This is a genomic window from Devosia neptuniae (genome assembly GCF_025452235.1).
Classification (GTDB): Bacteria; Pseudomonadota; Alphaproteobacteria; order Rhizobiales; family Devosiaceae; genus Devosia.
The window spans coordinates 229,045-681,883 of the sequence record NZ_CP104965.1; the positions used below are offsets into that span (position 1 = coordinate 229,045).

Genomic DNA, 452,839 nt, shown 5'->3' on the forward strand with positions numbered 1-452,839 from the left:
GGTGGGAATACCCAGCTTCAGCAATCGGCCGAACTCGTTCCAGGCCTCCTGGATTGCCGCCTCCTGGCTGGCACTGCGCCGCAGGGCGGCAAGTCCGGCCGCTTCGATTTCGATGCCCATGCGCACTTCGAGCACATTGATGGCCACCGAGATCTTGTTGGATTTGTCCGCCCCGATCGCGTTGAACGGCGTCACCGCATTGGCGACCACAAACACCCCAGCGCCCTGCCGCGATTGCACCAGCCCATCGGCCGCCAGAGCCGCAATGGCCTCGCGCACCACGGTCCGGCTGACGCCAAATATGGTGGTCATCTGGTTCTCCGTCGGCAGCTTGCCGCCGGCATCGTATTCGCCCGTGCTGATGCGCTTGCGCAGTGTGTCGATCACCAGATCCGCCAGCTTGGGCCGGCGCGCCGCGACAGCATCACTCCCCGAAAGGCTCATCGCTATCCCCTGAACAAGGCCGGCAGCCACAGCGACAGCGCCGGAATATAGGTCACCAGCCCCAATACGATGATTCCGGCCAGGTAGAATGGCCAGATGCTCTTCATCGCCTCCATTACGGTGATCTTACCCACCGCGGCAGCGACGAACTGCACCGGCCCGAGCGGGGGCGTATTCAGCCCGATGCCCAGATTGAGGATCATGATCACCCCGAAATGCACCGGATCGACGCCGAACGCTTTGACCATGGGAAGGAAGATGGGCGTGGTGATGATGATCAGCGGCCCCATATCCATGAAGGTGCCGAGCAGCAGCAGCACGACATTGATCATCAGCAGCACCAGCAGCGGATCGGACGAGATTGTCGCCATTCCCGCCGTGAGGATCGTCGCCACTTTGAGATAGGCCATGAGCCAGGCGAAGGAGGCGGCTGCGCCGATGATGAACAGCACCATGGCCGTGGTGCGCACCGCGCCCAGCACCGAATGGACGAACTCGCTCCAGTTGAGCGAGCGATAGACCACCAGCGTTACCAGCAGGGCATAAAGCACTGCAATGCAAGAGCTTTCCGTCGCGGTGAAAATGCCCGAGCGCACGCCGCCGAAGATGATGACGATCAGCATCAGCCCGGGAATGGAGACGAGGAAGAAATAGCCCGCCTTGCGCAGACCGGGAAAGGGCTCGGTCGGATAGCCCCGTTTGACCGCCACCAAATAGGCTGTAACGCTCAATACCGCGGCTAGCAGTAGGCCCGGAATGATGCCCGCCGTGAACAGGTCCGCGATGGAAATATTGCCGCCGCCCGAGAGCGAATAGATGATCATGTTGTGGCTGGGCGGCAGCAAAAGGGCGATTAATGCTGCCATGGAGGTAACGTTGACCGCGTAATCGGCGCCATAACCACGCGCTTTCATCTGCGGGATCATGATGCCGCCCACAGCGGCGGCTTCCGCCACGGCCGAGCCGGAAATGCCGCCGAACAATGTCGAGGCCGCGATATTGACCTGCCCCAGCCCGCCGCGCACATGCCCGATAATGGAGCCGGCAAACGAGATGATCCGCGCCGCGATGCCGCCGCGCATCATCAGGTCGCCGGCGAAAATGAAGAAGGGGATGGCCAGGAGGCTAAAGGCCGAGACGCCCGAATTGAGCTGCTGGAACACCACGATGGCCGGCCGTCCGAGATAGACGATAGTGGCGAAGCTCGCGATGCCCAGGCAATAGGCGATCGGGGTGCCGATCACCATCAGCCCCGTGAATACGCCGAAGAGAATCCAATATTCCATAAGGGTCAGGCCTCGGTGATCGTCGGATCGACCGGGATGTCGTCGACCGGCTCACCGGCTAGGCGCAGCAGGATGCGCTCGGCCGCGAACAGGCACATCAGCGCGCCCGAGATCACAATGGGGAAATAGGTGAAGGCGGTGGGCAGGCCGAGCACCGGGATACGGGTCGACCAGTAGCGCATAGCCAGTTCGCCACCGTAAAAAACCATGCCGGAGGCAAAGCAGAACACGGCGATATCGCTGATGGCCCGCAGCCACGGCTTGGCGCCCGGCGGCAGCACATAGAGCAGCACGTCGAACCCCATATGGAAATTCTCACGTACGCCCACCGCGGCGCCGAGAAAGATGAACCAGGTCATGATCATGATCGATCCCGCCTCGGTCCAGGCCGGCGACTGGTTGATCACGAAGCGCATGAACACCTGATAGGCGACGATGGCGGTCATGGAAACGAGGCCGACGCCGGCAATCCAGAGCATGGCGTTTGAGAGCTGCCCCAGCACGCGGCTGGTCGGCATAAGCCAGGATTTCATCTTCAGTCTCCAGCATTGACGCTGATGCTCGCGGGCCTCGATCAGTTCCCTCCCCCTTGATGGGAGGGCCAGGGTGGGGGTGTTGCGCCCGCCCTGCGCTCGCGGCTAATGGCACCTCGGCACCCCACCCCGGCCCTCCCCTCAAGGGGGAGGGAGCCCATCCTGGCGGCCCAAGATTGGTGCAGACCTTGCCAGCTAGCCCTCAGTTGCCTGAATACGGGCGACCAGGTCCTGCAGCTTGGGATCGGTCACGTATTTTTCGTAGACCGGCTTCATCGCTTCGATGAAGGGAGCCTTGTCGACTTCATTGATCACCGCGCCCAGCGCTTCCACCTTGGCCTTGGATTCCACCTCCTTGGCGGCCCACAACTCACGCTGCTTGGCGACCGATTCTTTGGCAGCTTCGCGGAACAGCGCCTGGTCTTCCGGTGTCAGCCCATCCCAGACGATCTTGGAGATGACCAGCACTTCGGGCACCATCAGGTGCTCGTCGAGCGAGTAATATTTGGCCACTTCGGCGTGACCGGCAGTGTCATAGCTGGGGTAATTGTTCTCGGCCCCGTCGATGACGCCGGTCTGGATGCCCGAATAGACTTCGCCATAGGGCATGGGCGTGGCATTGCCGCCAAAGGCCGCGACCATATCAACGAAAATGTCGGACTGCATGACGCGCATCTTCATGCCCGCCATGTCGGCCGGCGTGTTGATCGGCTTTTCGCTATTGTAGAACGAGCGGGCGCCGCCATCGTAAAAGGCCAGCGCCACCACATCCACTGCATCGAATGCGGCCAGGATTTCTTCGCCAATCGGACCGTCGAGCACGGCATGAAAATGGTCGGCGGACCGGAAGATATAGGGCAGTTGCGTCACTGTCGCTTCGGGCACCTGGGTGCCGAAGGCGCCGATAGAGATACGGTTGAGATCGATCACGCCGAACTGGGTTTGTTCGATCGTGTCCTTTTCCTCGCCGAGCTGGGCGGAGTGGAACACTTCGACCGAATAGCGGCCGCCGGTCTTTTCGCTCAGCAACTCGCCGAAATGCTTGACCGCTTCGACCGTCGGATAGCCGTCCGGATGGGTATCGGACGAGCGCAGCACCGTCTGGGCGCTAGCGGTCGAGACCATCAGGGTTGCAGCGACGAGCGCCGTCGCCGCCAGTTTAGGCAGTTGAAACATGGTATCCTCCCTCATGCATGTCCGCGCCGACCTCGTCCTCCACGACAAGCCGACGCCCCTCCTAGATGGCCAGCGCCAAGCGCTCGGGACTGCGGAGGAAACTGTCAAGAATGCGCCGCCGAAGTCAACATACAAAGTCTCTCCACTTGTATGATGAATTGCGACAGCTAAGCCGGTCCATGAATGCCATTCATAGGATCAACAAAAATAACCCTACTAATCAGGACATGAAGCGGCCCTATCTTTGTAGCCAACACGAGGAACTCTGATGAAAATTCAACGCGCAGGCTCGCAACCGTCCGCCAAAGGACCCAGCGACTGGTTTACCGGCACGGTCAGGATCGACCCGCTTTACGGAGTTGAAGCTCCCAGCGACATGGCGGCCAACATAGTGACCTTTGAGCCCGGAGCACGCACGGCCTGGCATATCCATCCGCTCGGGCAGACGCTCATCATTCTAAGCGGGCGGGGTCTCGTGCAAAAAGACGGTGGGCCCATCGAAACCATGTTGCCCGGCGATGTGGTGCGATTTGCGCCCAATGAGAAGCACTGGCATGGCGCCAGCCCCGACACTGCCATGAGCCACATCGCCATCCAGGAAGAACTCGACGGCAAGGTCGTGGAATGGATGGAACAGGTCAGCGACGAACAATATAGCCGCTGATTTTTCGGCCGGTTATTCCAAAAGCGTGAGGAGAAACGACATGAAACAACGACAACTTGGGTCCAGCGGCCTGCAGGTTTCCGCCATCGGACTTGGCTGCATGGGCATCAGCCAATCCTATGGCATACCGCTGGAACCGGCCGAGGGCGTAAAGGTCATTCGGGGCGCCTTCGAGCGTGGGATCACTTTCTTCGATACCGCCCAGGTCTATGGCCCCTACGCCAATGAGGAAGTGGTCGGCGAAGCCTTGCAGCCGATCCGCGACCAGGTGGTGGTCGCCACCAAATTCGGCTTCAACATTCCCCAGGGCGGCGGCATGGACAGCCGGCCTGAGCTTATCCGCGCCACGGTTGAGGATTCGCTGAAGCGCCTGCGGACGGACTATATCGACCTGCTCTATCAGCACCGCGTCGATCCGAATGTGCCGATGGAGGATGTCGCCGGCACGGTCAAGGAACTGATCGCTGAGGGCAAGGTGAAGTATTTCGGCCTGTCCGAAGCCGGCGTCGCCAATATCCGCCGCGCCCATGCCGTGCAGCCGGTTTCGGCCTTGCAGAGCGAATATTCGCTGTGGTGGCGCGAGCCGGAGGAGCAAATCATCCCGGTGCTGCACGAACTCGGCATCGGTTTTGTGCCGTTCAGTCCCCTCGGCAAGGGCTTCCTTACCGGCACGATCGATGCCGGCACCAGCTTTACGCAAAACGACTTCCGCAATTCGGTGCCGCGTTTCAGCGAGGAAAACCGCGCGGCCAATCAGGCTGTCATCGATACTCTCGCTGGTATCGCCAAGGAAAAGCAGGTGACGCCGGCCCAGCTCGCGCTCGCCTGGGTGCTGGCGCAAAGCCCCAGCTTCGTGCCCATTCCGGGCACGACCAAGCTACATCGCCTTGATGAAAATATCGGTGCGGCGGCGGTCGAACTGTCGGCGGAGGATCTTGCCACGATAGAGCGGGCCTTTGCCGGCATCGCGGTTCAGGGCGAACGCTACCCACCCCAGCAACAGGCGCGGATTGATCGATAGGTAAGCTCAGGCTCCGCTCCCTGCCCGGTTGGCGCGCACGATCAGATAAATGAGATAGGGCGCGCCCAAGGCTCCGGTCACCACGCCGACCGGGTAACGCGTCGGCAGCAGGAACTGGCCGGCATAATCGCCCGCCAGCACCAGCATCCCGCCAACCAGCGCGGCGGGGATCAGCAGCGAGCCGCGCGGCCCCACGATGCGGGCGGCGATCGGGCCGGAGAGGAAGGCGACGAAGGCGATCGGTCCGGTTATCGCTGTAGCCGTCGCAATCATGCCGACCGCAGCGATGATCACAATGACCCGCGTGCGGCCAACCCGAACGCCCAAAGCGGCGGCCGTGTCGTCGCCCAGCCGCAGCAATTCCAGTTCGCGGGTCCGACTGAGCAGCAAGCCGCCGAACACTATCAGCGCGGCAAGAAGCGGTAACGCCTGGCCGAGCTGGGCGCCATTGAGGCTCCCGGTCAGCCAGCGCTGCGCTTCCTGCAAGTTCCAGTCCGGCGCCTGGGACAGGATATAGGTAATCATGCTTTCCAGCATGGCCGAAATGCCGATGCCGATCAGGATCAGCCTTGTTCCGCCCGCGCCTTTGCGAAAGGCCAGAGCATAGACCAGCAGCGCGATGGCGAGGCCGGCGATGACCGCGAACAGCGACACCATTGGCCCGTTCAGCGACAGCACGACAATGGCGAAGACGGCGGCGGCGCTGGCCCCTGAGCTGATGCCGATAATGTCCGGACTGGCCAGCGGATTGCGCAGCATGATCTGGAAAGCGACGCCCCCCAAACCAAAACTGAGCCCGGCAAGGACCGCAAGCACAGCTCGCGGCAAGCGCAGTTGTCCCACAGTGAAGCTGGCGCCGCCCACCTGCTCGCCCAGCAGCACGCGAATGACGTCGCTAGGCGGGGTGAAGGATTGACCCAGCGACAGGGTCAGCGCGAAGAGCACCGCCACCAGGGCCAGCAGAATGGTGGTTACGAGCCCATAGTAGCGCAACTGGCGAGCGCGCGTGGCGGTCAACGGCATTGTCACAGTTCGCGGATCCGCTGCTGCATCACCACCCAGACGAAGAAGGGCGCGCCGATAAAGGCCGTGACGATGCCGACATCAAGCTCGGCGGGCCGGGCGATGATGCGCCCGGCAATGTCGGCAGCCAGCAGCAGGGAGGCGCCGCCCAGTGTGGAAAACGGCAATAGCCAGCGATAATCCGGCCCGACCAGCAGGCGGCAGAGATGCGGTACGACGAGGCCCAGAAAGCCGATGGGTCCGCACACTGCGGTCGTGGCTCCGCAGAGCAGAATCGCGCCAAGCGCAGCCACGGCGCGGGCCAGGGCTACCCGCTCGCCCAGCCCGGCCGCCAGGTCGTCGCCCAGGGCCAGCGAGTTCAGGCGGCGGGCCGAAAGCAGGCCGATAGCGAGGCCCACCGCCAGGAACGGCATGACCGGCAGAATGCGCTCGAAGGTGGCCCCGCCTACCCCGCCAATCTGCCAGGACCGGATGCCGCCAGCAATGTCGTTGCGCGGCAGCACCAAGGCGGTGACCAGTGACGAAAAGGCAATCGAGGTGGCGACGCCGGCCAGCGCCAGCTTGAGCGGCGTTGCGCCGCCGCGCCCCATTGATCCGATAGTGTAGACAAAGGCCGCCGTCAGCCCGGCGCCGGCAATCGCAGTCCAGATATAGGCATCGGCCGAGCTGATATTGAACCAGGCCACGCCGATGACGACCGCAAGCGAAGCGCCGGTATTGACCCCCAATATGCCCGGATCGGCGAGTGGATTGCGCGTCACGCCCTGCATGACGGCACCCGCAAGCCCGAGTGCCGATCCGGCCAGCACGGCCAGCAATGTTCGGGGAATGCGCAGCGCGACCGCCGCTTGGCCGATCGTGTCCTGCCCGCCAGCCAGCGCCGCGGCAATGTCGGCCCAGCCCACGTCACGCGAACCGATGGTGACCGACAGAGCGCCAAGGCCGCCGAGGAGCACCACCAGCGCCATGAGCCATAGACTGCGCAAGCCATTGGACCGCCCGGCGATGGATCGCCGGACAGTAGGATGCAGGCTGGGTGCCGTCATTGGGATTTCTTGGCCGCCTCCGCAAGCAGGGTCAGATAGTCGTCGAGCACCCACGAGATCGACAGCGGGGTGGGATTGGCTGCCGTGCCGAGCGGGTTGCCGCCCAGAATGACCAATGCGCCATTCGCCACGGCCGGCATTCTGGCCAGCAGCGGGTTGGCCTTGAGTGCGTCCAGCAGTTGCTGGTCACCATAGGTCACGATGATGTCGACATCGTCGAAAGTGTCGATCCGTTCCGCGCTGACCGACCCCGAATACTTGCCCGGCGCGGTAGCCTCGACAACGCTTTGCGGCGAGGCCATGCCCAGATCGGCGAAGAATTTCACGCGTGTGTCATTGGTGGTGTAGAAATTGATGGCGCTGAGATCCGACGCATTGAGATGGGTGGCGAACAGCGCCGCCTTGTCCTTGAGTTGGGGATGTCCGGCGACCGCAGTGGCGATTTCGGCCTCGATGCTTGCGATCAGCGCTTCGCCTTCAGCGGACAGGCCCAGCCCCGCACTATTGAGGCGGATCATGCCGCGCCAATCGGTGGACCACGACGCATCGGGAAAGGCAATGACCGGCGCGATCTGGCTCAGCGTGTCGTAGTCGCCCTGGCTGAGCCCGGAATAGGCGGCCAGGATCACGTCCGGCTCGGTGGCCGCGACCGCCTCGAAATCGATGCCATCGCCTTCGTCGAACAGCACGGGCGTGTCAGCGCCGAGTTCGGCCAGCTTTTCGGCGACCCAAGGCAACAAGCCGTCGCCGTCGTCGTCACCGAAATTGGCGCGGGCGAAGCCGACCGGCACGATGCCCAAAGCCAGGGGTACTTCGTGATTGGCCCAAGCCACCGTCGCCACCCGCTCCGGCTTTTCAGTGATGATCGTCGTGCCCAAGGCATGCTCGATGGTGATTGGAAAAGCCGGACCGTCCTGTGCCGAGACGGAAGCGAGGGTGAGGATCGACAGGCATGCCGCGATCAATGGTGCGGAAAAGCCAAACAGCCGCAGCATGAGGCAAAGTCTCCTGATATCAAAGTAGACCTTCACTTTCAGGTTTAGATCGGCGCCGTCAACCGCAATGCTTACCCCCCGATGAACAAACGCAAATCTCCCATGGTTTCGTACAAAACCGCCGGATTTTACAATACCAGACAAATACGCTCAGGTTACTAGCACAGGCCGGCCCACCGCGCCGAACAGGGTGGCGACACGGTCGCTGCTGTAGCCACACCAATTCTGGAATTGAAGATGACCATCAGGGATGCCAGCCGAGCCCGCTATCGAAACGCGATGCTTTTGGGATGCACCGCGCTTGTGAGCATGGCGCCCACCATTGCATTTGCCCAAGAGGCCGATGATCCGGCCACGGTGACGGTGCTGCCGACCCTGGTGGTCAATGTGAGTGGCGTGGGTACCGACGATGATCGCAATTCGATCGTGGCGACGACCACGACCAGCGGCGGCAAGATCGCAGCGCCGCTGCTGGACACGCCCGCCTCGGTTTCGGTAATCACCGCCAAGGAAGTCCAGCAGCGTGACGCGCAGACGACCGAAGAAGTGCTGCAATATACCGCCGGCGTCAGCACCGATTTCTATGGCTCGGACGACCGTTTCGATTTCTTCAAAATCCGCGGGTTCGATGCCTACACCTATCGCGATGGGCTGGTGATTGGCGCCCCCTTCGGCGGTGTTCGCGAGGAACCCTATGCCTTCGAGCGCATCGAAGTGCTCAAGGGCGCCAATTCAACGACGTTCGGCGTTTCCGACCCCGGCGGCGCGGTCAATTACGTCACCAAGACGCCCAAGAATGAAAAGTTCGGGGAGGCTTATATTTCCGGCGGGGCGTTCGGCACGGCCGAGATCGGGGCCGATTTCGGCGACAACATCACCGTGGACGAGACGCTGTCCTATCGCCTTACCGGCAAGGTGCGGGTGGGGAACGGCGAATACGATTATTCGCGCGACGAGACGCAATTTGTCATGGGCGGCCTGACCTGGCGCCCGACCGACGCGACCACCCTCACCGTCGTCTACGATCATTTGAGCAAGGAAGGCGTGCCCGGCAGCGGCGGCCATCCCGTGGGCAGCGATTTCGACCGCGACGTCTTTTTCGGCGAGCCGGACTACAATTTCCGCGGCGTCGATCGGGATACGCTCAGCGTGATGCTCAGCCACGATGTCGGGTACGGCCTGAGCTTCAGCTCCAATGCCCGCTACAGCAATACCGCCAGCGACTTCGGTTATGCCTATATTTCGGCCACGCCCACCGATGGCTCGACCCTGGCCAGCCGTGCCTTTTTTGGCAACGAATCCACCCGCGAAAACTTCGTCATCGACGGCCGCGTTCAATATGAGGCCAGCTGGGGCATGGTGGACAGCACTACGCTGGTCGGCCTCGAGCACAATTCGAGCTACGCCACCAACAAGACCTATTGGGGCCCGGCGCCCAGCATCGATTGGCTGAACCCGGTCTATACCGGCGCACCAGGATCGGTGCCGCTGATCGGCAGCACGACCAATGATCAAAAGACCAATGCCGCTTATGTGCAGCAGGACCTGACCTTTGACCGCCTGACCGCAACCATCGGGTTGCGCAATGACTGGATGGATGTCGACCAGACCGATAACCTGACCGGCGCGTTGACCGCGGCCGAATTCAGCGAATTCACCAAGCGCGGTGCACTGACCTATAAGCTCACCGACGAGCTTGCGGCTTATGTGAGCTATGCCGAGTCCGCTGTTCCCGCATCGCTGTCGGTCGAGCCCGAGCGCGGCGAGCAGTGGGAAGCCGGTATCAAATACCAGCCCGATGCGTTCCCTGCCCTGTTCAGTGCCGCGGTCTACGACCTGACCAAGAGCAATATGACACGCACCAATCCTGCGACCCTGATGCAGGAGACCATTGGCGAGGTGCGGGTGCGCGGCATTGATCTGGAAGCCAAGGCGGAGGTGATGGAAAACCTGAGCCTCACCGTCGCCTATTCCTACATGCTGTCCGACATTGTCGAGAATGGTACCGGCGGCAATGAGGGCAACGAATTGTCCTTCGTGCCCAACCACATCGCTTCGCTGTGGGTGGATTATACCCTGCCCAGCAATGGCGTGATCGGCGACATGACCTTCGGGCTCGGCGCACGCTATTCCGGCTCGTATTTCTTCAACGACACCAATACCCAATCGGCCGGCAGCAGCATCGTGTTCGACGCCGCCTTCAACTACAAGGTGCAGGACAACACCACGCTGCAGCTCAATGTCAGCAATATCTTTGACGAAAAGCACGTGGCCTATGGCGGATTCGGCGCCGATTTCTACAATCCCGGCCGCACCGTGACCGCGACCTTGCGCCAGACCTGGTGAGTGCTCGTCCCACCCGCGATTCACCGCGGGTGGGACAATATTCGGCCTAACGTGCTTGAAGGCGACGCCAGGCTGCCGGGGTTCCCCCCGCAACATGGCGGAACACCTTGGTCAGGTGCGCCTGATCGGAAAAGTCGAGTTGAGCTGCGATATTGGCCACGCTCAGATCGCTTTCCATCAGCAGCTTCTTGGCAAGCTCGATGCGCTTTTCCAATTGCCATTGCAGCGGGGTCTTTCCCGTCGTCTGCTTGAATACCGTGCTGAACCAGCTTTCGGACAGGCCGACCGCGCCCGCCATCTCGGCCACGCTCAACCGGCCATTGCCGCGTGTATTAAGACGCACCATCAACTTGTTCATCTGGCCCTGGGTCAGGCGGCCCTCGCTCGTCTCGTTGCGCTCGGCCGGAATGTCGAGCAGGCTGGCGACGATGCTGTTGGCCAGGCTTTCCGCATAGATTGCAGGCCGCGAGGGCTGCGAGATTTCATCGACCAGCAACTTGGCCAGGGCCTCGATGGCTTCGACATCTTCGATTTCCACCGGGCTACGCAACGCCGCCAGCGCCGCAGACCTGCCCAGCGAAGGCGCGAGGAACCGCAGCAAACGATCCTTATGCATGTGCAGATTGAGATGCGTCACCCGATGGGTGGCCCCGATATTGGTCCACATGGGAACGCCGGCGGGAATAAAAATCGCCCGTGTCATCGGCCGGTATTGCTGGGAAAAATCGCCACTCTGGTTGGAAATCCGGACACTGTCGGACACATCATTGAAGAAAATCATGATGCGCGGATCGTCTGCCAAATAGTAACCGCGCGCGCCCGACTGGCAGTCGGCCTCCCAGAATGCGCCCATTAACCCATCAAGACAGCGCCACTTGACCGGCGCGACCACATTGATCCCCTCGGTGTGCCAGGTCATGGAAGGCCAGAAGTGCAAGGTTGGATTGATCCTATTGAATTTAGAGGGCCCGCGAAGCCGCTGCAGCCAGCGGACGTCCAGCTATAATAGGAGTTTTTCTATCATCTTTTCTGATCATTGCAAAGAATACGCTACGTCCATTCCTTCGCGCCCGTGAGGCGGGGCGGCCAAATGCTGGCCGTCCCGTGCCCAGGTTAAGAGAGTGGCAGGGCGAATGCGGCGGCGATGTCCTGGGCGAACTTGCCAGACATGCCCTCATAGGCCGTGTTCGTCATTGCAATGAATGTGCGCTTTTTGGCGAAGTCGATGCCCCATGTGTGGCCGTAGGTACCGCCCCAAGTCGCCGACCCCGTGCTCCATTGGCTGCCGGCAGCCGCAGGGTCGACCAGGGTGGCGCCCAGCCAGGAAAAGCCCCAACCCGGCCCCATTGCCTCCGCGCCGATCCGGACTGTCCGCGCTGCCTCGCGCAAGTCCTCGCTCAGGAAGCTGCCGGCGCGGTAAGCCTCAAGCAGGGTGAGCACGTCGCGTGCGCGGCCAGCCATGCCAGCACCACCCGAGGGCCAAGCCGCCGCGTCCCGAATGCGCTCCGGATCAAAGCGCACGCCCGGACCTTCGATATAACGCTGGGGCAGTTCCACGCCGACACCCATCCGCACCGGTCCCGATGCACCGTCATGATAGGGGACAGCAATGTTCGCATCGGGCCAATGAAACGCCGCACCCAATCGCAGTGGCTCAGTGACAAGCGCAGCGATCGCGCCGTCAAGCTTCATACCGGTGACGGCTTCGACCACACCACCCAGCACATCGGTCGCAACGGAATAGCGCCAGTTCTCGCCTGGGCGCTGGTCCAGCGGCACGCTCGCAATGCGGGCGAGATTGGCCGCGAATGAGCCCCGGTTTTCATCCAGTCCATCCGAAACATCGGCGCGGGCATAGGGCCCATCCGCGGCTTGCTGGAAGCGGTAGTCGAGACCTGCCGTGTGTGCCATCAAGTGTTCGACCCGGATATCCGCGAGCGAGCCATCGGCTAGGCGTGGGGCAAAGTCTGGCAGATATTGCGTCACCCGATCATCAGGCGACAGACGCCCGGCTTCCACCAGTGTCAGGGCGGCCATGGTGGTAAAGGGCTTGGTGACGGATGCGAACCGGAACGGCGTATCGATCTGCATCGACCGGCCTGTCTCGCGGTCGGCGTAGCCCGCCGCCCGTTCGTAGACGATCTTGCCGTCTTCGACGACAAGCACCACGCCACCGGCGATGCGCGCTCGGGCAAGTGCATCATCAATCGCGACATCAATCGCGTTTGACAGGGTCGAAGTCTCTAATTGTTGGCTCATTGGTAGGCTCCAGGGCAAAATGATACGCCTTAGATGGCCCGCCTTGATCGTGAAGTTGAGCTGAGGCATACTTCAAGGGCCTTGAAGCATGGATTAACGATGCCCCCTGATCTTCTTTCGTTGCTGCCGGCATTCCGCATGGTCGCGACCGCAGGCGGTTTCACCGCCGCGTCCGGCCGGCTTGGAATAACGCCGTCGGCGGTGTCGCAAAAAATCCGGCAGCTCGAATCCCTGGTCGACGCCCGGCTTTTCGAGCGCACCAGCCGCAGCATCCGGCTGACCGAGGCCGGCCGCCTGCTGCTGCAGGATACCGACCGGGCTTTTGGTGATATCGCCGAAGCGCTTGATCGGGTGCGGACTGCCGGCCGCCGGCCCGCCGGGAATTTGCGGATCAACCTGTCGCGGCTAGCGGCGCAGTTCTGCATCTTGCCGCGGTTGGCAGATTTCGTGCGGCACTATCCCGATATCGACGTGGAACTCGCGACGGATGACCGACTGAGCGATATCGTTGCCGGTGGGTTCGACGCGGGCATCCGGTTTTCGGACACTCTGGAACTGGACATGATCGCGCGCCCTATCGGTCCAGTTCTGCACCGCCGGGTGCTGGCTTCGCGCGCCTATCTGGAGGCCGCGGGCATTCCCCAGCACCCCAATGATCTGGCGAGCCATCAGGTGATCCGCTACCGATTTCCGGGCAGCCAGCGGCTGGAGCCATTGACCTTCAATGTGGGCGATCAGGTCGTGCGCCTCGATCCGCCGCCGCGGCTGGTGTTCGACGACAATAATCACTTCGACTTCGCCGTTCGCGCGGGTCTGGGTGTTGCCCAGCTCTATCGAACGACGGAAATCCCCGCCAACGAGTCCGACGAACTGGTCGAGGTGCTGCACCAATTTGAGCCGCGACCATCTCAGTTCCAGCTCTATTACCCCACGCGCAATCAGCCGCCAAAGCTGCGGGCCTTCATCGACTGGTTTTGCAGTTAGATTCCCGCCCCGATGACCAAGGCGTCGCGTAGCGGCAGGTTGCTGGTGTTGCGCAAGTCGAGATCGGCTTCGATATGGTCGATATGGGTGAGCAGCAGCTTGCCGGCGCGCTCCCCATCGCCCTGTTCCAGCGCTGCCAGGATATTGCCGTGGTCACTATGGCCGCAACTGGAGGCGCCGGAATTGCCGTAAAGCGCGATGACCAGGGAGGAGCGGGCGACCAATTCCTCCATGAAGCGCAAGAGGATGGCATTGCCCGCGACCTTGGCGAGCAGCAGGTGGAAATCGCCCGAGGCATGAATTTCGGCACGGCGAGCGGATGGGCCACGTTGGTTGAGCAATTCGCTCTCGTGCTGCAGGCGCTCGCGGAACGCAGCGATTTCGCTGGTCGTGATGCGTTGCGCGGCCGCGAGCGCCAATCCCGGCTCGATCAAGCGGCGCGAGGCAAAGACCTGGCGAGCCTCTTCCGGCGTTGGATTGGCGACGAAGGCACCCCGATTGCGTTCGGTCTTGACCAGTCCCTCGAAGGCGAGCGCCTGGAGGGCAGCGCGAACCACAGTGCGGCTGACCTCGAACAGCGTGCCGACTTCGGCTTCGTTGAGTTTCGTGCCAGGCGCCAACCGGCGATCGACGATCGCGTCGCGCAGATGATCGCGGATCATCATGGCGCGGTCCTCGACAGGGGGCGGCGCGGCAAAGGTCTGGTCTGTAAGCGTCATAGCTCACTCATAAGCAGAATCGAAGGGGGGTGAAAGCGAGAATTGCACACAGACATTCAACAAATTGCATACAATTTCGGCGCACACTGCAGACACATGCTCACAAATGAAGCAAATGCAAGAACTGCTTATAGATCGCACAATTGCGATGAAGCGAGATAAATCAGTGCTGCCAGCAGGTTAATAGGTCACTCACCAACTGGCACGGCGGATGCATGTAAAGCCCCGATGAATTGGGGATGCTTATGTCCAAGGCTGCCGAGATCGACATCGCTTCCGTTTCCAAGATTTATGGAAAGACGACGGCGGTCGATGCCATCAGCCTCAAGATTCCGGCTGGGAGCTATTGCTGTCTGTTGGGGCCGTCAGGCTGCGGCAAGACTTCGACCCTGCGCATGATTGCCGGGCACGAAAGCGTCTCGGTGGGCGACATTGTGTTGGGCAAGAATGTGGTGACGCATCTGCCGCCGGCCAAGCGTGGAACCGCAATGATGTTCCAGTCCTATGCGCTGTTTCCCCATCTCGACCTGGTCGACAATGTCGCCTTCAGCCTCAAGATGGCCGGCGTCGACAAGGACACCCGCCGGGCCCGGGCGCTCGACCTGCTCAAGCTGATGCAGATGGACGCCTATGCCAGCCGCAAGCCGGCGCAGCTGTCGGGCGGCCAGCAACAGCGCGTGGCGCTAGCGCGGGCGCTGATCACCGATCCCGAGGCACTGCTGCTGGACGAGCCGCTCTCGGCGCTGGATCCCTTCCTCAAGATCCGCATGCGGGCCGAACTCAAGAAGCTGCAAAAGCAGCTCGGCATCACTTTCGTGCATGTGACCCATAGCCAGGAAGAGGCGATGGCGCTGGCCGACATCATCGTAGTGATGAGCGACGGCCGCATCGAGCAGGCGGCAAGCCCCCGCGAAGTGTTCGAGCGCCCGGCGACGGCATTCGTGGCCCGCTTCATGGGCGACCACAACGTCATATCCGGCAAGGTGGTGAATTCCGCTGACGGCCTTGTCACCTTCGAGATCGTTGGCGGCGGCACTTTCTCGGCCGCGGGCGAGCCGCGACCGCCCGGCGCCAATGTTGATGCCGCAGTACGCACCGACCACGTCCGGATCGGGGAAAGCCCGATCAAGGGCCTCGGCTTCACCGGCATCGTCTCCAATCTCGAATATCGCGGCGGCACGATCAAGCTGACCATCGAAGGCGCCGGCATCGCCGAATTCACCGCCATCATCACCGACAAGGCCTTCTACGCGGCGCCCGTCGCAGTGGGTGATGCGGTGCCCCTCCATTGGGATAGCGAGGACGCCATCGTCCTCGGCACACCCGATCCATGACCACAAACCAGCAAACAGGGACGTTCAGGCTATGACAGAGACTGCCAAAAAGACCGGCATTTCCCGCCGCAACTTGCTCAAGACCGGCGCTGCCGCCATGGCCGGTACGGCCCTGGGCACCGGAGCCATCACCGGCTTCCCCACCATCTGGGCACAGAACCCGATCACCCTGCGCCAGTTCGGCACGGGTGTGAGCAACCTCAATGCGATCGCCGAAAAGTGCAAGGAAGACCTCGGCATTACGCTCGAGATGACGGCGACGGATTCCGATGCTGCGGCGCAGCGCGCCGTCACCCAGCCGGACAGTTACGACATCGCCGATATCGAATACTGGATTTTGAAGAAGGTGTTCCCCACCGGCGTGATCCAGCCGATGGATACGTCCAAGCTGACCTATTACGACAAGATCGTGCCGCTGTTCAAAACCGGCAAACTGCTGCCCGATAGCGTCATTGCGCAGGGCACCGCGCCGCACACTGTGGGCTTTGTCGAAGCCCCCGGCGACAAGACCTTTGCCAAGGGAGAAACCGGCTGGTTCACCATGGTGCCGACAATCTACAACGCCGACACCCTGGGCATCCGTCCGGACCTGGTCGGGCGGGACATCACCACCTGGGCCGATATCATGGACCCGGCTTTCAAGGGCAAGGCCGCCATTATCAACGTGCCCTCGATCGGCATCATGGATGCGGCGATGATCATGGAAGCCATGGGCAATATCACCTATGGCGACAAGGGCAACATGACCACGGCCGAAATCGATGCGACCATCGATTTCCTGATCAAGGCCAAGCAGGACGGCCAGTTCCGCGCCTTCTGGAAGAGCTTCGATGAGAGCGTGAACCTGATGAGTTCGGGCGAAGTCGTGATCCAGTCCATGTGGTCGCCGGCCGTGGCTGCCGTCCGCTCCAAGGGCATCGCCTGCACCTATCAGCCGCTCAAGGAAGGCTATCGCTCCTGGGGCGGCGGTCTGGGTCTGGCGGCCCACCTGCAGGGTGCCCAGCTCGACGCGGCCTACGAATATATCAACTGGTACACGTCCGGCTGGGTCGGCGGCTATCTTAACCGCCAGGGCTACTACTCGGCGGCCATGGAGACGGCCAAGGAGCACATGTCGGCCGACGAATGGGGTTACTGGATCGAAGGCAAGGCCGCCACGGGCGACATTCTGGCTCCCGACGGCACCGTGATGGAAAAGGCCGGCGCCATCCGCGACGGCGGCTCGTTCGAAGAGCGCATGGGCAAGGTCGCCTGCTGGAACTCTGTGATGGACGAAGACCGCTACATGGTCCGCCGCTGGAACGAGTTCATCGCGGCTTGATGACTTCGAGGGGGCCGCTGAGGCCCCCTCATCCGGCGCTACGATGTTGGGGACGATCCAATGAACAACCTAATCGCCCGCGCTACGCCTTATCTGCAGGCAACGCCGCTGCTCCTCATTCTTGGCTTCTTCCTCGCCATTCCAATCCTGCTGCTGCTGATCGTCAGCTTCTGGGACTACGATTTCGCCGGCATGATCCCGGATTTCGTGACCTTCAACTATACCGAGACACTCGGTTCGTGGGTCACCTGGAAGACCTATGGGAATACGCTGAAATTCGCCGCCATGGTCTGGGCCATCACCGCCTTTGTCGGCTTCTGGGTCGCCTATTTCCTAGCCTTCCACGTGCGGACGGCGACCATGCAGATGGTGCTGTTTCTGGTTTGCACCGTACCCTTCCTAACCTCCAACATCATCCGCATGATCTCGTGGATTCCGGTGCTCGGCCGTAACGGGTTGATTAATTCCGGGCTGGTTGGAGCTGGAGTCATCGACCAGCCGATCGAGTGGTTGCTCTATTCCGATTTCGCGGTGATCCTGGCCATGGTGCATCTCTATACGCTTTTCATGGTGACGCCGATTTTCAACACCATGATGCGCATCGACAAATCACTGATCGAGGCGGCGCGCGACGGTGGCGCCAAGGACTGGCAGATCATCTGGAATGTCATCCTGCCCTTGGCCAAGCCCGGCATCGCCATCGGCACTATCTTCGTGGTGACGCTGGTCATGGCCGATTTTTCGACCGTGCAGGTGATGAGTGGTGGCCAATCGGCCTCGGTGGCCCTGATGATGCGCAACCAGATGTCGCTATTGCAATATCCAGCCGCTGCCGCCAACGCCATCGTGCTGCTGGTGCTGGTGCTTTTCATGGTCGCGGGCATTCTGCGCATCGTCGATATCCGCAAGGAGCTCTGAGATGGGCCAGGAAAAACGCAGCCTCGGCTTTTATGTGCTGGCAGCCTTCTTCGTGCTGTTCGTGCTGTTCCTTTATGGTCCGCTTTCGGCCGTCTTTATCCTCAGCTTCCAGGGGCCGCAGGGCGGGCTGACCTTCCCGCTCAATGGGGTCTCGATCCGCTGGTTTCAGAACCTGTTCGAAACCCAGGCAGTGGGCAATTTTGGCGCCAGTTTCGGGCGCTCGCTCGCGCTGGGCCTGATGGTGATGGGGGCAACTGTGCTGGTGTCGCTGCTGGCTGGCCTCGCCTTCCGCCGCAAATTCATCGGCGCATCGCCACTATTCTATCTAACGGTTGCCAGCCTTGTCGTGCCCTCGATCATCGTCTCGCTGGGCATCGGCGTGTTGTTCCAGCAGATCGGCATCCAGCCCAACTGGTTCAGCTCCGGCTTTGGCGCCCATCTCACCTGGACACTGCCCTTCGGCGTGCTGATCATGTTTGCCGTGTTCAACCGGTTCTCGCCCTCCTACGAGGAGGCGGCGCGTGATCTGGGGGCCAGCTCGTGGCAGACTTTTTATCATGTCGTGCTGCCGATGATCGCACCCAGCCTGATCGGCGTCGGGCTGTTCGGCTTCTCGCTCAGCTATGACGAATTCGCCCGCACCCTGATGACCTCGGGCAGCTCCAACACCCTGCCGCTCGAAATCTATGGCATGACCACCAATGTCACGACGCCAGTGCTCTATGCCCTGGGCACCGTGACGACATTGTTCTCGTTCCTCGTGATCTTGGTGACGCTCGGGGCTATCCTGTGGGTCAACCGCCGCCGAGCCCAGGCATGACCCGCATCGCAGTAATCAACCCCAACACCACTGCCAGCATGACCGCGACCATCGCCTATGCAGCGCGGCTGGTCGCCGCGCCAACCACCGAGATCATCCCGGTGACCTCGAGCATGGGGCCGGTGTCGATCGAAGGCTATTACGACGAGGCTTTTGCCCTGCCCGGCCTGTTGCGCGAGATCGGCAAGGCCGAGCGCGAAGGCGCCGCCGCGGCGGTGATTGCCTGTTTCGACGATACCGGGCTCGATGCCGCTCGCGCCATGGCGCGCATGCCAGTGATCGGCATCTGCGAGGCGGCGCTGGTGACTGCCGCCTTCATCGCCAAGCGCTTCACGGTTGTGACGACGATGGAGCGCTCGCGTGTGCCGATCGAGGAACTGGTGCATCGCTATGGCATGGCCGGCCGTGCCCGCGTTCGCGCCGCCAACATCGCCGTGCTCTCGCTTGAAGACCCCAATTCGGGCGCCCGTGATCGGCTGCGCAGTGAAATCGTTCGTGCCATTGCCGAGGATAATGCCGAAGCCATCGTGCTGGGCTGCGCCGGCATGGCGGACCTCGCGAAAACCCTGAGCCAGGAATTCGGCCTGCCGGTTATCGATGGCGTCGGCGCGGCGGTGAAACAAGCCGAAGCCCTGGTGGCGCTTGGATTGACGACCAGCAAACGCGGCGCCTATGCCGCGCCCCTGGTCAAGCGCTATGAGGGCGCGCTGGCCGAGTTTGCTCCGGTATGACCCGCACGGTTCGAACGCTCACCCTGGCAGAAATCCAGCTTCTGCTGGATTGGGCGGCCGCCGAAGGCTGGAATCCCGGGCTCGACGATGCCCAGCCATTTCATGCCGCCGATCCAGCTAGTTTCTTCGGTGCGTTCGTTGGCGAACAAATGGTCGCCGGCATCTCGGCCATCGCCTATGACGCCCATTTTGGCTTCATCGGCCTCTATATCTGTCACCCCGACTGGCGCGGACAAGGCCACGGCAAAGCCGTGTGGGACGCTGCCATGGCCTATCTCGGCTCGCGCACCATCGGGCTCGATGGCGTGGCTGAGCAGCAAGCCAATTATGCAAGCATGGGTTTCGCGCCCGTTTATGAAACCATCCGCATGAGCGGCACACTGCCCGACCGCCCCGCCGATGACCAATGCCTGCCGCCAGCACGTCTCGACGACATCCGCGAATTGGATGCCCTGTGCTTCCCTGCCCCGCGCGACGCCTTTTTGCGGCATTGGCTCACGCCGCCGCGCCATAGCCTTGTTCACCGAACCGGTGGCATGATCGATGGCCATGCTGTGTGTCGTCCGTGCCGCGAAGGGACCAAGATCGGCCCGCTCTTCGCTCGCACCATGCGTGCTGCCACCAACATCTTGACCACCCAATCCGGCTCCGTCCACATCGACGTCCCCGCCTACCAGACTGAATGGCTGGCGACCTTGGTGAGCCTTGGCTTCAGGAGGGGCTTTACGACCCAACGCATGTACAGGGGCAAACCACCTGCTACGCATATGCCTGCTGTCTTCGGCATCTCCAGCCTGGAACTCGGCTGATCGGGGTGCCAGTCCGCTGTTTCGCGAAGCCGCTGAGCCTATTTAGTCCGAAACCGGAACGCCTCCACGAAAGCTGAAAATGCTGGCGAGAGGTGGCGGCGGCTTGGATAGTAGAGATGGTAACCCTGAAATGTCGGGCAGTATTGATGCAAGACTTCCTGCAGTTCGCCGGCTTCAATATAGGATCGCACCAGCTCGCGCGGCACATAGGCGAGCCCAACGCCATCGAGCGCTGCCTGAACTGCGGGACCCATATTGTTGAGCGTGAACTGACCCTCGACGCGGACGCTGAATTCGCGGGCGCCGTCCCGCAACTCCCAGGCATAGACAGCACCAGAGGTCGGCAGGCGGTAGTTGATACATCTGTGTTCAGTGAGGTCCTGCGGCGTCACCGGCGCCGGATGCCGCTCGAAATATTGCGGTGATCCCACCACGCAATAGGCGACATCGGGGCCGATGCGGACCGCAATCATGTCCTTGGCGATGGATTCCCCGAGCCTGACGCCGGCATCGAATTGTTGTTCGACAATATTGGAATAGGCGTTGTCGACGATCAGTTCGACGCTGATGTCCGGGTAGTCGGCAAAGAATTTGGCAAGGCGCGGTCGGAACACAATGTCCACCGAGTCGTCGGTGCTCACGATCCGCAGATGGCCGCTCGGTTGATCGCGCATGGCGCCGAGCGCGCTGACCTGGGCGGCAATACCGTCGAAATGCGGCTCGATACCGGCCCGGAGACGCTCCCCTGCCAGCGTCGGAGCCACGTCGCGGGTAGTGCGCGACAGCAGGCGAACGCCAAGTCTGGATTCCAGCGCCTTGACCGTATGGCTCAGCGCCGAGGGCGTAACGCCCAGTTTGCCGGCCGCACGCGTAAAGCTGCGCTGCTTGCTCACCTCGAGGAAGGCGCGCATCTCGGCAAATTCGTCACGCTTCATTGCTGAACCTCGCTCACAACAGCATGCAGATTACTGCGTCTAGTCGCAATTGGCCAGGCTGACTAGTTAAGGACCTCCAGCGGAGTCGTGTGCCTGTCGTTCCTTTGGGTGAGCTTGCTCACCCCCATCGCGCGAGACCTAGCTGCGAGCGAAGGTGAAGGCCTGGATGGCCGGCCCCGATGATCTTGAGGCGGGTGGCGCGCGCCGCCTTCGCCCGCAACATCTGAAAGGAAAATCTCATGACTGAAGGCATCAAAAACAAGGTCGTCGTCATCACCGGCGCCAGCAGTGGCCTGGGCGAAGCCACCGCACGTCATCTCGCCGCCAAGGGCGCCTCCGTCGTGCTTGGCGCCCGCCGCGCCGACCGCATCCACGCCCTGGCCGAGGAATTGACGGCGGCGGGGCATAAGGCGAAAGCCGTGGCCACGGACGTCACTGATCGCGATCAGGTCAAGGATCTGGTGCAGGCAGCGATCGACACATTCGGTCGTATCGACGTGATGCTCAACAATGCCGGCCTGATGCCTTTGGCACCGCTCGAGCGCCTCAAGATCGACGAGTGGGATCGCATGATCGACGTCAACCTCAAGGGCGTCCTTTACGGTATCGCCGCCGCCCTGCCGCGCATGCAGGCACAGAAGTCCGGGCACATCATCAATGTTTCCTCGGTCTATGGCCATGTCGTGGATCCCGGCGCCACGGTCTATTGTGCGACCAAGCACGCCGTGCGGGCGCTGTCCGAAGGCCTGCGCAAGGAAGTGAAGCCCTACAATATCCGTACGACCGTCATCTCGCCCGGCGCCGTCAGCACCGAACTGCTCGAGCATATCAGCGAAAAGGATATCCAGCAGGGCACCAGGGATTTCGTCAGCAAGATCGCGGTTGGCCCGGATACCTTCGCCCGCGCCGTCGCCTTTGCCATCAACGAGCCCGACGACGTCGACATCAACGAAATCCTGTTCCGCCCGACGGCACAGCCGGTCTGATCAGAAGGGGTAAATCATGGCCGATGCGCCCACCCAGTTCACTCGACGCACACTATTGCAAGCAGCCTTTGCCACAGCAATGCTCCCGGGCACTGTGCGGGCGCAGGCTGATACCGATCCAGCAAGCCAGGAGCCGAATGGCATGAAAATCTCTTTGACCTTCAATGGCATGACCATGACGGCCAGCCTCTACGACAATCCGTCCGCGCGCGACTTTGCGTCCATGCTGCCACTCGATCTGACGATCGAGGATTTCGGCGGCAATGAAAAGATCGTGCATCTGCCGCGCAAACTGACCGAGGACGGCGCGGGGCCTTTTAGCAACGAGCAGCCGGGCGACCTCTGCTACTTCCGGCCGTGGGGCAATCTGGCGCTGTTCTATGGGGACTATCGCTGGGACGGGCTGATCCGCCTCGGCCGCTTTGATGACGGCTTCGATCCACTGCTGGTGCGCGGCAAATTCCCCGTCCGCATTGAGCGCATCTGACGCCTCAACGCTGGATGTGCCCGCCGTCAGCTATAATGGTTTGGCCGGACATAATCCTGGCGTCGTCGGAGGCAAGCCATAGGGCGAGGCGGGCTATGTCATCGGGGGTGACCAATTGCTGGACTGCCTGGCGGCCTAGCGTTTCGCTGACATAGGCGGGGTCGTTTGCCAAAGCCTGGCTCCGTTCGGTGAGCGTACGACCGGGCGCTATGCACATGACGCGAATTCCATGTGGGCCGAGGTCGCGGGAGAGGCATTGGGTGAAGCCGCCGATAGCCGCCTTCGCCGTGCCATAGGCGATGAGCCCGGCGGCGCCCTGCATCCAGGAGGTCGAACCCAGATTGATGATGGTGCCGCCGCCCGATTGCTTCATATCCGGCGTGACGGCCTGTGCCGCAAAGGCCAGATGCCGCAGGTTTACGGCCATGCGATCATCCCAATAGTCGGGCGTCATCGTCTCGAAATCGTGGCGCTCGTCGTGGCCGGCATTGTTGATCAGAATCTGAATCCGTCCAAGCTGCTGGCGCAGCGCAGCGATGGCCGCGGTGAGGGCGGGGATGTCTGCGACGTCGGAGCTGGCTGCCGCCGCAGTGCCGCCAGCAGCCAGGATCGCGTCACGCACCGCGTCAGCGCCCTTGCTGTCGCGATCGACGATACCGACATGCGCGCCGTGCCGTGCAAAGGCCAGAGCCATGGCCTTGCCGATACCCGCCGCCCCGCCCGTGACGATGACCGGCTTGCCAGCAAGGCTATGGTAGCTGTTCTCCCGGCTCATCCGGCAAAGGCCCCACCCTTTTGGCCGCGCACGCCGGGATCGAAGGCGAAAAGGCCGCCAGACAGAGGCGCCTCCACCAGCATGCGCTCGGCCAACCTGATGCGGCCGGAGGTGATGTAGAGGCGATCGAGATTGGGGCCGCCAAAGGTGCAACTCGACGGCCGCGGCACGGGCACGCCGACGACACGGTCCAGCCTTCCATCGGGCGCGTAGCGGCGCACCGCCCAGCCGTCCCATACGGCGACCCAGAGATAGCCTTCGGCATCGACCGTCATGCCATCAGGCTTACCCTCGGCGGGCGGGATCTGCACGACGACACGGCGGTTGGCGATGGTGCCGGCGGCGAGGTCGAAGTCGTAAGCAAAGATGCAGCCCAGGGCGGAATCGGCGAAATACATCAGTTTGTCGTCCGGGCTCCAGCCCATGCCGTTGGAGACCGTGAAGCCGGTATCGACGCGGCGCCAGCTGGCATCGGGTTCTATGCAGTACAGGCTGCCCGAGGGTCCCGAGGCGTCGAGCGCCATGCTGCCAGCCCAGAACCGGCCGCGGCGATCGCATTTGGCATCGTTGAACCTATTGGTGGCGATATCGGCTTCCGGATCGACGACCGGTATCAGCGCGCCCGTGGCGATGTCGAGGAATTCCAGCCCGTTCTGGGTCATAACGGCGTGGCCGCCCGCTAGACGCGGTGCAATGGAGGTGACCATTCGCGACATTTTGGTGGTGGTGTTGTTGCCGGTGGCGGGATCAAAAGCGTGGACGCTAGGGGACAGGATATCGAGCCACAGCAATTTGCCGTCCTGCTCGCTCCAGGTTGGTCCTTCGCCCAGATGGGCGGCGACGGGCAGCACACATTCGGCATTGGCGTGAACCAGCGTGCGCGGACGCTCGGGCGCATTGATGCTCATGGCGGTCGCTCCGACATTGCCAGAAATGCGTCGCGCGGCCTCCATCAGGTCGCGGCCGATAATGTGGAGGCGATCGATCGGCAGCCGTTCGCGCGGGCCGGAGACGCCGATGGCAGCGATGGGCTCATGGCGGTGATCGAGCACGGGGGCGGCGACCGAGACGACACCCGCCACATGTTCCTCGATCGAGAGCGCATAGCCGCGCGCCCGGGTCAGCGCCAGATCGGTCAGCAGGTCGGCCTCATTGCCCGGCACTTTGGTGGGATCATTTGAGGCACGCAGTTCGGCGATCAGCTCGCGTTGCCGATGCGGCGTCAGGAAGCTGAGCAGCGCCTTGCCGCCCGCCGTGCAATGGAGCGGCGCGCGCCTGCCGACCTCGATGCGGAAGCCGAAGGCGTCGGCGGACTGGCGCCTGTCGATATAAAGGATCGAGCCGTTCTCGAGCTCGCAGAGCGACACGGTCTCGCTGGTCATATCGGCCAGCCGGTCGAGCTCGGGCGCTGCGGCGCCCCGCAGATCGAATTCGTCCCAAACTTTATGGGCCAATTCGAACAGGCGTGGCCCCAGGCGATAGGTCTGGTCGGCCTCGTTGAAGCGGATCAGCCGGAATTCCAGCAGCGCTTCGAGAATGCGGTGCAGTGTGCCCTTGGGAAAGCCCGTGAGCTTGATCAATTGGGTGAAGCGCTGTGGCCGATCCACCTCGCCGAGCAGGTCGAGAACGTAGAGGCCCTTGCCGAGCGCCGAGGTGCCCTGGGGCATCTCGTGCTCGCCGATGCGCTTGAGTTCTATTGCCATGCCTGATCCTGCTACTTGATGGCTTCTTCTGTAGCCGGATCGAACAGGTGTATGGAAGTGTTTGGCTTGATGGCCAACCGCACCTGCCTGCCGATCAGCGACTGGTCCACATCATAGAGCCGGGCGATCAGCGTGCCTGAGGCACGGCCCTCGTGTTCATGTTCGCCGGCCACGGGAATAGCAACCCGCTGGCCCGGCAGGCGGAAATGCACATAGGCCTCGCTGCCCAGGCTTTCGACCAACAAGGGTTCAACGTCGAGCGCTGCCTCGCCGGGTGCGGCGAGACCCAGCGCTTCGGGGCGAATGCCGCAGATGACGCTTTTGCCGATATAGGCCGAAGCGGCTTGCGCCACCGCGCCTTCGGGCCGCAATTGCAGGCCGCCAGCCTCGATGAATACGCCCTTGTCGTCGCGCGCCAAGGTGCCGGTGATGAAGTTCATCGAGGGCGAGCCGATGAAACCGGCGACGAAAATATTGTTGGGCCGACTGAACAGCTCGTCGGGTGTGCCGATCTGCTGCACCACGCCCTTGCGCATGATGACGATGCGGTCGGCCATGGTCATGGCCTCGGTCTGGTCATGTGTCACATAGATGGTGGTGACGCCGATGCGGCGCTGCAGGGCAGTGATCTCGGCGCGCATCTGCACGCGCAGGGCGGCGTCGAGATTGGACAATGGCTCATCCATCAGGAAGACGCGCGGCTCGCGCACGATGGCCCGGCCCAGCGCGACACGCTGGCGCTGGCCGCCTGACAGAGCCTTGGGCCGCCGGTCGAGCAGGTCGGTGATCTCCAGCGCCTGCGCGGCGCGCTCGACACGGGCATCGATCTCGGCCTTGTCGGTATTCCGCATCTTGAGGCCGAAGCCGATATTCTGGCGCACGGTCAGGTGCGGATAGAGCGCATAATTCTGGAACACCATGGCGATGTCGCGCTTGCCGGGAGCAAGCTCGGTGACGTCCTCACCACCGATGATGATGCGGCCGCCGCTGGCCGCTTCGAGACCGGCCAGGATTTTGAGTGCCGTGGATTTGCCGCAGCCCGAGGGCCCGACAAAGACCACGAACTCGCCGTCATCGATCTGGAGGGACATGTCCTTGAGGGCGTTGAAGGCACCGAAGGACTTGCTGAGATTTTGAATCTGAATGTCGGCCATGGGTCTATTTCCCCGAGCCAGCGGTCAGGCCGCCGACGAGATAGCGTTGCAGGAACAGGTAGGCGAGCATGATGGGCAGGGCTGCCAGGAGCGAGGCTGCCATGATGACGTTCCAATCGGTCTGGTATTCGCCCTTGAAGGTGGCAATGCCGATATTGGCCGTCCAATTATGGGTGGCGCTGGCGAGGAAGGTGCGGGCATAGAGATAATCGGCCCAGGACAGGACGAAGCCATAAAGGGCAGTTGCAGCCAGGCCCGGCGCCGAGACCGGCAGGATGACCCGGAACAGCGCGCCCCATGGCGTGCAGCCGTCGACCTGGGCCGCCTGTTCGAGCTCTTGTGGGATGGAGTCGAAATAGCCCTTCAGCATCCAGGTGGCGAAAGGCACGATGGCAGTGGCATGGGCAATGATCAGCGACCAGAGCGAGCCCATCAGCCCCAGGCTGCGGAAAATGCCGAAGAGGGGAATGATCAGCATGGTCGCCGGCAGCATCTTGCTCATCAGGATGAACAGGCCGACCGCTTCGCCCCCCTTCATGGTGTAGCGCGACAGGCTATAGGCGGCGAGCACCGAGACGAATAGCGAGATCGCGGTGGAGACGACGGCCACCAGAGCCGAGTTGAACAGCCACCGCGGCATGTCGGTGTTGAAGATCAAATTGGTATAGGTGCTCCACTGCGGATTGGCCGGCCAGAACTGCGGTGGAAAGCTGCGCAGCGCGCTGGCTGGCGCCAGCGAGGTGATGATCATCCAATAGATGGGGAACAACAGGAATCCGCAGACCACGATGACCGTGGCGTAGAGCAGGATGGACTGCAGCAGAGTGCGTTTCATCGCGGCGCCTCCTAATAGATCGCGTGGCTGGTCTTTTTGACCAGGAAGGCGCTAATGACGGCGCAGATCAGCAGGGTGACCACACCGATGGACGAGGCGTAGCCCATGCGGAAGAAGGAGAAAGCCTCTTCATAGGTCATGATGGCCAGTGTCTCGGTGGCCCCGACAGGCCCGCCGCCGGTCAGCACGTAGATGATCGAGAAATCGCGGAATACCCAGAGCACGGTGAGCACCAGCGTGACTCCCAGCACAGGGGCCAGGCACGGCACGGTGATCCAGAAAAAACGCTGGAATACATTGGCGCCATCGACCTTGGCCGCCTGGTAGAATTCCTCGGGGATGGACTGCAACCCGGCCAGGATCATGATCGAGATGAACGGATAGCCCTTCCACACCATGACCATGGTGACGGCGGAGAAGGCGCTGCCGGGGGAAGAGAACCAGCTGACTTGTCCGCCGATCAGGCCGACCTTGAGCAGCAGCCAATTGAGCACGCCGAAGGATGCGTCGAGTATCCACACCCAGGTGACCACCGCCACCACTTCCGGCACCGCCCAGGGCAGCGCAATCAGCATGCGCGCAAAGCTGCGGCCGCGGAATTGCTGATTGACCAGCAGGGCCGTGCCCATGCCGACGCAAAGAGAGATGCTGGTGACGACCAGCAGGAGCATGCAGGTGGTGCGGATGGCGTTCCAGAACTCGGGCGAGGAGAACAGCCGCTGGTAGTTCTTGAGCGTATAGTCGTCGGCGCCGAACGACAGCGTGGCGAATTTGACATCGTGGAAGCTGAGGTCGATGGCCAGCAGCATCGGATAGACCAGAATGGCCAGGATCAGCAAAGCCGCCGGAGCCAGCAGCAGATAGCCGAGCTTATTGGCGTGGCGGGGGCTCGCCAGGTCGATGCCGAACAATCCATGCGAGCGCCGCACAATTGGGGTCGCAGGCCGTGATTGGCTGAACTCGCTCATGATCTCACCATTTTCCTAGCGATATCGATGCCGGCCCAGTGGGTGTCCACCGCGCCGGCGAAGTGATTATTGCAGGGCAAGAAAGCGCTCCTGCAAGGTGGCGGCCGTGTCGGCCGCGGAACGATCCTCGATCAGCATGCGCTGGATTTCCTCGCGCACAATCGCCGCGATTTCGTTGTAGTGGGTCTCAAGGCCTACCGGGACGCGATCGACGCCGGCGGCCGCGGCCTGGTTCATGGCGTCGACGACAAGGCTATATTCGGGCGATGAATCCAGCGCCGTCTGGGTAACTGAGCCCGGACGCGGCGCTGGTGCACCGACGATTTCGGAGAACAGCTCTTGCATCTCCTGGGAGGTCGCGATGGCGATGAAATCCCAGACCAGCTGCTTTTTCTCGTCGGAGAGCTCGGCCGGCATGGTCAGCACTGCCGAAGCGCCGCCAACCGGCGGATCGAAGGGCGAAGGCACCAGCTTGAGCGATGGCTTGATCTCGTCGGAAGCGGTCGTCTCGATCACCCCAGCCAGTCCAGGATTTTCGATCCGCATCGCCACCTTGCCTTCGACGAAGAGTTGCCTGGCATCGCCGCCGGTCGTATCGGCGGGCACCAGACCTTCCTTGATCAGCGTCGTCCAATGCTCGAGGGCGGTGATCATTTCGGGCGTGTCCATCGCGGGAACGCCCTCCGGCGTCGTCCAGCTGGCGCCGGCATCGAGCACGAAATTGAGCATGTCGTTGATGTAATTATTGCCCGATGCGAGGTGCAGGCCGGTGCCATAGACATCGGTAATGCCGTCGCCATCAGTGTCCTGGGTCAGCTTGCGGGCGGCGTCGATAAACTCATCCCAATTGGTCGGCACGGGCACCCCGGCGGCATCGAGAAGCGCCTGGTTCACGCCCATAATGTAGCCGAAATACTGCATGTTGATGCAGCGCGTGGTGCCGTCCCAGGTGCAGAGCCCCTGCCCGGCCCAGCCGGTGAGATCGAGACCCGCCTTGTCGATCCAGGGACCCAGATCTTCCAGCCAGCCGTTTTCAGCAAAGGGCTGATATTCGAACGAGGCCAGATGGACGATGTCGGGCGCTGCGCCCGCCGCGAACTGGGTCATCATCGTGTCGGCGAATTCCTGCCGGGCGATCTGGGTCGCCTCGATCGTGTCGCCGGGATGGGTTTCCTCGAACTTGGCGATCACCGCTTCCCACCAAGGGCCGTAGGTGTCTTCGGTCAATTGCCAGGTCACAAAGGTCAGAGTTTCGGCCGTTGCAGGCACGACCGAACTCATCAGCGCCCCGAGCAAGAGGCCAGGCAAGGCATATCTCCGCATCGTTTCCTCCTCGAAATCTGCGGGTGATGGATGAGGCCGCCCCGTATCGGGGCGACCTCCACGCGCCTGCTATTGCAGGGCTTCAGCCTTTTGCTGGATCACGGCCACGACGTCTTCGGTCGGCAGCTTTTCGATCAGCATGCGCTGCAGCTCTTCGGCCGCCATCTTGGTGAACTCGTTGTTCTGCGCTTCGAGCCCGGTGGGAATGCGATCGACACCAGCAGCCGAAGCGGCGGCGGAAGCATCGATAAGCAATTGCATATGCGGCACGGCCTTGAAGGCGGCTTCGCTCACCGCGCCGGGCTTGGGAGCTGGCGAGGCGCCCAGTTCGGAATAGAGCTCCTGGAATTTCTGGCTGGTGGCGAGCTGGATGAACTCCCAGGCCAGTTCCTTCTTTTCGGCCGGCGTTTCGGAGGCCAGCGTCAAAACGTTGGACGAACCACCCAGCGGGGGCGAGAGCGGATCCGCGGCGAACTTGAGGTTCTCCTTGATCCCGGGCTCGGCGCGCTGCACGAAGCCGTTGATCCACGGCCCGTTGATGCGCATGGCGACCTTGCCCTCCATGAACAGCTGGTCGGTATCGCCGCCCACCATGCCGAGCGGGGTCAGTTCCTCTTCCACCAGCGTGCGCCAGCGGTTGATGCCTTCGATGGCTTCGGGCGTGTTGATCGTCACCTTGCCCTCGGCATTGGTCCAGCGACCGCCGGCCGACAGCACGAACATCAGCACGTCATTGGTGTAGCTGGAATTGGCGGTGGCTAGGTGCATGCCGGTGCCATAGACGTCCTTGATGCCATCATTATCGCGGTCGATCGTGGTGGCGCGGGCGGCGGCCAGGAACTCGTCCCAAGTGGTGGGAACCGCAACGCCGGCTTCGTTCAGCAAGGCTTCGTTATAGGCCAGGATATAGCCGAAATAGAGCATCATGATGCACTGGGTCTTGCCGTCCCAGGTGCAGGCGCCCTGGCCGGCCCAGCCGGTCAGGTCCATGCCGGACTTTTCGATCCAGGGGTCGAGATCTTCCAGCCAGCCATTTTCGGCAAAGGTCTGATATTCGAACGAAGTCAGGTGCACGATATCGGGCGGTGCGCCGGCTGCGAACTGGGTGATCATCGCGTCGCTATAGCCATCGCGCGGCACCAGGGTGAAATCGATCTTGACGTCCGGGTGGGTGGCCTCGAATTCCTTGATCAGCAGGTCCCACCAGTCGCCATAGCCCTTTTCGCCCTTTTGCCAGGAAACGAAACTGAGCGTGGTCTGGGCGACGGCCACGCCTGGTAGCAGGATGGTGCCAGCCAGCAACAGGCTGGCCAGGGTTTTGGTAAGTTTCATGACGTTCCTCCCGATTGTCATAGTTACTTGTGCATGATGGCGATGGCCTCGGCCGACGGTTCGGCGCCGATGCCAGGTGCGTCAGGGACGATGTAGCGTCCCTCCTTCACTTCGAGGGCAGTGGTGATGTAGGGCGCGTTGCGCGCCATCACCGAGTGCTGGAATTCGTGGGCGCGGACATTTTGCAGCGTCGCGCTGGCCTGCAGGCTCGCCGCGAGGAAAATGCCGGTGCCGATCGTGGCGTGCGGAATGACCGCGCGATGATGCGCCGCCGCAAACAGGCCCATGCGGTGGAAGGCGGTGATGCCGACATGGCCCATTTCAGGCTGGATGATGGCCAAGGGCCCCGCTTCAAGCCGGCGGCGCACGTCGAACACGGTGCGCCATTCCTCGCCCGCAGCGATCAGCGCCGGGGCATGCTCGGCCGCCCGGGCAATGCCTTCGATATCCTCGGGCTTGCAGACCGCTTCGAGGAACCAGGGATTATAGGGCAGGCATTGATGGGCCAGCGCAATGGTCTCGACATCCGAGAGCGTCCAATGCAGATCCGCGGCAATCATCGCCGTCGGTCCCAGCGCCTCGCGCAAGGAGCGGAATTCGGCGACCACGCCATCATCGGCGTGTGGCGAGGCGAACTTGAACTGGTCGAAGCCCTTGTCCTGCCAGCTCTTGGCGAAGGCGGCGCGCTCGGCCAGCGAAGGCCCGGGAATGCCTGAGACATAGGCGGGAATTTCGGTGTGACGGACGCCGCCCAGGAGCTTGGCCACCGGAGCGTTGCGCAGCTTGCCGCAGATATCCCAAAGAGCGATATCCACTGCGGCCAAGGCATCGTGGTAATAGCCACCATCATGGCCGCGCACGCGCATCAGGTCATAGAGATCTTCGTAGATCACCGTGACATCGAATGGATCGCGGCCAATGACGAAGCCCGAAAGCAGATCATCGATGATCGCCATCACCGCGGCTGGCGCCACAATGCCATAGGTTTCGCCCCAACCCACGGTGCCATCCACCGTCTCGATACGGCAGATCACCGTACGGTCCTTGGTCGGGTAGACGGTGCGATTGCCGCCGCGGACGAAATATCCGGCCGCATTGGTGGTTTCGCCGGGTTTGGGTCCGCCCAGATAGGGCTCGTCCTGACGGGCGATCTGAATGGTGAAGCTTTCGACGGATTTGATGCGGCTGGTCATCTTGCCTCTCCCACGGCGCGCAGCGTCTCCGCCGGCTCTACTGTCAGCAGATCGGCAAGCTCGGTCAGCATCATGTCGATTTCAGCATGGCCGTGAGCATCGAAGGCCGGCAGCGGCGCGCGAACGGCGGCGGAAGTGAAAACGCCCCGGCGCACCAGCACTTCCTTGGTCAATGCCATGCGATAGATCATCTGCACCAAAAGGATTGGCAGCGAGCGGATATAGAGCTCGCGCGCCCGTTCAATGTTCCCGTCCGTGAAAGCCCGGTATAGGGCGGCATGCAGATCGGTGATTTCGACGGCGGGCATCAGCGCAATGGCGCCGCGCTGCAGTTCATCGAGAACATAGCGCGAGCCACCGCCACCCATGACGCCAGCGAGCCGGTCGCCCGTGGCATCGATCAGCGCGGTGATGCGCGGACCTGATGGCAGCGTCTCCTCCTTGACGTAGCGAATGGCGGGCACGGCTTTGACCACTTCGGCAATCGTGCTCACCGGCAGGCCCGAGCCGACCGGTGCGGGCGCATTTTGCAGGATCAGGTCGAGACCGCTGCCTTTTGCAACTGCCGAGAAGAAGGCAATGAGCGCTGTTAGATCGCTCCCGACGCTGGCGGGGGCCATTACCATCGCGGCCGTCGCTCCAGCAGCCTTGCCGCTCTGGCAGAAGGCAATGACCTCGGCGGGGGTCGCGGCACTGGCGCCGACGATAAAGGGTTTGCGGCCGGCCAGCGTCTTGCCCACGACCTCCACCAGCACCTGCCGCTCATCTGCACTCAGGTGATCGAACTCGCTCGCCACTCCGGGGAACACCACGCCGTCCGCGCCAGCCTCGAGGGCGAAGGCGGTAGCACGCGCCATGGCGGCGCTATCGACCCCACCTCCGGCGGCAAATGGCGTTGGCAGAACTGGCAATACCCCGAGCAGCATGTTCGACGATCCTCCCTCAGTAGTTCCAACATATGGAACCAACTTCTTTTATGTGGAACAACATACATGAGCTGTGCTAGCGGTCAAGTGCGACCCGCGCGGTCCACCTTTTCCCCATGCAAGGAGTGCCCATGCTGATCGGTGTTGAATGGACGTCGTCCAGTTTTGGCGCGGAGCTGATCGACGATGGCGGCGCCGTTCTGGCGCAGGCGCATCACCCGATAGGGACCAACGCGGTCAGCGATCGCGCCTTTGCAGCGCGCTTTGCGGAACTGTTGCCCGCCGACTGGTCCAGGCAAGCCGAAGCAGTCTATTTCTCGGGCATGGTGACGGCGCGCAATGGCTGGCACGAAACCGGCTTCGTCCCTGCCCCCGCCGGATTTGACGACCTTGCTGGCGCGGCGACCATTGTGGCGGGCGAGACTATCCCGCACGTCTTCCTGCCCGGAATATCAGCGACGGGGGTGCTACCCGATGTGATGCGTGGCGAAGAGCTCAAGGCATTTGCGGCCGACGATGGAATGGCCGGCGCCGTCGTGATCCTGCCGGGTGCGCACACGAAATACGTGACCATCGAGGACGGTCACATCATTGGCCTCGCGACCTATATGGGCGGCGAAATGGCCAATCTGCTGCGCAAGGATTCGCTGGTCAGCCGGCTCATTCCGCAGGGGGCCATCATTGACGATGCGGGGTTCGAGCGCGGCCTGCGCATGGCATGGCTCGACGACATACCGGGCGGACCGCTGCGCCGCGCTTTTTCAGCACGCAGCCTCGTACTTTTCGAGCGCATGCCGGCAGACGAAATCAGCGGCTATATTGCGGGCCTCATGGTTGGCGCCGAAATTGCCGAAGCCCAGGCCGAATGGCCACTGCAACAGGCGCCGGTCCTGGTCGTTGGTGCCAGCCCAGAAGCGCTGCGCTATCAGAGAGCGCTCGAGCTTCGCGGCATATCCGCACGATCAGTGACCGCGGCCACCGCCCCAAGTTTTGCGCGCCTGCACGCAAAGCTTGTACACCGGCTAAGCTAGTCTACTGAGACAACGTGCGACCGGGGTTTGACCGGACTTATGCAACTTCAGGCGATGGCGCCTTCAAATTCCTCCGCCATGCCGGACAGGGCCGCCGGCGTGTCGCGGGCGTAGCGTGCCGGCGACACACCAACGTCACGCAGGAAAGCGACGCTGAAGGCGCTTGCCGAACGGTAGCCAACCTGCCGGGCAATTTCGCCGACACTTGCCTCTCGCTTGCGCAGCAAGTCCTTGGCCAAAGCCAGTCGCCAGGCCTTCAGATATTCCATCGGCGCCATGCCTATTGCGCTTTGAAAGCGCTCATGGAAACCCGAGCGGGACAAAGCTGCCTCGCGTGCCAGTTCGGCCACGGTCCAGCCGCGTCCGGGTCTTGCATGCATATTCCGTATCGCCACGGCCAGCCGCTCGTCCGACAGGCCGCGCAACAATCCCGGTGAATCGCCCAGTTCGGCCGTCGAGCGCAGCGCCTCGATCAGCAGCACTTCCAGCAGATGCTGCAACACCACCTCTCGCCCCGGCTTGCTGCCCACCGCCTCGTCACCCAGCAATTGCATCAGCATAGCGAGGCGATGTTCGCCCCGAACCACCACCAGTTCAGGCAGCAGCGACGACAATAGCGTCGCGTCTTCGGACTGGAATATGCAATAGCCCACCAGCGCCCGCATATCGATCGGACCATCGATACTGCCGACGCGATACCCCCCTCCGGGTAGGGTGACCGGATCGATCACCAGGTCATTGTCACTGCTAGGCACCTCACTCCACATCATGAAGTCCTGCGCAGAAGGAATGAGAATGAAATCGCCTGCGTTGACGATGACCTCGCCGCTTTGATGATCCCGGTAACGCAGGCTGCCCTTAAGCACCGCGACGTAATAGGGGTTGGGCGATTGCGTCCGCTGCACACGCCACGCCCCCGATCCGGTCACACATTTGGAAAACGGCGCGCCTGGTTGCAGCAAGCCAACGATCTGTGCGAGGGGATCAGCCATTCTGGACTCATTCGATATAATCCTGGACGTTTAAATATAGAACGTCCAACGACCCATGACCATCTCCTGTTCGGCCAATCAAAACAGGATCATGCCATGCCTCATAATTCACGCATCGCACTCGTCACCGGCGCCAATCAGGGCATCGGGCTGCAGATCGCGACCGACCTCGCCGCCAGCGGCCTCACCGTGCTACTCGCCTCGCGCAATCTCGAGCGCGGCAAATCAGCGGCCCAAACCCTTGCCGGCGATGTTCATCCCATCCAGCTCGATGTCACCGACGAAGCGTCGATCCGCGCCGCTGTCGCACAGGTCGAACGGCAATTTGGCCGTCTCGACATTCTCGTCAACAATGCCGCGATTTCCAGGGCCAATGGCCAGGAGGTCGAGACCATGCAGGACTATATCCAGCGTTCGCGCGCAACGCTGATCCCGGTCGATGAAGTGCGCACCATCTGGGAGACCAATGTTTTCGGTGTCATCGCCGTCACTCAGGCCTTCGTACCCCTATTGCGCAAGTCAGAAGCTGCACGCATCGTCAATGTATCGAGTGGCCTCGGCTCGCTCACCGTGAACGCCACACCACATCCCTACCGAGCGACCTTCAATCCCGGCTACGGAGCCTCCAAGACCGCGCTCAACGCCATCACGCTGGCCTTTGCCATCGATCTTGAAGCCGAAGGCATCAAGGTCAACGCGGTGACCCCTGGCTTCACCAGCACTGCGCTCAACAATTACGAAGGCACCGAAACCGTCCAGCAAGGCGCCGCCGAAGCCGTCCGCGTCGCCCTCCTCGGCAGCGAAGGCCCGACCGGCACCTTCACGGGGTCAGTCAACAAAACCCAACCCTGGTAATCTGACCATGGCCCGCCGGCGCCCTGCCGGCGGGCCATACGGCAGCAGATCGCGATTTCTATAGTTTTCTGGATGCGGAGCGAACTCCAGGCGAATGTGTGCTGGGGCGGGTGGCCAGCCAGATGACGTGGCGCGAGCCTCGGCTCTTGCCATTGGCTCGGATCCGCTCTTCCTCGACCGCAAATCCCGCGCGCTGCAAGCGCTGGGTGAAGGCACGGTCGGGTGCGGAAGCCCAAATTGCCAGCACGCCGCCCGGACGCAGCGCAGCACTGGCGGCTTTCAGGCCGGTCATGCTGTAAAGCGCGTCATTGGTCTCGACAGTCAATCCATCGGGACCGTTGTCGACGTCGAGCAGGATGGCGTCGTAGCTCGCCTTGGCCGAATTGATCAGCCGGCGTACATCGACGACCTTGATGTCGACGCGCGAATCCTCAAGGCAATCGCCAAAAATGGGTGCCATTGGACCTTTCGCCCAGGCCACTACGGCAGGCATCAGCTCAGAAACGGTGATGCTGGCTGTTTTGGGAAACTCTGCGAGCGCCGCACGCAAAGTGAAGCCCATGCCGAGCCCACCGACCAGCACGTGGGCATTCGGCCGATCGCTGATCCGCGCCCGTGCCAGCCCGGCCATGGCTTCTTCGGACCCGCTGAGGCGGCTGTTCATCAAGGCAATCGTGCCAAGCATGATGGAGAATTCGTCGGCACGCTGGATCAGGCGGATATCACCGCGGCCATCGGGGAGCGGGACGGTATCGATCAGGACCCAGGGGTTCACGGCAATTCTCTCGGAAAATTATGGAATTACGTATCCAGCCTCTACCGCCGCGGCGCAAGCGAAAGCCGGCAAGGCCTTGCCATTGTCCCACTTCAAATGCGACGTGACAGGGAACAGGGCGCAGCAGCGACCGTTGTCGAAGGACTGACCTAAGCCACAAACAGGAGGCGCCCATGCCCGGCCCTTATGCTGTTCTCGAAGCTCCTTCCACGCCGGGGCTAGCGACCGAGGGCGTCGAGCGTCTGGCTGGTCGGCTGCTTGGTCTTGGCCTTGCGGAGCGCATTCATGCGCGCCGCGCCGGACGGCTGGCCGTGCCTCCCAAGGACCCTACCCCAGATCCAGATACCGGCGTTTTGAACGCCACGGCAATTGCGGCGTGGTCGCCCAAGCTCGCCGACGCGGTGGAAGCGGTGCTCGATGCGGGCGAGTTTCCGGTGGTGCTGGGCGGCGATTGTACGATCCTGGTTGGCTCCATGCTCGCACTTCGACGGCGCGGCCGGTATGGCCTGCTCTTCATCGACGGCAATGCCGATTTCTTCCAGCCCGCGGCAGAACCCAATGGCGAGGGCGCCTCGATGGACCTCGCCTTCGTCACCGGCTACGGGCCGTCGCTGCTGACCGACATCGAAGGGCGCAAGCCTCTGGTCCGGCCTGAAGACGCTGTCGCGTTCGCCTATCGCGACCACAAGGATCAGGAAGAGTACGGCAGCCAGCCGCTCCCCGCGGAGCTCAAGGCGCTTGATCTGCCCGCCGTGCGCGCAAGAGGCATCGAGGCCGCCGCAGGCGAAGCGATCGATCACCTGACGCGAGCGGAACTCGACGGCTTTTTCATCCATCTCGACGCCGACTGTCTCGACGACGCGATCATGCCGGCTGTCGATTTCCGCGTACCAGGCGGGTTGTCGTGGGACGAGCTAGGGGCTGCGCTGCGGATTGCGCTGGCCAGCGGTAAGGCCGTCGGACTTGAGATCACCATCTACAATCCACGCCTTGATGAGGATGGCAGCGCCGGGCGCGGCCTGGCCGACGTGGTTGCCGCGGCGTTCGGAGCAGCAGCGCGCCATTGATCTTGGATCAATTGCTCATTGTCGAGCGGTGCGCCCAGCCGGTCATCCGCTTCTCCAGCCACGCCATGAGCGCGTACATGGCGATGCCCTCGATCGCGAGCATCAGCAGCCCAGCAAACACCAGCGGCACGTTGAAATTGGATTGAGCAGACGCCATCATGTTGCCCAAGCCGTTGTTGGACGCCACGGTTTCACTGACCACCGAGCCGACAAAGGCCAGGGTGATTGCCACCTTCAGCGAGCCGAAAAAATACGGCATCGAGCGCGGAATGCCGACCTTGAGCATGATGTCGAGCTTTTTTGCGCCGAGCGCCCGCAACACGTCCTCGGTCTCCGGCTCGATTGTGGCGAGGCCGGTCGCGACGTTGACCACGATGGGAAAGAACGAAATCAGGAACGCCGTCAGCACTGCCGGCACGGTGCCGATGCCGAACCAGATGACCAGGATCGGGACCAATGCCACTTTGGGAATTGCGTTGAATCCTATCATGATCGGATAAAGCCCGGCATAAATCGTCTTGGACCAGCCAATGAACAAGCCTATCCCCAGTCCCGCGACGACGGCGATAAGGAAGCCCAGCACCGTGGTATAGAGCGTCTGCAGGGAGTTCTTCCAGATCGGCGACCAATATTGCACGATCGCTTCGAACACCCGGCTTGGCGTCGGAAAAATCGTATGCGGCAGGCCCGAGAGCCGCACCCCGACCTCCCAGATCACGAACAGGCCAATGGTGTAGAGCAGCGGCGCCAGGCGCAGCCAATTGATCTTGAACGCAACCCGCGGCGCCGGCGGGGTCGACGCGACGGTGACGGTTTCGAGATTGGTCATGCGGCGACCCTCGCGACAGCAATCTCGCCATGCAGTGCCTGCACCATTTCGTTGAATGCCGGCTGATAGAGAATGTCGAGCTGCCGTGGCCGCTCGAATGGCACGACATGTTCGGAAATAACCCGCCCCGGACGCGCGCTCATCACCACGACCTTGTCGGCCAGGAACACGGATTCCCGCAGGTCATGGGTGACCAGAACGATGGTGACATCCTGGCTGGCGTGCAGGTCCCGGATCACGCACCACAGCTCTTCGCGGGTGAATGCGTCCAGCGCGCCGAATGGCTCATCCAGCATCAGCAGTTCGGGCTCATGGATCAGTGCCCGGCAAAGATTGGCGCGCTGCTGCATGCCGCCGGAAAGCTGCCAAGGAAACTTGTCGCCAAAGCCTTTGAGCCCAACCGTTTCCAGCAGCGCCTCGGCCTTTTCGACATATTCCTTCTTGTGCGCCCGCAGCCGATGGCGGTGTCGCTCCACAATTTCGAGCGGCAGCAGGATATTCTCCAGCGTCGTGCGCCAGGGCAGCATGGTCGGGTTCTGGAATGCCATGCCAACGATAGAGACGGGCTTGCTCACTTCCTGGTTGGCAACAATCACCGTGCCGCTCTGGGGAATGTGCAGCCCAGTCGTCAGTTTCATCAGCGTGGACTTGCCACAGCCGGACGGCCCCACCACGGCAACAAATTCGCCGCGCTCGATCCGCAGGTTGAGGCCGCTCACGGCCAGCGTTCCGCCCGGTCCGCCATAGCGCATGTCGACATTTTCGATGGAAACCAGGGGCATGGCGGTTCCGGTTATTGGACAAAATTGCGGTGCCGCGCTGCTCGCGGCACCGTTCCTCCCCCTGTTCGGGGGAGGCTGGGAAGGCCGCTTAAGGCAGCATGCGCTCTTCGGCGGGAGGCAAATATTGCGCGTCGAACACATCCGCCGCGGTCACCGCACCCTTGAGGCCAAGCGACAGTTTCAGCGTTTCGAGCGACGCGGTGAGCCGGGCCTCATCGATGCCGCCAAAGCCATGTTCGACCACATAGGGCGTCTTGATGTTCATCTCGTTGGCCATGGTCAGGCGCGCTATTTCGGTATCGAGGTTGAGCGTCTCGTTGCGAGACAGCACCGCCGCGGCGCCCGCCGCCGGATCAGCCACCGCATCGGCAAAGCCCCTGGCCAGCGCCCGCAGGAAGCCCTTCACGACGTCCGGGTTCGCTTCGGCAAATGTTTCGTTCACCAGGATCGCATTGCCATAGAGATTGAGGCCGTGGTCGGCGAACAGGATGGTGGAAATATCGTCTTCCGGCACGCCGTTGGCGATCAGGTTGAGGATAACCGAAAAGGCAAAGCCGAACACGCCATCCACGTCGCCCGAAGCCAGCATCGGCTCGCGCACCGGGAAGCCGATATTCTCTATGGTGATGCCGGAGGCATCGATCCCGGCTGCCGGAATGAAGGCCTTCCACTGGGCAAAGGCGCCGTCCGGCGGCGGCGCGCCCAGCTTCTTGCCTTCCAGCGATTTGGGATCGTCGGTAATGCCCAGCGACTTGCGGCCGATGATCGAAAACACCGGCTTGTCATAGACCATCATGATCGACTTGACCGGCTGGGCCGGATCTTCATCAAGGAACTTGATCAGCGAATTGATGTCGCCAAATCCGAACTGGTAGGCGCCAGTGGCGACGCGCGGAATGGCTTCTACCGAGCCATTGCCGGTGTCTATGGTCACATCCAGGCCTTCTTCTGCAAAATAGCCCTTGTCCTGCGCCAGCAAGAAACCCGCCGCTGGGCCTTCGAAACGCCAGTCCAGTGTCAGCTTGACCACGGTCTGGGCAAAAGCCGGCACGGTGGCGAAGCCTGCCAAGGCAAATACGGCAAGGGTGGAGGCAGAAAACAGCCTGCGATTCAGCATGAATGTGGACCCGTTGTTTGTTGTTCCGCCAAAACAAAGCGCACAGAATTTCGCAGCGCAAGGATAAAACGCACAAGGCGTCGCCAGAAACTTTGATTGCCTAAATTAGAAGCAAAGTGATTAGCGAATTGCCCTCGCTGTGATCACACAAGCGCGGTAGCAAGTGCCCGCGATTACGGACGCTCCACACGGCCGGGGGCAGCCCCGACCATATTAGAGCGGCCGTCCAGATCGGCCTGGCAGTTTCCCAAATGCTTCCGATCCGCTAAATAGTGGTCAATGTTCCATTTCAGGTGATTTCTCAGCAGGCTGATTAAAGGACGAGTCCCGCTTGCTTTGCACCGGTCACTTTCGCAGCGACGGGCACATTAAATTTCTGAGTGTCTTGCCATGAACGACGCACATCCAACTCTGGTGTTCAAAACCAACACCCGAGAGTTGCCTTTGAAACGGGCGCTGGAGTTCTGGCAGGACTCCGCCGGCTCGCTGTATGACGTCAATCTTGCCCGGCCCGAAGCATTTCACACGACGCACACCACCTTTCGCGTCGGCGAATTGCTGCTGACATATTGCCTTAGCGTTGCCCAGAAACTGAGCCGTTCCAGCTATCGTATCGGGGCGGACGGGTACGATCATTTCGAGGTGCAGTTTTTCCTGGCGGGCCAGTGGAGCCGCCAGGACGGCCGCGGGGAGGCACAAGCGGGGCCGGGCGATCTGGTCATTCACGACGCCGGGCAGGCTCATGCGGGATCGGCCAGCGATTTCGCCAATCTGACCCTGTTTGTCCCGAGGTCCCTGCTGGCGCCCTTGCTCACTCATCCGGACGAACAGAATATGCGGGTTCTTGCCGCCGACGAGCCGATGGTCACCTTGTTGCGCAACCACATGGTCGCGCTCTGGCGTGCGCTGCCGCTGCTTGACGAGCAACAGGCCGCCGCTCTTGCGCTACCCGCCGTGGAACTCGTCGCCGCTACGCTGAACGGAGTAAAAAGAGCGGATTTATCGCTAGGGGTAGCCGCTGCCCAGTTTGGAGAAATCCGCCGCTATATCGATGCGCACGCCCTCGATCCGAACATTTCTCCGGCCCAGATTGCTGCCGCCTTCGGCATCTCGCTGCGCAAGCTCACCTATCTGTTTTCCAGCGAGGGGGGCGTGGCGAGCTATCTTCAAAAGCGGCGGCTGAACCTGGCGCGCGCAGCCTTGCGCGATCCGACTCAATCCCACAAATCAATAGCGGAAATCGGGCTCGAGCACGGCTTCATCTATGCGCATAATTTCACGCGGGCATTTCAACGCCTGCATGGACTTACCCCACGTGAAATCCGCCTTTTGGCGCAAAGTGGCCGAACGGGCGAATCGGCGAGTTGGTTCGATCGGGCTACGCTTTGGGGACGATAGGGGCTCGTGCCCTGGCCCGGTGATGTGACGTTGCGCGTCGGGAGTATTTTGCCCGGTCCGGTTTGCGCGCTGAGATAGATTCGCCGCGCATCGCCCCTGGCGGCTTATCTTCACGGCCCAAATTTGATTTTTTAGCCTCGATTGCGCAGCGGATCGGGGGCCTCGTCCTATTGAGCGTCAGGCATTCGGAGAAGCTCGGCAAGTCAGCTTGCCGGCGCCTGATGCCGCCTGTCCGCTATCTGCCAATGCCTCGGATTTCAGCAGTTGGAGTATGCCATTATGAAAAAACTCGTTCTTTTCGCCTTCATCGCGCTTGGCGCGTCGACGGCACAAGCCGCCGATATCATTGCCGTACAGTCTCCGCTTCCAATCGCGCCTGCTTATGCATGGTCCGGCGCTTATCTCGGTATCCAGGGCGGCGGTGCCTGGGCGAGCGGCGAATTTTCCGGCCTTGGCATCTCCAGTTCCGAGGAAGCCAATGGCGGCATTTTCGGTGCTTTCGCGGGCTACAATTACCAGTTGGACAATAATGTCGTGCTCGGCATCGAGGGCGACCTCGAATACAATTGGAACGAACAGGAAATCTTCGGTGCCCAGTTCGGCACCGATTGGGCGGGTTCGGTGCGTGGCCGCCTGGGCTACGCCTTCGATCGCGCGCTGATCTACGCCACGGCAGGCTGGGCGACGACGCAGGGCTATGTGGATTTCCCGGGCCTCGGCAAAACCGAAGAAACCTTCAACGGCTACACGATCGGCGCAGGCGTGGATTACGCCTTTACCGACAATGTGTTTGGCCGTGTCGAATACCGTTACAGCGACTACGGCGACAGCGATCTCGGCGGCGTCAATGTCGCTGTCGACCAGCATGCTCTCAAGGTCGGTCTCGGCATAAAATTCTAGGCCTTGATATGGGTGACATTCGTGCGCGGCTGTCACCCATCAGCCGTCCGGCGCGGGGACGGGCCGGCTATTTCCCCGACCGAGATTCAGCATTGGCATGGCATTGATCGCGACCTTGTTTTCCCGACCCATGGAGTATGCGGCATTCCAATCCGGGTGGAAGAGCGCATGCCGCACTTGGTTTTCCGCCCTTATGCTGGCGGCGCTCACGGTGCTGCTCAGCGCGCCAGTGCAGGCCGCCCCGCCCACCATCATGCAGCAGCCGGCTGATGTGACGACAGCGGCAGGGCAATTCGTCACCTTCTCGGTTGTGGTCGCCGAAGATGACGTTTCCTACCAATGGCAAGTCAGCACCGATGGTTTGAGTTTCGCGACCGTTCCGGGAGCAGATGGCAGCAGCCATACCTTCAAGCCGGTTCGCGTTGCCGATAGCGGTCACCGCTATCGCGTCGTGGTCAGCAAGGATGGCGAGACCGCCTATTCGAGACCCGCGACGTTGACGCTCACCAAGGCGGTTTCGATAGTGATCGTGGATGACCTGCCAAGCGGCAGGGTCTATGGGCAAACCGTTGTCATAAAGGCCCTGGTCATCGGGACCAGTGCGCCGCCCAGTGGCGAAATAGCCTTCATGGACGGCAATACCAGGATTGGTGTCGCCACATTCGAAACCGGCAGCGGTGCCAGCCTCACCCTGACAACCAACCAACTTGCCGCCGGGCTGCATACCATTACCGCCATCTATTCGGGTGACGCCGACCATGAGCCTGGCGTCAGCAACCCCGTTACCATCGACATCGCCAAGGCGGAGCAGAGCATCTATTTCGATACCATTGCGCCTCGGGAAGCGGTGGTGGGGCAGACCTATGCGGTGAGCGCCCACGCCATCCGGGTCAGTGCGAGCGTGCCCGTCGAGGTGAGGGTCGAAAGCGGCGGCATTTGCGCCATTTCCAATGGCGTCGTCACCTTCCTCAAGGGCGGCGATTGCATGCTGAGCGCGCAGCATCCGGGCGACGCCAATTTCAATGCCTCGCGCCAAGCCATCCAGACCATAGCGGTGATCGGGGATACGCCGACACCGGACTTCAGCTTCTCTCCACCCTCGGGGCCCCTACCCGGTGCCATGGTTGGCGAAGACTATAATCAGCCGATATCGGCTGTTGGCGGCACCGCCCCCCTGCTCTACAGCCTGCTTTCCGGCTCGCTGCCGACGGGCATGGTCCTCAATGTCTCCACCGGCACGCTGAGCGGTCCGCTGGATGCGAATAGCCAGGGCGATTACGCCTTCACCATTCAGGTCCGCGATAATACCGGCGCGACCGGTGCGGCCAGTTACACGCTCAAGGTCGGTGAGCGCACCGTCACGGTGCCTGATCAGCAGATCGAGGTTCCGCCCGGCTCCACCCCGGTTAATGTCGATCTCACCCGCGGCGCCACCGGCGGCCCCTTCAGCGCCGCCGACATCATCTCCGTCGCGCCGTACAATGCCGGCACCGCCTCCATCGTGCGCGGCGAATTCGCCCAGGCCGGACCGGTCGAGCCGCTCGGCTGGTATCTGAAGTTCGTTCCGGACCCCGCCTTTTCCGGCCGCGTGCAAGTCGGTTTCCGGCTAACCAGCGCTTTGGGAAGTTCCAATACCGGGACTGTCACCTATGTGCTCGCCCATGATTCAGCGGCGATCGCGGCCGAGATCGGCGGGCTGGTGCAGGACTTCGTGCAGGCCCGGCAGGGTTTGATCTCCTCAACGATCAAGGTTCCCGGTCTGGTGGACCGGCGCAGCATGGCACTATCCGCCGATCCAATAACATCGCGCTTGCAGCCAACCGAGCAAGGCATGGCGCTGGGCTTCTCCACCAGCCTGGCGCGACTGGAGGCGGCCGATGCGGGCATTGCGGTGGCCGCTGCAGCGCCGTTCAATATCTGGGTCGACGGGACATTCCTGGTGCACCAGAGCGATGCCAGCGGCAGCCAATGGGGCAGTTTCGGCATGATCTCGGCCGGTGCCGATTATCTCGTCACCGACCAGGCGCTGATTGGCCTGTCAGTCCACTTCGATCGCATGACCGATCCGGGCGAGGACGCCGAATTGAGCGGCAATGGCTGGCTTGCCGGTCCCTATGCGTCGCTGGAACTGGGCCAAGGCGTGTTCTGGGACACAAGCCTGCGCTATGGCGGTTCCGCCAACGATATCGACACCAGGGCCTGGGACGGCACCTTCGACACGCGACGCTGGATGGCCGACACCGCGATCACCGGTCAATGGCTGCTCGACGAAGTGACCACGCTCACCCCAAAACTGCGGGCGGTCTATCTCTCGGAAACGGCGGCGGATTACACGGTCACCAACGGCATTGGCAATGTCATCGACTTGTCCGGCGTCACCCACGAGCAATTCCGCGTCAGCCTAGGCGGCGAAATAGCCCGCCTCTATGTGCTGGAAGACGGCATGACGTTCCTGCCCAAGCTGGGCCTGACCGGCGGCTTTGCCGGGCTCGATGGTTCTGGCGCCTTCGGGCAACTGTTGCTTGGCGTGTCCGTTGCAGCAAGGCAAGGCTGGTCCGTCGATACCAATTTGCTGCTCGACATCGACGGCAATGGCCAGCGCTCCATCGGCGCCAGGCTTGGCCTGTCCGGACAGTTTTAGCGTTTTGCGCTGTAGCTGCTCGCGTCGCTAACCAAATTGCGCCAGGTCCTGCACGCCGCGGTGGAAGCGGGCCAGCTTGGCGTAAAAATCCTCGAGGATGTAGCGCACGTCGATATTGTCGTAGACCTTGATGGGCCGGTTCTTGCCGGTATGAACGTAGTTCATGTGGCTGGTGAATTCGGGCGCAGGGCGCCAGTCGGATAGCCCGCCATGCGGGTTGAGAATGACCGACAAGGCCGGAGTGTCGCCCAGCGAGCGATGCTCGATCGGCCCCGGATGCACCCGCAAGTTCCACTCGATCAACTGCTCGACCAGATAATCCCCGATAGCGCCGCGGCCGGCGCAGCGTTCCTGGAGTTCGGCATAGCTCACCGCCATCATGCGATAGACGGTGGAGGGAATCTGCCAGACCTGGATGTTCGAGCGCATCACCACATTGGCGGCGGCGATATCGTTCATCAGGTTGAATTCGCGCCCGCCCACCGGCCAGGCGCCGCCCCCGATCCATACGCAGATGACATTGCGCTCATTGAGCCGCGGCTCCAGCAGCAATGCCGAGGCCATGTCGGTCAGTGGGCCCAGGAATGCCACATAAAGCGGGCGGTCATCGTCCGCCATGGCTTGGTCGATGATCATCTGCGCGCCGGGCGACGGCACGGGCGTGCTCTCGTCAGGCAAGGCATTTGCCCCGCCATTGGCCACCGGGATGCGGCCGGACAGATCCATCAGGTCCAGCAATTTATCGATCTCCTCCCGGCTATCGAGCATGCTGGTCTGCGAGCGATGGGCGCCGAAATGGGCGGCGATGATGCCATGGAAATCAAAGGTCGGCGTCAGGAGGGCATGAACGATAGTGAACTGATCGTCGGCCTCGTTCTTGGCATCGGTATTGAGGATCAGGCGGGCGCGTTTTTCGCGGGGCAACATGGCGGTCAATCCTGTCAATGGCGGTCGGTATCCGGCTCAGAACGAGCCGAACAGGGCTTTCTGGGCAATGCGAAGAGCGCCGATGGCGTCGTGCTTGCTCTGCGCCTCCTTGAGCGCGTCGATATCGAGCGCCTCGAGGCCGCGGGAAGCCGCCTTGAGGAAGTCGATGGCATGAGTCGCCGTGGCGACGCTGTCCTCGCGGAACGGGAATTGATCGAGCTGCCAGACGCCCTCCCACTTGTTCTTGCGCAGCACATAGAAGAACTCGAACAGCTCGATCGGGTGCAGGCTGCCCGCCACCAGATCATCATCCCAGGAGCGGTAATTGTCGTTGACGTCCATGCCGAAGAGCCGGCCATAGTCGATCGCCATCTGGGCTGAATCGGCCGCGGACTCGCCGCCGAACAAAGCGTGGCCGAAATCGAGCAGGATGCCGACATTGGGCAGCCCGATCTTTTCGATGCCGAGCAGGGTGCGGGCGAGGGAATCAAAGCTCATATGCACGCGCGGCTCGCGCGGCTTGTATTCGATGACGAATTTGAGGTCCGGGTTCTCGCTGGCGAGTTGGCCGACGCCATCGAGCGAATGCTTCCACAGCGTGCCGTGATCGACCTGGAAGGGATAGTCCCAACCGTCCTGGCCGGGCCACAGCTTGACATAATCGGCCTTGAAGAAGCGCACCACGTCGCAGGCTTCGGTGATGAGTTCATGAGCGCGGCGGCGCACCCCGGCATCCGGATTGGTGAAGGCGCCCTTGGCGAACTCGCGGGTATAGATTTCCGGCGTGATGCCGATGACGCCGAGATTATTGCGATCGAGCGCCGTCTTGATTTGGGCATTGCTGAATTCGCCGCCGAAGAACGGATAGTTGATATCGACGACCGAGAGGTCCTTGACCTGGCCGGCCAGGTCGATGGCCTCGATGACGCTGCGCGGCGTGCCATAGCCATCGGTCGCGTAGCGATCCACATAGGTGGCAAAATGCCAGATGCCGGCGCCATAACGCTGGTTACTCATCGAAATCCTCCTCTTTCGGGTGCCGTTTCGGGCTGGTTCAGGGTGCGCGCGACGGCCATGTGCCAGCGCGCCAGATGCTCGTTTCGTTCCGCCGCAGGCATGGCGGGGGCATAGTGTTCGGCCGCCGCCACCGGCGCCGTATCATGCCCGAGCGCTGCATGCGCCAAGGCGGCGGCGCCAAGGGCGCTCACTTCGGCGGCGGCGGCAACGGCCACCGGCCGGCCGATAATGTCGGCTTGGAATTGCATCAGGAAGCCGTTGCGCGAGGCGCCGCCATCGGCGCGCAACTCGGCAAGCGCTGTGCCCGTATCCTGCTCCATGGCGGCCAATACATCGGCCACCTGGAAGGCAATGGCTTCGAGCGCGGCGCGGGCCAGATGGGCGCGGCTGGTGCCCAGCGTCATGCCGGTAATGGTGCCACGCGCATCGGCCCGCCAATGCGGCGCGCCCAGGCCCACCAAGGCGGGCACGAAGGCCACACCATTGCTGTCCGAAACCGTCGCGGCGAGGTCGGACAGGGCTGTGGCATCGGCAAGGCCGAGCATGTCGGCCATGAATGCCGCCGCCTGCCCCGAAACCGAGATATTGCCCTCGAGCGCATGGACCGGCCCGGCGGAGGTGCTCCAGGCGATGGTGCTGGAAATGCCATGGCGTGACAGTACCCGTTCGCCGGTGAGCGCCATCAGCGACGTGCCGGTGCCATAAGTGGCCTTGACCATGCCGGGTTTGCGCACGCCATGGCCATAAAGCGCGGCATGGGAATCCCCGATCATGGCGTGGATGGGAATGCCGCTAGGCAGCGCCGACGCTCCCGCGACCGTCTCACCGAACCGGGAATCCGATGGCATGACGACCGGCAGGAGCGACAGTGGCACATCGAACAGGCGCGCCAGTTCGGCATCCCAGGCCATGGTCTGGGTATTGAACAACTGCGTGCGCGAGGCGTTGGAATGGTCGGTGGCGTGAACGTCGCCGCCACTCAGTGTCCACAACAGCCAGGCGTCGACCGTCCCGGCCCGCAATTGACCGGCTTCGGCCCGCTGGCGGGCGCCCGGCACTGCGTCGAGCAGCCAGGCGATCTTGCCGGCGGGAAAGAGCGGATCGAGCGCCAGCCCGGTTTTCTGTTCGATGATGCCCGCATGACCGGCCGCGCGCAGCGCTTCGCAGGTGGCGGCGGATCGGCGGCATTGCCAAATGATGCAGGGCCCGATGGGCTCGCCCGCCGCCGCATCCCAAACGATGATCGACTCGCGCTGGTTGGAGATCGCTACAGCCGCGATGTTCTGGGCACCCGCCTTGCTAACAATCGCAGCAATGACCTGCCGCACGCCATCGAGCAGCGCCGTGGCCGATTGCTCGGCCCAGCCCGATTGCGGATAGGACACGGCATTGGGTACCGAGGCCTGCTGCAATATGCGGCCAGCCGCATCGACCAGTAGCGCCTTGGTATTGGTGGTGCCCTGATCGATGGCGAGAACGAGGTCCGGCTGGCTCATCTCTTGCGCGCGATGGTCTGGCGGGCGGCCTCGGCAATGCCGGTTTCGGTGAGGCCGAAATGCTCCATCAGCCACTCGGCCGAGCCGGTGGGCACAAAGCCCGGGAAACCCATGATGCGCATGGGGACCGGTGTGTTGGCGGTGACGATCTCGGCAATGGCGCCGCCCAATCCGCCGCGCACCGAATGTTCCTCGACGGTGACGATGGCGCCGGTTTCCGCTGCGGCCAGAATCGCCGACTCGTCCAGCGGATTGACCGTCGCCATGTTGACAACACGGGCACGAATACCCTCGCCCGCAAGGATTTTCGCGGCCGCGACGGCGCGGTGCACCATGGTGCCATTGGCGATAATGGCGATGTCGTCGCCTTCGATCAGCGTCTCGGCCTGGCCGATCTCGAAACTGGCATGGCTACGCTCAAGCGCAGGCACCGGCATGCGGCTGACGCGCACGAAGACCGGGCCGTCCATGGCGGCGGCGGCGCGAATGGCCTGCTCGGTCTGCCACGGATCGGCCGGAACGATCAGCGTCAGATTGTTGAACAGGCGTAGCCAGGCCATGTCCTCGATCGAGTGATGGGTGGGGCCAAGCTCGCCATAGGCGACGCCGCTCGACTGCCCGATCAATTTCACATTCACATTGGAATAGGCAATGTCGGCCTTGATCTGCTCAAGCGCGCGGGCGCTGAGAAAGCACGCCGCCGCCGACACGAACGGCACCTTGCCGCCATTGGCAAGGCCCGCGCCAACCGCCACGACGGTCTGCTCGGCAATGCCGACATTGACCATGCGCTCGGGCCATTTCTGCTTGAACCCGGCCAGCTTGGACGAACCCACGCTATCGCTGACCACGGTGACGATCCGCGGATCGGTGGCGGCAAGCGACTCGATGGTGGCAGCGAAACTGTCGCGGCAATCGAACATGCCGGCCTTGGCCGGGGCTGCTGCACTCATCAGACCAACTCCGCCATGGCTTGCTCATATTGCTGTTTATTGGGCACGCCATGATGCCAGGCCACATTGTCATGCATGAAGCTCACGCCCTTGCCCTTGACCGTGTTGGCGATAACGCAGAGCGGCTTGCCCCGGCCTTTCGGATTGGCGCTGAGTAGGCTCAGAAGGGCAGCATGATCGTGCCCATCCACCATTTCGACATGCCAGCCAAAGGCCCGCCATTTGTCGTCCAGCGGATCGAGCGAAGCGGTGTCCTCGGTGCGCGCGCCCTGCTGCAACCGGTTCCGGTCGATGATCAGGGTGAGGTTTTCGAGCTTGCGATGGCCGGCGGTAAGCGCGGCCTCCCAATTGCTGCCCTCCTGCAATTCGCCATCGCCGGTCAGCACGAAAGTGCGGAAGTCGGCGTTGTCGATCTGGCCGGCAATGGCGATGCCGATGGCAACGGGCAGGCCGTGGCCGAGTGGACCGGTATTGGTTTCGACGCCCGCCAGGTAATTGCGATTGGGGTGCCCGTTGAGCATGCTCAGCGGCTTCATATAGCTCGATAGTTCAGCTTCCGGGAAATAGCCGGCAGCGGCGAGCACCGAATAAAAGGCGCCGGTGCAATGGCCCTTGCTCATCACGAAACGGTCGCGTGCTGGATCGCGGGGGTTTTTCGGATCATAGCGCATGGCGCCGAAATACAGCGTTGCCAGCACGTCCGCAGCGCTGAAATCGCCGCCCGGATGCCCCTGCTGGGCCTCATACACCATCTGGAAGCTGCGCCGGCGAATCCACAGGGCCTTGCTGGCAATGAGCGAAACGGCGTCATTTCTTAGCGTTGGCGCAGGTAATGACAATCTGGTCTCCAGCGTATCGGGCCGGTACGGGCCGCCTCTGTCGGGCGTGGCGAGCAAATTGTTGCAGAGATGCAGACGCCTCCAATGGGCGCCGGCCATGCCACAGCGAAAATGCTTCCTCACAGACAGGGTGCGGTTGCTGCACCTCTTTGTTTGCATGATTGCTATCCTGCGTTTTGCTTTCATGCAATGGCGAAAAGTTTCGATTTATGTGTTTTTTCTAACTTTGCCTATGCACCTGTTTTGCGCTTTTTCGGGTGACAAGCGCGTTTTGGTGCTTCAAACGGATAACCAGATGCTAGCACTTTACCCCTGTGTGAGGGATGCGGAATGCAGAAACCAAGATCATCCAAAGCCGGGCGCGGGAGTGTTGAGGGCGGGCGGCAGCATTTGCTGGCCGAGCCGCGCCGCATGAAAATTCTCGAATGGCTGCAAGAAGAAGGCAGCGCCCGGGTACGGGATCTTTCGGCGGCCTTCGCCGTGTCCGAGGCAACGATCCGCCAGGACCTGGAGCGGCTGGATGCCGATGGCTATATTTCGCGCGAACATGGCGGCGCCTATCTGCGCTCCATCCCGCAGCAGGTTCAGTCTATGTCCCTGCAGCACGGCCAGAACATGGACCGCAAGAAGCTGATTGGCGCGGCCGCCGCATCGCTGGTCCGCAACAACGAAACCATCATCATCGACTCCGGCACGACGACGACGCAATTTGCCGAGAATTTGAAGTCCAGACAAGAACTTAACATCATCACCAATGCCCTCAACATCGCGTTGATCCTGGGGGCAATTCCCACCAATACAGTGCATATGCCAGCGGGCCAGTTCAAGGCGCCCACCCTGTCGCTGAGCGGGGAAAAGTCGGCGGAATTTTTCGTCGGCATCTATGCCGAAAAGCTGTTCCTGGCCACCGCCGGCATCTCGTTCGAGGCGGGCCTGACCTATCCGGCCATCGGGGACATCTATGTGAAGCGCGCCATGGTGAAAGCCGCCTCGCGCGTCTATCTGCTGGCCGACTCGACCAAGATCGGCAAGGTCTCGTTCTCCTCGCTCGGCGGGGTGGAGCTGGTGCATACCCTGATTACCGACAGCGGTATCATCAGGACCGACCGCGAAGCCTTCGAGCGCCGCGGTGTCGAAGTGCTCGTCGCCGACTAAGCGCATCATTTTCGCCTTCTAGCGTTTAGCTGCGTGTTCCGCCAAAAGGGCATTGACAGCAGTAAGCTTCGACCATATTCGTTAGAAATCGCAAAAATAACGAAAATAAAAACAATTACTGCGATGCGCCCCGCAGGTAAGCGCGTGGGACGGAGGTCGTCATCCCTGGCCTGACAGGCATGTTGCTGACGCAGCAGCCGACGCCAGGTTGTGGCCGATCCGTGCCCGGAATGCCTGATTTAACCGGTCGATGCTCGCATAAGCGCACGGCCGGTCGAGGAGGATACAGATGACCCGGCTTGGCCGATTTCTGCTGACGTCCGCAATGGGCGGCCTGATGACCACCGCCGCCTTCGCGCAAGGCGCCATGACCGATGTGGGAACGCCACGCAGCGAAACTCTCATCGTGCAAACCTTCGACGGGCGCTCCGCCAACCCGTCGGCACAGAACCCGCTGAACTCCTACGCCATCTGGCGCGGTTTCCGCGAGCTCGGCTGGGGCTATCTCTGGGAAATGGATACCGCCACGGGCAAATCCTATCCCGAAATGGCCGACGGTTTCCCCGAAGTGCTGAACGACGCCCATACCCAGTTCCGCATCAAGATTCGCCCGGGAATCCTGTGGAGCGACGGCGTCGAGTTCACGACCGACGACATCATCTACTCGCTCGACACCGCCTTCAAATATCGCGAGCAGCTGACCAATGTCGCCAGCGTCACCGTCTATCTCAAGAGCTATAAGAAGATCGACGACTACACCTTCGAGGTCGAGACGGTGAACCCGTCCTACGACCTGACGACCCGCTTGGGCGTCTATACCTGGGGTACGCCGTTCAACTGGGTCCCCAAGCACATATTCGAAGCGCAGGGCGACCAGGTCGTCCGCTTCCAGAATGCGCCGCCGGTGACCCTGGGGCCCTATAAGGTCAAGGAATTCGATCCCAATGGCTTCTGGCAGCTGTGGGAATTGCGCGAAGACTGGCAAAAGTCGAGCTGGGGCAATCTCGGTACGCCAAAACCCAAATTCATTCTCTACAAGGATTTCGGTGCGGAAGAGACACGCGCCCTGGCCTTCGTGCAGAACCAGTACGATGTCGACACCTTCATGAGCCCGGACAGCATCGATGCTGCCAAGGCCCGCAATCCCAAGGTCGAGACCTTCTCGGCGACCTTCCCCTATCACGACATGAACGATGCCTGCTCCTACGGCGTCTATATCAACCAGCAACGTGCCCCTTATGACATGCCGGAGGTGCGCTGGGCACTGGCCCTGTCGCTGGACCTTTCCCAGATCGGCATCAGCGCCATGAGCGGCCAGTTCAAGGCTGCGGCCTTGCCCCTGCCCGATACCCCGATTACCGGCCCGATCTTCTACGAAGCCAATCTGCAGGCGCTCAAGGGCCTGACGATCGGCGATGGCTACAAGCCATTCGATGCAGAATTCAGCACCCAGCTCGTCGAGACGCTCAAGGCCCAGGGCATTGATCCGTCCTTGCTGCCGACCGGCGACGCAATCCGCTCCGGCTTCGGCGCGGGCTGGTGGAAGCACGACCCGGCGGAAGCCGAAAAGCTCCTCGGCTCGGTGGGCATCAAAAAGAGCGCGGATGGTTTTTACGCCCTGCCGGACGGCTCACCATGGGTGATCGAGTTCGTCATCCCCGGCGACTGGAACAAAGTGCTGCAACGCCTCGGCTTTTCCATCGCGGACAGCTGGCGCCAGGCTGGTTTCAACGTCAATGCGCGCCAGGTGGACAATGGCGAATACACCACGGTGCAGAACACCAATTCGCGCAACGAACTGCAGATCAACTGGTCCAATACCTGCGTCTATAACAGCAACTGGCTGGGCAACTGGAACCAGTTCCGCGAGAGCAATATCAAGCCGGCGGATTCCACCGATCCCTTGAGCGGCAATTATGCCCGTATCACCGACCAGCAAGTGCTGGACCTGGTAGCTGAGGGCGCCGCGCTGCCGCTCGATGATCCCAAATTCGTCCAGAACGGACAGGAGATCGCCATGCGGATCGCCAGCGAGATGCAAATCATCAACCTGATGAACATCCCCACCACGATCCCGACCAACAGCACCTATTGGACGAACTTCCCCAAGCAGAACAACTTCTACGCTGCGCCCTACACTTGGTGGAGTTCGTTCAAGCAGACGGTGGTGAACATCGAGCCAACCGGCCAGCAATAGCCGGCTTGTGGGCGAGGCGGCATTCTCCCGACCGTCTCGCCTCCCTCTTCAGTCTTGAGGTTTGATCCATGGGTGTCGTTAGCTTCGTGGCCAAACGCATCGGCCTTTACCTGGCCGTGCTGTTCATCGGCCTGACCATTACCTTCATGCTGCCGCGCCTGATGCCGATCAATCCGGTGGATGGCTATATCGGCCAGATTCAGAGCCGGGCCAATGGCACGCTGACGGCCGAGGCGATTGCCGAACTGCGAGTCAATCTCGAGCAGCTTTACGGGCTCAAGGGCGACGTGTTCACGCAATATGTGTCCTATCTGAAGCGCATCGTCCTCAGCTTCGATTTCGGCCCTTCCTTCACCTATTACCCGCAGCCCGTCTCGGCGATGATCCTCAATGCATTGCCCTGGACGCTGGGCCTGCTGCTGACCTCGACAGTCATCGCGTGGCTGCTCGGCAATCTGGTGGGGCTGGTCGCCGGCTACTTCCACAAGCAGAAGGCCGCCTCGCTCCTCGAATTCGTCGGCATCCTGCTCTACCCCATCCCCTATTACATCCTGGCCGTGACCATGCTGCTGTTGCTGGCCTATATCTTCCCGGTCTTTCCGCTGTCGGCGACCTTTCCGGTGGGGCAGATGACGCCGGAGAAATTTGGCATGGTCATCTACAATTCCCTGTTGCCCGGCATCACGCTGGTGCTGGCCGGATTCGGCTGGAATATCCTGTCGATGAAGGCACTGACGGTGGCGACGACTGAAGAGCCCTACGTCACCTATGCCCGGCTCAAGGGCACCTCGAACTGGACGCGGATGACACGCTATGTCTTCCGCAATGCACTGCTGCCGCAGGTGACCGCGTTGGCGCTGTCGCTGGGCATGGTGTTCAACGGCGCGCTGCTGACCGAGATGATCTTCTCCTATCCCGGCATCGGGCTGGTCATGCGCACCGCCGCCAATGGTGGCGACTACAATGTGCTCTACGGCGCCATCACCATCTCCATCATCGCCGTGGCGACCGCCGGGCTGGTCATCGACCTGCTCTATCCTCTCCTCGATCCGCGGATCCGTCACAAATGAGCATCGACGTCAACAATATCGACCCGGTAGCCATCGTGGTGACGCCGACCCCGGCATCCACCAGCCGCAAGGGCAGCCTAATCTGGCTGCTCAATGTCCGGCTGACCTTGGGGCTTATCATCCTCTTCGTCATGGGGCTGGGCAGCTTCATCCTGCCCGGTTTCGCGCCGGTCGACCCGTCGATCCAGGCCAGCTATATGCGCAATCTACCGGTTTCCGGCGTGCACCTGCTCGGCACCAATGCGCTGGGGCAGGACATTTTCTGGTTCCTGGTCTTTGCCATCCGCAATTCGCTGACGTTGGGCATTGTCGTGGCTGTCGGCGTCACCATCATCGCCACCGTGGTCGGGCTTAGCGCCGGCTATATCGGCGGGCGCTTCGAGCGCATCGTCATGCTGTTCGTCGACACTTTCATCACCGTACCGCTGCTGCCCATCCTGATCATCATGGGAGCGCTGATCCGCGGCAATACCTCGTTCCTCACGGTGGGCTTCATCATCGTGCTGTTCGGCTGGGCCTGGGATGCGCGCACCGTGCGGGCCATGGCGCTGTCGCTACGCGAGCGTGAATTCATCAATATGGCGCGCTTTTCCGGCGCCAACACCATGCAGATCCTGCTGCGGGAAATCTTCCCCTATGTGTCGGCTTATATGGTGGTCGGCTTCATCAACACCGTGCTGTTCGCCATCAATACCGAGGCCACGCTGGCAGTGATCGGGCTGTCGAAGGTGGAGGTGCCCACGCTGGGCTCCATCATCTTCTGGGCGCTAAACTACAATGCCTTGTTCACCGGGCAATATGTCTGGCTGGTGGCGCCAATCATCGCCACGATCACGCTGTTCCTCGGCCTGTTCCTTACCTCCACAGGCTTCAACCAGGCCTTTGCCAGCAAGCGCGGTGTATCATGATCCGTCTGTCCGATCTCAAGATCAGCTATCACATCGGCAGCCGGGTCATCGACGCGGTGGACGGCGTGACGCTGACCATTCCCGATGGCTGCATCGTGGGCATTGCCGGTGAATCGGGTTGCGGCAAGTCGACCCTGATGAAAGCGATCTACGGCGACATTCAGGCACCGATGTATCTCTCGCGCGGCAATATCGAATATAGCCTCAAGGGTGCCGATGGCCGGCCGGTGACCAGTGCGAGCGTGCGCCAGGAATGGTTCAAGTCCATTTCCTACATTCCGCAGAGTTCGATGAATTCCCTCAATCCGGTTATCCGCATTCGTGACCAGTTCATCGATTTCCCTGGAACCGACAGCAATAAGCGACGCGTGCTGGAGCGGGCGCGGGACTATATCGGCAAGCTTGGACTGGCGCCGGAAACCCTCGATTCCTATCCGCACCAATTGTCGGGGGGCATGCGGCAGCGCGTCATGATCGGGCTCGCCACCTTCTTCCAGCCGGAACTGATCATCGCCGACGAACCAACCACCGCGCTCGACGTGGTGGTTCAGAAGGAAATCCTGATGCTGCTGATGGACCTGCAGGAGCAGATGGGCAACACCATTCTTGTGGTGTCGCATGACATGGGCGTTCACTATCAGACCACCCACAAAATGCTGATTATGTATGCCGGCCGCGTCGTCGAATATGGCGATACCGACAGCGTTTTCGCCGATCCGCAGCATCCCTATACCAGGATGCTGATCGACTCCCTGCCGGCCATTGGCGACGACAGCATGCGCGGCGTGATGGCAAGCGCCGCGGCAACGGGCGGCGATCGAGCCTTTCGCGTCGAGCCGGTGCTGGTCGAGGTCAAACCCAACCATTTCGTGGCGCGCCCAGCCGTGCAGAACGCGGGAGCCGCGGCATGACCACCATCCTCAAGACCGAAGGGCTCAACAAGGTCTATCGCCGGGGCGGACTGGTCGGCGCCCGGCACATCCATGCATTGAGCGACGTCAATATCACGGTTGAAAGCGACAAGCCGGTGGTGATCGCCGTTGTTGGCGAGTCCGGTAGCGGCAAGACCACCCTGGCCAAAACCCTGCTGCGGCTGGAGACGCCCACCTCGGGCCGGGCCATCGTCTATGACAGCGTGGTGGCAGGCGCGGGGGCGACGCCATCCAAGCGTGAATTCCTGGGCCTTGTGCAACCCATTTTCCAGAATCCGTTCGAGGCATTCAGCCGCTATCGGCCGGTGGATGCCTATCTCCACGAGACAGCGCGGCGCGTTGCCGGCATGGACGAGGACCAGGCCCAAGCGGCGGTGGCCGAGGCCCTCAACAGCGTTGGCCTCAACTATGCGGAGATCCGGGGCAAATATACCAACCAGTTCTCGGGCGGCGAATTGCAGCGCATCTCGGTCGCCAGGGCGCTCATTCCGCAACCCAAGCTGATCGTAGCGGACGAGCCGGTCAGCATGATCGACGCCTCCCGGCGCATGATCATCATCAACCTGTTCAAGCGGCTGCGCGACGAAGAGGGACGTAGCTTTCTCTACATCACCCACGACCTCGCCACCGCCTATTACATCTCCGACTACGTCGCGGTGATGAACAAAGGGCAGGTTGTGGAGTTCGGTGCCGCACGCGAGGTGATGAGCGATCCCCAGCACGCCTATACGCGGCTGCTGCTCGACTCCATTCCGACCACCCGCAGCCGCTGGCGTCCACGCACGCCCGCGGCCGCCTGACCCAGTTTCATCGCGGGCGCTGGGCGCCTTCATTTAGACGACAGGATAGATCATGACCAATTCTGCAACGGCCAATAGCGCCGCAACGCTGTGGGCTACGTTCGAACTCACGCTTTCTGGCCCCGCGGAAGGCAACCCGTTCAAGGATATCGAGCTGCGCGCCAGCTTCCGCCAGGGCGACCGGCAGGTCCCTGTCACCGGCTTTTATGACGGCGACGGCAAGTACAAAATCCGCTTTCTGCCTGATGCAACGGGGAGCTGGAGCTATGCGACCTCGAGCAATAGCCCGGCGCTTGATGGCATCAGCGGAACGGTCGAGGTCGGGCCGGGCAAGCCTGGGCACCATGGCCCCGTGCGTGTGTCGAACCGCCACCACTTTCGCCATGCCGATGGCACCCGCTACATCAATATCGGCACCACCGCCTATGTATGGAACCTGCAAGGCGATGCGCTCGAAGAGCAGACGCTGGCAACGCTGGCCGAAGCGCCCTTTACCAAGATCCGCATGTGCGTGTTCCCCAAGCATTATCGCTACAACGAGGTCGAGCCCGAGCTTTATCCCTTCCCGCTCATCAAGCGGGGCAGTAGCAAATGGGGCGGCAGCTTCAACGGCGATTATGGTTGGGAATTCGACTTCGACCGTTTCGAGCCGGCCTATTTCCGGCACCTGGAAAAACGCATCAATGATCTGGCGGCAATCGGCGTCGAGGCCGATCTCATCATCTTCCACCCCTATGACCGCTGGGGCTTTGCGCGCATGTCGCCCGAGCAGGACGACACTTACCTGCGCTATCTGATCGCGCGCCTGGCTGCCTTCCCCAATGTGTGGTGGTCGATGGCCAATGAATATGACTTCATGTTCACCAAGACGCTCGACGACTGGAACCGCTGGATCGACATCGTCGCCGAGGCTGATCCGCATGGGCATCTAGTGTCCGTACACAATGGCTTTGCCCCGTTCGACTACAGCCACCCCAAGCTGACCCATGTCAGCATCCAGCGTCCCTATACCGAGCGCAGCATGATCTGGCGGGAGCAATTCAATAAGCCGGTCTCGCTCGACGAGGTCTGCTACGAGGGGGATATCGCCGAAGCCTGGGGCAATATTTCGGGCCGCGAACTGGTGCACCGCTTCTGGAAGGGCACAGTCAATGGCGGCTACGTTACCCATGGCGAAACCTATTACAATGACAGCGAGACGCTATGGTGGGCCAAGGGCGGCAAGCTGATTGGCGACAGTGTCAGCCGCATCGCCTTCCTCCGCCGCATCCTTGAGGCAGGGCCGGACGAGGGACTGGACCCGGTGCCCAGCACCGGCCACTACCAGATCGAAATTGCCGGCGGGCTGGATCATGCCGATCTGCGCAAGCTGATCGCGCCATTTCCCGGCCAGGAAGGCTGGAGCCGCGTCGGCATGCATTTCGCCACCGCCGGGCAGCCGCACCGCTATTATCTGAGCTATTTTGGCGAGAACCAGCCGGGCGAAGTGGCTGCCAATGTGCCGCCGGACGAGCGTTACACTGCCACCCTGATCGACACCTGGGAGATGACCGAAACCGAGATCGCCAGAGATGTCGAGCGCGGCCAATTGCTACACTTCCAGCCCAAGCCATACCAGGCGCTGCTACTCCGGCGGGCGTGAGGAGACAGTTTTCATCTTGCCCTACGCCAAATCAGGCACGGTTTCGGCGTAGTGGCAGGCGGTGAGAAGATTGGTGTTGCCATGGGCCACCAGTTCAGGTGCCTCCACGGCGCATTTGTCGGTTGCTTTCCAGCATCTCGTGCGGAAGCGGCAGCCGCTGGGTGGATTGGATGGGCTGGGCAAGTCGCCTTGCAGCACGATGCGGCGGCGCTTGCCGCGGAGCGTCGGATCGGGGGTTGGCACAGCGGAAAGCAAGGCCTGTGTATAGGGGTGCCGCGGAGCCGAAAAAATCTCTTCGGTTGGGCCGGTCTCGATAATGCGCCCCAAATACATGACCATGACGCGATCCGAGACGTGTCGCACCACGGCCAGATCATGGGCGACGAACAGCATGGCCAGGTTTCGCTCCTTGCGCAGGCGAGCGAGCAGATTGATCACCTGGGCCTGGACCGATACGTCGAGCGCCGAGACCGGTTCGTCGCATACCAGCAGCGACGGATTGAGCGCCAGCGCGCGAGCAATGCCGAGCCGCTGGCGTTGGCCGCCGGAGAACTCGTTGGGATAGCGCAAGGCATGTTCCGGACGCAGCCCGACCGCCTCGAGCAACCGTGCGATCTGGGTCGACCATTGGGCGCGCGGAAGGACACCGGGATGCAGCGCCCATGGTTCGGACAATAGCCGGTCGACGCGCATGCGCGGATTGAGCGATTGATAGGGATCCTGGAAGACGACCTGCATCTTGCGCCGCATGGCGCGCAATTCAGCACCCTTGGCCTGGGCGATGTCGACACCATCCAGCATGGCGTGGCCCGCCGTGGCGGCGTTGAGGCGCAACAGCGTGCGAACCAGGCTTGTTTTGCCACAACCGCTCTCGCCAACCAGGCCCAATGTCTCGCCCTTGGCAATGGAAAAGCTCACACCATCGACGGCGCGGACCGGCGCGGATCCGCTGCCAAAGTGCTTGCTGAGATTGTCGACTTCAAGCAGTGGCGCGCTCATGCGGCATTCCCCGGAAAGTGACAGGCGGTCAGACGTCCTGGTCCGGCATCAGCGAGGATCGGGACTACCTGGGCGCAAAGCTCCTTTGCCCGCGGACAGCGGGTGCGAAACGCGCAACCGGATGGCAAATCGGCGGGATTGGGCGCCGATCCGGGTATGGGCACTAGTTCGGACGTCGCCACATCGATCCGTGGCTGCGAGGCCAAAAGCCCGATGCTGTAGGGGTGGCGTGGATCGGCAAACAGCTCATAGACGCTGGCCTGTTCCACTATGCGTCCCGCATACATGACGGCTACGCGATCGGCGAGTTCGGCCACCACGCCGAGATCGTGGGTGATGAAGATCATCCCGGCGCCGCTGCGCTTGCGGATGGTGTTGAGCAGATCGACAATCTGCGCCTGGATGGTGACATCCAGCGCCGTAGTGGGCTCGTCGGCAATGATGATGTCGGGTTCGAGCGCCACGGCCATCGCAATCATGATGCGCTGGCGCATGCCACCGGAGAATTCATGCGGATACTGCCGGGCCCGTCTGGCTGCATCGGGAATGCCCACCGCGTCGAGCAGGTCGATGACCGCCCCCTCGATCTCGCCCGCCGCCTTCTTGTGGTGGATGCGGAACATTTCGCCGATCTGCCAGCCGATCGAATAGACCGGATTGAGCGCTGCCAGCGCATCCTGGAATATGAGGGCAATACGGGTGCCGCAGATCGCCCGCCGCTCCCGATGCGGCAGATCAAGCAGGTTGGCGCCATCGAATGTGATCGAACCACCATCGATGGCACCCGGTGGATTGGGCACCAGATCCATGATTGCCGAGGCCGTCACCGACTTGCCGGAGCCGCTTTCGCCAAGCAGCGCCAGGACTTCACCGCGTTGCAGCGAGAACGACACGCCATTGAGCGCCTTGATGCGACCGGCGGCGGTGTCGAAGGAAACGGCGAGATCGCGAATGTCCAAAAGGGTCATGGTCATCGCTTCCGGCGGATAAGCCGCCAATGCTGGGACGGATCGTTGACGATGCGGAACCAATTGGCGAGCAGGTTGAAACTCATGGTGGTCAGCATGACGGCAAGCCCGGGGAAAAAGCCCAGCCACCATGCCGAAGAGAGATACCCCTGCCCCTGGGCAATCATCAGGCCCCAACTGACCGCAGGCGGCTGCACGCCCAGGCCCAGATAGCTGAGCCCGGATTCAAACAGCATGACCATGGCAACATTCACCGAGGCCAGGGTCAGCATTGTCGGTGCGACGATGGGCAGGATGTGATGGCGGATGATCCAGATCGGCCCGCCGCCAAAGACCCGCGCCGCATCGACAAAGAGCCGCTCGCGCACCTCCAGCGTCTCCGCCCTGGCGACGCGGATGTAGGAAGGCATGCGGGTAATCGCGAGCACGATGACGAGGTTGGTGACGCTCGGACCGAAGAGATAGAGCCCGACCAACGCGACCAGCAGGGTCGGAAAACCCATGACGACGTCGGAAATGCGCATGATCAGCGAGCCCACCGGGCCGCCGAAATAGCCGGCGACCAGGCCAAGCATGGTGCCCATAACGAGACTGAGCAGAACGGTCAGCAATGCAATACCGATCGAAGTCAGCGCCGCTTCCGCAAGGCGACCCAGTAGCGAGCGGCCCAGGGAGTCAGCGCCAATCCACAATCGCCAGTCCTGGGTAAAGTCGAACGGCGGCAGATTGCGTGCCTTGAGCGCGATGCGGCTCCCGCTGAAGGCCCCGAATGTATCGGCCAGGATCAGCACGAGAACCAGCGCCAGCCAAATGACCGAGCACAGCGCCATCGGGTCGCCGGCCAGGGCACGGGCAAACCATTTGACGCGACTTGCCTTGCGTGCGGGAGCAGTCCCAGAAATCTCGGTCATTCCACCCTCACGCGCGGATCTATGGTGGCATAGAGAATGTCGACCAGGATGTTGATGAGGAAGATGACCACAGCGACCGCAAAGATCGAGCTTTGCACGATCGCGAAATCGCGGCGCAGGATGCCATCGATCAGCAGCTTGCCGATGCCGGGGAAGCCGAACACCACTTCGACGACGCCGCCCCCGCCGGCAAATTGGGCGGCGAGGTCGCCCGTTACCGTGACTGCGGGCAGCAGCGCGTTGCGCAAGGCATGCACGAAGCCGACCCGACCCTCACGGGCCCCTTTAGCGCGCGCAGTGCGCACGTAACTGGCATTGAGCGCCTCGATCATCGAGCCGCGGATAATCTGCACTAGCATGCCAAAAGGCCGCGCCATCAGGCAGACGACGGGAAGCACCCAATAGGCCGGCCCGCCAAAGCCGGAGGTGGGCAGCAGCCGCAGATTGACGGCAAAGACCAGCACGCACATCAGGCCAAGCCAGAAATCGGGTACGCTGGCGGCCGCCTGGCTCACGACATTGATGAGGCGATCAACGGCGCTGCCGGCATTGGCCGCGGCAATGACGCCGACAAGAGCCGAGATCGCAAAGGCCAGTGCCAGCGCAATGGCGCCCAGTGCCAAGGTACGAGGCAGTGCCTCAAGCACGACCTCCATCGCGGGCCGATTGTGCCAGAGGGAGGTGCCGAAATCGAGCCGCAGGACATTGAACAGGAATTCGAAGAACTGGACCACGAGCGGCCGGTCCAGACCCAGTTGAATCCGCATGGCGTCGCGTGCTGCCTGGGAAGCGTCCACCGGCAGGTAAAGATTGACCGGATCGCCCGTCAACCGCACGAGAAAGAACGTCGCCGCCATCAGTGCCAGCAGGGCAAGTGCCGCAAGCGCCGTGCGTCTGAGGAGGATTTTGGGTGACATGGGCCTGGATGCTTTGGGTGGTGTCCGCCGCCCCGGCGGCCGGCGGACTTTAGAATTGCAGCTACTTGTAGCTAATCGAGCGCAGCTTGATCTCGTTGCCGGCTTGAACGTCCGGCACATAATTGAGATCAGGCGAGACACGAGCGATCGTCACCATGTGGAACAGCGGCACGATGTTGATCGCTTCCACCGCAATATTGGCGAAGGCCTGCTGGAACAGCGACTGGCGCTCGTCACCGGTGGCTGCCGAGGCCCTGGCGATAAGATCGTCCACGCTCGGATCGGCAAGCGTCGAGGTATTGCCGCCCGAGGTAAAGCGGTTCGGCAGCGTGAACACGGCGTCACCTTCGGTATTGTCGATCTGGGTCTGCAGGAGGGACGGTTGGCGCTCCGCCGGAAAGGGTCCGATCAGCTTTTCCAGCCAGGGCGTGGTTTCCATCATTTCGAGGCGGGCGTTGAAACCGACGTCGAGCAGCATGGCCTGAATGGCTTCCATGCTCTCGGCCGAGTTCGGATAGATACCAATGCGACCGTAAAGCACGATCTCGGTATCGACCGGCACGCCGGCGGCACGCGCCTCATCCAGCAGCGCACGAGCGCGATCGGGATCATAAGGCCAGACCGGAATATCCGGATTGTAGCCGAACACCGATGGCAGCACGACCTGCATGGCCTTAGTGGCGCCCTCGTTGAACACCGTGCCGATCAGCCCGTCGCGGTCGATGGCAAGGTTCAGCGCTTCTCGCACCCGCTTGTCGTCGAGCGGGGCAATGGCCTGGTCGATACGCAGCAGCGAGGTTTCCGCATTGGGGAAGGCAATGTCATTGGCGCTGGTGGCGTCCTGGGGGGCGATTTCAAAGGCGATCTGTGCCTCACCGGTATCGACCATAGCCGCGCGCACTGCAGATTCGCCGCGCCAAACGATATTGGCATTGGCGATGGCCGGTTTGTCGCCCCAATAGTCGTCAAAGGCTTGCAGGGCAACGGACTGGCCGGCACTCCAGGCCTTGAGGGCATAGGGACCGGTGCCGATCGGCTCGCGCGTCTTGGCATCAGCCGGCGTGACAGGTGCACCGATATCGAGCGCCGATAGCTTGTTGGGCAGGATCGGCTCGACGGTTCCTGTCTTGATCACCAGCGTCGTGGCATCGACCGCTTCGCCGGTGAACGTATTGCCCTGCAGCGTCGCCAGGCCAACTTCGCAGCCGATATCTGGATTGGTGGCGCGCGCCAATGCCGCAACGACGGCGGCCGCGTCGAAGGCGCTGCCATCATGGAACGTGACGCCTTCGCGCAGTTTGAACTCCCATGTCAGGTCATCGATCTGGCGCCATTCGGTGGCCAGGCTGGGCAGAACTGCGCCATTAGCCGGGTCCAGATTGACCAGGGTTTCGGTGACATTGTTGCGCAGGATGCGAGCATTGTTCGACAGATCGGTGTCGCAGGGGTCCAGCGACTTGGGCTCATCGGTCACCACCACTGTCACCAGATCGGACTGCGCCAATGCAGGCTGGACCAGCGCAGTGCTGAGCATGGTGGCGATGAGAAGCGCGCTCCCGCGGAGCGTGGACTTGTGCAGCATTGATATTCCTCCCTGTACCGATGCTCACAGATGGATTAGTTTCAAATACGACATCGGGTATGGACAAGACACATCACATCGCTATTCCCCTGTCAAGTTTAGTTCCAAATAGGGCACGCAGGTTTCATGAATGAACTTAGACATGGATCGCCAGTCGTCGAAAAGACCGCCCATCTGCTGGGCGCCATCGCCGAGGCCAAGCATGGCGTCTCGCTTTCCGACTTGGTCGAACAGCTTGGCGTCGCCCGGTCCACGGTCTACCGCATCCTCAATTCGCTGGCCGCTCACGGCCTCGTCGCCCGCATCAATGGCGGCGCGACCTATAAGCTGGGGCCGCGCTTCATTGAATTGGCACGGCGCATTTCGCCAGGCGCCGATCGCGCCACCATGGCCGAAGCCGCCCATCCCATCATGCAATCGGCGGCCGATCGCATCCGTGAATCGTTCAAGCTTTCGGCGCCCGAGGGCGATGAAATGCTGACCATCCTAGCGACGCAAAGCCCCGCGGAATATGCAATCTCCGTTCGTGTTGGCAGCCGTTCACCCAAGCATGTCGGCGCTTCCGGCAAGCTCGCTTTGGCCCATTCGAGCGACGAAGCCATTGCCGAATATTGCGCCAAGGGCCTACCTGCCCGCACCGCCCACACCATAACGGATCCCGACGTGCTGATGGACGAGTTACGTCGCATCCGCGACGACGGCTATGCCGAAGATAACCTGGAATCCAGCCAAGGCCTGCGCGCCATCGCGGCTCCCGTCTTTGACGCCGCCGGCGCGCTGGTTGCCGCCGTCAGCGTTCCATTCATCGGCGACGCCACGCCGGATCGCAAGCGCACTATCCGCAAGGAAGTGACCGAAGTGGCCGACAGCCTAACCCAGCTTCTCGGCGGGACCATGCAAAAATCCAAATAAGAAACCAAATGACCCCTATTGAACTTTTTTGCACCAGCCTGCTATGTGACTGGCGACAGAGGAGGAGCGCATGACGGGTCTTAGCGCCGAGACGATCGCAAAACTGAAGACGACCAATTCGGCCACACTGAGCACGCTGCTGCTCAAGCGCGGATTGCGCAACACCGCCATCCGCGGCGTGCGCCCTCTGCGGACCGATCTCGAACCCATGGTGGGACCGGCCCTGACGGTGCGTTATATCCCGGCCCGTGAGGACATCGACGGGTCCGAATACAGTTCCAGCCCGGACAATTTCCAGCGCAAGGCGATCGATACGATCGAGGCCGGCCATGTGCTGGTGCTCGACTGCCGCAGCATCCCCGAGATTGCGGGCATTGGTGCGGTACTGATGCGCCGGCTGATTTTCCGACAGGTCGCCGGCGTGGTGCTGGATGGCGGTGTGCGCGATTCCATGGACATTGCCGAACTGGGTCTGCCCACCTTCTGCACTGGTGCCGCCGCACCGGCAAACCTGGTCGCGCACCACGCCTCCGACATGAACCAGCCGATCGCTTGTGGTGGCGTTGCCGTCTATCCGGATGACATCATGTTCGGCGATGCCGAAGCCGTCATTGTTATCCCGCGCAAGTGGGCCGACGAGATCGCCGACGAGGCGGTGGCAATGGACCGGCAGGAAGAATTCCTCAAGCTCGAGATCGAGTCGGGCAAGCCGACCGTTGGCGTCTACCCTCCCAACGCCGAAACCCAGGAACGCTACAAGGCCTGGCTGGCAAGTCGCGCGTAGTTCTTCGCCACAATCGGCCGTGCAAGTGCCGCTGAGCCTACTCGGCGGCACTCGCGCGACCGGCGTGGACCGGTTCGATCTGTTTCGCTACCTGACTGGGTCGGGTAAATATGAGGTCGTTCTCGACCAATCTCATTCACGCGCTTATCATCCCAGCAAAGGACAAAGCAGATGTCGAAACAATCCGAACAGACCAGGCATCTTGCCGAGCACTATGTCGATCAGCTGTCGGATTGGGCCAAAATCACCACAAGGCCGCTGTTCGGTGCGGTGGCGCTCTATCGCAACGAGCATGTCTTTGCCATGGCCTGGCAGGGCGCGCTTTACTTCAAGGTCGATGCCGATTCACGCCCGGAATACGATGAAGCGGGTTCCCAAGCGCTCGGCTATACGACTGAGGGCCAGGATCACGCGCTCAAGTCCTACTGGGCCGTTCCCGCCGACATACTCGAAGATGACGACAGTCTCCGGGAGTGGGCAGAGCGTGCCTACCAAGCGGCGTTGAAGAGCGGGCGAACTTAACCCGATACGCCGCTTTGCAGGTCGCAGTCTGGCTAGTGATGTGTGTCGGAGCAGTGTCTTGGGCATGCATCGGCACGGCCGATCCCGCGTCGGAGGCTGCCACAAGGCACGGCCTTGTCTCCTTTAAATGTTTGCGAGGTTAGCTGAGTGCGCGGGATACCAGGACGGTGTCGACATACTGGGTCATGCGCATGATCTTGCCGTCCTTGAGGTGGTAGAGATGGGCAAAGGGCGAGGTCATGGATTTGCCGGTTACGTTATAGGTGCCGGAATAGACGCCGAACGCGGCAACGCGATCGCCATCAGCAAGGTAGGTGTGGACTTGGGCGCGATAGCTCGTCCATTCCGTCTGAAGACGGTGGAATACACCGGCGATCACTGCCTCCGGCCCGACATAGGTTCCCGCATAAGGAAAGCCCTCTGCCTCGGTCCATTCGACATCGGCGGACAGTACGGCCCGCAGGTTGCGGCCGTTGTCCGCCGAGGTTCCTTCATAGGTGCTTCGGATCAGCTCGAGATTGGTGCTCATTTCAACCCCACTGCATTTCGCCAGTGGCGACCTTGGAGCCAATATCGAGAGCCACGCCCATGCCCAGATCGGGGAAGCGGGCTTCCATTGCAGTCTTGAGTTTGGCGGAGTCTCCACCTCTGGCCAGTTCTTCTTCGAACGCCAGCAGATAGGCTTTGGTATGCTCGATCCCGGCAAGACCCGTCGCAGCCGCCGGATCCATGTGGCCCGGAATGACGATGGCAGGATGGCGAGCAGCAATCGCGTCGAGATTGGCGATCCAGGCCGCGCGCTGCTCTTTGGTGGGGGTATCGGCAGTCCAGACATGCACGCCCGAGAAAATCAGCACACCACCAAAGACGGCATTCAGTGTCGGAACCCACAGATAGCGGCGATTGGCGAGGCCCGCGGCCGCAACGATTTCGACGGTTTCGCCATCCACGCTCAGTGTTGGGCCGTCGAAGGCCTCGGGGAAAATGATATCGGCCTGCGTCTGCGGTCCACTCTCGTTGAGCTTGGGGCCCCACGCGGCCAGTTTTTTGTCCACATTGCCCTTGATGGCCTCCACCGTGTCCGAAGCGGCAATGACCTTGGCGTTGGGGAAAGCTTCCAGCACCGGCTTCAGGCTGAAATAATAGTCCGGATCGGACTGGCTGATATAGATCGTGGTCAGCGTCTTGCCCGTCGCCGCTATGGCCTGCGCCAGCGCGCGCCCATCGGGATAGGTGAAGCCGCCATCGATCAACAGCGCCTCACTCGGCCCGGACAGCAGCACCGGTGCCCGGAAGAAGCCGTTCCCGCCGGCAGGAAAATGGGTCCAATTCAGGGTAGTTGTCATGGTGGTCACTCCTTGGTGAAAGTCGTAATCATTGCGAGGCTTCAGGCAGCTTCGAGCTGAGCCGCCAGGATTTGCGGGTCGCCAAACAAAGTGCCGCTGGGCAGCAGGCGACGTTTGTCGCCTTTGCCAATGATCAACGCCGGCACACCATTGGCGCCGAAACGCGTCATGTCGGCACGGGCAGCCTCGATCCGCGTCCGGTAGGCTGCCAGCAATTGCTGATCCGCTGCCCGAAGACGATCAGCGGCATCGCTGAAACCGGCAGCCGCGAGGATGTCGGTCACAACGTCCATGCTCCCATTGTCCCGGCCATCGACATAGCGGGCCTGCTGGAGCGCCTTGAGCGCCGCCATTTCCTGGGCGGGCGCCTGCAGGCCCACAGCGACTATGGCCAACGTTGATGGCGCGGAGTCGAACGTGGAGCCGACCGCGCCAAGCACCTGCTGGCGGTAAGTCTCGCTGAAAGGCTGCCCAGTCAGACGGGCGATGCGTTGATCGTTCTGCCAGGCATAGGCGGCGAAGGATTGATCCATCGGGCGGGCGCCTTCACCGGCAAACAGGCCGGTGGGCGACAATTGGATGGTGACCCCGCCCAGTTGGCTGATTTGCTCAAGCGCACCGGTGGCGCCATAGCACCAGCCGCAAAGGGGGTCGAACAGGTAGGTGATGTGCATGGGCCTAATGTCCTCAATGTTGTTGGCTGGAAGCTATGCCTCCGCCATTGATTGATCGAGAGCATCAAACCTGACAGAATGTTTTCCTCTGGCATACAATAGGACAGATGATGCAGGCCATCAGACTCAACCGGCTCGCCTATTTCTCCGCCGTGGCCGAAACCGGCTCCTTCACCAAGGCGGCCGAGCGGCTGGGGATCACCAAAGCGGTGGTCAGCCAGCAGGTTAGCCGTCTCGAAGAAGAGCTGCAGACCAGCCTGCTGGTCAGGACCACCCGACGGGTCGAGCCAACCGAGGCCGGACGGCTGCTACACGCTCGATGCGTGATGATCTTCGGCGCGGTGGAAGACGCCATCAGCGAGATCGCGCAGATCAATTCTGAGCCCACCGGGACCCTGCGCATAGCGGCGCCGAGCGATTACGGCGCAGCAACGATTGCCCCGCTCATCGCCGCATTCACCCGGAAATATCCGGCCTGTAATGTCGAATTGCGGCTCTCCGATACCAAGGTCGATCTCATTGCCGATCATTTCGATCTGTCCATCCGCGTCGGCTGGCTGGACGATTCCAGTTATCAGGCCCGGCGTATCGGTTCGTTCCGGCAATTGCTGGTGGCCTCGCCCGAATTGCCGCAGGCGGGGACTGCAATCGTACCGGAGGATCTGGTCAGCCTGCCCTTCATTGCCAATGCGTCCCTCAAGGAGCCATTGGTTTGGCGCTTCACCAAGAATGACTTCGACCCCACAACGGTCAGGCTCCGCCAGAGCATCCTGACCAATTCCACGCCAGCCGCCATGGCCGCCACTCTGGCCGGCGGGGGCATATCAGTCTTGCCGGACTTTCTGGCCGCGGACCATTTGCAAGCCAATAGGCTGGTCCAACTCCTGCCGGCCTGGGATTTGCCGGCCGGCGGCATATATGCGGTCTATCCGGCGGCGCGCTTCCGGCCGCCCAAGGTCATCGCCTTCGTTGCCATGCTGTCACAGCATCAGCAAAGCAATCGCAGCATCGCGCCGCCTTTATAATGTCAGTCTCCCGATCGTTGCGCCGACCACGGCAACCTGATCGCTTGGTCAGCCCCTACTCCGTGACCACGCGGCCGCGTTCGTCTGCTTCGAGCAGTTCATTGGTGACGTTGCGGATATGGCGGGCCATCGCCTTGTAGGCGGCGTCTGGGTGGCGCATGCGCAAGGCCGAGAGGATCGCGTGATGATCGCCGATCCAGAGCGGGCGCACGCTTTCGGCGTGGATGTGCTCGTGCAGCTTCTTCCACATCAATGATTCATCGCGCTGCGCCCATAACGCCTCGATCATCGAGACGATGATGGCATTGTTGGTCATCCTGGCGATGGTCATGTGGAAGTCCCGGTCGCCCTTTTCCTGCAGCAGGACCACTTCGGTTTCCTGCTCCATCTGGGCGATGCATTCTTCCAGCACCAGAATATCGTAATTGGTCGCCCGCTCGGCGGCCAGCGCCGCTGCGCTCGACTCGATGGCAAGGCGCGCCTCCAGCAGCTCGAACGGTCCGGGCCCGATGTCGCTTACGGAGAGGTCGAAGTTCACCTGCGACAGCCGGCTGGGCAGGACCATGATCCCGGCCCGGCCGCGCACTTCGACGATGCCGCGCATTTCCAGCGCGATTACCGCCTCGCGCACCACCGGGCGGCTGACCGAAAGCTCTTCGGCCAGTTCCCGCTCGGATGGCATGCGCCAGGATTTATCGGCAGCGTTCTGCTCGATCAGTCTGGCGATCTGGCGCGCAACGACCTGATACAGCCGCTGATTGCCCTGCAGCCGCGGGTAGCTCCGGTCCTTTTGCATCTTTGACCTCCCAGCCGTCGACCCGCCGGTCAAGGGAGCCAGGAGCCATAGAGCGGATGCGCTGGCGTGATTGGCAATTGTGACGGCTGGCCCGTTCTCTGGGAATGATACGCCGCGGTAACCAAAGCAAGCGAATTGCGCGCATCTTCGAGGGTTACAGGCGGTTCCCCGCCAGTCATGACCGCCTCATGGAATAGCTCGAACTGCCTTGTATAGCCATCTTCGGTGACCTGGTGCTCGGCGAGCGCTGCATCGATCCTGGCCTGATGCTCCGGCGTGCCGGCGATGAAGGTCCAGGGATCACGGCCCATCGTATAGGGCTCCAGAATACTCTCGGCCACCATGTCGCTGAAACAGAAGCGCAAGCGGGAGATTTCCTTGCGCGACCCCAAAGTCATGGACAGGGCAGCGAGCGAGCCATTGGCCATCTTGACCGAGAGGGTCATAGTGTCCTCGACCTCGATCTTGTTCACCAGGGTCGCGCCATGAGCGAAAATCTCGGCACAGGCGCCGTGGACATAATTGAGCATGTCGTGAGCGTGAATGGCGTGGCCGAGCAGCCCGCCGCCCAGTTCGCTGGCCCATTTGCCGCGCCACGGCACTTCGTAATAGGCCGGACCCCGCCACCAATGTGTTTCGACCGTGGTGAGGAACGGCCTTCCGGCCAGACCCAGTTCGATCAGCCGCTTGAGTTTTTGCAACCCGGTGCCATAGCGATACTGGAAGATCGGCATGAATTTGCGATCGGTTTTGCCGACGATTTCGCTCATCGCATCGACATCGGCGATGGAACCGAAAAGCGGCTTTTCGCAGATGACATGCTTGCCCGCCTCAATGGCGCGTTTTGAGAGCGCGAAGTGGGAATCGGGCGGCGTGCAGATGTCGATGACATCGAGATCGTCCCGCGCGAACAGGGTTTCGACATCGCTGGTATATTCGCCAACGCCAAATTCGGCGACGGCCTGGCGCCCACGATCCTCATCGAGGGAGCAGAGCACGGGAACCTCGAACAGGTCCTTGTTCCAGTTGTAACCGGCCAGGTGCCGCTGGGCGATGCCGGCGCCAATCAGGCCGACGCGCAGTTTCCGGGTCATGGGATCTATCCTTTAGGCTGGGAGGAAATGTTGACGGCCCGGCTCTGCGCATCGAGGGACAGCCGGCAGACCTCAAAGACATGATGCTGCGACATTGCGGTGGCAGTGCGATCACGCACATCGGCGGCAAAGCTGGCGAAGTAGTCGAGCTCTTCGTTGGAGCAATCAATATGTTCTACGCCATGCTCGTTGACGAGGAAAAGGTGATCCTTGCCGTCGCGGCCGGCGATATCGACATATTTGCGCAGCTCGATATAGCCCTCGGTGCCCAATATGGTCAGCCGGCCATCGCCCCAGGTCGGCAGGCCGTCGGGAGTGAACCAATCGACGCGGACATAGCCAGAAGCCTTGTCGCTGCGCAGCAGCAGATCGCCGAAATCCTCGAATTGAGGCGCCTGCGGGTTGGCGAAATTGGCGACTTGCGACGTGATGATTTCCGCGGTGTCGGAGCCGGTGTAGAACAGAAACTGATCGATCTGGTGGGAGGCGATGTCGACGATGATGCCGCCGAATGCGTCATGTTGCCAAAACCAGTCCGGCCGGGAATTGCCCAGGCGATGCGGCCCGGTGCCCAGCGTCTGGATGACCCTGCCGATGGCGCCCTCCGCGACCAGCTTGCCAGCCTTGACCGCCGAGCGAACGCTGTGCCGCTCGGTGAAGCAGATCGAGAAGATGCGCCCGGTTTCGCTCACGGCCTGCTGCACCGCCTCGAGCTGGGCATAGGTGGTGAGGCCGGGCTTATCGACCATGACATCCTTGCCCGCACGCATGGCCCGGATCGCGAGGCCCGCGCGGTCTTTCGGAATGGCGGCAATGCAGATCACGTCGATGCTGGAATCGGCAAGGAGCGTCTCGCGATCGATCTGGGGAACATCCAGATAGGTTTGTGCAAAACTCTCGACCAGGCTTGGGATCGAAGTTTGGGGGCAATAGCCAACGAACTCGGCGCCGGCCTTGATCAGCCCTTTGGCATGATCGAAAATATGTCCGTGGTCGATGCCAACGACCGCAAATCTAACCATTTCAGGCATTCCCTTCGCTACTGGCGAACCGGTGCAGGCTCATTTCATTGGTCAAACCAGACAGGCATTCCGTTTTCCTGTCAAGACTAGTGGCTGACCAGATAGTCCCGATATTTTTGCCTTTTTGTGTGATTATTCCGCGCAAATGCTTGCAATCTTTGGTTCGCATCGCGTCGCATCCAATCTGGTCATACCAGAAGGCTTGACATTGTGGTCTTACCAAAACAAGCTTGGGTCCAGCGGCTGTTTCAAACGCAGCGCATTCCTGGAGGAGGAATTGGAATTGAAACGCACTGGATTGAGGACCACGACCGCGCTGGCTTTGGTAATTGCCGCCGCGCCGATTAGCCTTGCCTACGGGCAGCAGATCACTGTTTGGGCCGGGGATACCGGCAGCGGGGGCAAAATCTTCGCCGAGATGGCCAAGACGTTCGAGGCCGAGAATCCCGGCGTCACCGTCAATGTGGAGGAAGTGAGCTACCAAACGCTGGTGGAAAGCTTGCCGGTGCAGCTTGAGGCTGGCGAAGGGCCCGACATCGCCATCATCACCGACTTGGGTGGGCTGAGCCGCTTTTATCAGGACATCACACCCTATGTTGACGCGGCCTATTTCGAGCAGGAATGGGGCCAGACGCTGCAATGGCTGCGCGGCGGCGATGCGACGAGCACCGCCATCTACGGCATGCCGACGACGCTCACCGTCAACGGCGCCTATGTAAACCTGACCCTGTTCGAGCAGGCTGGCGTGCCGGTTCCCGCTGAGGGCGCAACCTGGCAGGAATGGGCCGAGGCCACGCGGCAGGTCGCACAGGCTACCAATACCGAATTTGCCATGGAGATGGACCGCTCAGGCCACCGCTTTGCCAGCCTTGCCATCAGCTATGGCGCGCAATTGGTCGATGAGGCGGGGCATCCCGTGGTCGACGATGGCCTGCGTGCCGCCATCGAGCAGTTCGTTGCCTGGCATCAGGACGGCACCATGCCGATGGACCTCTGGGGCGCCGTTGGCGGCGCGACGCACCGCGAGTTATTTTCCGATTTCCTAAATGCCAATACCGTTCTCTATTTCGGCGGCTCCTGGACGCTGGCGCAGATGGATAGCGAAGTCGGCGATCTGTTCGACTGGGCCGTGGTTCCGGCGCCCTGCGGGCCATCGTCCTGCACCGTCATGCCAGGTGGCGGCGCCATGACCGTGTTCTCCCACACCCAGAATGCCGAGATTGCGGGGAAACTGATCAACTTTTTTGCCCAGCCGGAAAACCTCGATCACTACATCTCAACCGAAGTCGAAATCCCCTCGGCGGCCTCGCAAATCGCCAATGGGGTGGAATATCCAACGGCCTCGGCACGTACCTCGGAGGCGCTGGCCACATTCATCAACCAGATTCCGAAGATGGATGCCGCCGCCTACCGCTTCCAGGGCTGGCGCTACCAGCGGGCGATGATGAACGCGCTGACCACCCGTATCAGCCAGGTGCTCAACAATGAGTTGACGGTGGATGCCGCGATGGAACGCATCAAGGAAGACGTCAATCTCGCCATTCAAGCGGCCGGCGGACAGCCCTGATTGCAGCGGCCGTCCCGTTCCGTACGGGGCGGCCTTATCCATCCAATTCAAGGAACAGTCTCATGAGCGCAAGGGTTCAACTCGCCTCGGCCGCTGGCGCGATCCTGTCACTGCCGGCGCGCCTCATCGAGCCGGCAATGTCGGGTATCCAGCGCGGCGTCGGCATCAAGCGGATGCCCTGGGTCTTCCTGCTGCCCAACCTGGTTGCCGTCGTGCTGTTCGCCCTGCTGCCGGTATTCATCAACATCTTCTATTCGGTGAGCGGCAGCGACCGGCTGTTCCCCTGGGATCGTCCTTTTGTCGGCGGCGCCAATTACCAGAGCCTACTCGATTGCGGCAATTATCTTGATCCATCCACCTGCTCGCGCGATCTGTTCTGGCGGGCATTGGGCAATACGATGGTGTTCGTGCCGGTGCAGGTGATCTGCATGATTGCCGTCGCCCTGCTGACGGCGATCTGCCTGAACCGCGATATTATCGGCCGAGGGTTCTTCCGCGGCATCTTCTTTTTCCCCGTCATGCTGTCCCCCGTGGTGGTGGCGCTGACCTGGCAGTGGATCCTGCAGCGCAATGGGGCGCTGAACGGGCTGATTTCGGCCGCCGGTTTGACGCCGGTTAATTGGCTGGTCTTCCCCAATACGGCATTCTTCTGGTCGGTCTTCGTGACCGTCTGGGCCCATATGGGCTTCTACACGATCATTCTGCTGGCCGGGCTGCAGGCCATTCCACGCGATGTCTACGAGGCGGCCAAGATGGACTCTGCCTCCCCGTGGCGGGTGTTCACCCGGATCACGCTGCCGCTGCTCAAGCCGGTCATGCTGGTGGTTTTCATCCTGGCGGTGATCCGCTCGGTGCAGACTTTCGACGAACTCTATGTGCTGACCGGCGGCGGGCCCGGCTCGGCCACCATGCTGATGGTCCAGTATATCTACGAAGTCGGCTTCGCCACCCAGCCCCGCAATTTCGGCCTGGCTGCTGCCGCGTCGCTGTTCCTGGGACTGGCCTTGTTGATTTTCACCGGTATCCAAATGCGCATTTCGCGAGGTGGCAATAATGACTGATCTCAGCGAAGCCAAACCGACAGTGTCGATCGTTGAATTCGCCACGCGCCGGCGCGGGCGCAAGCGGCTCGATTGGACCGACTGGCTGACCTATCTCTACCTGTTCCTCGGGCTGCTGGTGATGTTTACCCCAGTGCTGTGGGTGGCCATTTCTTCCCTCAAGACGCCGGCAAACCTGACCGAATTTCCGCCCACACTGCTGCCCTATGCGGCCCAGACGGTAGTGGTGGAAGGCCATAACGAGCCCCTGCCCTTGTTTGACGTGGTGGGCGAGGATGGCCAGACCCGCCAACTGGCGCAATTGCGCCGGGTCGGCATCCAGGCGCAGATGATCGATCCCGCCAATCCGCAGGAGCGGATCGTGGTGCCGGTGGGCAATGCGACGCCGGTCCGGCAATTGCACCTTGCCACCGAGAACTACACCAATCTGCTGAGCAGTTCCGGCGGGCAGATGTGGCGCTATCTGTTCAACAGTCTCTTCATCACGGTGGTGGCAACCATCATCACGCTGGTGATGAATTCCATGGCGGCCTTCGCCCTCTCCAAATACCGCTTCCGCGGCTCCAACGCGGCGCTGGTTTCGATCCTTGCCACCCTGATGATCCCGGCAACGGTGGTGCTGGTCCCCACCTATATGATCGTTGCCCAGCTTGGGCTGGTGGGAAATCTCTGGGGCGTCATCCTGCCCACTGTTGCCACCCCGACCGGCGTCTTCCTGTTGCGGCAATATATGCTGACCATCCCGGACGAATTGATCGAGGCGGCCCGCATGGACCACGCCAGCGAATGGCGCATCTTCTGGCGCATCATCCTGCCGCTGTCCTCCCCGGCCCTCGCGGTTGTCGCAATCTTCTCGATCCTGTCACGCTGGAACGACTTCCTGTTGCCACTGGTCGTGCTGACCCGGCGCGAGTCCTACACGCTGCAACTGGCCCTGGCCTCGTTTCAGACCGAATACGGCGTGCGCTATGAAATCCTGTTGGCGATGACGACGCTGACGGCCCTGCCGCTCGCCTTCGCCTTCATCTTCCTGCAACGCTACATCACCAGCGGCATTGCCTCGACCGGTATCAAGTAAGGACCATATTGATGGCCAATCTCACGCTTCAAAATGTCAAGAAATCCTTCGGTGCCGTCGAAGTCATCCCCGGCGTTGACCTCGAGATCATGGATGGCGAATTCGTCGTTTTCGTCGGCCCTTCCGGGTGTGGAAAATCCACCCTGCTCCGGCTGATCGCTGGCCTTGAAGATGTCTCGGATGGCGACATCCGCATCGACAATGCCAGCGTCGTCGACGTACCCGCCGCCGACCGCGGCGTGGCCATGGTGTTTCAGTCCTACGCGCTTTATCCGCATATGACGGTGCGGGAAAATCTCAGCTTCGGGCTCGAGAACATCCGCATGGACAAGGCCGAAATCAACCGCCGCGTCTCCGATGCCGCCCGTCTGCTGCAGATCGAGCAATTGCTGGAACGGCGGCCAAAACAATTGTCGGGCGGACAACGCCAGCGCGTCGCGATCGGCCGGGCCATCACCCGCGATCCCAAGATATTCCTGTTCGACGAGCCGCTATCCAACCTCGATGCCGAACTGCGCGTGCTGATGCGGGTCGAGATTACCAAGCTGCATGAACGGCTGGGCAATACGATGATCTACGTGACGCACGATCAGATCGAGGCCATGACCATGGCCGACAAGATCGTCGTGCTGCGCAAGGGCATTATCGAACAGGTCGGCGCGCCGCTCGAACTCTACAACCATCCGCGCAATCTGTTTGTCGCGGGCTTTATCGGTTCCCCGCGCATGAACTTCGTCGAGGGCAAGGCCTCCGCCGCCTCCGCCGGGCAGGTGGTGTTCGAAGCGCCCGGCTTGCCGCCGCTGACCCTGCCGGGTGCCCTGGCACAGCCGCTGGCCAGCGCTCCGGCAACGCTGGGAATCCGGCCCGAGGATTTCGTGGTGTCCCGCGATGCGGATAGCGGCTGGCCGGTCACGGTCGGGGTCGCCGAGCAATATGGCGCCAATAGCTACCTGCACTGCACCCTGGCGGGCGAAGTGCCGATCCTGGTGCACGAAGCCGGGCAGAGCCTCGCCAAGCGCGGCGACGTGCTCTATCTGGCCCCGCGCGAAAGCCATTGGCACCTGTTCGATGCCGATGGGGCCGCCATTGAGCGCCAGGCATGATCGAAACCTGGCGCTGGTTCGGCCCGTCCGACGTCACCACCATTTCCGACATCATGCAGACGGGTGCCACCGGCATCGTCTCTGCCTTGCACCATATCCCCGACGGCGCAGTCTGGCCCGCAAGCGAGATCGCAAAACGCCAGGCCCAGATAAGCACGACACGCGATGGCCGCGCTTCGGGCCTCGTCTGGCTTGTGGTGGAAAGCCTGCCGGTTTCCGAGGACATCAAACGGCAGACCGGCGCCTGGCGCGAGCACATCGCCAATTACAAACTGAGCCTCGCAAACCTCGCAGCGGCCGGTATTTCAACGGTCTGCTACAATTTCATGCCGGTCATCGACTGGACCCGCACCGACCTGGCCTGGCGACTGCCGCATGGCGGCACCTGCATGCGGTTCGACGCGATCGACTTCGCAGCCTTCGACATTCACCTGCTCCAGCGCAAAGGCGCGGCCGAGAGCGTTTCGCAAGCTGTCGCAACCGAAGCCACGGCTCGCTTCAAGCGCATGAGCGACGCCGACAAACAGAAGCTGGCGGCAAGCGTGCTGGCAGGATTGCCCGGAGCCGCTGACCGATTGTCAGTCGACACCGTGCAGGAACATCTGGCGCGGTATGGCGACATATCGAGCGAGCGATTGCGCCGGCATTTGTTCGATTTTCTCGAAGAAGTGGTGCCGGTTGCGGCGGCGCTCGGCATACGCCTCTGCTGCCATCCGGACGATCCCCCATTTTCCCTGATGGGCCTGCCGCGCATCATGTCGACCGAAGCCGACTATCGCGCCATGCTCGATCATCTGCCGGATGCGGCCAACGGGATGACCCTGTGTTCCGGCGCGCTCGGGGCGCGGCCGGACAACGATCTTGCCGGCATCATGCAGCGCCTGGGCGACCGCGTGCATTTCCTGCATCTGCGCAATGTGCAGCTGGAAAGCGAGGGCGTGGGCGGCTCCTTCTATGAAAGCGAGCATCTGGACGGTAGCGTCGACATGGTCGCGCTGATCAGAGCAATCGTTGACGAGGAAGCGCGACGCAAGGCCGCCGGACGCTCCGACGCGATAATTCCGATGCGGCCCGATCACGGCCAGGATATCCTCGACGACCTGAACCGTGGCGGGCAGCCGGGCTATCCGCTGATCGGCCGGTTGAAGGGATTGGCGGAACTGAGGGGTGTAGCGCGGGCGCTCGCAAGCGGATCGGCGGGGCAGCCTTCATCCGCCGCGAGCCGCAGGTAAACTCACTGCTCCAATTGCGAACAAATCGCACGGCATCCTTCAGCGCTCATCCAAATGCGGACAGCCGAGCACCGGCCGTTCACCAACGCAACGGCCGGGTTGTCTTTCTCCTCGGCGGGCCGTTCCTGCCCACGATAGTTCCAAGAAAGCGCCTGTCGTCCGCCGGTCGCCTTGGCTGGTCCGGAGTTTATCGAGTGATTTCAACTGCGACACGCTGGATCTGAGAGCCTTCATCGCTCCAATGGAGCTTTCCAATTTTCGTCGCGCTGCCGACGTTCTCAACATGTCACAGCCAGCATTATCTCGGCGTATCCAGAAGCTGGAAGGCATGGTGGGGGCGCAGTTGTTTCAGCGCACGACCCGACAGGTGACGCCCACCGCCATTGGCCGCGAGCTCGAGCCGCTGGCAGGCCGCTGATCGATGAGTTTGATGCGTCGCTGTTCTCGTTCAGCGCTAGCAGACCGCCGGGACTGCGCCCGGCGATCCACCAAGATCAGGAATCGACAAACACTTCGTCGCGCGAGCGTCGAATGGATGGGAGCACGGCCATGACCAGCGCGATGACAGCCACCAGCAGCAACCCGGCCGAGAGCGGGGAGTGAATGAAGGTGGAGGGATCGCCATTGGAAATGATCAGCGCCTGACGCAGCTTTTGCTCGAGCAGGTCGCCCAGCACGAAGCCCAGTGCCAGGGGCGCGGCTTCGAACCCCAGCTTGTAGAGGCCATATCCGACCAACCCAAAGATTGCCGCCATAACCACGTGCGCCGGAGAGGTCCCTTGTCACAAGGGAAGCCCGCTTGCTTCCCAACGGCGTGACCACTTCATTGCTGACGCCCAAGCTCACTAGCGGACTGAGGATTTATGCGCGCATGGCTCGGGCCGTATAGCCCACGGGGACCCACGGCCACACTGGACGGCAGATGCAATCGACGTCGATCACGACGAAGGCGGGCTCCGCCGTGTTCGCTAACAATAAAATGGGTTTGACCAGGCGAGCTTGCCATCTTCGGACATCACCATAACGCGGCACCAGCTCCCCTCGAATTTTTTCAATGGGAGACGCGCGGAGGTTATGCCGCCGCCCGAAATCGCTTCGTTTTTGGACCCGCGGCCGACGACCATAATCTGGATGGCTTCCGAACACTCGATGGCCACCGTTCCATCGGCGACGACGATATTCTCGATGCTCGGACCCTGGGTTGAGTAGTAATGGCCGGCTTTTAGCGCTTCAACCAGCTCTTCCGGTTCGTTGCGCTCGGATTTCACCATCACCCAGCCGCCGAAGGCGTCGCGGTTACGGTCGCCCTCATAAAACCAATGCGCGTCGTCGGCGGCTGTAGCGTTGATGTGCCGGCCGGCGGTGAGGAGCGCATCGAGATAATAGGCGCCGCCGCCGCGGGCCTGCCGGACCTGGCTGGTGTGGTTATAGACTTCCACGGCATGGGCGCCCGGGATGGACTGGGCATCGCCCAGCGTCAGCGCGTACCATTCGGGATGCGGGATGACGACGAAGGCGCCGGCGTCGAGACAGCGCTGGGCGAGCTTCGAGCCGGTTTCGTCCTGCCGGTTCGGCTCGAAATCGAGCGGCAGGCCGACGGCGAGGATGTGCCAGTGCTCGCCGCCCTCGGTGGCAAGGGCATGGCATTCGGCGCCGGGAATGGTGGTGAAGCTATTGGTGCGGTAGGCCGACGTGTCGACCACCGGATAGTCATAGGCGGGCAGGAAATGATCCGACAAGCAGAGGAAGTCGTAGCCGCGCTCACGATAGCGTTTGCAGACTTCTTCCGGGTCCAGCAGGCCATCGGAACGCGTCGAATGGGTATGCAAATTGCCCTTGTAGAAGCGGCCCGGGGCGGAAAAGGCGTTAGCTGACATGCTGGAGAGTCCTGTTGGTGGAATGCGCAGAAGCGCTGGCAAACGCTTGCAATAGATTTTTTGTGTAGGTCGAGTTGGGATTGGACAGGATGGTGCCGGTGTCGGCGTAGTCGCGGATTTCGCCCGCCTCCAGCACCAGCATCTGGTCTGACATCTCGGCGACTACAGGCAGATCATGCGAGATAAAGAGATAGGCCGTATTGTGCTCGCGCTGCAGCCGCTTCATCTGTTTGAGCACTTGAGCCTGAACCGTGACATCGAGCGCCGATGTCACCTCATCGCACAATACCAGGTCCGGCTTGCAAGCGAACGCTCGTGCGATGGCCACACGTTGCTGCTGGCCGCCCGATAGCTGCCGTGGCGAGCGGGTGAGCAAGCCTGCATCGAGGTCGAGTTCTTCGAGCAACTGCACCACCCGGTCACGACTGGCAGCGCGCGTCATGCCAAAGAAAATCTGCAGCGGCCGGGCGATAATCTGCTCCACGCTATGCTGGGGATTGAGCGAGGATGCGGGATCCTGGAAGATGAGCTGAACGCGCCGGCGCAATTCACGGCCGCGACCATTGACGAGGCCCGAAAGAGGCTGGCCATCGAAGATGATCTTGCCACCATTGCCGTGCACCAGACCGGCAACCAGGCTGGCAAGCGTGGACTTGCCGCTGCCCGATTCACCGACGACGCCCAAGGTCGAGCCGGCAGGTATGGACAATGAAATGTCCTTGAGGGTGTGACGGGCAGGCGGCGCCTGGAAGAATCGCGAAATCAGCCGCGAGCGTTTGCCGCCATAGCTGAAATCGAGGTCGCGAATGCTCAAGATCGGCGGCGCCGTGGCCAGTCGGACCGGCTCGGCGCGTGAGTTTGTCCGCAGCTTGGGGATCGCCGCGATGAGCGTTCTGGCATATTCGGTCCTGGGTGCGGTGAAGACCTCCCTGGTCGGGCCATCCTCCAGCACCTTGCCATGCTGCATGACGAGGACCCGGTCGCACATGCGGGCGACGACGTTCAGGTCGTGGCTCACATAGATCAGCGTGGTATTGGTACGCTTCTGCAAGCGGCTGACCAGATCGAGCACCTGCGTCTCCACGGTCTTGTCGAGGGCTGTGGTCGGCTCATCGAGGACGATCAGCTCCGGTTCGGCCACCAGCGCCGCGGCAATGACGACCCGCTGGCGCTGGCCGCCGGACAGCTGGTGGGGGTAGCGCGCGAAGATCGCCGAAGGATCGGGCAGTTCCATGCTGGCCAGAAGCTCGATCGCCTTCTGCCTGGGCGAAACGCCGCCGGCCGCGTTGTGTGTCCGGATCAACTCGACCAGGTGCTGCCCGATAGTGCGATGCGGGGTTAGCGCGGAAAGTGGGTTCTGTGGCACCATGGCAGCGTGGCCGCCGCGGTACCGGTGTAACGCTTCCCCGGTGAGCGCAAAGACGTCGGTCCCGCCCACCATGAGGGCGCCACCCGCAATGCGCGCACCAGGCCGTGTATAGGCAAGAAAGGCGCGGGCCAGCGATGACTTGCCGCAACCGCTTTCACCAACGATGCCGAGCGTCTCGCCCTTCCCGATGGAAAAGCTGATATTATCGATGGCGGCCAGTTCGGCTTGCGGGCCGGTCTTGTAGACAAGTTTGAGATTGCGAACATCAATATGGGGCGCGGTCATCTCAGCCAAGCTCCGCTGTGGTGATACCGAAGGCGCGCGAAAGGCCGTCGACCATGAAATTGACGCCGATGATCAGGCTGGAGAGCATGATGGCGGGCAGCAGCAGAAACCATGGATCGGTGAAGATGACGCCCATGGCTTCCTGCACCATCAGCCCCCAATCGGGCGTGGGCTGGCTGATGCCCAGGCCCAGGAACGAGAGTGCGCTGATGCGAAGCACTGCCGAGGAGACCCGGACTGCCAATTCCACGCCAAGCAGGCCGATCAGGTTGGGCAGAATTTCACGCAGCATGACGGCCAGGCGCGTTTCGCCCCGCAATTCGGCCGAGCGCACGAAGTCGAGCGTCGACAGAGTGATGGTCTTGGCGCGGATAACGCGGACCACGCCCCAGGTATAGACCACGGCCACGACGGGGATCAGCGCACCGGGTCCGGTGCCCAGCGCCAGAATGAGAATGGCAATCAGGATCAAATCGGGAATCGCCATCATCGCATCGACGATGCGCATGATGATCTCGTCCGTCCGACCACCAACATAACCAGCTATGACGCCGAGCGCGGTCCCAACCACCACGGCCATGGCGACGCCAAGAAAGGAAACCATCAAGGCGATGCGACCACCAGCGATGATGCGGCTGAAATAGTCACGCCCGATCTGGTCCGTTCCCATAAAGAACTCCCAGGAGGGGTGTTGCAACGGGGCGCCGACCAGGGCGCTGGTGTCATAGGGCGCCAATAGGGGTGCGAGGAGTGCCAGCAGCAGGTGGGCGACCACGAGGATGACCCCGATCAATGTCGCGGGCTCGGACAGGGCGCGCCGTAGGCGCCGCGACCGCAGAAAGCCGGGCAAAGGGCGAAGGGGCGTTGAAACCGGGATATCAGCCATTTTGAGGCCTCGTGCGAACGCGGGGATCGAGAGCGAGGATGGCGAGGTCCGCCAGCAGGTTGGCGACGATCACCGCCAGGGCGGCGAGGAAGGCGATGGCCTGGATGGTGGGGATTTCCCGCTGCGAAAGGGCACGCAGCAACTCGCCGCCGGCGCCCGGATACTTGAACACCGCCTCCACCACGACCGATCCGGACAGCAGGCCGGCAACAAAGGTGGCCGTGCCATTGAGCATCGGAATCAACGCGGCCGGCAGGGCGTGAACAAGGCTAATGCGCCAGGTGGGGATACCGGCCAGCCGGGCGCGCTCGACATAGTCGCTGTTCAGCGCCTCCACCATGCCGGCGCGAAGCAACCGGAACTGATAGGCGACGCCGTGAACGCAAAGCGCCAGGACCGGAAGAATGGAAGCCGCGAGGATAGTCAGCTTGGGGGCGTTGGTGGGCGCCAGGATCACCGCCGGGGCCAGGCCGAGCCAGACCGCGAAGACGATGACAAAGAGGTTGCTGACCACGAAGTCGGGCATGGAATAGGTGAACAGCGTCGTCGCGCTGATGGTCGTGTCGAGGCGTCCGCCGGGTTTAAGGCTGGCCAGCGTGCCCAGCGAGATCACCATGGCCAGCATGACGACGAGCGCGACACCGGCCAGGATGGCGGAGTTGACCATGGGATGAAAGATTCGCGCCGCCACCGGCTCGTGCTTGATGATCGTGGTGCCGAAATCGAAGGTCATCAGCCGGGTCCATACTTCGAAGAAGCGGACCGGGATGGGACGATCAAGTCCCAGCTCGCTGCGCATCTCATCGAGCTGGGCCGGGCTATAGAACTGCAGCTCTTCTGCCGGAATGGTGGCTGTCAGCGCGTCGCCCGGCAGCACCTCCGTTCCCAGGAACACGATCAAAGCCGTAACGCTGAGAATGAAAAACGCCATCAGCAGGCGCCGCCCGGTCATTGCTAATATCTGTGACATAGCGCGATCCTGGATGTGGAAAGGGGCGCGTGACGCGCCCCTCGGTTCAGGTCTTAGGATTCGATCCAGACGTCATCAAACCGGCTCGACCAGTTCTGCGAGTGCGATTTCAGGTTCTTCACGGTCGGGGCATGCGCCAACATGTTGCGGCGGCCGCCCAGCACAATGGCAGGGGTATCCGACTGGATGATCCGCTGCAGCTCCTGATATATTCCCAGGCGTTTTTCCGCGCTCGGCTCGGCGATCGTTTCGGCATAGAGCTTGGCAAATGCATCCGCGCTCTCGCCTGTCCAGGCACCCTTTTCCTGCTCGTTTGCCACCATGCGTCCAAGATTGATCGCCGCGTTGCGTGGCCCCACCACACCAGCCGAAGGACGTCCGTAAGGCTCGTTGACCGACTTTACGTAGGCGTCAAAACCGTCGGTCGGCATTTCACGGATTTCCATGTTGATCCCCCCCTTTTTCAGCGATTCAACCACGATCGCCATGATGCGGGGCATTTCCGGGAACGAGGGTGAGAACACGACAGGCGGCAGGTCGATGCCGTTTGCATAGCCGGCCTCGGCCAACAGCTTCTTTGCGGCCTCGACATCATACGCCTTGTCGCGTGCCAGGAACTCTGCATTGAGCCCTGACATCTGGGTATCGTTTCCGACCCAAGTGCCCGGATCATTGTAGACGATGCTGTTGATCGCTTCGCGGTCGATGCTCAGGCTCACGGCGAGGCGAACGCGCGGATCATTCCAGGCGATATCAAGGTTCTTGGGCAGAGCGATCAGGAACTGGTCGCCGCCGGCAGATTTGTGGATGATGCCGCCGTCGGTCTCATACTGCCCAGCAGTGGTCGGATCGATATTGAAAACGGCATTGAACTGTCCCGAGCGGAAGCCGTTGATCGCGGTCTGGGAATTGACCACATAACCTTCGAGTTCATCGAGGAATGGCCGTCCGGTCAGCCAGTAGTTCTCATTTCGAACCGCCTTGAAGCCGCGGCGATTGTCGACCTCAACCAGCTTGAACGGGCCCGTGCCGATGCCATCCGTGAAAATGACCTCCGGCTCGGCTGCCGGCACGACCACCAGACGATATTCCGCCAGGGCATAGGGCCATTCGGCGTAAGGCGCATTCAGAGTGAACCGGACGGCATAAGGGCCCTGCGCCTCAATCTTTTCGAACCACTTGGTAATAAAGCCACTGCCCTTCTGCGCAATATGCGCATTGAAAGAGGCAACCACGTCATCCGACGTCATTTCCTTGCCGTTGTGGAACAGCACGCCTTCGCGCAGCTTGAAATCCCACACCTTGAGCGTTTCATCGGTCGCAGCCCAGCTTTCAGCCAGTTCACCTTGCAGGTTATAGTCGTGATCGACCCATACCAAGCTGTTCCAGACCGAGCGCGTCAGCAGATCGATCCAGTAATAGGGATGCTTGCCATTGTCGGAGGTGCCGACGGCCCAATTGGGATAGGTCTGAGCGTAGACCAGCTTGCCGCCCGTCTTCGGCACGGCGCCGTCAGGCAGCGCGGCCCAGCCTGGAAGCGCTCCATCCTGCGCGAACGCAAAACTTCCGAGCATTGACTGCAAGCCGAGCGTGGACGCGCCGAACCCTAGCAGTCTCAAAAAATCTCTTTTGGAAATCGTTGTCACGTCGTGCTCCAGTTTCTGCCGCGACAGCGCGGCGAGCCATCCCAAACTTTCACTCATGCGACCTGATCTCGACGTCTTTTACGGCGACGTATGCCAGGAGCGATAAGGCAGGCTCGCACCGCACTACGTTCCGGTCCAATCTCATCTATCTATGGAGCGTATAGATCAAATCTATCGATCGGCGAGTTACATTGATCAAATGACAGTTTTGCGACATTACTCGAGCGGGCGCAGGCATGGAAGATAATGCGGCACCCGGTGCAGCAACTTAGGCGCTGAGCGCCGGATGGCCACTGCGGCGAGAAACTCAGCCGCAGTGGCAACAGATCACCACGGCAGGGAGAAGGTCTTGACGTTGGTGTAGCTCTTCATCGCGTCGATGACGCCTTCCTTATAGCCGTTCCCCGAATCCTTGATGCCGCCGAAAGGGCTCATCTCGATGCGGTAGCCCGGAACTTCCCAGATGTTTACCGTGCCAACTTCGAGCCCGGCGATGTATTTCTGCATGCGCCGGAAATCGTTGGTACAGACGCCCGAGGACAGCCCGAAGGCGGTCGAGTTTGACAGCGCGATGAGTTCATCGTCATCGTCCGGCGCGCGGATGATCGGGATGATCGGACCGAAGGTCTCTTCCATAACCAGCTCGGAGCCGTGCGGCACGTGATCGACCACGATGGGGGGCAATAGCGCACCACGACGGCCCGGGTGGTAGAGGATTTCGGCGCCCTGCTCTGCGGCGATATGGACACGGTCTTCAAAGAGCCTGGCCGCGCGCTCGCTGACGACAGTCCCCAGGTCCGTCGAGCGATCCATCGGGTCACCGAACCGCAATTTCTTGGCGCGTTCCAGCACTAGGGGGACAAACCGGTCTGCCACGCGCTCCTGCACCAGGATGCGCTTGACCGCGGTGCAGCGTTGGCCGGAGTTCTTGGTGGCGCCGGCAACAGCCAGATCCGCAGCGCGCGCCAGATCGTCGTCAGACAAATCGTTGAGAATAATCAGCGGGTCGTTGCCGCCCAGCTCAAGAACCTGGCGCTTGTAGCCGGCCTTGGACGCAATCAACTTGCCCACCGGCACACCACCGGTGAAGGTGATGAGATCGATGTCCGGGTTGGTGATCATCTCGTCGCCGATATCCGTCGGCCAGCCGGTGACCACCGATAGCATCTCCGGCGGCAGTCCCGCCTCATAGAGAATATCCGCCAGGATCAGCGCGGTCATTGGGGTCAGCTCGGTCGGCTTGAGCACGACGCAATTGTTGGTTGCGATGGCCGGCGCCACCTTGTGCGACACCATGTTGAGGGGGTGGTTGAACGGAGTGATCGCCGAGATGGCCTTCAGCGGCTCGCGGGTTGTGAATATCTTGCGCGCCTTGCCGTGCGGAGTGAGGTCGCAGGAAAAGATCTGCCCGTCATCATGGATGCACATCTGTCCGGTCAGGGTGAAGACGTCAAAGGCGCGGCCGACTTCATAGAGCGAATCCAGCTTGGAAATGCCCAGCTCCAGCGTGATGAGGTCGGAGATCTCCTCTTTGCGCGCGTTCAGCGCGTCGGCGGTCTTGAGCAGGATCAGCTGCCGCTCGTAGCGGGTCAGCTTGGGCTTGTAAGCTGCCGCGATCTTAAAGGCACGCCGCGCGTGTTCGGCTCCACCCGCCGGAACAGTGCCAATGACACTGTTGTCCCAAGGGTAATAAACTTTGACAACGCCTTCGGCATCGACCTTTTGGCCGGCAATCCGCATCGGCTCGTGCCGTACCGCCATCTTCTTTTCTACCACGTTCATGATGGCCGCCCCTAATTTGCGGGCTGCGCGGCAGCCAGTGTCGCGTAGTAGAACGCATCGAAATTGCGCAAGGCCGGCGCCTCGGGTTGGTCGGGCAGTACGCGGTTGGTGATGAACGGCACTGCCTGTTCGGTGAGCCCGCCATGCGAGCGCAACGGCTCGTTGAGCGCCGCCAGGTCGTGGCGGTGTTCACTGGTGCCGATGGTCTTGTTCTCGCCCGAGATCATCACGATGTCCCCGATCCGGTCCTCCGGCAGTTCGAACCGGCGGCAGGCCTCTTCGCGATCGACCACCAGGATCATGTCTTCGACGCCCTGCAACCGGGCGATGATATCGGCGCGGTCAGCGCCCTTGGGCAGGTAGGCAGTGGCGAACGAGCCCAGCGCCCCGTGGTGCACCACATAGGGGTCGGTAATCGGCAGAATGACCCGGGCCGCGTCCTTGCCCAGCCACTCGTCGAGCAGGTCCTGCACATAGACCACATTGGGCGAACCGTCCGCATGGTGCTTGGGCTTCATGCCATGATCGGCGGTCACTACGATGGTGGCGCCCAGCGCGTCCAGCTCCGCCAGGTAGCGGTCGAACATCTCGTAGAAGTCGTTGGCCTGCTTCACCCCTGGTGCGTATTTGTGCTGCACATAATCGGTGGTGGTAAGATACATGACGTCGGGACGCCATTCTCTGAGCAGCTTCACCCCCGCCGCAAACACGAATTCCGACAATTCGGCCGAATAAACTTCCGGCACCGGCCGGCCCAGCCATTTGGAAGCGTTGTCGATGCCGTGCTGCGCCATTATGGTGGTGTCGGATTTTTCCGACGAAAAGCAGATCGCCCGATCTTCGTTAAAGTGCAGTCCGTGGCCGAGCAGCGAGCGCAGCTTGTCCTTGGCCGTCACCACGGCCACCCTGGCGCCAGCGTCGTAGAACGCCTGGAACACTGTCGGCGCCCGCAGGAACTTGGGGTCATTCATCATCACCTCTTCACCCGTCTCCGGGTTGTAGAGGTAGTTGCCGCAAATGCCGTGCACGGCCGGCGGCCGCCCGGTCGCAATCGACATATTATTGGGGTTGGTAAAGCTGGGAATGACGCTGAATGCGGTCCGCACCGTACCCTTGGCCTTGATCCGCTCCAGCGCCGGCATCAATCCGGCCTTGATCGCCTCGTCCAGATAGGCCGGCTCACAGCCGTCCAGGCAGATAGCAATTGCCGGCACGCGCGGCCAAGGATAACTGCGTCCGTTCGCATTCACCGCAATTGGGGACATCTGGTTCATAGGGTTTCCTTGGCCTGGTATTGTGTTGCTTCGGTTCCCAAACTGTTTGAACCCAGCGGCTCCATTTGGAAAATCGCATTTCTGAATTGAACCTATAGGCCAAAGCTATAGCTTAATTCACCTTGGAGAGGCGGCTCTCCAGTAGATCCCCGCTTTCGGTCAGAATGGGGTAGGCGACAGTGACCAGCAGCGAGTTGATTTCCTTGAACCCGCGAGCAATCTCGAGATGCATGCCACTGGTCTCGATACTCTCGGGAGTTCCGGACTGCAGGCGTTTCAGATGCTCGCTATAACTATGGCGGTGCAGCCGCCGCATCCGTTCCTTTTCAACGACAAGCTGACGCGCCGACGGAAGATCCCGGGTTACGAGCAGGTTAAGCGCGAGGTGCATGTTCTCGATCAGTCGTTCATGCAACGCGACCAGCTCTGCCCACCCCTCGGCGGAAAAGCGCCAGTTCTTGTCGAGACGCTCCTGCGCCAGCACGAGCAGGTTCTTTGCGATGACGTCACCGACATGTTCGAGGTTGATGGCGAAGTCGGTCAGCTCGATGCTGCGCTTGGCTTCCTGCACGCTCATCTGCCCTCGATTGAGTTCGGCAAGGTAGAGTTTGATGGCGGTATGGGTGTGGTTGACGGTCTCGTCCATTTCGCGCACGCGCAGGATGGCTGCTCGGTCGCCCGCTCGTATCAACTCCGTGACCGGCCGCACCATCACCTCGACCAGCTCGCCCATGCGCAGCAATTCGCGCGTCGCACTGGCAAGCGCCAGATGCGGCGTGCCGATGACCGAGCGATCGAGCGCGCTGACCCGATGCGCCGTCCCAGCAACGGGGCGGTCCGGCAGCAACCGACAGGTTAGATCGCCCACGATCCGCACCAGTGGCAGGCTGACCAGCGCCAGAGCGGCATTGAACAGAAGATGGAAATTGACCAGCGCCGCGCCGGGATCGGCCCCCAGCGCCTGCATCGACAAGCCGCTGGTATTGATGACGGCAAGGGCCAGAACGGCCCCTGTCGCACGAAAGAGCAGATTTCCCATCGGGAGGCGTTGCGCCGCGACTGGCATGCCGCGCGATAACCAGACGGCGATCAGTCCGCCACCGAGATTGGCACCGAGGACAAGCGGAACGCCCGCCTCTAGCGGGATCAGCCCCTGGGCGGCCAGGGCCGACACCATGAGGATAGCGGCCACACTCGAATGCACAAGCCAGGTAAACAGGGCGCCAATCAGGAACGCCGTCAAATAGTCGTCGGCCAGATAAGCGGATAGCGACGGCAACATGGCGCTGTTGCGCAATGGCCCGGTGGCCGCCGCGATGAGTTGCAGCGACAAAAGAACCAAGCCTATGCCCAATACCATCCGGCCGGCCTCGCGGACCCGTTCGCCCGACAGCTTGAGGTGCATGACGCCGCCGGCGAACAGGAAAACCGGTAACAGCCAGCCCAGATCAAATGTCAGAATTCGCACGACAAGGGCCGAACCAAGATCGGCGCCGAGCAGCAGCGCCAATCCCGTCGGCGTTGCCAGAATTCCACTCGCCGCAAATCCGCAGGCGAGCATGGCAACCGCGGTCGAACTTTGCAGCATGACTGCCATGGCCAGGCCACCGCCTGCCGCTGCCAGCTGGCCCCGCTTGGCCTGTCCGAGCATACTGCGCAGGGTGTGGCCGAAGGCCAATTCCATACCCATGCGCACCATGTGTACGGCGTAAAGCAACAGCATGGTGGCGCCGGCCATATGGAGCAGGATGAGCGAGAAGTGCATGGGCTTGCCTTTGCAGACTTGCCCGATGTCATGCCCCGCTCGCTTGCGGGTCAATTAGTTAGTTTCAATGCATCAATAGCTTGGCTCTATGCATTGCGGGCAAGTGCGTTCAGGGCTGCAGCACGGAATGCATGAATGCCTCGATCTTGGGCGAATGACGCCGCTCCAACAGGCAGGCCAGTCGGTATTCGGTTTGAATGACCGCATCGGCAATGTGGACAGTCTTGAGATGGGGGTGTGGCACAAACTCAAAATCCGCGACAACCCCAATGCCCAGTCCCTGCTCGACTGCCTTCCACACGCCTTCTCGGCTACCAATCTCGAGCAGCGGCTCAATCGGCACACCAGCCTGCCGCGCGGCAGCTTCGAACGCACGACGCGTGGTCGATCCGGTTTCGCGCAGGATCAGTGGCTGGCCGGCGAGCTCAGCCATTGTGATACTCTGGCGATCATACCAGGGGTGTTGCGAATTGACGAACGCGACGACTTCGTGCGTGGCGAAAGCCACCGAATAGATCCGAGGGTCCTCGACCACATGGGCAAGGATCGCCACGTCCGATTCCAGTTCCAGAATTCTATCCAGCGTCTGGTCGGAATTGCCCAGCAGCATGCTGACTTTTATCGAGGGGTACTTTGCGAGGAACCGCGCCACCATCTCGGTGGCATGAAACGGTCCCACCGCCGCCACCCGCAACTGGCCGGTGGTCAATTGCCCGCTGCTGAGCAAAAGTTCCTCGGCCTCGCCATGCAGGCTCATGATCCGTCGGGTGATATCGAACAGCGCGGCACCCGTTTCCGTCAGCTCTACACGACGGCCGCGGCGCACGAGAAGTTCCACCCCGTAGCGCTCTTCAAGCTCTTTGACCTGGGTGGTGACGGTCGGCTGGCTGATGTTCAAAGCACCAGCTGCGGCCGTGAAGCCGCGGTTTTCGGCGACGGCATGGAAGGAGCGAAGGTGAGTGAATACTATAGCCACAGCCTATGATAATCCGCAAAAATTTGTATTAGTCAATGGATTGAATTTTCGACAGTTTTCTCTGGCCCAACGAAATCAGGTCAGGAATTTGCCGTGTGGTCGTATCGAAATCCCGTTGATGTTCGCTTTGGCCGCGGCAGTTTTTCAATGCTCGCAGCCGCCATTGGAGGCCGCAGCTATGCGCTCGTAACCTATGGCGAACCATATTTCCGCTCGCTCTCGGCCGAGCTCGAGGCCAAGGCTGGCGCCCCGGTATTGGTCATCGACGATATCGCGCCAAACCCCGATATTTTGCTGCTTGAAGCGCAGGCGGGACGATTCGCCGGGCTGAGTACACCGCCCGAGGTCGTGGTCGCGCTCGGCGGCGGTTCGGTCATCGACTCTGCCAAGGTCTTTGCTGCAGCGCGGGGCGACTTCGGCGTGGTCGACGCCTATCTCAACAAGCGCGCTGGCGCCGAGACGGTAAAGCCTTTGCCGCTGATAGCCGTCCCCACCACGGCCGGGACTGGCAGTGAAGTCACCTGCTGGGGCACGATCTGGGACAATGCCGCCGGCCTCAAATATTCGCTGGCCCATCCGGGTCTCTATCCCGAAGTCGCACTCGTCGACCCTGACCTCATGATCGGCAAGCCGCGCGACCTGACCATCCAGACGGGCCTCGACGCCTTGTCCCACGCGCTGGAGAGCCTGTGGAACCGCAATGCCAATCCGGTGTCGATGGCGCATGCCGTTGCTGCCGCCAAAGGCGTGCTCTCGACATTGCCTCTTCTGGCCAATGATCTGCGCAATCCCCAATTGCGGGACCGCATGGCGCGTGCCGCAACGCTAGCTGGATTTGCCTTCTCAAACACCAAGTCGGCAATCGCGCATTCTCTGTCCTACCCCATCACGCTGCGTTACGGCGTACCGCACGGGATCGCCTGTTCCTTCTCGCTGCCGATGATCATGCGCGGCGTGAAGGGGGACGGCGGCCTATGCGCCGAAGGCCTGCAGGCCATCTTTGGCAACGATATTGGAAACGCTGCCAATCAGCTGGCGGCAACCTTGACCAAGCTGGGCGTCGCCACCAACCACAGCCATTACGGCATTGACGATGTGGAATGGCGGACGCTGATCGACCTCGCCTTCGACGGCGAGCGTGGCCAGAACTTCACCGGCAGCCGCGAAAAGCTCCTGGCGGTGGCGGGCTTCGCTGAGGGCACGCGAAGGGCGACCGCGTGACAGGCCGCTTAGAAGCCTACTTAACCTGAAGCTGCCATTGGTTGTGTGAGGCAAACCGAGTGCGAATGCCGGCTCCGCCGCCAGTGCGATAATACGAGACGTCCACAATACCGGCGCCACCCCGATCTGTAGCACAAGACTCAAGAGGTCGGCTGCCCGCGTTCCTCGACGTCAGCCAACCACCGTCGGCGTAGTTGCTCGGCTGCGCCCCTGCGTCTATGTGGCAATGCCATTGCGAGGGAGCAGCGGCGCGGGCAGTTCCGTCTCGCCCATCGCTGCGCGCAGTTCGATCTCGATCTCACGACAGATCTGGGAGATCGGCACGTCGTTCGCGCCGCCCTCGAACGGATTTGATGTGCTCTCGCCCACTTGGTCGAGCGACATATACATCCAGCCAAGCAGCGCGCTGAACGGAATGGTCAGCCAGATGGAAATCACGCTCCACACGCCACCAAGCTTGCTCATCTCCGCAAAGACCGGCACGGCGCCGAACGGCAGCAGCGTGCAGAAGATGGCTACGAACATCGAGCTGACAATGGCATATTGGCGCGGATAAGGGCTGTTCTTGATGCGGTCGCAGCGTGCCTGCTGGTCGTGGAAATCCCGCATCAGCTTGAGCAGTTCGGCATAGACCTGCGGCGGCAGGCGGGCGTCGCGGAACAGAAGATTGATCTGGTGCCCTTGACTGTCGAGCAGCTGCAACGGCGCAGCCAGCATGCCACTGGCGAGTATCTTTGCGGCCGCCTCCCTGCCCAGCAATGTCTCCAATTCATGGGTCAGCGACGTCGTATCCTCGACGATGTGATACCGCTTGCGAAATTCCGCATTGGCCTTGCGGCCCATCGACTCCCAGGGCATCGGCCGGCGCAGGCAATGGCGCAGTGCGGTCATCCAGGCGATGTGCCGGAAGACCAGCATGCGCATGGTTGGCTCATCGGTGAAATCGGCGCAGAACCGGGACAGCATGCGGCTGCTCGCCGATATCTGCGCAAAGGCCTGCAGGGCCTCCGCACTTCGCACCAGCACCTGCGAGTTCTTGAAACCGGCCATCAGCGAAACCGTCGTGCCGAGCACCACGACAATCGGCCAGGGCACGGAGAAGCCGGCAATCGGGGGGATATTATAGACCCCGATCGCACACAGGCTCACCGCCACCATGAACACTATGCTGCCGCGAGACCATAGCGCGAATTCAATTGGTCTATAGGATCTTCCGACATGCATGGGATGCCCCGTACTCAAGGTTGCTGCATCCAGGACGAGACCGCCGCCAGCAGTGTGACATGCCCGGCGCAGAATCTTTTTTTCCGCCCATGTCACAACCGGTCCGCGTCGTCTCGTCTTGCTGCTGAAGACGCTGCCAATCGCGGCCGGCGTCAATCAGCAGGACAAGACTATGAAGATCCTCGTCATCGGCGGCACCGGCCTTATCGGCTCCAAGACCGTGCGCCTTCTTCTCGAGCGCGGCCATGAAGTCATTTCCGCCTCTCCCAGTTCTGGCGTCAACACCATCACCGGCGAGGGCCTGGCCCAGGCCATGGCCGGAACGGATGTGGTGCTGGACCTGGCCAATTCACCCTCCTTCGAGGATGCGGCCGTGCTCGAATTCTTCCAGACGGCGGGGCGCAACCTGCTGGCCGCAGAAGAAGCCGCAGGCGTTCGCCATCACCTCGCGCTCTCGGTGGTGGGCACGCAGGACCTTGGCGACAGCGGCTATTTCCGCGGCAAACAGGCACAGGAAGCCCTGATAAAAGCCTCGCCCATCCCCTATACCATCGTGCATTCGACCCAGTTTTTCGAATTCCTCGGCGGCATCGCCAAGTCGGCCGGCGCCGAGGGCACCATCACGCTCTCCACCGCCTTCATCCAGCCTATCGCATCGCCCGACGTTGCGGCGGTCATGGCCGATGTCGCTCTCGGCGCTCCGCTCAACGCTACCCTCGAAATCGCCGGTCCGGACAAGGTGCGCATGTCCGAGCTGCTGAGCCGGTATCTACGCGATGTCGGCGACACCCGCGCCGTGATCGGCAGCCCGGACGCCCCCTATTTCGGCGCCCGCCTCGCCGATGACACCCTGCTGCCGCGCGGTACGGCCCGCCTCGGCACCATTGGCTATGGCGACTGGCTCGCCAGCCAGACGGCGCGGTGAGGAGCACCACGATGAAAGCACGATTGGACGACCACCTCGCCAAGGCTCCCGCCGCGATCAAGGCCTTGATGGCGCTTGAAGCCGCGCTCAAGGGGAGTAGTCTTGAAACGGGACTGCTGGAGCTGGTCAAGCTGCGCGCCTCGCAAATCAATGGCTGCGCCTATTGCATCCATATGCACGCCACCTCGCTGCGCAAATCGGGTGAAAGCGACATGCGACTCTACCTGCTGGATGCCTGGCGCGAGGCGCCACACTACACGGCACGCGAGCGAGCAGCCCTGGCCTGGACGGAGCGCCTCACGCGGCTATCGGAAACCGATATCGAGGAGGCTGAATATGAAATCCTCGAGGCCGCCTTCACGCCGGAGGAACAAGTCAACCTGACGCTGGCGATCGGCGCCATCAATGTGTGGAACCGCCTGCAGGTCGGCTTTGCCGTGCCCCCGCCCTTCCCCGAGGACACACATGGCGCCTGAGCAGGCTTCAGATCTGTTCGAGACGCACCGGCCCCGGCTGGTGCGTCTGGGCTATCGCATGCTCGGTGGCCGCGCCGCTGCCGAGGATATCGTGCAGGATGCCTGGCTGCGCTGGTCCAACACCGATCAGTCCGCGGTCAACAATGTGGGCGCCTTCCTCACCCGCATCGTTACCCGGCTCTGCCTCGATGAGCTGAAATCGGCCCGCGCCCGGCGCGAACTCTATGTCGGCAGCTGGCTGCCTGAACCCATCATCGAGCCGGAAGAACCGGGCATCGACACCGACGAGCTGACCATGACGCTCATGCTCGCGCTCGAACGCCTGTCGCCGCTCGAACGCGCCGCCTTCCTGCTGCACGATGTCTTCGGCCAGCCGCTCGAGGAGATTGCAACCACGCTTGGCCGCGACGCGCCCGCCGTGCGCCAGCTTGCCTCGCGCGCCCGAAAGCATGTGCAGCAGGCTCGCCCCCGTTTCCCCGTCGCCCGGGAGGATGGCGACCGTATTGCCCAGGCCTTCTTCTCCGCCGCCCATTCGGGCGATGTCACCGCGTTGCGGGCTCTGCTGGCCGACGATGTCGTGCTGCATTCGGACGGCGGCGGCAAGGTTTTCGCCTTCCTGCGCCCCATTATCGGCCTGGAGCATGTGCTGCGCATGTATGGCGGTCTCTACCGCAAGCTAGGCCCCGACTGGACCCAGTTCATCCGCCCGGCCTGGATCGATGGTCTGCCCGGCTATGTCAGCCGCGAACGGGGCGCTATCCTGCAAACCACGGCCTTTGCCATCGAAAACGGCAAGATCACCGCCATCTACATGATCCGCAATCCCGACAAGCTCACCCATATCGGCGGCTGAACTATCCGCCGAACGCGACAACCCGCTGGCCATGTCGAAATGCCTCACCTTGCGCGAGCTCACAATCGCCCAAATGGTGGCAGTCGCGCTGGGGCTTAGCGAGCGTCACGGCCCCTCATTGAAGGCCGCTTTGGCGTCAGCGCCAGCCTCCCATCTGTGGACGCCCGTGGCACATCGATGGCGTCGGGGCGTCCACCCATCAGCCCACTCAAGTCGTCGTTTGCGGCCGCGCTCGAACGACTGGAATGGGACAACTCGCAGCCCAACGGCTCCTGACCCCATATCGGTCCTGCCAGACAACGCACTGGAAGCGCCAGGGTGAACCTCGCGCCAGAGTGGTTACGCCACCCATTGCGGAGCGAATGATCCTATGCAATTTTGTGTGGGTAGCGACCGCACGATCCAAGGCTGGTCTGGACGGTCATGTCGCTGCCGGTAGGTGCACGAATTATCTAGCATAGCTGGTCTGGGACGACGCGAACTCGTCCTGCTTGTTGCGGCCCTTATGGGTCTCAGTTCCATTGCTCTCGACATCATGCTCGCCGCGCTGCCTGATATAGGTCGCGCGATGCAGACAACTGCGCCCAATCTGGCGCAGTTGACCGTTGGCGTATTCCTCCTGGGTGCAGCCATCTCGGCGTTCTTTGTCGGGCCGGTTGCTGACGCCTATGGACGCCGGCTGCCGATCCTGACTGGGCTGACATTGTTCGTGGTCGCTAGCCTACTGGCTCCATTCGCACAAAGCATGGAAATGCTGCTTGCTCTTCGCCTCGTCCAGGGTATCGGCGTTGGCACGACACGGCTTTCCCAAGCCGTGTTGCGGGATCATTACTCCGGCAGTGAAATGGCTGAAGCCATGTCACTCTCGCTGATGGCCTTTCTCATACTCCCCGTTGTTGCTCCCCTGATTGGTCAGGGCATATTGGTTGTTGCGGGCTGGCAGGCGATCTTTCTCACGATGGCCGCACTTGGGACGGCTGTGCTCGCCTGGACGTGGCTCAAGTTGCCCGAGACGCTGGCCGCGGAGGACCGGCGACCTCTCAGTTTGGCATCAATCTGGGCGGGCCTGGGCATCATCACACGCGACCGCAACGCCGTTGGCTACGGCCTGGCCGCCATGTTCCTGCTCGGTGCCCTTTATGGCTTTATCGCAACGACCCAGCCAGTCTATGGCGAAGCATTCGGTCTGGGCGGGTTTTTCCCGTTCGCCATGGCGGCAACCGCCATTGTCCAGTCGGGTGCAGCCTTCGTCTGTTCCCGTCTCATCCGGCGCTTCGGTGCGCCTGCCATTGGGCTGGCCGCCCTGTCGTCCTATGTCGGATTCGCGGCCGTGCTGGTGCTGATGCACTCTCTTGGGACGCTGTCATTCTGGCTGTTTTTCCTGCTGGTCACTGCCATGATGGCAATGTTTACCTGGGCCGACGCTACTCTGGGCGCGCTCTCGATGGTGAACCTGGGCAGGGTTGCCGGCACGGCTGCATCGGCATTCGGCGCTATCCAGGCGCTCGGGGCTACCCTGCTCGGTTCGCTCATCGGGCAGGGTTATGATGGGACACCTAGCTCCTTCGTTTGGGGAGCGCTCGTTCTGGGGACATTCTCGCTCCTAGCAATTGCCTGGGCGCGAGGTGCGGCTCAGGCGAGCTAGCTATGAATCAGCCCTCTCGGGCCGCCGTGACAGGTGACTATGGCTTGCTCCATGTTAGGGTTTAGGTCTGTTGCGGATTGATTTCCAATCTAAGACACACCTGCAGGAGCACCTTTTTGGACCAGGCGCCCAGCGTCGCCAATAGTAGACGGCGTTGCGGCGAAAGCAGTGAGAAATGGCCGGCAAGCGACATGCTCCAGAGCATGTAACACACCCATGTAATACAGCGGGCTTCCGCTGCGGCGCGGCTCCTCACTGGAATCCAGCGTTTTCAGCAACTTAGCGGAAATCTGGCTGGGGTACTAGGATTCGAACCTAGGAATGCCGGTACCAAAAACCGGTGCCTTACCGCTTGGCGATACCCCAACTGGGGCGGTTCGTACACGGTTTGATGGCGCTTCGCAACATGGCTGGAAGGGTGTTGAAAAACGCGTGTGGAGGCGCTTGTGTGCTGCCGGAAGCATCGCTATAAAGCGCCCAATCACGACATGGCGCCCCCACGGCGCCGCAGACCCGATTGTCGCGATCCCTGACGGAGTATAGCGCAGCCTGGTAGCGCACCTGCTTCGGGAGCAGGGGGTCGAGTGTTCGAATCACTCTACTCCGACCAATAGAACCGGGCGTCTCCGAGCGATCGGCGGCGCCCGGTTTGTTTTTGGCGACAGGGTTGCCGACACAGTTCCGGACAGCTATTTCGGCCGCCACACCGTTTCGCTGCGCATATCGGCGTCGCGCACCACCACTTCGATATCGCCGTCACCCGAGGCCTGGGCCTGCTGGATGGCGGCGTCGATGGCCGCTTGCTTGGATGTATAGGGCCCCACCAGTGCACCCTTGAAGCTATAGTGCCAAGCGCGGTCCTGTTCGGCGACGACATAGTGATTGGCCATTTTTGCCCTCCGGCTCATCAACGCGCCGGAAGCCTGCACGTTGCCGCCAATCGCCCTCGCGCCAACAAAAAAGCCGGCCCCCTCAGGACCGGCTTTTTCAATTCGATTGGAGAGGGATCAGCGCTTCTTGCCGAACAGGCCCCAGGCGCCGGTCACGGTCAAGGCGGCCAGGGCCATTTTGAGCACGTCCCAGATGATGAAAGGCTGCACGGCCTTGGCGAAGGCGGAGCCAACCACATTGGCCTGGTCGATCCAGCCGGCCTGGCCGGACATGGCGAGCAGCCAGGCAAAGCCGAGCGCGAACATCACCACGCCGCCGGCCAGCATGGCGGCGAACAGGGTCAGCGGCTTGCCCGAAGCGCCGCGATCGGCGGCAAAGCCGATAATGGCGGCCATGGCGAGGAAGCCGAACAGGAACCCGCTGGTGGGACCAACGAGATAGGCAAGGCCGCCGCCGAGCGCGAAGACCGGCAGGCCAAACGCGCCTTCAACCAGGTAAAGCGCGACAGTGGCAACCCCGATACGGGCGCCGAAAGCGGCAGCGAGCGCGGCAACGGCAAAGCTCTGCAGCGTCACCGGCACGGGCCAGACCGGCACATTGATCTTGGCACAAATGGTCAGCAGCAGCGTGCCGAGCACGACCGTGGCGAGAGTGGATGCCAGCTTGGCAGCGTCGCCCTTGGGCTGGAATACGCCGAGCAGCGTGTTGGGCGTGGTCAAAGTCACGGCCATTTCATACCTTCCATGCTTCAAATCAAAGCGCCGCCCGTCCGGGGCGCGCATTACTCCTGACTTCTTAGTCCCTCGGCAAAGCTAGCGCAATGACCAGACCAGCCCCCTCCCCGGCCTATGACAAGAGTTTTGCGCCGCAAACCGGCATGCCGGTCAGCGTGGCGCCGGGCCTTGTCCGCATCACCGCGCCCAATGCCAGCCCCTATACGTTCACCGGCACCAATAGCTTCCTCGTCGGCCACGAACGGCTGGCTTTGCTCGACCCGGGCCCGGAAGACGAGGCCCATATCGCCGCGCTCACATCGGCCATTGCCGGCCGCCCGGTCGATTCCATCATCCTCACCCATACCCATCGCGACCACAGTGCGCTGGCCCGGCGCATGGCGTCCATGCTTGCGGCGCCGCTGTGGTTTGGCGGCCCGCATCGGCTGTCGCGCCCGCTGCGCCACTTCGAGCGCAATCCGATTCGCAATTCCTGCGATTGGGATCTGATGCCCGACCGCACGATCATCGATGGCGAGGTCATCGCCGCCGGGGATATCACGCTCTCAGTCCACACCACGCCGGGCCATTGCGCCAACCACCTGGCTTTTGGCCTCACCGGCACGGATATCCTGCTCAGCGGCGACCACATCATGGGCTGGAATTCCACCCTGGTCAGCGTGCCCGATGGCTCGATGGCCGATTATCTGGCCTCGCTGGGCAAGGTCATCGCTCTGCCCTATCGGCTTTATGTCCCCGCCCATGGCGGCCCCATCGCCGATGGTCCGGCCTATGCCAAGACCTTGTTGGCGCATCGGCAATGGCGGAACGAGCAGACCCTTGCCGCCGTCAAAGCGGGCGCGCGCAGCATCGGCGCGGTGGTGAAGGCGATCTATCCGACCCAGCCGCTCATGGTGCAGCGGGCGGCGGCCATGACGATTACGGCGCATGTGGAATATCTGGAGGCGCAGGGTCTGCTGCAGGTGCGGCGGGGATGGTTTGGAACGCGGTTAGCGGCGTGGCCCCAGTCCTCGCTCCGATCCCACATCCAACCACAGAGGTTCCCGCCTGCGCGGGAATGACACCGCGTGTGGAGTGAGTGTGGGCAGTAAGCGCCCAGCTAATTCACCGGCACCGCCGGCGGCGCCGTCTCCGCCTCACCCTCCACCGGCGCCACCACCGGATTATCCCGCAGCAACACCGTCACCGCGTCGTCCAGCGCGGTCAAAAATTCTTCGATTCGCTGCCCGTTCGAGCCGAAATCATGCAGCGCATTGAGCGAGGCCGAGCGCATGTCGACGCGCGAACCCTCCGCAATGGGCGTCACCCGCAGCACCGCCTCCTCGCGCCAACCCGGCAAGGTCATGGCCTGCGCATTGATCCGGCCGGGGCTATCGGCGGTCGGTTCGCGCAGCAGCCGCACGTCCCAGCCGCGATCGGCCACCATGCGCTCGAGCATGGCAAAGGTCTGCTCGGGGGCCAGCGGATAGGTGCGCATCTGCGCATTGGGGAAAATTGTCGCCTGTTGCGCTGGCGTCAGCAGCCTGGGCGCCGGCATGGCGGCCGTTCCCGGCTCGAATACCAGCGGCAGCGCCCCGCGCTCGGTGGTGGCCATGTCGGTCGCCGGCGGATAGCGCAGGGCGAGGCTCGCGTACCAGCCAAATGGCGCCAGGCACAAAAGGGCCAGCGCCAGCCCGGCCAACGCCTTGCCCCAGCCCTGGTCGCCCGTATGCCACAGCCGGGCCAATGCGATCAGCGAGACCAGCAGGGCGACCAGCGCCACCAACCCGGCCAGCAGCACCGCCACCAGAAACAGATCGCCGGTAATGAACCGCTCGCGATGCAGCAGCACCGGGATCACCACCAGCGGCAGGGCCAGCGTGCCCAGGCGTCGCGCCCAGATAGCCCATCTCGATGTCCGGATCAGAATGCGCAACTTGCCGCCGTCAGTTTAGTTCGCTGCGCATGGTAGCGCCAAGGTCTTGCGGGAGTTTGAAGATCGGCCGCGGCTAGCCGGACAAGGTCTTGGCGATCTGCTTTAGTTCGGCCTCACCCTCGCCGCCAAAGCAATCGCTCATGATCAGGTCGGCCAGCGACAGGCGCGTGCCCCAGCCAACCCGCTCGAGATCGGGCTTATTGGCAAAGCCGTGCACCGGTCCGACGCAGAGATAGGCAATGGGCACGACATGGTCGGGCATGCCCAGCAGGCGCTGCAGAGCCGGCGTATCCACAATGCTCACCCAACCGACGCCAATGCCTTCCGCCCGCGCCGCCAGCCAGAAATTCTGCACGGCACAGACGGTGCTGTAGAGGTCCATTTGCGGGTTGTGCCAGCGGCCGAGCGGCGAGTTCCGGCTGCGATTTCGGTCACAGGTCACGCAGATATTGACCGCGCTTTCGCAGATGCCTTCCAGCTTCAGCTTGGCATAAAGCGCCCGCCGCTCCGTTTCGATCTGGGGCAGTTCCTGCTGGCGCGCCGCCAGGAACAGCTCGCGCATGGCCTGCCGGCGCGCCATGTCGCGGATGATGATGAAGTTCCAGGGCTGCATATAGCCCACCGAAGGCGCGTGATGGGCGGCATTGAGCAGCCGCGCCAGAACGGCATCGTCCAATGGCGCCGTGCTGAACTGGCTGCGCACATCGCGGCGGCCGAAAATCGCCTGGTAAACGGCGTCCCGCGCCAGATCGTCGAATGCGTTATGGCCCGCCGGATCGTGTGTTTCGCTCATGGCACTTTCCGCCGCCGAGTGAGTGTAGTTCGGTTAGGACCAATCGACATTCGCTCAGGCTGAGGCGAAAATGGTGGTTTTCGAGAACCGGAGCGCAGCGTACTTTGGGTACGTGAGCACCGGAAGCGCAGAAAACCGCCATTTGCAGGCCAGCATCAGCGAATGGCGGTTGGTCCTAAGGATAAAGCCGTGTACTCACCCAGTGCGCGCCGTCACGCACAAACCGCACCCGGTCATGCAGGCGATATTGCCCGTCTTTCCAGAATTCAAACACTTGCGGGACCACCCGGAAGCCCGACCAATGCGCCGGCCGCGTTACCGGCCCTTCGCCCACTTCGGCGGTCAACGCATCCACGCGCGCCGACAATTCCGCACGGCTGGCCAGCGGCCGCGATTGCGCCGATGCCGACGATGCAATCTGGCTGCCCCTGGCGCGCGAAGCGAAATAGGCATCGGCCTCTTGCGGCGTCACCACTTCCACATTGCCGCGAATCCGCACCTGCCGGCGCAGCGATTTCCAGTGCATCAGCAGCGCCGCCTTGCGGTGCGCCAGCAATTGGCGGCCCTTGTCGCTTTCGAAATTGGTGAAGAAGCAAAAGCCGCGCGAATCGCGGGCATTGAGCAGTACCATGCGGGCATCGGGCATGCCCTCATCGTCCACGCTCGCCAAAGCCATGGCGTGAGGATCGTTCGGCTCGGCCTCCTGGGCCAGGGCGTACCATTCCTCAAACACGGCAAAAGGGTCGAGATCGGCCCGGTCGCCGTCGTCGAACAGGCGTTCGGTGAGGGTTTGCAACATCTCTATGCACCCAAAAACTGGACAAGGCGGGGGGTGGTCGCCATATAGGACGGGAAACCTTGGCGAAGCAACGCCAGACTCATTGAATGGACCAGATGCGCGATCCCTATACCGTGCTTGGGGTGCCACGTTCGGCGAGCGAGAAGGACATCAAGTCCGCCTATCGCAAACTCGCCAAGAAGTATCACCCCGACCAAAATCCTGATGATACCTCGGCGCACGGCAAATTTGCCGAGGCGACCAATGCCTATGACCTGTTGACCAATGCGGAAAAGCGCGCCCAATTCGACCGGGGCGAGATCGATGCCGATGGCAATCCAAAATTTGCCGGCTTCAATCCGGGCGCCGCACGCGGCGGCCGTTCCAGCCAGGGCGGGTTCTCGGCCGAGGACATCCTCAAGGAATTCATGAGCGGCTTTGGCGGCCAACCTCGCGGTGGCGCCGGTCGTGGCCCGGCCGGCGGCGCCCAATGGGACCCCTTTGCCGGCGCAGCCGCTGGCGGCGCACGAGGCGCACCCAAGGGCGATGACGTCGTCGTCACTGCAGCCGTCTCGCTCGAGGATGCCCACAAGGCCGCCTCGATCCCCGTGCGCATGCCCTCGGGCAAGGTGCTCTCGGTCAAGCTTCCCGAAAAGGTGGAGGAAGGCCAGCAGATCCGCCTCAAGGGCCAGGGCAATCCCAATCCCTTCGGCGAGCCGGGCGATGCCCTGGTCACCGTGCGCTTTGAAAAATCCAAGCAATTCCGCCGCGACGGCGCCGACCTGCGCACCGATGTCCCCATCACGCTCTACGAAGCCGTGCTGGGCACCAAGGTGCGCGTCCCCACTTTGGATGGCTCGGTGGAGCTCACCCTGCCCCCCGGCGTCGACACCGCCAAATCCCTCCGCCTCAAAGGCAAGGGCCTCTATGGCGGGGGCGATCTCTACGTGAACCTGAAAGTCGTGCTACCCCCCGGCGGCGACGCGGATCTCGAAGCGCTGGCCAGATTCATGCGCGATCAGAAGCCGTATAAGGTGCGGGACAACTAGCGCGGCCCCTCTCCCCTTGTGGGAGAGGGAAACACCGCTACCCCCGCGGCGCTGCAGCCCGCTGCAGCCGATCATTGATCGCCTCACCCAGTCCCTCATCGGGAATTGGCGCCACCGCGATCACCGGCCGCCCCTCGGCGTCCAGCTCATGCAGCATGGCAAACAGGTTCCGGGCCGCTTCCTTCAAATCCCCCGATGGCGACAGGTTTCGCACCGGGCCGTCAAACGCCGCCGCCGCGCCGAAGGCGAGATAAGCCTCCCCTTCGCGCGGCTCGGTATCCAGCCGCATCAGCGCGTCCGGCGCATAATGGCTCAGCAGCATGCCGGGCGCAGCTACAGCCGCATCCTTTTCCGCCAGCTCCACGACCGTGCCCAGGACCAGTTCGATGTCACCACGCGCCATGGCGCCGGATCGCAACTGGATCAGCCGATCACCATCGACCCGGATAATGGTGGATTCCACCCCCGCCCGGCATGGCCCGCCATCGAGCACCGGCACCCGCCCGGCAAAGCCGAGCCGCACCTGATAGGCCGTGGTTGGCGATAGCCGCCCCGAAGGATTGGCCGACGGCGCCGCCAGCGGCCGCCCCACGGCTTTGAGTAATTCCAGCGCCACCGGATGGTCAGGAATACGGATCGCCACCGTGTCGAGCCCGGCGGTCGCCACATCGGCCAGTCCATTGCCCGGCCGCGCCGGCAGCACCAGCGTCAGCGGCCCCGGCCAGAGCGCCGCGATCTTGTGCGCGGCCGGCGAAAACACGGCGAGCATTTCGGCCATGGCGAGATCGGCACAGTGAATAATCAGCGGATTGAAGCGCGGCCTGCCCTTGGTTTCGTAGATCGAGAGCACCGCATCGGGGTCGGTCGCGTCCGCCCCCAGGCCATAGACCGTTTCGGTGGGAAACGCGCACAGCTTGCCCGCAAGCAGGATCGCGGCTGCTTCGTCCACTGTTTTCGGCTCAGGAAAGCTCAATTCACCAGTCTTCGTCATGGCCGTTGTTTGACAATGACGCCCCGCCGCGTCAAGACGAAGTGCAGGGAAACCGGAGCCCCGAGTGACCACGCTTCTCGTCAGCCAGCCAGATTTTGCCGATCACGTCACCCCGCCCGGTCATGCCGAGCGCGCCGACCGCATTGTCGCGGTCGAGGAAGCCCTCGCCCGTTCGCGCTTTGACGCCCTGGTGCGCCGCAACGCGCCGACCGGCGATCTGATGCTGGCCGAACTGGTGCACGATGCCCGCTACCTGCCCCTGCTGCGCGCCGCCCGCCCCGCCGAGGGCATTGGCCAATTGGACCCCGACACCTTCATTTCCGCCCGCTCGCTCGACGCCGTCGCCACCGGCATAGGCGGCGCGCTGATGGCGCTCGACACAGTGCTGCTGGGCCAGGCCGACAACGCCTTCTGCGCCATTCGCCCGCCCGGCCACCACGCCGAAATCGACCGACCCATGGGCTTTTGCCTCGTCAACACCGTCGCCATCACCGCCCGCGAGGCCCAGCGCAAATATGGTGCCGAGCGCATCGCTATTGTCGATTTCGACGTGCATCACGGCAATGGCACGCAGGATATTTTCAAGGCCGATCCGACGGTTTTCTACGCCTCCAGCCATCAGATGCCGCTCTATCCCGGCACTGGCCACCCGCGTGAAACCGGCGTCGGCAATATCGTCAATGTGCCGCTCGACGCCAATTCGGACGGCGCTGCCATGCGCGACGCCTATCTCACCCGCGTCATCCCTGCGCTGATCGATTTTTCGCCCGACCTGCTGCTGCTTTCGGCGGGTTTTGACTCCCACCGCCTTGATCCCCTGGCCCAGCTCAATTGGGAATCCTCGGACTTCAGCTGGCTCACCGGAAAATTGATGGATGTGGCCGAACGCTGCTGCGGCAACCGCATTGTGTCGCTGCTCGAAGGTGGCTATGACCTCAAAGGGCTGGCGGGCGGTGCGTCGCATCACGTTGCCATGCTGATGGACGGCGCCGTAGGCCGCCTCGAAGACTGAAGGAGCCCGACATGGCTGAGACGACCAATGACGATGTGAAAACGCTGAGCTTTGAGGCCGCTTTGGCCCAGCTCGAGGAAATCGTTGGCAAGCTCGAGTCGGGCCGTGCGCCGCTGGCCGAATCCATCGCCATCTATGAGCGCGGCGAGGCCCTCAAGGCCCATTGCGAAACCCTGTTGCGCACGGCCGAAACCCGTATCGAAAAGATCACGCTATCCCGCGATGGCAGGCCCACCGGCACCGAGCCGCTGGACGCCTAGCGCCCCGCCATGACCAGCAAGTCCCTCCGCAATTTCCGCATCGTGTTGTGGAGCCTGGTCGCCGTCGTGGCTTTGGGCGCCACGGCGCTTTATGTGCTGCGCCCGCCCGCACGACCGGCGCCGCTCAATTTCGCCACCCAGCAATTCGCCCTGGCCTCCACCGCCGGCGGCACGTTCACGCAGGACGATCTCAAGGGCAAACCAAGCCTGATCTTCTTCGGCTATACGTTCTGCCCCGATGTGTGCCCCACCACCCTGGCCGAAACCACCGCCTGGCGCACCCAGCTCGGCCTGACGCCCGATCAGCTCCGCATCATCTTCGTCACTGTCGATCCCGAGCGCGACACGCTCGACGCCGTCAAAGGCTATGTCGAAGGCTTTGATCCCTCGATCATTGGCCTTGTCGGCGACGCCGCGCAGACCGAAGCGATCAAAGCCGCTTTCGGCGTCTTTTCGGAAAAGGCCGAGGCTACCGACGATTACTACCTGGTCAATCACACCGCACTGACCTTCCTGATCGATGCCGAAGGCAAGTTCGACGGCACCATTGCCTATGAAGAGGCAGGCAGCACCGCGCTCGCCAAGGTCAAGCGACTGGTCGAAGGATGAGCGATCGTATCCGCCTCGATCTGGCGCTCGAACAACGAAGCCTAGTGCCCAGCCGCGCCCGCGCGCGCGACGCCATTCTGCGCGGCACGGTGACCGTCAACGGCGTCACCGCCGTCAAGCAAAACCAGATGGTTGGCCGCGACGACAAGCTGGCCCTCAGCGATCCCGCGGCCAATTACGTGTCCCGCGCTGCCCTCAAGCTGGTGGCCGGGCTCGAAGCCGGCAGCATCGACGCCACAGGCAAAACCTGTATTGATGTCGGCTCATCTACCGGTGGCTTCACCCAGGTTCTGATGGAACGCGGCGCCCGCCGCATCTATGCCGTCGATGTCGGCCACGCCCAGCTGCACGAACGCCTCAAGGGCAGCGACCGTGTGGTCAGCATGGAGGGCGTCAATGCCCGCGATCTGACCGCCGAGATGATCCCGGAGCCGATCGACCTATTGGTCTCCGATGTCAGCTTCGTCTCGGTCATCAAAGTGCTCGAAGCGCCCTTGGCGCTCTGCACGCCCAATGCCGAGGCGGTGATCCTCTTCAAACCCCAATTCGAAGTCGGCCGCCGCAATGTCGGCAAGGGCGGCATCGTGACCAGCGAAGAAGCCATCCAGGCCGCTTTGACCGACGTTATCGCCTTCATGGCCTCCCAAGGCTTCCAACACCGGAACTCGGTGACATCACCGATTGCGGGTGGCGATGGGAATGTGGAGACGGTGCTGGTGTTCGGGCGGTAGAGGTACTCGGAACTCTCAGTTCCGCTCAAATCCCACCGCACCCTCGCGCCCAGTCTGCCCCCTGTGCCGCAGATAATGATCGGCCAGCACCAGCGCCATCATCGCCTCACCCACCGGCACCGCGCGAATGCCCACACAGGGGTCATGCCGGCCCTTGGTGACAATATCGGTGTCCTCATTGCTCGTCGTCACCGTCTGGCGCGGCGTGATGATCGACGACGTCGGCTTCACCGCAAAGCGGCACACGATCGGATCGCCATTGGAAATGCCGCCCAGAATGCCGCCGGCATGGTTGGACAGGAAATAGGGCCGGTTCTCGCCGCCGCGCATTTGGTCGGCATTCTCGATGCCGGTCAGGCTTGCCGCCTCGAACCCGGCGCCAATTTCCACCGCCTTGACCGCATTGATGCTCATCATGGCAGACGCGAGATCTGCGCTGAGCTTGCCATAGATCGGCGCGCCCCAGCCGGCCGGCACATTCTCGGCCACCACTTCGATCACCGCACCCACCGAATTGCCTTCCTTGCGGATGCCATCGAGATAGTCGGCCCACATCGCGGCCGCCTTGGCATCGGCGCAGAAGAACGGGTTCTGGTCGACCTGATCCCAATCGAAATTGTTGTAGTCGATCTTGTGCGGCCCGATTTGCACCAGGCTCGCGCGAATGGAAATCCCTGCCAAAACCTGCCGTGCCACCGCCCCAGCCGCCACCCGCGCCGCCGTTTCGCGCGCCGAGGTGCGCCCGCCACCGCGATAGTCGCGAATGCCGTATTTCTGGTCATAGGTATAGTCGGCATGGCCGGGCCGGTACTTGTCGCGAATCTCGGCATAGTCCTTGGAGCGCTGGTCGGTATTTTCGATCATCAGCGAGATCGGCGTGCCGGTCGTGCGCGCCCCATCGGTGCGCTCGTCCTCGAACACGCCGGAGAGGATTTTTACCTCATCGGCCTCGCGGCGCTGCGTGGTATATTTCGATTGCCCCGGCTTGCGCCGGTCCAGATCGCGCTGGATCAGTTCCGGCGTCAGCACGATGCCCGGGGGGCACCCATCCACCACCACGCCAAGCGCCGGCCCATGGCTCTCGCCCCAAGTGGTGAAACGGAAGAGATGTCCGAAAGTATTGAACGACATGGCGCGGCCCCGTGGTTGAGGGCTTTCTAGGCAGGAGGGACCGTCAGGTCAATCAAGCCAGTTCTCGATCTTGAGATTGGGCACTCGGGAAAACTCGCCGACATTAGCGGTAACGAGCGTAAGATCGAGCGCAAGGGCATGGGCGGCGATAAGGGTGTCCAGTGGTCCTATCGGTGTGCCCGCTCGTTCGAGCGTCGTGCGCAAAGCGGCATAGATATCTACCGCTGAAGCGTCCAGGGCCAGGACGTCATAAAGGCTTGCCGCAGTCTCGATTTGGGCCGTCAGCCGCGGGGACCCGAGCTTTGCTGCGCCAAATCGCAGCTCCATAGCGACGATGACCGAGACACAAAGCTCACCCCGGCCGAAGAGGCGGAACCGGCGTGCTGCCGGTCCATCTGGATGACGCAGAACATGCGACACGACATTGGTGTCGAGCATGAACCGATGCATCACTTCAAAAGATCGACATCGTCTGCCGGCAGCAATCCCTCATCGACATCGGGCCAGTCAACATCGACCGGCTCCAGCTTGTCCAGGAATTCCGACCAGCTTTTTGGCACTTGGGGCGCTGCGGCATGGGGCGAAATGATAAGCCTGTCGCCATCGGTGGCGATATCCACTTCCGCTGCATCCAGCTCGAAACCTTCGGGCAGCACAAGAATCTGCGCGCCGTCAGCATTGCGGTCGATCTTTGCAATCGTGGATCGCGACGTTTTGATCTCGTTCACTTTCGCCTCCTCTGGAAGGATTGCCCCCAAAGATAGGCCCGATCCAGCGCGGCAACAAGCTTAGACGTCGCCCGCCCGCAGCAGCTCCATCTTGCCCGGCGTGAAGTGCATCACCGCATCCTGCGGCGGCGCCCAGTTGATGACTTCCACGATCGGGGCATGTTCGATCAGCACGCGCAAAGTGCGGGCAATGCCGCCATGGGCGACGACCACGGAGGGACCGGTCAGCACGGCAGCGAATTCCTCGAGCCGGGCTTCGACATCGCGATAATTCTCGCCATTCTCAGGCCGGAAATCCCAATAGGTCTCGTCGCGCTCGCCCGGCGCCACGGCCATATTGGCCGGCAATTGCTCGAACAATTCGCCTTCGAGCACGCCGAAGGAAATCTCCATCAGCCGCACGTCGTATTTGACCTCTGGCAGATGGATATCAAACCCCGCCCGAACCCGATCCATGGTGTCGCGCGTGCGATTGAGCGGGGAGGCATGCCATTCGAACGCCCTGGGATCAAGCGCGCGCGCCTTGAACAAAGCGGCCAGCGTCAGCCCGTTCTGGTTGGCCTGGCCCTTGCCCTTTTCGTTGAGCGGAATGTCCTTGCGCCCCTGATAGCGGCGTTCGGCGTTCCAGGGCGTTTCTCCATGCCGGATGAAGTAGATTTCCGGCCAGACCAAGGCTGTCATGTGCTTATTCCCGCGTTGCGCCAACGCGTCCTATCAAAGTGAACGGCAGTCACCGTAGCGGATTCCCCCGGTCACGCCACCGTCCAAATTGGAAAGCAGCCATGCCGCGCTTGCCTGCCCACCATCGAGGGGCCATTGTGGTGCTCACTTGCCGCAATGGTTGTCCCGACAAGGCAAGTTCGCGTCCCGGCCATTCGGCCGCCAAAGTCCGGTTGTTTCATGCCCCTTTCCGCCACCGATATCATTGCACAGCTCACCACTCTGGTCGACCCCGCCGCCGTTATCGGCGTGCCAGAACAGATGGGCAATTATCTCAACGAGCCTCGCAAGCGCTTCCACAAAAGCGCCGCCGCGATCGTGCTGCCCGCTTCGGTTGTCGAAGTGCAGGCCATTGTCCGCTGGGCCAATGAGCACGGCGTGGGCCTCATCCCCCAGGGCGGCAATACCGGGCTGGTTGGCGCACAAGTGCCGCTGCGGGGCGATGAAGTCATCATCAGTCTCACCCGCCTCGACACCATCCGCAGCGTCGATCCCACCGCCGGCACTATGACGGCAGAGGCGGGCGTCATCCTGGAAAACGCGCACAAGGCGGCCGAAGCGCAGGGCACGATTTTCCCGCTGTGGCTCGCCTCGCAGGGCTCGGCCCGCATTGGCGGCCTGCTCTCCTCCAATGCCGGTGGTGTCAACGTACTCACCTATGGCAATGCCCGTGAACTCACCATGGGCGTCGAAGCCGTGCTGGCCGATGGGCGGCTCTATCAGGGTCTCAATTCACTGAAAAAGGACAATACCGGCTACGATCTCAAGGACCTGCTGGTGGGCGCCGAGGGCACGCTGGGCATCATCACCGCGGCAACCCTCAAGCTCTTCCCCAAGCCGGAAGACTACGAGACCTGCATCGTCAATATTGCCGACCCCCAAGCCGCGCTGACCCTGTTCCAACTCCTGCGTGAGCGGCTGGGCGGGCGCCTCAACGCCTTCGAGATCGTGCCTTCGCTTGGCCTCGACATGCAATTGCGCCACGCTATGCTGGATCGTGATCCCACTGCCGGCCCCTCCCCCTGGTATGCGCTGATCGAAATTTCGCGCATGGCGGGCGGGCAGGCCGGGCTGTTGCAGGCCGCCATCGAGACCGCCTTCGAGCGCCAGCTGATCGACAATGCGGTGCTCGCCGAATCCCTATCCGACCGCACCCGCATGTGGGCCTTCCGCGAGCAGATGAGCGAAGTGCAATCCAAGGAAGGCGCCTCGATCAAGCATGACGTGTCGGTGCCCATCGCCGCCGTACCCCAGCTCATTGCCGAAGGCTCCGCGGCCGCCGAGCGCCTGTTCCCCGGCATCCGCCCGGTGCCGTTCGGCCATATGGGCGACGGCAATATCCACTTCAATTTCAGCCAGCCGGTCGGGGCCGACCCCAAGGCTTTTATGGCTTTGGCCGACGAGAAGCTGCACGAAGCGATCTACGAAATCGTGCTCAAGCTGGGCGGTTCGGTTTCGGCCGAGCATGGCATCGGCCAGCTCAAGATCGATCTGTTGCGCCAGGTTAAAGACCCCGTCGCGCTCGATATGATGCGGGCCATTAAGACCGCCCTCGATCCCAAGGGCATTCTCAATCCGGGCAAGATGCTGCCCTAACCAGCCACTTTTTAGTACCTACTTGCGAAATGGCACCTTAGGCGCCATTTCAGCGCCATGACCCAGATCCTGCCCCTTGCCGGCGTCGAATTCCTTGACGACGCCACCCGTCCGCCTCCGGTTGCGCTGGAAAACCTCACCGAGGAACAGCGCCAGCCGGGCCAGCACCTGCGGATGATCCACGATCATCTGCGCCACAATATGCGCACGCTCGGCAAGCTGATCGAGCGCGCCAGGGCCGGCAGCGTCACCGCCGCCGAAATCGAGGCTGAAACGTCCGAGCTGGCCATCGTCGCCAATTATCGCCGCTTCGGAAACCTCTGCGGCCAGCATTGCCAGATCGTCAACACCCACCATTCGATCGAGGATTATGCGATCTTCCCGGCTTTGGCCGAACAGGGCGAAGCCTTCCGCAAAATCGCCGATCGCCTGCGGGCCGAGCATGTCGTGGTGCATGAATTGCTCATCCGCCTGGTCGATGCGCTCAACGCCCTCGCCGGCGATCCCAATCCCGCCAATTTCGAGACCACGCTGACCATCTACCACGCGCTCGAACGCGTGCTGCTGTCCCATCTGGGCTATGAAGAAGACGCCATGGGCGACGCGCTGGGCTATTTCAGCATCGGGGTCTAAAACAAATCCAGCTGCCCGCCCGCCGCCTTCTTCCGCACCGGCGCCGGCCGCTCCACCGTGACCTCAGCAATCAGCCCCGGATCATCATCCCTCGCCGAATTGACCCGCGTCGACACCGGATGGAACTTGACCACCCCGTCCTCCAGTGGCAGCGCCAATTGATAGGCGGCCTTGGCGGTAACGCCCCGCACATCGAGCCATTGCTCGATCGCATCGCCTTCAAGAATAGCCGGCATACGGTCATGCACCGCGGAAAGCTGTCCATTGGCCGGCACGGTGATGGTGGCGACGCTGTCGATTTCCTCGCCCTCGGGCCCTACCCAGGTGGCATAGAGTCCCGCCAGCGCTATCGGCCGGTCATCGGCCAGGGTGATGTAATAGGGTTGCTTGGATTTATCGGGGTTGGTGTGCCATTCGTAATAGCCGCTGGCCGGAATGATGCAGCGGCCATGCTTGAGCGCGTCGCGAAAGGCCGGCTTTTCCGCCATGGTCTCGACCCGGGCATTGATCAGCAGCGGAAATTCGCGCGGATCCTTCACCCAGCGCGGCACCAGCCCCCAACGCGCAAAGTGTCCCTCGCGCCGGCCGGACTCCTCCCAGATGGCAATCACCGGCTGCGTCGGGGCAATATTATAGCGCGGCACCGACTCGACGTTGTTGAGCAGTTTGAACAGCTCCGCCATCTGTTCGGGCGGCAAGGTCGATGCATAGCGTCCGCACATGTGAGGGGCCTCCGGAATCGGTCGCCAAAGAGGTAGTCTGTGGAAACGCGAATCGCAAATGGACCCATCAGTGACCGAGACCCCGAACGCCGCCAGTGTTGCCCTGATCCGCGATGGCAAGGTGCTGCTGATCAAGCGCGCCTATGCGCCCTACCAGCATTTGTGGACCCTGCCCGGCGGCCGCATTGAGGCGGACGAAACCATCGAGCAATGCGCGACACGGGAAATCCGCGAGGAAGTGGGGCTTGCCGTGCGCAATCTCAAGCCGGTCATGGTGCAATTGCTGGGTCAGGGCGAGACCTTCCGGCTCGCCGTCTTCGCCAGCACCGATTTTTCCGGCGCCTTCTTTGCCTCCGACGAAATCAGCGATCACAAATGGGTGGCCCCGGGAGCCGTCGTCGCCTTCCGCACCACCAGCCGCCTCGATGACGTCCTCGCGAAGGCCTTCGCAGCGGTCGGGCAAAGCTGATACAAGCGCCGCGGACAAGGGCGACGGGACCTATGGCAAGACTGCTCAAAGCGATGATCGTGCTGCTGACGCTGGGTCTCTCCGCCCCGCCCGCCATGGCCATCGATCCGCTCTACCAGCGCGAAATGGAGCGCCTGGCCGAGATCATGGGCAGCCTTTATTTCCTGCAACCGCTGTGCAAGGCCGGCACTACCGATTGGCGCGCCCAGATGTCCGATCTGATCAGCCTTGACGAACCCGACGAAGACCGCCGCCAGCGCCTCGCCGGGGCCTTCAATGGCGGCTACACCGCCTATGCCCGCTTCCACCGCGCCTGCACGCCCGCCGCCCACGAAGCCCTGACGCGCCTGCTGACCGAGGCCGAACGCACCGCGCGGGACATCCATACGCGGTTTGCCGAATAGACCGTTGGTTAACGGGAGGTTAAACGGTTTACTAACTCGATAGCATTTCGCACCACCCGTTAACCTTCGGGTTACTTCTTACGCGATCTCACGCGTCCAGCGTGGTAACCCAAGGCCTATGACCACGACCAAGTCCATGTTTTCGCCGGCGTCCGGGCTGGGCCCCTTCGATCGCGAGCAGAGCGAGCGCCAACTTGCGCTCGAATATCTGGCCGAGGCCTGGAACCATGCCGAAGACGATGGCCTGGAAAGCGCGGCCCTGGCCCATGCCTCGCTGTTCGCGGCGCTCGCCACCTTCGTCAAACTCCACGGCGACGAAGCCACCGCGGACCTCATCGCCATGCTCCCCGACCGCATCCGTTCGGGCGAATACAATCTGGACCGCGTGCTGCAATAGCAGCCGGCCAAGTGCCGCCCCTCGGGCACCCGCAGCACCCCCACCCACCCACTCTCCCTCGGGCCTGACCCGAGGGCCTCTCCCAATCCGGCACAAGCTGTGAATGGCCCTCGGGTCAAGCCCGAGGGAGACGCTGTGGTTGGGGCAAGCAAGTGCGAACCAAACCTGCCCTCCCCGCAAAAGCGGAACACCACTGCCATCAATTGATGATTTCGCCCCGCTTGTCGGGGGGCACTGCAATCAGTCGTTCCCGCCACATCTGCAATGCTTCGGGCGTCAATCTGGTCCACTCCGTGATTTCGCGAATGACCTTGAGCGGTGCGCTGCTGCGATATGACCGGGTGGGATTGCCGGGAAATTTCTTGTCGGTCACATTCGGGTCGTTCTCGAATGCCCCGGTCGGCTCCACCGCATAAACACGCGGCACCGCCCCGCCCCCGGCCAGTTCCGCCGCGATTTCGGCAGCCAGCCCAGCCCCGTCCACACGGGCGGTAAAGTAGATGTGGTTCATCACCACTTCAGGACGATAGTTCGACCGATACCCCGCCTTGAGCAAATCCCCCACGCGCAAATCCGCGATCGTACCGTGAAAAAACGGTCCCGCGTCCAACACTTCGGCCATCGTCATCGTCCTTATAATGTGTGTCTGTTTGTAGCCGGCGACCCAAGCGGCGCCAACAAACTCACGCTCCTCACCACCGGGTTCCCGCGAAAGCCTCACTTGTTGATCTGAGGTAAATGTTCATCTTGAGGTTGGGGGCGGAAGGCCACTTCGGGCAACTGAGATGGGTAAGCGGACGATTGATTAGTCGATGCGCGCTGTCGCGATGTAATCCAACTCGACCACTCGCGAATATCCGTAGCGAAAGGTCAACGCAGCGACAACACTATGTTGTCTACCAAGTCTGAAATTGTATCGTTCGCTTGATGTTGGCCGATAACAACGGAGGAGGGGTGAGCGGCAGCGTTCCTGCGCTTCAATTTTTCAAAGAGAATCTCTGCCTGATTTTTGTCAATTAACCCTGCCGTTTGACAGCACTCAACTACCGTACGCTCTGTGAGTGCAACCAAATCCTTCTGAGTGCCGATCGCGACTGCCTTACCCTGTAGCTTGCGCTTAATGCCGTCGTTCAAGGCGGCAAGCCGTTCGTCAGTCGAAGTGGCCCATCTGGTGAGGTGATCGTACGCGAGGTTCCAAGCCATTACTGTCGTCGCCCGAAACGCACCGGCCTTGTAACAGGCAAGCGTCTCAGAAAGAAAAGCTCGTTCGGTCAAGTCTGGTACTTTGGACGGAAGGTCGGCGAGCGATTTAGCGACGGCCACTTGAACGGCGTCACCAGCGAGCCGCCGGTCGAGTTCACGCCGGAGATTCCCCGCTAGCCGGTACAGCCCTTTCTCCCGAACCAGTTGTGGCGGCTTCTTTGCAGCTAACCGCGGGAGATAGACGCTCATATCTGGCGGATCGATACCAGCTGCGCGAAAACACTCGCGGAGATAGTTGGCATCCACCCCCATCTTCTGCTGCCTAACCTCGACGAACCATGTCAGCATCAGAAGTTGGTCGACTGCGCTCTTTTTATAGAAGCCGATAGTATGTGAGGCGAAATCAGCGACTGACATCATCCACCAGAGGCGAGTTTCTTGACCTTCGCAAGCCCGAGGTGATTGATGGCATATTCCCCTCGGTTGCCACTCGCCATCAGTTTTTGGCTTTTCAAGTAGCGCAGGACCGAACCAAAGTCCTCGATCCCGGCAGGCCATTCCAAGGTCCGGTAGCCGGTGTAGATGTGAGCTGTCGTAACGGCTGATGTGTCCCGGTGCTCCTTGAACCACGCAGCGATCACTAGATAACGGTCAACGTCACTATCGATTGCATTATGAATATCCGCGAACGATTTGAGCGACACATCAGCGTCAAAGTCCAAATCAAGGACTTCAGGAGTTGTTGGCTTACGGGAGGCCTTTGGCTTATTTCGTTGCGGCTTGTCCACCTCGACCAGGTCGTCATCCGCGTACTCTTCCACCAACGAACCATCAGTCCCATCGCTAACGAGCATCTGCTCAACCGGCGCTGCGGTTAGCCGCTGTTGAATGATTGTGGTAGAGGGTTTGACCGCGCTTTGAATGGCCGAAAATATTTGTGTCAGATCGCTCTCTGCGCCCTCAGCTTCCAACAACATGAAGCGAACCTTTGTCGTTCCGCCCCGAGAACTCGGCTGTTTAGACATGCGACGACCCCCGTTAACCTTAGTGAACAGTAAGTGAACACACGTCCTGGGGCAAGGATACTCGCAGGAAATTCCACAACCAGTCTTGGTAGTTCCACGCCCTAAGGCCATGGCTCCAAAGCAAAAGTATTCGCTTGAACCGCTGGCGCTTGCTCAATGGCAGTTTCGGGAAGTACTATTCAAGTGCGAATGGCCGCCGTCGGGTCGTTTGCAGCCAAACCATCCTACGAGCCCCTACCCCAACGCCTCCAGAAACCGCATCGGCTGCCCTGTCGACGCCGTCACCAATTCCCCCTGCCACATCACCGTCTTGCCGCGCACGATCGTGCCCACGGGCCAACCCGTTACCGTCACGCCATCATAGGGCGTCCACCCCGCGCGACTCTTCACCCATTCATTGGTGATGGTCTCGCGGCGCTTGAGATCGACAATGGTCAGGTCGGCATCATAGCCCACCGCGATCCGGCCCTTATTGGCGATGCCGAACAGCCGGTTGGGCCCATGGCTGGTCATATCCACAAACCGCGCCAGGCTCAGCTTTCCGGCATTTACGTGATCGAGCATGGTCGGCACCAGCGTCTGCACGCCCGTCATGCCGGAATGGGAATCGGGATAGGCGTGGTCCTTTTCCTCGCGCGTGTGCGGGGCGTGGTCGGAGCCCAGAATGTCGGCGACGCCGTTCTGCACCCCGCCCCAGATTGCCTCGCGATGCGCCTTGTCGCGCACCGGCGGGTTCATCTGGGCATAGGTGTCCAGCCGAGTGTAAGCCGTCTCGTCCAGCGTCAGATGGTGCGGCGTGACCTCAACGCTGGCCACGTCCTTGTGGTCGGCCAGATAGGCGATCTCTTCGCCGGTCGAGATATGCAGCACATGGATGCGCTTGCCCGTCTTGCGGGCCAGGCCCACCAGACGCTTGGTGGAATTGAGCGCCACTTCGGGCGAGCGCCAGACCGGGTGGCTGGAGGGATCGCCCGGCACGCGCAGATGCTTGCGCTGCTCGAGCATATATTCGTCTTCGGAGTGGAAGGCCGCGCGGCGGGAAATCGCGCGCAGAATGGCTTCGACGCCATCATCGTCGGCCACGAGGAGCGAGCCGGTCGAGGAGCCCATGAACACTTTGACGCCGGCGCAGCCGGGCAGCTTTTCGAGTTCCGCCAATTGGCCGACATTTTCATGGGTGCCCCCGATATAGAAGGCGAAGTCGCAATGCATGCGATTGGTGCCGGCGGCGATCTTGGCCTCAAAGGTTTCCCGGCTGGTGGTCAGCGGGTTGGTATTGGGCATTTCGAACACCCCGGTCACCCCGCCCATCACCGCCGAGAGGGAGCCTGATTCAAGGTCTTCCTTATGGGTCAGGCCGGGTTCGCGGAAATGCACCTGCGTATCGATGACGCCGGGCAGGATATGCAGCCCCTTGCAATCCACCACCGCATCGGCCGTATCGCGCGCCAGCGCCCCCAGAGCCGCGATCCGCCCGCCGCTGACGCCGATGTCGGATTGCCCCTCACCGTCATGGTTGACCAGCGTAGCGTTCTTGAAAATCGTGTCGTAGTGCGCCATGTCTGTGGTCCCGCCGATGGTTGATTGCGTCTGGTTCTAAAAGGTCGCGGCCTTGCCTGTCCATCCCATCACCGGGTCATTCCCGCCCAAGCGGGACCTCTGTTCGGAGCGTCCGATGACCATTCTTTTGCGTGCCGACCGTGCCGTTTTCCGCTTTTCGGGGCCGGATGCGCATAAACTGGTCAATGACGTGGTCACCGGTCACATTCCGCACGAGCCGGGCGTCGCCGCCTGGTGGGCGCTGCTCTCCGCGCAGGGCAAGGTTTTGGCCGAGGGACTGGCCGGTTGGGCCGACGACGCGCTCTGGCTCGACGTGCATCTGTCCGTGGCCGACGATTTCTTCAAGCGCATGAAAATGTATCGCCTGCGCGCCCAGGTGGTGATCGACGATCTGCGGGAAAGCCACCGCGTCGGCTTTTCCGATGCGCCCGCGCCCGAGTTGATCTCCCACCGGGATGGGACCGAATTGGGTTGGCGCATTATCGCCCCCGTCGAAGCGACGGCTGGGTGGGCGGCCGATGACCGGGCCTACCACGCCGCCCGCATTGCCCGCGGCATTCCCCAGCTTGGTCCCGATTTCCCCGGCATGGATGCCTTCGCTCATGATCTGGGCATGGATATTCTAGACGGCATCGATTTCGTCAAAGGCTGCTATGTCGGCCAGGAAGTGGTCTCCCGCATGAAACATCGCGGCACCGCGCGGCGGCGGCCGGTGATTGTTTCGGGCATCGACGCCGCGGCCGGCACGCCCGTCATGGCCGGCACGCGTGAGGCAGGCAGCATTGGCGCGGTGGTCGATGGCAAGGCTGTCGCCATTTTGCGGCTTGACCGCATTACCGATCCGGCTGCGGTCACGGTCGATGGTAAACCGGTTTCGGTCAGCCTGCCGGGCTGGGCCACCTATCAGTTCGGCGAGACTGTCGCAGATGAGTAGCCATTGTTGGCGAATCGAAGCGTCAGGGTTAACAGTCAGGTAACTCATTCCTGGTTTTCGGGGCATCATGGCACGCGCTAGTGGACGCGCCTGGCAACGCATGTTGTCGGGTCGCCGGCTCGATATTCTCGATCCCTCGCCGATGGATGTCGAGCTCTCCGACATCGCGCATGGCCTTGCCCGTGTGGCCCGCTGGAACGGCCAAACGCTGGGCGATTATCCGTTTTCGGTCGCCCAACATTCAGTGCTGGTGCTCGAACTCTTCCGCGCCCACAATCCCGATTGCGAGGGCGTCGCCCAGCTCCAGGCTCTGCTGCATGACGCCCCTGAATATGTCATGGGCGACATCATCTCGCCCTTCAAGGCGGCCATGGGCGGCAATTACAAAGACGTCGAAAACCGTTTGCTGTCAGCGATTTACCTGCGCTTCTCGCTGCCCTCTGCGCAGACCGGCGCACTCGCCAAGCTGATCAAGAAAGCCGACCGCGAAGCCGCGTTTTTCGAGGCCATCCACCTGGCCGGCTTCGAAGACACAGAGGCGCGAAAACTCTTCGGCGAACCCAGCATGCCCGCCTTCGATGTCGAGGCCTTCGATCGCCTGATCCGGCCCTGGCCGACCCGCGAAGCCCATGACCGCTTCGTCGACGCCTTCGAGGCTATCACCCTCTGATCCGTGGATATTAACCCTAACAAAGGATGAATTTTGCCACGCGCCGTCCGCCGTGGTTACTGAAGCGTTAACAGAACTCTGCCGACGCTTCATTTCGGGACGGAAATCATGGATCTGCCAGATCGTCATATGCTGTTGGGCATGGCCCTCGGCGCCGTCTGCGCCACTGTTCTGGCAGCAATCGGGCCGGGCTTCGTGGTCAAGGCATTCGGGGATGAGTTTGCGGCGCCGGGATTTGATCCCTCCCAACTCGTCAAGTTCGAAGGCACTAACTATCTGGTAGAGAACGAGGATTGGGTTTCGACCACGCCGCTGTCGAGCACGCGGGTCAAAAAGATCGAGATGGGCAAAGTGTCCTATGTGGACATCACCACCACCGCGACCGGCACCTATTCAACCGATGCGATGTTTTCCAACCACATCCAGTATCCCGGCATTTCGGTCGAGCGCGCGCCTTGGCCGCATAACCGAAACCGCAACCATTTCTCGTTCTGGAGCAATGGCAGCTGGTCCTCGTTCAACAGCAAACCCGGCAATTCCTGGTTTTATCTCAACACCGGCGCCGTGACGCTGAGCCAGCTGGGCGACGTCGTCTGCGTCGCCACAGCCTCGGTTCGCGTCTGCTGATCAGCCAAACATCCAGCCGTTCTTGAACTTGTAGAAGACGTGCAGCCCGATCTGGGTCACCTTCTGCATGCGCGGCGCCCAGGCGGGGCGCACATAGGTGGCGTGGTAGTGGGTCGCGTCGCCCACCTCGGTCAGATAAAGCTCGCCATCGGTGAAGCGCTTGGCAATATCCTCAGCCTGCGCCCAGGATTTCTGGTCGTTGACGACCTCGGGAATGCCGTCGCACGCAAACGAGAACTGGCAGGAATTGCGCCGGTGCTGGTTCTGGAACACCACGCCGCAGATCGTATTGGGATAGCGATGATCCCTAACGCGGTTGAGCACGACCTGAGCCACCGCGACCTGCCCACGATAGGCCTCGCCGCGCGCCTCAAAATAGATCGCGGTGGCCAGGCACCAGAGTTCCTTGGTGGACGCCTGCATGACAGCGCCTTCCGAGAAACCGCCGGTAACCGGCGCATTGGCGCGGGCATAAGCCAGTTGTTCGGAGGCAACGGCGGGAATGGGATCGCCCGGCGGCAGCGCCGCCATGGGGCCACCGGCATTGGGGGCGATGCCGGCAATGGCGTCGAGCGCCGCTGCGGCATTAGGATTGATCATCGCCACGGACATGCGCGGCCCCTCTTCCACATCGCCCGTACCCTGGCCGGTGACGGCCGCGAGGCGGGACTGGCCCAGATCGGTCGGGTCCGGGGGCGGGGAGCGAAGCGCAGCAAGGCGGGTGCGCACTTCCTCGAAACTGCGCGAAATGGCGAGCGCATCGACCTTCGGCCTGACCCGGTCGGTCTTTTCGGCACGGTTGGGGCCGGTGAAGCTGGCAGTTTGAAAGAGGTGATCGACCGAGCCGGTAATGACTGCATCGGTCCCGGTAAAGGACAGGCTGGCTTCGGCAATCTTGACACCGGGCAGGCCCAGATCACCAAGGGGATCAGCAGCCGGGCCGAAGGCCCCGCCGGTCAGGCCGGCATAGCTTAGGGTGCAAAACACCCCCACCGCCATCAGCTTGGCAAAGGGATGCCCCCGACGAACCGCTCTAGCCGGGCGCAAACGCGCCGCGGTCCGGTGTGGACTGGCCATCAAAACACTACTCAACGCTACGCAACAAAACTACTGATCGGCGAAAGTGACGCTAAAATGCCGACAGAAGAAGTTATCGCTTATTAGGGTTAGCAGCGCGTAAACGAGCAATCCGGCACGCAAAAGGACTCAACATGGCCGTTATCCGGCCGAAATGTGAAGGCTGATTTGTCGCAGGACTAGTTGCAGGCGGCCCGAACCGGGGCGACTTGCTCGATAAATCCATCCACCCGGAACCGCACCGACAGCGATCGGGAATTGGCCGGGGTTACCCGCGCCGTCAAATTGGTCGTGCCCACGAGGCCATCGAGAAACGCCTCGGCATCCCGGCTATTGTTGATGAGCACGGCGGTATTGTCGGCATTGACCGGCAAGGTACGGCTGCGGGCGGCCTGCACATCATATTGCAGCGTCAGGCCGGCATCATTGCCCAAGGCTGACAGGTTGTTGCCCGCAAAAGCAAAGGCGACGCTGAGCAGGCCCGCATCACAGGAGACGGTCATGATGGCCGGAGCGCGGCCGCTGGGACGCGCCGGGATCAATTGCTCGGATTCCAAGGAAACGCTGACGTCTTGCCCGCTGGTCGTGGCGGCACGGAATATTCCGTCATAGCAGATCAGGCGTTCGACATCGCCCGCAATAGCAGCGCATTGCTCGCCGCTGGTTTGCGCGAAGGCTTGTGGCGAAGTTGCGAAAAACAGCGGCAGCAGTGCCAAAACCGGCAAGAATTTCACTTGGTCTTTGTTCCCGTCCCAAACTGACCGGTCGATTGGCGCCGGTCTTCATTGCCCCTTATATGGGGAGTGTCGGGCACTATTTAAGCAGAAGTCTGCGCCAGCGTCAGCCGTGCCACCGGCACACGATAGGGTGAGCAACTGACATAGTCGACGCCGAGCCCCGCAAAGAACTTGAGCGAGGCTGGATCGCCCGCATGTTCGCCGCAAATGCCGATCTTGAGATGGGGATTGGCCGCCCTGCCCCGCTCGATGGCAATGGAGATCATTTCACCCACGCCCTTTTCGTCGATGGTGACAAAGGGGTCGCGCTCATAAATGCCCTTGCGCTGATAGGCGGCGAGGAAAGTGGGGGCGTCGTCGCGGGAAATGCCGAACGTGGTCTGGGTCAGATCGTTGGTGCCGAAGGAGATGAAGTCCACCATATTGGCGATATCTCCGGCGCGCAGGCAGGCGCGCGGCAACTCGATCATGGTGCCGAAGGAAAATTTCACGCGCTCCGAGCGCAGCAGGCCCGAATTGGCAGCAATGGCATGGGCCCGCTCGCGCACCCAGGCGACTTCGCTGGCGGTCGATACGAAGGGCACCATGACCTCGACGGCCACCGGCTCGCTTTGCTTCTCGCTGGCCGCCCGCACGCCGGCCATGATGGCCTGCATCTGCATTTGCAGGATTTCAGGATAGGTGATGGCCAGCCGTACGCCGCGATGGCCCAGCATGGGATTGATCTCGGCGATCCGCTCGAGCCGCAGGCGCAGCGCGCGCACGGCAAGGCCAAGCGAAGCGGCGGTTTCCTCGATATCCTCGTCGCTGCGCGGCAGGAATTCGTGCAAGGGCGGATCGAACAGCCGCACGGTGACCGGTAGCCCCTTCATGGCGGAGAACAGAGCCGAATAGTCGCCGGTCTGGAAATCCACCAAGCCATTGACGGCGCGGCTGCGGTCTTCCTCGTCTTCGGAAAGGATCATGCGGCGTAGCGCCACCATGCGTTCGGGCGAAAAGAACATATGTTCCGACCGCGCCAGGCCAATGCCTTCGGCACCGAAGCTGAGCGCCGTATTGGCCGATTCCACGGTTTCCACATTGGTGCGCACGGCAATGGTGCGGCTGGCATCGGACCAGCCCAGCAGCGTGCCGATGGCCCCGCCAATATGGGGCTGCGCCAGCGACAGGGTGCCCAGGTAAACCGAGCCGTCACTGCCATCGATGGTCAGCCGGTCGCCGCTGCGGAATTCGCGATCGCCAATGCGGCACACCATTTCGGCGGCATCGACAGAGAGCGTGCGCACACCAGCGACACAGGGTTTGCCGGTGATGCGGGCGATAACGCCGGCATGACTGGACATACCGCCACGGGCCGTCAGAATGCCGGTCGCCGCCTTCATGCCCTCGATATCGGCCGGGCCGGTCTCGTTGACGACCAGAATGCAGTGTTTGCCGCGCGCCCGCAGCCGCGCCGCGTCTTCGGGGTTGAACACGATAATGCCGCTGGCGGCGCCCGGCGATACGCCCAAGCCCGTCGCGATCGGCGTCGCGCCCTCGGTCGAGCGGATGCGCGGATGCAGCAATTGGGCCAGGCGCGTCGGATCGACGCGGGAGACGGCATTTTGCGCCGACCAGACCTTGCGATTGACGCGGTCGACCGCGGCTTCCAGATCCGCGGCTGCGGTTACCTGCATGGGCCGGGCGGAAACGAAGGTCACCTGACCGCGCTTGATGGCAACCGAACACACCATGTGCCGCCCGGCCTTGGCATCGAGCAGTGCTACCAGCGGCTCGATTGTGTCGGGCAGGCGCGGCAACGGGCCGCCATTGATGGGCGATGCTCCGAGTGCGCCTGTCACGGCATTGCGGGTCAGGAATTGCTCGATCTCGCCATCGGCCAGCGCCTGCACCAGCACGATCTGCTTGCCGCGGTCATCGTCCTGGCGGGGGCTGGTCCAGCCCTGGCCGAAGCCATAGCTGTCAAAGGCATTCTTGATCGCCCTGGCCAGCGGTCGGGCCGGATCGACCGAATCCTCGGGATTGGCGGGGGCAGAAATGCCCAGCTTGGCCGGCATCAGCCCACCATTATGCGTGGCGGCCGAAGTGCGGACCACGAGGACCGGCGGATTGCCATCCTTGTCCACCAGCTTGAACAGGCATGCGATCCAGTGGGTGCGCAGCTTGACGTCCCGCCGCGCCCGCTCGGATTGCAGGGCATCCCAGGCGGCGCGGGTGATGCAGATGGTGGGCACGGTTGGAAAGCCGGCTTCGCCGACGCGAAAAATCCAGCGCGATTTGCCGCTCAGCAGCTTGAGCTGGCTGGCCGACAGGTTCGCCTTCCCCATGGCCGGGGCGATCGCGAACATTTCCTGGGCCAAACTCACCGTTAAGTCCTTGCCATATTTACGGGTGCATAATGCCTATGACCCAGACCGGCTGCAACAAGACTTGACTTGGCGCAGCGCCGAAAGCATCTGATCTCATATGGAAAAGCGGCCACAACTAGACATTCTGCTCTGCGCCCCCCGCGGATTTTGTGCGGGCGTCGATCGCGCCATCCAAATCGTGGAGCTGGCGCTCGAAAAATACGGCGCTCCCGTCTATGTGCGCCACGCCATCGTGCACAACAAATATGTGGTGGATGGGCTGCGCGATAAGGGCGCGATCTTTGTCGAAGAACTCGACGAAATCCCCGATACCGGCGCCCCGGTGGTGTTCTCGGCCCATGGCGTACCCAAAAGCGTGCCGGCCGATGCCCGGACACGCAATATGTTCTTTCTCGACGCGACGTGCCCGCTGGTTTCCAAAGTACATGTGGAAGCCCAGCGGCATTTCGCCGAGGGCCACGAAATCGTGCTGATCGGCCATAAGGGCCATCCTGAAGTGGTGGGCACGATGGGGCAATTGCCCGTGGGCGCGATCACGCTGATCGAAACCATCGATGACGCGAACCGCTTCGAGCCGCGCGATCCGCAAACGCTGGCCTTTGTGACGCAGACCACGCTCTCGGTTGATGACACCCGCGAGATCGTCGCCGCCCTCAAGCAGCGCTTCCCCGCCATTAATGGCCCGCACAAGGAAGACATCTGCTACGCCACCACCAACCGGCAGGAGGCCATCAAGGCCGTGGCGCCGGAAGTGGACGCGATGATCGTGGTGGGCTCGCCCAATTCCTCCAATTCGCTACGCCTGGTCGAAGTGGCCGAGCGTGCCGGCTGCAAGATCGCCATGCTGGTTGATCGTGCCGCCGATATCGATTGGGCGCGGTTCGAAGGTATCAAATCGCTGGGTGTCTCGGCGGGGGCCTCGGCGCCCGAAAAGCTGGTGGATGAGGTGATCGAGGCCTTTGCACAGCGCTATGACATCAAAGTCGAAGCGCGCGTCACCGCCAAGGAAAACATCGCCTTCAACATCCCGCGCGAACTGCGCACGATTGAAGCTGCGGTTGCGCGGTGAGCGATCGCGTCATCCTTGAGACCGAGCGCTTGCGCATCGTGCCGTGGCGGGCCGATCAGGTCGATGAGCTGTTCAGCCTGCATTCCGACCCGCTGGTGGCACGGTTTTACGACATTGCGGGCGCGGCATGGTCGATGGAGAAGTGCCGCGAGCGCATTGATGGCTGGATTGCGGATTTCGAACAGCATGGCCTGGGCAAGCACCGTCTCGAAAGCCGAGCCGATGGCCGGTTGCTAGGCCGTGCCGGGTTCAGCCTCCATGCTCGGACGGGTGAGCCAGAGCTGGGCTATGGGCTGTTTTCGCAGGCGTGGGGCAAAGGCTATGCCACCGAAATAGCCATTGGCCTGCGCGACTGGTTCTTTGCCACGCGGCCCGAGGACTATTTCATCGCCTTCGCGCATCGCGACAATACGGCGTCTCGCCGTGTCCTCGAAAAGATCGGCATGCAGCCGACCTATGCCGCGATGTTTGCCGATATGCCCCATCAATTCTACGATTTGAAACGGCCTGCCCCATGACCGACACCGTGATCATCCATACCGACGGCGCTTGTTCGGGTAATCCGGGGCCCGGCGGCTGGGGCGCTATTCTGCAATATGGCGACAAGACCAAGGAATTGAGTGGCGGCGAGCAGCTGACCACCAATAACAAGATGGAGCTGACCGCAGCTATCGAGGCGCTGAACGCGCTCAAACGGCCCTGCATTGTCGAGCTGCATACCGATAGCCAATATGTCAAAAATGGCGTGCAGAGCTGGATGCATGGCTGGAAGAAGAATGGCTGGAAGACGGCCGACAAGAAGCCGGTGAAAAATCTCGAACTCTGGCAGGCGCTGGACGAAGCCACCAAGCGCCACACGATTTCCTGGCACTGGGTCAAGGGTCACAATGGCCACGACCTGAACGAGCGCGCCGATCAACTGGCCAATGAAGGCATGGCGCCGTTCAAGCGCGGCGGCGCGCCGTCGCGGTCCAATCTGTGATCAGTGGCTCGCGGCGCTCTTGTCGCCGAACAGACTGCGGATCGCCTTCCAGGCCGGCATGATGGCGTAACCCGCAATCGGGATCAGCGCTGCTCCCAGGGCCAGACCAGCAATGCCGTCGACCAAAGCCGTCATGAACCAGGCAACGAAACCGCCAATGGCGGGCAAGGCATGCTGGCCCCAGTCCGCCGCGGCCTCGACCACATGTTCGGGGGCGGAGAGGCCAAAGCTCACCAACCCATGAATGACGATGCCGCCGCCGACCCAGATCATGGCGGCCGTGCCGACCACACCCAGGATCTGCATGAAGACCGGCATGCCGGTGACGAGGCCTCGGCCAAAGGCGCGGCCACCGCCGGTCCGACCGTTCTTTGCCAGCCACAACCCCACATCGTCGGCCTTCACGATCAGCGCCACGCCGCCATAGACGACGACGGTAATGCCGATGCCGACGACCGCCAGAATGATGGCTTCATTGATGATATTGCCGGTCTCGATGGCGGCCAGGGCAATGGTCATGATCTCGGCAGAGAGGATGAAATCGGTCTGGATTGCCCCCGCGATCTTGGATTCCTCAAGCGCGGTCGCATTGGGTGGCGCGGCCTCCACCTGTGCTTCGTGGCCATGGGCCGCATGCGGGAACAGCGCCTGCAGCACTTTTTCGGCACCCTCATAGCAAAGATAGGCGCCGCCGATCATCAGCAATGGCGTGATCAGCCAGGGCACGAAGGCGCTGAGCAGGAGAGCTGCGGGGAGCAGGAAAATCAGCTTGTTCTTGATCGAACCCAGCGCAATCTTGCCGACGATGGGCAATTCGCGGTCGGCGGTGAAGCCATCGACATAGCGCGGGGTCACCGCCGCATCGTCGATCACCGCGCCTGCAGCCTTGACGCCGGCCTTGGCCGCCTGCCCCGCAACATCGTCCAATGAGGCTGCGGCGACCTTGACCAGGCCAGCTACGTCATCGAGCAGAGCGAGCAAACCGACACTCATTGGCATATTTCCTTTTGCAGCGGCGCCGGTTTAATTTGGCGTTGATGCCAACCGAGCGCAATATCATCCCATGAGCAAACGATTTTTGATCAGTTCGGCATTGGCCATGGCGCTAACGAGCCCCGCTTTCGCCCAGTTCCCGCCGCCCGGCGTTTATCTCTGCGTCGACATGCAAGGCGCCGCCTTCGGCACGCTGAGCCTTGCGCCCGCGGGCGACTACGATTTCCGTTCCAGCACCGCCATTGGCGGCACAGGCCAAATGGCGTCGTCGGGCAATAGCGTCAATGCGATCAGCGGCCCATTGGCCGATATCGGGCTCACGGGCAGCTTCAGCACCGAGGGCGGCAGGACCTCGTTCATGTTCAGCACAAACATGGGCAGCGTTTTGTGCGCCACGCCGGCCTAAGGTAGTTTGCTCGATCTACGCACGCCGTCATTACCCGGCTCGTCCGGGTAATCCAGCGGTGCTGCAACATCCCATGGACCACCGGGACAAGCCCGGTGGTGACGTTGTGGGGATATTGGGGCCCACAGACCCACAGGCGTTTTGCCTTACCCAGCAACCTTCGAGAAATCAGCCACCAGATGCATGGTGTCGCGCAGGCGGGCCAGCAGGTTCAGACGGTTGGCGCGAACGGCAGGATCGGCGTCGTTGACTAGGACCGCGGTGAAGAACGCATCCACCGGCCCGCGCAGGGTCGCGAGTTCGGCCATGGCGCCCTTGTAGTCCCCCTTGGCCACATGGGCCGAGACAGCGGCGTGTACCGCGTCGACGGCGAAGGCCAGCGCGGTTTCCTCGGCGCTCTGCAAGATGTCCTGATCGACAGCGCCGGCGTAGGACTTGCCGTCCTTTTTCTCCTCGGCAGCAAGGATATTGGCGGCGCGCTTGTAGCCGGCTAGCAGGTTCTTGCCGTCTTCGGACGACAGCAGGGTCGAGAGAGCTTCGGCACGCTGGGTGATGGTCAGGATATCGTTGCTATCGGCCGAGATGACCGCATCGACCAGGTCATGCCGGGCACCTGCATCGCGCAGGGACACCTTGAGCCGGTCGTGGAAGAAGGCCAGCAGATCCGGCTCGACCTTGAGCGGGAATTTGAGCCCATTTTCCGAGATAATGCGGATCACACCCAACGCGGCGCGGCGTAGCGCAAACGGATCGCGCGAGCCGGTGGGCTTTTCGTCGATCGCCCAGAAGCCGGTCAGCAGATCGAGCTTGTCGGCCAGAGCCACGGCAATGGATGTCGGTTCGGTCGGCACCTTGTCGGTGGGGCCGAGCGGCTTGTAGTGCATCTCGATGGCGGTGGCGATATCGGCGGGCTCGCCCTGCGCAGCGGCATAATAGCGGCCCATCAGGCCCTGCAATTCGGGGAATTCGCCGACCATGCCGGCGGTAAGATCGGCCTTGGCGAGCATGGCGGCGCGCTTGGCGCGCTCGGGATTGGCGCCCACTTGCAGAGCGATTTCGCCAGCGAGCTTGACCAGCCGCTCGACGCGTTGGAACTGGGTGCCCAGCTTGGCGTGGAACACGGTGTCTTCCAGTTTGGGCAGGCCATGTTCGAGCGGCAGGGCCAGATCGCCCTGATAGAAGAAGGCCGCATCAGAGAGCCGCGCACGGATCACCCGCTCATTGCCGGCCGTGATCACTGCGCCACCATCGGTGGCGATGGTATTGGCGGTGATGATGAAATTGGGCGCCAGCTTGCCGTTGGCATCGCGCAGGCAGAAGCATTTCTGATTGGCGCGAATGGTGGCAATGATCACCTCTTCGGGCAGCTTGAGGAAATCGGGATCGAACGAGCCCATCATGACGACGGGCCATTCGACCAGCCCCGCCACTTCCTCCAGCAGGCCTTCATCGGCGATCACCGTCAGGCCCTGGGCGAAAGCCAGGTGCTCGGCATCGGTCTTGATGATGTCCTTGCGGCGATCGATATCGAGCACCACTTTGGCGCGCTCCAGCGCGGCCGCATAATCGTCGAAGCGGCGCACCTTGATGGCCTCGGGCGCCAGGAACCGGTGGCCGAACGTGGTCTGGCCCGAATTCAGCTCATTGGAGGCAAAGGGGATAACGACCGGCTCTTCGTTTTCAGCGCCAAAGGTGGCGGTGATGGCGCGCAGCGGGCGCACCCAATTGAAGGTGCCCGTGCCCCAGCGCATGGATTTGGCCCAAGGGAAATCGGTGAGAATCTTGGGCAGAATGGCCGACAGCAGATCAACGGCATCGGCGCCGGGCTTGCTGATATGGGCGACGTAGAAATCGCCCTTTTTGGGATCGCTTTCGATTTTGGCCTGATCAATCGAAGCCAGCCCCGCAGCACGCAGGAAGCCATCGATGGCGGGTTGCGGTGCGCCGACCTTGGGGCCCTTCTTTTCTTCGCGCGTATCGGGCGAGCGGGCGGGCAGGCCCGTCACGGTCAGCGCCAGACGGCGGGGCGTCACGAAGGCCTTGGCGCCTTCATAGACCAGGCCCGCATCCACCAGCGCATTGGTCACGCCCTTGCGCAGGTCCTCAGCCGCACGACGCTGAAAGCGGGCGGGGATTTCCTCGGAAAAAAGTTCGAGCAGCAATTCGGGCATGGCACGCGTACCGGAAGTTAGAGGCGCGGTTTGCTTAGCTTGGGGAGCGGGCTATGTCCACTTCGTTCAAGTCACCATCCGCCGCCACCGCCACCGCCACCCCCGCCACCGGAGAAACCACCGCCCCCTCCCCCACCGCCCGAGCTGAAGCCGGAGGAGCTGGCCTGGACCGGCTGGGCGGCGACCATGGCGGCCGACATGCCCGTTGCGGCAGCACTGATGGCGTTGGAAATCTTGCCCGAGGAGAAGGTCGAGCCGCCCGAATACCAGAGCGGACTATAAAATCCGCTGCCGCCCGAAACGCCGCTGACGGCATTGCGCGCCAGTTCGGCCTCGAAATGCTCGGACCATGGCTTTTCCACGCCCAGCGCAATGGCATAGGGCAGGATGCGCTCAAAGCGCTCCACACTCATTGGCGGCTCGTCATTGATGTTGAGGCGGTTCTTCTCGGCGGTTTCCAGATAGAGCTTGAAGCCATCGATCTGGTCCATGACCTTGCGGCCCTGGATGGTGGGCGCGCGCATCAGCACGGCAAACACCACCGTGGTCAGCACGATGGAAAGCGCCGCCAGAGCGGCCGTATTGACCGAGAGCCGGCTAAAGGTTTCAAGCCCGCCGGCGAAGATGTTGAAGCCGACCACAACGATCCAGAACAGCACGAAGAATTTGCGGAAGCCGCCGCCTTTCCAGAGCGTGCTGGCGACCGTGCCGAACACGCCGAGCAGAATGCCGCTGACCACGCCGACAAAAAGCCAAAGCGGCTCAAGCACATCGAACAGCACCAGGGCGGCGAGCGCGGCAATGGCAATGACGAAGCCGAGCACGGCATAGCTGGTATTGTGGCGGAACCAGACCGAGCGGTTTTCGCTTTCGATGGCGGCGACGAATTCACCGCGCTTTTTCTCCAGCTCGGGGCCGGTCTGCTTGTCGACCGTGACCTCGCCCTTGGACTGGAAATAGGAAAACAGCAGTTGTTCACCGACCGGCAGCGCCGCATCGGGCTCCTTGCCGGTCGTGGTCACCGAAAGGGTCTTTTTGGGATTGTCGATTTTGACCAATCCCCTGACGCCCAGATCAAAGATCGAGGCGGTCAGCGCAGTCCAGCCGGATTTTTCAAAGCCCCATTTGTGGACATAATGGGTCAGCGCCGGGGAGAAATCCTTGGGTGGATGGAACAGGGGAATGATCGTGCCCTTGGGGGGATCGCGGCCGACCCGGTTCCAGGCGATCAGATTATAGGCCAGCACCAGCACGACGCCCAGAATGGGCAGCACGATTTCGCGCAGATCGGAGAGCCAGATCAGCAACGCATCAAGCCCCGTCGGCAGCGTCAATATGCCCTTCTGGAACTTGACGGCAAAGCTCATGCCCTCCCCCGCGCCGAGCTCGCGATTGGTGCGGAAAGTGGCCGTCGAATCCGAATTGCGGGTGATGGTCACCGCCTGTTCAGTCGAGCCGACGGCGCCGGTATAGCCGACCAGATCGGCGATCACGGCGCCCGGCGGCAGGGTTAGATGCGCCACTGAATTGACGATCGGAAAGATCCAGTAATTGCCGGTGGCGTTCCAATAGAGCTCGTCATGATCGTCAAAGCTGCGGGCCATGCGGGTCATGGAATAGGTGATGGTGTAGCGATGCTTACCGCGGGCGATGAAGCTATCGCTATCGCCGATCCAGATACGGACGAAATTGCCCATGCGCTCGGTGCGAAAGGGCTCAAGCTGGCCGTCGCGGGTGACGGTTTGCACATCCAGATCGGAACGGATCTTGTTGCCGGATGCCGAGAGCATCACGGTGGGGATATCGCGGTAGATGCCGCGGCGGATATCGATACCTTCAGCCACGACATCGACGGTTTCGATGACCTGCACCGAGCCATCGACATGCAGATTTATGTCGGAGGCAAAATTGCGGATTTCCTCGCGCGCCGAGGCCGGCAGGCACAACACGAGTGCGAGCAGAAGCCATGCGGCCAGGCGGGCGAGGTAAGCCATTATCTGATCAGTTGAATTTGACGGATGGCACGGCGCGGCCGGCTTCGTTTTCCAGCTCGAAATACTCGGCCTTCTTGAATCCGAACGGCCCGGCGATGAAGTTTGAGGGCACGGATTCAACCATCACATTGAGATTGCGCACCGCGCCATTGTAATAGCGCCGGGCCATCTGAATTTCGTCTTCGACAGTCTGCAGAGCAGCCTGGAACTCGAGAAAGGTCGTGTTTGCCTTGAGGTCAGGATAGGCCTCGGCCGTGGCGATCAGGCGGCCAAGGGCGGAAGAGAGCTGGCCTTCGGCCTTGGCGCGTTCCTCGGGGGAGCCGGAAGCCGCTGACGTGGCGGCAGCGCGGGCATTGGTGACCGCTTCGAGCGTTTCGCGCTCGTGGCCCATATAGCCCTTCACCGTTTCCATCAGATTGGGGATGAGATCGGTGCGGCGCTTGAGCTGCACGTCGATGCCCGACCAGCCCTCTTCCACCATCTGCCGGCTTTTCACCAGGCCGTTATAGATGGTGACGGCATAGACCGCCGCGATGACGATAACGGCCAGAATGATCCAGGTTGTCATGGGTGGAAGGCTCCTCGAACGCACCGCATTGGCGCGAACACTGGCACTGCCGCCACCCAAGCGCAATGGCTGCGCCTTGACTTGGCCGCGGGCCGCACTACTTTATAGCGATGAGCATGACTTTGACATTCCGGCTGGAATACCCCTTCGCGGGATCGCAGCCCTAAGCATGCCTGCCGCGCCGGAGCCTGCTTAGGGGCAGGCCGATCGTATCGATCGTCAGAGCTGGCGCATATCCCAACCACATTTTTTATCGCCGCAACGGCGCGCAAAATGCGCGACGGCGGCTGCACAGGTACATACATGAATACCCAAGACTATAACGACCTCACGCCCGAAATCATCGTTGGCGAGGCCGACCACAAGCAACTCAACATCCTGGCCATGGCCGGGCTGACCCACACGCCCGACCAGTCGGACGACCTGCTCTATGAACTGGAGCGCGCTCGCATCCTGAGCGATGCCGAGGTCCCCCGCGACATCGTCCGCATGGGCTCCTCCGTGCATTACCGCACCGATAACGGCCAGGAGCATATGGTGACGCTGGTTTATCCAGTCGACGCCGATATCGCGACAGGCCGCATCTCGATCATGACCCCGGTCGGCACCGCGCTGATCGGCCTTCGGGTCGGCCAATCCATCAGCTGGCGCAGCCGGGACAACCGCAAGCACATGCTGACGGTGTTGGCGGTGAAACAGCCGGTAGTGGCCGAGTAATTACTCGGCCCCGCCGCCTGCGGTTTGGAGCCAGGCTTCGCCGCAGGATTTGGCGAGTTCGCGGATGCGCAGGATGTAGCTCTGCCGCTCCGTTACCGAAATCACGCCGCGCGCGTCCAGCAGGTTGAAATTGTGCGCGGCCTTGAGCACCTGCTCGTAAGCGGGGATGGCCATGGTCTGGCGATTGCCGCTGGCATAGCCCTTTTCGAGCACCGCGCGGCATTCCTTTTCGGCATCCGCGAAGTGGCGGAACAGCATTTCGGTGTCGGCGGCTTCGAAATTGTATTTGCTGGATTCCTGCTCGTTTTGCAGGAACACATCGGCATAGCTCACCTTGGCATCGCCCACGCCGCCATTGAAGTTGAGTTCCATAATGGAATCAACGTTCTGCAGGTAACAGGCCAGGCGCTCCAGCCCATAGGTCAATTCGCCCGCAACGGGATTGCATTCAAAGCCGGCGACCTGCTGGAAATAGGTGAACTGGCTGACTTCCATGCCGTCGCACCACACTTCCCAGCCCAGGCCCCAGGCACCCAGAGTGGGGTTTTCCCAATCGTCTTCGACAAAGCGCAGATCGTGCAGAGCCGGGTCGATGCCGATGGCATAGAGCGACTTGAGGTAGAGATCCTGGATATTGGCCGGGGACGGCTTCAGGATCACCTGGAACTGATAATAGTGCTGCAGGCGATTGGGGTTTTCGCCATAGCGCCCATCCTTGGGGCGGCGCGAAGGCTGCGCATAGGCAGCGTTCCACGGCTTGGGGCCGAGCGCGCGCAGGACGGTGGCCGTGTGCGAGGTGCCGGCGCCCATCGGCATGTCATAGGGTTGCAGGATGACACAGCCCTGCTCCGCCCAGAATTGCTGCAGCGTGAGGATCAGGCCCTGGAACGAGTTCTTAGGGTCCATGTGCGCGGGGCGGTCGGTCATATCGGAAACTATCCTATTGTCGCGCCAAACCTCTAGTTTGAGCGTCCCGAGCGGTCAACGGCGTTTGTCGTCGTCCTTGCCATTGGGGCGGAAAGTGCCGTCATTATCACGCTTGAGATCGATGACGCCGGGCTGCTGGCGTTCGCGCAGGTCGCGCTCGCGACGCAATTGCCGCGTGGCCTCGTCATCGGCCTTGAACTGGCCTTTCCAGTCGCGCCAAATCTTGCGGATTCCCAGATAGATAACGCCAAAGACCACGGCGAAGATCAGAATGCGGATGATAAAACCGGTCATGCGCTAAAGCCCAAATCGCGCCCAGATGGCGCGGTCCTCAATGGTGGCGGCGGCGTCGGCTGACAGGCCTGATGCCGAAAAACCGAAACGCGGCAGGCTGAGCCAGCCGCGCTTGGGTTCGATCATTTTCAGTTCGACATCCTTGCCATAGCGGGTGTGCAGGATTTCGTGGATATCGCCGAGCGTGTCGATCAGGCCAAGCTCGATGCCGCGCAGGCCCGGCCACCATTCGCCGGTGAACAGCACGTCGTCGGCGGCCTTGAGCTTGGCGCCGCGCCGCGTCTTGACCACGTCGATGAATACCTGGTGGATATCCAGTTCGAACTGCTTGATGCGCTCCACGTCGCCCGGCTTTTCCGGCAGGAATGGATCGAGCGTCGACTTGTTGATGCCCGCAGTATGCACGCGGCGTTCGACGCCCAGCTTTTGCAGCGCGCCGACAAAGCCGAAGCCGGCCATGATGACGCCGATGGAGCCCACAATAGAAGATGGGTCGGCAATGATCTCGTCGCCGGCGACGGCGATGAAATAGCCGCCCGAGGCAGCGGCATCTTCGACAAAGACCAGGACGGGTTTGTTGTGCTCATCGGCCAAGTCGCGAATGCGCTTGCCGATCAGCCGGCTTTGCACCGGGGAACCGCCGGGCGAATTGACGATGATAGCAATGGCCGGCGCCGACTTGATGGCAAAGGCCCGCTTGAGCAAGGGGGCGACCGCGGCGATGTTGAGCCGGCCCTGGCGCTGTTCGGCGGCGATGACGCCTTGCAGGCGCACGACGGGAATGACAGGAGCGCGCCGCACGAGGCGGGATAGCCAGTTTGGGGTCGCCATTGGGTCTCCTCTAGAGCTTCGCGGCCAGATTTAGGATGGGACGGCCCCGATTACCAGTCGAGCCGGGCAATCCCACGAAAGATTGCGTCGAACTCTGGCCGGAAAGCGCGGCCTTCGGCATCGTGCAGGGCGCGGCTGGCCAGCATGCGTAGCGGCGCGCGTGAGCCCTTGATCCCGCGCAACAGGACGCGATTGACCGGGATGTCGGGACGCGGGGTCAGCGGCAGGATGGTCAGGCCGCCGAATCTCTGGCTGAAGGCGGCGAGCAGGGGCGCCAGGCTCTCGACTGGGTAGATGAAAATAACTTCGCCATTGGCAGCGGCCGAGGTTGCCGCGGTGCGGACCCATAGGTCGAGGGCCGCTGCATCCATGTGGCGGGCGGCGGCGCGGTCGCTGGTGGCGGCAAGTGTGCCGGCGCCGGATTCGAAAAAGGGCGGGTTGGCGATGACGGCGTCATAGTGATTTTCGAGCAGGCCCGCTGCTTTGCGGTCGGCGCCCTTGGCAGTGACGTCGGCCTCAATGATTTCGGCATGTCCAGCAAAGCCATTGGCCACTGCATTGTCGCGGGCCAGCGCGGCCATGTCGGGATTTTGCTCGACCAAAGTTGCACGGCAGGCGGGGGCATGGGCCAGTGCCACGAAGGCGGCCGTGCCGACACCGCTGCCCAGATCAAGCAGGCGTTCGCCCCCTTCGGAGACCGCTGCGCCGAGCAGTACGCTGTCCAATCCCGCACGGAACCCCTGCCGGGGCTGCGACAGAGTGATCCTGCCACCCAAAAAGGCGTCGCGTGTTATTGTTTGGTGTTTTACAAAGTCGTGTGGCTGGTCTAGGGACATCGCACCCGAAAAGGCCGTTTGGTGCGAAGCATATATGCGCAGACGCGGCGGGCTCAACCTGATTTGCCGATTGCGGCAAACGAGGATGGAATAGTGGTGTCAGTGCTGACCCAGATGCGAGAGGCGCAAAGCGCCACGCCGATCGAGCGGCTTGTTTCTGCCACCGAGGCCGACATGGCCAAGGTCAACGAACTGATTCTGTCGCGTGCCGAATCGCATGTCGAAATGGTGCCCGAGCTGGCGCGCTATCTAATCGAGAGCGGCGGCAAGCGGCTGCGCCCGATGCTGACGGTGGCGGCGGCTTCCCTGTTTGGTCGGGGCAATGGCAGCGCGGTCAATTTCGCGGCGGCCGTCGAATTCATGCATAACGCGACCTTGCTGCACGACGACGTCGTCGATGATAGCGACATGCGCCGCGGCAAACCTGCGGCCCGCATGGTCTGGGGCAACAAGGCCTCGATCCTGGTCGGCGATTTCCTGCTCGGGCAGGCTTTCATGATGATGGTGGAAACCGGCGATATCGCCTCGCTCGGCGTGCTGTCGGCCGCCTCGGCGGTGATGGCTGAGGGCGAAGTGTTCCAGCTGGCCAAGACCGGGGACCTCGACACCACAGCGGACGACTATGCCGAGGTGATCCGCGCCAAGACTGCCGTGCTGTTCGAGGCCGCCTGCAAGGTGGGCGCCATGGCCGGCGGGGCCGATGCGGCGGGCCGGGAAGCTCTGGGCATTTATGGGCTCGAGCTGGGCACGGCGTTCCAATTGGTGGACGACGCGCTCGACTATGGCGGGCAGAGCGGCACGCTGGGCAAGAATACCGGCGACGACCTGCGCGAAGGCAAGATGACCCTGCCGGTGATTCTGGCGCTGGCCAATGGAACCGAGGCAGAGCGCGCGGTGATCGCGGCGGCGTTGGGCAATGCCGAGGCGAGTGCCGAAGACGTGGCTGATGTCGTGGCGATCATGGAACGCCATGGCGCATTGGAGCGCACGCTGGAACAGGCGCAGGCCCATGCTCGTGCGGCGCAGGATGCACTGGTGGCCCTGCCGGCATCGGAAATGCGGGCGCTGCTGGGCGACGTGGTCGAGTTCAGCGTGATGCGGGCGTTTTAGGCTCTGAGCCAACCCTAAGGCACAATCAACGGCGCTGCCGCGACCCAATGATCCGGGCTCGCCTGGCGCAGATCACTCGCGGCCTGATGGGCCTGAGTGCTCGAGCCGAAGAGACCGAAAACAGTGGCGCCAGAGCCGGACATGCGGGCCAGGATACAACCCGGCGCAGCACGCAGGCGCTGCACCAGATCGCCGATCAGCGGCACGAGCTTGATGGCCGGCGGTTCCAGATCATTGCGGGTTTCGGCCAGCCAGATGCCCAATTGGGCCGGGCGTGTGAGTGGCGTGGGCAGTGCGGGCAGTGGATAATTGTCATGAGCGCGCAGACGGCGGAACACGTCGGCGGTGGCCAGCGGCACCATGGGATTGACCAGCACAATATGGCAGAGCGGGAATTCGGGCAGCGGCGCCAGGATTTCCCCGATACCGCGCGCCACCAGCGGCCGGGACAAGAGGCAGGCTGGCACGTCGGCACCCAATTGGGCGGCAAGAGCCGATAATTCAGCAATTGGGGTTGGCTGCCTCGAAAGCCCCGCCATCAGCCGGAGCGCGGCGGCCGCATCGGCAGAACCGCCGCCGATGCCGGCCGCAACGGGCAGGCTTTTGTGCAGCGTCAGAGCCAGACCCGTATCCACCGCGCCGGGCCAGCGGGCACGGAAGGCGGCCACGGCGCGCAACACCAGATTGGTCTCGCCACTACTCAGCCCCCTGGCAAAGGGGCCGGTGATGGTGAGGCTGTCGCCCGGCGCCGGCACGGCTTCGAGTTCGTCGGCCACATCGGCAAAGACGATGAGGCTTTCGAGATCGTGATAGCCATCCTCACGGCGGCGGGTGATGTGCAGCGCCAGATTGATCTTAGCCGGCGCCGCCTGGAAATGGGTCTGAGACATCAGGCCGTGCTAGTTTACGGCTGGCTGGGCAGTATCCTCGGGAGCCGAGGTCGAATCCTCGGCCACCGGCGCGTCGTCGGAATCGGAACCCTCGGTCAGGCCATTGGCCAGCTTGGGCGCGACCCGCTTTTTGACATTGCCTTCCTGATCGACAGAGGCGGCGACGTTCCACTGGAACTTGGCTTCGAGCTTGCGGCCGGCGCGCCAATAGGCGTCACCCAGATGGTCGTTGATTTCAGCATCATTGGGGCGCAGCAGCACGGCCTGCTCGAGGGTGGTGACGGCCTCATCCATGCGACCGAGCTTGTAGAAGGCCCAGCCGAGCGAATCGACGATATAGCCATCCTGCGGCACGGCCTTGACGGCTTTCTCGATCATTTCGAGCGCGGGTTCGAGATGCATGTCCTGATCGATCCAGCTGTAGCCGAGGTAGTTCAGCACCTGAGGCTGGTCGGGATTGAGCTTGAGGGCCTCCAGGAAATCGGCCTCTGCCTTGGGCCATTGCTTGGCGCGCTCATAGGCAATGCCGCGCACGTAGTAGAAGCGCCAGTCGGAGGCGTTGTCGCCGCCGGTCAGTTCCAGCGCCTTGGTATAGGCCTCGGCGGCGGGCACATATTGCTCGTCATAGCGCAGCAAATCACCCAGCACGGAAACGGCGTCGAGATCGTCGGGGCGGGTAGCCACGATATTGCTCAGGCGGCGCAGCGCTTCGGGACGATCGCCAATGGCGTCCAGATTTTGTGCCACGCGGACCACGGCGGTGGATTTCATGACCGAGGTCGCGGGCACCGCCTCATAAATACTGTTGGCGGCCGGATGCTGGCCAGCGCTGTCGAGCAATTGGCCCAGTGCCAGCGAGATCACATCGGCCGATGGGTCGAGGTAAAGCCCCATGCGCAGGAAGACCAGCGCGAGGTCGAGGCTGCCATCGCGCGACAGGGCAACGCCGATGCCATGGAACATTTCGGCGGCGCCGACCTGCACATTGGTGGCGAAAATGCCCGGGCGCTGCCCGGCTTCGACGGCCAGCTTGACGCGGGTGACGATGGGATGGGTCAGGCCCTGCGCTTCAAACTGGGCGATAACGTCCTTGGCCTCGTCGAACCGGCCGGCATTGGCCAGAATGCGGGCATAGACCTCGACGATGCGTGCGACGAAGGGCTCGGCGTCGAATGCCTTGCCGGCAAGCGCGATAGCCTTGTCGGTTTCCCCCGCGGCTTCGGCCATCAGCGCGCGGTGGAAGACCAGGAAGTCCTCCAGCCCATTGGCGCCGAGCTTGTCGAGCAGGGCTTCGGCTTCGGGGAAGCGGTTATCGCCCACCAGCGCCCAAGCCTGCAGAATGCCGGCGGTGATGCCGGTGAAGCTGTCCTGGCCGATGGCGCCGAGCATTTTTTCAGCCGCGTCATAGCGGCGCTCCTTGATGGCCTCGGTGGCGACGACCAGTTCACCCAGCTCGTTGCGCGGATCGAGTTCGAGCAGATGCTTGGCGGTAGCGGCGGCCTGGCCAATCTGGCCATCGACGGCAAAGCCGATAAACGAGCGCTCGACCAGAACCGGATTGTCCCAATCGGCCTGGGCAGCATCGTTGAAATAGCGCGCGGCCTCTTCGGTCCGCATATCCTTGAGCGCCTGCTGGCCGGCCATATAGGAGCCGGTGACGCTGGAGCGGAACAGCGACAACATGTCGAGGGACTGGGCAGGCTTGGTCTGGGCGGCCAGGGGGGCGGCAAACGCCGCCAGCATCAGCACCACGAAGGCGGGTCGCGCAAGACGGTTCACGAGCAATGTCACGAGGCTTATTTCTCCAAGGCCTTATCCAGCCAGTTCTGGCGGGCAAGATTGTCCGTTTTGCGACTGCGCCGCAAGTTCGGATGCAGTCACTTTCCGCTGTACTCTGTGCCGGGCCCCGATATCCGCTTGGCCCGGCCGGAGCCGCTGTGACATAAGAGAGGCCATGGCTCAAGAACGATCCCTCAGTCACGACGATATGGTCGGCATGCTCGATTGGTATCGCGCCGCCGGCGTGGATATCGCCGTGGGCGAGGAACCGGTCGACCGCTTCGCACAGCGCCCACCGATGCGGGCCACCGCTGTGGCTGCTCCGGTGGTGATGGGTGACCCGCGGGAAGCGGCGCCTGCCGAACGCGTTGCGGCCCCTGCCCCGGCATTGGGTGGCGATCCGGCCGAAGCGCGCGCTTTGGCAGCGAGCGCGGAAACGCTTGAGCAATTGCAGGCCATTCTGGGCGCCTATGATGGCTGCGGGCTGAAATTGCGGGCGACGCAACTGGTGTTCGCCGATGGCAATCCTGAGGCCGATATCATGCTGATCGGGGAAGCGCCGGGCGCCGAGGAGGATCGGCAGGGCAAGCCGTTTGTCGGCAAATCGGGGCAATTGCTCGATCGCATGCTGGGGGCAATCGGGCTGGACCGCACCAAGGTTTACATCGCCAATACCGTGCCGTGGCGGCCGCCGGGCAATCGCACACCGACCCCCGAAGAAATGGCGCTGTGCCTGCCATTCCTGCATCGGCAGGTGGAACTGGTGGCGCCCAAGGTGGTGATGACGCTGGGTGGGCCGGCCATGCAGACGGTGTTCTCGACCACGAACGGGATCATCAAGATGCGCGGCAAATGGAGCCAGGTGGCGATCGGGCGGCATGAGGTCGAGGCCATGCCGACACTGCATCCGGCTTATCTCTTGCGCAATCCGGCGGCCAAGCAGCAGGCATGGCGGGATTTGCTGAGCCTGCGGATGCGGATTGAGGCGTTGGGACTAGTTTAAGCACCCGCCGCTTTTTTACACTCCCAATCCCGGCATGCCGCGTTATGGTCACCCTTGCGTGATTTGCAACGTTACTCCGACCACAAGAGCCGAAGAGCGTCATGGCCTCTGTCATCAAGATCTATGCCCTGTTTCTGGGTTCGGCGCTGCTCATGTTCGGCGGGGGGCTGCAGGGGCTACTGCTATCGGTGCGCGGCGCGGAGGAAGGATTTTCCCTGCTTTCACTGGGCCTGATCGGTACCGGCTGGTCCGTGGGGTTTGTGGCAGGCTCCATCACCGTGCCGCTGATCGTGCGCAAGGTAGGCCATATCCGAGCCTTTTCGGTGATGGCGGCCATCGGCACGGTCACCATTCTGCTCAATCTGCTGCTGATCAACGATCTCAGCTGGATCCTGCTGCGGGCGCTCTCCGGCTTCTGTTTTGCGGGCGCGGCGATGATCGTCGAAAGCTGGCTCAATGAAGTGGCCGAGAACAAAAGCCGTGGCACGATCTTTTCGATCTATGTGACCATCAATATGGCCGCCTCGACGCTGGGGCAGATTGCCATGTCGGTGACCGGCACGGCGGGCTATGTGCCCTTCGTGCTCGGTGCCATCAGCTTTATCTGTGCGGTACTGCCCACCGCATTGACCTCGAGCCCCCAACCGCGCCCGCTGGCCTCGGCCAAGATCGACGTTCTTTTGCTGTATCGCACCTCGCCAGTGGCGGCGATCGCGGCCTTTTCGGTTGGCATGGCCAATGGCGCCTTTGGCACACTGGCGCCAGTCTACGGCTATGAGCGGGGGCTGGATGCCAGCGGCATTGCGCTGCTGTTTGCGGTGGCCGCCATTTTGGGCGCTGTGGCGCAAATTCCGTTCGGCCGATTGTCGGACCGCATCGACCGGCGGCTGGTGCTGATCGGGCTGGCGGGGTCTGCGTCGGTCGTCGGGGCCCTGACCGTGCTTATCAATCCCGAGGCGGGGTGGATGATGTATGTGCTGTTTGCCGCCTATGGCTTTGCCGCCAACCCGATTTACGCGGTGGCGGTGGCCCATGCCAATGACTTTGCCAAGGATGGCGACTTCGCCAAGATTGCCGGCGGCATGCTGCTGATCCTGGGTATCGGGCTGGCCATTGGCCCGGCCGTGGCCTCGATGATCATGGGCGCCTGGTCACCGGTGGGGCTGTTTGTCATCACCGCGCTGTTCCACGCGCTACTCGCGGTCACCGCCTATCTGCGCATGCGGGTGCGCAAGAGCGTGGATGCGTCCGATCGTGCCCCGTTCCAGGCCATGGGCAATGACAGGCAGGTGACGCCAGAATCGATTGTACTCGACCCACGGGCTGATAGTGATGACTACGAGATGCCGGGAGACGAAGCCCCGGTGCCCGAGGAATTGGCGAGCAGCGGAGAGACAGGCAATGTTCAAGACGGAAAGATTTGAAGACCGGGCGTTCAAGCCGCTTTCCATCGCCGTGATTGCCGTTTCCGACACGCGAACCCTGGAAACCGACACCGGCGGCGCGCTGCTCAAATCGCTGCTGGAAGCCGATGGGCATACTTGCGCCGAACGGGTGGTGGTGCGCGACGATATCCAGCTGATCCGGCAGGCGGTGCAGAATTTTGTGGCCGATCCGGAGGTGGACGTGATCCTGACCACGGGCGGCACCGGCTTTTCCGGGCGCGACGTGACACCCGAAGCCATTGAACCGCTGTTCGACAAGCGGATGGAAGGCTTTTCCGTCCTGTTCCATCAATATTCGGCCACGACTGTGGGGACCAGTTCGCTGCAATCGCGGGCAACGGGCGGACTGATCGGCACCACCTTCGTGTTCTGCCTGCCCGGTTCGCGTGGCGCCTGCCGCGACGCCTGGGAAGGCATTTTGAGCCATCAATTGGATTACCGGCATAAGCCCTGCAATTTCGTGGAGTTGATGCCACGGTTGGATGAGCGGTAGGGGGTTGGGCCCTAACCGCCTTGCCCGCGCAGCGCCACCAATCCCTCCACACCGCAACCGCTGATCAATAGCCGCTCCTTGGCATTGCCCAGGAGTTTGGCAGTCCAGTCGACCATGCCGCCATCGGCCAGTTGGCGCAGCTCGCCACCGGGCCAGCCGCCCAACAGGTGAAAGCAGAAGCCGGCATAATAGCCGGAAGCGGCGGGGCGCTCGGCATCCTCGATCAATTCGGCATTGTGGGCTTGAGCGAGTGCGCGCAGCGCTTCCAGCCTGGCGTCGGGATTGCCGGGACGCAGCAGCGTATAGGAAATGCCCAGCCGCAGTTTGGGCCCGAAATAGCGGCGATAGGCGGTGAGCCAGGCGCCGATCTGGGCGTGCAGGGCCGCGGCCTCAAACCCGAAGCTACCGCGGTCACGACCGGCGCTGACCATGGCGGAGAGAGCGAAATGGGCCAATAGGCCCGGCTTGGCATAGGCCTGGGGGCGGACCACGCGGTGGGTACTTGCCAGCTGGACAATGTCTTGCGTTTTGGGATCGTGCTTGGCGGCCGCGCGGCGCAGCAAGGCGGCTTCGAGCGCCAGGACATTGGTGGCGTCGGACACGACTTCGCCGGTGCGCACGGTAGGGACCGACCAGGATTGGCCCACCGGAGCGACAGCGGCGCAAGCGCCCAGGGGCGCCATGGGCGAGAGGGTGAGGAATTGGCAATCGGGCGTCACGCTGGCGACCAGAATTGTATCCCACTCGGCAGCAGCGGCCGGCGTCAGGCTGGCGGCGCCGAAGAAGCGGCCTCTCTCGTAATCGGCGAGCAGATCGGCCGGACTGCGCACGGACGAGCGGCGATCATAGACTTCGAGCAACAGCGATTGCAGGTCGGTCGGGCTGAGCCGGGCGGCAAGAATATCCACCAGGTTCGGCACGCCGGAGGCGGCAACGATCCGCTCGAGCAGCGCGTGCATGAAGTTCCTCCCCAAATGAAAATCCCCGCCACCAGCTTGGCTGGTGACGGGGATGAGTCAAGACCGCTGTGGCGACGAGGCTTAGTGTCCCGGCGCGAATTCGGCTGGCATGGCGCGCGGGGCCGGCTTCTTGATGAAGAGAGCCGCGGCGACTGCGCCCAACGAGATGATGGCGCCGCACAGGAATGCCGAGCGGATACCGCCGGTTGTTGCCGTCAGGATATCGGCGCCGGTATTGGTGAGGCTGGTGGCCTGCAACGTCATGATGGCGACGAAGAGGGCCGTGCCTGCCGCGCCCGCGACCTGCTGGGCGGTGCCGATCACGGCGCTGCCATGCGAATAAAGGTTGGGCGGCAGCGAGCCAAGGCTCACCGTGAACAGCGGCGTGAACATCAGGGCGAGGCCAACGCTGAGCGTCAGGTGAGCGGCGAGCAGCAGCCAGACCGAGGTATCCTGCTGCACGAAGGTCAGCCCCCACAGCGCAATGCTGAGCAGCACGGCGCCGGGTATGACCAGCGGCACGGGGCCGTATTTGTCAAACAGCGTGCCGACGGTGGGCGCGCAGAGACCCATGACCAGACCGCCGGGCAACAACAGCAGGCCGGTTTGCAGGGTCGAGAGACCCAGCACATTCTGCAGATAGATCGGCAGCAGGATGAAGGCGCCGAACATAGCCATCATCAGGATCGCCATCATCGCCACCGAAATGGTGAAGACGCGCGAGGTGAGCGTGCGCAGGTCGAGCAGAGCGCGATCCTGCTTCTGCAGCGACAGCTGGCGCAACACGAAGACGGCGATGACGGCGGCGCCGACCAGCAGCGGAATCCACGGCGAAACCGGGGTCGGATGGTGGGCCGCTTCGCCCAGCCCGCTCAGGCCATAGACGAAACCGCCAAAGCCAATGGCCGATAGTACGACCGAGAGCACATCGATCGGCGCATCCTTGGGCGTCGTGACATTGACGATGCGCTTGGCACCCAAAGCCAGAGCGCCCAGGGCAATGGGCAGGACCAGAATAAACATCCAGCGCCAGTCGAGCACCGAGAGGATCAGGCCCGAAATAGTGGGACCAATGGCGGGTGCAACCGAGATGACAATGGAGATATTGCCCATCGTCTTGCCGCGCGATTCAGGGGGCACCAGGGTCATCACCGTGGTCATCAGCAGGGGCATCATGATGGCCGTGCCCGAAGCCTGCACGATCCGGCCGATGACTAGCACGGCAAAGCCGGGCGCGATGGCCGAAATCAGCGTGCCAGCGGAAAACAGCGACATGGCCAGGATAAAGACCGGGCGGGTATTGAGCCGCTGCAGCAGGAAGCCCGTGACGGGAATGACCACGGCCATGGTCAGCATGAAGGCGGTAGTGAGCCATTGGGCGGCGCCCGCCGTGATGTCCAGATCGTGCATCAGATGCGGCAGGGCCACGCCCATGATCGTCTCATTGAGAATGACGACGAAAGCCGAGACGAGCAGCAGGGAAATCACCAGTTTGTTGCGGGCGGCGTGATCTTCCGGCGGCGCGGCCTGATCCGCCGGGGCGGGCACAATAGTGTTGTCGGTGGTCATGATGTCTTCCCTGAACCAAATTGGATGTCGCCATGATGACGAATGGCGGCGGCTGATTTCGACGTCACACTAGAAAGATCGTGTGACAGGCTGTGTCAGCAGCCGCAAAATAGTAAAGTCGATGCTTTAGTAATCTGCGCGCAGCGCCAGGTCAATACTAAATCGAACGCTTAAGTTGCATGCGCGAACTGTTCGTTCGATCGCAGGGTCGGCTGGTTTAGGCCAGCGCGGCAAAGCTGTCCACCCACATGCGTGCAAGCCAGCTATCCCCGTGGGAAGAACGCGGCTATCGTCCGGCTAGTTCTTGTTTTGTTCACGTACAACTGCTATGTGTTACCGCACGTTAACTCAAGCGACGATTCGAGCAGTCGGCGCGCAAGGAGAGCAGTGATGGCCCTCTATCAGGCCCCGTCTTTCGAAGCCCTGGAAAAGCTGAGCCGCAGCCGCGACGCCGATCTGGCACGGCGCGAACTGGTTGATCCCAGCCGCAATCGCGGGCGTGGCGCGCAGTCCAATCGCAGCGGGCGGTTCGAAAAGCAGGTGCGCGAAGGGTTCGACGACGGCTGGAGCAGCACCGAGCCGATGCCAGCCTTCGAGACCATCGAGCATATGGAACGCGCCAAGACCATCATCACGACCAATGACAGCCCCGATATCGGATTCGAGCGTTCGATCAACGCCTATCGCGGTTGCGAGCACGGTTGTTCCTATTGCTTCGCGCGGCCGACACATGCCTTTTTGGGGCATTCGGCGGGGATCGAATTCGAACGCGATATCTATGTGAAGACCAATGCGGTGGAAGCCCTGCGGGCCGAACTGGGCGCCAGGAATTACAAGCCCAAGCCGATCGCCATGGGCACCAATACCGATCCCTATCAGTTGTCTGAGCGCAAGCATAAGCTGACGCGGGGCATTCTTGAGGTGATGCTGGAAACCCGGCACCCGGTAATGATCACCACCAAATCGGCGCTGATCGTGCGCGATCTCGACATCCTGACCGAACTGGCCAAGCTCAATCTGGTCAAGGTGGCCATTTCGATGACCACGATGGACCATAAGCTCAGCCGCAAGATGGAGCCTCGCGCCTCCTCCCCTGCCCGCCGGCTGGAAGCGATCCGCCTGCTCAGCGAAGCGGGCGTGCCGGTGGCGGTGTTTGCCTCCCCGATGATCCCGGCGATCAACGACATGGAGTTGGAGCGGATTCTCGACGCGGCGGCGGCACAAGGGGCCAAGAGCGCCTCGATGGTCTTGCTGCGGCTGCCCGGCGAAGTGCGCGACATTTTCCGCGAATGGCTGCTGCGCCATTTCCCCGACCGGGTGCGGCATGTGCTGGCGCTGGTCCGCGATACGCGTGGCGGCAAGGATTACGATGCGCGCTGGGGCACCCGCATGACGGGCGAAGGCCCCTATGCCACGCTGTTGCGCCAGCGCCTCGACAAGGCACGGGAACGCTATGGGCTGGACGTCAAGCTGCCGGGCTTGCGGACGGATTTGTTCGTCGCCCCCAAGCTCGAAGACAAGCAGATGAGCCTGTTCTAGGCCGCGACGGCGGCCACGCGCCCCAGGATGAAATCGAGCAAAGCCGGATCGGCATAGCTGGCGGCGCTGGTGCTGGCGCCGGCGGCGATCAGGGCGTCATGATCAAGGCTTGTACGAATACCCACGGTAGACAGCCCTGCCGCAGTGGCCGAAGCGATGCCGGTGCGGGAATCCTCGAAGGCGATGGAATGCTCGGGCTGCGCGCCGAGCAGGCGCAGGCCTTCGAGATAGGGCAAGGGATGCGGTTTGCCATGGGCCAGTTCCTCGCCAATCACCAGCGCCTTGAAGCGGTGGCGAATGCCCAGACTATCCAGAATGAGATCGGCATTGGCGCGCGGGGCATTGGTGACTGCGGCCATAGGCAGGCCCATGGCATCGGCGCGATCCAGCAGGTCCATCAGGCCCGGCACGGCGTAAATGTCCGAGCGGGCCAGATCGCGAAATACCGCCTCCTTGCCGCGCATCACTTCCATCCCAGCCTCCGGCGACAGATGCGGCACAAAACGCCGTGCAATCGCTTCATTGGCCAGACCCTGCAATTCGAGGGCGAAGCGGGCTTTGTCGAAATGCTCGCCATAGGGCGCGAAAGTGCGGTTGAAAGCTTCCAGATGCAGCGGATCGGTATCGGCCAGCGTACCGTCGATATCAAACAGGAGAGCGGCGGCGGGCTTGATGGTCATGGATAATCCGAAAACTGGCTGATGCGGGAAAGCACAGCAATTCGGCGGCTTCGTCAATCGCCCGCAGATTTGCGGTCCGGGCGGAATGTCGATTAATCTGGGCGTTCGAGTGATTTCGACGAGCCTGCCATGCCGATTGCCGCTGCGCCGCTTACTCTTGACCAATTGCGCGACATCATTGTCGCGGACCATCCCGAGACAAGCGGCGGACGCTTCAGCCTGCTCACCGAAGGCTGGGACAGCGTGGCGGTGGATGTCGATGACCGCCTGATCTTCAAGTTTCCGCGCGAGGCACGCGCGGAAGAGGCGCTGATGAGGGAGGCGCGGCTGCTAGAGGTCATCCGGTCGGCAGTCGACATGCCGGTGCCGGAACTGACGATCCACCACACGCCGCTGATCTATTCACGCCACGCCAAGCTGGCGGGCGAACATTTGCTGACCAAGCAGTACAAGCAGTTGAGCGAGGGCGACCGCGAGCGGCTGGCAGACAAGCTCGGTCTGTTTTATGCGCAGTTGCATGCCATTGATCCGGCGCCACTGCGAGCGGCAGGCGCGGGCCCGATCGAGGCCATCGCACCCGCGGAGGCCATTGCGGCAGGCGCGTTGCCGATATTGCCGGATCATCTTCGGCGGCTGGTGGAGCAGACACTGGCCAACTGGGCGACCCTAACGCCGGATCCCTACGGGCAGACCTATGGGTTCTTCGATGGACATGGCTGGAACATGGCATTCGACCATGCCAGTGCCACGCTCACTGGTCTCTATGACTTCGCCGATTCCGGGTTTGGCCCGCTGCATGAGGAATTCACTTATTCGAGTTTTGTGTCGGCTGACCTGACCGAGCGGATCGTACGCCGTTATGAGATTGAGACCGACAAAAAGCTGGATCGGGAGCGCATCCATCTGACCACGGGTGCGCATCGATTGTGGGAGCTGGCGCGGGAAGCCAACAATCCCGAGATGCATGCAATGATGATCGAAGCCGTTGAGGCTTGGGCGGCGCAGGTCTGAGGCGCAAAGGATTTTTAGTTTGTGTCGATTCGCAGCCGAGCCTTAGCAAACGGCTCCCAGCCCAGAGTCATGGCTGCGGCGGCTATGAAGATGCCGGCGGCGCCGAGCAATTGCCAGGCGTCGAGCCGATGGCCGAAGACGATGAAATCGACAAAGATCGCCACGACCGGATAAATGAAGGAGAGCGCACCGATCAGCGGCGTGGGCAATTTCTGGATGGCGCCATAGAGCAGGATATAGACCAGCCCGGTATGGACCACCCCGATCGCCGCGAGGCTCCCCCAGGTGGCGAGGCCCGTGGGTAGGCTCGAAAACCCAGCAAAGGGCGCGGCCATGAGCATGCCGACACCGATTTGGATCAGCGCGATCAGATGGGGCGGCACGCCTTTGAGCTGTTTGGTGACCAGCGCCGCGATGGCGTAGAAAAACGCCGCGCCGAGCGAGAGCAGAATACCGCCGAGATAATCGCTGCCGCCGCTGCCGGTCTTGCCATTGGCGATCAGCACGACGCCGACAAAGGCGATGGCGAGCCAACCCAGCTTATGGGCCGTCAGCCGCTCGCCGAGAAACAGCACGCCGAACGCCACCAGCATGAAGGGCTGGGTATTGTAGACTGCGGTGGCGATGGAGATGGACGCCAGCGGATAAGCCGCAAACAGCAGCAACCAATTGGCGACGATAGCGACGCCCCCCAGCATGGCCAGCAGGCATTGGCGCGGGGTGATGATGTCGCGCCGGAACAGGCCCAGCGCCGCGCAGGCGATGAGCAAGGGCACGGCGCCGAAGACACAGCGCCAGAACACCACGTCGATCACCGGCTGATTGGAAAACACCACGAAAGCGCCAATCGTGCCCGAAATGGCCATGGCCGCCGTCATCTCTATAGTGCCGCGTGTGGTGCTCATGCTCTGCCCTCATTGTCAGAATGGAAGATAACGCCGCGCGGGGCGCGCTTCCATAAGGCTTGAAAGGCAGATGCGATTTCTGCTTTATATTATTCGGTGGATTTTTCGATTTACCTCGGAAAGCGGAAATGATCGACGATATCGACCGAAACATCATCGAGGCCCTGTCGCAAGATGCCCGCCTATCGATCAAGGAATTGGCGCAGCGGGTGGAGCTATCATCACCCAGCGTATCGGAGCGGCTGAAACGGCTGGAGGAGCGCGGCGTGATAAGGGGATTTACCCTCGATCTCGACTCCAAGGCGCTTGGCTATTCGCTGCAGGCGATCGTGCGGATCAAGCCGCTGCCGGGGAAGCTGCATATCGTGCAGAAGCTGATCGAAGACATTCCCCAGATCACCGAATGCGACAAGGTGACGGGCGATGATTGCTTTGTCGCGCGGTTGCAATTGCGTTCGATCGAGCAATTGGACGGGATTTTGGACCAGATTGCCGACAAAGCCGAGACCAGCACGGCGATCGTGAAGGCACAACCGGTCAAACGCCGGCTGCCGCCCTTGGGACTGGTCTAATATTGCGACACGCGCCGCGCATAGCTCGACATGAAATCGAGCGAGGCCAGCACGCCACGCAGCGACAACCGCACTTTGCGCACGGGCTCGTCAGCAATAGTAAGTGGGACGTGCAGAATGACCGCGTTGCGCATCTTCATCTGCGCGATCAATGCGTCGCGGCGGAACTCGTCGGCTACAAACCATTGATTGCTGGTGTTGAGGCGGGTCTCTAGATCGTTGGCGAAATCGAAATTCTGCGGCATGACGCCGGTGAATTCGATGCTGATCGGGCGGCTCGTATCCACTTCGGTGCCGTTGGCCGCGCCGGTGAAGGCGACATCGACATCGCCAGTGAGCCGATTGTGGATCAGGGTCAGCTTCCAGGCGGGCAGGCCCGCGCTATTGAGCTCCTGGCTGCCCGTGCTGGCAAAGCAGGAATAGCCGTAATAGGTGGCGGCATCCTCGTCGATCTTGTCGGGGCATGCGGCCAGCCAGTCATTGTTATATTCGCGCCATTCGCCGGAGGGATGATGGAATGGCTCGGCCGCGGCGGGCAGCGTGAAAAGTGCCAACGCCATGGCCGCCAGACTGAACAATGACTGCATCAATGCTAAGCGCAATGGCTTCTCACTCCCCTGCCCCACGTTGAACGTAGCAGAAATCCGGCTAGAACTGACGCCGTATATATTTGTTGGTAAAGGAGAAATCGTGACAGTGACGAGCAGTATCAATGGTCTCGTGGCCTTCGAACTTGCCAATGAAGGTCCGCTCTTGGGCACGGAAGCCGACGCCCTGGACATTCTGAGCGAGACCTATGGCACCGAAACCAGCGTGATCGTCATTCCGGTAACTCGGCTCCTGCCGGATTTCTTGCAGTTGCGAAGCGGCATGGCGGGCGCCTTCATTCAGAAGCTGCAGAATTATGGCTGCCGGCTGGTGGTGGTGGGCGATATTTCGGCTGATGTCGCGGGCAGCGAGGCGCTGGCGGCATTCGTGGTGGAAACCAATCGCGTTGGTCATCACATGTTTGTGCCAGATCGTCAGGCGCTGCTGGAACGCTTGTGATCGAGCAAGAGCCCGGCGATGCTGGCGCCATGTTGATCGATTCGCCGCTCCAGATTGTTCCCGACTACTCCCACGAACGCGCCATGCAGGCGCGCGGGGCGCGTTTCGTCGCCGGGGTAGACGAGGCCGGGCGCGGGCCGCTGGCCGGGCCGGTGGTGGTTTCGGCCGTGGTGTTGGACCCGGACCGCATTCCCGATGGGCTCAACGATTCCAAGAAGCTGAGCGAAGAGCAGCGTGAGGCGTTATTCGCGCTGATCGTCGCTTCGGCGCATGTCGCGGTGGTGGTGGCCCCGCCCTCAATCATCTTGAGCCGCAATATTCGCGGGGCAACGTTGTGGGCCATGGCGCGGGCAGTCAATAGCCTGGGCGTGGCGGTGGATCGCGTGCTGGTGGATGGGCGCGATGTGCCCATGGGCCTGCCCTGCGATGGCACCGCGCTGATCGGCGGCGATGGGCGCAGCGTTTCGATCGCGGCGGCCTCGATTGTCGCCAAGGTCACGCGGGACCGGATGTGCGCGATCATGGATTGCGATGCACCCGACTTTGGTTTTGCCGGGCACAAGGGCTATGGCACGCCCCAACATTTGCGGGCGCTGACGGCGCATGGCCCGTGCCGGCACCACCGCGCCGAATTTGCCCCGGTGGCCGAGGCGCGGCTGCGGCTCACGGTGGCAAACTAGCCCTCTTAACTCCCCGCTAACCCATTACGAACGCTCTTTTAACTCCTGCGGCGCTACAAAGGACGCGTTAGTACTGCGTTAGGGTTAAGTGTATGTTGCGTACCGCGCGTACGGCTCCTGTAGCCGCTGCGGAGGAGGCAAAACGCCTCCCCATCGATACCATCCTTGTGGGTGATTGCATCGACCACATGAATGCCCTGCCGGCCGGCTCGGTTGACCTGATTTTTGCCGACCCACCGTATAACCTGCAGCTGGAGCAGGGCCTCACCCGCCCCGACCAGTCCAAGGTGGATGCGGTGGATGATGACTGGGACAAGTTCGAGAGCTTTGCCCATTACGACCAGTTTACCCGCGCCTGGCTGAAAGCCGCGCGCCGGCTGCTCAAGCCCGATGGGGCGTTGTGGGTCATCGGCAGTTACCACAATATTTTCCGGGTCGGGACTGCCCTGCAGGACCTCGACTATTGGATGCTCAACGACGTGATCTGGCGCAAGGCCAATCCAATGCCCAATTTCCGCGGCACGCGCTTTACCAATGCGCATGAAACGCTGATCTGGGCGGCGCGCAGCCAGAAAAGCCGGGTGACCTTCAATTATGAAGCGCTGAAGCTCGCCAATGACGATACACAGATGCGCAGCGATTGGCTGTTTCCCATCTGCACCGGCGCCGAACGCCTCAAGGACGAAGATGACGGCAAGGTGCATCCGACGCAAAAGCCGGAAGCCCTGCTGTTCCGCATTCTCAATGCCACGACCAAGCCGGGCGATATCGTGCTCGACCCGTTCTTTGGCACCGGCACGACAGGCGCCGTGGCCCGCAAGCTGGGCCGGCATTTCATCGGCATCGAGCGCGAGCAGAGCTATATCAATGCCGCTCTGCAGCGCATTGCCAGCATCCGCCCCGGCGTGTTCGAGGCGCTGCAATCGGTGACGCCCAAGCGCAAGGAAACTCGCATTCCCTTCGGCTCGCTGGTCGAGCAAGGCGTGATCGAGCCGGGTGCGCAACTTTTCGACTCGGGGCGCCGTTACTCCGCCATGGTTCGCGCAGACGGCTCACTCGTCTCGGGCACGCATCAGGGGTCCATCCACAAGGTGGGGGCGCTGGTGCAGGGCGCCGACTCCTGCAACGGGTGGACATTCTGGCACCATGACAATGACGGCCGCAGCGTGCCGATCGATGATTTGCGCAGCGACATTCGTCAAAAACTTGATTTGATTTCTGCCTGATCCTGACCTCCAATCACTCTCAGGCTCTACTCCTGGCCGCCGGTTTGCCCCGGCGGCCTTTTTGTTTTTTGGTGGGTTAGGCAGTTAGTGGCACTATTCCAGCCCGGCCGCCGCCAGCACTTTGCGAAATAATGTCGGCAGCGCTTCCCCCTTGAGCGCCTTCGGTTCGGCCCACCAGCCTTTATCCAATCCGGTCGGAGCGACCGCGGCGGACCAGATTTCGAGTTCGAGGCGGAAGTGGGTGAAGATGTGGATGACTTGGCCGCGGTGATGCCAATCTCCTTGGACCGGGTAGGCAACCGCAGGCAGATCCACCGCCCAGTCGGAGGTTGGCACCTCGGTCATTTTGGCGAGCAGGCCCTTGTCGGGGCGGGTTTGCAGATACACGTCGCCGGCCGGGTCGGTCATGACGAAGGCGTGGCCCTTGCGCACCGGTCGCTCGGCTTTGGCGGCTTTGAGCGGATAGAGTGCGGGGTCCGCCGCCTTGGTGCCGACGCAACCCGGCTGGATAGGGCAGAGCATGCAGATGGCTGTGCGGGGGGCGCAGATGGTGGCGCCCAGGTCCATCATGGCCTGGGCGAAGTCCCCTGCTCTGCCGGGCACGGACGCCTGCAAGGCCGCGCGCAATTCCTCCTTGGCATCGCGCACCGGAACGGGCAGCGCGTAATAGCGGGCGAGGACACGATCGAGATTGCCATCGAGCACGGCGACCGGCTCGTCAAAGCAGATGGCGGCAATGGCGGCGCTGGTATAGGCGCCGATGCCCGGCAGGGTTTGCAAGGAGGTGGACGTGGTAGGAAATTTGCCGCCATGCTGGTTCACCACCGCCTGGGCGCAGGCATGCAGGTTTCTGGCGCGGGCGTAATAGCCAAGCCCGGCCCATTCCTTGAGTACGGCGTCGAGTGGGGCAGCGGCCAAGTCAAAAACCGTCGGCCAGAGACTGGTGAAGCGCAGGAAATAGGCCTTTACCGCCGCGACGGTGGTCTGCTGCAACATGACTTCGCTGAGCCATATCCGATAGGGATCAGGCGCCATGCCCCTGGCCCGATCGGCCGGAGAGACGCGCCAGGGCAGGTCGCGGGCATGGGTGTCATACCAGGCAAGGACTGCGGCGGCATCAATGGGGGCGGGGTTGGGCAGGTGCATCGTGGTGACGAATAACCCCACCCCTACCCATCCCACAAGGGTTCCCTTGCGGGTTTGCCGGATTCCCGGGCGAGTGCTAGACCCTAGCCGATGAGTGACGCCAGCAAACCTAAAGCCGAGATGGAACCCAAGCGCCGCAATCGCTCGGTGGCGCTGGCGGATGCGATTGCCGGCGCGCTGGATCCGGTGCTGAAAAAGCGCGGCTTTGCCAGCCGGGACATCATCACCCATTGGGGCGCGATGGCGCCCCGGCCTTATGACAAGGTGGCTATTCCCGACAAACTGGCCTGGCCGCGCGGGGAGCGGAGCGCGGAAGGGGCAACGCTTTATCTGCGCTGCGCACCGGGCCATGCGCTGGCCATCGCCCATGAGGGGCAGGCCATTGCCGCGGCGGTCAATCGCTATTTCGGCTATGTGCTGGTGGGCCAGATTCGCCTCTCGGCTGAACCGTTCACCCCCGGTTCAGGGGCCAAAGAGCAAAAACCCATTCAACCGAGCCCGAGCGTGCAAGCAAAGGTCGGGGCCCAGGTGGCCAATATAGAAGATGAGGATCTGCGGGAAGCGTTGCGGGTATTAGGCCACGCGCTCTCCAGCAGATCGGAGCGAAATGGCAAATAGTGCGTTCACCCGCTAGTGATGAATGTGCCCACTTGCCGACACCTTGTGCCCGTGTAGTGTCGCGCACACCATAAAAGGAGCGCCAGAAGTGAAATTTACCCGCCGTGACACCCTAATCCTTGCCGCCGCAGCCTCGGCGCTAAGCCTTTGCGGCGTCGCCACGGCCAATGCCGCGGAAGGCGACGTGGTTGACCAGGCCAAGCTGATGGCGCCCGCCGGCGGCATGCCCGACCATGTCCAGGGCAGCGACACCGCTCCGGTCACTGTCATCGAATATGCTTCGCCCACCTGCCCGCATTGCGCGACCTTCGCCAATACCGTGCTGCCCGAATTCGTCAGCGCCTATGTCAATACCGGCAAGGTCAAGCTGATCACCCGCCCCTTCGTGCGCAATGTGCTGGATGCGGCCGTGTTCATGCTGGCCGAGGCTGCCGGCCCGACCAATTACCACAATGTGCTGGCGACCTATTTCAAGACCCAGAACGATTGGGCGGCTTCGGAAGCTCCGCGCGACAAAATCCTCGAAATCGCCAAGCAGCTCGGCTTTACCCAGGAAACCTTCGACGCCGCCTTGACGAATCAGGCGCTGTTCACCGGGATGGAAGCCATGCGCGATCAGGCGCTCAATGACTTCGGTCTGCAGGGCACCCCGACCTTCTATGTCAATGGCAAGACGCTCACCGGTGACAAGACGCTCGAGCAGCTCGCTGCTGAAATCGATCCGCTGGTGCCTGCCGATTTCGTGCCGACCGAGCCCACTGCTGCAGCTCCCGCCGCCGCGCCGGCAGCAACGCCTGCCGCTCCTGCCGCACCCGCCGCTCCTGCTGCAACCGACACGATGGCTCCGGCTGCTCCTGCAGCTGAGACGGCTACACCGGTTACCCCTGCGCAGTAACGGCCGCAATCTTTGCCTCCCCCTGCGGGGGAGGTCGCCCTTTGGGCGAGGCGGCCATGAAATTCTCCCGCCTCAAGCTGCATGGCTTCAAATCGTTCAGCGATGAAACCGTGCTGGTCATGGAGCCGGGGCTGACCGGCATTGTCGGGCCTAATGGCTGCGGCAAATCCAATCTCGTAGAAGCCATGCGCTGGGTGATGGGCGAAAGCTCATACAAGGCTATGCGCGCTTCGGGCATGGATGACGTGATCTTTTCGGGCTCGGGCAATCGGCCGGCACGCAATACTGCCGAAGTCACGCTCGTGCTCGACAATACCGACCGCACCGCGCCCGCCGCCCTCAACAATGCCGATGTGCTTGAAGTCACCCGCCGGATCGAGCGGGAGGCCGGCTCGGTTTATCGCGTCAATGGCAAGGAAGTGCGCGCCCGCGACGTGCAATTGCTGTTTGCCGATGCCTCGACCGGCGCCCACTCGCCCGCCATGGTGCGGCAGGGGCAGATTGGCGAATTGATCGCCGCCAAGCCGACCGCGCGCCGGGCATTGCTTGAAGAAGCGGCCGGTATTTCGGGGCTGCATTCCCGCCGGCATGAGGCCGAGCTGCGGCTGCGCGCGGCCGAGAGCAATCTTGAGCGCGTCGACGATATTATCGGCCAGGTCGATACCCAGCTCGAAACGCTCAAGCGCCAGGCGCGGCTGGCCAATCGCTATCGCTCACTCTCGGGCGATATTCGCCGGGCCGAAGCCACGCTGTTCCATATCCGCTGGGTTGCCGCGCGCTTTGCCGAGAAGGAAACCGAGGCACAACAGGCCGTGTTGATCCGCGAATTGGCGGATGCGACCCATCTCGAATTGCAGGCGCAAAAGGTGTTGGAAGCGGCCGATGCCGCACTACAGCCCTTGCGCGACCGCGAGGCGGTGACCGGGGCGGTGCTGCAGCGCTATACGATTCTGAACGAGCAATTGGCCGAAGAAGCCCGCCGCGCCAGCAGCCGCCGCGCCGAACTGGAAGACCGTATCCGCCAACTCGCCGCCGACGGCGAGCGCGAGCGCCTGTTGGTGGAAGAAAGCGAAGTCACGCTCGCCGCCTATGAAGAAGAATTAGTGCAGCTGGCCGAAGAGGGTGAGGCGGCACAGGCCGATTTCGACCGCGCCCGCGGCGAGGCCGAGACGGCCAGCGCTGCCGTGAGTACCGCGGAAGCGCGGGCACGTGCTGCAGCTGATGCGCTGGCGCAGGTGCGGGCACGGCGTAGTCAGGCGCAACGCAGTGCTGAAGACGCCGCCGGACGAATTGCCCGGCTCGGCCAACAGATTGCCGAAGTCGAGCAGGAAGCCAGCACGATTGCGGCCAAGCTCGATGCGGATGCGACGCTGACCCTGAAGCGCGCGGCCTTGGAAGAAGCGCAGGCGAGTGCCGCGACGGCCGAAGAAATGGCTGTCCTTGCCGAGGAAGCCACCGCCGACGCGCAGACCCGGCTCGATGATGCTCAGCCCCGGTTGGCCGAAATCGAAGCGGCGCTGACGCGGCTGGAATCGGAAGCCTCGACCCTGGGCAAGATGCTCAATGTGGGTGCCAGCCTCTGGCCGGCCATTGTCGATCAGCTCAGCGTGCAATCGGGCTATGAAACCGCGCTTGGCGCCGCTTTGGGGGATGATCTTGAAGCGTCGTCCGACGCGGGTGCGCCAATGCATTGGTCGGTGGCCATCGAGGATTATATCGACCCGGCTTTGCCGCAGGCGGCCGAGTCCCTGTCACGTTATGTGACGGGCAATGCGCTGCTCAAGCGGCGACTGGACCAGATCGGGATTGTCGATGCCGTTGACGGCCCGGCACTGATGCATGCGCTCAAGCCCGGTCAGCGGCTGGTGACGCTGGATGGCGCACTATGGCGCTGGGATGGCTTCGTTGCCGCCGCTGATGCACCGAGCCCGGCCGCGCAGCGCTTGGCGCAGCGCAATCGGCTGGCCGAACTCGATGCCGAAATCACCCGCGCGCGGGGCGAGCGCAATGCGGCCAGGCGTGATGTCGAGGCGTTGACCAGTGCGCTCACCACCGCGCGGCAGGACGAGAAGAACCAGCGTGAAGCCTGGCGCATGGCCCAGCATGCCATTGGCGCAGCACAAGCTGAAGTCGACCGGGCGCAGCGGGCCATTGGCGATCTGACCACTCGCCAATCGGCGCTGGAGGAAGCCCGCGCTCGTCTTGCAGCAAGCCTGGCCGAAGCCGAGGCGATGCGCGAACAGGCCGAAAGCCTCCTGGAAGAAGCCGGCGAAGAGGGCGAAGCGGCCGAAATAGCCGAGGATTTGCAGGCGGCGCTTGCCGCCGCGCGGGAAAAGGCTGATCAGGCCCGCCTCAAGCTGGGCAGTTTTGAGACGGCCGCGCGCATGCGCGACAATCGCCTCAGCCAATTGCAGCGCGACAGCATGGCCTGGACCCGCCGCCGCGACGGGGCCATGGCCCAATTGGCAACGCTGGATCAACGAACCGCCGAAGTCAGCACGCAATTGACCAGCGTCACCGAAACGCCGGACGGCTTTGCCGCGCGCCGGGCGCAGCTGGAAGACCAGATCGAAACAGCCACGATTGACCACAAAGCGGCGGGCGACCGGCTGAACCTGGCCCAAACCGGCTACCGCGAAGCCGACAAGGCACTCAAATCAGCCAGCGATATTCTGGCCAATGCGCGGATCGAGCTGACCCGCGTCGAAGAACGTATCAAGGGCATTATCGCCCAGCGCCAGCAGATCGAGCGGCAGATTGAGGAAACGCTAGATATTCCCGCCAGCAAGACGCTGGAAGTCTCGGGGATCAAGCCCGAGGAGGCCCTGCCGGCCGAAAGCGTCATCGAGCAGAAGGTCGACCGGCTCAAGGCCGAGCGTGAGCGGTTGGGCGGGGTCAACCTTTCGGCGGAGAAGGAAGCCGAGGAGGTACAGGAAAAGCTCGATACCATGGTCAAGGACCGGGACGATCTGATCGAGGCCATTGCCAAGCTGCGCACCGGTATCCAATCGCTCAACCGGGAAGGCCGCGCACGGCTCAATGAGGCCTTCGTCAAGGTCAACGAGCATTTCCAGGAGCTGTTCACCACCCTGTTCGGCGGCGGCACGGCGGAGCTGACCTTTGTCGAAAGCGACGATCCGCTGGAAGCGGGCCTCGAAATCATCGCCCGTCCGCCCGGCAAGAAGCCACAGACCATGACGCTGCTGTCGGGTGGCGAACAGGCGCTGACGGCGATGAGCCTGATCTTTGCGGTCTTCCTCACCAATCCGGCGCCGATCTGCGTGCTCGACGAAGTGGACGCCCCGCTCGACGACGCCAATGTGGAGCGGTTCTGCAACCTGCTCGATTCCATGCGCCAGCGCACCAATACGCGCTTCATGGTGATCACCCACAATCCGATCACCATGAGCCGGGTCGATCGCCTGTTCGGCGTAACCATGGCCGAGCGCGGCGTCAGCCAGCTGGTGTCGGTAGATCTGACCACGGCCGAGACATTTCTCGAGGCGGTTTGATCGGTCTCCTGCGGTTGTTTGTGCGATCTCGCCACACTCATCGAGCGCCACCCATCACCCAAAATTGCCCAGAATCCCCCCGTCCTTGCCTCCACTTTGCCATGCTTGGGTGTGGACAGCATGCCGCACCCCCGCTCAAAGCCAAAAAACCATTTTAAATCAAGAAATTACGCCGCCGCAACGAATCTTGACACTGTGTTACCCCACCACTATGTTGCGCGCGACTTAAAAGGCGCCCCGGATAAACCCGGGTCAAAGCCGGGCCGAGGGGAGCGAGCGGATGGCAAAACCGCAAGATACCAAAGGCCAGGATAGTGGCGCTGATGGGGTGACGCGCGATCTCGCATCGCGTATTGCCTCTGCCAAGCGGAGCCGCGCAGCCGAGGACAATAGAGCCTTGGCGAATGGTTCCCACGACACGAGCGGTATGGCGCGCGGCATGCGCATCGGCACCGAATTCGTGGCGGCGATCGTGATAGGGGGCATTCTCGGCTACCTGATCGATCTTGGACTGGGCACCAGCCCCTGGGGATTGCTCATCATGTTCATGATGGGTTTTGCCGCTGGAATACTCAATGTCACCCGAGCGGTGGCCGAATTGAATGCCGCATCGCCTCCCCCGCCTGGGCCCAAGCCTGACGCGGAAGACGACAAGCGGATTGAACACTGATGACGACGCGCAAGGGGCTCTGTTTTGGCCGGTACTGACCCGATCCACCAGTTTGTCATCGAGGACATGATCCCCATCCATGTGGGTGGCGATGGCACCGCAGGCAGCGGGCTGAACCTGTCCTTCACCAATTCGTCGCTCTTTATGGTGCTGACGGTTTTGGCAATTACCACTTTCGTGCTGCTGGCCTCGAGCCGCAAGCAGTTGGTGCCTTCGAGGCTGCAACTCACGGGCGAACTAGCCTATGAATTCGTGGCCAATATGTTGCGCAGCTCGGCTGGCACCGAAGGCATGAAATTCTTCCCCTTCGTGTTCTCGCTGTTTGCCTTCGTGCTGACCGCCAACATGTTCGGCATGATCCCCTATTTCTTCACCGTCACCAGCCACATCATCGTCACTGTGGCTCTGGCCTTGCTGGTGATGAGCGTAGTCGTGATCTACGGTTTTGTCCGTCACGGCTTCAAGTTCCTCAAGCTTTTCGTCCCCTCGGGCGTGCCGGCCTATGTGCTGCCGATCGTGGTGCCGATCGAAATCATCTCCTTCCTGTCCCGCCCGATTAGCCTCTCCGTCCGACTGTTCGGCAACATCCTGGCTGGCCACATCACCCTCAAGGTGTTTGCCGGTTTCGTGGTGAGCCTGGGCGCCGCCGGCTTCCTCGGCTGGCTGGGTGCGATCCTGCCACTGTTCATGACGGTGGCGCTGACAGCCCTCGAATTCCTCGTTGCAGCAGTGCAGGCCTATGTGTTTGCAGTTCTGACTTCGATGTATCTCAACGACGCGGTTCACCCTTCACACTGAGCGTTGAGTCCCTCAACGGCGGGCCCCGCCGGCAAACTACGACCCTTGAAAGGACTACAAAAATGGATGCTGAAGCCGCAAAGTTTATCGGCGCTGGTATTGCAACTCTTGGTATGGCCGGCGCTGCCCTGGGCGTGTCGAACATCTTCTCGAACTTCCTGTCGGGCGCCCTGCGCAACCCGTCGGCTGCTCCGAGCCAGACCGGTAACCTGATTTTCGGTATGGCCATGACCGAAGCTCTGGGCATCTTCTCGTTCCTGGTTGCCCTGATCCTGCTGTTCGTCGCTTAATAAGCGCGACTGCATGCCTTTTCTGCAGCCGGGGCCAACCCGGCTGCATTCTATCGTCCGGCTTTCCGCCGGCTGACCGGATTTAACGGGACCTCACCTGATGGTAACGCAAGCCTACGCCCAAGAGGCAGCAGCCCCGGCTGAAGAACATGTCGATGGCGCGGTCGATGCGACCCATGCCGATCCGGCACATGCCGACCCGACCGCCGATACCCATGCCACTACCGAGGCGCATGGCGGCGAGCATGGTTCGGACATCTTCCCGCCATTCGACCCGGCGACCTTCCCCTCGCAATTGCTGTGGCTGGCGATCAGCTTCGCCGCGCTCTATCTGCTGATGAGCAAGGTGGCCCTGCCCCGCGTCGGCTCCATCCTGGCCGACCGCAAGGCCAAGATCGACGCAGACCTCGCCGCCGCCGATGCCAGCCGCCAGAAGACCGACGCCGCCATTGCCGCCTATGAGGCAGCCCTAGCCGACGCCAAGTCCAAGGCCCAGGGCATCGCCGCCCAGACCAGCGACGCGATCAAGACCGAACTGGCCAGCAAGCGCCAGGCCGTGGAAGCCGATCTCTCTGCCAAGGTCGCGACCGCCGAAGCCCGCATCGCCACCACCAAGGCCGAAGCCATGACCCATGTCGACGAGATTGCCGCTGAAACGGCACAGACCGTCGTCACCCAGCTCGTCGGCGATATTCCGAGCGAGAGCGTCAAGGCCGCCGTGGCCAAGGCGAGCAAGGAGTAAGCATGATGGAATGGATGGACAATAGCTTCTGGGCCACTGTCGGGCTCGTGCTGTTCCTGGCGCTGATCACCTATTTCGGCGTGCCGCGGGTTATCGGCAAGATGCTCGACAAACGCATCCAGCAGATCGCGGATGAACTGGAAGCCGCCAAGAAGCTGCGTGAAGAAGCTGCGGCCCTTTTGGTCGAATATGAGCAGAAGCGCGTCGCTGCCGAATCCGAAGCCGAGGGCATCATTGCCGCCGCCAAGGAAGAAGCCGTGCGCCTGACCGCCGAAGCCCAGGCTTCGCTGGCTGATCTGGTCACCCGCCGCACTCGCGCCGTGGAAGCCAAGATCGCCCAGGCCGAGGCCCAGGCAATTTCCGAAGTGCGCGCCCGCTCCGCCGATGTCGCCATCGAAGCGGCCCGGGCCGTGCTGACCGAGGAAATGGCCAAAAAGGGCGGCCAAGTCGTCGACCGCGCCATTGCCGATGTGGGCAACAAGCTGAACTGAGGCGTTCGGGTCGGATTTAAGTTTTGAGGGCGGGCCGCAAGGTCCGCCCTTTTTGTTTCTACCCTCACCCCTTGAGGGAGAGGGACGGCATTTCTGCGTTCAGCAGAAATGCCAGGGTGAGGGGTGCTGCGCTCGCCCATGCCAGACGCGCATAAAGAGGCCCCCTCATCCCAACCGAAATTCGCCTTCGCGAATTCGGTGCCCCTTCGGGCACCTTCTCCCTCAAGGGGAGAAGGAAGGCGGTGGCAAATCATGCCGTGGTGGCAAACCCACGATTGACGCCCCCCAGAATCTCCACCATGGTGCCCTCACTGCGGGAGAGATTGGATTTTCTCCAGCGCCGAAGGAGCAACCGCCCCGGAAACTCTCAGGCAAAAGGACCGCAGCACAGCTACAACTCTGGAAAGCGGACCGGCACAGCGCTAGGTCCCACCGAAGGAGCAACCGGCGCTCAGCCGGGAAATCTCTCAGGTGATGAGGACAGAGGGGGCACGGAATTCGCCGCAAGGCGAGTGTAGTCGTGTCGCCTTGTTCATTTCCGGGAAGCGTTGATGGCCCAAACCTCCGCCGAAACTCTCAAGACTACGCCGCTTTATGAGCAGCACATTGCCGCCGGTGGCCGCATGGTGCCATTCGGCGGCTATTCCCTGCCTGTGCAATATGCTTCCGGCATCATGGCCGAGCACAAATGGACGCGCGAACATGCGGGCCTGTTCGATGTCAGCCATATGGGCCCAAGCTTTCTCGAACTGAGCACCCGAACCGGCGACGCCGAGGCCGACCACGCTGCCATTGCGGTAGTCATCGAGCCGCTGATCTGCGGCGACATTGCCGGCCTCAAACCCGGCCAGATTCGCTACACGCTGCTGCTCAATGCCCAAGGCGGCACCATGGATGACCTGATGGTCGCCCGTTCGCCCCGCTTCCCCGGCTCGCTCTATATCGTGGTCAATGCCGGCACCAAGGATGCCGACTTCGCTCATATCGCGGAGGCTGCCGGCGACCGCGCCAAGCTGACCCGCGCTGATGACGGCGCGCTGCTGGCGCTGCAGGGGCCGGAAGCCGTCGACGTGCTGGCAGCGCTGCTGCCGGGCGTGGTAGAACTGGGCTTCATGCAGTATGGCCCCTTCGATTGGAACGGGCAGACACTGATCATTTCCCGCTCGGGCTATACCGGCGAGGACGGCTTTGAAATCCTGTCGCCAGCCAGCATAGCCAAAGCTCTCTGGGACACTTTGCTTGCCGATGAGCGCGTCAAGCCGATTGGCCTAGGCGCACGCGACAGCCTGCGGCTCGAGGCGGGCCTGCCGCTTTATGGGCATGACCTCAACGAGACTATTTCGCCCATTGAAGCGGATCTGGGCTTTGCTGTTTCCAAGCGCCGCCGCGAGGCCGCTGACTTTCCTGGCGCCGCCCGCATTCTGGCCGAGCGTGAAAACGGCCCCGCCCGCAAGCGCGTCGGCCTTGTCGTCGAAGGCGCCCCGGCGCGCGAAGGCGCCGAAATCCTTGACGGCGCCGGCGCCGTCATCGGCGTTGTTACCAGTGGCGGCTTTGCCCCTTCGCTTGGCAAGGCCATCGCGCTCGGCTTTGTGCCGCCCGCCCATGTCGCCGTTGGAACCCGGCTGCAAGTCAGCGTCCGCGGCCGTGCCCAGGCCGCCGAAGTGGTGCCGACGCCCTTCGTGCCCCATCGTTATTTCCGCAAAACCACATCCAGTTGAGGGATCGTCATGACCACCAAGTTCACCCCTGACCACGAATATATCCGCGTCGAGGGCGCCACCGGAATTGTTGGCATCACCCAGTTTGCCCAGGAAGCCTTGGGCGACATCGTCTTCGTCGAGCTGCCCAGCGTCGGCAAAGTGTTCAAAAAGGGCGATGAAGCCGCCGTTGTGGAATCGGTCAAGGCCGCCTCCGAGATCTATGCGCCCGTGTCGGGCACGGTCACCGAGGTCAATGACGCACTGACCGGCGAACCGGGCCTCGTCAATCAGGACCCGGCCGCCGCCGGCTGGATGTTCAAGATTGCCATTGCCGACGCCAGTGAGTTGGACGGCCTGCTAGATGATGCCGGTTACGCCGAACTGACGAAGTAAAGCGCGCAAACCCGGCCCTTCTCAAGGGTCGGGGTCAGCCGCCAACTGGAAGCCTGAGAGACCCCATGCGCTACCTCCCCCATTCCGACCACGAACGCGCCGAAATGCTCGGTGTCATCGGCGCGGCCAATATCGATGCCCTGTTCAGCGCCGTGCCCGCGCGCGCGCTCAAGAGTTTTGATCTCGGCCTGCCCGCCCATAGCCCCGAATTCCTCGTCGAAGCCCATATGAAGGCGCTGGCCGCCAAGAACCATGCCGGCGCCGATGGCCCGTTCTTCGTGGGCGCGGGGGCCTATCGCCACCATGTTCCGGCGACCGTCGATCATCTGATCCAGCGCTCGGAATGGCTGACCGCCTACACGCCCTACCAGCCGGAAATCTCGCAGGGCACCCTGCAGATGCTGTTCGAATTTCAGACCCAGGTGGCCAAGCTCACCGGCATGGATGTGGCGAATGCGTCGCTGTATGACGGCTCGACCGGCACCGCCGAGGCCGTGCTGATGGCCCGCCGCCTGACCCGCCGCAATAAAATCGTGCTGTCGGGAGGCCTGCACCCGCATTACCGCGACGTGGTCCGCGCCTATCTCAAGGACGATGCGGACCTCGAAATCCTCTCCGCCTCGCCGGAAGGCCAGGGCGATATTCTGGACCATATCGACGAGGCCACCGCGGCTATCGTGGTGCAGACGCCAGACTTCTACGGCCATCTGCGCAATATCAAGAAAGCCGCCGACGCCGCCCATGCCAAGGGCGCCCTGCTGATCGTGGTGATCACCGAAGTCGTCTCGCTCGGCCTGCTCGAAGCCCCCGGCGCGCTGGGCGCCGATATCGTGGTGGCCGAGGGCCAGTCCATCGGCAATGCGCTCAACTTCGGCGGCCCCTATCTGGGCCTGATGGCAACCCGCAAGGAATTCATCCGGCAGATGCCGGGGCGCCTCTGTGGCGAAACCGTTGATGCCGATGGCCAGCGCGGCTTCGTGCTGACGCTGTCCACCCGCGAGCAGCATATCCGCCGCGAAAAGGCGACCTCCAATATCTGCACCAATTCGGGCCTGTGTGCGCTGGGCTTCTCGATCCATATGGGTCTCTTGGGCGAAGCCGGATTTACCCGCCTTGCCCGCCTCAATCACGCCAATGCCTGCAAGCTAGCCGATGCGCTGGCGTCTGTTCCGGGCGTCGAGGTCCTCAACAAGACCTTCTTCAACGAGATGACCATTCGTACGGCCCAGCCGGCAGCTGGCCTTGTCGAGCGCCTCGCCAAGCGCGGCATTCTGGCCGGTGTGCCGGTCAGCCGTCTGGAGCCGACCGATCCGTCCGTGGCCAATCTCATCGTATTGGCCGCCACCGAACTCACCACCGACGCCGATATTGCCGCGCTGTGCGCTGCCCTTTCGGAGGAACTCGCATGAGCATGAACAATCAGGGCCGCCCCACCGGCGTGGGCACTTCGGGCTTTGCCTCCACGTCCGGCTCGGCGCTGCTGCCCAATGAGCCGCTGCTGTTTGAAATCGGCGATACCGAGCATTCCGGCGTCGATCTGCCCGATGTGACGATCTCGACCGCCCGCCTTGGCGGCTTCGAGCGCAAGAGCCCGCTCGATCTGGCCGGCCTCACCGAGCCCGAGGCGATGCGCCATTATGTGCGCCTCTCCCGCCTCAACCACTCGATCGATAGCGGTATGTATCCGCTGGGCTCGTGCACGATGAAGCACAATCCGCGGCTCAATGAAAAAATGGCCCGCTTGCCCGGCTTCTCCGATATCCACCCGCTGCAGCCGGTCTCGACCGTGCAGGGCGCGCTCGAGCTGATGAACCAGCTTTCGCACTGGCTGATGACCCTCACCAATACCGCCGCCGTGGCACTGACGCCCAAGGCAGGCGCGCATGGCGAGCTGCTGGGCATGATGGCAATCAAGGCCGCGCAGGACGCGGCCGGGCAGAGCCACCGCAAGATCGTGCTGGTGCCCGAAAGCGCCCATGGCACCAATCCGGCAACCGCGGCTTTCCTCGGCTACACCGTCAAGCCAATCCCCGCCCGCGACGACGGCACGGTAGATGTGCAGGCGGTCAAGGATGCGCTGTCGCCCGAGGTGGCCGCGATCATGCTGACCAATCCGAATACTTGCGGCCTGTTCGAGCCCCAGGTGATCGAGATTGCCCAGGCCATTCACGACGCCGGGGCCTTCTTCTACTGCGATGGCGCCAATTTCAACGCCATTATGGGCGTCGTCCGCCCCGGCGATCTCGGCATCGACGCCATGCATATCAACCTGCACAAGACCTTCTCGACGCCGCATGGCGGCGGCGGTCCCGGTGCCGGCCCGGTGGTGCTGTCCGAAGCGCTGGCGCCATTCGCCCCAGTGCCCTTCGTACGCAAGGGCAGCAATGGGCTGGAATTGGTCGAACATGCCGAGGGTGACGCTCTGGGCCGCATCACCGCCTTCCAGGGCCAGATGGGCATGTATGTCCGCGCCCTGACCTATATGCTCAGCCATGGCGGCGATGGGCTGGCCCAGGCGGCGCAGGATGCGGTGCTGAACGCCAATTACATCAAGGCGCGGCTGGCCCACGCCTTCTCGGTGCCGTTTGGCGACTACCCGACCATGCATGAGGCGCTGTTCGACGACAGCTTCCTCAAGGATACCGGCGTCACCACGCTCGATTTCGCCAAGGCACTGATCGACGAGGGTTTCCATCCCATGACCATGTATTTCCCGCTGGTCGTGCATGGCGCCATGCTGATCGAGCCCACCGAAAGCGAAAGCAAGCAGACGCTGGACCGCTTCTGCGACGTGATGGAAGAGCTGGCAATCGACGCCAAGGCGGGCAACACGGAGCGGTTCACCGCCGCCCCGATGAAAGCCCCGCGCCGCCGGCTGGACGAAACCCGCGCTGCCCGCTCGCCGATCTTGAAGTGGGAACGTCCGACGGAGTCGTTGAAGGCGGCGGAGTAAGCGACCCACATGCCCCCCTATCAGGGGGAGGCTGGGAGGGGGCATCCCCCTCCCAGCCCTAATCCCTATTCCAGCTTCACCGCCCGCAACCCCAAGAACAGCGGAAACTCCCCCGCCGCTCGCCGGTCCGCCTTACTCTCGCCCTGCGCCGGCAGATCGCTCACCTCCCTGATCCCCGTCAGCGCCAAGCCCGCCGCCGCCAGCGCCTCGGCATAAGCCCCGAGCGGCCGATGATAGCTGCGCGTCGTGCCTGCCTCATGCGACTGCATCGGCACCGCCAGCGGCGTCAGGTAGGAATCGAGGCGGCGGAATTTGAGCCCCCTGCCCTCGTCCCAACCCCAGCCGCTTTGCCGTGGCACACGGAAGCATGGATGCAGCATGACGATGGCCAGCCTCCCGCCCGGTTTGAGCAGCCGCGCGGCGCTCGTCATGGCCTCACCCAGCGGGTTGATGTCCTGGATGGACAGCAGGAAGCAGGCGGCATCGAAGCCGGCTTCGGGCAGATCGGCATGCCGTGGCAGGCGGGTGACGTCGCCGACGAGAAAGCGCCCCACCCTGCCGTGGTGGCGTCGCGCATCGGCAATCAACCTTGGCGACAGATCAACGCCGACAAAGCCGGCGCCGCGTTCAGCAATCGGGGGCGCCAGAATGCCCGGACCACAGCCCAGGTCGGCAATATGCTCACCCCGTTTAGGCGCAAGCAATTCGAGCAGCAGTGGCACGGCGAGCGTGCGGTGATAGCGGCTGCCATTGGTGCCGGTCCAGCCGGCATACCAATGGGCTACGGCGTCCCAGCTCTGTGAGCGGGCGCGGTTTAGATTCTTTTTCATGGATGGTCTCAAGGTCTCGAAAAGCTGTTCGAGAGATGAGACGGCGCCGGTTTCGGAGTTCGGGCGCACAGCCTTCGGCCAGAACCCCGCATGCGCTTACGCCGGCCGCTTAGCAGCCGCACGTATAGTCATGGGTCGACACCGCCCTCAGGCGGTGCGGATGCGAATGGAAAAGAATGCGGTTCTGCACATAACGGAGTTTTTAGCCCGAAAGCGCCTCAGGCGCAATCAGCCCTTGGTGTCGAAGCCGACCCAGATGGTGATGTCCTCGCCACCCAGATAGGGGATGGCGACATTCTCGATCACCTTGGAGAATTCGGCCGATTCCGCAGGCGGGACGACGGAGACGGGGATGGTGTATTTTTCCGAGAACACCGCCGTGCCGTTGCGCTCCACGGCAAAGCGGATGGGGGCGTTGACGCTGGTCTGCTTGCCGCCGGGGCCGAGCAGGATGCGGCCGGCCACACCCATATTGACGGTGATCAAGCCATTGGACACCACGCAATTGCGCGAGCTTTCGTCGATCACGCCCTGATATTGCAGCGCCTTGGGGTCACCTACGCGGCCGCCGCCATAATAATACATGGCCTCAGAGCCTGCGCGCACCTTGATGGGCGGGCATTGGGTGGCAATGGCCGGAAGTGCATTGGACTGGGCCTGGGCGATGGCGGCTGGGCTTGCCGTGGCATTCTGCAGCGACTGATTGGTCGCCGCGCTCTGGCCGCCGCCAAACATGGAGCCCATGGAACAACCCGCCAGCAGCGCCGCAAGGGCGGCGGCAGCGGAAAGGCGCAGCATCGGGAGGAAATTGGTCATCGAATTGGCTCCTTGCGCCTGGGGATCAGCCATTGGCCGTTTCGAGCGCCATCAGCATGGCAGGGGCACCGCTGGCATTGACGCCCGGGCCGTCTTCGACAAAAACCGCATCGGCTTTGCCATTGCGGAACAGGATTGAGGCGCGGGCAAAGCGCTTGCCCATGCCCGAACCCGAGAAATCCTTGGCTAGGCCCACGGCCTCGGCCAATTCGCCATTGCCGTCGGCGATGAATTCAATCTTGCCCAGCGCGCCAGAGGCTTCGGCCCAGGCCTTCATGACGTGATGATCATTGACCGAGGCGCAGACGACCTTGTCGACGCCGGCGGCATTGAGCTTACCCAGGTTGGCCAAATAGCCGGGCAAATGATTGACATGGCAGGTGGGCGTAAAGGCACCGGGCACCGAGAAGAAGGCCACAATGCCACTGCCGAGCACGGCATCGCTGGTGGTGTCGGTGGCGCCATCAGCACCAACAAGTTTGATCCGCACCGACGGAACCGGACTGCCACGTTCGATCATAGAAGGATATGCCCCTGCCTGTGGCGCCAGCTGGCCGCCATTTCCCTTGATAGTCCGGTATCTCGGATATGCGGCTTTTTAACCGCATACAAGACCTATTGGCCCATCCATCCCCGGACTGGTCTCAGTCACCCGCACCGGAGATGGCCCGCGTGACTTCGAAAGCTCCCATATCGGTCATGAATGTGAGCTGAATGTCCTGGTTTTCCAAGTCGATTGGCTCGCTTTTACCCAGGATCGGGATGAGGACTAGGTTGGGTTCCGGGCTTTTTTGCGGCGCCCCGAATAACGGCTCGCCACTGGCGGTCGCGACGATCAGCGAGGCCGGGTCAACAGCAGCATCGCCCAGCTCAATGGCGAGCATGCGATCGGCATTGTCATAGCGCACGGCCCCGATGGGCGCGGCCTTGCCGTCCCAGGGCATGGGCGCCAGGGCAAGAGCCTGGCGGATGCGCAGGCCGTTGGGCCGGTCCGGCTCGGCATCGTCCAGCTTCAAGGAGAAATGCGCCTGTGCCGGCACACAGATTTCCGAGCAGACGCCCAGCGTGGTGAAGATTTCGGCCGCTGCCGCCTCATCCGAGACGGTTACGGCGATGGGTAGGACCAGAGGGCCATAATAGACATAGTCGAGATAACCGTCGGTCTCGTCCCGCTTGGGATAGGGCCAGACGATGTGATGGTCCGTCACGCCGCTCGAGCCAGTGAAATCGAGCACGGTGGGCAGGCCGGTTTCGCCCGGCACGCGCCAATAGGTCTTGGTGTTTTCCGGCATCGAGATTTCAAGGCCGAGCAGGGTCTTGCCATCGGGCTTGACCTGGCCGGAGCTGATCAGCCGCAGCTTCACGCCGGGGGCGACCTCCTGCCATGGCGTTTCGCCCGCAAGGGCGGGGGTGAGCGTGGCGGCAAGGAGGGCAAGGGCGGAAAGAAGCTGCATGAACACAGCCATTAGCGCACCAGGAAATGAAGAAATAGCTGACGCGCAATCAGGCCTTCGTGATGGCTGCATGGGCCTCTTGCGGGCCGCCAGCCTTGTCGCATGCGGATGGGACGCCTACAATTAAGCCATGAATTCGCTTGAAGGCCAGTTTCTGGTGGCCATGCCAGATATGGAAGATGAACGCTTCGCCGAAAGCGTAATCCTCATTGTCGGCCATGGCACCGAGGGTGCCATGGGGCTGGTGGTCAATCACGAATTGGCCAATCTGCGCTTTGCCGATGTTATCGACGAGCTCGACCTGGGCGATCCGGACGCGGTGATCCGCCTGCCCGATTCGATCCGGCAGGGCGTGGTGATGCGGGGCGGGCCAGTAGAAAAGGGCCGCGGCTTCGTGCTGCATTCGGCCGACTATACCAGCGGCAATAGCTACAAGGTCGGCGACGGGGTGTACCTCACCGCCACGCTCGATATTCTCAAAGCCATGGCCTTTGGCCCACGCCCCAAGGCCAGCCTGTTTGCGCTTGGCTGCTGCGGCTGGGGAGCAGGACAGCTGGAAGACGAAATCCGCGAGAATGGCTGGCTGACCGTGCCGTTCTCGCGCGACCTGGTGTTCGAAACCCCGGTGGAAGAGCGCTACAAGGCGGCATTGGCCAGCCTGCATATCACGCGGGCGACGCTGAGTTCCGAGGCGGGACACGCTTAGGGCACTCTTCCCAGGGAGAGGCAAAAACCTACCGCGCCAATTGCGCCGCCAGCTTCTTGCCAAATTCCGCACCCGTCATCGCCGCCCCAAACGCAAAGCCCTGGGCGTAGCGGCAATTGAGCTGACGCAGACGCTCGATTTCATCCAGCGTTTCGACGCCCTCAGCGATCACCATCAGGTCGAGATCGGTCGCCAATCCCACCACCGCCTTGATGATCGGCGCCTGGGTATGGGCGATGCCATTGTCGTCGCTCATCTTCACGAAGGCGGCGGGGATTTTGATGGTGTCGAATGGGAAGCGGTGCAGATAGCTCAACGAGGAATGCCCGGTGCCGAAATCGTCGAGGGCGAGGCCCAGGCCCAGATTACGCAATGCCTGCAGCATATAGGCGGAATGCTCCGGATTGGTCATCACCTGGCTTTCGGTGATTTCGAGCTTGAGGTGACGCGCCAATTCCTTGTCCTGGCTGACCAGGCTGCGCATGTCATTGAGCAGGGTTTCGGTGGCGAGCTGGCTGGGCGATAGATTGACCGAGATGAAGAATTCCTCGGGCAAGCCCAGCGAAGTCATCCAGTCCTTGGCCTGGGCCGCGGATTGCTCGAAAGCCAATCGCCCGAGCTTTTCGATCTCGGTCAATCTATCGCCCAGCCAGCTCGCCACCGAAGCCTGCTCAATGACATGCGCAGCCTGGTCAGCCAGGACAAGGATGGCGTCACCTCAAGCTCGAAATCACCGAAAGCCAGGTATTGACCGACGTCCCGGAGCATTCCATATATGCTGCAGGCATTGCGTAATGGGCCTGGGCCTCGCCTCGACGATTTCGGCACCGGGCATTCCTCGTTGAGCTATCTGCGCCATTCGACACCATCAAAATCCCCGCCGCCTTCGTGAAGATGAGCAGCGACAATGGCATCGCCCATGCCGCCGATCTGGAACATTGGTGGATTTTGATGGTGTCGAATGGGAAGCGGTGCAGATAGCTCAACGAGGAATGCCCGGTGCCGAAATCGTCGAGGGCGGAGCCCAGGCGGTGCACCAATGCCTGCAGCATATAGGCGGAATGCTCCGGATTGGTCATCACCTGGCTTTCGGGTGATTTCGAGCTTGAGGCGACGCGCCAATTCCTTGTCCTGGCCAGCCAGGCTGCGCATGTCATTGAGCAGGGTTTCGGTGGCGAGCTGGCTGGGCGACCGTTGACCGGGGCCAGAAGGCCCACCAGGCGATTGGCGCCTCGAGCAATCCGCGGCCCAGGCCAAGGACTGGATGACTTCGCTGGGCTTGCCCGAGGAATTCTTCGGCCTCGGTCAATCTGTCGCCCAGCCAGCTCGCCGCAAAGCCCTGCTCAATGACATGCGCAGCCTGGTCAGCCGGGACTGGGGGCGCCTCAAGCGTCACCGAAAATGACATTCCGCCGCCTGCAGGCGATACTCGTTGAGCTATGCACCGCTTCCCATTCGACACCATCAAGATCCCCGCCGCCTTCGTGAAGATGAGCGACGACAATGGCATCGCCCATGCCCAGGCGCCGATCATCAGGCGGTGAATGGGGATTGGCGACCGATCTCGGCCTGGTGGTGTCGCTGAGCATCGAAGCGCTGGATGAAGTCGGCGTTTCGACGCCCTCAGCGATCACCATCAGGTCGAGATCGGTCGCCAATCCCACCACCGCCTTGATGATCGGCGCCTGGGTATGGGCGATGCCATTGTCGTCGCTCATCTTCACGAAGGCGGCGGGGATTTTGATGGTGTCGAATGGGAAGCGGTGCAGATAGCTCAACGAGGAATGCCCGGTGCCGAAATCGTCGAGGGCGAGGCCCAGGCCCAGATTACGCAATGCCTGCAGCATATAGGCGGAATGCTCCGGATTGGTCATCACCTGGCTTTCGGTGATTTCGAGCTTGAGGTGACGCGCCAATTCCTTGTCCTGGCTGACCAGGCTGCGCATGTCATTGAGCAGGGTTTCGGTGGCGAGCTGGCTGGGCGATAGATTGACCGAGATGAAGAATTCCTCGGGCAAGCCCAGCGAAGTCATCCAGTCCTTGGCCTGGGCCGCGGATTGCTCGAAAGCCAATCGCCCGAGCTTTTCGATCTGGCCGGAGCGTTCGGCCAGCGGCACGAATTCGTCGGGATTGACCACGCCGCGCGTCGGATGCACCCAGCGCATCAGCGCTTCGGCACCGGCCAGCTGGCCAGTCTGAATATCCATCACCGGCTGGAACTGCACATGCAATTCACCCTGCTTCATGCCGCGTTCAAGGTCTTCCTCGCTGGCGCGATTATAGGCCGAGATGGAGCGGGCCGAGGCGCGATAGGCTTCGATCCGGTCCCCGCCCAGGCGCTTGGCGTAATACATGGCCAGCTCGGCATCGCGCAGCACATCGGGGGCGTCAGCGGGGGCGCTGTCATAGATGGTGACGCCGATCGAGGCGGTCAGCGTCAGGTCGCGGTCGCCGAAATTGAACGGCGCCTTGAGCGCCTTGCGGATTTGCTCAGCCGTTTCGGCGATCTTACCGGCGGCCTGTTCGGAGGCGAGAATTACCGCGAATTGGTCTCCGGTGACGCGGGCCACGGTGTCGAGCGGCCGCATGATGCGGGCAATACGGCGAGAAATCGCCAGCAGCACGGAATCCGCGGCGGAATGGCCGATGCGTTCCTCCAGCTCCATGAAACGGTCGATATCGATGAGGAACACCGCCGGCTTGGTGCCGCCCGGCGTTCTGGCGCGCACCAAAGCGCGCTCCAGCCGATCGAGGAACAGCTGACGGTTCGGCAGGCCGGTCAGGCTATCGTGCACCGCGTCATGCAACAGGCGCTCGCGCGCAGCGCGGTCTTCGGTGACGTCCTGCAGAGTGCCGACGATACGGTTAACCTGGCCGTCGCCGCCCAGCACGGGTTTGACCCGCATGCGGAAGCTGCGATAGCTGCCATCGTGGCCGGCAATACGCATATCGGCGGAAACCTTGCCGCGACGCAGTTCGACCAGCGTATCGAAGGCGGTGCGGAAGCGGTCGCGGTCATCGGGATGGACGCGGTCGAGCCAGCGCTTGATAGCACCACGCAGGGCCCCGCGCTTTTCGCCCAGCCTGGTCGCCAATTCGTCCGACACCGAGACACGGTCGCGCTCGATGTTCCAGTCGAAAACGAAATCGCCCGAGCCGGTCAGTGCCAGCGCCCGGCGCTCGACTTCAGAGAGCGTGCCGACCGACACCTGTCCTTCGGAGAAGGCGTGCTGCACGGCAGTAAAGCCAAGCAGCATGACGATGAGCACGAGGCCCCCACCCACCGCAGGTTGGGCCACGTCGTTGGAGACCTGCCCCGAAATTACCAGCCAGGAATAAAACAGCCAGGAGATCAGAATGATCCAGGTGGGCACCAGCAGCACGGCGCGGTCATAGCCGCGCAGTGCCAGCAGCAGGATGAGGAAGAAGCCGGAGAAACCCAGCATGGCCAGCACGAGCCGGGCAATGGTGGCGGCAATGGCGGGCTGGAAGAAGGCGAAGGCAAAGAGCGCCAGGAACAGCGCCGCAAGCCCAAGCGCCAGATGGATGAAGCGCAGATGCCAGCGATGCAGGTTCAGATAGATGAACAGGAACCCGGCTAATGTGGTGGCTATGCCTGCCTCCGAGGCGGCGCGCAGCGGCTGCATACCTCCGGCCGGAATGCCGAGCAGGCGCCCCAAAACGCCAAAGTCGATCAGCAGATAGATCAGCACAGCCCAGGCAAAGGCAGCCGTCGCCGGGAACACGCCCCGGCCCTTGACCACGAACATGATGGTCAAAAACACCGCGGCCAGCGAGGCCACGCCCAGCACCACGCCGCGGAACAGGGTGAAGGAGTTCACATAGTCGCGGTAGGGGTTGGGCTGCCACAGGTAGAGTTCAGGCAATTCGGCCGAAGACAGTTCGGCAACGAAGGTGACCGTAGCGCCCGGATCGAGCGTGATTTCAAACACATCGGCTTCGCTGTCGGTCAGCTTGACCGGACGGATACCGGCGCTGGGGGTCAGCGCGGTGAGGCGGTCATTGCCCAGATCGGGATTGAACACGCCCGAATTGGGCAGCCGAAAAAACGGCGCCACCAGCAGGCGCTCGATCTGCTGGTCACTTTCATTGCGCAGCGCGAACAGGGCAAAGTTTGGATTGGTCCCCTGCTCGCTCGCCAGCACCTCGATGCGGCGGATAATGCCGTCCTCGCCCGGCGCGGTCGACAATTGCACGCGCCCATCGGTGCCGGGGATGATTTCCACCACGGCGGACAGGTTAACGGCATTGACGTCTTCGGGGACCGAGATGACTTCAAAGGCGGCGGATGGCGCGATGGTGAGAAGCGCGAACGCAAGCCACATCGCGAGTGCAAAGAGAGGACGCATCAGGGCCGACTATATCCTGTGGTAGGCTTCATTATGGCAGCGATCCAGCGGGGCCGCATAAACGACCCGCGCGCCGAAACGGCATCGTCTTGGCGGGAGCCCTCTTTGGTAGCGGGGAATGATGCAGGCGACAAGGTTACCGAAGTGTTGCCGAATGGCAACGGCACCTATCCTAGCAGCGGCCGATGCTCAGGGACGCACCCGCATAGCCTGCCTGCGCCACGCTGTCGCACAGCCCGGACCATTCGCAGCCGGTACAGGCGGGGCGGATATGCCCGGTGGAAAACGCAGCCCGCAAAGCTGTGAGCGTGGTTTGATCGAGCTGAAATGGCTGCGCCAGATCGATATCAGCGAGCAGATCGGCGACGGCAAGGCGCGCCAGGCGGTCACGCTCGATGACGCTGTCATTGTGGCAATGCGGCTGGCCGATGCCCAGTAGTGGGCCGCAGACATCGTCGGGGCCGGCGACCAGCTCAATCGTCTCGCCGGCGCCGAGCCGGGTGATAATGGCATCGTAATTGGCAGTGAAGGCAGGAGTATACCCCCTGCCGACATAGGTCAGCATGCAGAGCAGGTGATGTGCCCGCAGCTTGACACTCAACGCTTGGACGCCACGCGCTGCAGTCCGGCCAAGGCTGCTGCGCCGAGTGCGGATTTGAGCACCGCGCCAAGCAGGAACGGCGCGACGCCGTAGATAAAGGCCTGCTCGGCCCCGATCATCACGGCAAGCCAGGCGCCGCCCAAGGCGAGACAGGCAAGGTTACCGGCAATGGCGGCGAGGAAGGCTAGGACTGGCTTGTTGCCATTCCAGCCCTGTTCGGCCAGCCAGCCAGCAATGGCGCCGGCGATCGGGAAGGCAAAGAGATAGCCGGCAGTGGGCCCGATAAAGTGAATCGCGCCGGCCGCACCGCCCGACAGGACCGGCAGCCCGATTGCCCCTTCGATCAACCACGCCACGATGGTGATGCCGCCCAGGCGCCAGCCATAAAGCGCACCGACCATGACGACAGCGAAGGTCTGCATGGTCATAGGGACCGGCACCATGGGCACTTCGATATAGGAGGAAAGCGCCAGGAACAGCGTGCCCAAAGCGACGGCAGCGACTTGCCAGAGGACGGAGCGATCAGCCAGCCCGAGCGGGCTGAAACTGGGCCGGGCGGCGGGAGCAGCGGTGTTCATGGGCGATCCTCGGAAAATTATAGATAATTTCAGGCGACGATCTATTAAACGCATTTTTGTCCGTAAGGGCAAGAGCAATTGGACGTCCACCTCACCCGACGATCGTAAACACCTTCCGCGTCGCGCCAGACGCCGTTCGCACCGGCTTCTGCCCAATCCAACGGACGTGCCGCGCCAACACCGTCGCCGCCTCCTCGATATTGCCGTCGCGCAGGGCGGCCAAGATCGCCAGATGGTCGTGGTCAGTCCGCGCCTCCCAGGCCGATTGCCACGCGGCAAAGAGGAACCGCGCGCTGACGGCATGCAGATCATCAATTGCGGCCAACAGGCGCGGCATGCCGCATGGCGCCAGCAGCGTCCGATGAAATAACCGGTTTGCCGCCTCCCAGGACGCCACGTCCGGCGACTTATCCCCGGCATGGGTGGCCTGCTCGGCAGCATCGAGAATGGCCGATGTCAAATGCGGCGCGGCGTGGCGCAATGCCAACACTTCGAGCGCCGCGCGCATTTCGGCGACTTCCTTGACCTCGGCCAGATCGAAAGCCGCAACACGGACGCCACGGCGCGGCTCGCTGATCGCCAGCCCCTGCGCCTCCAGCCGCCGGAAGGCCTCGCGCACCGGCACATGGCTGGCGCCGAATTCGGCAGCGATATGATCCTGCCGCAGCCGCGCGCCGGGCTCGAGATTGCCGGCAATGATGCGCTCGGCCAAGACCTTGCTAATCCGCACTGCGATGGTGTCGTCTTTGGGCTGCGTCATGATTTTATAGATAGTTTAGCGCGCTGCGATTTGTCGAGGCGATCAAACCAGGCGTCTGGTATAGCGCGCGGTTTCATAGCGCTCCTTGGTCAGGCCGAACAGCACATGGTCTTCCCAGCGGCCATTGATCTGCAGGTACTTCTCCGCAAAGCCTTCTTCGACAAACGCGTTCTTTTCCAACACCCGGCGCGAGGCGATATTGCCCGGCAAAAAAGCCGCGTGGATGCGGTGCAGGTCGAGCGTGTCGAAAACAAAGGGCAGGCTCGTGCCGACGGCTTCGCTCATCAGCCCCTGCCCCGCAAAGGGCTGGCCCATCCAATAGCCCAGATTGACGAATTGAGCGGCGCGACGGCGGATATTGGAGAGGGTGATGCCGCCCACCAGCGTTGCCGCGTCATCGGTGAAAATGAAGAAGGAATAATCGCTCCCTTCTTCCGCTTCCTCACGCGCCCTACGCACCCGCGCGGCAAAGACCCGGCGGCTCAGATCCGCCTCGGTCCAACGGGGTTCGAACGGTCGCAGGAAATCGCGGCTCCCGCGGCGCAGCTCATGCCAGGCCTCGTAATCGCCCATTTGCGGCAGGCGCAGCAGCACCCGCGGGCCGCGCAGGGCGATCAACGGGACCGGCGATGACCAGGGCCAGAGCATGGACAATTACCGCTTGAGATGATCGCCGATGGCGCCGACATCCACCAGCCGGTCGACCGGCCCGATGCCCGCCAGGGTCGGCAAGCCGCTGGTAAAAATCTGCTCGGCAACCTCCTGCACGCGCTGGGTCGTGATGGCGTTGATGCGATCGACGGTTTCCTGCATGGGGATAGGACGCCCCCACAAGATTTGCTGGCGCGCCAGCTGGCCGGCACGCGCCGAGGGGCTTTCGAGCGACATCAGCAGGCCGGCCCGGATCTGATTGCGGACGCGGATGACTTCCTCGTCCGAAATCGACTGAGTGGCGCGCTTGAGTTCGTCCAGCACGACAGGAACCAGATCGGCCACTTCATCCTCGCCGGTCGCCGCCGCCACACCGAACACGCCGCTATCGGCAAAGGCCCAGTGGAAGGAATAGACCGAATAGCACAGGCCCCGCTTTTCGCGCACTTCCTGGAACAGGCGCGAGCTCATGCCCCCGCCCAGGATCGAGGCCAACACCTGGGCCGCGTAGAACCCGTCGGCATTGTAAGCCCGGCCTTCAAAGCCGATGACGATATGGGCCTGTTCGTGGTCGGAAATCAGCCGCTCTTCGCCGCCCTGATATTCGGCGCGCTGGGGCGCCGGCGCGCCATTGGGCTTGAGATCGGCAAAGCGCTGCTGGGCGACCTGGACCAGTTCGTCATGATCGACATTGCCGGCAGCGGCCATCACCATGTGGTCGCCCACATAGTTGCGGTTCATATATTTGCGGATAACGTCCGGATTGAATTCGCGTACCGAATCCACCGTACCCAGAATGGTGCGGCCGATAGGCTGGGTGGGGAAAGCGGCTGCCTGGAACAGGTCGAAAACGTGATCGTCGGGATTGTCCCGGGCGGCACCGATTTCCTGCACGATGACCTGCTTTTCGCGGGTCAGCTCGTCTTCCTCAAAGCGGGAATTCTGCAAAATATCGGAGAGGATATCGGCGGCCAGCACCACATCTTCCTTGAGCACGCGGGCAAAGTAGCCGGTGTGCTCGATGGAGGTCGCAGCGTTGAGGTCACCACCGACATTTTCGATGGCCTCGGCGATTTCGAGCGCCGAACGCGTGGTGGTGCCCTTGAAGGCCATATGTTCGAGCAGGTGGGAAATGCCGTGCTCGGCCTTGCGCTCGCAGCGCGCACCGGCCTTGACCCAGACCCCGAGCGAAGCGCTCTCCAGGTGCGGCATGTCGTCGGTCAGCACCACCATGCCATTGTCGAGGGTCGTTGATAATAGGCTCAAATGGGTCCTCCTGGCACGGCGCGACCCTGAGGCCGTTGGTGCCCCAAAGTCGTCCTAGGCAGCGCGCGTACGCGCTGCGATGAAGTCTTCGACCAGTGACTGGTCATTGGCAAGCACAGTCAGCCGCTCCTCGCGGCCATAAAGATCGCCCAGCCAGGCCGGCAAGGCCGGCTCGATCCCCGAAGCGTCCTTGACGGCGGAAGGGAATTTGGCGGGATGGGCGGTGGCCAGCGTGACCATCGGGGTCGCCGACCAGGGCTGCGCCCGGGCCACATGCACGCCAACGGCGGTATGGGGATCGAGCAGGTAATCGGAATTCTTGAGCGTAGCGGCAATGGTTGCGCGCGTCTCGGCTTCGCCAGTGGTGCCGGCGGCAAAGTCGCGGCGGATATTCGCCAGCGCCGTCTCGGGCAGGGCAAAGCCGCCCGATTGCTTGAGGCTGTCCATCATGCGCACCACGGCAGTCGCATCGCGCCCCGCCGCTTCGAACAGCAGGCGCTCAAAATTGGACGAGATCTGGATATCCATGGACGGGCTGATCGTGGGCGACACGCCTTCCATCTCGTAGCGGCCGGTGTCCATGGTGCGGCGCAGGATGTCATTGGCATTGGTGGCGATGATCAGCCGCTCGATCGGCAGGCCCATCGCCTTGGCGCAATAGCCGGCAAAGATATCGCCGAAATTGCCGGTCGGCACGGTGAAGCTGACCTTGCGATGCGGGCTGCCCAGCGACACGGCAGCCGTGACGTAATAGACGATCTGCGCGACGATGCGGCCCCAATTGATCGAATTGACGCCCGAGAGGCGCACCGAGTCGCGGAACTTGTGATTGTTGAACATGGCTTTGACCACGTTCTGGCAATCGTCAAACGTGCCCTCGACCGCGATGTTGTGCACATTGGCGTCGAGCACCGTGGTCATCTGCAGGCGCTGCACCGGAGAGGTGCGGCCAAGCGGATGCAGGATGAAAATATCGGTCGTGTCGCGGCCGCGGAAGGCCTCGATAGCAGCCGAGCCGGTATCGCCCGAGGTGGCGCCGACAATGGTGGCGCGCAGGCCGCGTTCGGCCAGGATATGGTCCATGATGCGGCTGAGGAACTGCATGGCCACGTCTTTGAACGCCAGAGTGGGGCCGTGGAACAGCTCGAGTACGAAGTGATTGGGCTCCAGCTCCACCAGTGGGGTCACCGAGGGATGGCGGAAGCTGGCATAGGCCTCGTCGATGATAGCTTCGAGCTTGGCGGGGGCGATTTCGCCATCAACGAAGCGGTTAATGATGTCGAAAGCTACATCGGCATAGGGCTTGCCGGCATAGGAGGCGATGTCGGCGGCGCTGAGCTGGGGCCAGCTTTGCGGCACATAGAGCCCGCCATCAGCGGCAAGACCGGCCAGAACTGCATCGGAGAAACCGAGCGCCGGCGCCTGGCCGCGCGTAGAAACAAACTGCATCGAAGGGGAAGGCCCTTTTTAGAATTGTTGCAACCTAGTCAAACGAGGCCTGAACCGCAAGTTTGATGGAGGGGTACGCGTCAGGGCTTTGGCACCTGCCGCTGCCGCCATAGCCAAAAGCCCAGCATGACCACCGCCACGATCGCAAAGCCGTACCAGGTATAGGCATAACCCAGATGGTTGTTGGGAAACTCCACCGTGGTCTCGCCGCCCTGCGGCAATTGCCCCGGCGCGCCAGCGGGCAGATCGACATAGAAGGGCGCGAACGGAGCCAACGCCGGATCGACCAGCTTGGCCAGCCGCTCGGGGTCACGCACCCATTCGATGCGGTCCGAGGTATTGGCTTCGGGCGTCATGAAGCCGGCTTTTTCGCCGGGGCGGAACAGGCCCGTAATGGTCACCTGCCCTGTTTCGCCTTCGGGGTCGGTGACGGCGGCTTCCTGAAAGGCCTCCGGTACAAAGCCGCGATTGGCGAAGACCGTGCCGCCCTTGTCGAGCGCAAAGGGCGTAACCACCCAATAGCCGGGGCCCGAGGAGGAGCCACGGGCATTGGCAAGGCTGGTAAAGACCGTGACCGTTTGATTGTAGCGGAAGGCCCCGGTCAGCGAGACCGGTTGGAAATTAAGCGCTTCAAGGTCGAGACCGCCCCAGTCTTCTGCAACCGGTACAGGAACCGGCGCCGCGGTCAGTCGCTGATCGACGGCGGCGATAAGCGCTTCCTTTTCGGCCAGGCGATGCATCTGCCAGGTACCGAGCCAGACGCAGACGCCAGCCAGGGCCAGCATCAGTACGGCAAAGGCCCAGGTCATCACCGGCCCCAAGCGCTTCTGCGTCGGCGCGCTCATTGGTGGCCCTCATGCGCATCGTGGCGGTATTGCAGCGCGACCATGGTGGCCTTGAACGGGGGCAGCAGCGCCAGCGAGAGGATCAGCGTGGCCGGTATCCACAGGAACAGATGGACATAAGGCGGCGGGTTGAACACGGCGCCCACCACCATGGCCAGCGCGATGATCAGCGGCGCCACAAGGAAGATCACAAAGATCGCCGGGCCGTCGCCGCTATCGGCGAACGCCAGATCGAGCCCACAGGCCGTGCAGGCTGGCGCGAGCTTGAGATAGCCCTTGAACAGTTTCCCCTCCCCGCAGCGCGGGCAGCGGCAGAGCAGGCCAGCCTTAAAGGGCGAAACTTGGGTCATGACATCCCCGGAAGAAATTGGGGCGCGGCCCATAAGACCGCGCCCCCACACATTTCTGATCCACTCGATTAGTGGTTGATCGCCACGCCCCACGAGCCCCAGACATAGATCGAGGCGAACAGGAACAGCCACACCACGTCGACGAAGTGCCAGTACCAGGCGGCGAATTCAAAGCCCAGGTGGCGCTGCGGGGTGAAGTCGCCGCGCTCGGCGCGGAGCAGGCAGACGATGAGGAAAATGGTGCCGACAGCGACGTGGAAGCCGTGCAGGCCTGTCGCCATGAAGAAGGTGGCGCCATACATATTGCCGCCGAAGGAGAAGGCGGCTTCGGAATATTCGATCACCTGCACACAGGTGAACAACAGGCCCAGGGCTACGGTGAGCACGAGGCCCCAGCGCAGGCCCTTGCGGTCGCCTTCGAGCAAAGCATGGTGCGCCCAGGTGACGGTGGTGCCCGATGTCAGCAGGATCAGCGTGTTGAACAATGGCAGGTGGAAAGCGTCGAACAGTTCGATGCCTTGCGGCGGCCAATGCCCACCGGTGGCGGCGACACGGGCATATTGCTCGACATCGTCAAAGCGGAAGAAACCGTCGAAATAGGCCCAGAAGAATGCCACGAACAGCATCACTTCCGACGCGATGAACAGCATCATGCCATAGCGATGGTGCATCTGGACCACGGGGGTGTGGTCGACGCCGTTATTGGCTTCCTTCACCACATCGGACCACCACGCATACATGGTGTAGAGCACGACGGCCAAGCCGATGAAGAAGATCCATGGGGTCCAATGGTGCATCCAGGAAATGGCGCCAATGGCGAAGATCAGGATGCCCACCGACATGACGAAGGGCCATGGCGACGGTTCGACCATATGGTAGTCGTGGTTCTTGGCTATTGCCGACATGGTTCAGCTTCCCCCGTTATCTGAAGCGTAGAAGGTATAAGAGAGGGTGATCTCTTTGATGGTGTCGAGCTCTTGATTGTCGTCAAGCTCGGGATCGACGAAGAACACGATCGGCATGTCCACGGTCTCGCCGGGCTGCAGCGTCTGCTCGGTGAAGCAGAAGCATTCGATCTTGTTGAAATAGACGCCGGCGCGTTCCGGCGACACGTTGAAAATCGCCATGCCGGTGACCGGCTTGTCGGAATGATTGGTCGCCACGTAATTGACGGTATCGACGGCGCCGATCCGGTCGGTGACGGAGGCGGCCGGCTTCACGGTCCAGTTGAGCTCGGAAGACACGTTGGAATCGAACCGCACCGACATTTCGCGCGCGATGATGCCCTTGGGATTGCTCTCGGCCTTGCCGGGCGTGCCGCCAAAACCGGTGATCGAGCAGAACATGGCGTAGAGCGGCACCGAGGCATAGGCGAGCCCCACCATGCCCGCGACCAGACCCAGGCACAGCATGCCGATGCGCTTGTTACGGCGCGCGGCATTGGCAAAGGTGGAATGGGACAGATCGGCCATCAGAGCGCCCGGTCGAACAAAGCCGGGCCCATCTTGATGATGGTCAGCAGGTAGAAGGTCAGCGCAAACAGGGCCAGGCCCAATCCCAGCGCGATCGAGCGGCGGCGGCGTACCTTGGCGCGCGCGGCCTCGACTTCAGGCGGCAGGATAATGACTTCGTGGATTTCGTCGGGGGCAGACATCAGGCAAACATCCCAAAACGCGCGAGCAGGTTGTCGGCCAGCAGGGCAAAGAACAGAACGAACAGATAGCTCAGCGAATAGTTGAACACGACGCGCGCCGCCTTGCGCATCGGCACATCCTCATTGGTGCGATAAAGCCGCCAGGCAAGGAACAGGAACGAAGCGCCGGTGATCACCGCGACGACGGAATAGATCGGGCCGGCAAAGCCGAGCCAGCTGGGCAGGAGCGAAGAGACAGCCAGCAGCGCCGTATAGGCCAGTATCTGGAATTTGGTCGAAGCTTCGCCCGCCACATTGGGCATCATGGGCACGCCGGCGGCGCCATAGTCGCTCTGCTTATAGAGCGCCAAAGCCCAGAAATGGGGCGGGGTCCACAGGAAGATGATGAGGAACAGCGCAACGCTTTCCATCGTGATGGTGCCGCTCACGGCAGCCCAGCCCACCATGGGTGGGAAAGCACCGGCCGCGCCACCGATGACGATATTCTGCGGCGTCGAGCGCTTGAGCCACATCGTATAGATGACGGCGTAAAAGAAGATGGTGAAGGCGAGCAGCCCCGCCGCGACCCAATTGGTCGCAAGGCCCAGCAAAGCCACCGAAAACACCGACAGCACAAGGCCAAAGACCAGCGCCTCGCCCCCGGTAATGCGCCCGGCCGGGATGGGTCGATTGGCGGTGCGGCTCATGATGGCGTCGATATCGGCATCGTACCACATATTGAGCGCGCCAGAGGCCCCGGCGCCGATGGCGATGCAGACAATGGCGATGACGCCGATCACCGGATGGATGCCGCCGGGGGCAACCACAAGGCCGACAATGGCGGTGAAGACGACCAATTGCATGACGTTCGGCTTCAAGAGCGCGAGGTAGTCCTCCACGCGCGCTTCACCTGTCATTGCAGGCACCTTCCGATTGTCATGAATATAAGCCACTGGCTCTGCCTTTATCGGGGATTGGGCCGCGCATACGCGGCCCGGTGGTTCGTCGCTGCGCTTAGTGCGCGTTGGTCGAGTCGATCTTGGGCAGCGTGGTGAACTGGTGGAAGGGCGGAGGCGAGCTCAGCGTCCATTCCAGGGTGGTTGCACCATCGCCCCAGGGATTGTCACCAGCCGGACGCTTCTTCCGGGCGGCTTCCCACATGGCGTAGAAGAAGATCAGCATGGCCACGAAGGTGATGTAATAGCCGATCGAGGAGATGCGGTTGAAGAAACCAAACGCATCCGGATAGTCGATATAGCGGCGCGGCATGCCCGCAAGACCCAGGAAGTGCTGCGGGAAGAAGATCAGGTTCACGCCGATGAACATAACCCAGAAGTGCGCATTGGCGAGCTTCTCGTTGTACATCCAGCCGAACATTTTCGGGTACCAATAGTACCAGGCCGCAAAGATCGAGAACACGGCACCCAGCGACAGCACATAGTGGAAGTGGGCAACCACATAATACGTGTCGTGCAGCGCACGGTCCGCACCGGCATTGGCCAGCACCACGCCCGTCACACCGCCGACAGTGAACAGGAAGATGAAGCCGATGGCCCACAGCATGGGCGTGCGGAAGGTGATAGAGCCGCCCCACATGGTGGCGATCCAGGAGAAGATCTTGACGCCCGTGGGCACCGCGATGACCATGGTGGCAGCCACGAAATAGCGCTGCACATCAAGGCTGAGGCCGGTGGTGTACATATGGTGCGCCCACACCACGAAGCCCACGAAGCCGATGGCCACCATGGCATAGGCCATGGCCATGTAGCCGAAGATCGGCTTGCGGCTGAAGGTGGAGACGATGTGGCTGACCACGCCGAAGCCCGGCAGGATCATGATGTACACTTCGGGGTGGCCGAAGAACCAGAACAGATGCTGGAACAGCACCGGATCGCCGCCCTGGTCGGGCTTGAAGAAGGCAGTGCCGAAATTGCGGTCGGTCAGCAACATGGTGATAGCGCCCGCCAGCACCGGCAGAGCCAGCAGCAGCAGGAAGGCGGTCACCAGGATCGACCAGGCAAAGAGCGGCATCTTGTGCAGCGTCATGCCAGGGGCACGCATGTTGAAGATGGTGGTGATCAGGTTGATGGCGCCAAGGATCGAGGAAATACCCGAGACGTGCAGCGCCAGGATGGCAAAGTCGAGCGCCGGGCCTGGGTGGCCGGTGGTCGACAGCGGGGGATAGATGGTCCAGCCGCCACCAAAGCCCAGGGCACCTGCGCCGGCGCCTTCAAAGAACAAGCTCATTAGGAGCAGGATGAAGGAGGGCGGCAGCAGCCAGAAGGCGATATTGTTGATACGCGGGAAAGCGGTATCGGGCGCGCCGATCATCAGCGGAGCAAAATAATTGCCGAAGCCGCCGAAGGTGGCGGGCATCACCACGAAGAACACCATGATCAGCGCATGGGCGGTGGTGAACACATTATACATGTGCTTGCCGGCGTCGAGGGCGGCATCGCCTTCCACGCCATAGGTCATGGCGGCAAGGCCATGGAAAATCTGGATGCCCGGCTCCTGCAATTCCATGCGCATGACGCCGGACAGCAGGCCGCCGACAATGCCGGCGACGATCGAGAAGATCAGGTACATCACACCAATGTCTTTGTGATTGGTGGAATAGAGCCAGCGGCGCCAGCCGGTGGGCTGGTGCGCATCATGGGCGTGGTCATGTCCCGTGGCGTGGGCTTCGAGGTGAGCGGTATCGGCCATTTTTGTTAGTGTCCCCTAAGCCTTACTGGAGCGCCGCGAGCGTCGCATTGGCGGCAGCATAATCGCCGCCCTTGAAGGCCGCGATGAAGGCCGCGAACTCTTCCTTGGTAACGACGCGCACCGCGATGGGCATGAACGCATGGTCCTTGCCGCATAGTTCCGAGCACTGGCCGTAATAAACGCCGGTTTCACGCGCATTGAACCAGGTTTCGTTCAGGCGGCCCGGCACGGCGTCGATCTTGATGCCGAAGGAGGGCACCGCGAAAGCGTGGATCACGCCGGTCGGATCGGCGGTGATCTGCATGCGTACCGTGGTATCCACCGGAACGACCAGTTCGTTGTCGACGGCCAGCAGGCGCGGCTGATTTGGCTTGAGCGCCAGACGCCCCTGGTCGCCATCTTCCTGCAGCATTAGCGAGGTCAGTGCGACACCCTGATCGACATATTCATAGTCCCAATACCATTGCTGGCCGGTGGCCTTGATGGTCAACTCGGGCGCCGGCACATCGACTTCGCCGAACGAGAAAATGTTGGAGCCCAGATATTTGCGCTCTCCATCGGGTGTCGTCAGCTGATCGCTGAGCACGCCGAACGAGGGAATGGCGATGATGATCAGCACCACGATGGGCAGCACGGTCCACACCACTTCGACCAGCGTATTGTGGGTGAAGCGCGCCGGGGTGGGATTGGCCTTGGCGTTGAACCGGACGACGATGACGATCAGCAGCGCCAGCACGAAGAGCACGATCAGGCTGATCGTCCACATCAGGATGCCATCGTGGAATGCGGTGATGGAATCCATGATCGGGGTCACCGACCGCTGCAGATGGAACTGGCCGGGCAGAGGATGTCCCGCCGTATAGCCCGCTTCCTCCGTCGCCTCTTGCGCAACGGCAAGGGCAGGCATCAGCGCCATGGCGGCGGCCGACACGGCTCCCATCCCTTTGAAGAACTGTCCGGTCACCACTTAACCCCCTAATCGACTGCCGTTGGTGCACACGCGCCAAGAATTGAGGGGATAAAAACAGCGGCATAGCTACGCCGCCCCGACTCAACCTCGGAGCGCAAAAACTCTGCGCTGACCTAAATCACATCAGAATGGCGGAGTCTATTGGCCCGATTGAACCCCTCGCTGCGTCATAATGTTCCCCCTCAGCGCAAAAACGCCTCACCCTTGCCGCAGTTTTCCAGCCATATTCCCAATGAATCCGGGCTTTGGTTGACTTGCACCCTCCCCTGTTGGAAACAGGGACAACCTCACGCGGGCGCCCGATTCGTTCAGGAGAAGTGATAGAGTGAAGCCGAATTTGAAGCGTCTGGCCGTTGGCGGCCTTGCCCTGCTCGCCCTTGCCGGCACTATGGGCAGTTCCATGGCCCAGGGTGTGGTCAAGGCTCAGTATGGCGACTGGCAGATGAGCTGCGATACCCCGCCTGGCGCCAGCTTTGAGCAATGCGCGATCATCCAGAACGTGATGGCCGAGGATCAGCCCAATGTGGGCCTCTCCGTCATCGTGCTGCGCACGGCCGATCGCGAAGCGCGCCTGCTGCGCGTATTGGCGCCGCTCGGCGTGCTGCTGCCCAATGGCCTGGGGCTCAATGTCGATGGCAAGGACATGGGCCGCGTCGCCTTCGTGCGTTGCCTGCCCAATGGCTGCGTTGCCGAAGTGGTGCTGGACGACAGCCTGATCGAGACGCTATCCAATGGCAAGGACGCCATTTTCGTGGTGTTCAAGACTCCCGAAGAAGGCATCGGCATTCCGGTGTCGCTCAACGGCTTCAAAGACGGATTTGCCCAACTCCCCTGATCTGGAGTTTCCAATGACCGAAGAACAGCGTGCCGCCCCGCGCCAGCGTGTGCTCAAGGGCGGCAAAATCGTCATCAATGACGGCTTCTCGACCTTTCAATGCACCGTGCGCAATCTCTCCGAGACCGGCGCCCGGCTCAAGGTCACCAGCATTATCGGCATTCCCGACACGTTTGAGCTGGCCATGGATGACGGTCGCAAGCATGCCTGCACCGTCGCGTGGAAAACAGCGACCGAAATCGGCGTCAAGTTCGGCTGATCCAATCCCCAAATGAAAAAAGCCGGACAAGTGCCTCGGCACTGTCCGGCAAGTCATCAGGAAACGGGACCGGTGGCAAAACCGGCCCGGGAGATGGCACAAGCACTCCAAGGGAATGTCCGTACCAACGGAAGAGCGCCGGCCGCATGGGTAGCCGACGCAAAGGGAATTTCAGGGGGTCGCGGGTTCAAACGGAATCAGAACCTCACATCCCCATCTCCTTGTTGCCGCTCCGATTTGGTCCGAAACATGGCAACAGGTTTTACGCGATCCTAGCGCCGGGCGTTGCTGGCGCGCGCCATATTGAGCGCCAGACTCGCTGCCGGACCGTGATTGCGCACGGCATCGACGACATCCTGGCGCGTAATGCCCAGGTCATTGAGCCGGGCATGGTCCAGCTCAAGCAGGCTCGTCAGCGCAGTTCGGCGGGTGCGGGCTGCTTGCGCCTTGGCGATCCAGCGCACGAATGCGGCAAACGGACGAAAGGGCGTGGCGGCCGCGACTGACCGCTCGCCGAAAAGCGAGAGAGCCATGAAAAGTCTCCAGGAATGTGGTTGTGCCGAAGGGAGGCCGGCGGGACTGGCGCGGTGTCGTTTCGCGTCGATAATGATGTGATAGCGCACTGGACTTCCATTCGTCTAACAAATAGATTTCATCCGATCTATCAATTTGAGTGATGAGGTATCGGAATGACCGCCCCTCTCGATCTGGACCAATTGCAGAGCTTCTGCGCCATTGCCGATTGCGGCAGTTTCACCGAGGCGGCCCGCCGGGTGAACAAGACCCAGTCGGCCGTCTCCATGCAGATCAAACGCCTTGAGGAGCGGCTGGGCCAGCCGCTATTGACGCGTGACGGCCGCACTGTCGCTTTGACCAATCACGGCGAGGCGCTTTACGCGCGGGCGCGGCGCATGTTGCGCACCAATGCCGAAATTCTCGACCATTTCTCCGATGGGGACCTGTCCGGCCAGATCCGCTTCGGCGTGCCGGACGATTACGCCGTGCGGCTGCTGCCGGTGATCCTTTCCAGCTTCCAGCGGACCCATCCCAAGATCGCGGTGGATGTGGCCTGCATGGCGTCCGAAGACTTGCTCTCGGGCATGCGATCGGGACGCTATGACATCATCGTCTTCACCCAGGGCACCGAGCAGAATTACGGCGAGCTGTTCCGCACCGAAAAGATGTATTGGGTCGCCAGCCATGGCGGACGGGCCCTGGCTAGCGAACCGCTGGCCATTGCCTGCGGCTCGCCCGGTTGCATCTGGCGCAAGAGCGCCATGGAGGCGCTGAACCGCGACGGCACCGATTATCGCGTCGCCTATACCTCCTCCAATGCCACTGCCATTTCGAGCGCGGTGCTCTCCGACCTTGCCGTGGGCTTCCTGCCGGAAAGCGCCATGCAGCCGGGCATGCGCGTGATCAGCGAAGATATGGGCCTGCCCCGCCTGGCCGACGCCGAAATCGCCCTGATGCGCGCCAGCCACGCCTATGGCGGCATCTATGATGCGCTCGCCAACCATATCGTGCAGTCCATGGGCAATCTCGAACCCGCCCCCGCCCACGCCGAGGCGGCTGAGTAGCCGCTACCCTATCCGGCCCCAGATCCCTCCTCCCCACCACTCTCCTCGGGCTCGACCCGAGGGGCCCTCCCAATTCGGCACAAGCGGCGAGCGACCCTCGGGGCAGGCCCGAGGGAGAATTGTGGATGTGGAGAGCCCCGATCTGCCTCCCTCCCCCTTGTGGGTAGGGATCGAGGGTGGGGCTGCGCTCCCCACCGGCATTGAGCATCTGGAGGCCACCCCTCCCTGGCCCTCCCCAAGGTGGAGGGAATTAGATCGTGGCTCTCGGCTCCGCCCTTGACCTCCTCCGCCAATTGCCGCACCAGAGTGGCATGTCTGATGCCCTCACCAATGCTGCCGAATTTACCGTTTCCGAGATCGCCCAGGCGGTCAAACGGACGGTTGAGGATGAATTTGGGCATGTGCGGGTGCGCGGGGAAATCTCCGGCTATCGCGGGCAGCATTCCTCGGGCCACGCCTATTTCACCCTCAAGGACGAGAATGCCTCGATCGACGCGGTGGTGTGGAAGGGCAATTATGCCAAGCTGACCTTCAAGCCCGAAGAAGGGCTCGAAGTGATCGCCACCGGGCGGCTGACCACTTTCCCGCGCTCCTCGAAATACCAGATCGTCATCGACAATATCGAGCCCGCCGGTGCCGGCGCCCTGATGGCGCTGCTCGAAGAGCGCCGCAAGAAGCTGCTGGCCGAGGGCCTCTTCGCGCGCGAGCGCAAGCGCGACCTGCCCTATCTGCCGCGCGTCATTGGCGTCGTCACTTCGCCCACCGGCGCAGTGATCCGCGATATCCTGCATCGCCTCAATGACCGCTTCCCCAGCCATGTGCTGGTCTGGCCCGTGCGGGTGCAGGGCGATACCTGCGCGCCCGAAGTGGTCAATGCCATCGAGGGCTTCAACGCGCTGCTGCCCAATGGCCCCATTCCGCGCCCCGATATTCTGATCGTGGCGCGCGGCGGTGGCTCCATCGAGGATCTGTGGGGCTTCAACGAAGAAGCCGTGGTGCGCGCCGTGGCCGCCAGCGCCATCCCGATCATTTCGGCCGTGGGCCACGAAACCGATACGACGCTGATCGACTATGCCTCGGACATGCGCGCACCCACCCCCACCGCCGCCGCCGAAGCGGCCGTGCCGGTGCGGGCCGAACTGATCGGCTATGTCGACGATCTCGGCGGTCGCCAGCGCCAGGCCGCACGGCGGCTGACGTTGAGCGCCCGCGACCGGTTGCGCGCCGCGACCGCAGGTCTGCCCCGCCCGGCAGATCTGGTCGCCACCCAGCGCCAGCGCCTCGATCACGCGGCGAGCAATCTGGGCGCGGCCCTGCGCCATTCGGTGCAGGCCCAGCGCGTGCATCTCTCCCGGGTCGAGCCGCGCCTCGTGCCGCAATTGCTGGCGCGCCGCCGGCTCGAAATGGCCGAGCGGCTGGGCAATCTGGAGATGCGCAGCAATGCCGGCCTGCGTAAAACCGTCGAGCGCGCCCGGCTCACTCATGATCCCCGCGCGGAGCGGCTGGCCAATGCGGCCGTGCGGCTGGTTGAACGCAAGCGCGCTTTGCTCGACGCCATCGGCCCCAAGCTTTCGCCCAATGCCCTGCGCGCCGAATTGCGCCATTCGCGCAGCCAGTTGGCCCCGCTGGCGGCAAACCTGCTCACCAGCGTCACCCAGGCCATGGCCGACCGGCGCTCCGCCCTCAGCCAATCGTCCAAGCTGCTGCTCTCGCTCAGCTATAAAAGCGTGCTGGCGCGCGGCTATGCCGTGATCAAGGACGAGGAGGGCAATCTGGTGCAGGATAAGTCTGCGCTTTCGCCGGGCGACGCGGTCGCAATCGAGTTTGCCGATGGCGCCGTGGGCGCTACTATAGCGGGCAGCCCGGTCATCAAAAAGAAACCGCGTCCACCATCGGATGGCGGCACGCAGGAAAGCCTCTTTTGAGCCGGTGATTTCATCGCTATATCCAGAGACGGACTGTCAGGAATTCAGCCATGAACATTTTCGACAAAGGCTTTGCTCCCTCAGAAGCGGTGATCCGCTATCTCGATGGAGACTATGTCGTGCTCAAGCCCGGCAGCTTTGTGCGCTGCGCCATTTCCGGCAAGCCGATCCCGGTGGATGAATTGACCTATTGGAACGTCGACCGGCAGGAGGCCTATGCCGATGCGGCCAATGCCCATGCGGCGTTCGAGCGGTACGGCATCGGAGCCTGATCGTGGCGGAAGCGTCAGTCCGCCTACGATATCTCTTTATTTCCAACGGGCATGGCGAGGATTGGATCTCCGCCGCGATCGTGGCGCGTTTGCCCAAATGGATCGAGGCGGAAGCCTATCCGATGATCGGGGCCGGCAATGCCTATGCCAATGTGTGCCGCATTGTCGGGCCGCGGGCGTCGCTGGCCTCCGAAGGCTGGCGCAATGTGAAGGGCTCGCTGCGGCGGGATCTCGCTACCGGCGGGTTGCGCACCGTGCCCCCTGCCCTCTCATTCCTGCGCAAGATGCGCGGCAAATATGATCGCGTCGTCGTGGTAGGGGATATGGTGGGGGTGCTGGCGTGCCTGGGTACCGGCCATCGTGACCTGATTTATCTCGATGTCTACAAGACCGGCGCGGCCCGGCTCTATTCCGTCCCCGAGCGCTGGGCCATCAAGCGCGCCTGTGCCACCGTGTTCTGCCGCAGCGATAACCTCGCGCGCACGCTGGAGCATATCGGCGTCGATGCCCGCTGCGCCGGCAATATCATGATGGACACGATCCCCAGTGGGGACTACGACGCCCGCGCCCGCCGCACCAAATCCACAGCCGTCACGCTCCTGCCAGGCAGCCGCGCGCTGACCGCCGAGAGCTTTGCGCTGCAGGTCGATGGCCTGCGCACCCTGCCGCCCGACTTGCGGCCCGATATTTTCCTTGCCGTAGCCGGCAGTATCAATGTCGATGACCTCGCCAAAAAAACCGGCCTGCGCCGCACCTCCATGCTGAGCGCGGAATCCGCGGATCTGGGTGAATTGTCCGATGGCACACTGACCATCCACATGGCCAAAGGCAGCGCCATGGGTAATCTCTTGGCGGCGTCCGATCTCGTGCTGTCGCAAGCCGGCACCGCGACAGTGCAGGCGCTCGGCCTGGGCAAGCCCGCCATCACCGTGGTCAATCCCCGCGACCGCCGCTCACGCTTTACCGACGAACAAATGCTGTTTGGTGAAGCCCGCACCGTGGTGCCGGACGAACCGGCCGCCATCGGAGCCGCCCTGCGCCATCTGCTCCAAGATGACAGCGAACGCCGGCGCCTCGCCAAAATCGGCCGCGAACGCATTGGCGGTCCGGGCGCAATCCATGCTGTGCTCGATCGGTTGATGGAGCAGTAGGCCCCTCCCGTCTAAAGGAAGAGACCCCTCATCCGCCCCTGCGGGGCACCTTCTCCCTCAAGAGGAGAAGGGAGGCTTGCGCCAAGGGAGCCACGATGCCACCCCTCTCCCCTTGAGGGAGAGGGACAGTAATTTCTTCGTTCAGAAGAAATTACAGGGTGAGGGGTTGGGAGCCACCGCCGCTAATATGACCTACTTCTTATCCGTCTCCGGATCGAGCAGCCGGTGCAGATGCACGATGAAATACCGCGTTTGCGCGCTATCGACCGTCAATTGCGCCTTCTGCCGCCACACCGCGAAAGCTGCAGCGTAGTTCGGATAGACGCCGACAATGTCGACCTTGTCGAGATCGGCAAAGGTGACGTCCTCGATGCTGGACAGTTCGCCGCCGATAACGAGGTGCAGAAGTTGCTTATTGGGTGCTTCTTTGTCGGCCATTTGGCGCTCCGTCAGGTCAGTGTCGTTTGCTGCGGCGTCTCGGTTTCGCTGGGACAGCCATAAACCTTGATCAGGGCCGCATGCACGAGCGGTTTTAGGCTCATGTCGCCAAGCGCCGCAAGCGCCCCGTGGCGCGTATCTCGCTTGTTAAATTGTGGGAACCCGCTGCACACATCGGCAAAGCCGATCCCGGTTTCATCCAGGATCAGTGCCGCCGCCGCAATATCCCAATCCTGGCTGCCCCGCCGCGACACGGCGGCATCCAGCTTGCCGGTCGCCACCTGTACCAGCCGGTAGGCGAGCGAGGGATACATCGGCCCACGCGAATAATGCAGGCCCGCCGATTGCATCTCCTGATGCACCGCGCCCGGCGCCGGGATCAATGGCGGCGCGCCAGCCCGGCGGCTACGCACAATGGGCTTGCCATTCAGCCGCGCCCCGCCACCTTTAATGGCGTCATACATTTCGTCCCGCACGGGCGCGTAAACCACCCCGGCCACCGGCACGCCGTTTTCGACCACCGCCAGCGACACCGTCCAGCTATCCTCGCCACGCAGGAAGCCGCGCGTGCCATCGATTGGGTCAACGACAAACACCCGCTCGCAATCCAGCCGGGATGGATTGTCGGCGGTTTCCTCGCTGAGCCAGCCATAGCTTGGCCGCGCCGCCAGCAATGACGCGGCCAGATACCGGTCGACCAATATGTCGGCTTCGCTCACCGGGGAGTCATGGTCCTTGGTCCAGCTCTTTACATCGCGACGAAAAAAGCCGCTGGCAATAATGCCTGCTGCCACCGCTGAAGAGCGGAGCAGTTCAAGATCATCACTATAGATACTGGGAGGAAGCGTCATTTTCCCCGCGCTTTTAGGCTGGCCGCCGGTTTTGAACAAGGCCAGTGCGAACACATTGCTTCGAGCGCTCGGGATAAGTGCTTAGGACGGCGGCATAATTGACGGTCCCGGCGCTCAAATCGGGCTGGTTAACAGTCCCATTCCACAATCGGTTAATCGCTCCCTACACCGAGTCAGGTCCTGCTAACCCTCTCGGAAAACAAGATAAACTTAACCGAACCGATTAAGGAGGCGGCTAAGGGGACGCGCTAAGGTGGGGTCATAAAAGAGAGCGCAAAAAACAGCTCTTGAAGTTGACAGGTATAAGGCGGAACAAAAATGGTTCATGGCGTTGCGATGGAAGGTTCATCGGTCGTTCTGGCGTTCGGCAAGCCGGCAATAGCAGATCGCCGCTTCGTGGCCGCCAATGACAATGGTCCCAAAGACCCGGTCAAAACCGTCACCGTTCGCAGAATGCTCGAACAGAGCGGCGTTTCGATCAAGATCAAGGTGCCCGTCACCGAGTTCATCGGCGTGGCCGTGGCGACCGCGATTTCCGAAGAAGGCGTGTTGATGAGCTCGATCGAGCTGGTCCATTCCGATAGCGAGCTCAACTACCGCGTGTTCGAGGAACAGGGCAATCACAACGTCGTCGCCGAATGGCAGAACTGGGGCAAGAAGCTCCGCCTGCCGCTGTTCATCAAGGCCGGCGATGGCCAATACATGCCCTATAGCCAGCAGGTCGATGGCGTCATGCTGGGCAGCTCGGCCAGCCGCCGCAAACTCGCCGCCGAAGCCAACCGTCGCCCCCGCTTCCTCAATCGCCGCAAGCCCGGCCAGAGCGAAGCCAACTAATCAGCTACTGCCTCCAAAGCACGACAAAGGGGTTAGCCGGTGGTGCGGCCAGCCCCTTTGTCGTTTTTTTTGGCCCTCGGGGTGGCACGACCTCGTCCTTCGACAGGCTCAGGATGAGGTCTACTGATTGGCATGCGGTCTAAAAGTAGACCTCATGGTGAGCCTGTCGAACCACGAGGTCGTGGCACAGTCTACCAAACCCACTCCGCCAGCAGCGCCAGCACCAGCGCAATCCCCACATAATGGTTGAGCTTGAACCGCGCCGCCGGGTTCTCCGGCACTTTGCCGTCCAGCGTCCAGACCTGCCAGGCCAGCAATCCCCCTGCGACCAGCGAGAGGAAAAAGAACACCAACCCCGCCCCCGCCATGATCGCCCCGACGAGCCACAGCAGATAAGCTCCGGCATAAAACCCGCCCACAATTGGGCGCGTCTTGCTGCCGAACAGGCGCGCCGTGGATTTAACCCCGATCAGCGCATCATCCTCGATATCCTGCAGCGCATAGATGGTGTCATAGCCGATGACCCACATTATCGTGCCGAAATAGACCAGCAGGATCGCCACCGAAAAGCCGCCGGTCTGGCTGCTCCAGCCCACCAGCGCACCATAGGAAAAGGCCAGCCCCAAAAACGCCTGCGGCCACCACGTCACCCGCTTCATGAAGGGATAAATCGCCACCAGCACCAGCGAAGCCACGCCGGCGATGACGGTGAAGCGATTGAACTGGAACAGCACAATCGCGCCCAGCAGCGCCTGCGCCACGAGAAAAATCAGCGCCTGCTTGGCTGTGACCTGCCCTGAAGGAATGGGCCGCGAGCGGGTGCGCGCCACCTGCATATCGATGTCGCGATCGACAATGTCGTTAAACGTACACCCCGCGCCGCGCATCAAAGCCGCGCCGATAAACATCAGGACACAGGCGATCCAGTCAAAGCCCCGCGCCGGATTGGCCACCGCCGCCAGCGCCAGCCCCCAGGTGCAGGGCCAGAACAGCAACCAGATGCCGATCGGCCGATCCCACCGCGCCAGCCGCGCATAGGGCTTGAGCCAATCGGGGGCATAGCGATCCACCCAATTGCCCGATTGGGCATCGGCGACTGTGCCGGGGACGGGATTTGGTTGGTCAGTATTGCTCATCGCAGCTCTCGACACTGTGCCACGACCGCCTCCTTCGTCCTTCAGAAGGCTCAGGATGAGGTCTGTTGCTAACTCCGTTGCAGGTCTACTGCGTTCGCCGCGTTTAGAGTAGACCTCATGGTGAGCTTGTCGAACCACGAGGTCGTGGCACATTGCCACTTTGCCCATGCCCCGCACCCACGCTTCCCTACCGCGCCTCCACATCGAACCGGACCTTGCCGCCAATGCCCAACTCACACTGGGCAAGGACCAATCGCTCTATCTCGCCGCCGTTTTGCGCAAAAGCGTGGGCGATGAGGTCGTGCTGTTCAATGGCCGCGACGGGGCGTGGCTGGCCCGCCTCGCCAGCGATTCCAAAAAATCGGTGACGCTTGATCTGGTCGAACAGATCGCGCCGCAGACCCCGGTTTCCGATCTTTGGTATGGTTTTGCCCCGCTCAAGACCGAGCGACTGGATTATGTGGTGCAAAAGGCCGTCGAGATGGGCGCCGGCGTCATCCAGCCTGTCCTGACCAAGTTCACCCAGGTCAGCCGCCTCAAGCATGAAAAGCTGGTCGCCAATGCCATCGAGGCCGCCGAGCAATGCGAAGTGCTGAGCGTTCCCAGGGTCGCCGCCGAGATCACGCTGGACCGCCTGATCGATGGCTGGGCCACAGAACAAGGCGAACGCAAGCTGATCCTCGCCGATGAAAGCGCCGCCTCAGCCTCCCCGCTTGAGACTCTCACGGCCCTCCGCGGCCAGCCCATCGGCGTGTTGATCGGCCCCGAAGGCGGCTTTTCCGACGACGAGCGCATGAAGCTGCGCGCTCAAAACTTTGTCATTCCAGTCAGCCTCGGCCCCCGCATTCTGCGCGCCGACACCGCTGCCGTGGCCGCTTTGGCCGTGATTCAAGCGACCATCGGTGATTGGCGATAAAAGCCGATTGCTTTCGGCTTGCGCCTCGCTATGTTCGCGCCCAACAATGACCCCCTCATCGCAAGAGGACTTTAATGGCCGGCGCCGACACATATTCGCCCCTGATTGAATCGCGGGCCGACCTCATCGACGGCATGGCGCGGGGCAATAAGCCTGCCGAGCAATGGCGCATCGGCACCGAGCACGAAAAGCACGTGTTCCACACCAATCCGCTCCGCCCAGTTGCTTACGAGGGTCCAAACGGCGTTCGCGCCCTGCTCGACGGCGTTGCCGAACGCACCGGCTGGGAGCCCTTTTTCGACGAGGGCAATCCCATCGGCCTGTGGGACAAGGACGCGCATGGCGGCATTTCGCTCGAGCCGGGCGGGCAGTTCGAGCTCTCCGGCGCGCCGCAGCCGGACCTGCATGCCACCGCCGCGGAGACCGCCGAGCATATGCGCGTGGTCAAGGAGGTCGGCGCCCCGCTCGACATTCATTTCCTGGGCCTGGGTGTCACCCCGCTCTGGAGCGTGCCCGAAATCGAGGTCATGCCCAAATCGCGCTATGGCATCATGGCGCCCTATATGGACAAGGTCGGCACGCTGGGCACCTCAATGATGTTCCGCTCCGCCACGGTACAGACCAATCTCGATTTTTCGAGCGAAGCCGACATGGTCAAGAAGTTCCGTGTCTCGCTAGCCCTGCAGCCAGTGGCCACCGCGCTGTTTGCCAATTCGCCCTTCGTCGATGGCAAGGATAGCGGCTATCTCAGCTTCCGCAGCCATATCTGGCTCAATACCGACAATGCCCGCACCGGCATGCTGCCCTTCGTGTTCGAAGAAGGCTTCGGCTTCGAGCAATATGCCGATTATGCGCTGGATGTGCCGATGTATTTCGTCCTTCGGGATGGCCATTACATCAACGTCGCCGGCGAGAGTTTCCGCGCCTTCCTCGAAGGCAAGCTGCCGCAACTGCCCGGCGAAAAGCCGACACGACGCGACTGGAACTACCATCTGGGCACCATTTTCCCTGAAGTGCGCCTCAAGCAATTCCTCGAAATGCGTGGCGCCGATATGGGCGACGAGAAATCCGTCACCGCGCTTTCGGCCTTCTGGGTCGGGCTGCTCTATGACGATGTCTCCCTCGAAGCCGCCTATGAGTTGATCCAGCCCTGGACCGACGAAGAACGCGAGCACATGCGCCGCGAAGTCCCCCGCCTGGGCCTCAATACCCCGCATGACCGCTCCAATCTCTACGACATCGCCGCCCAGGCCGTCGGCATTGCCGAAGCGGGCCTCGTCCGCCGCAACCGCCGCAACGCCAAGGGCCAGGACGAGACCATCCACCTCGCCCCCCTCGAAGAAACCATCCGCCTCGCCAAATCCCCGGCCGAACGCTGGCTCGAGAAATTCCACGGCGAATGGAATGGCGATCTGACCCGGATTTTCAAAGAAGCCGAGATGTAATTTTTGCCTATTTGCCGCTGAGGCAAGGCAAGGGCACCCAGCCCCATCTCCACCACGGTGTCATTCCGGCGAAGGCCGGAATCCATGCTGAAGACCATCCCCAAGCTGGATGTATGCGGCGCACCACGGACCTGGATCCCGGCCTCCGCCGGGATGACATCGGGGGTGGGATATATTTTGCACAAACCATCCCCACCCACCGTTCTCCCTCGGGCCCGACCCGAGGGCCATTCCCCACCCGGCACAAGCGGCGAGCGGCCCTCGGATCAAGTCCGAGGGTGACCCGGTGGTTGGAATGGGATTGAGAACCCCTTGCCTCCCCGCTCTATCTCGTGCATCACCCCGCCCATAGCGGCGGAGGGCAAGCATGCGGGTTCTGGTCATTGGTAGCGGTGGGCGCGAACATGCCCTGGCGTGGAAAATCGCGCAGTCCCCCAAGCTCACCAAACTCTTCATCGCGCCGGGCAATGGCGGCACCGCAGAGGTCGCCAAAAACCTAGCGGTCGATATCACCAACCATGACGCGGTGATCGCCCTCTGCCACCAGCACGCAATCGATTTCGTGGTCGTCGGCCCCGATGCCCAGGTCGTGGCCGGCCTCGGCGATGACCTCCGCGCCGCCGGCTTCGCCTGTTTCTGCCCCTCCAAAGCTGCCGGCCAGCTCGAAGGCTCCAAGGGCTTTACCAAGGCCCTCTGCGACGAGATGGACATCCCCACCGCCGCCTATGGCCGCTTTGACACTGAAGCCGCCGCGCTGGCCCACATCTACGCAAATGGCGCGCCCATCGTGATCAAGGCCGATGGCCTGGCCGCCGGCAAGGGCGTCACGGTCGCGATGAGCGTCGAGGAAGCCGAAGAGGCCGTGATCGATTGCTTTGCCGGCGCCTTTGGCGCTTCGGGCGCGGAAGTCGTGATCGAGGAGTTCATGGAGGGCGAGGAAGTCAGCCTTTTCGTGCTCTGCGATGGCACCAATATTCTCCCCCTGACCACCGCACAGGATCACAAGCGAGCCTTTGATGGCGATACCGGCCCCAATACCGGCGGCATGGGCGCCTATTCGCCCGCCGATGTGATGACGATCGAGCAATATGACGACGCCATGGCCCGCATCATCGAGCCGACCGTGCGGGGCCTTGCCGCGCGCGGCACCCCGTATCAGGGCGTGCTCTATGCCGGGCTGATGCTCACTGCCGACGGGCCCAAGCTCGTCGAATACAATGCCCGCTTCGGCGACCCCGAAACGCAGGCCATGATGATACGGCTCGAGAGCGACCTACTGGAGTTGCTGTTTGCCACCGCAACCGGCGCGCTGGCGGGCCAGCATGTGGTCTGGAAAGACCAATATGCCGTTACCGTCATCATGGCGACCAATGGCTATCCCGGCGATTACGGCAAGGGCAGCGAAATCAAAAACGCCGAGGGCCTGAATACACCGGACCTGCATGTCTTTCATGCGGGAACGCGCCGCGAGGGCCAGCGTTTACTTGCTGCCGGCGGGCGCGTGCTGAATGTCACCGCGCTGGGCTCGACCGTAAAAGAGGCGCAGCAGCGTGCTTACGCAGGCGTGGATCAGATTATTTGGCCAGAGGGCTTTTGCCGCCGAGATATCGGCTGGCGGCAGATTGCCCGCGAATTCACCACATCGGCGTGAACCCTTTCGCAATCCCGGCGACCTACCCTATCTTTCCGAGCAGAAGCCGCCGACGCGCCCGCTAGTCCCCATCCAGCTCCGGGGTCAGGCACTGGCGGATCGGCTTCGCCCGGATGGCAAGGAGCGGGCCAGAGTGAGCACCACAGCCGGACCACGCATCGGAGTAGCCCTGGGCGGCGGGTCGGCACGCGGGCTGACCCATATTCCCTATATCGAGGCGATGGACGAGCTGGGGATCAAACCTGCCGTGATCGCCGGCACCTCGATCGGCGCGCTGATCGGGGCGGGCTGGGCCGCCGGCATGACCGGGGCGGAATTGCGCGAGCATTCCTTCAAGGTGCTGGGCACCATGAAAATCATCGCCACCAAGCTCTGGGCCACCCAGATCCGCGGCATTAGCGGCATTCTCAAGAACGGCATTTCGATGCAGCTGGACGCCACCAATGTGGTCGATGCCTTCACCCCGCCCAACTTCCCGCGCGAGTTCAAAGACCTCAAGATCCCGCTTTATGTGGTGGCGACCGATTTCCAGTCCTGGCATCAGGTCGTGTTCAATTCGGGCCTATTGCGCCCCGCCATTGCCGGCTCGATCGCCATTCCGAGCCTGTTCCGGCCCGTGGTGTATGCCAATCACATCCTGGTCGATGGCGGCGTGGTCAATCCGCTGCCGCTCGACCAGGCCGATATCGACACCGATTTCCTCATCGGCATCGACGTCAATGGCGATCCCTCCGAAGGCATCGCCAAGACCGATCACAAGCCGCTCGACGTGTGGTTCGGCTCAGCCCAGATCATGATGCATTCGCTGACCGCTCATATGATGGCGGCCTATCCCCCCGACATCTATATCCGCCCCCATGTTACCAATTTCGGCGCCCTGGAATTCTGGCGGGTCCGCGAAATCGTCGCCAATGCCGAGCCGGAGAAGGAGCGCTTCAAGCGCATGCTGGAGACGAAAATCGAAGCCTATATCCAGGGCAAGGTGCCGGTGATCCCGAGCAATTAGGGCCTAGCCCTCTTTACACTCACCGTTCTCTCCATCCCCGCCTTTCTCTCCCCACCCACCGTTCTCCCTCGGGCTCGACCCGAGGGCCTCCAAGGTTATGCACAATGCTTGGCACAAGTGGCGAGAGGCCCTCGGGTCAAGCCCGAGGGAGAACCGGTGATTGGAATAGAAACGGAACCCTTAAACCTCGCGCGGATCAACATCCGCAGAATAATCCACCCCACCAAGCCCAAAGCCGAACAGCTTCAAAAACTCGGCGCGATACGTCTTCAAATCCGCCAGTTCCGGCAGTGTCTCGGTCGACAGCAGCGGCCAGCGGCGGACCATTTCGGCCTGCACCGTCGGCGACAGCTCCCAGTCGTCAACACGCAGGCGGTGCGCTTCGTCGATCACCGGATCGGCCAGCTTGGTGCGGAACAGGCGGTCGATCTGCTCGATCGTACCCTCGTTCAGGCCCATCTCGGCCATCACCTTGAGCAGCAGCGTGCCATAAAGCGGCACCACTGGAATAGCCGAGCTGGCCTGGGTCACCACGGCCTTGAGCGCCACGACATAGGCACTCGTGTCGCCAAAGCGGCTGCGGATTTCCCCGGCAGCACGGTCCAGGTCGGCCTTGGCCACGCCCAGCGTGCCCTTGTGATAGATCGGCCAGGTCAGCTCACTGCCCAGATAGGTGTAGTTCAGCGTGGTGAAGCCATCGGCCAGCACGCCGGCATCGGCCAGCGCCGAAATCCACAGCTGCCAATCCTCGCCACCCATCACCTTGACGGTGGCGGCGGCTTCTTCGTCGGTCGCGGGCTCGATCACCACTTCGGAGACTTCACCGGTCGCCGTGTTGAGCGTCTTGGCTGCCACAGCGGCGCCAAAGGGCTTGATGGCCGAGCGGTAGGTTTCCCCAGTGGCCGGATCGGTGCGCACGGGCGAGGCCAGGCTATAAACGATCAGATCGATCTGACCCAAATTCTGGCGGATCGCCTCGATGGTCTCGGCCTTGATGGCATCCGAGAAGGCGTCGCCTTCAATGGTCAGCGCCAACCGGCCGGCAGCCTTGGCGCGCTGCTCGAAAGCGCGGTTATTGTACCAGCCGGCACTGGCCGTCTTGTTTTCAGCCGGCGGCTTTTCGAACGAGACACCGATCGTGTCGGCGCCGCTGCCAAAGGTCGTGACGATCCGTGACGCCAGCCCATAGCCGGTCGAGCAGCCCAGCACCAGCACCCGGCGACGGGCCGATGGGATCTCGCCCTTGACCACGACATGGTCGATCTGGCGCTGAACATTGGTGGCGCAGCCAACGGGATGCGCGGTGGTGCAGATGAAGCCGCGGATTTTGGGCTCGATTATCATGGGCGTGGGCTCCGAATGGTCTTGCCTTGGCAATAGCGCGCCAAACGGCGCAGGGCTAGGGTGATGTCGCTTCTAGTCGCTACGCAGTCCCCGGAAAAAGTCGCGCAACAGCGCTTCCGACCGGCTGGCGCCGATGCCGCCGATGACTTCGGGATGATGATGACAGGTCGGTTGTTCGAACAGCCGCACGCCGTTTTCCACTGCCCCTGCCTTGATATCCTCGGCCGCGAAATAGACCCGCCGCAGCCGCACATGAGCAATCGCCCCCGCACACATGGCGCAGGGCTCGAGCGTCACATAGAGATCGCAACCATCGAGCCGCCCCGTCCCCCGCTTGGCCAAGGCCACCCGGATGGCCAGCATTTCAGCGTGGCTGGTGGGATCATTCAGCGCCTTCATCCGATTGCGCTCGGCGGCGAGCACGACATCGCCCTCCATCACCACCGCACCCACCGGCGCTTCGCCATGCGCGGCGGCCTCCTCGGCCAGAGCCAGCGCCAGATCCATGGGTGAGCGTGAAGCGGTCATGGCTCTTCCTAGCCGTTTGCCCGCGCGCTGCCAACCATGGCCAGAAACGCCTCGGCCGCCTTGGTGCGATAGCGCTCCTTGTGCCGCAGCAGATAAAAACTGCGGCGCACAATGGGCAGATCAACCACCGTGAGCAGCCCCGCAACCACCCGCGCCCGCGCCACCGCCCGCGACACCAAAGTCGCCCCCAGCCCCGCCTCCACCACACCCAGCACCGCCTCATTGCCCGGCAGCACCATGGCAATATCCAGCGCCGCCGCATCAATCCCGGCCCTCGCAATCATGCCATCGAACGCCGCCCGCGTGCCGGACCCCGTCTCGCGCAATACCCAGGCCGTGCCGCCATAGCCCGCCGCCTGCGCCACGCCCGGCTCGGTCCAGGCATGCCCGGCCCCCACCACCACGATCATTTCGTCCTGATCGAGCAGGTCCACGCTCAGCGCCGGCCGGTTCACCTGCCCCTCTACCAGCCCTAGCTCGGCCAGCCCGCTCTCGACCCCATCGGCCACCTGGCCGGTATTGCCGAATGCCATGTCCAGCTCGATCCGCGGATGCATCTGCCGATAGGCCACCAGCCGGCGCGGCAGCCAGTAATCAGCCACAGTCTGGCTCGCCATCACCGACAGCCGCCCCCGCAACAGCCGCGACAGATCATCCAGCGCCCCTTGCGCCGCCTTGGCCCGGTCCAACACCGCCTGCGCCTCAGGCAAAAACGTCCGCCCCGCCTCATTGAGCACAATGGACCGCCCCACCCGGTCGAACAGCGTTACGCCATGCCGATTTTCCAGCGCCGACACCGCCGCGCTGACCGCCGACTGGGTCATATGCAGCCCCTCGGCTGCCCGCGTGATGTGCTGGCGCTCCGCGACGGCCAGAAAAATCCGCAATTGTTCGAGGGTCATGGGCGCTCACCAATCAATCGATATTCTCGAATGATCTCACATAAATCATGCGTTGGAAACGAACATCGCTGCGGCGCTATTGCTCGGCGCAGAGGTTCCCCATGTCTATCGCCGTCGCCAGCATCCGCCCCCTGTCCCGCCTTGCCAGCCCGGCCGATGCGGTGCGCTTTTTCACGCCCAATTGGTTTGCCGCCACCATGGGCACCGGCATTCTGGCGATCGCGCTAGGCCAATTTCCCGACATGCCGCTGCTGTTCGCCGCCGGCACGGGACTGTGGCTGTTCAACATAGCGCTCTTCACCCTCTTCACCGCGCTTTATGCCACCCGCTGGATCACCCATTATGCCGGCGCCAAGCGCATCCTGGCGCATTCGAGCATGTCCATGTCGCTGGGCTGCATTCCCATGGGCCTGGCGACCATCATCAATGGCGCCGTCCTGTTCGGCCTGCCCACCTTCGGCACGGCCATAATCCCGGTCGCCCATGCCCTGTGGTGGATCGATGGCGCACTGGCGCTGGCCTGCGGCATCGGCGTGCCCTTCATGATGTTCACCCGCCAGAGCCATTCGCCCCAGCAGATGACTGCCATCTGGCTATTGCCCATCGTCGCCGCCGAGGTCACCGCCGCCAGTGGCGGCCTGCTCCTGCCCCATCTCGGTTCGGCCGACCAATTGACCGTGACCCTGCTCAGCTATTGCCTCTGGGCCTGTTCGGTGCCGCTGGCGCTGGGCATGCTCGTCGTGTTGGTGGTGCGGATGATCGTGCACAATCTGCCCGACGCCAATATGGCCAGCTCCTGCTGGCTGGCGCTTGGTCCCATCGCCACCGCCGCGCTGGGCATGCTGCTGCTGGCCGAGCACGCGCCCCAGGTGCTCGAGGCCAATAGCCTTGGCGCCTATGCAGGTGCGGTGGGTGGCGCCAGCTTTCTCATTGCCGTGCTGCTCTGGGGCTATGGAATATGGTGGCTGGGCATGGCGGGCCTGATCACCCTGCGCTATTTCCGGGACGCTGTGCCGTTCAACCTGGGCTGGTGGGCCTTCACTTTCCCGCTGGGTGTCTATGCTGTCACCACGCTCAAGCTCGCCCATATCGTGCCATTCGCCCCGCTTATGGTGTTTGGCAGCGTGCTGGTTGGCGTGCTGGTGCTGGTCTGGCTCATCGTGGCCTCTCGCACCCTATCCGGCGCCTGGCGGGGCGAGCTGTTCTCGGCGCCGTGTCTGGTCGATGACTGAGCCGGTGAAAACGGGGAAACCGGGTCGGAAACTCCCCCGCCATCGCCTATATTCTCCGCTCAGGAGAATCGATCCTTGCCCATTCGCCAACTGCCCGAAGATCTGATCAACCGCATCGCCGCCGGCGAGGTGGTGGAGCGGCCTGCCAGCGTGGTCAAGGAATTGGTCGAAAACGCCATCGATGCCGGCGCCAGCCGCATCGTGGTCACCACCTCGGGCGGCGGCAAACTGCTGATGCGCATCGAGGATGACGGCCATGGCATGGACCAGGCCGATCTGTTGCTCTCGGTCGAGCGCCACGCCACCTCCAAGCTCAGTGTCGATGATCTCGACGATATCCGCACGCTGGGCTTTCGCGGCGAAGCGCTGGCCTCGATCGGCTCGGTTGCCGAGCTGACCGTCTCCTCCCGCCCCGCCCATGCCGAAAGCGGGTTGCGCATCGAGGTGCGCAGTGGCGTGCGCACCGGCCCCGTGCCGCAGGCCATGAACCGGGGTACCCTCGTCGAGGTCAAGAACCTCTTCGGCAATGTCCCCGCGCGGCTGAAATTTTTAAAAACCGACCGGGCCGAGGCCGGGGCCATCACCGACGTGATGAAACGCCTCGCCATGGCCAATCCGGGCGTGCATTTCGTGCTCAACGGCACCGACCGCTCCCCCGTCAACTGGCCCGCCGTCAGCGGCAGCGGCGCGCTGGAAGCACGGCTGGCCCAGGTTATTGGCGATGATTTCGCGCAAAACGCCGTGCGGCTAGCCACTTCGCGCCATGGCGTAGTCGTGGCGGGACTGGCGGGTCTGCCCACCTATACCCGCGCCAATTCGCTGTCGCAGTTCTACTTCGTCAATGGCCGCTCGGTGCGCGACAAGGTGCTGGTCGGCGCCATCCGCGCCGCCTATGCCGATTACACCTTCCGCGACCGCTTCCCTGTCGTCGCCCTCTACATCGCCATCGACCCCGCCGAGGTTGACGTCAATGTGCACCCCGCCAAGGCCGAATTGCGCTTCCGCGATGCGGGCGCGGTGCGGAGCGCCGTCATCCGCGCCATTGGCGAAGCGCTGACCGCTGCGGGCTTTAAAGCCTCCACCAGCGTTGCCGACGACATTCTGGGGGCGTTCACCGCCCCGCAATATGAAACCACCAGCGCCGCGCCGCCGCGCCAGGATTTCAACCGCCCGGCCATGCCCTTTGCCAGCTATGACCGCGCCTCGGGCTATGGCAGCGCCAATCCCTTCTCGCCCCAATACGGCGCCTCCGCCCAACAAGGTATCGACGGCCTCAACGAGCCCAGCGCCCGCGTCGAGAGCGAAGCCGCTCCCGCGCTGATGGAATTCCCTCTCGGCACCGCCCGCGCGCAGATGTTCGACAATTTCATCATCGCCCAGAATAGCGAGGGCCTCTTGCTGGTCGATCAGCACGCCGCCCATGAACGCCTGGTTTATGAACGCTTCAAGGCCCAGCTCGCCGCCGGCCCCGTGCCCAGCCAGGCCCAGCTGATCCCCCTGGTCATCGAGCTACCCGAAGAAGATTGCGCCCGGCTCGAGGACGCCGCGCCGGACCTCGAACGTTTCGGGCTCTACCTCGAACGCTTCGGCCCCCGCGCCATCGCCGTGCGCGAGACCCCGGCTCTGCTCGGCAATTCCGATATCGATGGCCTTGTGCGGGACGTGGCCGATGGCCTGGCCGAATGGGACAATTCCACCGCCGTTGCCGACCGCATGGACGAGATCATCGCCCGCATGGCCTGCCACGGCTCGGTCCGCTCCGGCCGGCGCCTACGCGTCGACGAAATGAACGCCCTGCTCCGCGACATGGAAGCCACCCCCCATTCCGGCCAATGCATCCACGGCCGCCCGACCTATGTCGAGCTCAAGCAGAAGGATATCGAGCGGTTGTTTGGGCGCAGCCGATAAGATCTCAGCCAACCACGGTGTCATCCCGGCGCAGGCCGGGATCCATGCTGAAGGCCAATCACCACATCCAGCTTGGGGACAGGGCACAGCATGGATTCCGGCCTGCGCCGGAATGACGTTGTGGGTGGGGCTAGATCGTGCCCACCCACCGGCCCGATATATTTCGATCTCCCCACCCCCACCGCATCTCCCTCGGGCTTGACCCGAGGGCCGCTCGCCGCTTGTGCCGAGTTGAGAATGGCCCTCGGGTCAAGCCCGAGGGAGGACGCGGTGTTGGGGATGGATGGGTCCCCTAAGCCGCCAACGGCCCAATATATTTCGACTGCGGCCGGATCAGCCGACCATGATCGATCTGCTCACGCGCATGCCCGATCCAGCCACCAACCCGCCCCGCCGCAAACACGCAGGTAAACGCCTCGCGCGGCAGGCCAAGCGCCTCCAGCAACAGCGCCGTATAAAACTCCACATTGGTTTCCAGCGCCCGATCCGGCTTCTTCTGCCGCAGCAAAGCCAGCGCCGAACGCTCAACAGCCTCCGCCAAAGCCAGCCGGTCGGCCGGCACCGCGCCCGCCTCGGCCAGTTGCCGCAAGGCATTCTTGAGCGCATCGGCGCGCGGGTCGCGCACGCGGTAAATCCGATGCCCAAAGCCCATCAACCGCTCACCACGCGCCAGTTCGGCCGCCAGCCATGGCTCGGCCCGGTCGGGCGTACCGATAGCATCCAGCATATCGAGCACCGGGCCAGGCGCGCCGCCATGCAGCGGGCCCTTGAGCGCACTCAGCGCCGCCAGAATGGCCGAAGTCACCCCGGCGCGGGTCGAGGCCACCACGCGGGCGGCGAAGGTGGAGGCGTTCAGCCCGTGGTCGGACACGGTCACCAGATAGGTATCGAGCGCATTGACCTGCGCCTGGGTCGGCGCTGTGCCGGTCAACATGGCCAGCATATCGGCGGCGTGGCCAAGTGTATCGCTGGGTGCGACCACCGGCAGACCCTGCTGCAGGCGCAGCAAAGCGGGCGTGAACACTGCCGGGGCGGCCAGCAGCCGATAGGCGGTATCGCGATCCTCGCCATCGGGCAGCCGGGCGATCATGGCGCGCAGGCCCTCAATGGGGCTCAGCGCCAGAATGGCCGCATCGACACCCTCGATATAGCCATGCACTTCCTTGCGGGCCGCAGCCAGATGGCGGGTGATGGTGGCCACGTCCGCTTCAAGGAAATCCCCCAGCAACAAAGCCAGCATGGCCTCATAGCTGGTGTGCCCCGCCAGCGCGTCGAGCGAGTGGCCGGCGATGATCAGCCGTCCATTGAGCCCATCCACATCCGACAACATGGTTTCGGCTGCGATTACGTCGTCCAATCCAGAGATCATCTTGTCTCTCCTCTGCTTCATGGGGTAAATGGGCTTGCTCAAGATTGACGTCAATCTTGATGCTACCGATCAATGTGAGGTTCCATGGGCTGGATCACGGCAGAGCAGGCCTTGCAGCGTCTGGGCACCAAGCCGCAGACGCTGTATGCCAATGTCAGCCGCGGCCGGATCGCGGCCAAGCCCGACGCCACCGACCCACGCCGTAGTCTCTACAGCACCGAGGATATCGACCGCCTCGCCAGCCGCCAGCATGGCCGTCGCAAGGCCGAGACCGTGGCGGCGCAGTCCATCGCCTGGGGCGACCCGGTGCTGCCGACGACGATTTCGACCGTGCAGGATGGGCTTCTCTATTATCGCGGCGAGGATGCCGCGGTCCTGTCGCGCACGGCCGATCTGGAAGCCGTGGCCGGTCTGCTCTGGGGCGGCAAGCGGCCGCGTTTTCCCATCATGCCGGGCGAAGAAACGGCAGGTCTGCCCCAAGCCTTCACCGTGCTCGGCCGCCTCGCCGCCAGCGATATGCCCACGCTGGGACGCGGCAGCGCCGTGCTGCATGCTGATGCGGCGCGGGTGATGGGCGCAGTCTCCCGCGCGCTGGCGGGCTCGACTGCAACCGAATTGACCGCCCATGAGCGCCTGGCCCGCCACTGGCATCGCCCCGAGGCTGCCGACATCATCCGGCGCGCCCTGGTGCTCCTGGCCGAGCACGAACTCAACACCTCGACCTTTTGCGCGCGGATCACGGTATCAACCGGCGCTCCCCTTTCGGCGGCTGTGCTGTCCGGCCTCTGCACGCTGAGCGGCCCGCTGCATGGCGGTGCCGCAGCGGCAATGGATGAATTGGTCGACGCGGCCGAACGGCTCGGGCCGGAACAAGCCATCCAGCTCAGCCTGCGACAGGGCCGCGCCCTGCCCTGTTTCGGCCACCGGCTCTATCCCCATGGCGATGTCCGCGCGGCCGAATTGCTGGCTCACTTCGAAGCGCCATCGCTCTATCGCGACCTCGCGACAATCGGCGAGGCCCTGGTGGGTGAAAAGCCCAATATCGATTTCGCGCTCTCGGCCATGGCCGCCGCCTTCAGCCTGCCGCCGGCGGCGCCCTTGATCCTCTTCACGCTGGCGCGCTCGGTGGGGTGGCTGGCCCATGCGCTGGAGCAGATCGAGACCGGATCATTGATCCGGCCCCGCGCGCGTTATGTGGGGCCGGCTCCCGCCTATTGAAAGACGCTGGCGCCGCGATCGGCGACGCCGACCAGGCTACGGAATCCGGCAAACAGTTCGCGGCCCATGCCGAAATGCTGGGGCCGCAAATCCTCGGTGGCCGGCGTGCGGGCGAAGAATTCCTTTTCGTCGCCCAGGAAGGTCAGCGTGCCTTCATTGGCGTCGAGCCGGATCATGTCGCCATCGCGGATCTTGCTGATCGGCCCGCCATCGACGGCTTCCGGCGTCATGTGGATCGCCGCCGGCACCTTGCCCGAAGCACCCGACATGCGGCCATCGGTCAGCAGCGCCACCTTGAACCCACGATCCTGCAACACGCCCAGCGGGGGCGTCAGCTTGTGCAATTCGGGCATGCCGAGCGCCCTCGGACCAGAGAACCGCACCACGGCGATCACGTCGCCGGTCAGCTCGCCCGCCTTGAACGCGGCCAGCAGCCCATCCTGCCCATGGAACACGCGGGCCGGCGCTTCGATCACGCGATGCTCGGGCTTGACCGCCGAGACCTTGATGACCGAACGCCCCAGATTGCCACTGAGCAATTTCAGGCCACCAGTTTCCTGGAACGGCGTCTTGGTCGAGGTCAAAACCTTGGGGAGCGCGGATTCCTTGGGCGCCGCCTCGAAGGCCAGCTTGTCCTCGATCAGCTTGGCTTCCACGGTGTAATTGGACAGCCCATTGCCCCAGACGGTCTTGACGTCTTCGTGCAAATGCCCGCTTTCGAGCAATTCCTGGATCAAAAAGCCCATGCCGCCCGCCGCGTGGAAATGGTTCACATCGGCCACGCCATTGGGATAGACGCGGGCCAAAAGCGGCGTCGCGTCCGAGAGATCGCTCATATCGTCCCAGGTGACATGCAGGCCCGCCGCCGCAGCGATGGCGATCAGGTGCATGGTGTGGTTGGTCGAGCCGCCCGTGGCGTGCAGACCCACCAGCCCATTGACGATGGCCTTTTCGTCGATGACGTGACCGGCCGGGGTATAATCATTGCCCTGCGCGCTCAGCGACAGCGCCCGCACCGTGGCTTCCTTGGTCAGCGCATCGCGTAAAGGCGTACCCGGATTGACGAAGCTGGCGCCCGGCAGGTGCAGGCCCATGATTTCCATCAGCATCTGATTGGAATTGGCCGTGCCATAGAAGGTGCACGTCCCCGCCGAATGGTAGGACTTGCTCTCAGCTTCGAGCAGTTCGGCGCGGCCGACCTTGCCCTCCATATAGAGCTGGCGGACCTTGCTCTTTTCGTCATTGGGCAGGCCCGAAGGCATCGGCCCTGCGGGCACGAAAACCGCCGGCAAATGCCCGAAGGTCAGCGCCCCGATCAACAGGCCCGGCACGATCTTGTCGCAAATCCCCAGATACACCGCCGCGTCGAACATATTGTGGCTGAGCGAAATGGCCGTCGACATGGCGATCACGTCGCGCGAAAACAGCGACAAATCCATGCCCGGCTGGCCTTGCGTCACCCCATCGCACATGGCCGGCACGCCGCCGGCAACCTGGGCCGTAGCGCCCATCTCGCGGGCCGCCTGCTTGATGATTTCGGGATAGAATTGATAGGGCTGATGGGCACTCAGCATGTCGTTATAGCTGGTGATAATGCCCAGGTTCAGCGTCTTGTTGCCCGCCAGAGCCGCCTTTTCCGAAGGGGTGCAGGCGGCAAAGCCGTGCGCGAGATTGCCGCAGGAGAGGGTCGAGCGATAGACGCCCGCCTCACGGGCCGCATCGAGCCGGTTGAGATAATCCTTGCGGCTATCGCGACTGCGCGCGGCGATGCGGTCGGTCACATCCTGGATGGCTTGGCGAACGGACATAGTGAGCTCCTAACTCAGTTGTCGCGTCCTCGCGCGGACAAGTGAGGGGTCACTTGTTCCGAAAAGAGAACGCTGCTGCGGAGCCGCGTAGTGGCCAAGGCAGTCGATTGGGGACCGCCGAGGGGACTATGGGCACCAGTAGACAGTTACAGGCGTGCCGGAGCGCAATACGGCACGGATGGGGAGGTCCTCAACGGGACCATCTCCCAGAGCCGCGTCGAGAACGACGGCCTTTTCCTCCCCTTCGATGTGAAGGTATAGCCCATCCGTGTGGAGGAGACGCGGTAGGGTAAAGGTGATGCGCGGTTCGCCCGCGCCCGGAGCGTGGATCGCAATGGCGGGGCCGGCCGAGGTCAGCGCCTCGGTCAGCGTATCGCCGCCGGGGAAGAACGAAGCGGTATGCCCATCCCCGCCCATGCCGAGCACGACGGCGGCAAATTGCTCGGGCAGGTCCGCCAGCAATGCGTTGGTCTTGGCCACTTCGGTCACGCCGGGTTCGTCACCGCCCGAATAGAGCGGGAAGAAGCGCGCCACCGCTGCCGGGCCTTGCAGCATTTTTTCGTTGACCAGCAAAGCGTTCGAGCGGTCACTGGTCTCGTCGACCCAGCGCTCGTCAACCAGGGTGACGATCACCTTGGTCCAGTCGATATCCTTGGTTTTGCCCAAAGCCTGGAAAAACCGGGCCGGGGTGGAGCCCCCGCTCACCGCAATCGCGGCCACGCCCCGCTCGGCAATCGCCGTGCGGATACGATCTGCCACCGCCTCGGCCAATTCCTTGGCCAGGGTCGGCTTGTCAGCAAAGGTGCGGCGCTCGAGCTGGGGCTGTGCAGTCACTTAATTGTCGTCCTCATACCATGTCCGCCCATCGCGCTCGATCAGGGCGATGGAGCCGGTCGGGCCCCAGGTGCCCGCCGTATAGGGTTGGGGCGGCTCGCTCGAACGGTCCCACGCTTCGCGGATCGGGTCCACCCATTTCCACGCCGCTTCCAGCTCGTCGCGGCGCATGAACAGCGTCTGGTTGCCACGGATCACGTCGAGCAGCAGGCGCTCATAGGCTTCGGGCGTGCGCTCGGCAAAGGTTGCGGCAAAGCTCAGGTTCAGCGGCACTTCGCGCAGGCGCATGCCGCCCGGACCCGGATCCTTGATCATCATCAGCAGCTTGACGCCTTCGTCGGGCTGCAGGCGGATGATCAGCTTATTGGCCTTGGGCGCGCCTTCGGCATGGTCGAAAATCGAATGCGGGATCGGCTTGAACTGGATGCAGATTTCCGACACCCGGTTGGCCATGCGCTTGCCGGTGCGGAAATAGAACGGCACGCCGGACCAGCGCCAGTTTTCCACTTCCGCCTTGAGCGCGACGAAGGTCTCGGTGCGGCTGCCCTTCTTGTCTTCGGGCAATTCGTCCTGGTAGCCGGCCACGGCGGTGGTCTCGGATTTGACGCCGCGGTACTGGCCGCGCACGGTGTTCTTGGACACATCGCCGTTGACGATCGGCTTGAGCGCGCGCAGCACTTTGAGCTTTTCGTCGCGCAAGGCATTGGCGTCGTCCGAAGCCGGCGGCTCCATGGCGACGAGGCACAGCAGCTGCAACATATGATTCTGGATCATGTCGCGTAGCGCGCCGCTCTCGTCATAATAGCCGCGCGTGCCGGCGCCCACCGACTCCGAGACGGTCAGCTGTACGTGGTCGATATGGGCCGAATTCCACACTGGCTCGAACAGCGCATTGGCAAAGCGCAGCGCCAGCAGGTTCTGCACCGTCTCTTTGCCCAGATAGTGATCGATGCGGTAGACCTGATCTTCCTTGAAGATCTTGGCCACGCCGTCATTGATTTCCATGGACGAGGCCAGGTCGTGGCCCAGCGGCTTTTCGATCACCACGCGGGCATCGCGGCGGTAATATTTCTTCTTGGCCAGATATTCGGCGATCGGCTCGAACAGGTCCGGCGCCACGGCGAGGTAAAATGCGCGCACGATATTGGGATCGTCGCGCAATTGCTTGCCCAGATCGCCGGCATTGGCCGGGTCGCTCACATCGACCGGTACATAGGAGAAAATCTGGATGAAGCGGTCGATCACCGCCTCGTCCTGATATTCCTTCTCGACGAATTGGATGATCGCGTCGCGCGCTGCCTTCTGGAAGTCGGCATCGCTGAGCTTGGAACGCGAGACGCCGATAATGCGGCTCTGCCCGTCGAACTGGCCGTCCTTGAAGCGGTGGTAGAGCGCGGGAATCAGCTTGCGCTTGGTCAGGTCGCCCGTGGCGCCGAACACCACATAATCGAAAGGCTGGACAGGAATGATACGGCTGGACACTTGGCAAGTCCTTGGTTTGACGCGTCGTTAGGCAGGAAAGTTCTGGCGTGCGAGGATCACCGCGCCATTGAGCGGCTCGAATTTGGGCAGGGCGACGAAATCGCCATAGCGCTGCTTGAGAATGGGGAACAGGCGTTCGCCAAAGCCGCCGACAATGGCCATCACCTTGGCATTGCGCGCCTGGAACCAGCGCACATAGGTATCGATATAGCCCAATTCGATATCGAGCATTTTCTGGGCCACCGGATCGCCCTGTTCCAGATAATCGATGAACAGCGGCATCAGCTTGCCGAATTCGGCCGGCGCCCGGCCGATCAGGGCGTCGTCGCACCCTTCTGTGCCATCGGCGCTGATGATCCTGAGATTCATTTCGGTGGCAAAGGCCCAGGTCATCACCGCCTGATTATTGCCGCCCAGCCGGTCGATCACGGCCCTGGTCAACGGCGAAGCCTCGACCAGACCATCCTCGGCCTCGACAGCATAGCGCACCAGCTCGCGCCCAAGAATGGCGCCACTCATCTGGTCGCCAATCGGAAAGCCCCAGCCGCCCGATTGAAAGCGCTGGCCATCGACAATGGCGAGCGCGGCCGAGCCGGTGCCCACGATGATCACCCCGCCCTCGCCGCCACCCAGCGCACCGGCATGGGCGATATCAATATCGTCGTAGACTTTGACATCGGCAAAGGGCCATGGCCGCGCGCGGAATTCGGCGCGGGCCGTATCCATGCGCCCGCCGGCCATGCCGAAACAGGCATAGGTATTGGCGGTTTCAGAGAAATCCACGCCGGCGGCCTTGAATACGTCTCGGGTGCCGTCGCTAATGGCTTTATAGGCCGGTTCACCGTCGTCGATCTGCAAGTTGGAGCGGCCGTTCTTGACTTCGGCGAGCGTCTTGAGATTCTCGTCGGCCAGACGCACGCGGCAATTGGTGCCGCCGCCATCAACGCCAAGATAATATCTGGGCACGCAATCGACTCCGTGGACTAGGGTGATTGATTGTAGGGGCTGGTTTCGGCGCGGACCATAATGCGAAAGATGCTAAGACGAAAGTAGAATAAGGCACAAAAAGCTGGTGCCAGAATGCAGTGCTGGCATGGCCTGATTGCAGCAATGGCGCAACCCCATCGCCGCTGAGGCTTTGTGATTCTGAACGGGGTGGGCGGACGGCACGAAGAGGAGCCGAAATGACACGACATGTATTGGTGCTGGGCGGCGCACGCTCGGGCAAAACCGGCTTTGCCGAGCGGCTGGCGCTGCATGGCGGGGTCAAGCCCGCCTACCTGGCGACAGCCGAAGCGTTGGACGGAGAAATGCGCGACCGCGTCGCCAGTCACAAGGCCGTGCGCGGCGAGCGCTTTGCCACGATCGAAGAACCGCTCAAGCTGCCCGACGCCCTGATCCGCGCTTCCAAGGACCATGACGTGATTCTGGTCGATTGCCTGACGCTATGGATCACCAATCTGCTGCTCGCCAATGAGGATGTCTCGAGCGCCGTCAGCGAACTGGGCGCCACGTTGATCCAGCTCAAAAGGGCCAAGGTCATCCTGGTCAGCAATGAAGTGGGGCTGGGCATCGTGCCCGACAATGCCATGGCCCGCACCTTCCGCGACCTGGCCGGCGCCGCTCACCAACGCCTCGCCGAAATCTGCGACGACGTCTATTTCGTGGTCGCGGGCCTGCCCATGACCCTCAAGGGCGAACCGCCGGAACAGACCCCGACGCATATCCACGAGGCTTGAAGCGCGGCTTGGCGGGCACTCGATCCTGCCCCAAAAGTGGAGAGATCCCTCCCCCTATCAGGGGGAGGCTAGGAGGGGGTACTCCGATGCTCCATACCGGGCACAAGTTTCAAAATCGCGTGCCCCCTAGGCCCCTAATGCTATCGTCAACGCTAACAGTCCGCTCACCCCAAGCAGCACATTGAGCACCATAGTGTACAACGTGAGCGCACGGGTAATGTGGTAGCGGCCGAGCCGCCTATCCCCGTTACCCATCGTCGGCAGGTCGACCAGCTCGCCATCGTAATGCCTTGGCCCGCCAAGCGAAAATCCCAGCGCCCCAGCAAAAGCGGCCTCCGGCCATCCCGAGTTCGGCGACTTATGCCCCCGCGCATCCCGCCTTGCCGCCCCCCACGCCTTGGAAGGGCTGGCATCGGGCATAAAAAAGCAGGCAATGGTCACCAAAACCGCCGACAGCCGGGCGGGGATAAAGTTTACCACATCATCCAGCCGCGCCGCCGCCCAGCCATAATCCCGATAGCGCTCATTGAGATGCCCGATCATGGAATCGGCCGTATTGATCGCCTTGTAGAGCACGATGCCGGGCAGCCCGAGCAGCACCAGCCAGAACCACGGTGCCACCACCCCATCCGAAGTGCTTTCGGCCAGCGTCTCGATCGCGGCGCGGGAAACACCAGTCTCATCAAGGGCTTGCGGATCGCGCCCGACGATCTGGCTGACCGCCTCGCGCCCCGCCGCCAGTGAAATACCCAGCGCATCCGCCACCGCCTCGACCGCCCGGCCCAGTTCCTTCTGCGCCAGAAACGGCGTCGCCAGCAGCATTTCAAGCAGCCAGCCCAGCGGAATGGATCGCGTGACCTGCTGCACCAGCAACGCCCCCGCCAGCGCCACCAGCAGCAACAAAGCCAGCGACACGACCCCCGCCAGTTTGCGCTGCGACGCCGTCCGGCTGGCCGTGTTAGTGCGTTGTTCCATATAGGCAATCAGCCAGCCAAACCACATGACGGGATGCCCGATCCGGGCGGTCAAAAGCGGCGGATAGCCCACAAAACGTTCGAGCAGCAGGGCCAAGGGCGGGATCAGGAAAAACATCAGGCAAGGCTCACAGGTTCAGCCAGCGCCAGCAGCGCATCGATATCGAGATGGGTTTGGAGGTGAAGCGCCAGATCATCCAGCGCCCGCTCGACCCCAGCCTCATAGCCGAGATCAGGACTGGCGGCATTGCCCAGAAAGGCCCGGCGGAAGCCATCGGCGGCGAAGAGACCATGCAGATAGGTCCCCGTCACCAGCCCATCGGCACTCACCGCCCCCTCCAAAGCCCCGGAAATGCTGGCAAAAGCCCGCTGACGGTCGGCACCCTCGGTGACGCCCATATGCATGTGATAGCCGCTGATCGGCAGCCCGGAGGCGGTATGAATCGCTTGTTCGACCCGCAACTGCTTGACCGGCTCCAGCGTGGTTTCCACATCGAGCAGGCCCAGCCCCGCACTGACGCCGGGCTCGCCCTCGATGCCATCGGGATCGGCGATGGTCCGGCCAAGCATCTGATACCCCCCACAAATCCCCAGAATGCGGCCGCCAGCGCGGTGATGGGCCAGCAGGTCAATGTCCCAGCCATTGGCCCGCAAAGCCGCCAGATCGCTGCGCGTCGCCTTGGAACCGGGCAGGATGACGAGATCGGCATCGCGCGGGATAGGTTGGCCCGGCTCGACCAGCACAAGATTGACGCCCGGCTCGGCGCGGAGCGGGTCGAGGTCGTCAAAATTGGCAATGCGCGGCAGGCGCGGCACGGCGATGGTAAAACCGCCAGAAGCCCGGGAAACATAGCTTTCGAGCGCCAAAACATCCTCGGCGGGCAGCTTGGCAGCGTCGGCAAACCAGGGCACGGGGCCAAAGCAAGGCACGCCGGTACGCTGGGCGATAAAGTCGATACCCGCCGCGAACAGCGATGGATCGCCCTGGAATTTATTGACCAGAGTGGCCCGGATCAGCCCGGCATCGGCCTCGCCGATCACCGCGAAGGTGCCGACAATCGAGGCAATGACGCCGCCGCGATGGATATCCCCGATCAGTACGACCGGCAGTTCGGCGGCCTGGGCGAAGCCGAAATTGGCGATGTCATTGGCCCGCAGGTTGACCTCTGAGGCACTGCCGGCGCCTTCGACGATGACATAGTCACAATCGGCCGCCAGCTCCTGAAAAGCCGCGAGAACCTCGGGCATCAGCTTACCCCGCTGCGCCCAATATGCCCGCGCAGACATGGACGCCCGCCGCTGCCCCCGCACCACCACTTGCGAGCCGGTTTCCTGCTCCGGCTTGAGCAAAACCGGGTTCATCGCGGTGATAGGTTCACGCCGCGCCGCCCGCGCCTGCAGCGCCTGCGCCCGGCCGATTTCGCCGCCATCGGCGGTGACAGCAGCATTGTTGGACATGTTCTGCGGCTTGAAGGGGGCCACCCGCAGCCCACGATTGGCCAGCACGCGGCACAGGCCCGCCACCAGCAGCGACTTGCCGACATCAGACCCGGTGCCCATGAACATCAATGACTTGGCCATGACAGGCTTATGCCGCATCAATCACGTGGGCGTAAGACCCCATCACCCTGCCGATCACCGCACCCATCGGCGGGACGGTGGGGTCTTACGCCCGTGACCCCGGCCATGGACTTATCGTAACCAAGTCATTGATGTTCATGGGCACCAGGTCTGATGTCGGCGGGTCTTGCTGTGGCCGGAGCCTGTACACGTGCTGGCCAATGAGCTGGGTGGCTGGGGCTATGTCAACAATGCTGCTGTCTGCCGATGAGCGAAATCAGCCGGAACAGCGAGCACCGAGCAGCCACCGTGAGCCTATCACCACGATGAACCCGGTTTTGCTCCAGGCCGGGCGGGGGGCTCGGCTCGCAGGCGTGGTGGTGCCGGGGCACATCTGTCTGCGCGGGCATGACAGGCACCGGCGGGGATGGTGACCCGCGGGTTCGCGGCTTTTCGGGGGCTGGCGGCCGATTGGCGTTGCTGTCGTCGTCGAGCACCGGCGGTGCCTCAGAGGCTCAACCTGCAGACCCGTGACATCGCCAATTTCGGCTCGCCCAACCTGGAGCTTACTGATCGCGGGGATATCCGGCATCGCGGCGGCGTCGATACCTCGATTATCGGCACCTTCGCGGTGATCGGCGGACCGGTGCCGGGCTGATCCCGAGGCCCGCTCCTGGTCCAGTGGAATTCCGAGACGATCCGCCGCTGTTCGCGGCGAGGTATCGACTGTCGCCAGCGCCACCGGCGTGCTGCCCAGCGGCCCCCGTTGCCCTGGTTCCGACGCTGGGCGATAAAGTCGATACCCGCCGCGAACAGCGATGGATCGCCCTGGAATTTATTGACCAGAGTGGCCCGGATCAGCCCGGCATCGGCCTCGCCGATCACCGCGAAGGTGCCGACAATCGAGGCAATGACGCCGCCGCGATGGATATCCCCGATCAGTACGACCGGCAGTTCGGCGGCCTGGGCGAAGCCGAAATTGGCGATGTCATTGGCCCGCAGGTTGACCTCTGAGGCACTGCCGGCGCCTTCGACGATGACATAGTCACAATCGGCCGCCAGCTCCTGAAAAGCCGCGAGAACCTCGGGCATCAGCTTACCCCGCTGCGCCCAATATGCCCGCGCAGACATGGACGCCCGCCGCTGCCCCCGCACCACCACTTGCGAGCCGGTTTCCTGCTCCGGCTTGAGCAAAACCGGGTTCATCGCGGTGATAGGTTCACGCCGCGCCGCCCGCGCCTGCAGCGCCTGCGCCCGGCCGATTTCGCCGCCATCGGCGGTGACAGCAGCATTGTTGGACATGTTCTGCGGCTTGAAGGGGGCCACCCGCAGCCCACGATTGGCCAGCACGCGGCACAGGCCCGCCACCAGCAGCGACTTGCCGACATCAGACCCGGTGCCCATGAACATCAATGACTTGGCCATGACAGGCTTATGCCGCATCAATCACGTGGGCGTAAGACCCCATCACCCTGCCGATCACCGCACCCATCGGCGGTAGCGCCTGGCCGGTCGCGTCGGTAGCGGCAAAGAGCGGCGTCAGGCGGGATTGTTTGGCCGAGGAATAGTGGAATTCGTGGCCGTGCAACTGCCCCGGCCAAGGCAGCGCCCCGGCATGCACCAGCCGCCGATAACCCAGCGTGCGTTTTGGCCTGTCGATGCGGGTGGTGACGGGCAAGAGGCCCGCCATGGCGTGGCTTTGGCCAGCCTTGTCCACCAACGCCTCGCCCAGCACCATGAAGCCCCCACATTCGCCATAGATCAGCGCATTACGATCCCGCGCCGCGACAAGGCCGGTCTTGAATATGTCGGCGGCGGACAGAGTGGCGCCATGCAATTCGGGATAGCCGCCGGGCAGGAAGACTGCGTCGGAATCAGCGGCGGGAGCCTCGTTGGCGAGGGGGGAGAAGAAGCTGAGTTCGGCCCCCATGGCCCGCCAACCATCGAGCAGATGGGGATAGAGGAAGGCAAAGGCCGCGTCTTGGGCGATAGCGATGCGTTGGCCCAATGGCGGGAGGGACGGCGCCGGTTCAGTGGCCTCGGGCAAGGGGGCGGCCAAGGCGCGCAGGCCGTCGAGATCGACATAGTCGCCGACCATTTCGGCGGCGGTGTCGAGGAAGGTCTCGAAGGCGGTGACTTCGCCGGGTAGCACGAGGCCGAGATGGCGTTCGGGCACGGCCAGGGCCGGATTGCGCGGAATGGCGCCCAGGCAGGGAATACCGGTGGCGGCCAGGGCTTCGACCAGCATGCGCTCATGTTTCATCGAAGCGATGCGATTGAGGATGACACCGGCGACCCGCACGCCGACGCGCCAATTGGCAAAGCCTGCGACCAGCGGGGCGACGGACTGGCTTTGCCGGTCGGCATCGACCACGAAGATAACGGGCAGATCTAGTAATTCAGCAAGGTCGGCGGTGGAGCCAAAGCCATCGGCGGCGGCGTCGAACAGGCCCATGACGCCTTCGACCAGCAGGAGTTCGGCGCCCGTTGCCTGGACCGAGGCCAGATGCTTGAGGCGGGCGGGGCTCATCGACCAGGGATCAAGATTGACCGCCTCGCGCAGGGCGGCGCGGGTGAGAAAGGCGGGGTCGATATAGTCGGGACCGGTTTTGGCCGGCGCGACAATGACGCCCCGGCGACGCAAGGCAGCGAGCAGCCCGAGCGTGACGAGTGTCTTTCCCGAACCCGAGCGGGGGGCGGCGATGACGAGGCCCTTAGCCAAAGACATGGTTCCGGGCGCTGTGCACATACCAATCCAGCGTCTGGCTATAGGCACCGACGGGGCCGAGCACGATTATGGCCGGCGTGGGCACGTCCGTGAGGCTCGACGCGTCGGCCAGAGTGGTCGAGATGGCGGATTGCTGGGGCGTGGCAACGTGGGAGACGATGGTCAGCCGGTCGTCGGTCGCACGGCCGGCGGCGATCAGCTTTTCGGCGATGGAGCCCAGATGCTTGACCGCCATATACATGACGATGACCGGGGCGGCATTGGCGATGGCGCCCCAATCGACGCCCTGTGGTACGGCGCCGGTATCGTCATGGCCGGTGAGGAAAACCACGGCATGGTTGGTGTCGCGATGGGTGACGGGAATGCCGGCATAGGCCAGCCCGCCCAGGCCCGAGGAAATGCCGGGCACGATGCGGAAAGGCACACCGGCCCGGGCCAGGGCACCGGCCTCTTCGCCGCCACGACCGAACATGAAAGGGTCGCCGCCCTTGAGGCGCAGCACGCGTTTGCCGGCCTTGGCCAGGTCTATCAGCTGCAGCGAAATGTCGGCCTGCTTGGGCGAAGGTTTGCCGCCCCGCTTGCCGGCAAACAATAGCTCCGCGCGGCGGGGCGCCATGGCCAGCAGGGCATCGGAAACCAGCGCGTCATGCACGACCACATCGGCCTGGCCGAGGCCGTGATAGCCCAATAGCGAGACCAGGCCGGGGCCGCCGGGACCAGCGCCGACGAGCCAGACTGTGCCGGGTTCCAGCGGGGGGAAATCGGCATTGTCGAGGGCGGCGAAATGGCCCTTACGGCGGGGGCGGGTGATCCAGTCAAACATTGGGAAGGCTCGGCGCTTGAGCCCTGGGGGCGAAATGGGCAGAGTGGGGCGGAAGCTGTGGGATAAACAAAAGACTATGAAAATCCTGATCCTGGGCGGAACGGCGGAGGCGCGGGAGCTGGCCGATCGGCTGGTGGCCATGGGGCACGACGTCATCACCTCGCTGGCGGGGCGAACGCAAGACCCCAAATTGCCCAAGGGCGATATTCGCATGGGCAAATTCGGCGGCATCCCTGGGCTGTGTGCGTATCTGCGGGCGGCGGGTATTGAGCGGCTGGTGGATGCGACCCATCCTTATGCCGGGCTGATGTCGATCAATGCCGTCGCTGCGGCGCGGGCCACGGGTATTGCGCTGGTGCGCTATATGCGGCCGGCCTGGGAGCAGAAGCCGGGCGCCGATTGGCTGACCGTGGAAACGGCGGCCGAGGCGGCAGCCGCCCTGCCCCACAATGCCGATGTGCTGCTGACCACCGGGCATACCGGGCTCGAACACTTCTTGCAGCGCGACGACTGTCAATTCGTGGTGCGCACCATCGAGGCCCCGGCCGAACCGCTGCCGCGCTTTGCCAGCCTGTTGCAATCGCGGCCGCCCTATAAACTGGCTGATGAAATGGCGCTGATGGAGCGCGAGGGCATAACTCATCTGGTCACCAAGAATTCGGGCGGCGGGCAGACTTCGGCCAAGCTCGAAGCAGCGCAAAGGCTGGGGGTCAAGGTGATCATGATTGCCCGCCCCGCCTATGGCCCGGCCCGGGAAGTATCGAGCGTAGATGACGCCATTGCGGCGCTCGAACTGGGGTAAAGCGCGGCGCTGCCGAACTGGGCGAGGTCGAAATCGGGGCCGCAGGCGGCAAGGGCGCAGGTGGCGTGGGCCGATTTGCGCTTGCCGAGCAGGAGTGGTCCGGCGGCGGCGGCGACCGCTTCGGCAACGGCGGGTAGGCCGATATGAGCGAGGACGCTTGGGGATGGCGCGGCAGGAGCCAGGTCGGCATCGCCCAGCAGGCGCAGCGGAACGTCGAAATGCTCCGCTGCAGCGTATAATGGCTGAACGTCATGCTTGCGCTGATGGGAGGCTATCGCGAGTAGCGCCGCTGGAGGCAGCCCCGCCTCGGCCAGGCACGCATTGATCAGGGCGATGATCTCGCTGGAGGTCGCGGCACTGCCGCAACCGATGCCGGCAATAACCTTCTGCTGGTTCGGCACGGCTCTCGCGGGCTTTCGCCTCTCGCCAATCGTCATAGTCGCCTCTTTGCAGCTCTGGACTTGGTCCCCGATTTGGGTCGACCGCACCAGACTGTGTTTCAGTTCCGTGCTGGGGAACGCTGCGCTGCTCCGGTTCTAGGACGGGGGAAGCGCGTGGTCAATCAATGGCTTGGCCGTGATCGCCGATACATCGGAATGCTTCTGAAAATGATTTGCAAATACAATGGGTTGCGCCCGTTGGGCGGCGGCGTTATGTGCAGAAACCAGCTGCTGCTTCGGCGCAGCACGATCAGGGCAGAACTCAATCATGACCAATCAACGAACGCTGGCTGTGGCCGGGGCGAGTCTTGTTATCGGGTTGATTGTGCTCGGGCTCAAGGGACTGGCCTGGCAGATGACCGGTTCGGTAGCGCTTTACTCGGACGCGCTGGAATCCATCGTCAATGTGGTGACGGCAATCGTCGCATTGATCGCGGTGCGGCTGGCGCAGAAGCCGGCCGACGCCGCCCTGCCCTATGGCTATCACAAGGCTGAATATTTCTCGGCGGTGATCGTGGGGGTGATGATTATCGTCGCGGCGATCCTGATCGTGCGCGAGGCCTATTTCGGGCTGATGGCGCCGGAAATGCCCGATGCGCCGGTCGAGGGCCTGATGATCAGCGGTGTGGCAACGGTGATCAACCTGGTCTGGGCCTATGTGCTGATCCGCTATGGCCGCAAGGTGCGCTCGCCAGCGCTGGAGGCTGATGGCAAGCATTTGCTGACCGATGTGATTTCGACTGTCGGCGTGCTGGTGGGGCTGGTGCTGGTGTTCACCACCGGCTTTGCGCCGCTCGATTCGATCCTGGCGGGCCTCGTGGCGCTCAACATCCTGTGGTCGGGCTGGGGCGTGATCCGCGACAGCGTGGGCGGGCTAATGGACGTGGCGGTGCCGCCCGAAACGCAGAAGGTGATCCGCGAGGTGATCGCGGGCAATGCCGAGGGCGCCATCGAGGCCCATGATATCCGCACGCGGCAGGCGGGCAAGATGACGTTCATCGACTTCCACCTGGTGGTGCCGGGGCTGATGAGTGTCGAGGCGGCGCATGCCATTTGCGATGGGATCGAGGCCAAGCTGCGCGAGGCGGTGGAGGATGTGATGATCACAATCCATGTCGAGCCCGAGGAAAAAGCCAAGCATAACGGGATCGTGGTCGTCTAATGTGATCAGGGCCTTGGCCCGCTACGCGCGAAAGAAGTCACACATGCGAATCCTGATTGTTCTGCTTGCCCTTATCACTCTTCCGGTGTCCGCCCAGGAACTGGGCTGGGGCCGCTATGACAATGCCCGCTTTGGTTATACCAGCGAAATCCCGCCCGGCTTTTCCGGCTATGGCGAAAGCGACAATGGCGACGGGCAGATCTTCGACAATGCCGGCAAGGCCCAGGTGCTATCGTTCTGGGGCGCCAATATCACGGCCGAGGATTTCGAAGCCGAAGTGGCCGCCCGCATGGGCTATGCCGAGCGCGACGGCTGGAACATCGCCTATCAGGCAACGACATCGTATTGGGCCAGTTTTTCCGGCGTCATGGGGCAACGCATGTTCTATACCCGGATGATCGCGCTATGCGACGGGCTGAGCTATGCGGCGATGACCGTGCAATATTCGGCGGCTCAGGCAGCGGATATGAAGCCGCGGGTGGAGCGGCTGGTGGCGGGGTTCCGGGATTTGGGATGTTAGGGACACCCCCTGCTCTGTAGCTCCTAGCTAAAACTCGATGCCCGCCTGTGCTTTCACGCCGGCCCGGAAGTGGTGCTTGATTTCGGTCATTTCGGTGACGAGGTCGGCGATTTCGATCAGCTCGTCCTTGGCGTTGCGGCCGGTGACGATGACGTGTTTGTCAGCCGGCTTGTCCTTGAGGAAGGCCACGACTTCCTCAAGCGGCAGATAATCGTAGCGCAGGCAGATATTGAGCTCGTCGAGCAGGACCAGCTTGTAGGCGGGATCGGCGATCAACAGCTTGGCCTGTTCCCAGGCGGCACGGGCGGCGGCGAGGTCGCGCTGGCGATCCTGAACATCCCAGGTGAAGCCTTCGCCCATGGCGTTGATGGTGACCAGCTCGGGAAACTTGAGCAGCACGTCGCGCTCGCCGGTGTCCCAGGCGCCTTTGACGAATTGCACCACACCCACTTTCATGCCGTGGCCAATGGCACGGAACACCATGCCGAAGGCAGCGGTGGACTTGCCCTTGCCCTTGCCGGTGTGAACGATCAGCAGACCGCGCTCCTCGGTCTTGGTGGCGAGGATCTTGTTGCGCGCCTCCTGCTTTTTCTTCATTTTTTCAGCATGATAGGCGTTGCGCTCCGCCTCGCTCATCAGGTCGGTCTTTTTGACGGGCTTGTCGTTCATGCCAGGCGCTCCGCGTGTTCGATGATGAGGCGAGCCGCTTCGGCGGGCGGCAGATGGGTGGTGTCGAGATCGAGCCGATTGGGATGATCGAGGCGCACCAATGGTCGCGTATGTCGTTTGCGCTCGGCCTTTTCCGCATCCGTCGTTTTGAGCCGCGATTCGCGCTCCGGCGAGGGGATACGGGCGGCATGGGCCGCATCCGATGCGGTGAGGAAAACGGGGACGAAAATGCCCCCGCGCTGGCGGGCCGCTTCCATCACCTCGTGCAGCGCCTGCCGGTCCATCGGGTCATCGTCCATCAAGGCGTTGGTGAGTACAAAGCTGGCCTGTGGCCCGGCGAGGTGGACCATTGCCGACAAGGCCTGGCGCCGAATGGTCATGATAAGTGGCCAAACGCCCTCGGGCAGCGGCGTGGAGCCATCGGCGCGGACCAGCGAGAAAATAACGTTGTTGGCCAGATGGTTGTCGAACAGACGCGCGTCGGTCGCGGCGCAGATTGCCTTGCCGATGGTCAGTTTGCCGACGCCATAATGGCCGATCAAGTAGATGATAGTATTATTCATAACTCCCCCGCGAGCAGACCATAAGCCGAGTTGGAACGTGGGGTCCACAAGCCGCGCCGGCGCGCCTCGTTAAACTTGGCGATCAGCTCATCATAACCGTAGCGGTTGCTGGCGAGGATAAACTGGCGCGTTGCTGCGTCTTCGACGAAGGCTTCGAAGGCCAGATCGAAATGGTGAGTCTTGACCGCGCCGGTGGTGGCGGCGAAGGCGAGCATAAAATCGACGGTGGCGATGATCTCGAAAGCGCCCTTATAGCCATGGCGTTTGACGCCGGCGATCCATTTCGGATTGACCACGCGGGAGCGCATGACGTGGCTGATTTCTTCCTCAAGGGTGCGGATGAGCGGGCGTTCGGGGCGGGAATGGTCGTTGTGATAGGCGGCGGGTTGGTGGCCGGACAGTATTTCGGCGGCGGCGGAGAGACCGCCTTCGAACTGGTAGTAATTGTCGCTGTCGAGCAGGTCGTGTTCGCGATTGTCCTGATTGTGGACGATCGCATCGACGCTGGCGAGGCGGGCGGCGAAGCGGGCGCGTTCGGGGATGCCGGCGGCTTGAGCGCCATAGGCATATTGGCCCCAATCGAGGGCGGCTTTGGCCAGATCCGCGCGGGTGGACCAGGTGCCGGAATCGACCAGCGCATTGAGGCCGGCGCCGTAAGAGCCTGGTTTGGAACCGAAAATCCGGTGGCCGGCGGCGAGGCCCGCTCCGGCTTCGGACTGGCCCTGGGCGATCAGGCCCAGCGCGTCACTGCGCATGCGGGCGGCGATGGGGTTGTCTTCACTCGGTTCATCCAGCGCGCCGATGGCCCGGGCGGCGCGGTCGAACAGGGCGATCTGGGCCGGGAAGGCATCGCGGAAAAAGCCGGAAATGCGCAGGGTTACGTCGATGCGGGGGCGGCCGAGCCTGGCGAGCGGGATGATCTCGTAGCCCGAGACGCGGAGGGAGGATGGGTCCCAGACCGGCTTGGCGCCGATCAGCGCCAGCGCCTGGGCGATGTCGTCGCCGCCGGTGCGCATGTTCGCCGTGCCCCAGACCGAGAGGGCGAGGGATTGCAGATAGGTGCCGTGGTCCTGAAAGTGCCGCAAAACCAGGCTTTCGGCGGATTTTTTTCCGAGTTCCCAGGCGGTGGGCGTGGGGATTGCGCGGCTATCGACAGAATAGAAATTGCGGCCGGTGGGCAGCACATCGAGGCGGCCGCGCGAGGGGGCGCCGGAGGGGCCGGGCGCGATGAATTTGCCATCGAGCCCATCAAGTAGCGCCGCCATTTCGGCCGGCCCGGAGGCGGCGAGGCGGGGTTGGATTAGGCTGGTGACGGTGGCGAGGACAGATCGGGTCGCGTGCCAATCGGGGGCGGGGATAAGTTTGCCCTCGACCAGATCAGCGGCGATGATTTCGAGTACCTCAACCACGTCGCCAATGTGCCTTAGTGCTAAAGGACTGTTAGCATTGAGCGCGAGATAGGGTGCAAACACGTTGGGGCCGTGCCACGGGTCGCCGAGGCGGGCCGTCAGCGGGTCGATGCCGAGCTTGAGATCATCGGCCAAGGCGCGGATCAGCGAGTTATCCCCCGGGGCGTCGCCGCGCGGTACTCTGGCCAGAGCCACGGTGAGGTCGCGGGCGAGATCGCCCTGCGGCGATTGGCCGAAGACGTGCAGCCCATCGCGGATTTGCGCTTCCTTCAGGTCGCAGAGGAAGTTGTCGATTTTGATCAGCGCTTCGGTTTCGTCTTCGGGCAGGCCGATATCGCGATCGAGCCGGCTGTCGCGGGTGAAATCGAGGATGCGGCGGCGCAGATCGGCGAGGCGCCGGCGGTCCATGCCGGAGGCGGCGTAATATTCGTCGAGCAGGGCCTCGAGGTCCTTGAGGGGGCCATAGGTTTCGGCGCGGGTGAGCGGGGGCACGAGGTGGTCAATGATGACCGCGCCGGTGCGCCGCTTGGCCTGGGTGCCCTCACCGGGGTCGTTGACGATGAAGGGATAGAGATGGGGCAGTTGGCCCCAGAGTGCATCGGGGTAGCTGGCGGCATCCAGCGCGGTGGCCTTGCCGGGGAGCCATTCGAGCGTGCCGTGCTTGCCATTGTGGATCAGCGCATGGGCTGAGAATTCGTGGCGCAGCCAGAGATAGGCGGCGATGTAGGCATGGGGCGGGACCAGGGCCGGATCGTGGTAGCTGGTGGTCTCGTCGAGGTGATAGCCACGGGCAGGCTGGAGCAGGATGGCGACGTTGCCGAAGATGAGGGCGGGAAGGTGGAAGGTGTCGTCGCGCACGAACGGGTCCGTCGTGGGATCGCCCCAGCGGGTGGTGACCTCTTGCTGGATTTTTGCTGGGAGAGTGGCGAAGAGCTCGGCGTAGCGCGCAAGGGTGAGCGTGGCGGGAGAGGTGCCACGGGCGGGGTTGGCGTTGGTGGGGCCGGATTGGAGGGCGGTGATGAGGGCTGCGGAGTCAGAGGGGAAGGCCCCCTCACCCAGCGGCTGCGCCGCCGAGCTCTCCCTCGAGGGGAGAGGTGAAAGAGTGTAACCTGCCCCCTCCAGTGCCCGCAAAATCTCGACTGTGGATTGCGGGGCATCGTAGCCCACGCCGTTGGCGAGGCGGCCGTCGCGGGTGGGGTAGTTGGCGAGGACTATTGCGACTTTGCGGTGGGCGCGGGGGGTGGTGCGGAGGTGGGACCAGTTGGCGGCTAGGGTTACGGCGCGGGTGATGCCGGAGGGATCGGGGGCGTAGGCGGAGAGGGGGACCTGGCAGCGCTCGTGCCAGACGGCGTCGGCTTTGTGGCCGATGATGAGGCCGCCGATGCGGCCGTCGACTTCGGGCATGACGAGGAACATGGCCAGGTCTTTGGAGCTCAGGCCCTGGCTGTCGGCCAGCCATTGGGCTTCGGGGCGGCCGGACTGGATCAGTTGGATGACGGGCGCGTCGGTGCCGGAAAACGGGTTGGATTTGGCGTCGAGGCTATCGAGGCCGAGAGCGAAGCCAGTGAGGTTGAGGATGGTGGCGGGCGGGAAGGCGGCGAGCGCGTTTTGCACGAAACGGACGCAGGGGGCTTCCTTGAGGGAGGACACCAAGAGGGGGACGGGCGCCAGGTTCTGGCGCTCGAGTTCGGCGATGAGGGCGGTGATGGTGGCGGTGCCGGCGCCTTCGAGGGCGGCGCGGTAGAAGAGGATAGGGATGAATGGGCGGGCATCGGAGTACCCCCTCCTAGCCTCCCCCTGATAGGGGGAGGGACCGCCCAGTGGGTGGGCGTGGATTGAGCGTAAGGCGGATTCGTCGGTGATGCCGAGGCTGGGGTGCCAGAGGCCGAAGCGGGCGAAGGGGGTGGGGGTGAGGGCGGTGAGAAAGGCCCCCTCATCCGCCCTTCGGGCACCTTCTCCCACGAGGGGAGAAGGAAGGGGGGCAGCGAGGAGAGCGAACGCCTTCAGGATGGTATCGGCATTATCCGGACCGCCGGCGATGAAGAGATTGTGGAGGCGCGTCCAGTCGTCGGGGTGGATGGTGGAGCGGGATTGCAGGATGGGGTCGGGATTGGCGTCGCCGGGGATGAGGGCGAGCGGGATTTTGTGGTTGGTGCAGAGGGCGGTGAGCTCGTCGACGCCATATTGGAAATAGGCGGCGCCGCCGATGAGGCGGAGGACGACCAGGCGGGCGTGACCCACCGTTTTTTCCAGCCAGAGATCGACCGAGAGATTGTTGGAGAGGCGCAGGGTATTGGCGAGGCGCAGTTCGCTCTCCCCTGCCCGGTCGGCGGCACCGGCGAGCATGGCCAGTTCGCTATCGGCGGCGGAGGCGAAGATCAGCGCGCCGGGGCGCTGGTTGAGATCGATGGCTTCGCCTTCCTGCTGGATGGCGCCGGCCTGGGCGGAGAGCAGATGCATCAGGCGGCCGTCTTGCGGGTGAACCAGGCGAAGATGGCGGTGCAGCCGAGCAGCGCGACGGCGCCGGCAACGGCTGACACGAGCTGGAGCTCGGTGTTGAAATATTTGTTGGCGCCGAAGGAGGAGACGAACAGCGTCATGCCGAACCAGCCGGCGGCGGCGCCGAGGGGAATGGCGGCGAGCATTTGGGCGCGCAGGTTGTGGTAGCGGTGGCTGAAGACGCCCATGACCACGGCGCCGACCAGGGCGGGGAACAGGCCCAGTGCGTAGCCGAACAGCAGGACGAGGGGGGCGTCTTCGAACAGGTCGGGCATGCGGCTGGGATTGTCCGGCCAATCGGCCAATGCGCCGGCGAGGAGGAAGACCACCGCGCCCACGGCCGGGCCGACAAACAGGGTCAGCAGGAAGCGGGGGATTGCTGATGTGGTGGAGGTGGCCATCAGGCTTTTTTCAGGAACTCGGTGCGCAGCACGAGGCCTTTGACCTTTTCGGCATTGCACTCGATTTCGGCGGTGTCGTCGGTGAGGCGGATGTTCTTGACCAGAGTGCCGCGCTTGAGCGTGACCGAGGTGCCTTTGACCTTGAGGTCCTTGATCAGGGTGACGGCGTCGCCATCATTGAGCTGGGTGCCGTTGGAGTCCTTGGTGATCTCGGCCATTGGGGAGGTCCTTTTTTTAGGGGGATACCCCCTCCTAGCCTCCCCCTGACAGGGGGAGGGATGGATTGGGGCTTGCGGGCCTAGGCGGCAACGGCCAGGGCGCGTTGCAGACTAGCGGTGATGGCGGCGTGGTCGAGGGGGGATTGGCCGATGACGACGAGGGCTGTTTCGCGCAGCTCGCCATCTTTCCAGGGGCGGTCGAAATAGGCGGTGACGCGGGGGCCGACGGCCTGGATGGCGAGGCGGGCATTGGCGCCGGGAACGGCGGCAAAGCCCTTGAGGCGCAGCACATCGTGATCGCGGATGGTGGCTTCGATGACGGCGAGCAGCTCATCCTTGCTGCCGATGGACGGCAGACGGATGGAGAAGCTGTCGAAATCGTCGTGCTCGTGGGTTTCCCCGCCATGTTCCAGCTCATGGTGGCTGGGGCGATTGGCGATATCGTCTTCCGAGGACATGCCCATGCCGAGCAGGGCCGCGATATCGACGTGACCATTGCGGGCGCGGATTAGGCCGACGCCGGGGCGCATTTCGGCGCGCAGGTTAGCTTCGACGATATCGAGCATGGCGGGATCGACCAGATCGGCCTTGTTGACGATGACGAGATCGGCCACCGAAAGCTGGTCTTCGAACAGCTCGCCCAGCGGCGTTTCATGATCGAGCATTTCGTCCTGGCGGCGCTGGGCGTCGACGGCGGCTTCGTCTGAGGCAAAGCGGCCTTCGGCGAGGGCGGCGGCATCGGCGACAGTGACGATGCCGTCAATGGTGACCTGCGCCTTGATTTCGGGCCAGTTGAAGGCGCGGATCAGCGGCTGGGGCAAAGCCAGGCCCGAGGTTTCGATGACGATGTGATCGAACTTTTCGGGGCGGGCGAGCAGCGCCTGCATGGTGGGGATGAATTCATCGGCCACGGTGCAGCAAATGCAGCCATTGGACAGCTCGACCATATCCTCTTCGCGGCAGGTATCGTCGCCGCAACCGGCCAGGATGTCCTTGTCGACACCCAGATCACCGAATTCGTTGATGATCAGGGCGATGCGCTTGCCCTTGGGGGCATGGGCGAGGAGGTGGCGGACCAGGGTGGTTTTGCCGGCGCCGAGAAAGCCGGTGATGACAGTAGTGGGGATCTTTTCGATCATGCAATGGCTCCGATCGGGGTGGCCGCCGAGCGGGCGGCAAAGAGGTCGTTGAGGCGGCCGAACAGGGTGCCGAGCACGGCCCAGAACACGGCGGAGGTGCCCAGGGTAATGGCGGCGAATTCGGTTGCGAGGTGGGCGGGCACGGCGCTGGGCTCATCGGGGGCGACGGGCGCGCCGATAATGTGGGGAGCAGCGATCAGCGCGACGGAAACGGCAATGGCCCAGCTGGCGCGAGTCTTGGCGAGCAGCACGAAGGCGGCGCCGGTGGCGATGGCGGTGCCCACCCACCAGAGCTGGCGGGCGAACAGATCAGCCGCAGGCATGCCGGGGAGCTCGGGCGCCAGGCCATAGGCGGGGGCCAGCGAGAAGGTGATGAAACCGGCGGCGCCCCAGAGCAGGCCATTGGCGAAGGTGATGGGGATATTGGCGAACATGGAGATGGCGCCGATGACCAGGGCAAAGCCGGCGGCGGCGAGGACGGTGGCGAGCGTCGTATAGGCAGTGCGCTCGAAGCCGTCCTGCGGGGCCCATTCTTCGGGCTCGGCGGCCGTGCTGGCGGCGGCGTCAGCGTGGCTGTGTTCGGCCGTGCCGGGGGCGTGTTCGTGGTCAGCGACTACGGCAGCTTCGCCATGGCTGTGGCCGCCTTCACCCTCGAAGGTTTCGGCATGCAGAATGAGCGGGGTGACGCGGAAATGCTGGATGGCGGCGGTCAATAGGCCAGCGGCCAGCGCTGCGAAGAGCGCAGCGGCAAACAAATTGCGGATCATTTTTTCTCTCGTGCTCTGCCTTAGTGGCAGGGGAAGCCCATGGCGTGGCGGGTGTCGTGGGCGCCGTTATGCAGGCGGAAATCGCCGGCAAAGCCGGTGCCGACCAGAAGGGTCAGACCGAGCATGAGGGCCAGAACACCAGCAATGAGGCGCTGGGACAGCGAGAGAGACGTGGAGACGGCGGTCGTCGTATTGATCGTGGTATTCATGGCAGCACCCTCCGTGCGCGGAATAGATTGGGCTTTTCGCCCGGCTGATGTGCCGGCAGGTCTCCTGGCTCGCGGTGATAACCACTCCCCTCGCCTTCCCGGCTATTCGCCAGTGGCATGAAAGGGGAATGCACCGCTTACAGTTGCGGGGGCAGCCACGGTTTTGCGCCCTGATGGGTACGTCGCACCGTGTTCCCTTTTCCCGCCTGTCGCTTGCGGCGTGATGCCGGGCTGCAAATGCCAGTTTGCTGCGCTCCGGTGCTCACGTACCAACGTACGCTCCGCTCCGGTGCTCGCGCACCGCCATTTTCGCCTCGGCCTGACGCCGCAGGCATCGGGCGGGGTATCCCCTTGCCACAACGGACGCGGGGAACCAACACGAGGATTGGTTTGCCACTAAATCGGGGCGACTGCAATGTGGTTGGTAGGAAAAGCGGCGCCAGGTCAAGCGCGAGGTCGGCGCGTTCAAGCCAATTTGGCGAACGGCGAAACCGGCGACTCGCAGTAGACCTGATCGCCAGAACCTGCGGAGACATAAGATGAAACCGATCAAATTCAGCCGCGAGGAAACCAAGGCGATCGTGGATGAGATCCGCGACTATTTCCGCAACGAGTTGGACCAGGATATCGGCTCCATTCCGGCCGAGATGCTGATGATGTTCTTTGCCGACAAGATGGGCGCCTATTTCTACAATCGCGGGGTTTATGACGCGCAGGCCCTGGTGCGCGAGCGGATGGATAATCTGAGCGATGATCTGTTCGGGTTGGAGCAGCCGACCAAGCATGTGCGCTAGGGCATAAGCACGAATGCGAAATCCACTTTCGCGGCAATGCGGCGCCGGATAAGCAGTGAGACCGCCAATGGGCGGTTTTCTGGCCTTTTCAGGAGGAAGCCTTGGGCTTCAACTTTGCCACTTTTGCCCCGATCGGGCTGCTGCTCGCGTCCAATGTGTTCATGACCTTTGCCTGGTATGGGCATCTGAAATGGCCGACATCGGCGCTGTGGCTGGCGGTGATGATCAGCTGGGGCATCGCGTTTTTCGAATATTGGCTGGCGGTGCCGGCCAATCGGATCGGGGAAGCGGTCTATAGCCCGTCCGAACTCAAGACCATTCAGGAAGTCATCTCGCTGTCGGTGTTCGCGGTGTTCACCGTGTTCTACTTTGGCGAGAAGCTGACGCTGAACCACGGCATCGGGTTCGGGATGATCGCGCTGGGGGCATTTTTTATCTTCAAGGGCCCGATCAAGTAGGATCGGCTGTTGGCTGTGATGTGAGGTCTTGACGATTGCGACCGTAATGTTATTACGTTGCGTCGACACATGTATAGCACAAGAACGGCCATGGCTCACCAGCATACGCATCCGCACGCCCCGGTAAAATCGAGGGGGCGCAGCTTTGGCCTGGCGCAGATGAGTGCGCTGGCGCGGCTGGCCATCGTGGTTCCGGCGATCGTGTTGATCTGGCTGGTGCTGTGGCTGTTGGTGCGGTCATGAGTGCCATCCGCATCGAAGACCTGACGCTGGGCTATGACGCGCATCCGGCGGTGCATCATCTGGACGGGGCGTTCGAGCGCGGTTCGCTGACGGCGGTAATGGGGCCCAATGGCTCGGGCAAGTCGACGCTGCTCAAGGGCATGATCGGGGCGATCAAGCCGCTGAGCGGACGGGTGACGCTCGATGGCATCGACAGCCGCGACATTGCCTACCTGCCGCAGATTGCCGAAATCGACCGGAGCTTTCCGGCGGTGGTGGCGGATCTGGTGGCGCTTGGATTCTGGAAGCGGCGGGGGCTATTTTCGGCCATTCGCGGCGTTGATCGCAAAGAGATGGAAGCGGCTTTGGCGGCGGTGGGTCTTGTCGGCTTTGAGCGGCGGCCGATCGATACGCTGTCGGGTGGGCAATTGCAGCGGGCGCTGTTTGCCCGGGTGCTGGTGCAGGATGCGCCGGTGATCCTGCTCGACGAGCCATTCGCCGCCATCGACCAGCGCACCGTGGCGGACCTGACCGAGCTGATCAAGCACTGGCATGGCGAAGCGCGCACGGTGATTGCCGTGCTGCATGATGCCGAGCTGGTGCGGGAAGCCTTTCCGCGCACGCTGCTATTGGCACGCGAGGCGATTGCCTGGGGCGACACGGAAGAAGCGCTGACGGCGGATAATCTGCGCCGGGCACGGCAGATGGTGGAGGCCTGGGACGAGCATGCGCCCTGGCATGAGCATGATGGCCATGGCCACAAGCATGGGGCACACCAATGAACCTCTATGATTTCCTGATCGGGCCGTTCGTGCAATTCGGCTTCATGAACCGCGCCTTGGCCGGTGCCATCATCCTGTCGCTGAGCGCGGGACCGGTTGGCGTGTTCCTGATGCTACGCCGGATGAGCCTGACCGGCGACGCCATGGCCCATGCCATTCTGCCCGGTGCGGCGGCGGGGTTTCTCGTATCGGGGCTGGCTATTCTGCCGATGACGCTGGGGGGCTTTGCCGCCGGGCTGATCGTTGCGGTGCTGGCGGGGCTGGTGTCGCGCTTCACCATTCAGCGCGAGGACAATTCTCTGGCGGCCTTCTATCTGATTTCGCTGGCGCTGGGCGTGATGCTGGTGAGCCTCAAGGGCTCCAATGTGGACCTGATGCATGTGCTGTTCGGCACGGTGCTGGCGCTGAACAATGATGCGCTGATCATGATCGGCGCCATTGTGACGGTCAGCCTGGTGGCCCTGGCCATGTTGTGGCGGCCGCTGGTGGCGGAGTGTCTCGATCCCAGCTTCCTGCGCAGTGTCAGCAAGGCGGGTCACCCGGTGCACCTGATTTTTCTGGCGCTGGTGGTGCTCAATCTGGTGGGCGGGTTCCAAGCGCTCGGGACACTGCTGGCGGTGGGGCTGATGATGCTGCCGGCGGCGGCGGCGCGGTTCTGGGTGCGCAGCCTTGAGGCCACCTGCGGGCTGGCGGTGCTGATCGCGGTGGTCTCGAGCTATTTCGGGCTGCTCGCCTCCTATCACCTGAGCATCGCCTCGGGGCCGGCCATTATCCTCGTCGCCGGGGCGATTTACCTCATGTCGCTGCTGTTTGGACGGCGCGGCGTCATCACCAATGCCACGCGGCCGGCCCGGCATCGGGTGGCCTGAAATGTGTGGTGCCGCGGGCTCGATATTTGCTGAGACCCCGACACCCCCACCCTTGATCCCTCCCCTCAAGGGGGAGGGAGACGACTGCACCCTCAAGTCTCTCTCCGGGCGGCAGACCCGCTCACTCTCAAAGGAAGTCCAAGAATGTTTCTGAAGCTCATAACCGCTACACTGCTCACTTCCGCGATGCTGGCGCTGCCCGCGAGTGCGGCGGAAGTCAAAGTCGTGGCCAGTTTTTCCATTCTCGGGGATATCGTTGCCCGTGTCGGCGGCGACCGGGTGGAGTTGACGACGATCGTCGGTGCCAATGCCGATACGCATGTCTATGAACCCAAGCCGGCCGATGCGCAGGCGCTGAGCCATGCGCAGGTGTTTTTCGTCAATGGGCTGGGCTTTGAGGGCTGGCTGGACCGGCTGGTCGAAGCGACGGGCTTTGCCGGCCCGGTGGTGGTGGCCAGCGAGGGCGTCAAAACCCACGCCATGGCCGAGGAGGAGCATGGCCATGAGGGGCATGACCATGGCGAGACCGATCCGCATGCCTGGCAGAGCCTGAAAAACGGGCTGCTCTATGTGAAGAATGTGGCGGCGGGGCTGTGCGCGGTCGATCCGGATGGCTGCGCGGTTTATGAGGCCAATGCGGCCGAATATTCGACGGAGATTTCGGCACTCGACGCCAAGGTGATCGCCGATATCGATACCGTGCCGGAAGCGCAGCGCAAGGTGATTACCACCCATGATGCGTTCGGCTATTTCGGCGAGGAATATGGCGTGGAATTTCTAGCCCCCGAAGGCATTTCGACCGATAGCGAGGCTTCAGCCGCCGATGTGGGCAAGCTGATCGAGCAAATCCGGGCCGATGGGGTCAAGGCGCTGTTTATCGAGAACATGAGCGACGGCCGGCTGATCCGGCAGATCGCCAGCGAAACCGGCGTGACAGTGGGCGGCGAGCTTTATGCCGATGCGTTGTCAGAACCCGGCCAGGGGGCAGCGAGCTATCTCGGTATGTTCAAACATAACGTTGAACTGCTGGTGCCAGCGATGGCAGGAAAGTAGTCTGACTACAGGAGGCATGACAATGGCACATTCGCATGATGACCACAGCGGCCACAACCATGTGTGGGCTGATGATCTGACGAAGAACCAGGGGTTGGTGCTGGGTGCGTTGACGCATTCGGACGGGCCATTGTCTGCCTACGATATCCTCGACAAGCTGCGCGGCGACGGGCTGCGGGCGCCGCTGCAGGTGTATCGGGCGCTCGACAAGCTGGTGGAACGGGGCCTCGCGCATAGGCTGGAATCGCTCAATGCGTTTGTGGCTTGTGCGGATGAGCATTGCCATCGCAGTGGGCTGATTGCTTTCGCGATCTGCGAGGGCTGCGGGAAGGTGGATGAATTCGCCGACGCGGTGATCGAGGAGCGGCTGGGGGATTGGGCCGGGCAGAAGGGCTTTAAGGTCGAGCGGACCACGATGGAGATTCGTGGGCGGTGTGCGGAGTGTGTGGCGGCGTAAGGCACTGGGATCGGAGTACCCCCTCCTAACCTCCCCCTGATAGGGAGAGGGACCGCCCGGTGGTTGGGGCGGGAGTGGAACGCTTAGGCAGCCACGCTCAAGAAATGCACGGCGGCGGCGCCGTATTCGCGGCGGTCTTCCAGGGTGAAGCCGGCGGGGAGCGTGATCGTGGCTTCGGTGCTGTCTTCGAGGACCATGGTGGCGCCGGGGGCGAGCCAGCCATTGGTGCGGAGCCCCGCCAGCGCCTGTTCGCCCAGGCCCTTGTTGTAGGGCGGGTCGAGGAAGACCAGGTTGAACTGGCCGAACGTGCCGGGCGTGCCCAGGTCGGTGGCGTCGCGGCGCAGGAGTTTGGTGATGCCCCCTGCCCCGAAGGCCTCGATGTGGTCGCGGATGATGCCGCGGGCTTCCGCACCGGTATCAACGAAGGTGACGTGGGCGGCCCCGCGCGAGAGGGCTTCGAGGCCCAGCGCGCCGGTGCCGGCGAAGAGGTCGAGCACGCGGATGCCATCAAAGACCGGGCCGAGGCGGCTGGCGAGGATGTTGAACATGCTCTCGCGGACGCGGTCGGCGGTGGGGCGGATGGACTCGTCGGAAGGCGAGGTCAGCTGCTTGCCACGAAATTTTCCGGCGACGATGCGCATGGATATCTCCATATTTCACCGCCCTTTCCTCTATCTCACGGTGTCATTCCCGCAAAAGCGGGAACCTCTGTTTGCGAATAGGGAAAGGAAACGGAGGTCCCCGCTTTCGCGGGGATGACATTGTGGGTGGGGCCTAATGTTTACGCCTTGGGACGGCGCGGGCCAGTGGGGCGGGCGCCACCGGACGGACGACCAGCGCCAGCACTAGGGCGGCCACCCGAAGCGGGGCGACCACCCGAGCTGGGACGACCGGCGGCGGCAGGGCGGCCACCGGGCTTGGGGCCGCGCTGGGGGGCAGCGCCGTCGCGCTTGGGATGGGGCTTGCCATCGGGGCGGGTCTTGGGCTTGCCGTAGGTCTTGGCTTCCGAACCTAGATTGTCACGGCCCGGACGAGCGGCGCGATCCGGCCGGGGGCCGCGATCAGGACGCGGGGCGCGGTCGGCATCGGGCCGGAAGCTGCGCGGCTTTTCCGAGAAATTGCGGCCGGGACGCTTGGGCGCGCCTGTAAAGGCTGCGCCGTCGCCGCGTTCGCTGTCGGGGCGGAGGCGGGGCGCAAAGCTGCGCTCTGGGCGCTCGCCCGCTGCTGCATCGCTACGACGGGGGCCGCGCGGCGTGCCGGTGAAGGCACGATCCTGCGGGGGACGGCCGCCTTCGGGACGCGGAGAACGGGGACGCTCGGCAAAGCCGCGCTGGGGCGCGCCGGCATCGTCACGACGGGGCGGACGATCACCGAAATCGCGCTTGGGGCGCTCGCTGCGCTCGGCAAAGCCACGGGCGCCGGCGGGACGCTCGCTAAAGGCGCGCTTGGGACGGTCGCCGAAGGCCGGCTTGTCGCCAAAGGATTTTTTATCGCCATAGGGCTTTTTGTCGCCAAACGACTTCTTATCGCCGTAGGGCTTTTTGTCCCCGAAGGATTTCTTGTCACCAAACGGCTTTTTATCGCCGAAGGACTTCTTCTCGCCAAAGGCTGGCTTGGCGGGGCGTTCGGGACGCTTGCCGAAGGTGCGGGCGGGCTGATCGTCGGGATCGCGCCAGGCGGGCTTGTTGCCGCCGCGCTTGGCGACGAATTCCTCGGGGGCACGGCCATCTTCGTCGAAATGAATATGACGGGGCGGCGCCATCTCTTCTTCGGCACGCGGATCGACACGCTTGGTCGGCTTGCGGCTGTCGAAGCGGCCGGGGCGATCCTGGCGCGGACGCTCGGCGCGGATTTCTTCCTCGGTCTTTTCGGCGTGGTCGGTGAAGCGGAAACGCTGGCGGGCGATTTCGACGGTATTGGTGCCGCGGCCGGTGAGGCGATCACGGGTGGGCTTGCCGACGAGCTGGTTGATTTCGGGCATTTCGCTGTCGAAATCGACATCGGCGGCCTCGGCCAGCTTCTTGCCGAGCTGTTCGCGCAGGGTCGCGGCCTTGACGGTTTCGATGGCGCCGACCGGGATATCGTTGAGCTGGAACGGGCCATAGGAGACGCGGATCAGGCGATTGACCTCAAGGCCAAGCGCGCCGAGCACGTTCTTGACTTCGCGGTTCTTGCCTTCGCGCAGGGCCATGACGATCCACACATTGGAGCCCTGGTCGCGCTCGAGCGTGGCTTCGATGGAGCCGTATTTAATGCCGTCGATCTCGATGCCATCCTTGAGGCGATCGAGCGCCGCCTGGGTGACACTGCCATGGGCGCGCACACGATAGCGGCGCAGCCAGCCGGTGGCGGGCAATTCGAGGACACGCTTGAGGCCGCCATCATTGGTGACCAGCAGCAGGCCTTCGGTATTGATATCGAGGCGGCCAACGGAGACGACGCGCGGCAGGCCGTGTTGTTCCAGCGCTTCGAAAACGGTGGGGCGGCCTTCGGGATCTTTCTCGGTGACCACGAGCCCTGCAGGCTTGTGATAGAGCCAGACGCGGGTGCCCTGGCGGGCGGCGAGCGGGGCGCCGTCAACCATGACCTTGTCGCGGCCGGTGACGTTGAAGGCTGGGGTCAGCACCTTCTTGCCGTTGACGCTGACGCGGCCGGTGGTGATCCAGGCTTCGGCGTCGCGGCGGGAACAGAGGCCGGAGCGGGCAATGACCTTGGCGAGGCGGTCGCCGGTGTCGGGAGTGGCGGGAGAATCGGTCATTGGCGAAGTGCCTTCATGTCATGCGGGACCCATTTGGGCGGCGCTGGTGGAGCAATGGGACATCCCATCGCACAAAAAGAACGCCCCGCACAGGGCGGGGCGCAGGGAAAGATGCCAGAAGAGCTGGCGATCAGTCTTTCTTCATATCCCGGATTTCCGAATCGATGGCACCGCCAAGCATGCCCGACCCGGTCGGGCCAGCGCTGCGCAGGGCGCGGCGGATTTCCTCGGGGCAGCTCGGATCGCTGAGCGAAACGATCTGGCCAGCTGGATTGCGGCAGACCATGTCGGCATTGCCGACGCGGGTGAAATATTCGTCCGGCGGCAGATAGAGCGGGCGCTTGCCATTGACCCCGACCGCCATATTGGCGGCCGTCATGCGGGCAGTCAGTGCGCGGGCTTCGGCTTCGGTCAGCGGGCGGCCGGACATGGAGCGCAGGTCGACGACCTTGGCATTGCGCAGGCGAGTGAGGTCGGCTTCGGTGAGGCCGGACGCATCGATCCGCACCGCGTCGCTATTGGCGGGCAGTTGGGCGACGGCAACGGCCGTGGTGGGAGCCGGCAGATTTTCGGCATTGCGCGGCAGCACCAGCGGGGCGCGGGCCTGGGTGGGTTCTTCCTTGGGCGTTTCGCCGGGGATCAGGCCGAAGCCGCGGGCGGTGGAGCTCATCACCTCGCGCTCGAATGTACCCGCATCGGTAAGGGCATTGGTGCCCTCCACGGTCGTGCAGGCAGCCAGGGTGGCCGCAAGCAACAGGCCCAGTGACGCCATTGAGGCCTTGCGAGCAATCGCGCGCCCGATCAATCCAATACGCATGCAACGTCCTTCACGATTTCGGCCGCGCTTATATAGCATCCTGCCGCGTAAGGCCAGATTCTGGCAGTAAAGTGTTCGCCAATGAAATCACGCCTTGGCGGCGCGCGGGCGGCCGATGCCCAACATGTCGGCAATGAGCAGGATGACGCCCAGCGTGATGGCCACATCGGCGATGTTGAAGATGTAGAACGAATAGCTCTGCCAGTGGAAATGGAAGAAATCAGCCACCGCGCCATAGAGCAGGCGATCGAGCGCATTGGACAGCGCCCCGCCAATGCAGAGGGCGAGACCCATGCGGATCAGCCGCGAATCGGCGCGCCACCACCAGATCGACAATAGCGCGATGGCGACCAGCATGATGGCGCCCAGGCCCCAGACCGGCAGGCTATCGAACAGGCCGTAGGAAATGCCGGTATTCCAAACCAGGACATAGTCGAAGAAATCGGTGACGCGGACGACTTCGCCACCGCGCCAATTGGTCATGGAGACGGGAATGTAGGAGGTGAAGACCTCGACGCAGGGCGCCGCGCCCAGCGCGATGCAATCGGCTGAGACCTGGAAGGCCTTGTGGGCGCGATCGATGCCGAAGGCGAGAATGGCGGCGGTGAGGGAGAAGTAGGTGGCGGGGTTGGTGAGTTTGGTGATGTTCATTCTTTTGGCCCGGCTCCTCTCTTCCCTTCTCCCCTTGAGGGAGAAGGTGCCCCGAAGGGGCGGATGAGGGGTATCTTCCCTCGGCATTGCAGCAATGGGTGGGCGCAGGACCCCTCACCCTGTCATTTCTGCTGAACGCAGAAATGTCGTCCCTCTCCCTCAAGGGGAGAGGGAAGGAAGTGGCTACAGCCCCAATTCGGCGCGTTCGCGCAGGGCTTGAGCGTCGCGCAGGGAAACGTCGGGGAAGTCGGGGTCGGAGCCGACTTCGGGCAGAACTTTCCACGAGCGGGCGCAGCGATTGCCGACGGCCAGAGCTGGGACGACCGCGACGCCGGGGACGTCTTCGAGGCGGAAGCCGTCGGCCGGGCCTTCGCTGGTTGCCAGGGAAATGCCCGAGGTGATGGCGATTTCGGCGAGGTCCTGGCCTTCGAGCGCGGTGAGATAGCGCTGGTCGGCGATGAAGACCTGGGGCGCGGCTTCGAGCGAGGAGCCGATGCGCTTTTCGCGGCGCTCTATTTCGAGCGCGCCGGTGACCACGCGGCGGACGGCGCGGATGAGCTGCCATTTATTGGCGAGATCATCATCGAGCCATTCGGCTGGGACTTCGGGCAAGAGGCGCAGGTGGACCGAGGCGCCCTCTTCGGGGTGCCGCTCCAGCCAGCATTCTTCCATGGTGAAAACCAGGATGGGCGCGAGCCAGGCCGTGAGGCAATCAAACAGGTGATGCAACACGGTGAGCGAGGCCTTGCGGCGCACCGAGGAGATCGGATCGCAATAAAGCGCGTCCTTGCGGATATCGAAGTAGAAGGCCGACAATTCGATATTCATGAAATTGCCGAGCAGGGTTACCACGCGCCGGAAATCATATTCCTTGAAGGCGGTGCGGACCTGACCATCGAGCTGGGCCAGACGGTGCAGCATGAGCCGTTCGAGCTCGGGCATATCGGCAAAGGCGACCACGTCGGTGGGCTGGTAATGGGCGAGATTGCCCAAGAGCCAACGCAAAGTGTTGCGCAGCTTGCGGTAGCTATCGACCGTGGTCTGGATGATTTCCTTGCCCAGGCGCAGGTCTTCCGAATAGTCGGAGGAGGCCACCCAGAGGCGCAGGATATCGGCGCCATATTGCTTGATGATGTCCTGCGGGGCGACGGTATTGCCCAGCGACTTGCTCATCTTGCGGCCTTCGCCATCCATGGTGAAGCCATGCGTGAGCACGCTGTCATAGGGGGCAAAGCCGTTGGTGGCGCAGCTTTCGAGCAGCGACGAATGGAACCAGCCGCGGTGCTGGTCGGAACCTTCGAGATACATCGAGGCCGGGAATTTCAGATGCGGCCATTTCTGTTTGTTGCGCAGCACGAAGGAGTGGGTCGAACCGGAGTCGAACCATACGTCGAGCACGTCGGTGACCATTTCATAGTCGTCGACCTTGTACTGCGAACCCAGATAGTGCTCGGCGGCGCCGGGCTTGTACCAGGCATCGGCGCCCTCTTCCTCGAAGGATTGGGCGATGCGGTGATTGACCACTTCGTCCTTGAGGATTTCGCCAGTTTGCTTGTTGACGAAAACCGTGATCGGTACGCCCCAGGCGCGCTGACGCGAGAGGACCCAATCGGGGCGGTCGGCGATCATCGAGCGGAGACGGTTCTGGCCCGCGGCGGGATAGAACTTGGTCTGGTCGATGGCGCGCAAGGCGCGGGCGCGCAATGTGTCTCCGTCCTGGGCGCTGATATCGCGGTCCATATAGACGAACCATTGCGGGGTATTGCGGAAAATCACCGGCTTTTTGGAGCGCCAGGAATGGGGGTATTGGTGCTTGACGCGGCCACGGGCGACCATGGCGTGGCGCTCGGCCAAAGCCGTGATGACGCGCTGATTGGCGTCGCCCTTTTTGCCATTGTCATCGATGACGCGAGCGCCGTCGAGGCCGGGGGCATCTTTGGTGTAGAAACCGTCATCGCCCACCACATAGGGGATGGCGCTGTCGATGCCCTGCTCGGCGAGCAGGCGGCCCGAATTCATCCAGATCTCGAAGTCATCGAGGCCGTGGCCAGGAGCGGTGTGGACGAAGCCCGTGCCGGCATCGTCGGTGACGTGGTCGCCATCGAGCAGGGGCACATCGAAATTGTAGCCGCCGCCAAAGCCGCGCAGCGGATGGGCGCAGGCCGTGATGGTGCCGGGATCGACATCATGCAGGCGCTTGGTGCCGGTGACCTTGGCTTTGGTGAAGACTTCGGCGGCAAGGTTATCGGCCAGCACATAGCGCTCGCCGGTGGTCGCCCAATTGCCTTCGGGCGCCTCGGTGATTTCGTAGAGGCCATAGCTGATCTTACTGGAATAGCTGATGGCGCGGTTGGCGGGGATGGTCCAGGGCGTTGTGGTCCAGATGACGACGAAGGCGCCATTAAGGCCACGGATGGCATCGGCGCTGGCGGCAAAGCCACCCTCGGCCTTGGTATCGACATTGGCCGCGGCGCCCAACACCGGGAATTTCACCCAGATCGTGTCGCTCTCGTAATCGGCATATTCGATTTCGGCTTCGGCCAAAGCGGTGCGCTCGACGACCGACCACATCACGGGCTTACTGCCGCGATAGAGCTGGCCGGACATCGAGACCTTCATCAGCTCGCGGGCGATCTGCGCCTCGGCATCAAAGCTCATGGTGAGATAGGGCACGTCCCACTCGCCCAGGATGCCCAGGCGCTTGAATTCCTCGCGCTGGATATCGACCCATTGCTCGGCAAAGGTGCGGCATTCCTGGCGGAATTCGATGATCGGAACGTCGTTCTTGTCCTTGCCCTTGGCGCGGTACTGCTCTTCGATCTTCCATTCGATGGGCAGGCCGTGGCAGTCCCAGCCGGGGACATAGGCAGCGTTGTTGCCCAGAAACTGCTGGGACCGGCTGATCATGTCTTTCAGCGTCTTGTTGAGCGCGTGGCCGATATGGATATTGCCATTGGCGTAGGGAGGGCCGTCATGCAGGGTGAACAGGGGCCGGTCGGCCGCCTGCTCGCGCTGCAGCTTATAAATGTCCATGTCTGCCCAGCGCTTGAGCCAGACGGGCTCGCGCTCGGGCAGGCCCGCGCGCATGGGGAAAGCGGTTTCCGGGAGGAAGAGCGTCGACGAATAATCGGTTTCGGCGGCGCCCGCAGCAGTATCGGTCATGGGGTAAGCAATCGCATGGGAAGAAGTGGCCGCCTTTTAGCAAGGCGTGGGCGATGGGGCAAAGGATGATTTTGGGGGACTTTCCTTCTCTCCTTGAGGGAGAAGGTGCCCCGCAGGGGCGGATGAGGGGTTCTGCGCCAGCCACGCGCATCAAAGCATGGGATGGCGCAGAACCCCTCACCCTCGAAAATCTGCTGAACGCAGATTTTCTCTCCCTCTCCCTCAAGGGGAGGGGAAGGTCGGCGCTAGTCCACAAACCCCAGACGCGCATCGAGCGCGCTGATGGGATTGGCGTCGGCGATGCAGGTGCGCGCCCGGCGGCTGTCGCGATCCATGGCCGCGATCAGTTCGTCCAGGCCGGAAAACACTTCCTGGCCGCGGATGTGGGCGATGAGGGCCACCGAAATGGTCTGGCCGTAAATGTCGCCGGCAAAATCGAACAAATGGGTTTCAAAGGGCGGGCGCTGATTGTCGAACATGGGCTTGCCGAAGGCGGCGACGCCGTCGAGGAGGCGATCTCCCAGGCGGGCGCGGACGGCGAAGACGCCCTGGGCGAGCTGGAAGCCGGTGGGGACGGCCATATTGGCGGTGGGATAGCCCAATTCGCGGCCGCGCTGGTCGCCCTGTTCGACTTTACCCTCGAAGAACCAGTGATAGCCGAGCAGGCGATTGGCGGCGGTGACGGCGCCTTCGGACAGCGCCGCGCGGATGCGCGAGGAGGAAATGGGCTCGTCGCCCTCATCCATCAGGCCGAGCGTTTCCACGGCGAAGCCGAGGCGGTCGCCTTCGGCCTTGAGGAAAGTGGGGGTGCCACGGCGCTGGCGACCGAAATGGAAATCGGTGCCGACGATAACGCCGGTGACGCCCAAGGCATCGACGAGGAAGCGGGAGACGAAGTCCTCAGCCTCGATCTGGGAGAAGGCGCGGTCGAAGTTCAGAATGGCGATGGCGTCGAGCCCCAAGGCCTCGGCAAGGCGCGCCTTGGCATCGCCCTGGGTGAGGCGGAACATGAAGGGGGTGGGCGCAAAGACGTCGCGCGGATGCGGCTCGAAGGTGAGCACGACGGCCGGCACGCCGGCCTGGGCGGCGCGGGCCTTGAGCACTTCGAGCACCGATTGGTGGCCGCGATGGAAGCCATCGAAATTGCCGATGGCGACATAGGCGCCGCGCAGCGAGGCCGGGACGGCAGCCAGATCGGAGAGGCGGAGAAAATCGGGCACGGCGATTACCAGGAGAGGCGCGGCAGGAAGCCGGCCAGATGAGCGCGGCTGGGGGCGACAAGATCGGCAATGGCCTGCGGATCGGGCTTGCCGAAGGCGTCGAGTTCGGCGGCGTGGATGGAGCCGGTGATGAACAGCAGATCGAGCCCGAACTGGGCGGCGCCGGTGGCATCGGTGCGCACGCTATCGCCGATGGCGAGGACGCGGGACTTGTCGAGCTTGCGGCCGGCAGCGACTTCGGCGAGGCGGAAGGCTTCCTCGTAAATGGGCTGATAGGGCTTGCCGGCCATCAGCACCATGCCGCCCATGGCGGCGTAGAGATCGCCCAGAGCGCCGCCGCAATAGATGATCTTGTCGCCATGCTCGACCACGCGGTCGGGATTGGCGCAGATCATGGGCAACTTGCGGGCGAGCCAGAGCCTGGCGCGCTCGCGGTACATTTCGGGCGTGTCTTCATCGGTATCGAGATCGGTGACCACGACCACTTCGGCCTCTTCGGGGCCGGTGCGACGGACATTGAGGCCTTCGTAGAGCGCGTCGTCCTCGGTGGCGGGGCCGACATGGTGGATGGCGCGGCCGGAATATTTGGCGATCATGGTGCGGGTGGCATCGCCCGAGGAGACGATGGCGTCATAGGCTTCGCGCACGACGCCCAGATCATCGAGCAGATCGACGATGGGGCCGGATGGCCGGGGCGCATTGGTGATGAAGACGGCCTTGCCCCCTGCCCGGCGGAATTCGGCCAGCGCCTCGACGGCACTGGGGAACGCGGCGACCCCGTTATGCACCACGCCCCAGACGTCGCTGAGGACGGCATCGTAACGGCCCGCCAGATCGGAAAGACCGGCAATGTTGGGAATGGTCTGGGTCATGGCTGAGATCCGGCGCGGTGGAAGGCACGTCCTATGTGGCAGCTTGCGGGCCAGGATCAAGCAAAAAGCGGCGCGGGGCGGGTTTGCAATGGGTGCAGGGAGGCGCCTAGACCTCGACGCGCTGGCGGGTGACTTGGCGGAGGGGTTCGGCCATGAGGTCGGGGCGGATGGGGCCGGGGCTGGCGATGTAAGGGCCTTGCACCAGGGTGATGCCGGTATCGAGCAGTTCGACGATCTGGGCTTCGCCGGCAATGCCGGTGGCGAGCAGGGTGACGTCGAAGCGGGCGAGGTAATTGGCGATATCGGCGGGGTGATAGTCGGTGAAATCCTCGGGGCGCTCAATGAAACGGGCGGCGTCGATGCGCAGGGAGCGGACGCCCTGGGCGGCGAGTTCGGCGATATCGACGCGCAGGGAAGTGACGCCCGACAACGAGAAGCTGACGCCTTTTTTGGCGATGGCATCGGCAATGGCGCGCTCGCCGGTGGTGAGGGCTTGCCACTGGTTGGCGTTGATGCGGAAACTCAGCGCGGCGGCGATGGCGCGGTTGGCCTCGAGCGTGGCCATGAGCTGGCCGAAGCCTTCGGCAGTGCCCAGGGTGGCGCGGGAGAGCGGAATATAGAGATTGACCGGCTGGCCACCGGTGCGGGCGCGGCGGGCGATAGTGATGGCTTCGAGCAGACCCACGGCCTCGATCTGGGTCAGCACATCATCGCCGCCCTGGCTGGGCATGAAATCGGCACTGTCGGCCAGGTCGCCATTTTCCAGCGTGAGGCGGGGCACCAGGTCATAGCCCTGCGGGCGGCGCTGGGGCAGCGTGACGATGGGCTGGGCATGATAGATGAGACGGTTTTCGGCGACCGAGCGGCGCAGCGTATCGAGCGGAATGATCGGCTCGGGTTCGCGTGTATTGGCCGGCAGCGGGGCAGTCCCGATGGGGCGGCGCGCAGGGCCGGGGCGAGCGGCGCGTTCTTCGATTTCGGCGACGGCTTCGGCGACCTGGCGGATGACGGTGCCCAGAACGGAAATATCGGCCTCGACGCCTTCAAGGCGCCCGCCAGCATCGAGATCAGTCAGGGCATTGATGCGTTGGCCCAGGACGGCCCCGGCCTGGGCATCGGTGGCGAGCAGGCGGGAGAGGTCTTCGATGGCCTTTTCGAGCCGGCGTTCGGCGCGCTGGCGCAGGCTGCGCTCGAGCAGGACGACGCAGACGCAGCCAAAGACCACGGCGGCGAGAATGGCTTCGGCGGGGGTGAAAGTCAGGCCGAAATAGGCGATGGCGCCAATGCCCACCGCTGCAAGTCCGATGAATGTGTAAACCAGTGCCTGCACGGGCGGACCTGAACCCTTTCCACGCGCCGGGATTCGGCTTCCCCTTCTAGCATCGCGCTATCCCGGGCAAAAGCGGCATTGGCGGGTTACCCCCGTCTGCTCTAGGTGACCAGCAGATGCCAGCTGCGGGAGAAGTAGCGGCGGTAGAGGTAGAGCTGGGCGGCGCCGGTGGCGGCGGCTGAGCTGGCCTGGACGCCGGGCTCGACGCGCGGGCGGGGGCGCACCAGATCGGGGATCTGGGCGAGATAATGGGTGGTCCGCTCGAGCAGGCGCGCGAGAATGGAACGGGGAATGACCCCGTCGATCACGGCCTTTTCGATATCGATCATGGCGCGGGTGCTGAGCACGGCGGTAGCCAGGGCCCGCCCAGCCTCATCGATCCAGGCGGAGGCGACGGGTTCGAGTGCGGTCCAATCCCACTCCTGCGGGAAGCCGCGCGGACGGCGCATTCCCGCTTCGGTCAGGCGGCGATCGAGCGCGTTGAGCGAGGCCACCATATGGGCATAGGTGGGGGCGCCATCGGCACCGGCGACAATGATGCTGCCCAGATCGGCGGCATTGCCCGAGGGGTCCTCCCACAGCGCGCCATTCATGACGATGCCGGCGCCCACAAAAGTGCCGACCTGGAAATAGGCGAAGGTGGTGGGGCGAGGCAGTGGCTGGGCCAGGATTTCGGCCCAGCAGGCGGCGCTGCCGTCATTGAACCAATCGGTGGGCAGGCCGGTGGCCGCAGCGAGGCGAGCGGCGACATCGATGCTGCGCCAGAGCTCGACCTGTTCGGGCGGCCCGCCGATGCGCTCGATGCTGCCATGGATGAAGGTGGGGGCGGCCAGGCCAATGCCGACCAGCCGCTCGAGATCCTGCGGCGACAGGGCGTCGCGCATAATTTGTACATCGGCGGCCAGATCGGCGAAAATCCTGGTTGCGTCGGGATATTCGTAGCTGGAGCGCAGGGTGGCGAGAGTGCGTCCGGCCAGGTCGTAGAGCAGGACTTCGCGGTGGCGCCAGCCGATTTCGACGCCAATGCAATAGGCGCCGCGGGGGTTGAGAAAAAGGGGGTCGCCGGCTGGCCGCGGCGGCCGCGCAGCACCTCGCCACGCATGACCATGGAGCGGGCTTCGAGGTCGGAGACGATGCGTGAGGTGGTTTGCGGCCCAAGCCCGGTGCGCCGGGCCAGATCCGCATTGGACAGGCCTGGGAAAATGGCGACCAGCGTCAGCACCGCGCGTTCATTGGCGATGCGCACCCCGGCCTGGGCAACGCCGCGGCCGATGGGTACGAACATGTCGACGGGGGGTTGGTCTTCTTCCATGGCGGCGACTTAATCGTGTGTGCGCGCAGCGATCAAGCGCCGAAACGGCACGCTCGAATACGGTTTATTTACCCTGTTGACCAACAATCGGGGCAACACCGGAGATGGGCGCCATGACGGCGTGCCGAAGCCGGGCGGATTTGACGTTTAAAGGACCGGCCGTATGGCGATGCACACTCGAAGCGACAGCATGTCGCAGGGCCGTTTGCTGCTGGTCGAGCGCGATGCGGTCGCCGCGCAGCTTACTGCCGAAGGCCTGGCGCAGAACCTGGTCACCGCGCCGCGAATCACGCTCGCCGCGACAGGACGGCAGGCTGCCGACGCGCTGCGCGAAGGGCGTTTCGATATTGTGCTGGCGGATTTGTCGAGCCTGAGCGATCTGGATGAGCGGAGCGAAGAGGCGGTAGCGCGGATGACGCGGCTGGCCAATGGTGCACTAATGCTGGCGCTGTCGGATGGGGCATCGGTTTCGGCAGCCGTGGGCGCAATGCGTGCCGGGGCGCATGATTATATGGCCAAGCCCGTGACCGGACCGGCTTTGGCCGCCAAGATCGGCGAATTGGCCGAGCGGCATGGCAAGGGCCGCGCGCTCAGCCTTGAAGCCAATAGCGGCGGGCGGATGGCCGATTATGCCGGATTTATCGGCGCTTCGAGCGCCATGCAGTTCGTTTATGAGCAGATCGGGCGGATCGCCACCTCGTCGGCACCGGTGTTCATCACCGGCGAGAGCGGCACGGGCAAGGATGTGTGCGCCGAGGCGCTGCATGCCGAGGGGCCGCGGGCCGGCAAGCGCATGGTGGCGATCAATTGCGCGGCCATTCCGCGCGACCTGATGGAAAGCGAATTGTTCGGCGTGGCGCGGGGCGCCTTTACCGGCGCGCATGAAGACCGCAAGGGCGCGGCCGAGCTGGCCGATGGCGGCACACTGTTTCTCGATGAAATCGGGGAAATGGATCTGTCGTTGCAGAGCAAGCTGTTGCGATTCCTGCAGACCGGGACCCTGAGCCGGGTGGGTGAATCGGGCGTGCGGCGAGTGGATGTGCGGGTGATCTGCGCCACCAATCGCAATCCGATGCAGCTGATTTCCGAGAAGAAGTTCCGCGAGGACCTGTTCTACCGGCTGCATGTGCTGCCCATTCATTTGCCGCCGCTGCGGCAGCGGCCGACCGATATCATGGTGCTGGCGCGGCATTTCCTCGAGCATTACGGGCGGGAAGAGCATAAGGGCTTTTCCGGCTTTACCAGCGAGGCCGGCGCCGTGCTGGCAGCGGCGAACTGGCCGGGCAATGTGCGGCAATTGCAGAACCTGGTGCGGCGGCTGGTGGTGATGTTCGACGGCGGGGACATCACTGCCGCCATGCTGTCGGCGGCCGATGTGGAATCGCGTGGGACGATGGCAGTGGCGACGCCAGCAGTGGGACGGCGGCCGGCGATCCTGCCAATGTGGCAGCAGGAACAGCGCATTATCGAGGACGCCATTGCCAGCTTTGGCGGCAATGTCTCGCTGGCGGCGGCGGCGCTGGAAATCAGCCCATCGACGATCTATCGCAAGCGGCAGGGTTGGGCGGAAATGGGCGTGGCGGGCGCGGCTTAGCGCCAAACGACCTCTATTCCAGTCCGGCGCTCGCGCGCAGGGCGGCGTTGATGCGGTCTTGCCAGCCGGGGCCGTCTTCCTGGAAATGCTCCAGCACATCGCGGTCGAGGCGCAGCGAGACCAGCTCCTTGCCGCTGGGCGGCGTTATCGTCTTTGGCGCGGGCGCGGCTTCGGCAGGTTTGCTGGTTACCGCCTTGAAGGCGGCTTCGGCCTGATCGAGGGCGCTGCCGCCGCGGCGCATGGGTGGTCGTGTCATGATCGGTTCCCTTTTCTTCGTTTTGCCACCGGCGAGCAGTGCCGACAACGAAAAAGGCGCGGTGTTTCCACCGCGCCTCCTGCAAAGTCCGTGACTGGGAAGTAACGAGACTTCGTAGCTCGGGATGAGGCTGGATTAGAAATCCATGCCGCCCATGCCGCCCATGCCGCCGCCGCCCGGCATTGCCGGTGCTGCGTCCTTGGGGGCTTCGACGATGAGCGCTTCGGTGGTGATCAGGAGCGAAGCAACCGAGGCTGCGTCCTGCAGGGCAGTGCGAACCACCTTCACCGGATCGATAACGCCCAGAGCCACGAGATCACCATATTCGCCGGTTGCGGCATTGTAGCCGAAGGTCAGCGAGGAATTCTCGAGGATCTTGCCGACGACTACGGAGCCTTCGGCACCGGCATTGTTGGCGATCGTGCGCACGGGCTCCTGCAGAGCGCGCTTGACGATGGCGATACCAGCGGCCTGATCGGCATTGGCACCCTTGACGGTCATGGCATTGGAAGCGCGCAGCAGCGCAACGCCACCGCCAGCAACGATACCTTCTTCAACGGCAGCGCGGGTTGCGTTCAGCGCGTCGTCGACGCGGTCCTTGCGCTCCTTGACTTCAACTTCCGTCGAGCCGCCAACCTTGATCACTGCAACGCCACCGGCGAGCTTCGCCAGACGTTCCTGCAGCTTTTCCTTGTCGTAGTCCGAAGTGGTTTCTTCGATCTGCGCCTTGATCTGGCCAACGCGACCCTGGATGTCTTCCTTGGTGCCGGCACCATCGACGATGGTGGTGTTTTCCTTGGTGATTTCAACGCGCTTGGCAGTGCCGAGCATGTCGATGGTCACGTTCTCAAGCTTGATGCCGAGATCTTCCGAGATCACCTGGCCACCGGTCAGGATGGCGATGTCTTCGAGCATGGCCTTGCGGCGATCGCCGAAGCCCGGAGCCTTGACGGCAGCAACCTTGAGGCCGCCACGCAGACGGTTGACGACGAGGGTCGCGAGAGCCTCACCTTCAATGTCTTCGGCAATGATCAGCAGCGGGCGCTGGCTCTGCACAACCGATTCGAGGATCGGCAGGATAGCCTGCAGATTGCTCAGCTTCTTCTCGTGCAGGAGGATCACGGGATCTTCCAGAACGGCGGTCATCTTCTCGGCATTGGTCACGAAGTAGGGCGAGAGGTACCCACGGTCGAACTGCATGCCTTCGACGACTTCGAGTTCGGTCTCAGCGGTCTTGGCTTCTTCGACGGTAATCACACCCTCATTGCCGACCTTCTGCATGGCTTCGGCAATCATGTCGCCGATGGCGGATTCGCCGTTGGCCGAGATGGTGCCGACCTGAGCGACTTCCGAAGACGACTTGATCTTGGACGAAGCGGCCTTGAGCGAAGCAACGACTTCTTCAACAGCCAGATCGATACCGCGCTTCAGATCCATCGGGTTGAAGCCGGCGGCAACAGCCTTGACGCCTTCGACAACGATAGCCTGACCCAGAACGGTCGCGGTGGTGGTGCCGTCGCCGGCAATGTCATTGGTCTTGGAAGCAACCGAACGCAGCAGCTGTGCGCCCAGGTTTTCGAACTTGTCTTCCAGTTCGATTTCCTTGGCAACGGTCACGCCGTCCTTGGTGATGCGCGGTGCGCCAAAGGACTTTTCGATGACGACGTTACGACCCTTGGGGCCGAGCGTTACCTTGACGGCGTTAGCCAGGATATTGACGCCGCGCAGCATCTTGTCGCGAGCATCGGTGGAGAATTTGACTTCTTTAGCGGCCATGAGGGCGCTCCTTAAGGACGGACAAAAAGAATGGGCAACAGAAGGGCTTAGCCTTCGATGATGCCCATGATGTCGGATTCTTTCATGATCAGCAGGTCTTCGCCGTCGACCTTGACCTCGGTGCCGCTCCACTTGCCGAACAGCACGCGGTCACCAGCCTTCACGTCAGGAACGACGCGAGCGCCGGCATCGTCACGGGCGCCGGGGCCTACGGAGACGATCACGCCCTCGGAGGGCTTTTCCTTGGCGGTGTCGGGGATGATGATCCCGCCTTTAGTCTTTTCTTCGCTGTCGAGGCGACGGACGACCACGCGGTCGTGCAGGGGACGGAAGCTCATGATTGCTCCTATGGCATCAATTTCAATGCAATATCGGACCTGTTAGCACTCGATAATGGAGAGTGCTAACAGGGTGCAGCGGATATAGGAGGGGGGCCTTGCGGAGTCAAGACAAACGCACCCGGCAAGCGATGAAGTTTGCCTAGTCCGCGACGATGAATTTATCACGACAGGCGCATCAAACTCGGTGTCACCCCGGCGCAGGCCGGGGCCCATCCTGAGATATCTCACATGCCGGCAGATAGATGCCCTGCCCCCACAACCTTGCGGCAGGGGCACAATCTCGAGATGGGCCCCGGCCTGCGCCGGGGTGACACCGTGGGTGTGTGAGCATTGTAAAGTACGAAGCATCGGCTTTGGACCAGCATAACCACGAAGCCATTGCGACACCGGCCTTGCCGCTATACCACAGGGGCCGATTTTCCCGGGTATTTGGACGCGTCATGGCCAGCACCGATGTTTCTCCCCGCTCGTCTGCCAATCCGGCGGTTTGGGCGCTTGTTCTGATCGGCGTTGCGCTGGTGCTGCGGCTGTGGGGGGCGACGGCCATCGGGCTGGGCACTGGCGAAGCCTATTATGTCAGCAGCGCCCGCGAGCTGCATCTGAGCTATTTCGACCAGCCGCCACTGTCGCTGTGGATTATCTGGGCGACCATGCAGTTGACCGGTTCGGAAGCAGTGTGGGTGCTGCGGCTCCCCTTCGTGCTGATGTTCGTGGTGACCTCCTGGCTGGCGTACCGGCTGGGCGAGCGGGTGCATTCGGGCTGGGCGGGCTTTTATGCCGTGCTGATCCTCAATGCCTCGGCGATCTTCTCGCTGTCGGTGGGCAGCTGGCTGCAGCCCGATGCGCCAATGATGCTGTTCTGGGCGGCCACCTGCCTGGTGCTGGTCGACATTTTCTGCAGGCAAGGCGGGGAACGGCCATGGCGCAATTGGCTCTTGGCTGGGCTATGGCTGGGGCTGACGCTGCTGTCGAAATATCATGGCGCGTTCATTGGGCTGGGCGCGGCTATTTTCATGTTGGCCAATGGCAATGCGCGGCGCTGGTTTGCCCATCCGGCGCCTTATGTCGCGGCGCTGCTGGCGCTGGTGATCTTCCTGCCGGTGCCGATCTGGAATGCGCAGAACCATTGGGCGTCCTTCGCCTTCCAGGGTGGCCGCGCCTTGGTGGAAGAAGGCTGGAACTGGGCGCGACTGATCCGCATGATTGTGGGGCAACTGCTCTATATCGTGCCCTGGCTGGCGCTGCCGGCGATCTGGGTTGGGCTGCACGCCATTTTTGCGGGACCACGTGCGCAATATCCGCAAGGCAGTGTGCCGGGCGCCGCGGCGCTGCTGGCCTATATCGGCGTGCCGCCGGTGATCTTCTTCACCCTCGTCGCTCTGTGGTCGGATACGCAGTTTCATTTCCACTGGCAGGCGCCGGGCTATATGTCGCTATTCATCATCCTGGCCGCTGCGACCGCTGTCATCGCGCGCCGTCACGCCTGGCTGGTCCGCACCTGGCTGGGCGCGACCGTGGCGGTCACCGTGCTGCTGATCGGGGCACTGCTGAGCCATGCGGCGACGGGCTGGGCGCGGCAGGCGTTTCCGGGCCAATGGGAAGATCCCACCGTGCCGCAAATGGCCTGGACCGAAGTGGGCGAGGCGCTGACCCGGCTTAATGCCTTTGCCAATCCCGACACGTTTGTGGGCAGCCTCAACTGGATCGATTGCGGGTATCTCGATGCGCAGACCGCCGGCCGCGTGCCGCTGCCCTGCATTGGCGATGATCCGCGCAATATCGCCTTCAACGTGAACCTGGCGGACCTGGCGGGCCGCAGCGGCTATTTCGTGACCCGCACCAGTGATCCGCAGGCGGCGATTGCATATCTGTCGCCGCTCTTCGACAGCGTGACGCTGGCGGAAAAGGTGGATATCCACCGCAATGGGCTGGTGGAGATTCCGGACCTGCAAATCCTGGCGGCGACCAATTTCCATTTCGATGGGCCGGTGCCGGGCGTTTCGGGGCGTACGGTGGCGCTGCTGGAATTGCCGCGCACCGCCATTACCCATGTGGAAGGGGAATTGAGCGGTTCGGGGTCCGCCGAACTCTGGTTCGACGGCGCGCTATTGGGTTCCGTCCAAGGCTCCGCCCCCTTCGCCTTTGACACCCCCGCGCGCTGGGATGTCGGGGCGCGGAATGTGACGCTGGAAATCCGGGGTGACGAGGGGGTGCAGTTTGGCGGGGTTTCGATCACGCGGAAATAAGCGGGGACGCGCGCCTGTCGCAACCCTCGCCAAATTGCTGCGTTAGGATGGGGTAACAGGAGACGCCTCATGGCACGTCAATGCCTCGACAAGGATATCAAGATCAAACCAGCAGCAGGCCGGGTGCATGTCATTTTTGACGGCGCCGAGATCGCCAGTTCGCTCAATGCGCTGGAGCTGGACGAGCCGGGCGCACCATTGCGGATCTATCTGCCGCGCGAGGATGTGCAGCCGGGGATATTGGAGGCCTCGGAGACCAAGACGGTGTGCCCGTATAAGGGGGAAGCGTCTTATTATACGCTCAAGACCCTCACCGCGACCGGGCCAGATCAGGTCTGGTATTATCCCGACCCCTGCCCGCTGGTCGAACCGATCCGCGACTATCTGGCATTCTGGGGCGATCGCATCGAATATAAGCGCAGTGACGTCTAGAGGCGGCTAAATCGCCAAAAACCCTCTTCCCCCTCGCCGCCACCTGCTGCATAAGACGGCCATGACCCAATTCACCGCACCCCTCGCCATCAAGCTGCGCCTCAAGGGCGGCAGCGGCCCCAATGCAAACTGGCACTGGGAAATCCACGACGCCGACGCCAAGGTCATCAAGACCGGCAGCGCCGTTGGCCCCGAGCACAAGGCTTTCGCCACCGCGCGCATCGCCAAGGAAAAGCTAGAGCAAACCGCCGGCAATTAGCCGCGCCCAAAAGCTGCCTTTGGCAGCACGAGATGTCCGTGACCAGTCTCCCTGCATCCAGTGCCTCCTCCGCTCACGCCGGGGGCACGCATGCATTGCGCGGCATCGGGCTCAAGGTCGCTTCGGTCTGCATCTTTGTCATCATGGCCACCTGCCTCAAGGCGGCCCAGGGCATTCCCGCGGGCCAACTGGTGTTCTTCCGTTCGCTGTTTGCAATTATCCCGGTGATCGGCTGGCTGCTGTGGAAGCGTCAGCTCGTGAGCGGGCTCAAGACCGCCAATCCGCTCGGGCATGTGCTGCGCGGGTTGATCGGGGTGGCCTCGATGGGGCTGGGCTTTTTCGGCCTGACCAAGCTGCCGCTGCCCGAATCCACGGCCATCGGCTATGCCTCGCCACTTCTGCTGGTCATTCTAGGCGCGCTGCTGCTTAAGGAACGCGTGTTCATTTATCGCTGGACGGCGGTCATTGTCGGGCTCGCGGGTGTCGGCATCATGCTGTGGCCGCGGTTGACGCTGCTGACCCATCCGGAAGGTTTGGGTGCCGAGGAAACGCTGGGTGTCATTGCCGCCCTGGGCGCGGCATTTCTGAGCGCCTTTGCCATGCTGCAGGTGCGCCGGCTGGTGCAGACCGAGCGTACCGAAGCGATCGTGCTGTATTTCTTCGTCACCGCGAGCCTGTTGTCGCTGCTGACCGCGCCGTTTGGCTGGGTGTGGCCCAATCCGCAGCAGGCGGCGTTGCTGGTTACGGCAGGCATTGCAGGGGGTATCGCGCAAATCCTGCTCACGGCCTGCTATCGCTATGCGGACCTGTCGGTCATTGCGCCGTTTGAATATACCTCGCTGCTGCTCAGCCTGGTGGTGGGGTATTTCATCTTCGGCGACATGCCGACGCTGATGATGATCATCGGCGCCTCGATCGTGGTTTGCTCGGGCATATTCGTGGTGCTGCGCGAGCATTATCTGGGGCTCGACCGGATCCGGTCGCGCGAGGCCAACACGCCCTAGGGACTAATCGAGATTCAGCTTATGCTGGCCTGCAAATGCCAGTTTTCTGCGCTTCCGGTGCTCACGTACCCCAAAGTACGTTGCGCTCCGGTTCTCGAAAACCGCCATTTTCGACTCAGCCTAAGCTGAATCTCGACCGGCCCCTCCTCCACTCCGGCCCTCCCACTCAGCGGAAGAAAATCAGCTTGAGGGCCAGAGCGATCGACACCACGGCGACCACGGGGCGGATGATCTTGGCGCCGTAGCGGATGCCGGTGCGGGCGCCGATATAGCCGCCGGCCAATTGGCCGATCGCCATGGCGATGGCGGCGGGCCAGACCACATCGCCGGCCGGGATGAAAATGACCAGCGCGGCAAGGTTGGACACCAGGTTCAGCGCCTTGGTGTGGCCCGAGGCGCGGGTGAGCCCGAGACCGAACAGGGTGACAAAGCCGATAGTAAAGAACGAGCCGGTGCCGGGGCCAAAAATGCCATCGTAAAAGCCGAGGACCAGGCCCATGAGCGGCACGAAGCGGGCAAAGGGCAGGCGCGCGGCCTTGTCGGCATCGGACAGGTTTGGTGCGAAGACGAAATAGAGCGCGATGCCGATCAGCGCGATGGGCACGGCCAGGGTGAGCAGGCTGGTATCGAGTTGCTTGACCGCCAGGGCCCCGCAGAAGCTGCCGGCAAAGGTGAGGGCAACGGCGGGGATCAGCGTTTTGAACGCGATGAAGCCGCGGCGCCAATAGGTGAAGGTGGCCATGGCGGTGCCGACCACGCCCTGCAGCTTGTTGGTGGCGAGCGCCGCAACCGGCGGCAGGCCGGCCGCCAGGAGCGCGGGAATGCCGATCATGCCGCCGCCGCCGGCAATGGCATCGACAAAGCCGGCCAGCATGCCGACCGCGGCCAGCGCCAGAAGAATCAGTGGATCGGAAATCATGTCGGGCCTGGTGGGTCGGGGGCGGCGGCGTGTTGTGAGGCAAATCGGTGCGGCGGGCAAGCCGGCTCAGCCGCCCCCACCCCCGCCGCCGTCTCCACCACCGCCGCCACTATCTCCGCCGCTACTGCCGCTATCTCCGCTGCTGCTGCCGCTATCGTGGCTGGAATGGCTGAAATGGCTGTCGTGGCCGGAATGGCTATCGCTGCCACCGTGATAGTGACCATCACCGCTGGAAGTGCCGGCGTCGCCACCATAGGCGGAGCCAGAATTGCCGGAGCGGCGTGCGCGGCGGTTGATGCGGCTCCCGCCGATTGTCTTGATCATCAGAAGCAGCACACTGCCCCAGACGAGAGGGACCAAAAGCGCCAGAAGAAGCAGTTCCATGGCGTCCTGCTGATCAGAAATCCGTTTCGGCAGCAAGACGTGTCAGCAGCGATTGCATACTGGCGCGGCGGGGGGCGGACCAGTTGGCGGTGCGCGACACGATCAGGCAGGCCTGGCTTTGCAGCATGACGCCATCTTCGAGGACGCGCAGATTGTTGGCCGCGAGGGTCGAGCCGGTGGTGGTGATGTCGACCACGATATCGGCAACGCCAGAAGCGGGGGCCGCCTCGGTGGCGCCCAGGCTTTCGACGGTACGGTATTCGGCAATGCCGGCCTTGGCGAAATGCTGGCGGGTGATGGTGATGTATTTGGTGGCGATGCGCAGCCAGCGGCCGTGGCGGGAGCGGAAATCGGACGCCACATCGGCCAGATCATGCAGATGGGTGACATCGATCCAGGCATCAGGCACGGCGACGACGACATCGGCATGGCCGAAATCGAGCGTCTTGGCGAAGGCGACCGATTGGGGGCCGGTTTCGCTGGTTTCGTGGATGAGATCGCGCCCGGTGACGCCAATATCGATCGTGCCGCGGATCAGCTCGCGAGCGATTTCGGAGGCCGGGAAGAAGCGCACGGTGACGTCGGGCAGGCCTTCAATGGCACCCAGATAAGAACGCGCGCCGCCGGGGCGGGCAATGGTGAGGCCATTGCTGGCGAACCAATCACGGGTGAGTTCTTCTAGGCGCCCCTTGGAGGGGACGGCGAGGGTGATTTCACTCATGAGCGAACCTCCGCTTCCAAACGATCGACCCAGACCGAACAGCCGGAGGCGGCGATGGGGGCTTTGGCGCCGAGGCGTTCGAGCAGGCGATCATATTGGCCGCCCGAGGCCAACACTTCGCCATTGGGGCCGGTCATTTCGAAGACGATGCCGGTGTAATAATCAAGGCGGGGGGAGAAGCTGGCATCGAAGCTGACGCGGGCTTCGCCCAGGCCGTTGAGATGACGGCGAATGGCGCGGATGGGGGCGCCGAGCATCAGCCGGTGTTCGGCAGCGAGGGCCTCGATACGGGTCAGCGCCTGGAGGACCGGGCCGGAAATGGCGAGATAATCGCGCAGCAATTTGAGTGTCTTGGCGGGAACGTGGGCGGCGTCGAGCGCCTGCTGTTCGAGATAGCGGTCGGCGATTTCCTGGGGCGTGCGGCCTTCGGACAGGGAGAGGCCGGCGGCGACCATTTGCTCGGTGACATCGGCGACCAGCGCCTCGCGGGAGGGCTGCTGTTCGCGCGGCAGATCGGGCGCCAGTTCGAGCCGGGTCAACAGACGTTCGAGCGCTTCGGTGTGGCCGAAGCGGTGGCGGATGCGCGAGCGCCATGGATCGGGCATGTCGGCCTGGGCCAAAAGACCTTCAAACAACCCTACCCCGCCGAGGCGGACGACGGGGCTGACTCCGAAAATGGAGAGCGCGGCGCGGGCAAAGGTCAGCACCTGATCGAGCGCCACGTCGCCATCGCGCTGGGCCAGCAATTCGATGCCGCCCTGATCGAATTCAGCCGCGCCGGTTTCGCGCTGGCGAAAAATGGGGCCGAGATAGGAAAAGGCGGCCGGTTCGCCCACGCCGTTAGCAATGTAATCGGCCACAATGGGCAGGGTGAAATCGGGGCGCAAGCAATATTCAGCGCCGGAGGCATCGGTGGTGAGCAACAGGCGGCGGCCGAATTCCTCGCCGGCGAGATCGAAATAGGGATCGGCCGGGAGAAGGAGCGGCGGGGTGGCGCGGGTGGCGCCCTGGGCTTCGACGAGGGATTCGAGATTGGCGCGGCGGAGAGCGGCGCCGGTCATGATGCTATCACCCGATATGTCCCAACCACCGGGTCATTCCGGCGCAGGCCGGAATCCATGCTGTGAGCTATCCACTTGCATGGTGCCGAAAAGAGGCCTTCAGCATGGGCCCCGGCCTGCGCCGGGGTGACATCCGGGGTGGGGAGAGTACGGGGGATCATTGTTCGCTCAGCAGCTTCTGGATGGCAGCGACCAAATCACCGCGCTTGACTTCGAACTGGCCGGGCCTTGCGGCTTTCCATTCGGCGTTGTCGGTGATGGCGGCGGCGGCCTCTTTGCCCGCGATCAGATCCTTGATCTGGATGATGCCCTGGTCGCGCTCCTGGCTGCCTTCGATGATGACGGCAGGCGAATTGCGCTTATCGGCATAGGAGACCTGCTTGCCGAAATTCTTGGTATTGCCGAGGAACATTTCGGCACGGATGCCGGCCTTGCGCAGTTCGACCACCATGGCCTGGTAGCCGGCCATCTGGTCCTTGTCCATGACGAGGACGACGACGGGGCCGACCGGTTCGGTGGCTTTGAGATTGCCGGTCAGCTTGAGCGCATGGGCGAGGCGGGAGACGCCAATCGAGCACCCCGTGGCCGGTACCGGTTCACGACGGAAGCGCGCGATAAGGCCGTCATAACGGCCACCGCTGCCAACAGCGCCGAACACCACGTCCTGGCCCTTTTCGTTCTGGACCTTGAAGGTCAATTCGACCTCGAAGACGGGACCGGTGTAATATTCGAGGCCGCGGACCACCGAGGGGTCGAGGATGACGCGGCCGCTGAAGCCGGCTGCGCTGATCAGGCCGAAAATGCTGGCCAGTTCCTGCAAGCCCTGCAGGCCGGCTTCCGAACCGCCGATAAGGCCGGCAAGGGTGTTGATGGTGGCGATGACATGGGCATTGCTGCCCTTTTCGACGCCGGGAGCGGGAACGCCGCTATCGACATAGGCGAGGATGGGTTCGATCTGCGCCGGCGTGAGGCCGGCGCCCTTGGTGAAGTCACCGCTCTCGTCCTTGCGTCCGGCGCCGAGCAGGAGCTTGACGCCTTCTGGCCCGAACTTGTCGAGCTTATCAATGGCGCGAAGCACCGTCAGCTTCTGCCCGTCGCTGGTGATGCCGGCGGTATCGAGGACGCCATCGAGCACCTTGCGGTTGTTGACCTTGACGACATACTGGCCCTTAAGGCCCAGTTCGTCCATCACGTCGGCAACCATCATGTACATTTCGGCATCGGCTTCGGGGCCGCCGGCGCCGACCGTGTCGGCATCGAATTGCATGAACTGGCGGAAGCGGCCGGGGCCGGGCTTTTCGTTGCGGAACACATAGCCCTGGCGATAGGACCGGTAGGGCTTGGGCAGGGTTTCGAAATTTTCGGCGAAGTAGCGGGCGAGCGGCGCTGTGAGATCGTAGCGCAGGCTCATCCACTGCTCGTCATCGTCCTGCAGGGAGAAGACGCCGGCATTGGGCCGGTCGGTATCGGGCAGGAATTTGCCCAGCGTTTCGGTGAGCTCCAGTAAAGGTGTTTCGACCGGGTCGAAGCCATAGCGCTCATAGACTTTCCTGATCGTGTCGATCATGGCGCCAACAGCGGCAATTTCGCCGGGCGTACGGTCCTCGAAGCCACGCGGCAGGCGCGGGGCGATGAGCTTGGCTTTTTCGGTCATTTTGGGCAGTCCTTCGGGAACGGGCCGTTGTTAGCGGATCGGGCATGGAGGGGCAACAGCAGAGCGGGGGAATGTGCCCCCTCGCCTTCCGGGAGAAAGCGAGGGGGCTGGGGCTACAAACCTGGCCTCCATAGGGGCGGTGGAATCTGAGGATTGTCCCCAGGCAGCAGCCATTGGTCAAAGCCGTCGGCAGGCGGCAGGCCCACATCGGCCCGCAGGCGAGCGGGCAGATCGATCACCCGCGCCATGCGGGGCCGGTTCCACCAGGCGGCAATTGCGGCCCGCAGAACGGAGAACAGGCCGCGCTGGTGCACGGCATCGGCGATGGAGAATTCAAGGCGCAGCACGATGCTGCCCTCGTTGAGTGCATTGTAAGACATAGCTTTGCCCGGCAGCGCTGTTGCGCGGACCGGCCTTCTAAGGTTGAGGAGCTTCGGGAGGCGGAATCAGGGTCAAGAAAGACCCGGCTTCAACCGGTTACGATGCTGGTTTGGGTGGGTGCCCGCGACACAAGTCGGCGGTGGTGACAACAAGGAGGCGTTAGCCCCGGGCCATTGGCCGCGCGTGTGTACCCAGATGGAGTGCATGTACAATATTCATGTAGCGCCTCCCTCTGGACTGGCGTTGTTGGACAATTTGCTTCTAGCTCACGGGCTCGTGAGCCGCAATATGGGGTGTGGCGGGTTGTCGCAGAAAGTGATGAATGTTGCCGATGGGCAACAGGACTTGGGGCGCGCTACTTCACCGGGCGCGGGAGAGCCGCCCGGGCCGCTTCTACCTCGGGCCGGCAGAAGCAGGTTTCGATGTGGTCGTTGACCATGCCCATGGACTGCATGAAGGCGTAGCAGGTGGTGGGGCCGACGAAATTGAATCCGCGCTTGCGCAAATCCTTGGAGAGGGCGCGGGAGGCGTCGGTTTGCGCGACGGCGCTGAGGGCGGACCAGGAATAGTCATCGGCGCGATGGCCGGACTGGGGCTCGAATTGCCAGATATAGGCGGCGAGGGAGCCGAATTCCTGCTGGATCTCGAGAGTTCGCCTGGCGTTGTTGATGGCCGCCGTGATCTTGCCGCGGTGGCGGATGATGCCAGCATCGAGCAGCAGGCGCTCGATATCGGCTTCAGTCATGGCGGCGACCTTGGCGATATCGAAGCCATGGAAGACCTCGCGGAAGCGGTCGCGCTTGCGCAGGATGGTGATCCAGGAGAGGCCCGACTGGAAGCCTTCGAGGCAGATCTTTTCGAAGAGCCTGGTATCGGAAGTGACCGGGCGGCCCCATTCAGTGTCGTGATAATGGCGATAGAGCGGGTCATCGCCCGGCCAGGGACAACGCGGCAGGCCATCCTGGGGCGAGATTTCGGTGGGCATGGCGGGCTCCGCTGCTCGTGCGCAATTGGCGCATAGGGGTAGCGGGGTGGCGCGATTCTGGGAATTGCGCCGGTGAAATTTCGGCCCGCCGAGTAGTTTTGGAGTATTGCGCGGGCGTGTGACTGACGCGGTTGTGAACGGTGCTTGCGGCCGGGTAAAACTTTATTGGCCGGTGGTGGTCTTTTAATAAGGAATATCACCGATATTCCGGCCTGCTCCGCTGTGGGGCGACAGATCCCACGGGTGCTAGCGTCATGCGTCCTTTCCTTCGGCTTGTCGCGCGATTCGGCCGCGACGAGAGCGGTGTATTTGCAATCATGTTCGGCCTGATGGCCGTGGTGCTGATCGCCATGGGCGGCGCCGTCGTCGACTATGTGCGGCTGGAGCAGACGCGGAACCGGGCACAGATCGCGCTGGATGCAGCGGCGCTGGCGCTGGAGAAGGATGCGTTCAGAACTGGCGTTACCAACAGCTGGCTGATCGAGAAAGCCCAGGCACTATTGGTCGACCGCATATCCGATCCCGATGTGACCGCCGAAGTGACACTTGCGCGAACGGACGCGGCCTTGGGTTCGCTCTACTTTGAAGCAACAATGAGCATGCCCACTCTGTTTGTGGGATTGGTGGGGGTGCATGATCTGGGCGCAGGCATCGTCTCGGAAGTGACGCGCGGCTCAATGGACATTGAAGTAGCGGTCGCGGTTGATCTGACAGGCTCGATGAACGACCCCATCGCAACCTCCGACGAGGGTACGGCACAACAGAGTAAAGTCGCAGCCCTCAAAACCGCGCTGGGACAATTGATCAATATCGTCGTGCAGGACGAGCAGACCCCGACCTATTCGAAAATGGCGCTTGTGCCCTATTCAATGGCGGTGAATGTGGGGAGCACCTATGCCGCAAGCATTCGCGGTGCAAGCAAAGCGCCCACGGCTATAACCGCGATCGGCTGGGCCAGCGGCGCTGGCAAGGTCGTTACCGGAGCGACAAAGAAAAATCCGGTCGTCATTACGTCGGTCAATCACGGATTCGTCACGGGTGATACCGTCTATATCAACAATGTAAGCGGCATGACGCAGCTCAACAACAAGATATTTACCGTCACAAAAGTGGACGCCGACTCCTATGAGCTGAAAGGCATAAACGGCGGCAACTATGGCAGCTACGTCAAATCGACGGGGACGGCGACCAAGTGCCTAGTCGCAACCTGCGAACTGGTCGTGACGTCGTCGGCGCATGGCCTAGCGAGCAATAGCCAAGCTTATATTTATGGCATCAACGGCATGCCCAGTCTCAACAACAACAGCGCCACGTCAGGGAACAACCTAGCTTGGACAATCGGCGCAGCAACAACCAATACTTTTGTGCTGCCAAACACGGCAAAAACGAACGGCATCAACTATGGCACCTATAGCTCTGGTGGCTCGGTTGCCTGCGTTCTTTCCGGTTGCGATTACTATCTGTTCTCTAACCCATATGGAAAGCAGCGCCGTTTTCCGATCAGTACCTGCATCACCGAACGCACGACAAATGCGTATACCGATGCTTCGCCGTCCACGGCACTACTTGGCCGGAACTATCCTGGCTCCGGCAATCCATGCATCAGCAATACGGTTCTGCCACTGACATCGAACAAGACCATCTTGCATGATGTAGCACAGAAACTGACGGCTGGCGGCTCGACCGCCGGGCATACGGGGGCAGCTTGGGCTTGGTATATGGTGTCCCCTAATTTCAACGGTCCCTGGCCTCAGGACAGCCAGCCTGCAGGTCCAGGAAAGGTCAATATCATCAAAGCCGTAGTGCTGATGACGGATGGGGAGTTCAACAGTTCTTATTGCAACGGCGTCATCAGTCAGAGTTCGACCTCTGGCAGCGGCGACACCAACGATCAGATCAACTGCGACGCACCCAATGGGAGTTCCTATTCGCAGACCCAGTCGCAGTGCAATGCCATGAAACGGGCGGGCATTATTGTCTACACCGTCGGGTTTGCGATTGTGAACTCGCAGAGCGCCATAAACCTGATGGCCAATTGCGCCACCGACGCGTCGCATGCCTACCAAGCCAATAGTGGCCAGGAGCTATCCGACGTGTTCAGCGAAATCGGGCGCAAACTCGCAGCCCTGCGCGTGACGCGTTAATGCCGAATCTATCTGGAAAATGGTACCACCTCTCGGGATCGAACCGAGGACCTCTAGATCCACAATCTAGCGCTCTAACCAACTGAGCTAAGGCGGCAGGGGCCTGTCGAGGGAGACCGTCAAGGTCGTCCCGAAAGCGGGCGGAACATAGGTCGAGAATTTCTCGATGACAAGCACCCATTTTGCCTCATTCCACCGCTCAGCGCTGCGCCTTTCCACAACAAGTGCATGACGGGCACGCAAACGTGACCATTCGTAAGGTTTTTGCACTTAACCATGGCGATCAAAGCGCGCGGAAGCGTGTGCCGGCCGCTCTGGACCATGCGACACGCGCACTATATTGAAGAAACCGTAAGGACGTTGGGCACATTTGTGCCGATCTGGCACAGCGCGGCGGAGCCCGCCCCTTCTCGACGGAATTTGGCTGTATATGGATGCCGACTGGATCACATCGCCGAGCGCCCGTCGCGTGCTGCAGCATGCCGATGATGCTCGCCCGGCCTGGCTGTGGTCGCGCGAAGGCGACCAGCTGATCTGGCAGAATGCCGCCTCCGGGCTGTTCCTGGCCAAAATCAAGAAACATGGGCTCAAGCGCGCGCCGCTCGCCACCCCGATCAAGGGGCAGGTGGCGCGAAACATCAGGCTCGGGTCCACCGGGCGGACCAGCCTGGCACGTATTCAGTTTCTGGCTGGCGGCAAGCCGGCCTCGAGCACCTGTGCGGCGACGCCGCTGATCTGGCAGGACGGGCAGCCGGTTTTGCTGATCGTGGGGGTCGATCCGATCGCGGACGAGATTCTGGCGGCCGGTGCGGCAGAGGATGACTCGGCAGAAGCCGAGGCCACGCCGCAAGACGATTCTGGCGTGGAAGCCGTTACAGTGGATGGCGAGCCTGCTGCCGAAACGACCGGCATGACTGACGAACCGCCGACGAGCGAGGGCAACGCGGACCTGCCACCCGAATCTACCGCGGAGGATCAGAGCAGCGACGCGCCAGCTGATGAGATCGTCACGAACGATGCGGTTGGCGATCTCATCGTGGCGGATGAGCGTGCCTATGAGCAGGAATTGGCCAATTGGCATGCGGCGGAGCCGGATGCTGCGCCGGCCGACGAGGCGGTAAGCGCAATGCCTGAGGAGCCGACGGCGTTTGAGGACGGGCCGGGCGCGGAATGGCATGAGAACGAGGATGACGTGGCGGCCGAATCGGTCAGCCGGCTTGCGGCGCTGGTCGACCGGCTGGCGGCGGATGAGGCGCTGTTTACCCCGCTGACGGCGGACGATGACGTGATGTATGCGACGAAGGAGCCGGAGACACCCGTGCCGGGGCAGCTTTATCGCGTGACGGGGCGCGGACTTGTCGCCAATGCAGGCGAGGATGATGCGCCTGCCGCCGAAATGGCGCCGGAGCTGGCTGGGACCGATCCGGAGAGCGTGGCGGCGGCGGTGGCCGAGATTGCGCCGGCTCTGCCGGAGGATCCCGAGGCCGTCGAGCGGGTGTCGCGGTATAATTTCGATGAATTGTCGCGGATTTTGAATGATCGGGTGGGTGCGGGCGAACCGGCTGCGGCGCCGATTGTGTCGCAGCCGCAAGTGCCATCAACGCCACAGCCGCAGCGGGCAGCGGGGGCGCTGATCAATCTGGGCGGGGAAACGCTGGTGCTGAACCGGCTGCCGCTGGGCATTTTGGTGTTCCGCGACCAGCAGGTGCTGTTTGCCAATCGGGCCATCACCGAAATGGTGGGCTATGATTCGGTGGAGCAGTTGCGCAATGCGGGGCTGGCTTCGGTGTTCCCCTCGGCGGGGCCGGATGAGCAGGAAGCGGGCCCCGTCAACCATTTGATGCAGCGGGACGGCACGTTGGTACCGGTAACGGCGCGGCTGCAATCGATCTCCTGGCAAGGGCGCCCTGCCCTGATGCTATCGGCTAGCGCCACCGAAGTGCGGACGGGTCACGAGGCCGCGGTGCGCGCCTTTGCCGAATCGTTTGCCGAGCTGCGCGGCGATGGCTTTTTCGATGCCAACCGGGCCGGGGTGATCAATCTGGCCAGCCCGCGCGCCGTGACGCTGTTGGCCGAGCCTGGCGCGGGCCTGGCCGGGCGGCCGCTGAGCGGGCTGGTGGCGGAAGATGCATTGCCGGCCTTGCGTGAATTTCTGGAGCGGCCGGCGCGCTTTGCCGAGACGGCGCGGCCTTGCATCGTGCTGGCCAGCGATGGCGGCAAGGCGGAAATGACGATTTTCGCGCAGGGCCAGGCGGGGATCATCACCGGCTATTTCGGCTTCGTTAGAGAGCGCGGCACAGCCCCCGCCCGGCTGCCGAATTCGGGTGAGCCCGATCCGGCGCTGCTGGCGCGGATCAGCCGCGGGGTGCGGCGGCCGCTCAATACGATTGTCGGATTCTCCGAACTGATCCGCTCGGAAGCGTTCGGGGCGCTGGGCAATGAGCGCTATGAAGAATATGCGCAGGACATTGCGGCGGCGGGGCAGGAAATTGCCGCGCTGGTCGATGAGCTGGATGATTATGCGCGGTTGCGCGATGGGCGTTATATGCCGCAGCGCGCCAGTATCGAGCTGACGAGCCTGCTGGAAAGCTGCGTGATGCGCATTCGCCAGCAGGCGAGCCATGCCCGTGTCATCGTGCGCAATGCGATTTCGGAGAGCCTGCCGCGGGTGACGGCGGATCGTGCGTCACTGGCACAGGCGGTGCTGAACCTGTTGGCCTCGGCCATCGACCAGACGCCGACGGGTGGCGCGGTGGTGATTTCGGCGCAGCGAGAGGATGATGGCGGCATTGCCATTCATGTGCGCGATAGCTCGACCGCCCCGGTGGATATGGCCGAACGGTTCGTCGTGTTCCGCGACGGGGTGAGCCGGGAGGGCCGCGCGCTGGCCCCCGTGCGCTCGAGCGTGGGGCTGGCGCTGACGCGCTCGCTGCTGGCGGTCAATGGATTTGCGCTGTCGGTGGACCCGGCGGGGGCGACCGGCATGCTGTTTACGCTGATGATCCCAGCGGACCTGGTGGATCGCCCTGCCCTGCAATCGGATCAGCCGAGCAGTTAAGCGCCTGATCGCGCAAGGCATTTACCGGCCAGATTTGAACCATTCCAATCGGTAAACTCTTGGTTTTATTGAGTTTATTGACAGGCGCGAGCTTGCGGCGCAAAACCGCTGTCCGATGCCGATGGAGAGCCCAATGATCAGGACCGTACTTGTTGCTTCGCTGTTGATGCTGAGCGCGCCGGCCTGGGCGCAATCGGGGGAGGTCAATGTCTATACCTATCGCGAGCCCGGCCTGATCCAGCCGCTGCTGGACCGGTTTACCGCGGAAACCGGGATCAAGACCAATGTGCTTTATGCGGCCGATGGGCTGATCGAGCGGGTGGCGGCGGAGGGGGAACTCTCGCCGGCCGATGTGATCGTCACGGTCGATATCGGCAATCTGGCCAATGCCAAGGACCTGGGCGTGTCGCAGACGATTTCGACGGCGGCTTTGGCGCGGGTGCCGGACCAATATCATGACCCCGATGGGCAATGGGTGGCTTTGTCGCTGCGGGCGCGGGTGTTTTATGCCTCGATCGACCGGGTGACCCAGACGGCGCTGACCTATGAGGACATTGCCAAGCCGGAATGGAAGGGGCGGCTCTGCACCCGCTCGGGCCAGCATGTCTACAATATCGGGCTGATCGCGACGCGCATTGCCCATTGGGGCGTGGACCGCACGCGGACCTGGCTGGGTGCGGTGCGGGATAATCTATCGCGGCCACCGACCGGGGCAGATCGCGACCAGGTCAAAGCGATCTTTGACGGCACCTGTGATCTGGCGATCGGCAATACCTATTATATGGGGCTGATGCTGACCAATGAGGCCGAGCCCGAGCAGAAGGATTGGGCGGCTTCCGCGCGGATCATCTATCCCGATGCGGATGGGGAGGGCACGCAGGTCAATGTGTCGGGGGCGATCCTGGCCAAATATGCGCCCAACAAGGACAATGCGGACCGACTGGTGGAATTCCTGCTGTCGGATGAAGCGCAGCATCTTTATGCCAGCGGCAATTATGAATTTCCGGTGGTGCCGGGGGTGGAGCCGTCGGAGCTGGTGGCAAGCTGGGGGACACTCAAGGCGGACCAGACGCCGCTGATCGAGATTGCCAGCCATCGCAAGGAAGCGGCGGCGCTGGTGGATGAGCTGAAGTTTGATGAGGGGCCGCAGCAGTAGGCTTGGTGGGGCGGTGTTCTTTGGGACCCGCATCCACCCACGATGTCATTCCGGCCTCCGCCGGGATGACGCCGCGCTTTTGAACGCGTTCTGAGTAACCCTCCTCCCAAAGGGGAACGGCAGCCACGGCGCAAATGTCGCATGGCAATAATATGATTTCCTAACTCAGCTAACGGATTGTTTTCGCACCGAATTTGGGACCTATATTTGAATGGTTCCAAGGTGCAAGCCATTGTTATTGCTATATTTTATTGACATGGCATGGATCAGCCAACACAAGGGCGTCCATTCGCGGGCTTTTAGCGGCCCGCCTTGGGAGAGAACCATGACAAAGACGACACGCCTTGCCTTTGCCCTGCTGAGTTCAACTGTTCTGTTGGGCCTCAGCACCCCCAGCTTTGCCCAGAGCGGCGAAGTCAATATTTACAGCTATCGCGAGCAGGGCCTGCTGCAGCCGCTGCTGGACAAGTTCACCGCCGAGACCGGTATCGAAGCCAAGGTGCTTTATGCTGGCGATGGCCTGCTGGAACGCGTAGCGGCCGAGGGCGAGCTGTCGCCGGCCGACGTGGTGCTGACCGTCGATATCGGTAATCTCGTGGGTGCCGAGGAGCAGGGCCTGACCCAGCCGATCACCACCGCAGCGCTGACCGAGCGCGTACCAGAAGCGTTCCGCGATGACGATGCCAATTGGACCGCGCTGTCGCTCCGCGCCCGGGTGTTCTACGTGTCCAAGGACCGCGTCGAGGATACGGCGCTGACCTATGAGGACATTACGGGCCCAGAATGGAAGGGGCGTCTGTGCACCCGTCCGGGCGACCATGCCTATAATATCGGGCTGATCGCGCAGCGCATTGCCGCGCATGGCCTCGACAATACGCGCGAATGGCTGACCAAGGTGCGTGATAACCTCGCCTATGCGCCCAATGGCGGCGACCGCGAAGGCGTCAAGAATATCCTGGCCGGAACGTGCGATCTGTCCATCACCAATACCTATTATATGGGCGTGATGCTGAATAACGAGGCCGAGCCGGAGCAGAAGGACTGGGCCAATTCGGCGCGGATCATCTATCCCGATGCCGAGGGCGAAGGCACCCAGGTCAATGTGGCCGGCGGGTTCATTGCCAAGCATGCGCCCAATGCCGAAAATGCCAATGCGCTGATCGAATTCCTGTTGTCAGACGAAGCCCAGCAGATCTATGCCGACACCAATTACGAATTCCCGGTAGTGGCTTCGGTGGCGCCGTCTGAGCTGACCCTGTCCTGGGGTGCGCTCAAGCCGGTGGCAACCCCGCTGGTCGAGGTCGCTGCCAATCGTGCAGCGGCGGCGGCTCTTGTCGATGAGCTCAAGTTCAACGAAGGTGCGCAGAACTAGGCGCTGCCCAGCTACGATGCCGCTGCAGCCTTTCAGCATGGATTCCGGCCTGCGCCGGAATGAGACGGTGGTTGTTTGACGGCTCTAAAGCGCGTGACCAAGAATCAGACCGGCGGGGCGAAAGCCTTGCCGGTCGTTGCGCTTGTGCTGGCGGTGGCGGCGGGGCTGCCGATCCTGTGGCTGGGCTGGGCGGCGGTGTCGAGCGGCAGCAATGGGCTGACCGCGACCATGTTGCCGACGGCCCTGCGGGAAACCGGCGTTCTGATGGGGTCGGTGGGGATATTGACCGGCGTTGCGGGCCTCGTCGCGGCGTGGCTGGTGACCCATTACGATTTCCCCCTGCGCCGGGTGTTTGACTGGATGCTGGTATTGCCGCTCGCGGTGCCGACTTATCTCGCGGCTTATGGCTATGTGGAATTTCTGGGCTTTACCGGGCCGTTGCAGACGGCCTTACGCGGGGTGACCGGGGCGCGGACGCTGCAGGATTATTGGTTTCCCGATATTCGCAGCCATTGGGGCGCGGCGATTGTGCTGTCCTCGGTGCTGTACCCCTATGTCTATGTCGCGTGCCGCGGCTTTTTCCTGATGCAATCGGCATCGCTCAATATCGCGGCGCGCACTTTGGGCGCGGGCGGGATGCGGACGTTTTTTGCGATCATCTTGCCGACCTCGCGGCCGGCGCTCGTCGTGGGCGTGACGCTGGCGATGATGGAAGTGGTCAACGATCTGGGGGCGGTGCAATATTTCGGCATCAATGCCATTACCGCCATTATCTATTCGACCTGGATCAACCGCTCGGACTTTGGCGGGGCGGCGCAATTGGCGGTGACGGTGGTTTTGGTCATTGGCCTCTTGATCGCGGCCGAACAGCGGGCGCGGCACAATCGGGTGTATCTCGCCAATCGCGATAGCCGGGTGCCGCCGGCGCGCGAGGAATTGCGGGGCGGGCGGGCCTGGGCCGCGTTCGGATTTTGCCTTGTGCTGCTGGGCATGGGCTTTGGCATTCCGGTGGGGGAATTGAGCTATCTGGCGTTCCGCTTGGTGCTACCCGAAACAATCAGCATGACGCTGGGCGCGCTGTGGCCGACGCTGATCCTCGCCTCGGCGGGGGCGGTGATCACCGTGATATTGGGGCTGGTGGCGGCCAAGATCGGCCAGCAGGCCGGGGGGATTTCGCGCGGCGCTATCCGGCTGGCGACGCTCGGTTATGCCATTCCCGGCACCGTGCTGGCGCTGGGGCTGTTGCAGCCGCTGGGCCAGGCCGATCTGTGGTTCAACCGCATGACCATGGCGCTGGCGGGATGGCGGCCAGGCTTGATCCTGTCGGGGTCGATGGCGGCGCTGCTCTATGTTTATGCGATCCGGTTTCTGGCGGTGAGCCATTCCACGCTCGACGCCGCGATCAAGAAGCGGGGCGATTCCATGCTGCATGCCGGGCGGGTGCTGGGGCAGAGCGGGCTGGGGCTCTTGCTGCGGGTGGATTTGCCGACGCTGATGCCGGCCATTGTGAGCGCGGCGACGCTGGTATTCGTCGAAATCGTCAAGGAATTGCCGGCGACCTTGCTGTTGCGGCCGCTGGGCGTGGATACGCTGGCGACGCTGGTTTACGGGCGGGCCAATGCGGGGCTATTTGCGCAGGCGGCAATGCCCGCGCTGTTCATTGTGTTGGCGGGGCTGGTTCCAGTGATCCTTGCTACGCGGCTGGGCGATCGGCGGAAAGTATAACTACACTTGCTACTGCCATATCGGCGCCATTGCCCTATACCATCGGGCCATGGGAGCTGGCGCCTCATGCACCAGCACGCGCGATGTTCCGGAGGGATGCCGGAACCGCCGTTTTTGGAGTTACGGAATGGGCAGGATTTTGACGGGCGCCGCGATGGCGCTGGCCTTGGTTGGTGCGCTGAGTGGCGCGGCACTGGCGCAGCAGCCGACCGAAGTGCGGATCGGGGTGGCGCTGGAGCCACCAATTCTCGACCCAACGGCGGGCGCGGCCGAGGCCATCGATATCGTGGTCTATCAGAACATCTTTGAAGGCCTGACCGCCATTGACGAAAATGGCGCGGTGCAGCCGGGGCTGGCCAGCTCATGGACCATTTCGGACGACAGCCTGACCTATACGTTCAAGCTGCATGAGGGGGTGACTTTTCATGACGGCACGAGCTTTGATGCCGACGACGTCAAATTCACCTTTGACAGGATTCTCGCCGCTGACAGCGTCAATGCGCATAAGGAACTCTATACCGACATCGCTGAAGCGAAGGTGGTCGATCCGTTTACAATCAGCTTCACGCTGAGCAAGCCGGTGGGGCTGTTCCTGTTCAATCTGGGCCGGGGCGATGCGGTGATCGTGGCGCCGGAAAGCGCCGATAATAATGCGACGACGCCGATCGGCACCGGGCCATTTGCCTTCGTTCAATGGGACAAAGGCAATCGCGTTTTGCTCGAGCGCTACGAGCCCTATTGGGGCACCCTGCCCGCGCTGAGCAAGGCGACCTATCTGTTCATCGGCGACACGGCGGCCATGACCAGCGCCTTGCTGGCAGGCGATATCGACGGCACCAATAATTTTGCGCCGGATTCGCTGGCGGTTTTCGAGGGCAATCCGCAATTCAAGGTGCTGGTGGGCACGACCGAAGGCGAGACTATCCTGGGGACTAATAATCGCAAGCCCCCGTTTGATAACCTCAAAGTGCGGCAGGCCATGGCCCATGCGCTGGATCGCCAGGCGATCATCGATGGGGCGACCTTTGGCTATGGCACGCCCATTGGCGCGCCCTTTGCGCCGCATAATGCCTATTATGTCGATCTGACCGGCACCTATCCCTATGACCCGGCAGCGGCCAAGGCGCTGCTGGCGGAAGCAGGCTATCCCGATGGGTTCAGCGCGACGCTGAAACTGCCGCCGTTGGGCTATGCGCGGCTCTCCGGGCAGATCATTGCCAGCCAGTTTGCGGCGGTGGGCATCAAGCTCGAGCTGATCAATGTGGAATTCGCGCAATGGCTGCAGGACGTCTATACCAATCATGACTTCGACCTGACCATCATCAGCCATGTCGAGCCGTTCGACATTGGAAATTATGCCAATCCAGACTACTACTTCGGCTATGACAATCCCGACTTCCAGGCGCTGATCAAGACACTCAATGAGACGGTTGACGACGCCAAACGCAAGGAACTGGCTATCGAGGCACAGACCATCCTGGCCAAGGATGCGGTCAATGGCTACCTGTTCGAGCTCGCCCAGACCGGCGTGTGGAACGCCAAGCTTGCCGGCATGTGGCAGAATTCGCCGATCGAGGGATTGGTGCTGCGCGGGATTCACTGGGTGGAGTAACGCCGCCCCAGATCAGGGCCAGCCGCCCCCTCCCCCGATAAGGCCTGGGGATTGGGGCGGCGCACGATGATCCTCTTCGCCCTACGCCGTTTCCTCGGTTTTGCCGCCACGCTGTTGCTGGCAGCCGTAGTGATTTTTTACCTCCTCGATCTGCTGCCCGGCGACCCGGCGCGGTTCACCCTGGGCATTACCGCCACGCCCGAGGCGGTAGCCAATTTGCGGGCGCAGATGGGGCTGGATGCGCCGGCGCATGAGCGGCTGTTGAGCTGGATTGCCGGCATGCTGCATGGGGATTTTGGCATGTCTTATACGCAGCGGGCGCCGGTGGCGGCGCTGCTGTGGGAGCGGCTGGCGGTGACGCTGCCGCTGACCGTGATGGCCATGATCATCTCCGTCCTAGTCGGGCTGCCGCTGGGGATCGTCTCGGCCCGGGCACGCGGCAAGGCGCCGGATACGGCCATTATGGTGCTGGCGCAGCTGGGTGTCGCTGTGCCCAATTTCTGGTTTGGCATGATGCTGACGCTGGTGTTTGCCGTGGCTCTGCGCTGGTTGCCGCCGGGCGGGTTTACGCCCTGGGGCGAAAACCCATGGCTCTCGCTGCGCGGGCTGGTGTTGCCGAGCCTGGCGCTGGCGCTGCCACAGGCGTCGATCCTGGCGCGGGTGATGCGCACGGCACTGGTCGATGTGCAGGGGCAGGATTTCATTCGCACGGCGCGGGCCAAGGGGCTGACCATGGGCGAGGCGGTGTGGCGGCATGGGGTGCGCAATGCCCTGCTGCCGGTGCTGACGATTCTAGGGCTGCAATTTGCCTTTCTGATCGCCGGCACGATCATCGTCGAGAATGTGTTCTATCTGCCGGGGCTGGGGCGGCTGATTTTCACCGCGATTTCCGAGCGCGACCTGATCCTGGTACGCGGGGCGACGGTGGTGTTGATCGTGGCGGTGACGGCGACGATGTTCGTGGTCGATCTGGCCTACGCGCTGGTCGATCCGCGCCTGCGGGAGCGCAGCACGCCATGAATTTTTTCAAGCGCCACCCCAATCTGGTGATCGGCCTGGTCGCGACCATGCTGTTTGCCCTGTTGGGGCTGATCTCGCTGGTGTGGACCCCCTACCCGATTGCGCAGATCGATATCGGCCGCCGCTTTCTGGGACCGATGGCCGCGCATTGGCTGGGCACGGACAATCTGGGCCGGGACATGGCTTCGCTGGTCATGTCGGGCACGCTGACGAGCTTTGTGGTGGCGGCTTTGGCCGTGGCCATTGGGGCGGGCCTTGGCGTGCCGCTGGGGCTGGCGGCGGCGGCATGGGGCGGGCCGGTGGAATGGCTGGTGCTGCGCTTTTCCGATTTCCTCTTCGCCTTCCCGGCCATCATCGTTGCGATTCTCGTGACCGCTTTGTTCGGGCCGGGCGCCATCAATGCGGTGCTGGCGATCGGGCTGTTCAACATCCCGGTGTTTGCGCGGGTGGCGCGGGGCGGTGCGCTGAGCATTGCGACGCTGGATTTCGTGGCGGCGGGACGGCTGGCGGGGCTGGGGCCGGCGGCCATCGCCTATCGGCACTTGCTGCCCAATATCATGAGCCTGATCATCGTGCAGGGCACCATCCAGCTCTCGCTGGGCATATTGGCCGAGGCGGGGCTGAGCTATGTGGGGCTAGGCACGCAGCCGCCGGCGACGAGTCTGGGACTGATGCTGCGCGATGCGCAATCGATGTTCCTGATCCATCCCTGGCTGACGCTGGTGCCGGGACTGTGCATCGTGCTGATCGTGATTGGTCTCAATATTGCCGGGGATGGGCTGCGCGACGCCATCGATCCGCGGCTGCGGCAGGTGAATGCCAATGTCGTTGCTTGAGGTCAAAGGGCTGTCGGTGCGCTTCGGCAGCGCCGAGGCGGTCAGCGATGTGAGCTTTACGCTGGAGCGCGGCGAGCGGTTCGGCATTATCGGGGAGAGCGGGTCGGGCAAGACGCTGACGGCGATGGCGGTGACGGGGCTATTGCCAGAGGGCGCCGTGATGGGCGGCAGTATCAGCATTGATGGGGTGCCCCTGCCCGCCAATGAGCGCGAGATGGCGCGGCTGCGCGGCAAGCGGATCGGCATGGTGTTTCAGGAACCGATGACGGCACTGAACCCGTTGATGCGGGTGACCGACCAGATCGAAGAAGCGATCATTCTCAATCGCAGCGATAGTGCGCAGCTCGACGTGCCCTATCTGCTCAAGGAAGTGGGGCTGGAGCTGCGCCATGGCGACCGGTTTCCACATGAACTGTCGGGCGGGCAGCGGCAGCGCGTGATGATCGCCATGGCTCTGGCGAGCCAGCCGGACATTCTGATCGCGGATGAGCCGACTTCGGCGCTGGACCTGATCACCCAGAAGCGCGTGCTGGATCTGATTGCCGAGATTTGCACGCGGCGGCACATGGCGCTGCTGTTTATCAGCCATGACCTCAAAGCCGTTGGCGTGTTGTGCAGCCGGGTGGCGGTGATGCATCGGGGGCGGCTGGTGGAGACTGGCCCCGCGGCCAGTGTGTTCTCGGACCCGCAGCAGGATTATACGCGCCGGCTGGTGGCGGCGTCGCGGTTTGAGGTCACGCGGGAGGACCATCCGCTTGGTGGCGCACCATTGCTGGCGGTGGAAGACGTGCTGCGCGACTACCGGCAGGGCGGGTTTTGGCTATGGCGAGAAAAGCCGTTGCGGGCGGTAGCTGGAGTGAGCTTTGCCATTAGCGAGGGCGAATGCGTGGCGCTGGTGGGACCTTCGGGCTGCGGCAAGACCACGCTGGCCAAGATTATTGTCGGACTCGATAGCGCGACCTCGGGCCAGGTGCGATTGGGCGGAATGGCCTATCATGGCGCGGACCTGCCGCGGGGGCAGCGGCGCGATATTTCGCTGGTGTTTCAGGACCCGTTTGGCAGCTTCAATCCGCGATTGACCATCGCCCAATCGCTGGGTGAGCCGCTGCGGCTGGAGGCTAAGCTGGACCCCGTGGAACGGCAGCGCCGACTGGTCGAAGCCATCGAGGCGGTGGGGCTGCGCGGCGATATGCTAGCGCGCTATCCGCATGAATTTTCGGGCGGACAGCGGCAGCGGCTGGCCATTGCGCGGGCGCTGGTGACGCGGCCCAAGCTGGTGGTGCTGGACGAGCCGGTTTCGGCGCTGGATGTATCGGTGCGCGGCGAAGTGCTGGCGCTATTGGCGCGGCTGCAGGCCGAATTCGGGCTGACCTATCTGATCATCAGCCACGATATCGACATGGTGCGTGCCGTGGCTGATCGCGTGCTGGTGATGGAGGCCGGGCGGATCGTCGAGGAAGGATCGCCCGAGACAATATTTGCCCAGCCGCAGCATAGGCTGACGCGCGAACTGATGGCCGCGCGCCTGCCGGATGTGGGTGAGACGCTACAGGATCGTCGCGCCTGAGGCTTCGACCACCGGCGCCCAGCGTTCGACTTCGGTGGCGACATGGGTGGCCAGCTCTTCGGGCGTCGAGCCGACAACGATGGCGCCGACTTCGGCAAGCCGCTCATGGACCGCCGGATCGTTGATGGCCGCGACGGCGGCCTGGTTGAGCTTGGCGACCACTTCGGGCGGGGTGCCGGCCGGCGCGAAGAGGGCATTCCAGGTATTGGTTTCGTAGCCGGGCACGCCCGCTTCATCCATGGTGGGCACATCGGGGAAGCTGGCGGCGCGTTCGAGCGTGGTGACAGCCAGCGGGCGCAGGGTGCCGGCTTTCATGTGCTCGGTGGCGGACGGCAGATTATCGAAAATGATCGGCACGGCGCCGCTGAGCGCATCGACCAAAGCGGGGCCCGAGCCCTGATAGGGCACGTGGACCATATCGACACCGGCCATGGATTTGAACAATTCGCCCGACAGATGCAGCGGCGTGCCATTGCCCGAGGAGGCATAGGCATGGGTTTCCGGCTCGGCCTTGAGCAGGGCGATCAGTTCCTCGACATTGGTGGCGGGGAAATCGGGGTTGACCAGCAGCACATTGGGTACGGTCACCAGCAGGGAAATCGGAGCGAAATCGGCGGACGGATCAAAGGGCGGCGTGGCGTAAAGCGAGGCGCTGAGTGCGTGCGTGGCAATGGTGCCCATCAGGATGGTGTAGCCATCGGGAGCCGCATCGGCCACGGCCGTGGCGCCGAGTACGCCTCCCGCGCCGGCCTGATTGACCACCAGAACCTGCTGGCCCAATTGGGCGCTCATCGCTTCGGCAACAATGCGGCCGACCAGGTCAGTCGAGCCGCCGGCGGCGAAGGGGACGACCAGATTGATCGGCTTATTGGGAAAATCCTGCGCCATGGCAGGCAAGGACACGACAAGCGCCCCGGCCGCAATGGCCAGGGTTGATAGCAACGACTTCATCAATGGGTTCCTCCCCGGGGTGACGGGGAGGCAATTGCGGCTGGATGGATTTGGTTCCACCCGCCCGGCAAAATAATTGCTCAGTTCAGAATGCCGATATAGGCGCCGAAGGGTTCCAGATCGAGCTCGCCATCGATGGGGGCAGCGATCACGCCCGGGCATTCGGCATGATGGGGAGCAAGACCCGCGGGAATGGCGAATTCGGCAGCGCCGTCGCCCATGTTGAAGACGCAGAGCAGACGGTCGTCGCCCTCTTCGCGGGTGAAAGCGAGGATGTCGCCGGTGGAGTCCAGCAGGGTGATTTTGCCCTTGGCGAGGGCCGGATGGGCTTTGCGGAAGGCCAGCAGCGAGCGGTAGAATTCGAGCACCGAGCCCTCGACGCCGTGCTGGGTATCGACGGCATGGGTCAGGTGTTCGGCGGGGACGGGCAACCAGGTGCGCTCGGCGGTGGAGAAGGCGCCGTTGCGGACATGGGCCTGCCAGACCATGGGCGTGCGGCAGCCGTCCCGACCCTTGAATTCGGGCCAGAATTCAATGCCGTAGGGGTCGACCAGATCGGCGAACGAGAGCTCGGCCTCCTTGAGGCCGAGTTCCTCGCCCTGATAGAGGCAGACCGAGCCGCGCATGGCCAGGATCAGCGTGGCGGCAAGGCGGGTGAAGGCGGCCTCCTGCCCGTGCACCGCCCAGCGGCTGACATGGCGGACCACATCATGGTTGGAGAAGGCGAGGCAGATCCAGCCGTCGGGCGCCTGGCTTTCGGTGGCCGCAATCGAGGTCTTGAAGTGCGCGGCGGAGAATTCGCCGCCCAGATAATCGAAGGTATAGGCCATGTGCAGGTGGTCATCACCCGAGGTGTATTGGGCCATGAGCTCGAGCTGGTGCTGGCTGTCGCCGATCTCACCCACCGTGGTGGTGCCGGGATATTCGTCCATCAGGGCGCGCAGGCGGGTGAGGAAGGCGAGGTTTTCCGGCCGGGATTTGTCGTAGACATGTTCCTGGAAATTATAGGGATTTACCGCCGGGGCGGTCGAGGCGTTGAAATCCTCGGGACGGACCACCGGATTGTCCTCGAAACCCAGCGAGCAGAAGTAGAAATTGACCGTATCGAGGCGGAAGCCATCGACGCCCCGCTCGAGCCAGAAGCGCATTTCGCCCAGCAGAGCATCCTGCACTTCGGGATTGTGGAAGTTCAGGTCGGGCTGGGAGACCAGGAAATTGTGCTGGTAATATTGCATGCGCCGGCTATCCCAGGACCAGGCGGAACCGCCGAAGATGGAGAGCCAATTATTGGGCGGGGTGCCATCGGGCTTGGGATCGGCCCAGACATACCAATCGGATTTGGCATTGGTGCGGGACTGGCGGCTCTCGGAGAACCAGGCGTGCTTGTCCGATGAGTGCGAAATCACCTGATCGATGATGACCTTGAGGCCCAGAGAATGGGCCTTTTGCACGAGCCGGTCGAAATCCTCCAGTGTGCCGAAGCTGGGATCGATATCGCGATAATTGGAGACGTCGTAGCCGAAATCCTTCATTGGCGAGGTGAATACTGGCGAGAGCCAAATGGCATCGACGCCCAAATCGGCGACATAATCGAGCCGGCTGGTAATGCCGACCAGATCTCCCACGCCATCGCCATTCTGGTCCTGATAGGAGCGCGGATAGATCTGGTAGATCACCGCGCCCCGCCACCAATCGCGGTCGCGCGTGGCTTCGTCCGGGTGCTTCTGCTCGGTCATCAGGGAAGTGGCGGTCATTGGGGGCTCCGGGACACGCGGGGTTGGGCTGCATGTCCTAGAGTGCTGACACGGCGCAGCTATGGCAAGGGATCGCTAGCCCCGCAGCGCGGGCAAGCCTGCGAGAATTTTTGTGGCGATGGCGCGGAAGGCCTGGGCTTCGGAGCCATTGGGCGCGGAGACGACGGGGGGCTGGCCAATGTCGGAGTTTTCGCGGATTGACATGACCAGCGGGACGGCGCCGAGGAAGGGCATGTCGAGTGACCTGGCCGCATTTTCGGCGCCGCCGGTGCCGAAAATATCGTAGCGGGTGCCGGTATCGGGGGCGATGAAATAACTCATATTCTCAATCAAGCCAAGCAGCGGCACACCCATGCGGCGCAGCATGTCGATGGCCTTTTTGGCATCGATCAGGGCCAGTTCCTGCGGCGTGGAGACAATGACGACGCCATCGACTTCGGACTGCTGGAACAGGGAAATGTGAATGTCGCCAGTGCCGGGCGGCAGGTCGACGACAAGGATGTCGAGATCGCCCCAATCGGTTTCACGCAGCAATTGGCGGAGCGCTGAGGTTGCCATAGGGCCGCGCCAGACCACGGCTTGGTCGGGATTTAGCATGGAGCCGATCGACATGGCCTTGAGGCCGAAGGCGCTGTGGGGCGTGAAAATGCCGTCTTCGCGGATGGCGGGCCGGCCTTCGAGGCCCAGCAGCTTGGGAATGGAGGGGCCGTAGAGATCGGCATCGAGAATGCCGGTGCGCAGGCCTTCAGCGGCAAAGGCCAGGGCCAGATTGACCGCGGTGGTGGATTTGCCGACGCCGCCCTTGCCGGAGCCAACCGCGATGATGCGCTTGATGCCGGGCACGGCTTGCTTGCCGGCCGGAACGGGGCTGCCATGGGAGAATTTTGGGCCCGCCGGCGGCTTGCCAGAGGTGAGCGACACCATGACCTTGCGCGTGCCGGCCACGGCCTGCGCTGCCAACTGGGCCTGTTCACGCGCGGGGCCGAAGGCGGCTTCCATGCCCGGGGCCACGGCAATGGCGAAAGCCACAGCGCTGGGCGTGACGATGATTTCGGACAGGCCACCATAGCCCGACAAATCTCCGCCACCGGGAATTTCCACAGCAGCGAGCGCGGCTTTGATGGTGGCGGCGAGTTCGGTATCGGCCATTGGGGACCTTTTGCTGTGCCTGGCCCCTGCCCTTCCCTCGCAAGAGGGTGGATCGGCCGCAGGCCGAAATGGTGAGGGGCTACAGACCCCTCACGCGATTATCATAAGGGTCGTAGACCCCTCATCCGCCCCGGCGGGGCACCTAGCCATTCGAGCATAGCTCTCATGGCCTTCGCTCCACCGGAGCGATTTGCCCTTGGCCGGGTCGAAGTCCCACTGGGGGAGAAGGACGAGCAGAGCGAGCCTTAGAGGATCGACTGGCCGGTGGCTTTCCAGTCCTTGAGGAAGCCTTCGATGCCCGCATTGGTCAGCGGGTGGTTGGCGAGCTTGCGGATCACGTCGGGCGGGATGGTGGCGACGTCGGCCCCGGCCAAAGCGACTTGGGTCACGTGGTTGGGCGAGCGGATCGAGGCGGCCAGGATCTGGGTTTCGAACTGGTAGTTGTCGTAGATCTGGCGGATGTTTTCGATCAGTTCGACACCGTCGAGATTGATATCATCGAGACGGCCGAGGAAGGGCGAGATATAGGTCGCGCCGGCCTTGGCGGCGAGCAGGGCCTGATTGGCCGAGAAGCACAGGGTGACGTTGGTTTTGACGCCGCGTTCCTTGAAGGTCTTGGTGGCTTTGAGGCCATTGAGCGTCAGGGGGAGCTTGACCACGACATTGTCGGCCAGCTTGGCCAGCACTTCGCCTTCGGCAATCATGCCGTCATATTCAAGGCTGGCGACTTCGGCCGAGACCGGGCCGGGCACGGTGGCGCAGATTTCCTTGACGACTTCCTTGAAATCGCGGCCGGACTTGGCAATCAGCGACGGATTGGTGGTGACACCATCGAGCAGGCCGGTATCGTACAGCTCCTTGATGTCCTTGATTTCTGCAGTGTCGACGAAGAACTTCATGGTTCCCTCCTAGAGCTGTTCAGCAAAATGTGTAGCACGGCGGGGCCGGGCTGCAAGGCGAATGGACTGGCTTATTTGCTCGCCGAGAGCATGGCTTCCGCCAGATCGCCGACCCGATCCTCCGGGATGCCGGCGACATTGATGCGACTGTCACCAATCATATAAACACCATTGGCGGCTTTTAAATGCTCAACGACGTCATTGGGCAGCCCAAGCAGTGAAAACATGCCGCGATGGGCGGCGATGAAGTCGAAATCCTTGGAATTTGAACGCTGGCGGATGGCTTCGGCCAGCTTTTCGCGCAGCGTGATCATGCGGCCGCGCATCTGATTGAGCTCGGCTTCCCACTCGGCGCGCAGATCCTTGTCCTCAAGGATGGTGCGGATGATTTCGGCACCATGATCGGGCGGCTGCGAATAGGCGCCGCGGATGATGTTGAGAAGCTGGGAATTGGTCACGTCGGCCTGGTCCGCATCCCTGGCGATGAGGATGGCGGCGCCGATGCGTTCGCGATAGAGGCCGAAATTCTTGGAGCCCGAGAAAGCGATCAGCGCTTCGGGAACCGAGGCGATCACCTTGCGGGTGCCATAGGCGTCTTCGAGCAGGCCATCGCCGAAGCCGAGATAGGCCAGGTCAATGAAGGGCAAAGCGCCGGTGCGGGCAAGGCTTGCGGCGACCTGATCCCACTGCTCATTGGTGAGGTTGGCGCCGGTTGGGTTGTGGCAGCAGCCATGCAGCAGCACGACATCGTCCTTGCCCAATTTATCAAGCGCAGCAAGCATTTGCGGGAATTTTACGCCACGGGTTTCGGTGTCGAAATAGGGGTATTTCTCGACCTTGAGACCGGAATTTTCGGCAATGGGGTTGTGGTTGGGCCAGGTCGGATCGGAGACCCAGACAGTGGCGCCGGGCTTGGCGCGGTTGATCAGCTGCATCAAAACCCAGAGCGAGCCAGTGCCGCCAGGGGCCTGAGCGATGCGGACGCGAGAGCGGTCGACGCTATCGGCCAAAGCCAGATCGAGCACGGCGGCGCCGAAGCCCTTATTGCCGGCAATGCCCAGATAAGTCTTGGTTTTTTCGTTTTCGAGAATGCGCTGCTCGGCCTTGCGGACGGCGGACATGACGGGCGTGACGCCCTTTTCGTCCTTATAAACGCCGACGCCGAGGTCGATCTTGGTGGAGCGCGGGTCGGCCGCGTATTCGCCCATGAGCGCCAGGATCTTGTCGCCGGGGGCCTTGGTGAGGGTCTCGAACATTTCAGGAGCAGTTCCGGTGGGAAGGCGCCGCCTTTATAGGCGGCGGAGGATTTTTTGCAATTGCAATCGGCTCAGCGTTTGAGGCCGGTTTTATCCAGCTCGGCGATCAATTGCGGAATGATTTCAAAGAGATCGCCGATCAGAGCGATGTCGGCAAGCTTGACCAGCGGGGCTTCGGCATCGGTGTTGATGGCGACGATTTTCTTGGCGCCCTGGATGCCCGCAAGGTGTTGCAGCGCGCCGGAAATGCCGATGGCGATGTAAAGATCGGGGGCGATGATCTTGCCGGTCTGGCCGACCTGCCAATCATTGGGGGCGTAGCCGGCATCGACCGCGGCGCGGGTCGCGCCGATGGCGGCGCCGAGTTTTTTGGCAAGGGATTCAATGAGTTGAAAGCCCTCGGCTGAGCCGACCGCAATGCCGCCGCCGACCACGATCTGGGCGGTGGCGAGATCGGGGGTGTCGCTCTGGGTGCGATGGGCGGCAATGACCTTGGCGGCGGAGGAAATGCCTGAGACATCAAGGGGTTCGATGGGAGCGGCATTGCCGGACGCGGCGGCGCGGAAGGCCGAGGCGCGCAGGGTGAGGATGTGCTTGGACTGGTTCGAGGTGACGGTTTGCAGGGCATTGCCAGCATAGATCGGGCGCTCGAACCGGTTGGGACCGAGTATGGCGACGATATCGGTGACCGGCATGAGGTCGAGCTTGGCGGCGAGGCGCGGGATGACATCCTTGCCCACCGAACCGGCACTTGCGACCAGATAATGATAACGGACTGCTAACGTTGAGAGTAGCATTTCGAGGCTATCGGCGGCGAATTGACCTTCGGCGGTCAAGACCTTGGTGACGCCGGCAAGGCTGGATGCGGATTGGGCGGCGGCGGCGATGTCCTCGCCGGCCACCAGGATTTCGACCGGGCCTAGCTCGGCCACTGCATGCACCACGCGGGCGGTGGCGGGCGAGAGGGCGCCGAGGTCGTGATCGGCCAGAACCAGAACGCTCATCACAGCGCCTCCATCTGCGAAATGTCGGCGGCGATGAAGGCGGCGAGTTCAGCAACGGAGCCGACAGTCTTTCCTGCCATGCGTTCGGGGGGCGGGGATATCTTTTCCACCGTGAGACGCGGGGCGAGGTCGACGCCGAAATCGGCGGCAGCGCGGGTGGCCAAGGGCTTGGAGCGGGCCTTCATGACCTGCGGCAGGGCGGCGTTGCGGGGGGTATTGAGGCGGAGGTCGGCGGTGACGATAGCCGGCAGCGGCAGCGCCAGGGTCTGGCGGCCAGTGTCGACTTCGCGGGAGACTTCGAGGCCCTGCCCCGTAACTTTGATTTCGGAGGCGAAGGTGGCCTGGGGACGGCCGGTGAGGGCCGCGAGCATCTGGCCGACATGGTTGGAATCATCGTCCACTGCCTGCTTGCCGAGCAGGACCAGGTCGGGATTTTCCTCGGCGACGATCTTGGCCAGGAGCTTGGCAATGGCGAGGGTTTCGAGCTCGGCATCGGTTTCGACCAGAATGCCGCGATGGGCACCCATGGCGAGCGCGGTGAGGATGACGTCATTGGCCGATTTGGGGCCGATGGAGACGACCACGATTTCCTCGGCCTGGCCGGCTTCGGCAAGCTGGACGGCGGCTTCCACCGCGTGCTTGCAGAAGGGGTTCATCGACATGCGCACGCCATTGGTCTCGACGCCCGAACCATCGGGGCGGACGCGAATGCGGACATTGTGATCGACCACGCGCTTGACGGCGACAAGTATCTTCATGGGTGTTTTGCAAGTCCCTCGAAACTGGAGGTGTCATGGCAAAGTTGGGCGAGGCGGACAAGGCTAGCAAGGGAAATTCTGACCAGCCGAGGCGGGATTTTTGGAAAAGGGTGCTGGTGGGTGCTCCTCAGTAGACCACATCCTGAGCTTGTCGAAGGGTGGGGTCGTGGCTGGATGGTGCCGCGACCTCGTGGTTCGACAGGCTCACCATGAGGTCTACTTGGGAGCTCTCGCCAAACGCCGCTCTCCCGGTGCAAGCGAAGAGTGGCCCTCGGGTCGAGCCCGAGGGAGAGCGGTGGGGAGGAGGGGTTGGGGGGCTTGCTCACCGTGCTGATCCCTTCACCGGGTCATTCCGGCGCAGGCCGGAATCCATGTCCGTGGCGTACTGCGCCATCCAGCGTGTGGATGGTCTTCGGCATGGATTCCGGCCTGCGCCGGAATGACCCCGTGGGTGGGGTGTGGTTGGGAGCCAAGAACACGACATGGTTTGCGGCGGACAGCGTGGCCACGGTTGACGGCGGGCTTTGGGGCAGCGACATTGACGTTAGCTTTGCCTGTTTTGGACGTTTTGATGCCCGTGTTGAACCGAATTGCCGAATTTCATGACGAGATTACCGCCTGGCGACGGGATTTCCACACGCATCCGGAAATCCTTTTCGATGTGGAGCGGACGGCGGGCAAGGTCGCGGAATTGCTGGCGGAGTTCGGGGTCGATGAAATCGTGACCGGGCTGGGCCGGACCGGGGTGGTGGGCATCATCAATGGCCGCAGCAATGACAGCGGCAAGACGATCGGGCTGCGCGCGGATATGGATGCGCTGCCGGTGACGGAAAAGACCGGGAAGGACTATGCCAGCAGTGTCAACGGCCGGATGCATGCCTGTGGGCATGACGGGCACACGGCCATGCTGCTGGGCGCGGCGAAATATCTGGCCGAGACACGCAATTTCGACGGGCGGGTGGCGGTGATTTTCCAGCCGGCGGAAGAAGGCGGCGGCGGCGGCAAGGAAATGGTGCGCGACGGGCTGATGGAGCGCTTCGGCATTTCCGAAGTCTATGGCATGCACAATTGGCCGGGCATGCCGATTGGGCATTTCGGCATTCGGGTTGGCGGCATCATGGCGGCGACCGACCGGTTCTACATCGATATTACCGGCGTGGGCGGGCATGCGGCGCGGCCGCAGCAGACGATCGACCCGATCATGGTGGCAGCACATCTGGTGACGGCGCTGCAGACCATTGTGTCGCGCAATGTCGACCCGCTCAAAAGCGCCGTGGTGTCGGTGACCATGGTCGAGGCAGGGGAAGCCGATAATGTGATTTCCCGGACCGCCAAGATTACCGGGACGGTGCGCACGCTGGATGGCGAAGTGCAGGATTTTATCGAGGCGCGGCTGGGCGAGATGGTGCCCCAGTTTGCCGCGAGCTTTGGCGCAAGTGCGAGCATTCGCTATGCGCGGGGCTATCCGGTGACGGTGAACGAGCCGGGGCGGACGGCTTTTGCGGCTGAGGTCGCGGCTGAGGTGGCGGGGCCGGACCGGGTGGATGCGGACGTGCCGCCATCGATGGGCGGGGAGGATTTTTCCTTCATGCTGGAGGAGCGGCCGGGGGCCTATATATTCCTGGGCAATGGGGACAGCTCGGAACTGCATACCGATACGTATGATTTCAACGACGCGGTTATTCCGGTGGGCGCGAGCTATTGGGTGCGGCTGGCGGAGAAGGCGATGCCGGTGGGGTAGGCTCCCTAAGCCCGAACCTTGGTGGCTCCCCTCACCCCACCCTCGTTCCTGGCCATTCGAGCATAGCTCTCATGGCCTTCTCCCCTCAAATCGCTCCACTGGAGCGATTTGCCCTGCGGGACGGCTCGAAGCCCATCAAGGGGAGGGAGGCGCAGAAACTGAGGGCGCAAGGCTCTACCGTCTTCCCCCTTGCTGAGCCCGCAGATTGCGGCGCGCGCGCAGAGCCTTCCGGACATTGAGCAGCAAGAAAATCGCTGCGACCACATAGACTATAAGCGAAATGCTGATCAGACCGGTGAAAAACCAGAAACTTATGGGCTCGTCATTCACACAGGATTGGCCGCGCCGGAACGATATGCAGTGCTCCGTGGCAATGCCGTAAAGGGTCCAGAGCAATAGAATTGGCAGCACCACCACGGCTATCTTGCCGACAATTTCAAAAAAACGGCCCGGCAGATCGAGCAAAAAGCGCATCACCGGTCATGGTCTCCTGCTGAGTAGAGGCACATACCTACAATGTCTATTGGTTCTCCTCTCGTCAAAAATCTCTACCCTACCCTGCTGACCCTGGCCATTTCGGCGGGTGGGGGTGCCGTCGCAACGGCACTCGGCATGCCGGCGGGGTGGCTGATGGGGGGTGCGCTGGCGGTGACGGCGGCGGCGATGGCTGGACTGCCGATGCGCATTCCCAATCGGCTGCGGGATGTGGTGTTCGTGCTGGTGGGCATGATGATGGGAGCGAGCGTTGCGCCCGATAGTTTGAGCCTGATTGCCAGTTGGCCGGTGAGTCTCGCAGCGCTGGCACTGGAACTGGTGCTGATCATTTCGCTGACCGGCTGGATGCTGTCGTCGGTGTTCAAGCTCGATACCGGCACGGCCTATATGAGCTCGTTTCCGGGGCATCTGTCATTTGTGATGGGCATTGCCTCGGCGGGGGTGGGCGAGCCGCGCCAGATCGCCATTATCCAGGTGATCCGCATTTTGATGCTGACCATTGTGGTGCCAATCGGCGCGATGTTTTTGCCGATCGATCATTTTGTGCCGCCGGTGGCGAGTGAGTTCCTCGATGTCTGGCAATTGCTAGCGCTGGCGGCGGGATGCATTGCGGTGGGGCTGGTGTTTATCCGGCTCAAAGTGCCGGCAGGGCTGGTGCTGGGCGCCATGGCGGCGGCGACGGCGGCCAAGCTGGGCGGGCTTTATACCGAGGCCATGCCGGGGCCACTGGTGGTGCTGACCTTTATTCTGGTGGGGGCGCAGATCGGCTCGCGCTTTGCCGGGATTACCGCCAGGGAATTCATTGCGGCGGCCAAGGGCGGGATCGTGGCGACGGCGATGACGGTGGGCATTGTGACCATCATGGCGTGGATCGTCAGCCTGCTGGTGGACATGCCCTATGGGCAGATCTGGCTGGGGCTATCGCCCGGCGCGCTGGAGGGCATGGGCGCGCTGGGGATTGCGCTGGGCTATGACACGGCGTTTATTGCGGCACACCATGTGATCCGGCTGCTGATGCTGAGCTTTGCCATTCCGGCGGTGGTGGTGTTGATCCGGCGGCGGGAAAAGCCGGCGTGAGACTGCCACAATCGCTGGGCACATGAAGGCGGAATGAGGAGATTTCCATGTCCAAGAAATTGATGAGCGTTTTCGCGCTGGCCTTGCTGGCGGCCACGCCCGCCACGGCGGCGCCGTTTTGCACCGGGGGCGATTGGGGCTCGGGCGGGATCCGGATCAGCGGGGGCATCCGCATCGGCACGATAGATTCGGACGACCGCCACGAGATCAACCTGATGCGGCTGCGCCGGATCGGGGTGGATGCGACGCGCGCCGAGGAATGGAATGGCTGTATCCGCGCCTTTGTGCGCCAGCCGGGCGGCGGAGAAATCATGCAATTCTTCGATCCGAACACGCTTGAGCAGGTCTACTAAGGCCATTGTTTCGTCGCGCTTCCGAACCGAAAAACCGGTAGCCACTTTTTCTGGAAGCGCTCCTTACGAGCCTGTCCGAAGCGTAATGCAGGTGAAGGGGCTTTAACTGGCGGCGGAGCAAAAGCGGGATCACAGTCATCACATCCACAACACACGAAAGGATGTGGAAAAATGATCAAGCTTTTCATGACAATAGCCGCCGCCGGCCTGGCTCTGGGTGCCGCTGCCCTGCCCGCGCAGGCCAATACGCTCTCGGCCAATACGGTATCGCCAGTGAGTTGCGACACCAGCTATTCGGTGCGGCACCACGAATTTGGCATCGAACAGGGGCTCAAGCGCGAGGGCTATAATGTGTCCAGCGTGAATGACTGGAATGGCTGCGTGCAGGCCTTCATCACCAAGACGGATGGCAGCCAGACCATGGCGTTTTTCGATCCGCTGACGCTCAAGCCGGTGGGGCCGAATGCGGCGAAGGGATAGCCGGCGCATAGACGGTGTGAAAGAGACCCTCGGGGAAGCCCGGGGGCCTTTTTGTTTTGGGGGTACCCCCTCCTAGCCTAGTTTCACCTTGCCGTCGGATACGGCGATGAAGGCGTAGCCGTTGGGGCCGAGGGTGAGTGCGCCATTGTCGAGGCCGGCGTGTTGGGAGATCGCCTCGGGCGCTGCGTTTGCGCCGGTTAGCGTGAGCTGTTGCGGTTCGGCGGAGAGGTTAAAGACGCAGAGCATGGTCGCGTCGGGGCCGGTGCGGCGGAAGGCTAGGATCGGTTCGGGGGTTTTGAGGAAATCGATATCGCCGTCGCTGAGGACGGGGTGGCTGCGGCGCCAGGCGAGGATGGCGCGGTAGAAGGCCAGGGTGGAGTTGGCGTCGGCATTTTGCAGGGCGGCGTTGAGGGCGGATTGGGGTGGCTTGACCGGCAGCCATGGCGTTCCGGTGGTGAAGCCGTTGGGGGCCTCGCCATCGTCCCAGGGCATGGGGGTGCGGCAGCCGTCGCGGCCCTTGTCTTCGGGCCAGAAGCGGATGCCGCGCGGATCGGTCAGTTCCTCGAAGATGAGGTCAGTTTCGGGCAGGCCCAGTTCCTCGCCCTGATAGAGGCAGACCGAGCCCTTGAGACTGAGGAGGAGCGCGGCGGCCTGGCGGCCCAGGGCGGCGGGATCGACGCTGTGGGGCGCCCAGCGGGTGATGTGGCGGGGCACGTCGTGGTTGGAAAAGCTCCAGCAGGGCCAGCCATCTTTGCTGTGCTTGAAGAATTGCTCGATGCGGGTGCGGAAGTGCTTGGCGGTGAATTGGGGGCCCAGGAACTCGAAGGAATAGCACATGTGCAGCTTGTCGCCGCCCGAGGTGTATTCGGCCATCAGTTCCACGGCCTTGTGGCTGTCGCCGACCTCGCCCACCGAGGTGGCGCCGGGGAATTGGTCGAGCAGGGCGCGGACGCGCTGCAGGAAGGCGACGTTTTCCGGCTGGCTCTTGGAATATTTGTGCTCCTGCATGTCATAGGGATTGACCGCATAGGGCAGATGCTCGTCGCGCTTGTTGGGCGGGTTGGAGCGCAGTTTCTTGTCGTGGAAATAGTAATTGACGGTGTCCAGCCGGAAGCCGTCGATGCCGCGCTCGAGCCAGAAGCGCATGATATCGAGGACGGCGTCCTGCACCTCGGCGTTATGGAAGTTGAGGTCGGGCTGGCTGGCGAGGAAATTGTGCAGGTAATATTGGCCGCGGGTGGGGTTCCATTCCCAGGCGCGGCCGCCGAACACGGCGGGCCAATTATTGGGTGGGGAGCCATCGGGGAGCGGATCGGCCCAGACATACCAATCGGCACGGGCATTATCGCGCGACAGGCGGGACTCGCGGAACCAGGGATGCTGGTCGGAGGTGTGGCTGACCACCTGGTCCATGATGACCTTGAGGCCCAGGGCGTGGGCGCGCTCGATCAGGCTATCGAAATCCTCCATGGTGCCGAAGAGCGGATCGACATCGATATAGTTGGAGACGTCGTAACCCATATCCTCTTGCGGGGATTGGGTGATGGGGGAGAGCCAGATGCAATCGACGCCCAGGCCCGCAATATGATCGAGCCGGCGCAGAATGCCGGGCAGATCGCCGACCCCGTCGCCGTTGCTGTCCTGGAAGGAGCGCGGATACACCTGGTAGATCACACCACCGCGCCACCAATCAGCCATGTCGTCGTCTCCTGTTTGTTGGCAGTGAAGCTAGCCAATTGCGGCGGATATGGGAATCGCCGCGTTGCGCAGGGAAGACGTGTCGAAACTGGCGGGGGTCACCCGTCGTGTGGTCAGAGAACCAGAGGAGACAGGCAAATGGTGCATGTATTGCGCGCGGCGGACAGACCACCGAGCAAGAGCCGGACGATCCGGTTCGAGGGGGATGGCTATGGCACCGGCATTTCGTTTTTCTCGGTGGACAATGATCCGGGGCAAGGGCCGGGACTGCATGTGCATCCCTATGCCGAAACCTGGATCGTCAAATCGGGGCGGGCGCGCGTGGTGGCGGGGGATGAGGTGATCGAGGTGGGGCCGAACGATATTGCGGTGGTGCCGGGCGGGGTGCCGCACAAATTCACCAATATCGGGCCGGGGCGGCTGGAGATCGTGTGCATCCATGCCGCCGGGACGATGGTGCAGGAGAATTTGGAGTAGCGAAAGGCCCCCTCACCCGGCGCTGCGCGCCGACCTCTCCCCCAGAGGGAGAGGTGAGCCTAAACCACCTGGCTGAGTAGGGGTTCGCCGGCGAAGTGGGCGTCGAGATTGGCGACGAGCATGGCGCCCATGGCGTCGCGGGTTTGTACCGTGGCGCTGCCCTGGTGGGGGGAGAGGACGACATTGTCGAGGGCGAAGAAGGCTTGGGGGACGCTGGGCTCGTTTTCGAAGACGTCGAGCGCGGCGCCGCCCAGGCCGCCATTCTGCAGCAGCTCGAGCATGGCCGGCTCGTCCACCAGCGTGCCGCGAGCGACATTGACCAGCATGCCCTTGGGACCCAGGGCGGTGAGAACCTCGCGCGACACGATGCGTTCGGTGCCCTTGCCGCCGGGGGCGATGATGACCAGCCAATCGCTGTCGCGGGCCATATCCACCAGGTTATCGTAATAGATATGCGGCTCGGAAAGCTGGCGGTGGCGGCCGTGATAGACCACGCGCATCTTCATTGCCTGGGCGCGGGAGGCAATTTCCTTGCCGATACGGCCCAGGCCCAGAATGCCCAGGGTCTTGCCGGTCAGTTCGGAAAACAGCGGCATGCTGGCGCCGGGCTGCCACTTGCCCTGGCGGACATATTGATCGGCCTGGGGAATGCGGCGGGCCAAGGCGATCATCAGGCCGATGGTGAGCTCGGCCACCGCGTCGTTGAGCACGTCGGGTGTGTTGGTGACGCGGATATTGCGGGCCTTGGCGGCCTTGGTGTCGATATTGTCGTAGCCGACGCCGAAGCTGGCGATGATTTCAAGATTGGGCAGCGCATCCATCAGATCGGCCTGCACGCCCGAGCCGGCATGGGCACGGATGCGGGCGCCGTTTTCGGCTAGCCAGGCCTTTGGGTCGGCCTGTTCGTGCAGTTTATGGACAGTGTAGCGCTGGGCGAGGGCGGCTTCGCAGCTGGCGAGGAGCTTGCCGGTTTGCAGGATTTCGATGGTCATGAATGGGGCTCCTCCCGGTGGTGTTTGGCGGCAGCATAATGGGCATGATGGGTATCGCAAGCCCTGTAGAAGGCGATCCGTCAGGTGGGGCTCACGCGGTGGCGTCTTGCGATTGTCGCGCTGAGCGGCTGGACGGCTGCGTACAAATGTGTAGCAATGTGAAGGCGATGGGCTAAGCCGTAACACCACGCGGAGCATAATGGCCGAAACTGCGCCGTTCGATGAAATGTACAATGCGGATGGTTCTGTCCGCGAACCTTATCGGGCCCTGAACGCCTGGCTGGAGGAACAGCCCGACAAAGCCCTGACCTTGATGCAATCGGATGCGGAAGCGATTTTCCGCAAGCTGGGCATCACCTTTGCGGTTTACGGCTCGGAAGAAGGCACCGAAAAGGTCATCCCGTTCGATGTGATTCCGCGCATCATCGCGGCACAGGAATGGCGCAAGCTCTCCAAGGGGATCGAGCAGCGCGTCAAGGCACTCAACGCGTTTTTGTATGACATCTATCACCGCCAGGAAATTCTGAAGGCGGGGCGCATTCCCGAAAAGCTGATCCTGCAGAATGCCGCCTTTGCCCCCGAAATGATGGGGCTGGAGCCGGCCAAGGGCGTTTATGCCCATATTATCGGGGTCGATATCGTGCGGGTGGGACCGGACGAATATTACGTGCTGGAAGACAATCTGCGCACGCCGTCGGGGGTCAGCTATATGCTGGAAGACCGTGAGGCGATGATGCAACTGGCGCCCGACCTGTTCCACCGCTGCAAGGTAGCACCGGTGGAAACTTACCCGGAAAACCTGCGGCGGACGCTAGAAAGCGTGGCGCCCGCCAGCGCGGGGCAGTCGCCCAATATCGCGGTACTGACGCCGGGCATTTATAACTCGGCCTATTTCGAGCATTCGTTCCTGGCCGACCAGATGGGCGCCCAGCTCTGCGAGGGGCCGGACCTGTTTGTCGATGGCGGCAAGGTTTACATGCGGACGACGACCGGACCGGAGCGGGTAGATGTGATCTATCGCCGGATCGACGACGATTATCTCGACCCCCTTACCTTCCGGCCTGATTCCATGCTGGGCGTGCCGGGCCTGTTCAACGCCTATCGGGCGGGCAATGTGACGCTGGTCAATGCGCCGGGAACCGGGATTGCCGATGACAAGGCGGTCTATACCTATGTGCCCGAAATCATCGAATTCTATCTCGGGGAAAAGGCGCTGCTGAACAATGTGCCGACCTATAATTGCACCGACGAGGAGCAGCGCAATTGGGTGCTGGCCAATATTGCTGATCTCGTGGTCAAGGAAGTGCATGGCTCGGGCGGCTATGGGATGATGGTGGGGCCGACCTCGACCAAGGCCATGCATGCCGAGTTCAAAAAGAAGATCGAAGCGCGGCCGGACAATTACATCGTGCAGCCGACCTTGGCGCTCTCGACCTGCCCCACTTACGTCAATGCCGGGGTGGCGCCGCGCCATGTGGATTTGCGGCCCTATGTGCTGGTGGGCGACAAGGTGCGGATCACGCCGGGCGGGTTGACGCGGGTGGCGCTGAAAAAGGGCTCGCTGGTGGTCAATTCGAGCCAGGGCGGCGGGACCAAGGATACGTGGGTGCTGGAAGATTGATGATGAGCCCCATGTTTGGCGTGTTTGACGAGACTACCCCCACCCCCGCTTTTTCGCTGCAAGCGAAAAAAAGCTGACCTCCCCACAGGGGGAGGGAACCGCACTGTGCCCGCCTGAGCCGCAATGCCCTCTTCTCCCTCCCCCTTGTGGGGAGGGCCGGGGTGGGGGTGCGGCCATGATGCTGGGACGGACGGCACAAAATCTGTTCTGGCTATCGCGCTATGTGGAGCGGGCGGAGAATATGGCGCGGTTGCTGGAGGTCGGCTATCGCATGAGCCTGACCAGCCGGCGCGAGGGCGGGTCGAGCGAGCATTTGATGTCGATGATGCAGGCGGCGGAGGTCGATGAGGCGTTTGCCGCCAAGCACAAGACGGCCGATGTGGATACGGTCGCGCATTTCATGATGTTCGACCCGGATAATTCGAGCTCGGTCTATTCGTGCCTGCAGGCGGCGCGGACCAATGCGCGCTCGGTGCGCACCGCCATCACCACCGATATGTGGGAGAGCATGAACGGGGCGTGGCTGGAATATTCCCAGATCAAGCCGCGCGATGTGCGGGGGGCCAAGCTCTTGGGCCTGTTGCAATGGGTGAAGCAGCGCAGCCATGAATTCCGCGGGGCGCTGCTGGGTACGATTTTGCGCGACGATGGCTTCGCATTTCTGCAGGCGGGCAATTTCGTGGAGCGGGCGGATAATACGGCGCGCATCCTGGACATGAAATATTATGTGCTGCTGCCGCGCGCCACGCTGGTGGGGGGCGATCTCGATATTCAGCAATGGACGCTGATCTTGCGGGCGGCCTCGGCGCATCGCAGCTATCGGCATGTCTATCACGACCGCTACAAGGCGCAGAATATCGCCGATTTCCTGATCCTGCGGCCGGAAATGCCGCGCTCGCTGAATTTTTGTGCGCAATTCGTGCAGCAGAATCTCAATCTGCTGGCCGATTTTTATGGGCGCCAGCAGGCCTGCCAGGAGGCGGCGAGCCAATTGCTGGCCATGGTGGAGGACACCAGCATGGAAAAGATCTTCACCCATGGGCTGCATGAATTCCTCACCGAATTCATTGCTCGCAACAACCGGGTGACCGATGCGCTGTCCGAAAGCTACAATTTCTATTAACCGGGTCCGGTCTTGATGCGCATTGCCATACGCCACCAGCTCAGCGTGACACCGCCGGCGGGCACGGCCAACGCCGTGCTGCAATTGCTGCTGACGCCGCAAAGCGGACCGACGCAAACCGTAGAAAGCTGGAGCGTCGAAATGGCGGGGATCGGCAATGCCGGCCGCTTTAGCGACGCCTATGGCAATATCGCGCATCTGGTGAACCAGAGCCGGCCCGAAGGGGACCTAGTGGTGACAGTCAAGGGCGTGATCGAGACGACCGACCGGCATGGCGTGCTCGGAAGGGTCGGGGGTGAACCGGTGCCGGCGCTCTATCGCCGGGTGACGCCGCTGACCAAGGCCCCGGTTACGCTCTATGGCAAATATCGCAATGCGCGGGAAAGCCGGCTCGATGTGCTGCATGGGCTGATGGCGCGGGTGGGCGAAATGCTGGGCACCGATGAAGCGCCGGCGCAGAGCCAGATGCAGGCCGATGGCGGGCAGAGCCAGAGCCAGGGCGGGGTGGACAAGCCCCTGCCCCCGGCCAGCGATTATGCGCATAGCTTTGTCGGCGGCGCGCGGGCGCTCGATATTCCGGCGCGCTATGTAACGGGCTATCTGGTGGACGCCGAGGATGGCGTGGCCGCGTTCCATGCCTGGGCGGAAGCCTTTGACGACGGGTTGGGCTGGATCGGGTTCGATCCGCGGCTGCAGATGTGCCCCACCGACCGGCATGTGCGGCTGGCAGCGGGGCTGGACGGGCTCTCGACGCAACCCCTGCGGCTGGTGCCGGCGGGGGATGGGGTCAAAGAGATCGAGATCAGCGTCGCGGCGGCTTAAAGGCTCAGAATATAGAGCCAGCCCGAAATTGTGACTGCCGAGGCCAGGGTGGTGATCAGCACCGTATTGGTGGCGACGCTGACGCTGCGATTGTAATAGGTGGCAAAGATATAGGCGTTGACCCCGACCGGCATGGCGGAGAGCAGGATGCCGTAGCGGGCGATGGCCATGTCGACATGGAACACCCAGATCATCAAGCCATAGGCGATGGCGGGGTGGAGGATCAGCTTGATGGAGGAAGCGACCAGTGCGTGCTTCCAGCTGTCGCTGAGCTTATATTCATTAAGCGCGCCGCCGACGCCGAACAGGGCGGCGGGGACCACGGCCTGGCTCATCATGACGAAGAAGGCTTCGGCCGGCTCGATCAGGGTGACGCCGGCGAAGGAGGCAATCATGCCCGCCGCAATGCCCCAGATCAGCGGATTGGAGCCGACGCGCTTGCCGGCGACGATGAGGGTTTTGCCCAGGGATTGGCCATCGCGGCGGACCAATTCCATGGTGACCATGCCGATGGTGAGCAGGATCGCGCCATGGAGGCCAATGATAGAGAGCGTGACCGGGAGCGCTTCAGGGCCATAGGCGCGCTGGATGATGGGCAGGCCGACCAGCACCGTATTGGTGAAGGTGCCTGAAAAGGCGGCGGAGACGCCCTCGCCCGGGCGGGTGCGGAAGAATTTGATGGCGATGAAGATGCCGAGGGCAAAGCAGACCAGCGCGCCGGCATAGAAGGGCACGATGATGGCGAGGTTGAACGCCGAGCGGAAATCGCTGGTGAGCAGGGAATGAAACAGCAGGCAGGGCGTCGCGAAATTGTTCACGAAGGCGATTAGGCTCTTGATGCCATCGGCGGGGAACAGGCGGAAGCGCACGGCGCCATAGCCAAGCGCCATCAGGGCAAAAACCGGGGCAATAACGGTGATGATGGCGAGCATGGCCGGGACCCGGGGCCGAAGGACACAACTGCCCTAGCCTGTCGCGTCGCATGGGTCAACTTGATCTTGTATGGAAGATTAGCAGCCTTTCAAAACGAAATCACTTCGCGTAGAAACGAAAGCATAACGAAAGAGGCTGCAGCGATGACCGAGCAAGTCGATGTGTTTGTGATTGGCGGGGGCATTAATGGCGCCAGCGTTGCCCGCGATGCGGTGGGACGCGGCTATTCGGTGATGCTGGCCGAGATGCATGACCTGGCCTCGGGCACCTCATCGGCGGCGACCAAGCTGGTGCATGGTGGGCTGCGCTATCTCGAGCATTATGAATTCCGGCTGGTGCATGAAGCCCTGGCCGAGCGCGAAGTGCTGTGGGCCAATGCGCCGCACATCATCAAGCCGCTGCGGTTCGTGCTGCCGCATCACAAGGGGCTGCGGCCGGCGATGGTGCTGCGGGCGGGCCTCGCCATGTATGATTATATGGGCGGGCGACGCCTGTTGCCACCGACCAAGACGCTGGACCTGACGCGAAACGAAGTGGGCAAGCCGCTGAAGCCCGGCTATCGGCTGGGGTTTGAATATTCCGATTGCTGGGTGGACGATGCGCGGTTTGTGGTGCTCAACGCGCGCGACGCGGCGGATCGGGGCGCTATTGTGCAGGTGCGGACCAAGGTGACGAGCGCAAGGCGGGATGCCGGTGGCTGGACCGTGGAACTGGATGGCGAAGGTGGGCGCCAGAGCGTGCGGGCCAAGCTGGTGGTCAATGCGGCGGGGCCGTGGGTGGATAGCGTCATCAATGGCACGATGGGCAAGAATGGCGCGCATAATGTGCGGCTGGTCAAAGGCAGCCATATCGTGGTGAACAAGCTATATGACCATGACCGCTGCTATATTTTCCAGAATGCGGATGGGCGGATCATTTTCGCCATTCCCTATGAGGGCGATTTCACGCTGATCGGCACGACCGACGAGGATTATGCCGGCGACCCCAAGGATGTGGCCATTTCGGATCGGGAGACGGATTATCTCTGCGCGGCGGCGAGCGAATATTTCGCCAAGCCGGTGAGCCGGGGCGACATTGTCTGGACCTATTCGGGGGTGCGGCCGCTGTTCGACGATGGGGCGAGCGCGGCGCAGGAAGCCACGCGCGATTATGTGCTCAAGGTGGATGGCGACGCCCAGAGTGGCGCGGCAATCAATGTGTTTGGCGGCAAGCTGACCACATCGCGGCGGCTGGCCGAGTCGGTGCTGGAGAAGATCGAGGGCGTGCTGGGCAAGAGGGGTCCGGCCTGGACCAAGGTGAGCAAGCTGCCGGGCGGGGAATTCGAGCCGCTGTCGTTCGAGGCCGAAGTGCGGCGGCTGCACAAGGATTATGCCGGGATGCCCGATGGGCTGGTGCGGCGGCTGATGCGGCTTTATGGCACAAAGGCGCGGGTGATATTGGGCGCGGCCGCCGATGTCGGCGGGCTGGGGCGGCATTTCGGGGCGGATTTGTATCAGGCCGAGGTGGATTACCTGATGGCCCACGAATGGGCGCGGGTGGGCCAGGATGTGCTGTGGCGGAGGACCAAGCTGGGGCTGCGGATGAGTGCGGATGAGGCGGTGGAATTGGATGGGTATATGGCGGGCTAGCTAGCCTTCCGTCTCCCCTTGTGGGAGAGGGGAAGAAAGAAAGACAAGCTCGGTTGGAGGAATAATGAGCGGATATATTCTGGCGATCGATCAGGGGACGACGTCGAGCCGGGCGATTGTGTTTGGCGCGGATCGCAAGATTGCCGGGTCGGGGCAGAAGGAATTTACCCAGATTTTTCCGCGCGACGGCTGGGTGGAGCATGACCCCGAAGAAATCTGGGAGAGTGTGGTCTGGGCGGTCAAAGAGGCGCTGAAGGCGGCCAAGATTGAGGCGGCGGATGTGTCGGCGATTGGCATTACCAATCAGCGCGAGACGACGCTGATCTGGGACCGGCAGACGGGCAAGCCCATTTACAATGCCATTGTGTGGCAGGACCGGCGGACGGCGGCGTTTTGCGCCAAGCTCAAGGCGGCGGGCCATGAAAAGGCGATTACCAAAAAGACCGGGTTGCTGCTCGACCCCTATTTTTCCGGCACGAAAGTGCGCTGGCTGCTGGACAATGTGAAAGGCGCCCGCAAGCGCGCCGAAAAGGGCGAGCTGGCCTTCGGCACGGTGGATTCTTTCCTGATCTGGCGGCTGACCGGCGGCAAACGGCATGTGACTGACGCGACCAATGCGGGGCGTACGCTGCTGTTCGATATCGGCAAAAACCGTTGGGACAAGGGCCTGCTGGAGCTGTTCGAAGTGCCGGCGGCTTTGTTGCCGGAAGTGGAGGATTGCGCGGCCGATTTCGGGGTGACCGAGGCTGAATTGTTCGGCGCGGCAATCCCGATTCTGGGGGTGGCGGGCGACCAGCATGCGGCGACGATCGGGCAGGCCTGTTTTGAGCCGGGCATGCTCAAATCGACCTATGGCACGGGGTGTTTTGCGCTGCTTAATACCGGCAAGGACATGGTGGCGAGCAAGAACCGGCTGCTGACCACCATCGCCTATCGGCTGGATGGGCAGACCACTTATGCGCTGGAAGGCTCGATCTTTATCGCCGGGGCGGCGGTGCAGTGGATCCGCGATGGGCTGAAGCTGGTCAAGCATGCCAGCGAGACCGGGCCGCTGGCGCAGAGCGCCGATCCGAGCCAGCATGTCTATATGGTGCCCGCCTTTGTGGGGCTGGGGGCGCCCTGGTGGGATGCCGAGGCGCGCGGGGCGATTTATGGGCTGACGCGCAATTCGGGGCCGGCGGAAATCGCCCGGGCGGCGCTGGAGGCGGTTTGCTACCAGACGCTGGACCTGCTGGCGGCGATGCGCAAGGACTGGAAGGGCGGGCAGGACACGGTGCTGCGCGTGGATGGCGGCATGGTGGCGTCGGACTGGACCATGCAGTTTCTCGCCGATGTGCTGGACGCGCCGGTGGACCGGCCGACTATTCTGGAGACCACGGCGCTGGGCGCGGCGTGGCTGGCCGGATCACGGGCGGGGGTGTGGCCGGGGATGGCTGAATTTGCCGAGAGCTGGGCGCGAGACCGCCGGTTTGAGCCGAAAATGGCGGCGGCGGAACGCAAGGGCAAGATTAGGGGTTGGGATGCGGCGGTGCGGCGGACGCTGAGTTCGTAAGGTCCCCTGCCCACTTAGGGAGACGCGGCATGGATCGGGTCAGCGGCGGGTGCCTGTGCGGCAGAGTGCGGTTTGTGGCGTCGGGGCCGCCCTATCGGGTGGGGCTTTGCCACTGCCTTGAGTGCCGCAAGCATCATGGGGCGCTGTTTCATGCCTCGGCGATCTTTCCGCAGGATGCGGTGGCGATCGAGGGCGAGGTTCGCGATTATGCGGGGCGGTTTTTCTGTCCCAATTGCGGCTCGTCGGTATTTTCGCGCAGTGGGGATGAGGTTGAGGTGAACCTGGGGGCGCTGGATGAGATTGATCAGTTCAGGCCGAGTTATGAATTGTGGACTGTTCGGCGGGAGGGATGGCTGCCGAGGTTTGCGGGGTTGAGGGGGTATGAGCGGGATCGGGAGGGTACGGGGCGGACAGAGGATTAGGCACACAGCCTTCCTTCTCCCCCCTGTGGGAGAAGGTGCCCGCAGGGCGGATGAGGGGTCGCTTTCTAGGTTTCTGGCATGGGCGGGCGCAGAACCCCTCACCCTGTCATTTCTTCTGGACGAAGAAATGCCGTCCCTCTCCCACAAGGGGCGAGGGTGGGCCCGGTGGGGGGACGAGGTCGTGCCCGCTATTGATAAACCCGCCACGCATCGAAGCTGCCGCCGGCGATCAGGGCCCAGTAGAGGCGGCCGGCTGGGGTGCGGGTGACGGCGAGGCCGAATTCGGTGAATTTGGGGCTGAGCAGGGTGCCGCGATGGCCGGCGGAGTTCATCCAGCCTTGCAGGGCGGCTTCGAGCGAGGTGTGGCCGCGGGCCAGGTTCTCCCCGACGGCGCCGATATAGCCGGCGGCGGTGACGCGTTCGCGCAGGGTGACGCCCAGATCGTGGCTGAGCGTATCGCGCTGGGCCATGAGCCGGGCCTGGGAGCGGGCGGCGTCTTCGAGGCGCTGGCTATAGCTCCAGGGGGCGGCGCCATTGGCTTTGCGCACGGCATTGACCGCCGCCATGATCTGATCGTCGGTGAGGGTTTCGGGCGTGGGGGTCGCCACTGCGGGCGCCAGAGCCGGCATGGTGGAGGCGCAGGCCGAGAGCGTCAGGGCTGCACCCAGCATGAGCACGCCGCGGCGCGAGGTCGTGAGCAACGTCATCGGTACATCCATGGGCTAGACGGCCTGGTCGTAGGCGCTGAGCAGATTGGGCAGGCAAGCGAGCTGGCCGGTTATGGCATTGCCGTCGGCCAGGTCCCAGCAGGCGGAGAGCGCGGCGTGGGCGGCGGCCCAGCCCAGGATGCGCTTGCGCGGATAGGCGAGGCGCTGGGCCAGGATATCGGCGCGGGCGGCGATGCGGCGCGGATCGGCAGCCACGGCATCGGCGCGCTCGGGATTGATGAAGACATTGGCGACTTCATAGACCGGATCGCCCAATAGGCCCTTTGGGTCGATGGCGAGCCAGCCGCGATCGGAGGAGATGATATTGTCGTGGTGCAGATCGCCATGCAGCGGAATCTGCGCCGTGGGCCGGTCGAACAGGCGAAGGGCTATGCCGGTGGCACGGGCATAGAGATCGCGCGAGGTGTGGGGCCAGAGACGCACGTCGGTATCGAACAGGGTCTGGAAGCGCTCGCGCAGGACCTGCAGGCTTTCGGGCGCGCCGTCGCGGGGGCGGTGCAGATTGGCGACGACAGTGGCAATGGCGATGGTGCCCTCATCATCATGGCCGGCGCGGACGGCATCGCCCAGCGTGCTGCCATCGAGCCATTCCATGAAAATGGTATTGCCGTGAATGTCGAAGACGGTGGCGGCACCCTCCCCGCCATACCAGTTCAGCAATTGGGCGCCGCGGCTCTCTTCCTCGAGGGCCAGGGGCTTGAGGATTTTGAGGGCGGCGAAGTTGCGGCCATTTTGCTCGACGCGGAAAATCCAACTGGTGGCGGTTTCCGCCACGGGCGTCGACTTGGTCAGGGACCAGCGGATCATGGCGCGGCTGAGCGCGGTTTCGGCGGGAGACTGATTCATGTCAGCCATTAGATCAGAAGGCGTGCTTGCTTTCGACATTAACTGCGCTTGGCAAAAGAACTTGATCGAAATGCGGCGCGGTAGGCATTTGCTAAGCAAGATATTTGGCACAATGGCAACCCTAACGCCAGCAAACCGGCCTGCTGCAAGTTTTGATAAAGTTGGCCGGAGTTAGACTGATCGCGACGCAGAGACAGCGCCCAAAGCACAAGGGAACTGGACCATGACGTATTCGAGCGCAAAGGGGCATGACCCCAAAGGACTTTCCGACATCCTGGCGGCCGACGAGGCTGCGCCGAGCCTGGGGCGGCAGGTATTCAACGGGCTGACCGGGACACTGGTGTTGCTGGTGACCGGGATTTTGGTGCTGCTGGTGGTGCTGTGGAAGTCGCCGTGAGGGACGACGGGCTTCTGGCATGGGATGGCGCAGTACCCCTCACCCTGTAATTTCTTCTGAACGAAGAAATTACTGTCCCTCTCCCACAAGGGGCGAGGGTTGGCCTCAGCGCTTAGCCTAACCACAGAGCTACCCTTCTCCCCTTGTGGGAGAAGGTGCCCGAAGGGACACCGAGTTCGCGAAGGCGAATTTCGGTTGGGATCAGGGGTTTCTTTTAGCTGATCTTGTAGGCGTCTTTCGCAGCTTGATAGCTCAGATGCTTGGCTAGCTCTTCGGCCGTGCTCTTGCTGAGGCGGTTTTCGGCGACCCAGGTGGCGAGGAAACCGCAGACTTCGCGGCGCCAGACGTCGTGGCGGGCGGGGATGGAGAGCAAAGCGCGGGTGTCGTCGTTGAAGCCGGCGAGGTTGTAGAAGCCGGCGGTCTCGACCACTTGATCGAGATAACGGCGGATGCCCTGCGGGCTATCGTGGAACCACCAGGGCGGGCCGATCATCAGCGAAGGCCAATAGCCGGCCATGGGGGCCAGTTCGCGGGCATAGGTGGTTTCGTCGAGCACGAACATGATCAGGCGCAGGTTTGGCTCATTGCCGCAGCAGGCGAGCAGGGCGCGCATGCCGTTGACATAGTCGGTGGTGCCCGGGATGTCGGCGCCCAGATCGGCGCCGCGGGTGGCGAACAGCAGCGGATCGGTATTGCGGCGCGAGCCGGCATGGAGCTGCATGACCATGCCGTCTTCGACCGAAAGCAAGGCCATTTCGGTCATCATCTGGGCGCGGAACAGTTCGGCATCGGCGGCGTCATGCTTGCCGGAGAGAATCTTGTCGAGCAAAGCCTGCTTTTCGATCAGCGGCAGGTCAGCCGTGTTGGCGGAGGGCACGCCATGGTCGGTAGCGAGCGCGCCGTAGCGGCGGAAATATTCGCGGCGGGCGCGGTGGGCATTGATCAGCCCGGCCCAGTTGGTGACGTCCTCGCCGGTCAGTTCGGCAAATTTCTTGAGATTGTCGACGATGGCGGGGCGGCTCGGGTCGGTCACGTCATCGGGGCGATAGGTGGTGCGGACGCGGCCCAGAATGCCGGTCTCGGCCATCTTCTGGTGATGGACCAGGGGATCGAGGGCGAATTCGGTGGTGGTGATGACTTCCACCTTGGCGCGGTCGAGCAAAGCCAGCGGCAGCAGGTCGGGCGTGGCGAGGGCGGCGTCGATTTTGTCATAGATGGCGTCGGCCGTGGCGGATGACAGCTCATCGGTGATGCCGAAGGCCCAGTGCAGGGAATGGTCGGTCCAGGTCTTGGACGGGGTGCCGGCAAAGAGGTGATAATTGGCGGCAAAGAGGCGCCAGGCGGTGCGGCCATCGGCGACGGGCTTGCCATCCTTACGGGGCACGCCCAGCGCATCGTAATCCAGCCCCCGGCTGCGCAGCATGCGCAATACGTAATGGTCGGGCGTGAGGAAGAGCGCGGCCGGATCGGAGAAGCGCCCGTTATTGGCGAACCAGGACGGATCGGTGTGGCCATGCGGGCAAATCAGCGGCAGGTCGGCCACGGCGGGGTAAAGCTCGCGCGCAATCGACTGGGCCGGTTGGGAGGCAGGGAACAAGCGATCGGGATGGAGATGGGCTGAATGGGTCATGGCACATGTTCTGCCACGGCGCGCGGGCGGGATCAAGCATCTACCATACAAGATCGGGATTGATCGGATTTTATGTAAATTAACCGCTTTGACAGGGAGGCTTTCGCGCAGCAGCGATGTCCGGGTTAGCTTTTTCTCGCGGGTGAGAAGAGCTTAATGGCGGCGACCCTTGGCAATGACTGGCGCAGTGGCCGGCGACAATTAGGGGCGGCAAATGACACATCTGGGTACATCCGACATCAAGGCAACGCGGCTGGCGGCGCATCGCTCGGCGCAGATGCAGCGCACGCAGACCATGCTGATGGCAGCAGGGCTAGCGGCGCTGGGCATTGTGGCGGTGGCGGCTTCGATGATGGCGGTGTTTTAGCGGATTGGTGCCACGACCTCGTGGTTCGACAGGCTCACCATGAGGTCTACTGAGGCGAGGGTTGAGCCCTGTGGCTCGCGAGCATAGTGTGCCGGCGGGGGGACCATCGGCGCCGATGCGAATATTGCTTGTCGAAGATAATGAAGACCTGGGCGAGGCCATCGAGAAGCGGCTGCGTACCGCTGGGCACTCGGTGGAATGGGTGCGGGACGGCAATGATGTGGTGTCGGCGGCCGAGGGCGATGCGTTCGATGCGGTGGCGCTCGATCTGATGCTGCCCAATCGGGACGGGATCGGGCTGATCGCCGAATTGCGCAAGCGCAAGTTCAATGCACCGATCCTGGTGATTACGGCGCGCTCGGAAATCGATGACAAGGTGAGCCTGCTCGATCTGGGGGCGGATGATTATCTGGTCAAGCCGTTCGACCTGCGGGAGCTGGAAGCGCGGCTGCGGGCGTTGATGCGCCGGACCGGCGGGCAGACCACGAGCACGCTGGGCGTGGGCAATCTGGCGCTGGATATGGCCGGGCTCAATGCCTCGATCGGCGGCAAATCGCTGGAATTGGGGCGGCGCGAGTTCCGGCTGCTGGAAATCCTGGTGACCAATGCGGGCAAGGTGGTGCCCAAGGAGCGGCTGATGAACCAGCTGTTCAATTTCGATGAAGCCGTGTCGGTCAATGCGCTGGAGCTGCATATTTCGCGGCTGCGCAAAAAGCTGGAAGCGGCTGATATCGAGATCGGCACGGTGCGCGGCGTGGGCTATGTGCTGCGGGCGCCCAATGGGTAGCGGGCCAATGCCGGCTCATTCGTTTTCCATCCGGCGGCGGATTCTGGCGCTGGCAGTGGCGCTGCTGCTGGGGGCGGCGGTTATCCTGGTGGTGTTTATCCGCGATTATGCGGAGCGGGCGGCGGATCGGGCGTTTGATCGCTTGCTGGCGGCGTCGGCGCTGACCATTGCCGGGGCGGTGCAGGTGGAAAACGATGCGGTGATCGTGGAATTGCCGTTTGCCTCGTTTGGCATGTTTTCGGGGCGGGACCGGGTGTTCTATGCGGTGGAAGACCCGCGTGGGCGGGCGGTCACCGGGTATGATGACCTGTCGGCCAACCTCACGGAGATGCAGTCGGCAGGGCCGGTGTTTCAGGACGCGATGTATCGCGGCGAGCTGGTGCGGGTGGCCAGCGTCGGGCGGCTGACCTCGTCGGCCAGCGAAACCGATTGGGTGACCATCCATGTCGCCGAAACGCAGAATGAGCGGGAGGCGCTGGCCAATGAGATTTTGGGCAATGCCATTGTGCCGGTGGTGGCGCTGACGCTGCTGGCGGTGGCGCTGGTGTGGTTTGGCATTGGGCGCATGTTTGCCCCACTCTATCAACTGGAACAGGCTTTGCGCGGGCGCACGCCCGATGATCTGTCGCCTCTCGATGTGCCGGTACCGGTGGAGGTGAGCCAGTTGGTGGGGGCACTCAATGCCTTCATGGCGCGGCTAGGCAGCAGTATGGAGCGGCTGAGCGGGCTGGTGGCAGAGGCGGCCCATGAAGTGCGCACGCCGCTGGCTTCGTTGCGGGCGCAGGCGGAAGTGGCGATGGACGAGCAGGACCCCGACGCGCTGCGCCGGCGGGTGGGGCGCATCCACCAGGGGGCGATCCATGCCAGCCAATTGGTGTCGCAATTGCTGATGGATGCAACGATTTCCCACCGGCTGGAAAACCAGGAGAGCGACACGACACCGTTTGGGGCGGTGATCGAGGATGTGCGGCAGCGGCTGGATGGCGATCAATCGGCGCGGCTGAACCTCGACATTCCTGAGGCGGTGGCAGCGGCGCAAATTCGTGGCGATCGGGTGGCGTTGCGCGAGATGGTCCGCAATGTGGTGGATAATGCCATGGTCTATTCGGAGGGCTCGGTTTCCATTGCCGGAGCGATGCAGGACGGGTTGCTGACCATGGTGGTGACCGATAGCGGGCCGGGCATTCCCGATGGGGAAAAGGGCGTGGTGCTGGCGCGGTTCAAGCGAGGCAGCAGCGCCAGCGCCAAGGTAGGGTCGGGGCTGGGGCTGTCGATCGTCAAGCGGGTGGTGGAGGCGCATCGTGGGGCACTGCGATTGAAGGACCGGGAGGGCGGCGGGCTGGCGGTGGAGATTGAATTGCCGCTGGTCGGGCGCAATGCCAGACTTGAGCAATTGCGCAAGGCGCTCGGCAGCGTCGCCATGCTGGCGCTGTGTCTAGTGCTGGTGCAGCCGCAGGAGGCGCGGGCGGTGGAGTCGCGCTATCCGGCACCGGACGGCAGCAGCGAGCAGGTGCTGACCATTCTGGGGGTGACCGATACGCCGCTATTCGCCCAGTTCGTGGCGGGGTTTCAGCTGCGCTGGCCGGGGGTGACGGTCATTTACGAAGAGACGGATTCGGTGCCGCTTTATGAGCGGTTCCTGGCGGGAGATACCAATCCCAAGCCGGACCTGGTGATCAGTTCGGCGTCGGACCTGCAGGTCAAGCTCGCCAATGACGGCTATGCGCTGGCCTATGACAGCCCCTATCTGGCGCAATTGCCGGAATGGGCGTATTGGCGCAATGAGCTGTTTGGGTTCACCTTTGAGCCGGCGGTGATCATCTATAACCCCGACCTGATCGGGGCCGATGAAGTGCCGCGCACGCATTTGACGCTGGCCGAATTGCTGGAAAACCAGACGGCGCGGTTCCGCGGCAAGATCGCGACCTATGATATCGGGGTCTCGGGCGTGGGCTATCTGCTGGCGGCGCAGGACCAGACGATTTCGTCGAACTTCTGGCGGCTGGCCGCGGCGTTTGGCCGGGTGAATGCGCAATTCAGCGGATCGAGCCCGGCCATTTTGAATGGCGTGGCCGATGGCTCGCTTGCGCTGGGCTATAATGTGCTGGGCTCCTATGCCTTTGCGCGCAAGGCGGCGGGGGCCAATATCGAAATCGTGGTGCCGGACGATTATGTGCTGGTGCTGACGCGCTCGATGATGATCCCGCGCGATGCGCCCTACCCCGAGCTGGGCAAGGCGTTTGTCGATTTTGCGCTGTCGCCGGAGGGGCAGGCCATTGCGGCGGGGCAGACGGCACTGGGCTCGGTGGTGGCGGGCGGGGTGGGCGAATGGAGCAGCGAGGCCATTGCGGGCCGGGGGCGCGGGGTGATCCAGCCGATACCGCTGGGGCCGGCGCTGCTGGTGTCGCTCGACCAGCAGCGCAAGCGGCGATTTCTGGACACGTGGCAGGAGATTGTTTCGCCCAAGCCGTAAAAATCCCATGCGTCCAGCGCATATCAGTGGGTGGGTGTTTGGAATATCGGCTGAAAATTGGCGTTTCTAGCCAGGCATTCGCGCTAGACGCATAGCTGGAATGATGGAATGGCCCTACCGGTCGGACGGGGATGAGCCCATTTACACACTCATGAAAGCGAACGGCGATCTGGCCGGGCTTTGAGAGGAAAATGGCAATGAGCACTCATCGGAACAATCGTTTCTTTGCAGCCCTTGGCACCTTCGTGGAAGTGTTCGGCAGCGCTGCTGCTGTGTCCAACGCGGTGGAAGCCGGGCGGATGCCCAAAACCAAGCACCTCAAGTCCCTCGGCATCGACGCTGACGCTTTCCGTTCGATCGGCAGGTAAGTCTCCTGCTCGAAGCGGGGCGCTGGCCCCTCCCTGTGCGACCCGTATCGAGTTGCCGATCAACGTGAAAAAGCCCGGATGCGCTGTGATGGCGCGTCCGGGCTTTTTGCTTTTTAGTCCTCGTTAGCGGCGAGGGAGCTGAGGACTGCCCCCCTGCCCCGCAGGCGCATGATCAGCGGTAGGACGATGGCGACCAGCGCAACGGCATACATCACCACCGCAATCGGGGAATGCACCAGGATGATTGGGTCGCCCTGGCTGATGGCCAGTGCGCGGCGCAATTGTTGTTCGGCCATGGGGCCAAGGATGAGGCCGACGACGACCGGCGCGATGGGATAATCGAAGCGACGCAGGATATAGCCCAGGAGCCCAAAGACCAGCAGCATGCCCAGCTCGAACGAGAACGGGATGGGCCCCAGCCGCCCGGACATGGCGCCATTGGCGCCGATCGTGCCCAGGGTAGCAAACACCAGAATGCCGCCATAGAGCCAGGGCTTGGGAATGGTCAGCAGGCGGACCCAGAGGCCAATCAGCGGCAGATTGAGGACCAGCAGCATGAAATTGGCGACGAGGAGGCTCGCGATCAGCGACCAGACCAGAGGGGCATTGTTGGCGAACAGCAAGGGGCCGGGCTGCAGCCCGAATTGCTGGAAGCCGGCCAGCATGATGGCGGCGGTGGCCGAGGTGGGCAGGCCCAGGGTCAAGAGCGGCACGAGCGTGCCGGCGGCGGAGGCATTGTTGGCCGCCTCGGGTCCGGCGACACCTTCGATGGCGCCGTGGCCGAATTCCTCGGGATATTTGGTGAGGCGCTGCTCGGTGGCATAGGAGAAGAAGGTGCCGATTTCGGCGCCACCGGCCGGCATGGCGCCGATGGGGAAGCCGATCAACGTGCCGCGCAGCCAGGCGCCCCAGGAGCGTTTCCAATCCTGCGCGGTCATCCAGACCGAGCCTTTGACGGCCAGCACTTCTTCCTTGATCTGGTTGGGAGTGGCGGCAATGGCCAGGGTTTCGCCAATGGCAAACAGCGCCACGGCCAGCGTGGTGACTTCGATGCCGTCGAGCAGATCGGGAATGCCGAAGGCGAGACGCGACTGACCGGTTTGCAGATCAATGCCGATGACGCCCAGGCCCAGGCCAATGAACAGCGCGGTGATGCCGCGCAGGGCGCTGTTGCCAAAGGCAGCCGAGACGGTGATGAAGGCCAAAACCATCAGCGCGAAATAATCGGCGGGGCCGAAGGACAGGGCCACCTTGACGACCCAAGGGGCGAGGAAGGCGAGCGCCAAAGTGGCGATGAGACCGGCAACGAACGAGCCGATGGCGGCGGTGGCCAGAGCAGGTCCGCCCCGGCCCTTGCGGGCCATTTTATTGCCCTCCAGCGCAGTGACGATGGAGGCGCTTTCGCCGGGTGTGTTGAGCAGGATGGAGGTGGTCGAGCCGCCATACATGCCGCCGTAATAAATGCCGGCAAACATGATCAGCGAGCCGGTGGGATCGAGCCGATAGGTGACGGGCAGCAGCAAAGCCACGGTCAGCGCCGGGCCAATGCCGGGCAGCACGCCGACGGCGGTGCCCAGGGTCACCCCGATCAGGCCATAGATGAGATTTTGCCACTGGAGGGCGGCGACGAGCCCCTGGGCGAGCAGACCGAAGGTATCCATATCAGCGCCTTCCGATCAGGGAACGAGACGTTCGAGCGGGCCCGTGGGCAGGGAAAGCTGCAGGCCGCGCGAGAAAATGAACCAGACGACGAAGGCGAAAACGACGCCGATGGGAATGGTCTGCCACAATGGACCGCGGCCGAAGCCCTTGGCGGTGAAGGCGAAGAGCAGGCCGGTGGCGATCGAGAAACCCGCCCAGCCCAGCAGCAGCAATTGGGCGACGAGGCCGCCGATAATCCAGGCCATGGGGCCGTAATTATCGCGTTCGCGCGCGGGGAACTTGCCACGGAAGGCGGCTAAAACCGTGCCGATGGAGAGCAACAATAGCCCGCCGGCGATGACATAGGGAAAGACCGTGGGGCCGACGCGCGCCTGAATGGGGGGCACGCGCATCAGCGAGGTCTGCCAGATGATGACAGCACCAATGATGGCCAGGACGGCCGCTATGACAAGCGCCGCCCCATCGGGGCGGCGCGAGAGATTGGGTTGCCCAGTCGTCATTGCACCAGGCCAATGTCTTTCAGGATGGCGGTGGTGGCTTCGGTATCAGCGGCGAGCTGAGTGTCGAAGTCGGCGCCAGCCAGGTACATGTCGGCCCAGCCCTTGGTGGCGAGTGCAGCCTTCCAGGCTTCCGAATGCACCATCTTGTCGATATCGGCTGAGATGGCGGCCTTCTGCTCATCGGTGATGCCGGGGGCAGCGGCGACCATGCGCCAGTTTTCGACCACGAGGTCGACGCCCGATTCGCTCAGGGTCGGGATATCAGAGCCTTCGAGGCGGGTTGCGCCGGTCGAGGCCAGAGCGCGCAGGTCGCCGGACTGGATCTGGGCGTCGAATTCGCCGAGGCCCGAAATGCCGACCGTGACCTGGCCGCCGAGCACGGCTGCCAGGGCTTCGCCACCACCCGAATAGGCGATGTAGTTGACGGTGGTGGGATCAACGCCAACGGTCTTGGCGAAGAGGCCGGCCGCGATGTGATCGACGCCGCCGGCCGAACCGCCAGCCCAGGACACCGAGCCCGGATCAGCCTTGAGCTTGGCGACGAGGTCATCGACAGTCTTGAGTTCGGAAGCGGCGGGCACCACGATGACGTCGGATTCGCCGGTGAGGCGGGCGATCGGGGTGACATCGGCCAGCGAAACAGGCGAGGCATTGGTGAGGATGGCGCCCACCATCACATAGCCGCCGACGATCAGCGCATTGGGATTGGCATTGTACTGGTTGACGAACTGGGCGAGGCCAATGGTGCCGCCGGCGCCGGGAACGTTGGTGACCTGCACATTGCCCGAAATGCCTTCGGCCTGGAGAGCCTCCTGCATGGTGCGGGCCGTCTGGTCCCAGCCGCCGCCGGGGGCAGCAGGCGCCATAATGGTATAGTCCGCCGCATAAGCGGGGAGCGCGAGTGCGCCGGAAACCAGCGCAGCGAGAAGCAGCTTGTTCATAGATCCTCCCATGTAAAAATCCGGACGTCGTTCCGTCCGGCAGGGCTGCCATACTAGGGCCGCTCCCTGTCACCGTCCTGTCGTCGCCGGCATTCGTCTGATGCTAGCGTAAGTGGCGGTTTTTCTATGGGGAAGACTGCGCCTGGGGCGGGCAAAAGGCAAGGAGCGGGACTGTCGAGCTGCTCGACCTACCACGGGGTCATTCCCACGCAGGCGGGAACCTCTGTTTTACGATCCCTAGATCCCGGAACGGAGGTTCCCGCCTGCGCGGGAATGACATTGTGGGGTGGAGGAACCGTGGTGACTGGGCGTGTAGCACCCCCACCCTCGATCCCTCCCCACAAGGGGGAGGGAGGCAGATCGGGGCTTGCCTAGAACTCCGACCAATCCTTGGCGATGGCTGCGCTGCCTTGGCTCAAATAGGACTGCGAGGCGGAGCGGACGCGTTCGATGGTGGTTGGTGGTGCGGCGCGGCGGGGTTTGGCTTGGGGCGCTTCAACACTGCTGGGTTCGAGTGTAAACACGTCGACGGCCATGTCGAGTTGGCTGGCCTGGTTTTCGCTCTGCTCGATGGCGGCGTTCATTTCCTCGACCAGCGCGGCATTGTGCTGGGTCATTTCGTCGAGGGTGCGCACGGCGACATTGACCTGGCCGATGGCGGCGGCCTGTTCGAGGCTCGACTTGGCGATGGCCTGCATGAGGCGGGCGTTTTCGTCGACCGCGGCCAGCATGGACGCCAATTGCTCGGCGGCGTTGGAGACGAGCTTGGTGCCGCCGCGCACTTCGCTGGCGCTTTGCTCGACCAGATGCTTGACGTCGGCCGAGGCAGAGGCCGCCGATTGGGCCAGGCGCCGCACTTCGACCGCCACCACGGCAAAGCCCTTGCCGGCATCCCCTGCCCGTGCGGCCTCGACCGAGGCATTGAGGGCCAGCAGATTGGTCTGGAAGGCAATGTCGTCGATCATGCCGATAATGTTGGAAATCTTGGACGAGGCCTCGGTGATCCGCTCCATGGCGGCATTGGCCTGATCCATGGTGTGGCCGCTTTGCGCGGCGCTGGTCGAGACGGTCTGGGCCTTGGTGCTGGCGGCCTCGGCCATTTTGGCATTTTCGGCAACGGTGGATGCAAGCTGCTCCATGGCGGCCGAGGTTTCCTCGATCGTCGCGGCCTGCTTGGTGGTGCGTTCGGACAGATCGTTGGCGCCGGACAGGATTTCGCTGGTGGCAGCGCGCAAGGTGCCCGAGATGGCCTTGGCGCCGCCGACAATCTCGGTGAGCCTGTCGGTTACTGCATTGGTGTCGTCGCGCAGCTTGGCGAAGGCGCCGCTGTAATTGCCCTGCATGCGGCGGGTGAGATCGGTATCGGCCATGGCGGCAAGCACGGCGCCGGTTTCGCCGAGGCCGCGATCGACGGTTTCGACCAAGGCATTGACGCTGCCGGCCAAGGCGTTGAGTTCGGCATCGGGGAACTGGGCGTGCACGCGCTTGGAGAAATCCCCCGCAATGGCGGCATCGACCACTTCGCCAAAGGCGGCTTGTAGCGCCACCATCATGTCGGTGCGCTCGACGCGGCGCTGGATCACGGCGGCGCGTTCTTCCTCGGTCATCTGGCTGATCTTGAGGCCGTTATCGCGGAAAATCTCGACGGCGCGAGCCAGCGTGCCGATTTCGTCGGCGCGCTCAGTACCTTTGATCTCGCTGTGATAATCGCCGCCGGCGACGGCATCGACGGTGGCGCCGAGCGTGCCGAGGGGCTTGCCGATCATGGTGCGGATCAGGGCGAACATTACGAGGCACGCGATCAGTACGCAGACAGCGGCGAGGCCGATAATGGTGAACTGGGTTTCGGTCTGCGTCGCGGTGAGGGTAGCGAGCGGCACACTGGAAACCACGACCCATTGATCAAGCGTGCCGCCTACGGCGAAGGGAACGGCGACGCCGCGCAAGGCGGTGCCATCGGCAGCAGTCAGGTCGGACTCGGCACTGCCATTGGCGAGCGCGGTCGCGACCAGACCGGCCAGTGGATCGGAGGCCGGCAGTGTCTGACCGATCAGGCTCGCGTCGGGATGGGCGACAACCATGCCGGCGGCGGTCAGCACCGTCACGGTACCGGTGCCCATGGGCTTGATTTCGGCGAGGCGGGCATTGACCTCGGCCAGCGACAGATCGACACCGCCCGTGCCCATATAGGTGCCACCCACCATGATCGGCGCGCCGAAGGACATGATCAGCACGTCCTTGCCGCCCACGGCATAAAGATAGGGATCGATCGCCACCATGCGGCCTTCGGCCTTGGGGCGCTGGTAATAGGCGCCGGCGACCGGATCGTCATAGCCGGTCAGGGCCTCGTTGACGATCTCGCCACTGCCGCGGTTCCAATAGGGGATGTAGCGGCCGGTGGCGTCATGGCCGGGACGATTGGCGAAATCGACATCGCGACCGTCCAGTGCATTGGGCTCCCAGCCCGACCACACGCCAAGCAGGGAAGGGTTACGTTCGAGCGTGTGCTCGAGCAGTGCGCCATAGACCGAGCGGCTGGCGGTGCGGGCTTCCTTGAGGGATTCGAGCGCCGTCACCACGCCATCGGCCGTCGCCGCCGCAGCAGAAAGGCTGGCCGCTACCTCATCGGCGACGCTGGCGGTGCTGGCAGCCTGATAGGCGCGGGTCTGCCGGTCGATGGTCTGGCCCACCTGCTGGACCAGCACGAAAATGCCGATGGCAAAGACGATGGCGAGCGCCAATCCGCTCAGAATGGCAGTCTTGACCGACAGAGAGCGAAAATTCATGGTGTGAGGTTTTCCCAATGCAACTCGTACCGGACCGCGCGATCCGGACAGCTCGAGGCGAATTTAGGGGAAAGCCGTTAAGGCATCGTTTGCCGCAAAATGGCCGCAAAGGTGAACGGGCGCGGCGTGTCGGCAAATTTTGGGAAGGAATGGTGCCCGGGACCGGAGCCACACCCCCTAACAAAATCAGATAGTTAGATCGAAGTGGGACACTTTTTGATCCCGCATTCTACTGCACAATTCTTAATTGCAGTCCCACCACAAGGAGGCGCCTATGCGCATTCTGAACCTGCGTCACACCAGTGGCGCGGGCAGCGTTTTGGCGCGCTTCGATATTGAAGTGTCGTCGGAAATAACGCTGCTCGATTGGTACTTGAAACGCACCGGCCGCGGCGAGCTTCGAGTATTTCCACCTTCCCCTAGGCATGGTCAGCCGTCGGCCCGTTTATCGCCAAAACTGATGGCGGAGATATCCGCACTAGTTATTTCCAGCACGGAGGGCGATGCCCGATATGACGTCCTACACGCAGCTTGAGCCTGAAGACTGGAGCGCCCAACTCGCGCGGATCGATTGGACCGGAGGACGCGCTCGGGCCGCGTCGTTGGTAAAAGCGCAGCCGAAGGCACCGGTGCCGCCGAGGCATGGGACACCGCTCCTGCCCCACACCCCAATTGCCGCCAACGACAATGACGCTGTCTTTCTTGAACCATCAGAGTGGCAGGGCCTCCCGGTCCCTACGCGGCAATGGTTCGTCGAGGGCCTGATACCCAGCCGCACCGTCACTATACTCTCGGGCGATGGTGGCCTCGGCAAGTCGCTCCTGGCCCTCCAACTGGGCGTTGCATCAGCCATTGGCGAATCCACAATGGGCCTGACGCCAGCATCGGGACGGGTGCTCTACGTCGGAGCTGAGGATGAGGTGGACGAATTTCACCGGCGGCTCTTCGACATCATCAAGTCGCACGACACGTGTTTTGACGCCCTTCGCGATAACTTCCTACTGCTTCCCCTAGCAGAGCGTGACGCCACACTTGCGGCGCCGGATATCCGCAGCAAGATGCAGCCCACAGCGCTGATGCACCAGCTTCGCGATCGGATGGACATCTTCCGACCAGGGCTGCTTGTGCTGGATACTTCGGCCGACCTGTTTGGCGGCGACGAGATAAAGCGAAGCCAGGTGCGCCAGTTTGTGGCGATGCTCCGCGCGATTGCCATTCAGGTCGATTGCGCCGTCCTCCTGCTGAGCCACCCGTCGGTTTCAGGCATGCAGTCCGGTAGTGGCACATCGGGCTCCACGGCCTGGAACAACAGCGTCAGGTCACGGCTCTATCTCACCGCACCAAATGGCGAAGATGCAGATCCTGATGCACGTGTCCTCACGTCGATGAAGAGCAACTACGGACGCGCCGGCGATGCGTTGAAGCTCCGCTGGCAAGACGGCATCTTCATTGTCGATGATGGGTCCACAAACGCAAATCCAGCCCTTGGCATCCTAAACAAGAGCGACGAACGAGCGTTTCTCACCATGCTGTCCAAGTTCAACCAGCAGGGCCAGCGCGTCGGCGCGTCTACCGGCACAAGCTATGCGCCGGCGAAGATGGCCAAGCATCCGGACGCGAAGGGGACGACGAAACAGCGACTTGAACGGGCTATGCAACGCCTACTCGAGGCCAGTGAAATCCAGCTGGTATGGGATGGACCACCATCGCGACAACGCCAACGATTGGTCGTCACGGCGGAGAATTTCAGTGCCGATCAGGCGGCTTCCACCGCATAGTTCCACCGGGTTCCACCGCCTACCACCGGGGTGTGTTCCACCGCCCCCCATACCCCCCTGCACGGTGGAACAGGCACCGCGGCGGTGGAAGCCGCCGCCAGCCTGCCACCTTAGACAAGAAAGTTCGACACCAACGATGCCGCCTGTTGACGCCATTAGGTCTGGGCAAGAGTGCTCTTGGTGCCGGGAGGGGTGGGCAAAGGTCTACGACCTTCGCTTCCCCACACCGGGCCATCCCAATCGCGCAAACGCTAACTCAAAAAAAGCTCACGCGTACGCGCTCGTGTGCGCAACGCGCACGCGAGAAGGCTGCGGTGGATTACCCGGCAAACCGGTTCTGATCTGCCCGCCGAACGTGCGCAGAAATTTCTCTAACGGCCGAAAAGAGCCGTCCATCCAAATCTGAGGAAACAATCCATGCTAGCGCTCAAGGCGCCGGGCAATTTTGTGCCGGCAAATGATAACGAATGGGACGGCCGGCGGCTGCTCGCCTGGCCCACCGCTAAACGGCTTATAGCCGATGGACGCAAGGAAGACTTGGCTTTGCTATGGTCCTACCGCGCGCTGGTAGACACAGCATTCGGTGAGCCCGCCAACGACAACTGCCGCGATCCGGCGCCCGACCTGTCCGAGGGCGGGACCGATGACCGTGCGGCATTTGAGATCATTGTTGAGGTCGACCGCCTGCCTCCAGACTTCCTGCCGACAATAGAAGAGATGCAGGAGGCAACCGGAGTCGAGCCCGGCAGGCAATGGCCAGCAATGCCACGACCGGTAATTGTCGAGGTCGATCAAAAGACCGGCGCCGTCCGTCGTGAACTTGGCGGCCTCGCCTTTATCCATGGCAGCCGCTTGCTTGAATATCGAACCACTCCCGATGCGAAAAAGTGGAAACGTCCAGCGACTGTGCACGCTCACCACAAGAGCAAGAAGAAGCGACCGACCCCCTCGCTTGTTCCCAACAGCAGCGACACATGGGGCCTCGAGGACCAGATCGTTGCCCGAGAGGAACTGCGGACCATTTACGACGTCATTCCGGCATCGAGCGTTCGTCTTCTAGAAATCGCGTGCGGACCCACCAGGGCTCGAGAAATCGGCGAGGCCTTCGGCAAACGTGAAAAGACGGCAGAGCGGCTCGGTGTACGGCTGATCGATCGCGCCATAGGGCACCTTCGAGAGCACTGGCGTCCCCAAATTGCAGATAAATCCCGAAAGAGTATGGGGTTGTTTCCTCTCCCCCTACTGACCCGGCTTCGGCCGGGTTTTTCTTTGCCCCCTCAACCGCAACTTTAAAAATTTAGGAGGCCATGGTGCCGACTATCACAGCCGCACTGGCCGCCCTGGAGCGGTACACCGGCTTTTCCCAATCCCGCAGCAAAACCATTGCGCGTCGGCTGCAAGAGGCCGGCATCTTGCAGCTGGGTTCACCCGGTTCAACGCCTCAGATTGACCGCGCCGGCTTCGGCGCCCTGTTCGTAGCCCTTGCCGCCGACACCACGCTCCATGCCGCCGCAGACCGCGTTCGCCAGTACTTCGCGCTTACACCGGGCGGCGTGTCATTGGAGGGTGCCCCGCCATCGATCGGCACGGCCCGTTCCGAATTGCTCGCCCTGATCGACATCGCCACCGACGGACCCGACGACCTGCGGCACGTCCAGATCGAGTTGGTGTCGAACTTCCCCGAGATTGCCCTCTACTGGGCCGACGGCACGGTGCAGCGTTACCAGCCCACCGGCACAGTTTCGAACCACTGGCAGGTCGACACTCACCGAAAATCCACAACCGTCACTGGCCGCGCGTTCCGCGATGCTGCAAACGCCACATTCCGAAAGAACTGAAATGGCTCTTCTGAAGAAGACTAGATCGGCCCCCTACGTCGTGCAGTCCCTTGCCGACTCCAACGCTGAGTACGGTTTGCGTGCCGGCCGGCTTGCCGAACTGCAAACGGCCCTTAGCGCGCTACGTACAGAAGCCTTGGCGCTCGATCGTGAACTCGGACGAACAACCGCGCCGGCGATGCGGCCCTCCGTGGCTGCACTTCTCGGTGATGAAATCGTGGATGAACGAACCGGCAAGAGCACGCGGCTGTTGGAACTGCGTCGCACCATCGCTGACCATGAGGCGGCGATTGAGCTGCAGAAGGCCCGAGTAAACGAGGCAAAAGGTGTTGCGACCATCGCCGCCTGCCAAGCAGCAAAACCAGAATACGGCCGGCGTGTCGCGGCGCTTGCCGCGGCTCTCGAGGCCGTCGCGGGCGCTCGAGCCGATTATCAGCAGCTCGTCACTGCATTTGAGGCCGAGGACATCTCCTGGACCCGGCTTGGAGTGTTCATTCCAAACTTCCTTGGTACCCAGGGCGATGGTCATATCGAGCGCTTCATCCGTGAGGCGAAGGAGGCCGGTTATGTCGCTTGAGCGCGCGGACGGCCAGCGCAGCGGCAAAACAGGTGCCAGGCGCCATATCACCGTTGAGGGTAAAACCACCTTCGACGATCGGACGCCGGTGACGATTGCACGGGCGTTGCGCGCCAAGTCGAAGCTCGGCGAGATGGAGCGAAAGATTGCCCAGCGTTAACGGTTACGCGGCGCTCTTCCAGAACGAAACAGTCATAGCGGGTGAGTTTCGCGAAAGGATAGCGCGTGGGGCTTTTTCCAAGTCATTGCGGGATGCAGACGTCGTTGCCCTGCTCGATCATGACACTGGACGTGTCATCGGGCGCAAGTCCGTTGGGACGCTCACGTTGCGCGAGGATCTGATCGGGCTCTGGGTGTCCATCGATGTCGATAACTCCACTCCGGAGGGACAGACGGTTTTGGGTGCCGTAACCCGCCAGGATTTGAAGGGCATGAGCTTCGGCTTTAGAGTGCGAAAGGAAGAATGGGCGGACGGTGGGAGCCGCTTGCCGCTCCGCACCCTCACTGAGATTGAACTTCATGAGGTTTCGGTCGTGGCCTTCCCTGCCTACGAACGCACCAGCATAGTGCTGTCGAGATCCACGCCACAAAGTCCTCGTGAGAGCCAAGCCAATGCAGGTCGCCGGCGCGCCGAGGCGGCCATGCGGCGCCGCGGAATCCCCGTATGAAGAAAGGCCCCGGCAGCTGTCACAGCGCCAGGGCCTTCTCTGTGCCAGCGCTGCGGGGGACATCGCGCACCGGCTTGAGGCTTAGATGGGTAGGCTGACATCGGGTTCAATGTCGGTCGCGCTGGTGTGATCTTATGACCAATTCGCGCGGTTGATCACCCGGGTGTAGATCGTGGCATCGTCGAAGTCATTCATGCCCATCAGATTCATAGCACTAACGACATTTGCGCCGGTGACCTCTTCGGGCGGCTGGTCACTTCCACGGGCGTGGTCAAATAGGGCCGACGCCCGTGCGTAGATTTCGGCGCAGTCAATAACGTAGGACTCGAGGTTCAGAAGCATGGGCGTTGCCCGGGCCTCGACGCCTGCAGCGTGTCGTATGACCTCTGCAGTGCGGGAGTGCTGGACTTGGAGGCGCGCTATTAGCTTAGCCAAGTTCTCAGCAACCCCGTCATCTGCGTGCTCAACGTAGTCCCTCATTAAGCCAAGCGCATCGTCAGGCAGTGTGGCAGGTACCGCCGGGGCGGGTACGGGGCAAGGTAGGACTTGCCCGACACATTGTGGACGCAGCAGGTTCAGCGCATCCAGCGACGCCTCTGCATACTCCATCAGCTTGGATAGTGACAGCGGGAGCATGGCGCGCGTAGCTCGCATCTTTCGTATACGAGCCTGCTCGGTCAACTTGTCGGCGTGCATGATTTGAGCCTGGACCGCACTCGCCCCAACCATTGCGGCGGCGATGGCTACGAAGCCCGTGAGAAGCGTTTGGTATCGCTCAAGGACGTACTCAGCGACTCCATGTGGGGTGTCCGAACTGACTCCAGTCACTGACACGGCGCCGGTCCAAAATACCAGCAGGGCCAATACCGTTCCGCCAGCAATGATCGCGGGCAAATGGGCGCGCATTAGCTCAAACCTCGTCACCTGATCAGCCGCCTATAGCCGCAAAGGGCGCCTATGGGGAGGGGATATCTCAAACTCCAGCGGAACGGCTTTTCGCCTACCGCCCGTCCCCCAACGCGCACTCTCCCGCAATTCAAACGATGGGGGTAAAACCCATGCCACGACCTAGAAAGTCGATCGCACAAGCGCGCTTGACTGGCGCCTACGCCAAGGATCCGGCCCGCTACGCCGCCCGCACAGAGCCATTGGTCAACGAGCCGCTAGGTGCACCGCCTGACTGGCTTACGGTCACTCAGCGGGCCGTTTGGCGCGACATAGCGAACCGTATGCCATGGCTCAACAAGAGCCACCGCGGGATTACGGGGATTGCCGCCATCCTGCAGGCCAAACTTGCGGACGGGGCACTGGGTTTCCCCGGTATGAACCTCCTCCGCATGACGTTGGGGCAGATGGGGGCCACGCCAGCGACGTCGCAACACGCCGCTCTGCCAGAGCCGGTGAGCGATGATCCGGCGGAGGCTTACTTTAGGTAGGTGGCGAGGCGATCGTAACGCGATCTACTTGGCGTCAACCGTAACCCAAACCGGGCTGCTGTTCGAGCCTTGGACGAGCTCGATGCCACGCTCACAATCTGCCTTCTTCACGTAGCCCTCGCCGCTATCGGCGATGATCTTCGCGTTCGATGCCTGATAGCGCCAGCGGTACTCACCCTTGTTGTCCTTATAGATCAGGAACGACGGGTACGGGCGGTCGGTCATTTCTCTCTCCTCCTAGTTGTTGCTTCCACAAAGTTGTTCGCATGGCGCTCCATCGCTGTCGCCATCAAGGCGACCTCCCCATGAGCAATTCTGCATATACCAGACGGCTTCATCGCAGGAGCCGATCCGCCCGCAGGTCTTGCGAGGCTGGCAGCTAACCTGGGCAACCTCGTAGATGTCCGGATTTGCTACGCTTTGTTTCCCGGCAAAGGCCGGTACTGGCAAAAAAGCCAGTACCGCCATCGCTAGCCACATCTTCATGCGACCGGCGCGAAGGTGATGCCGCAATTTTTCACGCGGTTGACCTGCTCGATAGCCTGCATCTCACCCTTCATGCGCGCCACGTCGGCAGCGGCGGCGCCGTCGCCTTTCATGAAAAACAGTGCTGGCCAGAACAGTATGACCCCGACACCGGTCATGGCGGCGTCTTGGCTCCGGTTTTTCTCCTGCACACCGTAGGCCTGTGCCGCCCTGGCCGACACCCCTTCGGCTTCCGCACGAAGCTGAGCGCAGCTCAAGTTCTGGTAGAGCCCAGTGGAAACATAGGTGGGCGCAATATCCTTCGGTGGCGTTGCGCAGGCATAAAGCATCGCCGTCGCGCCAAGCGCGATTGCAGTCTTCTTAATCATTGAAGTCCCCCAAATAATGCGGGGAGAAGACACTAAATCCAACTAGTCCGCAAGCAACTCGTTAGCAGATCGTTAATCATTGAAATCCCCGCCCTCGCCGGCGGGTTTTTCTTTTCCAAGGATTTCCAACATGACCACACCCGAATTTCGGGCGCGTCTCCGTGCGCTCATTCTTGACGCCGCAGACAGTGCCGCAGAGCCGATTGCGTTCGTTGATGAGCTGCTTGCAGAGGCGATCGCTGCAAACGTCGTGGCTGGCGATCGCATTTCGACGGCAGCAATGCTGCGCAAGTTTGCCGACCAGATGATGGAACCGGCCTGAAATGTCGGACACCATCCAAACGTTGCTGGTTAGCCTAGAGGCACGCGTGGCGGGGTTTGACCGCGAAATGAAACGCGCGGTCGGCATCAGCAACAAAAATGCCAGATCGATCGAGACCCGCTTTCAGGCGATGAACCGCAACGTGTCGCGCAGCTTCAGCGACTTTGGTGGCGCCATCGGCAAGGCGTTCGCTGGTGCCGCCGCACTTCGTGGCGCCCAACAACTGATCGATACCAGCATCGGTATAACGAACAGCTTGAAAGTTGCTGGTCTAGCCGGTGAAGAGCTCAACAGCGTCTACGATGACCTGTTTGCCTCCGCGCAGCGAAACTACGCCCCGCTTGAGGCGCTTACCACCCTGTATGGGCGGGCTGCCGCTGTCCAGGACGAGCTAGGGGCGTCGTCGCAGGACCTCATCAAATTCACTGACAACATCGCCATAGCGCTCCGTGTAAACGGGAAGTCGGCAGCGGAGTCGTCAGGCGCCCTGATGCAACTTGGTCAAGCGCTTGGCTCGGCTAGGGTGCAGGCTGAAGAATTCAACTCGATCAACGAGGGTGCCCGTCCCATCCTTCAGGCCGCTGCGGCGGGTATTCTGGAAGCAGGCGGGTCTGTAGCGAAGCTGAAGGCCCTTGTTAATGACGGAAAGATTTCCAATCAGGCGTTCTTCCAGGGCATCCAGGCCGGCTCCGTTATCCTTGAGGAAAAACTAGTCGGCGCCGAAGCTTCGGTATCGAACTCGTTTATTCGCCTTCAGAATGTTCTGATCGACACTGCTGGCAAGATGAATGAGGGGACGTCGGCTAGCACGATCCTCGCGGACGGCCTTCAGAACTTGTCGGACGGCGTCGAGGAATTTGGCGCATGGCTGGAGCAGAACGGTGAAGGCGTAAAAACGTTCTTCGCTGATGTTTCAGAAGCCATCGAGGCGACGCAGCGCGCATCTCGTGATCTCGGGCAGGCCAGTGGTCTAAGCGGCGTCGGTCGATTTATCGAAGACCTAACCGGGTTGCAGGTGTCTTCGGACTACGCAACGGGCAGCGTCAAGAGAACTGTCGACCAAATCGAACGGCTATCGGGCGGGGCCACGGATGCCGACCTAGCCATCGCTGCTGCCGAACAGGCTCTTGTCAACTTCGCAGCGAACGGCGCCAGCGGATTTGGCGAGCTTGAGCCGGTTGTCGACGACTTCATCCAGCAATTGCTGAAAGGCAGAGGCACAGCCGAAACGGCCGCTGTCGCTATCGAGAAAATCGGCAGCGCGGGCGATTTCGGTTCGCTAATCGGCCAACTCGGCGGTTTGGTGGACGCGTTATTCTCCGTACGGAGCGAAGCGGTTGCTACCGCCGCTGCCGTTGCCGCAGCTCAGCGCGGTGAAACGTCTCGCACGAACATTGAGAGTCAGCGCGCAGAGCAGTTGGCAAATCGGCCAAAACCGGCCGTGACTGTGAAGCCGATTACCGCGGCGGACTACCCCGTAGTTGGTGGCTCCGGTGGCAGACGTTCAGGCGGCGGCGGGCAATCTCCCGGCGAAAAGCTGGATGATATCCTCAAAAAGCAAGCGGAAGAAAACCGTCTGCTCGAGGAAAAGACCGCTCTTCAGGCAACGCTAAACCCGCTGGTCAGTGATTACGGCTTTGCCGTTGAAAAACTGCGGGTTGCGCAGGAATTGCAATCCGCGGCAACTGCGGCGGGTATCGAGCTTACTCCTGCCCTGAAGGCCACGATCGACGAACTGGCTACCGGTTATGCCAACGCCTCTGTCGAGGCTGAAAAGCTCGCCGAAAGCCAAGAGCAGATTAAGCAAATCGCCGCTGACTTCGGTGAAGCTGGCAAATCGGCAATCCAGGGTTTCATCTCTGATCTGCGCGAAGGCAAGTCTGCCGCGGATGCACTCAGCAACGCCATGGCAAGCATTTTGGACTCGGTCATTCAGATCGGGATCAACGCGCTGCTTGGTGGCTTTGGTGGCGGAGGCGGCCTGCTTGGTGCGCTTGGTGGTTTGTTCGGCTTTGCAGGCGGTGGTTACACCGGGGCTGGCGGCAAGAATGAGCCAGCGGGTGTGGTTCATAAAGGTGAAGTCGTCTGGTCTCAGAGAGACATCTCCCGTGCCGGTGGCGTCGGCGTTGTCGAGGCTATGCGTCGTGGAATGTCCGGCTACGCCAACGGTGGTTATGTCGGCTCACCAGGACCGGTGATCGGGCGACCTGCAAACGACAATGGCGCCATGACAGTACGCGTCGAGCTGGATAGCGACATGCTCCACGCCCAGGTCGTCAACACCGCCGGCCGAGTGGTTGCTGCCGCTGCTCCGACCATCGTTCGCCGCGCAAACGACAGTGCGCCTGACGTAGTGGCTCAGAACGCCGCTCGGTTCGGCAGTTAGCGCTCGGGCCGCGTCACCCTCCATTTCATTTTAAGGAATCCAACATGACCACCCCGCGAACCGTCACGCACAGTGACGGAACGACCTTCTCCGACGGAACCGGCTACGCACCGACGGACCTCCTTGTCAGCGACGAATGGCCGGCAAACCCGTCCGCTCTGCCTGTGGAGCACCAGGTTTCGGTGCTGGCCCGAGCTGTCCTGGTTCTGGCCGAGGGGCGCCGACCCAGCGGCGCCATGAAGCGGTTTGCGCGGGCCCTGGCCACCGGCCGGCCCGCCTAACGCAGCCCCCTCCACCCATCACATTTTGAAACACAGGGCTGCCCTTCGGGCGGCCCTTTTTATTTGGAGCCCTCGAAGTGGCATCTTCTATCGACGTCGTCTACCGCGACTGGAATACTCCTTCCGTTCCAAGCAGTGGTGACTGGGAGCCGAAAAAGCCGGAAATCCGTTCGCTTCTGAAGCAGATTCAGAACAATGGCGGATCGTCCGTCACCAGAAACACCTACGCAACTCTATTTGCCGTCACACCCCCAACTGAAAACTACATGGGGGTGGTGCTTAACGATCCCGATGCAACCAAGAATGGCTACTATAGCCGCGTCGCTGCAGCCTGGATTTGGGAGCGTGGGTTCCCTGATACTTTTGCCAAGTTGGTTTTGTCTGGGACTGGTTCAGCGCGCAGCGCATCCGTTGCGACGGGCGTAAATCCTGCCGATGTCGAAGTGTTCTTTGCGCCGGTAAACGCCAGTAATTCTGGCCCAATTACGCTGTCCGTCGCTGGCGGCCCAGCACGTGAAGTGGTGAATGCTGCAGGTCTGCCACTTACTGCTGGTGAGTGGACTGGCGTAGTCCTTTTCTTTCTTAACAGCGATGCCGACTACCAACTCATCAACGATGCTGGTGCGGCTGCGGCTGCGGCTGCCGGTGCAGCAGCCGCAGCCTTGCAAGCCAATAGGGCAGAAGATGAAGCTGACCGCGCAGAGGCCGCGGCAGAGGCGGCGCAGGCGGCTGGCGCCAATGAGTTTGCGACCGCGCGAACGGGGCTCAAGGCGCTCAATACGTCGGCCTTTGGTAATGTATATCTGACCGAAGCGGGTCGGGAAGGGCAGTTCCAGTTCAAGAGCGGGGACTATAGTGCTGAAGTAGCCGCAGACCCGTTAGAGGGTGTTTATGTCAAAGCCAACGATACTGCTTCATCGGCAGGGGCGTGGGTGCGCGTTGGCGCCGACTGGAAGGGTTTGACAAACAAGAAGATCAGCCTCGGCTGGCTGGGCTACAAAGCAGATGACGCCACGGACAACACCGCCGTGGTCAATGCCGCGATTGCCATTGGCAATTTGGCCGGTCAAACCACGATTATGGTACCGGTGGGGATTGGGCGCGTCGGTGATCTGAACGCCATAACGGCGCATGAAGTGCGCTTTAAGTCGGAGGGTGCATCTGGTCACGCAGTTCTCAAAGGCACCGCAGCCACGATGTTGCAATGGGGCAGCGCTTCATCTGCTGCTATCGCCGGCGGCGGGTGCGACGGAATTGGCTTTATGGGCAACAGCAACCCAATTCAGTCACTGATAACCTTTGAGAACAACAATGAGATTTTCTTCAACGATTGCGCCGTTGGGGCTGGTGTCGCAACTCTGGCGACACTTGGTCGGATAACGGCCAACGGAGGATCGAATATTGTTTGCTTCGATAACCTGACCGGCAGGGTTCCGAATATCGGTGCGCCGCTGTTTAAGTTGGTTTCTGGGGGGGGATTTTTTGTCACCGGGTCGAATGTATATAATCAAGCATTCGCGGGTGGTGGATCAGCAGTGGCTGATCGAGATTTCATCTTCCAAGCAACAGGATCCTGGAACACCATATCTGTTCGCACCAGCTTCGTTTATTTGTTCGACAGGTTTCTTATCTCGTACCTAGACCAAGACGGCCAGACGCTTGGGGATGTTCACATCCAAGGAAACTGGCTCGACGAGATGAACGAGAGCATTCTGCTTGTGGCCCTTCATTCCGGGTCAGCAATCGGAAACGTTGATATCTCAGACACTGAGATGACCGGAAAGAAGGGGAGCGCCGTCAGGACGGCCGGCGCAGGGTATTTTACTCGCGTCGATCTGGCGGGATTGGCAATCCGCGAAACCAAGAAGAACGCCATAGACATCTCGGCGCCGGTTCATCTGTCAAAAATCGATAGGGTAACGGTCACGCAGGTCAACGAACCCTGCGGCTTCACCGGGTCTATAGCTGGCACTACGCTGACCGTCACCGCTCGGTCGGGAAACCCCGGAGGAACGCTGGCGGTAGGTGATGTTATCACTGGAACGGGCGTGACGGTGGGGACAACCATCACAGCGCTTGGCACGGGGACTGGATTGCTGGGTACGTACACTGTTAGCCCAAGCCAGACGGTTTCGAGCCGCTCCATGGCAACATCCACTGGTCATTATTCTGCGCTCTACATGGCGCCAGGGTCCGCGAACGTATCTATCACCGGAAGCTCATTCGGCACCGCAGGCGATGTGCTAGGTGAAGGCTACGGTGCATATGGCGTTCAGATCGAGGGAGGCGATAAATTCAACATCGCCAACTCCACGGCAACGGGTCTGTCAGGGAACTGGAATGTCTCTGCGCTGACTAATAGCAGTGCGGATTGCATCTATTTTTCATGGACGCCAGTTCTATCCTCGTCGGGAGGAGGTGCTTTCGGATCCACTGTTGCTGCTGGTACCTACCAAAGGATTGGTAACACGATCCATTGGAGCATCGTCGGAACGATCACAACGGTTGGGGCGGCTACTGGGTTTATCCAGTTCACCCTTCCGCAAGCGGTGTCCTCTGTGGGAGCATTCAACTATCCCGGTTCGGGTGCTCAAGTGGGCTCCGCCCTTACCGCCTCGACGGGCGCCGGATCTAGCCTTGCATCACTGTTCAGATACGATTCAGGGGCTTCAGCAACGGTTGTCGGGTCCTTTTACGCTTCTGGTTGGTACAAGGTAGCGTGACATCTTCGCTGGCTTACAGGGATACGCGGGAATGCCATTTCAGGTCCCTTCTCTAATAAACTTCCAGCTTCAGGTGCGTCATAAACCTGAAGCTGGACGCGCTGACGCTCTGGGTCATCCCAGCATCGGTCAGGCACGCAGCTCATAAATTAGGGCGTCCATATCCTTGTATAGCTCATAGAGCTCGGACGCGAGATTAGCGAGCACCTCCGGTGTTATCTCGGAGAGGACCTGCCTGGTTTTTTGTCTTGTGCCAACGAACCCGATTTGCAGCGCCTGCACGAGGTAGCCGCCGCCCACCACTTCAAAGACACCGACGTCAATTGCGTCGTGTATCGATCTGTGACGCCGCTCTCTTAAAAGTTCGTATTTGTCTAGGACTTCAATTGCCCGCGCCCGCCGTATCGGATCAGCGATGCCGGCGAAAAGCTCGGAAGCGAAACCTCGCGCGAATGGCCAATTGCGAAGGTTGGCCGCCACTTGCTCAATCGTCAGCGAGTCCTGAGCGCTAGCATTCGTGACCGCGCCGCAAAGCTCAATTAATGCGTCCTCAGCGTTTGCGGCCCACATTGTGAGGTGCCCAAGCGGGACGATGAAAGGCTCTCTGTATTGATCAACGGGAGGTAACTGCATACCGCTCACATGTAGGCCATTGCCGACGCTGTAATGCTCGCCCAGCAGTTCGTCGCCATCGAGAACTCGCCTTTGGCGTACTGCACACCAGACAGCCCGGCAGCCCCCAACGCGACGGCCTTGATCTGCAATTGCTCGAGCGCCTTGGCCTCCGTTGGCAACGGATCCCAAGCCTTATTCTTACAGGAAGTACCATCGATTGGACCCAGCATCGTGGCGCCTTTGGGCGGAGTTTCTGTGACCTGCACCGCCCAAGCCTGGCGCACGATCGGCGCGGGCATTGACCCCACGTCTGCAATGCCAAGGTTGGAATTTGGGCCGATACAACCGGCAAGCATAATGACGGACAGCGTCATAGCAGCGATGGTCTTCACTCTATTCCTCCTCACTGCCTTTTCCCGCCTCCCAGGAAGCTGGCCGCACGCTTACGCATCTCCGCCTCTGCGCGACCTAAGACGGTCTCCTGTGCCTTTGTCGGAGCGACGCGCATCGACTCCCATATCGCTGCTAGGTCAGCTTCACTAAACAGCAAATGACGACCGACTTGCGAACAGCGGCCAGTGCGCCGCGCTAGGCGAGCCACCGCATTCTTTGTCATTCGAAATCGCTCAGCCGCTTCTGCAAGAGTGTAAATAGGGTCGAGCGTCATCTCTTTGGTCGAATTCCGAATGGGCCATGAACCGCCGCAGAAAATCCCCAATGCCACAGTTTTGCAAGAACTAAAAAGTATAACTTCGGGCATAAGTCCGCATTAAATCGCATTTATTTTCCTTCCAGAAGAATAAAAATGCGAGCCTCGCATTATGCTTTGACGTCGACTAAATAACTGTTCCTGGCACGAGTGGGAATTGCTAGCAGCCTGCCGTCGCAATACCGCGGCGATCAGGAAGACAAAAATGGCTGCTTTGAAAAAACGACGATCGAGGCCCGATACGCTACGACCGAACCCCAAGACGATAAAATTTCGGATAGCCGAACTCTCTTTGACCTCTGCGAACGAGGATCGCCTGGGAAACAAGGTCTCACAGACGGTGTTTGTGATCGTTTATCCCAGAGGCAGAATACTCCCTTAAGTAGACCGCTCCCGGCCTTAGCGGTCGGGAGCCTCATTTTTGCTTCAGGGCCACTCCTGGTCCGTCGGCCGTATCATCTTTGTTTATGAACTGGATGCCAGCGCCCTCGAGCGCATTGCGGATAGCGGTAATGGTTTCTGCCCGTCCGCCCAATTCCTTGCCGCCCGTTTCGCCTTCTCCGTCATCCGCCTCCAGCCGCTTGATAGTCGGCTCAGATACGCCGCACTTCATCGCCAGCGTCGATTGTGACCATCCCAAGAGCGCACGGGCAGCCTTCACCTGGCGAATTGATACTTTTAGTATTGACATTCTAGCTCCTTACAACGATACTTTTAGTATCACGACTCATATGCCGGTCGCAACGAGGAGCCGCCACCATGCTTAATTCTATTCCCCTCACCAAAAACGCCCTCACCTTACCAGTCGCGACTATCACGGCCGCAGGTCACAGACTGACCGCACACCTACAAGCAAAGGCATGGCCCGAGAAACAGGCCGGCGCACGTTCGCAAAGAACTTGCAAGCTGCCGGGTGCCATCGGGGGCCACAAAAATCTCTTGCGCTGATTTTGCGAACGCGCGCCCACTATTCACCCGACAATTTCCGACAGGAGTCAGAATGCGCGCAGCCAATGATAACCTCGCGGCGCCACGTTTGCTCCCCTACGGCACCTTGCCACGGGGGCTGAGCCGCACTGAAGCGTCAGCTTATTTCGGAGTCTCCGCCTCGTTGTTCGATGAGATGGTGAAGGACGGCCGCGCCCCCAGACCGAAACTAATAAACAGCAGGACAATTTGGGATCGCGTCGCCTTGGACACCTGTTTCGACTCTCTGCCGACAAAGGACACGTGCAACCCGTGGGACGCCTCATATGGCTAAGTTTCGGCTGCGTGACGGCAGCGGAGAAATATCCCTAAGGCACACCATCGAAGACACCGACCGACACGGTAACGTGCGAGTTTACTTCCGCAAGCCAGGGAACGCGAAGATTCGTCTCGTTGAACCACCTGGCACCGATGCTTTCTTGCTGGAATATCGCAGGGCCGCTTCTGGTGAAACCACGACCGCTAAAAGATCGCCGACGCCAAAGTCGGGCGCCGACACATTGTCGTGGCTCATCGATCGCTATTTCGAGTCGGCGGAATTCCAAGGCCTGAACATCCGCACCCAGTATGTGCGACGGCTTATCCTTGGCCATATCGCCGCAGCAGATGGCAACAAGCCATACAAGCTTCTTGAGACCAAGCATGTGCGCAGAATGCGTGACCTCAAGGCCAAGCAGCCAGAAGCAGCTAACGGCCGCGTAAAGGCCCTGCGCGCGGTCTATGCATGGGCAGTGTTGCCAGGTGTTGAGCTCGTAACGACCAACCCAGCCAAAGACGTTCCTTACATTGAAGCAAAAGGCGACGGGCACCATTCCTGGACGGACGAAGAGATTGCCAAGTTTGAGGACCACCACCCCGTTGGAACTAAGGCGCGCCTCGCAATGGCAATGTTGATTCACTTGGCTCAGCGCCGGAGCGACGTTGTCCTATTCGGCCCACAACACGTCCAGGCCGGGAAGTTGGTTTTCACTCAGCAAAAGAACCGGGGCATTAAGAAAAAGGCAGTCACCCTGCAGATACCAATAGAGCCGGAGCTACAGGCAATTATCGACGCCTCCCCTATCGGCGCGGAGGCTTTCCTCGTTACCGAATTTGGCAAGCCGTTCACTGCAAATGGCTTCGGCAATTGGTTCAGAGAGAGATGCAACGAGGCCGAGCTGCGGCACTGCAGCGCCCACGGGCTGCGCAAAGCCGCATCAAGGCAACTAGCCGAAACCGGCGCCACCGGGCACCAAATCATGGCTGTAACCGGCCACAGGACACTCAAGGAGGTAGATCGGTATACCAAAGCCGTACACCAACCGCTCCTGGCCGAACAAGCACTGTCGAAACGTCGTGCCGCGAGGCAAAAAGTCCCACTTTTTGAACCCCACTACGACGGTGGGACAAAAGGAGCCACTAAGCCGTTGGAAACAAATGAGGAGGAAAGGCTTGTGGTGCCCGGGACCGGAATCGAACCAGTGACACGCGGATTTTCAATCCGCTGCTCTACCAACTGAGCTACCCGGGCAACGGGGCGGAAGGACCGCCCGGCGTCAAGCCATGGGCCTTATAGGGGAAGGGTTTTTGGCGCGCAAGCGGGAAAAGGGGGTGTGGAAAAGGAGTTTGGGAATGGTGCAGGAATAGCGGCACGACCTCGTGGTTCGACAGGCTCACCATGAGGTCTACTCGGCATAGTCCCGCGATGACTAAATATTGTCGTCTTCGTCGGCGCCGGGGATGGAGGTGTCATTGACCGGCTCGTCATCGCGGGCGGGGATGACGTAGCTGCCGGTGAACCAGCGATTGAGATCGACATCGGCGCAGCGGGCGGAGCAGAAGGGGCGGTATTTTTCGACCGCAGGCTTGCCGCAAATGGGGCAGGTTTTGACGGGGACCTTAGCCATCAGACGCCGGACAGCGCGGATTGGTTGAGCCAGTTGAAATGAACCGGATAGCCCTCCCCGGCGAGGACCGAGGCGGTTTCTGCCAGGGGCAGGCCGACGACGCCGGTATAGGAGCCAACAAGCTTGACGACGAAGGCCCCGGCAATGCCCTGGATGGCGTAGCCGCCGGCTTTGTCGCGCCATTCTGCTGAGGCCAGATAGGCTTCCATCTCGCGGGTGGAGAGGCGCTTGAAGCGGATGCGGGTTTCGACCAGGCGCTGGCGCTTGGCGCCCGAGGGCGTCAGAACGGTCAGCGCGGTATAGACGCGATGGGCGCGGCCCGAGAGCAGCGCAAGGCATTGGGATGCCTCTTCCATAGTCTCGGCCTTGGGCAGGATGCGGCGGCCAACGGCAACCACCGTATCGGCGGCCAACACGAGGGCCCCGGCGCCATAGCCGGCGGAGCGCGCCTTGTGTTGAGCGGTCAAAGCCTTCAGATCGGCCAAGCGCTGGGCCAGCTTGCGCGGCAATTCACCCTTTTCGGGGGTTTCATCGACGTGGGCGGGCACCAGATGCTCGGGCTCGATGCCAATCTGGTTGAGCAAGGCAAGACGCCGCGGCGAGGCGGAAGCCAGGATGAGTTCCGGACGGCTGGCCATCGGCGCGGTGCCTTACTTAAAGCGGTAGGTGATGCGACCCTTGGTCAGGTCATAGGGCGTCATTTCGCACAGGACCTTGTCGCCAGCCAGCACACGGATGCGATTCTTGCGCATGCGGCCAGCGGTGTGAGCAATGATTTCATGCTCGTTTTCCAACTTGACCCGGAAGGTCGCGTTGGGAAGCAATTCAGTTACCACGCCCGGAAATTCGAGCACTTCTTCCTTCGCCATACTGTCTCCTGAAAGGACCCACGGGGCATCGATTTGCCGCCCGGGGGCCGGAAATTGCGCGCAACCTATAGGAATTCAAAGGATTTGTGAACCACTTGCGCCACGTCCGCGCAAGTCAGTTCTGGTCGCCCTTCCGAACCGCAAAAGTGGTGTCTACTTTTGCTGGAAGCGCTCCTGAAACCAATGGTTCCAAGCGCGTGCGCACGCGCTTGCGCAGGCTATCGCGCAGATCGCGATAGGCCTGCAAAATCAGCTCGCGGCTGCCCTCCACAAGCGAAGGATCGGCCACCTGCCATTGCTCAACCGCACCGGCCTCGAGACCCTTGCGGGCCACGGCTTCGGGAGCATCGTCGGAAAGGGTGATGACGAGATCGAAACGGTTGGCAACCAGTTCATCCAGGATATGGGGCGTGTGCACGCTCATATCAATGCCGATCTCTTCCATGACCTCATGGACGAACTGATCGGCCTTGCCGCCGTTGACGCCCACCGAGCGGGCAATGATACGGCCAGGAAACGCCTGGCGCGCGAGGGCCGCCGCAATGGGCGAGCGCACCGAATTCATCGAGCAGACAAACAGCACGCTGGGCAATTCGCTTTTGCTCTCGTCGATCCGGCTGGCATAGGGCTGGACGGCGCAGATGAGGGTGAAGAGGCGCCGGGCGGTATTGAGATCGATGATGATCTTGTTGGTGAGGCGGGTGCGCAGCAGCTCGGCGGCGTCATTATGGAGGCCCCGCCGAGCCATATCGACGGTTTCGATCTGGAAGGGCTGGGCGGACCGGATGGCCTCGTAATAGGCGTCGCGGATGCGGAAATAGTCGCGGATCAGCCGGCGGAACGGGGTAAGCGAGAGGTAATGGGCGGCGATGGGCTGGAAGGTTTCGGGGTGGCGCACATCGAGCACGATGAAATTGCCGATAATCGACATATGCAGCGCGAACGGCCCCTTGGCGGCAACGCGGGCGGGCCGGAAGCTGTTGTTTTCGAGCAGGTCATAAATGGCGATGCGCCATTCATGCACCTCGTCGGGATTGATCGAGGTGATGGTGTTGGGGTCGAGCGTGACGGTCACCAGGCGATCGGTCGTTGCGATTTCGCCCGCTGTTCCCATCGTAATGCTCAATGATTGAGCCGGATGGAAATGGACCGTCCATGGCCATCAAGGGCTTCCACTTCGGCAATGGTGACGGCGGCCTCGCGCAAGGCGGCAAGCGAGCTGGGATCGCAGCGCAGGATCGAGGTGCGCTTCATGAAGTCGAGCACGCCAAGGCCTGAAGCGAATCGCGCCGAGCGGGCGGTGGGCAGCACGTGGTTGGAGCCGCCGACATAATCGCCAATGGCTTCGGGCGTGTGGTGGCCAAGGAAGATCGCGCCGGCATGGCGGATGGCGGGGAGAATCATTTCGGGATCATCGAGCGCCAGTTCGACGTGTTCGGAGGCGATGCGATTGGCCAGGTCCGCCGCTTCATCGAGCGAGCCGACGGTGATAATGGCGCCGAATTCGTCCCAGCCCTGGCGGGCAATGGTCTGCTTGGGCAGGAGGGAGAGCTGGCGATCGACCTCGGCGTCGACCGCGTCGGCCAGGCCTTTTTCGGTGGTGACGAGAATGGACTGGGCCCCTGCCCCGTGTTCGGCCTGGGCGATCAGATCAGCGGCAACCCAGGCGGGGTTGGCCGAGCCATCGGCGATGACCAGGACTTCGGAGGGGCCGGCGATCATGTCGATGCCGACCTGGCCGAAGACCTGGCGCTTGGCGGTGGCGACAAAGGCATTGCCGGGGCCGACGACCTTGTCGACGCGGGGGATGGCAGCGGTGCCATAGGCAAGGGCCGCGATAGCCTGGGCGCCGCCGATCCGGTAGATTTCGGTGACGCCGGCAATCCTGGCGGCGGCGAGAATGGCCGAAGCGAGCTGGCCATTGGGCGTGGGCACGACCATGGCGATGCGCTCGACGCCGGCAACCTTGGCGGGCACCGCATTCATCAGCACCGAGGAGGGATAGGAGGCCAGCCCCCCCGGCACATAGATGCCGACGGCGTCGATCGCCGTCCAGCGGGTGCCCAGGGTGACGCCCAGATCATCGGTATAAATGTGATCTTCGGGCCGCTGCTTTTCGTGGTGGGCCCGGATGCGGTCATGGGCGAATTGCAGCGCGCTCATGACGTCAGGGGTGACGCGGGCGGTGGCGGCGTCGATCTCGTCCTGGCTGAATTTGAGTGTGTCCGGGGTGACGCCGGCATGGTCGAATTTATTGGTCAGTTCCGCCACGGCAACGTCGCCGCGCGCGCGCACGTCGGCGATGATGGATGCGACGATGTCGCCCACTTCCTGGCTGCTTTCACGCTTGCCGCCGAGCAGAGCGACAAAGGCTTGCTCGAAATCGGGGCTGGCGCTGTCGAGGCGGATCGGCATGAGATTCCTGTCGGTCTAAGGATTGGTCAGTCGAGCGTGTGGGCGGGCTTGGCGGTGGCGGCCCAGGCGGCGCCCAGATCGGAGAGGCGGGCTTCAAGGCATTCGACGCCGAGCCGGACGGTGCCGCCGCCGGCAAAGCTGAGCTCGACCATGCCGGCCGGACCATCGATGGGGATGAAGGTGATGGCGAGCAGGTTCAGCACGCCATCATGGGCGTTGGGATCGAACCCGGCGGTTACCACCGATTGGACGGCATCGAAATGCAGCGCGGCGCGCTTGCGCACGCCCTTGCCACGCGGCTTGTCGCTTTCCCAATCATAGCGGTTCATCAGCAGGGCAAAGCGCCGGTCGCCGCGGGCATAGCCCATATCTGCCACCCGCACCACGGCATCCTGCACATGGGCGGACAGCACATCGAGATCTTCGGTATCAAGCGCCAGAAGCTTGAGATCGGTCATGGTATTGGCGGCCTTTTGTGTGTCGAGACGACCCTATCTGGTCACGCAATACCCGATCTACAAGTTTGCCGGCATGGGGGCAATGCGGGCGGGGAAAAAAAGGCGCCTTGCCTAGCTATCCGTTTGCCTCGGCCGCAGCACCCCGCCTCCCGCCTCTGCCTCCCTCCCGCCCTCCCCGCTCACCAAGAACACCGCTCTTGCAAATAACTGACCAGTCAGTTATTTTGTACGGCAACGCATTGGAGCCCACCCATGACCGAGACACCGAAGAAATTCCGCCGGCGGGCTGAGGCGCGGCCGGATGAGGTGCTGGATGCGGCGCTGGCGGTGTTTGTGGAGAAGGGCTATGCGGCGGCCAAGGTGGATGAGGTGGCGCGGCGGGCGGGCGTGTCCAAGGGCACGGTCTATCTGTATTTTCCATCCAAGGAAGCGCTGATCGAGGGGATAGTGCGGCGGGCGGTGGCGCCGATTGCGCTGCGGGCGCTGCCGGATCTCGAGACCTATGAGGGCGATCCGCGCGTGCCCATCACCATGCTGCTGACTGTACTGATCCAGCAATTGGCGCGGCCCGAGGCGATCGCCGTACCCAAGCTGATCCTTCGGGAAGTGCTGAGCTTTCCCTTCATCGCCACGTTCTATCGCAACGAAGTGCTCGACAAGGTGATGCCGGCACTGGTCCGGTTGATCCGGCGCGGGGTGGACAGTGGCACACTGCGCAAGGTCGATCCCGAACTGACGGTGCGCTCGATCATCGGACCGCTGCTGGCCCATGTGGCGCTGGGCGAATTGTTCGGCATCATGCCGGAAGGCGGGGACCTGGCGCTTGACCGGTTCGTCGCCAACCATCTCGATATCCTGTTTCACGGCATCAGCACGCAACCGGCGGAGGCGCGGCCATGAGCGATTTCCTCGGGGGTATTTTCGCAGCGTTGATGGCCTTGCTACCCGGTGGGGCGGGTGATGCGGGTGGCTATCCGGGATATCTGGAGGCTGACTATGTCTATGTGGCGCCGGTGGGTGCCGGGCGCATTGCCGATATGGCGGTGGCGGAGGGCCAGCCGGTTGCCATGGGTGACATGCTGTTCACCCAGGACGATGCGCAGCAGCAGGCGCTGCTGACGGCAGCGCTGGCGCGCCGGCAATCGGCAGAGGCTAATCTGGATAATCTGACGACCGGCAGCCGGGCGCTGGAAATTGACGTGATCCGTGCCTCGCTGGCCAAGGCGCGCTCGGATCTGGCGCTGGCGCAATCGAACCTGGCGCGCAGCGAGAAGTTGCTGGCGGCAGGTACGACAACGCAAGCGCGGGTCGAGCAGGATCGGGCGGCGCTGGCCTCGGCGCAGGCGCAGGTGGCCCAATTCACGGCGCAAGTGGGCGTGGCCGAATTGCCGGCGCGCAATGCGCAACAGGTGGCGGCGGAGGCCGAGTTGGAGGCTGCAGCCGCCGATGCCAATCGCGCGCAGCTTGACCTGAGGGATCGCCAGACCATGGCGCCGGTGGCGGGCATTGTGGATCGGTTGTTCTATTCCGCCGGCGAGATTGCGACGGCGGGAACGCCGGTGGTTTCGATCCTGCCAGCAGGGGCGCTCAAGGCCCGGTTCTTCGTGCCGGAGGCTGACCGGTCGGCGCTGGCGGTGGGCGGCATGGTGCAGGTGGGATGCGATGGCTGCACGGCCATGTCAGCCCGGATCACCTATTTCGCCAGCGAGCCGCAGACCACCCCGCCGGTGATCTATTCGAAGGAGGAGCGCGGGCGGCTGGTCTATCTGGTGGAAGCCGAGTTGGAAGCACCCGGCGGTTTACGGCCGGGCCAGCCGGTGACGGTGACGCGGTGACCGAGGAAAACGTCATCGACGTGACCGGGCTCACCAAGAGCTTTGGCGACAAGCTGGTGGTCGACCATTTCGACATCCGGGTGCCGCGCGGCGCCATTTATGGCTTTCTGGGGCCGAATGGATCGGGGAAAACCACGACGATCCGTATGCTGTGCGGGTTGCTGCTGGCCGATGCGGGGCAAGGCACGTGCCTGGGATTTGATGTGCGCAAGCAGGCCGCCGCGATCAAGACGCAGGTCGGCTATATGACGCAGAAATTCAGCCTCTATGAAGACCTGACCATTCGCGAAAATCTCGATTTCGTGGCGCGGATGTATGGCATTGCCAATCGGGACCAGCGGGTGAGCGCCGCGCTGGCCGATCTGGGGCTGGCCGATCGCTCAGGACAATTGGCGGGTACCCTGTCGGGTGGCTGGAAACAGCGACTGGCGCTGGCGGCCTGCCTGATCCACGACCCGCAATTGCTGCTGCTGGACGAGCCCACGGCAGGCGTCGATCCCAAGGCGCGACGCGATTTCTGGGATGAAATCCGCCGGCTGAGCAAGGCCGGCGTCACCGTATTGGTCTCGACCCATTACATGGACGAGGCGGTGCAGTGCGATTTCATCACCTATATCGCCTATGGCAAGAAGCTGATCGACGGGCCGGCCGCCGACATTCCCAAAATGGTGGGGCTGACCACCTGGCGCGCGGAGGGGCCGGACCTCGCCGCGCTGGAGGCCGAGCTTACCGGGCAGCCTGGCGTGCTGCAGATTGCGCGGTTCGGTTCGACCCTGCATGTCTCGGGCACTGATGCGGCAGCGCTGGAAAACACGGTGCGGCAACACGAGGCCAAGGGTCGCTATCGCTGGAGCCTGCAGGCGGCGGGGCTTGAGGAAGCGTTCATTTACCTCATGACGGGGGCGCGCGATAATTTCGCGCGGGATGCGGCATGAACCGGTTTTTCTCGCTGTCGCGCTTTGGCGCGGTGCTGCTCAAGGAATTCATCCAGATGCGGCGCGACCGCGTCACCTTTGCCATGATGATCGGCCTGCCCATCATTCAATTGCTGCTGTTCGGCTTTGCCATCAATACCGATCCGCGCCATCTGCCGACGCTGGTCGAAGTCAATGATGACGGTCCCTTGGTGCGCGCGGTGCTGGCGGGGATGCAGACGTCGGGTTATTTCGATTTTGAAGGCGTGGTGCATGGTCCCAGCGAAGGCGAAGACGCGCTACGGCGCGGCAGCGCCAATTTCGTCGTGGTCATTCCCGCTCATTTCGAGCGCGATGTGATCCGTCGGCGGCGGCCCGATATTCTGGTGGCTGCCGATGCGGCGGACCCGTCGGCGGTGGGCGGCGCGACGGCGGCGCTGAGCGGGATCATTGCGGGCGCGATGAGCCAGACGCTGACCGGGCCGCTGGCCCAGGCGGCGGGGGCCCCTGCCCCGTTCGGCGTCATCGTACACCGCGCCTATAACCCCGAGGGCAAGACCTCGACCAATATCGTGCCGGGGCTGCTCGCCATCATCCTCTCAATGACCATGGTGATGATCACTGCGGTGGCGATCGTCAAAGAGCGCGAGCGCGGCACGATGGAAATGCTGATCTCGACGCCGGTGCGGCCATTCGAAGTGATGCTGGGCAAAATCCTGCCCTATGTGCTGGTGGGCTATGTGCAGACCGCGGTGTTCCTCGTGGCCGCGTTTGCGCTGTTCGGCGTACCGTTCGAGGGCACGTTCATGGCCTTCTTCATCGGCTTCAATCTGTTCATCCTTGGCAATCTGGCGCTGGGCTTTCTGATCTCGACGCTGGCGCGCAATCAGATGCAGGCCATGCAACTGAGCCTTTTCACCATCCTGCCCTCGATCCTGCTGAGTGGCTTCATGTTTCCCTTTGCCGGCATGCCGGGCTGGGCACAAAGCATCGGTGTCGCCGTGCCGGCGACACACTTCATGCGGCTGGTGCGTATGGTGATGCTGAAAGGGGCCGATAGCTGGGATCTGGGCAGCGAGTTTTTCGCGCTGGCGGTGATCGTCGGCGTGATCTCGGTGGTGGCGATGATGCGCTATCGGCAGACGCTGGATTAGAGCCCCTGCATCCAGCCGATAATGGCGCCGGTGGGATCGCTCAGTACGCAAAGGCGTCCGATGCCGGGCACGTCATGGGGACCGCGAATTACGCTGGCCCCGTGCTCCACGGCAATGGCGAACCGGCGGTCGATATCGTTCACTTCGACAAAGCCCAGCCAATAGGATTGTGGGCCAGCCAGATAGCCTTGGTTCAAGGTACCAAGACCGCCGACCATTTCATCGCCCGAGCGGATGACGAAATAGGGTTCGCCGGCCAGATCGTAATTCTCGTAGGTCCAGTCCAGCGTCGCGGTGAAGAAGGCCTTGGCCTTCTCCACATCCGTAGTCAGCAGGTCATGCCAGGCGAATAACCCGTGCGGCCTGCTCATGGCGCTAGCCGGCGAGGCGTTCGATTTCGGCGCCGCAACGGCTCAGCTTGTCTTCAAGCCGCTCGAAGCCGCGGTCGAGGTGATAGATCCGATTGACCACGGTTTCACCCTTGGCGGCGAGGCCGGCAATGACCAGTGAGACCGAGGCGCGCAAATCGGTTGCCATCACCTGGGCGCCCTTGAGCTGGGACTTGCCGGTGACCGTGGCGACCTGGCCATCAACGGTGATATCGGCGCCGAAGCGGGCCAGTTCGGCCACATGCATGTAGCGATTTTCGAAAATGGTTTCGCGGATCTGGCTGGTGCCTGAGCTCATGGTCATCAGCGCCATGAACTGGGCCTGCAGGTCCGTGGGGAAACCGGGGAAGGGATCGGTTTCGATATCGACCGGCTGGATGCCATTGCCATTGCGATAGACGCGCAGGCCATCGGCCTCGGGGGTGATCACCGTGCCGGTCCGGCCCAAAATGTCGAGGGCGGCTTCCAGATGCTCGGCGCGGGCGCCCTTGAGCAGCACATTGCCGCCGGTCATGGCGGTGGCCATGGCGAAGGTGCCGGTTTCGATGCGGTCGGGAATAACGTCTACGGTGGCGCCATGCAGCTTGTCGACGCCTTCAATGGTCAGCGTGCGCGTGCCGATGCCCGAGATTTTGGCGCCCATGGCGACGAGACATTCGGCGACATTGGTGATTTCAGGTTCCTGGGCGGCATTCTCGATAATGGTCGTGCCCTTGGCGAGCGTCGCCGCCATCATGATAGTGTGGGTAGCGCCGACCGACACCTTGGGGAAGACGATGTGGGCGCCCTTGAGGCCGCCCTTGGGCGCCTTGACCACGACATAGCCTTCATCGATGTCGATTTCCGCGCCCAGCTCCTTGAGGCCGAAGAGGAAGAGATCAACCGGCCGCGTGCCGATGGCGCAGCCGCCGGGCAGGGAAACACGGGCATTGTGTTCGCGAGCCAGCAGCGGGCCGATGACCCAGAAGCTGGCGCGCATCTTGGAGACCAGGTCATAGGGCGCGGTGGTGTCGACGATATCGGCGGCATGGAAGGTCATGCGCTGGCCCACGCCCTCATCCTCGCCGCGGCGGCGGCCATGCACGGCAATATCGACGCCGTGGTTTTCAAGGATGCGCTCGAGCTGTTTGACATCGGCGAGGCGCGGCACATTTTGCAGCACCAGCGGCTCATCGGTCAAAAGCGAGGCGATCATCAGCGGCAGCGCGGCATTCTTGGCGCCGGAGATGACGATTTCCCCGTGCAGTTCATTGCCGCCGACCAAACGAATGCGATCCATCCTGGATATCCTCAAGCGGGGCGGAAACGCCCCTGGGGTGAAAGCTGGCCTCAATAGCCGAATCGTGCCCCGCCAACAAGGCGGGCGATGTGGCTCAGGCCCGGAACGCGGGAGATCGTGCTGGAATCAGCACCTTCGCCCCATGATCTTAAATGTCTGCCGGATTTGTCGAAAACATGGTGGCGATTTCGACCCTGTGGCGTGAGGGTCAATTCAGCCCGAAAATGGTTTACGGTTTATTGCCCGTTTGCCCTTGGACGGCCGGATCGATCCCGGGTGAGCGCGTATCGGCATCGGCACGGGCCTTGAGCTGGCCTTTGCGGCGTTTGAGATTTTCGCGCAGCTTGGCGGCCAGTCTTTGCTCGCGCTGCGCCGCCTGTTCGGATTTGCTCATCGGTCCGGCATTAGTCCGTATTGTCGCAAGGTTTGTGGCGAAAAGCCGGCCCGCGGCTTTGGCCCCTTGATCTCAGGTTGGCACTTGCAGGTTGATATGCGCTTTTTGGCCTTGCGTCGAGGTTTGGCCTATGGCACTAGAGCGCCCGTCGCCGGACCCGGGCCAAGCCCGCCGCGCAGATGCTGCCGTAGCTCAGTGGTAGAGCACTCCCTTGGTAAGGGAGAGGCCGACAGTTCAATCCTGTCCGGCAGCACCATTCGGATTTTCCTGATATCGATCTGCCGCTGCAGTGACGCAGAAAACCGGCGCCCTTGAAGGACGCCGGCTGTGCATGGCTCGTGCTGCCGGGGTTAGATCCAGTATGGGGCGACGCCGTAATAGTCGTAGACGCGGCGGCCGTTTTCGGCGGTCCAGTAGTCTTCGTCGTCGGTATCGTATTTGGGGGCGCCTTCGAGCTGGTCCTTGGTGACGTCGACCCGGTAGCCGCCCAGGCTTTCGTCATAGTTCAGCTTGCTCCAGGGGAGTGGGTAATGGTCGTGGCCCATGCCGAGGAAGCCGCCGAAGCTGAGGACGGCGTAGGATACCTTGCCGCTGCGCTTTTCCACCAGGATGCGTTCGATGGAGCCAATGTGCTCGCCACGGGGATCGTAGACCTTGGTACCCTCGACCTTGTCGGAGGCGATCAGATCGTGGGTTTCCTTGACGTCGGGGTCGCGGTTGCGAATATCGTCGTGAGCCATTTCGAACTCCTCTTCGTTGGATGCTAGGGCAACGCGAATTTTTCCCCTTGGGTTCCGCGATAGAAAAAGCGTGATCGAAAAGCCCGGTGTGGGCGCGGCCTTGGAACCGCTGCCTGCAACGGGCATTGAATCGGCAGAACCGAGGGAGACGAACATGGCCGATGCACCCAAGACTCCGACGCCCACTGTCGCCAATGTGGACAATCTGATCGACGAGAATGGCGCGCGTGTCGACTTGCCGGATGGCACGCCGATCAAGGTGGCGGGCGAGCATGACGAGACCGTGGGCGCGACCGGGCCGACCAATTGGTGGCTTTACGGCGTGGTGGGGCTGGCGATCGTGATTGCGGTGCTGCTGGTGCTGCAAATGTTCAACGGCGCGCCGGGCAGTGATGTGCAGCCGGCGACACCAACGTCGGCTCCGGTGGTGGAGCCGGTGGCGCCGGCGCAATAAAAAAGCGCGGCACCAAGGCCGCGCTTTTCATTCTGGATAGAGGTCCGATCAGCCGTTGATGGGCGAGATCTGGATTTCGACGCGACGGTTCTGAGCGCGACCCTGTTCGGTGGCGTTGGACGCGATCGGGCTTGATTCGCCCTTGCCTTCGATGAAGAAGCGGCGCTGGTCGATGCCCTGATTGGCGAGGATCGTGGCGACCGAAACGGCGCGGCGCTGGGACAGCGACAGATTGTAATTGTCATCGCCCTGGCTATCGGTGTGGCCATAGACATCGACAATGGTCTTGTCGAACTTCTTGAGCACCAGCGCCACCGAGACCAGGGTCTGGTTGAACTGGGGCTGCACATTGGACTGGTCGGTGGCGAAAGTGATGTTGGACGGCATGTTGAGGATGATCTGCTGGCCAACGCGGGTCACCGAAACGCCGGTCCCCTGCAGCTGGGCGCGCAATTCGGCCTCCTGCTGATCCATGTAGCTGCCGATGGCAGCGCCGGTGAGGCCACCCACGCCGGCGCCGATCAGGGCGCCAACGCGCGGATCGCCACCGACGGCTGCGCCAACTAGGGCACCAGCAATGGCACCGCCGCCCGTGCCGATCAGCGCGCCGCCGGCCGTATTGGAGAGCTGGGATTCACCAGTATAGGGATTGGTGGTGCAGGCGGTCAGCGCCAGCGTCGCGGCAAGAGCCACGAGAATCTTGGATTTCATCGATTGTCCCCCTGAAGGATTAAGTGCCCGTTTTGCGGATGGAATGCGGCAGGAAGGTGATGAATCAAATATGCTGAACAAGTGATGAACGAGAATGAGGTTCAAGCATTGGCCCAGCCGCCATCGACGACGAATTGCTGGGCCGAAATCATGGCGCTGTCATCGGCAGCAAGGAACAGGGCCATGCGGGCAATGTCGTCGGGATAGACGCGGCCGGCCAGTACCTGGTTCTGATCGATCAGCTTCTCGCCCTCGGCATTGAGCCAATGGGTCAATTGCCGCTCGGTCATGACCCAGCCGGGGACCAGGGAATTGACGCGAATGCCCGAGCCGCCCAATTCGCGCGCCATGGCGCGGGTCAGCCCATGGGCAGCGGCCTTGGCGGTTTCGTAGATCGGGATGCGGGAGGACATGATCATCCAGCTGATCGAGCCGGTATTGATGATCGAGCCCCGCCCGGCGCGGACCATGCCCGGCGCCACGGCCTGAATGGCAAAGAAGGCATGCTTGAGATTGACCGCCATGCGATCATCCCAATAGGCGGGGGTGACATCGGTCCAATCGTGGCGCTGGTCATGGGCGGCGTTGTTGACCAGTGCCAGCGCATCGCCATGGGCGGCGGCAAAGCCGGCAATCGCGGCCTGGTAGATTTCGGTTTCGGTGACATCGCAGGGGGTGAACAGCACTTCCTGGCCCTGCCCGACCAGCTCGGCGGCAAGCTTTTCGCCGGCATCGAGCGCGATATCGACGAAGCCGACCCTGGCGCCCTGGGCGGCAAAATTGCGCACCAGGCTTTCCCCGATGCCCGAGGCACCGCCGGAGATGACGACCGGCATGCCGGTCAGGCTGGGATAGTGGGCAAATCGGGTCATGACGGCTCCTCCGCCGGAGTGGTAGCGTGAGGCGGAGGGGCGTGCAAGACGGCTTGCCAAAAGTCTATGCAAAGCATTGGCAGCAGAGCCTTTGCACTTTAGAATGAGTCTGATGTTGCTCGCGACCGCCCCCACGGACGGACCCCGCAAAGCCGCGCGGCGAATTGACCTATGTCAATGGCTGGCCGCGAGGATTAGGTACTCTTCTATTCTGCCAGACCGGCAAAGGATCGGCCGCGGCAGGGCACAAAGGGACGTTCGAATGGACTATCGCGGTATCTTCGAAGACGCAGTGGATACGCTGCGGGCGGAAAAACGCTATCGCGTTTTCGCCGATCTCGAACGGGTGGCCGGGCATTTCCCCAAAGCGATCTATCGCGACGACGCCGACAATGCGCGCGAGATCACCATCTGGTGCTCCAATGACTATCTGGGCATGGGCCAGCACCAAAAGGTGGTCGCGGCCATGCAGGAGACTGCCGGCAAGCTGGGCGTTGGCGCCGGCGGCACCCGCAATATTTCGGGCACCAATCGCCCGCTGGTCGAGCTGGAACGCTCGCTGGCCGATCTGCATCGCAAGGAAGCGGCGCTGGTATTCACCTCGGGCTTTGTGTCTAACGAAGCGGCGATCTCGACCATTGCGCGGCTCCTGCCCGATTGCGTGATCTTTTCCGACCAGCTCAACCATGCCTCGATGATCCAGGGCGTGCGCCAATCGGGCATGCAGAAGGTCATCTTCCGGCACAATGACGTGGCGCATCTGCGCGAATTGCTGATGCAGGTGGATCGCAAGCGGCCCAAGCTGATCTGCTTTGAATCGATCTATTCGATGGATGGCGATATCGCCCCGATCAAGGACATCTGCGACCTGGCCGAGGAATTCGGCGCGCTGACCTATATCGATGAAGTCCATGCCGTGGGCATGTATGGCCCGCGCGGCGGCGGCATTGCCGAGCGCGACGGCCTGATGGAGCGCATCGATATCATCGAGGGCACGCTGGCCAAGGGCTTTGGCACGATGGGTGGCTATATCGCGGCCAATCGTGCCATCGTTGATGCCGTGCGGTCCTATGCGCCTGAATTCATTTTCACCACGGCCCTGCCCCCGGCATTATGCGCGGCGGCGCGGGCTTCGATCGAACACCTCAAGGGCAATGGGCAGGAGCGCATGCTGCACCAGCGCCAGGCCCGACTGACCAAGGCGATCCTGGCCGATGCGGGCCTGCCGGTGATGGAAACCGAAACCCATATCGTGCCGCTGATCGTGGGCGATGCGCGCCAGTGCAAGGCGGCCAGCGACATGCTGCTCGACAAGCACAATATCTATATCCAGCCGATCAATTACCCCACCGTGCCCAAAGGCACCGAGCGGCTGCGCATTACCCCGACCCCGCTGCATACCGACGAGATGATCTTCGAGTTGCGCCATGCGCTGGTGAGTGTGTGGACCAGCCTCGAGCTGCCGCGCGAGCGGGCCGATGCAGCGATCACGGCACGGAAATTGACCTCGGGCGATCTGACGCTGCCGACGACGGGCGGGTAGGTTCACGACCCGTCGAGGGTTCTCTTTAGGACTTTGCCGCGCTCTCCCAAGCCAAGTTCCATCGTCATCGCCCGGCTTGTCCGGGCAATCCACGCTCCCGCACACGCTGAGAGATGGATCACCCGGGTAAACCGGGTGATGACGATGAATGGAGGGAACAGCGCAAGCTGCGAAGTCGCTCCCCCTTAAAGGCCTAGCTCGTCAATACGATCCGCATCAGGTCCGCAGTATTGCGAGCGCCGAGTTTTTCCATCACCCGGGCGCGGTGCACTTCGATGGTGCGGGGGGAAATGCCCAGTTCGCGGCCGGCTTCCTTGTTGGATTGGCCGTTGGTAATCAATTGCAGCACTTCGCGTTCGCGGGGCGTGAGTTGGGAGAAGCCGCGCACTTCGACGGGGCGGCGGCCGCCTTGCATGGCGCCCAGATGCACATCCCGGCGCAGGGCATCGCGCACGACGCCCAGGAAATGCTCGGTATCGATGGGCTTGCTGATAACGTCGGAGGCACCCAGCTTCATGGCGGTTACGGCCGCGTCGAGTTGGGGGGTGTCGGACAGCATGAACACCGGCGTGCCGGTCCGCATGGCTTTGATACGACGCAGCAGGGCCAGGCCGCTTTCCTCGCCAAGCCGCAGATTGATCACCACCACATCGGGGCGGCGGCGATCGAGGCTGGCCAGAAAATGGCTGGCATCGAGAGAAAAGCTTGTCTGAAAACCCTCGAGCCTGAACAGAATGCTCAGCGCCTCGCAGGTGGATGGATCGGCATCGACAATGTGGATCAGCCGGTCACGGTTGAGAAACGAATGATAATAGGTCTGGTCGCTCATTTTGCCCTCTCTGCCCAGTTGGCAAGTTTCGCTTAATTCAAAAATTCACCTGCAGCTTGATTCCAATATCGCGCTGCCACTCGCTGCCGCCGGTCTGGGTGACGAAGCGGAATTCGTGCGGTGAAAATCGCCCCGGTATTTTGCACTAAGTGTTCCTGCCGTCCCATCGGGACAACACGTAGGAGTTATTACCTAGTTTCTAGGTATATTTACCTTTCTATTCAAGGTCAACAGACTTTCGTCCTATGATTGTGTCAAGAAAAAGGCCGGAATGTTTCCGGCCCCTTTGGATTTTCAGCGTGGATTGGCGCGCAGCGCGTCACGGATTTCGGTGAGCAGCACTTCTTCCTTGGTCGGCGCAGGAGCGGTTTCCACCGGCTCGGCAGCGGCCTTGCGCTTGAGCGAATTGATCGCCTTGACCACCATGAACAGCACGAAGGCGATGATGGTGAATTTCACGATTGCGTTGATGAACAGGCCGATATTCAGCGTGGCGACGCCGGCGGCCTTGGCGGCGGCGAGCGAGGGAACGGCAACTTCACCAGGATTGTGCAGGACAATGAACAGATTGGAGAAATCGATACCGCCGATGATCAGGCCGATCAGCGGCATGAAAACGTCGTCCACAAGCGATGATACAATGGCGCCGAAGGCAGCACCGATGATCACGCCGATAGCCAGGTCGATCATGTTGCCCTTGATGGCGAAGTCACGAAATTCCTTTAGCATGAGAAGCCCTCTCCGTTATTTGACCGGCCACTTCCCCGTCGGCATCTGCCGCACTCGTGGCGGGTTAAGGATTTATTACTAGCGACAACAAGGCAATGGGTCGAGAGTCGATCTTGCGCGGCCTGGCAGAGGGGCGGATAGTCGCCGCCACAACGGAGCGTTCAGACTTCCATGCCGAGCCAGCGCGACATCATGCCAGCCAGCCTGGCCCAGGCGATGGATCACATTCCGCAAGGGGTGGCTGTGTTCGATAGCGGGCTGCGGCTGGTCACCTCCAACAAGCGCTACAACACGCTGTTGGCGCTGCCCGAGGAATTGGTCCGGCCCGGCACGCCGCTCTTTGATATCGCGCTCTATCTGGGAGATCGCGGGGATCTGGGGCGGGGCGATGCCGCGCGGCTGGCGATCGAGCGCATCAACCTCCTCACTGCCCTGCCCTCGACGGTGACCCAACGGCTAGGCAATACCGGCCAGACGCTGGAATTTCATTCCTCGCGCCTGCCCGATGGCGGGCTGGTCATCAGCTTTTCCGATGTTACCGCCCGGGTGCGGGCCGAACGCGAACTGGAGCGGATGAACCAGTCGCTGGAAGGGCGCGTGGAAGAACGCACCGCGGCGCTGACCCGGGTCAATACCGAGCTTGAAAATGCGCGGGCCAAGGCCGACGCCGCCAACCATGACAAGACACGGTTTCTGGCGGCGGCGAGCCACGATCTATTGCAACCGCTCAATGCCGCGCGGCTCTATACCTCCACCCTGATCGAACAGGCCAAGTCGACCGCCTTCGCCGAATTGGCCAATTCCATCGAGGCCTCGCTGACGGCGGTGGAAGACATCATGTCGGCGCTGCTCGATATTTCGCGCATCGATAGCGGCGCGGTGCGGCCGGCGCCCACCGCGGTGAGCGCGCGCGATCTGCTCAAGCGCATCGAGGTGGAATTCGCGCCCATGGCGCGGGAGCGGGCCATCACGCTGCGCATCGTGAACACCCAGTCCGTGGTGCTGGCCGACCGCATGCTGGTGGGACGCATCGTGCAGAACCTGGTGTCCAATGCGATCAAGTATACGCCCAGCGGCGGCAAGGTACTGGTGGGAGCGCGGCGGCGCGGCAATCGCATCCGGATCGACGTGATCGATACCGGCATCGGCTTCAACAGGGATCAGCACAAGCTGGTGTTTGCCGAATTTTCGCGGCTCGACCGGGGCGCCCGCATGGCGCAGGGCTTGGGCTTAGGCCTTTCCATCGTGCAGCGCCTGGTGGCGACGCTGGGGCTGACGCTGGAACTGGACAGCCAGGAGGGCCGGGGCTCGCGCTTTTCGCTGTTCCTGCCGGCCTCGCGCTCGACCCAGGCCAGTATCGAGAGCGGGATTGAGCCCAGCGAGAGCAATGTGGGCGTGCTCGACGTCAAGGTGCTGTGCGTGGACAATGAACGGGCGATCCTGGAGGCGATGGAGGGGCTGCTGACCCATTGGGGGTGCGATGTGCGCACGGCGCTCTCGCTCAAGCAGATCGACCGCGAGCGGCTATTGGAGGGGTGGTATCCCGATATGGTGCTGATGGATTATCACCTCGAGCAAACCTCGGGGCTCGATGCCATCGAATGGCTGCGGCACAATCTGGGCGGGCATTTGCCGGCAGCATTGGTGACGGCCGACCGCAGCCCGGCGGTACGGGCCTTGGCCGAGGATCGCGGCATTGCGGTGGTGACCAAGCCGGTCAAGCCGGCCGCGTTGCGGGCCGCGATCAGCGGGCTGGCCAACCAAAGCGGGCGGGCGGCCAAGCGGGCGGTGTGAGCAGCTAAAGTAGACCTCATCCTGAGCTTGTCGAAGGACGAGGTCGTGGCATACGGGCCTCCACTCGCCCGACCTCGTGGTTCGACAAGCTCACCATGAGGTCTTCAAACGCAACTAAGCCTTTTCGCCGCCAGTCGAGAACAGCGCCTCGAACTGGCCCTCCTCGATGCGGGCGGCGGCGATGACGGCCTGGGTGCGGCTATCGACGTCGAGCTTTTGCAGGATGGCCGAGACGTGGGCCTTGACGGTCGCCTCGGAAATGGTGAGTTCGTAGGCGATCTGCTTGTTCATCAGCCCGTCGCTCAGCATCATCAGCACGCGGACCTGCTGGGGGGTGAGGGTGGAGAGGCGCCGCATCAGGGCGGTCTGGTTGTCTTCGCCGCCCAGCGTCATGCCATCGGGCACGAAGACCTCGCCGGACAGCACGGTTTCAATGGCACGGCGGATTTCGGTAGGGCCGACCGATTTGTGGAGATACCCGGCAGCGCCCAGCTCGAAAGCGCGGCGCACCACGGTGCCGTCCTCGACGGCCGAGATGATCATCACCGGAATGTCGGGATATTGCGCGCGCAGCAGCAACAGGCCGGAAAAGCCGCGTACGCCGGGCATATTGAGATCGAGCAGGACCAGGTCGCAATCGCGATCGGTTTCGAGCGAAGCGCTCAGGCCATTGAGATCGCCGGCCTCTTCCACGCTGACCGTCGCATCGCCCCCCGCCAGGGTTTGCCGCAGCGCCGCACGAAACAAAGGATGGTCATCGACAATGATGATGCGGCGACGAGTCATAAGCCGGGCTCTCTCCGTGGCAGTCACAAGTCAGCAATACTGCGGATTCGGATGGGCAACAGCCCTAAAAATCGGCGCAAATCGCTTAATGGTCTTGCATATTGCAGCAATGCTTAACGGGTTCTTTACCATGTTTTCCCAAGAGTGACCGTCATACCTTCGTGTTGAATCGCGAGGGGCACGTCGATTCATGACAGGGACTGACCATGGCCCGCGCTTACCAGACTTCGGACATCACCGACCCTGACAACGAGCCGCGCGCCGGCGAGTGGCAGGCGCTGCGTGGCGAATTGGTGGCGCTATTGGACCAGGTGGAGGGGCGCTACGCCCAGACCGAGCGGGTCGACCCGGGCCTGAGCGGATTGAGCCAGCGGGTGCGCAATCTGCGCGACCAGGTCGAGCGTCCCGAGCCGATAGTACGGCGGCAGGAGGCTTTGCGCACCGTCAAGCGCGCGGTGGACCGCTTCAGCGACCGTGGCGTGGACGATGATCGTGATCCGCTGAGTTCGGCTATTGCCGAAATTCGCGGGCGGCAGATGTCGGGGACCGCGGCGGCTTTGGGCCGACGGCCGGCCGATATGCCAGAATTCCGCGAATTGAGCGCCCTGGTGGGCGGGCTTTCGGGACGGCTGGAACGGCTCGAGGATGAATTGCACGCCCAGCGCGCCGCCGATGGCGATATCCGCGAAGTGGCCAGCCAAGTGGAGCAATTGGCCCATGTGGTGGAATTGCTGGCTGGCGCCGTGGGTGAAACGGGCCAGGTCAAGCGGCTCGAAGTGCAGATCGCAGCGCTCGGCGCCATGATCGAGGAGGCCCCACGGGTCGATCTCAGCACCATCAACAAGCGGCTGGACGATGTTTCGGGCACGGTGGCCAAGCTTGCCGAATTGCAGGCCCAGCAGATGGAGCGCGAAGTCATCCGCGAGGATCGCGCTGCGAGCGAAATGGTGGACGGCGCCGGGGCCTTGGCTCCCGCCATGCATGCGATCGAAAAAAGCGTGCGCAATGTCTACGACCGGATCGATTCCATCGAAAAGAATGTCGCCCTGTCGTCGAGCGATTTCGAGAAGCTGACCGCGGAAATGGCCGGGTTTACCCAGGCTATGCAGGCTGGCAGCGGGCAACCTGAATTGCTGGTGGGCAAGGTCGATGCGCTGGCCAGCCAGATCGGTGGGCTAAAAACAGCCAATGGCGACGTTGCCGGGCTCAAGAAAGATATTGCGGCGCTGCGGGACGCGGTTTTGGCCGGCATGGAGCCACGTTTTGCCAAGATCGAGACCCAGATCGAGGCGCTGAGCAAGCGCGCCGACGACGGGCAGGTCGAAGACCAGCTCAAGCTGTTGATGCAGCGCATGGACGAGACCGGCGCCCAGCTCGATGGCCTCGCCAAGCTCTATAGCCAGCAGCAGGATATTTCCGGGCTCGAAGCCCTGGCCACTATGGTGGCCGAGCGCACCAGCGACGCGGTGACCCGCAAGGCGCCGGCACCGGTGGCCATGTTTGGCGCCGATAGCCTCAAAAGCGTTGAAAGCCAGATTACCGGCCTGCTCAAAAGCGCCAGCAAGGCGCCTGACTATGACAAGCTGGCCGACATGATCGCCGAGCGGGCCGGCAAGGCGGCGCCGGCTGGCGCTGTGGGCGGGATCGACCCCGAGAATATGTCCGCGCTCGAAGAGCGGATGGCGGCGCTGTTCAACACGGCAGGCAAGGACACGGCCGAACGGCTGACCCGGCTGGAAGCGGCCCTCGCCAATCGGCGGGACACGCGGCCCCTGGCTGCGTTCCGGGCTGACCTCAAGCCCGTGGGTGGCGACAGCCTGAGCGAAGTGAAAGCCGCACTGGCCGCCATCAAGCCGGCCAAGGATGCCGATATCATGCCGGCCAATCCGTCGGTGGACGCGCCGCTGACCGATCCCGGCTTTGGCAATGCCGGTCCGGTGCGTACGGCACTCGAAGCCAAAGTCAGTGGCCGCGTGGCGCCGGAGCCACTGGCGTCCGAAGCGCCGATCATGCCGCGACCGATGTTTGACCCGGACAAGGTGGAGCGCCCGCCCCAGCCGCAATCGAGCTTTGCGACCAGCACCAGCACGGACCCCTTTGTCGCCGAGCCGGTCGAGGCCCCTGCCCCGAGCGTGGAAGCCCCAATTGCCCAGAGCAGCACCAGCACATTCGTTGCCGCCGCTCGCCGTGCCCAGCTTGCCCGGCAGGAGGCATCCGGCGGAGCGCCATCGACCAATTCGCTGATCGGCCGCGCCCTGGCCCGGGTCAAGCCGACCGCAAACCCCGAGCAAGCCGCGACACCGCCTGCTGAAAAAGCGGAGAAGCCGGCCAAGCCGGTGAAGGAAAAGAAGGCCAAAAAGGCCGAGGCCGCGCCGCTGCTGTCCGATACCGGCCTGCCCGGCGAGGAGATTGCACCGCGCCAGAGTTTCCTGACCCGCAATCGCCGCCCGCTGCTGCTGGCGGCGACGCTGGTGGCTGTGTCGATGCTGGCGCTGAACCTGGTCATGCAGCGCATGAACGCGGCGCGCACCGCGCCAACGCCGCCGCCGGTCGAAAGCACGATGATCGACCCGACGCCGACGGCCGACCAGCCGGTGGGCGATGTCTCGACGGCAACCCCACGGGTGATCGACATGATCGATACCACCCAGGTGGGCTCGATCAATTCGGGCACGCCGATGAGCTTCAGCAAACCTGCTGCCGCCCCGATCCCGGCGGCGCTGACTTTGCCGGTGGCCGAAGGGGCCGCAATCGTGCCCGAAAGCGTGGCCCCGACACCGGAAGCCGCGACGGCCGACCGTATTCCCGACATTGCCGCGGCGGCGCCGGAGAGTTTCGAGCTGCCGCCCGAGGCCCTTGGCCCCGTGGAATTGCGGCAGGCTGCCGCTGACGGCGATGCGCGGGCGCAGTTCGAGATCGGCGCCATCTATACCGAGGGCCGCGCGGTCGAGCAGGACTATGCCGAGGCGGCCAAATGGTATGAGCGCTCGGCGGCGCAGGGGTTCGTGCCGGCGCAATACCGGTTGGGCAATCTCTACGAGGCCGGCACGGGCGTCGAAAAGGATATCGAAGTCGCCAAGCTCTGGTATCAGCGCGGCGCCGAAGCAGGCAATCGCATGGCGATGCATAATCTGGCTGCGCTTTATGCCAGCGGCCAATTGGGCGACCAGGAATTCGAGACGGCAGCCGAGTGGTTCACCAAGGCGGCAAAGCTGGGCATGACCGACAGCCAGTTCAACCTGGGCATGCTCTATGCCCGCGGGCTGGGCGTCGACCAGGATTTCGAGCAATCCTACAAGTGGTTTTCGCTGGCAGCGCGCAGCGGGGATGCCGATGCCGGCAAGGCGCGCGATGACATCGCCAAGTCGCTGACCGCCGACGCGATCAAGCGCCTGGGCACCGACATTGCAGGCTGGACGGCCGAGCCGATCGACCTGGCTGCCAATTTTGCGCCGCTGGGCACCTGGGCCAAGGATTTCGATCCCGGCCAGGCCATCAGCACCAAGGACGTGGTGTCAAAGGTGCAGCAGGCGCTGGTCAAGCTGGGCTTTGATGTCGGCACCCCCGACGGCCTGGCGGGCCCCAAGACGGCCGAAGCCATCAAGTCCTTCGAGACCGGCACCGGCATGGCTCCGAGCGGCAAGATCAATCCGCGCCTGCTGGCCGTCCTGGGCAGCCAGCCGGTCTGACGGATAAAAATTCTGCCATCGGCCCTTTTTTCAAAAGGGTTTAGGCGCTGCTAACCCGACCGGCCATATTGTTGTCGTCGCTCGCCCTCAAAAAGAGGTGCGGGCGACGAATCTATTGAACGGAACCCACGGTCTTGCAGGTCTATCTGCCGATCGCCGAGCTATCGATGAACCTCTTTTTCCTTGTGGGGATCGGGGGGGCAGTCGGATTCCTGTCGGGTCTGTTCGGCGTGGGCGGGGGGTTCCTGCTGACGCCGCTGCTGATTTTCTCCGGCGTGCCGGCGCCCGTTGCGGTGGCTTCGGTCACCGGACAGGTGGTAGCGGCCTCCACCTCGGGGGCGCTCAGTCACTACCGGCGCGGCGGCATCGATCTGCATCTGGCCATGTATCTGGTGCTGTCGGGCGTGCTGGGGGCGTTCGGCGGCGTCGCGACCTTTGCCGTGCTGCGCGATGCGGGGCAGCTCGACCTGTTCATTTCCGTCGGCTTCCTGGTTTTGCTGGGCTTTGTGGGCACGTTGATGCTCAACGAGGCAATCCGCGCCATCATCAAGCAGCGCAAGGGCGTGGTGGTCCGCGAGCGGCTGCCCAACCAGCATAACTGGATGCACCGGCTGCCGATGCGCGTGCGGTTCAAGAAGAGCCGGCTCTATATCAGCGTCTTGCCCGTGCTGATCATCGGGCTGTTCATCGGCTTTGTGGGGTCGTTGCTGGGCATTGGCGGCGGTTTCATCATGGTGCCGGCGCTGGTTTACCTGCTGCGGGTGCCGGGCAATGTGGTGATCGGCACCTCGCTGGCGCAGGTGGTGGCGATGATGGCGGCGACCACGATCCTGCATGCCGTGCAGAGCCAAAGCGTTGATATCATGCTGGCTTTCTGCCTGATGGTGGGCGGCACAGCGGGGGCGCAATTCGGGGCTTCGGCGGGCAAGCATTTGCGCGGCGAGCAATTGCGGGGGCTGTTGGCCATATTGGTGCTCGCCGTGGCGATCCGCTTCGGGCTGTCGCTGATATTGGCGCCGGCCGATCCGTTCAGCATGGCCGTGCTGGGTGGCGCGCGATGAAATGGTGGCTGGCCCTCATGCTGGCTTTCTTGCTGGCCGGCACGGCGCGGGCTGAGCGGCTGGTCTCGCAATTGTCCAATGACAGCGTCGAGATCACCTCGAGCTTTGATGGCGAGCGGATGAATTTTTTCGGCACGATCATGCCGGATGCCGGGTCCGAGCAGAAATTCGTGACCGGGCCATTCCATGTGGTGGTCGTCGTTTTGGGGCCGACACAGAACCGGGTGGCGCGGCAGATGACCAATAATTTTGGCATCTGGCTCAACACAGACCAGGTCGAATTCGACAATTTTCCAAGCTATTTCCAGGTGTTGTCGAGCGCGCGACTGCGCGACATCACCGATATCACGACGCTGACCACCGAATATATTCTGCCCGAAGCCCATACGCTGGTGGCCAATGATGCGGGCTGGTGGAAGACCGCGGTATTCGGGCGCGAACTGGTGCGACTGATGACCGAGCAGGGGCTGTTCGGGGTCAATGAAGGCGGCGTCAACTTCCTGGCGGATAACTTTTATTCAGCCCGGCTGACCCTGCCCAGCAATGCGCCACCGGGGCCCTATATTGCGCTGACCTATGTGTTCAAGGACGGCAAAGTGATTGCGCGCAAGTCGGAAGGCTTTGCGGTGCGCAAGATCGGGTTTGAGCGGTTCCTGGCACTGTCGGCGGTACAGCAGCCGCTGCTTTATGGGCTGGTCTGCGTGGCGCTGGCGCTGTTCACCGGCTGGCTGGGCGGCGTGTTGTTCAGGCGCTGATTTTTTCCGCCGCATGGCTTTGTAGAGAAAGCAATATTCCTCCCGCGCCGGACATAAGCAAAGCCATGTGCTGTGAATGTCTATCGAGTTAGTTGATAATCGGCCGTCCACATCTGGAGGCTGAAATGACTGCACACCGTTCGACCGTCAAACCCTTCCTGCGCTCTGCTGTTACGGCGCTGTCGCTCAATGCCCTGGCGCTCGGCATGGCTCCGGCCGGCATGGTCCTGATGACGGTCGCGGCCCAGGCACAGACGCAGGCTTCCATCATTACCGGCCAGGCGGAATTCGAGGCACTGATTGCCGAGGGCGCCAAGCTCATCGACGTGCGCTCGCCCACGGCCTATGCCGAAGGCCACGTGGCTGGCGCCATCAACCTGCCCTGGCAGGCGCTCAACGTTTCGGAAAGCGACGGCATCCGCAACGAATTTGCCGGCGACGCCGAATTTGAACGCCTGCTCGGCGAAGCGGGCCTGAGCTATGATGACACGATCCTGATCTATGACACCACGGCCCTGCCCGGCCGCGCCTATGTCGCGTTCGTCTATGCCGGCTTCGAAAATGTGCATGTGCTGGATGGCGGCATCGGCGCCTGGCAGGGCGGGCTAACCCAGGACGTGCCGCAGGTTGCGGCGACCACATTCACGCTGACCCGCAAGAACGATATCCGCGTCGACAAGGATTATGTGGCCGGCAAGATTGGCGACGCCGGATCGGTCATCATCGATGGCCGCAATCTCGATGCCTACGAGGACGGCCATATTCCGGGGGCACAGGCGTTGCCGGCGTCGAGCCTGTTGACCAAAACGGCCACCCTGCAGTCTCAGCCCGTGCTACAGCGCCTGCTCGATACGGCCGGCGTCAGCCCCGATCGCGAGGTCGTTTCCTATTGCGGCAGTGGCGTTGCGGCGGCCAATAATTATCTGGCGCTGCGCAATCTGGGCTATGAAAATGTCGTGCTCTACGACGCGAGCTGGGACGAATGGAGCCGCGATCCGCGCGCCGGCCAGCAGGTCTCGCTCGCCAATTACACCTTCGAGGGCACGCCGCTGACGGGCAATGGCCCTGCCTTCCTCGATGCCGATGAGGTCAAGGCTTTGGCTGCTGACCCCAATGTCGTCGTGGTGGATGTACGCTCGCCATCCGACTATGCCGCCGGCCACATTCCTGGCTCGGTCAATGTGTTTTGGGATGACACTTTCGATGGCGATCGCGTGCTGAAGTCCCCCGAGGAATTGCAGGCGCTCTATGCCGCGGCCGGCGTGACGCCGGACAAACGCGTGGTGCTCTTCACGCGCGGTGGCCTGCAACTCTCGCACAGCTTCACCGTGCTCAACCTGCTCGGGTTCAGCGATATCGACTTCTTCACCGGCAAGTTCGAAGGCTGGCAGAACGGCGCGTTCCGCCCGGCAGTGTAAATCGCAACGGTGCGGGGTCTAGCCCCGCACCAACCGCTTGGGGCTGATCGGATAGGTGCGGTCTTTTCCCAGCATCGTGACTTCAAGTGAGGGCCAGTTTAGCAGGCCGATGAAGGGCGGGGATAGAATGTTGATCGAGCCAGTGGAGCTGCCATAGGCAGGCAGGATCATGAGGCGATTGTCGTGCACGAAGCAGGGGCGGCGGGTGGAGCGGCCGGCCATGAAGATGTGGGCGGCGGGATGTAAGTGCCCGGAAATCAAGCCAGAAATGCCGCGCTGTGGCTCGTGGGCGAGGGTCAGTCCGCCCAGTTCCAGGCTGGGCAGGCAGCTGCCGCCGAGGGCATGCGGGGCCGGATCGTGGTTGCCGGAGAGCCAGGTAAAATCGACCAGATCGGTGAGCGCATCGAGGTGCATCCGGTCCGCATTGGTTAACAGACTGCTAGCATCGACGCGGTGAAAACTGTCACCTAGCGAAATCAGGCGCTGCGCACCGGTGCGGCGCAAATCTGCCTCGAGGCGGCGCAGGGTGAGACCGGTATCGTAGGGGGCAGAAGCTGGCCGGCACGGGCGAAGCTGCTCATCTTTTCGAGATGCAGATCGGCGACGAGCAAAGTCGCCTCGGCGCGCCAATAGAGGGCGCCGGAGGGGAGCGGTTCGAAATTGTGTCCGGCAAAGCGCAGCAACGGGGTCTCCGTTATCTGACTTTGATATAATGCCTGGCTCACGATTGGCCGAGGGCCTCGCGCATCAATTCATCTGCAGCATCCGCCATAGCTGATTCGCGGCCTTCTCCGAAAATCGGTTCGCGGCCGATATCGAGCATGACGGGGACGGCGAGCGGGGAAATGCGCTCAAGCGGCTGGTGCACAATGTGGCTGCGGATGCGCGCCAGCATGTCGCCCAGCCGCTCGATATCGAGCAGGCCGCGGGCGGCGTCGCGGCGAGTGGCCTGGATCAGGATGTGGTCGGGCTCGTGCTGGTAGAGCACGTCATAGATCAGGTCCGAGCTCATGGTGATCTGGCGGCCGGTCTTTTCCTTGCCGGGGTGACGACGCTCGATCAGCCCAGCGATGATGGCGCAGTTGCGGAAGGTGCGTTTCATCAAGGCCGATTCATCGAGCCAGTCTTCGAGGTCGTCGCCCAGCATGTCCTGGGAGAAAAGGTCATCGAGGGAGAGGCGGCCGGTTTTGATCAGGGCGGAGAGATCGCCCAGGCCCCAGATGGCGAGGGCATATTCGCTGGCGACAAAGCCAAGGGGACGGGCGCGGGCGCGTTCGAGCCTTCGGGTAAGCAGCATGCCCAGGGTCTGGTGCGCCAGCCGCCCCTCGAAGGGATAGCAGACTAGAAAATTCTGCGTGCCGCGCGGGAAGGTTTCGACCAGCAGGCTATCGCGGCGGGGCAGTACCGAGACATCGCGCTGCAGGCGCAGCCAATCGCTGACCTGATCGGGCAGCACGCCCCAGCTTTGCGGACTATCGAGCATGCGGCGGACGCGATCGGCCAGATAGGTCGAGAGCGGGAATTTGCCGCCCATATAGGAGGGGATTTTGGGATTGGCGGCCTGGGCGCGGCTGACAAAGGCCTCGTTGTCCTTCATGCCCTCGAAGGCGACGATTTCGCCGCCGAACATGAAGGTATCGCCCGGCAGTAATGTGCCGAAGAAATACTCTTCCATTTCGCCCAGCACGCGGCCACCCGCGCCAATGGGGCTATTGGTCTGCCCCTTCTTGAAGCCCCTGCCCCGCACCAAGCGCACCCGCACCATGGGCTCTTCGATAATGGTGCCGATATTGAGCCGGTATTGCTGGGCGACCTGGGGATTGGCGATGCGCCACAGACCGTCCTCAGTGCGCTTGAGGCGGGCATAGCGCTCATAGGCGCGCAGGGCATAGCCGCCGGTGGCGACGAAATCGAGGATGCGATCGAATTGGGGGCGCGGCAGATCGCGATAGGGCCAGGCATGGCTGATTTCGGCGAAGAGATCGTCGGCCGTGAAGGGGGCGGCGCAGGCCATGCCCAGAATGTGTTGGGCCAGCACGTCATAGCCGCCCGAGACCGGATCTTCGCTATCCTGATGGCTTTCGGCGACGGCCTCGACGGCGGCTTCGCATTCGAGCACTTCAAAGCGATTGGAGGGCACCAGCACGGCCTTGGAGGGCTCATCGAGCCGGTGATTGGCGCGGCCAATGCGTTGCAGCATGCGCGAACTGCCCTTGGGGGCGCCGACCTGAACGACCAGATCGACATCGCCCCAGTCAATGCCCAGATCCAGGGTTGAGGTGCAGACCACGGCCTTGAGCGCGCCCGAGACCATCGCGCTTTCCACCTTGCGGCGCTGTTCGACCGAGAGCGAGCCATGATGCAGTGCGATGGGCAGCAGATCATCATTGATGGCCCAGAGCCCCTGAAACAGCATCTCGGCCTGGCTGCGCGTATTGACGAAAAGCAGCGTGGTGCGGTGCTGCTTGATGGTCTCGTAGAGGTCGCGATGGGCGTAATTGGCGGAATGGCCGGCCCAAGGCAGCCGCTGCTCGGTGTGCAGGATCGAGAGCACCGGGGGGCGCCGCCGGTGGCGGTGAGGAGATGGGTGTCGCTGTCTTGGAGGGGTTGGGCGATCCAGTCGCGCAGCAGGTCGGGCCGGGCGACGGTGGCGCTAAGGGCGGTGATGCGCAGGTCTGGCGCGAGGCGGGTGATGCGGGCCAGAGCGAGGGAGAGCAGTTCGCCGCGCTTGGAGGTGACCAGAGCGTGGAGTTCGTCGAGCACGATGCGGCGGAGCGAGCCAAAGAACAGTTCGGCATGGGGGTGGCTGATCAAGAGGGCCAATTGCTCGGGCGTGGTCAGCAGAATATGGGGCGGATTGCTGCGCTGGCGCGCGCGGCGGGATGCGGGGGTATCGCCGGTGCGGGTCTCGACTTTGATGTTGAGGCCCATTTCGGCGATGGGGGTGGCGAGATTGCGCTGTACATCGACGGCCAGGGCCTTGAGCGGGGAGACATAGAGGGTGTGGAGGCCTTCGAACTTGCCGTCTACCAGATCGGTGAGGGTGGGCAGGAAGCCGGCGAGGGTCTTGCCGGCGCCGGTGGGGGCGATGAGGAGGGCCGAGGCATTGGCGTTCCAGCTGGCGAGGACATCGAGCTGGTGGGCGCGGGGCGACCAGCCCTTGGTGGTGAACCAGTTGGCGATGATGGGGGGCAGGATTGGGGTCACGGTGTGCCCAACCCGGAACCAAGCGGCATCGGGGAGGCACGATCCCGCTTTTTCGCAAACGCGAAAAAGCTGACATCCCTCCCCCTTGAGGGGAGGGATTGAGGGAGGGGGTCGTGCGGCTCTTGCGCAAATGCACCAAGGACCCCCTCCCCGGCCCTCCCCTCAAGGGGGAGGGAGGCGAAGGAGTCGGGAGATTTCGGCTGGTGAGTTGGTAGAGGCCGAGGGAGCAACCGGCATCGAGCATATTGATGCCGCAGCACCCCCACCCTAGCCCTCCCCACAAGGGGGAGGGAACTGCATCGCGTCCTGTCGAGGCGCTGAGCTAGCTTCCTCCTGGAGGTGACGATACCGTCTAAAGTCACGGGACAGGCCTTCTGCAAATCATAAAAGAGCCTATATGATCGCCAAGTAACTCAACAGAGCATGTGAGGGTTCAGCGATGAGCGAGCAATATGAGAGCCAGCCGCGCCAGCGCAGCGGTTTGGAGCGCCTGTTGGGCGAGCGGCCGGGCGGGCTGCTTATCCGGCTGGTGGTGTTGTCGCTGATCGTGGGCTTTGTCATGGCGGTGCTGGGCTTTGATGCCCGCGATGTCGTGCAGGGCGCGGTGCGGCTGGTGCAAGACGCCTTGCGCGATGGCACGGGCGTATTGGGCAATATGGTCAGCTATACGCTGGCGGGCGCCGCGCTGGTGGTGCCGATCTGGATCGTGCTGCGCCTGCTCAAGAGGCGCTGATGGGTCCGGGCCGGCTCAAGCTTACCCCGCAGCAGGCGCTGTCGCGGCTGGTGCCGCATATTCTGGAAATGGAAAGCCTGGCCCATAAGCGCATCGCCATCGGGTTGGCGGGCGGGCCGGGCACGGGCAAATCGACCTTGGCAGCGGAGCTGGTCACCATGCTCAATGCCACCCATCCGGGGAGCGCCGCGCTGGTGCCGATGGATGGGTTTCATATGCGCCACGCCAAGCTCGAGGCCATGGGGCAGACCGATTACAAGGGCGCGCCGCATACGTTTGAGGGCGCGGATTTCGTTGATTTTCTGCATCACCTCAAGAGCGCGACGGGCGTGGTCAGCGGGCCGGGCTATTCGCGCAAGATCGAGGACGTGGTGGAGAATGCCTTTGCCGTGCAGCCCGAAGTGCGGGTGCTGGTGGTGGAGGGCAATTATCTGCTGCTGAGCGAGGGGCCGTTTGCCGGCGTGCGGCCGCTGCTCGATTATGCCGTGTTTATCGATGTGCCGCGCGAGCTGGTGCGCCAGCGGCTAATGAAGCGGCATGGCGAGGAGGGCCTGTTTACGCCCGAACGCAACGCGGCGCATATCGAGCGCAATGATTTGCCGAATTATGACCTGGTCAGCGCTTCGCAGGACCGGGCGGATGTGGTGATCGAACTGGTGGTGGAGCGGTGAGCATGGGCAAGACGCTGGTTCTGGCGCTGGCGATTTTGCTGGGTGCCGTGGTGGTGGCCGGCGCGGTGGTGTTGCGGCCGACGGGATTTGGGCAATGTGTGGGCGTGGTCAGCGCGGAGATTGAGCGCGACAATCCCACCGCCACACTGGACCCGCGCGACGTGGAAGTGCAGGCAGCGAAGGTTTGCTCGGGATATGAGGGCAATTAGGCCACCAGAATTCTCCCTCCCCCGCGCGGGGGAGGGAATTGGACGCGAGAACTCTCAGCCCAGCATGATCACGGTCTTGCCGAGGTCGCCGCGTTCGACGGATTCGTGGGCGGCGACGATATCGTCGAGGGTCAGGACCCGGCCGATCTGGTGGGTCAGCTGGCCGGCCTCCAGGGCCGCACTGATGCCGGCTGCAGCTTCGGCATGGGCCTCGGCGGACATGACATAGACCAGCACGAAGCGGATGGTGGCATCTAGAAAGACCATCGGCCAGAAGGGGATAGTCGGTTCGGGCACCGCATCGCTGGCATAGGTGGCGACGACGCCGTTGGGAGCCAGGGTCTTGCCGATCAGCTCGAGATTGGCGCCGAAAGCGACTTCGACGAAGCGATCGACGCCCCTGCCCTTGGGATCGCCCGTGAACGCCGCAACGCGGGCCGGCAGGTCATTGGTATGGCGATTGAGGACCAGATCGGCACCAGCGGCCTTGGCGGACGCTGCGGCCTCGTCATTGCCAACCGAGGCGATCACGCGAGCGCCACCATGCTTGGCGAACTGGATGGCATAGCGGCCGACAGCGCCGGCGCCACCGGACACGAACACGGTCTTGCCGGTGACGGAGCCATCGGCGAAGACGCAGCGATAGGCGGTCATGGCAGGAATGCCGAGGCAGGCGCCTTCCTCGAAGCTGGCGCCATCGGGTAGGCGAACGGCCTTGTGGGCGGGGAGCGTGGTATATTCGGCGGCGGAGCCATTCCAGCGCCCAAGCTGGGATTCGTAGAACCAGACGCGCTCGCCGATGCGACCCTCAAGTTCGGGGGAGCCCACGGCGACAATTTCGCCGGCGCCATCCTGATTGGGTACGATCTGCGGGAAGGCCATGGCGCCGTTGCCGCTGCGGCCCTTGGTGTCGGATGGATTGACGCCCGAGGCACGGACACGGATCAGCACTTCGCCGGGCGCAGGCGTCGGCGTCGGCAGTTCGCCGACTTGCAAGACGTCGCGGGCGGGACCCTTGGTGGAATACCAGGCAGCTTTCATTTTGCACGTTCCTCTTGTTTCCCAGCCTAACTAGGTCTTCAATGCATTTGATAACAGTACGTACAAAGAGAACATGTACTATCATGAATGATAGCACCCCTATCCTGCCCCGGCCCAGCCGCAGGGCCGCCCGCACCGGTTGCGCGGTGGAAGTGACGCTTTCGGTGATCGGGGGCCTGTGGAAACCGGTGATCCTGTTTCACCTGCTCGGCGGCAAATTGCGCTTCAATGCGCTGTGCCGGATGGTGCCCAACGCCACCGCCCGCATGGTGACGCTGCAATTACGCGAACTGGAACGGGACGGCGTGATCAACCGCATCGTTTATCCCGAAGTGCCGCCCCGGGTTGAATATGAACTGACCGAGCTTGGGCGCTCGCTCGAGCCGGTGCTGCTCAGTATGCGCAACTGGGGCACGGGGTTTGCTTTGGACGAGGATCGGCAAGACCTGCAAGTGTGTCCCTGAGCGAAGCCTCGCGGCCGCTACCGACTAATGACCGCCCAAGACGCTGCGCAGCCGCAATATCCATTTGAGGTGGAAAATCGCCCTCCCCGCCTCGATCGCCTTCTAAATCCTAGAGCCGAGCTTTTCCGGAGGCCCAATCCGCCGTGTGGGCGCCAACCAGCTGGCTGATATTGGTTTTGCCCTCGGCGCGGATGGCGGCGACGAGGCCCCGCTTGATGCGGTCGAGCAGGTCCAGACCACCAAACACCATGGCCGAATAGAGCTGGATGGCATCGGCGCCGGCTTCGAATTTGGCCAGGGCCGATTGCGGCGAATGAATGCCGCCCACGCCAATGATCGGCAGCGTGCCGACGCGCTGGCGCATCTGGGCGAGGCGCTGGGTGGAGAGCTCGAACAGCGGCTTGCCGGAGAGGCCGCCGGTTTCGCTGGCGTTTTCGAGGCCGGCAATGGCGTCGCGGGTCACGGTGGTGTTGGACACGATCAGGCCATCGAGATCGGTTGAAAGCACGACCTGGGCGATGGCGTCGAGTTCCTTTTTATCCAGATCGGGCGCGATCTTGAGGAAGACCGGCACGCGGGTTCTGGCCTTGGCGCGGGCGTCCAGCACTTCGCCGAGCAGGCGGCGCAGGGCCTCGTCGGATTGCAGATTGCGCAGGCCGGGCGTGTTGGGCGAGGAGACATTGACGGTCAAATAATCGGCCAGATCGGCGAAGCGTTTGACGCCCAGCACATAATCGGCGACGAAATCGGCGCTGTCCTTGTTGGCGCCGATATTGACGCCGAGCGCGGCAGGGACGCGCAGGCCCTTGAGGCGGGCAAAGGCGGCGTCATGGCCTTCATTGTTGAAACCCATGCGGTTGATGACGCCATCGGCTCCCGGAACGCGGAACAGGCGCGGCTTGGAATTGCCGGCCTGCGGGCGGGGGGTGACGGTGCCGATTTCCACCATGCCGAAGCCCAGCAGAGCCAGGGGGCGGGGCACTTCGGCGTTTTTGTCGAAGCCGGCGGCCATGCCGATGGGGTTTTTCAGCTCGATACCGCAGAGCGTGGTCGCAAGTTCGGGCGCCTCGGCATGGGCCTGTTCGGGGGCAAGGCCCAGGCGCAGCGCGGTGATGGTGGCGCGGTGGGCGGTTTCGGCATCCATCTTGAGCAGGGTCTGCTGGGTGAGACCCGAGACAGCAGGCAGACGCAGCAAAGGCGAGAGGGCAGAAAAAATCATCGAACGGCCTCGGGCAGTGTGCAGGAGCCGTCGGCGGCGACATCGACTTTGGCCTCCCAGGCAATAGCGGATGCGGGCAGCGGGCCGCCATAGAGGTGGGGGAACAGTGCGCCGCCGCGCGAGGCTTCCCAGACCAGGTTCTCGCCCAGATCAGCGGCGCGTACGCCGAGGATGACCAGGCCCGATTGGCCGGCGAAATGCAGGCGCAGGGTTTCGGCCAATTGGGCGGCGGAGGAAAAATGCATATAGCCGTCGGCGGCGTCGATCGGCATGCCGGCAAAGGAGGCGGCGTGGCGCGCAGGGGCGTAAGCGGCCTCGGTGGCGATTTTGTAGATCAAATCTGGCGTGGTCATGGGCCGCGACCCTAATGGGGGAGCCAGCAGCGGGCAAGACGGATTGGGCCCTCTTTACAAGGGGAGGAGAGAGGATTAGGAATAGGACTAATTTCCATCCAATAAGACATATTTCCTGAAGCAGGACGCTGCCATGCTTTCACACAGAGCCATCTGGGATGGCATTGATGCGCTGGCGCGCCGGCACGGGCATTCGGTGTCGGCGCTGGCCAAGCTGGCCGGGCTCGATGCCACGGCCTTCAATGTCTCCAAGCGCGTGAGCAAGGATGGCCGCGAGCGCTGGCCTTCCACCGAGAGCATTTCCAAAATTCTAGAAGCCACGGGGGAAGGGTTTGACAGTTTTCTGAGCGGCACCGGCGCGTTCTTCCAGGGGGGCCGTCCGCGGGCAATCCGACGGTGCCGTTGCTGGGGCTGGCACAGGCGGGTTCGGGCGGTTTTTTCGACAGTGCGGGGTTTCCGGCGGGACAGGGCTGGGACGAAATCGCCCTGCCCTCGTCGGGCGAAGCGGGCATTTATGCGCTCGAAGTGCAGGGCGATTCGATGGAGCCGCTCTATCGCGAGGGCGACCGGATCGTGGTGTCGCCCACCGAGCAGGTGCGGCGCGGTGACCGGGTGGTGGTGCGCACGCGCGATGGCGAAGTCATGGCCAAGATCCTGGCGCGGCAGACGGCCAAGCAGATCGAACTGCATTCGCTCAATCCCGCCTATGAGCCGCGGTTGATCGAGATGGCGGACGTGGAATGGATCGCCAGGATTATCTGGGCCAGCCAATGAGGATCGCGGTGGCGACGCAGGCGGATACAGCGGATTGGACCGAACTGCGCCAGGCGCTTTGGCCAAACCATGGGCTCAAAGCACATGAGGCCGATATCGCGGCGTTTCTGGCGGCGCCCGGGGACACAATCAACCTTATTGCCCGCTTGCCGGATGGCCGGGCGGTGGGACTGGCTGAGGCCGCGCTGCGGCACGACTATGTCAATGGCTGCAAAACCTCGCCGGTGGCGTTTCTTGAGGGCATCTATGTGTCCCCGGATTGTCGCCGCCTGGGCATTGCCCGTGGGCTGGTGGCGGCGGTGGAGGATTGGGGGCGCGCGCAAGGCTGCATGGAATTTGCCTCGGACGCAGCGCTGGACAATCTGGAAAGCCACCAGATGCATGGCGCACTGGGCTTTAGCGAAACCCGGCGCGTGGTCTATTTCCGCAAGGTGCTGGGGCCATGACGGAGCTGCCAATCGACGCCAAACGGCTTGCGAGTGTGGCGCGCTGTTTTGATGCGGCCGGGCGTTTGCAACGTTGGCCGAGTAAGCGGAGTGACCAATTGCTGGTGCTGGCTGTGGTCTGGTCGTATCTGCCGGATGGGGTGCAGATGAGCGAGCCCGAGGTCAGTTCCATGCTGCGCGACTGGCATGATTACGAGGATTATGCGCTGCTGCGGCGGGAGCTGTGTGATCTGGACATGCTGCGGCGCACGCCCAATGGGCGGGTCTATCGCAAGGTTTCGGGGGAGTTGCCGGCGGAGGCAAAAGCCTTGGTGGAGCGGTTCACGCCAACCGCCGCGCCATAGTCGGCGCGACGGAGGCGGGCGAGCCTATCAGCGGCAGCCGGCGCGTTTGAACATGTCGGCGATGATGATCGGGGTGGCCGGGCTTTCGGTCCATTTATTGCGGTCGGGTACCGCCGCTGCGACTGCAGCCAGAGCGGTATTCTCGTCCAGGTTGAAGTCCCTGGTGCATTGCACGGAGGCGCCGCGTTGCTTGGCCTCTCCCACCATGAAGCCGGTGGCTTCGCCCACCCCTGCCAGATAGGCGATCATGGTCATGCGGGCATTGGGGTCTGCCCCGGCGAGCGAGGACAGTTCGACCACCTGAGCGACCGATATCTGACCGGTGCTGGTGGTGGGCGCGGCCAGGGCCATGAGTGGGGTGGCCATCAGCAACAGGCCGGCAAAAGGCAAGCGGAGACAGACGCATTTTTAATTTCCTTATCGTTCTACGATGCATCCATATCCTTTTTCAGCGATTTATTATTGTCAAACGATAATTTTTGGATTAGTCGTTGGTCATCGCGGAGAACCCAGATGATCGACACCAAAGCCGACCCGCTGCTTGCCGGGCACCCCAGCAGCATTCCCGTTGCCGCCCGCACGGTACGGCTCTTCAACCTGCTGGCTGTCGCGTCAGTCGCCATTGCCGTCCTGCTGCCATTGGCCGTGGTGCTGTATTGGACCATGGCGGACCAAACAGATGTGCTGCGCTCGAGCGGGCTGACGCCTGATATCATGCGTGAGTTTGGCGCGACCCAGCGTTTCGGCGCGGCGTTTGTCACTGTGCTGACCGTATTGCCGCTGTCCTGGGCGCTGGTGCGGCTGCGCGTATGCTTCACCGAATTTGCCGGTGGGCGTCCCTTCGCGGCGCGGGGCATAGCCGGGTTGCGCGACTTTGCCGCCGGGGTGGCACTCGCCGCCCTCGCCAAGCTGATCGGCTTTACCCTGCTGATGCTGGTGCTGACCTGGAGCGCCCCGCCGGGCATGCGTCAGCTCGCCATTCAGATCAATAGCGACATGCTGATCATGGCGCTGTTTGCGGCCATTGTGGCCTCGCTGGGCTGGGCGATGGAAAAGGCCGCCGCCATTGCCGAAGAAAATAGTCAGTTCGTGTGACCGGCATGGCCATCAAGATCAATCTGGCGGTGATGCTGGCGCGGCGGAATGCCAAGTCCAAGGACCTCGCCGAATATATCGGCATTACCGAGGCCAATCTGAGCCTGCTCAAGCAGGGCAAGGTCAAGGGCATCCGCTTCGACACGCTAGACGCCATTTGCCGGTATCTGGACTGCCAGCCCGGCGACATTCTCGAACATGATGGCGCGGCTGTGGAAGCCGCCGATTAGGAACCAGTCGCGGCTGCGACAGGTATGGCGTGGTGCATGTATTCGTAGTCCATGCGCCACGCCACTTACTGTCAGGCGAGCATCTTGCCCGCCAGGGCGTCTTCGATCAGCTTGCGGGTTTCGGCGACGCCGAACAGGGCGATGAAGGAGCCGAAGCGGGGGCCCTGGTCTTCGCCGAGCAGGACCTGGTAGATGGCCTTGAACCAGTCGCGCAGGGGCTCGAACTTGTGGGCGTTGCCGATGGCGTAGACCAGATCCTGCAAGGCAGCGCCATCGGTGGAGCCTTTGTAGGCGGCCAGTTGATCGTGCAGGTCCTGGAGGGCCGCGCGTTCCTGATCGGTGGGGGCGCGATAGACCTTGTTCGGCTTTACCTTGTCGTTGAAGTAACGCACGGCATAGGTGGCGAGGCGATCGATCTCGGGATGGGTTTCGGCGGTCGCGCCCTTGAGATAGCGCGAGATGAAGCCCCAGAGCACCTTGGTATCTTCGGCATTGGCCGTGGCCACGAGGTTAAGCAGCAGCGCGAAACTGAGCGGCACTTCGGGATTGGGCACATTGCCGTAATGGACGTGGAAGACCGGGTTTTCGATGCGCGCGGCGACGTCCTGGCCCTGGTAGGACGACAGGAAGCTATAATACTCGTCGACGGCGCGCGGGATGACATCGAAATGCAGGCGCTTGGCCGTGCGCGGCTTTTGGAACATGTAGAGGCCCAGGCTCTCATTGCCAGCGTAGGTCAGCCATTCGTCGATGGTCAGGCCATTGCCCTTCGACTTGGAGATCTTTTGCCCTTCGGAATCGAGGAAGAGCTCGAACACATAGTGTTCGGGCGCCTTGCCGCCGAGGATTTCGCAAATCTTGTCGTAGACATGGGCGTTGGTCTGGTGGTCCTTGCCGAACATTTCGAAATCGACGCCAAGGGCGGCCCAGCGCATGCCGAAATCGGGCTTCCACTGCATCTTCACATGGCCGCCGGTGACCGGAACGGTGGTGTCGCGGCCATCTTCGTCGGCGAAGGTGACGGTGCCGTTGACGGCATCGACTTCCTTCATGGGCACATAGAGCACGCGGCCTGAAATCGGGGAGATCGGCAGGAAGGGCGAATAGGTCGCCTGCCGCTCGGCGCCCAGAGTGGGGAGCATGACGGCCATGATGTCGTCATAGCGCTCGGCGGCGCGGCGCAGCACCGTGTCGAACTTGCCGGAGCGGTAGTAATCGGTGGCGCTGGCGAATTCGTAGTCGAAGCCGAACGTATCGAGGAAGCGGCGCAGCATGGCGTTGTTGTGGTCGCCGAAGCTGGCATACTCGTTGGTCCAGGGATCGGGCACGGCGCTGAGCGGCTTTTGCAGATGCGGCTCCATGGCCTCCTTGGAGGGCACATTGTCCGGGATCTTGCGCATGCCATCGAGATCATCGGAGAAGCAGATCAGCCGGGTCGGAATCTGATCGCGCGTCAGCAGGCGAAAGGCCGTGCGCACCATGGTGGTGCGGGCCACTTCGCCGAAAGTGCCGATATGGGGCAGGCCCGAGGGGCCATAGCCGGTTTCGAACACGGCCTCACCCTTGCCGGTTTTCTCCAGCCTAGCCACCAGTTTTTTGGCTTCCTCAAACGGCCAGGCACGGGCAGTTTGGGCAGCGTCGAAAAACGCAGGATCGAGTGGGGGCAAAGGAGCGGGCGACAAGGAACCAGCCTTTCGGTATTTTGTGGGAGGCGGGGAGGTGTGTTGCATTCCCGCACGCCTGCGTCAATCTCGGTAGTGCGCTGCTTGCCATGAGCGGGGCGCCTGCCTAGCTATCGGCGACACTACGCCAGGAATGGAAAACGCGATGACCCTTGCCGCCCATGACGCCTTGATCCACCTGATGCTGGTGGCCGCTTCATCCGACAGCGCCATGACCGAAAAGGAATTGCTGCGCATCCAGGCCCTGGTCGGCCGCCTGCCGGTGTTTGACGGGTTCGACAAGACGCGGCTGACGGCGGTGGCCAATGCCTGCGCCGATACGCTGAACGGGCCGGGTGGGCTCGACAAGGTGCTGGACGATGCCATTGCGGCGCTGCCGGCCAAGTTGCAGGACACCGCCTATGCCGTGGCGGTGGAGGTGACGGCGGTCGATCTGCATCTGGAGCAGGAGGAATTGCGGTTCCTCGAAATGCTGCGGGATAGGCTGGATCTGGACCGGTTGACGACGGCGGCGATCGAAGCAGCAGCGCGGGCGCGGCATCGGCGGATGCCGGGATAAGTCCCCAATATTGGGGCTCTCGTTACCCCCTCCTAGCCTCCCCCTGATAGGGGGCGGGATCTCTCCACTCTTGGAGCTGGATCGAGTTCTAAGCACAAGGCGGTCCCTCCCCCTATCAGGGGGAGGCTAGGAGGGGGTATCCCCCGCTAATAAAACCCCACCGGGAACCAGCGCAGGTAGAGTTCGTCCAGCGTGCCGTTTTCCTTGAGGCGGATCAGGGCCCAGTCGATGGCGTGGCGCACGGCGTCATTGCCGGCGGGAACCGCGATGGAGAGGCCTTCGCCGAACTGGGCGGGGCGGAAATAGGCGTCGCCGGCAAAGCCGCAGCAATCGAGATTTTCATTGAGCCAGAATGAGGCGCGCATGGCGTCGCCGAAGAACAGGTCGGCGGCGCGGCTTTGCACGGCGGCCAGGGCTTCGACTTCATTGGCGAAGGGGGCGATATTGGCGCCGGGCAGGTAGCGTTTGACGAAGGCTTCGTGGGTGCTGCCGGCGCGGACCGCGATGGTTTTGCCGGCTAGGGCTGTAGCGTCGAAGGTGGCGATATCAGCGGAGCGGGTGACGAAGCGGCCGGGCAGCGCCAGATAGGTGGCGGAAAAATCAAAGCGCTTGCCGTTTTCATCGGACATGTCGAGCCCGGCAATCAGGGCATCGCCCTGGCTATCGGCCAGCGCATCGGCGGCCTGTTCCCAGGGCCAGGCCTGGATGGTGCAGGCGACATTGACCTCGGTGCAGATGCGGCGAGCCAGATCGACATTGAAGCCGATCAATTCGCCACCAGCATCGCGGAAATTGAAGGGCGGGAAATCGGTGGTGGTGAGGAAGCGAATGGCCGGCACGGGCGAGAGGCTGGGCAGGATTTCGCGGGCGCTGGGGTCGCTGTGATAGGGGAGAGATTGGGCGAAGGCTGGTGTGGTGAGGAGGGCGACCAACAGGGCAATGAGCGGGCGGCTCCAGCTTCTCTCCCGGCGCGCGAGTTTCTTCGCCTCCCTCCCCCTTGAGGGGAGGGATCGAGGGTGGGGGTCGTTGAGCGGCCCACAAGACCACCCCCTCCCCGGCCCTCCCCTCAAGGGGGAGGGAGGGCAGGAGCCAGTATATCCTGCTGGGGAGGTGGGGGCCGGTGCATGTGGCTGCATCCAGCCGGATAGGGCAAGAGTCAGCAAGGGCATTGCGGCACGACCTCGTGGTTCGACAGGCTCACCATGAGGTCTACTCGTGAACATTTCAGACCTGATCGAGGCCGTACATCAGGTCGGCAATCAGATCGTCGCTGGATTCCAGACCAACCGACAGACGCACGAGGCCGGGGGTGACGCCGGTTTGCAGGCGAACTTCCTCGGTCAGGCGCGCATGGGTGGTGGTGCGCGGGTGGGTGATCAGCGATTTGGCATCGCCCAGATTGTTGGAAATCAGGATCACTGCCAGACTGTCGCAGAAGGCGAAGGCGGCGTCCTGACCGCCCTTGACGTCGATGGCGAGCAGGGTCGAGCCGCGGCTCATCTGGCGCTTGGCGAGATCGTATTGCGGGTGGCTGGGATGGTGCGGGTAGATGACCCGCTCGACCTTGGGATGGCTGGCGAGGGCCGCGGCCAGTTTTTCGGCGCTGTCGGTCATGCGCTCGACGCGGATGGCATAGGTTTCAAGGCCCTTGAGCAGCACCCAGGCGTTGAAGGCGCTGAGGGTGGCGCCGGTTTGGCGCAGGAAGGTGTGGACGTCGCCTTCGATCAGTTCCTTACTGCCCAAGACGATACCGCCAAGCACCCTGCCCTGCCCGTCAATATGCTTGGTGGCCGAATAGGTGACGAGATCCGCCCCTAGCTCGAGCGGCTTCTGATAGAGCGCGGTCGAAAACACATTGTCGACGATGAGCTTGGCGCCATGGGCGTGGGCGATCTCGGCGACGGCCTTGATATCGACCAGTTCCAGCGTCGGATTGGTCGGGGTTTCGATGAACACGACCTTGGTGTTGGGCTGCATGGCGCGGGCAAAATTATGCGGGTCGCGGCCATCGACCAGGGTCGAGGTGACGCCAAAGCGCGGCGCATAGTCTTCCACCACATAGCGGCAACCGCCGAACAGGGCTTGGGCCGCCACGATATGGTCCCCTGCCCGCACCTGGCTCATCACTGCATTGGTGACGGCGGCCATGCCCGAGGCGAAGGCGCGACCAGCCTCTGCCCCTTCGAGCAGCGCCATGCGCTCCTGGAACATATCGACGGTTGGGTTGGCGAAGCGCGAATAATTGTGGCCGCCCGGGATCTTGCCCTGGAACAGGCGCTCGGCATGTTCGGAACTGGGATACGAATAACCCGAATTGAGGAAAATGGCTTCGCTGGTTTCGTTGAAATCGGTGCGCATGCCGCCGCCATGGACCAGCTGGGTTTGCGGCGACAGGCGGGCCGGATCGAGCAGCGGATTGTTCGTCTTGGACATGACGGCACTTTCAACAAAAAACCGGCGCACGAAGGTGGCCGGTTGAAACGGTCATTTAGCAACTTGTTTAAAGTGGCTGCAACCTGACCGGCCAAATCACCACTGGGCTGTGATCTAAGGCCAATTGCCTGTTGGCGTCAATTGCAGGGATTGCTAGGGACTAAGCCCTCGATACGCATGCGAAGGTAACATGGACAAGCAGCAGGCCTGGCCGCGGGGCGTGTTTCCGGCGCGATTGATCGAAAAGCTGGCGCATGAAGGCGCAATCATCTCGGCGCGGCCCTTCGATCACGATCAGGTGCAGCCGGCCAGTCTGGACCTGCGACTGGGTGACGTTGCCTATCGCGTGCGCTCCAGCTTCCTGCCCGGCCCCAGCCATTCGGTGGCCGAACGCATCGAAGCGCTCAAGCTGCATGAGATCGATCTCAAGAACGGCGCCGTGCTGGAGCGGGGCTGCGTTTATCTGGTGCCGCTGCAGGAGAGCCTGGACCTGCCTGAGGCGGTCAGCGCCTCGGCCAATCCCAAAAGCTCGACCGGGCGGCTCGATGTGTTCACCCGCGTCATCGGCGATCGGGCGCGCGGGTTCGACCAGATGCCCGAGGGCTATAAGGGCCCGCTTTATCTCGAAGTCAGCCCGCGCACCTTCCCGGTGCTGGTGCGGACCGGATCGCGGCTGAGCCAGATGCGGTTCCGCTCGGGCGATACGCGGCTGTCCATCGCCGAACACCGGGCGCTGCATGAATCGGACACTTTGGTGTTTGGTGGCAATTACCCGGTTGGGGAGGGCATTGCGCTGTCCATCGACCTCAAAGGCGATGGGCGCAATGGGCTGATCGGGTTCCGCTCCAAGCGGCATACGGCGGTGGTCGATGTCGACAAGAAGGCCGCGCTCGATGTGCTGGATTTCTGGGAGCCGTTGACCAATCGCGGGCGGGAGGAGCTGATCCTCGATCCCGACGAATTCTATATTCTGGTCAGCGACGAGGCGGTGCATGTGCCCCCGAGCCATGCCGCCGAAATGGTGCCGTTCGATCCGCTGGTGGGCGAATTCCGCGTGCATTATGCGGGCTTTTTTGACCCCGGTTTCGGGCACTCGCCCGCCGGCGGCAGCGGCAGCCGGGCCGTGCTCGAAGTGCGCAGCCGCGAAGTGCCGTTCCTGCTCGGGCATGGGCAGACCATTGGCCGGCTGATCTACGAGACGCTCGCCGAAGCGCCGGACCGGCTTTATGGCACGGCTTTGGGGTCGAACTATCAGGCGCAGACACTCAAGCTGTCCAAGCATTTTAGGCCGTATACGCCGTAGCTAGGGGCGGTCACCGCTCAAGTTAGGGACTACCCCGAAAGCGGCCGTTTCGCCTCCCTCCCCCTTGAGGGGAGGGATTGAGGGTGGGGGTCGACGAGCTCTTGCGCAAAGACCCCACGACCCCCTCCCCGGCCCTCCCCTCAAGGGGGAGGGAGGCTGATCGCGGCCCGCTCCGTGGTCGCACCCAAACTGGCCCTCAGCATGGATTCCGGCCTGCGCCGGAATGACATTGGGGGATGGGGTAGGTGGAAAAACCAAATTCCCGCCCGCTGCACCAAATTCCCGCCGGCTGCAAAGGAGCCATGCCGAAATGGGGCATGGACAGAAGGCCGTATCGGGCTTACATCGCCAATATAAGTAGCATGCTACATTGTATTGGTCTACATAATGACTCCGAACCCTAATCTGCTGCGCATCATTGGCCGGGTTGGCCGGGAATTGAGCACGGGCTTTGACGCCCAGCTTAAGGGCCTGGGGCTGACCTCGGCGCGGGCGCGTGTGCTGTTGCAATTGGTGCGCAGCCCCGAGGGGGTGAGCCAGGCGGCGGTGACCGAATTTCTCGGCGTCGAGCACCCGACTGCCGTGCGGATACTGGATGGGCTGGAAAGCCTGGGCCATATCCGCCGCGAGCCAGCGCCGCATGATCGGCGCGCCAAGCTGATCATGCTGACCGATGCCGGGCGGCCGCTGGCCGAGCAGGTTGGCGTGTTGACCGACGGGCTCAATGCGCAGTTGCTGGATGGGCTGAGCGCCGATGACGTGGCGACCACCAACCGGATTCTGACGATATTGCTGGAGCGCATCGAGGCGCTGAAACCGCCGGTCAGCGACGAACTTGGGGAGCGCGTGTCATGAACGAGCAGACTCCAATTGCTGCCCCGTCCCCTGCCCCGGCTGGCCCGCCGGGCATGGCGCCCTTTGTGCCCAAATCGCCGCTATGGAACATGGTCTATGTGATCAGCTCCATCGTGCTGGGCATTACCCAGGGGCTCGGGCTCAATCTGGTCACGGCGAACCTCACCGGCCTGCAGGCCTCGTTTGGCGCGACCGCCACCGAAATGGCCTGGCTGCCGACCGTCTATTTCGCCACCAACATGACCGGCACGATCGTTATGTTCAAAATCCGCAGCCAGTTCGGCATGCGGCGTTTTGCCGAGTTGGGCATCATTGTCTATGCACTGATCGTTCTGGCGCATCTGTTTGCCCATGATCTGCAATCGGCCATTTGGGTGCGGGCAATCATGGGGATTGCCGCGGCGCCGCTGAGCACGCTGGCCTTCTTCTACATGCTCGAATGGCTGCCCCCGGCCAAGAAGCTGACCATCGGGCTGTGCTTCGGCATGCTGGGCAGCTCGCTCTCGCTGCCGCTGGCGCGCGTCATTTCGCCGGACCTGCTCGCCATGGGCGATTGGCAGGGGCTGTATATGGTCGAAGCCGGCCTTGCTCTGGTGAGCCTGGCCATCGTGTTCCTCGTGCCGCTGGTGCCGCCGCCGCGGGCCAAAGTGTTCGACAAGGACGACATAATCAGCCTGCCACTGATGGCAACGGGCTTCGCCTGCATGGCCATCGTGCTGGGCATGGGCCGGGTCTATTGGTGGCTCGAAGCGCCATGGATCGGCGTGCTGCTGGCCGTGGGCATTGGCTCGCTGGTGCTGTTTTGCCTCGTCGAACTGCATCGCAAGAGCCCCATTATCGACCTGCGCTGGCTGTTCAGCCGCGACATGCTGATCTTTGCGGGCTCCTTGATCGTCATCCGCCTGTTGCTGTCGGAGCAGTCGGTGGGGGTGTTTGGCCTGTTCACCGTGCTCAACCTGCAGAATGACCAGCTCATTGGCCTGTTCAGCATTGTCGGGGTGGCGACCTTCGCGGCCACGGCGGGGCTGAGCATGGTGATGAAGCCGGCGCGCACGCCGCTGTTCCACCTGACCGCGCTGGTGCTGATCGCCAGTGCCGCCTGGATGGATTCCCAAAGCACGGTGCTGAGCCGACCCGAGCAGTTCTTTGTCAGCCAGGCGCTGATCGGGATGGCGACGGGCCTGTTCCTGCCGCCGGCCATGTTGCACGGCTTTTTGCGGGCGCTGGCACGGGGGCCGCAATATATCCTGTCGTTCCTCACGGTGTTTCTGACCAGCCAGACGCTGGGTGGCCTATTGGGCTCGGCCATATTCGGCAGCTTCGTGACGCTGCGCGAGCAGTTCCATTCCAATGTGATCGCGCAAGGGATCACCCTGCTCGATCCGTTGGTGGCGCAGCGTATCCAGGCCTATGGCGGCGCCTATGCAAGGGTGCTGACCGATCCGGCGCAGCGCAATGCCAGGGGGCTGGCGCTACTGGGCCAATCCTCCACCCAGCAGGCCAATGTGCTGGCCTATAACGATTTGTTTTTATTGATTTTCGCGGCGACGCTGGCGGCCATCGCCGTGCTGCTCACCCATTTGGCACTTGCCGCTTTGAGCAAACCTGCCACCCCGCTCCAGGCGCAGCCCGCCTGATATCGACCTGAAAGACCAAACTATGCGTATCAAAGAACTCGTTCTGTCCAAGGCGACAATCCCGGCTGTGCTGGCCGGCCTCATCGGCATCGGCGCGGTGCTTTATGCCTGGCAATTGCCGCCCTTCACCACCAGCGTGCAGAGCACCAACAATGCCTATGTCAAAGGCCGCGTGACGCTGATTGCGCCGCAGCTGGCGGGCTATGTCGTGGCCGTGCCGGTGACCGATTATCAAAGCGTGCACAGGGGCGACGTGCTGGTGCAGCTGGATGACCGCATCTATGTCCAGCAATTGGCGCAGGCCGAAGCGGCCTTGCTGCAGCAGCAGAATGCGCTGGCCAATTACGACCAGAATTATGCCTCCAAGCAAGCCAGTGTCGATCTGGCCAAGGCGCAGCTGACGGCGGCGCAGGCCGCCCTGAGCAAGGCACAGGCCGACGCCACCCGTACCGATTCGCTCCTCGCCTCGGGGCTGTCGCCGCAATCGACGGTGGATCAGGTGCATTCGGCATTGGCGCAGGCGCAATCGAGTGTCGACCAGGCCAGTGCCTCGGTCAGCATTGCCGAGCAGAACCTGTCGCTGGTGGAAGGCGGCAAGCCGGCGCTGGAAGGCGCCGTCAAGGGCGCCGAAGCCGCTGTCGAATTGGCACGGATCAATATTTCCAACACCAGGATCGTGGCGCCGGTCGATGGCGTGCTGGGCGAAGTCACGGCGCGCCTGGGCCAATATGTGTCGATCGGCACCCAGCTGACCTCGGTAACGCCGCCGCAGACCTGGGTGATCGCCAATTTCAAGGAAACCCAGCTGGCGGGGATCGTCGTGGGGCAGCAGGCCAATATCAAGGTTGATGCGCTCGGCTATGGCGCGCTGACTGGCCATATCTCGGAAATTTCTCCGGCCGCCGGCTCGGAATTCAGCGTGCTCAAGCCCGACAATGCCACCGGCAATTTCACCAAGATCGCCCAGCGCATCCCGGTGCGGATCGAGCTGGACGAGGGCCAGGACCTGGCGGCGCGGCTATTGCCGGGCATGTCGGTGGAGGTTTCGGTGGATACGGCAACGACGCTTTAGGGCTGCCCTGGGGCAAGGTTTGCAATCTCCTGACGATTGCAGGCCTTGCCTGCAGCACCCGCTTGACGGCGCCAGCGATTTCCCGCATCTAGAACGCCGTTGCGGGTGTATCTCAATGGTAGAGAAGCAGCTTCCCAAGCTGATGACGAGGGTTCGATTCCCTTCACCCGCTCCAGCGGCCTGTCTGACTAGGGCCGTCGCAGTCCAAAACCTCCAAAGAAAATCAGGAAAATAGGTCTGCTGCGCCCTCGCGCACGCGTACCGCGCAAATGGCTAAAATGGCGCGCAGCCTGGCCGCCGTCGGCCCCAATTCGGGCGTTCCATGCAGAAGATCGAAGTTTCTAAAGCTGCGGTCCACCAAGTGCCTTCACCTGGCTCAGCGCTTATAGATGTCTGCAAGTGCCCCAATGACGTTGGCCATTTCAGCTCGAAGTTCGGGCGGTTCAATTACCTCCAGTTCTCTACCAAAGCGCAGCAGGTCCATGGCGGCGTGCGCTATGGAACCTACCGACACTGAAACCTGCTTCCATCCCCGCGCATCGGCTTGCTCCGAGATCACAGCACCGGTGCGGATATAAGGAGGCAGAAGCTCCTCCATTAAGTCCAAGCCGCGAGGCGAAAGACGAACTTCTGCCCGGTTCGGATGGAGGTCCGCTTCGTATTGCCGGATGCTTTCTGACCAATATGCTTCAAGGTTGAAAGCCGTGGGATATTCAAAACGTCCATCCAGCACAGTCATTTTGCCAATTCGCGAAATACGGAAAGTGCGGGTGTCATCGCGAATTTGAGCGACCAAATACCAGGCACCACCTTTCAACACGACTCCAAGGGGCTCAACTCGCCTCTCCTCGTCAGTCGTTCGGCTCTGGTAGTGCATGCGTATCGGGTGCTGGTTCCACACCGCATCGGCAATCGCTGGGAGGAAGTGCAGAATCTCGGGTTCTGCGAACCAAGCTGGCGCATCAAAGTGGAAACGGGCCTTCATCGCGCCGGACCGCATGGCCTCCGGCAGCGCAGCCACAAGCTTTGCGCGCGCGCTTGCCGCAACAGCACCCATTCCCAGATCGGCGGCCTGTCGGGTGAGACCGGCGAGAAACAATGCGTCGGCCTCTGTCGAGGACAAGCCATTTAAACGAACCCGATAGCCGTCGAGCAGGCGATAGCCGCCGCTGCTGCCCTGCACGCTGTAAACGGGGATGCCTGCTGCACTTAACGCGTCCACATCCCTGTAGATCGTTCGCAAGGATACCTCGCACTCATCGGCAAGCGCCTGTGCGGTAACGTGTCCTTTGGCTTGAAGCGTGGTCAGGATCGATAGAAGGCGGCTTGCTCGCATGAAAAAGAGCATAAACCAACCTGACACAAGTTGACAGGTATGGCGGGCTAACGTCTCGCCGTCGGTCAGGGCAGTCAACACGATGCCCACCCCGCCGCTATCTCAGAATCCCTAGGGAAAATCATGTCACGCGCTATCAAGCACCTGCTCATTGGAGGACTAATAATCATGGCAATATCGACTGCAGCGACGGCGCAGGAGCTAACCATCATTAACCCGCCCACACTGGGAGACCCTACGCCGAACGGCTACAGCACGGCGGTGATCCTGCCTGCCAATGCACGGGTGGCTTATATCTCCGGTCAAGGCGGCCAAGACAGCACGGGAGGTTTGTCACCCGACTTCGCAGCTCAGGTTGAGCAGGCATATGCAAACCTTGGTGCCGCGCTTGAAGGGATTGGCGCCGGACCGGAACAGGTCGCCAAGCTTACGGTTTTCGTGGTCGATCACGATATGTCCAAGCTCGGAGTGCTGACACAGAACGTCACCGCCATGTTTGGCGACAGGCTGCCGGCGCAGACACTGGTTCCTGTTCCCAAGCTCGCAATTGCCGCCATGCTCTTTGAGGTCGAGGCAATCGTCGTTCTGGAATAGAGATTGGCGGATTGGTCACGGTGGCTGAAAACGCGACCAACTTCTTTTAACACGACGGTGGGGCGGCTGATTCTGGTAGTTAGACCGAAAGCTCCCCGTCCGTTTCCCACCCTGCCCCCGGCTCGCATCTCCCGGCACGTGGCGAATGGGGGCATGGGCAGCTGAAAGTGCAGGAATCACGGCTCAACAAGGAATGGCAGCGGCAGCGCAAAATGGCGGTCCGCTCGGCGAGCTTTCGCCCTAAATCCGTCTTTCGCGGCGCGCGGGCAAAATCCTGTAAGCTCCCGTGGTTTGCGAACGAGATAACGCTGGGCTTTATGGATCGGCTTCAACGATCGACTGCAAGGTGTCCGCATCGCGACGCGGCGGGGCGCCGAACAGTCTTTTATACTCACGCGAGAACTGAGACGCACTTTCATATCCAACGGCGTAGGCCACGCTGGCTGCCTCGGCATGTTCGGTCACCAGGCGCCGGCGCGCCTCGTGCAGCCGAATATGCTTCTGATATTGCAACGGGCTGACGCCGGTCACCGCCTTAAAACGGCGATGAAACACCGACACGCTCATGCCGGCGACCGCCGCCATGGCATCGATGCTGAGATGGTCTGCATAATACTGGCGAACAAATGCCATGGCCCGGCGGATATGGGATAGCCTGGTGTCCGCGCCGGCAATCTGGCGCAGCAAGGCACCATGCGGCCCCATCAGCAGCCGGAACATCAGTTCATGCTCGAGGTGAGGCGCGAGGACCGGTATCTCGTCGGGTCGGTCCAGCAGGCCGACGAGCCGGCGCCAGGCATCGAGCAGTGCAGGCCCCGCCTTGGCGACGCCGAAGCCCGAGCCGATGGCGGGCTCAGCAAGCCCGTTCATTTCGAGCAGGATCGACGAGATCACGGCGGGGTTGAGAAAGAGATTGAGCGCCAGATAGGGCTCGTCGGTGGATGCCTCGCAAACCTGTCCCATGGCCGTCAGTTCGGCAGCCACCACCATGCATTCGCTTGGGCCGTATTCCAGCACGCCATCGCCGATAAACGTGCGTTTGCGGCCCTGCAGAACGAGGCAGACGACCGGCTGATAGATCAGGCCGGCGGCGTCGGTGGGATTGTCGATGCGATAGATATGAAGCCGCGGCATTGCCGGGTGGGGCGCGCCGGCATGGCGCTGCGCAATGGCGCGAATATCGTCCAAGTCTGTCATGGGCGCTATCCCATGCTTCTTGCCTCAAAAGGTCAAGCGATCAGCAGGATCAGGCAATCATTCGGGACCATCAGACATCCAGCCAGCAACCGGTCGTACCTACATTCCGGCGGCACACGCATGAAAGGATATTGCGATGCAGAAGCGCAAACTCGGCAAGAACGGACCCGAAGTATCAGCCATCGGCTACGGTGCCATGGGGTTTCATCTGGCTTATGGCGCGGCCGACACGCAAGCCGGCCTCGACCTCATCAAGCGCGCCTATGATCTGGGCGTTACCTTCTTCGATACGGCCGAACTCTATGGCTGGGGCGAGAACGAGAAGTTCATCGGCGAGGCGGTGAAAGGCTTTCGCGACGATATCGTCATCGCCACCAAATTCGGCTTCACCTTCGAGGATGGCAATTACGGCGCCAACAGCCAGCCGGACCACATTCGCCAGGTGACGGAAAACAGCCTGCGCTATCTTGGCGTCGAGCAGATCGACATTCTCTACCAACACCGCGTCGATCCCAATGTGCCGATCGAGGACGTCGCCGGCACCGTCAAGGACCTGATCGCCGAAGGCAAGGTCAAGTATTTTGGCCTCAGCGAAGCTGGACCGCAGACCATTCGCAAGGCTCATGCCGTGCAGCCGGTGACGGTCCTGCAGACCGAATATTCCGTCTTCGAACGCGAAGTCGAAGCCATACTGCCCACGATACGCGAACTGGGCATCGGCTTCGTTCCCTATTCGCCGCTGGGTCGCGGTTTCCTCACCGGTACTGTCAAGCCGGCCGCCGAATATGAAGCGAGCGACATGCGCCGGTATGACCCACGTTGGCAGCCCGGCAATTTCGAGAAAAACCTCGATGCCGTCCGGCAGCTCGGCGCCCTGGCCCACTCAAAGGGCATCACGGCGTCCCAGCTAGCCCTCGCTTGGCTGCTGGCGCAAGGCGACGACATCGTGCCGATCCCCGGCACACGCCGGATCGAGCGACTGGAGGGAAACCTGGCGGCCGCTGACGTCACGCTGTCTGACGATGACCTTGGCCGCATAGGGAGCATCCTGCCGGATGGCGCTTTCGGGGCGCGCTACGCCGGCGATATGGTCCCAGACTGGATCTAACAGACATGGGTGGCCGGCATTGCTCGCCACCCATCATTGCCGGAATGTCTGCTGCTGCAGTGGAATGTTCAAATTCAGACATTCCGCTGTGTACCCATTCCGGCTATGCGCGGCGGTTAGGGAGGAGCAACGCGACCGCTGTCCCATATCACGCGGTCGCCACGTCGTCCCTCCAATATCCCCTCCGAAGGGCCGCAACCGCCCACAATGTCTGGCTTCAGCCTCGGCTGCCATCTCTTCGCGCAGCTGGCGCCATCGGGCCACTAGCCTAGCAACTGCAACCTTCCCGTCGATTCCTGCAACGGCTGACATGTGGAATTCGGCATTGCGGTTGCGCCCGACTGAGTGAATATGACTGTGGTTTGAGATGTTCTGGCGGATGTGTTCGCCGGGACCTTCTTGGCGCGCCAGATAATTTGGACGGTCGCAAATGGCAGTTAATTTAGGATCGTCGTGCCTTCCATCCGAGACCAGGTTAACGCCATTCCGATGACGCGAAGCCGTGCGCTGCCGCCGCTCAATTCTCTTGTGGTGTTCGAGGCTGCGGCGCGCATGGGCAGCTTCTCGCGCGCCGGGCATGAGCTGGGCCTGACGCAGAGTGCGGTCAGCCGGCAGATCGGCAAGCTTGAGGCCTATATCGGCTCCAAGCTGTTCGTACGCGCCAGCCATGGTGTGCAGCTCAGCCCGATCGGGGAGGCCTATGCGGTCGATATTGGCAAGCTGCTTGGGGAAGTGGCTGCCGTCACCGAGGGCGTGCGCAGCTGGAGCGGACCGCGTCAGGTGACCATTGCCTGCTCGCGCGGCATTGCCGACCAATGGTTCATGCCGCGCCTGACCCGGTTGCGCCAGGAAGTGCCGGGGCTCGAATTGCGGCTCAAGGTGACCGACGATATCGTGCATTTGCGGCTCGATGAATTCGATCTGGCGGTGTTCTACCGCAGCGAGCGGCCGGTCGGGGTCAATCTGATCGTGCTGGGGCGTGAGGAGATCGTGCCGGTCGCCGCGCCCAGTCTGCCGCGGCTCGATAGTGTGGCCGATCCGGTGATTATCGGCATCGAGGATTCGATGCGCGAATGGCAGGACTGGCCGCAATGGTGGCGCGACGCGGGGCTTGGGCCGCCACCCGATGCACGGCGCTGGCTGCTGGGCGATTATGGGCTATGCGTGGCGGCAGCCATGCAGGGTGTAGGCTATGTGCTGGGCTGGACCTGGCTGATCCGCGAGCAATTGGAGGCCGGCACGCTGGTGCCGATGCACGACCATTGGATGCAGTCCGAAGGGCGCTTCTATCTGATGCGCCCGGCTGACCGGCACCAGCGCCGCATCGTGCGGGAAGTCTCGGACTGGCTGATTGCGAACAATGTCAGTAATGACCGCTAAGACCAGCCGCTATTCGGCTGATCTCATGATTGGTCCTAGATCGCGCTCCGGCGCTTGAGCTGGCCGTGTACGAAGCCGACCACGGTAAAGACGAGCCAGGCGATCTGCGTCAGGAAGGAGCCGAGGTTGAAATCCCACATCAGGGAATAGATCAGCGCCAGGCCCCCGATGATATTGAGCGCGGCATAACGGCCATCCTCGATGGTCAAAATACGCAGCTGAATCAATGCGTAGCCAGCCAAATAGGCAACGGCGCCGACGAGACCTACGATTGTCGCAAGCTCCATCTCAAATGCTCCAGAGCGCGGCCATGCAATGGTCGCGAAGATGATCGACAACGCCCTCGGAACCCCTCCCGGGAGCTCGAAGCGAAGTGCCATTTAGCGACGGGGCTCGGCAAAGTATGCACGCTGTATTCTGATGGGGGTATGATTTTAAATCATACCGGAATGGCGCTTTTGCCGACTAGTATTTCAGCCATGGGAACCCCAGCCGCGCCCTTTGACGGGGCGCGGCTGATCAATCAAGCAAGGTGAATATATGTCGCAGCAGACGCGTTCGTTCGACTTGAGCCGCCGCCAGTTCATGGCAGGCGCCGCCGGACTGGGCCTGACCACTTTGGCCTCGGGGCTGATCGTGCCATCGGCCATGGCCCAGGATGCTGCGCCGCGTCGTGGGGGCGTGTTGAAGATGGGCATTGGCGGGGGCTCGACCACCGACAATTTCGATATTCGCGTGCTCAATGACTGGGTGCCGGTGAACCAGGCCTATATGGTGTTCAACGGCCTGGTCGAAATCGACAAGGACAATCGCGTTCGCCCCGAGCTGTTTGAAAGCTGGGAACCATCGGCCGATGCCAAGGAATGGACTTTCACGATCCGCCAGGGCGTGACCTTCCACAACGGCAAGACCATGACTGCCGAGGACATCCTTTATTCGCTGAACCTGCATCGCGGCGCCGATACGACTTCGGCCGCCCGCTCGACGGCAGCCCAGTTCGCCGATGTGGTCAAGGTTTCCGACACCGAGATCAAGTTCGTGCTCGAAAGCGGCAATGCCGACCTGCCCTATATCCTGTCGGACTATCACTTCCTGGTCGTGCCGGAAGGCTTCACCGACTGGACCAAGCCGATCGGCACCGGCCCCTTCGTGATGGAGAGCTATGATCCGGGCGTGCGTGCGCGCTTCACCCGCAATGAAAGCTATTGGAAGCCCGATACGGCTTGGGTCGATGCGGTGGAAGTCATCGTCATCAACGACATTGCCGCCCGCACCAATGCGATGATGAGCGGGCAGGTGCATGCGATCAACCAGCTCGACTTCAAGACCGTCGACCTGCTCAAGCGCAATCCGAACCTGACTGTGGTGCAGTCGGCCGGTGGCCAGCACTTCACCTTCCTGATGGATTGCACCCAGGGCGTTTACGCCGACAATAATGTGCGCATGGCGATCAAATATGCGATCGACCGCGAGCAGCTGCTGGCGACCGCCCTGCGTGGCTATGGCCAGCTGGGCAATGACCATCCAATCCCGGTCACCGACCCCTTCTACGCAATGGACCTGCCGCAGCGCGCCTATGATCCGGAAAAGTCCAAGTTCTACCTCAAGCAGGCCGGCATGGATAAGCTCGATATCGAGCTGTCGGCATCGGACGCAGCGTTCTCCGGCGCAGTCGACGCGGCTGCCATTTTCCAGGGCAGCGCTGCTGCCTCGGGCATTAACCTGGCCATCAAGCGCGAGCCGGCGGACGGCTATTGGTCCAATGTATGGATGAAGGCGCCGTTCTCGATGGGCTATTGGGGTGGCCGCCCCACGGCCGACCAGATGCTGACCATTGCCTATTCCTCCACCTCGTCGCAGAACGACACCCATTGGAAGAATGATACATTCGACGCCAAGCTGACCGAGGCACGCGCCCTGCTCGATCCGAGCAAGCGCAAGGAAATCTATGCCGAGCTGCAGCAGCTGGTGTCCGATGATGGCGGCGCACTGATCCCGATGTTCGGCGATTATCTCGATGCTGTCTCGACCAAGCTCAAGGGCGTAACCTCCCACCCCATGTTCAACCTGATGGGCGCAAGGCTGGCTGAAAAGGTCTGGCTGGAAGCATAATGATCACACTCATCCTTAAGCGTCTCACGCTTGGGATCCTGACGCTCCTGCTGGTGTCCGCGTTGATTTTCGCGGGCACCCAGCTCCTGCCGGGCGACGTTGCTTCCGCAATTCTCGGACAGAATGCGACGCCGGAATCCCTGGCTGCTCTCCGAACGGATCTCGGCCTCGATCTGCCCGCTTGGCAGCGCTATGTCTCCTGGCTTTCCGGCTTTGTCACCGGGGACCTCGGCATGTCGCTGGCCAATCGCCAGCCTGTCGCCGATCTGCTGTGGCCGCGTTTCGGCAACACCATGGCGCTGGCCGCCTATGCCGCCATCGTCAGCGTGCCAGTGGCCGTGCTGCTGGGCCTGGCTGCCGCGGTCAAGCGTGGTGGATTGTTTGATCGCACCATCAATATCGTGGCGCTGGGCTTTGTGTCGCTGCCCGAATATTTCCTGGGCCTGCTGCTGATCCTGTTCCTCTCCGTGCAGTTCAATCTGCTGCCCAGCCTTGCCGATACCTATGCCGGCATGAGCTTTGGCGATTGGCTGCGCGCCACGACCTTGCCGGCGCTGACGCTGGTGCTGGTCACGGTGGCGCAGATGATGCGCATGACGCGCACCGCCGTGCTGTCGGTGATGGACCAGGCCTATGTGGAAACCGCTTTCCTCAAAGGCCTGCGCACCAAGCGCGTCGTGCTGCGCCATGCGCTGCCCAATGCGGCGGCGCCCATCGTCAATGTTGTGGCGTTCAACATTGCCTATCTGATCACCGGCGTCGTGCTGGTGGAGGCCATCTTCAATTATAACGGGCTGGGGCGCTTTATGGTCGATGCCGTCGCCAAGCGCGATCTGCCGCTGGTGCAGGCCGCCGCCATGGTGTTCGGCGCCGCCTATGTCATTCTCAACAGCATCGCCGATATCGCCGCGATCGCGCTCAACCCGCGTTTGAGGCACCCACGATGATCCGCACTCTCAAGGCTATCCCCTTCTCGGCCTGGCTGGGCCTGTTCATCGTTGCGGCAAACCTGCTGATCTTCCTGCTCGGCCCGATGCTGGCGCCCTATGGGCAAAACCAGATCGTCGGCTCGCCATTTGATCCGCCATCGGCGCAATATTGGTTCGGGCTGGACCAGAATGGGCGCGACCTGTTCTCGCGGCTATTGGCCGGGGCGCAGATGTCGATTGGTGTGTCGCTGGCGGCGTCGCTGATTTCGTTCTGTATCGGCATTCCGCTGGGCTTTGTCGCGGCCATCTTTGGCGGCTGGATCGATACCGTGCTCTCGCGCGTCGTCGATACGGTGATGTGCATTCCCGTGCTGATTTCGGCGCTGGTGGTGTTGCAGGCTTTGGGTTCGTCCCTGCCGGTGCTGATCATCACCATCGCCCTGCTCGACAGCACCCGCGTGTTCCGCCTGGCGCGCGTCGTCGCCCAGGGCATTAGCGTGCTCGAATATGCCGAGACTGCCCGCCTCCGCGGGGAAAGCCTGGGCTGGCTGATCACTCGCGAAATCCTGCCCAATGCGCTGCCGCCGCTGATTGCCGAATTCGGCATGCGTTTCTGCTTCACCTTCCTGTTCGTGGCAGGCCTCTCCTTCCTCGGCCTGGGCATTCAGCCGCCGTTCGCGGATTGGGGCGGCATGGTCAAGGATAACCAGCAGGCCATTCTTTATGGGCTTTATGCGCCGCTGTTCCCCGCCGCCGCGATTGCGCTTTTGACCATTGGCGTCAACCTGGTGGTCGATTGGCTGCTGTCGGGCCACGGCACCACCCAGGGAGCCGACCGATGAGCAATGTGCTGACCATTCGCGGCCTCAAGGTCGCGGCGCCCAATGGGGCCATCCTGGTCGATGGCATCGATGTCGATCTGGCGCCCGGCGTAGTGCTGGGGCTGATCGGGGAATCGGGCGCGGGTAAATCCACCATCGGGCTGGCCGCCATGGGTTATGGCCGCGGCGGCTGCAGAATAGTGGGGGGCAGCATCGATATTGGCGGCACCTCGCTGATGGAAGGCACCCGCAGCACGCGCGAGGCCATTCGCGGTGCGCGCATCGCCTATGTCGCGCAAAGCGCGGCGGCGGCGTTCAACCCGGCCATTCGCATCGGCCAGCAGATCATCGAGGGCGCGCTCTATCACGGCCGTATGAGCCGGGCCGAGGCCGAAGCCTGGAAGCTCGAGCTGCTCAAGACGCTGCAACTGCCCAATCCCGAAACATTTGGCGAGCGCTATCCGCACCAGGTCTCGGGCGGGCAATTGCAACGCGCCATGGTGGCCATGGCCATGTCGTGCCGCCCCGATATTCTGGTGCTGGACGAGCCGACCACGGCGCTGGACGTGACCACCCAGATCGAAGTGCTGGCGCTGCTGCGCCAATTGATCCAGCGCTATCAGACTGCCGCGCTCTACATCACCCATGATCTGGCTGTGGTCGCCCAGATTGCCAATCGCATCATGGTGCTGCGCCACGGCAAGCTGGTGGAAGAAGGCACGGCCGAGCAGGTGCTTGAGGCGCCGCGCGAGGATTATACCAGGAGCCTGGTCGCTGAGCGGCACGGCAATCTGGCCGGCGAGATCGTGCGCCACGCGGCGGGCGAAGTCCTGCTCGAGGTCAGCAATATCCATGCCTATTACGGTAAGACCGCCGTGCTGGACGATATTTCCTGCCAGGTGCGGCGTGGGGAAACGCTGGCCGTGGTGGGGGAATCCGGCTCCGGCAAATCCACGCTGGCCCGCGCCATTGCGGGCCTGCCGCCGCATGCCTCGGGCATGATCAGCATGGATGGCAGGCGGCTGGAGCGGTCCTACAAGAACCGTACCCGCGAGGAATTGCGCCGCATCCAGCTGGTCTATCAATTGCCCGACGTGGCGCTCAATCCGCGCCAGAGCGTGGGTGAGATCATCGGAAGACCGATGGAATTCTATTTCGGCATGCAAGAAATCCCCCGCAAGACGGAAGTCGCGCGCCTGCTCGATCTGATCGGACTGCCGCAGGACTTCGCCGAACGCCTCCCCGGCGCCCTGTCGGGTGGGCAGAAGCAGCGCGTCTGCATTGCCCGCGCGCTGGCGGCCAAGCCGGACCTGATCATCTGCGACGAGGTGACCTCAGCGCTCGATCCGCTGGTGGCCGAGGACATCTTGCGGCTGCTGCGGCGGCTACAGGATGAATTGGGGCTATCCTACCTCTTCATCACGCACGATCTTGGCGTGGTGCGGCGGCTCGCCGACCGGACGCTGGTGATGCAGCGCGGCAAGATTGTCGAGCAGGGGCCGACGGCTGAAATCTTCCAGCCGCCCTTCCATCCCTATACCGAAGAGCTGGTGACCTCGGTGCCCGAGCTGCGCCGGGACTGGCTCGACACAATTCTGGCCAAGCGCCAGCTGGCAAAAGCCTGAACTTTTCTGGACCATCCATGACCATCCGTATTCAAGAGCACATCTGGATCCCCATGAGCGACGGCACGCGTCTGGGCGCGCGCCTCTGGCTGCCGGAGGATGATGCCAAGGTTCCGGCCGTGCTCGAATATATCCCCTATCGCAAGCGCGACGGCACGCGCGGGCGCGACGAGCCCATGCACGGCTATTTCGCTGGAAATGGCTATGCGGCCATTCGCGTGGATATGCGCGGCACGGGCGAGTCCGATGGGCACATGGCTGATGAATATCTGGCCCAGGAACAGGATGACGCGCTTGAAGTGATCGCCTGGATTGCCGCACAGCCCTGGTGCGACGGCAATGTTGGCATGATGGGCAAGAGCTGGGGTGGCTTTAACGGCTTGCAGGTGGCCGCGCGCCGCCCGCCCGCGCTCAAGGCTGTCATTTCGGCCTATTCGACCGATAATCGCTATACCGACGACATCCACTATATGGGCGGCTTGCTGCTCAACGATAATCTGTGGTGGGGCACGATCATGCTGGCCTACCAGTCGCGCCCCCTCGACCCTGAAATCGTCGGCGACAGCTGGCGGGCAAGCTGGCTGGAGCGGCTGCAAAAGCTGCCCTTCTTCCCCGCTCTGTGGCTGGAGCACCAGCGTTATGATGCCTATTGGCAGCACGGCTCCGTCTGCGAGGATTTTTCTGATATCGAAGTGCCAGTGCTGGCCATTGGCGCCTGGGCCGACAGCTATACCAATGCCGTGCCGCGCCTGCTCGAAGGCCTCAAGACGCCGCGCAAGGCGATCATCGGGCCTTGGGGCCACATCTATCCGCATGATGGCGTGCCGGGCCCGGCCATCGGGTTCCTGCAAGAGGCCGTGCGTTGGTGGGACCATTGGCTCAAGGGTCGCGACACCGGCGTGATGAACGAGCCCGATCTGCGCGCCTATACTTCGGACAGCGTCGCGCCCGAAGGCACCCGCAACTTCACCCCCGGCCGCTGGGTCGGGGAGGCGCAGTGGCCTTCGCCTGAGATTGGCACGACCAGCTTCCAACTGGGCGCTGACCATGGCCTGCACACTGGCACGGCCCCAGCCGGACAACTGTCGATCTGCTCGCCGCAGAGCCATGGCAAGGCAGGTGGCGAATGGATGGGCACCGGTTGCGTGGGTGAACACCCGACCGACCAGCGGCTCGACGATGGCGGCGCGCTGGTGTTTGACACCCCGATTCTGGCCGATGCCATTGAAGTGCTGGGCGCCTCGGTGCTCCGCCTCAAGCTGAGTTCAGACAAGCCGGTGGCGCAAGTTTCCGTGCGCCTCTCCGATGTGCGGCCCGATGGCAGCGTGACCCGCGTCAGCTATCAGGTGCTCAACCTCACCCACCGCGACAGCCATGCCGAACCGGCGCCCCTAGTGCCGGGCCAGGCCTATGATGTCGCCGTCAAACTCAATGATTGCGGCTATCGCTTCCCCGCTGGACACCGCATTCGCGTATCCATCGCCACGGCCTATTGGCCCATGGTCTGGCCATCGCCGGAAGCGGCAACGCTCACCATCGACACCGCCACCAGCCGGCTCGATCTGCCCACCCGCAGTGACACAGGCGACGGGGCTGTCAGCTTCGCGCCGCCCGCGCATGGCCCGGCCACCCCGCTCACCCAGCTCGATCCGGGCAGCGTCAAGCGCTGGTCCAGCCAGGATCACGTCGCGGGCACTACGACCTATGTCACCGAAGGCATTGGCGGCCTGTTCGGTGAAGGCATTCTGCGCTTTGACGACATCGGCACCGAGCTCAGCCATAGCCTGAAACGCGAGCTGACCATCGCCGACAATGACCCGCTCAGCGCCCATTACAAGCTCACCCAGAGCTATGAAATGGGTCGCGATGGCTGGCGCACCAAGGTCGATACGGTGACCGAAATGCACTCGGATCTGACCAATTTCTATATTCGCGGCGAACTTACAGCTTCGGAAAACGGCGCCGTCGTTGCCACAAGAAATTGGGATCAGGTGATAAAAAGGGATGGGCTATAGCCATTTCGCACGAAGAACTCGCTAGCCTGAGCCGATGATCTCGAGAACGCGGCGAGCAGCTTCCGGCCGCCATTTCGAGCGCTCGGACCATCTGCGCTGCCGGAAACGGTCGTTGACCAGAGGTCTGATCGATTTCGACGGCCGCGGCGGAGACCAGTCGAGGATGGTGGAGATGATCTCCCCGTGGCCCCCAATCAAGATACACACGTGCCCAGGCGGTCATTGCTGCTCAGGATCGTTCACATTTAGAACCGACCAGGCGCAGTCACCCCCCGCGCGGGTGCTTTTTAGAGAGTCAGCGGCGCCCCGGTGGCCTTGAGATGATCGGCTAGGCGGAGGGTCAGGGCGATCATGGTCAGAGTGGGGTTGGCATAGCTGCCGGTGGGGAACACCGAGCCACCGGCAATATAGAGATTGGCAATGCCGTGCACTTTGCCATCGGGATCGACCACACCCTGACTCGGGTCTTCGTGCATGCGCGTCGTGCCCATGTTATGATGCAGGCTGAGACCGACACTGTTGTTGATATTCTCCAGCTCCAGCCGCCCCAACCCCACCGCCGCCAGCTGGCGTACCAGGATCGCATGAGCACGATGAATGCTGTCCTTGTCCGAGCCAGCCCAATGCACGGTGAGCTTAGGCTGATTTGAGCCGAGCGGGTCCCGCCGCTGACTGAGCGTGATCCGATTGTCCGGATTGGGAGATTGCTCGGTCTGGCTGATGAGTTCGAATTTCTCGTAGCGCTTGTCGTTGCCCTCCTGGCTCGACCAGCCGCCACGGCTCAGGCTAGGAAACAGATGATCCCGGCGGACGGCATGCTTGTAATAATCCAGCACGAAGTCATCGAGATTGCCGGCAAAGTCGGCCACAAGCCTGGCTGCATTGGTCGGCACCCGGCGCTCCCGCATGGCCTGGCGGAATTCGCGTACGGCCAGATGCGCAGGCGATTGCTGGCGGCGGGTCCGCGGAAAAAACAGCGTGGCAAATCCAAGAAGCTGCTGGCGCCGCCGGGCTTCCTCGGCAAAGGTCAGCCTGCCCATCACGGTCAGCTTGTCGAGATAGCGCATGTCATAGAGCGCGTGGATGGAAAATGCACTCTGCTCATAGGGGTACAGGAAACCCGTGCGGATGATGGGATGATCCATGAAAAACCGGCCGACCAGATCCTTGCCGTTGCCAAGGCCGGCTTTCTGCACACGATTGGATGCCAGCAGCAGTCGGGCGTTCTCGATAGCGCCCGTAGCAAGAACATAGCGCCTGGCTTTGACGGCATAGCGCTGGCCCGACAAGGCGGCCACCCGCAGCCCCGTTATTTCGCCGGCATTGTGGCTGGCCTCAATCTCAAGAACATTGGCATAGAGATAGACCGTAATGTTCGACGCGCCTTCGAGCGCCGTGCGCCCATCACCAAAAAATCGGGCGCTGGGACCAAATTTGAACATTGTAGTTTCAAGTTCGCTGCCGGCAAACGGCAGGCGCCGGGAAAGCCTCTCCTCCCAGCTATCGGCCGAATAGTCGAGCGATCCGATGCCACAAATATCGGATGCACGCTGGTAGAAAGGGTCCAGATGCTCGCGCGAAAAAGGCCATCCGCTATGGGCCAGCCAGTCGCGCTTTTCGAAGTCAATGGCCTCGAAAGGGGCATGCCGCACGCCATGCTGGGCATAATCCTCCACTTGTACGTTCCAGGCATTGGACAGGCCGCCGAACTGGCGCCGGCGCATGCGTGAAAGACTGACGAACCGATCGCCCTGACTTTCTCCGGTGGCGAGAGACTGCGTCGGCGCATCGAGTTCGACGCCGCCGCTTTCCAAGACGCAGACCCGGAGCTGAGAACCAATGAATTCACGTGCCAGCGAGAGGCCAACCGGTCCGCTGCCGACGATGCACAGATCGAACTCGACGGTGGACCCATCCGGCAGATGGCGGATATCTTCTAACATGTGGCAATCCTGGGCCCTGCGGTCCGCATGACGGTATCCATAGCAACTTTTCGGAATCGCGGGCGCCCCCGCCAGCGCTAAGACTTAGATTACTTGGGCAGCAGGAAAAATACTCTATTATTCTAATAATTCTTTTGCCGTCGACTATTGATCATACTTACAGGCGGGACGTAAGCTAAGCCGATCTTGGTCAACATCGCATCGTTCCTTAAAGAAATAGGCGCGTGGAATGAACTTCAAGCGCCAGTTCGTTGTGAGTGCCTTCTGGTCCAGCGTAGGCAATGGGGCCAGCAGTCTTATCAGCTTTATTGTTTTCGCGCTGGTGGTGCACCTGGTTGAAGCCGACGCCGTCGGCGTTGTTGCTTTCGCCATGGCCTTCATCGTTTTCGGCCGCGTGTTCGTCGAAGCGGGCACGAGCGAACTCATCCTGAGACGCAAGGACTTCGATGAACGCTATGCTTCGGTTGCATTCTGGCTCAGCCTGGCCAATTCGGCCATTGTGGTCCTGTTATTCGCGCTAGTTCTGGCTCCCTTGATCGATCGGGTCTTTGCGCCCGGCAGCGGCATCGTGCTGGCGGTACTGTCGCTCAGCTTCCTGGTCGACGGCAGCCGGTTCGTGCATGAGGCAAAGTTTCGCCGGGACTTCAGATATCGGGCACTTGCCGTCCGCTACATGGTGGGTACGCTGGTCTCCGGTGTTGTTGGTGTCTGGGCGGCCTATGCGGGCTACGGCGTCTGGGCGCTGGTCGCCCAACGTCTGGTAGCGTCGGTGGTCACCACAGTGGTGACCTGGTTATCCTCGAATTGGCGTCCGAGCCTGGTCTGGTCCCGGGAATATGCATCGGAGCAGATCGTCCATGGCGTTGGATTGCTGGGCGCCAGCACGCTGAAGATCATCATCCAGCGCGTTCCGGAGTTGGCCTTGGGCATCGCGCAGGGACCGTTGAGCGTTGCCATTTATGGCGTGGGCATCAGAACCTATGAAGCGCTCTACCAGCTCACGGCCTTTCCCCTTTTGAGCGCTGCGATGTCGAGCTTCGCCCGCCTACCCGATCGGGAGTCGCTGGCCAAGGCCTATATCAGCACGACTGGCTTTTTCAGCACATTCAGCTTTCCGCTCTTTTTCGGCACGGCGGTCGTTGCTGAACAACTGGTTCCCCTGTTCTTCGGACAGAAATGGCAGACATCGGGCCTCGTTCTGATCGCCCTTGCGGTGAGTGCTCCCCCCAGCATTCTCGGCATACTTCTTCATCCCTTGCTCAACGCACTGGGCCGCACCTCGCTCATCTTCAAGCTCAATCTCGGCTCCGCGATCATCATGGTGGCCGCCTGCGCCATTTTTGCTCCCTATGGTCCTGTCGTCATTTCCATTGTTCTGGCGGTCCGGATCTATCTCGGCCTGGCTGGCATCCTCTATGTGTTGAAGCGAGAGGTTGGTATCGACCCGCGGGCGGTCCTGCTGGCCAATGCTCCGCCCTTTATCAGCTCGCTTGTCATGCTGGCCGCTGCCATCGCGATACGACACGTACTGCCGGATGATCTGCCCGCGATACTGGCTTTGGCCGCCCCAGTGCTGACCGGAGCCTTGACCTATACGGCCACGATGATCCTCGCTTTCCCACGCCACAGCGCCCAAGTGGTACAGGAAGCCAGCGAGATGTTTCCGGGTCTAAAGCGTTTTGCTGGTCCACTTCCTCGCACAAATTAGTTCGCTGGAAATTGTTCTCCCCACAAAATCCAGAATTTTTTGCCGATTACTGGCGTCATTATGCATTTTCTCGCCAGTTCTTTTCGAACTGTACTTGCTGAAACCACGCCGTTATTATGAGATAGGGCAAGCAAAAGGGGGGACTATGCAAAGCCGGACGTCGACGCTTGGTGCACCGAGCCAGGCCGGTTCGGCCGCCGCCCGGCCGCTTGCGGGCATGTCGCAGGGCACCGAGCGTCTGCCCTTGGTGTCAATTTGCCTGCCAACCTACAAACGTACGAGCTTTATCCGACACGCTCTGGAGTCTGCCTTGCGGCAGACTTATCCGAATGTCGAGATTTTCGTGAATGACGACACTCCGGGCGACGAGATCCGCTCGATAGTGGAAGCATACGCATCGCCCAAGCTGCGCTACCAGCAAAACGTGCCAGCGCTCGGATTTGTGCCCAAGCTCAATAATTTCCTGAGCCAGGCCAAGGGCGACTGGATGGTGATCCTATGCGACGATGACGTTTTCGAGCCGCAATTCGTCGAACGCCTGATCGAAAATGCTCGTCGCTATCCGCAGGCGAGCCTGTTGCGATCACGCAATAATCGTATCGACCTGCATGGCCAGCAAATCCAACTCGATCCCGAATCCCCCGAGGTCTCCTCGCCAACCCGGTTCATTCTCGATCTTTTCCGGCCGCAATCGGAGACCTTTTGGGTGAACCTCACGGGTTTCATGTTCCGGCCTGAACAGCTCAAGGCGCTGGGCGGCTTCACCGACCTTTACGCCGCACGCCATGCCGACCGGCTTGCCTGGGTGCAATTGGCAACGCTGGGACCAGTCATTTGCGACAAGCAGGCTTTGTGCAATATCCGACTGCACGGCACGTCGGTCTCATCGGCCCTCGAGAGCGGCTATAACGACGCCATCAATGCCACGCACCTTGCGCAAAGCAAGATTATCGGCATTCTCGACGAGCTTGCGGAAAGGCCGCTCGATGATGAGCAACGCGGAGAGATCGCCAGAACACGGCAATTGCTGAGGCCCTACATCAACGAACATATCGCGCGGACCCTTCGGCACAGCCTGGTTGCCGAACTCAAAAAGCCGGACGGAAGCGAAGACCAGTTGCGGCACCTTCGTGCGCAATGGAACAAGCTCGGCGTGCCGGTCTCCCGCCTTACAAGGCTGATCTTCCTGGTCAGCACCTTGCCCCGCTGGATGCGACAGCCCATCGTCAATGCGATGCTGAACTACAAGCAGGCCTACATGCATTGAGATGCACCGGTGCATCCCCCGGGCGGACGTCGCTCAGGGGTATGCTTCGTTCGGTGCAGGCAGTCCCCTCACCCGCTACAGCCCATTCCACAAACGCTATTTCCGGTGCAGGGCGATCCCCGATGTGTTGAAGATGACGGCGCGGTCGGGTGCGAAGGATAGCGGCAGGCTTTGGCCGATGCGCAGTTCGTGGTCACCATCGAGCACGGCGAGCCAGGCGGCGCCAGAGGGTAGGCGCAGGCTGACATTGGTTTCGTTGCCGAGCCGTTCGACCAAGCTCACTTCACCCACCAGATTGCCCGAGGATTGGTCGGTGAGATCATGCGGGCGAATACCCAAGGTGACGGTGTCGCCGGGTTTGAGGCTCGTGGGATCGGCGGGGACAGTGGTGGGGCCGATATCCTTGCCGGAGACGGTGACCGTATCGGTGCTCAGTTCTTCGACGGTCAGTTCGACGAAATTCATCTTGGGCGAGCCGATGAAGCCGGCAACAAAGAGATTGGCGGGGCGCTGGTAGAGCTCGATCGGGCTGCCGACCTGCTGCACGACGCCGGCATTGAGCACGACGATCTTGTCGGCCAGGGTCATGGCCTCGACCTGATCGTGGGTGACGTAGATCATGGTGGCGCCGAGGTCATGATGGAGCTTGGACAGCTCCATGCGCATGTCGACACGCAGGGCGGCGTCGAGATTGGATAGGGGCTCATCGAAGAGGAAGACTTCGGGCTGGCGTACAATGGCGCGGCCGATGGCGACGCGCTGGCGCTGGCCGCCCGAGAGCTGGCTGGGCTTGCGATCGAGCAGGTGTTCCATCTGCAGGATGCGCGCGGCCTCGCGGACCTTCTGGTCGCGGACCTCCTTGGGAGCCCTGGCCAGTTTGAGGCCGAAGCCGACATTGTCGTAGACCGTCATATGCGGATAGAGCGCGTAGCTCTGGAACACCATGGCGATGCCGCGGTCGCGCGGCTCGACATCGTTGCAGCGCTTGTCGCCAATGAAGAGATCGCCGCCGGTGATCTCTTCGAGGCCCGCTATCATGCGCAGCAAGGTGGATTTGCCACAGCCCGAGGGGCCGACAAAGACCACGAACTCACCGTGTTGGACATCAAGATCGACGCCCTTGATAACCTCGACCTCGCCATAGCTCTTGCGGAGCGATTTCAGTTCCAGTCCAGCCATGGTGATTATCCTTTGACGGCGCCAGCAGTCATCCCCGCTACGATGTGCCGGTTGAAGAATAGGAAGACCAGCAGCGGCGGGATGGTGATGAGCAGAATATTGGTGAAGAGCAGATTGTAGGACGTGTTGAACTGGCTCTGGAAATTATAGAGCGTCAGCTGCACCGTCGCATTGGCATTGCCCGGCAGGTAGTAGAGCGGGTTGGTGAAGTCGTTGAACACGCCCACCGATTGTACCACGATATTGGTGACGGTGACCGGCCAGAGCAGCGGCAGGATGATACGGAAGAACACGTCGAACGGGCGGGCGCCGTCGATGATCGCCGCCTCATCCAGCTCACGCGGAATGGTGGCGATGAAGGCGCGGTAGAGAATAATCGAGAAGGGCAGGCCATAGGCCACTTCGATCAGCACCAGGCCATGCAGCTTACCGAAGAGGCCCACGCCCTGCAGCAGCCAGATGGTGGGGACCACGGCGGGCGGGATCATCAACCCGGCCAGGATGAGGAATTCGATCAAGCCATTCCAGCGCGTCTTGCGGCGGGCCAGCACGAAGCCGACCATAGCGGCAAAGACGACGAGGAGTGTCACGCTGGCGACGGTGAGGATGGTGGAGTTGATGAAGGCGGTCAGCAGCATCCAATTGCGGGTGGTGACCACCTCGACAATGTTGCTCCACAGATGAAAACCATCGGGCCAGGAGAAATCGAGCAGGGTGGCCTGCTGCTTGTTCTTGAACGCGGTCAGGATGATGAAGGCGAAGGGCACGAGGAAGACCAGCGCCGAGACCAGGATGGCGATGATGCCGAGAACGATCGATGGCCGGGATTTCATTCGTGACCCTGCTTGCGGTTGAGGAACATGGTCAGCGGCACGACCAGGATGCCGATCAGCACGAAGAGCACGACATTGCCGGCGGTGGAGAGGCCATAGAACCCGGCCTGGTATTGCTTGTAGATCACCGAGGCGATGGTGTCGGAGGCGAAGCCCGGGCCGCCGCGGGTCATGGCCCAGATCAGATCGAAGGTGCGCAAGCCGCCGATGAAGCTGAGGATAATGACGGTGGCGGTGGCGGGGCGGCTCAAGGGCAGCGTGACATAGAGGAAGTTCTGCCACTTGGTGGCGCCATCGATGCGGGCGGCTTCGTAATAATCCTTGGGAATGGCAACGATGCCGGCAATGTAGATGACGGTGGCAAGACCCACCCCCTTCCACACATCGACCAGCGCCACCGAGAACAAAGCCAGCCGCGGATCGACCAGCCAGCCCGGCCCCTTGATGCCGAACAGGGCCAAAGCGTCGTTGATCATGCCTTGGGTGGGATGCATCAGGACGGTGAAGGTGATGCCGACGCCGACGGTGGAGACTAGGACCGGGAAGAACACTACCGAGCGCAGATAGCCGCGCCCCATAATGGCCGAGGTCAGCAGTAGCGCCAGCAACATGCCAAGCACGACCTTGAGGCCGGAGGTTATGGCGGCATAGAGCACGGTATTGACCAGGCCCTGCACCAGGAACGGCTCGCGGAAGAATTGCGCGAAATTGTCCAGTCCGATGAAGGTGGAATTGAACAGCGTCCAGCGGGTGAGGCTGAAATAGAGCGAGGCGAAGGTCGGCGCCAGGAACAGCACGCCATAGATCAGCGCGGCCGGCAGGAAAAACCAGCCCGGATAGGGCGAGCGGCGGATTGCCTTGCTACCGCCATGCGGTAGGGCAGAACCCGCTTCAGACAATACGGTCATCACCGTTCCTCCTCGAACAGAGCGCGGCCCGGAGCGCAGAAACTCCGGGCCGCCCGATCACAAGTGCTTACCAGCCAGGGAGGCCGAGCTGCTGAGCCTGCTTGCGAACATCTTCATCATAGAGCGCGGCGCCCTCGGCGGCGGGACGGAAGCCCGAGCCGACTTCCACGGTGATCTGTTCGAGCGCCGGGCCCTTGATGGGCGAGAGGAATTCCAGCGCCGGGGCGTTCTGGCCGCCTTCGGCGAAGTAGGGCAGCATGTCGGTCACGGCTGGCGGCACGTCGGCCGGCAGGGTGCAGCCATTGACCAGATAGGGGCCCGAGGCGCCACCGGCGCGAGTCTGGGCTTCGCAGCCCGGAACGCTGGCGATGAAGGCAACGAACTTCTTGGCGGCGTCCAGATTGGGCGTGGTCTGGGCGATATAGACGCCATCGGGCATCCAGACCGTCAGGCCATTGAGGTCAGCTTCGTCGCCGGGCTGGGCGAAGAAACCGACATCCTGGATATTGTCCGGATAGGCCTGGGCGATTGCGGTGGTGGCGAAGGTCAGCATGGGGTAATGGGCGCCTTCGCCCAGGGCGATCATGCGGATGCCGTCGTCATATTTGGCGGCGCCGAAATCTTCGTTGAAGAAGCCCGCATCATGGGTTTCCTGCAGCTTTTCAAAACCGCGCAGGGCCGCCGGGTCGGTGGCGAACTTGGCTTCGTTGGCCGTGTAGCGGCTGGCGAATTGCGGGTCCTTGGCCTGGACGTTGAAGAAGTCGGCCAGCACGAACAACTGGCTGGTCCAGGTGTCGCCATAGGTCTGAATCACGGCGACCTTGCCCGCCGCCTTGATCTTTTCGTTATTGGCCATGAATTCGGCCCAGGTCTTGGGGACCGACAGACCCAGTTCTTCGTAGATTTTCTTGTTGTAATAGATGCCGCCGGCCATGGCGGCGCGCGCGGGGGCGCCGCGAATGGTGCCATCGGGCGCGGTCACGACTGGCTTGAAGCTGGCCTGTACATCGGCCTGCCAAGGTTCGTTGGTGAGATCGACCAGGAATTGCTGGGGATTGATCGCCTGGAAGAGCGAGCCGGAATTGTAGAGGAAGACATCGGCCATGGCGCCGGTGGCCAGCCGCGTCTTGATCAGGTTGTCGCCTTCCGAGCCGCCGGGGCGGGTCTCGATATCGACATTGATATCGGGATTGGCGGCTTCGAAGGCCTTGACCACTTCGTCAGCGATGACCTGGTTTTCAGGGCCGCTGGGGATCAGGTAGGTAAGATTGACGCTCTGGGCGAAGGCGGCGCCCGACAGGGCCGTGACAGTCAAGAGGCCGGCGGCCAGGCCGGTCAGCATTCTGGTGGTCTTGTTCAACATAGTTTCCTCCCATGTTTATCTGGCCCGAAGCGGGCAGAATTCTCCTCCGCGCCGCCTATGGCGTACGCGCATTGACTCTGGATTTGGCGAAGGCCGCATGCTCGGGCGCTTCGTAGGTGAAGGTGATGTGGTGGGGACCGGCAGCCAGTTCGCGGTCTGCGCCGCTTTGGTGGGGCTGGCCATCGACGATGACATCGCGGTATTCGGCCGATAGCCGCAACACGCCGCGGGCGCCTTGGGGCACTTCGATATCGTAGCGGACCTGGTTGCCATCCAGCGTCCAGCCGGCGCGGATCGTGCCGTTGGTGCTGTCATGGCTGGCCGCGACGGGCGAGAGTTCGGCAATGATGGTGGGCGCAAAGATCACGGTGGCAAAGCCGGGATCGCTGGCATCGGGCTGGAAGCCGGCGACGCCTTCGAACAGCCATTGGCAGACTGCGCCATAGGCATAGTGATTGTAGGAATTCATCTGCGGATTGTAGATCGAGCCATCGGCCTGGATGGCGTCCCAGCGCTCCCAGATGGTGGTGGCGCCCTTTTTGACCTGGTAGAGCCAGCCGGGCACTTCTTCCTGGAGGAACACCGAGGCGGCAAGGCCGGGTTCACCGATCTTGACCAGCGCCGGCAGCAAAGCCGGGGTGCCGATAAAGCCGGTACCGATACGGCCCTCGGCGCGGGCAATGGTCGCTTTGAAATAGCGCTTGGCGGCTTCGACATGCTCGTCCGGGATAAGGTCGTGCAGGAATGCCAGGGCATAGGAGGTCTGGTCGTCGTAGCAGAGGCGGCCCGAGGCGGTGATGAATTCGCGGGCAAAGGCGGCCTTCACCTCGGCGGCCATTTTCGCCATGCGGGCGGCCAGAGCGGCGTCGCCGGCAATGGTGGCGATGCGGCCGACCAGGGTGCTGGTGATGAAGAGATAAATGGTCGCCGCGGCATCGTCGCCAATGGTGGGCAGCGGCTTGGCCGAGGGGCCCTTGGGCTGCAACCAATCGCCGAAGGAGAAGCCACGACCGCCCCAGAAGCGAGGCGGATTGACGATGGGGCCATCGCTGATCGACCAGACGAAATCGACCCATTTGGTCATGGCGGGCAGCGCCTCGCGCAGGATATTGGCGTCGCCATAATGCAAATAGAGCTGCCAGGGCACGATGGCGATGGCATCGCCCCAGCCGGTGCTGCCGAAGAAACCGGGATAGTGTTCGGGCTGCTGGCGGGTCGGATCGGGCACGACGTGCGGCACGGCGCCATCGGGGCGCTGGTCGACGATGACGTCACGGATCCACTTGGTCAGGAAGCCGTGGCTGTCGCCCAGATAGCAGGCAGTGCCGGCAAAGACCTGCGCGTCGCCGGTCCAGCCCAGGCGCTCGTCGCGCTGCGGGCAATCGGTGGGCACTTCGATGAAATTGGCGCGCTGGGACCACAGCGTGTTGAGCACCAGCCGATCGACCAGCGGATTGCCGGAGGTGAAACTGGCTTTGGCCTCGGTGACCGAGCTGATCGGCACGGCCTCGATGGCAGTGATGCGGGCATTGCCGGTGATAGTGACCCGGGCGTAACGGAAGCCCTGGAAGGTGAAATGGGGCCGGTAGTGCTCTTCACCGGTGCCGGAAAGGGTGTAGTCGATGCGTGCGGCCGCGGTGCGGTAGTTGCCGTTGTAGAAGGCGCCGTCCTGGTCGAGCACTTCGGCATGTTCGACGCTGACCGTGGCGCCGGCCTCGCCGGTGACGGTGAAGGCGACGTAGCCGCCCATGTTCTGGCCGAAATCGTAGACGTTGCGGCCTTCGGCATCGGGCCAGGATTTAACCACGGGCAGCGGGGCGAGTTCGCGCACCGGAGTGGTTTCATGCGGGATGAGAATGGCGGGATCGAAGGACAGCGCTTCGGTGCCGGCCGACACTTTGGCCGCAATGCGGGCGTCGAAGACCTCGCCGAAATAGATGCCGGATTTGCGGATCGGCAGTTCGCCGCTCTGCCAGCTGGTATCGGTGAGGAGCAGTGGAGCCGCGCCACCGCTGCGCAGCTCGGCAATGGCGGCGATCTTGTCGCCCCAGGTGTTGAAGATGGGGTGCTCGCCCCACATCATCTGCGAGCGCAGCCAGCCATCGGCCAGCCAGATTTCGATATGGTTGCGCCCGGGCACCAGCAGATCGGCCACGGCGTAGCTTTGGTAGCTCAGGCGGGCGTCATAGCTGGTCCAGCCGGGCGTCAGCAGGTCATTGCCGACGCGCTTGCCGTTGATGAAGCAGCGATAAAGGCCCAGCGCGCTGATGCGCAGCACCTCGTCGCCCGTGACGGCGGAGAGCTCGAAATCCTTGCTGATGAAGGACGCGGGGGTTTCCACGCCCTGGTCGGCCAGGGGATGGACCATCTGCGCGACCCAGTGTGCATGAGCCTGGCTCGGCGCGTGCTTGTCCCGGATATCGTGCATGGCATTCTCCTCTGGCTCGGTAGTTTCCGAGTGTGTACTGTTCTACGTATAGCGTTCTACATTTTCATTTGTTTGGCAATAGGCGTTCGCACCGAATAATGACACAAGGGGAAATGCCCGATTTTGAAGGGCTGAAAGGCGTTTGAATGGCTGAAGCAAAACCGGAAAAGAAAAACGACCGCGTAACAATCCGGGAGGTGGCTGAGGATGCCGGCGTCTCGGTCGCGGCCGTTTCCAAGGTGTTGCGGGAAGCCTATGGGGTCAGCGAGTCGCTGCGCAGCAAGGTGCGCGCCTCGATGAACAAGCTCAATTACCGCCCGCTGGCTTCAGCGCGGGGCATGCGCGGGCAGACCTATACGCTGGGCCTGGTGCTGCCCGATATTCGCAACCCGTTCTTTGCCGACATTCTGGCGGGGGTGAATTCGGCGCTGGAGCGCACGCAATATCAGCTGATGATGGGGACCAGCCATTCGCAGGGACTGGCCGAAGAGGCGTTGGTCGAGGCGATGATCGACCGGCAGATGGACGGCATCATCATGATCGGCACCACCGAATATATGGACCGGCTGGGCAGTATCGCCAAACAGAAGCCGCTGGTGACAATCGGACATCATGCCGAGACCAGCCAGTTGTTCGACACGGTCAACAATGACGATCAGCTGGGCGCGCGCCTCGTGGTCAAGCACTTGCTGGCCAATGGTTTTCGCAACATCGCCATGCTGAGCCTGGCGTCCACCACCTCGACCATTCTGTCCGAGCGGGAACTGGGCTACCGCCGCGAAATGATCGAGAACGGACTGGGGGAGAATATCAACATCATCCGCGCGCCGCAGACTTTGCGCGAGGTGCAGATCGCCGCGCGCCGGTTGCTGGAGGGACCGAGCAAGCCCGAGGCGCTGTTCTGCTGGACCGATTTCATCGCCCTTGAAGTCATCAGCGTGGCGACCGAACTAGGCCTGCGCATTCCCCAGGACCTGGCGATCGTGGGCTATGACAATACTATGTATTGCGACTTCGCGCAGAACGGACTGACTAGCGTGGATCAGTCCGGGGAATTGCTGGGTCTGCAGTCAGCCCGCCTGGTAATCGAGCGCATTCGCGGAAGGGCGGAAGCCGAGCATTTCGTCGTCACCCCGCGGGTCGTCGCCCGCAGCAGTTCCAAGCGCAGCGCGGTGTAACGCGTCGCCGACGGCGAAAATGGTTGGGGCGCTGAGCGGGAAATCGGTCACGGCGGCGACGGCTTGGCCGATCGTACCGCGCCAGATTTGCTCATCGGCACGACCGACATTGCCGGCAATGATGGCGGGCGTCGCCATCGACATACCCTGCCCTTGCAGTTGGGCCACGATGGCCGGCAGCGTGCGGCGGGACATGTAGTAGACGCTGGTGGTGGCAGGGTCGGATAGCGCTTGCCAATTGAGCGTATCAGGCAGCACGCCCTGGCGCGAATGGCCGGTGACGAAGCGCACGGATTGGGCGTGATCGCGATGGGTCAGCGAGACGCCGAGGCGGGACGCGAGGGCCAAAGCGGCAGTGATGCCGGGAACCACGGAAACGGCGATGCCGTGACGTTCGAGCATTTCGATTTCTTCGCCGGCACGGCCGAAAATCATTGGATCGCCGGACTTTAGCCGCACCACATGTTTGCCCTGGCGGGCCAGGGACAACATCATGGCATTGATATCTTCCTGGCGGCAGCTTTCGCGGGCGGCGCGCTTACCGACTAGCATGCGTTTGGCCTCGCGGCGGGCGAGTTCGAGCACTTCAGCAGAAACCAGATCGTCGAACAGGATGACGTCGGCGGACTGGAGGGCGCGGATCGCCTTGATGGTGAGCAGGTCCGCATCGCCGGGCCCGGCGCCGACGAGCGTGACGCGGCCGGCGGCGGGGGCGGCGCTGATCGCCACGATATCGCTGTCCATTGGTGTGGGTGCGGCATCGCCAAAGGCGCGGTCGGCCAGGCGTTCCCAGAAGGCGCGGCGCTGCGGGCCGGGTTCGAGCGCGGCCATGACCTTGCCGCGAATATCCTGCGCCAGCTGCGCCCAGGCGGATAGCGTTTGCGGCAGCAATGTCTCGATGCGGCGGCGCACGGCCTGGCCTAGAATGGGCGCAGCGCCGGCCGTGGAAATGCTGACCACGACGGGCGAGCGATTGACGATGGCGCCGAACTGGAACTGGCAATATTCGGGCCGGTCGATGACATTGTAGGGCACGCTGGCGTCGCGTGCGGCTTCGGTAAAGGCGAGGGCTTCTGCGTCATCTTCGATATCGGCGACGGCAAGCGCTGCGCCGGAGAGGTCGGAGGGCGCCCAATGGCAATCGACCAGGCTGATCGTGCCCGCCGAGGCGCCAGTTTCGGCCAGCGCGATCAACTCGTCGCACCATTCGTCGATGGGGGCCAGCACCTGCACATGGGCACCGGCGGCGGCGAGCAATTCGACCTTCCAGGTGGTGGGCTCGGAGCCGCCAATGGCGATCACGCGCTTGCCTTCAAGGCTGAAAAATACCGGCAGCACGGCGAGCGGAGCCATGCGGTCGGGACGCGACTTACTCGGCAGCGGCGAGACGATGTGCATCGATGATCCCCCTGATTTCGGCGCGGCAGGAGCCGCAATTGGTGCCGGCCTTGGTGCAGGCGCCGACGGCTTCGACTGTGGTGCAGCCCTGCCCCGTGACGGCAGCGGCAATGGTGTTGATTCCAACGGAAAAGCAGGAACAGACCATGGCGCCGCTATCGGGCATGTCGGCGCCGGGGCGGCCGGCGAGCACGGCGGAGCCATCGAGCTTATCCGCCGTGAGCAGGCCCACGGCCCATTGGCGCGAGACGAGCACTGGATCGGGCGACGTGTAGAGCGCGGCGATCAGCTTGCCGGCATCCATGACGGCAAAGCTGCGGCGGCCCGAGCGGGTGTCGAGCGCGGAGAGTACGCGAATGGTGTCCGGCAGGGCGAAGGCGGCGCGGAGCCAGGCTTCCCAGTCGGCAGGTTCCTCGAACCAAGCCAATTCACCGCGCATGCCGCCGGGGGCTTCGGCTATGGCCCAATAGTCGGATGTGTCGAGCGAAGGGCGATGGGCGGCGACGAAGAAGCCGTAGAGCCGCACGGCCACGGGCTCGGCGTGGACGAGCGCCATTTTGAGCGCGGGCTGGGCCGAGACTGGATCGACCTTGGCGGTGACCAGAGCATCGACGCGGCCATGCGAGGCGAATTGGTCGGTCCAGTGCATGGGCACGAAGACATGGCCGCGGCGCTGCCGGTCGGTGACCAAAGCGCGGACGATGGCGGTGCCGTGATTGTTGTTGAGCCGCACCAGGGTGGCGCGGCGGATGTTCAGCGCCTCGGCGTCCTGGGGATGAATTTCAACGAAAGGCTCGGCGTAATGCGCGGAGAGGCGCGCGGCTTTGCCGGTGCGGGTCATGGTGTGCCAATGATCGCGCACGCGGCCGGTATTGAGGATGAAGCTGCCCGGCGCCGGGGCAAAGGGCGGCGGCGGCAGGACAGGCACGAAGCGGGCCTTGCCATCGGGCGTGTAGAAGGCGCCGGTGCCGAACATGCGGGCACTGGGCTTATTGCGAATGGGCCATTGGGTGGGGGCCAGGCTTTCATAATCGGCGCCGAGCAGGCCGGTGAGATCAAAGTCGCGGGCACCGTCATTTTCGAAGGAAGAGAGGGCGGTGTGTTCGGCGAAGATTTCGGCGGGGTTCGTATAGGCGAAAGCGGCGCCGAACCCCATGCGCTGGGCGACCTGGCTGACGATCCACCAATCGGGGCGGGCTTCGCCGGGCGCTGCCAGAAAGGGCCGCTGACGCGAGATGCGGCGCTCCGAATTGGTGACGGTGCCGTCCTTTTCACCCCAGCCGGCGGCGGGCAGGCGCACATGCGCGACGACGCCGGTATCGGTGCGGGCCGACATGTCGGAGACGACGACGAAGGGGCAGGCGGCGAGCGCGGCGCGAACGGCGTCGGCCTCGGGCATGGAATCGACCGGGTTGGTCGCCATGATCCAGACCGCCTTGATCTCGCCCCGCGCCATGGCGGCAAAGAGATCGACGGCCTTTAGGCCGGGGCTTTGGGCGACATTGTCGCTGCCCCAGAAGCGCCCTACCCGTTCGATCGCCTCGGGCGTGAAATCCATATGGGCGGCCAGCATATTGGCGAGGCCGCCGACTTCGCGGCCGCCCATGGCATTGGGCTGGCCGGTGACCGAGAATGGACCCATGCCAGGCCGGCCAATGCGACCAGTCAACAAGTGGCAATTGATGATGGCGTTGACCTTGTCGGTCCCCGAAGCTGATTGATTGACGCCCTGGGAATAGACAGTGACGGTTTTTTCGGTCCGGGCGAACCAGTCGTAAAAGAGCGTTATGGCGTGTTCGGACAGGCCCGTGGCCGTGGCGACGCGAGCGATGGGCCAATCCTCGGCCACCAGCAGCGCGGCTTCGGCGCCGGAGGTGTGGTTGGCCACGAAGTCGGGCGCAGTGACGCCGTTACGGGCGAGATGGGCCAATAGGCCAACAAACAGCGCGCTATCGCCGTCGGATTGGACGGGCAGGTGCAGATCGGCAATGTCGGCAGTGACGGTACGGCGGGGATCGATCAGTACCACGCGCATGTCGGGGCGCGATGCCTTTGCAGCGACGATGCGCTGGTACAGCACGGGGTGGCACCAGCCAAGATTGCTGCCGACCAGCACGATGAGGTCGGCCAGTTCGAGATCTTCGTAATTGCCGGGCACGGTGTCGGAGCCGAAGGCGCGTTTGTGGCCGGCAACGGAGGAGGCCATGCAGAGGCGCGAATTGGTGTCGATATTGGCTGAGCCGATGAAGCCTTTCATCAGCTTGTTGGCGACGTAATAATCCTCGGTGAGGAGCTGGCCCGAGCCATAGATGGCGACGGAATTGGGGCCATGCTCGGCGATAGTATTCTGGAAGGTGGTAGCGACAAGGTCCAGCGCGTCTTCCCAAGTGGCGCGGGCGCCGTTGATTTCGGGATGCAACAAGCGGCCATCGAGCGAGAGGGTTTCGCCCAGCGCGGAGCCCTTGGAGCAGAGGCGGCCGAAATTGGCCGGGTGGTCGGGGTCGCCGGCAATGGTGACGGAACCATCGGGCTGCGGGGTGGCCAGCACGCCGCAGCCGACGCCACAATAGGGGCAGGTGGTGCGGGTGGTGGTCATCCCCGCCCTACTCCGCTGCCACCAATGCAGCTTCGGCGGCCATAAAGATGCGGCCGTCGACGACATCGATAGGATAGGTGCGCACCGAGCCTTCGTCGGCGCCCTGAGCCTGGCCAGTGGCGAGGTCAAAAACCCAATTGTGCAGCGGGCACGTGACCGAGGCGCCGTGGACAATGCCTTCGCTCAAGGGACCGTGCTTGTGAGGGCAACGGTTTTCGATGGCGAAGATCTGGTCTTCCTGGGTACGGAACACCGCGATCTTGCCACTTGGCGTATTGACGCAGCGGGCGCCGCGGCGGGGAATGGCGTTGATCTCGCCGATTTCGATCCAGTCGGTCATTGCCATTACTCCGCTGCTACCGGCATGCCGAATTCGGCCATGGCGGCGAATTCGTGGGCGTCCTTGCCGTTGACGCGTTCTTCCCAGGGATCGATCTGCGCAAAAGTCTGCGCATAGACGAAGCGCTCGTAATAGGCGCGGCGCTTGTCGCGGTCGGTGACCACATTGGCCAGGATCGAGGGCGTGCCGACCCGCTTGGCCCATTTGTAGATGCGCTCGAGATAGCGGGCCTGTTCGCGATAGAGCTGGGTCAGCGCGACGATGATTTCGAGGGCTTCATCCTCGGTATCGGCATGGCAGAGCAATTCGGTGGGCTTGATGTCGAGGCCGGCGGCACCAGCGAAGTGGATGTCGTAGCCAGAATCGACGCAGACCACGCCGATATCCTTGCAGGTGGCTTCGGCGCAATTGCGTGGGCAGCCGGAGACAGCGAGCTTGACCTTGGCCGGGGTCCAGGCGCCCCACATGAATTTTTCCAGCCGAATGCCCAGGCCCGTCGAATCCTGGGTGCCGAAGCGACACCAGTCGGAGCCGACGCAGGTTTTGACCGTGCGCAGGCCCTTGGCGTAAGCGGCGCCCGAGACCATGCCGGCGGCGTTCAGATCAGCCCAGACGCCGGGCAGGTCTTCCTTTTTGACGCCGAGCAGATCGATGCGCTGGCCGCCGGTGACCTTGACGGCCGGGATGTGGAATTTGTCGGCCACATCGGCAATGGCGCGCAATTCCTTGGGATTGGTCATGCCGCCCCACATGCGGGGAACCACCGAATAGGTGCCGTCCTTCTGGATATTGGCGTGGACGCGTTCATTGATGAAGCGGGACTGGCCGTCATCCTCATATTCGCCCGGCCAATCGGCCACGAGGTAGTAGTTGAGCGCCGGGCGGCACTTGGCGCAGCCGCAGGAGGTTTTCCATTCCAGCTCCTGCATGACAGCGGGAATGGATTTGAGCGACTTGGCGATGATCAGGCGACGCACGTCGTCATGGCCATATTCGGTGCAGGGGCACATGGGCTGCACGGCGGCAGGATTATAGGCATCGCCCAGAGTGGCGTGCAGCAGCTGTTCAACCAGCCCGGTGCAGGAGCCGCAGGAGGCCGAGGCCTTGGTGTGGGCGCGCACGCCATCGAGCGTCGTCAGGCCCTTGGCCGTGATGGCGCCGGTGATCTTGCCTTTGCATACGCCGTTGCAGCCGCAAATCTCTGCCTCATCCGGCAATGCTGCAACGGCCGCCATAGGGTCCAGGGGGGACCCTCCTTGATAGGCTTGGCCAAAGATCAATGTGTCACGCATGTCGCGCGTGTCGGTCTTGTTCTTGAGCATGTCGAAGAACCAGGGACCGTCGGCGGTTTCGCCATAGAGCACGGCGCCGATAATCTTGTCGTCCTTGAGGATCAGGCGCTTGTAGACGCCGGCATTGGCGTCGCGCAGCACGATTTCCTCGCGGTCCTCGCCCTCGCCGAAATCGCCGGCCGAATAGAGATCGATGCCGGTGACCTTAAGGCGGGTGGCGGTGTATTGCGGCACGAAGGCGGCGCCGTGATCGCCGCCCAGATGCGCGGCCACGATATTGGCCTGCTGGTAGAGCGGGGCGACAAGGCCATAGCACATGCCGCCAACTTCGGCGCATTCGCCCAAGGCGTAAATGGCGGGATCGGAGGTCTGCATCTGGTCGTTGACGACGATGCCGCGATTGACCGCAAGCCCGGCTTCCTTGCCCAGACCCGAATTGGGGCGGATGCCGACGGCCATGACGACGATATCGGCCTTGATGATTGTGCCGTCATCCAGATGCACGGCCTCGACGCGGTCGGTGCCGGTGATTTCCTTGGTATTGGCCTTGGTGATGACCTGGATGCCGCGACGCTCCAACTCCTTCTGCAGCAGATAGCCGGCAGCCGGATCGAGCTGGCGCTCCATCAGCGTGGGGGCGATGTGCAGCACGGTGACCGTCATTCCCTGATTGATCAGGCCGGCAGCGGCTTCGAGCCCGAGCAGCCCGCCGCCGATGACCACGGCATGGCCGCGCGCCTTGGCGGCCAGCATCATGGCGTGGACGTCGTCGAGATCGCGATAGGTCAGCACGCCGGCCAGCTTGTGGCCGGGCACGGGGATGATGAAGGGCACCGAGCCGGTGGCGATGATCAGCTTGTCATATTCGGCTGAGGCGCCCTGCTCGGAGCGCACGATGTGGTTTTCGCGGTCGATCTCGACGACCTTATGCCCCTTGTAGAGCATGATCTGGTTTTCGATGTACCAGTGATCGCCATGGATGATGATGTCCTCGAAGGACTTCTCACCCGACAGGACCGGCGAGAGCATGATGCGGTCGTAATTGACGCGCGGCTCGGCGTTGAAAATGGTGACGCTGTAGCGGGTCGGATCGGTCTCGAAGAGCTTTTCGAGGGCCCGGCCCGGCGCCATGCCATTGCCGATGATGACGAGTCTTTCAGTCTTTTGCATGAGGGGGTCTCCTTGCATAAGGCTCAGGCCAGTTGCGTCACGGTCTGCCGGCGTTCCATGCGCCGGATGGCCGTGTGCATCCAAATGAGGGAAATGGCGACCAGGACGAACAGAGCCATGAAGCAGCTCGACCAGATACCGGTGAGATCGTTGAGGACGCCGAACAGGAGCGGCAGGAAAAACCCGCCCAGTCCGCCGATCATGCCGACCAATCCGCCTACGGCGCCCACATTCTGCGGGTAATAGGCCGGGATGTGCTTGAACACGGCGGCCTTGCCCAGGCTCATGAAGAAGCCGAGCACGAACACCAGTGCGATGAAGGCCCATGGGCTGATGGCGAAGTGGAAGGCGACCGGCCCATTAATGCCCTGCACCACGAAATCGCCGGCGGGCAGCGAGAGGATGAACGTGGCCAGTAGCGATACGCCAAAGGTCCAGTACAGGATGACGCGGGCGCCCACCTTGTCGCTGAGCGTGCCGCCATAGGCGCGGAACACGCTGGCGGGAATGGAGTATGAGGCCGCGACCATGCCGGCGGTGGCAATATTGAAGCCGTAGACACCGATGAGGTAGCGCGGCAGCCACAGGGTCAGCGCTACGAAGGCGCCAAAGGCGAAGAAATAGTAGAGCGCGAAGCGCCACACCCGGGGGTTGCGCAGTGGCTCGAACTCGCTGAGCAGGCTCTTGGGCGTGTAGGCCTCGGTACGGCGGCGGATGGTGACCGGATCGTCCTTGGTGGTGAACCAGAAGATCGCGGCCATGAGCACGAGGGCCCCGGCCCAGATCAGCGCCACCGACTGCCAGCCCCAGGCCAGCATGACGAAGGGCGCGGTGAACTTGGTGACCGCGGCGCCGACATTGCCGACGCCGAAAATACCGAGCGCCGTGCCCTGCTTGTCGGCCGGATAGAAGCGCGAGACATAGGCAACGCCCACGGCAAACGAGCCGCCGGCCAGACCCACGCCGAGCGCCGCCAGCAGCAATTGCTCATAGGTCTGGGCAAAGGCGAGCAGGAAGGTTGCGAGTGCGGCGGCCAACATGGTCAGCGTATAGACCAGACGCCCGCCCTTGCGGTCGGTCCAGATGCCGAGCACGACGCGCACCAGCGAGCCGGTGAGTACGGGGGTGCCGACCAGCAGGCCAAACTGGGTTTCGGAAAGGCCGAGCTGCTCCTTGAGCGACACGCCGATGATCGAAAAGATGGTCCACACGGCAAAGCACACCGTGAACGCGATGGTCGACACGCTCAGGGCGCGGGTGGGTTCGGCAATGAGCGCAGGGCGTCCGCCCGCCTGGTCCTTGGTCATTGGAATAGCTCCGTCTGCACGCTCGAAAACAAAAAAGCTGCCAACGGTTCGGCGCAGTCGGTTGGGGACCGCGCGAAGAACAGTTGGCAGCTTTGCCTGGGGATGATGCCCGTCATTGGACATCGATTGTGAAAGCGACCTCGGGAGGCGCCTCTTCGCCGTCAACATTGCACGAAGCGTGCCAAGTGCGGATCGTCAGAATTTATCGTTTAACTGCAAGGCCTTGAAGAAAGCGCCCGACCCGCCCGTAAAAGCTATGGAACGATGGGACGGCTCAATTGGGCATCAATATGCCCACAATATGGGCAAGACTAATTTATAGGCAGTTCTAAGCAGCTTCCACAAAGCGGTGGCGTTCGTAGAGGAATTTGAGCACCGCTTCGCGGCACTTGAGATAGGTGCGGTCCCCGGCCAGCTCGATGCGGTTGCGCGGACGCTCCAGCGGGACGGGGAGGATTTCGCCGATGCGGGCGGAGGGGCCGTTGGTCATCATGACGATGCGGTCGCTCAGCAGCACGGCCTCGTCCACGTCATGGGTGATCATGATCATGGTGGAGCCCAGGCGCTTCTGGATATCCATGACCGCATCTTGCAAATGGGCGCGGGTCAGAGCGTCCAGCGCGCCGAAGGGTTCGTCCAGCAGCAGGATTTTGGGCTGCATGGCCAATGCCCGGGCGATGCCGACGCGCTGCTTCATGCCGCCCGAAATCTCGGTGGGGCGCTTGTCCTTGGCATGGCTCATCTGCACCAGATCCAGGTTCTGCATGATCCAGTCATGGCGCTCGGCGCCGGTCTTGGTTTTGCCGAACACCTTGGCGACGGCCAGATTGACGTTTTCGTAGACGGTGAGCCAGGGCAGCAGGGAATGGTTTTGGAACACTACGGCGCGTTCGGGGCCGGGGCCGTTGACCTCGCGGCCCTCGAGCTGGATGCCGCCGGAGGAGACTTCGGTGAGGCCCGCAATGAGATTGAGCAGAGTGGACTTGCCGCAGCCGGAATGGCCGATGATCGAGATCACTTCGCCCTGGGCGATATCCAGGCTGACATCCTTGAGGACTTCGGAGCGGACGCCACCACGGTCAAAGTGCTTGTCGACGTTTTCGATGCGGAGATAGGTCATGAAAGGGCTCCTCAGTTGGCTGATGTGCCGCGGGTGACGAAGGCGCCGATGGCCGCTACCAGCCGGTCGAGGATGAACCCCACGACCCCGATATAGACCAGCGCCACGATGATGTCGGAGAGGCGCGAGCTGTTCCACGCATCCCAGATGAAGAAACCGATGCCTACGCCCCCGGTCAGCATTTCGGCGGCGACGATGGCCAGCCAGCTGAGGCCCACCCCGATGCGCAACCCGGTGAAAATGTAGGGAGCAGCGGCCGGGATCATGATCTTGAAGAAGAACTCGACCTGGTTGAGCTGCAGGATGCGCGCCACGTTGCGGTAATCCTGCGGGATGTTGCGCACGCCCACCGCCGTATTGATGATCACCGGCCAGACCGAGGTGATGAAAATCACGAAGATGGCTGAGGGGGCGGAATCCATGAAGGCGGCGAGCGAGAGCGGCAGCCAGGCCAAGGGCGGCACGGTGCGCAGGATCTGGAAGATCGGGTCCAGCCCGCGCATGGCCCAGATGGATTGACCGATTACGGCGCCCACGGTGACGCCAACCAGCGCGGCAATGCCGAAGCCGATGGCGACGCGTTGCAGCGAGGTCAGCACGCGCAGGCCCAGCCCGATATCGCCCTGGCCGTAGTCGAAGAAGGGGCTGACGATCAACTCACCCGCGTCGGCCCATACCTGGCTGGGTGCCGGCAGCGAGGCGCCAGGCGTGGCGCAGAGGATTTGCCAGATGACCAGGATCAACGCGATGACCACCAGCGGCGGCACGACATTGGCGGCGATGCTGGTCAGCGTCTTGGACCAGGAGCCGGGGCGGGCAGCGGGCATGGGCAGGGCGAACACCTCGGCTGCGGTCTTGGCTTCGGAGGTAGCGGCCGGAGCGAGGCGCTGAACATTGGCGGACATGGGCGAAAATCCTTTCGGGGCAATGCCGGGAAAGGGTGCGGGGGACTGGCCCCGCACCATAAGTTGGGGTCAGACCATTGCCTTGATGGCGAGGCTGTCGAGATAGGCCGAGGGGTTGGCGGGGTCGAAGACCTTGCCGTCAAAGAAGGTTTCGACGCCGCGCGACGTGCCTTCGGGAATGTCGGCAGCGGCGATGCCGAGGGCCGCGGCGGCAGCGCGCCAGATGTCTTCGCGATTGACCGCATCGACCGAGGCGTTGATGTCGGTGGTGCCGGGCAGATAGCCCCAGCGGATATTTTCGGTGAGGAACCAGGCGTCATGGCTCTTGAAGGGATAGGAAGCGTGATCCTTCCAGAACTTCATTTCGAGACCGGTAGCGGTTTCGAGCCGCCCATTGCCATAATTGATATCGCCCTTGAGGCGCCCGGCGACGTCGGCGGCGGGGATATTGAACCAGGGGCGCTTGCCTAGGATCTGCGCCAGTTCTTCCTTGTTTTCGGTGGCGTCGGCCCATTGGGCCGCTTCCATCACCGCCATCAGGATGGCTTGGGTCGCGACGGGATTGGCCTCGATGAAGTCATTGCGCAAGCTCAGTGCCTTTTCGGGGTGGTGGTGCCAGATCTCGCCCGTCGTCGTGGCGGTGAAGCCGATATTCTGGTTGACCAGCTGCTCGTTCCACGGCTCGCCGACGCAGAAGGCATCCATGGTGCCGACCTTCATATTGGCGACCATTTGCGGAGGCGGCACGGTGATCAGCGAAACTTCCTTGGTCGGATCGATGCCGCCCGCGGCCAGCCAATAGCGCATCCACATGTCATGGGTGCCGCCGGGGAAAGTCATGGCGACATTGACTTCCTTGCCCGCCGCCTTGCGCTCGGCAAAGATCGCCTTAAGGGGCGAGGAATCCAGCCCCGCACCGGCATCCTTATATTCCTGGCTGACCGAGATCGCCTGCGCGTCGAGGTTGAGCCGGGCGATGATGGACATGGGCAAAGGCGTGCCGCCAGTGACGGTGCCCGCGCTCATCAGATAGGGCATGGGCGTCAGGATATGAGCGCCGTCGATGCCGTTAGCGGCGCCGCCGAGCACCAGATTGTCGCGGGTGGCGCCCCAGCTGGCTTGCTTGAGCACTTGCACATCGGGCACGCCATGCTTGGCAAACAGGCCCTTTTCGCTGGCGATGATCAGCGGAGAGGAATCGGTGAGCGCGATGAAGCCCAGCTTGGCTGAGGTGACTTCGGGGCCGGGGCCCTGTGCAAAGGCCCCGGAGGGGAACAGGGCCTTGGCCGCGAGCAGGGTGGCGGCGGTGGCCGTTGCCCCTTTGAGAAAGCTGCGGCGGGTGGTCGTTAGCGTCATCGAATTCTCCAGCTGCAAAGAGAAAAACAAAAAGCTGCCAACGGGCACCGCGCCGGTCGGAGGGGGACCGGAAACGAACCTGTTGGCAGCTTTGCCTGAGACGCCCGTCATTGGACGCCATTTTTTGAGAGCGCGAACGCCCCTTCACAGCAGACATTGCAGGAAGCGTGCCAAGTCGTGCTTTTGGCACTTTGTCCCGTAAATTCAGTGGATTAGGATTTTAGCCGATTTGGCTTGCGGCAAGGCCCGCAGTTTGGAACGGGTCAAATCTGCGCCATTCCGCCTAAAATACGCGCAGTGCTATGCAGTGATTAAAATAGCGTCAGCGCGTGATAGACTGGCTGACGATGTAATCATCCAGCGCCTCGGGGTCGAATATCCCGCCATCGAAGAAGCGATCAGCGCCCATGAGCAGCGGCCCATTTTGGGCGAGAGTGTCGTAGGGCTGGGCGTGGGCGCCGTCGGTCTTGAAATCGGCTCGTGGCAAAGCCGCACCCAGCGGCGCGAGGGCGGCACGATAGAGATCGGGCCGGAAACAGGCGGCAGCGATCTCGACATTGCCCGGACTGGTAGCGACTTCACCCCAGCGCACCATCTGGGAATAGTACCAGAGGGCATGGCTCTTCCAGGGGAAGTTGGCCGCGCTGGCATGGGGGATGTAATAATCGGGCACCTGCCGCAACACGCCGCCGCCGATATCGAGCATGCCGGTCAGCGCGCGCTCGACGATATCGGGGGCGTTGTTGAGATAGGAAGCGGCAGCCATGATGGTCGCCGCTTCGTGGCGATTGGCCGGATCGGCGCACCACAGGCCGGCGCGGTAGACGGCGCGGATGATGGCAGCGACCAGGTCGGGATGCTGGCCCGCCCAGCTGGCGCGCATACCCACGACCTTGTCGGGACTTGATTGCCAGATCAGCGCCTTGACCGTGGCGATGTGCCCGCCCCTGGTGGCAACGCCGATGCTGTTCCAGGGCTCGCCCACGCAATAACCATCAATACCACCGCTGCCCAGCGCATCGGGCAGCAGAGGGGGTGGCAGCACGACGATTTCGATGTCGCGATCGGGCGTGATGCCACTGGCGGATAACCAATAGCGCAGTTCGTAATTGTGCGATGAGGTCTGGTGGACGACGCCAAAGCGCAGCTTGCGCGGCGACGCCATGACCACTTTGGCCAAGGCCGCGCCGGTCAGCGCCGGATCAAGATTGCCCGGGGCGCCCTGCTCCGCCATGGCCTGCCAAAGCGCATCGCTGACGGTGATGGCATTATTGCCAAGGCCCAGCACGATTGGCGCGATCATGGGCATGCCGAGCGGGGTCAGCCCCAAACTGGCGGCCAGCGGCATGGGGGCCAGCATCTGGGCAATGTCGAAATGACCGAGCGCCGCGCGGTCGCGGATATTGGCCCAGCTGGTTTCGCGCACCAGGGTGAGGTCCAGCCCCTCGTCCTCGGCAAAGCCTTTCTCGCGCGCCAGCACCAGAAGGATGCTGTCGAGCAGAGGCAGGAAGCCGGCGGTGAGTTGGGTGGTGGACATGTTATCTCCTACGGCCCCAAAAGGCTCGCGGCAGTCACAAGGCTTTGGGCAATATCGACCAGGCGCCGGTTCTGGTTCATGGCGGTGGAGCGCAGCAGGCTATAGGCATCGGCTTCGCTGAGCCCCCGGGTCTTCATCAGAATGCCCTTGGCCTGGTCGATGATCTTGCGATCCTCGAGCTCGCTACGCGCCTGTTCGAGTTCGCGCGTCAGCCGGGAAAAGGCATTGAAGCGGGAGATGGCCATATCGAGGATGGGCTTGACCCGCTCTTTCTTGAGACCATCGACCACATAGGCGGAAACCCCAGCCTCGACGGCCTTTTCGATCATGGCGCCATCGGAGCGATCGACGAACATGGCGATGGGCCGCTGGATGGCGCGGGACAGCGAGAAGAAATGCTCAAGCGTGTCGCGCTGGGGATTTTCGAGATCGATGACGATGACGTCGGGCGCCGACGCCTGGATGGTGCGGGCAACCTCGTTGACGTCGTGGATCACGGTGACGCGCTCATGCCCGGCCTCGCGCAAACCGCTCTCGATGATCGAGGCACGAATGCGGTTTTCGTCGATGATCAGGATGGACAGCGCGGCATTGGACATTGGCGCTAGTTACCCCCGCGCCTAAAACAAGCGCAATAGTCCTGTTCTGCATAGGAACTCGTCATTTTTGCCGGGGCTAGAGCGATCAAATCGCGATTTATCCACTGTTTGTGATGGGTTCAGCTGGATCGAAAGGCCGAGATCCCCGTTGGTTTGCGGCGAGGCCACGCGCTGGCTCGCATTTTTGGGAGCCTGGGGTATGACCTCAGCGGACGTCACGATACTGGTCGTCGAAGACGAACCTCTGGTCGCCATGAGCATCGTCGCCCATTTGCGGGATGAAGGCTTTGTGGTGCTGGAGGCGGCCAATGCCGACGAGGCCATTGCCATTCTCGAGCAGAACGCGCGGGTGCGGCTGATCTTCACCGATATCGACATGCCGGGCAGCATGGATGGGCTCAAGCTCGCCGCCGCGGTGCGTGACCGCTGGCCGCCGGTGCATATCATCGTGACCTCGGGGCACCGGGCGGTCACGGCCGACGACCTGCCCGATGGCAGCATGTTCTTCGCCAAGCCCTATCATCACGCCGAGATCACGAATTCGATGCGGCAGATGCTGGGCTGATCACCGCGATTGGAACAAAAGGGGAAAGATGGCATCGTGCGGCCATGCTTGCTCTGCGCGATTCGACAGCCCCCGCCACCTATCTCGACGCCCTCAATGCCGAACAGCGGCGAGCGGTGGAACATGGCGTGGGACAGGCCAATCCTGGGCCGCTGCTGGTGATTGCGGGGGCGGGATCGGGCAAGACTAATACGCTGGCCCACCGCGTGGCCCATCTGGTGGTCAATGGCGCCGATCCCAGGCGCATCCTGCTGATGACGTTTTCGCGCCGGGCGGCCAGCGAGATGAGCCGGCGGGTGGAGCGGATTGCCGGCAAGGTATTGGGCACATCCTCGGGCGCGCTGACCGATGCCTTGACCTGGGCGGGCACGTTTCACGGCATTGGCGCGCGGTTGCTGCGCGAGCATGCGACCCAATTGGGGCTCGATCCGGCGTTCACCATTCATGATCGCGAAGACTCGGCCGACCTGATGAACCTGGTGCGGCATGAACTCGGCCTGTCCGACGCCAAGAGCCGCTTTCCAACCAAGGGGACGTGCCTTGCCATCTATTCGCGCGTGGTCAATGCGCAGGGCGATCTCGATGAGGTGCTGAAAAATGTATTCCCGTGGTGCGCCATGTGGGGCGAGCCGTTGCGCACCTTGTTCCAGGCCTATGTCGAGGCCAAGCAGGCCCAGAACGTGCTCGATTACGATGATCTGCTGCTCTATTGGGCCGGGATGATGGCCGAGCCGGCCATTGCCGCCGAAGTGTCCGGGCGGTTCGACCATGTGCTGGTCGATGAGTATCAGGACACCAATCGCCTGCAGTCGAGCGTGCTGATGGCCCTCAAGCCGCAGGGCCATGGGCTGACCGTGGTGGGAGATGACGCGCAATCGATCTATTCGTTCCGCGCGGCGACAGTGCGCAATATTCTCGATTTCCCTTCAGCCTTCACCCCACCCGCCGATATCGTAACGCTGGACCGCAATTATCGCTCGACCCAACCGATCCTGACGGCGGCCAATGCGGTGATCGAACTGGCCAGCGAGCGCTTCACCAAGAACCTGTGGACCGAACGGCAATCGGACGCCAAGCCGCAATTGGTGACGGTGAAGGACGAGGCCGATCAGGCGCGCTATGTCGTGCACAAGATTTTGGAGGCGCGCGAGGGCGGCACAGCGCTGATCCAGCAAGCGGTATTGTTCCGCACCTCGAGCCATTCGGGGCCGCTCGAAATCGAGCTGACGCGGCGCAATATCCCGTTCGTCAAATTCGGCGGGCTCAAATTTCTGGATGCCGCCCATATCAAGGACCTCTTGGCCATTCTGCGCTGGGTGGAAAATCCGCGTGACCGGGTGGCGGGGTTCCGCGTACTGCAATTGCTGCCCGGGATCGGGCCGGCTTCGGCGGGCAAAGTGCTGGACGCGATGAGTGCCGCGCCGCAGCCGGTCAAGGCGCTGGCCGAATTGCCGGTGCCCTTGCGAGCGGCCGAGGGCTGGGCGGGGCTGGTAGATCTGGTCGGCGGATTGGCCCGGCGGGAGGCCAGCTGGCCGCTGGAACTGGGCTATGCCCGGCTGTGGTACGAGCCGCTGATGGAGCAGACTTACGAGGACGCCCAGGTGCGGGTCGCCGATATCATCCAGCTCGAGCAGATTGCCGCCGGCTATCCCAGCCGCGAGCGGTTTTTGACCGAATTGACGCTGGATCCGCCCGATGCCACCTCGGATCAATCGGGCGTACCCAGCCGGGATGAGGATTACCTGATCCTGTCTACCATCCATTCCTCCAAGGGGCAGGAATGGAAATCCGTGCACGTGCTCAATGTGGTGGATGGCTGCATTCCCTCCGATCTTGGGACCGGCTCGACCCATGAGCTGGAGGAGGAGCGGCGGCTGCTTTATGTGGCCATGACCCGCGCCAAGGACGAGCTGCATGTGATCACGCCGCAGCGCTTTTACGTGACCCAGCAGAGCCAATATGGCGACCGGCACATCTATGCCCAACGCAGCCGGTTCATTCCGCGCGCGATGAGCGTGCTGTTCGATGACGTGCTGTGGCCGGCAGTGAAACCGGCCCATATCGAGGGGTTGTCGCCCGGCCCGGCCCGGATCGATATCGGCGCGCAGATGCGGGGCATGTGGCAGAAGTAGCCCCCGGAGGGGCTTGAAGACTTCGCGGCGCTCTACCAAGCCAAGCTCCACCGTCATTGCCCGGCTTGTCCGGGCAATCCATTGCCGCCGCACCCGCTGAGAGATGGATCACCCGGACAAGCCGGGTGATGACGATGAATGGAGAGAGCCGCGCAAGCGGCGAAGACCCTAAAAGCCCACTTGCTGGCGCCCCTCAAATCCAGCTAGATGCGGCAGCTTCGAGCCCAGAGTTCACCCCCGTGTCCGCCCAATCCATGCCCCGTGTTGCCGATGTCGCCTCGCTCAAGGGCATGGCGTTGGGGACGCTCGCCTATTCCCTGTTTGCCGTGCATGACGCGCTGGTCAAGGGCGTGATTTATGACCTGCCGGTGATGCAGATCCTGTTCACGCGTAGCGTGGTGATTGCCGCGCTGTGCCTCATCTTCGGGTGGGGCAAGCTGATCCGCGGCCTGGTCGCCTCGCCCAACAAATCCATGATGCTGCTGCGGGCCATTCTGACGCTGGCGGCGTGGTGCATGTATTATACGGCGGGGCGCGAGCTGCAGCTGGCCGAGATGACCACGCTCTATTATTTCGCCCCGGTGCTGACCACGATCCTGGCGGTGATTTTCCTCAAGGAACAGCTGACGCTGGCCCGGGTCGGCGCGGCGGGCATCGGGTTTTTCGGGGTGATCGTCGCCTGCAATCCGGCGGGACTTGGGCTCAGCCTGCCCGCCATGCTGGTGTTGGCCGCTGCGCTCTGCTGGGCCGTGGCGATGATCCTGATGCGCACGATCTCCAAGACCGAGAGTTCGCTAGTGCAGATCTTTTCGCTCAACCTGTTCTATGTGCTGGTGATGGGCGCGGTATCGCTGCCGTTCTGGCAGGGCATGAGCACGCCGCAGATCATCATGGTGGTGGCGACGGGGCTAGTGGGCGGCACGGCGCAATATCTGCTGGTCGATGCCGCGCGGCTGGTGCCGGCCAGCGTGTTGGGCACGGTGGAATATTCGGCGCTGATCTGGAGCTTTGTGTTCGGCTATCTGTTCTGGCGCGAGGAGCCGACGCAGATGGTGTATTACGGCGCGCTGCTGGTGGTGGCGGCCGGGCTGATGCTGGCGTGGAACGAGCGGCGCGGACGACGGGTGGCGGTGGCGTAGGCCCCTATTCCGTAAACCGCACCGCCCCGATATGGGGCAGGTTGCGGTTGCGCTGGGCATAGTCGATGCCATAGCCGACGACGAAGCGGTCGGGGATGTCGAAGCCGACCCAGCGGGCTTTCACATCAGTCTCGCGGCGCGACGGCTTATTGAGGAGAGCGCAGACCTCGATACGGCGGGGGTGACGGGTGCCCAGGATGTCGAGCACGTGCCGCAATGTGTGGCCGGTATCGACAATGTCTTCGACCACCAGCACATCGCGGCCTTCGATCTCGCCCCGCAGGTCCTTGAGGATACGCACTTCGCGGCTGGATTCGGTCGAATTGCCGTAGGACGACGCCTCCATGAAATCCACCTCGACGGGCAGGTCCAGCTCACGCACCAGATCGGCGATGAAGATGAAGGAGCCGCGCAGCAGGCCAACGACGACCAGTTTGTCGGTATCGGCGTAATGGGCGGAAATTTCGCGGGCAAGACCTTCGACGCGCGCGGCAATGGCCTTGGCGGAGATCAGTTCATCGACGACATAGGCTTTGCCGGTCATGGTGCGGGAATCCCGGTTGCGATGGCGCCACCCTTAGGCAAACAGGGCGGCTTGGGCAATGGCTTTCAGCCGCGGGCCCACTGCGCCGCGAAGGCGGCGGCGTCGAGACGCGGATAGAGCAGGACTTCATCGGGCAGGGCATCGGCGAGGCTGAGGCGAATTTGCGGGTGCAGATCGATAATGCCGCCGACATAACCGATGGGCAGATGCCCGGCCCGCGCCACCAGCGCATGGCCGAGGCGGGCCAGCTCCGTGCCGGCCTGGGTGAGAATGTCGAGCGCCAATGCGTCGCCCTTGGTGGCGGCACGCGCGACGGCTTGAGCCAGCGCGCCGATGCGGCCGCGATCGCTGCCATAGATATAGGCGCGGGTAGCGTCCCAATCGCTGCCGCCGATGGGGGTGAAGAGTTCGTCGGCCAGGATTTGAGCTTGGGCTGTGGAGCCGGTTTCGTCGATTCCGCGATAGAGCCGGTCCAACGCGGTCAGGGCAATCCAGGTGCCCGAGCCGCCGTCGTCGATCAGCAGCCCCCTGCCCCCGACGCGGATGATCTGGCCGTCGGCGGTGACATGCAGGCCAATGGAACCGGTGCCGGCGGAGATAAGATGCCCCGCGCCCGGCGCGAAAGCGGCGCGGTAGGCCAGCTCCATGTCGTCGGTGAGGCGGATTGAACTGGCGGGCAGCGAAAGATGGTCGCCGATCAGGCTGGCGGCTTCGTCGCGGATTTTGTCGCCCAGCCCGGTTATGCCGAGGCAGGCGGCGGAGAGCATTGTTCCAGCGGGCAATGCCGCCGCGATGGATTGCAGGACGGCCACCAGCTTGTCGCGCTCGACCGGGTTGAAGATATGCCCCGTCGCGCCGCCGGCGGAGCCGCGCGCGGCCACGGCGCCATCGGCGTCGGCCAGCACATAGCGCGAGGCGGTGCCGCCGATATCGACGCCGAGAAAGCTCATTTGGCGGCCGCGATAGCGTGGGCGAAACCCTTGGTGATTTCGCGCGGATTGGTGATCATGGTGCCCACCACAACGGCATAGGCGCCGGCATCGAGCGCGCGGCGGGCCAATTCGGGCGTGTTGAAACGGCCTTCGGCAACCACGGGGACACTGACGCGGCTGGCCAGCGCTTCGATCAGGGCGAAATCGGGCAGGTCCGGCTTAGGCTCGGTATATTCGGTATAGCCTGACAGCGTGGTCGAAATATAAGTCGCGCCCAGTTCGGCGGCGAGCAGGCCTTCCTCCAGCGTCGAGATATCGGCAAAGGCTTCGAGGCCCAGAGTGTCGCGGATATGGCGGATGATCTCTGCCGGCGCATCGCCCTTGCGGGGACGCTGGGTGCAATCGAAGGCGATGATATCGGCGCCCGCTGCCGCGAGCCGATCGACAGTGGCAATGGAGGGGGTGATATAGACCGGCACGTCGGGCGAAAACACCTTGTCGATGCCGATGACCGGCAGGCCCGCCGCCTTGACCGCCGCTACGTCGGCCACGCCATTGGCACGGATGCCCAGAGCGCCGCCGTCGCGGGCAGCCAGCGCCATGGCGCCCATGAAGGCCGGGCCATGCAGGGGATTGTCGGCCCGCGCCTGGCAGGAAACGATCAGCGAACCTTTGACCAGCTTCATTTGACGGCTCCCGAAGTCATGCCGGAGATGAACTGCTTGGAGAGCACGATATAGATGATGATGATCGGCGCCGCCGACAGGGTCAGGCCCGAGAACAGCACGCCCCAATCGGTGGTATATTCACCCATAAAGGTGGTGAGCCCCTGCGGCAGGGTTTTGAGATTATCGCGCTGGATGAAGACCAGCGGGAAGAAGAAATCGTTCCAGATCGGCACCACGTTCTGAATGCCGGCAATGACCATGGCCGGGCGCACCAAAGGCAGCATGATGGACCACATGATGCGCGCTTCGCTGGCGCCATCCATGCGGGCGGCGTCTTCGAGTTCATTGGGCAGGGTGCGGATAAAGCCGGTGAGGATGAACACCGTCGTGGGCAGGCCCATGGCGGTATAGACGAAGATCAGGCTGAGTTGATTGTTGAGAATCCCGAGATCGCGCATCAGCATGAACAGCGGGATGATGGCCAGCTTGAGCGGCAGGGTCAGACCCGCCAGGAAGAACATCAGGATGAAGCCGGCGCCCCAGAATTCGTAGCGCGCAATGGCATAGGCGGCCATGGTCCCCAGCGTCAGGATCAGCGCCATGGAGGCGCCGGTGACGATGAAGGAATTGAGCAGGTAGCGCAGGAAATTGGTTTCGTTCCAGATTTTGACGAAGTTCACCACATTGGTGAAATCGGGAATGCCGAAGGGCGACTGGAAAATCTGCGGCGTCGTCTTGAAGGCCGAGAACACCATAATGATGATGGGCAGCAGCATGATCACGGTATTGGCGATCAGGATGATCTGCAGCAGGCCATCGCGGCCCAGCGTGCCGAGCAGGCCACGGCGGTCGTAATTGATAGTCGTGGCGGTACTCAAATCTGGATCTCCCGGGCCCGCAACCGGACGGTGATGACGCTGGCAATGGCCGCGATGAAGACAAAGATCAGCACGGCCAAAGCGCTACCGAGGCCAAAGTCCTGCTGGCCGGAGGAGACATTGCCGAAGGCGGTGCGATAGAAATAAAGCCCCAAAACATCGGTCGAGCCATAGGGCGAGCCATCGAGCCCGGCCATGATATAGGGCAGTTCGAACCAGTTGAAGGCGCCCACGAACAGCAGGGTGAAGACGATGGTGGCGCTGGGGGCAACGAGCGGCCAGACGATCTTGGTGATCTTGACCCATTCGCTCTGCGTTTCCATACGCACGGCATCGAGCATTTCGGTAGGAATGCGCTGCATGCCGGCGAGGAACACCAGGGTGGGGAAGCCCACCATATGCCAGGCATTGGCGACGATCAGCGCCCAGAGCGCGGTGGAATCCTGCCCCAGCCAGGGCTGGGCGATAAAGCCCAGGCCCATGCCGCGCAGGCTGATATTGACCACGCCGAACAGCGGGTGGAGGAACAGCTTGAACAGGTAACCCACAATGATGGTGGAAAGCACGACCGGCAGGAAGACCGCGATGCGGTGGAAACGGGCGCCGGGCAATTCGCGCCACAGCGCATAGGCGAGGATAAAGCCCAGCCCGTTTTGCAGCACCATCAGCGCGAAGAAAACGATGACGTTGTGGGTGAAGGCATTGCGGGTCCAGCTGGCATAGGGCTCGACGAACAGCACGGTGTGGAAATTGGCGAGGCCGCTGAATTCCCCGCGCAGCAGGCCATTCCAGTCAAAGAAGGCATAAGCGAAAGCCGCCACGATCGGATAGACGATGAACAGCGCCACAAAGGCCAGCGGCGGCACCAGCAGCGCCGTGATCCAGAGGCCACGTCCAGTCATCCGTAATTGGGGCATTATTTCACCGGGTTGTCGCGACGTAGGATGGCACGCCGCTGGCGGGCCACTGAATTGTCCCCTCCCCCTTGAGGGGAGGGCTAGGGTGGGGGGTGTCGAGACCTCCAAGAACTCGATGCCGGTTGAAAACTCGACACCCCCACCCTCAATCCCTCCCCTCAAGGGGGAGGGAGGCAGATCGTGGCTGGCAGGCTTACTTCTTGAACGGCTCGTACCAGGCGGCCAGGCCGTCGGTGATTGCCTTGCCGGCAGCTTCCGGCGTGGTCTGGTCGGCCAGCAGCTTCTGGACTTCCTGTTGCAGCAGCACCGAGCCGGAAGGCTCGCCATAGCGGAAGTGGACCAGCATCAGATAGGGGATGGAGGACTTGTTCAGCTCGGCGACTTCGGCCAGCAGGGGATTGTCGAAGGTGACGCCCGGAATGGTCGAGATGTTGTTGAGGCTATTGGCGAAGGCCTGGCCGAATTCCTGGCTGGCAACGAAGTTGAGGAACTTCAGCGCCGCTTCCTTGTTGGCGCCATTGGCATTGGCCGCATAGCCGCCATCGTAATAGAGGCCGACCAGCTTTTCGTCCTCGGCAGTCTTGCCGGGGGCGGCGAAGACGCCCAGTTCGAGATCAGGATTCTGGGTGGCGAAGGTTGCCAGCTCATAGGAGCCGCCAGCGAACATTGCCGCCATGCCCGAGCTGAACAGCTGCTGGGCGGAGGGGTAGTCGAGCCCGATAAAGCCATCGGGGAAATACTGGGTGATGTCCTTGAGCGCGGTGAGCGCCTCGACGAAGCGGGCGTCGGTGAAGTCGGCCTTGCCAGCCATCAGGTCGTCGTAAAAGCCCTTGCCCATGATGGACGAGGTCAGATCGAAGACGATGGTTTCGTTCTGCCAGGCGGTCGCGGTGCCATTGGCAAAGGGCATGATGCCCGCATCCTTGAGCTTTTTCGCGGCGGCCAGCAGCTCGTCCCAGGTCTGGGGTTCGGTGATGCCATTGGCGTCGAAAATGCCCTTGTTGTAGACGACCAGCTGGGTCTGGCTGGCAAAGGGCACCGCATAAAGCTTCTGGTCCGAGCGCATGGTTTCGGCGGCGAGCGCCGTATCAGCGAAATCGGCCAGAGCCGGGATGGTTTCGGTGGACAGCGGTTCGAGATAGCCAGCCGAGGCGACGTTTTCCATGCCGCCATAGGCGCGCACCATCATCAGGTCGGGACCAGTGCCGCCGGCCAGAGCCGTCGACAGGATGGTGTTGTAATTAGCCGCCTCGAAGGTTTCGAAGGTGACGGTAATGCCCGGATTGGCAGCCTCGAACGTGTCGATGAACTGCTCATATTGGGCGCGATCTTCCTGGCGCCAGCTCCAGAATGTCAGGTCCTGGGCCATGGCGGGCAGTGCGATCAGCAGTGCTCCCAGGCCCGCTGTGATACGGATTGCAGTCTTGTTCATAGTTCCCTCCTTGAATGTCGTCGCTAAACTGTCAGCCGCCGTCCATCCGCGGCGGAAAAGAAGTGCACCTGGGCCGGATCGACCGAGATGGTCACCGCCTCGTCGGGCACGTAGAGATCGTTGGGTTCGGTGCGCACGCTGACCAGCGTGCCATCGGCGAGGCGCGCATAGACATAGGCGTTGTCACCAAGATATTCGGCATAGACGACGCTGGCGGCAAAGCCCTCGCCGGACCCGCGCATCAGCTTGAGCGCATCGGGCCGAACGCCGAGCTTGAAGGCGCTTTCGCCGGCCGGGGCCGCCATGGACACCGCGCCGCCATCAGCAATGCCGACCTTCCCGGCTTGGGCCGTGATATCGATCAGCGCCATTTTGGGCGAGCCGATAAAGGTGCCCACAAAGGTATTGGCCGGGGTCTCAAACAATTGGCGCGGGCTGCCGACCTGCTCGATCCGCCCGCGGTTCATCACCACGATCTTGTCGGCCAGGGTCATGGCCTCAACCTGGTCATGAGTGACGTAAATGGTGGTGCCGCCGATATCGCGGTGCAGCTTGGCGATTTCGAGCCGCACTTCGGAGCGGAGGGCTGCGTCGAGATTGCTCAAAGGCTCGTCGAGCAGCAGGACTTCAGGCTTGCGCACCAGAGCCCGGCCGATGGCAACGCGCTGGCGCTGGCCGCCCGAGAGTTCGCGCGGCTTGCGCTGCAGGAGCTCATCGAGGCGCAACATGCGGGCGGCTTCGGCAATGCGCGCTTCGACCTCGGCCTTGTCGAGCCCCATGAGGCGGGCGCCAAAGGCCATGTTCTCATAGACGTCCATATGCGGATAAAGTGCGTAGGACTGGAACACCATGGCAATGCCGCGCTTGGAGGGCGGCACGTCGTTCATGCGCTTTTCATTGAGGGTGAATTCGCCGTCGCTGATCGGATCGAGCCCGGCGATCAGGCGCAGCAAAGTGGACTTGCCGCAACCGGACGGGCCGACGAACACCACGAATTCGCGGTCGCCAATATCGAGATCGATGCCATGCAGGACCTCGGTTGCCTTGAAGCGCTTTTTGATGCCGCGCAGCGACAACCGTGCCATATATCCTCACCCGGTCTGTACAAGACCACTTGAAAGCCAATTCAATACCAATATCATTCACCAGCCGGTGAAATGTGTAAAGCAAAAATCGCCGGACTATGCACAGCCGAACGGCGTTCCGACAAAAAGGTTATTCCATGAGCACCACAGAATCCGCCTCCCCTCGCTTTGCCGGTATCGAGGATTGGGGCAGCAGCGATCTGGTGCTGGGCATCCTCGAGGGGCAATTTGCGGCTATCGCCGCGGTGCAGGCCGCAGCACCCGCCTTGGCCGAAGCCATCGACCGGGGCGCCGAGCGCCTGGCCAAGGGCGGAAGGCTGATCTATATGGGCGCGGGCACGTCGGGCCGGATCGCGACGCAAGACGCCGCCGAATTGCCGCCCACCTTCAACTGGCCCTATGAGCGCGCCCTTTCGTTGATGGCCGGCGGCTCGACCGCACTGACACTGGCAGCCGAAGGGGCCGAGGACAGCGAAGAACTGGCGCAGGCGGATCTCGACAGGGTGCAGGTTGGCCCCAATGACGTGGTGCTTGGCCTCGCCGCCAGCGGCCGCACGCCCTACGCCATTGCGGGGCTGGTGCATGCCCGCAAGGCTGGGGCACTGACCATCGGCATTTTCAACAATCCGGGCGGCAAGCTGGGCGAGGTCGCCGATATTGCCGTGCTGCTGGCGACCGGCAGCGAGTTCCTGGCCGGTTCGACCCGCATGAAGGCCGGCACGGCACAGAAGGCGGCGCTCAACTGTATTTCGACCGGGGTGATGATCAAGCTGGGCTTTGTCTATCGCGGCATGATGGTGGAGATGAAGCCCACCAATGTGAAACTGGTCGACCGTGCCGCCAAGATGGTCGCGGCATTGACCGGGGCCGATTATGACACGGCGCGGCAGACGCTGGACATTGCCGATGGCAGCATCAAGCTGGCGACCGTGATGCTGGAAAAGGGCGTGGATGCGCTGGCGGCCGGCAAGGCGCTGGAGGCCGCCGGGGGGAATTTGCGGAAGGCGTTGGAATAGGGGGCGAGGCTGGGGTGGTTGCGGAGACAACCCCTCACCCGTCTCGGCCTAACGGCCGATCCACCCTCTCCCTCAAGGGGAGAGGGGAGGCATAATGCCCAGCCTAAGCTCGGAGCCCACCCTTCTCCCCTTGAGGAGAAGGTGCCCGAAGGGACACCGAATTCGCTAAGGCGAATTTCGATTGGGATGAAGGGTCAGGAGCTATCAAAACACTGAGAATTCCCAGCCCACCCCAGTGTCATTCCCGCGAAAGCGGGAACCTCTGTTGGCGATGCAAGCGAAGTAAACGGAGGTTCCCGCTTTCGCGGGAATGACATCGTGGGTAGCGGACAAATTGAGGGAGGCACTGGGCAATGCAATTCGACATCACCGATGACGCCACCGACCCGGCAATAGCCCGCATCGGCGACGAACTCGCCACATTCAACCGGGCCGATGTCGGTCCCTCCGACCGCCGCACCCTCGCCGTCCTGCTCCGCGATGGCGACACCATCACCGCCGGCCTATCCGGCTACACCGCCTGGGGCTGGCTCTACATCCAGTGGCTGTGGATCGACGAAGCCCAGCGCGGCAAAGGCATTGCTGCACAATTGCTCGCAGCGGCCGAGGCCGAAGCGAGCAACCGGGGCTGCCGCGGGGCCTATATCGACACCTTCAACCCGGTGGCGTTGCGGACCTATCGCAAAGCGGGTTATGCCGTGTTCGGCGCGCTCGAAGACTTTCCCAAGGGCCGCACCCGTTCTTTCCTCATGAAAGCCTTGCCTTGATGAATACTCCCCTGAGCGGCATCGGGCTGGGCGCTGCGGGCATTGTCGTGCTGTGCAGCATGGATGCGACCGCCAAGGCGCTGGGCGCGCATCTGCCCACATTCGAGATCGTCTTCCTGCGCTTTATCGGCGCGGCGATCTGGCTGGTGCTGTGGATCTGGCTGAGCCGGGGCGCCTGGCCCAAGCGGAGTAATCTGGGCCGCCACATCATGCGCGGGGCGCTGTTCACCGTTACCGCCTTCATGTTCTTTTATGCGGTAAGCCATTTGCCGCTGGCGATTGCCGCGGCCTTGGCGATGACGGCGCCGGTCTATGTGACGGGGCTGGGCATGTTGGCTTTGCGCGAGCCGGTGCGGCTGCAGCCGGTGATTGCGCTGGTGCTGGGCGGGATCGGTTCGGCCATTATCGTGTTTGGCGGCGGCGATGCGGTGACCGGCGGCTCGGCCGATATTCTGGCCTGGGGCGCGGCGATCCTGGCGCCGCTCTGTTATGCGCTGACGCTGGTGCTGCTCAAGCACCATTCGGGCGATGAAAGCGCGGCGGCAATTACGCTGGCGCAATCGGTCGTAGCGGCAGCATTCACCCTGCCCCTGGCGGCGAGCAATTTCGTTATTCCCACGGGGATCGTTGCCGCGCAGGCGGTGTTGATCGGGATTTTGGGAGCCGGTGGCTTCCTGCTGCTGATCAACGGGCTCAAGCGCGTGCCGGTCTCGGTGTTTGCCGTGCTCGACTATACCGGGCTGATCTGGGCGGCGGTATTTGGCTGGCTGTTCTTTGCCGAGGTGCCTGGGGTGGAACTGTATCTCGGCGGCGCGTTGATCATTGCGGCTTGCGCGGTGGGCGCTCGGACGTCGGGAAAGCCGGTGGTGGCTTAGTACCGCCCCACCCGCCAAATTATTTCCATCCACGGTGTCATTCCCGCGAAAGCGGGAACCTCTGTTTATCGATGCAAGAAAGCAAACGGAGGTTCCCGCTTTCGCGGGAATGACATTGTGGGGGTGGGAGCCTGGAGCGGTTCCTAGCCCGCCAACCGCCCGCCGGTCATCGGCGCGGGCACACCCGTCGTTGTCGGGAAACTGATCGGCAGGCCACGTAAGACCCGCACGGCCAAAAACGCAAAACATTCGGCTTCAATCGCGTCGCCGCGCCAGCCGACTGTCTCGGCGGGGATCACCTCCACGCCGGCGCGCTGGGGCAACATCGCCATGATGGCCGGATTGCGCCGACCGCCGCCGCAAACGATGATCCGCTTTGGCCGACGCGGCAGCAGGTCCAGCCCCTTGCCGACCGCCGAGGTGGTGAAGGCGGTGAGCAAAGCCGCGCCGTTTTCGGCACTCTCGCCCTTGGCCATGTCGGCGGTGAAGTCGAAGCGATCAAGCGACTTGGGATAGGCCGCGCGGAGATAGAGATGCTCCAACAGCTTGGCGAGGCGGGCTTCGTCGACCGTTCCGGCCAGCGCCAATTTGCCGTCGCGGTCCATATCGCCCAGGCCGAGCGCGCCGACGAAATCGTTGATCGGGGCATTGGCCGGGCCGGTATCGAAGGCGATGACCAGGTCCTCGCCATCCCACCATGTGACATTGGCAACGCCGCCCAGATTGAGCACGGCGGTATCGCCATCGGCCTTGAGGCCGCGCAAAAGCGCCGCATGATAAATGGCCGAGAGCGGCGCCCCCTGCCCGCCTGCGGCCACGTCGGCGCTGCGGAAATCATAGGCGACTTTGGTGCCCAGCATATCCGCCATCAGCGCGCCGTCGCCAAGCTGGCGGGTGGCGCCGATACGGCCCGGCTGGGGCGCGCGATGCAGCACGCTTTGGCCGTGAAAGCCGACAATGCCGATATCGGCCATGCTCAGGCCCTGGGCAATGACGAAGTCGCGCACGGCATTGGACTGGGCTTCGGTCAGGGCCTTTTCCGCCCTGGCGAAGATAGCGGGGTCCTCGGCGGCAAAGTTCCATTTGCGAGCGGTGTCGAGCGTTTCGACCAACAATGCCCGCAGGTCCGCGCCATAGGGGGCCAGGGTATAGGCGCCGAATTCGGAGATGGTTTCGCCATCAGTTCGCAGCAGGGCAATGTCGATATTGCCGTCCAGCACGGTGCCGGTCATCAGCCCGATGGCCCAGATGGGTTGCATGTTTCTAGTTCCCGTTGATGGCGTCGCCGACGGCACGGCGGAGGGCGACAATGCCGCTATCGAAATGGCGCGTGGGGTGGACGCGATTGGTCAGCAGGGTCCAGGCGCGGCCGGCAGCAAAGTCGACCCACAGGCCGGTGCCGGTAAAGCCGGTATGGCCGATGGTTTGCGGACTGCAGAGATCACCACCGGACCAGCCGGTATAGGACTTTTCCCAGCCATGGGTGCGGTTGCCATGAATGGGTTCTCGCATGAGCGCGATGGCTTGAGGCGAGGCGCCGTTGCCGTCGAGCAGGCCACGGGCGTGATCGAGGACGGAATGGACAGTGCCGAACAGGCCCGCATGGCCCGCGCCCTCAAGGGCGGAGCAATTGTCGTCATGCACTTCGCCGACCAGCACGCGGTGGCGCCAGTAGCAGTCTTCGGTGGCGGCAGCATCTTGCGGGTTGGCCGACCAGGCAAAGCCCAGGCCGGCATCGAGCGCGCGGATCCATTTCTTGTTCAGCCGCTCCAGCACGAAGCCGAGCAGGATGAAATTGATGTCGGAATACACCGCAGGGCCAGCGCGCCATTCGCGTTGCAGGATGAAGGTACGCAGCAGATCGGGATCGCGGCCATAGGTATAGATGGGTTCGACCGCGGGGAATGGCGTCTGGTGGCCCAGGCATTGGCGGAAGGTGACCTGGCGTTCCCAGGCATCGGCTTTGTAGTGCCGCAGATCGGGCAGGATGGTCGTCAGCGGCGCGTCGAGATCGATGGTACCGGCATCGGCCAGCGCCAGAATGCGGGGCGTGGTGAACAGCACTTTGGTGAGCGAGGCCAGATCGAACCAGGTGTGTTCGGTCATGGCCCGTTCGGTGGGAACGGTCTGGGCCTTGCCGATATGGCGGACCTGCTTGCTACCATCGGCCTCGATGAGGCCGAGCACACCGCCGGGAATGCGGCCGGCGGCCACAGCGGCCTCAAGCGGGGCGAAGGCGCGCTCGAAACTCAGGGATAGAGGTGGCATGCGACGTCTCCGGCAAGCGTTCCGCCCGGCGCGGCCAGCACGGGCCGCTTGGTGTGGCAGATATCCATGACCTTGGGGCAGCGGGTGTGAAAGGCGCAGCCGGCGGGCGGATTGGCCGGGTCCGGCAATTCGCCCTTGAGTATGACACGATCGGCCCGCGTCACGCCCGGCCGCGGCACAGCGGAGAGCAGCGCCTGCGTATAGGGATGTTTGGGGGCGGTCATGATCGCTTCGGTCGGTCCGATCTCGACGATACGGCCCAGATACATGACGGCGATGCGGTCGCTGACATGGCGGATGACCGACAGGTCATGACTGATGAACAGAATGGCTAGGTTCATCTTCTGGCGCAATTCGGCGATCAGATTGATGATCTGGCTCTGGATCGAGACGTCGAGCGCCGACACGGCCTCGTCGGCCACCAGCAGTTTTGGCTCGAGCGCCAAAGCGCGGGCAATGGCGATGCGCTGGCGTTGGCCGCCGGAAAATTCGTGCGGATAGCGGCTGGCGGCGTCTTCGGGCAAGCCGACAATGTTGAGCAATTCAGCGACGCGCCTGGCCCGCGCCTGCCGGTCGCCAACGTGATGGACGACCAGCGGCTCGGCAATGATATAGCCCACGGTGTGGCGCGGATTGAGCGAGCCAAAGGGGTCCTGAAAGATCACCTGCAGGTCGCGACGCACCGCTTTCATATCGTGGCGGCTCAGCTTGGTGAGATCGCGCCCCGCAAAATGGATTGAGCCGCCGCTGGGCTCGATCAGCCGCAGCAGCGTGCGGCCGAGAGTGGATTTGCCGCAGCCGGATTCCCCCACGACCCCCAGCACTTCGCCGGCCTCGATGGTGAGCGAGACTTCGGACACCGCACGGACGCCGCCGGGATAGGTCTTGGAGAGATTGTCGAGTTCGAGCAGGCTCATGATGCCGGGTTCCAGCAACGGATCAGGTGAGCCTCACCCACCAGGTCCGGCATGTCCACCGAGCAGCGCGCGACGCTCGCGTGGCAGCGCGGATGAAAGGTGCAGCCATTGGGGCGCTTGCCGGGCGGCGGGACAGTGCCTGAAATGGCGGGCAGCCGCGTGCCGGGCGGATTGGAGGCCGGGATCGTGCGCAGCAGCGCTTCGGTATAGCGATGGCGCGGATGGGCGAAGAGTTCGGCTGAGGGCGCCTGTTCGACCACGCGCCCGCCATACATGACGGCAACGCGGTCGCAATATTGCGAGACGACGCCCAGATCATGGGTGATCAGCAGCACGGCCATGCCGGTTTCGCGGCGCAAATCATCGATGAGATCGAGAATTTGCGCCTGCACGGTCACGTCGAGCGCAGTGGTCGGCTCGTCGGCTACCAAGAGGCTCGGGTCGCAGGCGAGCGCCATGGCGATCATGACGCGCTGGCGCTGGCCGCCGGAGAGTTGATGGGGATAACGCTCCATCGCGGCAGCTGGCGCGGGAATGCCGACGCGGGTCAAGAGCTCGACAGCGCGGGCATCGGCAACCTGGTGCGACACATCGCGATGCAGCAGCACGACTTCGGAAATCTGGTCGCCCACGGTGAAGACCGGATTGAGCGAGGTCATCGGCTCCTGAAAAATCATGGCGATGCGGTCGCCGCGCAAGCGTTCGAGCGCATGTTCGTCCAGCGCCAGAATGTCCTGCCCGTCATAGCGGATGGAGCCGCCATCGATGCGCATGGGCGGCTCTGCCAAAAGCCGCATGATGGACAGCGCTGTCACCGATTTGCCGCAGCCCGATTCCCCCACCAGGCCCAGCATTTCGCCGGCCTTGATCTCAAGCGACACCCCTTCGATGACCGGACGGCCACCGGCGGAAATCCGCAAATCCTCAATAGTCAGCAGTGCCTCTGCCGGCATGGCCACTCCGCCGAAAGTCGAATGCAAATCTGCCGGAAAGACAGGGATTTACGCGGTTTCGCGCTTACTAGCGCTTGACGAGTTAGTACCATAGCGTCACAAAAGTCCAGACTGGTTTTATATTGGACTTAGATTTTAAGTACCAATCGCGTCACTCATCGCTTCCTGGAGGGAACAATGCTGTTGAGAAAGACCCTGGCCGCACTTCTGGCCACCACGCTGCTGACGGGGATGGCGTCGGCGGCCACCCTGAATGTAGCGATCGATTCTTCGCCGGCGGGGCTCGACCCGCATCTGATCACCGCGTTCAATTCGGTGGTGATCGTGCAGTCCAATATTTATGAGGGGCTGACGGCCATCGACAAGAACCTGGCCGTGGTGCCGGGCCTGGCCGAAAGCTGGGAGATTTCGCCTGACGGGCTGAATTATACGTTCAAGCTGCGCAGCGGCGTCAAATTCCATGACGGTTCGGCCATGGATGCCGAAGACGTTGCCGCCTCGATCCGCCGCGTGCAATCGGAGGCCGTCGCTTCGCCTCTCGCCAGCCGCGTGACCCCGATTACCGGTATCGAAGTTGTCGATCCGACGACGATCAAATTCACGCTGGATGCGCCCTTTGCGCCAATCCTGACCTCGCTGTCGGGCATTGCCATTGTGCCGGCCGAGGTCGAAACCAATGTCGAAGGCCTGCAGCAGACTCCGATCGGCACCGGCCCGTTCAAGTTTGCCGAATGGCAGCCCAATGGCTTTATCGGGCTCACCAGGAACGAGGATTATTACCTCGATGGCCTGCCCAAGCTCGATGGCGTGAAGTTCAATTTCGTGCCGGAATCGGCGACCCGCCAGGTCGGCGTCACCAGCGGGGAATATGACCTGCTGCCCGGCATCGATCCGGCCACGGCGCTGCAATTGCAGGGCCAGCCCAATGTCACCGTGCAGGAAACCCGCGACATTGCCTATACGCTGCTCGGCATGAATGTCAGCCGCGAGCCCTTCACCAATCCCAAGGTGCGGACGGCGGTGAACATGCTGCTCAACCGGCAGGAAATCATCGACGCCGCCCTGTTCGGTTCGGGCGTTCCGGCTGGCCCGCTGTCACCGGCTTTGGTCAATTGGGCCGTCGATCCCTCAACTTACGCCTGCTACACGCAGGACGTGGAAGGGGCCAAGGCATTGCTCGCCGAGGCAGGAGTAACCACTCCGCTCAAGGTCAGCATGAATGTGCTGCCGCGCCAGGATACGCGCGACATCGCCCAGGTGGTGCAGCAGCAGCTGGCGGCCGGCGGCATCGAAGTGAGCCTCGTCACCCAGGAAATCGGCGATTTCGTGCAGTCCTGGAAGAATTCGGACTTCGATACCTTCATCTCCGCCAATGGCGGCAGCCCTGACCCCGACGAATATTTCTACCGCACCTTCCGCGGCGGTGGCTCGACCAATGTGTTCAAATATGACGACCCGGAAATCGACACCTGGCTCGATGAGGGCCGCGCCGAAACCGACCCGGCCGCCCGCAAGGCGATCTACGATCAGGTGCAGGCCAAGCTGGCCTGTGACGGCCCGGCCGCACACATCGCCTATGGCACGCTCTACACCGCCGTCGCCAATGGCGTGGAAGGCTTTGAAATCTTCCCCAATGGGCGGCTGACCAGCCTGGTCAATACGACCAAGGCGGAATAGTTGATTGGGCCGGCGCCCTAGCGGCGCCGGTTTTGCTTATGCTCGATCCCAGATTGCCGTCATTGCCGGGCTTGTCCCGGCAATCCAGCAGAACCCGCCCATCGCATGGATCACCGGAACAAGCCCGGTGATGACGGTGGGGGAGGATCGAGTTCCAACAAGGTAACCTACATGCCACAGCGCTTCTGGATCGGCCGGCTGATCGACCTCGCGGTCGTGCTGTTCGGCATTTCGATCGTCGTTTTCCTGATGATCCGGCTGATCCCGGGCGATGCCGTGACCATTATGCTGGGCGCCAATACCGAGGTGACGCCCGAGCGCGTTGCCGCCTTGCGCAGCCGGCTGGGCCTCGATCTGCCCCTCTTCCAGCAATATGGGCAGTGGATCTGGGGCATATTGCGGGGCGATTTCGGCACCTCGATCTGGACCGGGCGGCCGGTGCTGGACGAGATTGCCGCCAATATGTGGCCCACGATTGAATTGACCCTGCTGTCCATCCTGGTCGGCGCGGGCCTCTCCATTCCGCTGGGCGCCTTCATGGCGCAGGCGCGGGGCAATGCCTCCGAAGTTGCGGTGCGCATCGGGGCGATTGCCGGGCTGACCATTCCCTCGTTCTGGCTGGGGATCGTGTCGATTTTTCTCGTGTCGAAGCTGCTGCCCGGCTTGCAGGCGCTGGGCTATGTGCCGTTTACCCAGGATCCTTTGGGCAATTTGCAGCGCATGGTGCTGCCGGTAATCGCGCTGTCGCTGCCCATGCTGGCGAACCTGTCGCGGCTGGTGCGCTCGGCCATGCTCGATGCCTTGAGCCAGGACTATATCCGCACCGCCAAGGCCAAGGGGGCCGATCGGCGGCGCATTATCTACAAGCATGCGCTCCGCAATGCGCTGATCCCCTTCATCACCAGTGTCGGTGTTTCGGCGGGGTATCTGTTGGGCGGCGCCATCGTCATCGAGCAGGTGTTTGCCATTCCCGGGCTGGGACGGCTGGTGCTGGGGGCGATTTCCGAGCGCAATTATCCGCTGGTGCAGGCCTCCATTCTGGTGCTCACCGCCAGTTTCGTCATCGTCAATTTCCTGGTCGACTTACTCTACGCAGTGATCGACCCCCGGGTGTCGAAATGATCGCCTCCATCCGCCGCAATAAGCTCCTCTCCTTTGCCGTGGCGCTGGTGGCGCTACAGGTTCTAGGCGCTATTTTCGCGCCCGTTCTGGGCCTGCAGGACCCTTATGCGCAGGTTATCGTGCAGCGCATGAAGGGGCCGAATTGGCTCAATTTCCTGGGCACCGACCAATTGGGCCGCGATGTGCTGTCGCGCATCGTCTATGGTTATCGCGCCTCGCTGCTGACCTGCGTCACCGCCGTGGTGCTGGCGCTGGTGCTGGGCGGCACGCTGGGCATGCTGGCGGCCTATTATCGCGGCTGGTTTGAGCGCATTGTCATGCGGCTGATGGATATCCTGTTCGCCTTCCCCATCATGCTCCTAGCCATCGCCGTCATCGCCATTCTGGGGCCGAGCGCCTGGAGCGCAGCCATTGCCATCGCCATTGTCTATGCCCCGATCTTTGCCCGGCTGCTGCGCGGCCCGGCTCTGGTCATTTGCGAGAGCGAATATGTCAACGGCGCCAAGGCCATCGGCGCCTCCGATTTCCGCATCATCTTCCTGCATCTGCTGCCCAACCTGGCCTCGGTGGTGCTGGTGCAGACGAGCCTCTTGCTATCAGCGGCCATTCTGGTCGAGGCGTCGCTGTCCTTCCTCGGCCTTGGCTCACAGCCGCCGATCCCCTCACTGGGGCTGATGCTGTCCGAGGGCCGCAATTTCCTGCTGCTGGCACCATGGCCGGCAGTGTTTGCAGGCTTTGCGATCCTGTTCCTGTCGTTTGGCTTTAACCTCTTGGGCGATGCATTGCGCGACACGCTCGATCCACGGCTGCGCAAGGCGAGTTGAGATGACCAAGCTAGAAGTCTTTGCCGAGCAGTTTGCCATTGCCGGCACATTCACCATTTCACGCGGCTCCAAGACTGTGGCCGACGTGGTGCGGGTCACCCTGACGCGCGATGGGCAGGTCGGCCAAGGCGAATGCGTGCCCTATGCCCGCTATGGCGAGAGCGTGTCGCAGACTGTCGCGGCCATCGAAGCACTGGCACCGGCCATTGCCATTGGGTTGGACCGAACAGGTCTGCAAACCGCCCTGGCACCGGGCGCGGCGCGCAACGCGATTGATTGTGCGTTCTGGGAGCTGGAGGCCAAGCTCGCCGGGGTCAGCGTTGCGGCTCTGGCGGGTGTGAGCGTGCCCGAGAGCATCGTCACCGCCTATACGATTAGCCTTGGTACGCCCGAAGCGATGGCTACAGCAGCGCGGGCGGCCGTGGCCTATCCGCTGCTCAAACTCAAACTCGGTGGTGCGGGAGACCGGGAGCGGCTGGCGGCGGTGCGCGCGGCCGTGCCGCAGGCGCGACTAGTGGTCGATGCCAATGAGGCCTGGGTGCCGGATGATCTCGTGGCCAATTTGCTTGCCTGTCGCGCGGTGGGGATTGAGCTCGTGGAACAGCCCCTGCCCGCTGGCGACGATGCGGCGCTGGCCGATGTCGAGCATCTGGTGCCAATCTGTGCCGACGAGAGCGCGCATGGGCTGGACACTTTGGGTACGCTGGTCGGCCGCTATGATGCCATCAATATCAAGCTCGACAAGACCGGCGGGTTGACCGAAGCGCTTGACCTGGTGCGGGCGGCCAAGGCCAAAAATCTCAAAATCATGGTGGGCTGCATGGTGGCGACCTCGCTTTCCATGGCCCCGGCCGCTTTGTTGGCCGGGCAGGCTGATTGGTGCGATCTCGATGGCGCGCTGCTGTTGGCGGCAGATCGGCCGGGCGGGTTCAAGTTTGCCGATGGCGTGATGCGGGCCGGAGGGATTTGGGGCGGACGCCCAGCCTAAAGCCCGTGCTTCTCCAGCGTCGCCTCATATTCATCCCGCACCTCTTCCGGGTCGCGGCCCGAATGCCAGGCGGCGTCGATGCGGGCCTTCAGCGCCGGATCCAGCGCGGCGAATTTGGCTTCCCAGTCTTCGCCTTCGTGGATCCAGTAGGCGACCAGCTCGTACCGTTCGGCAGGCAGGCCCAGTTCCTTGCGCGCATATTTGCGGATGGCGCGGACGGTCTTCTGTTCGCCCGCCACCCACAGATAGCCGGGGGCTTTGGGCATGGGCACGGCGCGCACCACGTCTTCGAGCCGGCTGGGCGCCACGCCATTGCCGCTGCCATGCAGCCAGGTCACCGTCGCCTTGGGGTGGCGCGGCAGCTCGAGTTCGTGGTTGCCCTCCGCCACTTCGATAAAGGCGCGGGTTTCGATATGCGCCGGCGTCTGCTCCAATAGCCGCGACAAAGCCGGCAGGCCCGTCGCGTCGGAAACCAGCAATTGCCAGGCCGTATCGGCGGGCGGGGTATAAAGCCCGCGCGGATTGTTGATGGTGATCACCTCACCCACTTGCGCCCACTGCGCCCATTCGCTGGCGAGCCCGCCTTCATGGATGACGAAATCGATATCGATCTGGCCCTTGGCCGCGTCATGGCGGCGGATCGTATAGGTCGAGCAGCGGATGGCGTCCTGCCCATCGGGGTAGGTCCAGCGGCCATCCGCGCTGATCTGAGGCAAATGCAGCTTGCCGGTTTTTTCGTTGGGGAAGAACAGGCGCAGATATTCGTCGCCAATGCCGGTGGTTTTCCAAGCGGCCAGACCCGGCCCGCCAAAGGTCAGCCGCAGCATGCCCGGCGAAAGCACCTGGCGGCCGACAAGCCTAGCCTCATGAAACATCCTGATCATCGCGCACCCTTCCGTCATCAAGACCGGGTGCTATATATTATGACTTAGCTCGTCAAGTTATTGCTGCGCCAGGATCTGCTTGGCAATGCCGGCGCATTGCACGCGAATGTCCGGCACCGCCTCGATTTCAAAGAACCGGCCCCGCGTCAGCGGTCCCACCGCCAAGAGATGGCGCGATGGCTTGCCATCGGCATCGACCACGGCGCAGTGCTCGTCCACATCGAGCCCGATATGCAGCACATCGGGGCGGGCCAGGCCATTGGCCACCAATTCGCGCACCACGGGGTTGGAGCTGGCCGACACATCGACGCTGACGCCGCCGCAATCATAGACGCGGGCGACATCCATGATGCGGCGCTCCTGCGTGCCGCGCGGACGGACGAAAGCGCGCACACCGCTGCCATGCCGCTCGAGATCAAGAAACTCCCCCGCCACCAATTGCACCTGGCCGCGCGCCACGGCGCGATCCATGCGCTCATGCAATTCGGGCGGCAGGCGGTGGCGGTGGATATTCCACCAGGGGCGCAGATGGCGCAGGAACTGGCGTCTGGTATGGGTGGACCAGCTTTGCCAGATGCGCTGATTGAACGGCCGCAGCCCATCGACGAGGCTCCGCCAATCGCCGCCATCGCGCTCGATATCGTCGGCCAGGTCGCGGAACCAGCGCAGGAAATAGGGCAGGCTACTGCCAAAGGGGACGTCGGCCGCGTCCATGCTGATGGGCGAAAGTTCGCGATGGCCCTTGGGCAGCAGGCCATTGCGCGACACCACGGTGATGGTGCCCTGATGCTCGGCATCGGCCAGCGAGAGCCAGGCATCTACCATGCTGAGGCCCGAGCCCAGAATGATCACCTCGGCATTGGGATCAAGCGGGGTGTCGCGCTCGGAGCCGACCCGCACCGCAATGCCCTTGCCGCGCGCCGGCTGGGTTTCGTGGCCCACCGCCAACACGACCGTGCGGCTGATCAGGCTCGTGCCATTGGCCAGCACGGTTTCGACGCCGTTCTTGCCTTCATGCACGGCCACGGCTTCCTCGGACAGCACGATCAGCCGGCCCAGTTTGGATTGCCCGGCCTGGCGCAGCACATCTTCGAGATAGGCGCCATAGAGCCGACGCGGCACGAAAACCCAGGAGCCGCGCGCCGCCGGATAGCCGCGGGTCTGCAGCCAGCGCCAGAAATGCTCGGGGTCATCGGCAAAGGCGCTCATGCCGCGGGCCGGCACATTGACCTTGTGGTCGCGCTGATTGGCCGAATAGGCCACGCCCTGCCCGAATTCGCCGCGCCGCTCGACCAGCGTCACGCGGATATCGGTTTCCGGGTCGCGCAGCAAATGGGCGGCCAGCAGCACGCCGCTGGCGCCGCCGCCGATAATGGTCACCGATGGCCGGCCGTTCTGGTGATTACTCATATTCGCCCCTCCGCGAAAATTCAGGCTGTTGCCGGGCTGCGGCAATCAGCCAATCGGGCCGCCAGGGCGTATCCCGCCGGCCAGCGGCCGTAGCCGCTCGCAATATTGATATGACCAGCATAACCCAGATCATGCAGCGGAGCGCCCCAGGCCGTAGCCAGATCGCGCGCCTTGTCGAACGGCATATAGATATCATCCCGGCTCGCCACCACGAGCGCGGGAAATGGCAATGCATCCTGCGGCATATCGCCGAATTCATAGGAGCGATGATGCAGGCCCTCGGTGCGGTTGATATCGGCCGGGGCCACCAACAAGGCGCCCACAACCAGTGGAGCGACCCGGCTGCGCGCCAGCCGCGCCGTCAGCACGCTTCCCAGGCTATGCGCCACGATCAGCGCGTGCGGGTGGGCGATGACGGCCGCTTCGAGATTGGCCAGCCAGCGATTAGCCTCAGGGTTAGACCAATCGGCCTGCTCGACCAGAATGGCGTCGGGATGATCGCGCCGCCATTGGGCCTGCCAATGCTCGCCGTCCGAGCCGTGCAGGCCCGGCACGATCAGCGTGGTCGCGGACATGACCCCGCCTCAGAGATGGGGCGGCAGGCAGAAGCGCACAAAGCGCAATTCGTCATCGTCGACTTCATCGGCCGGTTCGGGCCGCTTGCCGGCGAGGAAATCGGCATCCATCTCCGCCCGGCTGGGCAGAATGGCCGAGGGTTCGCCGCCAAAGAACCCGGCCTTGAGCGGGGCATCGGCCGTGGCAACGCGCGGTCCGAAATCGGGATTCAAAATACCGAAGAAATGCACCATCGTCTTCACTCCTGAGTTGCGGTCCGTTCCAGCGGACCTGTGGCCTGGTCGGTGGTCTCGATTGGGCAGAAAGTCTTTGCTTATTCTTCCTTCTCCCCTTGTGGGAGAAGGTGCCCGAAGGGCGGATGAGGGGGCTCTTTCTTCCGCACTTCTGGCATGACCGAACGCAGTACCCCTCACCCTGTCATTTCTGCTGAACGCAGAAATGTCGTCCCTCTCCCACAAGGGGAGAGGGTGGGCATCGTGGCCCTAGGGACCGGCATAGATCTGGTCGAACACACCGCCGTCGCCGAAGAATTCGGGTTGGGCTTTGCGCCAGCCGCCGAAGTCCTCGATGGTCACCAGATTCACCTCGCCAAAGCGGGCAATGTCCTCGGGGGCGGCGGCTTCAGGCTTGAACGGGCGGTAGTAATTGGCTGCCGCGATCTTCTGGCCTTCGTCGGAATAGAGGTACTCAAGGTACGCCGTGGCGACGTCGGTATTGCCCTTCTTTTCGGCATTGCCGACGACGAGAGCGACCGGGGGTTCGGCAAGGATCGAAACCGAGGGGGTCACGATGTCGAAGGCATCGGGGCCGAGTTCCTCGAGGGCGAGATAGGCTTCGTTTTCCCAGGCGAGCAGCACGTCGCCAATGCCGCGCTGCACGAAGGTGGTGGTGGAGCCACGGGCGCCGGTATCGAGCACGGGGACGTGCTTATAGAGATCGGTGATGTAGGCTTTGGCGGTTTCGTCGCTGCCGCCGGGCTGCGCCTTGGCCCAGGCCCAACCGGCCAGGAGATTCCAGCGGGCGCCGCCGGAAGTCTTGGGATTTGGGGTGATGACTTCAACGCCATCCTTGGTCAGGTCGCCCCAATCCTGAATGCCCTTGGGGTTCCCCTTGCGGACGAGGAAGACGATGGTGGAGGTATAAGGCGCGTTGTTGTTCTCAAAGGTGCCGCGCCAGTTTTCCGGGATCAGCGTGGGATCGGCATCGGAAATGGCATTGATGTCGCTTTCCAGCGCCAGCGTCACCACATCGGCTTCGAGGCCGTCGATGACGGTGCGAGCCTGCGCGCCGGAGCCACCATGGGTGGTCTGGACGGCCACGGTCTCGCCCTTGGTCTCTTTCCAATGGGCGATGAAAGCCTGGTTGAACTGCTGATAGAGCTCGCGTGTCGGATCGTAGCTCACATTGATGATCGTGCGGTCCTGCGCATGCGCGGTGACCGCAAAGCCCAGCGTGAGCGAAGCCGCCAGCGCGGCATAGGCCAGAAGTTTGGTCGCCTTGAATGTGGTGGCCTGCATCGGGCCCTCCCTGAGTTAAGTTCCCATATAAACCCTATCAGCTCAGTCGTGTTTTGCGAGGGCTGGGCTTTTCTCTGCGGCGGCAAACGGGAAAAATTATCGTGCGGCGAGCCGTGTTCGCGAAATATGGAGCGCGGGACGCCTTACTCGGCGATCGCCGGCATTTCTTCACCGACCGCCGGAACTGCGCTGCCCGACGGGGTGCGATTGACGCCGCGATGGGTGGTCTTGGCCCAATCGAACGGGCTTCTGGCCAGCGCGTAAAGCGCCCGTATGGTCGCCCAGGCCACGAGCAGCCAATAGAGCGGCAAGCTCAACTGAATGGGCAGCAGCGCAAACCGGCGCTGGCGGACCAGGCCCGCCATATTGACGATGGTGGCCGAGCCGGAGCCGATGCCCAGCGCAATCAGGCAGGCCCAGGACCATAGCCCATCACTATCCATCAGCGGTTCGCCTAGTCCCAATCGCGCCAGCAGCAACAGGATCAGCGCACTATGCAGCAGCGGCGCCAGGATCATGCCGAGCACCAGCACCTCAAAGGCCAGCATGCGGCGCCAGCCGATATCGGCGAGCAATTGCAGCGGTCGGCGATTATGCACAATCAGGGTCTGCATCCAGCCCTTGATCCAGCGGGTGCGCTGCCCCATCCAGGTCGCCAGCGCGACCGGGGCTTCCTCCAGTGTGGCCAGGGCGATGACATCGACGCGGTGACCGCGCCGGGCCAGCCGCACACCCAGATCGGCATCTTCGGTGACGTTGAACGCGTCCCAGCCGCCCAAGGCGCGCAAGGTGGCCAGCCGGAAGTGGTTTGAGGTGCCGCCCAGGGGTGCCACCAGCCCCCATTTGGCCAAGGCGGGCAACATGACGGTGAAGAGGCCCGCATATTCGGCGGCGAACATGCCGGCCAGCCAATTCTCCCCGCCATTGTCGATCACCAATTGGGCCTGGATGCATTCGATATCCGGCGCGTCGGCAAAGCGCTGCGCCACCAGCCAGAGCTGGTCGGGCTCGGGCGTATCCTCAGCATCATAGACCACGACCAGTTCGCCCCCGCAAAGCGGCAGGGCGAAATCGAGCGCCTTGGGCTTGGTGCGCGGCAAGGCATCGGGCACCGCCAGCAGCGAAAAGCGCGGATCGCCCAATTGCCGCCGCACCGCCTCGAGCGTTGCCGTCGAGCAATCCTCGACCACGAATTTGATGTCGAGCTTTTCCGGCGGATAGCGCAAGGCGCCCAGCGCGCGGAACAATTGAGGCACCATATGGGCCTCGTCGCGCAGCGGCACCAGCACGCTATAGATGGGCAATTCGGCCGGGTCAGGCGGATGTTTGGCCGACGGCCGAGGCGGATTGGACACGCCGAGCGCGGCCAGGCGAATAAAAGCCGGCCCCAGCAGCAGCAAGGCCCAGACCGGCAACAGCCAGACCTCGCCGGTATGCGGCGCCAGCAAGACCAAGCAGAACAAAGCCAGCGCCAGGCCGACAAAGATATTGCGCGCCGGCACGGTCAGTTCGAGTTGGGCGGCGGCACAGGGCCAGCGCCGGGTCAGGTTTTGCCTCGCGCCATCGACCAAGGCCGGCGCGGCCGCCCGCACTAGATAATCGCGCAACGCGCTTTCAGGCACGAGGCAGAGCCGTCGGGCCAGATCGGGATTGTCGAGCCGCCGCGCCTGCAGCCGCAACATGCCTAAGAAATCGGGGGCACTAAAGGCAATTTCCGTGTCGAACAGGGTGACGCGGAACAATCGGACTTCCGCCAGTGCTTCGAGCCGGGTCGGGGTCGTCTGGCCGCGCAAATGGATGGGCACCGTGTCGTAAAAGGCAAAGCCCGCCCAACGCGCCGCGCGCTCCATGACGAGGGTTTCCCCAAATCCCCAGGCTCGCGCCGCAATAGCGCAGCGGATCGACCTCGCGTTCCAGCGCCGTCTCGAGCACGCGTTGCGCCGTGGCCGCATCGGGACAATGCTCTGCCAGAACGGCCTGGATCAGGCTTTGGGCGGGCGACATGAGCTCAGCTCATCGGCGTTGCCACCCATAGTCCAAGCGTCTTCGTCGCGCGCATGTCATGCTTGTCGCGTTCACCTGGCACAGCCCCCTTTGCCCGGTCGATCCGCATAAATACTGACTAAATTTTAGCGGGTACGCAAGCCACCAGCTGCGCTAAGTTATTGTCAGATCAAAAAGAAACGGCCGCCAGATGGCGACCGTTCGAGTAAAGCGATTTACGTTTACTGTTTAGCCGTGTTGCCGCTCAGTGCTTGGTCCCGAACTGGTTCGGATTGAAGTGGTAGGCGGTCGAGCAGAACTCGCAGACCACTTCGATTTCGCCATCGACCGCCATTTCTTCGCGATCTTCGGCGGTGAAGCTCGTCGCCAGCATATCCTCGATGCGGTCAGCCGAGCAGGTGCAGCGCTCGACCATGGGCAGGGGCGAAAACACCCGCACGCCCGTCTCGTGGTAGAGCCGGAACAGCAGCCGTTCGGGCGACAGGTCCGGGTCGGCCAGTTCGACATCTTCGAGCGTGGTCAACAAGGCCTTGGCCTCGCTCCAGCCGTCGGATTCCTCGAAATCGGGATCGGCAGTGTGCGGATTGTCGAAATTGCCGTCGCCGGGCAGGTCCGCCATTCTGGACAGGCCGTGCTCGGGCAAGTGCTGGATCAGCACGCCACCGGCGCGCCAATGGGGGCGATGATCGCCCTTTTGCTGGAATTCGGCCACCGCGATCCGCACCATGGTGGGGATCTGCTCGGACTGCATGAAATAGGTATGCGCCACTTCTTCGAGCGAATTGCCTTCGAGCGCGACAATGCCCTGATAGCGTTCGGTATGCGGACCCTGGTCGATGGTCATGGCCAGATGCCCCTTGCCGAGCAGGTCGGCGGGACGGGTCCTGCCCTCTTCGGCGGCCTTGACCAGCGCGTCATGATCGAAACGGGCATAGCCGCGCAGCCCATCGGGCGCATCGAAATCGACGACGATCAGGTTCACCGGCCCATCGGTCTGGGTTTGCATGATGAAACGGCCCTCGAATTTAAGCGAGGAACCGATCAGCCCGGCCAGCACCACGGCTTCGCCGAGCAGGCGGGCGACGGGGGCGGGATAATTGTGGCGCGACAAAATCGTGTCCAGCGCATCGCCCAGGCGGACGGCGCGGCCGCGTGTGTCCAGCTTGTCGAGGGTGAACGGCACGACGGCATCATCGCCAGTTTCCGGCCGGTCGAGCCCCAGGGCAGTCATCAGGTTCTCGGTCATTGCAGTCGAATCCGTCGTCATTCTTTTGGCTTTCGTGAGGCTAAACCCTCAAGGCGAAACGCGCCACCGGGTCACTGCACATCCCGCCGTGTCACTGTTCCGTTCAAGCAAAACGGAGATCCCCGCTTTCGCGGGGATGACACTATGGGCGCAATGACCTCAATGGATGCGGACAGGTCCGCTAATTCGTCGCTACCCCGAAGGCCCAGCACAGTATGGCTTTTTGGGCGTGCAGGCGGTTTTCGGCTTCGTCCCACACGACCGATTGGGGACCATCGATCACCTCGTCGGTCACTTCGTCCCCGCGATGGGCGGGCAGGTCGTGCATGAAAAGAGCGTTTTTGTCCGCCAGCGCCATCAAATTGGTGTTGACCTGGTACGGTTTCAAGACCCGGCGGCGTTCGGCCACGTCGACGTCGCCCATCGACACCCAGGTATCGGTGATGACGAGGTCCGCACCCTCGACGGCCTCGCGCGGGTCTTCGATCAGCTTCACATAGTCGCCGGCCCGGCGGATATCCTGCATCAGGTCCTTTTCCGGGCTGTATTCATCCGGCACGGCAATGGTCAAATGGCACTCGAACAGCTCGGCCGCATTCACCCAGGAATGCAGCACATTATTGCTGTCGCCGACCCAGGCGACCTTGGCGCCTTTGATATTGCCGCGATGCTCTTCAAAGGTCATCAGATCGGCCATGATCTGGCAGGGATGGGCGCGGCGCGTCAGGCCATTGATCACGGGCACGGTGGCGGCCTCGGCCAGGTCGAGCAGATCGGCATGGGAGAGGATGCGGATCATGATCGCATCGACATAGCGGCTGAGCACCTTGGCCGTATCGGACAGGGTTTCCTCGCGGCTGAGCTGCATTTCCTGGCCGGAGAGCATGATGGTCTCCCCACCCAATTGGCGCATGCCGACATCGAAAGAGACGCGGGTGCGGGTCGACTGGCGCTCGAAAATCATCGCCAGGACCTTGTCCTTGAGCAATTGCGGCCGGTCGCCTTCCTTAAGGCGCCCCTTGAGCGAGACGGCGGCGTCAAGCATGCCGCGCAGTTCGGGATAGGTGAAATCGTCGATCGAGAGAAAATGGTTTGGTGTGCCGGTCGTCGTCATGGGCCGGGTTTCCTTATGTGACGCTGATATGGTCGGCAAAATGCCGCGTGTCTGCTCCTCCTCCACTCAGGGAGGAGGGAACAAGCCGCGTCGTCGACGCCCAAAATGCCACACGGTAGAGGTCATGTTACCCCACCGCCGGAACCGACGCCGTTTCGGCCTCGATCGCGTCAAAAGCGGCGGCAATTTTCTCGACCGCTTCGATAATGTCGGCCTCGGTGACGATGAGCGGCGGCAAGAGACGCAGCACATTGTCGCCGGCGGCAATGGTCAGCAGTTGGTGATCGTCGCGCAGGCGGGAGACCAGATCGCGCACGGGCGGGGCAATCTTGATGCCGGCCAGCAGGCCCTTGCCGCGCAGTTCGAGCACGTAATCGGGATAGCGCTGGGCCAATTGCTGCAAATGCCAGGCCAGTTTCTGGCCCATCTGGTTGACGTGATCGATAAAGCCGGGCGCCAGAATGCGGTCCAGCACGGCATTGCCGATGGTGGAAGCGAGCGGATTGCCGCCATAGGTGGAGCCATGCGTGCCGGGCACCATGGAGGCTGCGACATCGCCCTTGGCGAGGCACGCGCCCAGCGGGAAGCCGCCGCCGATAGCCTTGGCCACGGCCACGATATCGGGGGTGATGCCGCTCCATTCATAGGCAAAGAACCGCCCGGTCCGGCCATAGCCGCACTGCACTTCGTCGAGCACGAGCAGCATGTCGCTCTCGTCGCAGAGCTTACGCAGACCCTGCATGAATTCGGGGCTCATGGCCGTCACGCCGCCCTCGCCCTGCACCGGCTCGATCAGGATCGCGCAGGTCTGCGGGGTGATCAGCGCCTTGACGCTGTCGAGATCACCCGGCTTGGCATGCTTGAAGCCAGGCGCTGCGGGGCCGAAGCCCTGCAGATAATCGGGATTGCCGCCGGCGGCGATGGTGCCGAGCGTGCGGCCATGGAAGGAGCCGGTAAAAGCGATGATTTCGTAGCGCTCGGGCTGGCCCTTGGCCCAGAAATAATGCCGTGCCGTCTTGATGGCGCATTCGATGGCCTCGGCGCCCGAATTGGTGAAAAACACCGCATCGGCAAAGGTGGCATCCACCAGCCGCTGGCCCAGCCGTTCCTGCTCGGGAATGGTGAAGGTATTGGCCGTGTGCCACACCTTTTCGGCAGCCGCCTTCAGTGCGGTGACCAGATGAGCATCGCCATGGCCCAGGGCATTGACGGCGACGCCGGAATGGAAATCGAGATAGGATCGGCCATGCTGGTCATACAGGCGCATGCCTTCGCCCCGCTCGAAAGCGAGTTCGGACCGGGCATAGGTGCCGTAGAGCGCAGACATATGGTCATTCCTTCTGGTGCAAGCACAATTGTGAGGGGCGTGGCATTCGCGCCACAAAAATCAAAAACGCGCTCGTTGCGCAGCGCGTTTGCGGGTCAGAGTTAGGCCATTTTTGTCAGATAAGTCAATGTTCCAGGCCCAAGTGCCTGATTTGACTCAATGATCGTTAAGGCAATTTTAACCAGTGAATATTCGGGGATATCCTTCCCTGACTCTTGATCCTGATTCAGCCCATGGCGTATCCTCCTGATCGTTGGGGACACGATATCTCGTGTGGCGGACCCGCCTAACATACGACCGCTAGAGTTTACGGCTGCCAAGGTCCAATTTGGCAGCACAATGAAGGATTCTGTTTTGACGATGGATTCAGGAGCACAAGCGGCGGGCTGGACTGACGAGCGCGTCGAAACTTTGAAGAAGCTCTGGATGGAAGGCCTCAGTGCCAGCCAGATCGCCGGGGAACTGGGCCAGGGCGTTACCCGCAATGCGGTTATCGGCAAGGTGCATCGCCTCAAGCTTTCGGCCCGAGCCAAGCCCACCAATACCGCGCCGCGCGCCCGTCCGGCGCCGCGTCCGGCTCCGCGCCGGGTGGCAAGCCCCTCGGCCAGCCTCTCCTCCGGCAGTGGCGGCGCCAGCATGATGGGCGGCGCCGTCAAGGCCCGCATGAGCATGCCGCGCCCGCAGACCATGGGTGCCACCGCTCTGGCAGCAAGCCCCGAGATCGAGACCAATCTTTATGTCGCGCCGGCCGCGGCGGAGCTCTTCATTCCCGAAGACAAGAGGCTCAACCTGCTGCAGCTCACCGAGAGCACCTGCAAGTGGCCGATCGGCGACCCGCTGACCAAGGACTTTTACTTTTGCGGCCAACATAGCCTCGAAAGCGGTCCCTATTGCGAATTCCACTCGCGCCGCGCCTATCACCAGGTCGACAAGAAGCGCCGCTAGGCGCTGCGACATAGCTGGACATGACAAGAGGGCGCCGGGGGCGCCCTTTTTGTTTGGCGGTGGTGTGGGGGTGCTCCGCAACCGTCACCTTCCGCAATGTCATTCCGGCGCAGGCCGGAATCCAGGTCCGTGGTGCGCCGCACACATCCGGCGCCGGGATAGCCTTCAGCATGGATTCCGGCCTGCGCCGGAATGACACTGTGGTTGATGTTGATATGGAGACCAGCCGGCCACAACGCCCTTGGCTTTATTGCTTCCCTCCCCCTTGAGGGGAGGGATTGAGGGTGGGGGTCGGTCGGATTTGGCGCAAGAGCCGCAAAGACCCCCTCCCCGGCCCTCCCCTCAAGGGGGAGGGAGGGCAAGAGCCACAACTTGGAAAAGCGGCCGACTACGGCAGCAACACGTCCACCCGCATCCCCTCGCCCACCTTGCTGCGGATGACCAACTGCCCGCGGTGGCGGTTGACGATGTGCTTGACGATAGCCAGCCCCAGGCCTGTGCCCTTTTTCTTGCGGCTGATATCGGCGTCCATGCGGTAGAAGCGCTCGGTGAGGCGGGGCACATATTCCGGCGCCACGCCCGGCCCGTGATCGACCACGGTCACCATATGCTGGAAACCCGCCCGGCCCGCCGGGGTCAGGCTGACTTCGATGGTCTTGCCGTCCGCGCCATATTTGATGGCATTGTCGAGCAGGTTTTCGAACACTTCATACAGTTGCGAGCGATCCCCCGTGGTGATGGCGGTGCCCGATGGCAGGCTGAGCACGATATCGAGTTCGGCCGCCTTGGCCTGGGTCATCAGGCCCTCGCGCACTTCGCGCAACAGGCCGGCCAGGTCGATGGAGCCGGTGGGACGCACATGCTGGTGCATTTCGATGCGCGAGAGGCTGAGCAGATCGTCGATCAGCTTGCTCATGCGCTCGGCCTGGCCGCGCATGATGCCGAGAAATTTTTCGCGCGCCGCCGCATCCTTGGCGGCCGGACCCAAAAGAGTATCGATAAAGCCCAGCAGCGAGGCCAGGGGCGTGCGCAATTCGTGGCTGGCATTGGCGATGAAATCGCTGCGCAGCGCATCGACCCGCTTGAGCTCGGTCAGGCTCTGCATGGTCACCACCAATTGGCGGGCCTCGTCCTCGAACCAGTCGGCGCCCTCGCGGCGCAACGGGGCGACGATCACCTTGTCCCAGGTTTCGGACGGCAGGGTTTCATGCAGCTCGATGGTGCGGGTCGTGCCGCTGCGGATGACGGCGTCAATGGCCTGCACCAGTTCGGGATTGCGCAGCGAGAAGGTGATCGGATTGCCCGGCAGCACATTGGTATATTGCTGCCGCGCCGCCGCATTGGCATGCACGACCACGGCGCGCCTATCGAGCACGAAACACGGATCGGTCAGCGCGTCGGCAAAGGCGGTGATGGGGATCTGCTCATTGGCCACCAGCAGGGGCATGGCCGGCGCCGGCACGGTCTTGGTCAGCGTCACCACGCCAACGGGCAGCAGGGCCATGGCGGCGGCAATGGCGAGAAAGGCGATAATAGCGGGCAACAAAGGCAGCCAGCCAAACAGCACCAGCGCAACGAATACCCCGAAAATTCCGGCCAGCAGGCTCGATTGGGCGCCAAGCCGCGCCAGGATCTGGGTCAGGGCAGAAGCAGGCGGCGATGCGGTCTTTTGGTCCATGTTGCGCCAATGCAGAATCGAGGGCTTCATCGTGGCCCTTGCACTCAAGGGCGGCTTCATAGCACGTTCAAGATGACAACGGAGCGACAACCATGAGCGATCCCTTCGAGGGCTTCGATATTGAAGATCCAGACCTGCCCAAGGCCATTGAAAAGCACGCCATGAGTTCGGGCGGCTACCCTTACGAGGATAAGCTCGACAGCAAGATTTATGAAGCCGAGATGTACAATCTGCAACGGCAATTGGTGCTGTTGCAGGCCCATCTGCAGGCGAGCGGCGAGCGCGTGGTGATCGTCTTCGAGGGGCGCGACGCGGCCGGCAAGGGTGGCACGATCAAGGCCTATCTCGAAAATCTCAATTCCCGCTACAATCTGATCGCGGCGCTGCCCAAGCCCAATGATCGCGAGCGCACGCAATGGTATTTCCAGCGCTATGTCGATTGGCTGCCAGCGGCTGGCGAGACGGTGCTGTTCGACCGCTCCTGGTATAACCGGGCCGGGGTGGAGCCGGTAATGGGGTTCTGCACACCCGAGCAGACCGAGGCGTTCCTGGACGAAGCGCCCGAATTTGAAAAACGCATCACGCGGGACGGTATTCACCTGTTCAAGTTCTGGCTGTCGATCGGCCAGGAAATGCAGCTCAAGCGCTTCCATGACCGTCGCCACGATCCACTCAAGGTGTGGAAACTCTCGCCCATCGATCTCGAGGCCCTGGGCAAGTGGGATGCCTATTCGGCAGCGCGCGACGTGATGCTCAAGCGCACCGACAGCAAGCACGCGCCCTGGACGGTGATCCGCGCCAATGACAAGCGCCGGGGCCGCCTCAACGTCATCCGCACCGTGCTCGACACCCTGGATTTTCAGGGCAAGAGCCCCAAGGCGATTGGGGAGATCGATCCCAAGATCAAGATGAGCGCGGATGCATTTTTGAAGCTGAAGAAGAGTGAGTAGGGGGAAGGAGTGTTACTCTGAACGCATTCAAAACGCGGTGTCATTCCGGCGCAGGCCGGAATCCATGCTGAAGGCCATCCCGGCGCTGGATGTATGCGGCGCACCACGGACATGGATTCCGGCCTGCGCCGGAATGACACCGTGGAGGATGTGAGTCCAGGTGGGGGTACTCGGATGCCGAAACATACCTCCTACGGCACC

General features: G+C 62.6%; 433 protein-coding genes, 6 tRNA genes, 10 pseudogenes and 3 riboswitches (2 of these 452 running past the window's edge). Of the genes and pseudogenes, 201 read left to right on the top strand and 248 right to left on the bottom strand.

Going from position 1 to position 452,839, the window contains the following annotated elements:
* The 4 genes from N8A98_RS03595 to N8A98_RS03610 all read right to left on the bottom strand — a co-directional run.
* Positions 1-444: the 5' portion of a FadR/GntR family transcriptional regulator gene (locus N8A98_RS03595; RefSeq protein ID WP_262169227.1), read on the bottom strand. It extends 306 nt beyond the left edge of the window; 444 of the gene's 750 nt are visible here — the first part of the coding sequence; it begins with the start codon at positions 442-444; the stop codon falls past the left edge of the window.
* Between the two features lie 2 nt (positions 445-446).
* Entirely contained in the window at positions 447-1,730 is a 1,284-nt protein-coding gene (locus N8A98_RS03600; RefSeq protein ID WP_262169228.1) for a TRAP transporter large permease, read from the bottom strand.
* A 5-nt stretch (positions 1,731-1,735) separates the two neighbouring features.
* On the bottom strand, positions 1,736-2,263 hold the full coding sequence (locus tag N8A98_RS03605) for a TRAP transporter small permease (RefSeq protein WP_262169229.1): 528 nt from the start codon (positions 2,261-2,263) through the stop codon (positions 1,736-1,738).
* A 195-nt stretch (positions 2,264-2,458) separates the two neighbouring features.
* Positions 2,459-3,439, bottom strand: a complete 981-nt coding sequence (locus N8A98_RS03610; RefSeq protein WP_113122622.1) for a TRAP transporter substrate-binding protein — start codon at positions 3,437-3,439, stop codon at positions 2,459-2,461.
* A gap of 268 nt (positions 3,440-3,707) precedes the next feature.
* Between N8A98_RS03610 and N8A98_RS03615 the strand changes: the two genes are divergently transcribed.
* Both N8A98_RS03615 and N8A98_RS03620 read left to right on the top strand, forming a co-directional pair.
* Entirely contained in the window at positions 3,708-4,103 is a 396-nt protein-coding gene (locus N8A98_RS03615; protein WP_262169233.1) for a (R)-mandelonitrile lyase, read from the top strand.
* Between the two features lie 40 nt (positions 4,104-4,143).
* On the top strand, positions 4,144-5,124 hold the full coding sequence (locus N8A98_RS03620) for an aldo/keto reductase (protein ID WP_262169234.1): 981 nt from the start codon (positions 4,144-4,146) through the stop codon (positions 5,122-5,124).
* Positions 5,125-5,130: 6 nt separating this feature from the next.
* On the opposite strand, the gene N8A98_RS03625 is transcribed toward N8A98_RS03620, so the two are convergent.
* Genes N8A98_RS03625 through N8A98_RS03635 form a run of 3 tightly spaced genes read right to left on the bottom strand, consistent with a single transcriptional unit; the run spans position 5,131 to position 8,188 of the window.
* On the bottom strand, positions 5,131-6,147 hold the full coding sequence (locus tag N8A98_RS03625) for a FecCD family ABC transporter permease (RefSeq protein ID WP_262169236.1): 1,017 nt from the start codon (positions 6,145-6,147) through the stop codon (positions 5,131-5,133).
* A gap of 2 nt (positions 6,148-6,149) precedes the next feature.
* On the bottom strand, positions 6,150-7,193 hold the full coding sequence (locus N8A98_RS03630) for a FecCD family ABC transporter permease (protein WP_262169237.1): 1,044 nt from the start codon (positions 7,191-7,193) through the stop codon (positions 6,150-6,152).
* Entirely contained in the window at positions 7,190-8,188 is a 999-nt protein-coding gene (locus N8A98_RS03635; RefSeq protein ID WP_262169238.1) for an iron-siderophore ABC transporter substrate-binding protein, read from the bottom strand. The genes N8A98_RS03630 and N8A98_RS03635 overlap by 4 nt, the downstream gene beginning before the upstream one ends.
* Positions 8,189-8,425: 237 nt before the next feature.
* Here N8A98_RS03635 and N8A98_RS03640 point away from each other — a divergent pair, with 237 nt between their 5' ends.
* Positions 8,426-10,534, top strand: coding sequence for a TonB-dependent siderophore receptor (locus N8A98_RS03640; protein WP_390888798.1), 2,109 nt, complete (start codon positions 8,426-8,428; stop codon positions 10,532-10,534).
* Between the two features lie 46 nt (positions 10,535-10,580).
* Here the strand turns inward: N8A98_RS03640 and N8A98_RS03645 are convergent, their stop codons facing one another.
* Together N8A98_RS03645 and N8A98_RS03650 are read right to left on the bottom strand one after the other, a co-directional pair.
* Complete coding sequence (locus N8A98_RS03645) at positions 10,581-11,471, bottom strand: helix-turn-helix domain-containing protein (RefSeq protein ID WP_262169239.1); 891 nt, start codon at positions 11,469-11,471, stop codon at positions 10,581-10,583.
* Positions 11,472-11,647: 176 nt separating this feature from the next.
* On the bottom strand, positions 11,648-12,793 hold the full coding sequence (locus tag N8A98_RS03650; RefSeq protein WP_262169240.1) for a serine hydrolase domain-containing protein: 1,146 nt from the start codon (positions 12,791-12,793) through the stop codon (positions 11,648-11,650).
* A 33-nt stretch (positions 12,794-12,826) separates the two neighbouring features.
* Between N8A98_RS03650 and N8A98_RS03655 the strand changes: the two genes are divergently transcribed.
* On the top strand, positions 12,827-13,777 hold the full coding sequence (locus N8A98_RS03655) for a LysR substrate-binding domain-containing protein (protein ID WP_262169241.1): 951 nt from the start codon (positions 12,827-12,829) through the stop codon (positions 13,775-13,777).
* On the opposite strand, the gene N8A98_RS03660 is transcribed toward N8A98_RS03655, so the two are convergent.
* Complete coding sequence (locus N8A98_RS03660) at positions 13,774-14,496, bottom strand: GntR family transcriptional regulator (RefSeq protein WP_262169243.1); 723 nt, start codon at positions 14,494-14,496, stop codon at positions 13,774-13,776. The two genes, N8A98_RS03655 and N8A98_RS03660, sit on opposite strands and share 4 nt — an antisense overlap.
* 245 nt (positions 14,497-14,741) lie before the next feature.
* On the opposite strand from N8A98_RS03660, the gene N8A98_RS03665 reads away from it, so the two are divergent.
* The 6 genes from N8A98_RS03665 to N8A98_RS03690 are packed head-to-tail and all read left to right on the top strand — an operon-like array spanning position 14,742 to position 20,429.
* Positions 14,742-15,830 (top strand): ABC transporter ATP-binding protein, encoded by a 1,089-nt coding sequence (locus N8A98_RS03665; RefSeq protein WP_262169244.1) that lies wholly within the window; start codon positions 14,742-14,744, stop codon positions 15,828-15,830.
* Between the two features lie 31 nt (positions 15,831-15,861).
* Entirely contained in the window at positions 15,862-17,151 is a 1,290-nt protein-coding gene (locus tag N8A98_RS03670; protein ID WP_262169247.1) for an ABC transporter substrate-binding protein, read from the top strand.
* Between the two features lie 60 nt (positions 17,152-17,211).
* Complete coding sequence (locus N8A98_RS03675; protein ID WP_262169248.1) at positions 17,212-18,069, top strand: ABC transporter permease; 858 nt, start codon at positions 17,212-17,214, stop codon at positions 18,067-18,069.
* Position 18,070: 1 nt separating this feature from the next.
* Positions 18,071-18,889 (top strand): ABC transporter permease, encoded by an 819-nt coding sequence (locus tag N8A98_RS03680; protein WP_262169249.1) that lies wholly within the window; start codon positions 18,071-18,073, stop codon positions 18,887-18,889.
* Positions 18,886-19,620, top strand: a complete 735-nt coding sequence (locus N8A98_RS03685; RefSeq protein WP_262169252.1) for an aspartate/glutamate racemase family protein — start codon at positions 18,886-18,888, stop codon at positions 19,618-19,620. The genes N8A98_RS03680 and N8A98_RS03685 overlap by 4 nt, the downstream gene beginning before the upstream one ends.
* Positions 19,617-20,429 (top strand): GNAT family N-acetyltransferase, encoded by an 813-nt coding sequence (locus N8A98_RS03690; protein WP_262169254.1) that lies wholly within the window; start codon positions 19,617-19,619, stop codon positions 20,427-20,429. Before N8A98_RS03685 ends, N8A98_RS03690 begins: the two co-directional genes overlap by 4 nt.
* 38 nt (positions 20,430-20,467) lie before the next feature.
* Here the strand turns inward: N8A98_RS03690 and N8A98_RS03695 are convergent, their stop codons facing one another.
* Entirely contained in the window at positions 20,468-21,364 is an 897-nt protein-coding gene (locus N8A98_RS03695; RefSeq protein WP_262169256.1) for a LysR family transcriptional regulator, read from the bottom strand.
* A 239-nt stretch (positions 21,365-21,603) separates the two neighbouring features.
* Here N8A98_RS03695 and N8A98_RS03700 point away from each other — a divergent pair, with 239 nt between their 5' ends.
* Together N8A98_RS03700 and N8A98_RS03705 are read left to right on the top strand one after the other, a co-directional pair.
* A complete protein-coding gene (locus N8A98_RS03700) occupies positions 21,604-22,350 on the top strand; it encodes an SDR family oxidoreductase (protein WP_262169259.1) in 747 nt (248 codons plus the stop codon).
* A gap of 16 nt (positions 22,351-22,366) precedes the next feature.
* Positions 22,367-22,837, top strand: a complete 471-nt coding sequence (locus N8A98_RS03705) for a cyclophilin-like fold protein (protein WP_262169261.1) — start codon at positions 22,367-22,369, stop codon at positions 22,835-22,837.
* A 4-nt stretch (positions 22,838-22,841) separates the two neighbouring features.
* On the opposite strand, the gene N8A98_RS03710 is transcribed toward N8A98_RS03705, so the two are convergent.
* From N8A98_RS03710 to N8A98_RS03750, 9 genes are all read right to left on the bottom strand, one after another.
* Positions 22,842-23,612, bottom strand: a complete 771-nt coding sequence (locus tag N8A98_RS03710) for an SDR family NAD(P)-dependent oxidoreductase (protein ID WP_262169263.1) — start codon at positions 23,610-23,612, stop codon at positions 22,842-22,844.
* On the bottom strand, positions 23,609-25,315 hold the full coding sequence (locus N8A98_RS03715; RefSeq protein WP_262169264.1) for an SMP-30/gluconolactonase/LRE family protein: 1,707 nt from the start codon (positions 25,313-25,315) through the stop codon (positions 23,609-23,611). Before N8A98_RS03715 ends, N8A98_RS03710 begins: the two co-directional genes overlap by 4 nt.
* 11 nt (positions 25,316-25,326) lie before the next feature.
* Complete coding sequence (locus tag N8A98_RS03720; RefSeq protein WP_262169266.1) at positions 25,327-26,469, bottom strand: ABC transporter ATP-binding protein; 1,143 nt, start codon at positions 26,467-26,469, stop codon at positions 25,327-25,329.
* 4 nt (positions 26,470-26,473) lie between these two features.
* On the bottom strand, positions 26,474-27,304 hold the full coding sequence (locus N8A98_RS03725) for a carbohydrate ABC transporter permease (RefSeq protein ID WP_262169267.1): 831 nt from the start codon (positions 27,302-27,304) through the stop codon (positions 26,474-26,476).
* Between the two features lie 11 nt (positions 27,305-27,315).
* Complete coding sequence (locus N8A98_RS03730; protein WP_262169270.1) at positions 27,316-28,272, bottom strand: carbohydrate ABC transporter permease; 957 nt, start codon at positions 28,270-28,272, stop codon at positions 27,316-27,318.
* A 66-nt stretch (positions 28,273-28,338) separates the two neighbouring features.
* Positions 28,339-29,595: an ABC transporter substrate-binding protein gene (locus N8A98_RS03735; RefSeq protein ID WP_262169271.1), complete on the bottom strand. Its 1,257-nt coding sequence runs from the start codon at positions 29,593-29,595 to the stop codon at positions 28,339-28,341.
* A 69-nt stretch (positions 29,596-29,664) separates the two neighbouring features.
* A complete protein-coding gene (locus N8A98_RS03740) occupies positions 29,665-30,927 on the bottom strand; it encodes an ABC transporter substrate-binding protein (protein ID WP_262169273.1) in 1,263 nt (420 codons plus the stop codon).
* Positions 30,928-30,950: 23 nt separating this feature from the next.
* Positions 30,951-32,120, bottom strand: a complete 1,170-nt coding sequence (locus N8A98_RS03745) for a mandelate racemase/muconate lactonizing enzyme family protein (protein ID WP_262169274.1) — start codon at positions 32,118-32,120, stop codon at positions 30,951-30,953.
* Entirely contained in the window at positions 32,117-33,046 is a 930-nt protein-coding gene (locus N8A98_RS03750; protein ID WP_262169276.1) for a dihydrodipicolinate synthase family protein, read from the bottom strand. The genes N8A98_RS03745 and N8A98_RS03750 overlap by 4 nt, the downstream gene beginning before the upstream one ends.
* A gap of 131 nt (positions 33,047-33,177) precedes the next feature.
* Here N8A98_RS03750 and N8A98_RS03755 point away from each other — a divergent pair, with 131 nt between their 5' ends.
* Positions 33,178-34,077, top strand: a complete 900-nt coding sequence (locus N8A98_RS03755) for a 2-dehydro-3-deoxygalactonokinase (RefSeq protein ID WP_262169277.1) — start codon at positions 33,178-33,180, stop codon at positions 34,075-34,077.
* A 47-nt stretch (positions 34,078-34,124) separates the two neighbouring features.
* Here the strand turns inward: N8A98_RS03755 and N8A98_RS03760 are convergent, their stop codons facing one another.
* Positions 34,125-35,069 (bottom strand): AraC family transcriptional regulator, encoded by a 945-nt coding sequence (locus tag N8A98_RS03760; protein WP_262169279.1) that lies wholly within the window; start codon positions 35,067-35,069, stop codon positions 34,125-34,127.
* A gap of 96 nt (positions 35,070-35,165) precedes the next feature.
* Between N8A98_RS03760 and N8A98_RS03765 the strand changes: the two genes are divergently transcribed.
* Positions 35,166-35,924: an SDR family NAD(P)-dependent oxidoreductase gene (locus tag N8A98_RS03765; protein ID WP_262169280.1), complete on the top strand. Its 759-nt coding sequence runs from the start codon at positions 35,166-35,168 to the stop codon at positions 35,922-35,924.
* 58 nt (positions 35,925-35,982) lie between these two features.
* Here the strand turns inward: N8A98_RS03765 and N8A98_RS03770 are convergent, their stop codons facing one another.
* Positions 35,983-36,699 (bottom strand): spermine/spermidine synthase domain-containing protein, encoded by a 717-nt coding sequence (locus N8A98_RS03770; RefSeq protein ID WP_262169282.1) that lies wholly within the window; start codon positions 36,697-36,699, stop codon positions 35,983-35,985.
* 173 nt (positions 36,700-36,872) lie between these two features.
* Here N8A98_RS03770 and N8A98_RS03775 point away from each other — a divergent pair, with 173 nt between their 5' ends.
* A complete protein-coding gene (locus tag N8A98_RS03775) occupies positions 36,873-37,766 on the top strand; it encodes an arginase family protein (RefSeq protein WP_262169285.1) in 894 nt (297 codons plus the stop codon).
* Positions 37,767-37,773: 7 nt separating this feature from the next.
* Here N8A98_RS03775 and N8A98_RS03780 read toward each other — a convergent pair whose 3' ends face one another.
* From N8A98_RS03780 to N8A98_RS03790, 3 genes are all read right to left on the bottom strand, one after another.
* Positions 37,774-38,595, bottom strand: a complete 822-nt coding sequence (locus tag N8A98_RS03780; protein WP_262169287.1) for an ABC transporter permease — start codon at positions 38,593-38,595, stop codon at positions 37,774-37,776.
* Positions 38,592-39,347: an ABC transporter ATP-binding protein gene (locus N8A98_RS03785; protein ID WP_262171871.1), complete on the bottom strand. Its 756-nt coding sequence runs from the start codon at positions 39,345-39,347 to the stop codon at positions 38,592-38,594. The genes N8A98_RS03780 and N8A98_RS03785 overlap by 4 nt, the downstream gene beginning before the upstream one ends.
* 118 nt (positions 39,348-39,465) lie before the next feature.
* Positions 39,466-40,494: an ABC transporter substrate-binding protein gene (locus N8A98_RS03790; RefSeq protein ID WP_262169289.1), complete on the bottom strand. Its 1,029-nt coding sequence runs from the start codon at positions 40,492-40,494 to the stop codon at positions 39,466-39,468.
* 390 nt (positions 40,495-40,884) lie between these two features.
* Here N8A98_RS03790 and N8A98_RS03795 point away from each other — a divergent pair, with 390 nt between their 5' ends.
* The 3 genes from N8A98_RS03795 to N8A98_RS03805 all read left to right on the top strand — a co-directional run bounded on the left by N8A98_RS03795 (position 40,885) and on the right by N8A98_RS03805 (position 45,433).
* Positions 40,885-41,892 (top strand): helix-turn-helix domain-containing protein, encoded by a 1,008-nt coding sequence (locus tag N8A98_RS03795; protein ID WP_262169291.1) that lies wholly within the window; start codon positions 40,885-40,887, stop codon positions 41,890-41,892.
* Between the two features lie 279 nt (positions 41,893-42,171).
* Positions 42,172-42,792: an outer membrane protein gene (locus N8A98_RS03800; protein ID WP_262169294.1), complete on the top strand. Its 621-nt coding sequence runs from the start codon at positions 42,172-42,174 to the stop codon at positions 42,790-42,792.
* Between the two features lie 193 nt (positions 42,793-42,985).
* Positions 42,986-45,433 carry an Ig-like domain repeat protein gene (locus N8A98_RS03805; RefSeq protein ID WP_262169295.1) on the top strand — a complete coding sequence of 816 codons (2,448 nt, stop codon included), beginning with the start codon at positions 42,986-42,988 and terminating at the stop codon, positions 45,431-45,433.
* A gap of 27 nt (positions 45,434-45,460) precedes the next feature.
* Here N8A98_RS03805 and N8A98_RS03810 read toward each other — a convergent pair whose 3' ends face one another.
* The 5 genes from N8A98_RS03810 to N8A98_RS03830 are packed head-to-tail and all read right to left on the bottom strand — an operon-like array spanning position 45,461 to position 50,578.
* Positions 45,461-46,360 (bottom strand): nucleoside hydrolase, encoded by a 900-nt coding sequence (locus tag N8A98_RS03810; protein WP_262169298.1) that lies wholly within the window; start codon positions 46,358-46,360, stop codon positions 45,461-45,463.
* A gap of 36 nt (positions 46,361-46,396) precedes the next feature.
* A complete protein-coding gene (locus N8A98_RS03815) occupies positions 46,397-47,377 on the bottom strand; it encodes a sugar phosphate isomerase/epimerase family protein (protein WP_262169299.1) in 981 nt (326 codons plus the stop codon).
* Complete coding sequence (locus N8A98_RS03820; RefSeq protein ID WP_262169301.1) at positions 47,374-48,873, bottom strand: FGGY family carbohydrate kinase; 1,500 nt, start codon at positions 48,871-48,873, stop codon at positions 47,374-47,376. Before N8A98_RS03820 ends, N8A98_RS03815 begins: the two co-directional genes overlap by 4 nt.
* A complete protein-coding gene (locus tag N8A98_RS03825) occupies positions 48,870-49,826 on the bottom strand; it encodes a transketolase family protein (protein ID WP_262169302.1) in 957 nt (318 codons plus the stop codon). Before N8A98_RS03825 ends, N8A98_RS03820 begins: the two co-directional genes overlap by 4 nt.
* The gene (locus N8A98_RS03830; protein WP_262171873.1) at positions 49,826-50,578 is read right to left on the bottom strand and encodes a transketolase; all 753 of its coding nucleotides are present in this window, start codon (positions 50,576-50,578) and stop codon (positions 49,826-49,828) included. Before N8A98_RS03830 ends, N8A98_RS03825 begins: the two co-directional genes overlap by 1 nt.
* 417 nt (positions 50,579-50,995) lie before the next feature.
* Here N8A98_RS03830 and N8A98_RS03835 point away from each other — a divergent pair, with 417 nt between their 5' ends.
* From N8A98_RS03835 to N8A98_RS03865, 7 genes are all read left to right on the top strand, one after another.
* Positions 50,996-51,820 carry a DeoR/GlpR family DNA-binding transcription regulator gene (locus N8A98_RS03835; protein ID WP_262169304.1) on the top strand — a complete coding sequence of 275 codons (825 nt, stop codon included), beginning with the start codon at positions 50,996-50,998 and terminating at the stop codon, positions 51,818-51,820.
* Positions 51,821-52,109: 289 nt separating this feature from the next.
* A complete protein-coding gene (locus N8A98_RS03840) occupies positions 52,110-54,017 on the top strand; it encodes an ABC transporter substrate-binding protein (protein ID WP_262169305.1) in 1,908 nt (635 codons plus the stop codon).
* A gap of 68 nt (positions 54,018-54,085) precedes the next feature.
* A complete protein-coding gene (locus N8A98_RS03845; protein WP_262169306.1) occupies positions 54,086-55,087 on the top strand; it encodes an ABC transporter permease in 1,002 nt (333 codons plus the stop codon).
* A complete protein-coding gene (locus N8A98_RS03850) occupies positions 55,084-55,995 on the top strand; it encodes an ABC transporter permease (RefSeq protein ID WP_262169307.1) in 912 nt (303 codons plus the stop codon). Before N8A98_RS03845 ends, N8A98_RS03850 begins: the two co-directional genes overlap by 4 nt.
* On the top strand, positions 55,992-56,906 hold the full coding sequence (locus N8A98_RS03855) for an ABC transporter ATP-binding protein (RefSeq protein WP_262169308.1): 915 nt from the start codon (positions 55,992-55,994) through the stop codon (positions 56,904-56,906). The genes N8A98_RS03850 and N8A98_RS03855 overlap by 4 nt, the downstream gene beginning before the upstream one ends.
* Positions 56,903-57,727: an ABC transporter ATP-binding protein gene (locus tag N8A98_RS03860; protein WP_262169309.1), complete on the top strand. Its 825-nt coding sequence runs from the start codon at positions 56,903-56,905 to the stop codon at positions 57,725-57,727. Before N8A98_RS03855 ends, N8A98_RS03860 begins: the two co-directional genes overlap by 4 nt.
* A 52-nt stretch (positions 57,728-57,779) precedes the next feature.
* On the top strand, positions 57,780-59,369 hold the full coding sequence (locus N8A98_RS03865) for a DUF5060 domain-containing protein (protein WP_262169310.1): 1,590 nt from the start codon (positions 57,780-57,782) through the stop codon (positions 59,367-59,369).
* Positions 59,370-59,390: 21 nt separating this feature from the next.
* Here N8A98_RS03865 and N8A98_RS03870 read toward each other — a convergent pair whose 3' ends face one another.
* The 5 genes from N8A98_RS03870 to N8A98_RS03890 form a co-directional block, all read right to left on the bottom strand.
* A complete protein-coding gene (locus N8A98_RS03870; RefSeq protein WP_262169311.1) occupies positions 59,391-60,368 on the bottom strand; it encodes an ABC transporter ATP-binding protein in 978 nt (325 codons plus the stop codon).
* Positions 60,365-61,336 (bottom strand): ABC transporter ATP-binding protein, encoded by a 972-nt coding sequence (locus tag N8A98_RS03875; protein WP_262169312.1) that lies wholly within the window; start codon positions 61,334-61,336, stop codon positions 60,365-60,367. Before N8A98_RS03875 ends, N8A98_RS03870 begins: the two co-directional genes overlap by 4 nt.
* Positions 61,337-61,338: 2 nt before the next feature.
* Positions 61,339-62,247 (bottom strand): ABC transporter permease, encoded by a 909-nt coding sequence (locus tag N8A98_RS03880; RefSeq protein WP_262169313.1) that lies wholly within the window; start codon positions 62,245-62,247, stop codon positions 61,339-61,341.
* Positions 62,244-63,164 (bottom strand): ABC transporter permease, encoded by a 921-nt coding sequence (locus tag N8A98_RS03885; protein ID WP_262169314.1) that lies wholly within the window; start codon positions 63,162-63,164, stop codon positions 62,244-62,246. Before N8A98_RS03885 ends, N8A98_RS03880 begins: the two co-directional genes overlap by 4 nt.
* Positions 63,165-63,225: 61 nt before the next feature.
* Complete coding sequence (locus N8A98_RS03890) at positions 63,226-64,698, bottom strand: ABC transporter substrate-binding protein (RefSeq protein ID WP_390888825.1); 1,473 nt, start codon at positions 64,696-64,698, stop codon at positions 63,226-63,228.
* A gap of 174 nt (positions 64,699-64,872) precedes the next feature.
* On the opposite strand from N8A98_RS03890, the gene N8A98_RS03895 reads away from it, so the two are divergent.
* The 3 genes from N8A98_RS03895 (at position 64,873) to N8A98_RS03905 (ending at position 66,964) form a co-directional block, all read left to right on the top strand.
* Positions 64,873-65,658 carry an IclR family transcriptional regulator gene (locus N8A98_RS03895; protein WP_262169316.1) on the top strand — a complete coding sequence of 262 codons (786 nt, stop codon included), beginning with the start codon at positions 64,873-64,875 and terminating at the stop codon, positions 65,656-65,658.
* 70 nt (positions 65,659-65,728) lie between these two features.
* Positions 65,729-66,442 (top strand): ribonuclease activity regulator RraA, encoded by a 714-nt coding sequence (locus tag N8A98_RS03900; RefSeq protein ID WP_113122585.1) that lies wholly within the window; start codon positions 65,729-65,731, stop codon positions 66,440-66,442.
* Between the two features lie 171 nt (positions 66,443-66,613).
* A complete protein-coding gene (locus N8A98_RS03905; protein WP_262169317.1) occupies positions 66,614-66,964 on the top strand; it encodes a TfoX/Sxy family protein in 351 nt (116 codons plus the stop codon).
* A gap of 139 nt (positions 66,965-67,103) precedes the next feature.
* Here N8A98_RS03905 and N8A98_RS03910 read toward each other — a convergent pair whose 3' ends face one another.
* The 3 genes and pseudogenes from N8A98_RS03910 to N8A98_RS03920 all read right to left on the bottom strand — a co-directional run bounded on the left by N8A98_RS03910 (position 67,104) and on the right by N8A98_RS03920 (position 68,984).
* Positions 67,104-67,493 (bottom strand): nuclear transport factor 2 family protein, encoded by a 390-nt coding sequence (locus tag N8A98_RS03910; protein WP_262169318.1) that lies wholly within the window; start codon positions 67,491-67,493, stop codon positions 67,104-67,106.
* 1 nt (position 67,494) lies between these two features.
* A pseudogene (locus N8A98_RS03915) lies at positions 67,495-68,298 on the bottom strand (MBL fold metallo-hydrolase); the annotation flags it as partial.
* Between the two features lie 53 nt (positions 68,299-68,351).
* On the bottom strand, positions 68,352-68,984 hold the full coding sequence (locus N8A98_RS03920) for a DsbA family protein (protein ID WP_262169324.1): 633 nt from the start codon (positions 68,982-68,984) through the stop codon (positions 68,352-68,354).
* Between the two features lie 110 nt (positions 68,985-69,094).
* On the opposite strand from N8A98_RS03920, the gene N8A98_RS03925 reads away from it, so the two are divergent.
* Positions 69,095-70,009: a LysR family transcriptional regulator gene (locus N8A98_RS03925; RefSeq protein ID WP_262169326.1), complete on the top strand. Its 915-nt coding sequence runs from the start codon at positions 69,095-69,097 to the stop codon at positions 70,007-70,009.
* A gap of 55 nt (positions 70,010-70,064) precedes the next feature.
* Here the strand turns inward: N8A98_RS03925 and N8A98_RS03930 are convergent, their stop codons facing one another.
* From N8A98_RS03930 to N8A98_RS03940, 3 genes are read right to left on the bottom strand one after another with little or no spacing between them, the layout of a single operon-like run.
* Positions 70,065-70,805 (bottom strand): FadR/GntR family transcriptional regulator, encoded by a 741-nt coding sequence (locus N8A98_RS03930; protein ID WP_262169329.1) that lies wholly within the window; start codon positions 70,803-70,805, stop codon positions 70,065-70,067.
* Between the two features lie 29 nt (positions 70,806-70,834).
* Positions 70,835-71,899, bottom strand: coding sequence for a Gfo/Idh/MocA family protein (locus tag N8A98_RS03935; protein ID WP_262169330.1), 1,065 nt, complete (start codon positions 71,897-71,899; stop codon positions 70,835-70,837).
* A 5-nt stretch (positions 71,900-71,904) separates the two neighbouring features.
* Positions 71,905-72,921 (bottom strand): Gfo/Idh/MocA family protein, encoded by a 1,017-nt coding sequence (locus tag N8A98_RS03940; RefSeq protein ID WP_262169333.1) that lies wholly within the window; start codon positions 72,919-72,921, stop codon positions 71,905-71,907.
* Between the two features lie 283 nt (positions 72,922-73,204).
* On the opposite strand from N8A98_RS03940, the gene N8A98_RS03945 reads away from it, so the two are divergent.
* The 6 genes and pseudogenes from N8A98_RS03945 to N8A98_RS03970 all read left to right on the top strand — a co-directional run.
* A complete protein-coding gene (locus N8A98_RS03945) occupies positions 73,205-74,488 on the top strand; it encodes an ABC transporter substrate-binding protein (RefSeq protein WP_262169335.1) in 1,284 nt (427 codons plus the stop codon).
* Between the two features lie 62 nt (positions 74,489-74,550).
* Positions 74,551-75,549, top strand: coding sequence for a carbohydrate ABC transporter permease (locus N8A98_RS03950; RefSeq protein ID WP_262169336.1), 999 nt, complete (start codon positions 74,551-74,553; stop codon positions 75,547-75,549).
* On the top strand, positions 75,542-76,627 hold the full coding sequence (locus N8A98_RS03955) for a carbohydrate ABC transporter permease (protein ID WP_262169339.1): 1,086 nt from the start codon (positions 75,542-75,544) through the stop codon (positions 76,625-76,627). Before N8A98_RS03950 ends, N8A98_RS03955 begins: the two co-directional genes overlap by 8 nt.
* Positions 76,628-76,638: 11 nt before the next feature.
* Positions 76,639-77,730, top strand: coding sequence for an ABC transporter ATP-binding protein (locus tag N8A98_RS03960; protein WP_262169341.1), 1,092 nt, complete (start codon positions 76,639-76,641; stop codon positions 77,728-77,730).
* Positions 77,727-78,962, top strand: a complete 1,236-nt coding sequence (gene uxuA / locus N8A98_RS03965; protein ID WP_262169344.1) for a mannonate dehydratase — start codon at positions 77,727-77,729, stop codon at positions 78,960-78,962. Before N8A98_RS03960 ends, uxuA begins: the two co-directional genes overlap by 4 nt.
* A 241-nt stretch (positions 78,963-79,203) precedes the next feature.
* Positions 79,204-79,409 (top strand): annotated as a pseudogene (locus N8A98_RS03970) (LysR family transcriptional regulator); the annotation flags it as partial.
* 47 nt (positions 79,410-79,456) lie between these two features.
* Here N8A98_RS03970 and N8A98_RS03975 read toward each other — a convergent pair.
* From N8A98_RS03975 to N8A98_RS04020, 10 genes are all read right to left on the bottom strand, one after another.
* Positions 79,457-79,717 (bottom strand): hypothetical protein, encoded by a 261-nt coding sequence (locus tag N8A98_RS03975; RefSeq protein WP_262172135.1) that lies wholly within the window; start codon positions 79,715-79,717, stop codon positions 79,457-79,459.
* Between the two features lie 213 nt (positions 79,718-79,930).
* Positions 79,931-80,839: a PHP domain-containing protein gene (locus N8A98_RS03980; protein WP_262169346.1), complete on the bottom strand. Its 909-nt coding sequence runs from the start codon at positions 80,837-80,839 to the stop codon at positions 79,931-79,933.
* Complete coding sequence (locus tag N8A98_RS03985; RefSeq protein ID WP_262169349.1) at positions 80,829-82,493, bottom strand: dipeptide ABC transporter ATP-binding protein; 1,665 nt, start codon at positions 82,491-82,493, stop codon at positions 80,829-80,831. The genes N8A98_RS03980 and N8A98_RS03985 overlap by 11 nt, the downstream gene beginning before the upstream one ends.
* 1 nt (position 82,494) lies before the next feature.
* On the bottom strand, positions 82,495-83,379 hold the full coding sequence (locus N8A98_RS03990; protein WP_262169351.1) for an ABC transporter permease: 885 nt from the start codon (positions 83,377-83,379) through the stop codon (positions 82,495-82,497).
* Positions 83,372-84,349, bottom strand: a complete 978-nt coding sequence (locus tag N8A98_RS03995) for an ABC transporter permease (protein ID WP_262169353.1) — start codon at positions 84,347-84,349, stop codon at positions 83,372-83,374. Before N8A98_RS03995 ends, N8A98_RS03990 begins: the two co-directional genes overlap by 8 nt.
* A 53-nt stretch (positions 84,350-84,402) precedes the next feature.
* A complete protein-coding gene (locus N8A98_RS04000; protein WP_262169356.1) occupies positions 84,403-86,052 on the bottom strand; it encodes an ABC transporter substrate-binding protein in 1,650 nt (549 codons plus the stop codon).
* A gap of 270 nt (positions 86,053-86,322) precedes the next feature.
* Positions 86,323-87,777: a phosphonoacetaldehyde dehydrogenase gene (gene phnY / locus N8A98_RS04005; protein ID WP_262169359.1), complete on the bottom strand. Its 1,455-nt coding sequence runs from the start codon at positions 87,775-87,777 to the stop codon at positions 86,323-86,325.
* Between the two features lie 11 nt (positions 87,778-87,788).
* Positions 87,789-89,051, bottom strand: coding sequence for a phosphonoacetate hydrolase (gene phnA / locus N8A98_RS04010; protein ID WP_262169361.1), 1,263 nt, complete (start codon positions 89,049-89,051; stop codon positions 87,789-87,791).
* Between the two features lie 112 nt (positions 89,052-89,163).
* Positions 89,164-90,816, bottom strand: a complete 1,653-nt coding sequence (locus tag N8A98_RS04015) for a Na/Pi cotransporter family protein (RefSeq protein ID WP_262169364.1) — start codon at positions 90,814-90,816, stop codon at positions 89,164-89,166.
* A 109-nt stretch (positions 90,817-90,925) separates the two neighbouring features.
* A complete protein-coding gene (locus N8A98_RS04020; RefSeq protein WP_262169366.1) occupies positions 90,926-91,792 on the bottom strand; it encodes a LysR substrate-binding domain-containing protein in 867 nt (288 codons plus the stop codon).
* A gap of 147 nt (positions 91,793-91,939) precedes the next feature.
* On the opposite strand from N8A98_RS04020, the gene N8A98_RS04025 reads away from it, so the two are divergent.
* Positions 91,940-93,013 carry a phosphonoacetaldehyde reductase gene (locus tag N8A98_RS04025; protein ID WP_262169369.1) on the top strand — a complete coding sequence of 358 codons (1,074 nt, stop codon included), beginning with the start codon at positions 91,940-91,942 and terminating at the stop codon, positions 93,011-93,013.
* A gap of 216 nt (positions 93,014-93,229) precedes the next feature.
* Here the strand turns inward: N8A98_RS04025 and N8A98_RS04030 are convergent, their stop codons facing one another.
* Positions 93,230-94,171 (bottom strand): bestrophin family protein, encoded by a 942-nt coding sequence (locus N8A98_RS04030; RefSeq protein WP_262169371.1) that lies wholly within the window; start codon positions 94,169-94,171, stop codon positions 93,230-93,232.
* 238 nt (positions 94,172-94,409) lie between these two features.
* Here N8A98_RS04030 and N8A98_RS04035 point away from each other — a divergent pair, with 238 nt between their 5' ends.
* The 4 genes from N8A98_RS04035 to N8A98_RS04050 all read left to right on the top strand — a co-directional run bounded on the left by N8A98_RS04035 (position 94,410) and on the right by N8A98_RS04050 (position 98,136).
* Entirely contained in the window at positions 94,410-95,162 is a 753-nt protein-coding gene (locus N8A98_RS04035) for an SDR family oxidoreductase (RefSeq protein WP_262169372.1), read from the top strand.
* Positions 95,163-95,173: 11 nt separating this feature from the next.
* Entirely contained in the window at positions 95,174-95,638 is a 465-nt protein-coding gene (locus tag N8A98_RS04040) for a carboxymuconolactone decarboxylase family protein (protein WP_262169374.1), read from the top strand.
* Positions 95,628-96,491 carry a sigma-70 family RNA polymerase sigma factor gene (locus N8A98_RS04045; RefSeq protein ID WP_262169377.1) on the top strand — a complete coding sequence of 288 codons (864 nt, stop codon included), beginning with the start codon at positions 95,628-95,630 and terminating at the stop codon, positions 96,489-96,491. The genes N8A98_RS04040 and N8A98_RS04045 overlap by 11 nt, the downstream gene beginning before the upstream one ends.
* Before the next feature lie 505 nt (positions 96,492-96,996).
* A complete protein-coding gene (locus tag N8A98_RS04050) occupies positions 96,997-98,136 on the top strand; it encodes a multidrug effflux MFS transporter (RefSeq protein ID WP_262169380.1) in 1,140 nt (379 codons plus the stop codon).
* Positions 98,137-98,427: 291 nt separating this feature from the next.
* Here N8A98_RS04050 and N8A98_RS04055 read toward each other — a convergent pair.
* Positions 98,428-98,502: transfer RNA gene (locus N8A98_RS04055), tRNA-Gln, on the bottom strand.
* Between the two features lie 167 nt (positions 98,503-98,669).
* Between N8A98_RS04055 and N8A98_RS04060 the strand changes: the two genes are divergently transcribed.
* A tRNA-Pro gene (locus N8A98_RS04060) sits at positions 98,670-98,746 on the top strand.
* 79 nt (positions 98,747-98,825) lie between these two features.
* Here the strand turns inward: N8A98_RS04060 and N8A98_RS04065 are convergent.
* Together N8A98_RS04065 and N8A98_RS04070 are read right to left on the bottom strand one after the other, a co-directional pair.
* Positions 98,826-99,026: a DUF2188 domain-containing protein gene (locus N8A98_RS04065; RefSeq protein WP_113120827.1), complete on the bottom strand. Its 201-nt coding sequence runs from the start codon at positions 99,024-99,026 to the stop codon at positions 98,826-98,828.
* A gap of 117 nt (positions 99,027-99,143) precedes the next feature.
* A complete protein-coding gene (locus N8A98_RS04070; protein WP_262169385.1) occupies positions 99,144-99,758 on the bottom strand; it encodes a biotin transporter BioY in 615 nt (204 codons plus the stop codon).
* A gap of 89 nt (positions 99,759-99,847) precedes the next feature.
* Between N8A98_RS04070 and N8A98_RS04075 the strand changes: the two genes are divergently transcribed.
* Entirely contained in the window at positions 99,848-100,822 is a 975-nt protein-coding gene (locus tag N8A98_RS04075) for an MBL fold metallo-hydrolase (RefSeq protein ID WP_262169388.1), read from the top strand.
* A gap of 38 nt (positions 100,823-100,860) precedes the next feature.
* Here the strand turns inward: N8A98_RS04075 and N8A98_RS04080 are convergent, their stop codons facing one another.
* From N8A98_RS04080 to pdxH, 3 genes are all read right to left on the bottom strand, one after another.
* On the bottom strand, positions 100,861-101,676 hold the full coding sequence (locus tag N8A98_RS04080) for a DUF1499 domain-containing protein (RefSeq protein ID WP_262169390.1): 816 nt from the start codon (positions 101,674-101,676) through the stop codon (positions 100,861-100,863).
* 73 nt (positions 101,677-101,749) lie between these two features.
* The gene (gene bluB, locus N8A98_RS04085; protein WP_262169393.1) at positions 101,750-102,469 is read right to left on the bottom strand and encodes a 5,6-dimethylbenzimidazole synthase; all 720 of its coding nucleotides are present in this window, start codon (positions 102,467-102,469) and stop codon (positions 101,750-101,752) included.
* A 175-nt stretch (positions 102,470-102,644) separates the two neighbouring features.
* The gene (gene pdxH / locus N8A98_RS04090; RefSeq protein WP_262169395.1) at positions 102,645-103,268 is read right to left on the bottom strand and encodes a pyridoxamine 5'-phosphate oxidase; all 624 of its coding nucleotides are present in this window, start codon (positions 103,266-103,268) and stop codon (positions 102,645-102,647) included.
* Between the two features lie 95 nt (positions 103,269-103,363).
* Here pdxH and N8A98_RS04095 point away from each other — a divergent pair, with 95 nt between their 5' ends.
* On the top strand, positions 103,364-104,296 hold the full coding sequence (locus N8A98_RS04095) for a DnaJ C-terminal domain-containing protein (protein WP_262171874.1): 933 nt from the start codon (positions 103,364-103,366) through the stop codon (positions 104,294-104,296).
* Positions 104,297-104,333: 37 nt separating this feature from the next.
* On the opposite strand, the gene N8A98_RS04100 is transcribed toward N8A98_RS04095, so the two are convergent.
* Positions 104,334-105,287, bottom strand: a complete 954-nt coding sequence (locus N8A98_RS04100; protein WP_262169397.1) for an L-threonylcarbamoyladenylate synthase — start codon at positions 105,285-105,287, stop codon at positions 104,334-104,336.
* 64 nt (positions 105,288-105,351) lie between these two features.
* Here N8A98_RS04100 and N8A98_RS04105 point away from each other — a divergent pair, with 64 nt between their 5' ends.
* Genes N8A98_RS04105 through N8A98_RS04120 form a run of 4 tightly spaced genes read left to right on the top strand, consistent with a single transcriptional unit; the run spans position 105,352 to position 107,899 of the window.
* Complete coding sequence (locus N8A98_RS04105; RefSeq protein WP_262169400.1) at positions 105,352-106,299, top strand: histone deacetylase family protein; 948 nt, start codon at positions 105,352-105,354, stop codon at positions 106,297-106,299.
* Between the two features lie 11 nt (positions 106,300-106,310).
* Positions 106,311-106,559, top strand: a complete 249-nt coding sequence (locus N8A98_RS04110; RefSeq protein ID WP_262169402.1) for an exodeoxyribonuclease VII small subunit — start codon at positions 106,311-106,313, stop codon at positions 106,557-106,559.
* A 9-nt stretch (positions 106,560-106,568) separates the two neighbouring features.
* The gene (locus N8A98_RS04115) at positions 106,569-107,168 is read left to right on the top strand and encodes an SCO family protein (RefSeq protein WP_113121286.1); all 600 of its coding nucleotides are present in this window, start codon (positions 106,569-106,571) and stop codon (positions 107,166-107,168) included.
* Entirely contained in the window at positions 107,165-107,899 is a 735-nt protein-coding gene (locus N8A98_RS04120; RefSeq protein ID WP_262169405.1) for a TlyA family RNA methyltransferase, read from the top strand. The genes N8A98_RS04115 and N8A98_RS04120 overlap by 4 nt, the downstream gene beginning before the upstream one ends.
* A gap of 15 nt (positions 107,900-107,914) precedes the next feature.
* Here the strand turns inward: N8A98_RS04120 and aroC are convergent, their stop codons facing one another.
* From aroC to N8A98_RS04140, 4 genes are read right to left on the bottom strand one after another with little or no spacing between them, the layout of a single operon-like run.
* Positions 107,915-109,030, bottom strand: a complete 1,116-nt coding sequence (aroC, locus tag N8A98_RS04125; protein ID WP_262169408.1) for a chorismate synthase — start codon at positions 109,028-109,030, stop codon at positions 107,915-107,917.
* A 48-nt stretch (positions 109,031-109,078) separates the two neighbouring features.
* Positions 109,079-109,468 carry a type II toxin-antitoxin system VapC family toxin gene (locus tag N8A98_RS04130; protein WP_262169410.1) on the bottom strand — a complete coding sequence of 130 codons (390 nt, stop codon included), beginning with the start codon at positions 109,466-109,468 and terminating at the stop codon, positions 109,079-109,081.
* A gap of 11 nt (positions 109,469-109,479) precedes the next feature.
* Positions 109,480-109,758 carry an antitoxin gene (locus N8A98_RS04135; RefSeq protein WP_262169412.1) on the bottom strand — a complete coding sequence of 93 codons (279 nt, stop codon included), beginning with the start codon at positions 109,756-109,758 and terminating at the stop codon, positions 109,480-109,482.
* A 60-nt stretch (positions 109,759-109,818) separates the two neighbouring features.
* On the bottom strand, positions 109,819-110,439 hold the full coding sequence (locus N8A98_RS04140) for a histidine phosphatase family protein (RefSeq protein WP_262169414.1): 621 nt from the start codon (positions 110,437-110,439) through the stop codon (positions 109,819-109,821).
* Positions 110,440-110,658: 219 nt separating this feature from the next.
* Here N8A98_RS04140 and N8A98_RS04145 point away from each other — a divergent pair, with 219 nt between their 5' ends.
* Complete coding sequence (locus tag N8A98_RS04145) at positions 110,659-112,074, top strand: FAD-binding oxidoreductase (RefSeq protein WP_262169416.1); 1,416 nt, start codon at positions 110,659-110,661, stop codon at positions 112,072-112,074.
* 57 nt (positions 112,075-112,131) lie between these two features.
* A complete protein-coding gene (locus N8A98_RS04150) occupies positions 112,132-112,707 on the top strand; it encodes a hemerythrin domain-containing protein (protein WP_262169419.1) in 576 nt (191 codons plus the stop codon).
* Here the strand turns inward: N8A98_RS04150 and N8A98_RS04155 are convergent.
* Positions 112,704-113,429: an SOS response-associated peptidase gene (locus N8A98_RS04155; RefSeq protein ID WP_262169422.1), complete on the bottom strand. Its 726-nt coding sequence runs from the start codon at positions 113,427-113,429 to the stop codon at positions 112,704-112,706. The two genes, N8A98_RS04150 and N8A98_RS04155, sit on opposite strands and share 4 nt — an antisense overlap.
* Before the next feature lie 70 nt (positions 113,430-113,499).
* On the opposite strand from N8A98_RS04155, the gene N8A98_RS04160 reads away from it, so the two are divergent.
* From N8A98_RS04160 to N8A98_RS04170, 3 genes are all read left to right on the top strand, one after another.
* Positions 113,500-113,898, top strand: a complete 399-nt coding sequence (locus N8A98_RS04160; protein WP_262169423.1) for an NUDIX hydrolase — start codon at positions 113,500-113,502, stop codon at positions 113,896-113,898.
* A gap of 32 nt (positions 113,899-113,930) precedes the next feature.
* Positions 113,931-114,302 (top strand): TIGR02301 family protein, encoded by a 372-nt coding sequence (locus tag N8A98_RS04165; protein WP_262169425.1) that lies wholly within the window; start codon positions 113,931-113,933, stop codon positions 114,300-114,302.
* Positions 114,303-114,420: 118 nt separating this feature from the next.
* Positions 114,421-114,699, top strand: a complete 279-nt coding sequence (locus N8A98_RS04170; protein ID WP_052153269.1) for a hypothetical protein — start codon at positions 114,421-114,423, stop codon at positions 114,697-114,699.
* Positions 114,700-114,898: 199 nt separating this feature from the next.
* On the opposite strand, the gene arr is transcribed toward N8A98_RS04170, so the two are convergent.
* From arr to N8A98_RS04190, 4 genes are all read right to left on the bottom strand, one after another.
* Complete coding sequence (arr, locus tag N8A98_RS04175; protein ID WP_390888826.1) at positions 114,899-115,327, bottom strand: NAD(+)--rifampin ADP-ribosyltransferase; 429 nt, start codon at positions 115,325-115,327, stop codon at positions 114,899-114,901.
* 242 nt (positions 115,328-115,569) lie between these two features.
* Positions 115,570-116,322 (bottom strand): hypothetical protein, encoded by a 753-nt coding sequence (locus tag N8A98_RS04180; protein ID WP_262169431.1) that lies wholly within the window; start codon positions 116,320-116,322, stop codon positions 115,570-115,572.
* Positions 116,319-116,927, bottom strand: a complete 609-nt coding sequence (locus N8A98_RS04185) for a hypothetical protein (RefSeq protein ID WP_262169432.1) — start codon at positions 116,925-116,927, stop codon at positions 116,319-116,321. Before N8A98_RS04185 ends, N8A98_RS04180 begins: the two co-directional genes overlap by 4 nt.
* Positions 116,928-117,161: 234 nt before the next feature.
* Positions 117,162-118,487, bottom strand: a complete 1,326-nt coding sequence (locus N8A98_RS04190; RefSeq protein WP_262169433.1) for a dihydroorotase — start codon at positions 118,485-118,487, stop codon at positions 117,162-117,164.
* A gap of 115 nt (positions 118,488-118,602) precedes the next feature.
* Between N8A98_RS04190 and ygfZ the strand changes: the two genes are divergently transcribed.
* The 3 genes from ygfZ (at position 118,603) to N8A98_RS04205 (ending at position 120,718) form a co-directional block, all read left to right on the top strand.
* A complete protein-coding gene (gene ygfZ, locus N8A98_RS04195; RefSeq protein ID WP_262169435.1) occupies positions 118,603-119,421 on the top strand; it encodes a CAF17-like 4Fe-4S cluster assembly/insertion protein YgfZ in 819 nt (272 codons plus the stop codon).
* A gap of 67 nt (positions 119,422-119,488) precedes the next feature.
* Complete coding sequence (locus N8A98_RS04200; RefSeq protein ID WP_262169436.1) at positions 119,489-120,091, top strand: HD domain-containing protein; 603 nt, start codon at positions 119,489-119,491, stop codon at positions 120,089-120,091.
* A gap of 108 nt (positions 120,092-120,199) precedes the next feature.
* Entirely contained in the window at positions 120,200-120,718 is a 519-nt protein-coding gene (locus tag N8A98_RS04205; protein ID WP_262169437.1) for a hypothetical protein, read from the top strand.
* On the opposite strand, the gene N8A98_RS04210 is transcribed toward N8A98_RS04205, so the two are convergent.
* From N8A98_RS04210 to N8A98_RS04220, 3 genes are all read right to left on the bottom strand, one after another.
* Complete coding sequence (locus tag N8A98_RS04210) at positions 120,719-121,795, bottom strand: cell wall hydrolase (protein WP_113121301.1); 1,077 nt, start codon at positions 121,793-121,795, stop codon at positions 120,719-120,721.
* Positions 121,796-121,974: 179 nt separating this feature from the next.
* Positions 121,975-122,529, bottom strand: coding sequence for a hypothetical protein (locus N8A98_RS04215; protein WP_262169439.1), 555 nt, complete (start codon positions 122,527-122,529; stop codon positions 121,975-121,977).
* An 83-nt stretch (positions 122,530-122,612) separates the two neighbouring features.
* Positions 122,613-124,898 (bottom strand): putative PEP-binding protein, encoded by a 2,286-nt coding sequence (locus tag N8A98_RS04220; RefSeq protein WP_262169441.1) that lies wholly within the window; start codon positions 124,896-124,898, stop codon positions 122,613-122,615.
* Positions 124,899-124,998: 100 nt separating this feature from the next.
* On the opposite strand from N8A98_RS04220, the gene ispH reads away from it, so the two are divergent.
* The 3 genes from ispH to rnhA are packed head-to-tail and all read left to right on the top strand — an operon-like array spanning position 124,999 to position 126,952.
* A complete protein-coding gene (gene ispH / locus N8A98_RS04225; protein ID WP_262169443.1) occupies positions 124,999-125,970 on the top strand; it encodes a 4-hydroxy-3-methylbut-2-enyl diphosphate reductase in 972 nt (323 codons plus the stop codon).
* Positions 125,967-126,488, top strand: a complete 522-nt coding sequence (locus tag N8A98_RS04230) for a GNAT family N-acetyltransferase (protein ID WP_262169445.1) — start codon at positions 125,967-125,969, stop codon at positions 126,486-126,488. The genes ispH and N8A98_RS04230 overlap by 4 nt, the downstream gene beginning before the upstream one ends.
* Complete coding sequence (gene rnhA, locus N8A98_RS04235; RefSeq protein WP_262169448.1) at positions 126,485-126,952, top strand: ribonuclease HI; 468 nt, start codon at positions 126,485-126,487, stop codon at positions 126,950-126,952. Before N8A98_RS04230 ends, rnhA begins: the two co-directional genes overlap by 4 nt.
* On the opposite strand, the gene N8A98_RS04240 is transcribed toward rnhA, so the two are convergent.
* Positions 126,953-127,945: a DUF808 domain-containing protein gene (locus tag N8A98_RS04240; RefSeq protein ID WP_262169450.1), complete on the bottom strand. Its 993-nt coding sequence runs from the start codon at positions 127,943-127,945 to the stop codon at positions 126,953-126,955.
* 70 nt (positions 127,946-128,015) lie between these two features.
* Between N8A98_RS04240 and N8A98_RS04245 the strand changes: the two genes are divergently transcribed.
* Positions 128,016-128,351 carry a hypothetical protein gene (locus N8A98_RS04245; protein ID WP_262169453.1) on the top strand — a complete coding sequence of 112 codons (336 nt, stop codon included), beginning with the start codon at positions 128,016-128,018 and terminating at the stop codon, positions 128,349-128,351.
* Positions 128,352-128,497: 146 nt separating this feature from the next.
* Here the strand turns inward: N8A98_RS04245 and glyS are convergent, their stop codons facing one another.
* The 3 genes from glyS to N8A98_RS04260 all read right to left on the bottom strand — a co-directional run bounded on the left by glyS (position 128,498) and on the right by N8A98_RS04260 (position 133,084).
* On the bottom strand, positions 128,498-130,522 hold the full coding sequence (gene glyS, locus N8A98_RS04250) for a glycine--tRNA ligase subunit beta (protein ID WP_262169455.1): 2,025 nt from the start codon (positions 130,520-130,522) through the stop codon (positions 128,498-128,500).
* A gap of 71 nt (positions 130,523-130,593) precedes the next feature.
* Positions 130,594-132,516, bottom strand: a complete 1,923-nt coding sequence (locus N8A98_RS04255; RefSeq protein ID WP_262169456.1) for a DUF2207 domain-containing protein — start codon at positions 132,514-132,516, stop codon at positions 130,594-130,596.
* A gap of 7 nt (positions 132,517-132,523) precedes the next feature.
* Positions 132,524-133,084 (bottom strand): LemA family protein, encoded by a 561-nt coding sequence (locus tag N8A98_RS04260; protein ID WP_262169458.1) that lies wholly within the window; start codon positions 133,082-133,084, stop codon positions 132,524-132,526.
* Between the two features lie 303 nt (positions 133,085-133,387).
* On the opposite strand from N8A98_RS04260, the gene rnk reads away from it, so the two are divergent.
* Complete coding sequence (rnk, locus tag N8A98_RS04265) at positions 133,388-133,801, top strand: nucleoside diphosphate kinase regulator (protein WP_262169459.1); 414 nt, start codon at positions 133,388-133,390, stop codon at positions 133,799-133,801.
* On the opposite strand, the gene N8A98_RS04270 is transcribed toward rnk, so the two are convergent.
* The 4 genes from N8A98_RS04270 to N8A98_RS04285 are packed head-to-tail and all read right to left on the bottom strand — an operon-like array spanning position 133,802 to position 136,578.
* Entirely contained in the window at positions 133,802-134,728 is a 927-nt protein-coding gene (locus N8A98_RS04270) for a glycine--tRNA ligase subunit alpha (RefSeq protein ID WP_262169460.1), read from the bottom strand.
* Between the two features lie 54 nt (positions 134,729-134,782).
* Positions 134,783-135,022, bottom strand: coding sequence for a hypothetical protein (locus N8A98_RS04275; RefSeq protein ID WP_262169462.1), 240 nt, complete (start codon positions 135,020-135,022; stop codon positions 134,783-134,785).
* A gap of 3 nt (positions 135,023-135,025) precedes the next feature.
* A complete protein-coding gene (locus N8A98_RS04280) occupies positions 135,026-135,853 on the bottom strand; it encodes a S49 family peptidase (RefSeq protein WP_262169463.1) in 828 nt (275 codons plus the stop codon).
* Between the two features lie 50 nt (positions 135,854-135,903).
* Positions 135,904-136,578, bottom strand: a complete 675-nt coding sequence (locus N8A98_RS04285; RefSeq protein ID WP_262169464.1) for a tRNA1(Val) (adenine(37)-N6)-methyltransferase — start codon at positions 136,576-136,578, stop codon at positions 135,904-135,906.
* A gap of 225 nt (positions 136,579-136,803) precedes the next feature.
* Here N8A98_RS04285 and N8A98_RS04290 point away from each other — a divergent pair, with 225 nt between their 5' ends.
* On the top strand, positions 136,804-137,799 hold the full coding sequence (locus tag N8A98_RS04290) for a polyprenyl synthetase family protein (RefSeq protein WP_262171876.1): 996 nt from the start codon (positions 136,804-136,806) through the stop codon (positions 137,797-137,799).
* Between the two features lie 14 nt (positions 137,800-137,813).
* Here N8A98_RS04290 and N8A98_RS04295 read toward each other — a convergent pair whose 3' ends face one another.
* Both N8A98_RS04295 and N8A98_RS04300 read right to left on the bottom strand, forming a co-directional pair.
* Complete coding sequence (locus N8A98_RS04295) at positions 137,814-138,689, bottom strand: 4-(cytidine 5'-diphospho)-2-C-methyl-D-erythritol kinase (RefSeq protein WP_262169466.1); 876 nt, start codon at positions 138,687-138,689, stop codon at positions 137,814-137,816.
* Between the two features lie 9 nt (positions 138,690-138,698).
* Positions 138,699-140,480 carry a tetratricopeptide repeat protein gene (locus tag N8A98_RS04300; protein WP_262169468.1) on the bottom strand — a complete coding sequence of 594 codons (1,782 nt, stop codon included), beginning with the start codon at positions 140,478-140,480 and terminating at the stop codon, positions 138,699-138,701.
* 163 nt (positions 140,481-140,643) lie between these two features.
* Here N8A98_RS04300 and N8A98_RS04305 point away from each other — a divergent pair, with 163 nt between their 5' ends.
* The 3 genes from N8A98_RS04305 to moaB all read left to right on the top strand — a co-directional run bounded on the left by N8A98_RS04305 (position 140,644) and on the right by moaB (position 143,409).
* Complete coding sequence (locus N8A98_RS04305; RefSeq protein WP_262169470.1) at positions 140,644-141,471, top strand: uracil-DNA glycosylase; 828 nt, start codon at positions 140,644-140,646, stop codon at positions 141,469-141,471.
* Positions 141,472-141,572: 101 nt separating this feature from the next.
* Positions 141,573-142,895 carry an MFS transporter gene (locus N8A98_RS04310; RefSeq protein WP_262169471.1) on the top strand — a complete coding sequence of 441 codons (1,323 nt, stop codon included), beginning with the start codon at positions 141,573-141,575 and terminating at the stop codon, positions 142,893-142,895.
* Entirely contained in the window at positions 142,873-143,409 is a 537-nt protein-coding gene (moaB, locus tag N8A98_RS04315; RefSeq protein ID WP_262169473.1) for a molybdenum cofactor biosynthesis protein B, read from the top strand. The genes N8A98_RS04310 and moaB overlap by 23 nt, the downstream gene beginning before the upstream one ends.
* Positions 143,410-143,420: 11 nt before the next feature.
* On the opposite strand, the gene N8A98_RS04320 is transcribed toward moaB, so the two are convergent.
* On the bottom strand, positions 143,421-144,368 hold the full coding sequence (locus tag N8A98_RS04320; protein WP_262169474.1) for a hypothetical protein: 948 nt from the start codon (positions 144,366-144,368) through the stop codon (positions 143,421-143,423).
* An 81-nt stretch (positions 144,369-144,449) separates the two neighbouring features.
* A complete protein-coding gene (locus N8A98_RS04325) occupies positions 144,450-145,937 on the bottom strand; it encodes a DHA2 family efflux MFS transporter permease subunit (RefSeq protein ID WP_262169476.1) in 1,488 nt (495 codons plus the stop codon).
* A 390-nt stretch (positions 145,938-146,327) separates the two neighbouring features.
* Between N8A98_RS04325 and N8A98_RS04330 the strand changes: the two genes are divergently transcribed.
* Entirely contained in the window at positions 146,328-147,476 is a 1,149-nt protein-coding gene (locus N8A98_RS04330) for a PA0069 family radical SAM protein (RefSeq protein ID WP_262169477.1), read from the top strand.
* Here N8A98_RS04330 and N8A98_RS04335 read toward each other — a convergent pair.
* Entirely contained in the window at positions 147,473-148,156 is a 684-nt protein-coding gene (locus N8A98_RS04335; protein ID WP_262169479.1) for an HAD family hydrolase, read from the bottom strand. The genes N8A98_RS04330 and N8A98_RS04335 overlap by 4 nt on opposite strands.
* A 129-nt stretch (positions 148,157-148,285) precedes the next feature.
* Between N8A98_RS04335 and N8A98_RS04340 the strand changes: the two genes are divergently transcribed.
* Positions 148,286-149,167 carry a phosphotransferase family protein gene (locus N8A98_RS04340; RefSeq protein ID WP_262169481.1) on the top strand — a complete coding sequence of 294 codons (882 nt, stop codon included), beginning with the start codon at positions 148,286-148,288 and terminating at the stop codon, positions 149,165-149,167.
* Between the two features lie 14 nt (positions 149,168-149,181).
* Here N8A98_RS04340 and N8A98_RS04345 read toward each other — a convergent pair whose 3' ends face one another.
* Complete coding sequence (locus N8A98_RS04345) at positions 149,182-150,072, bottom strand: DMT family transporter (RefSeq protein ID WP_262169482.1); 891 nt, start codon at positions 150,070-150,072, stop codon at positions 149,182-149,184.
* 128 nt (positions 150,073-150,200) lie between these two features.
* Here N8A98_RS04345 and N8A98_RS04350 point away from each other — a divergent pair, with 128 nt between their 5' ends.
* Positions 150,201-150,644: an Lrp/AsnC family transcriptional regulator gene (locus N8A98_RS04350; RefSeq protein ID WP_262169484.1), complete on the top strand. Its 444-nt coding sequence runs from the start codon at positions 150,201-150,203 to the stop codon at positions 150,642-150,644.
* Here the strand turns inward: N8A98_RS04350 and N8A98_RS04355 are convergent.
* Positions 150,641-151,204: a hypothetical protein gene (locus tag N8A98_RS04355; protein WP_262169485.1), complete on the bottom strand. Its 564-nt coding sequence runs from the start codon at positions 151,202-151,204 to the stop codon at positions 150,641-150,643. The genes N8A98_RS04350 and N8A98_RS04355 overlap by 4 nt on opposite strands.
* Between N8A98_RS04355 and N8A98_RS04360 the strand changes: the two genes are divergently transcribed.
* From N8A98_RS04360 to N8A98_RS04370, 3 genes are all read left to right on the top strand, one after another.
* On the top strand, positions 151,203-151,691 hold the full coding sequence (locus tag N8A98_RS04360; RefSeq protein ID WP_262169487.1) for a DUF4180 domain-containing protein: 489 nt from the start codon (positions 151,203-151,205) through the stop codon (positions 151,689-151,691). The genes N8A98_RS04355 and N8A98_RS04360 overlap by 2 nt on opposite strands.
* On the top strand, positions 151,688-152,371 hold the full coding sequence (locus N8A98_RS04365; RefSeq protein WP_390888799.1) for a ribonuclease HII: 684 nt from the start codon (positions 151,688-151,690) through the stop codon (positions 152,369-152,371). Before N8A98_RS04360 ends, N8A98_RS04365 begins: the two co-directional genes overlap by 4 nt.
* Before the next feature lie 92 nt (positions 152,372-152,463).
* Entirely contained in the window at positions 152,464-153,597 is a 1,134-nt protein-coding gene (locus N8A98_RS04370; protein ID WP_315974529.1) for a site-specific DNA-methyltransferase, read from the top strand.
* A 93-nt stretch (positions 153,598-153,690) separates the two neighbouring features.
* On the opposite strand, the gene N8A98_RS04375 is transcribed toward N8A98_RS04370, so the two are convergent.
* Entirely contained in the window at positions 153,691-154,743 is a 1,053-nt protein-coding gene (locus tag N8A98_RS04375) for an A/G-specific adenine glycosylase (RefSeq protein ID WP_262171880.1), read from the bottom strand.
* A gap of 90 nt (positions 154,744-154,833) precedes the next feature.
* Here N8A98_RS04375 and N8A98_RS04380 point away from each other — a divergent pair, with 90 nt between their 5' ends.
* The 12 genes from N8A98_RS04380 (at position 154,834) to gcvPB (ending at position 167,805) form a co-directional block, all read left to right on the top strand.
* Positions 154,834-155,361, top strand: coding sequence for a DUF721 domain-containing protein (locus tag N8A98_RS04380; protein ID WP_262169488.1), 528 nt, complete (start codon positions 154,834-154,836; stop codon positions 155,359-155,361).
* Between the two features lie 88 nt (positions 155,362-155,449).
* The gene (locus N8A98_RS04385) at positions 155,450-156,256 is read left to right on the top strand and encodes a thioredoxin domain-containing protein (protein WP_262169490.1); all 807 of its coding nucleotides are present in this window, start codon (positions 155,450-155,452) and stop codon (positions 156,254-156,256) included.
* Positions 156,257-156,312: 56 nt separating this feature from the next.
* Complete coding sequence (smc, locus tag N8A98_RS04390) at positions 156,313-159,768, top strand: chromosome segregation protein SMC (protein ID WP_262169492.1); 3,456 nt, start codon at positions 156,313-156,315, stop codon at positions 159,766-159,768.
* 280 nt (positions 159,769-160,048) lie between these two features.
* Positions 160,049-160,438, top strand: a complete 390-nt coding sequence (locus tag N8A98_RS04395) for an AtpZ/AtpI family protein (protein WP_113119705.1) — start codon at positions 160,049-160,051, stop codon at positions 160,436-160,438.
* A 66-nt stretch (positions 160,439-160,504) separates the two neighbouring features.
* Entirely contained in the window at positions 160,505-161,236 is a 732-nt protein-coding gene (locus N8A98_RS04400; RefSeq protein ID WP_052153430.1) for a F0F1 ATP synthase subunit A, read from the top strand.
* Between the two features lie 62 nt (positions 161,237-161,298).
* A complete protein-coding gene (locus N8A98_RS04405) occupies positions 161,299-161,526 on the top strand; it encodes a F0F1 ATP synthase subunit C (protein WP_113119704.1) in 228 nt (75 codons plus the stop codon).
* Positions 161,527-161,623: 97 nt separating this feature from the next.
* Entirely contained in the window at positions 161,624-162,268 is a 645-nt protein-coding gene (locus N8A98_RS04410) for a F0F1 ATP synthase subunit B (RefSeq protein ID WP_390888827.1), read from the top strand.
* Between the two features lie 2 nt (positions 162,269-162,270).
* Positions 162,271-162,759, top strand: a complete 489-nt coding sequence (locus N8A98_RS04415) for a F0F1 ATP synthase subunit B family protein (RefSeq protein WP_315974530.1) — start codon at positions 162,271-162,273, stop codon at positions 162,757-162,759.
* A 304-nt stretch (positions 162,760-163,063) separates the two neighbouring features.
* Positions 163,064-163,152: riboswitch (glycine riboswitch) on the top strand.
* Positions 163,153-163,310: 158 nt separating this feature from the next.
* A complete protein-coding gene (gcvT, locus tag N8A98_RS04420) occupies positions 163,311-164,477 on the top strand; it encodes a glycine cleavage system aminomethyltransferase GcvT (protein WP_262169497.1) in 1,167 nt (388 codons plus the stop codon).
* A gap of 9 nt (positions 164,478-164,486) precedes the next feature.
* Entirely contained in the window at positions 164,487-164,852 is a 366-nt protein-coding gene (gcvH, locus tag N8A98_RS04425; protein ID WP_262169498.1) for a glycine cleavage system protein GcvH, read from the top strand.
* Positions 164,853-164,917: 65 nt separating this feature from the next.
* Positions 164,918-166,261, top strand: a complete 1,344-nt coding sequence (gcvPA, locus tag N8A98_RS04430) for an aminomethyl-transferring glycine dehydrogenase subunit GcvPA (RefSeq protein ID WP_262169500.1) — start codon at positions 164,918-164,920, stop codon at positions 166,259-166,261.
* Positions 166,258-167,805 carry an aminomethyl-transferring glycine dehydrogenase subunit GcvPB gene (gene gcvPB / locus N8A98_RS04435; protein ID WP_262169502.1) on the top strand — a complete coding sequence of 516 codons (1,548 nt, stop codon included), beginning with the start codon at positions 166,258-166,260 and terminating at the stop codon, positions 167,803-167,805. The genes gcvPA and gcvPB overlap by 4 nt, the downstream gene beginning before the upstream one ends.
* Positions 167,806-167,870: 65 nt before the next feature.
* On the opposite strand, the gene N8A98_RS04440 is transcribed toward gcvPB, so the two are convergent.
* From N8A98_RS04440 to N8A98_RS04455, 4 genes are all read right to left on the bottom strand, one after another.
* Positions 167,871-168,635, bottom strand: coding sequence for a class I SAM-dependent methyltransferase (locus N8A98_RS04440; protein ID WP_262169503.1), 765 nt, complete (start codon positions 168,633-168,635; stop codon positions 167,871-167,873).
* 228 nt (positions 168,636-168,863) lie between these two features.
* Positions 168,864-169,451: a hypothetical protein gene (locus N8A98_RS04445; protein WP_262169505.1), complete on the bottom strand. Its 588-nt coding sequence runs from the start codon at positions 169,449-169,451 to the stop codon at positions 168,864-168,866.
* A gap of 25 nt (positions 169,452-169,476) precedes the next feature.
* Positions 169,477-169,971 (bottom strand): redoxin family protein, encoded by a 495-nt coding sequence (locus N8A98_RS04450; protein ID WP_262169506.1) that lies wholly within the window; start codon positions 169,969-169,971, stop codon positions 169,477-169,479.
* Positions 169,972-170,095: 124 nt separating this feature from the next.
* Entirely contained in the window at positions 170,096-170,905 is an 810-nt protein-coding gene (locus N8A98_RS04455) for a protein-disulfide reductase DsbD domain-containing protein (protein WP_262169508.1), read from the bottom strand.
* Positions 170,906-171,035: 130 nt separating this feature from the next.
* Between N8A98_RS04455 and N8A98_RS04460 the strand changes: the two genes are divergently transcribed.
* A complete protein-coding gene (locus N8A98_RS04460; RefSeq protein WP_113119693.1) occupies positions 171,036-171,611 on the top strand; it encodes a YqgE/AlgH family protein in 576 nt (191 codons plus the stop codon).
* Positions 171,612-171,639: 28 nt separating this feature from the next.
* On the opposite strand, the gene N8A98_RS04465 is transcribed toward N8A98_RS04460, so the two are convergent.
* Complete coding sequence (locus N8A98_RS04465; protein WP_262169510.1) at positions 171,640-172,248, bottom strand: EAL domain-containing protein; 609 nt, start codon at positions 172,246-172,248, stop codon at positions 171,640-171,642.
* Positions 172,249-172,328: 80 nt separating this feature from the next.
* On the opposite strand from N8A98_RS04465, the pseudogene N8A98_RS23415 reads away from it, so the two are divergent.
* Positions 172,329-172,514 (top strand): annotated as a pseudogene (locus tag N8A98_RS23415) (hypothetical protein); the annotation flags it as partial.
* Between the two features lie 98 nt (positions 172,515-172,612).
* On the opposite strand, the pseudogene N8A98_RS23420 reads toward N8A98_RS23415, so the two are convergent.
* From N8A98_RS23420 to coxB, 16 genes and pseudogenes are all read right to left on the bottom strand, one after another.
* Positions 172,613-172,768, bottom strand: a pseudogene (locus N8A98_RS23420) (hypothetical protein); the annotation flags it as partial.
* A 228-nt stretch (positions 172,769-172,996) separates the two neighbouring features.
* Positions 172,997-175,981, bottom strand: a complete 2,985-nt coding sequence (locus tag N8A98_RS04475; RefSeq protein ID WP_262169511.1) for an EAL domain-containing protein — start codon at positions 175,979-175,981, stop codon at positions 172,997-172,999.
* Positions 175,982-176,153: 172 nt separating this feature from the next.
* Positions 176,154-176,582, bottom strand: a complete 429-nt coding sequence (locus N8A98_RS04480; RefSeq protein ID WP_262169513.1) for a DUF1284 domain-containing protein — start codon at positions 176,580-176,582, stop codon at positions 176,154-176,156.
* Entirely contained in the window at positions 176,579-177,160 is a 582-nt protein-coding gene (locus N8A98_RS04485; protein WP_262169514.1) for a biotin transporter BioY, read from the bottom strand. The genes N8A98_RS04480 and N8A98_RS04485 overlap by 4 nt, the downstream gene beginning before the upstream one ends.
* 91 nt (positions 177,161-177,251) lie before the next feature.
* The gene (locus tag N8A98_RS04490) at positions 177,252-177,920 is read right to left on the bottom strand and encodes a GntR family transcriptional regulator (RefSeq protein WP_262169516.1); all 669 of its coding nucleotides are present in this window, start codon (positions 177,918-177,920) and stop codon (positions 177,252-177,254) included.
* A gap of 42 nt (positions 177,921-177,962) precedes the next feature.
* A complete protein-coding gene (locus N8A98_RS04495; RefSeq protein WP_262169518.1) occupies positions 177,963-178,568 on the bottom strand; it encodes a GNAT family N-acetyltransferase in 606 nt (201 codons plus the stop codon).
* Between the two features lie 6 nt (positions 178,569-178,574).
* Positions 178,575-179,837, bottom strand: a complete 1,263-nt coding sequence (locus N8A98_RS04500; protein ID WP_113119688.1) for a M16 family metallopeptidase — start codon at positions 179,835-179,837, stop codon at positions 178,575-178,577.
* A 54-nt stretch (positions 179,838-179,891) separates the two neighbouring features.
* A complete protein-coding gene (gene thrC, locus N8A98_RS04505) occupies positions 179,892-181,286 on the bottom strand; it encodes a threonine synthase (RefSeq protein ID WP_262169520.1) in 1,395 nt (464 codons plus the stop codon).
* Positions 181,287-181,366: 80 nt separating this feature from the next.
* Positions 181,367-182,131: an SURF1 family protein gene (locus N8A98_RS04510; protein ID WP_262169521.1), complete on the bottom strand. Its 765-nt coding sequence runs from the start codon at positions 182,129-182,131 to the stop codon at positions 181,367-181,369.
* A complete protein-coding gene (locus N8A98_RS04515) occupies positions 182,128-182,481 on the bottom strand; it encodes a DUF983 domain-containing protein (protein ID WP_262169523.1) in 354 nt (117 codons plus the stop codon). Before N8A98_RS04515 ends, N8A98_RS04510 begins: the two co-directional genes overlap by 4 nt.
* 68 nt (positions 182,482-182,549) lie before the next feature.
* Positions 182,550-183,386, bottom strand: a complete 837-nt coding sequence (locus N8A98_RS04520) for a cytochrome c oxidase subunit 3 (protein WP_113119685.1) — start codon at positions 183,384-183,386, stop codon at positions 182,550-182,552.
* Between the two features lie 3 nt (positions 183,387-183,389).
* On the bottom strand, positions 183,390-183,953 hold the full coding sequence (locus N8A98_RS04525; RefSeq protein WP_113119684.1) for a cytochrome c oxidase assembly protein: 564 nt from the start codon (positions 183,951-183,953) through the stop codon (positions 183,390-183,392).
* On the bottom strand, positions 183,953-184,135 hold the full coding sequence (locus tag N8A98_RS04530; RefSeq protein WP_113119683.1) for a cytochrome c oxidase system small membrane protein: 183 nt from the start codon (positions 184,133-184,135) through the stop codon (positions 183,953-183,955). Before N8A98_RS04530 ends, N8A98_RS04525 begins: the two co-directional genes overlap by 1 nt.
* The gene (locus N8A98_RS04535) at positions 184,135-185,031 is read right to left on the bottom strand and encodes a heme o synthase (protein ID WP_262169525.1); all 897 of its coding nucleotides are present in this window, start codon (positions 185,029-185,031) and stop codon (positions 184,135-184,137) included. The genes N8A98_RS04530 and N8A98_RS04535 overlap by 1 nt, the downstream gene beginning before the upstream one ends.
* 97 nt (positions 185,032-185,128) lie before the next feature.
* Entirely contained in the window at positions 185,129-186,823 is a 1,695-nt protein-coding gene (gene ctaD / locus N8A98_RS04540) for a cytochrome c oxidase subunit I (RefSeq protein WP_113119681.1), read from the bottom strand.
* Between the two features lie 22 nt (positions 186,824-186,845).
* Entirely contained in the window at positions 186,846-187,730 is an 885-nt protein-coding gene (gene coxB / locus N8A98_RS04545) for a cytochrome c oxidase subunit II (RefSeq protein ID WP_262171884.1), read from the bottom strand.
* A gap of 388 nt (positions 187,731-188,118) precedes the next feature.
* On the opposite strand from coxB, the gene N8A98_RS04550 reads away from it, so the two are divergent.
* Together N8A98_RS04550 and N8A98_RS04555 are read left to right on the top strand one after the other, a co-directional pair.
* On the top strand, positions 188,119-188,628 hold the full coding sequence (locus N8A98_RS04550; protein ID WP_390888801.1) for an invasion associated locus B family protein: 510 nt from the start codon (positions 188,119-188,121) through the stop codon (positions 188,626-188,628).
* 13 nt (positions 188,629-188,641) lie between these two features.
* The gene (locus tag N8A98_RS04555) at positions 188,642-188,887 is read left to right on the top strand and encodes a PilZ domain-containing protein (protein WP_113119679.1); all 246 of its coding nucleotides are present in this window, start codon (positions 188,642-188,644) and stop codon (positions 188,885-188,887) included.
* 272 nt (positions 188,888-189,159) lie between these two features.
* On the opposite strand, the gene N8A98_RS04560 is transcribed toward N8A98_RS04555, so the two are convergent.
* Complete coding sequence (locus N8A98_RS04560) at positions 189,160-189,420, bottom strand: hypothetical protein (RefSeq protein WP_113119678.1); 261 nt, start codon at positions 189,418-189,420, stop codon at positions 189,160-189,162.
* Between the two features lie 156 nt (positions 189,421-189,576).
* Between N8A98_RS04560 and N8A98_RS04565 the strand changes: the two genes are divergently transcribed.
* The 4 genes from N8A98_RS04565 to N8A98_RS04580 all read left to right on the top strand — a co-directional run bounded on the left by N8A98_RS04565 (position 189,577) and on the right by N8A98_RS04580 (position 193,815).
* The gene (locus N8A98_RS04565) at positions 189,577-190,467 is read left to right on the top strand and encodes a LysR family transcriptional regulator (RefSeq protein ID WP_113119677.1); all 891 of its coding nucleotides are present in this window, start codon (positions 189,577-189,579) and stop codon (positions 190,465-190,467) included.
* 311 nt (positions 190,468-190,778) lie between these two features.
* Positions 190,779-192,392, top strand: a complete 1,614-nt coding sequence (gene xseA, locus N8A98_RS04570) for an exodeoxyribonuclease VII large subunit (protein WP_262169528.1) — start codon at positions 190,779-190,781, stop codon at positions 192,390-192,392.
* 50 nt (positions 192,393-192,442) lie between these two features.
* Positions 192,443-192,664 (top strand): DUF2093 domain-containing protein, encoded by a 222-nt coding sequence (locus N8A98_RS04575; protein WP_262169529.1) that lies wholly within the window; start codon positions 192,443-192,445, stop codon positions 192,662-192,664.
* Positions 192,665-192,666: 2 nt separating this feature from the next.
* Entirely contained in the window at positions 192,667-193,815 is a 1,149-nt protein-coding gene (locus tag N8A98_RS04580) for a glycosyltransferase (RefSeq protein WP_262169531.1), read from the top strand.
* Positions 193,816-194,007: 192 nt separating this feature from the next.
* Here N8A98_RS04580 and N8A98_RS04585 read toward each other — a convergent pair whose 3' ends face one another.
* The gene (locus N8A98_RS04585; RefSeq protein WP_262169533.1) at positions 194,008-194,253 is read right to left on the bottom strand and encodes a DUF4170 domain-containing protein; all 246 of its coding nucleotides are present in this window, start codon (positions 194,251-194,253) and stop codon (positions 194,008-194,010) included.
* 11 nt (positions 194,254-194,264) lie between these two features.
* Positions 194,265-195,104, bottom strand: a complete 840-nt coding sequence (locus tag N8A98_RS04590) for a 3'(2'),5'-bisphosphate nucleotidase CysQ (protein WP_262169534.1) — start codon at positions 195,102-195,104, stop codon at positions 194,265-194,267.
* 318 nt (positions 195,105-195,422) lie between these two features.
* On the opposite strand from N8A98_RS04590, the gene N8A98_RS04595 reads away from it, so the two are divergent.
* Positions 195,423-195,938, top strand: coding sequence for a DUF6101 family protein (locus N8A98_RS04595; protein WP_262169536.1), 516 nt, complete (start codon positions 195,423-195,425; stop codon positions 195,936-195,938).
* Between the two features lie 191 nt (positions 195,939-196,129).
* Here N8A98_RS04595 and ubiA read toward each other — a convergent pair whose 3' ends face one another.
* Positions 196,130-197,074, bottom strand: coding sequence for a 4-hydroxybenzoate octaprenyltransferase (gene ubiA, locus N8A98_RS04600; protein WP_262169538.1), 945 nt, complete (start codon positions 197,072-197,074; stop codon positions 196,130-196,132).
* A 166-nt stretch (positions 197,075-197,240) separates the two neighbouring features.
* Here ubiA and N8A98_RS04605 point away from each other — a divergent pair, with 166 nt between their 5' ends.
* The 4 genes from N8A98_RS04605 to N8A98_RS04620 all read left to right on the top strand — a co-directional run bounded on the left by N8A98_RS04605 (position 197,241) and on the right by N8A98_RS04620 (position 202,092).
* Positions 197,241-197,990 (top strand): 16S rRNA (uracil(1498)-N(3))-methyltransferase, encoded by a 750-nt coding sequence (locus N8A98_RS04605; protein ID WP_262169540.1) that lies wholly within the window; start codon positions 197,241-197,243, stop codon positions 197,988-197,990.
* A 74-nt stretch (positions 197,991-198,064) separates the two neighbouring features.
* On the top strand, positions 198,065-199,435 hold the full coding sequence (locus tag N8A98_RS04610; protein WP_262169541.1) for a glutamate--cysteine ligase: 1,371 nt from the start codon (positions 198,065-198,067) through the stop codon (positions 199,433-199,435).
* Positions 199,436-199,802: 367 nt separating this feature from the next.
* On the top strand, positions 199,803-201,086 hold the full coding sequence (purD, locus tag N8A98_RS04615; RefSeq protein WP_262169543.1) for a phosphoribosylamine--glycine ligase: 1,284 nt from the start codon (positions 199,803-199,805) through the stop codon (positions 201,084-201,086).
* A 133-nt stretch (positions 201,087-201,219) separates the two neighbouring features.
* Complete coding sequence (locus tag N8A98_RS04620; RefSeq protein WP_162740002.1) at positions 201,220-202,092, top strand: patatin-like phospholipase family protein; 873 nt, start codon at positions 201,220-201,222, stop codon at positions 202,090-202,092.
* A 180-nt stretch (positions 202,093-202,272) separates the two neighbouring features.
* On the opposite strand, the gene fabV is transcribed toward N8A98_RS04620, so the two are convergent.
* From fabV to N8A98_RS04635, 3 genes are all read right to left on the bottom strand, one after another.
* Positions 202,273-203,436 (bottom strand): enoyl-ACP reductase FabV, encoded by a 1,164-nt coding sequence (gene fabV, locus N8A98_RS04625; protein WP_262169545.1) that lies wholly within the window; start codon positions 203,434-203,436, stop codon positions 202,273-202,275.
* 72 nt (positions 203,437-203,508) lie between these two features.
* Positions 203,509-203,964: a nucleoside deaminase gene (locus N8A98_RS04630; protein WP_262169546.1), complete on the bottom strand. Its 456-nt coding sequence runs from the start codon at positions 203,962-203,964 to the stop codon at positions 203,509-203,511.
* Positions 203,965-203,972: 8 nt separating this feature from the next.
* Entirely contained in the window at positions 203,973-204,866 is an 894-nt protein-coding gene (locus N8A98_RS04635) for a LysR family transcriptional regulator (protein ID WP_262169548.1), read from the bottom strand.
* Between the two features lie 101 nt (positions 204,867-204,967).
* On the opposite strand from N8A98_RS04635, the gene N8A98_RS04640 reads away from it, so the two are divergent.
* Both N8A98_RS04640 and mutL read left to right on the top strand, forming a co-directional pair.
* A complete protein-coding gene (locus N8A98_RS04640) occupies positions 204,968-206,098 on the top strand; it encodes a TDT family transporter (protein WP_262169550.1) in 1,131 nt (376 codons plus the stop codon).
* 75 nt (positions 206,099-206,173) lie between these two features.
* The gene (mutL, locus tag N8A98_RS04645; protein WP_262169551.1) at positions 206,174-208,006 is read left to right on the top strand and encodes a DNA mismatch repair endonuclease MutL; all 1,833 of its coding nucleotides are present in this window, start codon (positions 206,174-206,176) and stop codon (positions 208,004-208,006) included.
* 292 nt (positions 208,007-208,298) lie between these two features.
* Here the strand turns inward: mutL and N8A98_RS04650 are convergent, their stop codons facing one another.
* Positions 208,299-209,375, bottom strand: a complete 1,077-nt coding sequence (locus tag N8A98_RS04650) for a citrate synthase/methylcitrate synthase (RefSeq protein ID WP_262169552.1) — start codon at positions 209,373-209,375, stop codon at positions 208,299-208,301.
* An 84-nt stretch (positions 209,376-209,459) separates the two neighbouring features.
* Here N8A98_RS04650 and N8A98_RS04655 point away from each other — a divergent pair, with 84 nt between their 5' ends.
* A complete protein-coding gene (locus N8A98_RS04655; protein ID WP_262169554.1) occupies positions 209,460-210,593 on the top strand; it encodes a citrate synthase in 1,134 nt (377 codons plus the stop codon).
* Here the strand turns inward: N8A98_RS04655 and edd are convergent.
* The 4 genes from edd to N8A98_RS04675 form a co-directional block, all read right to left on the bottom strand.
* Positions 210,587-212,401, bottom strand: coding sequence for a phosphogluconate dehydratase (edd, locus tag N8A98_RS04660; protein WP_262169555.1), 1,815 nt, complete (start codon positions 212,399-212,401; stop codon positions 210,587-210,589). The genes N8A98_RS04655 and edd overlap by 7 nt on opposite strands.
* Positions 212,402-212,527: 126 nt before the next feature.
* Complete coding sequence (gene pgl, locus N8A98_RS04665) at positions 212,528-213,235, bottom strand: 6-phosphogluconolactonase (protein ID WP_262169557.1); 708 nt, start codon at positions 213,233-213,235, stop codon at positions 212,528-212,530.
* Complete coding sequence (gene zwf / locus N8A98_RS04670) at positions 213,236-214,717, bottom strand: glucose-6-phosphate dehydrogenase (protein ID WP_113119655.1); 1,482 nt, start codon at positions 214,715-214,717, stop codon at positions 213,236-213,238.
* A gap of 27 nt (positions 214,718-214,744) precedes the next feature.
* Complete coding sequence (locus N8A98_RS04675; RefSeq protein WP_262169559.1) at positions 214,745-215,683, bottom strand: glucosamine kinase nucleotide-binding domain-containing protein; 939 nt, start codon at positions 215,681-215,683, stop codon at positions 214,745-214,747.
* Between the two features lie 218 nt (positions 215,684-215,901).
* Here N8A98_RS04675 and cobU point away from each other — a divergent pair, with 218 nt between their 5' ends.
* The gene (cobU, locus tag N8A98_RS04680) at positions 215,902-216,456 is read left to right on the top strand and encodes a bifunctional adenosylcobinamide kinase/adenosylcobinamide-phosphate guanylyltransferase (protein ID WP_113119653.1); all 555 of its coding nucleotides are present in this window, start codon (positions 215,902-215,904) and stop codon (positions 216,454-216,456) included.
* Positions 216,457-216,582: 126 nt separating this feature from the next.
* On the opposite strand, the gene cbiB is transcribed toward cobU, so the two are convergent.
* From cbiB to cobA, 5 genes and pseudogenes are all read right to left on the bottom strand, one after another.
* A complete protein-coding gene (gene cbiB, locus N8A98_RS04685; protein WP_262169560.1) occupies positions 216,583-217,548 on the bottom strand; it encodes an adenosylcobinamide-phosphate synthase CbiB in 966 nt (321 codons plus the stop codon).
* Complete coding sequence (locus tag N8A98_RS04690) at positions 217,548-219,011, bottom strand: cobyric acid synthase (RefSeq protein WP_262169561.1); 1,464 nt, start codon at positions 219,009-219,011, stop codon at positions 217,548-217,550. Before N8A98_RS04690 ends, cbiB begins: the two co-directional genes overlap by 1 nt.
* Positions 219,012-219,770: 759 nt before the next feature.
* Positions 219,771-220,415 (bottom strand): annotated as a pseudogene (locus N8A98_RS04695) (cobyric acid synthase); the annotation flags it as partial.
* Positions 220,416-220,422: 7 nt separating this feature from the next.
* Positions 220,423-221,718, bottom strand: a complete 1,296-nt coding sequence (locus N8A98_RS04700) for a cobyrinic acid a,c-diamide synthase CobB (RefSeq protein WP_262169562.1) — start codon at positions 221,716-221,718, stop codon at positions 220,423-220,425.
* Positions 221,705-222,541: a uroporphyrinogen-III C-methyltransferase gene (gene cobA, locus N8A98_RS04705; RefSeq protein ID WP_262169564.1), complete on the bottom strand. Its 837-nt coding sequence runs from the start codon at positions 222,539-222,541 to the stop codon at positions 221,705-221,707. The genes N8A98_RS04700 and cobA overlap by 14 nt, the downstream gene beginning before the upstream one ends.
* A gap of 76 nt (positions 222,542-222,617) precedes the next feature.
* Between cobA and N8A98_RS04710 the strand changes: the two genes are divergently transcribed.
* The gene (locus N8A98_RS04710) at positions 222,618-223,343 is read left to right on the top strand and encodes a cobalt-precorrin-6A reductase (RefSeq protein WP_262169565.1); all 726 of its coding nucleotides are present in this window, start codon (positions 222,618-222,620) and stop codon (positions 223,341-223,343) included.
* Here N8A98_RS04710 and N8A98_RS04715 read toward each other — a convergent pair.
* Positions 223,280-223,780 carry a cobalamin biosynthesis protein gene (locus N8A98_RS04715; protein ID WP_262169567.1) on the bottom strand — a complete coding sequence of 167 codons (501 nt, stop codon included), beginning with the start codon at positions 223,778-223,780 and terminating at the stop codon, positions 223,280-223,282. The two genes, N8A98_RS04710 and N8A98_RS04715, sit on opposite strands and share 64 nt — an antisense overlap.
* A gap of 271 nt (positions 223,781-224,051) precedes the next feature.
* Between N8A98_RS04715 and N8A98_RS04720 the strand changes: the two genes are divergently transcribed.
* Together N8A98_RS04720 and N8A98_RS04725 are read left to right on the top strand one after the other, a co-directional pair.
* Entirely contained in the window at positions 224,052-224,945 is an 894-nt protein-coding gene (locus N8A98_RS04720; protein WP_262169568.1) for a cation diffusion facilitator family transporter, read from the top strand.
* A 43-nt stretch (positions 224,946-224,988) separates the two neighbouring features.
* Positions 224,989-225,465, top strand: coding sequence for a hypothetical protein (locus N8A98_RS04725; protein WP_262169570.1), 477 nt, complete (start codon positions 224,989-224,991; stop codon positions 225,463-225,465).
* Between the two features lie 27 nt (positions 225,466-225,492).
* Here N8A98_RS04725 and cobO read toward each other — a convergent pair whose 3' ends face one another.
* From cobO to N8A98_RS04765, 8 genes are all read right to left on the bottom strand, one after another.
* On the bottom strand, positions 225,493-226,101 hold the full coding sequence (gene cobO / locus N8A98_RS04730) for a cob(I)yrinic acid a,c-diamide adenosyltransferase (protein ID WP_390888828.1): 609 nt from the start codon (positions 226,099-226,101) through the stop codon (positions 225,493-225,495).
* Positions 226,102-226,130: 29 nt separating this feature from the next.
* The gene (locus N8A98_RS04735) at positions 226,131-226,697 is read right to left on the bottom strand and encodes a hypothetical protein (RefSeq protein ID WP_262169573.1); all 567 of its coding nucleotides are present in this window, start codon (positions 226,695-226,697) and stop codon (positions 226,131-226,133) included.
* Entirely contained in the window at positions 226,694-230,566 is a 3,873-nt protein-coding gene (gene cobN, locus N8A98_RS04740; protein ID WP_262169575.1) for a cobaltochelatase subunit CobN, read from the bottom strand. Before cobN ends, N8A98_RS04735 begins: the two co-directional genes overlap by 4 nt.
* Positions 230,566-231,006 carry a hypothetical protein gene (locus tag N8A98_RS04745; RefSeq protein WP_262169576.1) on the bottom strand — a complete coding sequence of 147 codons (441 nt, stop codon included), beginning with the start codon at positions 231,004-231,006 and terminating at the stop codon, positions 230,566-230,568. Before N8A98_RS04745 ends, cobN begins: the two co-directional genes overlap by 1 nt.
* Entirely contained in the window at positions 231,006-231,224 is a 219-nt protein-coding gene (locus N8A98_RS04750) for an alkylphosphonate utilization protein (RefSeq protein ID WP_262169578.1), read from the bottom strand. The genes N8A98_RS04745 and N8A98_RS04750 overlap by 1 nt, the downstream gene beginning before the upstream one ends.
* Before the next feature lie 80 nt (positions 231,225-231,304).
* Complete coding sequence (gene cobW, locus N8A98_RS04755; RefSeq protein ID WP_262169579.1) at positions 231,305-232,363, bottom strand: cobalamin biosynthesis protein CobW; 1,059 nt, start codon at positions 232,361-232,363, stop codon at positions 231,305-231,307.
* Positions 232,360-233,130: a CbtA family protein gene (locus N8A98_RS04760; RefSeq protein WP_262169581.1), complete on the bottom strand. Its 771-nt coding sequence runs from the start codon at positions 233,128-233,130 to the stop codon at positions 232,360-232,362. The genes cobW and N8A98_RS04760 overlap by 4 nt, the downstream gene beginning before the upstream one ends.
* A 20-nt stretch (positions 233,131-233,150) precedes the next feature.
* Positions 233,151-233,339 (bottom strand): CbtB domain-containing protein, encoded by a 189-nt coding sequence (locus N8A98_RS04765; RefSeq protein WP_262169582.1) that lies wholly within the window; start codon positions 233,337-233,339, stop codon positions 233,151-233,153.
* A gap of 37 nt (positions 233,340-233,376) precedes the next feature.
* Positions 233,377-233,585: riboswitch (cobalamin riboswitch) on the bottom strand.
* Positions 233,586-233,878: 293 nt separating this feature from the next.
* Between N8A98_RS04765 and N8A98_RS04770 the strand changes: the two genes are divergently transcribed.
* From N8A98_RS04770 to N8A98_RS04800, 7 genes are all read left to right on the top strand, one after another.
* Positions 233,879-234,133, top strand: a complete 255-nt coding sequence (locus N8A98_RS04770) for a DUF2164 domain-containing protein (protein ID WP_262169584.1) — start codon at positions 233,879-233,881, stop codon at positions 234,131-234,133.
* Positions 234,134-234,234: 101 nt separating this feature from the next.
* Positions 234,235-234,591: a DMT family protein gene (locus tag N8A98_RS04775; RefSeq protein ID WP_035101760.1), complete on the top strand. Its 357-nt coding sequence runs from the start codon at positions 234,235-234,237 to the stop codon at positions 234,589-234,591.
* Positions 234,592-234,681: 90 nt separating this feature from the next.
* Positions 234,682-234,834 (top strand): hypothetical protein, encoded by a 153-nt coding sequence (locus N8A98_RS04780; RefSeq protein ID WP_262169585.1) that lies wholly within the window; start codon positions 234,682-234,684, stop codon positions 234,832-234,834.
* Positions 234,831-235,595: a zinc ABC transporter ATP-binding protein AztA gene (aztA, locus tag N8A98_RS04785; protein WP_262169587.1), complete on the top strand. Its 765-nt coding sequence runs from the start codon at positions 234,831-234,833 to the stop codon at positions 235,593-235,595. The genes N8A98_RS04780 and aztA overlap by 4 nt, the downstream gene beginning before the upstream one ends.
* Positions 235,592-236,464 carry a zinc ABC transporter permease AztB gene (gene aztB / locus N8A98_RS04790; protein WP_262169588.1) on the top strand — a complete coding sequence of 291 codons (873 nt, stop codon included), beginning with the start codon at positions 235,592-235,594 and terminating at the stop codon, positions 236,462-236,464. Before aztA ends, aztB begins: the two co-directional genes overlap by 4 nt.
* A 144-nt stretch (positions 236,465-236,608) precedes the next feature.
* Positions 236,609-237,517 carry a metal ABC transporter substrate-binding protein gene (locus tag N8A98_RS04795; protein ID WP_262169590.1) on the top strand — a complete coding sequence of 303 codons (909 nt, stop codon included), beginning with the start codon at positions 236,609-236,611 and terminating at the stop codon, positions 237,515-237,517.
* Between the two features lie 22 nt (positions 237,518-237,539).
* Positions 237,540-237,974: a Fur family transcriptional regulator gene (locus tag N8A98_RS04800; protein WP_262169591.1), complete on the top strand. Its 435-nt coding sequence runs from the start codon at positions 237,540-237,542 to the stop codon at positions 237,972-237,974.
* Positions 237,975-238,057: 83 nt separating this feature from the next.
* Here the strand turns inward: N8A98_RS04800 and rsmD are convergent, their stop codons facing one another.
* The 10 genes and pseudogenes from rsmD to N8A98_RS23350 form a co-directional block, all read right to left on the bottom strand.
* Complete coding sequence (gene rsmD, locus N8A98_RS04805) at positions 238,058-238,615, bottom strand: 16S rRNA (guanine(966)-N(2))-methyltransferase RsmD (RefSeq protein ID WP_262169593.1); 558 nt, start codon at positions 238,613-238,615, stop codon at positions 238,058-238,060.
* 140 nt (positions 238,616-238,755) lie between these two features.
* Positions 238,756-240,732, bottom strand: a complete 1,977-nt coding sequence (locus N8A98_RS04810) for a pseudouridine synthase (RefSeq protein ID WP_262169595.1) — start codon at positions 240,730-240,732, stop codon at positions 238,756-238,758.
* A gap of 130 nt (positions 240,733-240,862) precedes the next feature.
* Positions 240,863-241,549, bottom strand: a complete 687-nt coding sequence (locus N8A98_RS04815; RefSeq protein WP_262169596.1) for a hypothetical protein — start codon at positions 241,547-241,549, stop codon at positions 240,863-240,865.
* Positions 241,550-241,636: 87 nt separating this feature from the next.
* Positions 241,637-242,200: a signal peptidase II gene (gene lspA, locus N8A98_RS04820; protein WP_262169598.1), complete on the bottom strand. Its 564-nt coding sequence runs from the start codon at positions 242,198-242,200 to the stop codon at positions 241,637-241,639.
* Positions 242,201-242,383: 183 nt separating this feature from the next.
* Positions 242,384-245,362 (bottom strand): isoleucine--tRNA ligase, encoded by a 2,979-nt coding sequence (gene ileS / locus N8A98_RS04825; protein ID WP_262169600.1) that lies wholly within the window; start codon positions 245,360-245,362, stop codon positions 242,384-242,386.
* Positions 245,363-245,607: 245 nt separating this feature from the next.
* A complete protein-coding gene (locus N8A98_RS04830; protein WP_262169601.1) occupies positions 245,608-246,582 on the bottom strand; it encodes a bifunctional riboflavin kinase/FAD synthetase in 975 nt (324 codons plus the stop codon).
* Positions 246,583-246,587: 5 nt separating this feature from the next.
* Positions 246,588-247,454 carry a TIGR01459 family HAD-type hydrolase gene (locus tag N8A98_RS04835; protein WP_113123961.1) on the bottom strand — a complete coding sequence of 289 codons (867 nt, stop codon included), beginning with the start codon at positions 247,452-247,454 and terminating at the stop codon, positions 246,588-246,590.
* 106 nt (positions 247,455-247,560) lie between these two features.
* Positions 247,561-248,784 carry an EAL domain-containing protein gene (locus N8A98_RS04840; protein ID WP_262169604.1) on the bottom strand — a complete coding sequence of 408 codons (1,224 nt, stop codon included), beginning with the start codon at positions 248,782-248,784 and terminating at the stop codon, positions 247,561-247,563.
* A gap of 101 nt (positions 248,785-248,885) precedes the next feature.
* Positions 248,886-249,809, bottom strand: a complete 924-nt coding sequence (locus N8A98_RS04845; RefSeq protein ID WP_315974553.1) for an ROK family protein — start codon at positions 249,807-249,809, stop codon at positions 248,886-248,888.
* Between the two features lie 107 nt (positions 249,810-249,916).
* Positions 249,917-250,096, bottom strand: a pseudogene (locus N8A98_RS23350) (sugar kinase); the annotation flags it as partial.
* Positions 250,097-250,286: 190 nt separating this feature from the next.
* Here N8A98_RS23350 and N8A98_RS04850 point away from each other — a divergent pair.
* Entirely contained in the window at positions 250,287-251,690 is a 1,404-nt protein-coding gene (locus tag N8A98_RS04850; RefSeq protein WP_262169605.1) for a sigma-54-dependent transcriptional regulator, read from the top strand.
* Positions 251,691-251,703: 13 nt separating this feature from the next.
* Here N8A98_RS04850 and N8A98_RS04855 read toward each other — a convergent pair whose 3' ends face one another.
* The 3 genes from N8A98_RS04855 to N8A98_RS04865 all read right to left on the bottom strand — a co-directional run bounded on the left by N8A98_RS04855 (position 251,704) and on the right by N8A98_RS04865 (position 254,060).
* Entirely contained in the window at positions 251,704-251,946 is a 243-nt protein-coding gene (locus tag N8A98_RS04855) for a BrnA antitoxin family protein (RefSeq protein ID WP_113123969.1), read from the bottom strand.
* A 135-nt stretch (positions 251,947-252,081) separates the two neighbouring features.
* Positions 252,082-253,722, bottom strand: coding sequence for a chaperonin GroEL (groL, locus tag N8A98_RS04860; RefSeq protein ID WP_113123957.1), 1,641 nt, complete (start codon positions 253,720-253,722; stop codon positions 252,082-252,084).
* A gap of 47 nt (positions 253,723-253,769) precedes the next feature.
* A complete protein-coding gene (locus tag N8A98_RS04865) occupies positions 253,770-254,060 on the bottom strand; it encodes a co-chaperone GroES (protein WP_262169608.1) in 291 nt (96 codons plus the stop codon).
* A gap of 443 nt (positions 254,061-254,503) precedes the next feature.
* Here N8A98_RS04865 and N8A98_RS04870 point away from each other — a divergent pair, with 443 nt between their 5' ends.
* The 4 genes from N8A98_RS04870 (at position 254,504) to N8A98_RS04885 (ending at position 258,004) form a co-directional block, all read left to right on the top strand.
* On the top strand, positions 254,504-256,309 hold the full coding sequence (locus tag N8A98_RS04870) for an ArnT family glycosyltransferase (protein WP_262169609.1): 1,806 nt from the start codon (positions 254,504-254,506) through the stop codon (positions 256,307-256,309).
* A 69-nt stretch (positions 256,310-256,378) separates the two neighbouring features.
* Complete coding sequence (locus N8A98_RS04875; RefSeq protein ID WP_262169610.1) at positions 256,379-256,741, top strand: DUF427 domain-containing protein; 363 nt, start codon at positions 256,379-256,381, stop codon at positions 256,739-256,741.
* Between the two features lie 61 nt (positions 256,742-256,802).
* Positions 256,803-257,000 (top strand): hypothetical protein, encoded by a 198-nt coding sequence (locus tag N8A98_RS04880; RefSeq protein ID WP_162740506.1) that lies wholly within the window; start codon positions 256,803-256,805, stop codon positions 256,998-257,000.
* Positions 257,001-257,143: 143 nt separating this feature from the next.
* A complete protein-coding gene (locus tag N8A98_RS04885; RefSeq protein WP_262171889.1) occupies positions 257,144-258,004 on the top strand; it encodes a DMT family transporter in 861 nt (286 codons plus the stop codon).
* Positions 258,005-258,170: 166 nt separating this feature from the next.
* On the opposite strand, the gene N8A98_RS04890 is transcribed toward N8A98_RS04885, so the two are convergent.
* The 7 genes from N8A98_RS04890 to N8A98_RS04920 form a co-directional block, all read right to left on the bottom strand.
* The gene (locus N8A98_RS04890; protein WP_262169613.1) at positions 258,171-258,923 is read right to left on the bottom strand and encodes a TSUP family transporter; all 753 of its coding nucleotides are present in this window, start codon (positions 258,921-258,923) and stop codon (positions 258,171-258,173) included.
* 66 nt (positions 258,924-258,989) lie between these two features.
* Positions 258,990-259,307, bottom strand: a complete 318-nt coding sequence (locus tag N8A98_RS04895) for a hypothetical protein (RefSeq protein WP_262169614.1) — start codon at positions 259,305-259,307, stop codon at positions 258,990-258,992.
* Positions 259,308-259,320: 13 nt separating this feature from the next.
* Positions 259,321-260,028, bottom strand: a complete 708-nt coding sequence (hisG, locus tag N8A98_RS04900) for an ATP phosphoribosyltransferase (protein ID WP_113123950.1) — start codon at positions 260,026-260,028, stop codon at positions 259,321-259,323.
* On the bottom strand, positions 260,025-261,089 hold the full coding sequence (locus tag N8A98_RS04905; protein WP_262169617.1) for an ATP phosphoribosyltransferase regulatory subunit: 1,065 nt from the start codon (positions 261,087-261,089) through the stop codon (positions 260,025-260,027). The genes hisG and N8A98_RS04905 overlap by 4 nt, the downstream gene beginning before the upstream one ends.
* A gap of 157 nt (positions 261,090-261,246) precedes the next feature.
* On the bottom strand, positions 261,247-262,743 hold the full coding sequence (gene hisS, locus N8A98_RS04910; RefSeq protein ID WP_262169618.1) for a histidine--tRNA ligase: 1,497 nt from the start codon (positions 262,741-262,743) through the stop codon (positions 261,247-261,249).
* Positions 262,744-262,856: 113 nt separating this feature from the next.
* Positions 262,857-263,123 carry a hypothetical protein gene (locus N8A98_RS04915; protein WP_262169620.1) on the bottom strand — a complete coding sequence of 89 codons (267 nt, stop codon included), beginning with the start codon at positions 263,121-263,123 and terminating at the stop codon, positions 262,857-262,859.
* A 356-nt stretch (positions 263,124-263,479) separates the two neighbouring features.
* A complete protein-coding gene (locus N8A98_RS04920; protein ID WP_262169621.1) occupies positions 263,480-264,109 on the bottom strand; it encodes a DNA-3-methyladenine glycosylase I in 630 nt (209 codons plus the stop codon).
* A 254-nt stretch (positions 264,110-264,363) separates the two neighbouring features.
* Between N8A98_RS04920 and N8A98_RS04925 the strand changes: the two genes are divergently transcribed.
* On the top strand, positions 264,364-266,253 hold the full coding sequence (locus N8A98_RS04925; RefSeq protein WP_262169623.1) for a ubiquitin-activating E1 FCCH domain-containing protein: 1,890 nt from the start codon (positions 264,364-264,366) through the stop codon (positions 266,251-266,253).
* 20 nt (positions 266,254-266,273) lie between these two features.
* On the opposite strand, the gene N8A98_RS04930 is transcribed toward N8A98_RS04925, so the two are convergent.
* Positions 266,274-266,350, bottom strand: a tRNA-His gene (locus tag N8A98_RS04930).
* Between the two features lie 333 nt (positions 266,351-266,683).
* Between N8A98_RS04930 and N8A98_RS04935 the strand changes: the two genes are divergently transcribed.
* The 8 genes from N8A98_RS04935 (at position 266,684) to N8A98_RS04970 (ending at position 278,599) form a co-directional block, all read left to right on the top strand.
* Complete coding sequence (locus N8A98_RS04935) at positions 266,684-269,311, top strand: sensor histidine kinase (RefSeq protein ID WP_262169624.1); 2,628 nt, start codon at positions 266,684-266,686, stop codon at positions 269,309-269,311.
* A 115-nt stretch (positions 269,312-269,426) separates the two neighbouring features.
* On the top strand, positions 269,427-270,467 hold the full coding sequence (locus N8A98_RS04940) for an extracellular solute-binding protein (protein ID WP_390888802.1): 1,041 nt from the start codon (positions 269,427-269,429) through the stop codon (positions 270,465-270,467).
* Between the two features lie 325 nt (positions 270,468-270,792).
* Complete coding sequence (locus N8A98_RS04945) at positions 270,793-271,839, top strand: extracellular solute-binding protein (protein WP_262169627.1); 1,047 nt, start codon at positions 270,793-270,795, stop codon at positions 271,837-271,839.
* A gap of 93 nt (positions 271,840-271,932) precedes the next feature.
* Positions 271,933-273,564, top strand: a complete 1,632-nt coding sequence (locus N8A98_RS04950) for an ABC transporter permease (protein WP_262169629.1) — start codon at positions 271,933-271,935, stop codon at positions 273,562-273,564.
* A gap of 127 nt (positions 273,565-273,691) precedes the next feature.
* A complete protein-coding gene (locus N8A98_RS04955) occupies positions 273,692-275,176 on the top strand; it encodes an ABC transporter substrate-binding protein (protein WP_262169630.1) in 1,485 nt (494 codons plus the stop codon).
* Between the two features lie 66 nt (positions 275,177-275,242).
* Positions 275,243-276,196, top strand: coding sequence for an ABC transporter permease (locus N8A98_RS04960; RefSeq protein WP_262169633.1), 954 nt, complete (start codon positions 275,243-275,245; stop codon positions 276,194-276,196).
* Positions 276,193-277,032 (top strand): ABC transporter permease, encoded by an 840-nt coding sequence (locus N8A98_RS04965; RefSeq protein ID WP_262169635.1) that lies wholly within the window; start codon positions 276,193-276,195, stop codon positions 277,030-277,032. Before N8A98_RS04960 ends, N8A98_RS04965 begins: the two co-directional genes overlap by 4 nt.
* Positions 277,019-278,599, top strand: a complete 1,581-nt coding sequence (locus tag N8A98_RS04970) for a dipeptide ABC transporter ATP-binding protein (protein WP_262169636.1) — start codon at positions 277,019-277,021, stop codon at positions 278,597-278,599. The genes N8A98_RS04965 and N8A98_RS04970 overlap by 14 nt, the downstream gene beginning before the upstream one ends.
* On the opposite strand, the gene N8A98_RS04975 is transcribed toward N8A98_RS04970, so the two are convergent.
* The 7 genes from N8A98_RS04975 to N8A98_RS05005 all read right to left on the bottom strand — a co-directional run bounded on the left by N8A98_RS04975 (position 278,579) and on the right by N8A98_RS05005 (position 286,370).
* Positions 278,579-279,550 carry a Bug family tripartite tricarboxylate transporter substrate binding protein gene (locus N8A98_RS04975; protein WP_262169638.1) on the bottom strand — a complete coding sequence of 324 codons (972 nt, stop codon included), beginning with the start codon at positions 279,548-279,550 and terminating at the stop codon, positions 278,579-278,581. The two genes, N8A98_RS04970 and N8A98_RS04975, sit on opposite strands and share 21 nt — an antisense overlap.
* 80 nt (positions 279,551-279,630) lie before the next feature.
* A complete protein-coding gene (bglA, locus tag N8A98_RS04980) occupies positions 279,631-281,304 on the bottom strand; it encodes a beta-galactosidase BglA (RefSeq protein WP_262169639.1) in 1,674 nt (557 codons plus the stop codon).
* A gap of 75 nt (positions 281,305-281,379) precedes the next feature.
* Positions 281,380-282,453, bottom strand: coding sequence for an Mrp/NBP35 family ATP-binding protein (locus N8A98_RS04985; protein WP_262169641.1), 1,074 nt, complete (start codon positions 282,451-282,453; stop codon positions 281,380-281,382).
* Between the two features lie 245 nt (positions 282,454-282,698).
* Entirely contained in the window at positions 282,699-283,352 is a 654-nt protein-coding gene (fsa, locus tag N8A98_RS04990; RefSeq protein WP_262169643.1) for a fructose-6-phosphate aldolase, read from the bottom strand.
* Positions 283,353-283,423: 71 nt separating this feature from the next.
* Positions 283,424-284,608 (bottom strand): amino acid aminotransferase, encoded by a 1,185-nt coding sequence (locus N8A98_RS04995; protein ID WP_262169645.1) that lies wholly within the window; start codon positions 284,606-284,608, stop codon positions 283,424-283,426.
* A gap of 71 nt (positions 284,609-284,679) precedes the next feature.
* The gene (locus N8A98_RS05000) at positions 284,680-285,612 is read right to left on the bottom strand and encodes an electron transfer flavoprotein subunit alpha/FixB family protein (RefSeq protein WP_262169646.1); all 933 of its coding nucleotides are present in this window, start codon (positions 285,610-285,612) and stop codon (positions 284,680-284,682) included.
* A complete protein-coding gene (locus tag N8A98_RS05005) occupies positions 285,612-286,370 on the bottom strand; it encodes an electron transfer flavoprotein subunit beta/FixA family protein (protein ID WP_262169648.1) in 759 nt (252 codons plus the stop codon). The genes N8A98_RS05000 and N8A98_RS05005 overlap by 1 nt, the downstream gene beginning before the upstream one ends.
* Before the next feature lie 571 nt (positions 286,371-286,941).
* Between N8A98_RS05005 and N8A98_RS05010 the strand changes: the two genes are divergently transcribed.
* Positions 286,942-288,111, top strand: a complete 1,170-nt coding sequence (locus tag N8A98_RS05010; protein WP_262169650.1) for a M20 aminoacylase family protein — start codon at positions 286,942-286,944, stop codon at positions 288,109-288,111.
* Between the two features lie 174 nt (positions 288,112-288,285).
* Here the strand turns inward: N8A98_RS05010 and N8A98_RS05015 are convergent, their stop codons facing one another.
* On the bottom strand, positions 288,286-288,585 hold the full coding sequence (locus tag N8A98_RS05015) for a hypothetical protein (RefSeq protein WP_262169652.1): 300 nt from the start codon (positions 288,583-288,585) through the stop codon (positions 288,286-288,288).
* A gap of 42 nt (positions 288,586-288,627) precedes the next feature.
* Here N8A98_RS05015 and N8A98_RS05020 point away from each other — a divergent pair, with 42 nt between their 5' ends.
* From N8A98_RS05020 to N8A98_RS05030, 3 genes are all read left to right on the top strand, one after another.
* Positions 288,628-289,683 (top strand): AbrB family protein, encoded by a 1,056-nt coding sequence (locus tag N8A98_RS05020; protein WP_262169654.1) that lies wholly within the window; start codon positions 288,628-288,630, stop codon positions 289,681-289,683.
* Positions 289,684-289,730: 47 nt separating this feature from the next.
* Positions 289,731-290,036, top strand: a complete 306-nt coding sequence (locus tag N8A98_RS05025; protein WP_113121127.1) for a hypothetical protein — start codon at positions 289,731-289,733, stop codon at positions 290,034-290,036.
* A gap of 171 nt (positions 290,037-290,207) precedes the next feature.
* Positions 290,208-290,516, top strand: a complete 309-nt coding sequence (locus tag N8A98_RS05030) for a PepSY domain-containing protein (protein WP_262169657.1) — start codon at positions 290,208-290,210, stop codon at positions 290,514-290,516.
* 72 nt (positions 290,517-290,588) lie between these two features.
* Here the strand turns inward: N8A98_RS05030 and N8A98_RS05035 are convergent, their stop codons facing one another.
* Positions 290,589-292,214 carry an alpha-glucosidase family protein gene (locus N8A98_RS05035; protein ID WP_262169659.1) on the bottom strand — a complete coding sequence of 542 codons (1,626 nt, stop codon included), beginning with the start codon at positions 292,212-292,214 and terminating at the stop codon, positions 290,589-290,591.
* A gap of 138 nt (positions 292,215-292,352) precedes the next feature.
* Here N8A98_RS05035 and N8A98_RS05040 point away from each other — a divergent pair, with 138 nt between their 5' ends.
* Positions 292,353-292,691 (top strand): cupin domain-containing protein, encoded by a 339-nt coding sequence (locus N8A98_RS05040; protein ID WP_262169661.1) that lies wholly within the window; start codon positions 292,353-292,355, stop codon positions 292,689-292,691.
* Between the two features lie 59 nt (positions 292,692-292,750).
* On the opposite strand, the gene N8A98_RS05045 is transcribed toward N8A98_RS05040, so the two are convergent.
* Complete coding sequence (locus tag N8A98_RS05045; RefSeq protein ID WP_262169663.1) at positions 292,751-293,683, bottom strand: 2-hydroxyacid dehydrogenase; 933 nt, start codon at positions 293,681-293,683, stop codon at positions 292,751-292,753.
* 199 nt (positions 293,684-293,882) lie between these two features.
* Here N8A98_RS05045 and N8A98_RS05050 point away from each other — a divergent pair, with 199 nt between their 5' ends.
* The 3 genes from N8A98_RS05050 to N8A98_RS05060 all read left to right on the top strand — a co-directional run bounded on the left by N8A98_RS05050 (position 293,883) and on the right by N8A98_RS05060 (position 297,249).
* Positions 293,883-295,304 carry a circularly permuted type 2 ATP-grasp protein gene (locus N8A98_RS05050; RefSeq protein WP_262169665.1) on the top strand — a complete coding sequence of 474 codons (1,422 nt, stop codon included), beginning with the start codon at positions 293,883-293,885 and terminating at the stop codon, positions 295,302-295,304.
* Positions 295,305-295,479: 175 nt separating this feature from the next.
* Positions 295,480-296,427, top strand: coding sequence for an alpha-E domain-containing protein (locus N8A98_RS05055; protein WP_262169667.1), 948 nt, complete (start codon positions 295,480-295,482; stop codon positions 296,425-296,427).
* 15 nt (positions 296,428-296,442) lie between these two features.
* Positions 296,443-297,249, top strand: a complete 807-nt coding sequence (locus N8A98_RS05060) for a transglutaminase family protein (protein ID WP_262169669.1) — start codon at positions 296,443-296,445, stop codon at positions 297,247-297,249.
* Here the strand turns inward: N8A98_RS05060 and N8A98_RS05065 are convergent.
* Complete coding sequence (locus tag N8A98_RS05065) at positions 297,246-298,181, bottom strand: AEC family transporter (protein ID WP_262169671.1); 936 nt, start codon at positions 298,179-298,181, stop codon at positions 297,246-297,248. The genes N8A98_RS05060 and N8A98_RS05065 overlap by 4 nt on opposite strands.
* A 144-nt stretch (positions 298,182-298,325) precedes the next feature.
* On the opposite strand from N8A98_RS05065, the gene glpD reads away from it, so the two are divergent.
* The 3 genes from glpD (at position 298,326) to N8A98_RS05080 (ending at position 301,784) form a co-directional block, all read left to right on the top strand.
* On the top strand, positions 298,326-299,810 hold the full coding sequence (gene glpD / locus N8A98_RS05070) for a glycerol-3-phosphate dehydrogenase (protein ID WP_262169673.1): 1,485 nt from the start codon (positions 298,326-298,328) through the stop codon (positions 299,808-299,810).
* A 64-nt stretch (positions 299,811-299,874) separates the two neighbouring features.
* Positions 299,875-301,362, top strand: a complete 1,488-nt coding sequence (gene glpK, locus N8A98_RS05075) for a glycerol kinase GlpK (RefSeq protein ID WP_262169675.1) — start codon at positions 299,875-299,877, stop codon at positions 301,360-301,362.
* Between the two features lie 29 nt (positions 301,363-301,391).
* Positions 301,392-301,784 carry a GFA family protein gene (locus N8A98_RS05080; RefSeq protein ID WP_262169677.1) on the top strand — a complete coding sequence of 131 codons (393 nt, stop codon included), beginning with the start codon at positions 301,392-301,394 and terminating at the stop codon, positions 301,782-301,784.
* A gap of 188 nt (positions 301,785-301,972) precedes the next feature.
* Here the strand turns inward: N8A98_RS05080 and N8A98_RS05085 are convergent, their stop codons facing one another.
* Together N8A98_RS05085 and N8A98_RS05090 are read right to left on the bottom strand one after the other, a co-directional pair.
* Positions 301,973-302,491: a CAP domain-containing protein gene (locus tag N8A98_RS05085; RefSeq protein WP_262169679.1), complete on the bottom strand. Its 519-nt coding sequence runs from the start codon at positions 302,489-302,491 to the stop codon at positions 301,973-301,975.
* Positions 302,492-302,506: 15 nt separating this feature from the next.
* The gene (locus N8A98_RS05090; protein ID WP_262169681.1) at positions 302,507-303,358 is read right to left on the bottom strand and encodes an aminoglycoside phosphotransferase family protein; all 852 of its coding nucleotides are present in this window, start codon (positions 303,356-303,358) and stop codon (positions 302,507-302,509) included.
* A 223-nt stretch (positions 303,359-303,581) separates the two neighbouring features.
* Here N8A98_RS05090 and N8A98_RS05095 point away from each other — a divergent pair, with 223 nt between their 5' ends.
* Entirely contained in the window at positions 303,582-303,755 is a 174-nt protein-coding gene (locus N8A98_RS05095; protein WP_262169683.1) for a hypothetical protein, read from the top strand.
* Between the two features lie 214 nt (positions 303,756-303,969).
* Here N8A98_RS05095 and uxaC read toward each other — a convergent pair whose 3' ends face one another.
* Positions 303,970-305,385: a glucuronate isomerase gene (gene uxaC / locus N8A98_RS05100; RefSeq protein ID WP_262169685.1), complete on the bottom strand. Its 1,416-nt coding sequence runs from the start codon at positions 305,383-305,385 to the stop codon at positions 303,970-303,972.
* A 214-nt stretch (positions 305,386-305,599) separates the two neighbouring features.
* Here uxaC and N8A98_RS05105 point away from each other — a divergent pair, with 214 nt between their 5' ends.
* The 4 genes from N8A98_RS05105 to N8A98_RS05120 all read left to right on the top strand — a co-directional run bounded on the left by N8A98_RS05105 (position 305,600) and on the right by N8A98_RS05120 (position 309,380).
* Positions 305,600-305,752: a hypothetical protein gene (locus N8A98_RS05105; RefSeq protein ID WP_262169687.1), complete on the top strand. Its 153-nt coding sequence runs from the start codon at positions 305,600-305,602 to the stop codon at positions 305,750-305,752.
* Positions 305,753-305,867: 115 nt separating this feature from the next.
* Positions 305,868-306,539, top strand: a complete 672-nt coding sequence (locus N8A98_RS05110; protein ID WP_113123899.1) for a response regulator transcription factor — start codon at positions 305,868-305,870, stop codon at positions 306,537-306,539.
* Positions 306,540-306,546: 7 nt separating this feature from the next.
* Positions 306,547-309,012: a sensor histidine kinase gene (locus N8A98_RS05115; protein ID WP_262169689.1), complete on the top strand. Its 2,466-nt coding sequence runs from the start codon at positions 306,547-306,549 to the stop codon at positions 309,010-309,012.
* A 197-nt stretch (positions 309,013-309,209) separates the two neighbouring features.
* The gene (locus N8A98_RS05120; protein WP_262169691.1) at positions 309,210-309,380 is read left to right on the top strand and encodes a hypothetical protein; all 171 of its coding nucleotides are present in this window, start codon (positions 309,210-309,212) and stop codon (positions 309,378-309,380) included.
* A 113-nt stretch (positions 309,381-309,493) separates the two neighbouring features.
* Here the strand turns inward: N8A98_RS05120 and N8A98_RS05125 are convergent, their stop codons facing one another.
* From N8A98_RS05125 to N8A98_RS05140, 4 genes are all read right to left on the bottom strand, one after another.
* Entirely contained in the window at positions 309,494-311,041 is a 1,548-nt protein-coding gene (locus N8A98_RS05125; RefSeq protein WP_113124031.1) for a tripartite tricarboxylate transporter permease, read from the bottom strand.
* A 15-nt stretch (positions 311,042-311,056) separates the two neighbouring features.
* The gene (locus N8A98_RS05130) at positions 311,057-311,542 is read right to left on the bottom strand and encodes a tripartite tricarboxylate transporter TctB family protein (protein ID WP_262169694.1); all 486 of its coding nucleotides are present in this window, start codon (positions 311,540-311,542) and stop codon (positions 311,057-311,059) included.
* The gene (locus N8A98_RS05135; protein ID WP_262169696.1) at positions 311,539-312,483 is read right to left on the bottom strand and encodes a Bug family tripartite tricarboxylate transporter substrate binding protein; all 945 of its coding nucleotides are present in this window, start codon (positions 312,481-312,483) and stop codon (positions 311,539-311,541) included. Before N8A98_RS05135 ends, N8A98_RS05130 begins: the two co-directional genes overlap by 4 nt.
* Before the next feature lie 371 nt (positions 312,484-312,854).
* Positions 312,855-315,269: a methyl-accepting chemotaxis protein gene (locus tag N8A98_RS05140; RefSeq protein WP_262169698.1), complete on the bottom strand. Its 2,415-nt coding sequence runs from the start codon at positions 315,267-315,269 to the stop codon at positions 312,855-312,857.
* A 274-nt stretch (positions 315,270-315,543) separates the two neighbouring features.
* On the opposite strand from N8A98_RS05140, the gene N8A98_RS05145 reads away from it, so the two are divergent.
* From N8A98_RS05145 to N8A98_RS05175, 7 genes are all read left to right on the top strand, one after another.
* Positions 315,544-315,804, top strand: a complete 261-nt coding sequence (locus N8A98_RS05145; protein WP_262169700.1) for a hypothetical protein — start codon at positions 315,544-315,546, stop codon at positions 315,802-315,804.
* Complete coding sequence (locus N8A98_RS05150; RefSeq protein ID WP_262169702.1) at positions 315,782-317,047, top strand: AAA family ATPase; 1,266 nt, start codon at positions 315,782-315,784, stop codon at positions 317,045-317,047. The genes N8A98_RS05145 and N8A98_RS05150 overlap by 23 nt, the downstream gene beginning before the upstream one ends.
* A gap of 417 nt (positions 317,048-317,464) precedes the next feature.
* Positions 317,465-318,340 (top strand): hypothetical protein, encoded by an 876-nt coding sequence (locus N8A98_RS05155; RefSeq protein ID WP_262169704.1) that lies wholly within the window; start codon positions 317,465-317,467, stop codon positions 318,338-318,340.
* Between the two features lie 14 nt (positions 318,341-318,354).
* Positions 318,355-318,885 carry a hypothetical protein gene (locus tag N8A98_RS05160; RefSeq protein WP_262169706.1) on the top strand — a complete coding sequence of 177 codons (531 nt, stop codon included), beginning with the start codon at positions 318,355-318,357 and terminating at the stop codon, positions 318,883-318,885.
* Between the two features lies 1 nt (position 318,886).
* A complete protein-coding gene (locus tag N8A98_RS05165; RefSeq protein ID WP_262169707.1) occupies positions 318,887-319,462 on the top strand; it encodes a hypothetical protein in 576 nt (191 codons plus the stop codon).
* The gene (locus N8A98_RS05170; RefSeq protein WP_262169709.1) at positions 319,452-319,622 is read left to right on the top strand and encodes a hypothetical protein; all 171 of its coding nucleotides are present in this window, start codon (positions 319,452-319,454) and stop codon (positions 319,620-319,622) included. The genes N8A98_RS05165 and N8A98_RS05170 overlap by 11 nt, the downstream gene beginning before the upstream one ends.
* Positions 319,609-320,130, top strand: coding sequence for an HK97 family phage prohead protease (locus N8A98_RS05175; protein WP_262169710.1), 522 nt, complete (start codon positions 319,609-319,611; stop codon positions 320,128-320,130). The genes N8A98_RS05170 and N8A98_RS05175 overlap by 14 nt, the downstream gene beginning before the upstream one ends.
* A 132-nt stretch (positions 320,131-320,262) precedes the next feature.
* Here N8A98_RS05175 and N8A98_RS05180 read toward each other — a convergent pair whose 3' ends face one another.
* The 3 genes from N8A98_RS05180 to N8A98_RS05190 all read right to left on the bottom strand — a co-directional run bounded on the left by N8A98_RS05180 (position 320,263) and on the right by N8A98_RS05190 (position 322,420).
* On the bottom strand, positions 320,263-321,036 hold the full coding sequence (locus N8A98_RS05180) for a hypothetical protein (protein WP_262169711.1): 774 nt from the start codon (positions 321,034-321,036) through the stop codon (positions 320,263-320,265).
* Positions 321,037-321,590: 554 nt separating this feature from the next.
* A complete protein-coding gene (locus N8A98_RS05185; RefSeq protein ID WP_262169713.1) occupies positions 321,591-321,791 on the bottom strand; it encodes a YegP family protein in 201 nt (66 codons plus the stop codon).
* A gap of 257 nt (positions 321,792-322,048) precedes the next feature.
* Positions 322,049-322,420, bottom strand: coding sequence for a hypothetical protein (locus N8A98_RS05190; protein ID WP_262169714.1), 372 nt, complete (start codon positions 322,418-322,420; stop codon positions 322,049-322,051).
* A 130-nt stretch (positions 322,421-322,550) separates the two neighbouring features.
* On the opposite strand from N8A98_RS05190, the gene N8A98_RS05195 reads away from it, so the two are divergent.
* The 4 genes from N8A98_RS05195 to N8A98_RS05210 all read left to right on the top strand — a co-directional run bounded on the left by N8A98_RS05195 (position 322,551) and on the right by N8A98_RS05210 (position 328,132).
* Entirely contained in the window at positions 322,551-322,742 is a 192-nt protein-coding gene (locus tag N8A98_RS05195) for a hypothetical protein (RefSeq protein WP_262169716.1), read from the top strand.
* Between the two features lies 1 nt (position 322,743).
* On the top strand, positions 322,744-325,128 hold the full coding sequence (locus tag N8A98_RS05200) for a tape measure protein (RefSeq protein WP_262169718.1): 2,385 nt from the start codon (positions 322,744-322,746) through the stop codon (positions 325,126-325,128).
* Positions 325,129-325,172: 44 nt separating this feature from the next.
* Entirely contained in the window at positions 325,173-325,409 is a 237-nt protein-coding gene (locus N8A98_RS05205) for a hypothetical protein (RefSeq protein ID WP_262169719.1), read from the top strand.
* A 77-nt stretch (positions 325,410-325,486) separates the two neighbouring features.
* Positions 325,487-328,132, top strand: coding sequence for a hypothetical protein (locus tag N8A98_RS05210; RefSeq protein WP_262169721.1), 2,646 nt, complete (start codon positions 325,487-325,489; stop codon positions 328,130-328,132).
* Between the two features lie 129 nt (positions 328,133-328,261).
* On the opposite strand, the gene N8A98_RS05215 is transcribed toward N8A98_RS05210, so the two are convergent.
* From N8A98_RS05215 to N8A98_RS05225, 4 genes are all read right to left on the bottom strand, one after another.
* Positions 328,262-328,702 carry a hypothetical protein gene (locus N8A98_RS05215; protein ID WP_262169722.1) on the bottom strand — a complete coding sequence of 147 codons (441 nt, stop codon included), beginning with the start codon at positions 328,700-328,702 and terminating at the stop codon, positions 328,262-328,264.
* A gap of 68 nt (positions 328,703-328,770) precedes the next feature.
* Complete coding sequence (locus N8A98_RS05220; RefSeq protein ID WP_262169724.1) at positions 328,771-329,139, bottom strand: hypothetical protein; 369 nt, start codon at positions 329,137-329,139, stop codon at positions 328,771-328,773.
* 11 nt (positions 329,140-329,150) lie between these two features.
* Entirely contained in the window at positions 329,151-329,507 is a 357-nt protein-coding gene (locus N8A98_RS23355; RefSeq protein ID WP_390888803.1) for a helix-turn-helix domain-containing protein, read from the bottom strand.
* Positions 329,508-329,871: 364 nt separating this feature from the next.
* Positions 329,872-330,147 (bottom strand): helix-turn-helix domain-containing protein, encoded by a 276-nt coding sequence (locus N8A98_RS05225; RefSeq protein ID WP_262169725.1) that lies wholly within the window; start codon positions 330,145-330,147, stop codon positions 329,872-329,874.
* 1,183 nt (positions 330,148-331,330) lie between these two features.
* Between N8A98_RS05225 and N8A98_RS05235 the strand changes: the two are divergent.
* Positions 331,331-331,675, top strand: a pseudogene (locus N8A98_RS05235) (tyrosine-type recombinase/integrase); the annotation flags it as partial.
* A 202-nt stretch (positions 331,676-331,877) separates the two neighbouring features.
* Here N8A98_RS05235 and N8A98_RS05240 read toward each other — a convergent pair.
* The 8 genes and pseudogenes from N8A98_RS05240 to N8A98_RS05275 form a co-directional block, all read right to left on the bottom strand.
* Positions 331,878-331,953, bottom strand: a tRNA-Phe gene (locus tag N8A98_RS05240).
* Positions 331,954-332,131: 178 nt separating this feature from the next.
* Positions 332,132-332,329, bottom strand: a complete 198-nt coding sequence (gene yacG, locus N8A98_RS05245) for a DNA gyrase inhibitor YacG (RefSeq protein ID WP_262169728.1) — start codon at positions 332,327-332,329, stop codon at positions 332,132-332,134.
* Positions 332,329-332,967 (bottom strand): Maf-like protein, encoded by a 639-nt coding sequence (locus N8A98_RS05250; RefSeq protein ID WP_113124003.1) that lies wholly within the window; start codon positions 332,965-332,967, stop codon positions 332,329-332,331. Before N8A98_RS05250 ends, yacG begins: the two co-directional genes overlap by 1 nt.
* Positions 332,968-332,979: 12 nt before the next feature.
* The gene (gene infA, locus N8A98_RS05255; RefSeq protein WP_035082742.1) at positions 332,980-333,198 is read right to left on the bottom strand and encodes a translation initiation factor IF-1; all 219 of its coding nucleotides are present in this window, start codon (positions 333,196-333,198) and stop codon (positions 332,980-332,982) included.
* Between the two features lie 115 nt (positions 333,199-333,313).
* A complete protein-coding gene (locus tag N8A98_RS05260) occupies positions 333,314-333,763 on the bottom strand; it encodes an arsenate reductase/protein-tyrosine-phosphatase family protein (protein WP_262171891.1) in 450 nt (149 codons plus the stop codon).
* A 75-nt stretch (positions 333,764-333,838) separates the two neighbouring features.
* A pseudogene (locus tag N8A98_RS05265) lies at positions 333,839-334,312 on the bottom strand (UPF0262 family protein); the annotation flags it as partial.
* A gap of 8 nt (positions 334,313-334,320) precedes the next feature.
* Positions 334,321-335,613 (bottom strand): histidinol dehydrogenase, encoded by a 1,293-nt coding sequence (gene hisD, locus N8A98_RS05270; RefSeq protein WP_262169733.1) that lies wholly within the window; start codon positions 335,611-335,613, stop codon positions 334,321-334,323.
* 26 nt (positions 335,614-335,639) lie between these two features.
* Positions 335,640-336,071: a DUF2948 family protein gene (locus N8A98_RS05275; protein ID WP_262169735.1), complete on the bottom strand. Its 432-nt coding sequence runs from the start codon at positions 336,069-336,071 to the stop codon at positions 335,640-335,642.
* Positions 336,072-336,323: 252 nt separating this feature from the next.
* On the opposite strand from N8A98_RS05275, the gene N8A98_RS05280 reads away from it, so the two are divergent.
* The 4 genes from N8A98_RS05280 to N8A98_RS05295 are packed head-to-tail and all read left to right on the top strand — an operon-like array spanning position 336,324 to position 339,974.
* Positions 336,324-336,971 (top strand): TetR/AcrR family transcriptional regulator, encoded by a 648-nt coding sequence (locus tag N8A98_RS05280; protein ID WP_262169736.1) that lies wholly within the window; start codon positions 336,324-336,326, stop codon positions 336,969-336,971.
* Positions 336,968-337,906: an HlyD family secretion protein gene (locus N8A98_RS05285; protein ID WP_262169737.1), complete on the top strand. Its 939-nt coding sequence runs from the start codon at positions 336,968-336,970 to the stop codon at positions 337,904-337,906. Before N8A98_RS05280 ends, N8A98_RS05285 begins: the two co-directional genes overlap by 4 nt.
* On the top strand, positions 337,903-338,841 hold the full coding sequence (locus tag N8A98_RS05290) for an ABC transporter ATP-binding protein (RefSeq protein ID WP_262169738.1): 939 nt from the start codon (positions 337,903-337,905) through the stop codon (positions 338,839-338,841). The genes N8A98_RS05285 and N8A98_RS05290 overlap by 4 nt, the downstream gene beginning before the upstream one ends.
* Positions 338,838-339,974, top strand: a complete 1,137-nt coding sequence (locus N8A98_RS05295; protein WP_262169739.1) for an ABC transporter permease — start codon at positions 338,838-338,840, stop codon at positions 339,972-339,974. Before N8A98_RS05290 ends, N8A98_RS05295 begins: the two co-directional genes overlap by 4 nt.
* Here N8A98_RS05295 and N8A98_RS05300 read toward each other — a convergent pair.
* The 3 genes from N8A98_RS05300 to N8A98_RS05310 all read right to left on the bottom strand — a co-directional run bounded on the left by N8A98_RS05300 (position 339,971) and on the right by N8A98_RS05310 (position 342,036).
* The gene (locus tag N8A98_RS05300; protein ID WP_262169741.1) at positions 339,971-340,345 is read right to left on the bottom strand and encodes a VOC family protein; all 375 of its coding nucleotides are present in this window, start codon (positions 340,343-340,345) and stop codon (positions 339,971-339,973) included. The genes N8A98_RS05295 and N8A98_RS05300 overlap by 4 nt on opposite strands.
* 4 nt (positions 340,346-340,349) lie before the next feature.
* A complete protein-coding gene (murA, locus tag N8A98_RS05305; RefSeq protein WP_113121644.1) occupies positions 340,350-341,642 on the bottom strand; it encodes a UDP-N-acetylglucosamine 1-carboxyvinyltransferase in 1,293 nt (430 codons plus the stop codon).
* Positions 341,643-341,871: 229 nt separating this feature from the next.
* Positions 341,872-342,036: a hypothetical protein gene (locus N8A98_RS05310; RefSeq protein ID WP_262169743.1), complete on the bottom strand. Its 165-nt coding sequence runs from the start codon at positions 342,034-342,036 to the stop codon at positions 341,872-341,874.
* A gap of 181 nt (positions 342,037-342,217) precedes the next feature.
* Between N8A98_RS05310 and N8A98_RS05315 the strand changes: the two genes are divergently transcribed.
* A tRNA-Thr gene (locus N8A98_RS05315) sits at positions 342,218-342,292 on the top strand.
* Positions 342,293-342,386: 94 nt separating this feature from the next.
* On the opposite strand, the gene N8A98_RS05320 is transcribed toward N8A98_RS05315, so the two are convergent.
* Positions 342,387-342,776, bottom strand: coding sequence for a PRC-barrel domain-containing protein (locus N8A98_RS05320; RefSeq protein WP_262169744.1), 390 nt, complete (start codon positions 342,774-342,776; stop codon positions 342,387-342,389).
* Positions 342,777-342,930: 154 nt separating this feature from the next.
* Here N8A98_RS05320 and N8A98_RS05325 point away from each other — a divergent pair, with 154 nt between their 5' ends.
* On the top strand, positions 342,931-343,230 hold the full coding sequence (locus N8A98_RS05325) for a hypothetical protein (RefSeq protein WP_262169745.1): 300 nt from the start codon (positions 342,931-342,933) through the stop codon (positions 343,228-343,230).
* Between the two features lie 48 nt (positions 343,231-343,278).
* Here the strand turns inward: N8A98_RS05325 and N8A98_RS05330 are convergent, their stop codons facing one another.
* Entirely contained in the window at positions 343,279-343,941 is a 663-nt protein-coding gene (locus N8A98_RS05330; protein ID WP_113124039.1) for a YiaD family glycine zipper/OmpA-like lipoprotein, read from the bottom strand.
* Between the two features lie 101 nt (positions 343,942-344,042).
* Positions 344,043-344,813, bottom strand: coding sequence for an SDR family NAD(P)-dependent oxidoreductase (locus tag N8A98_RS05335; RefSeq protein WP_262169747.1), 771 nt, complete (start codon positions 344,811-344,813; stop codon positions 344,043-344,045).
* A 262-nt stretch (positions 344,814-345,075) separates the two neighbouring features.
* Between N8A98_RS05335 and hemA the strand changes: the two genes are divergently transcribed.
* Positions 345,076-346,356 carry a 5-aminolevulinate synthase gene (gene hemA / locus N8A98_RS05340; protein ID WP_113124037.1) on the top strand — a complete coding sequence of 427 codons (1,281 nt, stop codon included), beginning with the start codon at positions 345,076-345,078 and terminating at the stop codon, positions 346,354-346,356.
* 193 nt (positions 346,357-346,549) lie between these two features.
* On the opposite strand, the gene N8A98_RS05345 is transcribed toward hemA, so the two are convergent.
* Both N8A98_RS05345 and mscL read right to left on the bottom strand, forming a co-directional pair.
* Positions 346,550-347,185, bottom strand: a complete 636-nt coding sequence (locus N8A98_RS05345; RefSeq protein WP_162740483.1) for a response regulator transcription factor — start codon at positions 347,183-347,185, stop codon at positions 346,550-346,552.
* Positions 347,186-347,479: 294 nt separating this feature from the next.
* A complete protein-coding gene (gene mscL / locus N8A98_RS05350; protein ID WP_113123773.1) occupies positions 347,480-347,914 on the bottom strand; it encodes a large conductance mechanosensitive channel protein MscL in 435 nt (144 codons plus the stop codon).
* A 171-nt stretch (positions 347,915-348,085) separates the two neighbouring features.
* On the opposite strand from mscL, the gene N8A98_RS05355 reads away from it, so the two are divergent.
* Positions 348,086-349,708: an ATP-binding response regulator gene (locus tag N8A98_RS05355; protein WP_113123772.1), complete on the top strand. Its 1,623-nt coding sequence runs from the start codon at positions 348,086-348,088 to the stop codon at positions 349,706-349,708.
* Between the two features lie 114 nt (positions 349,709-349,822).
* Here N8A98_RS05355 and N8A98_RS05360 read toward each other — a convergent pair whose 3' ends face one another.
* Complete coding sequence (locus N8A98_RS05360; RefSeq protein WP_113123771.1) at positions 349,823-350,494, bottom strand: response regulator; 672 nt, start codon at positions 350,492-350,494, stop codon at positions 349,823-349,825.
* A 206-nt stretch (positions 350,495-350,700) separates the two neighbouring features.
* Between N8A98_RS05360 and N8A98_RS05365 the strand changes: the two genes are divergently transcribed.
* The 4 genes from N8A98_RS05365 to N8A98_RS05380 all read left to right on the top strand — a co-directional run bounded on the left by N8A98_RS05365 (position 350,701) and on the right by N8A98_RS05380 (position 357,417).
* The gene (locus N8A98_RS05365; protein WP_262169750.1) at positions 350,701-354,183 is read left to right on the top strand and encodes a peptidoglycan-binding protein; all 3,483 of its coding nucleotides are present in this window, start codon (positions 350,701-350,703) and stop codon (positions 354,181-354,183) included.
* A 134-nt stretch (positions 354,184-354,317) separates the two neighbouring features.
* Entirely contained in the window at positions 354,318-355,244 is a 927-nt protein-coding gene (locus N8A98_RS05370) for a sulfite exporter TauE/SafE family protein (protein WP_262169752.1), read from the top strand.
* Positions 355,241-355,999, top strand: coding sequence for a TIGR02186 family protein (locus N8A98_RS05375; protein WP_262169753.1), 759 nt, complete (start codon positions 355,241-355,243; stop codon positions 355,997-355,999). Before N8A98_RS05370 ends, N8A98_RS05375 begins: the two co-directional genes overlap by 4 nt.
* Positions 356,000-356,124: 125 nt before the next feature.
* Positions 356,125-357,417 (top strand): sulfurtransferase, encoded by a 1,293-nt coding sequence (locus tag N8A98_RS05380; RefSeq protein WP_262169755.1) that lies wholly within the window; start codon positions 356,125-356,127, stop codon positions 357,415-357,417.
* A gap of 18 nt (positions 357,418-357,435) precedes the next feature.
* Here the strand turns inward: N8A98_RS05380 and N8A98_RS05385 are convergent, their stop codons facing one another.
* The 3 genes and pseudogenes from N8A98_RS05385 to N8A98_RS05395 all read right to left on the bottom strand — a co-directional run bounded on the left by N8A98_RS05385 (position 357,436) and on the right by N8A98_RS05395 (position 360,624).
* The gene (locus N8A98_RS05385; RefSeq protein ID WP_262169756.1) at positions 357,436-357,921 is read right to left on the bottom strand and encodes a metallophosphoesterase; all 486 of its coding nucleotides are present in this window, start codon (positions 357,919-357,921) and stop codon (positions 357,436-357,438) included.
* Positions 357,894-358,100, bottom strand: a complete 207-nt coding sequence (locus N8A98_RS05390) for a metallophosphoesterase family protein (protein ID WP_262169758.1) — start codon at positions 358,098-358,100, stop codon at positions 357,894-357,896. The genes N8A98_RS05385 and N8A98_RS05390 overlap by 28 nt, the downstream gene beginning before the upstream one ends.
* Before the next feature lie 38 nt (positions 358,101-358,138).
* Positions 358,139-360,624: pseudogene (locus N8A98_RS05395) on the bottom strand (ligase-associated DNA damage response DEXH box helicase).
* A gap of 439 nt (positions 360,625-361,063) precedes the next feature.
* On the opposite strand from N8A98_RS05395, the gene N8A98_RS05400 reads away from it, so the two are divergent.
* Genes N8A98_RS05400 through N8A98_RS05410 form a run of 3 tightly spaced genes read left to right on the top strand, consistent with a single transcriptional unit; the run spans position 361,064 to position 362,237 of the window.
* Positions 361,064-361,357 carry a DUF6460 domain-containing protein gene (locus N8A98_RS05400; protein ID WP_262169760.1) on the top strand — a complete coding sequence of 98 codons (294 nt, stop codon included), beginning with the start codon at positions 361,064-361,066 and terminating at the stop codon, positions 361,355-361,357.
* Positions 361,357-362,028: a nucleoside/nucleotide kinase family protein gene (locus tag N8A98_RS05405; protein WP_262169762.1), complete on the top strand. Its 672-nt coding sequence runs from the start codon at positions 361,357-361,359 to the stop codon at positions 362,026-362,028. The genes N8A98_RS05400 and N8A98_RS05405 overlap by 1 nt, the downstream gene beginning before the upstream one ends.
* Before the next feature lie 2 nt (positions 362,029-362,030).
* Positions 362,031-362,237 carry a hypothetical protein gene (locus N8A98_RS05410; RefSeq protein ID WP_262169763.1) on the top strand — a complete coding sequence of 69 codons (207 nt, stop codon included), beginning with the start codon at positions 362,031-362,033 and terminating at the stop codon, positions 362,235-362,237.
* A 54-nt stretch (positions 362,238-362,291) separates the two neighbouring features.
* Here N8A98_RS05410 and N8A98_RS05415 read toward each other — a convergent pair whose 3' ends face one another.
* Positions 362,292-363,278, bottom strand: coding sequence for an NADPH:quinone reductase (locus N8A98_RS05415; protein WP_262169764.1), 987 nt, complete (start codon positions 363,276-363,278; stop codon positions 362,292-362,294).
* Between the two features lie 83 nt (positions 363,279-363,361).
* Between N8A98_RS05415 and N8A98_RS05420 the strand changes: the two genes are divergently transcribed.
* On the top strand, positions 363,362-363,742 hold the full coding sequence (locus N8A98_RS05420; RefSeq protein WP_262169765.1) for a winged helix-turn-helix transcriptional regulator: 381 nt from the start codon (positions 363,362-363,364) through the stop codon (positions 363,740-363,742).
* A gap of 109 nt (positions 363,743-363,851) precedes the next feature.
* Here N8A98_RS05420 and N8A98_RS05425 read toward each other — a convergent pair whose 3' ends face one another.
* Both N8A98_RS05425 and N8A98_RS05430 read right to left on the bottom strand, forming a co-directional pair.
* Positions 363,852-364,961 carry a quinone-dependent dihydroorotate dehydrogenase gene (locus N8A98_RS05425; RefSeq protein ID WP_315974531.1) on the bottom strand — a complete coding sequence of 370 codons (1,110 nt, stop codon included), beginning with the start codon at positions 364,959-364,961 and terminating at the stop codon, positions 363,852-363,854.
* Positions 364,958-365,314, bottom strand: coding sequence for a DUF952 domain-containing protein (locus N8A98_RS05430; protein WP_262169766.1), 357 nt, complete (start codon positions 365,312-365,314; stop codon positions 364,958-364,960). The genes N8A98_RS05425 and N8A98_RS05430 overlap by 4 nt, the downstream gene beginning before the upstream one ends.
* Before the next feature lie 133 nt (positions 365,315-365,447).
* On the opposite strand from N8A98_RS05430, the pseudogene N8A98_RS05435 reads away from it, so the two are divergent.
* The 3 genes and pseudogenes from N8A98_RS05435 to N8A98_RS05445 all read left to right on the top strand — a co-directional run bounded on the left by N8A98_RS05435 (position 365,448) and on the right by N8A98_RS05445 (position 366,878).
* Positions 365,448-366,088: pseudogene (locus N8A98_RS05435) on the top strand (S24 family peptidase).
* A gap of 2 nt (positions 366,089-366,090) precedes the next feature.
* The gene (gene aac(6') / locus N8A98_RS05440) at positions 366,091-366,534 is read left to right on the top strand and encodes an aminoglycoside 6'-N-acetyltransferase (RefSeq protein WP_390888829.1); all 444 of its coding nucleotides are present in this window, start codon (positions 366,091-366,093) and stop codon (positions 366,532-366,534) included.
* Complete coding sequence (locus N8A98_RS05445; RefSeq protein ID WP_262169768.1) at positions 366,531-366,878, top strand: DUF2087 domain-containing protein; 348 nt, start codon at positions 366,531-366,533, stop codon at positions 366,876-366,878. The genes aac(6') and N8A98_RS05445 overlap by 4 nt, the downstream gene beginning before the upstream one ends.
* A gap of 27 nt (positions 366,879-366,905) precedes the next feature.
* On the opposite strand, the gene N8A98_RS05450 is transcribed toward N8A98_RS05445, so the two are convergent.
* Entirely contained in the window at positions 366,906-367,244 is a 339-nt protein-coding gene (locus N8A98_RS05450) for a chlorophyllide reductase (RefSeq protein WP_262169769.1), read from the bottom strand.
* Positions 367,245-367,391: 147 nt separating this feature from the next.
* Here N8A98_RS05450 and N8A98_RS05455 point away from each other — a divergent pair, with 147 nt between their 5' ends.
* Positions 367,392-367,973, top strand: a complete 582-nt coding sequence (locus N8A98_RS05455; RefSeq protein WP_262169770.1) for a hypothetical protein — start codon at positions 367,392-367,394, stop codon at positions 367,971-367,973.
* Positions 367,974-367,978: 5 nt separating this feature from the next.
* Positions 367,979-368,203, top strand: a complete 225-nt coding sequence (locus N8A98_RS05460; RefSeq protein WP_113123485.1) for a helix-turn-helix domain-containing protein — start codon at positions 367,979-367,981, stop codon at positions 368,201-368,203.
* 71 nt (positions 368,204-368,274) lie between these two features.
* Here N8A98_RS05460 and N8A98_RS05465 read toward each other — a convergent pair whose 3' ends face one another.
* The gene (locus N8A98_RS05465) at positions 368,275-369,885 is read right to left on the bottom strand and encodes a lysine--tRNA ligase (protein WP_262169771.1); all 1,611 of its coding nucleotides are present in this window, start codon (positions 369,883-369,885) and stop codon (positions 368,275-368,277) included.
* A 145-nt stretch (positions 369,886-370,030) separates the two neighbouring features.
* Between N8A98_RS05465 and N8A98_RS05470 the strand changes: the two genes are divergently transcribed.
* On the top strand, positions 370,031-370,444 hold the full coding sequence (locus N8A98_RS05470; protein ID WP_113123486.1) for a tellurite resistance TerB family protein: 414 nt from the start codon (positions 370,031-370,033) through the stop codon (positions 370,442-370,444).
* 146 nt (positions 370,445-370,590) lie between these two features.
* On the opposite strand, the gene N8A98_RS05475 is transcribed toward N8A98_RS05470, so the two are convergent.
* Both N8A98_RS05475 and metZ read right to left on the bottom strand, forming a co-directional pair.
* Entirely contained in the window at positions 370,591-371,376 is a 786-nt protein-coding gene (locus tag N8A98_RS05475; protein ID WP_262169773.1) for a transporter substrate-binding domain-containing protein, read from the bottom strand.
* A 292-nt stretch (positions 371,377-371,668) separates the two neighbouring features.
* On the bottom strand, positions 371,669-372,877 hold the full coding sequence (gene metZ / locus N8A98_RS05480) for an O-succinylhomoserine sulfhydrylase (protein WP_262169775.1): 1,209 nt from the start codon (positions 372,875-372,877) through the stop codon (positions 371,669-371,671).
* 35 nt (positions 372,878-372,912) lie between these two features.
* A riboswitch (SAM riboswitch) is annotated at positions 372,913-372,990 on the bottom strand.
* Positions 372,991-373,067: 77 nt separating this feature from the next.
* Between metZ and N8A98_RS05485 the strand changes: the two genes are divergently transcribed.
* The 5 genes from N8A98_RS05485 (at position 373,068) to N8A98_RS05505 (ending at position 377,919) form a co-directional block, all read left to right on the top strand.
* On the top strand, positions 373,068-374,180 hold the full coding sequence (locus tag N8A98_RS05485) for a 2'-deoxycytidine 5'-triphosphate deaminase (RefSeq protein WP_262169777.1): 1,113 nt from the start codon (positions 373,068-373,070) through the stop codon (positions 374,178-374,180).
* A gap of 387 nt (positions 374,181-374,567) precedes the next feature.
* The gene (locus N8A98_RS05490) at positions 374,568-375,035 is read left to right on the top strand and encodes a MarR family winged helix-turn-helix transcriptional regulator (protein ID WP_262169778.1); all 468 of its coding nucleotides are present in this window, start codon (positions 374,568-374,570) and stop codon (positions 375,033-375,035) included.
* Positions 375,032-376,672, top strand: coding sequence for an MFS transporter (locus N8A98_RS05495; protein ID WP_262169780.1), 1,641 nt, complete (start codon positions 375,032-375,034; stop codon positions 376,670-376,672). The genes N8A98_RS05490 and N8A98_RS05495 overlap by 4 nt, the downstream gene beginning before the upstream one ends.
* 22 nt (positions 376,673-376,694) lie before the next feature.
* Entirely contained in the window at positions 376,695-377,744 is a 1,050-nt protein-coding gene (locus tag N8A98_RS05500) for an HlyD family secretion protein (RefSeq protein ID WP_262169781.1), read from the top strand.
* A 101-nt stretch (positions 377,745-377,845) separates the two neighbouring features.
* Positions 377,846-377,919 (top strand) — tRNA-Gly (locus N8A98_RS05505).
* 201 nt (positions 377,920-378,120) lie between these two features.
* Here N8A98_RS05505 and N8A98_RS05510 read toward each other — a convergent pair.
* Complete coding sequence (locus N8A98_RS05510; RefSeq protein WP_315974532.1) at positions 378,121-379,161, bottom strand: helix-turn-helix transcriptional regulator; 1,041 nt, start codon at positions 379,159-379,161, stop codon at positions 378,121-378,123.
* A gap of 42 nt (positions 379,162-379,203) precedes the next feature.
* Between N8A98_RS05510 and N8A98_RS05515 the strand changes: the two genes are divergently transcribed.
* On the top strand, positions 379,204-379,674 hold the full coding sequence (locus tag N8A98_RS05515; protein WP_262169783.1) for a RidA family protein: 471 nt from the start codon (positions 379,204-379,206) through the stop codon (positions 379,672-379,674).
* Positions 379,675-379,989: 315 nt separating this feature from the next.
* Here the strand turns inward: N8A98_RS05515 and N8A98_RS05520 are convergent, their stop codons facing one another.
* Entirely contained in the window at positions 379,990-380,871 is an 882-nt protein-coding gene (locus N8A98_RS05520) for an AraC family transcriptional regulator (protein WP_262169785.1), read from the bottom strand.
* Between the two features lie 136 nt (positions 380,872-381,007).
* Between N8A98_RS05520 and N8A98_RS05525 the strand changes: the two genes are divergently transcribed.
* Together N8A98_RS05525 and N8A98_RS05530 are read left to right on the top strand one after the other, a co-directional pair.
* Positions 381,008-381,979 (top strand): aldo/keto reductase, encoded by a 972-nt coding sequence (locus N8A98_RS05525; protein ID WP_262169786.1) that lies wholly within the window; start codon positions 381,008-381,010, stop codon positions 381,977-381,979.
* 489 nt (positions 381,980-382,468) lie between these two features.
* Entirely contained in the window at positions 382,469-383,359 is an 891-nt protein-coding gene (locus tag N8A98_RS05530; protein WP_262169788.1) for a LysR substrate-binding domain-containing protein, read from the top strand.
* Between the two features lie 35 nt (positions 383,360-383,394).
* Here the strand turns inward: N8A98_RS05530 and N8A98_RS05535 are convergent, their stop codons facing one another.
* Positions 383,395-383,697, bottom strand: coding sequence for a CBU_0592 family membrane protein (locus N8A98_RS05535; protein WP_262169798.1), 303 nt, complete (start codon positions 383,695-383,697; stop codon positions 383,395-383,397).
* Between the two features lie 202 nt (positions 383,698-383,899).
* On the opposite strand from N8A98_RS05535, the gene N8A98_RS05540 reads away from it, so the two are divergent.
* From N8A98_RS05540 to N8A98_RS05560, 5 genes are read left to right on the top strand one after another with little or no spacing between them, the layout of a single operon-like run.
* The gene (locus N8A98_RS05540) at positions 383,900-385,471 is read left to right on the top strand and encodes an ABC transporter substrate-binding protein (protein ID WP_262169799.1); all 1,572 of its coding nucleotides are present in this window, start codon (positions 383,900-383,902) and stop codon (positions 385,469-385,471) included.
* Complete coding sequence (locus tag N8A98_RS05545; protein ID WP_262169801.1) at positions 385,471-386,418, top strand: ABC transporter permease; 948 nt, start codon at positions 385,471-385,473, stop codon at positions 386,416-386,418. The genes N8A98_RS05540 and N8A98_RS05545 overlap by 1 nt, the downstream gene beginning before the upstream one ends.
* On the top strand, positions 386,415-387,242 hold the full coding sequence (locus N8A98_RS05550; protein WP_262169802.1) for an ABC transporter permease: 828 nt from the start codon (positions 386,415-386,417) through the stop codon (positions 387,240-387,242). Before N8A98_RS05545 ends, N8A98_RS05550 begins: the two co-directional genes overlap by 4 nt.
* Entirely contained in the window at positions 387,239-388,846 is a 1,608-nt protein-coding gene (locus tag N8A98_RS05555; RefSeq protein ID WP_262169804.1) for an ABC transporter ATP-binding protein, read from the top strand. Before N8A98_RS05550 ends, N8A98_RS05555 begins: the two co-directional genes overlap by 4 nt.
* A 17-nt stretch (positions 388,847-388,863) precedes the next feature.
* Positions 388,864-390,861 (top strand): CocE/NonD family hydrolase, encoded by a 1,998-nt coding sequence (locus N8A98_RS05560; protein ID WP_262169805.1) that lies wholly within the window; start codon positions 388,864-388,866, stop codon positions 390,859-390,861.
* 287 nt (positions 390,862-391,148) lie between these two features.
* Here N8A98_RS05560 and N8A98_RS05565 read toward each other — a convergent pair whose 3' ends face one another.
* Entirely contained in the window at positions 391,149-392,804 is a 1,656-nt protein-coding gene (locus tag N8A98_RS05565) for a GMC oxidoreductase (RefSeq protein ID WP_262169807.1), read from the bottom strand.
* A gap of 229 nt (positions 392,805-393,033) precedes the next feature.
* On the opposite strand from N8A98_RS05565, the gene N8A98_RS05570 reads away from it, so the two are divergent.
* Positions 393,034-394,512: an oligosaccharide flippase family protein gene (locus N8A98_RS05570; protein ID WP_262169808.1), complete on the top strand. Its 1,479-nt coding sequence runs from the start codon at positions 393,034-393,036 to the stop codon at positions 394,510-394,512.
* Entirely contained in the window at positions 394,484-395,779 is a 1,296-nt protein-coding gene (locus tag N8A98_RS05575; RefSeq protein ID WP_262169810.1) for a glycosyltransferase family 2 protein, read from the top strand. Before N8A98_RS05570 ends, N8A98_RS05575 begins: the two co-directional genes overlap by 29 nt.
* A gap of 96 nt (positions 395,780-395,875) precedes the next feature.
* On the opposite strand, the gene N8A98_RS05580 is transcribed toward N8A98_RS05575, so the two are convergent.
* The 5 genes from N8A98_RS05580 to N8A98_RS05600 form a co-directional block, all read right to left on the bottom strand.
* Positions 395,876-396,958: an ABC transporter ATP-binding protein gene (locus N8A98_RS05580; RefSeq protein ID WP_262169812.1), complete on the bottom strand. Its 1,083-nt coding sequence runs from the start codon at positions 396,956-396,958 to the stop codon at positions 395,876-395,878.
* A 5-nt stretch (positions 396,959-396,963) separates the two neighbouring features.
* Entirely contained in the window at positions 396,964-397,791 is an 828-nt protein-coding gene (locus N8A98_RS05585) for a carbohydrate ABC transporter permease (RefSeq protein ID WP_262169814.1), read from the bottom strand.
* Entirely contained in the window at positions 397,788-398,699 is a 912-nt protein-coding gene (locus N8A98_RS05590; protein ID WP_262169816.1) for a carbohydrate ABC transporter permease, read from the bottom strand. Before N8A98_RS05590 ends, N8A98_RS05585 begins: the two co-directional genes overlap by 4 nt.
* A gap of 67 nt (positions 398,700-398,766) precedes the next feature.
* Positions 398,767-400,062 (bottom strand): ABC transporter substrate-binding protein, encoded by a 1,296-nt coding sequence (locus N8A98_RS05595; RefSeq protein WP_262169817.1) that lies wholly within the window; start codon positions 400,060-400,062, stop codon positions 398,767-398,769.
* Positions 400,063-400,117: 55 nt separating this feature from the next.
* Complete coding sequence (locus N8A98_RS05600; protein ID WP_262169818.1) at positions 400,118-402,490, bottom strand: alpha-L-rhamnosidase; 2,373 nt, start codon at positions 402,488-402,490, stop codon at positions 400,118-400,120.
* A 146-nt stretch (positions 402,491-402,636) separates the two neighbouring features.
* On the opposite strand from N8A98_RS05600, the gene N8A98_RS05605 reads away from it, so the two are divergent.
* Positions 402,637-403,668 (top strand): LacI family DNA-binding transcriptional regulator, encoded by a 1,032-nt coding sequence (locus tag N8A98_RS05605; protein ID WP_113122515.1) that lies wholly within the window; start codon positions 402,637-402,639, stop codon positions 403,666-403,668.
* On the opposite strand, the gene cysG is transcribed toward N8A98_RS05605, so the two are convergent.
* The 10 genes from cysG to N8A98_RS05655 form a co-directional block, all read right to left on the bottom strand.
* Complete coding sequence (gene cysG / locus N8A98_RS05610; RefSeq protein ID WP_262169820.1) at positions 403,561-405,066, bottom strand: siroheme synthase CysG; 1,506 nt, start codon at positions 405,064-405,066, stop codon at positions 403,561-403,563. The two genes, N8A98_RS05605 and cysG, sit on opposite strands and share 108 nt — an antisense overlap.
* Positions 405,038-407,662, bottom strand: a complete 2,625-nt coding sequence (locus N8A98_RS05615; RefSeq protein WP_262169822.1) for a nitrate reductase — start codon at positions 407,660-407,662, stop codon at positions 405,038-405,040. Before N8A98_RS05615 ends, cysG begins: the two co-directional genes overlap by 29 nt.
* 7 nt (positions 407,663-407,669) lie before the next feature.
* Positions 407,670-408,002 (bottom strand): nitrite reductase small subunit NirD, encoded by a 333-nt coding sequence (nirD, locus tag N8A98_RS05620; RefSeq protein WP_262169824.1) that lies wholly within the window; start codon positions 408,000-408,002, stop codon positions 407,670-407,672.
* A gap of 5 nt (positions 408,003-408,007) precedes the next feature.
* Positions 408,008-410,464, bottom strand: coding sequence for a nitrite reductase large subunit NirB (nirB, locus tag N8A98_RS05625; protein ID WP_262169826.1), 2,457 nt, complete (start codon positions 410,462-410,464; stop codon positions 408,008-408,010).
* A gap of 23 nt (positions 410,465-410,487) precedes the next feature.
* Positions 410,488-411,771 carry an MFS transporter gene (locus N8A98_RS05630; protein ID WP_262169827.1) on the bottom strand — a complete coding sequence of 428 codons (1,284 nt, stop codon included), beginning with the start codon at positions 411,769-411,771 and terminating at the stop codon, positions 410,488-410,490.
* Between the two features lie 328 nt (positions 411,772-412,099).
* Positions 412,100-412,891, bottom strand: coding sequence for an ABC transporter ATP-binding protein (locus N8A98_RS05635; RefSeq protein ID WP_262169829.1), 792 nt, complete (start codon positions 412,889-412,891; stop codon positions 412,100-412,102).
* A gap of 11 nt (positions 412,892-412,902) precedes the next feature.
* The gene (ntrB, locus tag N8A98_RS05640; RefSeq protein WP_262169831.1) at positions 412,903-413,796 is read right to left on the bottom strand and encodes a nitrate ABC transporter permease; all 894 of its coding nucleotides are present in this window, start codon (positions 413,794-413,796) and stop codon (positions 412,903-412,905) included.
* 69 nt (positions 413,797-413,865) lie between these two features.
* A complete protein-coding gene (locus N8A98_RS05645; protein ID WP_262169832.1) occupies positions 413,866-415,152 on the bottom strand; it encodes a CmpA/NrtA family ABC transporter substrate-binding protein in 1,287 nt (428 codons plus the stop codon).
* A gap of 322 nt (positions 415,153-415,474) precedes the next feature.
* Positions 415,475-416,689, bottom strand: coding sequence for a CmpA/NrtA family ABC transporter substrate-binding protein (locus N8A98_RS05650; protein ID WP_262169834.1), 1,215 nt, complete (start codon positions 416,687-416,689; stop codon positions 415,475-415,477).
* Positions 416,690-416,697: 8 nt separating this feature from the next.
* Positions 416,698-417,288 carry an ANTAR domain-containing response regulator gene (locus N8A98_RS05655; protein ID WP_113122522.1) on the bottom strand — a complete coding sequence of 197 codons (591 nt, stop codon included), beginning with the start codon at positions 417,286-417,288 and terminating at the stop codon, positions 416,698-416,700.
* Positions 417,289-417,487: 199 nt separating this feature from the next.
* Between N8A98_RS05655 and N8A98_RS05660 the strand changes: the two genes are divergently transcribed.
* The 3 genes from N8A98_RS05660 (at position 417,488) to N8A98_RS05670 (ending at position 421,124) form a co-directional block, all read left to right on the top strand.
* The gene (locus N8A98_RS05660; protein ID WP_262169837.1) at positions 417,488-417,853 is read left to right on the top strand and encodes a response regulator; all 366 of its coding nucleotides are present in this window, start codon (positions 417,488-417,490) and stop codon (positions 417,851-417,853) included.
* A gap of 44 nt (positions 417,854-417,897) precedes the next feature.
* Positions 417,898-419,985 carry an ATP-dependent helicase gene (locus tag N8A98_RS05665; protein WP_262169838.1) on the top strand — a complete coding sequence of 696 codons (2,088 nt, stop codon included), beginning with the start codon at positions 417,898-417,900 and terminating at the stop codon, positions 419,983-419,985.
* A gap of 239 nt (positions 419,986-420,224) precedes the next feature.
* The gene (locus tag N8A98_RS05670; protein ID WP_262169839.1) at positions 420,225-421,124 is read left to right on the top strand and encodes a DMT family transporter; all 900 of its coding nucleotides are present in this window, start codon (positions 420,225-420,227) and stop codon (positions 421,122-421,124) included.
* A gap of 4 nt (positions 421,125-421,128) precedes the next feature.
* Here N8A98_RS05670 and hpt read toward each other — a convergent pair whose 3' ends face one another.
* The 7 genes from hpt to N8A98_RS05705 form a co-directional block, all read right to left on the bottom strand.
* The gene (gene hpt, locus N8A98_RS05675; protein ID WP_113122526.1) at positions 421,129-421,668 is read right to left on the bottom strand and encodes a hypoxanthine phosphoribosyltransferase; all 540 of its coding nucleotides are present in this window, start codon (positions 421,666-421,668) and stop codon (positions 421,129-421,131) included.
* A 65-nt stretch (positions 421,669-421,733) separates the two neighbouring features.
* Entirely contained in the window at positions 421,734-422,618 is an 885-nt protein-coding gene (locus N8A98_RS05680) for an N-acetylglucosamine kinase (protein ID WP_262169840.1), read from the bottom strand.
* Positions 422,615-423,286 (bottom strand): N-acetylmannosamine-6-phosphate 2-epimerase, encoded by a 672-nt coding sequence (locus N8A98_RS05685; RefSeq protein ID WP_262169841.1) that lies wholly within the window; start codon positions 423,284-423,286, stop codon positions 422,615-422,617. Before N8A98_RS05685 ends, N8A98_RS05680 begins: the two co-directional genes overlap by 4 nt.
* A complete protein-coding gene (locus tag N8A98_RS05690; protein WP_262169843.1) occupies positions 423,283-424,146 on the bottom strand; it encodes a carbohydrate ABC transporter permease in 864 nt (287 codons plus the stop codon). Before N8A98_RS05690 ends, N8A98_RS05685 begins: the two co-directional genes overlap by 4 nt.
* On the bottom strand, positions 424,143-425,063 hold the full coding sequence (locus tag N8A98_RS05695) for a carbohydrate ABC transporter permease (protein ID WP_262169845.1): 921 nt from the start codon (positions 425,061-425,063) through the stop codon (positions 424,143-424,145). The genes N8A98_RS05690 and N8A98_RS05695 overlap by 4 nt, the downstream gene beginning before the upstream one ends.
* Before the next feature lie 193 nt (positions 425,064-425,256).
* Complete coding sequence (locus N8A98_RS05700; protein WP_113122530.1) at positions 425,257-426,495, bottom strand: extracellular solute-binding protein; 1,239 nt, start codon at positions 426,493-426,495, stop codon at positions 425,257-425,259.
* 23 nt (positions 426,496-426,518) lie between these two features.
* Positions 426,519-427,580 carry an ABC transporter ATP-binding protein gene (locus N8A98_RS05705; protein ID WP_262169847.1) on the bottom strand — a complete coding sequence of 354 codons (1,062 nt, stop codon included), beginning with the start codon at positions 427,578-427,580 and terminating at the stop codon, positions 426,519-426,521.
* A 137-nt stretch (positions 427,581-427,717) separates the two neighbouring features.
* Between N8A98_RS05705 and N8A98_RS05710 the strand changes: the two genes are divergently transcribed.
* The 3 genes from N8A98_RS05710 to N8A98_RS05720 all read left to right on the top strand — a co-directional run bounded on the left by N8A98_RS05710 (position 427,718) and on the right by N8A98_RS05720 (position 430,238).
* Positions 427,718-428,596 (top strand): N-acetylmuramic acid 6-phosphate etherase, encoded by an 879-nt coding sequence (locus tag N8A98_RS05710; protein ID WP_262169848.1) that lies wholly within the window; start codon positions 427,718-427,720, stop codon positions 428,594-428,596.
* 353 nt (positions 428,597-428,949) lie between these two features.
* Positions 428,950-429,363, top strand: a complete 414-nt coding sequence (locus tag N8A98_RS05715) for a GNAT family N-acetyltransferase (RefSeq protein WP_262169850.1) — start codon at positions 428,950-428,952, stop codon at positions 429,361-429,363.
* A complete protein-coding gene (locus N8A98_RS05720; protein WP_262171897.1) occupies positions 429,363-430,238 on the top strand; it encodes a DMT family transporter in 876 nt (291 codons plus the stop codon). Before N8A98_RS05715 ends, N8A98_RS05720 begins: the two co-directional genes overlap by 1 nt.
* A gap of 143 nt (positions 430,239-430,381) precedes the next feature.
* Here the strand turns inward: N8A98_RS05720 and N8A98_RS05725 are convergent, their stop codons facing one another.
* From N8A98_RS05725 to N8A98_RS05740, 4 genes are read right to left on the bottom strand one after another with little or no spacing between them, the layout of a single operon-like run.
* Positions 430,382-431,497, bottom strand: coding sequence for an anhydro-N-acetylmuramic acid kinase (locus tag N8A98_RS05725; protein ID WP_262169852.1), 1,116 nt, complete (start codon positions 431,495-431,497; stop codon positions 430,382-430,384).
* Positions 431,498-431,501: 4 nt separating this feature from the next.
* Positions 431,502-432,506, bottom strand: coding sequence for a serine hydrolase domain-containing protein (locus N8A98_RS05730; protein WP_262169854.1), 1,005 nt, complete (start codon positions 432,504-432,506; stop codon positions 431,502-431,504).
* The gene (locus N8A98_RS05735; RefSeq protein ID WP_262169856.1) at positions 432,488-433,423 is read right to left on the bottom strand and encodes an ABC transporter ATP-binding protein; all 936 of its coding nucleotides are present in this window, start codon (positions 433,421-433,423) and stop codon (positions 432,488-432,490) included. Before N8A98_RS05735 ends, N8A98_RS05730 begins: the two co-directional genes overlap by 19 nt.
* A complete protein-coding gene (locus N8A98_RS05740) occupies positions 433,420-434,376 on the bottom strand; it encodes an ABC transporter ATP-binding protein (protein ID WP_262169857.1) in 957 nt (318 codons plus the stop codon). Before N8A98_RS05740 ends, N8A98_RS05735 begins: the two co-directional genes overlap by 4 nt.
* A 177-nt stretch (positions 434,377-434,553) precedes the next feature.
* Here N8A98_RS05740 and N8A98_RS05745 point away from each other — a divergent pair, with 177 nt between their 5' ends.
* The 4 genes from N8A98_RS05745 (at position 434,554) to dgcA (ending at position 438,987) form a co-directional block, all read left to right on the top strand.
* Positions 434,554-436,053, top strand: a complete 1,500-nt coding sequence (locus N8A98_RS05745; protein WP_262169858.1) for an ABC transporter substrate-binding protein — start codon at positions 434,554-434,556, stop codon at positions 436,051-436,053.
* A 171-nt stretch (positions 436,054-436,224) separates the two neighbouring features.
* Positions 436,225-437,175, top strand: coding sequence for an ABC transporter permease (locus N8A98_RS05750; protein ID WP_262169860.1), 951 nt, complete (start codon positions 436,225-436,227; stop codon positions 437,173-437,175).
* On the top strand, positions 437,172-437,999 hold the full coding sequence (locus tag N8A98_RS05755; protein ID WP_113121483.1) for an ABC transporter permease: 828 nt from the start codon (positions 437,172-437,174) through the stop codon (positions 437,997-437,999). Before N8A98_RS05750 ends, N8A98_RS05755 begins: the two co-directional genes overlap by 4 nt.
* 1 nt (position 438,000) lies before the next feature.
* The gene (gene dgcA / locus N8A98_RS05760; protein WP_262169861.1) at positions 438,001-438,987 is read left to right on the top strand and encodes an N-acetyl-D-Glu racemase DgcA; all 987 of its coding nucleotides are present in this window, start codon (positions 438,001-438,003) and stop codon (positions 438,985-438,987) included.
* On the opposite strand, the gene N8A98_RS05765 is transcribed toward dgcA, so the two are convergent.
* From N8A98_RS05765 to N8A98_RS05805, 9 genes are all read right to left on the bottom strand, one after another.
* Positions 438,984-439,871, bottom strand: coding sequence for a siderophore-interacting protein (locus N8A98_RS05765; RefSeq protein WP_262169863.1), 888 nt, complete (start codon positions 439,869-439,871; stop codon positions 438,984-438,986). The two genes, dgcA and N8A98_RS05765, sit on opposite strands and share 4 nt — an antisense overlap.
* Positions 439,872-439,928: 57 nt before the next feature.
* Positions 439,929-441,281: an FAD/NAD(P)-binding protein gene (locus N8A98_RS05770; protein ID WP_262169865.1), complete on the bottom strand. Its 1,353-nt coding sequence runs from the start codon at positions 441,279-441,281 to the stop codon at positions 439,929-439,931.
* A 20-nt stretch (positions 441,282-441,301) separates the two neighbouring features.
* Positions 441,302-441,856, bottom strand: coding sequence for an RBBP9/YdeN family alpha/beta hydrolase (locus tag N8A98_RS05775; protein WP_262169867.1), 555 nt, complete (start codon positions 441,854-441,856; stop codon positions 441,302-441,304).
* A gap of 9 nt (positions 441,857-441,865) precedes the next feature.
* Positions 441,866-442,090, bottom strand: a complete 225-nt coding sequence (locus N8A98_RS05780; RefSeq protein ID WP_162740190.1) for a hypothetical protein — start codon at positions 442,088-442,090, stop codon at positions 441,866-441,868.
* 249 nt (positions 442,091-442,339) lie between these two features.
* Entirely contained in the window at positions 442,340-443,374 is a 1,035-nt protein-coding gene (locus N8A98_RS05785; protein ID WP_262169870.1) for a sulfate ABC transporter substrate-binding protein, read from the bottom strand.
* Positions 443,375-443,517: 143 nt separating this feature from the next.
* The gene (locus N8A98_RS05790) at positions 443,518-445,224 is read right to left on the bottom strand and encodes a glycosyltransferase family 2 protein (protein ID WP_262169872.1); all 1,707 of its coding nucleotides are present in this window, start codon (positions 445,222-445,224) and stop codon (positions 443,518-443,520) included.
* A gap of 398 nt (positions 445,225-445,622) precedes the next feature.
* Positions 445,623-446,624 (bottom strand): Hsp33 family molecular chaperone, encoded by a 1,002-nt coding sequence (locus tag N8A98_RS05795; protein ID WP_262169874.1) that lies wholly within the window; start codon positions 446,622-446,624, stop codon positions 445,623-445,625.
* A gap of 181 nt (positions 446,625-446,805) precedes the next feature.
* Positions 446,806-447,738, bottom strand: coding sequence for an ornithine carbamoyltransferase (gene argF, locus N8A98_RS05800; RefSeq protein WP_262169876.1), 933 nt, complete (start codon positions 447,736-447,738; stop codon positions 446,806-446,808).
* A 127-nt stretch (positions 447,739-447,865) separates the two neighbouring features.
* Positions 447,866-449,065 carry an aspartate aminotransferase family protein gene (locus N8A98_RS05805; RefSeq protein ID WP_262169878.1) on the bottom strand — a complete coding sequence of 400 codons (1,200 nt, stop codon included), beginning with the start codon at positions 449,063-449,065 and terminating at the stop codon, positions 447,866-447,868.
* Between the two features lie 360 nt (positions 449,066-449,425).
* Here N8A98_RS05805 and N8A98_RS05810 point away from each other — a divergent pair, with 360 nt between their 5' ends.
* Complete coding sequence (locus N8A98_RS05810) at positions 449,426-450,010, top strand: GcrA family cell cycle regulator (protein ID WP_113123992.1); 585 nt, start codon at positions 449,426-449,428, stop codon at positions 450,008-450,010.
* A 388-nt stretch (positions 450,011-450,398) separates the two neighbouring features.
* On the opposite strand, the gene N8A98_RS05815 is transcribed toward N8A98_RS05810, so the two are convergent.
* On the bottom strand, positions 450,399-451,688 hold the full coding sequence (locus N8A98_RS05815) for a sensor histidine kinase (RefSeq protein ID WP_262169880.1): 1,290 nt from the start codon (positions 451,686-451,688) through the stop codon (positions 450,399-450,401).
* A gap of 92 nt (positions 451,689-451,780) precedes the next feature.
* On the opposite strand from N8A98_RS05815, the gene ppk2 reads away from it, so the two are divergent.
* Positions 451,781-452,638, top strand: coding sequence for a polyphosphate kinase 2 (ppk2, locus tag N8A98_RS05820; RefSeq protein ID WP_262169882.1), 858 nt, complete (start codon positions 451,781-451,783; stop codon positions 452,636-452,638).
* Positions 452,639-452,829: 191 nt separating this feature from the next.
* Here the strand turns inward: ppk2 and N8A98_RS05825 are convergent, their stop codons facing one another.
* Positions 452,830-452,839, bottom strand: partial view of a MurR/RpiR family transcriptional regulator gene (locus N8A98_RS05825; protein WP_113123990.1) — the 3' end only. The gene runs 836 nt beyond the window's last position; only the last 10 of its 846 coding nucleotides appear in the window; its start codon lies beyond the right edge, outside the window; it ends in the stop codon at positions 452,830-452,832.

Bases quoted from the DNA above. Each gene is read 5' to 3' on its own strand.
- N8A98_RS04100 (WP_262169397.1), bottom strand. From the start codon at position 105,287: ATGACGAAGACTGGTGAATTGAGCTTTCCTGAGCCGAAAACAGTGGAC.
- cobA (WP_262169564.1), bottom strand. From the start codon at position 222,541: ATGTTTGACTGGATCACCCGCCCCCGCCGTAAGGGCCATTTCGCCGCC.
- N8A98_RS04610 (WP_262169541.1), top strand. From the start codon at position 198,065: ATGGCCGGCGCCGACACATATTCGCCCCTGATTGAATCGCGGGCCGAC.
- N8A98_RS04850 (WP_262169605.1), top strand. From the start codon at position 250,287: ATGTCGCAGGGCCGTTTGCTGCTGGTCGAGCGCGATGCGGTCGCCGCG.
- N8A98_RS03800 (WP_262169294.1), top strand. From the start codon at position 42,172: ATGAAAAAACTCGTTCTTTTCGCCTTCATCGCGCTTGGCGCGTCGACG.
- N8A98_RS03690 (WP_262169254.1), top strand. From the start codon at position 19,617: ATGACCCGCACGGTTCGAACGCTCACCCTGGCAGAAATCCAGCTTCTG.
- uxaC (WP_262169685.1), bottom strand. From the start codon at position 305,385: ATGACCCATTCAGCCCATCTCCATCCCGATCGCTTGTTCCCTGCCTCC.
- N8A98_RS05715 (WP_262169850.1), top strand. From the start codon at position 428,950: ATGCAATTCGACATCACCGATGACGCCACCGACCCGGCAATAGCCCGC.
- N8A98_RS04475 (WP_262169511.1), bottom strand. From the start codon at position 175,981: ATGCGTCCTCTCTTTGCACTCGCGATGTGGCTTGCGTTCGCGCTTCTC.
- N8A98_RS05195 (WP_262169716.1), top strand. From the start codon at position 322,551: ATGACCACACCCGAATTTCGGGCGCGTCTCCGTGCGCTCATTCTTGAC.
- N8A98_RS05310 (WP_262169743.1), bottom strand. From the start codon at position 342,036: ATGAGCAAATCCGAACAGGCGGCGCAGCGCGAGCAAAGACTGGCCGCC.
- N8A98_RS04490 (WP_262169516.1), bottom strand. From the start codon at position 177,920: ATGACGCAGCCCAAAGACGACACCATCGCAGTGCGGATTAGCAAGGTC.
- N8A98_RS05655 (WP_113122522.1), bottom strand. From the start codon at position 417,288: ATGTCCAATGCCGCGCTGTCCATCCTGATCATCGACGAAAACCGCATT.
- N8A98_RS05345 (WP_162740483.1), bottom strand. From the start codon at position 347,185: ATGAGCGACCAGACCTATTATCATTCGTTTCTCAACCGTGACCGGCTG.
- N8A98_RS03850 (WP_262169307.1), top strand. From the start codon at position 55,084: ATGAGCATCGACGTCAACAATATCGACCCGGTAGCCATCGTGGTGACG.
- N8A98_RS04760 (WP_262169581.1), bottom strand. From the start codon at position 233,130: ATGATCCGCAATTTGTTTGCCGCTGCGCTCTTCGCAGCGCTGGCCGCT.
- N8A98_RS05000 (WP_262169646.1), bottom strand. From the start codon at position 285,612: ATGAGCGTTCTGGTTCTGGCCGATCACGACCTCGGCGCCCTCTCGCCC.
- N8A98_RS04585 (WP_262169533.1), bottom strand. From the start codon at position 194,253: ATGGCCGACAAAGAAGCACCCAATAAGCAACTTCTGCACCTCGTTATC.
- N8A98_RS05415 (WP_262169764.1), bottom strand. From the start codon at position 363,278: ATGAAAGCTGCCTGGTATTCCACCAAGGGTCCCGCCCGCGACGTCTTG.
- N8A98_RS04875 (WP_262169610.1), top strand. From the start codon at position 256,379: ATGGCACGTCAATGCCTCGACAAGGATATCAAGATCAAACCAGCAGCA.
- fsa (WP_262169643.1), bottom strand. From the start codon at position 283,352: ATGAAGTTCTTCGTCGACACTGCAGAAATCAAGGACATCAAGGAGCTG.
- N8A98_RS04720 (WP_262169568.1), top strand. From the start codon at position 224,052: ATGACCAATCAACGAACGCTGGCTGTGGCCGGGGCGAGTCTTGTTATC.
- N8A98_RS05185 (WP_262169713.1), bottom strand. From the start codon at position 321,791: ATGACCGACCGCCCGTACCCGTCGTTCCTGATCTATAAGGACAACAAG.
- N8A98_RS05030 (WP_262169657.1), top strand. From the start codon at position 290,208: ATGATCAAGCTTTTCATGACAATAGCCGCCGCCGGCCTGGCTCTGGGT.
- N8A98_RS23355 (WP_390888803.1), bottom strand. From the start codon at position 329,507: ATGCCCGAAGTTATACTTTTTAGTTCTTGCAAAACTGTGGCATTGGGG.
- N8A98_RS05365 (WP_262169750.1), top strand. From the start codon at position 350,701: ATGGCCCGCGCTTACCAGACTTCGGACATCACCGACCCTGACAACGAG.
- N8A98_RS03750 (WP_262169276.1), bottom strand. From the start codon at position 33,046: ATGCTGCTCGGGGTATTGCCAGTTCTGCCAACGCCATTTGCCGCCGGA.
- N8A98_RS05160 (WP_262169706.1), top strand. From the start codon at position 318,355: ATGGTGCCGACTATCACAGCCGCACTGGCCGCCCTGGAGCGGTACACC.
- N8A98_RS05555 (WP_262169804.1), top strand. From the start codon at position 387,239: ATGAGCAATGTGCTGACCATTCGCGGCCTCAAGGTCGCGGCGCCCAAT.
- N8A98_RS05735 (WP_262169856.1), bottom strand. From the start codon at position 433,423: ATGAGCCTGCTCGAACTCGACAATCTCTCCAAGACCTATCCCGGCGGC.
- N8A98_RS04690 (WP_262169561.1), bottom strand. From the start codon at position 219,011: ATGGCCAAGTCATTGATGTTCATGGGCACCGGGTCTGATGTCGGCAAG.
- N8A98_RS05745 (WP_262169858.1), top strand. From the start codon at position 434,554: ATGCTGTTGAGAAAGACCCTGGCCGCACTTCTGGCCACCACGCTGCTG.
- N8A98_RS04205 (WP_262169437.1), top strand. From the start codon at position 120,200: ATGGATCTGCCAGATCGTCATATGCTGTTGGGCATGGCCCTCGGCGCC.
- N8A98_RS03640 (WP_390888798.1), top strand. From the start codon at position 8,426: ATGACCATCAGGGATGCCAGCCGAGCCCGCTATCGAAACGCGATGCTT.
- N8A98_RS04865 (WP_262169608.1), bottom strand. From the start codon at position 254,060: ATGAGCTTCCGTCCCCTGCACGACCGCGTGGTCGTCCGTCGCCTCGAC.
- N8A98_RS05635 (WP_262169829.1), bottom strand. From the start codon at position 412,891: ATGACCTATCTCCGCATCGAAAACGTCGACAAGCACTTTGACCGTGGT.
- N8A98_RS04335 (WP_262169479.1), bottom strand. From the start codon at position 148,156: ATGACCATCAAGCCCGCCGCCGCTCTCCTGTTTGATATCGACGGTACG.
- N8A98_RS04605 (WP_262169540.1), top strand. From the start codon at position 197,241: ATGCCCCGCACCCACGCTTCCCTACCGCGCCTCCACATCGAACCGGAC.
- N8A98_RS03775 (WP_262169285.1), top strand. From the start codon at position 36,873: ATGCCCGGCCCTTATGCTGTTCTCGAAGCTCCTTCCACGCCGGGGCTA.
- N8A98_RS05560 (WP_262169805.1), top strand. From the start codon at position 388,864: ATGACCATCCGTATTCAAGAGCACATCTGGATCCCCATGAGCGACGGC.
- N8A98_RS03900 (WP_113122585.1), top strand. From the start codon at position 65,729: ATGACGGGTCTTAGCGCCGAGACGATCGCAAAACTGAAGACGACCAAT.
- N8A98_RS05405 (WP_262169762.1), top strand. From the start codon at position 361,357: ATGGGTCCGGGCCGGCTCAAGCTTACCCCGCAGCAGGCGCTGTCGCGG.
- N8A98_RS05740 (WP_262169857.1), bottom strand. From the start codon at position 434,376: ATGCCGGCAGAGGCACTGCTGACTATTGAGGATTTGCGGATTTCCGCC.
- arr (WP_390888826.1), bottom strand. From the start codon at position 115,327: ATGACGATGGCCGAAGTGTTGGACGCGGGACCGTTTTTTCACGGTACG.
- N8A98_RS03855 (WP_262169308.1), top strand. From the start codon at position 55,992: ATGATCCGTCTGTCCGATCTCAAGATCAGCTATCACATCGGCAGCCGG.
- N8A98_RS04630 (WP_262169546.1), bottom strand. From the start codon at position 203,964: ATGACCGCTTCACGCTCACCCATGGATCTGGCGCTGGCTCTGGCCGAG.
- edd (WP_262169555.1), bottom strand. From the start codon at position 212,401: ATGTCCGTTCGCCAAGCCATCCAGGATGTGACCGACCGCATCGCCGCG.
- N8A98_RS04275 (WP_262169462.1), bottom strand. From the start codon at position 135,022: ATGACCGGTTTTATCATCCGCATTCTGATCTTCGCCGTGGTCTTTGGC.
- N8A98_RS04530 (WP_113119683.1), bottom strand. From the start codon at position 184,135: ATGTCTGCCCCCGACGAAATCCACGAAGTCATTATCCTGCCGCCTGAA.
- N8A98_RS03950 (WP_262169336.1), top strand. From the start codon at position 74,551: ATGAGCGCAAGGGTTCAACTCGCCTCGGCCGCTGGCGCGATCCTGTCA.
- N8A98_RS05170 (WP_262169709.1), top strand. From the start codon at position 319,452: ATGTCGCTTGAGCGCGCGGACGGCCAGCGCAGCGGCAAAACAGGTGCC.
- N8A98_RS03980 (WP_262169346.1), bottom strand. From the start codon at position 80,839: ATGTCAGCTAACGCCTTTTCCGCCCCGGGCCGCTTCTACAAGGGCAAT.
- glyS (WP_262169455.1), bottom strand. From the start codon at position 130,522: ATGCCCGAATTGCTGCTCGAACTTTTTTCCGAGGAAATCCCCGCCCGC.
- N8A98_RS04025 (WP_262169369.1), top strand. From the start codon at position 91,940: ATGCTCGCAGCCGCCATTGGAGGCCGCAGCTATGCGCTCGTAACCTAT.
- hisG (WP_113123950.1), bottom strand. From the start codon at position 260,028: ATGAGTGAAATCACCCTCGCCGTCCCCTCCAAGGGGCGCCTAGAAGAA.
- N8A98_RS04650 (WP_262169552.1), bottom strand. From the start codon at position 209,375: ATGATCTCTGGATTGGACGACGTAATCGCAGCCGAAACCATGTTGTCG.
- cobW (WP_262169579.1), bottom strand. From the start codon at position 232,363: ATGATCGAAAAGATCCCCACTACTGTCATCACCGGCTTTCTCGGCGCC.
- cobU (WP_113119653.1), top strand. From the start codon at position 215,902: ATGACACGACATGTATTGGTGCTGGGCGGCGCACGCTCGGGCAAAACC.
- N8A98_RS05780 (WP_162740190.1), bottom strand. From the start codon at position 442,090: ATGGTGCATTTCTTCGGTATTTTGAATCCCGATTTCGGACCGCGCGTT.
- N8A98_RS05330 (WP_113124039.1), bottom strand. From the start codon at position 343,941: ATGAAATCCAAGATTCTCGTGGCTCTTGCCGCGACGCTGGCGCTGACC.
- N8A98_RS05025 (WP_113121127.1), top strand. From the start codon at position 289,731: ATGTCCAAGAAATTGATGAGCGTTTTCGCGCTGGCCTTGCTGGCGGCC.
- N8A98_RS03650 (WP_262169240.1), bottom strand. From the start codon at position 12,793: ATGAGCCAACAATTAGAGACTTCGACCCTGTCAAACGCGATTGATGTC.
- N8A98_RS03675 (WP_262169248.1), top strand. From the start codon at position 17,212: ATGAACAACCTAATCGCCCGCGCTACGCCTTATCTGCAGGCAACGCCG.
- hisD (WP_262169733.1), bottom strand. From the start codon at position 335,613: ATGCCGATCCGCCTCGACAGCGCCAGCCCCGATTTCGAGCAAGCCTTT.
- N8A98_RS04360 (WP_262169487.1), top strand. From the start codon at position 151,203: ATGGCCGCCAGACTGAACAATGACTGCATCAATGCTAAGCGCAATGGC.
- N8A98_RS05790 (WP_262169872.1), bottom strand. From the start codon at position 445,224: ATGGAGCGCGCGGCGCGTTGGGCGGGCTTTGCCTTTTACGACACGGTG.
- N8A98_RS05155 (WP_262169704.1), top strand. From the start codon at position 317,465: ATGCTAGCGCTCAAGGCGCCGGGCAATTTTGTGCCGGCAAATGATAAC.
- N8A98_RS04050 (WP_262169380.1), top strand. From the start codon at position 96,997: ATGGGTCTCAGTTCCATTGCTCTCGACATCATGCTCGCCGCGCTGCCT.
- N8A98_RS04400 (WP_052153430.1), top strand. From the start codon at position 160,505: ATGATCCCCATCCATGTGGGTGGCGATGGCACCGCAGGCAGCGGGCTG.
- N8A98_RS05285 (WP_262169737.1), top strand. From the start codon at position 336,968: ATGAGCGATTTCCTCGGGGGTATTTTCGCAGCGTTGATGGCCTTGCTA.
- N8A98_RS04655 (WP_262169554.1), top strand. From the start codon at position 209,460: ATGGGCTGGATCACGGCAGAGCAGGCCTTGCAGCGTCTGGGCACCAAG.
- N8A98_RS03840 (WP_262169305.1), top strand. From the start codon at position 52,110: ATGACCCGGCTTGGCCGATTTCTGCTGACGTCCGCAATGGGCGGCCTG.
- N8A98_RS05570 (WP_262169808.1), top strand. From the start codon at position 393,034: ATGAACTTCAAGCGCCAGTTCGTTGTGAGTGCCTTCTGGTCCAGCGTA.
- N8A98_RS04310 (WP_262169471.1), top strand. From the start codon at position 141,573: ATGGCCTCTGTCATCAAGATCTATGCCCTGTTTCTGGGTTCGGCGCTG.
- N8A98_RS03930 (WP_262169329.1), bottom strand. From the start codon at position 70,805: ATGCAAAAGGACCGGAGCTACCCGCGGCTGCAGGGCAATCAGCGGCTG.
- N8A98_RS05770 (WP_262169865.1), bottom strand. From the start codon at position 441,281: ATGAGTAATCACCAGAACGGCCGGCCATCGGTGACCATTATCGGCGGC.
- N8A98_RS05190 (WP_262169714.1), bottom strand. From the start codon at position 322,420: ATGATTAAGAAGACTGCAATCGCGCTTGGCGCGACGGCGATGCTTTAT.
- N8A98_RS05520 (WP_262169785.1), bottom strand. From the start codon at position 380,871: ATGACAGACTTGGACGATATTCGCGCCATTGCGCAGCGCCATGCCGGC.
- N8A98_RS04070 (WP_262169385.1), bottom strand. From the start codon at position 99,758: ATGGCCGTGACTTTGACCACGCCCAACACGCTGCTCGGCGTATTCCAG.
- N8A98_RS04575 (WP_262169529.1), top strand. From the start codon at position 192,443: ATGAACATTTTCGACAAAGGCTTTGCTCCCTCAGAAGCGGTGATCCGC.
- N8A98_RS04270 (WP_262169460.1), bottom strand. From the start codon at position 134,728: ATGACCGACCGCCCCGCGCACATGGACCCTAAGAACTCGTTCCAGGGC.
- xseA (WP_262169528.1), top strand. From the start codon at position 190,779: ATGTCTGATGCCCTCACCAATGCTGCCGAATTTACCGTTTCCGAGATC.
- N8A98_RS03870 (WP_262169311.1), bottom strand. From the start codon at position 60,368: ATGAGCGCGCCACTGCTTGAAGTCGACAATCTCAGCAAGCACTTTGGC.
- N8A98_RS03845 (WP_262169306.1), top strand. From the start codon at position 54,086: ATGGGTGTCGTTAGCTTCGTGGCCAAACGCATCGGCCTTTACCTGGCC.
- N8A98_RS04935 (WP_262169624.1), top strand. From the start codon at position 266,684: ATGGATGCCGACTGGATCACATCGCCGAGCGCCCGTCGCGTGCTGCAG.
- N8A98_RS05020 (WP_262169654.1), top strand. From the start codon at position 288,628: ATGTCTATTGGTTCTCCTCTCGTCAAAAATCTCTACCCTACCCTGCTG.
- N8A98_RS05615 (WP_262169822.1), bottom strand. From the start codon at position 407,662: ATGACCACCACCCGCACCACCTGCCCCTATTGTGGCGTCGGCTGCGGC.
- N8A98_RS05375 (WP_262169753.1), top strand. From the start codon at position 355,241: ATGAAATGGTGGCTGGCCCTCATGCTGGCTTTCTTGCTGGCCGGCACG.
- N8A98_RS03685 (WP_262169252.1), top strand. From the start codon at position 18,886: ATGACCCGCATCGCAGTAATCAACCCCAACACCACTGCCAGCATGACC.
- N8A98_RS05530 (WP_262169788.1), top strand. From the start codon at position 382,469: ATGACGCGAAGCCGTGCGCTGCCGCCGCTCAATTCTCTTGTGGTGTTC.
- N8A98_RS03790 (WP_262169289.1), bottom strand. From the start codon at position 40,494: ATGCTGAATCGCAGGCTGTTTTCTGCCTCCACCCTTGCCGTATTTGCC.
- N8A98_RS04145 (WP_262169416.1), top strand. From the start codon at position 110,659: ATGCCCCTTTCCGCCACCGATATCATTGCACAGCTCACCACTCTGGTC.
- N8A98_RS04000 (WP_262169356.1), bottom strand. From the start codon at position 86,052: ATGAGTGAAAGTTTGGGATGGCTCGCCGCGCTGTCGCGGCAGAAACTG.
- N8A98_RS05150 (WP_262169702.1), top strand. From the start codon at position 315,782: ATGACGTCCTACACGCAGCTTGAGCCTGAAGACTGGAGCGCCCAACTC.
- N8A98_RS04965 (WP_262169635.1), top strand. From the start codon at position 276,193: ATGAATTTTTTCAAGCGCCACCCCAATCTGGTGATCGGCCTGGTCGCG.
- nirD (WP_262169824.1), bottom strand. From the start codon at position 408,002: ATGACCGACTGGATCGAAATCGGCGAGATCAACGCCATTCCCCGCCGC.
- N8A98_RS03780 (WP_262169287.1), bottom strand. From the start codon at position 38,595: ATGACCAATCTCGAAACCGTCACCGTCGCGTCGACCCCGCCGGCGCCG.
- N8A98_RS04555 (WP_113119679.1), top strand. From the start codon at position 188,642: ATGACCGAAGAACAGCGTGCCGCCCCGCGCCAGCGTGTGCTCAAGGGC.
- N8A98_RS04560 (WP_113119678.1), bottom strand. From the start codon at position 189,420: ATGGCTCTCTCGCTTTTCGGCGAGCGGTCAGTCGCGGCCGCCACGCCC.
- N8A98_RS03670 (WP_262169247.1), top strand. From the start codon at position 15,862: ATGACAGAGACTGCCAAAAAGACCGGCATTTCCCGCCGCAACTTGCTC.
- rnk (WP_262169459.1), top strand. From the start codon at position 133,388: ATGAATACCCAAGACTATAACGACCTCACGCCCGAAATCATCGTTGGC.
- N8A98_RS04635 (WP_262169548.1), bottom strand. From the start codon at position 204,866: ATGACCCTCGAACAATTGCGGATTTTTCTGGCCGTCGCGGAGCGCCAG.
- N8A98_RS03600 (WP_262169228.1), bottom strand. From the start codon at position 1,730: ATGGAATATTGGATTCTCTTCGGCGTATTCACGGGGCTGATGGTGATC.
- coxB (WP_262171884.1), bottom strand. From the start codon at position 187,730: ATGCCTGCCCTTGCCGTTGCGCAAGAGGCGACGGAGGAAGCGGGCTAT.
- N8A98_RS05580 (WP_262169812.1), bottom strand. From the start codon at position 396,958: ATGGCTGGACTGGAACTGAAATCGCTCCGCAAGAGCTATGGCGAGGTC.
- N8A98_RS05400 (WP_262169760.1), top strand. From the start codon at position 361,064: ATGAGCGAGCAATATGAGAGCCAGCCGCGCCAGCGCAGCGGTTTGGAG.
- N8A98_RS03895 (WP_262169316.1), top strand. From the start codon at position 64,873: ATGAATGAACTTAGACATGGATCGCCAGTCGTCGAAAAGACCGCCCAT.
- N8A98_RS05515 (WP_262169783.1), top strand. From the start codon at position 379,204: ATGTCACGCGCTATCAAGCACCTGCTCATTGGAGGACTAATAATCATG.
- gcvH (WP_262169498.1), top strand. From the start codon at position 164,487: ATGACCACCAAGTTCACCCCTGACCACGAATATATCCGCGTCGAGGGC.
- ileS (WP_262169600.1), bottom strand. From the start codon at position 245,362: ATGACCGATACTGCTGCGGGCGCCGCCGAAACCGATTATTCGTCGACG.
- N8A98_RS03805 (WP_262169295.1), top strand. From the start codon at position 42,986: ATGCTGGCGGCGCTCACGGTGCTGCTCAGCGCGCCAGTGCAGGCCGCC.
- N8A98_RS04745 (WP_262169576.1), bottom strand. From the start codon at position 231,006: ATGGCCACCTCCACCACATCAGCAATCCCCCGCTTCCTGCTGACCCTG.
- N8A98_RS04115 (WP_113121286.1), top strand. From the start codon at position 106,569: ATGACCAGCAAGTCCCTCCGCAATTTCCGCATCGTGTTGTGGAGCCTG.
- N8A98_RS04180 (WP_262169431.1), bottom strand. From the start codon at position 116,322: ATGATGTCAGTCGCTGATTTCGCCTCACATACTATCGGCTTCTATAAA.
- N8A98_RS04340 (WP_262169481.1), top strand. From the start codon at position 148,286: ATGCCGATTGCCGCTGCGCCGCTTACTCTTGACCAATTGCGCGACATC.
- N8A98_RS03635 (WP_262169238.1), bottom strand. From the start codon at position 8,188: ATGCTGCGGCTGTTTGGCTTTTCCGCACCATTGATCGCGGCATGCCTG.
- ntrB (WP_262169831.1), bottom strand. From the start codon at position 413,796: ATGTCCGCCAATGTTCAGCGCCTCGCTCCGGCCGCTACCTCCGAAGCC.
- groL (WP_113123957.1), bottom strand. From the start codon at position 253,722: ATGGCCGCTAAAGAAGTCAAATTCTCCACCGATGCTCGCGACAAGATG.
- pdxH (WP_262169395.1), bottom strand. From the start codon at position 103,268: ATGTTGCAAACCCTCACCGAACGCCTGTTCGACGACGGCGACCGGGCC.
- N8A98_RS05080 (WP_262169677.1), top strand. From the start codon at position 301,392: ATGGATCGGGTCAGCGGCGGGTGCCTGTGCGGCAGAGTGCGGTTTGTG.
- N8A98_RS03820 (WP_262169301.1), bottom strand. From the start codon at position 48,873: ATGAGCCAGCCGGACCTCGTTCTCGCCATCGATCAGGGCACCACCAAT.
- N8A98_RS05815 (WP_262169880.1), bottom strand. From the start codon at position 451,688: ATGGACCAAAAGACCGCATCGCCGCCTGCTTCTGCCCTGACCCAGATC.
- N8A98_RS04395 (WP_113119705.1), top strand. From the start codon at position 160,049: ATGGCAAAACCGCAAGATACCAAAGGCCAGGATAGTGGCGCTGATGGG.
- N8A98_RS04485 (WP_262169514.1), bottom strand. From the start codon at position 177,160: ATGAACACCGCTGCTCCCGCCGCCCGGCCCAGTTTCAGCCCGCTCGGG.
- N8A98_RS03925 (WP_262169326.1), top strand. From the start codon at position 69,095: ATGCAGGCCATCAGACTCAACCGGCTCGCCTATTTCTCCGCCGTGGCC.
- N8A98_RS04640 (WP_262169550.1), top strand. From the start codon at position 204,968: ATGTCTATCGCCGTCGCCAGCATCCGCCCCCTGTCCCGCCTTGCCAGC.
- N8A98_RS03765 (WP_262169280.1), top strand. From the start codon at position 35,166: ATGCCTCATAATTCACGCATCGCACTCGTCACCGGCGCCAATCAGGGC.
- N8A98_RS04015 (WP_262169364.1), bottom strand. From the start codon at position 90,816: ATGCACTTCTCGCTCATCCTGCTCCATATGGCCGGCGCCACCATGCTG.
- nirB (WP_262169826.1), bottom strand. From the start codon at position 410,464: ATGCAAAAGACTGAAAGACTCGTCATCATCGGCAATGGCATGGCGCCG.
- N8A98_RS05260 (WP_262171891.1), bottom strand. From the start codon at position 333,763: ATGAATTCGGTGCGCTCGCCCATTGCGGCGGCCCTCGCGCGCCAGGCG.
- N8A98_RS03730 (WP_262169270.1), bottom strand. From the start codon at position 28,272: ATGAGCGAGTTCAGCCAATCACGGCCTGCGACCCCAATTGTGCGGCGC.
- N8A98_RS04700 (WP_262169562.1), bottom strand. From the start codon at position 221,718: ATGTCTTTGGCTAAGGGCCTCGTCATCGCCGCCCCCCGCTCGGGTTCG.
- N8A98_RS04255 (WP_262169456.1), bottom strand. From the start codon at position 132,516: ATGGCTTACCTCGCCCGCCTGGCCGCATGGCTTCTGCTCGCACTCGTG.
- N8A98_RS04260 (WP_262169458.1), bottom strand. From the start codon at position 133,084: ATGACAACCTGGATCATTCTGGCCGTTATCGTCATCGCGGCGGTCTAT.
- N8A98_RS05125 (WP_113124031.1), bottom strand. From the start codon at position 311,041: ATGGATACCTTCGGTCTGCTCGCCCAGGGGCTCGTCGCCGCCCTCCAG.
- N8A98_RS03710 (WP_262169263.1), bottom strand. From the start codon at position 23,612: ATGAGCCGGGAGAACAGCTACCATAGCCTTGCTGGCAAGCCGGTCATC.
- N8A98_RS05470 (WP_113123486.1), top strand. From the start codon at position 370,031: ATGACCCTTGCCGCCCATGACGCCTTGATCCACCTGATGCTGGTGGCC.
- N8A98_RS05140 (WP_262169698.1), bottom strand. From the start codon at position 315,269: ATGAATTTTCGCTCTCTGTCGGTCAAGACTGCCATTCTGAGCGGATTG.
- N8A98_RS05110 (WP_113123899.1), top strand. From the start codon at position 305,868: ATGCGAATATTGCTTGTCGAAGATAATGAAGACCTGGGCGAGGCCATC.
- N8A98_RS04245 (WP_262169453.1), top strand. From the start codon at position 128,016: ATGAGCAAACGATTTTTGATCAGTTCGGCATTGGCCATGGCGCTAACG.
- N8A98_RS04325 (WP_262169476.1), bottom strand. From the start codon at position 145,937: ATGACCACCGACAACACTATTGTGCCCGCCCCGGCGGATCAGGCCGCG.
- N8A98_RS03910 (WP_262169318.1), bottom strand. From the start codon at position 67,493: ATGAGCACCAATCTCGAGCTGATCCGAAGCACCTATGAAGGAACCTCG.
- N8A98_RS05015 (WP_262169652.1), bottom strand. From the start codon at position 288,585: ATGCGCTTTTTGCTCGATCTGCCGGGCCGTTTTTTTGAAATTGTCGGC.
- N8A98_RS05605 (WP_113122515.1), top strand. From the start codon at position 402,637: ATGGCTGAAGCAAAACCGGAAAAGAAAAACGACCGCGTAACAATCCGG.
- N8A98_RS05710 (WP_262169848.1), top strand. From the start codon at position 427,718: ATGAGCACCACAGAATCCGCCTCCCCTCGCTTTGCCGGTATCGAGGAT.
- N8A98_RS04045 (WP_262169377.1), top strand. From the start codon at position 95,628: ATGGCGCCTGAGCAGGCTTCAGATCTGTTCGAGACGCACCGGCCCCGG.
- N8A98_RS04715 (WP_262169567.1), bottom strand. From the start codon at position 223,780: ATGACGATTGGCGAGAGGCGAAAGCCCGCGAGAGCCGTGCCGAACCAG.
- N8A98_RS04770 (WP_262169584.1), top strand. From the start codon at position 233,879: ATGAAACCGATCAAATTCAGCCGCGAGGAAACCAAGGCGATCGTGGAT.
- N8A98_RS05420 (WP_262169765.1), top strand. From the start codon at position 363,362: ATGAATGATAGCACCCCTATCCTGCCCCGGCCCAGCCGCAGGGCCGCC.
- mscL (WP_113123773.1), bottom strand. From the start codon at position 347,914: ATGCTAAAGGAATTTCGTGACTTCGCCATCAAGGGCAACATGATCGAC.
- bglA (WP_262169639.1), bottom strand. From the start codon at position 281,304: ATGACCGCCACTTCCCTGATGACCGAGCAGAAGCACCCGGACGAAGCC.
- N8A98_RS05145 (WP_262169700.1), top strand. From the start codon at position 315,544: ATGCGCATTCTGAACCTGCGTCACACCAGTGGCGCGGGCAGCGTTTTG.
- N8A98_RS04415 (WP_315974530.1), top strand. From the start codon at position 162,271: ATGATGGAATGGATGGACAATAGCTTCTGGGCCACTGTCGGGCTCGTG.
- N8A98_RS05755 (WP_113121483.1), top strand. From the start codon at position 437,172: ATGATCGCCTCCATCCGCCGCAATAAGCTCCTCTCCTTTGCCGTGGCG.
- N8A98_RS03815 (WP_262169299.1), bottom strand. From the start codon at position 47,377: ATGAGTAACCAGCGTTATGGCGCCGGCATCTGGCATTTTGCCACCTAT.
- N8A98_RS05700 (WP_113122530.1), bottom strand. From the start codon at position 426,495: ATGAACAAGACTGCAATCCGTATCACAGCGGGCCTGGGAGCACTGCTG.
- N8A98_RS04445 (WP_262169505.1), bottom strand. From the start codon at position 169,451: ATGACCAATTTCCTCCCGATGCTGCGCCTTTCCGCTGCCGCCGCCCTT.
- N8A98_RS05805 (WP_262169878.1), bottom strand. From the start codon at position 449,065: ATGTCTGCGCTCTACGGCACCTATGCCCGGTCCGAACTCGCTTTCGAG.
- N8A98_RS04880 (WP_162740506.1), top strand. From the start codon at position 256,803: ATGACCCAATTCACCGCACCCCTCGCCATCAAGCTGCGCCTCAAGGGC.
- moaB (WP_262169473.1), top strand. From the start codon at position 142,873: ATGTTCAAGACGGAAAGATTTGAAGACCGGGCGTTCAAGCCGCTTTCC.
- N8A98_RS05785 (WP_262169870.1), bottom strand. From the start codon at position 443,374: ATGCAGGCCACCACATTCAAGGCGACCAAACTTCTGGCCTATGCCGCG.
- N8A98_RS05095 (WP_262169683.1), top strand. From the start codon at position 303,582: ATGACGTATTCGAGCGCAAAGGGGCATGACCCCAAAGGACTTTCCGAC.
- N8A98_RS05135 (WP_262169696.1), bottom strand. From the start codon at position 312,483: ATGAACAAGCTGCTTCTCGCTGCGCTGGTTTCCGGCGCACTCGCGCTC.
- N8A98_RS04065 (WP_113120827.1), bottom strand. From the start codon at position 99,026: ATGGCCAATCACTATGTCGTCGCCGAACAGGACCGCGCTTGGCACTAT.
- N8A98_RS03905 (WP_262169317.1), top strand. From the start codon at position 66,614: ATGTCGAAACAATCCGAACAGACCAGGCATCTTGCCGAGCACTATGTC.
- rsmD (WP_262169593.1), bottom strand. From the start codon at position 238,615: ATGCGCATCGTCGCCGGAAAATTTCGTGGCAAGCAGCTGACCTCGCCT.
- N8A98_RS05320 (WP_262169744.1), bottom strand. From the start codon at position 342,776: ATGGCTCACGACGATATTCGCAACCGCGACCCCGACGTCAAGGAAACC.
- N8A98_RS05180 (WP_262169711.1), bottom strand. From the start codon at position 321,036: ATGCGCGCCCATTTGCCCGCGATCATTGCTGGCGGAACGGTATTGGCC.
- N8A98_RS03735 (WP_262169271.1), bottom strand. From the start codon at position 29,595: ATGCGGAGATATGCCTTGCCTGGCCTCTTGCTCGGGGCGCTGATGAGT.
- N8A98_RS05545 (WP_262169801.1), top strand. From the start codon at position 385,471: ATGATCACACTCATCCTTAAGCGTCTCACGCTTGGGATCCTGACGCTC.
- N8A98_RS05695 (WP_262169845.1), bottom strand. From the start codon at position 425,063: ATGCCCCAATTACGGATGACTGGACGTGGCCTCTGGATCACGGCGCTG.
- N8A98_RS05595 (WP_262169817.1), bottom strand. From the start codon at position 400,062: ATGTTGAACAAGACCACCAGAATGCTGACCGGCCTGGCCGCCGGCCTC.
- N8A98_RS04170 (WP_052153269.1), top strand. From the start codon at position 114,421: ATGACCACGACCAAGTCCATGTTTTCGCCGGCGTCCGGGCTGGGCCCC.
- N8A98_RS04920 (WP_262169621.1), bottom strand. From the start codon at position 264,109: ATGCCCACCGAAATCTCGCCCCAGGATGGCCTGCCGCGTTGTCCCTGG.
- N8A98_RS04355 (WP_262169485.1), bottom strand. From the start codon at position 151,204: ATGGCGTTGGCACTTTTCACGCTGCCCGCCGCGGCCGAGCCATTCCAT.
- cobO (WP_390888828.1), bottom strand. From the start codon at position 226,101: ATGAGCGAGGCGGAGCGCAACGCCTATCATGCTGAAAAAATGAAGAAA.
- N8A98_RS04810 (WP_262169595.1), bottom strand. From the start codon at position 240,732: ATGACCGATTCTCCCGCCACTCCCGACACCGGCGACCGCCTCGCCAAG.
- ubiA (WP_262169538.1), bottom strand. From the start codon at position 197,074: ATGAGCAATACTGACCAACCAAATCCCGTCCCCGGCACAGTCGCCGAT.
- cysG (WP_262169820.1), bottom strand. From the start codon at position 405,066: ATGCACATCGTCTCGCCGCTGCCGAGTAAGTCGCGTCCCGACCGCATG.
- N8A98_RS03725 (WP_262169267.1), bottom strand. From the start codon at position 27,304: ATGAAACGCACTCTGCTGCAGTCCATCCTGCTCTACGCCACGGTCATC.
- N8A98_RS04240 (WP_262169450.1), bottom strand. From the start codon at position 127,945: ATGAGTGTCGGTTTGCTCGCTCTGCTCGATGACGTAGCTGGCCTGGTC.
- N8A98_RS03825 (WP_262169302.1), bottom strand. From the start codon at position 49,826: ATGAGTGCAGCAGCCCCGGCCAAGGCCGGCATGTTCGATTGCCGCGAC.
- N8A98_RS04460 (WP_113119693.1), top strand. From the start codon at position 171,036: ATGAATTCGCTTGAAGGCCAGTTTCTGGTGGCCATGCCAGATATGGAA.
- N8A98_RS05705 (WP_262169847.1), bottom strand. From the start codon at position 427,580: ATGGCACGGTTGTCGCTGCGCGGCATCAAAAAGCGCTTCAAGGCAACC.
- N8A98_RS04130 (WP_262169410.1), bottom strand. From the start codon at position 109,468: ATGCTCGACACCAATGTCGTGTCGCATGTTCTGCGTCATCCAGATGGA.
- N8A98_RS05725 (WP_262169852.1), bottom strand. From the start codon at position 431,497: ATGCAACCCATCTGGGCCATCGGGCTGATGACCGGCACCGTGCTGGAC.
- N8A98_RS04510 (WP_262169521.1), bottom strand. From the start codon at position 182,131: ATGAGCGCGCCGACGCAGAAGCGCTTGGGGCCGGTGATGACCTGGGCC.
- N8A98_RS04895 (WP_262169614.1), bottom strand. From the start codon at position 259,307: ATGGAACTGCTTCTTCTGGCGCTTTTGGTCCCTCTCGTCTGGGGCAGT.
- thrC (WP_262169520.1), bottom strand. From the start codon at position 181,286: ATGCAGTTTGTTTCTACGCGCGGCCAGGCGCCGGCGCTCGGTTTCTCC.
- N8A98_RS04405 (WP_113119704.1), top strand. From the start codon at position 161,299: ATGGATGCTGAAGCCGCAAAGTTTATCGGCGCTGGTATTGCAACTCTT.
- N8A98_RS05775 (WP_262169867.1), bottom strand. From the start codon at position 441,856: ATGTCCGCGACCACGCTGATCGTGCCGGGCCTGCACGGCTCGGACGGC.
- gcvPB (WP_262169502.1), top strand. From the start codon at position 166,258: ATGAGCATGAACAATCAGGGCCGCCCCACCGGCGTGGGCACTTCGGGC.
- infA (WP_035082742.1), bottom strand. From the start codon at position 333,198: ATGGCGAAGGAAGAAGTGCTCGAATTTCCGGGCGTGGTAACTGAATTG.
- smc (WP_262169492.1), top strand. From the start codon at position 156,313: ATGAAATTCTCCCGCCTCAAGCTGCATGGCTTCAAATCGTTCAGCGAT.
- N8A98_RS04200 (WP_262169436.1), top strand. From the start codon at position 119,489: ATGGCACGCGCTAGTGGACGCGCCTGGCAACGCATGTTGTCGGGTCGC.
- N8A98_RS03830 (WP_262171873.1), bottom strand. From the start codon at position 50,578: ATGGTGTATGAGGCCCAGCAGGGGCATCCGGGCGGCGATTTCAGCGCT.
- ispH (WP_262169443.1), top strand. From the start codon at position 124,999: ATGGAAAAGCGGCCACAACTAGACATTCTGCTCTGCGCCCCCCGCGGA.
- N8A98_RS03955 (WP_262169339.1), top strand. From the start codon at position 75,542: ATGACTGATCTCAGCGAAGCCAAACCGACAGTGTCGATCGTTGAATTC.
- N8A98_RS04925 (WP_262169623.1), top strand. From the start codon at position 264,364: ATGCGTCCTTTCCTTCGGCTTGTCGCGCGATTCGGCCGCGACGAGAGC.
- N8A98_RS04955 (WP_262169630.1), top strand. From the start codon at position 273,692: ATGGGCAGGATTTTGACGGGCGCCGCGATGGCGCTGGCCTTGGTTGGT.
- N8A98_RS05565 (WP_262169807.1), bottom strand. From the start codon at position 392,804: ATGTTAGAAGATATCCGCCATCTGCCGGATGGGTCCACCGTCGAGTTC.
- N8A98_RS04885 (WP_262171889.1), top strand. From the start codon at position 257,144: ATGGCCACCTGCCTCAAGGCGGCCCAGGGCATTCCCGCGGGCCAACTG.
- ygfZ (WP_262169435.1), top strand. From the start codon at position 118,603: ATGACCATTCTTTTGCGTGCCGACCGTGCCGTTTTCCGCTTTTCGGGG.
- N8A98_RS03995 (WP_262169353.1), bottom strand. From the start codon at position 84,349: ATGTCACAGATATTAGCAATGACCGGGCGGCGCCTGCTGATGGCGTTT.
- N8A98_RS05325 (WP_262169745.1), top strand. From the start codon at position 342,931: ATGGCCGATGCACCCAAGACTCCGACGCCCACTGTCGCCAATGTGGAC.
- N8A98_RS05065 (WP_262169671.1), bottom strand. From the start codon at position 298,181: ATGCTCGCCATCATCACCGTTATTGCCCCGGTTTTTGCCCTGATGGCG.
- N8A98_RS04985 (WP_262169641.1), bottom strand. From the start codon at position 282,453: ATGGCCGATACCGAACTCGCCGCCACCATCAAAGCCGCGCTCGCTGCT.
- N8A98_RS04535 (WP_262169525.1), bottom strand. From the start codon at position 185,031: ATGACAGGTGAAGCGCGCGTGGAGGACTACCTCGCGCTCTTGAAGCCG.
- N8A98_RS05525 (WP_262169786.1), top strand. From the start codon at position 381,008: ATGCAGAAGCGCAAACTCGGCAAGAACGGACCCGAAGTATCAGCCATC.
- N8A98_RS04165 (WP_262169425.1), top strand. From the start codon at position 113,931: ATGGCAAGACTGCTCAAAGCGATGATCGTGCTGCTGACGCTGGGTCTC.
- N8A98_RS03865 (WP_262169310.1), top strand. From the start codon at position 57,780: ATGACCAATTCTGCAACGGCCAATAGCGCCGCAACGCTGTGGGCTACG.
- N8A98_RS05335 (WP_262169747.1), bottom strand. From the start codon at position 344,813: ATGACCCGATTTGCCCACTATCCCAGCCTGACCGGCATGCCGGTCGTC.
- N8A98_RS04870 (WP_262169609.1), top strand. From the start codon at position 254,504: ATGGCCAGCACCGATGTTTCTCCCCGCTCGTCTGCCAATCCGGCGGTT.
- N8A98_RS03695 (WP_262169256.1), bottom strand. From the start codon at position 21,364: ATGAAGCGTGACGAATTTGCCGAGATGCGCGCCTTCCTCGAGGTGAGC.
- N8A98_RS04030 (WP_262169371.1), bottom strand. From the start codon at position 94,171: ATGGTGGCGGTGAGCCTGTGTGCGATCGGGGTCTATAATATCCCCCCG.
- N8A98_RS04140 (WP_262169414.1), bottom strand. From the start codon at position 110,439: ATGACAGCCTTGGTCTGGCCGGAAATCTACTTCATCCGGCATGGAGAA.
- N8A98_RS04455 (WP_262169508.1), bottom strand. From the start codon at position 170,905: ATGCAGCTTCTTTCCGCCCTTGCCCTCCTTGCCGCCACGCTCACCCCC.
- N8A98_RS03940 (WP_262169333.1), bottom strand. From the start codon at position 72,921: ATGGTTAGATTTGCGGTCGTTGGCATCGACCACGGACATATTTTCGAT.
- N8A98_RS03935 (WP_262169330.1), bottom strand. From the start codon at position 71,899: ATGACCCGGAAACTGCGCGTCGGCCTGATTGGCGCCGGCATCGCCCAG.
- N8A98_RS04210 (WP_113121301.1), bottom strand. From the start codon at position 121,795: ATGGCCAGTCCACACCGGACCGCGGCGCGTTTGCGCCCGGCTAGAGCG.
- N8A98_RS03605 (WP_262169229.1), bottom strand. From the start codon at position 2,263: ATGAAATCCTGGCTTATGCCGACCAGCCGCGTGCTGGGGCAGCTCTCA.
- N8A98_RS04735 (WP_262169573.1), bottom strand. From the start codon at position 226,697: ATGAATAATACTATCATCTACTTGATCGGCCATTATGGCGTCGGCAAA.
- N8A98_RS05380 (WP_262169755.1), top strand. From the start codon at position 356,125: ATGACTGCACACCGTTCGACCGTCAAACCCTTCCTGCGCTCTGCTGTT.
- N8A98_RS05060 (WP_262169669.1), top strand. From the start codon at position 296,443: ATGCGCATTGCCATACGCCACCAGCTCAGCGTGACACCGCCGGCGGGC.
- hemA (WP_113124037.1), top strand. From the start codon at position 345,076: ATGGACTATCGCGGTATCTTCGAAGACGCAGTGGATACGCTGCGGGCG.
- N8A98_RS05105 (WP_262169687.1), top strand. From the start codon at position 305,600: ATGACACATCTGGGTACATCCGACATCAAGGCAACGCGGCTGGCGGCG.
- N8A98_RS05810 (WP_113123992.1), top strand. From the start codon at position 449,426: ATGGATTCAGGAGCACAAGCGGCGGGCTGGACTGACGAGCGCGTCGAA.
- N8A98_RS04970 (WP_262169636.1), top strand. From the start codon at position 277,019: ATGTCGTTGCTTGAGGTCAAAGGGCTGTCGGTGCGCTTCGGCAGCGCC.
- N8A98_RS04815 (WP_262169596.1), bottom strand. From the start codon at position 241,549: ATGCGTATTGGATTGATCGGGCGCGCGATTGCTCGCAAGGCCTCAATG.
- N8A98_RS03760 (WP_262169279.1), bottom strand. From the start codon at position 35,069: ATGGCTGATCCCCTCGCACAGATCGTTGGCTTGCTGCAACCAGGCGCG.
- N8A98_RS04345 (WP_262169482.1), bottom strand. From the start codon at position 150,072: ATGAGCACCACACGCGGCACTATAGAGATGACGGCGGCCATGGCCATT.
- hisS (WP_262169618.1), bottom strand. From the start codon at position 262,743: ATGACCGAAAAAGCCAAGCTCATCGCCCCGCGCCTGCCGCGTGGCTTC.
- N8A98_RS03620 (WP_262169234.1), top strand. From the start codon at position 4,144: ATGAAACAACGACAACTTGGGTCCAGCGGCCTGCAGGTTTCCGCCATC.
- murA (WP_113121644.1), bottom strand. From the start codon at position 341,642: ATGGATCGCATTCGTTTGGTCGGCGGCAATGAACTGCACGGGGAAATC.
- N8A98_RS05045 (WP_262169663.1), bottom strand. From the start codon at position 293,683: ATGACCATCGAAATCCTGCAAACCGGCAAGCTCCTCGCCAGCTGCGAA.
- N8A98_RS03875 (WP_262169312.1), bottom strand. From the start codon at position 61,336: ATGACCCTTTTGGACATTCGCGATCTCGCCGTTTCCTTCGACACCGCC.
- N8A98_RS05550 (WP_262169802.1), top strand. From the start codon at position 386,415: ATGATCCGCACTCTCAAGGCTATCCCCTTCTCGGCCTGGCTGGGCCTG.
- N8A98_RS03990 (WP_262169351.1), bottom strand. From the start codon at position 83,379: ATGGCTGATATCCCGGTTTCAACGCCCCTTCGCCCTTTGCCCGGCTTT.
- N8A98_RS05450 (WP_262169769.1), bottom strand. From the start codon at position 367,244: ATGGCCACCCCACTCATGGCCCTGGCCGCGCCCACCACCAGCACCGGT.
- N8A98_RS03720 (WP_262169266.1), bottom strand. From the start codon at position 26,469: ATGGCCGACATTCAGATTCAAAATCTCAGCAAGTCCTTCGGTGCCTTC.
- N8A98_RS04940 (WP_390888802.1), top strand. From the start codon at position 269,427: ATGCCGATGGAGAGCCCAATGATCAGGACCGTACTTGTTGCTTCGCTG.
- N8A98_RS05280 (WP_262169736.1), top strand. From the start codon at position 336,324: ATGACCGAGACACCGAAGAAATTCCGCCGGCGGGCTGAGGCGCGGCCG.
- N8A98_RS04995 (WP_262169645.1), bottom strand. From the start codon at position 284,608: ATGTTCGAGACCCTCACCAAGGCCCCCGGCGACAAGATCCTGGCGCTC.
- uxuA (WP_262169344.1), top strand. From the start codon at position 77,727: ATGATCGAAACCTGGCGCTGGTTCGGCCCGTCCGACGTCACCACCATT.
- N8A98_RS04855 (WP_113123969.1), bottom strand. From the start codon at position 251,946: ATGACACGACCACCCATGCGCCGCGGCGGCAGCGCCCTCGATCAGGCC.
- N8A98_RS05460 (WP_113123485.1), top strand. From the start codon at position 367,979: ATGGCCATCAAGATCAATCTGGCGGTGATGCTGGCGCGGCGGAATGCC.
- N8A98_RS04975 (WP_262169638.1), bottom strand. From the start codon at position 279,550: ATGAAGTCGTTGCTATCAACCCTGGCCATTGCGGCCGGGGCGCTTGTC.
- N8A98_RS04890 (WP_262169613.1), bottom strand. From the start codon at position 258,923: ATGATTTCCGATCCACTGATTCTTCTGGCGCTGGCCGCGGTCGGCATG.
- metZ (WP_262169775.1), bottom strand. From the start codon at position 372,877: ATGTCCAAGACGAACAATCCGCTGCTCGATCCGGCCCGCCTGTCGCCG.
- aroC (WP_262169408.1), bottom strand. From the start codon at position 109,030: ATGTCGTTCAATACTTTCGGACATCTCTTCCGTTTCACCACTTGGGGC.
- yacG (WP_262169728.1), bottom strand. From the start codon at position 332,329: ATGGCTAAGGTCCCCGTCAAAACCTGCCCCATTTGCGGCAAGCCTGCG.
- N8A98_RS04380 (WP_262169488.1), top strand. From the start codon at position 154,834: ATGAGTGACGCCAGCAAACCTAAAGCCGAGATGGAACCCAAGCGCCGC.
- N8A98_RS05455 (WP_262169770.1), top strand. From the start codon at position 367,392: ATGATCGACACCAAAGCCGACCCGCTGCTTGCCGGGCACCCCAGCAGC.
- glpD (WP_262169673.1), top strand. From the start codon at position 298,326: ATGACCGAGCAAGTCGATGTGTTTGTGATTGGCGGGGGCATTAATGGC.
- N8A98_RS05495 (WP_262169780.1), top strand. From the start codon at position 375,032: ATGAACGAGCAGACTCCAATTGCTGCCCCGTCCCCTGCCCCGGCTGGC.
- cobN (WP_262169575.1), bottom strand. From the start codon at position 230,566: ATGCATCTGCTCTCCGCCCAGGCCGGCGCCATCCAGCAGGAAGGCGAA.
- N8A98_RS05430 (WP_262169766.1), bottom strand. From the start codon at position 365,314: ATGACCACGCCAGATTTGATCTACAAAATCGCCACCGAGGCCGCTTAC.
- N8A98_RS04150 (WP_262169419.1), top strand. From the start codon at position 112,132: ATGACCCAGATCCTGCCCCTTGCCGGCGTCGAATTCCTTGACGACGCC.
- N8A98_RS05090 (WP_262169681.1), bottom strand. From the start codon at position 303,358: ATGAATCAGTCTCCCGCCGAAACCGCGCTCAGCCGCGCCATGATCCGC.
- N8A98_RS04495 (WP_262169518.1), bottom strand. From the start codon at position 178,568: ATGCTCTGGCCCTGGTCATCGCCGGTCCCGTTGATCGCCCTGCGCGGC.
- N8A98_RS03665 (WP_262169244.1), top strand. From the start codon at position 14,742: ATGTCCAAGGCTGCCGAGATCGACATCGCTTCCGTTTCCAAGATTTAT.
- N8A98_RS03920 (WP_262169324.1), bottom strand. From the start codon at position 68,984: ATGCACATCACCTACCTGTTCGACCCCCTTTGCGGCTGGTGCTATGGC.
- N8A98_RS04095 (WP_262171874.1), top strand. From the start codon at position 103,364: ATGCGCGATCCCTATACCGTGCTTGGGGTGCCACGTTCGGCGAGCGAG.
- N8A98_RS05225 (WP_262169725.1), bottom strand. From the start codon at position 330,147: ATGTCAATACTAAAAGTATCAATTCGCCAGGTGAAGGCTGCCCGTGCG.
- N8A98_RS03985 (WP_262169349.1), bottom strand. From the start codon at position 82,493: ATGACCGCGCCCCATATTGATGTTCGCAATCTCAAACTTGTCTACAAG.
- N8A98_RS03880 (WP_262169313.1), bottom strand. From the start codon at position 62,247: ATGACCGAGATTTCTGGGACTGCTCCCGCACGCAAGGCAAGTCGCGTC.
- N8A98_RS05720 (WP_262171897.1), top strand. From the start codon at position 429,363: ATGAATACTCCCCTGAGCGGCATCGGGCTGGGCGCTGCGGGCATTGTC.
- N8A98_RS04915 (WP_262169620.1), bottom strand. From the start codon at position 263,123: ATGTCTTACAATGCACTCAACGAGGGCAGCATCGTGCTGCGCCTTGAA.
- ppk2 (WP_262169882.1), top strand. From the start codon at position 451,781: ATGAGCGATCCCTTCGAGGGCTTCGATATTGAAGATCCAGACCTGCCC.
- N8A98_RS04945 (WP_262169627.1), top strand. From the start codon at position 270,793: ATGACAAAGACGACACGCCTTGCCTTTGCCCTGCTGAGTTCAACTGTT.
- N8A98_RS03975 (WP_262172135.1), bottom strand. From the start codon at position 79,717: ATGGCGGCAATCTTTGGGTTGGTCGGATATGGCCTCTACAAGCTGGGG.
- N8A98_RS05660 (WP_262169837.1), top strand. From the start codon at position 417,488: ATGACCTCAGCGGACGTCACGATACTGGTCGTCGAAGACGAACCTCTG.
- N8A98_RS04710 (WP_262169565.1), top strand. From the start codon at position 222,618: ATGAAAATCCTGATCCTGGGCGGAACGGCGGAGGCGCGGGAGCTGGCC.
- N8A98_RS03890 (WP_390888825.1), bottom strand. From the start codon at position 64,698: ATGCTCAGCACTGCGCTGGTCCAGCCTGCATTGGCGCAGTCCGATCTG.
- N8A98_RS04155 (WP_262169422.1), bottom strand. From the start codon at position 113,429: ATGTGCGGACGCTATGCATCGACCTTGCCGCCCGAACAGATGGCGGAG.
- N8A98_RS05010 (WP_262169650.1), top strand. From the start codon at position 286,942: ATGCCCGTGTTGAACCGAATTGCCGAATTTCATGACGAGATTACCGCC.
- purD (WP_262169543.1), top strand. From the start codon at position 199,803: ATGCGGGTTCTGGTCATTGGTAGCGGTGGGCGCGAACATGCCCTGGCG.
- N8A98_RS05410 (WP_262169763.1), top strand. From the start codon at position 362,031: ATGGGCAAGACGCTGGTTCTGGCGCTGGCGATTTTGCTGGGTGCCGTG.
- N8A98_RS05425 (WP_315974531.1), bottom strand. From the start codon at position 364,961: ATGATTTTTTCTGCCCTCTCGCCTTTGCTGCGTCTGCCTGCTGTCTCG.
- N8A98_RS05120 (WP_262169691.1), top strand. From the start codon at position 309,210: ATGAGCACTCATCGGAACAATCGTTTCTTTGCAGCCCTTGGCACCTTC.
- N8A98_RS04440 (WP_262169503.1), bottom strand. From the start codon at position 168,635: ATGAAAAAGAATCTAAACCGCGCCCGCTCACAGAGCTGGGACGCCGTA.
- N8A98_RS03835 (WP_262169304.1), top strand. From the start codon at position 50,996: ATGCAGAAACCAAGATCATCCAAAGCCGGGCGCGGGAGTGTTGAGGGC.
- N8A98_RS05795 (WP_262169874.1), bottom strand. From the start codon at position 446,624: ATGACCGAGAACCTGATGACTGCCCTGGGGCTCGACCGGCCGGAAACT.
- N8A98_RS03715 (WP_262169264.1), bottom strand. From the start codon at position 25,315: ATGGCAATAGAACTCAAGCGCATCGGCGAGCACGAGATGCCCCAGGGC.
- N8A98_RS05275 (WP_262169735.1), bottom strand. From the start codon at position 336,071: ATGACCGATCTCAAGCTTCTGGCGCTTGATACCGAAGATCTCGATGTG.
- N8A98_RS05750 (WP_262169860.1), top strand. From the start codon at position 436,225: ATGCCACAGCGCTTCTGGATCGGCCGGCTGATCGACCTCGCGGTCGTG.
- N8A98_RS05485 (WP_262169777.1), top strand. From the start codon at position 373,068: ATGGACAAGCAGCAGGCCTGGCCGCGGGGCGTGTTTCCGGCGCGATTG.
- N8A98_RS05360 (WP_113123771.1), bottom strand. From the start codon at position 350,494: ATGACTCGTCGCCGCATCATCATTGTCGATGACCATCCTTTGTTTCGT.
- N8A98_RS05215 (WP_262169722.1), bottom strand. From the start codon at position 328,702: ATGTGGGCCGCAAACGCTGAGGACGCATTAATTGAGCTTTGCGGCGCG.
- N8A98_RS05540 (WP_262169799.1), top strand. From the start codon at position 383,900: ATGTCGCAGCAGACGCGTTCGTTCGACTTGAGCCGCCGCCAGTTCATG.
- N8A98_RS04800 (WP_262169591.1), top strand. From the start codon at position 237,540: ATGGCACATTCGCATGATGACCACAGCGGCCACAACCATGTGTGGGCT.
- N8A98_RS04515 (WP_262169523.1), bottom strand. From the start codon at position 182,481: ATGACCCAAGTTTCGCCCTTTAAGGCTGGCCTGCTCTGCCGCTGCCCG.
- N8A98_RS03885 (WP_262169314.1), bottom strand. From the start codon at position 63,164: ATGTCACCCAAAATCCTCCTCAGACGCACGGCGCTTGCGGCACTTGCC.
- N8A98_RS03660 (WP_262169243.1), bottom strand. From the start codon at position 14,496: ATGACGCTTACAGACCAGACCTTTGCCGCGCCGCCCCCTGTCGAGGAC.
- N8A98_RS05685 (WP_262169841.1), bottom strand. From the start codon at position 423,286: ATGAAGCTGGTCAAAGGTTCGCTGATCGTTTCCTGCCAGGCGCGGGCC.
- lspA (WP_262169598.1), bottom strand. From the start codon at position 242,200: ATGAACATCACCAAACTCACCAACCCCGCCACCTACTTCTCCCTCACC.
- dgcA (WP_262169861.1), top strand. From the start codon at position 438,001: ATGACCAAGCTAGAAGTCTTTGCCGAGCAGTTTGCCATTGCCGGCACA.
- N8A98_RS05630 (WP_262169827.1), bottom strand. From the start codon at position 411,771: ATGACCAAGGACCAGGCGGGCGGACGCCCTGCGCTCATTGCCGAACCC.
- N8A98_RS04450 (WP_262169506.1), bottom strand. From the start codon at position 169,971: ATGATCGAACGTGGCAGTCCGGTTCCGTCGGTGCGGATCAAACTTGTT.
- N8A98_RS03860 (WP_262169309.1), top strand. From the start codon at position 56,903: ATGACCACCATCCTCAAGACCGAAGGGCTCAACAAGGTCTATCGCCGG.
- aztA (WP_262169587.1), top strand. From the start codon at position 234,831: ATGAGTGCCATCCGCATCGAAGACCTGACGCTGGGCTATGACGCGCAT.
- N8A98_RS03630 (WP_262169237.1), bottom strand. From the start codon at position 7,193: ATGACGGCACCCAGCCTGCATCCTACTGTCCGGCGATCCATCGCCGGG.
- N8A98_RS03785 (WP_262171871.1), bottom strand. From the start codon at position 39,347: ATGCGCTATGGCGGACCGGGCGGAACGCTGGCCGTGAGCGGCCTCAAC.
- N8A98_RS05600 (WP_262169818.1), bottom strand. From the start codon at position 402,490: ATGCACGATATCCGGGACAAGCACGCGCCGAGCCAGGCTCATGCACAC.
- N8A98_RS05165 (WP_262169707.1), top strand. From the start codon at position 318,887: ATGGCTCTTCTGAAGAAGACTAGATCGGCCCCCTACGTCGTGCAGTCC.
- N8A98_RS04590 (WP_262169534.1), bottom strand. From the start codon at position 195,104: ATGACGCTTCCTCCCAGTATCTATAGTGATGATCTTGAACTGCTCCGC.
- rnhA (WP_262169448.1), top strand. From the start codon at position 126,485: ATGACCGACACCGTGATCATCCATACCGACGGCGCTTGTTCGGGTAAT.
- N8A98_RS04350 (WP_262169484.1), top strand. From the start codon at position 150,201: ATGATCGACGATATCGACCGAAACATCATCGAGGCCCTGTCGCAAGAT.
- N8A98_RS04290 (WP_262171876.1), top strand. From the start codon at position 136,804: ATGCGAGAGGCGCAAAGCGCCACGCCGATCGAGCGGCTTGTTTCTGCC.
- N8A98_RS05645 (WP_262169832.1), bottom strand. From the start codon at position 415,152: ATGACGCTAACGACCACCCGCCGCAGCTTTCTCAAAGGGGCAACGGCC.
- N8A98_RS05115 (WP_262169689.1), top strand. From the start codon at position 306,547: ATGCCGGCTCATTCGTTTTCCATCCGGCGGCGGATTCTGGCGCTGGCA.
- N8A98_RS04320 (WP_262169474.1), bottom strand. From the start codon at position 144,368: ATGCACGCGCTGCTCGAGCGGATCGTTGCCGCCTCCGGCGTGCCGAAC.
- N8A98_RS05200 (WP_262169718.1), top strand. From the start codon at position 322,744: ATGTCGGACACCATCCAAACGTTGCTGGTTAGCCTAGAGGCACGCGTG.
- N8A98_RS03625 (WP_262169236.1), bottom strand. From the start codon at position 6,147: ATGCCGTTGACCGCCACGCGCGCTCGCCAGTTGCGCTACTATGGGCTC.
- N8A98_RS05355 (WP_113123772.1), top strand. From the start codon at position 348,086: ATGCCGAGCCAGCGCGACATCATGCCAGCCAGCCTGGCCCAGGCGATG.
- N8A98_RS03755 (WP_262169277.1), top strand. From the start codon at position 33,178: ATGCTGATCGGTGTTGAATGGACGTCGTCCAGTTTTGGCGCGGAGCTG.
- N8A98_RS05490 (WP_262169778.1), top strand. From the start codon at position 374,568: ATGACTCCGAACCCTAATCTGCTGCGCATCATTGGCCGGGTTGGCCGG.
- N8A98_RS04595 (WP_262169536.1), top strand. From the start codon at position 195,423: ATGGTTCATGGCGTTGCGATGGAAGGTTCATCGGTCGTTCTGGCGTTC.
- fabV (WP_262169545.1), bottom strand. From the start codon at position 203,436: ATGATAATCGAGCCCAAAATCCGCGGCTTCATCTGCACCACCGCGCAT.
- N8A98_RS05005 (WP_262169648.1), bottom strand. From the start codon at position 286,370: ATGAAGATACTTGTCGCCGTCAAGCGCGTGGTCGATCACAATGTCCGC.
- N8A98_RS04190 (WP_262169433.1), bottom strand. From the start codon at position 118,487: ATGGCGCACTACGACACGATTTTCAAGAACGCTACGCTGGTCAACCAT.
- N8A98_RS04110 (WP_262169402.1), top strand. From the start codon at position 106,311: ATGGCTGAGACGACCAATGACGATGTGAAAACGCTGAGCTTTGAGGCC.
- ctaD (WP_113119681.1), bottom strand. From the start codon at position 186,823: ATGGCCGATACCGCTCACCTCGAAGCCCACGCCACGGGACATGACCAC.
- N8A98_RS03745 (WP_262169274.1), bottom strand. From the start codon at position 32,120: ATGACCAGCCGCATCAAATCCGTCGAAAGCTTCACCATTCAGATCGCC.
- aztB (WP_262169588.1), top strand. From the start codon at position 235,592: ATGAACCTCTATGATTTCCTGATCGGGCCGTTCGTGCAATTCGGCTTC.
- N8A98_RS05300 (WP_262169741.1), bottom strand. From the start codon at position 340,345: ATGAGCAGGCCGCACGGGTTATTCGCCTGGCATGACCTGCTGACTACG.
- N8A98_RS04765 (WP_262169582.1), bottom strand. From the start codon at position 233,339: ATGAATACCACGATCAATACGACGACCGCCGTCTCCACGTCTCTCTCG.
- N8A98_RS05665 (WP_262169838.1), top strand. From the start codon at position 417,898: ATGCTTGCTCTGCGCGATTCGACAGCCCCCGCCACCTATCTCGACGCC.
- N8A98_RS05680 (WP_262169840.1), bottom strand. From the start codon at position 422,618: ATGAGCTTTCTCGGCGTCGATATCGGCGGCACCGCCTCGCGCTATGTG.
- N8A98_RS03810 (WP_262169298.1), bottom strand. From the start codon at position 46,360: ATGTTGCCCCGCGAAAAACGCGCCCGCCTGATCCTCAATACCGATGCC.
- N8A98_RS04780 (WP_262169585.1), top strand. From the start codon at position 234,682: ATGGCTCACCAGCATACGCATCCGCACGCCCCGGTAAAATCGAGGGGG.
- N8A98_RS03655 (WP_262169241.1), top strand. From the start codon at position 12,827: ATGGCCCGCCTTGATCGTGAAGTTGAGCTGAGGCATACTTCAAGGGCC.
- N8A98_RS05500 (WP_262169781.1), top strand. From the start codon at position 376,695: ATGCGTATCAAAGAACTCGTTCTGTCCAAGGCGACAATCCCGGCTGTG.
- N8A98_RS05205 (WP_262169719.1), top strand. From the start codon at position 325,173: ATGACCACCCCGCGAACCGTCACGCACAGTGACGGAACGACCTTCTCC.
- N8A98_RS04185 (WP_262169432.1), bottom strand. From the start codon at position 116,927: ATGTCTAAACAGCCGAGTTCTCGGGGCGGAACGACAAAGGTTCGCTTC.
- N8A98_RS04120 (WP_262169405.1), top strand. From the start codon at position 107,165: ATGAGCGATCGTATCCGCCTCGATCTGGCGCTCGAACAACGAAGCCTA.
- N8A98_RS03615 (WP_262169233.1), top strand. From the start codon at position 3,708: ATGAAAATTCAACGCGCAGGCTCGCAACCGTCCGCCAAAGGACCCAGC.
- N8A98_RS05085 (WP_262169679.1), bottom strand. From the start codon at position 302,491: ATGACGTTGCTCACGACCTCGCGCCGCGGCGTGCTCATGCTGGGTGCA.
- gcvPA (WP_262169500.1), top strand. From the start codon at position 164,918: ATGCGCTACCTCCCCCATTCCGACCACGAACGCGCCGAAATGCTCGGT.
- N8A98_RS04520 (WP_113119685.1), bottom strand. From the start codon at position 183,386: ATGTCGGCAATAGCCAAGAACCACGACTACCATATGGTCGAACCGTCG.
- N8A98_RS04725 (WP_262169570.1), top strand. From the start codon at position 224,989: ATGCGAATCCTGATTGTTCTGCTTGCCCTTATCACTCTTCCGGTGTCC.
- N8A98_RS04565 (WP_113119677.1), top strand. From the start codon at position 189,577: ATGACCGCCCCTCTCGATCTGGACCAATTGCAGAGCTTCTGCGCCATT.
- N8A98_RS03610 (WP_113122622.1), bottom strand. From the start codon at position 3,439: ATGTTTCAACTGCCTAAACTGGCGGCGACGGCGCTCGTCGCTGCAACC.
- cbiB (WP_262169560.1), bottom strand. From the start codon at position 217,548: ATGTTTTTCCTGATCCCGCCCTTGGCCCTGCTGCTCGAACGTTTTGTG.
- N8A98_RS03705 (WP_262169261.1), top strand. From the start codon at position 22,367: ATGGCCGATGCGCCCACCCAGTTCACTCGACGCACACTATTGCAAGCA.
- N8A98_RS04370 (WP_315974529.1), top strand. From the start codon at position 152,464: ATGTTGCGTACCGCGCGTACGGCTCCTGTAGCCGCTGCGGAGGAGGCA.
- N8A98_RS04835 (WP_113123961.1), bottom strand. From the start codon at position 247,454: ATGACCCAGACCATTCCCAACATTGCCGGTCTTTCCGATCTGGCGGGC.
- N8A98_RS05765 (WP_262169863.1), bottom strand. From the start codon at position 439,871: ATGATCAGGATGTTTCATGAGGCTAGGCTTGTCGGCCGCCAGGTGCTT.
- bluB (WP_262169393.1), bottom strand. From the start codon at position 102,469: ATGAGCGAAACACACGATCCGGCGGGCCATAACGCATTCGACGATCTG.
- N8A98_RS04295 (WP_262169466.1), bottom strand. From the start codon at position 138,689: ATGTCTCAGACCCATTTCCAGGCGGCGCCGGCTAAGATCAATCTGGCG.
- N8A98_RS04750 (WP_262169578.1), bottom strand. From the start codon at position 231,224: ATGGCCGAGATCACCAAGGACTCCAACGGCACCCAGCTCAATGATGGC.
- N8A98_RS04795 (WP_262169590.1), top strand. From the start codon at position 236,609: ATGTTTCTGAAGCTCATAACCGCTACACTGCTCACTTCCGCGATGCTG.
- N8A98_RS03960 (WP_262169341.1), top strand. From the start codon at position 76,639: ATGGCCAATCTCACGCTTCAAAATGTCAAGAAATCCTTCGGTGCCGTC.
- N8A98_RS05590 (WP_262169816.1), bottom strand. From the start codon at position 398,699: ATGACCGTATTGTCTGAAGCGGGTTCTGCCCTACCGCATGGCGGTAGC.
- glpK (WP_262169675.1), top strand. From the start codon at position 299,875: ATGAGCGGATATATTCTGGCGATCGATCAGGGGACGACGTCGAGCCGG.
- N8A98_RS05585 (WP_262169814.1), bottom strand. From the start codon at position 397,791: ATGAAATCCCGGCCATCGATCGTTCTCGGCATCATCGCCATCCTGGTC.
- N8A98_RS04960 (WP_262169633.1), top strand. From the start codon at position 275,243: ATGATCCTCTTCGCCCTACGCCGTTTCCTCGGTTTTGCCGCCACGCTG.
- N8A98_RS03795 (WP_262169291.1), top strand. From the start codon at position 40,885: ATGAACGACGCACATCCAACTCTGGTGTTCAAAACCAACACCCGAGAG.
- argF (WP_262169876.1), bottom strand. From the start codon at position 447,738: ATGACGACGACCGGCACACCAAACCATTTTCTCTCGATCGACGATTTC.
- N8A98_RS03740 (WP_262169273.1), bottom strand. From the start codon at position 30,927: ATGAAACTTACCAAAACCCTGGCCAGCCTGTTGCTGGCTGGCACCATC.
- gcvT (WP_262169497.1), top strand. From the start codon at position 163,311: ATGGCCCAAACCTCCGCCGAAACTCTCAAGACTACGCCGCTTTATGAG.
- N8A98_RS05445 (WP_262169768.1), top strand. From the start codon at position 366,531: ATGACGGAGCTGCCAATCGACGCCAAACGGCTTGCGAGTGTGGCGCGC.
- N8A98_RS04075 (WP_262169388.1), top strand. From the start codon at position 99,848: ATGACCAGACCAGCCCCCTCCCCGGCCTATGACAAGAGTTTTGCGCCG.
- N8A98_RS04905 (WP_262169617.1), bottom strand. From the start codon at position 261,089: ATGACCGGCGCCGCTCTCCGCCGCGCCAATCTCGAATCCCTCGTCGAA.
- N8A98_RS04330 (WP_262169477.1), top strand. From the start codon at position 146,328: ATGGCCCTCTATCAGGCCCCGTCTTTCGAAGCCCTGGAAAAGCTGAGC.
- phnA (WP_262169361.1), bottom strand. From the start codon at position 89,051: ATGAACCAGATGTCCCCAATTGCGGTGAATGCGAACGGACGCAGTTAT.
- N8A98_RS04040 (WP_262169374.1), top strand. From the start codon at position 95,174: ATGAAAGCACGATTGGACGACCACCTCGCCAAGGCTCCCGCCGCGATC.
- phnY (WP_262169359.1), bottom strand. From the start codon at position 87,777: ATGAACGTGGTAGAAAAGAAGATGGCGGTACGGCACGAGCCGATGCGG.
- N8A98_RS04280 (WP_262169463.1), bottom strand. From the start codon at position 135,853: ATGGCGACCCCAAACTGGCTATCCCGCCTCGTGCGGCGCGCTCCTGTC.
- N8A98_RS05295 (WP_262169739.1), top strand. From the start codon at position 338,838: ATGAACCGGTTTTTCTCGCTGTCGCGCTTTGGCGCGGTGCTGCTCAAG.
- N8A98_RS05650 (WP_262169834.1), bottom strand. From the start codon at position 416,689: ATGTCCACCACCCAACTCACCGCCGGCTTCCTGCCTCTGCTCGACAGC.
- N8A98_RS05130 (WP_262169694.1), bottom strand. From the start codon at position 311,542: ATGACGACTGGGCAACCCAATCTCTCGCGCCGCCCCGATGGGGCGGCG.
- N8A98_RS03680 (WP_262169249.1), top strand. From the start codon at position 18,071: ATGGGCCAGGAAAAACGCAGCCTCGGCTTTTATGTGCTGGCAGCCTTC.
- N8A98_RS04305 (WP_262169470.1), top strand. From the start codon at position 140,644: ATGGCTCAAGAACGATCCCTCAGTCACGACGATATGGTCGGCATGCTC.
- N8A98_RS04375 (WP_262171880.1), bottom strand. From the start codon at position 154,743: ATGCACCTGCCCAACCCCGCCCCCATTGATGCCGCCGCAGTCCTTGCC.
- N8A98_RS05050 (WP_262169665.1), top strand. From the start codon at position 293,883: ATGGCCGAAACTGCGCCGTTCGATGAAATGTACAATGCGGATGGTTCT.
- N8A98_RS05730 (WP_262169854.1), bottom strand. From the start codon at position 432,506: ATGCCACCTCTATCCCTGAGTTTCGAGCGCGCCTTCGCCCCGCTTGAG.
- N8A98_RS04525 (WP_113119684.1), bottom strand. From the start codon at position 183,953: ATGGCCGATCTGTCCCATTCCACCTTTGCCAATGCCGCGCGCCGTAAC.
- N8A98_RS05035 (WP_262169659.1), bottom strand. From the start codon at position 292,214: ATGGCTGATTGGTGGCGCGGTGGTGTGATCTACCAGGTGTATCCGCGC.
- N8A98_RS05040 (WP_262169661.1), top strand. From the start codon at position 292,353: ATGGTGCATGTATTGCGCGCGGCGGACAGACCACCGAGCAAGAGCCGG.
- N8A98_RS03700 (WP_262169259.1), top strand. From the start codon at position 21,604: ATGACTGAAGGCATCAAAAACAAGGTCGTCGTCATCACCGGCGCCAGC.
- N8A98_RS04035 (WP_262169372.1), top strand. From the start codon at position 94,410: ATGAAGATCCTCGTCATCGGCGGCACCGGCCTTATCGGCTCCAAGACC.
- N8A98_RS05055 (WP_262169667.1), top strand. From the start codon at position 295,480: ATGATGCTGGGACGGACGGCACAAAATCTGTTCTGGCTATCGCGCTAT.
- hpt (WP_113122526.1), bottom strand. From the start codon at position 421,668: ATGACCGGCAAAGCCTATGTCGTCGATGAACTGATCTCCGCCAAGGCC.
- N8A98_RS05250 (WP_113124003.1), bottom strand. From the start codon at position 332,967: ATGGCCAGCCGTCCGGAACTCATCCTGGCTTCCGCCTCGCCGCGGCGT.